Source organism: Candidatus Methylospira mobilis (genome assembly GCF_009498235.1).
GTDB classification, from domain to species: domain Bacteria; phylum Pseudomonadota; class Gammaproteobacteria; order Methylococcales; family Methylococcaceae; genus Methylospira; species Methylospira mobilis.
In genome coordinates, this window is the sequence record NZ_CP044205.1 from 1,608,731 (window position 1) to 2,070,103 (window position 461,373).

A 461,373-nucleotide genomic window follows, 5' to 3' on the forward strand; every position below is an offset into this window, starting at 1 on the left:
GGCGCTCTGAGAGGCATTTTTGCTCCGGCATGACCGAGCTGATTAACCGCGTGCTGCTGGGCTTTTTGGCTGTCGAGCCGGATACCGTTGGATTACTCCTCCTTCCAACGATTGGCGAAAGTCAGAAGATGACCAAGTCGCGCATCGATACGATCATCAAGATCAATAGTCAATAGGGGACAGACCACTGTTATTTCACTTTAAAAACAACAGTGGTCTGTCCCCTGCTGTTCTGTTGGCCCATAACTAGACAACATGAAACTGGGGTTATTGTGGCGGCCATGACTGCCCATTATTTGTTACTCCCCAAGGACCGGTACATACGTTTTCCATCTCGGGTAGCGGCGGAGCGCAACAACCAGGAGTGACGGCATCAGTATAGGGTTGATTTTCATCAATGGTTATTACACATTCGCCCGTGGTTGATTTATATGCTGTGACCGTTGCTATTCCATAAGTTTCAATACCTTTTCCGTACCAGGCGGGGCTTGAAGTTAATGTGCAACTATCTGAAACGGCGAATTGAGCTCCGGAATTGTCCGGATTCTGCGGAGATTCGGCTTGCACGGGCAGTTCTGTTTGAGTCCAGTACCAATTATTGACCTGAATTCCTAACCCTGGAAGGGATGAATAATCACCAGTTATAGATTTCGTATTTTCTGGATTAATTGTCTGATGTCCTCCATCCGCTGTAAATACTGTAACTGTGTTACCATTCTGGCACGGTGATACCGGACTCAGATTATTTTCAATAGTAATACTGTTTTGAGTAAGGGCAGCATCTGACCCAATACGGCACCCTGAAGCAGCCGCGAACAGAACGCAAGTTATACTCAGTAATGTTCTAACTTTCATTATCACACCCCGCAAAGTAAACGTTGATACATAATCCTGAATCCGTGGTGGTTAGAGTCAACAGTATGATTTTATAAGAAATTCACGTTCATTTTGGATGAAGAAAAAAGTGCCGCGTCCATATGAATTATATGACTATTCCTAAAATAAACCACGGATTCAGGATAATAACAGAGGACAGAGCACTGATATTTCATTTAGAAAACAATAGTGGTTTGTCCCCTGTTGCTGTGTGATTTTACACTACGCATTCAAGGTCGGGGCGCTTGCCAGCCAGCATAAAAACCCATGCCAGCAGCGTGACGCTGGCCAATAAAGCAAAAGAGGTATGATAATAGGCACAATCATCATTTAAGCTTGGCTTCCAATATGCGAATGCCCTTCAACGGCAAGGCGATGCGAGCGCCGAAGTCCGATCGCTGAGCATAGCGGCTTGACATGATGGCGCAGCTTGAGGGTACGAGTTAAACCCTCGTCAACCTGGCGCCACTTTCGGAAACACCAGCGTAAACCGGCTGCCTGACCCCGGGCTGCTGTCGATGTGTATACGTCCGCCCAATTGCTGATTGACAATATTGTAAACGATATGCATGCCTAAACCGGTTCCACCCTGACCGCGCCTGGTGGTAAAAAACGGTTCGAATATCTTGGCCGCGACTTCTTCGCTCATGCCGCAACCGTTATCGCTCACTTTCAAACTGATGTTTTCCGGCTGAGTCGCCTGAACGGAAATCGTAATCTCGCCGGGTGCGTCCTGGCTAAAAGCATGGTCCAATGCATTCATCACCAGATTGATTATCACCTGCGCCAATGCTCCTGCATAGCTGTCAATTACCATACCGGATTCGCACTCGACACGAGCGGTATGAAGCGTGCCTTTAAAGCGGGGACGCAGACTCACCAGCAATTCATTCAAATAACCGGCCAAATCGAAACGTCTGCGCTGATCGTGAGAGCGGTCGACGGCGACTTGTTTAAAACTCTGTATCAGGCTCGATGCGCGCATGATATTGGAGACAATGAAACTGGAAGTTTCCGTGGATTTTTCGACAAACTTCAGTATATCCGACTTGCGCAGCACGCCACCGCTGACCAGTGTGGAAAAGTCCCTCGCCTGTTCCTGCAGCAGGGTTGCTGCGGTCAGCGTAATGCCGATAGGCGTATTGACTTCGTGCGCTATGCCGGCAACCAGTCCGCCCAGGGAGGCCATTTTTTCGGACTGGATCAGATCCGCCTGGGTCCGTTTCAAATCCGTCAGGGTTGCCGCCATTTGCGCAGCGCTGGCCCGCAACAGGGAAATACCGCTGACGATCCCCATGCAAACGCCGTTATCTGTAACGATAAAGCCATGCTGCAAAGCTTCCGGACGCTCTTCGGTAATACGCATCGCAACAACGTTTACTTGCTCGCTCGCCAATACAATCAGAGGGTCCGGGTACATCAACTCACAAATGGAACGCCTTGAATAAACCTCTCGGCCATATCCGGCCAGATACCGGTAAAAAAAAGCATTGCGCTCGACAAGGCCGGCTATGCATCCACCCTGCCGCACCGGCACTGCGGTGATCTGTTTGTTTTCCTGAAACCAGAGTGCAACTTCCTGGCATATTATTGATATATCAAAACTATCTACAGGGATAACAAGCTGTCCTACCGACCAGGAGCCGGCAGGCCGGGACTCCGCTTCATGCTCAGACATAACTCACGCCATTCATCAATCGCCGATGTCTACAGACTATCCGCAACCAGTTGATTCGCATCGTCAATCGTCATCGGACGTCCGAAAAAGTAGCCTTGCAAATAGTCGCAGCCGATATCCAGCAGCGTCCTGGCCTGGTTTTCGGTTTCAACTCCCTCCGCTATAGTTTCAATATTCAGGGCTTCAGCCAGCCTGACCACTGCCTGGATAATCGGCATCGATTGTTTGCGATCAAACATGGTGCTCACGAAAGAACGGTCCAGCTTCAATGTATCAAACGGATAACGATGCAGATAACTGATGGAAGAATAACCGGTACCGAAATCGTCCAGGGAAAGGCAGACGCCCATATCTTTTAACCTGAGCATCATCGCTTCGACCCTGGCCGGGTCTTCCATAATCATGGATTCGGTTATTTCGAGTTTCAGCAAGGCCGGCGCAATTGCACTTTCGTCAATGATACGCTCCACCATGCCGACCAGGTCGCTGGTCAGCAACTGCCGCGCCGAAACATTAACCGATAGCTTCACTTGCTCGGCTTTTTCCGCATAGCTTGCATGCCAGCGCAAGGCATCTGCTGTTGCAGTACGTAATACCCAGCTCCCGATCGGCACTATAAGGCCGCTTACTTCCGCCTCGGCAATAAACTTGTCGGGCACCACCGATCCCCGCTCGGGATGATGCCAGCGCAGCAAGGCTTCGAAGCCGGCCAATTGGCGGCTTGATGCTTTGTATATGGGTTGATAGAGTACCCGCAACTCTTTCCGGTCAAGCGCGTAACTCAAATCCCGTATCAACGTCAATCTGCCCGATTGCGTGGCGCCGCCGGATGAAACCGCCTGCTCGACCCGGTTGCCACCCAAACGCTTGGCCTCCGCCATCGCAGCCTCCGCTTCGGCAATCAAATCGTAAGCCGGCCGTAGCGACCGTCCGCTGACAAACACGAAGCCCAGGGATGCGGCAGGCAAAACCTCCTCGCCTTCGAGTTCCACGGGCTGCAATATCATTTGCAAAAGCTTGTCGGTAAGGTCTCTCAATTCATTCGCGGAGAGAATATTGCTTACTATCACAGCAAATTGATCTGCACCGAGCCTGGAGGCTAAACCGGTATCGGTCAACATCGAACACAACCGTGACGCGATCACACGCAACAGCCGGTCTCCTGCGGCATAACCCAGATCGGTGTTAACATCCTTGAATCGATCCAATCCGATCACAATTACGCCCAATCCCGCGGAAGTATCGGCCGCATTGAGCAGCCTGTTTTTCAGTTCGTTTACCAGGGCCTCGCGGTTCAACAGGTTTGTCAGCGGCTCATGACGCGCGAGTTGGCGCATTTGATCGATAAAATAAATATTGTCAAAGCCAAGCGCTACCTTATTGCAGAAAATCTCCAGCAAATACCGGTCCATCTGCGACAAACATCCTTCTCCCCGCAAATAAACAACGCTGACGGCACGGTTCACGGTACGGAAAACGATGACCGAACCGCTATCGGCATAAATATTTTCGAGCGTGGAAATTGCCTGTGAAATCAATTCGCACGCATCAGGGGGAAGACATTGCGTCACCAGCGATCCGGGAGCGAACTTTTCCAGCTCGCCAGCCGAAGCGACAACCCGGACCGCATCGACACTGTCGCAGCTTCCGGGATCTGATACGCCACAAAGCATTGCACCGCCTATGCAGTCGATCAGCGATCTGAGCTGCAATACCACGCCCTGCACAAACTCGTTCATCGACTGATATTCGAACAGGGAGTTGGAAGCGGATAGAATTTTGACCAGACCCTGACGGCTCATTTCTATGGTCAACATCTGCCTGTATGCGCGCAACGACACGAAAACAGTCGTGTAAAGCTTGACCGCCGTCAGCTCAGTTTTATCCTTGTAATCGTTAATATCGTAATTAACGATGACGTCAAACTCCGGCGCCTGTCCGGGCTGCCCCGTGCGCAGAATAATACGCGTCAACCAGTTTGCCTGGTATTCCCTGACGTATCGAACCAGCTGCAAGCCCGCGTCATCGGACTCCATCACCACATCCAGCAGAATCAACGCAATATTTTTTTCGCTATCAAGAATATTCCGCGCCTCTGCGGCGCTGTAGGCGCTCAGGAACGACAAGCCGGCCCCGTGAAAACGGAAATCGCTCAATGCCATGAGCGTTATCGCATGTACATCCGGATCATCGTCTACTATCAACAGCTTGTGATAATTCTCGGCCTGAACTGGAGCGGACTCTTCGTTCAGTTCGTCAAGAAATACGAGATCATCGTCCTGTAGGCTCATTGGGACCAACTTAAAGCGGGTAAATGTAATGACGGATCACTTGCCGGAATCATTCGGAGAGCGCGTTTTCAGTGGAAAAGCGCATGGATTCCCTTCCCCCCCGCCGTTCGACAAAAAGACAGTGGCCTGAAATTTTTTTGGCCTGTTTTTTGGCAACCGTAGCGGCAGCAGCAACTTCATAATGCGAAGCAAAATGCTCGGGATCAATCACTACCGCGCCGATGGAAAGACTGGTGAATGGAAAAAACACGCTGCAGCCATGTCTGTCTTCGGCCTCGATTCCGCCACGATAGCGGTCCGTTTCATTATAGAATGAGGGTAAGGCTTCATTGAGATATTCCAGCACCCGGTTACAACGCTGCTCCCAATCGGGACTCTGGAACAAAATGATAAAATCATCGCCGCCTATGTGTCCGAGAAAATCCAGATCCGGATCGCATGCCTCGTGTAGAAAGCGCCCGGTTGCACGGATAATATCATCTCCCAGCCGATAACCATATACATCGTTAAACGGTTTGAAATTATCGAGATCGCAATAACAGGCGACGAAAGGCGTCCTCATTTTCAGCAAGGCGCCTATATGCTCGTTGATAGGCACATTACCCGGCAGCAACGTCAGCGGATTCGCGTATTTTGCGGCGCGAATCTGCAATTGCGTAATCAGCTTCAACAGGTCGTGACCGGAACCCATGCCTATGTATTTACCGTTTTCGGTCACGATAAAGCCGATGGAAAGATGATGGGGAGCGCTCTGCAGTATCAGTTCGGACAGGTCCATCGGACTGCAGGAGCTTTCCACGATCAACGGCGCGCTATCCATAAAGTATTCACACGGACGATGACCGTACAACTCGCGATGGAACGGACGCGCAAACAGCGCAATCAAGTCCTGGCGGCCGATCACGCCGACAGGAGTACCATGGAGCACCACAGCGATAGACGCAATTTCGGGGTTCTCGACAAAACGATCGTAAACTTCGATATGCGTGCTTTCCGGCGCAACCGGATCTATGCGCGTGATCAGGCTTTCCAGGTTGGCACTGATCTGCAACTGTTGCGGCTGCTCGCTGCCCAGTTCATCATGGATATGCATCGGCACTTCGAAAATCGGCTCGCTCTGAGGACGACCGATATAAAAACCCTGCGCATAAGCGATACCGATCCCTCTTATCGCACGCAACTCCGCTTCTTCTTCTATGCCTTCGGCAATGACGCGCGCGCCTGCTTTTTTGGCTATTTCCTGTATGGAACGCACAAATTGTAATTTCAGAGGGTCGGCGTGGACGCCGCGCACAAAATGCTTGTCGATTTTCACATAATTCGGACGCAGCTCGGACCATAAACGCAGACCGGAGAAACCTTCGCCAAGATCGTCGATGGCGACTTCGAATCCCATGCTACGATAATGGTTTACCGCTTCGCGCAATTGGTGGTAATCGATACCGGGCGTATTTTCTGTCAGCTCGATGACTACCTGTTGCGGGTTAAGGCCAAAGCGTTTGATATAGCGTAAGGTTTCTCCGCTAACGGCGCCCTGCGCCACCAGAATATCGGGACTGACGTTGATAAACAACTTACCGTTTCCGTCCTTTGCCGCAAAAGTATCGAGTACGATGCGCCGGCACAGATATTCCACCTCAGCAACCATGTCGTTATCGCGCGCCACGTTGAACAGAGCAATCGGGGTATGCAGCATGCTGTCGCAAGGACCGCGTATCAATCCTTCGAAACCGAGAACGGTAGCGTTGCTTAATGCAAGTATGGGTTGAAAAACCGCATTAAGGTTGTTTGTACGTACAATGTCCGAGAGCTGCCTGCGCGTATCCGCAGCCGCCGCGGTCAATGCAGCTTTGCTGGCAAGTATCTCGGCGATTGAATTCATGGGCAGGTATATCCAACCTGATGCAAAGGATTAGAATCTCGCATACCAGTATTACAGCAGCATTACAAACACCAAGCTTTAACACGAATACTGTATTCGGCATTACGCGAAGGCTTAATTGTCATCGCGGCAACAAGCCACGCCAAAAGCGAATTTACGCCCGTAGCGGGCATGGCAGCGCCTGCCCGATGCCTCGTCTACCCGAAATCCGCTCTTTGTCCGGCTTTCGGGAAAAAAATGTCCCGATTCTGAGAGCAAAACACAGTGCAAAGCGGCGGCCAAAACAAAAAAATGGAGACGAGGTGGGTGGTTCCGCTGGCGATGATAAACGCGGAACACAGCCACAGCGTTTTTCTATACTCAATCAAGTCCTTAGGTTCTGTTGACGTATCACCGCAACCAAATGAGAGCTGAGACGAAGTGAAGGAAGGCCATGTAGTTGCGAGCTGTTTTTTCAGAACGCGAAAATATTCGTCGGTAATGTCTGATTTTGTTGAAGAAGCATTCAATCAGATGGCGTTCTTTGTAAATAAACCAATCGCACTCGCGTACCTTGTTTCGATTGCAGCGCGGAGGAATGACGGCTTTCATATCTCTCGCTACGATGGCCTGGACGAACGCATCGCTGTCATAGCCTTTGTCACCGACAAACGCACGCGCACCCGCCGGCGTCAGCGCCGGCAAGGTTTCAGCCTGTCCAATGTCGCTGGCCTGCCCTCCGGTCAGTAAGAATTCGAGGGGATTCCCCAAGGCATCGGTGATGGCGTGAATCCTGGTAGTAAAGCCGCCCTTCGATCGTCCCAAGGCTTCATCCTCGGCATTGCTGCCCGCCGCGCCACCAGCGCAGGGATGAGCCCGGTTGATGGTGGAATCGATAAACACGCTTTGCAAATCAGGATGATGGATGCATCCGGCGAACAGCGACTGCCAAACCCCATGCTTGCTCCAGCGGGAAAAACGCTTGAACACGGAGTTCCACTTGCCATGCGCTTCCGGCAGCAAACGCCATTGCGATCCCGATCGAAGAATTTGCAGAACGGCAACCAGAAAGGCCCGGCACTGTTCCTCGGACGTCGATCGGACATGCCGATGTTTCACCAGTATGGGATAGATAACGTTCCAGTCTTCGGCGCTAATTTCGAGTCGGTCAGCCATTTTCGAAATGGTTCCAGCTTCACTGGTGGCGCGTGCTAATGTCAACAGAACCTAGGGGAATGATCCCCGGTTTTTGGTAATTTTGCGTAGCGACATGTTCACCGACTCAATCGCATTGGTGGTGTAGATGATACGGCGTATCTCTGGCGGGTAGTCAAAGTACGGAATGATGCGAACCCAATTCCTGCGCCAGGAGAGGGTGTCCTGGATTTTGTGTAAACGGAGTTTAAGTTAACGGTTTGGCATCCGCTCCTCGAAGAGGATGGTAAACCTGTTCAGTGCTGCTTTCCAATTTTGCAGTGGCATAGTCCATTTCCGGCTAATGTTCATCAGCGCCAGGTAGAACAATTTCAGTAACGCTTCATCCGAGGGGAACGATCCCCGGTTTTTGGTGATTTTGCGTAGCGACATGTTCACCGACTCAATCGCATTGGTGGTGTAGATGATACGGCGTATCTCTGGCGGGTAGTCAAAGAACGGAATGATACGAACCCAATTCCTGCGCCAGGACTGCACAATAGCCGGATAGTCGGCCCCCCATTTTTCCTCGAACTCCGTCAACCGGGTTTCGGCTGCCTCCACCGTGGAGACGGCATAAATGAGGCGCAGATCGGCGGCTACGGCCTTGCGCAGCTTCCAGCTGACGTAATTCAAACTGTAGCGCACCAAATGCACGATACACAGCTGAATAGCGGTCTTTGGGTAAACCGCTTCGATAGCCTCTGGAAACCCTTTCAACCCGTCCACGCAGGCGATAAAGATGTCCTGCACGCCTCGGTTCTTCAGTTCCGTTACAACCTGTAGCCAGAACTTGGCGCCCTCGGTCTGGGCAATCCAGATGCCGAGCAATTCCTTCTCGCCGGACAGGTTTAGCCCCAGAGCCAGATAGACCGCCTTGACTCTCACTGTTCCGGCATCACGCGCCTTGACGTGAATGCAGTCCAGGTAGACGATGGGGTAGAGCGCATCCAGAGGCCGCGACTGCCAAGCCTTGGCATCGTCAATAACTGCATCGGTAACGGATGAAATCAGCGAGGGCGATACCTCCGTACCATACATTTCTTCCAGATGACTCTGAATTTCCCGCACAGTCATGCCTCGTGCGTACAGGGGCAGGATTTTGTCGTCGAAACCCGTCCAACGGGTTTGATGTTTGCGGATAATTTGCGGCTCGAAGCTGCCGTGGCGATCAAGGGGAACTTCAATCGGCAGTTCGCCGAACTCGCCCTTGAGCGTCTTCTGGCTCTTGCCGTTACGGGTGTTGCCCGTAGCATTAGAAACGGGTTCGTTACGGGCGTGGCCCAGATGTTCGGCCATTTCGGCTTCCAATGCGCGCTCTACCAGTTTCCTGGTGAGTTGCTTGAGCAACCCGTGCTCGCCGATCAGGTCTTCAGGTTTTTTGTAATCGGCCAGCAGGCTGTCGATCACTTCGTTGCTTACGGTCATTTCTACTCCTTACAAGGTTGAGGCAGTTTCCTACCAAATGACCGTTTACACAAAAACTCTTACACCCTCCACGACACATACACCTCCTTTACCCAATGCTGCTCTTCCGGCTTTGCCTCCAGCAAGATCGGCCTCTATAACCTTCAGTACTTGGCTCGTTACGGCGCTTCCCCAGTTACTGTCTTCCTCGCGCTGCTTGGCCTTGTCAAACCGATCTATTTCTACGAGGGTCTGTAGTACGTCGGGGTGTTGCGCAGCCTGTTGCCAGCGTTGGGATAATCAAGAAGGATAAAGGTAATACGAGGTGTCTCATGCCAGCTATCCTGCCAAGGTAAATGAATCAGTCTCCCCGTTGTAGATCAGTAAGCAGTGTTTCAGAATGTCCCTGCCGAGCAGCCCGTCTATGCTTTGCTGCCCAAATCCAGAAGCTACAACTGAGGCAGCATTAAACGTCCTGTGCCTGTCTGGGAAAGGTAAAACCAGACTAACATCGTACAGTTCGCAGAGGTGTGGTGTACCGTTAGTGGAGGGAGTGTGGATGGGGGTGCTTCCGCTTGGAGATATACCCAAATTGGTAATTTGCGCGATATCTATGCATGTATCGCCCCTTGTGGTGTAATTGGGGCATTCAGGCTGGGCATGAGGTACCCAAATCTCGGGTGAAGTAAGCAATATGCTCAGCAGACGAGATTTGCTGAACAAGGAAAGGCGTCAGTCCGCACTTGTCGTACCCTACTTTCAATGCATCCTCGTAGGATACATAGGCACCCAAGAAATCTTCGCCGTGAATCACTGCGAATTTACCTTCGTCCTGAAGAAGGGTGGGTAGTAGATGCCTATACGTGCTTAACTCTGTGTCTAAAACTGCCATGGCAGACCTCCAGTTTTTCTGGATTTTCGTAAAATGTTGATCATATCAGAATTTAGCTTCTGTTGACATTAGCACGCGCCACCAGTGAAGCTGGAACCATTTCGAAAATGGCTGACCGACTCGAAATTAGCCCCGAAGACTGGAGCGTTATCTATCCCATACTGGTGAAACATCGGCATGTCCGATCGACGTCCGAGGAACAGTGCCGGGCCTTTCTGGTTGCCGTTCTGCAAATTCTTCGATCGGGATCGCAATGGCGTTTGCTGCCGGAAGCGCATGGCAAGTGGAACTCCGTGTTCAAGCGTTTTTCCCGCTGGAGCAAGCATGGGGTTTGGCAGTCGCTGTTCGCCGGATGCATCCATCATCCTGATTTGCAAAGCGTGTTTATCGATTCCACCATCAACCGGGCTCATCCCTGCGCTGGTGGCGCGGCGGGCAGCAATGCCGAGGATGAAGCCTTGGGACGATCGAAGGGCGGCTTTACTACCAGGATTCACGCCATCACCGATGCCTTGGGGAATCCCCTCGAATTCTTACTGACCGGAGGGCAGGCCAGCGACATTGGACAGGCTGAAACCTTGCCGGCGCTGACGCCGGCGGGTGCGCGTGCGTTTGTCGGTGACAAAGGCTATGACAGCGATGCGTTCGTCCAGGCCATCGTAGCGAGAGATATGAAAGCCGTCATTCCTCCGTGCTGCAATCGAAACAAGGTACGCGAGTGCGATTGGTTTATTTACAAAGAACGCCATCTGATTGAATACTTCTTCAACAAAATCAAACATTACCGACGAATATTTTCGCGTTTTGAAAAAACAGCTCGCAACTACATGGCCTTCCTTCACTTCGTCTCAGCTCTCATTTCGTTGCGGTGATACGTCAACAGAACCTAGCTATTTATTGGCGTCAAAACCCTTTCTGATCTCGTCCTCAATCGTTGTTCCGTTTTTTTTGACCTGTTGTACAGGGTCGCACGAGTTATACCTAAGCGTTCTGCCCATTCAATAACGTGAAGGGATTTTTCTCCGACAGTTATCGCAAGGACTACCAACTGATGGGAAGGTGCAGAAAGGGCCTCACAACTTACGCCATACGTTTGGGCGCCGGCTACGGTCGGCTCGGGTGCCTCTTGAAACTCGTCGCGTTTTAATGCATCACGTTGACGGTGACGTCACCGTGCATTACAGCCCGGCAGAATTGGCTGAGTTGAAAGAGGCGGTGGAGTCCATTACGCAGATAGAACAGGTAACGATGCTGCGTGCTGCGGTATGGAATTTACGCAGGTGCGTAAACACATAAAACAAAGCCCGGCTGCAACCGGGCTAAGATATTGAATTCATGGTAGCAACGGGTGGGCTCGAACCACCGACACCAGCATTATGAATGCTGTGCTCTAACCGACTGAGCTACGTTGCCATCTCTATACTCATAATTATCAGATACAATTTGATGTGCGTCAATAGGCAATTTCGTGGGCTAAGGAGCCAGTTTTTGCTGTACACCTTGTACGCTTTGCGGCGTGTCCGAAATATTGACCTTGCCGCCGTTTTCCTGCTCTGTGATGGCGTTTTCTGTTTTTTTGTTTAATACCACAATGCTGATGCGCCGATTCATCGGGTTTAATGGGTCATCCTTGTCAAAAGGAACCGCCGAGGACAGTCCGATAATGCGCAGTATCTTTTCATTGACCATGCCTCCTATAATGAGCTCCCTGCGTGCGGCATTGGCACGGTCGGACGATAGTTCCCAGTTGGTATAGCCGCTGCCGTTATTGGCGTAATTGCTGGCGTCGGTATGACCGGATATGCTAATCCGGTTATTTATTGAATTGAGTACGCGGCCGATTTCATGGAGGATATCGATGGTGTAGGATTTTAGCTCGTCTCTGCCGGTGGCAAACATCGGACGATTCTGCTCGTCGACGATCTGTATGCGCAAGCCTTCCGTAGTGATGTCGAGCAGGATTTGCTTCTTGAACTGTTTTAGCAAAGGGTTGGCGTCTATGGCTTGTTCGATTTGCTCTTCCAGCTCCTGCAGTCTGGTTCTTTCCTGTCGCTCCCACTCCTGACGGGCTTCATCTAGGTTTACCGGGAATTGCGTGCCGACTTCTTCTGAAACTTTGACATCGCCCTCTTTTCTGGTTATGTCGTCGCCGCCGCCGGGAATGATGTTGGAGCTTTCGCTGATGGCTGTGCCTCTGGTCAGCGCTGCTTCAATTGGAGTATTGAAATATTCCGCGATGCCTTTTTTAGTATAGTCGCCTACGGAGCCGAGTAGCCACATCAACAGAAAAAAAGCCATCATCGCGGTGACGAAATCGGCATAGGCGACTTTCCACGATCCGCCGCCATGACCGCCGCCACCGTTCCTTTTGATGCGTTTTACGACGATAAGACTCTGTTCTTTATCGGCCATGGCTAGCGCGCGTTGACTATTTTGTTTGTTTTACGTGGGATTCCAGTTCGAGGAATGAGGGACGTTCTGTGGAGAACAGCACTTTACGTCCAAACTCAACGGCGATGGCGGGGGCGTATCCGTTCAGGCTCGCAATCAGCGTAACCTTGACACATTGCAGCATTTTGGTCGATTCATGCAGCTTCTGTTCCAGCAGGCTGGAGAGCGGCCCTACGAAGCCGTAGGATAATAGAATGCCCAGAAACGTGCCGACCAGCGCGGCGGCTATCAGATGCCCAAGTTCCGCCGGAGGTACGCCGATATGGCCCATAGTGTTCACCACCCCCATGACTGCGGCCACTATGCCGAATGCTGGCATGCCGTCCCCCATTTTGGCAAGCGTGTGAACGGGTACTTCGCCTTCATGGTGATGGGTTTCGAGTTCATTATCCATCAGATTTTCGATTTGAAAGGCGTCCATTTTTCCGGAGATCATAAGTCGCAGATAATCGGTAATGAAGTCGAGCAGGTGCTGATCTTCCATGATGCCTTTGTAATTACCGAATATGGCGCTGTGTTCGGGAGATTCAATGTCGCCTTCTATCGCCATCAATCCGTCTCGCCTCGCTTTTTGCAGCAGGTCATAAAGCAGCGACATCAACTCCAGATAAAGTTCCTTGGTGTATCTGGAGCTTTTGAGTACGCTGGGCAAGGCTTTTAATGTTGCGGAAATGGCCTTCGGGCTGTTTCCGACCATAAAAGCGCCCAAGGCCGCACCGCCGATCATCAGCAGCTCTACAGGTTGAAAAAGTGCGGCGAGATGCCCGCCTTCCATGGCGAAGCCGCCAAAAACGGAAAAGAGTACGATTGCGTATCCTGCTATGACTAACAAGGTAACTCCTTAAAATATCTTCAGCAACAGTAATTGGCCGGCGGGATGCGCCAACCCAGTAATGGCGGACCGCCGGGTACCGGATAGCAGCGAAAATCCGGTTCTGCTTCAGGAATGGCAAACTCATAGCTTAACAATAGGCTGTGAGTCCGCATTTCTTTTCTGGCCTTAAACCATATATCGGGCATGCAGGCTGGCGATAGATAGGTAAATACCACATCGTAATAGCCAAAATCAATGTGCTGGTAATTTATATACCTGGCGCGGGCATTGCTGCGTCGTAGCGCGATACGTATTCTGCTGATCATCCATGGGATGCACGCGGTTTCCGCTCCTTCCATTGTAGCATCAGGATGCAGCGATGCCAGTGCTATGATGAGTCCTCCTGTGCCGCTGCCCGCGTCCAGAAAACGAAAGTTGCTATCGTTTGTGGGGGTGATAACTTGAGCGACTGCATCCCATGCCGACTTCCCCGAGGAAAATAGCGGGGCTCCTCCTTTAAGTACAGGCCAAAAAACCCCCAATAATACAAAAAAAACTGTCGGAGCGATGATGGCGGGCCACTGCAAGGCGAACCCTGCAAGCAGCGCTACAGGAAAAAACAATTGAAACACCTGCCATTGATAGGGCATGCGTGCAAGTCGCGATAGAGCGAATGCTTGCGTGCCGAGTAGCAGAACCATATGCAGCAAGGTCAGTTGTATGCGAAACGCGTAGGGCAGCAGCACATAGGCGAAAGCAAACATGCCTGTACACAGCGTCTGTATGAACAGCGCGGTAAGCAGACTGCTTAACGGGTTATTGTAGCGCATCGGCTGATATGTATTTCGGATAGCCGGTGCTTGATGTTTTTGATTGTCGATAGGTTGAGTCGGGGTGGGCGCTTGCCGACTTTTTTGATTATACAGACTTGGCCTCGCCCGCACCCTCTCTGGGCGCCATGTTTTCCATGATTTACGCTGAAGAACAGAATAGTTATTATGGATTCCTGTCTATTGAGATATAGTCAGTGTCTTTAGAAAAAGAGATTTGGCGGCGTTCATGACTTCTACGTTGGTTTGGTAAGAGCGTGATGCCGATATCATGTCGACCATTTCATCCGCCACATTGATATTGGCCATGGATACGAAACCATTGGCGTCCGCCGATGGATCTCCCGGGTTGTAAACCATTTTGGGAGGAGTTGAATCTTCGACGATTTTTTCTACGGTAACGCCTGTAGACGCGTCGTCGCCTAATGGTGTGGCGGTAAATACGACATGCTTGGCTTTGTAGGGCGTTCCTCCGGGCGGGGCGACGGTTTCGGCGTTGGCCAGGTTACTGGCCACGGTGTTGAGCCGTTTCGACTGCGAGATCATTGCCGAACCGGTGATATCGAAAACCTTCAGTAAAGATGACATGACGGCTATCCTTGAAGAACGGCAAGCATATCCTTGACTTGCCCTGTGATCATCGTTACGCTGGTTTCGTAGCGCAGGCTGTTTTCAGCAAACAGGTTGCGTTCGACGTCCATGTCGACGGTATTGCCGTCCGCCGAGGGCTGAATAACCTGTCTGTATAACAGATCTGCACCGAGCGCGTCCGTTGAGGCTGTCGTGTTGTTTGCGCTTTTCAGTTTCTTTGCGAGCACTGCATTAAAGTCGAAATCTCGGGCTTTATAATTGGGCGTATCGGCATTGGCGATATTCGATGCCAGGACTTCTTGCCGTCGTGCGAGCAGGCTGATCGTCGTCTGTTGGAAATTCAGGTAACCATCAAGTTTTGAGTTCATCTCAACCCCTCCGGAATTTTTCGATTATACTAACTCAAGGTAGACGGAAACGAAAGTGGCAAAGGGGTATATGCGCAACTTTAATTTACAACTTGGCTTTGAAGGAAGGTGCATGAGACGGGCGTTGGGTTTGTGCGTTAATGGTTTGTTGCCGCTATGACGCTACGGGGGGGTACTGGATTTTTAGCCGGGTTGTTGCTGATGACGCCGTCGCTGTTTGCTGCGGCTGATGCCATGCCTGAACCGCTTCAAAAACAGAATCTTGCCGAGTTGGTCCGGTTGGTCGAAGTCTTTTTACAGGCTAAGGCGTCAGCTTCATCAAGGCCTGTGCAGGTTACGGTTTTCCCTCCTGACGATCGTCTGGAGTTGGCCTCTTGTGCTGCGCCGGAGGTTTTTTTACCTCAGGGCGGGCACTTGCAGGGGAGGGTAACGGTCGGCGTGCGTTGCAAGGCGCCTGTTTCGTGGACTTTGTATGTTCAGGCGAATGTCGGCGTTATGATGGAGTATCTGGTTACCGCGTTACCGCTGGCCGCGGGGCATGTTATCGGGTATAACGATTTGACCACGGTTACTGCCGAACAATCTCCCGTTACCGCTTATTATGTAACGGACCCGTCGCAACTGGTTGGCCGTACGCTTGCGATGACCATGGCGGCGGGAACGCCTTTCCGGTTGAACGCATTGCGTAAGAACGATGTCGTGAAACAGGGGCAAACCGTCCGTGTGATGTCGGCTAGGCAAGGGTTTCGTATTTCAACCTCGGGGGTGGCGCAATCCGGCGGGGTAGAAGGAGATACTGTGAGCGTGAAGCTGAAATCGGGCAAGATCGTGGCGGGGACGGCACATGAGGGCGGCACCGTGGAATTGTCCCAATAAGCCGGGTAAATCGTTAAAGTTTTTCTGTGTCTGGCCGATAAGACACTCAGTGCGTGGGAATGATTCGCGGAGTTGTTCCGGGAACGCTGGTTTAGGGGGATGTGATGAAAATTAACAATGAAGTAGACATAAGTTTAAAACAGCAATACTCGTTAGGAAAGGGCGATGCGAAATCAGGCAAGACAGGCGCGGGCAGCACTGGCTCTGTTTCGGGGGCAACGGATTCAGCGTCTTATGTTTCCTTATCGCCCGCATCTCAGGCAGCGTCAACGGCGAGTACTTCCGGCGTGCATGATAGTCAGGGGCCTTTTGACGCAAAAAAAGTCGAACAGATCAAATCGGCGATAGCCAGCGGCCAGTTTCAGGTCAATGCGGGGAATATAGCCGATAGCCTGATTACTTCTGTACATGGCCTGCTGAGCAGCGGTGCCTGAAATGGTCGCACTGCTTGCAGAGCTGCAAGGCGGGCTCAAGGCGGAGTCCGCCGCCGTTCAGGATTTACTGGACGTGCTGGAGGCGGAGCGCGAAATTTTGTTGAAGCCGGGAGTGGATGGGCTGGATAGCGTGGTTGCGAGGAAAAATGCGATGGTCATGCAGGTTTCCGAACTGACTCGCCAGCGCTACTCCTTACTGGTCGCGTCAGGCTTCTCATCCGATGAGGATGGCATGAAAGCCTGTGTGTCGGTTTTTTCCGGCGACCCAGCGTGCGGCGAAGTGGAGCAGGCATGGAAGGCCTTGGGCGCGATTGCCCAGAAAGTTAAAAAATGCAATGAGTTTAATGGCCAGTTGGTGTCGCGATTACTGGCCCGCAATCAGGATTTGCTGGCCGTGTTCGGCATGGCCACGCAACGGGGAGGTGGGCTCTATGGTCCTAATGGCCGCGCTGGTCAGTTTATCAGTCCTGTAAGGCGGGATTTTTCTACAGGTTAGGTTTGGCTGCAGGTGATCCGGAGTTTGGTGATTCGGAGTCTATAGTGCTGTTCTGAGATTCCGGACTTTGCATGACGATAGGACTGGTAATATGAGGCGACATGATTCCTACTGTCACGCGCCGGTTTTTTGCGCGCCCTTCTGCGGTTTCATTCGACTGCACAGGGTCGTTCGCACTATGTCCTGTTGCGGTCAGTCGCTCATCCGCAATGCCGTTTTGAGTGAATAATCGGACCACGGCACCTGCTCTCGCTGCGGAGAGCTCCCAGTTTGAAGGAAATATACTATTTTTGATCGGAACGTTATCGGTATAACCGTCTACCTGGATAGTATAGTTTTTTTGCGCCAGAATCTGGGATGTCGCGCTTAATGCGCGTATGGATTCTTCGGTTAATTTATAGCCGCCCGGAGTAAATAATACGCTGGCGTTAATCTCTATGCGGACCCCGCGATTTGAGCGGGTAACGCTGACGCTGCCGCCCTTTATCATCGAAGCCAGAGCCGATCGAATGTCGTTGGCAACGCCGTCCATCTGCTGTTTTATCTGTTCCGTTTCCTCTTCTTCCTGCTGCGCAGCGTTATTTGCCGACGGACCGCCGCCCGGCGGTTCTGCAGGCAGCGGGGGCTGTATGGATATCAGGTTATCGCCTCCGGGCAAGGCGGGTGCTCCCGGAGCGTTGTTGCCTTTGCCCGCGCCGCTTTCCGGTTGAGGGTTCTGGCTCAACGTTTTTGACATTTGCAGCATCACGTTTTCAGGCGCCACAGCGGACGCAACCGTTTCATTGAGTGTTGCTGCAGGTTCGTTCGAGGTGGCAGGAGCCAACTCCAGCTCGGGCTTCGGAATGGGGAGCGCGGCGGCGGGCGGGGGAGCCTGCCCAAACGCATTCAGCACCGAGGTGGTCAAAATGCGGTATTTTACCTCGTTGACCGAAGATACCGAGTACATGACCACGAACAATGCGAACAGCAAGGTACTGAGATCGGCATAGGGCATAACCCAGCGGTCAGGGTTGTCGTGCTCCTCTTCGTATTCCTTGCGCGCCATGATGTTATATTCAACTATGTTTTAGATATGCGGCTATATGATCTTCAAGTACTCTGCGGTTTTCGCCTGAGGCGATCGATACGAAAGCGTCCAGCAGCATTTCACGCTTGCTGATTTCAAGCCCGTTTATGGACCTCAGTTTATTGCTCACCGGTAGTAGAAACAGGTTGGCCAGACCGACGCCGTAAACGGTCGCTACGAAAGCAATGGCGATTCCACCGCCGATTTTACTGGGGTCCCCAAGGGTGCCCATGGCATGGATGAGGCCAAACACGGCCCCGAGTATACCCATGGTGGGGGCATACCCTGCTGCAGCCTCCCATATTTTGATGGATTGGCGTTCGAAACGTTCGAAATTGCTGAGTTCGATTTCGAGTATCTCTTTCAGTTTCGGAGGCGGCGTACCGTCGATTATCAGTTGCAGACCTCTTTGGATAAAAAGATCATCGGTTTCTTCCAGCAGCGGCTCCAGCTTCATCAACCCATCGCGTTTACCGGTTATCGACCAGCGCTTGATATCTTCGATTAACGGCAGCAGTTCATGTTTGGGGGGACGTAAGATCCAGCGCAGCATTTTTACGCCGTGCAGAAAGGTATGAATATTGACTTGCAGTAAAACCGCGCCTACCGTCCCGCCGACGACGATGACAAACGCTGCGGGTTGCAGCAGCATTTCCAGACTGCCTCCATGCAGCAGTTGACCGATAATTATGCTGCTGATCGCTATGGTGAGGCCGATAATGCTTGCAATGTCCATTTTCAACTCCGCAAATGCGATCTGATACGCGCTACCGCCTGACTATGCATCTGTGAGACGCGCGATTCGGTAACGCCCAGGACGGCGCCTGTTTCCTTCAGGTTCAGTTCCTGTTCGTAGTAGAGACCCATTAACAGTTTTTCCCGATCGGGCAAGGCTTCTATCGCTTCGACCAAATGATCGCGAAAGTCTTCATCCAGCAACACTTGCAGCGGGTCGTCGCCGATATGCGATGCCGTATATCGGTCCAGGAAGTGCTCGCTTTCTTCGTCGGCCTGAAAGTCTTCATAATAGAGCAGCTGATGACCCGAGTTGTTGTCCAGGAATTTTTGATATTCTTCGAGAGAAATGCCCATGGTGGCAGCGATTTCGGATTCGCGCGGTGCGCGTCCGAGTTTTTGCTGGGTCGCATTGATGGCCGTTTCAATTTTGCGCATGTTATCGCGCACATTGCGCGGCAGCCAGTCGTTGCTTCTTAAATCGTCAAGCATGGCGCCCCGTATGCGTTGTACGGCATAGGTCTCGAACTGTGCTCCGGTGTTTTCGTCATAACGGCTGATTGCTTCCATTAATCCGATCATGCCGGTCTGTATCAAGTCGTCGACTTCCACGCTGGCAGGCAGTCTGGCCTTCATCTGGTATGCCAGTTTCCTGACCAGCTCGGTATGCTGGTCGAATAAATCGTTTACTTCGGGAAGTCCGCTTGATTTATACATGGTTTAGTTCGATATTAGCTGAATGGCAATACGCTTGTAGGCTAAGGATGCTTCGGCCAGCGGAAAAGCGTCGGTGATCGCTTTCCCCAGTCGGGTTGCCTGTTTCAGATGAGGATCGTTGGGTATGGATCCTACGCAATTAAGCGCAACAGCAAGGTGGCGTTTTGCGGCGGTCGCCAGATTTTTTGATACGACATCGGCTTTTGTTTCGTCGGCGTTGCTTACGACGATGTCGAATTGCCGCCGCCCCAGTTGCATATGCAAACGTTTGATCAATGAATAGGCCGAAGTGATGGATTCGGCTGTAGCCGCCAGCTGTAACAGCAGCATGCCTTCCTCCATGGTTTTGAGAGGCAGCGCGCCGTCAGTGTCGGGTTCTCCGTCGACCAGTATGACCTGGGCGGCCTCATTCTGGATGCTGTTGAACGCATAGGCCAGCTTCGGTTCCTTGAGGGGGCTGCCGCTGAACAGACGCATGAAATCGAAACCATCGCGCACGCGCTGGCGGGCTTTGTCAGGCGAGGCTCCCTGGGTGACCGCGTCTTCCAGGGTGAGGGCCGATGCGCGCCAGAAATGCGTAGCGATGCCGGTATTGCCGGTTCTTGCGTCAACCAGCAGAACATCGTTGCCGGTTCGCGATAAGGATGCGGTCAAATTAACCAGCATGGAATCTTTTTCTGAGGCCGGCAATGTCGATACCAGGGTAATCAGGCGCGAACGCGGCTCGGAAAAAATTCTCCGCAAGCCTTCTGCCTGATCGTGCCGCAGATCCGTACTCGTAGTCATGGCGTGCCAATCAGCTCAATATTTTGTGGGCGCTCGCGTTTGGAGTGAGTCATCATCAATGTGACTTCACTGTCCCTCAGCCAAAAATTACGCGATACTTTTTTTTCGTCGAAGGCCATGTCGATCAAGGTTTTTGCCTCGGCAAGAGCAAGATCTTCCGGGACGCGTTGTCCGACCGTCATGTAATAAAGCGGCAGTTTTTTTCTGATCAATACGTCGAGAACACCGCCTATGGAGGCGGCTTCGTCGATCTTGGTAACGATGGCGCCGGTAATTCCCTCTCCATAGGCCTCCGCAACTTCTTCCAGAGTACCCATGTGCGCGGTCGCGTTCAGACACAGCAAGCGTTTCATATTGACGCCCGTACCCTTCAGCATGGCAAGCTGGCTGCTAACCTGATCATCGCGCTGACTCATGCCGACGGTATCGATCAGCACCGTGTGTTTGCTTTTGAGTTCTTCGAGCGCGATGCGCATTTCTATTTCGTCACGCACGGTGTGTACGATGACGCCCAGTAACTTGCCGTAGGTGCGCAGCTGTTCATGTCCGGCAATACGATAGCTGTCAGTGGTGATGAGCGCCAGTTTGCTCGGTCCGTGACGCATCACAAAACGCGCCGCCAGCTTGGCGGTTGTCGTGGTTTTGCCCACCCCGGTGGGGCCGACCAGCGCATAGCAGCCGCCTTTTTCCAGTAGCGTGCTGTCGTTCCGGCTCAGCAAATTCTGGGTAAGAATCGCTCGCGCCCAAGCCACGGCATTTTCACTGCGATCGCCTTCTCCGACAGTATATTTTTCCGATAAATAGCGGCTGAGTCCCGAACTAAAACCCGCGCCCAATACTTCACGAATAATGGCGACCTTGCGCGGGTCCTGGTTTTGCGTCGATGCCCAGGAAATATCGGCGAGCTGGGTTTCCAGCATTTCGCGCATGGAACGGATTTCACCGAGCACCTCGGCAACTTCTGCCGGTACCGGTTGTCGTTGCGGTTCTGCTTGCTTAGGCGTATCTCTGATGACGGGCGCGGGAGTAGCTCGGCTACGTGCCGGGTGGGGCTCTGTGGCCTGCGGCGGCGCAATTCTTTTTTCGGTAATGGTAGCTGGCTTATCTTCGCTTGCTTGCGCCGGCATATTATTGTCGTCGTTTACCAGTACGATCAGCTCCACGCCGCCTTCGATACTGCGGTTTGAAATCATCATGACGTCAGGGCCGAGTTCATTGCGCGCATTTTGCAGCGCCTCGCGCGAATTACTGCCGTAAAACTTTCTTACCATCATGTGCGGCCTCCGATCAGGCCGCTTACCCGGATGGTGCGCGTATCGGGTAATTCAGCATGCGAAAGTATGTGCATTTGCGGAATCGCCCTGCGCAAAAAGCGTGAAATCAACGTGCGCAACGGGTGAGGAACGAGCAGGATGGCAGGCAGGCCAGCCTGTTCCATTTCCTGTGCCGCCTGCGCCGTCTGGCGGATGACGGAATCCGCCAGCCCCGGTTCTATGCCGGTGCCTTCAGGACCGCTGGTATGCAGGGCGCCCATTAACAGACGCTCGAGCTGCGGATCCAGAACCATTACCGGCAGTTCGTCGCTGGATGGGAATATTTGCTGAATAATGGCGCGGCCCAGAGCGATGCGCACCGCAGCGGTCAGTTCGGACGGATCCTGGGTGCGGGCTGCAAATTCGGCTATGGTTTCGAGTATTGTTCTCATATCCCTGATATGTACGCCTTCTGAGAGCAGATTTTGCAGAACCTTATGTATTGCCGATAGAGAAACCACCTTCGGCACGAGGTCTTCTACCAGTTTTGGCGATTCCAGCGCCAGATGATCCAGTAGCTGTTGTACTTCCAGGCGTCCCAGCAACTCATCCGCATGCATGGTGATCAGGTGGTTCAAATGCGTTGTCACGGCCGTACTGGCGTCGACAACCGTGTAGCCTTTGCTCTGCGCCTGATCGCGTAATCCCGCCTCGATCCATACCGCCGGCAATCCGAATGCAGGGTCCCTCGTTGCCGTGCCCGGCAAGGGGCCGCTCACCATGCCGGGGTCGATTGCCAGAAACTGCCCTACATAAGCTTCGCCGCTGCCAATTTCAACGCCCTTCAAGGTTATCCGGTAAGCCGTTGGTTTAAGTTCAAGATTATCGCGGATATGAATGGGCGGCGCAAGGAAACCGATGTCGCGAGCGAACTTTTTGCGTATGCCTTTAATACGCCGCAGCAACTCTCCGTTTTGCGCTTGGTCTACCAACGGGATCAGGCGGTAGCCGACTTCGAGTCCAAGCGTATCGACCGGCACAACGTCTCTCCAGGTGGCTTCTTCCATTTCGGCCGGTTGCTGCGGTTTTTCCTGCACGGGTTCCGCCGGAGGCTGCTGCTGTGCTTTTTTGTTCAGCATATAGGCAGCTCCGCCTGCCGCCGCCGACAACAGCAAAAAAGGAACATTGGGCATGCCGGGTATCAGTCCCATCCCGCCGACTATTCCGGAAGTGATAGTCAGTACTTCCGGTTTGGCGAATAACTGGTTTATCAATTGTCCGCCGATATCCTGATCGCTGGCGACGCGCGAAACGACGACGCCGGCGGCAATCGAAATCATCAGCGAAGGGATTTGCGCAACCAGACCGTCGCCTATGGCCAGCAAGGTGTAGTTTTCCATGGCCTCGGCAAAATCCATGTCATGCTGCAGCACGCCGACAAACAGTCCGCCGATGACGTTGACGACGACGATGATGATGCCGGCCACCGCGTCGCCGCGCACGTATTTGCTGGCGCCGTCCATGGCTCCATAGAATTCCGCTTCCTGTGAAACTTCAGTCCGGCGCTTCCGCGCATCCTGCTCGCCGATAAGTCCGGCATTCAGATCGGCGTCGATCGCCATTTGCTTGCCGGGCATTGCATCCAGGGTGAAACGGGCGCCGACTTCGGCAATACGTCCCGCGCCCTTGGTTACAACGACGAAGTTGACGATGGTCAGAATAATGAACACGACTATGCCGACCGAATAGTTGCCGCCGATCAGGAAGTGCCCGAACGCCTCGATTACTTTGCCTGCCGCGTCCGTGCCCAGATGTCCGTGCGTAAGCACCACGCGCGTTGACGCAACGTTGAGCGCCAGTCTCAGCAGGGTGCTGATCAACAGCACTATGGGAAAGGCCATGAAATCGAGCGGTTTGACGGTATATAAACCGGTCAACAGCACGATGATGGATAGAGCGATGTTAAAGCTGAAAAAAATATCCAGTGCAAACGCCGGCAGCGGTAAAATCATCATTGCAAGCAGCATGATAATCAGAACCGGTGCAGCCAGGCCCTGGCTGCCCTTTACGCCAAGCCATTTGGGGAGCGTTAGTCCGGCCATTTATCGTGTTGCTGGTGGGTCATTGGCATGTCCGACATATTCGGAAGTGGTTGTAAAAACAGTAACTAATCAGCTACCGGTATTGGATCTGCGGGGAAGGCTGTCAAGACACGCCGTAAATCCATTCGTGAGAGCCCGGCCCGCAGCCTCTATTGTAAGGCCGCTCCCCGGTGACACTGAAGCTTTACCAAAATATTACTCAATGGTAATATTAACATCCGGCGGCACCTGCAGGTATTCCGGTATTTCGAAATGATCCGGCGTTTCCGGTTGCGGCCCGCCGGAAGCCTTAAACGCCTTGAGCTGGAATACATAGGCTATCACCTCCGCGACGGCGGAGTAGAGCTCAGTCGGGATTTGATCGTCCAGCTCTACATGGCGGAACAGTGTTCTGGCCAGCGCGGGGGCTTCGAGGATCGGAACCGCATTTGATATTGCAAGCTTGCGAATCTGTGCCGCAAGTTCGCCTGCGCCCTTGGCGACGACATACGGCGCGTTCCCTCTCGATTGTTCATATTTTAACGCAACGGCATAGTGAGTCGGGTTGGTTATGACGACATCCGCTGTGGGCACCTGCGTCATCATGCGCCGGCGAGCCATTGCGCGCTGCTGCTGACGGATGCGGCCCTTGATTTGCGGGTTTCCCTCGCTTTCCTTGGATTCCTGTCTGATTTCTTCCTTGGTCATTTTCAGCTTGTCATGATAATGCCAAATTTGATAGGGCGCATCAATCAGCGCAACAATTCCGAGGGAGCCGGCCATCGAAAAATAAGCGAACCATAACAGTTCCGCCAGATGGCCCCCGTCTTCTCCCATGGGGTCAAACAACAAGCCGATGACCTCATCCTGCTGCCGTTGCAGCACCAGCCATACGATGGTCCCGACCAGCAGGGTTTTTGCAATGGCTTTGATCAGCTCGACCAGCGTGTGCGTGGAAAACAGGTTGCTTACCCAGTTTATCGGGTTCATCCGTCCGAAGTTGGGCGCCAGGGAGTTGCTGCTGAAAAGCCAGCCGCCTATGGCCAGGGGCGTGGCGATTGCGCCCAGCAGCAATATTGCGATTACAGGCATGAACGATATAAGTACATTCTGCGCCAGCGAGGGCAACTCAGGATTGAACAGGTGCTCGGGGTCGAATGCAAACGCCCCCGTCAGCAGTGCGTTCAATTGCCGGATTATGTTGCCGATGCTGATCCAGAGACCGGCGCCTATCATCATTAAGGAAGCGAAAGTGACCAGTTCCCTGGATCGGGGAACATCGCCTTCTTCCCGCGCTTTTTCCAGTCTGCGCGACGATGCGTCTTCGGTTTTTTCCTGGTCGCTGTCTTCGGCCACTCTGCTCTCCGGCGCTGTAGATGCCTATTTTGAAAACCTGCGAATGGATAACATAAACTTCAGTCCATGTATAGGAATAAATACGAAGTGGCGACAAGCATCGTGTAACAAGCATCGTGTCATCAGTGCCTTTTTTGCCATTGGCATGAGTTTGTAGGATAAAGGCTTATGTCATATTTAGTTATTATCCTAGCAAACAAAAGGTGTTAGTCTTGTTTCCATCGAAAACTGTGGGGCGTAGACTGCAACTTGAGCGATACAGCCGCCTTCAGGCTATTACTTAAGAGTTAAGAGTAAGGAGAACACCCATGAGCACAGTTTCCAGCGCAACATCCACTACCGGCACCACTAATTCCTCCAGTTCCACGTCTTCCGTTTTTGGCGGAAATGCAACCCAGTTACAAAGCGAATTCATGACCTTGCTGGTTGCGCAGCTGAAAAACCAGGACCCGAGCAACCCGATGGACAACTCCCAGATGGTAGGCCAGATGGCGCAGTTGTCGCAGTTACAGGCGACAACCAATCTCAATACCACGGTGCTTTCCGGTTTCGATACCAGTTCCATGCTGCAGGCGGCCGGAAAAATCGGCAGCAAGGTTTTGGCTCCGGGATCCGTAATCAATCTTTCCAGCGGCAGCGCCAGTTTTGGCGTTAATCTTGCGTCTGCGGCGGACAGCATGCAGGTCAGTATTGTGGATTCTACCGGCAGTACAATAGATACCATCAACATGGGCGCCCAGAGCGCGGGGGTCATACCGCTGAGCTGGGATGGTAAAACCAGCAGCGGCACAACCGCGCCGGACGGCAATTACTCGTTCAAGGTAGTGGCCACAAAGAACGGCGCCGCTGCTACCGCCACCAGCGCGGCTACCAGCGACAGCGCCGTTGCCGCCACCACGTTGTCGGTGGGTACCTTGCAGGCGATCAGCAATAGCTCCGCAGGCATACAGGCCAGCGTGACAGGCATCGGCGGGCTGGACAGCAAAGGCAACCCGATCAGTTCCAGCGTCGCATTGTCCAGTATTCAACAGTTTCTTTAAATTTCGAGTATATTATTACCGGGTTCACTTTAGGAGGAACAGATTATGGCTACTTACGACATTGGTAGTAATCTTACCATCGGCAGCTATCAACTTCTGGCGCAGAACAATATCAATGTTCTCGGCGACAACATTTCCAACGCCAGCACCGCCGGCTATAAACAGACCGAGTTTTCATTCCAGTCCGCCTTATCGACCGCCAATATGGCGGTGGGGAATTCCGAAGTTTTTACTCAGGGCTCGATCACCAATAATTCCAACCCGATGGACGTGGCGATTAACGGTAACGGTTTTTTTGTGACCCAGACGCTTAACGGGCAAACCAACTACACGCGCGATGGGCAGTTTACGCTGGACCCCAGCGGTAACCTGATGACTTCGACCGGTCAGTATGTGATTGGCACCGACGGCAAAATGATCAATCCGTCGTCGTTGGCCGCGGCCAATGCGCCGGCTGCGATCGGCACGGCCGCTGCGCCCACTTTTACCGGCTTTACCATGACCGCCACCGGGGGCATAGCCATCACCTACTCGGACGGTTCCAGTCTGACCGTACCCGCGCCGGCTTCCTTGTCAGCAGGCGTTGCTTCCGCTTCCGATCTGGGTGCGGCGAATGCCCCGGCGGGAACAACCTATACCGGCTTTTCGCAGGGGTCAGCCGGTACGGTATTGAGCTACTCCGACGGCTCGACTACGACCATACCCTCGTTTTCGACCATGACGGGCGTTATGGGGCCGGGCGCGGATCCGAATGGCAACGGCAAACAGGTTTTGACTTTGCGTTTTCCGGGTATCGCGGCGCCTACGGCCAACGCGGCGGTTACGGCGGTGACCACTGCGTCAGGAACGCCTGGCGTGGCAAATCCAGCAGCGCTTACGGCGGCGAATGCGGCGCTGGTCGCCGCAACGGCTAAGTTGGCGATTGTAACGGCTGCCAGTACCGCTTTGCCAAATGCCTTGGCTACGGCTGCAGATGTGACTGCCGCCACGCAGGTGCAAACTGACGCGACTGCTGCTGTGGCTGCGATTACTACCGCGAATACGACGCCTACCGTAGCAAACTGGGCGGCGGCATTGACTGCGGCGAATCTGGTGGCTACGGATAGCGCGCTGGTACCCAATCTGGTTAACGTTTCGGCCCCCACAGGTACGAGTAAAGCGGGGTTTTCATACAATGCAGCGACAACCACCCTGACCTGGACCAATGGCAACGGTTCTACGATTACCGGCATCACCGAGAACACGGCGGGGTTGGGTATTTCGTCGACCGGGGAACTGGTTGTCACCGGCAAGCCGTCTTCCCCGGTAGCGGGTTCCCTTGGCGGCGCCGCAGGCATCGCGCTGGTGAACTTCCAGAATCCCAACGGTCTGGCGCAGACGCAGCCTGGAGTGTGGCAATGGACGGCCTCGGCGTCCGCCGCCCCGCCGGCGTTGACGGCGCCCGGCGATCCCGGCCTGGGCGTGCTGCAAAGTTCGGCGCTGGAATCGTCGAATGCGGATGTGACGGCGCTGATGGTGCAATTGCTGGAAGCCCAGCGCCAGTATCAGGCGACTGCGCAGGCGCTGAAAACAGCGGATCAGGATACGCAAACCATGATCAACCTGCGATAGTTGCGAGCTGATCCAAGCCGGGTGAGGCGTAAACGGCTACCTGAAACGCGTTTCCCTTCGGACAGGGATAGTTCCGGCATGAATGGGGTGAGCGCGTGTCCAGCGCTTGGTAGCTCAAATATTTTTATCCTCACCCTAACCCCGTTCCGCGCCCCGTGGACTGTGCCGCACCACAGTCCTGCCACGGCGGCGCGTAGCATGCTTCGCGAATTCCCGTCCCCGTCTCTGAGGGAAAGGGACGTTTTAAAGCAGGAGTGCCAGTCATGAGTATGGATCGTTCCATTTATGTAGCAACCAGCGGCGTCAAACAGACCATGGACGCCATGTCGACGTCGGCAAACAATCTGGCCAACGTCTCCACCACCGGATTTCGCGCGCAGATCGAATCATATACTTCGGTGCCGGTGACCGGCGAGGGTTTGAATACGCGCGCGATGGCGGTCAGTTCCACCGTGAGTTCGGATTTTAAACCGGGTCCGTTACAGCCGACCGACAACCCGCTGGACATCGCGGTTCAAAACGAGGGCTGGATAGCCGTAACCGGCAAGGACGGCAAGGAGGCCTACACCCGCAATGGCGCGCTTGTGGTCGAGCAAGGCATCCTGAAAAACGTCCAGGGGCTGGCGGTGCGCGGCGATGGCGGGCCTATCAAGGTGCCTACCGATACCACGCTGATGATCGGCGCTGACGGTACGATTTCCGGTACGCAGGCCGGCATTAACAGCACCACGGTTCAGGTGCTCGGGCGTATCAAGCTGGTCAACCCGCCGACCAAATCCCTGGAGCGCGGCGAAGATGGTCTGTTCCGTACCAAAGGCGGCGGCGCTGCGGCCCCCGATGCCAAGGTCAAGCTGGTGAGCGGCGCCCTGGAGGGCAGTAATGTCAACCCGGTTGAGGAAATGGTCAACATGATCAGCCTGGCGCGCGAATTCGAAATGCACACCAAAATGCTGCAGACCATGGATACGCAGACCGGGAAAGCGGATCAACTGCTTACATTGACATGATTTTAATGTAGAGATAACGATTGAAGTTAAATATTAAGCCGGCAGCATTGGTTACGAACTCCCGATATGCAAAGTTGTCTAATGGGTAATTAAGGATTATGAGGATAAAGTCATGATGAGGTCTCTCTGGATATCTAAAACGGGCATGGATGTCCAGCAAACACAGATGGATGTGACGTCCAATAATCTGGCCAACGCCAGCACTACCGGATTCAAGAAATCGCGCGCGATCTTTCAGGACTTGCTGTACCAGACCGTGCGTGCGCCGGGCGCGCAATCTTCCCAGCAAAGCCAGCTTTCATCGGGGCTGCAACTGGGTAGCGGCTCGACCATCGCTTCTACAGAACGTGTTTTCACGCAAGGCACGCTGCAGCAAACCGGGGATCAGCTATCTATAGCAATCAATGGCTTGGGTTTTTTTCAGGTCTTGATGCCGGACGGCTCGCTGGCCTATACCCGTGACGGCACCTTCCAGACCGATAATACAGGACAGTTGGTAACTTCGGCAGGTTATGTGCTTCAGCCGCCGATTACCATACCGCCGGCTTCCACGGGTATAACCGTAGGCACCGACGGTACGGTAACCTCGACTTCCATGGTAAACGGTATCAACTCTTCAACGACGCTGGGCCAGATTACGTTGAATACATTTATCAATCCTCCGGGTTTATCGGCGCGCGGTGAAGGTTTGTATTCGCAAACGCAGTCTTCTGGGCCTCCCACCCAGGGTATTGCCGGTCTGAATAATGTAGGCTACATACAACAGGGCTATATCGAAACCTCCAATGTGAATATCGTTGAAGAGATGGTTAACCTGATCCAGAATCAGAGAGCTTATGAAATCAACAGCAAATCCATTCAGAATGCTGACCAGATGTTGTCGAAGCTCTCTCAATTGTAGTTCAGGATGGCGCGACGGCGGGTGGTTGGGCTGACGGCGGCGCCGCAAAGAGGGTTCAAGGCCAACTAACTAACTGTAGGGTGAGCAAAATGTCGGTGGTTATGCGGTGGCTATTCATAGCGGGTTTAAGTGCAGGCATGGCGGCTTGCGCATTCACGCCCAGTACGGTAACCAATATGACGCCGGTCAACAGGCCGCAGCCCGCGGCGCATGCGTCCAATGGCACCATCTATCATAATTCCGCTTTTCGTCCGGTATTCGAGGATTTGCGCGCGCGCCATGTCGGCGATGTCATCACTATCGTGTTGAATGAAAGTACGGCGGCCGGACGTTCGGATGCCAGTACTTCCGCGAAAACCGGGGGACTCAATACGCAGTATAGCGCTGCGGCGTCGGGAACCGGCATGCCGACCTACGGTTGGAAGGGCGCGGCCAGCGTTACCAACAAAAGCAGCGTCCAGGATACCGGCACGGTAAACAATACCAATAACTTCAGCGGCAATGTCAGCGTGCAGGTTACCGATATCGATGAAAACGGCAACTATGTGGTCAGTGGCGAAAAGCAGCTCGCTTTTGACAAGGGCGTCGAGTACGTGCGTTTTTCCGGGGTGGTTTTCCCTTATACTGTGACCTCGGATAACACCGTGCTGTCCTATCAGGTAGCCAATGCCCGAGTGGAATACCGCAGCAGCGATCAAATGGATGTCGCTACCGTAATGCGTGCTTTTTCGAGATTTTTTCAGAATACCATACTGCCGTTTTGAGGAGCGTCATGCGTAATATATGGCCGAGGCCGATTATGATAGTGCTGTTAAGCTGCTTTCTGTGGCTGCCCGGCATTACGCAGGCGCAACGTATCAAAGACCTGGTTGACGTGCTGGGCGTTCGCGAAAACCAGTTGATCGGTTACGGTCTGGTGGTGGGGCTGGACGGCACCGGCGACCAGACCACGCAGACGCCGTTTACCACGCAATCCATCAATAATCTGCTCAAGCAATCCGGCGTTTATCTACCGGAAATCAGCAGCACCACCATGCGTCTCAAAAATGTGGCCGCAGTGATGATAACGGCGTCCATGCCTGCTTATGCCCAGATCGGGCAAGCGATCGACGTTACCGTATCCTCCATGGGCAATGCATCAAGTTTGCGCGGAGGAACGCTGGTGATGACGCCGTTGAAGGGCGCGGACGGGCAAATCTACGCGGTGGCTCAGGGCAATGTATTGATAGGCGGCTATGGCACGAGTCAGGACGGCAACTCGGTAAAGACCAACCAGCTGAATGCCGGCCTGATTTCCGACGGGGCCACCGTAGAACGACTGGTGCCTACCACGCTGGCCGAAGATGGCGTGATACGCTTGGAGTTGACCAATGCCGACTTTACTACCGCAAGCCGCGTCGTCAACGCCATTAATCAACATTTCGGGACGTCCACCGCATTCGCCCAGGACGAGCGGGTCATAACCGTGCGCGTACCCCAGAGCGCTTCGAATCAGGTTGCTTTTCTGGGTGAAATGGAAAATCTCGAGGTAAATCCCGGCCAAATTGCAGCCAAAGTGGTGTTGAATGCGCGCACCGGATCGGTGGTGATGAATCAGGTGGTCAGGCTCGATCCTTGCGCGATTTCGCATGGCGATTTGACGGTGGTGGTCACTTCTACGCCGATTATCAGCCAGCCTGGCGCATTTTCGGACGGCAGGACCGTCGTGCGGCGTCAAACCCAGATTGGCGTTAACAGCCAGCCGGGCAAGGTGATGGAACTGGATGGCGGTCCGACCTTGTCGGATGTGGTCGAGGCCTTGAATTCGATAGGCGCGACCCCGCAGGATCTGTTGTCCATACTGCAGGCGATGAAGGTGGCCGGCGCCTTGCACGCCGATTTGGAGATAATCTGATCATGATCAAGCAGACCGATATTGCCGGCGGAATGGCCCTTGATAGCCAGGGTTTGGACAAGTTGAAAGCGGCCGCAAAACAGAATTCGCCTCAGGCGCTTAGCGCTACCGCGCAGCAGATGGAGGGGGTATTCGTCAATATGATGATGAAGAGCATGCGTCAGGCAACGCCGCAGGGCGGATTGTTTCAAAATAATCAAACCCAGCAACTGTTTACCAGCATGCTTGATGCGCAGCTCAGCCAGAAAACCCATACCGGGCTGGCCGATATGATGATCAAGCAGATTGCGCGGCAGCGCGGCGATAATGTTAACGGCGGACACGATCCGGTTGCGGTGCAACTTAACCGGCTTGGCGGCATGGACGCGACCGGGGACGGGGCCGATCTTCCGCAGAGCGCGGAAGAATTTTTCGCAAAACTGGCGCCGCATGCCGAAGAAGCGAGCCGGCGTACCGGCATACCCGTGCAGTTCATGCTGGGTCATGCAGCGTTGGAAAGCGGCTGGGGGAAAAGCGAAATACGATCTTCCGCAGGCAAGGCCAGTCATAACCTGTTCGGCATCAAGGCCGGTGCGAGCTGGAACGGCGGTACGGTCGATTGCATGACCACGGAATATGTCGATGGCGTGGCGCAAAAGCGGGTAGAGCGTTTCCGCTCGTATGACAGTTATCAGGCGGCGTTCGAGGATTACGCCAATCTTTTGAAAAATAATCGCCGTTATCAGGGTGTGCTGGATAATGCCGGCGATGCGCACGGTTTCGCTTATGGATTGCAGCGCGCGGGATATGCAACCGACCCGGCTTACGGCGCCAAGCTGAAAAAAGTGATACAGCAGGCGATCAACGTCAATGCCGACAATACTTCCAAAGCCTGAGCAATGATTAAAGTTTTCGCCGCATTATCCGTAAGTCCAATTATAGAACAGATTCGATATCAGGAGGTGTGAAATGGGCTGGGATACTCTGAACATAGGTTTGAGCGGTTTGCAGGCGGCCCAGATAGGGCTTAATGTAACGGGCAACAATATTACCAATGCCTCCACGCCCGGTTATAGCCGTCAGCAAATTACCCAGGCCGGCGCCAGCACCGCGCTTTATAGTGGTGTGTATGGTACGCTGCAGATGGGTGTCGATGTTACCGGGGTGCAGCGCGTCTACAGCGCAGCCCTGGGGGCGCAGGTACGCCAGACTCAGGCGGCGTCAAGCGGCGTGAGCATTTACTCGACCCAGGTGCAGAATCTCGATAGCGTTCTGGCGAATACGACGGGCGGAGTCGCGTCGGCTCTGACAAAGTTTGGCAGCACTCTGCAATCCCTGGCGGCCAGCCCGTCCAACACCGGCGTCCGGCAGGCGGCGATGTCCGCCGCGCAGGCTTTGGTCAACAGTTTTCAGTCGGCGAACACGCAGTTGTCGCAGATCAATAGCGGTGTTAATTCCCAGATACAGGATAGTGTCAACACCATCAACACCCTGGCGACCCAGATTGCCCAGGTGAACTCGGCGATTGCGCAGGTGGCGGGTTCCGGGGCAAGCAACACCCCCAACTCGCTGATGGACCAGCGCGATCAACTGCTGCAAACATTAAGTGAGCAGGTAGGCGTCACCGTGAATACCGAAGCGGATGGGTCGATGGTCGACATTACCATAGGCAACGGCGTGCCGCTGGTTACCGGTACCCAGGCTACCCCGCTTAATGTGAGCTATGCCAACTCGCCCTCTCTTGCCGGTCAAACCCAGGCGGTGGTGCAGTTTCAGACGGCTACCGGCGGCACGCAAACGATAGTGGACGGCGCTATCGGCAGCGGAGGCACCCTCGGGGGCTTGCTGCAGTTCCGCAATGCATCGCTGAATCAGGCGCAAACCGCAATGGGGCAGATGGCGACGCAGATAGCGAACAGTTTCAATGCGCAGAATGCCTTGGGTCTGGATGCCAACAGCGCGCAGGGCGCGGCGATTTTCAGCGTCAGCGGCAATTCCCTGCAGCTGGCGACCAGCGATTCGAGCAAACTGGCGGCCGCCGCGCCGATAGTCACCGCAAGCTCGGGGGGGGCTATGTATAACGCCGCCATTGAAGGCGTTTCCGGCGTGACGGCGTCGGCGACTTCGGTGCAGGCGGCGCTTACGGCTGTGCAGGCCCAGGTTACGACGCCGAGTGCAGGAAATATAACGAATGCGACTACCGCGGTTGCTGCGGCGGTGACGGCGGCGAATACTGCGTTGACCAATGTGACGGCCGCTGCCGCAGCATCTCCTCCCACGGCAACGGCTGCTGACGTGACCGCCGCTACAGCGGCAAATACCGCTGTTTTGGCGATGTCAACCGCGATTAACGCCGCCACTGCAGTTCCTGCGACGGGAACCTGGGCCCAGGCATTGACAGCGGCGCAAACTGCGGCTACCGCCGCGAATGCCTCCACCAATACCGGGAGCGGCGCTATCAGCGCCGGCTCGGTAAGCACGGGCTATTTCAACTCGGCAATCCCGACTACCGTTCCGCCGTCAACGTTGAAGCTGACTTTTACCTCCGCGACCACTTATACGGTGTCGGGTTCTCCGACTGCAAGCGACAATACCGGCGGACCCTATACCTACACACCCGGAGCGCCTGTTTCGTTGAACGGCGGCACCATCAGCTTTACCATCAGCGGCGCGCCGAACTCGGGCGACTCGTTTAACGTTACCCAAAATCTCAACGGCATAGCCGATGGCCGCAACGCCACCTTGCTGCAGAATATGCAAAGTTACGCTCCGGCTACGGCGGTCGGCGTTTCCACTACATCCGCCGCTGCGGCCATTGCGGCCAATGGCGCGGGCGTGGACCCGACTTACACCGGAACGCCGTTGCAGGCAGGGCAAAGTATCAAGCTGACGTATAATGCCAGCGGCGGTTTTGATGTGACCGATCCTTATGGCAACACCACTGCCAATGCCGTTACTTCCTACACCAGCGGTTCCGTTATCCGCGTAGATGGTTTGAGTTTTTCCATCACCGGCGGCCCGGTTGCGGGCGATACCTTTACGGTTACTGCGTCCGGCATACAGGCGCAGGCCGCCGCCGCCAATACCGGCGGAGCGTCGGTTGCGGTCAATGGTTCGGGTATCGATCCGACTTATACCGGCGTGCCTTTACAAGCCGGGCAGGCGGTGCAGCTGGTGTATAACTCGGCGACTTCGAGTTTTACTGCGACCGGTCCGGACGGCAACCAGTCCATCATCGCTTATACCAGCGGTTCTCCCATTACAGTCGATGGCCTGAGTTTTACCATCACCGGCGCCGGCGCTGCAGCGCCTAAGACCGGCGATACTTTTACCGTGGCGCCCAATGTCATATCCGGCAACAGTTATTCGGGCGGCTACTCAGCGCTGGTGAATCTGATCGGCAACACCACCAGCGTAATGGCCAGCAATAACACCGCGCAAAGCGCATTGCTGAGCAGTGCGCAAACGGCTCAGCAAAGCCAGTCCGGCGTCAACCTGGATGAGGAGGCCGCGCATTTGATCCAATATCAGCAGGCATATCAGGCATCAGCCAAGGTGATCACGATCGCTCAGCAAATGCTCGATACCCTGCTTGCGATACCCGCTTAAAGGAGGCTACTGCCATGCGTATTACCAGTTCCATGATTTTTAATCAGAATGTCGTCCAGCTGAACACGCTGCAGTCGAGTCTGGCTGTCACGCAACAGGAGGTTTCGACCAGCAAGAAGGATCTGACCGGTCAGAATGCGACGCTAGCCTCGCAGGTGATGAACATCCAGCAGATGCAGGACATTAATACTCAATATACCAATAACCGGGTAAGCGCCCGCACCAGTTTGCAGCTGGTCGACGGTTCGCTGCAGAATGCGGCAAACGTATTGACCAGTCTTAGCACTCTGGTCGTTCGGGCGCAAAACGGCACCCTGGGCGACAGCGACCGCAGCGCGATTGGAGGGCAGGTTCAGGCTGATCTGACACAGTTGCTGACGATAGCGAATTCCACCGACGGCGCCGGTAATTACATATTTTCCGGCTATAAGTCGGGGACGCTGCCCTTTGTCCAGCAGACACCGGCTAACGCAGCAGGCAATGTTACCTATAACTATAACGGTGACCAGGGGCAGACCAGCGTGGAAGTATCCCAGGGCCAGCAGATGCCGACCAGTGTTGCCGGCAGTTCGGTGTTTGGTGCGTCCGGTTCTACCAACATTTTCAGCCAGTTGTCGGCGCTGGCAACGACGCTGAACTCTCCGATAGCAGGTTATCAGAGTCCCAACCTGACCGCCGCCCAGAACGCGGCGATGACAAGTGCGCAGCAAAGCGCCCAGTACGCCCAGGATCTGACTACGGCCAGCGCGGCTATCAGCCAGACCTTGGCCAATGTGACCAATGCGAACGTCAAGGTAGGCGATAATGAGCAGCAATTAAACTCACTGGATACCCTGGGCGCGAATTTGACCATCAGCTATCAGCAGATGATGTCTTCAACAGGCGGTATTAATGAGGTGGAAGCGATTACGGAATTGAACCAGCAGCAACTGGCGCTGACCGCCGCTGAAAAATCGTTTGCCCAGGTCTCCAACTTATCGCTATTCAATTACATTCAGTGATGCTCCGGGTTTGGGTGGGTAAATCCATTCCGGATCGGGAGTTTTGAATAGTCATCTCAAAGGTATGGTTGCCGGTTTGTGCGAGCGAACCGGCAAGCCTTTTATCTTTATTCTCTATATAATGAACTAGCTGCAGCCAATGTGAACAGGCGGTTCTTGACTGCTCTCCCTGTCTTCGATTATCGTTGTCATCGTTGATAACAGGTATTCAGCTGCGCGGCGCCTGCTTGGTGCTTTGTAAATTTTCCCTTATACTCGGACCGATAATGAGTGTAGCTGTCAGAAGTGTGCTTTCCGATATTTCCGGGCAGGGTAAATATCACTTGCGCGAGGTGGAAGAGGATCTTGCCCAGACGCATCTGTTGTTGACTGAGGCCATCGGCAAGTTGGCGCTTAGTTTCGATGGCATCTGTCAAGCAGTTGCGATGCATCGCAAGATATTGGATGACCTGAAATGTGCGGGCATCGAAAACGTGGACGGTTGCGACGGAAAACAGGTTATGGCTTTGAGAGCGTTGAGCCAGGACTTGGCCCGGCATATCAGCGCCGCTGTCACCGGTCTGCAATTCGAGGATATGACCAGCCAGTTGATAGGCCGTATGCAAAAGCGCGTAGAGGGTATGCGTATCATGCTGGCCTTGCTGGAAGCTACGGATGCGCTGGAAAAGGAAAATGCGGAGTTTGTCGAGCAGGAGGTGGCGCTGCTGCAAATGAGTCAGCAAATCAGGGCTGAGAGTCAAAGAGTGGATGCCCAGCTTAGAAAAGCTGTAGGGCAAAAACATATGGAAAGTGGCGAAATCGAATTGTTCTGAACCATCTAATGGAGAGTCATACCTTGACAGTAATTACCAAGACTATCCTGGCAGTCGATGATTCACGATCATTGCGCCAAATGGTTACCTACAGTTTAGCAAGTGCCGGGTATGAAGTGACTGAGGCGGTGGATGGCCGGGATGGCTGGGAAAAGTCGCAAATCCAAACTTTCAATCTGGTGTTGACCGACCAGAACATGCCTCAATTGGACGGGCTGGGGTTGATCCGTGCGCTACGGGCTACCGATGTGTACCGTACTACGCCGATCCTGATGCTTACCACCGAATCAAGCGATGAAATGAAAATGATGGGCAGACAGGCGGGCGCAACGGGGTGGCTGGTTAAACCGTTCGACCCTCAGAAATTGATCGACGTGGTCAAAAAAGTGATTGGTGATCCGAATGATTGATCGCGATAATACCGGCATGAAAAAGGGGACGACGGCGTGTCGATAGATGTCAATCAGTTTTTCCAGGTTTTTTTCGACGAATCCGAAGAACTGCTGGCGGATATGGAGAGCCTGTTGCTGTCTATCAACGTCGCGTCTCCCGACACGGAAGAATGCAATGCCATTTTTCGCACTGCTCACTCGATCAAGGGTGGTGCCGCGACCTTCGGTTTGAAAGACATGGCGGAAGTCACGCATGTCATGGAGTCCTTGCTGGATAAAATACGCAAGGGCGACATGGTGCTGACTGCAGAGCATGTCGACGCCTTTTTGCAGGCCAAGGATATACTGCGCATGCAGTTGGACGGACATCGCCATAAGCAGCCCGTCGATCAGGAGGCCGCCGCCGATGTGCTGATGCTGTTGCGTGCGCTGTCGACTCACGATATCGTGGATATGGCGCCGACTGCTTCTTTTGCCGTCCAGGACGATGCTCCCCATCAGGAAGTAGACGGAAAATCCACTGCTTCAAACCAGCACAAGCACCGGTTTCGAATCGAGTTGCCGGAGACCCCGGAAGTTGATGTGAAGTCGCTGGGCGAAGAATTGGGCTTGATGGGGAGCATTACTCGCGACGCCTTGCTTGATGGTCGCGCGGTATTCATGCTCGATACCGACGAAAAGCTTGACGATTTACTTGCCATCTGCGCATTTGTTCTGGACCCGGATCAGCTGAGAATCACTGATGCGTCATCAACCGGTGCGGGGGATATCGATGCGAAAAACCCTGCTGCCCACGCCGCAGTATCATCTGCTAACAATAAGGATGAGCGAAATAATGCATCTGTAGCAGGTGCTCAAAAATTTCTTATTAAGTTGCCGAAGATGCCGGAGCAGGATCTCGATGGCTTGATAAATGAACTGGGTATGCTGGGCAGCGTTCAACGTGAACCGCAAGCCGACGGGCATGGCGTTTTGCGTTTGGAAACAACCGAGCCCAGGGACGATGTATTGGCGATCTGTTCTTTTGCTGTCGACGATATTGGACAGGTGACCGTTTCCTTGGACGAAAATCCGGCTGCGAAGTCAGCCGTCAGCAAGGCGGTAGTGGCTGAAGAAGATGATGGCTTCGGGCTGTTTGTACCGGTTAAACCCGCGCCCCAACCGGCCGTCACGAAAGCGCCTGTTGCCGATATCGAGTTTTTCGAGCCGCCAGCCGCCGCGTCGCCGGAACCGGTTTCCGCTGCAGCGCCGGCCAAAAGCAAAGAAAAAGAAAAATCGGCGGTCGCTGCCGCGAAACCTGCTGCTGCACCGGCCAAAGAGGCGCCTGCGCGTGCAGGCGCTTCCGGCGGTGGCGGTAATCTCGAATCTTCGTCGATACGTGTCAATCTGGATAAGGTCGATCAGCTTATCAATCTTGTTGGCGAGCTGGTTATCACCCAGGCCATGATAGCCCAGCATGCGACCGGACTGGATCAAACCGTGCATGAACGTATGGCCAACAGCCTGGCGACGCTGGCGCGCAATACGCGGGACCTTCAGGAAGCCGTCATGTCGATTCGCATGATGCCGATGGATTTTGTGTTTTCACGCTTCCCCCGCATGGTAAGGGATTTGGCCAGCAAACTGGGTAAAAAAGTTGAACTGATTTCCAAGGGCGGCGCCACCGAGCTGGACAAGGGTTTGATCGAGCGTATTGTCGACCCGTTGACCCATCTGGTTCGCAACAGCATCGACCATGGCATAGAGGTGCCGGTTATACGTATTGCGGCGGGTAAACCCGAGACCGGACGGCTTACCTTGTCGGCGGCGCACGTCAGTGGAAATATTGTGGTTGAAGTCGTGGATGACGGCGCGGGGTTGAGCCGCGATCGCATCCTGAAAAAAGCGCGAGAAAGCGGATTGCCGGTAAGCGACGACATGCGCGACGAAGATGTATGGCAATTGATATTCGCACCCGGTTTTTCAACCGCTGAGGTCGTAACCGACGTCTCCGGTCGGGGGGTCGGCATGGATGTGGTAAAACGTAACATCCTGTCCATGGGTGGAAGCGTCGAGATACGTTCGCAACGCGGCCAGGGAACAACTATCGTCATATCGCTGCCGCTTACGCTGGCGATACTGGAAGGCATGTCGATACGCAGCGGCGACGAAGTATATATTCTTCCATTGGCCTCCGTGGTCGAGTCGTTGAAGCCCAGCGCCGACAATATTCGCGATGTCAGCGGCCAGGGGCAGGTATTGCGCGTGCGCGACGAATTTTTACCGCTGGTATTTTTACACGAGCTGTTCAGCATACAGCCGCAGTGCAACTCGCTGTCCGAAGGTATTGCCGTGGTTCTGGAAGCAGACGGAAAAAAAGTCGCCTTGTTTGTCGATGGACTGGTCGGCCAACAACAGGTAGTGGTAAAGAACCTCGAATCGAATTATCGCAAGACGCGTGGTATTTCAGGTGCTACTATTCTCGGCGACGGAAGCGTTTCCCTGATTTTGGACATTGCATCACTGTTGCACGTCGGGGGACAAATGACGCGGAACTATGAACGTTCCATAACCATGCATTGAGAGTTTGCCGGATTATGACGGAAATTGCTGCCAATACTGCTACACAAGCGTCGGTCTGGGGTGTCGGGGAACGCTATGCCGGCGAAGCAGGTACGCGCATGGAATATCTTGCGTTCATGGTAGGGGGGGAGGAGTACGGGGTCAATATCCTAAAAGTGCAGGAAATACGCGGCTACGAAAGCGTTACGCGCATTCCTAATGCGCCGGAGTTTGTCAAGGGCGTCATCAACCTGCGCGGCGTGATAGTGCCTATTGTCGATTTGCGCATCAAGTTTCAGCTAGGGACGCCGACCTATGATCAATTAACCGTCGTGATTATCCTGAATCTGGATGAACGTATCAGCGGTGTGGTGGTGGATAGCGTTTCCGACGTCACAACGCTAATGCCTGAGCAGGTACGCGCCGCTCCGGATTTTGGCTCCAGCATCAATACGCAATACATTATAGGTCTTGGAGCGGTAGATGATCGCATGTTGATACTGCTTGATATAGGCCGTCTGATGACAAGCGAGGAAATGGCGCTTACCGATAGCTACAACGAAGTCCCCACACCAGTCTAGTCTATAACTATAATTAAGCGGGAAGCATGTCCATGAGTTCTTCTACCAAGTCAAGCGCGACTACATTTGCGGGCTTATTCATCGTTCTTGCTTTTGTATTGGGAGCATCCGGACTCTATGGCATTACTGCCACTTCGAAGGGATTGGATACTCTGTATCAGAACCGTTCGGCTCCGTTGCAACGCCTCCAGGAAATAAAGCAATTATTGTTGCAGAACCGGATATCCGTGCAGGATCCGATTTCACTTACCAGTCTGGAAATTCTTACCAACGGCGCCAACGTAACTTTTCGCCTGGATCCCAGCGTCGTAGCTTTTAATGCGCAGGAAATCGAAAAAAATCTTGGCGAAATAACCCGCTTGAAAGATGCTTTTGCCAGCTCAGAGTTGAGCGATTCGGAAAAGGCGTTTGCCGCGACATTCAATGAAGATCATGCGGCTTTTGTGCGCGATGCAATACGTCCCGCCTTGACTGCCTTGCAAAATGGCGCGCCGGAAGAGGTTAAACGCATCATACTGACGCGAGTGCGTCCGCTGTATGAAGTTCTCAGGCAGGACATCGATCGTCTGATCGATCAGGAGCTGACATTCGCCAAAACCGGCTATGCCGCTACCCAGGCCCAGGCAAGCCGGGCTATCACGCTGATTTGTGCGGTGCTGGTTATTACCATAGCGGCGATTATTCTGTTTGCGTTGCGCTGGTCTCGCCGCGTTTCACGTCCGCTGGCCCAGTTTGAAACGCTGCTGCGAGAGATGGCTGGCGGCAATTTCGATAGCGACGCCCTGATTAGCCGTCCGGACGGACAGTTTGCGACAATATTTGACAGTTTGATCAGGCTGCGGCAGCGTATGCGCGAATCTTCGGGAAGCGGTTCCGAGAACGCAGGACTTGCGTTAATGGCGCTTAAAACGCTGGATCGCGTCAATTCCTATGTCATGATAGCCGATCGCGATAATAAAATTCAGTTTGTCAATAAGAGCTTCATAACGTGGTTTACCCCGCACGAGGCGGAAATACGTAAGGATGTCCCCGCGTTTAATGTTTCCAGATTGGTAGGCAGCAATGCCGATATTTTTCACAAGGGGCCGGAGCGCGTCAGGCAAATGCTGGCGTCTATCAACGACCCGGTTAAAAGTGCGATAGAAGTGGGCGGGCGTAAGTTCAAGTTAACCGTGTCGCCGCTGTTTACCGACAAGGGCGAACGTTTGGGCGCCTGTGTGGAGTGGATCGATAATACCGAGCACGCGCAATTCGAACATGTGATGCAGGACGGTTTCGAACGCGTAGTACATGCAGCTACCCAAGGCGACTTTACTCAGCGTGTTGTCGATTTGAAGATATACGGTCCGGTTATGAAAAAACTCGGTGACGGCGTTAACGAGTTGCTTGCGACTACCGAGGCCTGGCTGCACGAGTTTGCGGTATCGTTGCACGCTTTGGCTGAAGGCGATCTGACACGCGAAATGGCCGACGAAGGCGCCGATGTCGGCGTATTTTCCGATATGCTGCGCGACAATAATGAAACGGTCATGCAGTTATCCAAAATCCTGCGTAGCGTCAGATTGACAGCCGATACGATTAAATCCGCTGCATCGGAAATTGCCGCAGGTAACGTCGATCTCTCGCAGCGAACCGAAGAACAGGCGGCCAGTCTTGAAGAAACGGCGTCGAGCATGGAGCAGTTGGCTTCTACCGTTAAGCAGAATGCCGAAAATGCGCGGCAAGCCAACCAGTTGGCGGAAGCTGCATCCTCGGTTGCCATCAAGGGCGGAGAAGTCGTTAGTGAAGTTGTCAATACCATGAACTCGATTCAGGAGAGTTCGCGCAAAGTGGTTGATATTATCAGCGTCATCGACGGCATTGCCTTCCAGACCAATATCCTGGCTCTGAACGCGGCAGTTGAAGCGGCGCGTGCCGGTGAACAAGGACGCGGTTTTGCTGTCGTAGCCAGCGAGGTACGTAACTTGGCGCAGCGTTCCGCCGCCGCCGCAAAAGAAATTAAACAATTGATTTCCGATTCTGTTGAAAAAGTTGAAAATGGAAATCGGCAAGTAGAAGATGCCGGACGCACCATGAAGGAAATTGTGACTTCAGTACGGCGCGTAACCGATATTATGTCGGAAATTTCGGCTGCTTCGGCCGAACAAAGTTCGGGTATCGATCAGGTGAACCTGGCGATTACCCAGATGGACGAAGTAACGCAACAGAATGCCGCACTTGTTGAAGAAGCTGCCGCTGCTGCCGAGTCATTGGAGGAACAGTCACGGGAATTGCACGATATGTTGACTGTGTTCAAGCTGGTTTCGCCGTCCGGCGGAGATCTGCAGTTGGCCCCGCAGCTTCACAAAACGGCTTACTCAGCAAAACAACCCATAAAAACCGCGTCGCCTCCGGCGGTTGTTTCCGCAGCAAAAAGAAGTATTCCTCCGCGGGCATTGAAGCCTTCGTTGTCGAGTAGTAATACACCTGCCCCCACGAGCGGAAAAGATGACGATTGGCAGGAGTTTTGACAAAAACGATTAAGCTGACCGATAGAGTGTGCAATACAGTTCGTTTAGAGGAGTGCGTAGTACAAATTGCAAACTCTTGGTAATAATCCTTGCCCCGTTCGTCGCAGATGCTTAACACCACCGGTTCAGGTCACAGTGTCATTTTGAGAGTAATTCATGGATATCCAGAAAGTACAGGTAGACAGACAGGAGTTTCTGGCATTCATGCTGGGTAATGAAAAGTATGGAGTCGATATACTGAAGGTACAGGAAATCCGCGATTACCAGAATGTAACGCCGATTCCGAATACACCGGCGTTTATTAAAGGCGTGATTAACTTGCGTGGCGCAATTGTGCCGGTATTTGACATGCGACTGAAGTTTAACCTTCCTGAAGCGCCTTACGATCAGTTTACCGTGGTGATCATACTCAATATTCTGGGTAAGGTGGCCGGGATTGTTGTCGACAGTGTTTCGGATGTTGTTACATTGACGCGTGATCAAATCAGTCCTCCACCTGATTTCGGCTCTGAAATTCATACCGAATATCTGGTTGGTGTGGGTAACATCGGTGAACAAATGTTGTTGATTCTCGATATGGATCGCCTGATGTCCAAGGAGGAAATCGATGTGCTGCACGAAGCTTCAAGGGTAGCGGTTTGATAGGCGAATAAACCGGCGCTTACCGAAAAAATGAAGTATAATCAATCGATTATCAGCCCGCTTGATATGAGTGGCCCCGATGGATTCGAGCGTGAATTTGAATTCAATGCACGGGATTTCGGAGAGATAAAAAAGCTGATCTACGAAAGAGCCGGTATTTCACTGTCGGATAGTAAGCAGAGTCTGGTGTATGGTCGTTTGGGGCGCCGATTAAGAGCGCTGGCCATGAGTACATTTTCCGAGTATCTGGCTTACCTGCTCTCGCATGAAGATGAATGGCAGTCGTTTATTAATGCATTGACGACCAATCTGACCTCTTTTTTCCGTGAGCCTCATCATTTTCCGATACTTGCCGATCATGTAAAAAAGCTGGGCAGGGGAAAACAAATCAGTTTATGGTGTTCTGCAGCCTCTACCGGAGAAGAACCCTATTCCATGGCCATGAGCATGGTTGAGTTATTCGACAGTTACAGACCGCCGGTACAAATTGTGGCGACCGATATCGATACTCGCGTATTGGAAACAGCGCAGCGAGGCGTGTATAGTATCGACCGTATCGAAAAAATGTCGCCGGTGCAGGCCAAGCGTTTCTTTCTGAAAGGAAAGGGGGGTAACGAAGGAATGGTAAAAGTGCGTCAGGAATTGATAGACATGATTACTTTCCGTCAGTTGAATCTTTTGGATAATGTCTGGCCGGTTCGCGGACCTCTCGATGCGATATTTTGCCGCAATGTAATGATATATTTTGATAAAATAACACAGAAAAAAATTCTGGATCGTTTTGTGCCGCTAATGGCGCCGCATGCGCTGTTATTTGCCGGACATTCCGAGAGCTTTGTGCAGTTGACCGATGCATTCAGCTTGCGGGGTAAAACCGTATACGAGCTCAAGTCAGCGGAACCAAAAAAATGACGTTTTGCCAACTTACGACGAACATGCGATCCATAGTAAGCAAAGTGTCGGTTCATGCTGGCTAATACGCTTTATTTCGACCGGACTCACGGTTGTGATGCGGTGAAAATATTGCCTGGGCAATACTACGTCAGCGATAAAAACATATTAATTGGCACCGTCTTGGGTTCCTGCGTTTCGGCTTGCATACGGGATCGTGTTGCCGGTATCGGCGGCATGAATCATTTTATGCTCCCGGATTCCGGCGACGTTCATAATCCGATTTCCGAATCTGCACGCTATGGCGCATATGCCATGGAATTGCTGATCAATCAGTTGATGAAAATGGGGGCTGTCAGGGGTAACCTCGAAGCGAAAATTTTTGGCGGTGGCAATGTGCTGCAAAACTTTTCTACTCTTAATGTCGGAGAGAGGAATGCGATTTTTGTGAAAGACTATCTTAGCAATGAAGGTATTCGCGTTCTTTCCGAGGATTTGATGGATAGCTGTGCTCGCAAGGTATATTTTTTTCCACAAACGGGACGTGTTCTGGTTAAACGCCTCGCTACTATCGTTCCATCTATCGTCAACATAGAGAAGGATTATGCGGGCACATTTAAACAAAAAGACCAGCATGCCGGAGACATTGATTTGTTTTGATCGGGAAAGCGGCTAGATGAAAAAAATCAAAGTGCTAGTTATTGATGATTCTGCGCTGATACGCAGTATCATGAAGGAGATTATTAACTCTCAGCCCGACATGGAAGTGGTGGCGGTGGCGCCGGATCCGTTGGTGGCAAGAGATTTGATAAAACAGACCAACCCTGATGTGTTGACCCTGGATGTCGAAATGCCGAAAATGGACGGTCTCGATTTTCTGGAAAAACTGATGCGCTTACGCCCGATGCCGGTGCTTATGGTGTCTTCACTGACGGAGCGCGGCTCCGAGATCACACTGCGCGCGCTGGAACTTGGTGCGGTAGATTTTGTTACCAAGCCCAAGATAGGCATACAGTCCGGCATGTTGGAATATACGGACCTGATCGCGGAAAAGATCAGAGTGGTGGCTAATGCCCGCATTGTGCGCAGGCATGTGGAAAGCCAGGACCAAAAGAATGTGCTGACAGCTCCCGTCGCATCGCGAGGTCAATACAACAGCAGTGAAAAGCTGATCATTCTGGGCGCCTCAACCGGCGGTACGGAAGCCATTAAATCCTTTTTATTGCAGATGCCCCTGGATTGTCCGGGCATATTGATTGCCCAGCATATGCCGGAAGGTTTTACTCAGTCTTTTGCCAAGCGTTTGAATGGCTTATGCAAGGTAGTGGTTAAAGAAGCCGAAGACGGCGAACGCATTCTGCCGGGACATGTGTTTATCGCGCCCGGTCACTCTCATCTGCTGCTGGCGCGCAGCGGTGCGAATTATGTGACAAAACTTGACTCCGGCCCGCCGATTAACCGTCATCGCCCTTCTGTCGATGCCTTATTTTATTCCGCTGCTGAAAATGCCGGAAAAAACGCCGTAGGCGTGATCATGACAGGTATGGGGAAGGACGGTGCGCTTGGTATGTTGGCGATGAAGAACGCAGGCGCTTACAATTTCGCGCAGGATGAAGCAAGCTGTGTCGTTTACGGGATGCCTAGAGAAGCCGTGCTACAGGGCGGTGTAGATGAGGTCGTATCTCTGGACGAACTTCCCGAGCAGGTACTGAATTATCTGGTGACGCATGGCAACCCTGCATTGCGTGTATAAATTTTACGGCATCCGGAAAATTATGGAGTAGTAATGGCCGCAGATCCGAATCTAAGATTCCTTGTTGTCGATGATTTTTCTACCATGCGGCGCATCGTGCGCAGTCTGCTCAAGGAGCTGGGTTACCTGAATGTTGAAGAGGCTGAAAACGGTCAAGCAGCGTTCTCCAAGCTCCAAGGCGGTGGTTTTGACTTTGTAGTTTCAGACTGGAATATGCCGGTTATGGACGGCCTGGAATTGTTGAAGGCCATTCGGGCTGACGCTGCACTCTGCAAAATTCCGGTGTTGATGGTTACGGCCGAGGCAAAAAAGGAAAATATAATTGCCGCCGCACAGGCCGGAGCGAACGGTTATGTGGTCAAGCCATTTAGTGCGGCTACCCTGGACGAAAAGCTGAACAAGATTCTTGAGAAGATGGGGAAGGGTGGGTAACTTGGAAACTCAAGTCTCAGAAATCCAGGAAAACATCAGCAACGACGAGATGCTGATGCGTATAGGGCGGATCACTCGCGATTTACATGATAACCTGCGTATATTGGGTTATGACACCATGCTGGAAAAGGTCGCATCGGAGATTCCTGATGTCAGGGATCGTTTAGGCTATGTGATTCAGATGACCGAGCAGGCCGCGCAACGCGTGTTGAACGCAACTGATTTGTGTTCGCCGTTGCAGGATCAAATCATTAACGGTAGCGGCGATCTATTGGAAGAGTGGAACGCCCTGTTATCCAAACGTAGCCAGTATACGGCGCATAAGGATCTGGCAGAGAAAACCATAGCATTTTTGAGCGCTACGCAAGCGGATGCACAACTTACGCGCCAACAATTGGTTGAGATTATGCTTGCTCAGGATTTTCAGGATCTTACCGGGCAGGTCGTCAAACGCATTACTCAGCTGGCGCACGACATGGAAACCCAGCTGGTAAAGCTACTTGTTGATTTTGCCCCGGAACTTTCTGCGAAATCGGAATCTGGGGATAGCCTGCTGAACGGTCCGCAGGTTGCTACTAGCGGAAAAACTGATATAGTGACCAATCAGGAGCAGGTAGATGACCTGCTGGAAAGTTTGGGGTTCTGAACGGTAAAGTTGTTCCGGTTAGGCTATTTGCCGGCGCTATCCGTGACTGAGCGTTGATGGTGTGGAAGTATCCGTAAACGATAAACCAACTGAAGGAGAGGCAAAATGCAAATTAAAACTGCTGTGTTTGGCGAGCTGTCGATTGATCCGTCTACCGTTATTACGTTCGATAACGGTCTGGCCGGTTTCGAAGACTCCAAACGTTTCACTCTATTTCATAAAGAAAGTGAGGATAAATCTGTTTCGGCAGCTTTCTGGTTGCTGCAGTCCGTAGAACGGCCGGAGTTGCATTTTTCCGTAGCTGATCCAGGCGCTTTTGGTTTTAATTACAGTTTTAAATTGACGGATGAGGAAGTTGCTGCATTGGGGAACGGCTCACCTGATGATGTAATCGTTCTGGTTCTATTGTTCAAGGATGAAGCTGGAAATGTTAATAGCAATATTAAATCGCCATTGATAATCAACACCAAAACTCTTAAGGGTTTGCAGAAAGTACTGGTTTCTGTAGAGCCGACATTGACCATTGTCGAAACCAGGCCGGTGCTCGGGTTTAACGCATAGGGACGACTGTGCAAGCATAAGTTGCCGCGGCCAGTGTAGCGAAAGTTTTTGGCAAAAGGAAGCTTATGCGCATTTTTTTGGTTAATTACATAGTCAATTACGCGTATCGGCATATAAACCCGCGCTTAAGATAAATATGTAAGTGTCTACTCGGAAAGGGAAGCCCAGCGGTTTCCCTTTCGCGTGTTGGGAGCCGTTTTCGCAACAGGATCTGTCAGTTAAGCTTTGAATGATGTTCTGTGGCCCAACCCCGTATTGCGGACGGGTAGGGCGGGCGGAAGCGATGCATGAAACTGAAAATACTAAGGTACTTGCAGTTTCAGGGGGCATTGCTTACCCCGGTTATAAGGGGGCAGACGATACATACCCCGGAGGCCTCCTATAACGCAGGAGGCTTTAGGGATTTAGCTTGGTGCTGTGACTTAATGTGGTTCTACCGAGTGCGGCGATTGCACACCCGGCTGTACAGCTGTAGTTGAGGTGCGTTTTGCTTTCGCGGGGTGATAAAGTTTCTTTCTGATGGCATCAGTAGTTTTGTTAATGGATATTAACCTGCTGTTTATCTGTCTGAACTCGTTTTGGGTTTCTGTCTGAACGGATAGAATATTATGTTGAACAGCAGCCAGATGTTCGTTCAAATCAGAATCAATCTTTTTAACATCAGAACTGACATTGGTGATATTGCCTTCAGCAGTAACCACCCTGTTTTCCAAGGCGTGAACCCTGTCCTGTAACGCATTAAGTTTTTCCTGGGAAGCGCAGCCGACGGCGCCCAAAAGAAAAAGGATTACCAATGAAAGTTTAAACATGCATGTTGCTCCTCAATAAATTGATAAAACACGGTCTTTCAGAAATAAGCCTCTGTCAACATACGATATTCCAATAACAGGGTTACCGATGACTTAATGTTGAACGCTTAATATATTGAAAGCTGGACGATACAAGGCTGTGTCTTTACCCGGACGTTGCTCCTAGCCTAGAATGGCATTATACAACAGCAAAACTACCCAATGTATATAGGTATATAATATATAACCGGTATACATGGTATGTTCCCGCTGGTGCGCATGTCAATATGAGGTTTACCATTCAGCTATGGGTAGATAAAAAAGTAACTGTTAAGAAACACTTGCCAAGTTGTTGACAATCAACGGTGTTTTAAAGTGGTTTTAAGCGCTTTGTTCGGCAGCAACCAGCTTCATACCCAGCTTTTCAGCTCGCTGCGCAAGCTGCCGCACAGCTCTTTCGCGATAGCGTTCTTCATAGTTCTCCTGACGCTGATCGGCATATTCCCCGCCCTTGGTCAGCATCGCATAGATCAATCTCGCCTGCTTGTGTGCCGCCGCTGTCACCGCCCTGGCTTTGTCCATACGTGCGCAAAGGCGCTTAAAACAAGCACCCAAGGCCGATTTGCTGCTGCGTAACCCGGAAGCTGCCCAGTCGTAGCGCTTGTGCCGCCCGCTGTTGGCATAGTATTTGGTTTTACCTCTCATTTACACAGCGGCTGCCGCCACGGAATAATCGGGCTGAAATTCGCTTTCGTGTGCCAGCAGCGCCCAAACAATGCGGGCATTCTTGTTGGCCAGCGCCACCGCTGCGATATTCTTGTTTTGCCTGTCCACTATCCTGCATCACTCGGCAGAGCACGGTCACTGGATACGTCTTCTGTTGCGCCTGAATAAACCCGTACTTTATTCGGCTTCTTTCGCAAAGAAGACTGCGGCCTTTTTTAAGATTTCACGCTCCATGCGTAATTGTTCAATTTCCTTGCGCAAACCAATCAACTCGTCTTGATCCGCCAGATTCAAACCGGAATGGGTCACGGTCGGTTTCTCACCAGTAGGCTTTCGTTCCGCTCGCACCCAACGCCCCACGGCGCTTAACGATATTTCCTGATGATCTGCAGCTTGCTGCTGGCTGTAGCCTTTTTCAAGGACCATCCTCGCGTTTCAAGGACCAGCCTCGCGGCATCCTGCTTAAATTCCAGACTGTATTTGGGGCGCTTGTGTTTTGTCGCGTTTGTCATGGTCACCTCTGCTGACAGTATAAAATCTGTTTTTAGAAGTGTCCGGGCTTATTAAACCATTACATATTGTCGGTCTTTTGGTGTTATATTTATTATAAAAATAATATTAATTTATAATATAAATGTAATTATTGTACGCGGGAAGTTTGTCTCCGGCGTTTGAAGTGGCCGGTTGTTTTTGGTTGACGGTTTTTTGTTGCAGGAGCGGGATGGAAAAGCGCTGCAACGATCGTCAGTGCAGGTAGAGTTTTTTGTCGCGCGGCGTAACGAACCCGCGGGAAAAGGCGTTATGGCTATTTTCGGCGAGGAATTCTCGAACAAGTCATTTTTAATGTATCCGAATTCACATCTTCCGCCGGTAGCCATCGCCGCTGCCCAAAAGCGCGGCTATGATGTTTTTCTGGATTTCCGAGCTGCCGGAAAACAATCGTCCGCCGAGTGCATCCTGCACCAGGCCGGCCAGCCCGTTTTCTGCGATCAACCCCGAAGCGCCCATAATCTGCACGGCATCAAGGCTGGATTGCAAAAATGCTTCGGCGGCGTACAGTTTGGTCTGGGCTGCGGCGAGGGTCAGGCGTTGTCCGGCATCGCATAGGCGTGCGCATTCGCGCAGCCACAAATCCACCGTATCAAGCCGTAATTTCATTTCCGCCAGCCGATGGGCAATGGCCTGATGTTTGCCAAGGTGAACGTCGCCGGAGCGGCGCGTGCGGCTGTATGCCACAGTTTGCTGTAGTTGCCAGTCCATGATGCCGGAGATTCCGGCGAACACGAAAGCGCGTTCGAGTTCCAGCGCCCTCTGCATGATCATGGCGCCGGAGCCGGGTTTTCCCAGAAGGCGGTCCTTGCCGATCGGGCAGGCGTCCAGTGTCAGGTTGCCTGTGCTGCTGCCGCGGCAGGTTTGCAAAGCGCCTACACCGGAGCTGCGGCATCCAGGGTCGTTGCTGGAAACCAGGAATGCCGTTATTTGGCCGTTCAGTTTTGCGTATACCACCAGCCAGTCCGCCATCGGAATGTTGGTGATATAGGACTTGCTGCCGCTTAGCAGAAACCCATCCGCGACCGGATCGGCGCGGCAGGTCATTGCCTGCACGTCGGAACCGCAGTCCGGTTCTGTAATGGCGTGTCCGGCCAGCAGTTCACCATGGATCAGTTGCGGCAATAAGCGTTCGCGCTGCGCTGTGTTACCGTGGTGGAGTATGGGGAAGACCGCGCCCCAAAGATGCGCGTTGATTGCCAAAACCAAGCCGGTGTCGCGACTGGCCGTCCCGAGTTGGCGGTGAATTTCGCAGAGTTTGCCGAAACCGTCGCCGTACCCGCCGTAAGCTTCCGGCAGGGCGTGGCGTAAAATTCCGCTGGAAGCCGCGGCGTGGAAGCGGGACAGTAAATCCGCTTCGCGGTATGAGCCGCTGAAAGGAGCGGCCGGCAGATCGGGCTTGGCAGGGTTTTCAGCGCTCATTAATCGTTCTCCAGCAGTGTGCATATCTGTAAATAATCCACCTTGCCGTTGCTGAGGCGCGGCAGCATGTCCAGCACCAGATAACGGTAGGGCTGCATATAAGACGGCAATTGTCGTTGAACATGCTTGCGTACCTCATGGAGCGTCAGCGGTTGTTCAAGAACCAGAGCGGCTGCAGGGTGCTGTCCGGTTGCAGACGCATGCAAGCCGACTACCGCGCAGGCGGCTACCCCGTCCAGTCCGCACAGAACGGTTTCGATTTCTGCCGGTTCTATGCGGTATCCCGAGCACTTGAGCATACGCCCCAAACGGCCATGAAAGCTATATTCGCCGCGTTCGTTTCTGCTCACCCGGTCTCCTGTCGGGTACCAGCCGGCGCTGTTCAGCGCATTATGCAAACGTCCTTCGCTCCAATAGCCGCTTAGCAGCGCGGGTCCACGCACCCATAATTCGCCGTTGCCGGGCTCTATTTCCAGCACGGCCCCGCAGGCAGGCAGGCCGATAGGGATAGCCGAAAGCGGATCAAGAAGGCTGCGCTCCACCGGCCAGCAGCAGCAAACGTTGGTTTCTGTGGGGCCAAACAGATTATATAGCGCCGTATGGGGCAGGGCGTTCGCCAATCGCAGTAAGTCAGGCGTAGGAAAGATTTCTCCGGCGAACAGCAGAAAACGGAAATCCGGCGGTTTTTTGGTCAAATTCCCTTTGTAGGCTAGAAACGACAGCAGGGATGGAACGGTATACCAGCCGCTGATTTTTTGTTCCTGCAGCCAGGCTCCGAGACGTGCCGGCGCCAGAAAGAAATTCGAAGGGACGAAGTGCAGGCTGGCGCCACGGCCAAGGACTGCATACAGATCGAAAGTGGATAAATCGAAGAAGAACGGCGCGCTGCTTGCGATGCGGTCGCAGGGGCATAATTTTACCAGGCCGGCCGCCCAGGCCGCAAAAGCCGCAACTGCGCCGTGGCTTAGCGCCACGCCTTTGGGATGGCCGGTTGAGCCGGACGTGTAAAGTATCATTGCCAGGTCGGATTCGAGGATTTTGACGTCGAACGGCTGGGCAGGCGGACAGAGATCGATGTTAAACCATGGCGTTCCTTCCGCAAGGTCCTGTGGCTGATCGCCCGAGCCCAATACCACCGCAGCACCGGCATCCTTGATGATAAAAGCGCGCCGTTCCGGCGGATTTTTAATATCCAGCGGAACATAGCAGACGCCGGCAAGCAGTGCGCCGAACAAGGCGGCCGCCGCGGCAATTCCTCGTTCCATCTGTATGGCTGCGCGCTGACCGGGCCGGACGCCCATGGCCTGTAAAGCCGCTGCTATCGCATACGCCCGTTCCAGTAGGGTCGCATAGGTGATTTGCTTGTCGTTTTCCGCCAAAGCGATGGCGTCGGGCCGGACCATGCATTGATACAGCCAGGGCGTCAACAGCATAGCGATTATGCCGATTCGCCCAATAGTTCCGCATCCATGAGGGTCATGAGCCGTTCCATCCTGTTTTCGTCGATTGCGGGGTGCAGGTAGTTGTAGGATAGGACGACCTGTCCGTTTATCTGTCCGGTCAGCAGAGCCAGTCCGGGAGGGAGCGTAACCCAGCTCAAATGAAACATGCTCTTGACTGCCGCTGTCAGGAACGCGGTATTTTCGAAACGAACCTCGCCAAGATCGGAAAACCAGCACGAACTCAGCTCGCCACCGCTGTGTTGTTTGCGCAGTTGCCGGGCGTAGCGGCGAGGAGAAAGATATTGCCCCAGCCACATCAGCGGAAGATAGGCGAAGTCGAGTTCCTGGCGTACTGTCTGCCGGTATTGATCCAGCAAATGCTGAAACAGTTCGCTTCTGTTCCGCGCTTGTTCGCGCGTTGCCTGAGCGAACAGACAACCTATATGGTTGCCGAATAGCGGCGTCGAGGCGTTCTGTTTTCTCAAGTTGAACGCATAGGGGATGCAATAGCCGGCTTTGGGGACAGGCGGGCCGGCCAATTCCATGGCGCGCATAAAGCAGCCTATGGTGTATAGCGATTTGCCGGCAAGACCGGTATGACGTAAGGCCAGGCGGAAAATTACCGCGGATTGCTCCGGGCTGTAGCGGCGCACGCGCAGGCGCAAGGTTTGCGCGCCTTGCTCCATCGTGGTGGGGAGACTGCTGTCGAGGCTGTTGGCGCGCGCATTGTGGCGTATGGCCTTGAACATCAGCCGTATCGTTTTCGACAAGCCCCAACTCGATAATTTTTGCAGAACCAGTGAGGACGAGTTCTGCAGCGCGTCCGGGTTGCCGCGGTTCAGGAAGTTCAGCAGCATCTGTCCTCCGCGCGCATCAAGCAACGGATGCATCCAGCAGAGCATGAGCGCACCGCCTTTTTCTTGTTCCAGCCAGTGAAAACTGAGCGGTTGAGTCGTATCCATGGAGGCGGGGCGATTGATGATTTCCAGCGCGCGTTGCCGGCAAAAAGAGGCGGCGTCCTCGTTCGGAGGGCATGGCTCGCACTCCAGCTGCAAGCGGCGCGTCGTAGCGACCCAGGCGTAATGGTTGCCGCGCCGTTCCATGCGGGCAGTGGCTTGCGGAAAATGTGCGGATAAAATATCCAGCCGCTGTTGTAAAAGCAGCAGGTCCGGCACCGAGTCCAATTCCAGTACAAATCCGCAATAGCCGCCCGGCATGCCGGCGTTACGGATTTCCTGATCCAGTACGAAAGTGAAATAATCTGCGGGATTGAATCGGACAGGAACCGTAGCGTCTTTCAGTTGAGCCGGGATTTTGTTATCCATAGTTCCAGTGCGTTCAGCGTACGGACATTGTCGGGTTCTATCTCCGTATCCGGCAAGGTTACCGCAAAGGTTTTTTCCGCGAACATGATCAGCCGCATCAATCCCATGCTGTCCAGGCCGGCTTCCAGCAAGTCGTCGCCGTCGCTGAAAACGTCAGGATTATCGTGATGGATGATTTCGGAGAAAATAAAACTTTTCAGTTTATCTTTCATGTGCCGGAGGTCTCAAACGGAAAAGTGGATGGATTTTAATTAATCATGGCGTAAGTCGGCTGTAAAAGGCAGCGCCGTCATGCCCCAACGCGGAACCGCGTCGCAGTAAGCTGTATAGGCGGGGCCAAACCGTGCACGAAGTACGGGTTCTTCATACAGCAAAACCAAAAGATGGAGCGCCAGTCCGACGCCTCCCGTGTAGACAAGCAACACACCCTGTTGAAAAAACAGGTTTTCCGCCAACAGTATAAGCAAAATACTTAAAAACATGGGATTACGCGTCCGCCGATATAATCCGGTCAGCACGAGCTTTTCCGGCGCGTCAATAGGCGCAGGAGTGCCGGCGCCTTGCACGGCAAATTCCCTTACGCAAAGGCAGTAGCCGGCGATGCCCGCGAGCATAATCACCATGGCGGGTAGCGCAAGCGCCGCTTGCGGGGCGGGACTAGTTTTCCACGTGAAGGTGATGAGCTGATAGGGCACAAAAACAGTAACCATTCCAGGGATCAGCGCCGTAAACAGCAGTATTTTAGTGACCAGAAGCATGTATACAACCTATATACTGTTTACTATTGAGGGGCTTGCAAAGCGCATAAAAGCGAGCGGAAATTAGTTGCAGGAACGGCAGAAAAAACTAACCTGCCCCTATAATGATAAAATAGAAGCGTCTAAAATCCAGTCTTATCAAAGATATGAGCATACTGCGGGATACGTTATCACAGACATGGCTGATTATACAAGTACGGTAGGTTGGGGTGAACGACAGGAACCCCAACGCAAACCCCGGTAGGGGGCGGTTCGTAAATCAACGGAGTTATTGTCTTATCCGAAACTGTCTTTCCGGATGTGCTCCTGCCAGTTTTTGGCGAGATGCGCTTCCTGCGCATGGTCCGCATTCATCGGCGTTTCGCCGGTGGTTGTTGCGATCAGGCGTTTATCGGCGGTGGTGCGCGCATAAACGCCGGTGATTGATATTGCGTAATCGGGCGCCAGAAAGCTGTAGCAATGGTTGATCAGCGACGGAGGCGACGGCGTGCGCTCGTTCAGCAGGTTGACGATGGCGAGCGCGCAGATTTTGGCCTGGGAGTTGGCTGAAAAAGCCGATTTCGGCATCGGATAAGCGATGCAGGCGTCGCCGATGACATGAACCCTAGGCAGTAAAGTCGATTCGAAGCTGTCGAAATCGACAGGACACCAGCCGCCTGCATCGCTCAGTCCGTTTTCTTCGGCGAAACTCCCGGCTTTTTGCGGGGGTATCACGTTCAGCACGTCGGCGCGATGTTCATTGAAGTGCGTGGTAACTGTGAGCGTATCGACGTTAACTTGCTCGATCAGGCCTTCACTTTCGGACGGCAGCCATTCGATCATGCCGGGATACAGCGTTTTCCAGCCTTCGAAAAATAACGCCTGTTTGGAGAATTGGGTTTTCGCGTCGAGGATAATAATTTTCGAGCGCGGTTTGCAGCGCTGCAGATAGTTGGCGATCAGCGACGCGCGTTCGTAAGGGCCGGGCGGGCAACGGTAGGGGGCGGCGGGAACGGTCAGCATCACCACGCCGCCGTCCGGCATGGCGCGTAACTGGTTGCGCAGCAGCATGGTTTGCGGCCCGGCTTTCCACGCGTGCGCCACGCGTTGGCTGGCGGCAAAGTCGTAGCCCGCTATCGCATCCCAGCGAAAATCGATACCGGGTGCGACCACCAGTCTGTCGTAATGCAGTTTGCCGCCGTCCTTAAGCGCCAAAACGCGGTTTTTGTTGTCGATGCGCGCGGCTTGCGCCGTTACGACTTCGATTTCGGCATTCTGCCGCAGATGCGCGTAATCGATTGCCAAATCGTCGAGTTTGCGCCATCCGGCCAGAACTTCGTTCGATCCGGGACAGGACAGATTACGCGGATTCGGTTCCACCAAGGTGACCCTGATGCCGGGATCGAGCAGGCGGATATATCGTGCTGTTGTCGCGCCGCCATAGCCGCCGCCAACGACTACGACGCGTGCTTTGCTTGTTGCGGCTTGCTTCGCAGGCGAGGCGCTGCACGCGCTCAGTCCTAACAGCGCGCCCAGCTTCAGGAATCCGCGGCGGTTCAGTTTCCGGGTCATGGCGATACGGGCGCTTGGCGGCTTAGGTAGTCAGCCATTTTTTGCAGCTCGGATTCATCGTAGCCGCGCGCAATCCGGTTCATGATTGATGAGACGCGTTTTCCGCTTTTGAAATCGATCATCCTTTGTATAAAAACCGGTGCTTCCATGCCGTCAAGACGTGGTAAACCGGACACCCCGGTTTGTGTTCCGTGACAACCGCTGCAGGCGAGCGTCAGTGCCGCGGCGTCAGCGGGGGCATGAACGCTTTCCTGAGTTGCTGCGCCTGCGAGTACCGGCAACAGCAGCACGCTGCAAAACAGCAAATGTTTCGTTTCAATGTCGCTCATGTTGTGTTACCGCAGCGTTCAGTCTAATGGCGAAGACTAATTGAAACAGAATTGCGTATACTAGTCACCGGTTTTATACAGGCCGGTCTTCAGTTGATCAGGCCTTTTTCGTTTGGGTCGTGGAGCAGGAAATGTCTGAAATTGAATATGAAGTACGTGAGCAGGATTTGGTGGCTTTTAACGAGTACCAGCTGAACGGTTCCAGCGCCGTTAAAAAGATTTTGCGCATGCATCGGGCAACGGTGCCTGCGCTTATCGTTATTACCGCATTAAGCATCTATTTTTACTATAAGGATCTTGCTTCCGCGCTTTATGTCGGCGGTGCGGGACTGATATGGGCGATTGCTGTTCCGTACTATTTTCGCTGGAGCTGGCGCAAGCAGATACAAGGGCGATTCACGGCTGAAATGAAAGCGGTAGTGTGCGGCGCAACGACATTGCGTATTACCCCGGAAGGCTTGGTGGAGCTGCGTGGCGGCGTGCAATCGAAACTACCCTGGCGCGAACTTCTGCGCATAGAGCTGACTCCCCGTTACGCCTTTATTTTCACCGACGTCGATAGCGCTGTTATTGTGCCTCGGGAAACATTGACGCGCGGCGATCTGCAGCAGTTTGTGCGCTCGGCGGACGCCTACATTGAAAAGGCGTCCTGATCTCGTTGCCGGGTTGAGATCATGATACGTTTGAATGAGCTGTCGCTACGGCGCGGCGTGAAATCCCTGCTGGAAAATGTCAGCCTGACGGTGCACGACGGGCAAAAAGTAGGGCTGACCGGCGCCAACGGCGTCGGCAAATCCAGTCTGTTCGGGCTGTTTCTAGGGGCTCTGCAGCCGGATACCGGCACGCTGGACTTGCCCCCGCATCAGGTGATCGCGCATGTGGCTCAGGAAACGCCGCCGGACAGTCGCGCCGCGCAGGAGTACGTGCTGGATGGCGATCATGAATTGCGCGACGTTCAGCAGCGCATGGAGGTGATCGATCCCGGGCAGGACGGTCTGGCTTATGCGCATCTGCAAAGCCACTACGAGGCGATAGGCGGTTATACCGCCAATGCCCGCGCCGCGCGGCTGCTGCATGGGCTGGGGTTTGCTCCGGGCGACGAACTGCGCAGCGTCAGCGAGTTTTCCGGCGGCTGGCGCATGCGCTTGAATCTGGCGCAGGCGCTGATGTGCCGTTCCGATATCCTGTTGCTGGACGAGCCGACCAACCATCTGGATATCGATGCGGTGATCTGGCTGCAGGACTGGCTGCTTGCCTATGCCGGGACATTGGTGCTGATTTCACATGACCGCGATTTTCTCGATGAAGTATGCGATCACATCATACATATCGAAAATCGCAAGGCGACGCTGATCACCGGGAACTACAGCGCGTTCGAACTCCGGCGCGCGGAATTGCTGTCGCAGCAGCAATCGGCCAGGGAAAAGCAGCAGCGCGAAATCGCGCATATACAATCCTACGTCGAGCGCTTCCGCGCCCAGGCCACCAAGGCGCGGCAGGCGCAGAGCCGGTTGAAGGCTCTGGCGCGCATGGAGCTCATTGCGCAGGCGGAGGCGGACTCTCCGTTCGATTTTCATTTGCTGCCGCCCTCGAAGCTGCCGCGTCCGTTATTGCGTTTCGATCAGGTCGGCGCCGGATACGGAGCGCGGATGCAACTGGACGGCGTCAGTTTCACGCTGTCCCCGGGCGACCGCATCGGCTTGCTGGGCGCCAACGGCGCGGGCAAATCAACCTTGATCAAAGCCATGGCCGGCGTACTCGACATTCAGCAAGGAAAACGGGTTGCCGCCCAGGATTTACGCATCGGTTATTTTGCCCAGCACCAGATCGAACAGCTCAGTCTGGATGAAAGTCCGCTCTGGCATGTGCAGCGTTTGAATCCTGCTGCGACCGAAAAGGAATTGCGCAATTTTCTGGGCGGGTTCAATTTTCAGGGCGATCAGGCCCTGGCCTCGATCGCGCCTTTTTCCGGAGGCGAAAAGGCGCGTCTGGCCCTGGCGCTGCTGATTTATCAGCGTCCGAATCTATTGCTGCTGGACGAGCCGACCAACCATCTCGATCTGGAAATGCGCGACGCGTTGAATCGCGCGCTGCAGGATTTCGAAGGAGCGCTGGTGTTGGTTTCTCACGACCGTTATCTGTTGCGCAGCGTAGCGGACCAGTTCTGGTGGGTAGTCGATCACCGTTTGCAGCCCTTCGACGGCGATCTGGACGATTATCGCCGCGTATTGGCCGAGCATCGGCGCGCGATGCAGGACAGCGCGGCATCAGCCAAAAAAACGGACCCGGCACGGCGCGATCAGCGCAAGCCCGACGCCGGGCAGCGCCAGCAGTTGCGGGCGTTGCAACAGGTAGTGGATCGCGCGGAGCGTGAGGTGGAAAAACTGACGCAAACCCGTTCCGAGCTGGAAACCGAGCTGGCCGATCCCGCGCTTTATCTATCGGAGAACAGGGAGCGCATGCAGCGGATCGTACATAAAAAGAACGAAATCGACAGTCAGCTCCAGGATGCGGAAAACCGCTGGCTTGAAGCCGGCGAGAAACTTGACAATGCTCAAACGGCATTGCAGGATGCTTGAAACCTTGTAATCAGGTAACGACCGTGGCTTTAATCAAACTCTTTGTAGATATTGTCCTGTTCCGGAAAGGGCCACAGGATGTACCCGCGTCCCAGTTGATGCTGGGTCTCTGCATGCTGGCCTATCTGTTGATAGGCGAAGTAATGTTGCTGATGGAAGAAAGCCTGCTGCGCGCCACGCTGCAGGTAGCGTTGGATGCAGTCATGCTGGCCGGCTTTGTGGTTGTTACGTTGAAGTTTGCCGGTTATGGCGAGCGCGTATTGCAGACGCTGAGCGCCTTGCTGGGAGTCGACGCGTTGATCAGCATGATTGCTTTCCCGGTGATGATTTCCCTGTCGTCCGGCCCGGAACGGGGTGGTGGGTATTTGCTGGTCATGCTGATGGTATGGCATCTCGCGGTCATGGCTCATATTTTTCGTCACGCCCTGTCCCGCTCATGGTGGGTGGGTTATGCCGTAGCGATGGTTTATACTCTGTTGAGTTTTCAGATATTGCAATTACTGTTCGGCGACTCGTCTTCCTCATAGGAGGTTATTATGAAAACTTACCGGAAAATCCTGCTGGCGGTCGATTTCGCGGATCATTTGAAAGTGGTGGTCGATCGCGCGCAAAGTTTGACCGAACTTTACCAGGCCGATTTAACCGTCCTGCACGTGGTTGAATACATTCCGTTGAGCGAGCCGGTTTACGGTTCCGTCCTGCCTTTGGATATCGACTTGACGGAACAGTTGGCGCAAGCGGCGCGCAAGCGCCTGCATACCATAACCAAACGCCTGAATTTGCCCGACACAGCCTTGCGCGTCGAAATCGGCAGCCCGAAATCGGAAATTATACGCGTCGCCGAAGAGTCAAAAGCCGATTTGATCGTTCTCGGTTCTCATGGAAGACATGGCATTGCCTTGCTGCTCGGATCAACCGCGACCTCCGTTTTGCATCACGCCACCTGCGATGTGCTGGCCGTTAAATTGAAAACCTGATATTTGGTGATCCATGACAGGAATTATTTGGATGGTAATCCGTAAACCGGTTTTTTTTACCGTAATATTTCTCCTGCCGTATACCGGACATGCGTTGGCCGCCACCGACCCGGTAGTGCTGACATTTTCTACAGTGGGCGATTCGCGCGTCGATCATGACGAAGCCAAAAACGCTAAATTGGCGGTAGCGCCTGACGCCGCACCGACCGCAGTCAATGAGGGCTTGAGCCGGGAAGGGGTGCTGTGGGGGCAAAATACGCACGCACTAAACCGTATTTTGCAAGGCGTCAAGGCGCAAAAAGCCAACATTCTGTTTTTTAACGGCGATATGATCATGGGCTATGGAAACCCTGTGTTGCCGCAGGCGAGCGATGCGGCTGTCGGGCTGTCGCTACAGGATGTATTGAATTCGGACCTGTTAAAAACTTATCGCGAATACGCTTATTGGCGAGGCTTTGTCGCCTCGTTGAACGATGCGGGCGTTTATGTCGCGCCGGTCCCCGGCAACCATGAGATGCAGTGCAGCAATACGCGTTATTGCAGCGGCGTACCCAAGGCGGCTGTGGCGGCGAACGAAAACGCATGGCGCGACAATATGGGCGACATGATACTGGACACCGAGCGCCTTAATGCGCTGCTTCCGTCATCGCTACGCGGCATTACGCATTTCGATAGCCGCAACAATCCTTACAACGATCCCGCAACGCTGCTGCCGTACGCCGGCTCCAATCCGGATGCAGTCAGTACCGATCAGAAACAGTTGAGTTATTCTTTCGATATAGCCGATTCGCATTTTGCCGTTATCAATACCGATGCGGTAGGCCGTGACGGACATGCGCCCAATGCATGGCTGGATGCCGATCTGACCTTGGCGGCAGGGCGCGGCGCCAGACATTTTTTTGTGTTCGGGCATAAGCCCGCTTACTTTTATAACTACGGAACGCCTCCGGTAGCAACTCCGCCCACCGGCGACCTGGCCATGTATGACGCTGATGCGAGAAATGCTTTCTGGCATGTCATTGTCAAACACAGGGCTACCTATTTTTGCGGCCATGAGCATATCTACAAGGCGGCCCAATTTCCGTCTCCTCCCGGTGCGGTCGATCCTGCGAACGGCCGCGCTTATGCGCCCGCCTATCAGGTTATCGTCGGCTCGGGCGGTTCTCCGTTCGACGCGGCAGCCGCTAGTCCGGGGCTGGCGAGAGGGGATCGCCAGTTTGCCTGGGCTACGGTCAAAATTCATCGCAGCGGTGCTGTAAAAATGGAGGTTTGGGGCTTTTCCGACAGTTATGGTCCGAATACGCTGCTCGAACGCAGGGTCTTGCCTTAGCCTGATAGTAAATCCTTCCTGTGCCGCGTTTACGAGTGTCCAGTGTCACAATGGCTTAAACATCATGGGTTAATATGTTGGCCGGTCATGAGTATAACGAGCTTTAAGGAAGCGCTGATTAATTCGAATATGCACAGACTGTATTAATCACAATGGCCTGAAAGGTCAATCGGCGCTTCCAGTAATCCTGGTTGTATCACTGACACGCATTTTTGTCGACAAAGAGATTTTCGCACATGCCGGTACAATACAGCGTTTCAAGGGGACGGCGTTACCCCAATGGGATAAGCACGGATCAGGGCGGGGTCAATTTCTCCATTTTCGGTTGGCACGCCACCCGGGCCGAATTGCTGCTTTACGAGCGCGCGGACAGTCCGGCGCCTTTTCAGATCATCCTGCTCAATCCCGATGAAAACAAGACATTTTTCTCCTGGCATGTTTACGTGGAAAAACTGCCGTCAGGAACGAATTACACCTGGCGCCTCGACGGTCCGCGCGATACCAAAACCTCGGGTTTTCGCTTTAACCCCGATAAGGAATTGCTCGATCCCTGGGCGCGCGCTGTTACCGATCATTTCTGGAACCGTCAGGCTGCCTGCGAAGGCGGCAGCGACGGCCCATGTTCCTACCGCGCGATGGTGGTTAATGAGGGTTATGACTGGGAGGGCGATGTTCCGCTCAATCATGCGCTCGAAGACACCATCATCTACGAAGTTCACGTGCGGGGGTTTACCCGTCATGCGTCCTCCAACGTCGCCAATCCCGGGACCTACTCCGCGGTCATCGAGAAAATTCCCTATCTCAAATCGCTTGGCATAACCGATATCGAGTTGCTGCCGGTAATGGCCTTCGACGAGCAGGACGTTCCTCCGGGGGCTGCGCGGCTGGGCCTTAAAAACTATTGGGGATACAGTCCTCACAGCTTTTTCTCGCCCCATCCCGGTTACTGCATCACGCCCGAGCAGGGGACGCACCGGCGCGAGTTCAAGGACATGGTCAAGGCGCTGCACCAGGCGGGAATCGGCGTCATACTCGACGTAGTATTCAATCACACAGCGGAAGGCGGAGTCGACGGTCCCACCATCAACATGAAAGGGCTGGGCAATGCGGGGTTTTACCATCTGGATAAATTCGACCGTAGCCGTTATCGGGACTTTACCGGCTGCGGCAACACCATCAATGCCAACCACCCGATAGTCGCCGATTTTCTGCATGACATTCTTGTTTACTGGGTTAACGAGTTTCATGTCGACGGCTTCCGCTTCGATCTGGCAAGCGCGCTGTGCCGGGGAATGGACGGCAATCCGTTGCGCGATCCGCCTGTGCTTTGGGCTATCGAGCTGTCGGATACGCTGGCGCAAAGCCGCATCATCGCCGAGGCATGGGATGCTGCCGGACTCTATCAGGTGGGCGGGTTTCCGGGGTTCCGCTGGCGGGAATGGAACGGCCGTTACCGCGACGTAGTCCGGCGTTTTGTGCGCGGGGACTGCGGTCTGATTGGTGAGCTGGCCACCCGCGTTTCCGGAAACAGCGACTTTTATCAGCACACGGGCCGGTTGCCGACCAGCAGCATCAACTTCGTTACCTGCCACGACGGTTTTACCCTGTATGACCTGGTCAGCTATAACGACAAGCATAATGAGGCCAACGGCGAAGATAACCGGGATGGCACCAATGACAATTACAGCTGGAATTGCGGCTATGAGGGCGAGTGCGAGGATACCGAAATCCTCGCATTGCGGAAACGTCAGGCTAAAAATATGCTTGCTATTTTAATGTTGAGCCAGGGCGTTCCGATGATGCGGGCCGGCGACGAAGTGCTGCGCACTCAAAAGGGCAATAATAACGGCTATTGTCAGGATAATGAGCTAAGCTGGTTCGACTGGAATCTGGCCGAACGTCAAGCGAACATGCTGCAGTTCGTGCAGCGGCTGATTGCGTTCCGCAAGCGCCATCCCTCCCTGCGCCGCCGGAGATTCATGACCGGCGGAATTCTGGCCGGCCGCGGAATTGCCGACGTGACCTGGCATGGAGCCCAACTGCATGCGCCGCAGTGGGATGACCCTGATAGCCGGCTTCTGGCCTATACGCTCGCCGGTAGACATGATACGGAAGCCGACCTGCATATCATCTTCAACCTGTCGCACCTGCCCTGCAAAGTCGAATTACCTATTGTCCCCGGACGCGTCTGGCATCGGGCGCTGGATACCGCGCTCGACACGCCTGACGATATTCCGGAGCCCGCTCGGCAGGTTCTCTGGAAGCAGCCCGACTATCCGGCTTTGCCCCGGAGCGTCGTGGTTATGGAGGGGCTGATAGTATCCGGGCAGCAGGACGGACGGAAGTAATTGCTCCTGTAAACAGATGCATGTATAGACGGCTTATTACCTACCTCAGCTGGGCGTTCCGGGTTGGCGTGGTCTTTTTTTCCGTATATCCGGGCATCAACTGGATAACAAGCCGGCGTAGCGATCTGTTTCATCCGTATTTTCCGCAGGAACTGGTCATGCCGTTTGCCCCCCGATTCATTTGGGCATACCTGCTGTCCATGTATCTATTGCTTCTGATTGCCGGAATGCGCATCATAACTGCACAAAAACGCTCGCCGCACGCAGCGGGCGACGCAGTGATATCAGTTGGTTTCTTCCAGAGGGAAACAAGGGTATGTCGGGGATTGGTCATGGCGTGGGCTCCGGTTTTAAGCGGGGTGGGTGATAAAAACATAGCGGACTATGGTGTTGAAGTAAATATTAAGTGGGTGCTGCAACACGCTCTACCCAAAGGCTTCCACCGCGCCCGCAACTTCGGCTTTTTACATCCCAACAGCAAACGGCAGTTCAAACTGCTTCAGTTGCTCCTGAAGCGAATACCCGATCCGGTATTGATGGAACCGAAAAAACGCCCGGCGCTATGCTGGCCTTGCTGTGGCGGCGAAATGAAGATCGTGCGCACCGGCATCAAACCGGGGTTCGACCGCTTCACAACGCCGGAGGGAGCGGAATAACAGGCAGCAAGAGCGGAGACGTACATGTAATCGCACCCACCAGCGCGTCCGGTTAACACCCCTGTATTCAGGGGCTGAAGGAGTCGGCCGGCCTGAAAACGGTCAAAGCCAGGACAAATCCACAGGGAATGTCCTGTTCAATGAAGGCGTTGCCGCAACGGCAATGATGAAAAGGCGCGAAGGTTGACGGAGTGCTCTTGAAAACCGAACTGCCCTAAAAGCTATTTCCATAGAAACCTCCTATCAACCGGGCTCGTCCAACAAATGGTTCAGATTGTGGCTCGCTTCGCGATCACAATCTAACCTTACTCGTTAGGCGAAATGCGTGATGCCAAGACCCCTCGTTTTTAGTTGCAATCCAACCTACGCCGCTGTCGATTATTCAGTGGTTTTGCTGTACATGATGAAGTTGAGGTCATCGCCCCAACCCTGCACGATCTCCGACTTGCCATCACCATTGAAGTCGCCGACCAACCACGTGACAGCCCCCGCGCCCTGGCCCATGGCGCCTGTCCAGAGGGTCTGGAGTCCTCCGGCGCCATCACTGCCGTACATGATGAAGTTGAGGTCATCGCCCCAACCTTGGATGATCTCCGACTTGCCATCACCATTGAAGTCGCCGACCAACCACGTGACAGCGCCCGAACCCTGGCCCATGGCACCCGTCCAGAGGGTCTTCATCGCGTTGGCACCGTCATTGCCGTACACGATAAAGTTGAGGTCATCGCCCCAGCCCTGAGCGATCTCCGCGTTGCCATCTCCGTTGAAGTCGCCGACCAACCACGTGGCAGCGCCCGAACCCTGGCCCATGGCACCTGTCCATTGGGTGGCTAATCCGCCAGCCCCGTCGCTGTCATACACGATAAAGTTGAGATCAGCACCCCATGCTTGGATGATCTCCGCCTGACCGTCTCCATCGAAGTCCCCGACCAACCATTTGACCGCGCCCGAGCCCTGGCCCATGGCGCCCGTCCAGTGGGTCTTAAGCCCGCCAGCGCCATCACTGCCGTACATGATGAAGTTGAGGTCATCGCCCCAACCCTGCACGATCTCCGACTTGCCATCACCATTGAAGTCGCCGACCAACCACGTGACAGCGCCCGAACCCTCGCCCATGGCACCCGTCCAGAGAGTCTTGAGCCCGCCAGCGCCATCGCTGCCGTACATGATGAAGTTGAGGTCGTCGCCCCAACCTTGGATGATCTCGGATTTGCCATCGCCATTGAAGTCGCCCACCAACCACGTGACAGCGCCCGAACCCTGGCCCATGGACCCCGTCCAGAGGGTCTTGAGTCCGCCGTAGCCGTCACTGCCGTACATGATGAAATTGAGCTCGTCGCCCCAGGCCTGAACGATCTCGGCTTTGCCATCGCCATTGAAGTCGCCGACCAACCAAGCGACGGCTCCCGAGCCCTGGCCCATAGCGCCCGTCCATTCGGAGGAAAGACCACTCGGAACGTGGCCGGCGGGACCTTTCGGGCCACTCTCGACCGACTTGTAGGTGTAGGAGTAGTCACCATAGATGGGAATGGGAACGTTGACGGTATCGAGTTCCTTCGTGTATTGGCCCCACCTGGCATCGAAATTCCACCACACCGGAGGTGTGATGTGATGTTCATCATAGGCTGAAAAGACGATGTCGAAGTGCCCGGCGATCGAGGCATCGAACTGGGGGCCTTGATCCGCGGTCAGGTCGAACAGGTCAACGTCCAGGTGACCGACCACGTAGTCTTTGTGGGCGACGCGCTTGTAGTTATGCTGCCCGGCCGATTCATAGTGTGCGTGGGAGTCTCTTGCGACGTAGATGATGGGGTGAAGACCTTGGTAGCTTAACGTCGAGGGATCCTGCACCCAGATGGTCAGATCGTGCCGGGAGAGGTAGACCTTCGTGATCTTCCATCCACCGGGCGCGCTGGCATCTCGACCGACGACCAGGGTCACGTGTTCCCAATCCCCGTAGTGACTGCCACTTTCCTTGAAAAACACTATCTCATCGATGATCGCGCCGAAGGTGATGTGAGCTTTGCCAGGGCCGTTGTACCCATAAAAGAGCCAAAACTGGATGTTGATGACATCGTCATTGACCCCGCGTTGCACGCAAACCTGCGCTGACGCCCTTTGAAGGTCGCCAAGCTCAAGACTGTCAGCGATATTGAGCCAGTAGCGGAACGACGTGCTCTTCGCATTTGGATCCGCCTTGGCCTGAACCACAGCGGCGGCCAGCGATTCTCCAGAGGACACATTCGCGCTACCCAAATCTTTTTCGTTGAACGCATCGTAGTCATCCTCAGCCGATATCAGCCCCCAGTTCAATGAGCAGGCCCCCGTAGCGAGGAAAGGGATGGGCGCATCGGGAAGGAATTTTTCTTGGGGATGGATTTGAAAAACGGGTCCGTACTGATGAATGATGGAGTTTACTTCTTCAATTGTGATCGTAGTCATAACAAATAAGTCCAGTAACGTTTATGCCCCCTCAATGGACAAGAAGGCCTAGGGGACTATTAACCTTTTTGGTTTGAATGCTACCTATGTTTGCTAAGGCGCCTAACCGCTCATGGCACAAGCGCCGCCCCCTATCATGCAAAACGCTTGCACCATGAACGGTTTCCCTCACCCAGCCCGCTTCGCGTCCCACGGACTGCGTTGCATCGCAGTTCGGCTACGGCGGTGCGCAGCATGTTTCGCAAAATTCCGTCTACGTTCCGAGGGGAGAGGAGGTTAGGTATTCGCTTCGCGATTTGCACGGTAACCGACAAGCGCCCTTGACCTCTTGCCGACTATATAACCTTACCATATAGATTTCCAGAGGGTTAGCGGTTTTGCCTTGAGACATCACCATCAAGGTCCGGGTCTGTTGCGCTATCCCCTGAGTTGCTCTTATTCGGCGTGCCGGTTATGATTTGCACCGCTGTGGCTATGATTGCGTTTTTCATGCGCTTTATGCGTCTGAGGAAAGTCGGCACCATAAGCGGATTGGATTATCACGGGTATGGAAGGTCAGGCGGAGGATTCTTGCGTAAATCGGTAAAGTCACGCTGTAGCCGGTATTGAGCCTATTCATTATCCGGCCAGTTGGATTAACAACCCTTTCCTGCATTACCGGGCGTAGCATGGTGAAAAGGGGGAGGGCCGGCGAGTTTAGTTACGACTTTATTTGCAACGCCAGTTTAAGCAGCGCCGCCACGCTGAGTGCATCGGTAAGCTCGCCGTCCATGATCATGCGTATTGCTTCTTCGACCGGCAGCTTGCGCACCGTGATATCTTCGGTTTCTTCGAACGAAGTTTCTCCTTCGCTCAAGTCTTCGGCGATGAAAATGAAGCCCTCTTCGTCGGTGACCGAGTTGGAGGTGTGCAAGTGCATGAATATTTGCCAATTTTTTGCGCTCAGCCCGGTTTCTTCCTGCAACTCGCGCTTGGCCGCAGCCAGAATATCTTCTCCTTCCGGCGACCCGCCCATCGGTATTTCCCAGAAGTAGGCGCCGGGAACATAACGGTACTGTCCCACCAGCCAGGTGTTGCCGTGTCCGTCGAGAGGAATTATGCCGACCGCCTTGTTTTTGAAATGGATGCAGCCGTATAGGCTGGTGCCGCCTGCCGGGTTGCGCACCTGATCTTCGTCCACCCGTATCCAGGGGTTTTCGTAAATCGGAGTGCGGCTGAGCTGTTTCCAGGCGGCTTTCTGCGACATGGTTTACTCCCGATGGTATTGGGGGCTGAGTTCATGCACAGCGGCTATCATCGCGCCTACATGTTCCGGGTCGATGTCCGGGTGTACGCCGTGTCCCAGGTTGAACACATGCCCTGTGCCGTTGCCGAATCCGGCAAGTATTGCGCCCACTTCGCGGCGGATAACCTCGGGAGAAGCGTAAAGCGCAACCGGATCGAGATTGCCTTGCAGCGCGACCCTGCCGCCGACGCGGCGGCGCGCATCGGCGATGGATAACGTCCAGTCCAGTCCCAGTGCGTCGTATCCGCTTTCCGCCATCGCTTCCAGCCACTGCCCTCCGCCCTTGGTAAACAGTATGGCCGGTATCGACCTTCCGTTGACGGTGCGAGTCAGTTGCGCGCGTATGCGTTGCGCATAATCCAGCGAAAAAGCCTGATATTGCTCCGGGGTCAGGGTTCCGCCCCAAGTGTCGAACAACATCACCGCATCGGCGCCTGCGGCGATCTGGGCATTCAGATAAGCGCCGACCGCCGTCGCCAGTTTATCCAGCAACTTATGCATCAGAGCAGGCTCATCGTAGATCATTCGTTTGGCTTTGCGGAAGTCGCGGCTGCTCCCGCCTTCTATCATGTAGGTCGCCAGCGTCCATGGGCTGCCGGAGAAGCCTATCAGCGGCGCTTTGCCGCGCAGGTTTTGTTTTATCAAGCGCACGGCGTCGACGACGTAACGCAGTTCGGTTTCAGGATCGGGTATCGGCAGGCGCTGAATATCGGCGGCGTTGGCGATCGGGCGCTCGAAGCGCGGTCCTTCGCCTTCGAAAAAGTCGAGCCCCAGGCCCATTGCATCGGGTATGGTCAGTATGTCGGAAAACAGAATCGCGGCATCCAGAGGAAAACGCTCCAGCGGTTGCAGCGCGACCTCGCAGGCCAGTTCCGGATTGGTGCAGAGCTGCATGAAGCTGCCGGCCTGTTCGCGCACGCGGCGGTATTCGGGGAGATAGCGTCCGGCTTGCCGCATCATCCAGACCGGGGTGCGTTCGACGGGTTGGCGCAACAGGGCGCGGATAAAGCAATCGTTGGTGAGTGTCATGAGTGTAATTATGCGTTTTGAGTTATGGGCCGCGTCCGTACCAATCGAGCGTCGCTTTCAGCAAAGCGCTGTCCACGGGTATGGGCAAAGTGGCCTCGCCGATGCGCTTCAGTAAAACCAGGCGCAGATTTCCGTCGATATTTTTTTTGTCAACGGCCATATGCTCGATGAACGCGTCCGTGTCCACGGTTTGCGGCGGAGTGGTCGGCAGACGCGCGCGTTCGATCAATTTGATGATGCGGGCTACATCGGCGTCGCCGAGCCAGCCCAGCCGCCGCGATAAATCAGCGGCCTGACATATGCCGATGGCGACGGCCTCGCCATGCAGACAGACGCCGTATCCCATCGCAGTTTCGATGGCGTGGCCGAAGGTGTGTCCGAGGTTGAGGGCGGCGCGTACGCCGGTCTCCAGTTCGTCTTCGCCGACGACTTCGGCCTTATTGATGCAGGAGCGCTCGACCGCATAGGCAAGCGCTTCTTCGTCGCGTTGCAGCAGCCGCTCCATGTTGGCTTCCAGCCACTCGAAGAACGGCAGATCGCGGATCAAACCGTATTTGATGATTTCGGCAATGCCGGCGTAAAGCTCCCGATCCGGCAGGGTTTTGAGCACGGACGTGTCTATCAGTACGTAACGCGGCTGGTGAAATGCGCCGATCATGTTCTTGCCGCGCGGATGGTTTACGGCGGTTTTGCCGCCAACCGAGGAATCGACCTGGGCCAGCAGCGTGGTCGGGACCTGGATAAAGGGCAGCCCGCGCTGATAGCAGGCGGCGGCGAATCCGGCCAGATCGCCGATGACGCCTCCTCCCAGCGCAATCAGCGTGGCGTTGCGGCTATATTGGTTGGCCAGCAGCGTATCGAAAACCTGCATCGCCGAGTCCATGGTTTTATAGGCTTCTCCATCGGGGAGGATGATCGTATTGACTATGCGCTCGCCCAGCTGCGATTTGACGCGATCGATATATAGCGGCGCAACCGTCGTGTTGCTGACGATCATGACCTGTTTGCTCAGAAAAGGCGATAACAGATCGCTGCCATCGAGCAGGTCGGACCCGATATGTATGGGATAGCTGCGTTTGTCTCCCAGGTTGACGTTGAGTGTTTTCATGGGCGCGGTTCAGGGCTGAATTGGTTAAATGCCGCGAGGATACGGTGTATCGCGGCACGGCTGGAATAACGTCCGGTATCGACTGTAAAGTCGGCCAGATCGCGGTAAATGGGGTCGCGATAGCGGTACAGTTCTTCGAGACGCGCTCGCGGGTTTTCCGTTTTCAGTAATGGGCGGTTGCTGTCTTTACGCGTCCGGCTCAACTGGGTATCGACATTGCACTGCAGGTAAACGACAAACCCCCTTTCTCGGAGACAGGCCTGATTGGCCTGCTGAATAATGGCTCCGCCGCCGGTGGCCAGAATAATCGGGCTTTGCAGGGTAATTTCGTCCAGCACTTCGGACTCGCGCTTTCTAAACCCCGGTTCGCCTTCGTAATCGAAGATCATCGGGATACTGACGCCGGTTTTACGTTCTATTTCCTTGTCGCTGTCGAAAAAGGCGATGCCCAAAGACTTGGCAAGCTGGCGTCCTATTGTGGTTTTGCCCGCACCCATGGGACCAACCAGAAAAATATTGCCGTTGTGTTTCATGAAACGGAATCAAAATTTACATCCGGCTATGATAGCACGTCGTTTCCTCATGCTATAAGTCTATGCCGTCGGTGGGCGCGTTCAGATCTCCTGGGGCCTGAATAGTTTGCCGCCCGATTCGATTTCCACTTTACCGGCCAGCAGTAGGGGCGAATCGACGCGTCAGTTCGTAGGCAAATATCGCAGCGCTGGCCGAGACGTTCAGCGACTGCATGTTGCCGAGCGCGGGTATGGTAACCAGGGTATCGCAGGCTTTTTGGGTGGCTTGCGGCAGTCCGTGCTCTTCGTTGCCCAGTATCAACGCAATAGGGCGAAAAATGCCTCCCAGCGCGGTAAGCGGTTGCGCCTTGCCGCCGAGACTGGTTCCGACGACATGATAGTAAGGGCGCAGTTTGCCTATGGCGTCGGGAAGATGCTTGATGCGGTCGATGCTGAGCTCTTCCAGACCGCCTTCGGCGACGCGGTGAGCCGCGTCGGAGATGCCCGACTGTTCCGGATGGTCGGAAAGCGCCAGATGACGGATACCGAAAAAGGCCAGGCTGCGCGCAATGGCTCCCAGGTTATGCGGGTTGCCGACACCGTCGAGAATAAACAGGTGCTGACCGGCTTTTGCCCAGGATTTCGCTGTTTCGAAATTGAGATCATATACCGCGCGCGGCATGGCGGCGGCCACTACGCCGCCATGCAGTACGGTTCCGGCTATGCGCGTCAGCTCGTCTTCCTCGACGCAACGGTAGGGGCGACGGTTTTTTGCCATTTGCGCGCACCACCCGCCGACCTGATGTTTGGCCCGCTCCTCATAATACAGGCGCATCACTCGCAGAGGCTCATGCTTGAACAGCGCGCTGACTGCGGCGAACCCGGAAATTTTCGCCAGTTTATCGTGCCAATCCAAATCAGTTGGAACGGCGGTGGCAGGCGCGGGTTCTCCGCCGGCTTTCTGCTCGGAGGCAGGCGGCTGTTCGGTTTTCAGGCCCCGCGGTTTTGCCTGTGCGCCCCTGTTGGCCGGGCGAGTCGATTTGGAGGGCTGTTTCATGATTGCTCGGCTTCGTCAATTTTGTCCAGGGCGGCTTGTCCTACATGGTCGCGGGCAAATTGCCAGGCGACGCGGCCGCTACGCGAACCGCGTTCCAGCGCGAAGCGCAACGCGCCGGCGCGCGCCTGCTCGAACGTATCGTCCGCACCCAGTTGCTGCAGCCAGTAGCGGATAATTTCCAGGTATTCTTCCTGATTGAAGGGGTGAAAAGACAACCAGAGTCCGAAACGCTCCGAAAGCGATATTTTTTCTTCGACGCTGTCGCCGTGGTGAAGTTCGCATTGATCCTGATTGCCGGGCAGATAACGCGCCTGCTGGTTTTCGCTCTGAAACTCGGGCAGCAGGTGGCGGCGGTTCGAAGTGGCATAGATCAGTACGTTTCGACCGAGTTCCGCAACCGAGCCTTCCAACACCGCCTTGAGGGTCTTGTACTGGCCGTCGTTGGCTTCGAACGACAGATCGTCGCAGTAAAGAATGAATTTTTCCGGGCGTTGCGTCAGCAGGTCGAGTATGTCCGGCAATTCGTGCAGGTGTTGCGGGTCGACTTCGATCAGGCGCAAGCCGGCGCCGGCATATTCATTCAACAAGGCTTTGATCAACGACGACTTTCCCGTGCCGCGTGACCCCCACAGCAATGCATTGTTGGCGGGCAGGTCTTGCATAAACTGGCGTGTATTGCGCACCAGCCGGTTTTTCTGGCGATCAATGCAACGCATGTCCTCCAAGCGTAACTTTCTGGAAATGCGTAAGCCGCTCAGTTTGCACGGATGCGCCGCGCCGCGCCATTTGAAGGCCAATGCGCCGTTCCAGTCGACTGCCTGGGGCGGAGGTGGCAGCAGCGTTTCCAGATGGTCTATCAGTGTTTCGGCGCGCTCGAACAGCGCGTCCAGTTTCGTAGTGGTCATGTCGATAGCCAGCGATGATTCGGCGCTGATGCAAGAGTGCCGGAGAGAGGGCAAAAGTGTATATTTACCGTATGCTATCCGTTTATTGATCAAACAGGCAATACATGCCGCGATTAATTATTTTCAACAAGCCATACGATGTACTGACCCAGTTCACCGATCGAGAAGCGGGCAGGGCGACTCTGGCCGATTATCTGACAGTGCCGGGATTCTATCCAGCCGGGCGTCTGGATCGCGATAGCGAAGGGTTGCTGCTGCTGACCAACGACGGCGCGTTACAGGCGCGCATCAGCAGTCCGCGCTTCAAGATGCCCAAAGTCTATCTGGCGCAGGTGGAAGGCATACCGGACGAGAATGCATTGGAACAGTTGCGCAACGGCATACGGTTGCGCGACGGTCCTACGCGTCCGGCGCAGGCGCGTCTTGTTGGGCCGCCTTCCAATTTGTGGCCACGCGACCCGCCCATCCGTTATCGTGTCAGTATTCCCACCGGCTGGCTTGAGCTTACGTTGTGCGAAGGCCGCAATCGTCAAGTGCGGCGTATGACCGCCCATGTCGGCTTCCCGACGCTGCGGTTGATACGGTTGAGTATCGGCGATTGGGCGCTGGGCGATTTGATGCCGGGTCAATGGCGTGCCGAATAAAACGACTGGAAAGCGCCTGCGAAGTGACCAATAAATTAATCTCATAAGAGGTTTTATTTAACGAATCGATTTGTAGTTTATTTAATTCCAGCAGGGATTGCCGGTATCCGGTCGACAGGGTCGTTACTCCAAATCCATCCTTTCGGCTCCCTTCGGCTACCGCTCAGGGCAAGCCATGGACTCCGGATTCCGGCATTCCCCCGGATCAAGTCCGGGGCAGGCTTTGCCGGAATGGCGAGTATGTGTTTCTTCGGCGCGATTTGTGGCCCGGGCCGATTATTTCGTTATTCAGCTTAGTTTTAGAGTCTTTTACAGAAAACGCGTCATTGAAAAGGAACAGCAATGTAATTTTCGAATGAAACAGCTTTGGACTCTTTCGCGAGCTAAAGCCCGCCCCTGCAGTGGCAGTGCTATGCAACGGTCGCTGAGTAGTTGCATAAATTTAAGATTTTTCACAATATCCTTCCAGCTATATCCAGGCTCTTCGCCTGTATTATTTCTGTGCTATGATCCTGGCCGAGTCAGGTGTTACGGCATGGAGCCTGGGTTGCTTGGAATTACCAAAATACGTTCAATTCAGAACCAAAATGATTGCGCAATATTTCGATAAGCCATGACTAGCCGATGCAAGGAGGGTAGTTTAATGATAAATCTTGATGAAGCGATACAAGCGCATGCGGATTGGAAGAAAAAATTCCGTGTGGCTATACACAAGCAGGAAACCATGGATACGTCTACGATAGCCAAGGACGACTGCTGCGTTTTGGGCAAATGGTTGCATGCCGAGGCGAAAAGCCTGTACGCCGATATCGAATCCTATCCGGTACTGGTGAGCCACCATAAAACGTTTCATGCCGAGGCAGGCAAAGTCGCCTCCCTGGTGAACACCAAAAAATATGCGGAGGCCGAGCTCGCGCTCGATGCGCATACGCCTTATGGCGTGGCCAGTCAGGCTGTTGGTCAGGCTATTTACAGATTGCGTAAGGAAGCCGGGCTGTGACAGCCCGCTAAACATAGAGATACCTCACGGGGCGCGTTCCCGCGTACCGCTTTATCCTGATGGGGCAAAGCGCTCGTCTCGTCATGTTGCCGGCAACTTTTCGGTACATTTGTCCGGAGCCTCGATCCTTCAGTTAATCCGCTCGCGGTGAACATGTCGAGCCGTGGGCGGATTAACTATCAAGACGTCAGGCTGTTTCACTCATCCGTCTACAGGTTCAAATCCTGTTCTGAACGAAGCGTAAGAAACGAATGGCAATCCTAGAGAGGCAGTAGTAGCTGCTACTTTTCCTCGTAAATGCTCGGGAATCTGGAAACTCTGCTCCGGTTTTAACGGCTTACGCCGTGACAACCTGCAATTCGCCGGATTTGATGGTAATCTTCATCATCGTTAATATTGGGTTGATTCTGGTGAATATGTCTACTTTGGCGGCTCGCGTCGCTCAGCGCTGTGCCCTGCATCCCTGGAGGGTGCTGTCGATAGCTTTGATCCTGTCGGTTCTGGCCGCGTGGGCGACGGCCCACTTGCCGGTTTATACCTCGCGTCAGGCTTTATTGCCAAAAAACAATGCGGTTTCGGATCGATTCGACCGCTTTCTGGCGAAATTCGGCGCGGCTTCCGATCTGATTGTGGTGGTGGAAGGCGCCGACTCCGATGTGCTGGATGGCTACGCGCGCGAACTGGCGGTGCGTTTACGCAAGGCGCCGGAAATTGCGCAGGCGTCGGATCGCGTGGACATGCAGTTTTTCGCCGATCACGCCTATCTGATGGCGCCGCCCGAACAACTGAATCGTTTGATGCAGTTTCTGGCCGAGCAACCGGCACCATCTTCCAGAGCCGGTAAAACGGAAATACAAACGTTGTTGGCGCAGGCGGAGGTCTGGCTAAAGACGCATCCCGAGCCCTCCATGGACAGCGTGGATATTAAAATGGCGGAGGCCGCACTGGCCGGCGTGGATTTTCTGCTCGGTCAATGGCAGGAATGGCTGGCGGTGGATACCCCGCCGCTGGAACTGGATCTTGCCAAAGCTCCGGGCGACAGCGGTGCGCTGGAAGGGCGTTTCGCATCGCGCGACGGACGCATGCAGTTTGTATTCGTGCACCCGGCGAAGTCGGTAGAGGAGTTCGAATCGCTGGAGATTTTCATGAATAAAGTCAAAGCGGCTTCTGTCGCATTGACGGAAGACTATCGTCAGCAAGGTCTGGAAGTGCCTGTGGTCGGGTTTACCGGGTTGCCCGCCATCGAATACGAAGAGCATATCAATATTCACAAGGATATTATCCTGGTGGTATGCACTTCGGCGGTCTTGATTTTGTTGCTGATTCTGCTGGTTGCGCGCAGCGTGCGCTGGGCGTTGATCATCTTCGTGCCGATGGGGCTGGGCGTCTTGTGGAGCCTGGGGCTGGCCTTGTTTACGGTAGGGCATCTGACGCTGATTACCTCCGGTTTTATTGCGATACTTTTCGGATTGGGTGCTGATTACGGTATTTTTACCTCGTCGCGCATCGCTGAGGAGCGTGCAGCGGGGCAGCCGCTGGAGACGGCTATCGGGCGTGGCATCGGTGCGTCGTTTCATGCGGTTTTGACAGCGGGTGGCGCTTCGCTGCTGATTTTTTGCGCGCTTGCTACGGTTGATTTCGTTGGTTTTTCCGAGTTGGGCCTGATAGCCGCCAAAGGCGTGTTGCTGATACTGTTGAGCACCTTGTTGGTGCAACCGGCGCTGTATGCCTTGCTGCCGCCGCGTATTTCCTCACGCGCCGCACAAGCGCCCGCATCGGTAACGTTGCCCAAATGGCTGAGACACGGGCGTTACCCGGCTAAGCTCGCCGGCATCATCGTCGGCGTGGCGTTGTTGACTGCAGCTTTGGGCTTGTGGCGCGGTTTTGCCATTCCGTTCGATTATGATGTGCTGGCGCTGCTGCCGGCCGATTCTCAGGCCGCGCATTATCAGCGCCGCATGGTGGCGGAAAGCGACTATCAGGCCGAAGTGGTTATATTTACCGCGCCGGATGTGGCTGAGGCGCGGCGCATTACCCAGGATGCGGAAAAACTGACCAGTTTTGCCAAGGTGCAATCCATCGCCTCTTTGTTTCCTGCCGATGCCGGCGCGCGCGCCGCGAAAGCCCATGATATAGCGCGTCAAATAAATCAGGGGCAATGGGCGGAAAGGGTGGATACGCTGACTAGGGAAGGGCTGCCAGTCGCGGCGATGGCGAGTCTGGGGCGGGTTTTGGCAGGCTTCGAAACCTGGATAGATGCGACCCAGGAACTGGCGTTTTCTTCCGGTCAGACCAGCCTGGTGGAGCGGCTGGAGTCGATACGCGGGCGTTTAAGCTCGCTGCAGGCCGCTGTGATCCAGGGAGAAAGTGCGCGTCTGCGTACCGAAATGTTTTGGCGTGCCGTGCTGAAATGGGGCGGGCAAGCCGTCAATATCCTGTCCCGCTGGCAGAGCGCCGCGCCGGTTTTGCCGTCCGATCTGCCGCTTTCGATACACGATCGCTTTTTCGCCCAGGATGGCACTGTGGCGGTTTACGCCTTTCCTGCCCAGACGGTTTATGTGCCGGAAAATCTCGACCGCTTGATGAAGGATGCCTATCAGGTATCCCCGGAGGCTACCGGTTTTCCGGCCACGCATCAGATGTTCGCGGTGGCCGCAGTACAGGGGTTCGTACGCGGGACGCTGCTGGCGGCCGGCGTGTGTCTGCTGTGGATCATGCTGGTGGTGCGCCGCCCGAAAGGCGTTGTTTTGGCGGCGCTGCCGCTGTTGATCGGCGGTGGCTGGATGCTGGGCTTGATGTACGTTTGCGGAATAAGTTACAACTACGCCAATATTATTGCGTTGCCGCTGGTAATGGCGCTGGCGGTGGATTACGGCGTCTGGTTTAATCATCGCTGGACGGAACTGACGGATCGCACGCCGTTTGAAATCAGCCTGATATCCGGGCGGGTTATCGGTCTGGCTGCCGGCACAGAACTGGCGGGACTGGGTGCGATCATGCTGGCGCATTACCGTGGTATATCCAGTCTGGGTAAAGATATCACGCTGGGTCTGATTTGTTGTTTGCTGGCTACCTTCGTCGTTGCGCCGGCGATAGGTCAATTTCTTGATCGAAAGAGGAAATCATGAGGTTTGATAGTTTGTCGGGTTTGACGCGATGCCGGGCGTTGTGGGCGGCGCTTCTGTTGTCGATTGCAATGGCGGCTGGTGCCGAGCCGGTACCGGTTCTGGTGTGTTATCCCGGTGGTCCGGTCAATGAAAACGACGCGCGCGCTTCCATGGATGAAATGTTGCGCGTGATCGAACGTCTGGGGCAGTGGCCGGCTCAGCAGTTTACCAGTTTATTCAGCAGCAGCCTGTCGGAATGCAAACAGTTATTCGACGACAAACGCCCTGGTTTCTCGATACTCTCATTGGGGTTATATCTCGAACGGCGGGAAAAATATGATCTGATACCGCTGGTGCGTCCGCGTATTAATGGAGAAAGCAGCGAGCGTTACCGCGTAATGGCGCAACCCGGTAAATTCGATGGTATCGATGCCTTGAAAGGAAAATCGCTGGGTGGTACGCCGCTCGACGACGCCGATTTTGTCAGCCGGATCGTGTTCGAAGGGCGCTACCCTGTATTGAGCTTTTTCGAGCCGAAACCTACGCGCATGGCGCTGAAGTCTATACGCGCCGTGGCGAAAGGGGAGCTGGATGCGGTGCTGTTGAATCAACAGCAATATGATGCGCTGCCCGCGCTGAAATTGAATAGTCCCTTGGCCGTCATATACGAATCGGATGCGATTCCGCTGATCGGCGTGGTAGCCGATAAAACACGGACGCAGCCGCAAGAACGCGAACGTTTTGCCAAGGCGATGAACAGCCTGTGCGCCGATGCGGAAGGCGCCAGATTATGCGCGCTTTTTGGCGTGGATGCGTTTGTAGGTGTAGAACCTTCGATTTATAGCGAGGTGATAAAACGATGGAATCCAAACAACAAGGCAGCGGGTCAATGACTCTGTTCCGGATTTATAGACCTGTTTACCGTTGCGCTCTGGTGCTGTTGCTGATTCAGACGGCGGCTTGCTCGATGTTTACCAGGGGCAGCGGGATATCCCAGGCGTCGGGACAGCATGATGCGCGCTGTAACGATATGGAAGTCGGACGGATAGTGTCGCGCATGCAGCAGCCGGATGCCTCCACGGATACCGTGATTCTTGAATGCGCATTGAGTGCCATGCACGCCAGCAATGATCCTGCTTTGTTGCGTAGCGCCGCCGCTTCTCATGTGAGTTTTTTGCTTGCGGACCGGACGGTAGATGTGGTTCAGCGCGAAAATTGGGCCAGCGACGGCGTATATCTGGCGGAAACGGCCCTGGCTCAGGGGGGCGAGCCGGATGGCGCGGTACATTATTATCTGGCAGCGAATCTCGGCTGGAGCGTGCGTGCGCATCCGGTGGCGGCCATGCAAACCCTGCCGCGCATGGAAAGCGAGCTGATGCGCGCGATACAGCTGACGCCGGAACTCGATCAGGGCGGTCCGTTGCGCACCCTGGGGATGCTATACCTTAAAGCGCCGCCCTGGCCCGGAGGTATAGGCGACGGCGACAAGGCGTTGGAGTTGTTACGGCAAGTGGTGGCGCAATATCCCGATCACCCTCTTAACCATTTGTTTTATACGCAGGCGCTGCTGGCGACAGGTGGGGCGGATAATATTCGTAAAGCAGGCGAAGAGTGGGCTAAGGGGAAGCAACTGCTGAGCACGGTCGGTTTTTGGGAAAATAACCGGGGGTCATGGGGCGCCGAGTTCAGCGATGTTGCCGAGCAGCTTGGGCCGGGAGCGATCAAAAAAACATCGAATTAATCCGTTGTTCGGATTTTGTTTTCAGTTGTCCGTTCGGCCTGAACCTTTACTTTAAGGAAACAGGCCGGGTAAACGATGGTTGCCGCGTCGAATAATGAGATAAGCGGATTCCTGGGGCGTTTAGTTTATTCCAGCTTGATTTCACCGTCGAATTTGACGTGTAGCTTCAGTTCGGCAATCTCCAGGGTCATGGTAACCGGGAAGGATACTGTGCCGGCGATCGCTCCGGTTTCGATAGACTTGGCTACCGCATGCTCGATTTCCCGCTGCGAGTTGATCCCTACCCGTTTCAAGAATGCGCGTATGCTGAGGTTGAAGGTTTCTTCGTTCATCGTGTGCTCCGTTTTTTTTTGCTTATAGGGTATAGGTAACTATTCAGCTACCGACGTAGTGTCTGCGGGTAAATCCGGGGAGACGCGCGGCAGCGTGCGAGCAGATCAATTACGCCTTGCATCCATCTCTTCTGTTTCGTTCAGTGCCGGCCCTGGGAGGCTCGACAGCCTTACCCTCAGGCCTCTCTCTTTGTACCGCGTTACGCCCGGTGACGCTGTACAGTTACAAGTAAAGTATATCCCGCCTAAAAACACAAAGGATATGAAGCCGTTCATATTCAGACACGGCTCTTCTAAGTATCCAGGACAAGCTGGCATGAAACACTGCTTTGGCTCGTCTTCCCTGCTCTGACGGGGCTGCATTACGACCCAAAAGGTATTTCTACCGCTTAGGCAGACATGCTTAACGACTATGCTCAGATCATGCAGACCGCGCACCCGGCTAATGACAGCCGGCGAGTTTCAGCTGCTGCATCCGGTAGTCGCTGCGCGCACAATAATCGCCCCGGTTAATGGAAACGAGTCCGGCAACCACAATATTTTTCTCCCGCGCAGAAAAGATCGCGCCCAGACAACTCGTAACGGAACTTTTTATCGAGTACGGCGTACTAATAATACGCATGACTTATGATGCCGTTTATGACGAAAGGCGCGCAGGATACGCTGATCCCGCTGTTTTCCAATATAGTCGATGTGCAAGTAGTCTACATTCAAGTGAGTGATGGCGAAAAATCAGAACTTTCAAGAAAAATGCCTTTTCTTCATTTATTTAGCACGGAGCAAGTCAAATGAACCGGTTAGAAAAAAAATATTATGTTGCAGTTCTTCTTCTGCTCGCAATCTGCTGGAACACCGGGGTCTATGCATCTACGCCTGCAGGTTATTATCAGGTAAAAATAAGCAATAAGACCAATCTGAGCGGGGTGCCGGTATATCTGTTGATAAAGGCATCCACCTTAAACGGCAATCAGCAATGCATCATGAGTTTTGATTTGAACGGGCTGGGAAGCTGCAACAACATAACCAAGGACGCTGACCTGTTGGACTATGAAACCGTATCACTGGATTACCTGCCTCGGGACGCCAGCGGAAATACAGTCGTTTATCTGCCGCAAGTCGGGTCGGGGCGCATATACTTCTCGGTCGGTCAGCCTCTGGATCTTTATTATGACATTAACACCGGATTGGTAACTGACCCAGACGGGTTTAATCCGAGAGATGTTAATTATTATACCCTGTATGACAAGGTAGAGTTCAGTTATACCGGTAATGGCGTTTGGACCAATCCAACGGCAGTGGATTTTTTTTCCATCCCAATAAGCTTGACCGACAACAATTCGCAAACCGTGCAAAGTGCGGGTCTAACCGGTTCGAGTTATAGTATTTTTAAAGACGTGCAAAATGTTTTTAACGTATATGATGAAACCTCTACTCATGAGTGGAGCAAGTTGCTGCTAAAATATACCGACAGGTCCAACAACACAACAAATCTCAGGGTAATGTCCCCCGGTAAAGCGATGGTAACCAATTTAAGCGGAGCCAATCCGTTTGATGTTAATTATTTGTCTGCTTATATTAATTATTTATGGGCTTTCTATGGAAAGCACGGTAATGCCTTAAGTGTTGACTGCAGCGAACTTCAGGGTATTCTTCCTCTGAGTAGCTATATCTTTACCGGCAGCGTCGACAGTCAAAACAGGTTTGTTTTTACAAACGGCAACCCTGGCGAAAACGTTATTATTAATCAACCGCAAGACTCCGTGCCATTTTTCGGCGGTTCAGGAGAGTCGTTTAATGCTGCAAATAACACTCCCAACGCAATAATCATACGCGAACTGACCTCCGCTTTTGAAGTCGGCTTGCTCCCAGCCCCTGCCGGTACCCTGTTAAATCGGGCGTATTTTAGCGCCAATCACGGCAGCTTCTATAATAATAACAGCTTATTATCTAATTCCGGCGGTCCTTGGTACGATCTATATTCAAAAGCATTACATGGTTACGGTACCTCGCAACCTATCTACACATTTGCTTATGATGATGCATTAGGGCAGGACGGTACGCTATATGACTCAAATAGCAGTTATCCGGGGGTAACTGTTACACTACATGATATGTCTGGAACGGTAATACCAAACCCTTACTCGGATCCGAATACATATACTGTCACACTGAATATCCCAGGCACGTCAACTGTTATCTATAATGGCGTTCAGGTGCAAAACAATACCGTGGAAACGGTGACATCTCCATTTCATGTAACGTTTAATGGTCAGGAAACGGATATATACATAAATCCTACAATTGTCAAACCGAATTCGCCTTTATTGGCGGGGGTTGTCGTTACTCAGAGCACATCCAACAAGCTGGCGTACACAATCAGTTTTCCGGCTCCCGGCGCAACAACGGTTCCAATTATTCCTCTAACTACGCCGATGCCGGCAACGGCTTCTTCGACCGGTCCAGCTTCCGTCCCTAATCCGGGCGCGGGTTCATATTCGGTAACGCCTCTTATCGGTACAGGTAGCGTGATTACTACGGCGAGTGGAAATGCATTGACAAATAATGTCGTATATTCAACGACATCGCCACTGGTAGTATCCGTGAATGGACAAGCGGCAACTATTAATCTTCAAACAGGGCTGGTTACAGGTCCTGGCTCGGTGGGGGTAGTTGTTTCCGGCGCGTCTCAATCGGGTGGTAAGGTATCTGTCGCTTTTCCAGCATATAGCAGTGGCAATACTCCGGCCCCGGCAGCAGTTCCTGCCGCCAGCCCGGCTCCCAGCGCCGGTTCCTATGTGGTAACGCCTCTTATCGGTACGGGCAGCGTGATAACTACATCCACCGGTTCGCAATTAAGCAACCTGAGCGCTTATAGCACTGCGTCTCCATTTATAGTCTATATAAACGGACAGATGGCTAGTATTAACCTTCAAACCGGGCAGGTTACAGGCCCTGGCGCAGTAGGGGTAGTCGTTTCCGGCGCGTCTCAATCAGGAGGAAACGTATCCGTTGCCTTCCCAGCATATAATGGCGGCGCCACGGTTCAATCACCCGCTTCGACGGCGCCCCTTGCTTCTTCTACCTCCGGTTCGTATTCCGTAACGCCTCGTATCGGTGCGGGCAGCGTGATTACTACAGCAGCCGGATCGCAATTAATCAACATGAATAGTTACAGCTTTGCATCTCCATTTGCAGTTTATGTAAATGGGCAGTTGGCGACTATTAACCTTCAAAGCGGCCAAGTTACAGGCCCGGGCGCAACAGGGGTAGTGGTTTCAGGGGCATCTCAGTCCGGCGGCAGCGTTTATATCGACTTTCCGGGGCGCTGACACGCATAAATTACCGGGATGGCCTCTGAATTGGTAGGGGTCCCCCTGCAAAGTGCGGGGGATAGCTAATCAATAATTATCGGTGCCTACGCAGCGCTACCGAGTGTGACGTTGTGTGTGGGGCTGGGATGCAATTAATCGATAGACTCTGCCTCTGCAGTCTCACCATCAAAGCCGGTAATAGAAAGTTACAAATTATTTTTGTAACTATTCAGCGAGTGCTTTTGAGTCCTGACCAAAGCCCGTCGGAAGTGAGGCAAGCCAGTCGAGACACGCGGAAGCGTGTCGGGAGATTAACCACGCGGAAGCGTGGCAGTAAGATTAACCCGCTGCAAGTCCATCCGGAAGCTCTCTGCGCCCATTCATGGGCGCAGAAGGTCTCGCCTGGCTTACCTCACTTCCTCTCCAATGAGTATGCTGAATAGTTAATTATTTTTAATCATCATCCTCGTCATCGTCATCCATCACGCGTCTGCGCACGGTCTTCGGGTCGGCGGTAATGGCTCGGTATATTTCTACCCTGTCGCCTTCTTTAAGCGGGCTGTCCAGCGCCACGATTTTGCCGTAGACGCCGGTTTTATTGACGTTCAAGTCGATCTCCGGAAAGCGCTGCAAGATACCTGAGCGCGTCACGGCATCCAGAACGGAGCTGTCGTTCGGCACCTCCAGCCGCATCCACAGCTGACGGTCGGCTTCCGCATAGCAAACCCCTACATTCATCGCACAACCTCCTTAAACTTCAACCGGCAACTGCTCGTTAACCTGAGGCAGCCGCGCCTGTTTCAGCGCCAGCAATTTTTTATCCACCGCCTTTTTCCCCGCCAGCAGAAACCCCATTACCAGAAATCCTCCCGGCGGCAGCGCCATCAACAGAAAACCGCGGTAATCGCCATGTATTACCGTAGTTTCCAGCCAGGAAAAACCGGGGCCCAGCAACAGCGAGGCGCTGGAAAACAAATGTCCGTCGGCCAGAATTTCGCGTGCGGCGCCAAGCAATACCAGCGCCACAGTAAAACCCACTCCCATCATCAAACCGTCAAGTGTTGCGTGAAAAACCGGATTTCTGGAAGCATATGCCTCGGCGCGTCCGAGGATTGCGCAATTGGTCACGATCAGCGGTATAAACAGTCCCAGCACCTTGTGCAAATCGTGCATCCAGGCATTCATGATCAAATCGACTGCGGTTACGATCATCGCAATCAGCACCACGAATATCGGGATACGGATTTCCTGTGGAATAAATAAACGTCCATAGGAAATCAGCGCGCTGCATATCAGCATCACCACCGTGGTGGCCAAACCCATGCCCAAACCGTTGGTCGCGGTGCCGGTTACGGCCAGCAGCGGACACAAACCTATCATCTGGCTGAATACGATATTGTTGTCCCATAGACTGTCTGTGACGATTTTTTTCGACGTAGCATCAATCATCTTCGTTACCTCTCCGATTACTGCGGGGGCGGAGCCGGCTCCGCATCCAGCATGGGTTTGTACTTTTCAAAAAACTCCAGGCCGCTATGTACGCCACGCACGACAGCGCGCGGCGTGATGGTCGCGCCGGCAAACTGGTCGAAATCGCCGCCATCCTTGCGCACGCCCCATTGGCTGCGCGTGGTATTTTCCAGCGTCCGTCCGTTGAAACTTAAAATCCAGCTCGATTTTTGCAATTCTATCTTGTCGCCCAAGCCTGGCGTTTCAGCGTGATTAATCACGCGTACACCCAGAATCTCGTTCTTCGCCGACACGCCTATCATCAGACCGATGACGCCCGAGTAGCCGCCTGTCGCCGTATAGCGGAAAGCCGCTCCGGAAAACTGCCCGTTTTTGCGCGCGACATAAACCTGGACCGGACGCGCCGGACCCGAACCCGGAATGCTCACGACCGACTCCAGCAGCTTGTTGTCGTAAAGGGTTTCCGGCAGCACCTGCGATAAAGTCGCCTGCACATCTTCCTGCTGCCGGGTTTCTATTGACTTATAAGTGCTCAGGTCGACCAGCCCCAAAAAAAGACTGGCGATGAACCCTGCAGCAGCCAGCAAATACGCCTGGTAATCCAGACGCTGCCTGAGCAGCTCGGGATGCCTGGATTTTTCCTTCAGCCACAGCCAATAGCTCTGCAGTACCGCTCTGGATTTTGCAATGCCGGCGCTCATTCTGCTTTCTCCGGCAACTCCAGCGGACGTCCGCGATGATCGCGCCCATAAATACGCGGCCTGAAGTAATGATCCAGTAACGGAGTCAGCGAATTCATCAGCAATACGGCAAAGCCGGCACCTTCAGGAAAAGCTCCCCAGGTACGGATCGCGTAAATCAGCGCGCCGCAACCGGCGCCGAATATGATCTGCCCGGTGGGGCTGCTCGGCGAAGTGACATAGTCCGTCGCAATAAAGAACGCAACCAGGAGCAAGGCCCCCGAGGTCAGATGTATCAAAGGCCCTACATAATGTTCCGCGTCCAGCGAAGAGAAAATGGTGGACAACAGCGCAACGCTGGCCAGTAGCGACAACGGAACATGCCAGGTAATGACGCGTTTGATCAGTAGCCACGCGCCGCCCAAACCGATCAGCAAGGCCGAAGTTTCCCCCAGACTACCGGTCGACCAACCAAACAGCGCGCCGGCCCAACCTATATTGCTGTTCTCCAGCGCCTCTTTAACCGTATATCCTAAAGTAAACCCGGTTTTGATGGCGCCAAGCAAGGTTGCCGAGGTATAGGCGTCGGGTATGGCTACGCCGGAAAAGCTGATGCCCAGACTTTCCAGAAAGCCGGGATTCGACATGAATACTATCGCGCCGGGCTTCGGCCATGTCGTCATTTCCAGTGGGAACGAGACCAGCAACGCGACGCGCGCGACCATCGCGGGGTTGAATATATTCTGACCCAGACCACCGAATACCTGCTTGCCGACCACGATCGCCAGCGCGGACCCCAGCACGCCTATCCACCAGGGAGCCCATGGCGGCAGGCTCATGACCAGGAGCCAGCCGGTAACCAGCGCGGAGCCATCCTTTAGCGCCGGTGATACCGGTTTTCCGGATAGCTTCAGGCAAATAGCTTCGAACAATGCCGCCGAACCTACCGTTACCACAAACAGGAACAGCGCAGGCCAGCCGAAAATAAAAACTCCGAATACCGTGGCAGGCGTTAATGCAATCAATACATGCAGCATGATGGAGTTGACCGTATTCGCCTTCATCGTCTGCAGGCGCCTGGTCAAAATGTTCAGATTCATGCTTCCTCCTTATTCTTGCGAGCTTCCTCTTCCTTGGCCTGCTTGCGCGCCTCGGCCTCTTTTTTGCGCGCTTCGGTTTCAGCCTTGCGTTTGGCAGCCATAGCCAGCTGCTCCTGTTTGATACGCTCCAGGCGCGCCGTTTTTTCGTCGGCCAGCTTTTTTGTCTGCTCCGATTTCAGGCTCGCCTGATCGCGCGCCACCAGTTCGCTGTTGGCATACTTGAAGTAACTGACCAGCGGTATTCCGGAAGGGCAGGCATAAGAGCAGGAAGCGCAACTGATACAATCCCTCAAACCATAGTTCAAGGCGCCGTCCAACTGCCCGGCGCGTATGCGCACCATCATTTCCAGCGGCAGCAAACCGGTGGGGCAGGCAGTCACGCAACGCGAACAGCGTATGCAGGCTTTGCTGTCCTGTTCATTGATTTCTTCCGCGCTCAGCGCCAGAATGCCGCATGCGCCCTTGATGACCGGCACGCGGGTGTGGGGCAATATGTCCCCCATCATCGGCCCGCCCAGCACAAATCGCCTGGCCCGGTTGATATCCAGTCCGCAGTACGAGAACAGTTCGGTCAGAAGCGTGCCTATAGGTACTTCGACATTGCGCGGTGTTTTAACCGCGCCGCCGCTGACCGTCACCACTCGCCGGGTGAGTGGACGTCCGTAACGTATGGCCTGCTGTACGGCGTAGGCGGTTCCGATATTGTGCATCAACACGCCGACATCGGTAGCGCGCCCGTCGGCCGGTACTTCCTTGCCGGTCAGGTAGCGTATCATTTGCTTGTCCCATCCCATCGGGTACAGCGTCGGCACCTGTAAAACCTGTATGGAAGGATAAGACGCCGCTGCGGCGCGCATCGCGGCGAACGCCAGCGGCTTGTTGTCTTCTATGCCGACCATCGCGTCCCGGCATTCCAGTCCGTGCAGCATGATGCGGATACCGTCTACAATATCATCTGCGCGTTCCTGCATCAGCCGGTCATCGCAGGTCAGGTAAGGCTCGCACTCTCCGCCGTTTATCAGCAGTGTTTTTATCCGGGTTCTGCGCCCCAGATTCAACTTGACAGCGGAAGGAAACGCCGCGCCGCCCATGCCCACGACACCGGCTGCGGCTACACGAATGCTGATTTCTTCGGGCGGCAGCGAGAACGGATCGCAAGTCTCCGGTTCCTGCTGCCATAGATCCAGGCTGTCCGTTTCCAGCAATAAAGTAGGCGTCGGCAGCGCCGAAGGGTGCGCTGCCGGATAGTCAATAATATCAGCTACGACACCCGATGTTGGCGCATGCAGGGACGCCGAGATGTTTCCCTGGCCTACTGCGATCAACTGGCCTTTGAATACGCGGTCGCCCACTTTGACCACCGGTTCGGCCGGTTGTCCGACATGCTGTTGCAATGCGATGTAAAGCATGGACGGCAAGGGAAAATCGGTATCGATCGCTTTACCGGCAGTCGATTCCTTACGCGCCTCGGGGTGTACGCCCCCGCGTATGCGCGATTCCAACCCTGCGAAAGGAAACGTGATTTGCATCGGCTATGCCTCCAGCGGAACAGGTTGAGGCTTGGGCCACTTCCAGTTGCGCAAAGTCACTTTTACCGGGTGCATTTTCAGACATTCGGTAGGGCATACATCGACGCATTTGGCGCAGGCAATGCAGGCGTCCGCCACCACAGCATGTATCTGCTTGGGCGCGCCGACCAGCGCGTCGGTCGGGCAAACCTTGTAGCAGCGCGCGCAGCCGACGCAATTCGATTCGTCTATGCGTGCCACCATCGGTCCGGTTTCTTTTACCGTAGACAAATCGATCTCGACAGACAATAGGGTGGCGAGCTGTTCGGCCAGTGCGCGTCCTCCCGGAGGACAGAGCGTAACCGACGCTTCTCCTGCCACCAGCGCCTCGGCAGCAGGACGGCAGCCGGGATAGCCGCACTGGCCGCACTGCGAACCGGGCATCAATTGTTCGATCTGGTCAATCAGCGGATTGCTTTCCACTTTCAGGTAGCGCGCGGCCGCTCCAAGCAAATAGCCGAGGCCCAAGCCCAGTAATGTCAAACTGATAATGGCAAATAGAATGTACATAGTTTTAGACTCCCATCCCCTTACGCTAATGACTGCCGAGTCCGGCGAACCCCATAAACGCAAGCGACAAAATTCCGGCACTGATAAATGCGATCGGCGCGCCGCTAAAAACCTCGGGAATTGTCACCAGCGCCAGCCGTTCGCGTATTCCGGCAAAAATAACCATGACCAGGGTAAATCCCAGCGCGGAACCGAAGCCGAACCAGGCGCTGTGCAACAGGTCGTTCTGTTGTTGCAGATTTAGCAATGCGACACCCAGCACGGCGCAGTTTGTGGTAATCAGCGGCAAAAAGATTCCCAGCACCTGATAGAGTGTGGGACTGGTTTTTCGTATTACGCCTTCGGTAAACTGCACGACGGCGGCGATTACCAGGATAAAGGACAAAATGCGCAAAAAACCGATGCCGAAAGGAATGAGTACGTAATGCTCGATCAACCAGCTTGCCACTGCCGTCAGGGTTAATACAAAAGTAGTGGCAAACCCCATGCCAATAGCCGAATCCAGCTTTTTGGAAACGCCCATGAACGGACATAGCCCCAAAAACTTTACCAGCACGACGTTGTTGACCAGTGCAGTACCCAGTAATAGCATCAGATATTCACTCAAGATGATTCCTCGTATGCTTTATAAAACATTCAACTTTACGTCAAAACATGCATGGGACATGCCAAACAGTAAGACGCTGTACTATGGAGGTTTTGGACGAAAAGGACTGTCACGAACCAAGCACACGGCGACATGGATAACGACTTTGTTGTAAAGCTGACAGTCGCAAGAGTGAGTGCGCTAAAGTGGTGCGGTTTAATTGCCATGTGCGGTAACAAGAACCTAGGCTGCGCATGCCGCTTGTATCTGGGGTACAAAGGCAGTATGCATCAAAAAGGCATTAGATTTGCTTATTTCTTTATGAGGCACTAGATTCATAGTAATGTCCTCAATTCCTGCGCATAAACGGAGGTTATTTAGTGAAAACAAAAACTGGACCCGATACACCCAGGCTTTCCGGCTTGCCCTCAGGAGAAATGGCAACCCAATGGAATCTCTATGCCGAGACCGTGGAACAGGCTCCTGTTGCAATTTCGATTACCGACGACAGAGCGAATATTCTATATGTCAATCAGTCGTTCACCGAAACCACCGGTTATGCGTCATGGGAAATCATCGGTTGCAACGAGTCCATGCTGTCCGACCGGCAAACTCCGGTAGCGGTTTATCAGTCGTTGTGGAACACTATTCTGGCCAAAAAAACCTGGAACGGCTGTCTGATCAACCGCCACAAGGACGGTACACGTTACCTGGCGGAGCTGACGATAGCACCTATCGTCGATGCCGATGGAAAAACAACGCATTACATAGGCATGCATCGCGACATAACCGAAGTACACAATCTTGAGCAACAGGTAAAGAACCAGAAAAACCTGATAGAAACCGTATTCGACTCCATGCCGGTAGCTGCTGTGCTACTGAACGCATCCCTGGAAAAGGTGTTGGCCAATCGTATGTACCATATCCTTGCTCAGGAATTGGAATACGACACTCCGGCCAGGCTGTTTATTGCGATATTGAAAAACGATCTGGCCGGTTCGTGGGAAAAATTACGGCTGACCACAGGCAGTTTTAAAAACCATGAAGTCAGAATCGATCAAGGAGGACACCTACCCGCTCGCTGGTTCGAATGCTCCGGCAACTGGTTCATTCACGACGATACGCTGGACTCCTTCTTCGGAGAACCGGGAGAAAACTATTTGCTGCTGACGCTAAGCGACATTACCCGGCAACGCAAACATGAGGAAAGCATACGCATCAACGCGATGCGCGCATTGATTGCCGAAGAGGAAAAAACACGCAGTGTGCGCGAGGCCATACAGGGTGCGATTCATCATATCCATGGACCGTTAAACCAGCTCAGCGCCGCTCGCAAGTTGTTGGGCCGCCGGGCGGATACACAGGAAAACCAGGCCTTGCTCGGTATTTTCGATCAAATCATCGTGGCGAGCCAGAATTCGATTTCGCAACTGGAAGGCTGCATGCCTGCGTCGCTCAGTCATGCCGACGAATCCATCAATATCAATCAGCTATTGCACGAGACCATCGTTGTACTGACAGACCGGTTGCTGGCAGGCGGCATCGTGGTTGAATGGAAACCGGCTGCCGTGCTGCCGATTCTGATCGGCAAAGAGTATCCGCTGCGATCCGCGTTCAAACACATCATAGAAAATGCGATCGACGCGATGAATGAAGCTGCGACCTTCAAGCGTGAGTTGAAAATAGCGACGCGCGCCGATAACAATGCAATCCATGTGACTATAGAAGACAGCGGCCCCGGGTTATCGCCGGACTTGCACATACGCGCGTTCGAACCTTTTTTCACCACACGTAAAAACGACAAGCGCGGACGTCACTCCGGCATGGGTCTGGCTATGGCTCAGGAGATTATCAATCAACACCTTGGAATCATCCAATTCGACCCCGATTACCAGGAGGGGTGCAGGGTGAACTTGCAGTTCAGCCTTACGCCATCCGGTCAACAGCAGCAGGGATTATTCAACCATGGTTGAGCGCACAAAACTCGTCGAACTTGAACTGGATGCGTTGTACCATGTCAGCCAGGTGCTCAACAGCAGCCTGGATCTACAGCCTAAATTGCAGGCGATACTGGAAGTATTGCATGACGAAGCAGGCATGCATTCCGGTATGCTCGCGCTACGCGAACAGCAAAGCGACGCGCTGGTGGTCTGCGCGTTACGACGCCTGAACAGCGACGCTTCGCTTAGAGAACCCGTGCGTTATGAGCCGGGCGAGGGTTTAATGGGATTGATACTCGATGCCGGCAGCACCATCGTCGTCGAACGTATTGCCGACGAACCGCGCTTCCTGGGCAAGCTGGGACTATATGACCCCAAGCTCCCGTTTATCGGCGCACCGATACATATCGGCGACGACGAGGTAGTGGGTGTGCTGGCGGCCCAACCGGAAGACGCCGCGCTGCTCGGTGAGCGGGCGCGCTTCATGGAAATGGTTGCCAATCTCATAGCCCAGAGCGTCAGCACCCTGCGCGGCATGGAGCAAAAGCAAAAGGATTTAACCGAAGAACGCGATCATCTGCGCCAGCATCTGCGCAAAAATTATGGCTTTGAAAACATCATCGGTCATACGCAAGTGATGCTTCGTGTATTCGAACTGGTACGACAGGTTTCCAAATGGAATACCACGGTTCTGATACGCGGGGAATCCGGAACCGGCAAGGAAGTCATCGCCAATGCGATACATTTCAACTCCCCATGCGCCGGCGGTCCATTTATCAAACTCAATTGCGCAGCGCTTCCCGACACACTGCTGGAGTCGGAGTTGTTCGGTCATGAAAAAGGCGCGTTTTCCGGTGCGCTGGCGTTGCGTAAAGGGCGCTTCGAGCTGGCCAATAACGGCACCATTTTCCTTGATGAAATCGGCGAGATTTCACTGTCGTTTCAAGCCAAACTGTTGCGCATACTCCAGGAGGGCGAATTCGACCGCGTCGGCGGTACGCAGACGCTGAAAGTCCGGGTACGCATTATCGCTGCAACCAACCGCAACCTGGAGGAGGAAGTCGAAGCCGGGCGCTTCCGCGAAGATCTGTACTATCGATTGAACGTCATGCCTATCAACATGCCGCCGCTGCGCGAGCGTCTGGAAGATATTCCGGAACTGGCAAAATTTCTGTTGAACCGCATTTCAGCGCAACAAGGCGGCCGGCATCTGGAAGTGAAGGAGAGTGCGTTGCGTTTATTGTTCCGGCATGACTGGCCGGGCAATGTCCGCGAACTGGAAAATTGCCTGGAACGCGCCGCCATCATGAGCGATAACGGCGTCATCGACCGCGATGTGATCGCGCTGACCGGTCTTGAGGATCGTTTGCCTTTACAGGCAGGCAGTTCAAGCTCCGGAGCGCCAGCCCAGGATCTGCATGGTGATGACAGTGAACTGGACGAACGCGAGCGGGTTATTGCCGCGCTGGAGCAATCGGGCTGGGTTCAAGCCAAAGCCGCGCGTCTGTTGAACATGACGCCCAGGCAGATAGCCTACCGGGTGCGCATCCTGAATATACGCATGAAACATATTTAATCTGCAAGCTGACCGCCAGGGGCAGTCTGATCTTTGCCTTGTCAGGCTTACGTCCCTGACCCGCTATGCCGGAATAAATTGTGGCGGCGGGGTTTATAGTTAACCCGCAGCTGGCTTTGTTCCTGATAGCCTCGACGACCCGTCTTACCGGGAAAATTCCAGCGAATACAGGAAAAATATCAAGTGCCACTGCCGAAAAGGCTATATTCGTGCGTCTTTGCAGCTGTAACAATCGCCTGCAAGAGTTGAGTGCGATTAGTATTTAACTCGGTAAACTTCAGCGCGATTTTTACGCTATCCGCGTCTATCCGCGCTTCTGCGGCCTGAAGCCGAATAACAAAACCTTCAAGAGCGGATATGCTGCCGGCTTCGAGCTTGATATCGACGGTTGCTTCCTCGAAAATCAACGGTATGGTATTGCGTCTGCTGAACAAGCCGAAAATCCCTCCCATGCTGAGATCGATAATGCCCCCCTTCAGATGCTGATCTCTGAAATGAATCCCCATTACGCCATTCACGGTAAACCGCTGAAATTGTCTTCGCTCGTAATTCTCGACAACAGCCGTTACTTTCTGTACCAGACTGCCGATATTGAAGGGTTTGACTATATACGAGCTAACCCCGCCCCTTATTGCTCTTGTTACACTGGCTCTATCCCTTCTCGATGAGAGCATTATAAACGGGGTATGATTGATTATAGGGTGCACTCTTACCCATTGTAAAATTTCGTCACCCGTCAGATCCGGCAACTCCCAATCGCATAGGACAAGATCATAGGTATGATGCTCCAGTTTTATAACAGCTTCCTTTCCGTCGACGGCTACATTCACATTAACTTCCGAAAAATGCTCCTCAAGGCCGGATTTGATGAACTTGCGCATGGCTGCAGTATCGTCGATTATAAGAATATTGAGCTTCTTCATTGTAATCTATTAAACGTGAAAAAAAGATATCCTGTCCATCGCCGCCTCCGCATGCCTTCCCCACACGTCTTCGGTCACGGATTTTCAGGTTGCAGCAATGCGTTGCGTAATGTTAGGTTAAGGAAAGCATTAATTTTATGCTGAATATCTCAATGCCAAAACCCTGGTCAACAACTTGTATCGTTATGGTTTTAAATAATAAAACTCACAGCCAGAGCTTCCCGCGCCAAACCGGAATCGTAAAAACCTTATAAAAAATTATATCATTTATCATGATACATCAATCTTTGGGCGCAGGCCCATCAAATTTGCTGAACCGATCTATTCCAATTACTGCCGCGCCCTTGTGCAAAAAGAAATAATACTAATTAATATCAAAGTTTTGTATCGTATCCGTGATGGAGCGGGCGCTCGGGATAGATGCTTATGAAGAGAGCATACCGCCAACTATAGGACATGCGCCGGCATAGGGATACCATCTTCGGACGCCTCAATATAGAAATAGAAAGAGCGCTTATCGGCGTGGGCCGTTTTCCCTGCTCCTGATATAAAAAGAACGCCAACCCGCTACGAGCAGCAAGGCAAGTGATCCCCACAGCAGTGCGGGTACCAGCCAGAACCATTGTTGATAAAAAGTAGCGGGCGGATTTTTCAAATAGGGAACCTCATAAACTCCGGCCCAGGCCTCATGCAGCGGGGAGCCCTCCAGTATTTCTCCTGTTGCCAGCGACACTGTGGATATGCCGGTATTGGTGACGCGCAATACCGGCCTGCGGAATTCCACGCCGCGCGCCAGCGTCATGACCATATGCTGATACGGCTCCTGCCACTGGCCGTACCAGGAGTCATTGGTTGCATTGACGATAAATTGCGCGCCCAGGTCGGCGAGCGCGCGTGTAAATGCAGGGAAGAGACTTTCGTAACATATTTGCGCTCCCATTTTGTAGTCATTCAGGTGCAGCAAAGCGCTGGGTCCGGCCCCTCGCGCAAACTGCCCGGTAGGCGGCAACCACTCGCGTATCTGCGGAAATAATTGTTCGCCGGGGATAAACTCGCCGAATGCAAGCAGTATGGTTTTGCTGTAATGAGGCTGCACAATCTCACCGTTGGCGTCCAAAACAAATAGCGAGTTGGTAAGCCGTCGCGATGACTGGTCGACGCCGTAAGCTCCGGTGACAAGCGCGAGCCGGCTCTCTTTAAGGTAGTCTCTCAAGATCGCAGGGTACTCATGGAACTTGTACTTCTCTCCCAACAGCGCAGGAAACGCCGTTTCCGGCCACATCACAAAGTCTACTTTTTCCCGACTGCCACTCACGGCCTTGTCTGTCAATTCAAGATATTTCCTGAGTATTTGCTGTTCGTAGGCTTTTCCCAGTTCGGCTGCCATTTTTTCTGAGTTGCCGATATTGCCTTGTACCAATAGCGCCCTTAAAGAAGCATCCGGTGCTGGAAGCCTGCTTTTTAGCCATGCGCCGCCGAGATTCAGCAGCACAAAACCGGACAAAACCGATGCCAATAATACCTTTCCGCTGCGGTTGCCACGATTTTTCCAGGCAAAATACAGCGGAAGATTACAGAGCAGGGTCGCCGCGCTCAGTCCGTTAAAACCGACTGCCTCAGCCCAATGGAAAACAGGAATGCCGGCGCCATACCAGGAGTAACCGAAATTCCAGTCAAACAAGGTTAGAGAATACGCCTCGCATAAGGTGGTAATCAAGGCCATCAGCCCCAATGAAAGCCGTTCCGGCCACTGGAACAGCCGCTGGCATAAAAACCACAGGACCCCCGCCAAGGGTACAAACAAATGCGCCAGCAACGCAAACACCAGCATACCGATAACGGCCAGAGGCCATGGTAAATGCGCAAATTCATGCAGCAGGTAAGTCACCCAGTTAAAACCTATCAAGGTAAAAATAAAAGCAGTGAGTACCCCTCCCAAAAAAACACCCTGCAAGCTTGTTTGCCGATACCAGAACATCCACAATGGCACAAAGCAGAACAAGGATGCCCAAGGAGGGAAGGGGATGTAGCTGGTTCCGATCAATACGCCGGACAAGGCAGGAAAAAGCCAGCGACCGGATTTACAAACTGAAAAACTTTTCATTGTCGGTGAAGTTCCGCAGGCAGTTCATTGAAAATTACGAACGAATTATATCAACTACATATCTGTCTATGTAGGATGTTTACGGTACCACAGCGGCTGGGACGCGCCAGGTAGAACTTACTGCAGGGGAAACTGATTTAATCAATGTCCACCGATTGCGAACACGTAAACTCAATGGACGGTCTTGAAAATCATGGATAAAACGATTTAATCAGTTATTCCCGTGCGCCTTGCAAAAGCGCTGTTTTTCAGCCGGAGCGAAATTCGCCCGGCGACTTTCGCTCCGGCCGGTAGCAACTGGAGCAGCCATGGAGTCAACGAAGCGGCTGAAGCCTTTGGTGCAGAGGGTTCTGTAAAGGAACTTGGCGAACATGCAGGCCGTAACGCGAGTGAACGCGGAGCAGGATTCGAATATGATGAAGCGGAGGCCGGCTCTCCGGTGATAAGAGGAAGGCCGCGCCGATGCATCAAATATGGCCGATATCTTCTACAGCACCGGCATCAAACGGCTTTTTTGTAAACAGGATTTCTTACATAGAGCGGTTGAGAGTTTTCAGCGTTCACACATGCACCCTGCCGGTAGATATCGCAGCCAAGTCGCGCTATCCAGCCAGCTCGCGGAAAACGATCCGCTAAAACTCCGACCAGGTTACCGCTACCGATTTGCTCTGTCAGCAATTGCTTATAACGCGTCCAACCGCTGCCTATTGCTACCCCTGACACTGGCTCAGCCACACGGACCATAGCCGGTGCAAGCACTTGCTCGTTCTGGATACGCTCCGGCATAAGACTCTCTGAACGGCGATAAATCGCCCAGTATACTTCGTCCATCCGTGCGTCGAGACAGGGAAAAGCATAATCGCTTTCGCATTCGGCCAGTGCCTCGGCCGCCAGAACCGCCAACGTGGATACTGGCGCAACAGGAAGGTCGGCGGCAAAAGCGATGCCCTGAACCACTCCCGCGGCAATCCTGAGCCCGGTAAAAGATCCCGGCCCGCATCCGAACGCCAGCGCATCGATATTCGCCAAGGTCAGGCCGGCTTCCGCCAGTACCTGCTCCATCATGTGCAATATCAGCCGGTTATGTTCTTGAGGTGCCAACTCGTATCGTTCGATTACGGTGCCATTATCATACAACGCCGCAGAACAGGCTTCCGTGGCCGTTTCCAATGCCAGTATCCTGACTGCACCAGATCCTGGTACTGCACAATCGCCTTCTACCATTATTTTGATTCGTCTCCTTTCACTGTACTCTCACATATTATCGAACGTTACAGTTCGTTGGTTCAATTGATAGTTGACCGGGATGGAGCTCGTGTTATGCCAACATCCAGGTTCTGGTCACGAATGCTTTTCCTTCAGGCCGCCAATGATGCCCGCACATCCTGATGTTATTTATAATGGCGGACGTAGTTGGCCTGTGTGGTGAAAAACCGCGTGTCCATCCTGTCGATATAAAGATTTCCGCACAGGTGGTCGATTTCATGCTGGAGTATGCGCGCATACCAGCCGCTGGCCTCAATGAGGCGAGTTTCGCCTTGATGATCCAGACAGGACACTTGTATTGACCGGTTGCGTTCGACTTTGGAGCTGAAACCGGGCAGGCTGAGGCAGCCTTCGTAGAAAATTTCCGTTTCCGGTGAGGACGAGATAATTTGCGGGTTGATAATGACATGAAAAGGAATCGGAAGTCTCGCGCGCTCAGCCAATTCTTCATGACTTAAATCCTTGAGGTATTCCTCGCGGTCCTCTATTACCGCAAGCTGCAACGCCAGCCCTATTTGGGGCGCGGCCAGTCCGACGCCCGGGGCGTCGAGCATGGTTTCCCGCATTTGTTCGATCAGAGCCTGCGTCGCATCGTTACGAATTTCTTCCCTGTTTAGCGTTCTGGCCTGCCGCCGAAGAACCGGGTCGCCAACCTGGGTGATTTTCAGCTTAAGCGCGGTATAGGTCATAGCGTGCCGGGGTTAGAGCAGTTTAAAGCCGAGCGCGTTAAGCGCTTCCTTCAGCCGGTCACGCCCGGACAGGCGCTCCGGGCTGGAAATACGCTTGGCGGAGTGCAGCGACCAGTTGCCTGAAGTCGTCATGTATTGCCGACTGTAGAAATCCGCGATGGTCGCATCGTAACGTTCGATGCCTGCTTCCTGGCTTTTCATATGGTATTGTTCCCGGTGCAGCACAACCTCCTGCGGTAGCCGCGGTTTGATGGCGGGCGTTGCTTCCGGGTCAGGATAACCGACGCAAAGACCGAATACCGGGAATACGCTTTCGGGCAGACCGAGCTCGGCCGCTACCTGTTCCGGCTGGTTGCGTAGCGCGCCGATGTAAACCGTACCCAAACCCAATGATTCAGCGGCAATGACGGCATTCTGCGCGGCGATAGCGGCATCGACCACGGCCATGGTGAACATTTCCAGATAGTCCAGCCCATCCGTAGTCATGTTTTTTGCTGTGGCAACGTGTCTTAAGCGCGCCAGATCGGCCAGCCAGACCAGAAATAGCGGCGCCTGCCTTATGTGGCCCTGATTTCCCGCAAGAACGGAAAGACGCGCGCGGCGTTCGCCGTTTTCGACTGCGACTACACTCCATAATTGCAAATTGGATGAAGTGGCCGCGGATTGCGCCGCGGCAAGCAGGATTTCCAGCGTGTGTTCGGGTAATGCCTGCGAGGTGTAAGACCGGATTGAACGGTGAGAGAGCAGCGTCTCCAGCGTTTCGTTCCATGCTGTATCGGGCAGTGTTTCATTTTCGGCGTAACGGGCCTTGATCAGCGTGTGTGCGGACGTCATGAGATAGCTTCCTGTTGCGAAATGTCTCTTCAGGATCAGCCCAAAAAAATGGTTTGTCAACTTTAAACGGAATGATTGATCAGGTATCGACCGCTTTGTTTTGATTCGAGCCGATAGTGAAGAAATACTTTGAAAATTGGTGTTTTCGAGGTTGGGATGGCGTGCCGGACTTTGTAAGCAGGCATGCCGGAGTGATAATATCGTTCGCAGGAGAGAGAAGATCGTGATCAAGGTAAAACGTATTGTTGAAAACACTGCCGGCCGGGATTTCATTGTCGGTGATCTGCACGGCGCTTTTGATTTGCTTGACGCTGCCATGGAAGCGGTCGATTTCGATGCGCGTAAGGATCGACTGTTTTCCGTCGGCGATCTGGTCGACCGCGGCCCGGATTCGCCCAGGGTAATTGCTTTTCTGGAACAGCCATTTTTTTTTGCCGTGCGCGGTAATCACGAGGACATGTTTCTTGATATCTACGCCGAGAGCGACACGCCTTCAGAAAGCGTGGTTAGAGAGAAAACTGCAAACTACGGTATGCGCTGGTGGTGGGATTTGCCGCAGAACGAACGACTGGCATATATCGCCGCGTTTCGCCGGTTGCCTCTGGTTATGGAAGTGCAGACGCGGCATGGCGCAATCGGCATTCTGCATGCCGAGGTGCCGTTGGGAATGGACTGGGCTACTTTTACCGCTTTGATCGAGAGTGGCGATCAACAGGTAATACAGCAGGCTTTGCGCGGGCGCAGCCGCGCATGCCGGGGTGATAATTTGGGCGTTGACGGTATCGAGCGCGTTTTTGTCGGTCATACACCGCTGGAAAGCGCCGCGCAGCGCGGCAATGTCTTTCATCTGGATACCGGCGCGGTATTCGGTTTGATGGATCCGGACAACTCCGGCGGGCGATTGACGTTTGCCGGATTGAATTCACATCGCGTATTAATGGCAAGTCCGGTACGCAAGGATCTGATCGATATCCATGTCGAGCCGGGACAGAGCTGATCGGGCGTTTTTCTACAGCGAACCGTCGGCGTTTTGGATTTAAAATTACCAAAAGCCGGCTTCGGATTAATCATTGCTTTTCTTGTCTCTGAAGCAACACTTGTAATAAATACATGAACACAACCGTAGTGAGCGGAATAACCTGTATGAAGATATTTAGCGGATTGATTTTGACGCTGTTGATACTGTCTGGCTCGGGTTGCGCATCAAACCCACCCGCTACTCCCGCGCAGCAGCGATTGCAAATTAACAGCATGGCGGATGGAGCCATGAGTAATATTTATGCGCAATATCCAAAATCCCGCAATGTCGTACGAACTGCCGCCGGTTATGCAGTATTCGATATTAGTGGCGGAAAGATGCTTTATGGTGGCATGGACCATGGCGAAGGCGTGGTTGTGGATAATGTGACGCGCAAGCGCACCTATATGAAAATGTTCGAGTTGCAGCCAGGATTCGGATTTGGAATTTCCAATTCCCGGCTTGTTTTTGTTTTCAAAACCAGGGCTGCGCTAAAGAACTTCATTACCTCGGGGTGGCAATTCAGCACCCGTATGTCGGCTGCGGCAAAAAACGAGGATCAAGGCGGCGCGTTTGATTTGGGTTATGCCATAAATCCCGATACAACCGTCTATCAAATGACGGAGAAGGGCGCTCTGGTCGGCGTCAGCATTACCGGCGCCAAGTATTGGATGAACGACGAGCTGAATTGACGGCGTTTCCATCCTGATCGTTGCGAATGATTAAAGTTTTTGCTCCAGCTTGCCGATTATCAATTAAATTCTTACGGTACAGGGGAGGGGCAAATGAAAATCGCGAGCTATTCTTTGAACACGAAAACCAGCCACGAACAGTCCGTGCAAAACAGCGTCAGCCAATCCATGCGGATATGGGCGGATACAACTTCTTCTCAAGGCGATGTCCGGTCCGGCGCTCCTCAAAACGGTATCAGGGTCACTATTTCCCAGGCGGGGCTGCAAAAACAATCAACGGAAACGGGTTCGGTCAACGGAGATAGCGATATTCTCAGCGATCCTCGAGTGCTGCTAATTGAGCTCATCATCGAAAAACTGACCGGGCTAAAAGTTCATCATTTGTCTGGCTTAGGCCAACATCAATCGGTGCAAGCGGGTAGTTCAGGCCCGGGTTTAAACATTGAGTTCAGCAAAACCCATACCTATAGCGAATCGGAGCAAACTACCATGCAGACCAGCGGAGTAATCAAGACTACCGATGGGAAGGAAATTCAATTTAGTATGAATTTGAATATGCAGCGCCAGTTCAGTGTCAGCGAAACCAGCGCGACCCAGATACATTTGGGTGCGACGCCCAAAAAAACCGATCCGTTGGTTGTGAATTTCAACGGTACCGCCACTCAGTTAAGCGATCAACGCTTTGCCTTCGATTTGAATTCTGACGGGAATAAGGAACAAATCAATGCGCCTGTATCCGGTTCCGGCTTTCTGGTGCTGGATAAAAACAACGACGGCAAAGTCAACAACGGCAGCGAGTTGTTTGGTCCTTCCAGCAATAACGGCTTCAGTGAACTGGCGAAGTACGACAGCGACCATAACAATTGGATAGATGAAAGCGACTCGATTTATAGTCAACTCAAGGTTTGGACGCCGGATGCAAACGGAAATGGGACGCTCAGCAGTCTGGCTTCATTAGGCATCGGCGCGATATCGTTGCAGGCGGCCGCGACACCGTTCGAAATCAAGGATGCATCCGATCAATTATTGGGCAGTGTGGTTTCCAGCAGCGTCGCGCTTAATAATAATGGCACCACCGGCAGTGTGCAGGAGGTCGATCTGACTGTGTAACTATAAAGAACCGGCTGGCCGTCGCAGAGATATCGCATCCATGCTGAGCGCATTGTGTCGAGCCGTAAATAAAATCTGTTAAGGAACCGCTGATTAATAGCCAAAACCTGGGTTGCTGCGCCGGTGCGCAATTTTTTTGAGCCTAAATTTTCTATTTTGGCGCATTTTTTATGCGTTCCCTCTTAAAACCACCGGTTTTACCGGCATTTTCCGCCTTTCGGGCGGATTGAGGGCGCAATAATCCCTCATATCGACCCCATCAGCCGCTTTTGGCTCCGGTACAAATTACAAAGCCCGAACAAAATCTGTAGTTGATGCGTGTTCTTTTCCAATCCCCGATACCGCGTCTTGCGATAATGAAACAGGTTCTTGATCACATGGAACGGATGCTCGACACGCGAACGAATCTGCGCCTTCTTTTTTTCGATCTCGCGCACCGTTTCTTTCCATCGGCCTTCGGGCATCGCTTTTAGCTTGCCGCGCTTCATGGCGATCAACCACTCCACCGTTTTCCCGGTATTCTCTTCGCGCTTTTCAACGCCGATGTAACCGGCATCGGCTATGACCACTTGTTCCCGACCATGAAGCAACTCGCTGGTCATCACCACATCACTGACATGCGCCGACGTACCGACAACCGTATGAACCAGTCCCGATTCAGCATCCACACCAATATGCGCCTTCATCCCGAAATACCACTGATTTCCTTTCTTGGTCTGGTGCATTTCCGGATCGCGCTCGCCACTTTTGTTTTTGGTCGAGGGCGGCGCTGCGATCAACGTGGCATCCACGATCGTTCCTTCGCGCATGAGTAATCCTTTCGCTTCAAGAAGCGCATTAATGCGGCCCAGCATCACCGGCGCCAGCTTATGCTCTTCCAGCAGGTGGCGGAAGTTCAATAGCGTGGTAGCATCGGGAACACGCTCATGCGTCAGGTCAATTCCGGCAAAGCGGCTTAATAGGGGCATATCATAAAGCGCATCTTCTGTTCCTTCGTCGGAAAAGCCGTACCATTGCTGGATGAAATACAATCGCAACATCCTTTCGATCCCGATAGGCGGACGACCTCGTCCGGAAGCGGGATACACCGGCTGAATGAGCTCGACCAGTTCAGACCAGGGAACTACCTGATCCATCGCGTTCAAAAAAGTCTCGCGCCGCGTGGTACGCGATTTTTGCTGGAGAAGAACGTCAAGGAGGGTGGTCTGTTTCATCATACGCCGGAAACCGTTTCAGTATAATATATTGATTATTATACCATGGTTAATTTATATCCATAATAAATATATGGAATTAGGTGGCGATTAAATCAGCGTTTCCTTAACTATTCAGTTATCGTTGTCAATTTTCGAAGGAGAAAGCTTTAGCTCTCGATCATTCTGCAATTCGCAGGCTAAAGCTCGCTTCTGCAAGGGGTTTCAATCGAATATTTTAGTGAGCGGCCAGTTTTATGGCGGCTACCATGCCCAGGCTCCTCTGGTTGAAAAGCCATAAAATCTGCAACAATCCAGCCTACCCGCTTGATGAGGAAGTAAGGCAAGCCGGAGAAGAACCTTCCTGCGCCCAACGATGGACGCAGCGCGCCGCCGGGAAAAGCTTGCAGGCTGGTTACACAAACCGACTTGCTTCCGCGCCGACGGGCTTGCCGCAATCCGACTACTTCGGTCATCACTCATAAAGCACTCACTGATATCTGGTTGCCCAAGTCTTTCATGGACGTTCAAACGCCGGTAGTCAGTTGCATGGTCTGTAATTTCCGGCAAGCATTTTTTGCTTGCTCGCACAATGCCCGCAAGCGTTATCTCACGGCGCTCTTCAATAATGTCCTTTCCTATGTAAGCTATCGTACAGACTCGCTGCGAATTTGCTTGTTAAACTTAACCGGATAATGGGAATTTATACCCCAGGCGCTTACTCCAATCGCAGCAACAAGATGTAAATTAGATAGATTATGACTCGTCCCAGCAGTAAAAAGACCACGGCAGCGGTAGTCGAAAACGCCGATACGGAAGCGACAACCCTGGTTAAGGGTGAATCCTGCAGGGCCTTGAGGCCTTATCTCGTTGGGGTAGGCGCATCGGCGGGCGGCCTCGAGGCGCTTTCCAGCTTGATTGCCGCATTGCCCGCCGATCTGGGCATCTCTTACGTGGTGCTCCAGCATCTTTCTCCTACACACCGCAGCATGATGGCGCAATTGCTCGGGCGCGAGACCGCCATGGCTGTAAAGGAAGTTGAAAACGGCGAACAACCCGAGCCGGATACCATTTATGTGGCTCCCGCCAGCAGCAACATCAAAATGAAAGACGGATGTTTTCAGTTGATTGAAGGACCGCGCGAAGCGACTCCACGACCGTCGGTCAACATATTTCTCACTTCGCTTGCGGAAGAGAAAATCGAAGACGCCATCGGAGTTATCCTGTCCGGCACCGGTAGCGACGGCGCTTCCGGTTTGCGCGATATCAAGGCGGCGGGCGGCTATACTTTCGCACAGGATCCGCAGACCGCAAAATACACGGGCATGCCGCAATCCGCTATCGATACCGGATGCGTGGACTGGGTTTTGCCGCCGGAAGGCATCGCCCAGGAAATCGCAATAATAGCGCGTTCGCACGGCGCTGTCACTGTGGCGCAGAAACCGCCGGTTGCGTCGACAGCCTTGAAAAAACTGCTGATGAAAGTGAAACAGCAGACACGCATCGATTTTTCCGGATACAAGGAAGGAACGCTGTGGCGGCGCATAGAACGGCGCATGGCGGCGAACCATGTCAGTAATTTCGATGAGTATCTGACGTTGGTGGAGCGCGACCACGAAGAGCTGGATCATCTCAGCAAGGATATACTGATTTCGGTTACCGCTTTTTTCCGCGATCCGGATTCGTTTTCCGCTTTGCGCATTCATGTGAATAATCTCGTTCGAGCAAAACATCCCGGAGACGAGATACGCATTTGGGTGCCGGCGTGCGCCACGGGAGAGGAGGCTTATACCGTCGCAATTTTGCTGGCCGAGGTGCTGGGATCGAACCTGACGCAGTTCCGCATCCAGATTTTTGCGACCGATATCGATGTGCATGCGCTGACCGTCGCGCGTAAGGGCTCCTACGCCGAAAGCGCGCTGGCCGATCTGGAACCGGGTCTGGTGCTGCGCTATTTTCAGAAGGCAGGCAATCGCCTGGAAGTGTCGCGCGTCTTGCGCGATATGGTGGTGGTGGCCAGACAGGATCTGGTGCAGGACCCCCCTTTTCTACGGCTCGATATGGTGAGTTGCCGCAATATGCTCATCTATTTGCAAAACGAGTTGCAGGCCAAAGTGCTGGCGACTTTCCATTACAGCCTGGGTTCGAGCGGTATCCTGTTTCTCGGGAAATCCGAAGGCGTTTTTCAGCAGGAGACGTTGTTCGAAGCGGTGGAAAAATCTGCGCGCATTTACCGTCGCTTGCCCGGAGAGTCGCGTTTGCCGGTATCGGCTTTCCGTTTGCCCGATAACGCCGATCGCGCGGCTCCTCGTATAGGGGCCGATAGCGAGTCGCGTCTACTGGATGAAGCGGTGCGCCGTTACGTTCCCTCCGCGGTATTGATTAACAGCGGGTTTGATATTCTGCATATTCACGGCGACGTGTCTCCCTATCTGTCCGTGATGGAGGGAAAACCCAATTTCAATCTGCAAAATCTGCTGCGCCGCGAACTGCGCGCCGATCTGCAATTACTGCAGCATCATGCCGAGCATAAGCAGGAAACCGCTGTCGGGCGTCCCCATAGCCTTAAAGTCGCTAATGAACCGCGCGATGTCAGGGTCGCTATCCATCCCCTGGAGCGCGGAGTCAACCGTCAGTTGTTTCTGGTTTGTTTCGAGGTTTTGCCGGCCGACCCGGCGTCGGTGGCGGATGACGGCGGCGCGTCGCTGAGTGCGGAAGGCCGTAATGTCCGTGAACTGGAAGAAGAGCTGATTTCCACGCGAGAGCGTCTGCAAACGGTCATTGAAGAGCTGGAGACCTCGAACGAGGAAATGCAGGCGCTCAACGAGGAAGTCGTCGCGGCTAACGAAGAGCTTCAATCTTCCAACGAAGAATTGGAGGCGGCCAATGAAGAGCTGCAGTCTACCAACGAGGAGTTGACTACGGTCAACGAAGAGTTGCAGGTACGCTCGGGCGAGCTGGCCGATTTGCTGAACGATCTGGAAAACATACAGAATAGCGTCGGTTTCCCGATTTTGGTATGCAACGAGCGTCTCGATCTGACCCGGTTCAATAGCCCCGCGGCTGCGCTGTTTTCTCTTTCAACGGCGTCGATAAGACAGCCTGTGCCGAGTATGCGCCTGCCGGTGGGTATGAAGGATTTTTCGGGCGAGGTTCGTGATGCCGTTTTCAATAATAGTGTCGTGGAAATCTATGTTTTCTCCAACGAACGACAGTATCTGCTGCATGTTTCGCCCTATGAAACCAAAGTCCATGGCGCGCGTGGTGCGATCCTTGCTTTACTGGATCACACCGAGCGTCTGGCGGCGGAACGGGATGTACGCAAGAATCGGGAAACCTTGCTGGCGATCATGAACAACTCTACGTCCATTATTGCACTAAAGGATCTGGCTGGCCGCTACGAGTTCGTCAACAGCCAATTCGAGCGTTTCTTCAGTCTGGATGCCGGAGACGTGCTGGGTAAGACCGACGCTCAAGTGTTGCCGCGCAAGATCGCCGATGACTTCCGCACCAAAGAGCTCGAAGTCGTGCGGCTGCATGCCGCGTTGGAACTCGAGGACCATCTGGTTTTCGCTTCAGGGCAGGAGCGGTTTCTGCATTCGGTCAGGTTTCCATTGCTTGATGGGGACGGCGTAGTCTACAGTATTTGCACGCAGTCCATAGATATCACCGAACGCAAGCATGCGGAAGATCAGCTCAGATTGGCTGCGCGCGTTTTTGACCGTGCCGGGGAAGGCATCATGGTGACGGATTCGAGCCAACAGATACTCACGGTCAATAGTTCGTTTACCCAGGTTACCGGTTACGATGCGGAAGAAGTCCTTGGCAAGACGCCGAGACTGCTGTCGTCAAGAAAGCACGATGCCGCCTTTTATCTGACGATGTGGAATCATTTGGATAATCATGGCTGGTGGCAGGGTGAAATCTGGAACATGCGCAAGAATGGAGAAGTTTATCCTGAATGGCTGACTATCAATGCCGTGTGCGACCCGGAAGGGAAAGTCATTAACTATGTCGGCATATTCAGCGATATTTCGGTAGTGAAAGAGTCGCAACGCAAGGTCGAATTCCTTGCCACGCATGACGAGCTGACCGGATTGCCCAACCGAGCGCTGTTCATGGACCGTTTGCGGCAGGCCATCGCGCATGCCGAGCGCAACGAAAACACATTTGCGGTGCTGTTTATCGATCTGGATAATTTCAAGGTAATTAACGACTCCATGGGGCATGGCGCCGGCGATGAACTGCTTTGCGGGGTAGCGACGCGCATGCGCGATTGCGTTCGCAGCGGCGATACGGTGGCCCGGTTTGGTGGTGACGAGTTTGCGTTGCTGATCGAGGGAGCGACAGTATCCGAGGCGGAAATGGCGACGCATCGCATTGCCGATGCGATGAGCCGTCCGCACGCTATCGGCAGGCAAAATATCTATACCAGCGCCAGCGTGGGCATTTGCCTTTACCCCAACGATGGGCGCGATCCGGAAACGCTACTGAAAAATGCCGACAGCGCCATGTATCAGGCCAAGGACGGCGGTAAGCGCTCCCATCATTTTTTTACCGAAGAGTTGAAGCAGGCGGCGGAAGAGCGCCTGAGGCTGGAGACCGAATTGCGGGGTGCCATAGAACGTGGGGGGCTGTTTCTGGTGTTTCAACCTCAACTCGAGTTGAGGAGCGGAAGGCTGGTCGGCGTCGAAGCGCTGGTGCGCTGGCAGCATCCGACTCAGGGCCTGATTTCTCCGTCCCGATTTATTCCGTTGGCTGAAACCTGTGGTCTTATCGACCGTCTGGGGGAGTGGGTGGCGGATGCCGCATGCAAGCAGATGGCCGAGTGGATGAGGCAGAGGCAGCCGATCCCGCGTATTTCCATTAATGTTTCGCCTTATCAGTTTCGCCGCAGCAACATTCCGGCGTTGATGTTGCGCCTGTTGAGCCGGCACAGCCTTGACGCCGAAAGAGTCATGCTTGAATTGACTGAAAGCGCGCTGATCGAAAATATTGAACAGACTCAACGTTTCTTGCAGGAGTTGAAGGCGCTTGGTATTCTTCTAAGCATAGATGATTTCGGCACCGGCTATTCATCGCTTTCCTGCCTGCGCAAGCTGCAAATCCACGAATTGAAAATTCCGCAAAGTTTTGTTATCGATATCGCGAGCAGCGCGGATTCCCAGGCCATCGCCAAAACCATCCTGCTGATGGCGCAGACACTGGGATTCAGCGTCGTGGCTGAAGGAATAGAGACTGCCGAGCAGCTCGACGTATTACTTGGAAACGGTTGCGAAATTGGACAGGGATTTTTGTTTGCGCACCCATTAACCGCTGAAGAACTGATCGTGCGCTATGGCTCGGACGTTTGTCCGGCCTGAAGGGAATAGGTATTGCTGTTGCATCTTCATAGTCCGAAACAGAATCGCATCCTTGCAGCATTATCTGCCGAAGATCTTCAGGAACTGTTGCCGTGCCTGAGCGTGGTTTACCTGAAAGTGGGGGGGCAACTGGCCGATTCAGGGCAGCGGCTGGCGTCTGCGTATTTTCCGATAGATAGCGTCATCTCTTTGTTTTATAGTATGAAAAATGGCGAGTCGGCGGGGGTGACCGTTATAGGCAATGAAGGCATGTTCAGTGTCTCCCAGGTGCTGGGCGGCGTGTCCATGCCATATTGGGCGACAGTGGAGGCGGCGGGGCATGCTTTTCAGGTAAATGCTGACGTACTGGATGAAATAAGCCGGCGCATGCCGGCTTTGCGAGATACTTTGTTGCTCTATGCGCAGGCCTCGTTAACTCAAATCGCACAATCGGCGGTATGCAGCAAACACCATTCCTTGAACCAGCAGCTTTGCCAGCATCTATTGCTGATCTGCGACAAATCGCTTTCCGAAGATTTCAGGCTGACGCATGAAACCATAGCCAGTATGCTGGGAGCGCGCCGCGAAAGCGTCACAGAAGCAGCAGGCCAGCTACGCGAGCAAGGGTTGATCGACTACAACAGAGGGCGTATCCGGGTCAGGGATCGCGTCGGGCTGGAGCAGCTGTGCTGCGAATGTTACGGTGTGGTAAGAGAGGAGTTTACGCGGCTTTTGGGGGGGTAGCCCTGGTTTGCCGCTAAGCCACAAATTGCGCAAGAGCCTCATGGCCACAGACCGCGGCAATAAATAATTTCCCTCCTGATTGGAAACCTGACCGGTTCCGAGTCGGGAGGGGGTAAGGGACGAGCCGTTCCATCATTGCCGTACGGACTACGGTCTGATAGACCCCACAGCCTGTAGACTCCTATGTCAACGCGCCATTGCGATAGTCCGCCAGCGCTTGTTCTATCTCCGCCCGCGTATTCATCACGAAAGGACCGTGCTGTGCTATCGGTTCGTTCAGCGGCTTCCCTGCCAACAGCAGAAAACGGGCGCCTTGTAATCCGGCCAGGACTTTGACCGTATCCCCATCGCTAAGCAGTCCGGCTGCGCGATTAGGCAATACTTGCCGGTCGTCGCCGATTGTCGTCTCGCCGTCATACACATATAGAAAAGCGTGGAGCCCGCAGGAGATCGGTGCGATGAAGTCCGCGCCGCCAGGAAGATGTACGTCGAGATAAAGAGGCTCGGTAGTCAGACCCTGAATCGGGCCTGAAACAAGCTGTTCGCCCCGAATAAAGTTGCCCGCTATTACCCGTACTTCGCCCCCTTCCGTCAGGGAAAGCGTTGGTATTTCGCTCGAAGCAATGTCGCGGTAGGCGGCGGGTTTCATCTTTTCCGCGGATGGAAGATTGATCCACAGTTGAAAGCCGCGCAGACGGCCTTCGCTTTGTTGCGGCATCTCGGAGTGGATGATGCCGCGTCCTGCGGTCATCCATTGCACGTCGCCGGGACCCAGGTCGCCGCGATGCCCCATATTGTCTTCGTGACGCATATGACCGTCCAGCATATAGGTGACGGTCTCGAAGCCGCGATGGGGGTGCGGTGGAAATCCGCGGATATAATCGTCGGCGTTGTCGGAGAAGAACTCGTCCAGCATGAGGAATGGATCATGCCGTAGTCTCTCGCCGCCGCCCAGGCTGCGTTTCAGTTTGACGCCGGCGCCGTCCGAAGTGGCGACGGAAGGGATAATGGTCTGAAGCGTGCGTATTGTCATGAGGCTGCTCCGGTTGTTGGTTCGTGGGTACGTATGCTCAGCGAGAATGTTCAGCGCGACTCGGCCACGCGGCGCGCATCCAGACTCCAGGCCCCCGCGCCAGCGACTTCCAGCACGATCACCAGCGTCAGTAAGCTGCCGGAAACGCCGGCGGAAGCCATGTAGGCTTGTGTTCCGGCATAGTGGCCGATTTTGCCAAGCCCGGAAAGCAGGAAAGTTGTTGCGAGGAAAGCGCGTCCGCCGAGTTCGGTAAATTTGTAGAAGATAGTCATAATAATTGCTCCTGAAAAAAGTAATTGTGGATCAGACGGCAAGTCGGTCGATCTGCGCTTGCGCTTGGGCGGGGTTGCTACCCAGTTGCTCCTGGCCAGGGTTCAGACCCACGACCTAGATAAAGCGGATATCACGTATGCCGATAGAGTTGAAAAGCATCAATGATATATTGCGTATCCGTGTGCATCTGTGCTTCCTGATAAAAGCGCGCCCCGCGCGACCAGCGCCAGTAACCGTTTTGTCTTACAGCAGTCCGATTACGCCGGTTTAGCTGTAACGGAAGGCGAGACCTCTGCCCGTGGTAGTGATATGTGATCGAAGTAAGCCTTCAGTGCCGAGGGAATGCCGAATAAGTGATCAAGGCTTGAAATAGATCTGCGATCAGGTGCGGCGCTGGATGATTTAGCGCCAGATCGCGTACGATCAAGCGTTTATCCGTATTTCGCGATTGTCGGGCCCGAACGAAGCGTTGCGCCAGCTTGGGAGAACGGCCTTGCTCAGAAAACAGGCTGTTATTGATTTGCATGAGAGTTTTCATGGCTTATTTCCTTTTCATTTGCTTGGCGAGGCTATTTAATAATTGATTCAGTAGATAAAAAAGCGGAATATTTCGCCTTTAATTATCGAAATAGTGAATATATATGATGTCTACCCCGAAAGTTACGCTGGAACAATGGCGTACGCTGGTGTCCGTAGTGGAGGCGGGCGGCTATGCGCAGGCGGCGGAGCAACTCCACAAGAGTCAATCGACATTGACCTATGCGGTACAGAAGCTGGAGCGTCTGCTGGGCGTCAATGTGTTCGAAATCCTAGGCCGTAAAGCGGAATTGACCTCTGCTGGTCAGGTGCTCTACCGGCGCGGGAAGACGCTGATCGATGAAGCCGTTCGTCTGGAACGTGCGGCTGTCAGTTTGGCGTCAGGATGGGAGCCGGAACTGCGCATCGCGGTTGATACGATTTTTCCGACATGGCTGTTGCTGGAATGTTTTGCGCGCTTTGCCGAGGAGCACCCTGAAACACGCATAGAACTCATCGAATCGGTGTTGTACGGCACGCATGAGTCCTTGCTTGAGGGACATGTCGATCTGGCAATCGGTCCTTTGATACCGCCGGGATTTATGGGGGATACGATCATGAATCTGCGCTTTATTGCTGTGGCCCATCCCGATCATCCGTTACACCGGCTTGACCGGGTGCTGACTTTGGAGGATTTGCGCCGGCACAGGCATCTGGTTATACGCGATAGCAGCAGGCAGCGCGCGCATACGCCGGTCTGGTTAAACGAACAGCGTTGGACGGTTGGCAACAAGGCCACGTCTATTCAGGCTGCATGCATGGGATTGGGGTATGCATGGTATGCCGAGGATAGCATACGCAAGGAGCTGGACGCCGGCCTGCTCAAGCCGTTGCCTTTGCGCGAAGGGGCGGAGCGCTGGGCGATGTTGTATCTCATTTTTGCCGACCGCGACGCTGCCGGCCCCGGCGCGTTGCGAATCGCCGGGATCATACGCGAAGGTCTTGCGCGGCATTGTCCCAGAGCGAGGGCGGCGGCTCCTGCGGCGAAAATGGAAAGCGAAAAAAGATAGGGAAGAATATAATTATTCAGCATGGCTGCTGAAAGAGGTAGCGCAGTGAGACATGCGACGCTCTCTGCGCCCAGGGATGCGTGCAGAGAGCCGCCGGGGCGGACTTGCTGCGTGGTTAATTTCCCCGGACACGCTTCCGCGTGTCTCGACCGGCTTGCCCCGCTTCGTGAAGGATACATGACTCAATCAATGTTTTCCTGGGCGGGTTTTATCTGCCAAAACCAATTCGGCCTTTTTTAACTGTTTTGTATTTGTAAATTATCAGGCCATTTGATTGTTTCCAGTTAACTGGTTTCATGGGCTGTAAACTTCCGGGCAGGGGCATGAATTTATTTTTATCAATAAAGTGCTGCGTAATCCTTTCCGCTACTCGATCAGCGCCTTCGTGTTCAACGGAAAAAACAGAACGCGGTAATTTGGCGGCGCTGTCCAATTTTTCAGCCAAATATACCGGGTCGTCAATTTCTGAAATAGTTGCTAATTCTGTTAACCCCTTGTCATAAAATGCGCGTGCTCTTATTTGTTGTTCAAGATTGTTTTTCGCAAATTGCCTGGGAACGACTAGTAGTGGAATATTGGCTGACACCGCTTCAACTATCATATTGCCTCCATGACAAATCAATAATGCGGCGTTCGACAACAGGTCTGGGAAGTCTGTTCTATTGTGCTCTACAATGATACGTCCGCCTGAGTCCTCTGCACTGGCCAGAGAAGAAATTTCCATAAGTGTTTCCGTAGAACAGCCGTGCGGAATTAATATTCTCCATATACGATTCTTGAATGAGGAAAATTTACGCGCGGCAATGCTTTTTTTATACAGCGTTATGCTGTCACGCGTCACGCCGCCGCCTGATGATACCAGCACTTCCCTGGTTTCATCGCGGATATCAGGGTCTTTCTGGCGAGGCCGGTATCCGAAATAGCCGACATATTCTATATTTTGATATAAATGCTCCGGGATAGCGCCAATGCTGGCTTCCAGGGAAATAATGCTTTTATCGGCGCGCGCAAAAATGCTGCCCGCTTTAAAGTACTTATAAGCGATGGTATGGCGATCGTTATTCAAGCCGGGAGAGTCCGGGCTGGAGATTTTTGGTGGAAACATGATATCCCTCGCAATGGAATAGAGGCGAGGCGCCGGAGTCAGGTCTCGATTCTCGTCATTTTTGATGGCTTCCGCCAGAGGTATTAATTCGAAATCAAAATTTGCCCGGGCATAAGGCCACATCTCGGTGATGATTGCGTCCGGCCGAATGTCATAATAGACATTCAATAATTTTTCTTTTCTTTGTTTTCTGTACTCCATATCGGTTGAGAGGCTTTTTCCGTCAGGAGTAACGAGATTTGCTATTTTATAAGGATCGCTTTCAGGGGTTTTGAGCTTGAGTTGAGGTTGATAAATCATATTGGCTTTCCCGAAATCAAAGTGATCGGTATGCGCTTTGCTGCTTGTAATAACGGATACCTCCCATCCCTTTTCCTGTAATTTTCGCGCAAGTTCGGACTGGACTCTGGCATGTCCGCTTCCAACCAGCGATTCTCCCCATATAAGTGCTTTTGGCATGTATGATCTCCTGGTGTTAGAAAGCTTTAATAAACGGCGGTAATTATTCAAGCCCTGGCAACGGCCCATACTTGTACCTGTTCAGCTCCAGCCTTGCGCAACACGCCAGCCAGTTCATTTACGGTTGTGCCGGTGGTAACGACGTCGTCGATGATGGCGACGCGCTTGCAGGATAGCCTGGCCTTGCAGGCAAAGGCGCCCTTCAAATTGGCGCGCCGCTCATTCGCATGCAGTTCCGCTTGCGATTGGGTTTTGCGTATGCGCACGCAGTTGTCGAACGCCAGTGGAATCGACAATTGTTTCGATAGCGTGCGCGCGATTTCCAGAGACTGGTTGAAGCCGCGCTGGCGATAACGCGCCGGGTGCAGCGGCACGGGTATGAGACAATCCGGCTTTGCACCGATAATTTGCAGCGTGTCGGTCATCAACTGCCCCAGCAGACGCGCGCAGGCGTAGTTGGCGTGGAATTTCAGGTGATGGATCAGGAAGCGGATGCCGTCCTGGTATTGAAAAATGGCCTGAGTGGTGTCGAATGCAGGCGGATTTTTCATGCAAATGCCGCAGATATCGATACCCGTGCCCGGTAGTGCGATGCCGCAACGCGCGCAGGCCGGGTTGTTGCGCGGCAATGCGTTTTCGCAGGCCTGACAAAGGTCGCGATTGTGCTGACCGTCTTCTCCACACAATAGACAGGTTGGCGGATAAAGCCAGTCCTGTATAATTGTCGACCAATCGTTCATGTTTTATACTGCTTCCAGTTGACGAACATGTGCGGTGTTACCCGGTGATTTGTGTCAGGAGAATAACAAAATGCTTATCCGATCGATAGATGCAGACGAAGCAACAGGCTGCGTTCCGACTATGCCGGAGTACGAGCTACGTCATGATTGGCGTTTACAAGAGATTGAAGCGCTGTTTGCGCTGTCGTTTCCCGATCTTCTGTTCCGCGCGCAAAGTACGCATCGCCGCCATTTCGATCCGAACACGGTGCAGGTCAGCAGTTTATTGAGCATCAAAACCGGAGCCTGTTCGGAGGATTGCGCGTATTGTCCGCAGAGCGCTCGCTACGACACTGGCCTTCCGCGCGAAGATCTGTTGCCGGTGGAGGAAGTCATCGCTGCCGCGCGTGTCGCGCAAGAACAGGGCGCTTCACGCTTTTGCATGGGGGCGGCCTGGCGCAGTCCCCGGGATAAGGATATCGACCGTGTGGTTGCAATGGTCGAAGGTGTGCGTGAGCTGGGTCTGGAAACCTGCATGACTCTCGGCATGTTGAGCGACGGCCAGACTGCGCGTCTCAAGGAGGCCGGTCTCGATTATTACAATCACAATCTGGATACTTCCGAAGCGTATTATTCGGAGATCATTACTACGCGCACCTACCAGGACCGTCTCGATACTTTAAAGCGCGTACGCGATGCCGGTATCAACGTGTGTTGCGGCGGCATCGTCGGTATGGGCGAAAGTGACAGCGATCGTTCAGGCTTATTGCTGGAGCTGGCTAATTTGCCCAAACATCCGGAAAGCGTGCCGATTAATATGCTGGTGCGTATGGAAGGCACGCCGCTGGCCGGCGACGCGAAGCTGGACCCACTGGTGTTTGTACGCACCATCGCGGTGGCGCGTATCCTGATGCCGCGGTCGTATGTGCGCCTGTCCGCCGGGCGCACCGATATGAGCGATGAAATGCAGGCTTTATGTTTTCTGGCCGGCGCCAATTCCATTTTTTACGGTGAAAAACTGCTGACGGCTGCGAACCCTGCTGCTTCCCACGACCGGCAACTGCTGGCGCGGCTGGGGATGCGGATGGCGGGGACAACGGTTGAATATATGGAAAAAGCGAGCGAGCGCCGGGGCCTTGCTTAATAATCGGCTGGCAATACGTCTGGCCGAGATCAAACGGCAGGGGCTGTACCGCTCGCGGCGTATTGCAACCGCGACCGGCGGCGCCGCGGAAGTTTTCAGCGACGGACGACGCTTGATCAATTTTTCCAGTAACGATTATCTGGGGCTGGCTCAACATCCTGAAGTGGTTGCGGCAATGGTTCGGGGCGCGCAGCGCTGGGGGGCCGGCAGCGGCGCGTCACATCTGGTCTCCGGGCATGGCGGCGCGCATCAGGCGCTGGAAGAAGCGCTGGCCGACTATACCGGGCGTGAGCGCGCATTACTGTTTTCCACCGGTTATATGGCCAATCTCGGTGTGGTCGGCGCGTTGGCCGAGCGCGGCGGCGCCGTGTTCGAAGACCGGTTGAATCATGCCTCTTTGCTGGATGCGGCCTTGCTGTCCGGGGCCGGACTACGACGATATGCACATCGCGATATCGGGCATCTTGCCGATCTGATGAGCGCGGGCGTCAAACCGGGGTCCATGGTCGTGAGCGATGGCGTGTTCAGCATGGATGGCGACGCGGCCCCGGTTGTCGAGCTGGCGGCGATGGCGCGTAGCGCGCAGGCCTGGTTTATGGTGGATGACGCCCATGGTTTGGGCGTGATGGGCGACAGCGGGCGTGGTGTGCTGGAATTGGCTGGCCTGGATCAGAGTGCGGTGCCGGTGCTGGTAGGCACGCTGGGTAAAGCCTTCGGTGTATTTGGCGCATTCGTCGCCGGAAGCGAAGCCTTGATCGAGTATCTGATTCAGCGCGCCCGATCCTATATATACACCACGGCCTTGCCGCCGGCAGTGGCCGAGGCGGCGTTGCAAAGCCTGCAAATCGCACAGACGGAAGCATGGCGGCGAGAAAAGCTGAAGGAGCTGATTGCGTATTTTCGCGAAGAAGGATTGCGTATGGGGTTGAACCTGCTGCCTTCGACTACGCCGGTACAGCCGGTATTGATTGGTGATAATACGCGGGCGATGGCAATCTCCCTGGCATTAAACGATGCCGGTTTTCTGGTGAGCGCGATACGTCCGCCTACGGTGCCTGCGGGCACCGCGCGTTTACGCATTACGCTGTCGGCAGTTCATGAGCGCGAGCAAGTGGGACGGCTGTTGGAAATATTGGGACATATAGCAGGGCAACCCGGATGAGTTCATCCATTTTTCGAGAAACGCTGGGAGCAGGGGTGGACGTGGTCATGATACACGGATGGGGTATGCATTCGGGGGTCTGGCGGCCTTTTGCGCAGACGCTGTCGCCGTACTGCCGCGTGACGCTGCTCGATTTACCCGGGCATGGCGCCAGCCGGGCCGGAGCCGATCTGAGTCTGGATGGGATTGCGCAGGCTCTGCTGGCCAATGCGCCGGAACGAGCGCATTGGCTGGGCTGGTCGCTGGGCGCGACGCTGGCTTTGTATATCGCCAGGCATTATCCGCAACGCGCGCTCAGTGTGACGTTATTGGCGGGCAGCGCCCGTTTTACCCAGGCGGGGCATTGGCCGCATGCGATGGAGCAAGCCGTTTTTGCCCGGTTTGCTCAGGGTCTGATGGACGATTATCACGCGACCGTCCTGCGCTTTCTTGGTTTGCAGACCTGGGGGTTGCCGAATGCCCGGCTGGTATTGAAGCAATTGCAGGTAACGCTGGCGCAACGCGCGGAGCCGGATCGGCGCGCGCTGATGGCGGGACTGATCATATTGCGCGACATCGATCTGCTGGAAGCTTTGCCGTCTCTGAACATGCCGTTGCTGGTTATGCTGGGAGGCCGCGACCGCTTGGTCCCTTCCGAGGCCGGCAGCGCTATAGCTGTGCTGGCGGATCAGGCCGAATATTGCCTGATCGAAGGGGCGGGGCATATCCCTTTTATAAGCCACGCCGATTTGTGCCGGGAGCGTTTGCTCGCTTTTTGGGTGCGGTATGATTGCCGTCAGTCGTCATTATAAACAACGCGTCAGCCGTTCCTTCGGAAGGGCCGCCCACGGTTACGACGGAGTGGCTGCGTTGCAGCGCGAGGTGGGCGACGCGTTGCTGCTTGGACTCGATGGTCTCGATATACAGCCTGCCCGCGTGCTCGATCTTGGTTCCGGGACCGGCTATTGTACTTCCCGGTTAATTCAGTATTTCCCTGATGCGCAGCTTATCGCATTGGATATCGCCCGTGAAATGCTGAGTTTCATGCGCCTGTCTACTGCGCAGTGTCAGTCTGTTTGTGCGGATGCGGAGGCTTTGCCGTTGGCGGAGGGTTGCGTGGATTTGACTGTGTCCAATCTGGCTTTGCAATGGTGCCGGGAACCGGCAACCGCTTTTGCCGGACTCGCTCGGGTTTTAAGTGGTGGAGGGTATCTGGTATTCAGCACTCTGGGGAGGGATACTTTGGCGGAACTGAAGCATGCCTGGCGGCAAGTTGATGATAAGCAACATGTAAATAGCTTTCTATCTTTTGCCGAATGGAATGCATTGCTGCAGGCCGCCGGTTTCGAAGTGATGATGTCGCACAGTGAAGTAATTTCGCTGTTTTACGCGGATGTGTACGGTCTGATGCGCGAACTGAAAATGCTGGGCGCGCGCAATCAGGCGGAGGATCGTCCACGGTATCTGACCGGACGGCGCGCGATGGCGCGCATGATTTCGGCATACCAGGCAGCAATGCCGGATCAGCGCATACGCGCCGGATTTGACGTGATTCAGATGGTTGCAAGGAAGATAGTGTAGTGGCCGGTTTTTTTATAACAGGAACCGATACCGGCGTTGGTAAAACCTGGGTTGCGCTGGCTTTGATGCACGCCTTGCAGACGCAGGGGTTGCACGTCCTGGGAATGAAGCCGGTGGCAACCGGGTGTGATTGGATAGACGGCGAGCTGCGCAATGAGGATGCATTGTTATTGCAGCGTCAGGCCAGCCGCATACTGCCTTATTCTCAGGTAAACCCCTATGCGTATCAGCTTCCGGTTGCGCCCGATATTGCGGCCAAACGGGAGAACTTCCCTGTTAATATCGACCATATTGTGGCCCAATGCCGCGTGCTTGAGGCGTCCGCGGATAGCGTGCTGGTCGAAGGTGTCGGCGGTTGGACTGTGCCGCTGGGCGAGAGCGTGAAAGTCGCGGATATGGCTTTATGCCTGAAGCTGCCGGTAATCCTGGTGGTGGGGTTGCGCCTGGGTTGCATTAATCACGCTTTGCTGACATGGGACGCCATGGTGCGCAGCGGTGTAACGGTAGCCGGTTGGGTTGCCAGCGAGTGCGAACGCTCATTCGAGTTTAGCGATGAAACGCTGGTCACCCTGCAGCGTGAAATGAATATTGCCTGCATAACGCGCGTCTTTGCCATATCACGAAATGATTTGTTGAGCCAGATCAATTTTAACGCTGACGCAATGGCTAAAATCTTGCCAAGAATGTGGGGATAAGTTACATTCATCCGCATTCATAAAACAGGATCAAGCTCCTTGCCGGAGCGATCAGGCATGGGAGCAGCCGGCCGTGTGCGCGGATAGCGCCGTTGGAACGGCAGGCTGGTGTTGCAAACCAGCAACGAACAGGAATACCGCCGCTCGGAAAGGGAAGCCCGGGTGCAATAAAAAGACAAACGCGCGGTGCTGGTCCGGCAAGGGCCTCATTAAGCGGATGACAAACTATTTTTAGACTGAGGAGATTACTCCGTGAAAACAATTAGGCGACTGCTTGCAGTTCTGGCGGTGATGTTGGGGGGAAGTGCGCACGCGGATTACGCGTTGAACTTGCCGGTTGGGGTTACCGAAACCAGCCGGGAAATACACGATTTGCACATGCTGATACTGTGGATATGCGTGGCGATAGGCGTGCTGGTTTACGGCTTGATGACCTACTCCATTATCTATCACCGTAAATCCAAGGGAGCAGTCCCCGCGAAGTTTCATGAGAATACCAGGCTGGAAATCGTCTGGACGCTGATACCGTTCCTGATTCTTTTTGCGATGGCGGTACCTGCAACGCGGGTCATGATCAAGGCTTACGACGCCAGCGCCGCCGACATGAGCATCAAGGTGACCGGTTATCAGTGGAAATGGCGTTATACCTATCAGGAAGACGGTATCGATTTTTTCAGTTCGCTTGATGCCGAAAGCAACAAGGCGCGCCAGATAGGTTCCGGCATTAATCCTGAGAGCGTCCCGCATTACCTGCTAAATGTCGATAACCCGATGGTTATCCCGGTCAACAAGAAAATACGCATACTGTTGACGGCCGCGGATGTGCTGCACGCATGGTGGGTGCCCGAATTCGGCTGGAAAAAAGACGCGATACCCGGTTTTGTGACCGATGGCTGGATTAAGGTAGAAAAGCCCGGAACCTACCGCGGTCAGTGCGCCGAACTGTGCGGACGCGACCACGGGTTCATGCCTATCGTCGTAATCGCCAAAACGGATGAGGAATACAAGGCCTGGGTTGAAGAGCAAAAAGCCAAGACTGCAGTGAAAAAAGCCGACGCAAACAAGACCTATACCATGGCAGAGCTGATGGAGAAGGGTAAAGCGGTTTACGACTCGAATTGCGCAGCCTGCCACATGCCGAACGGTGACGGCATGCCGGGGGCCTTTCCCGCCATCAAGGGCAGCCCTGTAGCCAACGGACCGGTTGAAGAACACATCAAACTGGTTGCCAAGGGCCGCAATGCGATGCCGGCATTCGATGAAGTACTGGCGGATGATGAGCTTGCGTCCGTGGTTGTATATCAGCGCAACAGCTTTGGCAACAGCAAGGGCGAGCTGGTTCAGCCAGCTGATATTCAAAAGCAACAATAATATATTTAACTCGATTTAGAGGAATAGGGCTATGGCAGCTACAACTCACGACGATCATCATCTTGGTCATGGTGCGGCGGATCACGGCGATCATCATGATCATCACGGACCGGCCAAAGGCATCATGCGCTGGATAACAACGACCAACCATAAGGACATCGGCACGCTTTACCTGGTAACGGCACTGATCATGTTCTTTGTCGGCGGCGCAATGGCATTGGTGATACGCGCAGAACTTTTTGAACCCGGCATGCAGTATGTGGATCCCGGATTCTTTAATCAGATGACGACGCTGCACGCCCTGATCATGGTATTCGGCGCGGTAATGCCGGCATTCGTGGGTATCGCCAACTGGATGATACCGATGATGATCGGCGCGCCGGATATGGCGCTGCCGCGCATGAACAACTGGAGCTTCTGGATACTGCCGTTTGCGTTTGTGCTGTTGTCCAGCACGCTGTTCATGGATGGCGGCGCGCCGGCCGCCGGCTGGACCCTGTATCCGCCGCTGGTGTTGCAGGGCGGGGATCATCTGCCGTTTGCGATATTCACCGTGCATTTACTGGGCATGTCTTCGATCATGGGCGCGATCAACATCATCGTGACCGTGTTCAATATGCGCGCCCCCGGTATGACCTTGATGAAGCTGCCGCTGTTCGTCTGGACGTGGGTGATCACCGCTTTTTTGTTGATCGCGGTGATGCCGGTGTTCGCCGGTGCGGTGACGATGTTGCTGACCGACAAATTCTTCGGCACCAGTTTCTTTAATGCTGCAGGCGGCGGCGACCCGGTGTTGTACCAGCATTTGTTCTGGTTCTTCGGACACCCGGAAGTTTATATCATGATCCTGCCGTCCTTCGGGGTGATTTCGTCGATTATTCCGACGTTTTCCCGCAAGCCTTTGTTCGGTTACAGCTCCATGGTTTACGCAACCGCATCAATCGGTCTGCTGTCCTTTATCGTATGGGCGCACCACCAGTACACCGTGGGCCTGCCGGTAGCGGCTGAGCTGTACTTTACCTACGCGACCATGCTGATCGCGGTGCCGACCGGCGTTAAAGTGTTTAACTGGGTAGCCACCATGTGGCGCGGCGCAATGACTTTCGAAACGCCTATGCTGTTCGCGATAGCTTTCGTGGTGCTGTTTACCATGGGTGGATTCACCGGTCTGATGATGTCGATTTCACCGGCGGATCTGCAGTATCACGATACATATTTTATCGTGGCGCACTTCCACTACGTGCTGGTTCCGGGCGCTGTCTTCGCGTTGATCGCCGGCACCTACTACTGGCTGCCGAAGTGGACGGGACACATGTACAATGAAAAACTGGGCCAGCTGCATTTCTGGCTGTCCACCATTTCGGTTAATGTCCTGTTCTTCCCGCAGCACTTTCTGGGGTTGGCCGGCATGCCGCGCCGTATCCCCGACTATGCGGTTCAGTTTGCCGAGTTTAACGCCATGTCGAGCGTCGGCGCGTTCATCTTTGGTTTCTCCCAGTTGATTTTCGCCTACGTCGTGTACGAGTGCATCAAAAAGCGTGGAGAAAAGGCAACGGCCGAGGTATGGGAAGGCGCGCGCGAACATGGGCTCGAATGGCATCTGCCGTCGCCTCCGCCGTACCACACCTGGTCGGATGCGCCGCCTGGCATAGAGCTTATTGACGAAGCAACTCATACTGTGCATCAGTAAGCCGGTGCAGCAGAGTGCAAATAAAAAAAAAGAATATGATACTGGCGGGAGCGATCGCCTTGTTTGCCGCAGCGCTGTATGTGTTCGCGATTATGCAGGTGGTCCTGTCAAAGCCGGGAGGGTAAGGCGATGACGCAGCTACAAAACAAGTCTCACACGAGACTGGTAATCGGCATCGCGCTGGTCGCGCTGCTGATGTTCGGGCTGGGTTTCGCCATTGCTCCGCTGTACGATTCGATATGCAAGTACTTTGGCATCAGCGGACGAGTCAAGGAAGCGACAGCGGAAGTGGCCTACAATATCGACCTCAAACGCGAAATTACGCTGGGTTTCGTAACTGTGGTAAACGGGAAAATGCCATTGGAGTTCAGACCTGCGGTAAACAGGCTGGTTGTTCATCCGGGGCAATATTACACGGTGGATTTTTACGCGCGGAATTTAAGCGATAAACCGCTGGTGGGGCAGGCGATAGCGAGTATCAGTCCGGTATGGGCTGCGGAATATCTGAAAAAGACGGAATGCTTTTGTTTTACGGATCAGCGCTTCGAACCGCATCAGGAAAGAAAGATGCCGGTACGGCTTGTGGTAGAACCGGCTGTAGCGGCGGATACCAGGGATATGACGCTGTCGTATACTTTTTTTGATATTACAAATAAAAAATAATCCAATTGCAAATGTAGGTAATCATCATGGCAACGAAACACGCGTATTACGTTCCGCATGAGGCGAAATGGCCGATTGTGGGCTCCATTGGATTGACAACCCTGATGGTTGGGTTCGCCAATCTTGTGAATGGCTCCAGTGTGGGGTCTACCATGATGGTGCTGGGTGCAATCATTATGGTGATCATGCTGTTCGGCTGGTTTGGAACAGTGATTTCGGAAAGCGTGGCAGGATCTTACAGTCATCAGGTAGATGTCTCGTTTCGTATGGGAATGATGTGGTTTATCTTTTCCGAAGTGATGTTTTTCTCGGCATTTTTCGGCGCCTTGTACTACACGCGAATTTATTCTATTCCATGGCTGGCCGGCGGGCTGGATTATTCGAATGGCGCTACTCACGAGTTATGGACCCATTTCAAGAACGTATGGCCAACTAATGGACCCGGTGAAGTGGGCGGTCACTTCGAGCCGATGGGCGCATGGGGCATTCCATTTCTCAATACATTGATACTGTTGAGCAGTGGTGGAACCGTCACCTGGGCGCATTGGGGGTTGTTGGACAACAACCGTCCGCAATTGATCAAGGGCTTGGCGGCTACGGTAGTGCTGGGTTTCAGCTTCGTTGCCTTGCAGGCCGTTGAGTACCATGAAGCGTATACCGAGATGGGGCTGACTCTGGGTTCCGGCATCTATGGATCCACATTCTTTATGTTGACCGGCTTCCATGGTTTGCATGTAACCATTGGCGCAATTTTCCTGACGGTAGTCCTGCTGCGCAGCATCAAGGGCCATTTTTCAGAGCACAATCATTTTGCGTTCGAAGCTGCTGCCTGGTACTGGCACTTTGTAGACGTGGTCTGGTTGGGGTTGTTCATCTTCGTGTACTGGTTATAACGCTCAACTACTCGTTCCCGATAAAAAACGCCGCACCCGTGCGGCGTTTTTTATGTCGCATGCCAACTTTACAAATAGCAATACCCGACTAACTGCTCGTGTCTAATCCGATAAAAAAGCTGGCCGGTCAAACCGCGCTATACGGTATAAGTACCATCGTCGGCAGGATGCTGAATTATCTGCTGGTGCCGCTTTATACCTACCAGTTTTCGCGCCCGGACGATTTCGGCGTTATTACCGAGTTTTATGCCTATATCGCCTTTCTCAATATCGTATTGATCTATGGCATGGAAACGGCGCTTTTCAACTTTTCGGTGCGCCGTGATGATGGACGACTGGTATACAGCACGGCTTTATTGTCGCTGTGGCTTACCACGGCGTTGTTTCTTGCAATTTCTCTGTGGCAATCATCAGCGCTTGCTGAATTGCTGGGTTATCGCTCAAATCCGCAATATGTGATTTGGACCGCCTGGATACTTGCGCTGGACAGCATCGCGGCTCTGCCTTTCGCGGCATTGAGGCAGCAACAGCGCGCCGGTCGTTTCGCCTTGCTGAAAACGATAAATATTCTGGTTAACGTAGCGGCAAACGTTTTCCTGATCGGGATTTGCAAATGGGCGTATGAATCCGGTCAGCAAGACGGGTTATTGGGGTGGGCTGCGACGGTTTACCGGCCGGATATTGGTATCGGCTATGTTTTTGTGGCCAATTTGATTGCCAGTGCGCTGACCCTGATCATGCTGTTGCCTGATTTATGGGTGCGGCTGCGATTTGATCCAGCTTTATGGCACAAAATGCTGGCTTATGCACTGCCGTTGATGCTGGCGGGCTTGGCTGGCATGGTAAACGACATGCTGGGCCGAATACTGCTCAAGCATTTGTCTCCCGGCGAAAATGCATTGGAACAACTGGGAGTCTATGGCGCCTGTTATAAAATGTCGGTTCTGATGATTATTTTTATCCAGGCTTTCCGTTATGCAGCTGAGCCGTTTTTTTTCGCGTACTACAAACAGCAGGACAGTCGAATCTTGTATGCGGTCGTTATGAACTGGTTTGTGATTGCTTGTTCGATCATCCTGCTGGCGGTGATGATGAACATCAGTTGGATACAATATTTTATCGGTGCAAACTATCGTTCGGGTATCGATGTGGTGCCGGTATTGTTGCTTGCCAATCTTTGTCTGGGCGTGTTTTTTAATTTTTCGATCTGGTACAAATTGACGCAAAAAACCTACTTTGGAGCCTATTTGACGTTCTGGGGGGCGGGAGTTACTGTGCTTTTAAACTTCTTATGGGTGCCGTGGCTGGGCTACATGGGTTCTGCTTGGGCAACGCTGATATGTTATGCCAGCATGGCCTTGCTATCGGCCCTGCTAGGGCAGCATTACTATGTCATACCTTACGATTACCGGCGGATTTTAGGCTACCCTCTGCTTGCCGTTATCCTGATTTTGGCAGTAGAACGCATCAGCGCTTATACGCAGTATACCCGGTTGGAAGATATCCTTATCCATAATGCCGTGTTGCTGATGTTTGTTTTTTGCATATTTATTGTTGAAAAGTTTGGGGCCGGACGGGCTTTCTTGCGGGTTTGAGTGCAGCGGTCTTGGAACCTTTCTGTTTGATGGGAGGCGAATTGGCATTTTTTTTAATTTGACACTGTGCTAGAATACTTCGTTTAGCGTATGTAGATGGTTGCGCGATGCCGCGATGATACGGTTTTGCATGTAACCTGGGTGCTAAGGTTTTTTCGGATAAATACAGAATGTTGGTCGTTACGCTTCCTGATGGTTCCCAGCGTGAGTACGGTAGCGCTGTTACATTGCTGGACGTTGCCGGGTCTATCGGTTCCGGGCTGGCAAAGGCTGCGCTTGCCGGTAAGGTGGATGGGAAGCTGGTCGATCTTTCCTATCGCATAGAGGCCGATGCCGATGTAGTCATTGTAACCGGTCGCGATCCGGAAGGTTTGGAGATAGTTCGCCACTCGTGTGCTCATTTGCTGGCTCAGGCTGTGAAAAGTCTTTACCCATCCGCCCAGGTTACGATAGGTCCGGTGATTGAAAACGGTTTCTACTACGATTTCGCCTATGAGCGGCCTTTTACACCGGAAGATCTGGCGAATATTGAAAAGAAAATGGCCGAGCTGGCTGCGAGCGACCTGCCGGTAAACCGCCATGTCATGATGCGTGACGAGGCGGTCACTTATTTTCAGAGCCTGGGCGAGCGTTATAAAGCCGAAATTATTGAAGATATTCCTCCCGGAGAGGAACTGTCCCTTTATACGCAGGGCGGATTCACCGATCTGTGTCGGGGGCCTCATGTGCCCAGCACCGGCAGGTTGAAAGTGTTCAAATTGATGAAGGTTGCCGGCGCGTATTGGCGTGGCGATGCGCGCAACGACATGCTGCAGCGCATATACGGTACGGCCTGGATAAACCAGGCTGATTTAAAAGAATATCTGCATAAGCTCGAAGAAGCGGACAGGCGGGATCATCGCAAGATCGGCAAGGCCCTGAATCTTTTTCATGTGCAGGAAGAAGCGCCGGGCATGGTGTTCTGGCACCCGGCGGGCTGGGTGATTTGGCAGGTGCTTGAGCAATACATGCGGCAGGTGTTCCTCGATAACGGTTATCAAGAGATAAAAACACCGTTGATTGTCGGACGTGCATTATGGGAAAAATCCGGGCATTGGGAAAAATTTCAGGATGAAATGTTTACCACCAGTTCGGAGGAGCGCGATTTTGCAATCAAGCCGATGAATTGCCCGTGCCATGTGCAGGTTTACAATCAGGGTTTGAAAAGCTATAGGGATTTGCCGTTGCGTCTGGCCGAATTCGGTTCCTGCCACCGCAACGAACTTTCCGGTGCATTACATGGCATCATGCGTGTCCGCGGCTTTACACAGGACGACGCGCATATATTTTGCACTGAAGATCAAATTCAGGATGAGGTGGTTCGCTTTATCGATTTGCTGCAGCGTGTATATACCGATTTCGGATTTACCGAGATTTTGCTTAAACTCTCAACCCGTCCGGAAAAAAGAGTGGGGTCGGATGAGGTTTGGGACAAGGCTGAAGCCGCGTTGCAGTCGGCGCTGGATAGCAAAGGCTTGGTGTGGGAGCTGCAACCGGGCGAAGGCGCATTTTACGGTCCCAAGATAGAGTTTTCGCTCAAGGATTGTATTGGGCGCGTATGGCAATGCGGCACCGTACAGGTTGATTTCTCGATGCCGGAGCGTTTGGACGCAGTATATGTTGCGGATGACAGCAGTAAAAAGACTCCGGTTATGTTGCATCGTGCGATATTGGGTTCCATGGAGCGTTTCATAGGAATATTGATCGAACACTACGCCGGTTTCTTCCCGCTCTGGCTGGCGCCGGTACAGATAGCTGCGTTGAGCATCACCGATGCGCAGGCAGGGTATGTTGAAAAAGTAGCCGCTGAGTTGCGCAGTCATGGGCTCAGGGTTGCAACCGACTTGAGAAACGAGAAGATAGGCTTTAAAATTCGAGAACATACAATGCGGCATGTGCCTTACCTGCTTGTTATCGGCGAAAGAGAAGCCGAAACGGGTACGGTGGCATTGCGCACTCAAAAAGGTGTCGATCTGGGCGGTTTCGATGTGTCCGGTTTGATAAACAAGTTGGTTGCAGAGGTAGCGGCTCGGTCAGCCGCAATTTTGTAGGAGTAGGGTCATAACTGCGAACGATAGAAAAGAGCCTCGGCTGAACGAGGAGATCACTTATCCTCAGGTCAGGCTGATAGGTGCGGGTGGAGAGCAGGTAGGCGTAGTTTCGAGCCGCGAGGCAAGATATATCGCCGCCGAAGCGGAGCTGGATCTGGTGGAAATATCGCCTACAGCCGTACCTCCGGTGTGCCGGGTGATGGATTACGGTAAATACCGCTTTGAGCAAAGCAAGAAACTGCAGGCTGCAAAAAAGAAGCAGAAACTGATACACATCAAGGAAGTGAAGTTCAGGCCGGGTACCGACGACGGTGATTATCATATCAAGGTGCGCAATCTGTCGCGTTTTCTTCAGGATGGCGACAAGGCCAAGGTCACGGTCAGGTTTCGCGGTCGCGAATTGTCTCACCGCGAACTGGGGATGGATTTGCTGAAGAGAATAGAAACGGATCTGCTGGAACATGCGACCGTTGAACAGTTTCCGAAACTCGAGGGCAAGCAGTTGAGTATGACGCTTGCTCCGAAAAAGAAAAAGACATAACGATTGGAGTTGTAACAATGCCAAAAATTAAAACAAATCGCGGAGCGGCCAAACGTTTCCGCAAGACCGCTTCGGGCGGATTCAAATGCAGTCATTCTCATCGCCGTCATATTCTTACCAAGAAAACGACGAAACGTAAGAGGCAGTTGCGTAATACCGGCGCTATTCATGCCTCCGATGTGAAGAGCGCTACCCGGTTGCTGCCCTACGTTTGATTGTTGCGCCAGCCCCATGGGTTTTTAACAGGATCGGATTTTAGTGTAGAGGAGGGGTAATCATGCCCAGAGTTAAACGTGGCGTAACCGCGCACGCCAGACATAAAAAGGTTTTAAAGCTGGCCAAGGGCTATTATGGCGCCCGCAGCCGTGTTTATCGCGTAGCCAAGCAGGCCGTCATCAAGGCAGGTCAATATGCTTATCGTGACCGCCGTCAGAGGAAGCGTCAATTTCGTGCATTGTGGATTGCGCGCATCAATGCCGCAGCCCGCGAATGCGGCCTGTCCTATAGCCGGTTCATCGACGGGCTGAAAAAGGCGGCTATCGATCTGGATCGCAAGGTTCTGGCTGATATGGCGGTCTATGACAAGGACGCTTTCGCCGCGCTGGTTAAGCTGGTCAAGCCGGTCTGATTTCGCGGAAAACCGTCATTGCTGCTGCGTGCGCCAGTCGTGCGCGCGGTAGATTTCAGGGTTAGAGGGTGCGATCGGCTACCGATTGGCACCCGTTTCTTTCTTGACATACCATAGTGAGCAGGGCTGTGACTGCTACCCCCCTTCAAGATATTCTTGCCGAAGCCCGTCAGCGCGTCGAGAGCGCCGGAAACCTGTCCGATCTGGATGGGGTGCGCGTTCAATTTCTCGGGAAAAAAGGCGTCTTTACCGAGCGCATGAAAACGCTGGGAAGGCTTACGCCTGAGGAACGCAAGATCGCAGGGCAGGAGATCAACAGCGCGCGTGATATATTTCAGTCCGAGCTGGAAGCACGCAGGCATTTTTTGCAGCAGGCCGAGCTTGCACTCAGGCTGGCGCGAGAAGTGCTGGACGTGACTCTGCCGGGGCGTGGACAGGAAATGGGCGGATTACATCCTGTTACCCTGACCTTGCGGCGTATCGCGAGACTGTTCCGCAATGTCGGATTCGAAGTTGCCGAGGGGCCGGAAATCGAAGACGACCATCACAACTTTGAAGCGTTGAACATTCCCGCGAGCCATCCGGCGCGCGCGATGCACGACACTTTTTACTTCGATGCGCATACCTTGCTGCGTACCCATACCTCTCCGGTTCAGGTGCGGGTGATGGAAACGCGCAAACCGCCATTGCGGGTGATTGCGCCGGGTCGCGTATACCGTTGCGACTCGGATTTAACGCATACGCCGATGTTTCATCAGGTCGAAGGCTTTTTTGTAGATAAACAGGTCAGCTTTGCCGATTTGAAGGGCGTGCTGTACTCATTTCTGCGCTTGTTTTTCGAACGGGATATACAGGTGCGTTTCAGACCTTCCTACTTTCCGTTTACAGAGCCGTCGGCCGAAGTCGATATTGAATGCGTGATTTGCGGTGGACAGGGTTGCAGGGTATGCAAACAAACCGGATGGTTGGAGGTGATGGGCTGCGGCATGATACACCCTGAGGTTTTCCGTTCGGTGAATATCGATTCCGAAGAATACTCGGGTTTTGCCTTCGGCATGGGTGTGGAGCGGCTTGCGATGTTGCGCTACGGTATCAATGATTTACGCATGTTTTTCGAGAACGATATCCGGTTTCTTCAGCAGTTCAGGGCTTCCTGAAGCCCTGAACTGGTTTTCCCCTCTCCCTGTGGGAGAGAGGAGTAAACAAGATTAGGAAGGTGTCCCGTGCTTTTTAGCGAAGCTTGGTTAAGAGAGTTTACCGATCCATCCTGCGATACGGAGCAACTGGTGGCCCGGTTGACGATGGCGGGTTTGGAAGTCGATCGAGTCGTACCGGTTGCCGGCGCATTCAGTAGCGTAGTCGTCGGGGAGGTGCTGGGGTTTGAGCCTCATCCCCAGGCAGACAGATTGCGCGTATGCCGGGTAGCAGCCGGCTTTCCCGAGCCGCTGATCATCGTTTGCGGCGCGCCGAATGTCGTAGCGGGAATGAAGGTTCCGTTGGCAACCGTTGGCGCAACGCTTCCGGGAGGCGTCGTCATAAAAGCCGCGCCATTGCGCGGTGTAATGTCTTCCGGCATGTTATGTTCCGCGCGCGAGCTGGGTATCGAGGAACAGAACGACGGTTTATGGGTTTTGCCGGCCGATGCGCGCCCCGGAACGGATGTGCGCACGCTGTTGAATCTGGACGATGTCAGTATAGAAGTCGATTTGACGCCCAATCGCGCCGATTGTTTGGGCGTGCTTGGGATAGCGCGTGAGGTAGCAACGCTGACCGGTAGTGAGTTGCATTTTCCGCAGCCCCCCGCGCATGCCTCAATGCACGACCGGGTCATGGACGTGACGATTAGCGAGACGGCGGCCTGCCCTCGCTATCTGGGGCGATTGATTAAAGGGATAGGTGGAGAAGCCGTTACGCCATTCTGGATGCTGGAGCGGCTGCGCCGTTGCGGTATTCGCGCCATCAGTCCGGTGGTCGATATAACCAACTATGTGCTGCAGGAGCTGGGACAGCCTTTGCATGCGTTCGATGCCGGGAAAATCCAAGGCGGCGTCCGTGTGCGATTTGCGCACGACGGAGAATCGATACAATTGCTGAACGGGCAGATTGTAGAGTTATGCAGCGATGTGCTGGTGATCGCCGACGCCGAACGGGCATTGGCTTTTGCCGGCGTTATGGGCGGTAGCGAATCAGCCGTCAATGCAGGCACCGTGGATATATTCCTGGAATCGGCGTTCTTCGCGCCCGGCGCCATCATGGGTAAGGCGCGCCGTTACGGTCTGAATACCGATGCATCCCATCGATATGAGCGCGGCGTCGATCCCGATTTGCAGCGCATCGCGATGGAACGCGCGACGCAGTTGCTGCTGGATATCGTCGGCGGCTCCGCAGGGCCGATAATCGAGCGCGTAAGCGCAAACGCATTGCCGCAACGCGCATCCATCGTCTTGCGCGAGGCGCGCATCGCAGCCCTGTTGGGTGTGGCGCTTGAGCGGCAGCAGATCGAAAGCATCCTGCTGGCCTTGGGGATGGATGTGCGCGTACAGGATCACGGCTGGTCGGTGACGCCGCCGGGTTTCCGTTTCGATATTGCTATCGAGGCCGATTTGATAGAAGAAATCGGCCGGGTTTACGGGTATGATAATATTCCGAAACGGGAGGCCAACGGCCGCGTCTCCCTGCAACCCGAACCGGAATCGCAGGCCGATATCGAGCGCATCAAGGATGTGCTGGCGGCACGCGGTTATCATGAAGCGATTACTTACAGTTTTGTCGATATGCAGCGTCAAACGCTGCTGGACCCGGCGACCGAGAGTTACGTTATACTGCAAAATCCGATTTCCTCGGATATGTCGGTTATGCGCACCGGTTTATGGGCCGGTCTGATCGATGCGGCATTGAAGAACCTGAACCGCCAGCAAGCGCGCGTGCGGTTGTTCGAAAGCGGGTTGCGCTTCAGCCGTATGCATGGCGAAATCAGCCAGACGCCGGGATTGGCCGGGCTGGTTGTTGGCTCGGTATATCCTGAGCAATGGGGCGAAAAAAGCCGGGGTGTGGATTTTTTCGATATCAAAAGCCATGTGGAGGCTATACTACGGCTTGCAGGACATGAAAACGAAATAAGTTTTGTTCCGGGTAAGCATCACGCATTACACCCAGGGCAATGCGCAGAGATTGTTTTGCGGCAGCTGCGGTTGGGATGGATCGGTATGCTGCATCCTGAGCTGGAAAAAACATTCGGCTTTGAGCAACCGGTTTTTTTGTTCGAACTTGATCAGACGCCGTTGCTTCGGCGCGGAGTGGTGAGTTTCGATACCTTGTCGCGTTTTCCTCAGGTAAGGCGCGATATTGCATTAATCGTCAACGAATCGGTGCAATCTGCTTCTTTGGTGAATAGTGTGAAGCAGCAGGATGCGCTGATACGTGAGGTGGTGGTTTTTGATGTTTACCAGGGACCCGGCATCGCCGATGCGATGAAAAGCGTGGCCTTGGGGTTGGTGTTGCAGGACGACAATGAAACTTTGACTGATAACCGGGTGGACGCGGTCATTGCCGATGTGCTTGTACACTTGAAAAATCAGTTTGATGCACAGTTGAGAGAGTAAAACGATGGCGTTGACAAAAGCCGAGCTGGTTGAAAATTTGTTGCAGGAATATCCTCTTATTAATAAGCGGGATGCCAAAGAACTGGTCGATCAGTTTTTCGAAGAAATAAAAACGGCTTTGGAAGCCGGAAATACGGTTAAGCTTTCGGGTTTTGGAAATTTCGATTTACGGGATAAAAAGGAGCGACCGGGACGTAATCCGCGTACCGGCGAGGAAACGCCGATTTGCGCACGGCGTGTGGTTACTTTCAGGCCGGGCCAGAAGTTAAAGGTAAGAGTTGAAACCAACGAGCAGTTGGTTTGATTTGGCGGGTTGATAAACTTTTGGCAAGCATACAGCTAGCCAGGTTGGAGCAGAGGTAAGGATGATCGAAACATGCGAAAGCGCGTCCGATCCATCAGCTCTGCCGCGTACCCATCCTCGCGGCTTCCATGCCCGGGTGTGAAGGGGGCTTGGTTTAGCTTCGCTGTCTGGACGGCCTCACCAGCCTTGCCCAGCCGCATTTCGGCAGGCCACACCCGATTATTATGCCGGACTTACCATTTTAGCTGAACACCCGCTGTCGGAGCTTAGGGAAATGATCAAGGCAGGTATCGTTGGCGGAACCGGATACACCGGAGTGGAGTTGCTGAGGCTGTTGGCTTTGCATCCTGGCGTGGCGGTGCATGCGGTCACGTCGCGTTCCGATGCAGGTAAACGCGTCGATGCTGTTTACCCTAATCTGCGCGGTCACATCGACAAGGTTTTTGTCGAGCCGGAGTTGAATAGCCTCAGCGAATGCGGGGTGGTGTTTTTTGCCACGCCCAACGGAACCGCGATGCGCATGGCGCAAGCCTTACTCGATAAGGGCATCAAAATCATCGACCTGGCGGCGGATTTCCGGCTTAAAGACGGCGCGGTTTGGGAAAAATGGTATGGAGAGCCGCATGCCTGCCCTTGTTTGCTGTCGGAAGCGGTCTACGGTTTACCGGAAGCGCAGCGTAGCGCGGTCCGCAACGCCCGTCTGCTGGCAAATCCGGGCTGTTATCCGACCTCGGTGCAATTGGCATTGCTGCCGCTGATCGAGGCAAAGGCCATTCATCTGGACAATCTGGTGGCCGATGTCAAATCGGGGGCCAGCGGGGCAGGGCGCAAAGCCGAGTTGTCACTGCTGATGAGCGAAAGCGGCGAAAGTTTCAAGGCCTACGCGGTTGATGGGCATCGGCATCTGCCTGAAATTGAGCAGGAATTGACGCAGGCCGCCGGCATGCCTGTCGGTTTGACCTTCGTGCCGCATCTGCTGCCGATGATACGCGGTATCCATGCGACGGTTTATGCGCGCGTGAAGGACGATACGCTCGATTTTCAGCAACTTTTCGAAACGCGTTATCGCGACGAAGTTTTTGTCGATGTGCTGCCGGCAGGCTCGCATCCGGATACGCGCAATGTGCGCGGTTCCAATCGCTGTCAACTCGCGATACATCGACCGCAGCAAGGCAATGCCCTGGTTATCCTGTCAGTCATCGACAATCTGGTTAAAGGCGCGGCGGGACAGGCTGTGCAGAATATGAATCTGATGTTCGGATTGCCGGAAACCCAAGGGCTGGAAGCGATAGGCTTGTATCCGTAATTATCAATAATTACCTTTATTATCACCAAAATCAATATTCTTATGGATAAAGCGGCTCAGGGTATCGCAACGCAACTGACCACAATCCGCGATTACATCCGTTGGGCGGCCAGCCGTTTCAACGAGGCAGGCCTTTTTTTCGGACACGGCACAGCAACGGCCACGGATGAGGCGGCGATGCTGGTGCTGCACGCGATTCATCAACCTAATGATTTGCCGGCAGGTTACTTTAATTGCGTCCTGGATTTATCCGAACGCGCTGCGATTCTGGCTTTGGTGGCTCGCCGTATCAATGAGCGCAAGCCCGCCAGTTATGTGACGCAACAGGCCTGGTTCGCCGGATTGCCGTTCTATGTCGATGAGCGTGTGCTGGTGCCGCGCTCGCCCTTTGCCGAGTTGATAGAGCAGCGCTTCGAGCCCTGGCTGGCCGATCCCGATGCGGTAACAGACGTACTGGATTTGTGCACCGGCAGCGGCTGTATCGCCATCGCCACGGCTTTCGCCTTTCCCGATGCCAAAATCGATGCGGTCGATATTTCACCGGATGCGCTGGCGGTTGCGCGCATCAATGTCGATCGTCATGATCTGGCCGATCGCGTCAATCTGTTGCAGTCCGATTTGTATGGCGCACTGGCCGACAAAAAATATGACCTGATCGTGAGCAATCCCCCTTATGTCAGCCAGGCCGAATGGGCCGCGCTGCCGCCGGAATATCATGCGGAACCGCGTATTGGTCTGGAATCGGGAGAAAGCGGTTTGGATTGCGTGAACGGAATATTGGCTCGCGCGAAAGCGCATTTGAAACCGGGCGGACTGCTGATCGTAGAGGTCGGCAACAGCGCTGAGGCGCTGGAAGCGGCTTATCCGCAACTGCCGTTTTGCTGGATAGAATTCGAGCGGGGAGGCGATGGCGTGTTTGTGCTTTCTTACGACCAGCTTTAAGTAAAATGCAGTCAGGTTGATTCATGTCGGGAAACAGCATCGGTAAACTTTTTTGTGTGACCACCTTTGGCGAAAGCCACGGGCCGGCGCTCGGCTGTATTGTTGACGGTTGCCCGCCGGGGCTGGAACTGAGCGTAGCGGATTTGCAGCGCGATCTTGACCAGCGCAAACCGGGAACCTCTCGTCATACCACGCAACGGCGCGAGGCGGATGAGGTCAAAATTTTGTCCGGCGTCTTCGAAGGCAAGACTACCGGTACTCCGATAGGCCTGCTGATAGAAAATACCGATCAGCGTTCGCGCGATTACAGCGATATTGCGGAAACATTCCGTCCGGCGCATGCCGATTACACTTACCATATGAAATACGGTTTGCGCGATTATCGGGGCGGGGGGCGTTCCTCGGCGCGCGAAACCGCGATGCGCGTGGCGGCGGGCGGCATTGCCAAAAAATATCTCAAGGAGTGTCTTGGCATGGAAGTCAGGGGCTATCTTGCGCAGTTGGGGCCGATAAAGGTCAGGCGTTTGTGCTGGGATGAAATTGACAACAACGCTTTTTTCTGCCCTGACCCCGATATAGTGCCGGAACTGGAAGCTTATATGGATGCGCTGCGCAAAGAGGGCGACTCGGTCGGCGCGCGCATTAATGTCGTTGCAACCGGAGTTCCACCCGGGTTGGGCGAACCGGTTTTCGATCGGCTCGATGCCGATCTCGCGCATGCATTGATGAGCATCAATGCGGTGAAAGGCGTTGAAATCGGCGACGGCTTTGCCTGTATCGAAGCCAAGGGTTCCTGTTTTCGCGATGAAATCACCCCTCAAGGATTTTTGAGCAATCATGCGGGCGGCATACTGGGGGGGATTTCTTCCGGTCAGTCCATCGTCGCCGGTATTGCATTGAAGCCCACTTCCAGTTTGCGTCTGCCGGGGCGTTCGATCAATGTGCGCGGGGAGCCGGTCAACGTAGTCACCACCGGCCGTCACGATCCCTGCGTCGGCATCCGCGCCACGCCTATTGCCGAAGCGATGACGGCTATTGTGCTGCTTGATCATTTATTGCGGCATCGCGCGCAGAATCAGCATGTGCACACCAGCCTGCAGCCCGTTCCCGCCGAATTATAGAACCAGTTATTGACCGTCCGCGGGCGGGATTGCCGTAAAAGGCCAACAAACGGTATATGACGAAATCCCTTTCAGTTCCTTATTGGCGGCTCTCCGGATACTACTTTTCCTATTTCGCGGCCTTGGGTGCATTTATGCCCTATTGGTCGATGTATCTCAAGGATAAAGGTTTTACATCCTCGCAGATAGGCCAGCTCATGGCCATACTGGCGTTGACCAAGCTGCTGTCGCCCAATCTCTGGGGGTGGCTGGCCGATCACAGCAGGCGCCACGCGCTGCTGGTGCGCATCAGCTCGCTGATGACCGCCATGCTTTTTTTTCCTGTCGACCGTATGGACAGTTTTGCGCAGATGGCTGGGTTGCTGGTTGCGATCGGTCTGTTCTGGAATGCGCCGTTGCCGTTATTCGAATCGGTTACGCTTGGCTATCTGCCGCACGATTCGCATCGCTACAGCCGTATTCGTCTGTGGGGGTCGGTAGGATTTCTTATCGCCGTGCTGTTTTTCGGCTGGGCGCTGAACAACGGGTTGGCTATTGCCTGTTTGCCGCAGGCGGTCTGGCTTTTGTTGCTGTGGATGTCGATCATTAGTTTGACGATTAACGAACCGCCGGTCCGGCATACGCCACAAGTTCATTCTTCGGTTTGGGCGGTACTCAAGCGGCCTGAAGTGGCTGCGGCGTTTGTTGTTTTTATGCTGGTGCAGGTGATGCATGGCCCGCATTATGTCTTTTTTTCCATTTACCTGGAGCAAAACGGCTACGATAACGACCGGATCGGTCAATTGTGGGCGCTGGGCGTGCTGGCTGAAGTCCTGTTGTTCGCTTTTGCGGGCGGGTTGCTGCGCCGCTTCAGCATCAGGCATTTGTTGCTTCTTGCGTTGACTCTCGGTATCGTGCGCTGGATGATCACCGGATGGATGGTCCGGCATGCATACTGGATTATCATCGCGCAAACACTGCACGCCGCAACATTCACCGCCACCCATATAGTCTCCATGAGTCTGATACACCGGTATTTTTCCGGACAGCATCAAGCCAAGGGACAAACGCTCTATTCCAGCTTGTCCTACGGCCTGGGCGGCATGCTGGGCAGCTTTATTGCCGGCGAGCTGTGGGAACGGACGGGGCCTGAGAGCATTTACCTGTTTTCGGCGGCGGTCAGCCTCCTGGCCTTACTTATAACCTGGGGCTGGCTGGATAGAGACCGGCCGGCAGTGTCGGCATAGCGGTTGTGGGAAGAGGGTAAACCCGTTCTCTTTGCGATACAATCATTCGGAGTTCTATTGCCGTGAGGGAGATCATGTGTTTGAAATAATTCGTGCCGGTGGATGGGTCATGTGGCCGATCCTGCTATGTTCCATGCTGGCGATGGCGATTATCATCGAGCGTTTTTGGGCCTTGCGGACCGGCGTTATCATGCCGGCGCACCTGATACCTGAAATCTGGAAGCTGCATCGCGAAGATGCGCTGGACGAAGCGCGCATACGCCAGATAGGACTGGATTCGCCGCTGGGCGCCATTCTGGCGGCAGGACTCGGCAATCATCGCTTTGGCCGTGAAATCATGAAAGAAAGCCTCGAACAGGCCGGCCGTTCGGTAATTCACGACCTCGGGCGCTACCTGGATACCTTGGGTACTATCGCCAGCGTCTCGCCTTATCTGGGCTTATTGGGCAGCGTGCTTGGCATGATCAAGGTGTTTTCCCTGTTCTCGGTGGAAAACGGCATTACCAATCCGGCGCATCTGGCGGGCGGTATTTCGGAGATCCTGGTTGCGACCGCATCGGGTTTGGCGCTGGCGATTCCCAGTTTGATGTTTTACCGCTACTTCCGCGCGCGCATAGACAGTTTGTCCATCCGCATGGAAGTGGAGTGCCTGCGCCTGGTCGAATTGATACACGGCGAACGAGCGGAATAGGTGCTTGATGAATTTCAGACCACAACGAGGCGAGCGGCTGGAACTCAATCTGATTCCGATGATCGACGTATTGATCGTGCTGCTGATTTTTCTGGTGCTGACCACGACTTTCGCGCGTGAAACCGCGTTGACCATCAATCTACCGAAAGCGGTGAGCGGCAATAACGCGCCGCAGGCTCCGGCCATCGAACTGGTAATCGACGCCGACGGTCACTATGCCGTGAATAAAAAGCGCCTGGAGCGTGATGAGCTGGACGCGATCAAGCAAGCTCTGCAGGACGCCGGGGCTCAGGAAAACTCGGTATTGACGATTTCAGCGGATCGCAATGCCCGTCATCAGGGTTTGATAACCGCGCTCGATGCGGCCAGCGTGTTGGGTTTGACGCATATCAGCATAGCCGCCGAAGCCGAGCGTCATGAAAAACCGGCTAAATAACTGGCTGCAGCGCATCTGGTACCAGCGTACTTCGCCCCCGGTGCTGCTGCGGCCATTGTCGCATCTGTTCCGGCATATTGTTCTGAAGCGCAGGGCTTGGTATGGCGCGCACCCGGAAGCCGCCCGGCGTTTACCTGTGCCCGTGATCGTGATCGGAAATTTGAGCGTAGGCGGCACCGGCAAAACTCCTTTGGTGATCTGGATGGCGCGATTTCTGACCCAGGCCGGATACCGGCCCGGCATAGTCAGCCGCGGCTATGGCGTGCGTTTGCGGCAGCCTTTACTGGTGACCGCGGAATTCGATCCCGCGCAGGCGGGCGACGAACCGGTGTTGATAGCTCAAAAAACAGCCTGTCCGGTCTCTGTCTTCCCCGATCGCGCGCGCGCCGCCGATGTTTTGCTCGCCGCCGGCTGCGACCTGATTATTTCCGACGACGGCATGCAGCATTACCGTATGGCTCGGGATATCGAAATTGCGCTGATAGACGGCGACAGGCGGCTGGGCAACGGCGCCTGTTTGCCCGGCGGCCCGTTGCGTGAGCCGGTAGAGCGTCTGGACAGTGTCGATTTTGTGGTATGCAATGGCGGTCAGGCGCAGCCCGGAGAATACCCTATGCTTGTGACCGGCTCAACGGCGGTTAATCTCGCCAATGAGACGGTGACCAGGCCGCTTGCAGCGTTTCAAGGCGAAAAACTGCTGGCGCTGGCGGCGATAGGCAATCCGCAACGCTTCTTCAACAGCCTGCAGGAAACCGGGTTGACGTTTGCAGCAAAGGTGCTGCCGGATCATCATGCCTTTGTTGCAAGCGATGTGGAGCAGGAAAACGGCATTACGGTTTTGATGACGGAAAAAGATGCGGTGAAATGCAGAAAGTTTAATTCTTCTGCATTGTGGTATGTACCGGTGGAGGCGGAGTTGCCGATTGCGTTTGGCGACAGGGTTTTGGATAGTTTAAAAAAAATTACAAAGGTGAAACAGAATGGATAGAAAACTGCTGGATATACTGGTATGCCCGGTTTGCAAGAGCCCGTTGCTTTACCGCAAGGAACATCAAGAGCTGGTCTGCAAGGCCGACCGCCTTGCCTACCCGATCCAGGATGGTATTCCGGTGATGCTCGAAAGCGAGGCGCGGCGTTTGAGTCTGGAAGAGATTGATGAATTGAATAAGGGCTTAGCGGAAACGGCAGGTGCATGAAGCGTGATTTCAAAATTGTGATTCCGGCGCGCATGGGGTCCAGTCGCTTGCCGGGCAAACCGATGCGTTTGCTGGCAGGCCAGCCGATGATCGCGCATGTCTGCGACCGGGCGCTGGAGTCGGGTGCATCCGAAGTCGTGGTCGCCACCGACGACGAGCGTATACTGCAAGTAGCGGAAAGCCGGGGCGTGGCGGCGCTGATGACGCGAGAAGATCACGCCAGCGGCACCGAACGCATAGCCGAAGTGATAGAACGGCTGGGTTGGGCGGACCACGAAATTGTTGTTAATCTGCAAGGCGACGAACCTTTGATGCGTCCGCAACTACTGGGACAGCTGGCGACGGCGCTGGCGCCCGATTGCGGATGCGAAATGGCGACTCTGGCCGCGCCGCTGGATACTGCCGATGTATTCAACCCGCATGCGGTCAAGGTTGTGCTTGATGGCAAAGGCCACGCGCTCTACTTCAGCCGCGCGCCGATACCGTGGGACCGCGAAGCTTTCGCCGACGAACAAAACCGGGTGGTGCAAGGCAGGCATTTTCTGCGTCATGTCGGAACCTATGCCTATACCGCCGGGTTTATCCGCCGCTATGTCGAGTTTCCAGCTTCGGAGCTGGAGTCGATCGAATGTCTGGAGCAATTGCGCGTGCTGTGGATGGGGGAGCGTATCAAGGTATTACGCATAGACCAGCCACCGGAGGCGAGTGTCGATACCGAAGCCGATCTGATACGTGTCAATGCATTGATGGAGCAGATTGAAACGGTGTGAGCGTTTAAGAATATAGATCGCATTACCCGGAACTCTAGTAATTGCGGGCGATGCACCGGATGTTTTGTCGTGCGGCGACTATTCAGCTCATTTGAGCCTGCTGCGGAAAGCGAATTATTAACAATATGATTTTCGAATGAAGCAACGTTGTAGGAGCGGGCTTTAGCCCGCGATCGGCCCTTTTCGCGGGCTAAAGCCCGCCCCTACAGTATGCAACGGTGACCGAACAGTTACGTCGCGCGAAGCGAGACAGGTTTAAAAATCGATTCTTCCTTGTATCATGCCGGTCTGACTTGAAAACTGATCCTTGATTTCGGCAAAATAATTAAGCAGAACACTGGGCTTGATTTCTTCAGTTTCGGCAAAATTCAACCGTGTGCCTACGCCAAGCAAGCCGCTGTCGCGCCCTGGACCGATACCGGGTACGGTAAATGTCAGCGCGTCGCCCGCGGCGGCAAAGCTCGCAGTCGTATAGGTGTTGGTGTTGGCAAATTCGTGCGACCACAGCGCGCTGAATTCGATAGCTCCTTCGATGACGCCTTCCGATCCAAGCACCGTACCTTCATACAGCGGCACGACGGCCTTTCCACCCAAACCGGAGCGTGCGGAGTTCATGAACGTCGAATTGACCTGCAATGCGGCGCTGCCTCCCGATTCGGTGTAGGTGCCCTGATTGACACGGGTATAGGCAAAATAGGCCACGGGGATGAGCGTCGCATAGTCGGTTTGAAACGGGATTCCGCTATCCACGCGCGCGGAATATTGCATAGCATTGCTGCTCGAATTCAGGCCCTGAGTCAAGACGGTGCGGTTGCCGCTAACCTGATTGCCGCCTACGCCGACCATGCCGGTCAAATAGGCGATGCCCGGTTTCCATGAGGAATAAATAAACCCTTGATTGGTGCCGATGCTGGTGGAGTTTCCTGCATTGGCGCCGGACGCGCCGATGCTGGCGTGCGAGGTGCTGAACATCGCGCCCAGCAGCCACTCGTCATCCTCGCCCAGATGGGTGTCAAAGCCGACCGCAAAGCCGTTGCTGTAACCCTGATAGCCATCGACGCCCTGGCGCGTACCTTGATTCTGGTGGAATGTCACGCCTTCAAGCCAGAAGCCCGGCGTTATACCCAGGGTGCGATAGGCCTCACTGCCATGATTGACCGGATTATAATCCGCCCCCATAAAGCCGGCCATATGTCCTTCGGACAAATGGTTATCAAGGATGCGCATCAGGTTGTTACTGACGTTGAAAATGGTCTGCTTCGTCGCGTTATTGATTTCCGGACGCAGTTGCTCGCCTGCAGCCAGCGCGGAAGCGTCCGATGTCAAGGCCTGAACCTGATTACCCAGGGTTAACAGCCCGTTATTGCTGCCGGAATACCCCATCAAGGCATTCAAGCTGTTGGCCGCGCCGCTGGTAATGCCGGATAAGGTATAAGCATCGCGAACGCTCGCGCCCAGTACCAGGTTGCCGTTGGTATTAAGCGCCGGCGTCCACGACAGCATGGCGGTATCGGCGCCGGAAGCCAGTTGCGATATATTGGACGCGTTCAGGATGTTGCCGCCCAGCCTGTTGGCAATCTCGAACCAGGTATTGTCCTTGACGATGACATTGGATTGAATGAGCGGCTGGAACGCAATGTTGCCGGTGCCGGCCGAGCCGCTGATGGTTAGCGTTCCCTGTATCGCCGTTGCGGTGCTGGGCGCATTGAGCGTGGAACCGGCTGCGCTTGCGCTATTGGTTATGCCGGTTCCGATCGTAATCTGACTGGCGGTCGTGGTGTTGGCGATATTGACGTTGCCCGTCAAAGTCCCGCTGTTGCCGAGATTGAATATCCGGCTGCCGACAAAATAAGCCAGGACATTGGTGGATTGGGCGCATGATGCGTCGCCGGTGTTGCTGCCGATTGCCGGACACGCCTGATTGGTGTTGGTGCTTGTGACCGATGTCCCCGCGCTGAGCCAGGTGCCCGCCTGCGTACCGGATATGCCCACGGCAAAAGATCCGAGGCTCGGGCTCTGATCAACGCTGATATTGCCGTTCAATGTGCCGGTGTTGGTAATTTGATGCGAACCGGAACCCAGGTACAGGTTGCCGTTGATCGTCCCGCTGTTATTGATGATACTGTCGCGTGGTCCGGAATTGGTACCCGAGTTGGCGACCGGCAGCGGACCGCCGCTTGCCAGCGCCGCCGCCATGGTCAGCGGGTTGCCGTCCAGCATCAGGATATCGCCCTTGATGACGCCGCTGTTGGTCAAGGTGGTTTGCGAGTCAGCAGTAACATTGATGTAGTTTTGGCCGCCGCTGCTGTAAACGCTATAGATCGGCGTATCCGGGTTGCTTCCCGTTACTGTCTGGAATTCCGCGCCACCGAAGTTGCCAATGGCCCAGTGTCCGGCATACAGCGCGTCGCTCGCGGCCCAATTGGTGTTGCCTATAAAACCCGAGTTGACAATGGTCTGATCGCCTGCGCGCCCGTAGATGGCCGCGGCAAAGTTTCCCTGTGCGCTAATCGTTCCGGTATTGGTCAGCACCAGCGTATTGGTATTGTCGTCGGTGTAAACCGCGGAAATCGGGTTCAGCGTTGCGCCGTTGTAGGTGGCGGTGTTTACGCCGCTGCTGACCGTGTTGCGCAATAATGAAGAATTTACGCCGCTGAAAAAGGTTTGGCTGGCGCTGATAGTGCCGGTGTTGTTGAACGTAAATTGATTGACTTGACCGTCGGAAATCACCGACTGCAGTCTGTTGGCGATGCTGTTGGTGCTCAGGTTGATGGTGCCTGAATTATTGAGTACCCAGTTATTGGCGGCCGGGTTTTCGGTATTCGGATAATTGGCGCCGATGATGCCCTTGTCGAACAAATTGGTCGTAGTGGGATTGATAAACTGAAAGTTGCCGTTGTTGTTTACGGTCACTGTGGGCGGGTTCGGATTGAAATTGGTTGCCGAGTAGGGCGAAGCCGCTGCTGCGTCGTAAACGCTGACGGCTTTGCCGGCGTCGGTGCTGCTGCTCGGTTGTATCGTGCCGGTGCAGGTGGTGGTTAAACCGTCGGAGCTGGCCGTACAGGCGGCATGGGCTACAGGAGACAGCAACAGTAAAGCGATGGATGAGCCTAGTCCTCCCATTACAGTCAACGGTGAGCGGTATGTGTGTTTCATTTCTCGAATCTCTGTAATTACACGGGTTTTGATACCCTGGTTATTGTGTTTATGGCTTGTCAGACGCTACATAGAACACCGAGTACGAAAGCGGTTTGCCATGTAGTGCGCCGCCAAACAGGCAAACGCCTCCCTTGCACACACTATCGAATCCGGTGCGATCCCTATTCAGCGCTACGCCCTTTTTTAAAGCGTAGCGACTGGAAAAGTCAGCTTAATTCCAGTGTACGCGGATGCCTCCGTAACCGGTGGCGGGCGCGCCCGGCCCCATGAATGTGGTCGATTGGTTATTTAGATAAACGTTCTGTCCCAATTGTCCGAATGAGGCATAGTGCTGATCGAAAATGTTGCGTCCCATTGCAAACAGCTCGATATTCTTGGTGATCAGATAACGCGTATTGAGGTTAACCACGGTATAGCTCGGAATTTGCGGATAAATATTCTGGTCGTCGCCGCGCGCATACTGGCTGGAAACGTATTGCAAGTCGCCGCCGAAGAACCAGTTGTGGAGTATTTCGTATTCGGTTCCGAATTTGACGGTGTTTTGCGGAATACTGGGTATCCGGTTGCCGGGCGTAACCGTTTCGGAACCCAGCGCATTACTGAGCACCGCCGTGGTTTGATAGGTCGCGTCGACAAAACCGTAGCTCAGATACCAGTTCAGCGTATCCAGCACCAGGCCGCTCAGGCCCATCTCCGCGCCCTGGCGTTGCGTGGCGCCGACATTCTGGAAATAGCCGACGGTAGTACCGCCCGGACTGTTCAAGTAGAGAATATCGTTGGTATTGCGTGTCTGATACAGCGCGAAGTTCCATTTGAGCGCTTCGTCGAATTTACCGCGCGCTCCCACTTCCAGCGTATGCGAAACCACGGCCTGCAGCGGCGGATCGGAAACAAAGGCGTTCGGCAGGGAGCAAGGCGCGTTGGGGTCGGCGCAGCTAAGCTCTACGGCTGTCGGCGCGCGAAAGCCTTCGTTGTAATTGAAGTAGGCGGTAAATTCCTTGAGCGGCGTATCCAGCGATAGTGCATCGAATGGATTCAGGGTAATGCCGGCCGACGGGTTTACCCTCGCGTAGACGTTGTTGCCGTTCAACGCCGTGCCCAGTTGATCGTTGGTTTGCACCTGCGCTTGCATCCAGTTCATGGCGGCGTTGGCGTGCAGCCAGTCGAAGATCGAAAAAGTGTCGGTGGCGAACACATTGGAATAGGCGTTCTTCCCTTTAATCATCACGCTGGTGTTCAACGGACTGACGGCATTTTCATACAGCGTCGAGGTAAATACGGCATCCTGGGAGGCAAGAGAGAAGTTGGTGTAGCCGTAGTTGTACCCCCCGCCTACTACCAGCTGGTTTTCGCGGTCGGCGATTTTATAGTTCGAAGTCAGCTGCAGATTGACGCCGACGCCGTTGGTTTTCGTATTGGTATTGGCAAGCGATCCGGGAATGATGGGGTTGCCGTCAGCGTCCAGGCATTGGGTGCCGCTGACCCAGGTGGCGCAGTTCTGGTTGGTGTTGCTGTTCACCGTGTTGCTGGTCATGTTGCGGTCATACACGTTGCCGGTCAACTGCAGCTCGTCCGTTATTTTGTGGCTACCCTTCAGGTTGGCGAAATACATGGTATTCTGCGTCGTATCCGGCGCGGTATAGATCGACGTCCAGCTCTGCTGCAGCATGTTTTGCGGTGTGGGACCGACGCCTTGCATATTGTTGTCGGCAAAGGTAAACGACAGGTCCAGGTCGGTACGCTCGTCCTCCCAGCCGACTTTCGAAAATACCTGGTTCACGCCGGTGGGCGAGTAAGGGCGCCAGCCGCTGTCGTCGAAGATATTACCTGAAAAGTACCAGTCGAAATTGCCATGCGAGCCGCCGATTTCGGCTTGATAAGCCTGGCGTCCGTAAGAGCCGCCATAGGCTTGGGCGTGAAAGCCGGGATGACTGAAACCGCTTTTGGTTCTGATCGACAATGCGCCGCCGAGAGTATTCAAACCGAACAATGGATTGGATCCGGGCATCATCTCCATGCTGGCGATCGCCATTTGCGGAATCAAATCCCAGTTGACGGTGTCGCCAAAGGCTTCGTTGATGCGCACGCCGTCCTGATAAGCCGATATGCCGATCGGGGTACCCAGTAACGGCGATGCTTCGAAGCCGCGATAGGTCAGGTTGGGTTGGTACGGGTTATTCTGAACATCGTTGATATTGACGTTTTCCAGGCGGCGGTTCATGAAGTCCGGCAGGTCGAAAGCTTCGTGACGATGAATTTCCTCGTCTTCTGCGGTCTGCACGTTGCCCGAAATCTTTTTCTGATCCAGGCCGGTAGTTCCCAACGGAGTGTTGCCGACGACTTCGACTTCGGGCAGTTCGAAGGCATCAACCGGATGCGTTGCCGCCACGGACCGAGGCTTTTCATTAATGTTCGGTCCGGGCGCCAGACTTTCCGTTTGTGCCGGTGTAGTGTTTTCGGTCTGCCCGGCATTATTCGCAGTAGTTGCATTTTCCGCGACAGTTGCAGTTTTTGCGGGCGCCGTGCTCGGAGCTGTTTTTTCAACTGGCGGATTCGCGGGTTGATCAGAATTTGAAAACCAGCGGTTGAATAGCGGAACGGGCTTTTTCGGGGGAGCCGTTGAAGTGCTCTCTGCCGCGTGCAGCGGCGCGACTATCAGATAAAGCGGTAAAGCCGTCAGCAAAGGCCGTAACGGAAATATGGGAATACGCATGAAAATACCGTGCCTGTTAAAAAATGTTACATAAGCCGTATTTTCAATGGAAAGCGTATTTATCTCCTATAGGAAAAATTCCTGAATTTCACCCGTCCGTTTTTTGTGCAGACTTGATATTCGCAGCGGCTTTTCGAATGATTGCGACGCTGGTGATTGAGTATTGCAGTAGGGGCATGGCATTTGAGCGGCAAACTCAATCGGGTTGACGCCGGGAGGTGTAAGCCGCCCCGGCGCCGGTTTTACCTGCGTCGGGGCGTCAAGCCTGTTTTTGGCAACAGGCACGGTCCTCGGTGGAGCCAAGCACGAATTGTTTAATATTTTCCTTAACCGGGCCATAGTGCTGGAAACGCGAATCGTAAACGTTGCCCGACTCCAGGTAGCCATTCGTCGCCTCCAGCAGCGCTTCCACGGAGTCGTTGCGGGCATCGTCCATGGCCTCCGAAAGATGCTTTTTCAGCCAGGTGTTTACACGCTCTGCAGGGCGAAGTATCGGAGCGCGCGCCAGATAGTTGGGCGCTTCGCCAAAGGCTTTGTTCAAATCGAACTGCAGGCGCAGATAGCGGTTGGATTTAAATCCTCCGAGCAGATTAAGGCAGATATTGCCTTGCACTTCCGCCTGGCCTTCCATGAATACGTCGGAGATATGCAAGCCCCACTGCACGAGGCCCCATCCTTTTATTTCATTGAACTCCATTGGATTTTTGTTTTGCCCAGTGCCGATGGAAAGCAGCTGGATGTTCTCCAGTTTATGACCGAGTTCGATAGCGCGCGAAATTGCGCACAGCGCCGGATTATTCGCCGTCACGCCGCCGTCGACATGCGGGAAGCTCCATTCTTCGCCGTTTGCTTCCGTATTGGTGAATTCGCAAGGAGGAAAAAACGTCGGCGCGGAAGCGGAGGACAAGCATATTTTCCAGAGCGGCTGTTCGAGATACCATTTTTTCTTGTCGCTGGGACGATAGTTGGTGAAAACAGTGGTATTACGGTATTTGGTATCGAAAGCGGGGATCACCAGTATCGGGTTCGGCACCGCCTGTTCGGGACTTTCCCTGCCCACGTCCCTCAGTTTGATGTATTCGCCGCCTTTCTTGAATTTTTCAAGACCTTGAATAACGCCGATCAAACCTTCATTGGAAAACTTGGGCGCCGACGGGCCATTTTGCAGCAGCAGCTTCCAGCGTCGGGGGTCCATCAGCTTCTGGTAGGGAAATATCTTTGTGCCTTCGTTCTGGTAAATGTCGACCAATGTTGAAGGACTATAGCCGACAGCTACGGCTGCTGCGATCAGAGAGCCGGTGGACGTGCCGGCGATCATATCGAAATACTCGGTCAAAGACTGTCCGTTGCACTGTTCCCGGATCGCTTTTTCCACTTCCTGCAGGATGCGTGCGGAAATAACGCCGCGTATGCCGCCGCCATCCAGGCTCAATATTCTGAAAGGACGTTTTGTTGCGAGTTCGGTTTCGTTCATGGTTTTCCTCCGTTGACGCTAGTGTTTGCTGAGAATGTTTTGAGTCGATACGTTTGATAATGCGGATATAGGCCGTTACTTCCAGGATTTGGAGCAACGTCCGTAGTTTATAGCATAGGTATATGAAAATGCGCAGCGTCAGGCAACCCACTGGAATGAAAGGGCTCGGATAGGTTATCCTTGCACGTCAATTTTGATACGGTAGACAGCTGTTTTTTTCATGATCTCTATTTTGATACTCACTAAAAACGAAGAGCACGATTTGCCGGGGTGTTTGCAAAGCGTATCCTGGTCGGACGATATTCATGTGTTCGATTCACATAGCAGCGACGATACCGTTGCAATTGCTGCCCGCGCGGGAGCGCACGTCACGCAACGCGATTACGACAATCATCTGCCGTTCGGCGGTCATGAAGGCGAGCATCGTACCTGGGGGTTGCGTAATATTCCGTTCAAGTATCCGTGGATATTCGTAATTGACGCGGATGAGCGCATGACGCCCGAGCTCGCGGCGGAAGCCGGGGCAGCTGTCGCAAACGCCGGAGAACAAGTCGCTTTCAGTGTTCAACGCAGGGACTATCTCTTTAATACCTGGCTGAAACATGCGGTGCCGACGCCATTCAACATTCGTTTATTCAAGCCGGATCGCGTATGCTACGAGCGTTTTACCAATCCCGCGATCAAGGTTGACGGCGAAATTGGCGATCTTAAAGCTTATTTCAAACATTTCCCTTATAGCAAAGGCATGAGCCATTGGGTGAGCAAACACAATAACTACAGCACCCTGGAAGCCAGGCAGATTGTTGAAAACCACAAAACCGCAGTTCGTTTCAGCATTGTAGACGCTGTTTTCGCCAGAAACCGGAACGTGCGGCGCTTTAATCAAAAAGAACTGTATTACCGTCTTCCTTGCCGGCCGCTGGTTATGTTTTTCGGATTATATATCTTGAAAGGCGGATTTCTCGACGGCAGGGCCGGTCTGGTGTTTGTGCTGTTGCGCTCCATTTATGAGTATTTCATTGTGTTGAAGCAAAGAGAGCTGGAGGCCGGGTGACTTTTCCGGTCCCTGTCTAGTCAACGAGTTGGCGCCATGCCGTCAGACCCTGCCCCCGATTTGGGCTGGGGGAATGCGTTAAAAAATCGAATAGAACTCCGAGGTCAAGGCATCAAAATTTTGGTTCCGCTTTGCACTTCGATTCCCGTTTCTCTTACAGCCGACATAATGGAAGAGACGTCTGTTTCCACGTTAAATATACGTGCATTTGTCATTTCCACGCTGGCTTCAACCGTTTTGATATCGTTCTCGACGGCCTTGATGTCGTTCTGGGATGCTTTTATTTCGTTTTCAACGGTTTTGATATCGTTTTGCGCCGTTATGATGGCTACTTCAGCTGTTTTGATATCGTTTTGAACTGCTTTAATGTCGTTTTCCACGACCTTGAACTGGTTTGCCACGACTTCGTTCACATTTTCCTTAAAAGCCGTTTCACTCGATACGAACTTGAGTTTTCCGCCCAGATGCAGGTGAGTGGAATTGGCAATCCCTATTTCCAGCTTGGTGCTTAAAGATAGTTCCAGTATGGCGGCAATATGGGTGCTGGTTTTGCCGCCCAGGAAAACTTCGTTGTATAGCCCGCCGTAAAGCGCGGTATAAGCGCCTTCATATATTCCCGTGGTAGCTCCGGTCACATTGGTCGTCGATGCGCCCAAGGTATTGGAGATCGAAGAACCCGAGTTATTGGAAAGCGAGTTATTGCAAGTGTAGCTGAAGCTCCCGATGGTTTCGATGTGCAGGCCGTTTGCAGTGGGGGAGCGGGCGCCCAGGCTCATTCGGGTGTTCGCTGTCGGCGAAAACAGATGTATGCCTTGCTGTCCTTCGATATCGTGGAATTCGAGACTGTTTTGCCCGGCGGTTTGCAAGATCGCCCGCGTCTGGTTTTCGTTGTTGACGACGCTGGGCGTTGCCGAGTTGGTCACTGCGCCGATGATGACTGGCTTGTCGGGGTTGCCGTCGTGGAACGACAGCAAGACCTCGGTTCCTTTATGCAGAGGGAAATGCATGCCGTGAGTCGCGCCGGTGTCGTCTACTCCCGCGTAGGGAGTCGCCATACGTATCTGCGCTGAAGCTTTGGCCGCATTTTTTTCCGTCAGATCATACGGCAGCTGTACTTTATACTCTCCGTTTTCATTCAGTTCCGCGTATTTGCCGCTGCCTTCGGCGTCGATGAAGGCGTGCAGCGTTCCGTCGATTTTTGGCCAGGGATGCCGATGCGCCGGTCTGAATTGAATATCCGACGGGATAGCAGAAAAGTCGGCGAGATAGAAGGTATCCGTCAGTTCGTTATCCGGCAGCTGAATACCCAGGCCATCGAGCAGCAGACCTGCCTGCGAACCCCGGTGCGCGATCCGGGTGAGCAAATAACGCTGATTGAAACTGGGGCGATAATGGTTCGACAAATTGAACAAATAGCCGCAGCGCAGTCCGGTTGATGTCGATTCTCCGCTGAACTGGCGTGCACGGCAAATCAGCGCTTCGGCTCTGATGTCGGCCAGTTGCTGCGCAAGTTCGTTGTTGTCGGCATACATGCCGTAATAGCGCACTTCTCCAACGCCTTGCGCATTGACGATGGAAGACGCCGAGATTTGCAGCGCGGCCTTCTGGTAAAAATAGTTGGTCACCGTCACCTGTTTCGGCAGCGGTTGCGAAAACAGCTTGAAACTGTGTACGCGCCGGAGCTTGCCTTCGACGCCTTCCGGCTCTCCGGCGGGAATATAAACCATGCCGATACTCTGTTCCGGATGATTGCGCAGGTGGTTGCCGAACACCACTTGTTCGCCTGTTTCAGAAGGCGCGAACCACCAGTAAACGCCCAGATACTCGCACCAGCGTGATAGAAAGACCAGGTAGTTTTCCTTGAACTGGCAGGTGAAGGGTTGCATGGGATAGCCCGCGGATTGCAGGAATGACAGGTTGTAGTCCTTGCGGCTGAGTCCTCCGGCCGCGAGCAGGGTTTCCAGAAGCTCTCTCATGGTTTTGTTCAGGTATACCTCGGTCAGATGAAAACTGCCGAGTTGCCAGAGCCTGGGTTCAAGCACCGCCCGATAAAAGGTCCATCCGCTAATCTGCTGCAATTGCTCGAAGGCGGTCACGAGTCCGCAATACACGGCGTGATTTGACTCGCGACCTGTTTCTTCTCCTTCGTTCAGTCGAAACACGGCTTGCCTGCCCAGCAGCTTCTGCTCGTCTATATCGTTGTCGGTGGATGCCAGTAAAAGTTCGAAGCGATACAGCTCGCCCAGGCCTTCCTCACCCTCGAAACGGACGATGCAAAAGGTGTTTTCCGCAAAGTTATCCGCTTTAAAAGTAAAGCGGATTTGAAAATTGGCTGATAATAAGGAGGCGTTCATTGAGTAGGGTCTTCCATTAGTGTTTACAAAAAACGGTGCTCGTGCGGTTCTCGATAAAAAAACTCACTTTCGGATTTTGAGGGAACCACTCCGGCGGGCAGGAAGCCACAGGCGGTGTCGAGCAAGTGTCCTGACGAGGAAAAGCGGCCAAAAACGGTCAATATCACGCCCGCCGGCAGGGGCGATAGCGGTTGCCGTTTACACAACTGGTCGAAGCCGTCACTCGTGCCGGGTTACGTTATCATCTTCAATTAACGACGGCTGCTGCGTGTAAAGCTACAGACTCGTTACCAGCGATGAAGTTCCTGAATGGCGCATATGCCGGAGCTTGGGCATCGACAAGTCCCAGGCGTTGTCGTAGCATGTGGCATCCCGGGTCTTGAGGTGATCGTTCGTCAGCAACTGGACGCTGCTGTGCGCATTTTGCCCCCGTCCATCCCGCAAGCTTTTACAACTTTTCCGCTTCACGTATGACTAAAACATCATCACGATCACACTTGCTGCGCGATGCTCTACGGCAACGCATACTCTTTCTGGACGGCGCGATGGGCACCATGATCCAGACCTACAAGCTGGAAGAAAAGGACTATCGCGGCGAGCGTTTTGCCGACTGGCCGCACGATCTGAAAGGCAACAACGATCTGTTGTCGTTGACGCGTCCGGAAATCATAGGCGCGATACATCGCGCCTATCTGGAAGCCGGCAGCGATATTCTCGAGACCAATACCTTCAACGCCACGCGGGTCGCGATGGCGGATTACGGCATGGAAGCGCTTGCCTATGAAATCAACGTCGCTTCGGCGCGTCTTGCGCGTCAGGCCGCCGACGAGATCGAAGCGAAAACGCCGCACAAGCCGCGTTTTGTTGCCGGAGTGCTCGGGCCGACCAATCGCACCGCCTCGATTTCGCCCGATGTCAACGATCCTGCTTATCGCAATGTGCTGTTTTCCGGTCTGGTGGATGCCTATTACGAATCGGCGCGCGGTCTGGTCGACGGTGGCGCAGATATCCTGTTGATCGAAACAATTTTCGATACCCTGAACGCCAAGGCGGCCATTTTTGCGGTCGAGCAGTTCTTCGAAGACCTGGGCTACACCATGCCGGTGATGATATCCGGCACCATTACCGATGCTTCCGGGCGCACTTTGTCGGGGCAGACCACGGAAGCCTTCTGGAACTCGCTGCGCCATGTGCGTCCGGTTTCATTCGGCCTGAACTGCGCCTTGGGCGCGAAGCAGTTGCGCCAGTATGTCGAGGAATTGTCGCGCATTGCCGATACCGGCGTGTCCGCGCATCCGAACGCCGGATTGCCCAACGAATTCGGTCAATATGACGAATCTCCGGCAGCGATGGCGAAGGAAATCGCCGATTGGGCCGAGCATGGCTTTCTGAACATCATCGGCGGTTGTTGCGGCACCACGCCAGCGCATATCAAGGCCATACATGACGCGGTGGAGCATTATCCGCCGCGCGTGATCCCGCTGATTGCGCCGCAATGCCGTCTGGCCGGTCTGGAGCCGTTCAACATCGGCGCGGAGTCGCTGTTTGTGAATATAGGCGAGCGCACCAACGTCACCGGTTCCGCGCTGTTCCGCCGCCTGATACGCGAGCAGCAGTACGAACAGGCGCTGGCGGTGGCGCGTCAACAGGTGGAGAACGGCGCGCAGGTCATCGACATCAACATGGATGAGGGTATGCTCGATTCCAGGGCCGCAATGGTACGATTTTTGAATCTGATCGCATCGGAGCCGGATATTGCGCGCGTGCCGGTCATGCTCGACTCGTCGAAGTGGGAAATACTCGAAGCCGGTTTGCAGTGCATACAAGGTAAGGGCATCGTCAATTCCATTTCGATGAAGGAGGGCGAAGAAAGTTTTCTGCGCCATGCGCGTCTGCTGCGCCGCTACGGCGCCGCTGTGATCGTAATGGCGTTCGACGAACAGGGACAGGCCGATACCGAAGCGCGCAAGATCGCCATCTGTCATCGCGCATATGCCCTGCTGACCGGTATCGGTTTTCCGGCGGAAGACATTATTTTCGATCCGAATATTTTCGCGGTCGCCACCGGCATAGAAGAGCACAATAACTACGGCCTGGATTTCATTAACGCCACGCGGCGGATCAAACAGTCGCTGCCGGGCGCGCGCGTGTCGGGCGGCGTTTCCAACGTGTCGTTTTCGTTTCGCGGCAACGATACAGTGCGCGAAGCCATACATGCGGTGTTTTTGTACCATGCCATTGCCGCCGGCATGGACATGGGCATCGTCAACGCAGGACAGCTCGGCATCTATGACGAAATTCCTGTGGAACTGCGCGATGCGGTCGAGGACGTGGTGCTGAATCGACGCGCCGACGCCACCGAGCGGCTGTTGAACATCGCCGAGCGTTATCGCGGCGACGGCGCTCAGGCGGAAAAGAAAGAGGATCTGGCCTGGCGGGCATGGTCGGTCGCGAAGCGTTTGGAACATGCGCTGGTAAAAGGCATAGACGAATACATTGAGCAGGATACCGAAGAGGCGCGCACCCAGGTTGAGCGTCCGCTGCATGTGATCGAAGGGCCGTTGATGGACGGCATGAACGTGGTCGGCGATCTGTTTGGCGCGGGCAGGATGTTTTTACCTCAGGTGGTCAAATCGGCGCGGGTGATGAAAAAATCGGTCGCTTATCTGATGCCGTTCATGGATGCGGAAAAACTGGCGGGCGGAAATCAAGGCAACTCCAGCAATGGTAAGGTGGTATTGGCCACCGTCAAGGGCGACGTGCACGACATAGGCAAGAATATCGTCGGCGTTGTGCTGCAATGCAACGGCTTCGAAGTAATCGATCTCGGCGTGATGGTGGCGGCGGAAAAAATTCTGCAGACTGCGCGCGAAGTTCAGGCCGATCTGATCGGCTTGAGCGGCCTGATCACGCCTTCGCTGGATGAAATGGTGCATGTCGCGCGCGAAATGGAACGCCAGGGTTTCAAGGTACCGCTGTTGATTGGCGGCGCAACTACTTCGCGTGCGCATACCGCTGTGAAGATCGACCCCAACTACTCGGGGCCGACGGTCTATGTCACCGATGCCTCTCGCGCCGTCGGGGTCGCCGGCAGTCTATTGAGCGAAGAGCTGAGCGACGACTATGTTGCATCGATCCGCAAGGAATACGAAGAGGTGCGTCAGCGTCACGCCGGACGCAAACAACAGGCGCCGATGCATGCGCTGGAAGCGGCGCGCAGCCTCGCGTTTCACAGTGATTGGGAGGATTACACGCCGCCGAAACCGGTTTTTCTCGGAACCCGGGTTTTTACCGGCTATTCGCTGGCTGAAATAGCGGAGTACATCGATTGGTCGCCGTTTTTCCATGCCTGGGAGCTGGCGGGCAGTTATCCGAAAATTCTGAACGACGCGGTCGTCGGCGAGCAGGCGCGCACGTTGTTTAACGACGCCCAGGCGATGCTGAAGCTGATCGTTGAACAGAACTGGCTGGAAGCGCGGGCGGTGATCGGCTTTTTCGCTGCTGCAACGCAAGGCGACGACATTGTGTTGTACAGCGACGAGTCGCGCTCTAAGGTACTGACCAGCCTGCATAATTTGCGACAACAGCATGTCAAGCCGCCGGGGCAGCCCAACTACTGCCTGTCGGATTTTATCGCGCCGTTGGGGCAGGGCATTCCCGATTATCTGGGCGCATTCGCAGTCACGACCGGTCACGGCATCGAAAGCAGGCTGGATGCATTTGCCGCCAGTCATGACGACTACAGCAGCATTCTGTTGAAAGCGCTGGCCGACCGTCTCGCCGAGGCGTTCGCGGAATTGCTGCACGCGCGCGTGCGCCGCGAATTCTGGGGCTATGCGCCGGAAGAGCAGCTTGGCAATAAAGCGTTGATAAACGAAGAGTATCGCGGGATTCGTCCGGCGCCCGGTTATCCGGCCTGTCCCGAGCATTCCGAGAAAGCGTCCCTGTTTTCACTGCTGGATGTGGAGGCCGCAGCCGGCATCAGCTTGACTGAAAATTACGCGATGTATCCGGCTTCTTCGGTAAGCGGCTGGTATTTTTCGCATCCGAGCGCACACTATTTCAATGTCGGCAAACTCGGGCGCGACCAGGTAGCCGATTATGCCGAGCGTAAAGCATGGTCGAAACAGGATGCGGAGCGCTGGCTTGCGCCCAATCTGGCGTATGAACCGGAATAGGGTCTCCGGTGCTTGCGCTTTATACCACCGCCGGTTGTCACCTGTGCGAACAGGCTGAAGCGTTGCTGCAGCAGGCGTCCGGCGAAAAGCTGCTGGTTTGGCAAAGTATCGAAATAGCCGAACAGGACGAGTTGCTTGAGCGTTACGGGGTGCGTATTCCCGTGCTGAGCGATAGCGCATCCGGAGATGAACTGGGCTGGCCTTTTAGTGATCAGGAACTGATTGGCTTTCTGGATAAGCGCATTGTGTAGGGGCGCGCTTTAGCGCGCGATTGGACTCGGGGCTTAATGCAACGAGCGCGGGCTGTTACCCGATCGGGTATTGATTGGTTTGAATTGTTAATTAGTAAAATACACCATGAGCGACGACTATCGTATTGAAAAAGACAGCATGGGCGGGCTGAAAGTGCCTGCCGATGCTCTGTATGCCGCGCAAACCCAGCGCGCCGTGGAAAATTTTCCGGTCAGCGGTATTCCTCTGCCCGCTGACTTCATCCATGCCGTTGCATTGATCAAGCGCTGTGCGGCTCAGGTCAATCAGGATCTTGGCCTGCTGGAGCCCGGTTTGGCTGCGGCGATAGCCGTCGCAGCCGATGAAATCCTGGCCGGTAAGCATGCCGGTCAGTTCCCGCTGGACGTATTCCAGACCGGCTCAGGCACCAGCACCAACATGAATGTCAACGAGGTGATTGCGACGCTGGCGTCGCGCGCCGGCGGCCTGCCGGTCAGCGCCAACGATCATGTCAACATGGGGCAGAGCAGCAACGACACCATTCCGAGCGCTATCCATGTCAGCGCCGCCATTGCCGCGCACCGGCAGTTGATTCCGGCGCTGCAGCATCTGCATTCGGTGTTGCAGGCGCGCGCCGCTGCATTGCGGTCTGTCGTTAAAACCGGGCGTACGCATTTGATGGATGCGATGCCGGTCAGTCTGGGGCAGGAGATTGATGGCTGGGCGACACAGATAGCCAATGCGATAGAACGCCTGCAGGCCAGTTTGCCGCGCATTTACCGTTTGGCGCAAGGTGGAACCGCCGTTGGAACCGGTATCAACGCCGATCCGCGTTTCGCCGCGCAGATCGCCCGCAAGCTCGCCGAAGCAACCGGCATTCCGTTCGAGCCGAACAGTAGTTTTTTTGAAAGCCTGAGCGCGCAGGATGCGGCTGTCGAGCTGTCGGGGCAGTGCCGCACGCTGGCTGTCGGTTTGATGAAAATCGCCAACGACCTGCGCTGGATGAATTCGGGGCCGCTTGCCGGCTTGGGAGAAATCGAGCTGGCGGCGCTGCAGCCCGGCTCCAGCATTATGCCGGGCAAGGTCAATCCGGTGATACCTGAAGCAGTCTGCATGGTCGCGGCGCAGGTAATGGGCAACGATGCCACCATCGCCATCGCCGGGCAGTCAGGCAATTTTCAGCTTAATGTCATGTTGCCGCTGATCGCTTACAACCTGTTGCAAAGCTTGAGCCTGTTGGCAAACGCTACGCGGCTGCTTGCGGACAAGGGCATCGCCGATTTCAAGGTCTGCGGGGACAAAATCGATCAGGCCCTGGCGCTGAATCCGATACTGGTAACCGCGCTGAATCCTATCATCGGTTATGCAAAAGCGGCTGAGATCGCCAAGGCCGCTTATAAAACCCGCCGGCCGGTGATTGATGTGGCCGTGGAACTGACCGATATTCCCAGAGATGAGCTCAAGCGGCTTATGGACCCCGTCAAGTTGACGGGCGGTGGAATACAGCGCGTTTGAAAGCCTTTCTGCAGCCAAGCCGCGGTTGTCGAAACTGGGCGGCTTGTTGCTGTTTTTAATGAGGAAAGCCGCTTTTTCCATCTGATGTACCACTCTTGTTGCGCTTGCAACTTCCCACCCCGTTTTTTCCTCGCGTCTTTGGTGCACCGGCACCACCCGGTTAATGGTTCATAGTGGTTCATTTCATCTCTTTTTCGAGGAAATCATCTAGCGCTGGAGCGTAAATCCATATAATAACAATCTCTTGTGTTTATGGTATGTTAGTTGCATTGTTTATATTCGACATCAAAATTGGTTTCTAAATCAGCAAAAATCCTAACAACAGCCACGGTGATTTCCATGAAAATAGTCAATGACAAAATTAAGCGCTTGGTGGATTTCTTTATCGAAAAAATCAAGAACATAGCTGATCTTTGAGGCGGATCTGAATTTTAGGAAATTGCTTTGACGCCCGACGGAAAAACTGATCGGGAAGCTGCGGCTTCGTAACGCAGACTGTAGAATCAAGGCTTGATTGATGCGAACGGCGTTTCAATCATTTTTCCGCTGGCTGACCATCGCTGCGGTGTTCATCACGCTTGTCCGGAGAACATGCGCCTTAAGCCGCTCTCGATCGAATCTCGCTCAACGCCTCGACTAGCCTGTCGACCTTGGCGGACGGGAACACTCCTTCCGGTCCAAGCGGGTTGATGTCGATGAAAGGGGTCTGGTTCAGCCGGTCTATCTCCATGACGCCGTTCTGCGTCAATTCTTGGATGATGTAGTCGACGCACTCGATTTGATTCGGGGAAGCGGTTGTGCCGGTGATGAAGTCGCTGAATGCCTGCTTTGCCGTATCCTCTCCAGCCCAACCAGTGAGAGGATGAAAAGCCCTTGGCTTTGGTTGTCAGCCCTGGCGTTATCGATTAACGCCTGAGAGCCGTCCGGTTTCAGCAGGCGCAGGAATAAAGCCAGAAACAGCAGCTCGGATTGTTTGGTTTTGACGATGTCAAGCAGATCCCTGGCGGTGTTCTCGTAGTCCAGGGAACCTGCAAACTGTGGACTGGCTAGGATCAGCGAATATTTTTCTTCGTCCCCGGCATGATTCTGGGCCAGCGAGCCCCTTGTAGCTCTTAAGAAACATATCCCAAGTTATTGATAATATGTTTGTTTTTAAAATGCTTTTTAGGCGCCTTGTTCTGCAGCGACGAGTTTCATACCGAGCTTTTCGGCACGTTGCGCGAGTTGTCGTACGGTGCGTTCACGATAGCGCTCTTCATAATACTCCTGACCTTGATCGACGTACTCTTCACCTTTGGTCAACATCGCGTAGATCAATCGGGCCAGCTTGTGCGCCGCAGCAGTGACGGCCCTGGCTTTATCCATTCGCGCGCAGAGTCGTCGAAAGTACGCCCCCAACGCCGATTGACTCTTGCGCAGGGCGGCTGCCGCCATCCGCAATGCTTGCGCTGCCCGATTTGCACTGCGTTTGGTTTTTCCGCTCATCACTTTGCCGCCAGTGATTTTTGTGCCGGGACATAGCCCCAGCCATGAAGAAAAATGCTTGTCGGAGCGGAATCGCGACATATCGGTACCCACTTCCGAGACCACCACCAGCGCCGTGCTGACTTCAATACCGTCTATGCGGGTGAGGTCGACGCCGCACATTTTGAATAATTGTGTTCGTAAATCAAAGTGTGGTGCGTTGCGTGCACGGCTTTTTTTTTAACGGCTGCCGGTTCGCCGTCATGTCTCTGCAGACATTGTAACTGCTGCTCTATCTCCCCGTCGCACTCCGCCACCAGGGTGGCGATAAAATCGAATTGCGCCAGTGCCTGCTTGAGTGAAAACAGATGTTCCGAACGCCAGTTACCTTGCAGACTTTTGGCTATTTCGTCACTACTGGCCTGTATGCGCGCATTTTTCATCGCTGCCAGTACCTGTCCATCGCGTTCGCCGTCAACGATGGCGCGTAGAATTTTTTGGCCGGTCTCGCCGACCACATCGGAAATGACATTGGCGAGCTGGATGTTCATTTGCGTCATCGCTTTTTGCATGTGCTGTACGCAACGCGCCTGATTGCGCAGCAGCATGGCCCGTTGTCGCGTCAATGCGCGCAGCACGCACACTTCATCGGTCGGACGAAAAGCGCCGTTGAGCAATCCGTAGCTCATCAACTGCTGTAACCATTGGCAATCCAGTACATCCGATTTGCGGCCGGTTACATTTTTGACATGACGCGCATTCACCAGAAATACGGTGAAGCCGCGCGACTCCAGTAATTCGAATAAAGGAATCCAGTAAACGCCGGTCGATTCCATCGCCACCGTATCGATCCTGCACCGCGTCAGCCAATCGGCCAGGGCGTTGAGGTCGGAGGTAAAGCTGGGAAATTCGCGTACCGGCTCATCATCCCGGTCAGGCGGCACCGCTACAAAGTGAGAAGCGCTCCCGATGTCGACAGCGGCAGCGTTGGGGTAAGCGATGGTCAACGGCTCACCCGACTGGCCGGTTTTGAGTTTGAGATTGATTTTGCGATTGCCTCGGGCCATGCTTTGCTCCATGATTCGTTGAGTAAAGGTGGGCGCTGCATCGGGTACGTCGTCTAGCTCACTCTCTTAAACGGGATATCGGGTCAGCAGAAGAAAAGTGCTGACCCGATTCACCAATGTCGATGACGTCACCCAGGACCACGCTAACGTGCGGGCATAAAGCACCATTGCCATACCGGTCTTCCGCAACGCCGAAGTCAACTATGACACAATGCGCAGTATCGCAACACTGTTTCTTCGGCGCGATTTGCGGCCCGAGCCGATTAATTCGCTAACGTACGGGTTATCGACACAGTACAGGGCCATGTTCATGCTGCCGATGCGCAGCATGGTGTTGTCGAAGTCGTAGCGGTAGCCGCATGGGGTCAATCCAGGGCGGGCTTGCGGCGATTTTTTACGGCGTCCAGGCAAAGCCCGTGTAAACGTTATAAGTCGGACTGCTGGCGTTGGTGCCCGCTCCGGCATTGAAATACAGCGCAAGATTGTCGGTGACCGTCCAGATCATGCCCGCGCCGACGATGTTGGGCAGTTCGCTGACATTGTTTTGCGCCACTCGTGTGGATACGGTCTGAGTGATTACCGTGTTCTTTGCCACACAGTTCGAAAGAGTATCCGTCCGGTGATTGCTGTCGCAAACGGTCACGGGTTTGTTTACGGTCTGGGTTTTTGTGGTGTATCTCGAAACGCGAGGCAATGTTGAGCTGCCATACCAGCCGTTAATAAACACGGCCAAATCTTCGACAATATCTCGCTGCAACGCCCATTGAAAGGTAACGTCCCAATATTCCTGGCTAAGATCCAGCGGATCCTGATAGCGTGCGGCGCCGATGTTGTACTCCAGGTCGATATCCCAGGGCAGGCTCTGGTCGAAATTGAAGGAAAAGCTGGGTTCGGTGCCGTTGGTCAACCCGGGCGATCCCAGCCAGGTGGTTTGAACCGCCGCTTCGAAGCCCAGCGCGGGAATGTAGTATTGCCTCCATTCGTCCCATATATGTATTTTGGTATCGAAAGTCAGCGGCGCAAAGCCGATGAGTGCGCTGCCGTTGCCTTGCGCTTCGAGTCCGTTGGAGTAAAGCCGTAACTCCACGCGGTCGAGCAGGCCATAGCGGAAAAAATATCCTGATGAGTAGGTCGCCGGATTGGTCGCATAATCCGGAGTGTAATTAAACGGCGTTATTTCCATGTACAGTCCACCTTGCGGCAGCGTATAGGCGCTGTTCGGATAGTTGGCCATATCGGGGCCGGGAGTGCGTATATCCAGTTTGTCCCTGCCCTTGTCTTCTTCGCCTGCCGCTGCCTTTTTATCCGCAGATTGTTTGCTTCCGGAATCCGGCGCGCTGGTTTCCGAATCGAATGACGGGGTTTTTATCTCTTCATCGAACTTCCAGACCACATTGCCCTGAAAGGCGTTGATGGCGGTGCTTCCGCTATAGGTGCCGCGATAGCCGATTTCCAGGTTCAGGGCGTTGTTCAGGTGGGTGGTGATGCCGGCATTGACCAGTCCCGAGCCGATGCTGCTGTTGTTCTGAACCCCTTTCACGGTGAAATTTTGTCCGCCGATGCCGTTATAGTTGAGATACAGGTTGGGGTCGGGCTGGTTCATCATTTCGCGCACGCCTATGGCGGTGCTGGCGGTCCAGTCCAGGCCCCATGCCCGCCAGTTATAGTCGTAGCGGGTCTGGAAACGCGCGGCGACCATGGTGGCGTTCTGGCTGGGGACATTCAGACTCAGCGCGCCCAGGCCTGATTCGGTAAATCCACCGAGCTGGTCGTACACCGTTTGCAATGAGATGATTGGCGTCAGGCTGTGGCCGTTGCCGAAATCAACGGTCCAGGAACCGCGCGCCTCGGCGCTGATAATGCGCGCGAAGGTTTGCCCGGCGGCGGTGCCTATCGCGGAAGGGTTGCTGAAGTCCACCGGCCCCTGGGTATAGCCGAGCAGCAGGCCGATATGACCGTTATCTCCCACGTTCATGTCGGCGTAGCCGCCGACTTGCCACATCTGCGCGGACAGGGCGCTGCCGGTATTGTTGCGGTTGGCGCCGGCATTGACATAGCCCGCGGTCAAACCCAGATTCAGTCCGTCAAAGACCTTGTTGTCGGCGCCCACCAGAAACCCTCCGGCGCGCTGGCTGTATCCGTCGGCGTTGCCGTTGCCGCTGACGCCGCCGAAATTGCCTACACCGCTCATCCATAGATGCGGCGCGTTGGCCGGCGACTGGCCGCCCTGGGTCGCGCTCAGGCCCATGCGCGCATAGACCGGAGCCCAGGTGTCGGAGACGGCGTTGTAAAGTATGCCCGGCGCGTCGGCGTAGATTTCGCCGTCGATCTGATTCATTGCCGCGGCAAGCTGGCCGGCAGGGAGCTGGTACAGGCTGTTCAACTGGTTATAAAGACTGCCGGTGGCGCTCGGAACCGTGCTGTCCAGCACGGTTCCGACCTCGCGTTCGTTGGCGGTCTGCGCCATGTTGTGGAAATAGGCGTCAGGATAGACCGAGATCAGGATTTGCGGGTCGCTGACGTAAGTCAGATCGTATACTTCGCCGGCGGCCAGTCCCCTGACCCATACATTGGCGAATTGTCCCGACAGGGTGGCGTTGGGGTTGGTGCCGTTCAACAGGGTGTAGGTGGTGCGCAGATTGTTGCCGGGGCCGGTCGACATGCCGCTCGCCTGCACGAACAGATTACCGCCCGCCTGTACGCTGGAGCCGCTGACGGCGAGCTGGGTATTGCTGGTGGGGGTGATGCCGAAGGCCAGGGTGCCGTTCGATGTTTGCGCGAGGTTGCCGTTGAGCGTCGTCGTGCTGCTGACAGTGGCGGCGCTGCCGATCGGGACAGCAGCGGAAGATTGAACAAAGCTGGTAGCGGCGGGTGTTCTGATGTCGCCAAGACTGAGCGCAATGGCCGAAGAACCGGCCGACACGGTGCCGCTGTTGTTCAGATTGCCGTTCAGTATGCCCGCGCCATAGAGACTGCCGCTGTTGGCCAGTCCGTTGGCGATGCTCAGCGTGGTATTTGCGCCCAGCGCCAGGATGCCGGCATTGTTTGCATAGGCTGTGGCCATTTGCATCTTGGAGCCTTCGAGTATCAGTGTGCTGCCGGAGTCGACCTGTAACGATCCGATGCTGACGCTGTTGCCGGAAAGAACGGTTGTTCCCGCTCCCTTAAATGTCAGGCCGCCGCTGCCGTTGATGGTGTCCACATAGCCGGCTGCGCCGCTATTCACGGTAGCGCCGGAGGAGCCGATATCCACAGCGCCGTTGACGGTATTGGATCTGTCGAAAACCAGCGTGCCGCCGGCGATGCAACCGCCTGCAAAGGGCGACGAGATTTGATTTCCGCAGACGCTGCCGTCATTGCCGGATGACGACAGACTTAAGCCGCAGCACAGCAGGGCGATCACTGCATGTCCCGGTGCGCGCGGCTTAAACGACGGATGGTTAACCTTTGGAAAAAGGCGCACTGGGAATAGCGAAAGTAGTTGGGGTGACCGCATGGCAATCCGTCTGATCAGGCATAACTTCGCTGAACCCCAGGGTCGCGGGAAACATGTTTAAAATTCCGGCCGGTTATTGTGTGGCGCGCAATGAACTGGTCGCTCTGTAAGTGCCGGGATTATGCGAGCAACGTGAGGGTAAGACCTCTCCTGTTGTAATGATAGCCTGTTCCGGCTGAACCGGCGTCTACGTTTTCATCGGCCGACGTATCGACTTCAACTTCAAGGCTGATCAGGGCGTCCAGGCGAATCCGGCGTAAGCCTGAAAAGCCGGACTGCTGGCGTTTGTGCCTGCCCCGGCATTGAAATACAGCGCAAGGTTATCGTTGACCGTCCACATCATTCCTGCGCCGACTACGGTAGGAATATCGTTGATACCGCTGCGGGCGGCCAGACTGGTTACGTATTTTGTTGTTACGGTGTTTTTGGTTATGCAGTTAGAGAGCGTATCGGTTTTGTTGTTTTCACTGCAAACCGTTACTGGGGTGGTTACGGTTTTGCTTGTCGAAACCCTTCTTGGCGTGCGCGGCAGGACCGAGCCGTTATAGGTGCCGTTGATAAATACGGCTACGTCTTCGATAATGTCGTGCTGAACCGCCCATTGGAACACGAATTGCCAGGATTCCTGCGATAAGTCGATTGGATCCTGGATGCGCGCGGTGCCGAGGTTGTACTCGAAGGCGATATCCCAGGGCAGGGTCTGGTCGAAGTTGAAGGAAAAGCTGGGTTCGGTGGGGCCGGTAAGGTTGGGCGATCCGAGCCAGGGGGTTTGCACCGCCGCTTCGAAGCCCAGCGCCGGGATGAAATACTCCTCCCACTCATCCCAGAAATGTATCTTGGTATCGAAAACCAGCGGAGCAAAACCGGTCGTGGGACTGCTGCCTCCCTGCATTTGGAGGCCAGACGAGTAAAGCCGCAATTCCACGCGGTCAAACAAACCATAGCGGAAAAAATATTCGGTTGAGAAGGTTTCCGGATTACCCGGGGTATCGCCGACATAATTGAAAGGCGTCATTTCGATGTAAAACCCGCCTTGCGGCAAGGTGAAGGCGCTGTTCGGATAGTTGGCCAAGTCCGCGCCGGGAGTGCGTATATCCAGTTTGTCCCTGCCCTTGTCTTCTTCGCCTGCCGCTGCCTTTTTATCCGCAGATTGTTTGCTTCCGGAATCCGGCGCGCTGGTTTCCGAATCGAATGACGGGGTTTTTATCTCTTCATCGAACTTCCAGACCACATTGCCCTGAAAGGCGTTGATGGCGGTGCTTCCGCTATAGGTGCCGCGATAGCCGATTTCCAGGTTCAGGGCGTTGTTCAGGTGGGTGGTGATGCCGGCATTGACCAGTCCCGAGCCGATGCTGCTGTTGTTCTGAACCCCTTTCACGGTGAAATTTTGTCCGCCGATGCCGTTATAGTTGAGATACAGGTTGGGGTCGGGCTGGTTCATCATTTCGCGCACGCCTATGGCGGTGCTGGCGGTCCAGTCCAGGCCCCATGCCCGCCAGTTATAGTCGTAGCGGGTCTGGAAACGCGCGGCGACCATGGTGGCGTTCTGGCTGGGGACATTCAGACTCAGCGCGCCCAGGCCTGATTCGGTAAATCCACCGAGCTGGTCGTACACCGTTTGCAATGAGATGATTGGCGTCAGGCTGTGGCCGTTGCCGAAATCAACGGTCCAGGAACCGCGCGCCTCGGCGCTGATAATGCGCGCGAAGGTTTGCCCGGCGGCGGTGCCTATCGCGGAAGGGTTGCTGAAGTCCACCGGCCCCTGGGTATAGCCGAGCAGCAGGCCGATATGACCGTTATCTCCCACGTTCATGTCGGCGTAGCCGCCGACTTGCCACATCTGCGCGGACAGGGCGCTGCCGGTATTGTTGCGGTTGGCGCCGGCATTGACATAGCCCGCGGTCAAACCCAGATTCAGTCCGTCAAAGACCTTGTTGTCGGCGCCCACCAGAAACCCTCCGGCGCGCTGGCTGTATCCGTCGGCGTTGCCGTTGCCGCTGACGCCGCCGAAATTGCCTACACCGCTCATCCATAGATGCGGCGCGTTGGCCGGCGACTGGCCGCCCTGGGTCGCGCTCAGGCCCATGCGCGCATAGACCGGAGCCCAGGTGTCGGAGACGGCGTTGTAAAGTATGCCCGGCGCGTCGGCGTAGATTTCGCCGTCGATCTGATTCATTGCCGCGGCAAGCTGGCCGGCAGGGAGCTGGTACAGGCTGTTCAACTGGTTATAAAGACTGCCGGTGGCGCTCGGAACCGTGCTGTCCAGCACGGTTCCGACCTCGCGTTCGTTGGCGGTCTGCGCCATGTTGTGGAAATAGGCGTCAGGATAGACCGAGATCAGGATTTGCGGGTCGCTGACGTAAGTCAGATCGTATACTTCGCCGGCGGCCAGTCCCCTGACCCATACATTGGCGAATTGTCCCGACAGGGTGGCGTTGGGGTTGGTGCCGTTCAACAGGGTGTAGGTGGTGCGCAGATTGTTGCCGGGGCCGGTCGACATGCCGCTCGCCTGCACGAACAGATTACCGCCCGCCTGTACGCTGGAGCCGCTGACGGCGAGCTGGGTATTGCTGGTGGGGGTGATGCCGAAGGCCAGGGTGCCGTTCGATGTTTGCGCGAGGTTGCCGTTGAGCGTCGTCGTGCTGCTGACAGTGGCGGCGCTGCCGATCGGGACAGCAGCGGAAGATTGAACAAAGCTGGTAGCGGCGGGTGTTCTGATGTCGCCAAGACTGAGCGCAATGGCCGAAGAACCGGCCGACACGGTGCCGCTGTTGTTCAGATTGCCGTTCAGTATGCCCGCGCCATAGAGACTGCCGCTGTTGGCCAGTCCGTTGGCGATGCTCAGCGTGGTATTTGCGCCCAGCGCCAGGATGCCGGCATTGTTTGCATAGGCTGTGGCCATTTGCATCTTGGAGCCTTCGAGTATCAGTGTGCTGCCGGAGTCGACCTGTAACGATCCGATGCTGACGCTGTTGCCGGAAAGAACGGTTGTTCCCGCTCCCTTAAATGTCAGGCCGCCGCTGCCGTTGATGGTGCCGGAGAACACATCAATACTGTTGTTGTTGATGGTGCCGTTGCTGCTGCCGACCGTGATGGCTGCGTTGCTGGTCAGATTGGCGGTAGTGAGCAGCGTGCCGCCGTCGAAGTTGATTGCGCCGCTGCCGAGATTATTTGCGTTGCCGATGGAGAGAGCGCCGCCGCTGATGTTGGTGCCGCCGCTGTAGGTGTTGCCGGCGCTGAGTATCGTCGTGCCGTCGCCCTTGGCGGTCAAAGCGCCGCTGCCGTAGATGACGCCGCTGATGATGTCCACATAGCCGGCTGCGCCGCTATTCACGGTGGCGCCGGAAGATCCGATATCGACAGCGCCGTTGACGGTATTGGATCTGTCGAAAATCAGGGTGCCGCCTGCAATGCAGCCGCTTGTAAAGGGAGGCGAGAGTTGGTTTCCGCAGGTGTTGCCATCGCTGGCTGAGGCGGGCAGGCTTAAGCCGCAGTACAGCAGGGCGATCAGCGTACGGCTCGGAACTTTCCGGTTAAACGGCGGATGTTTAACCGTTAAAAAAAGGAACCGTGGAAATAGCGAAAGTAGTTGGTGTGGCGGCATGGCTAATTCGTCAGATCAGGCATAATTTCCCTGAAATCCCTGATAGCGGGAAATTCGGTGATGATTCTTGCCGGTTGTTGCGTGTCGTGCAATGAGATGGCCAATGTGTGGATGCCGGCATGGCGCGCCGAGCGTAGCACAGAAAGACTGTCGTCTACCATGAGCGCTCGTTCCGGCTGAAACGGCTCCATCGTATTTAGCCGCTCCCAGAATTGCGGGTTTTCCTTTGGCAGTCCCAGTTCGTGTGCAATGACGATTTGATCAAACCAATGGCGCAGCTTTGTTTTTTCCATTTTCAGCTCAAAGCTTTTGGGGTGCGCGTTGGTTACCAGTACCAGCCGTTTTTTCTGCGCCTTGACCGCGCTCAGAAAATCTACGACATAAGGCAACACCTCGATCAGTTCGGCCAATTCGCGTTTCAATGCCGGAACATCCACCGCCAATTGTTCGCTCCAGTAATCGAGACAGTACCATTCGAGCTGCCCCTCGAGTTCCTTGAAGCGCGGCCTGAGCACCTCAAGCGCGCTCTCGAAATCCAGTCCATGCCGTTCGGCGTAACGTTGCGGAAGGCGTTTTTTCCAGAATTGATTGTCGAAATTGAGGTCCAGCAAAGTACCATCCATGTCGAGAAATACACTGTCGATCTGATTCCAGTTTATCATTGTATATAATCGTATATTCAGGAGTGTCCATGGAAAATGAGAAAGTATGGAACTATGCTTCAGGGGCTATTATTTTGCCAGAAGAGAAACCGGTCATGTCTTATTCAGCACGCCACTCAGCTCCGCACCGCGAGGAACCCCGCGCATTATTGGAAGCCGTCACTTCCTTGGTTGTCCTGGCGGGAAATAAATCGCTCGGATTCTATCATACTGATTTTAGTGTCGGTATCAAGCAGGATGGTTCGCCGGTAACGGAGGCGGATTTGGCTGTGCATCATAGTCTGGTTGGCGGGCTCACCGCCATGGGACTGGGTTATCCCATCCTTTCCGAGGAGTCCGCCGCTACTGCTTACAGCGAGCGCATGCTATGGACACGCTACTGGTTATTGGACCCGCTGGACGGCACGCGCGAGTTTATCAATCACAACGGCGAGTTTACCGTCAACGTAGCACTGATCGTTCATGGCAAGCCTGTGCTGGGCGTAGTCTATACCCCAGTAACCGGCATAATGTATTTTGCCGCGGAAGGCTGCGGCGCTTTCAAGCGCGAAGGGCAAGGCGTCGCTGTCCCGATCAGCGTTAAAAAGCCGGCAGACCAGATCCCGGCGGTCGTAGGCAGCCGTTCGCATAAAACGCCGGAATTAACGCGCTATCTGGAGCGTTTGGGAGCGCATAGGCTGAATTCTATCGGCAGCTCGCTCAAGTTCTGCCTGGTTGCCGAAGGCGCGGCTGACGTTTACCCGCGCATGGGGTTGACTTCCGAGTGGGATACCGCTGCCGCGCAGTGCATCGTCGAGCAGGCGGGGGGAATGGTCGTCGATTTGCGCGGAAATCCTTTGCGCTATAACTCGAAAGAGTCGTTGCTGAATCCATGGTTTCTTGTCTTCGGTGATAACGAAGTGGAGTGGCTGCGTTATGCGGAAGGATTGGAAGGGGAAGGCAATCCGGGCCTGAAGGGCTGACTCTGCTTTTATTTTATTGTAATATATTGAAATTTATTATGGCTTTAGGCCCGCTCCAGCAGGGCCTAGTGCTGTAGCGTAGTTTGTTGCTTGATGATTTTAGGCGTAATAAAAATCAGCAGCTCTTTCTTGTTGTCTTGCACGGTGTTTCTTCGGAACAGAAAACCCAGGCCGGGTAAATCGCCCAAAAAAGGCACTTTGTCGGTGACATTGTTTTTGGTTCCTTCATAAACGCCGCCCAGCACGACGGTTTCTCCGTTATCGACCTGAACCGTGGTGGCGATTTCCCTGCGATCGATCTCGATTTGGCCGCTGGGAGTTGGTAGCCCCGGCGAGTCTTTCTTGATCAGCAGCTCCATCAATATGGTGTCTTCGGGAGTGATGTGAGGCGTTACATTCAGTTCCAGGACGGCTTCTTTGAAGACGGTATTCGGTATGATGGTGCCGGTTCCCGCCGCTGCCGATTGATAGGGGATTTGTACGCCCTGCTTGATGGCGGCGCGCGTCTGGTCCGAAGTGATCAGCCTGGGCGTCGATATGATTTCGCCGCGTCCTTCGATCTGGGCTGCGGACAGTTCGAGATCGAGGAGGTAATTTCCCGCCTTGATCAGTGTAAATCCGAACTGGCCTCCTGCCGCCGCCGCTAATGTCGAACCCAGATCGACCAGCGCATTCCATGAGGCCGTGGTGCCTGTCGGCGATGCGCTTGCCGGCGTCGGCGTAGGGTTCGATACCAGCCGCGCGCCGAGTTCGCGCGTAAAATCGTTATTGGCGACCACGATGCGCGACTCGATCAAAACCTGCTTGACCGGCACATCCAGTTTTTTGATTAGAGCCTTGATTTTTTCACTGTTTTTAGCGGTTTCTATCAGAATCAACTGGTTGGTGCGTACGTCAATGCTGATATGACCGCGCCCGGACAGTAATGATTGCGTTGTTTCCTGCCTGACCTGCCGGGCGGCTTGCGGTGTGGTTGCCGTTTGCTCCACCCCGTCGTTTTCATTGCCGGACGCCGCGATTTTTTCCACGGTTCCCAGCAATACCGTTTTGATATCTTCGGCGCGCGTGTAATTGATCTGGATGATTTCCGTTTGGAGGGGCTCAATTTCGTCCAGGGATAGTTGCGCTTCAAGCGAATTTTTTTCGAACTGGTTGATTTCGCTTTGCGGCATGATCTGGATGATGTTGCCCTCTTGTCTCTTGCCGAGCCCCTTTGACTTCAAGACCAGATCGAGCGCCTGATCCCAGGGTACGTTGTTCAGCCTCAGCGTGACATTGCCTTGCACCGAGTCGCCGGCAACGATGTTGATATTGGTGAATTCGGCCAGAACCTGCAGTACCGAACGTATCGGAATGTCCTGAAAATTCAGCGATAGTTTCTGTCCGCCGTATTCGCGGTTTTTCGTCCTGTTTTTTGCCTGACTGGATGATGTGGCGCGTACGTCCAGCACGAATTGTTTTCCCGATTGCCAGGAGGCATATTCGAAAGGCGCCGGGCCGGGGAACACCGTTATCCGGACGCGGCGCTCGCGTCCGCTTATTTCCAGCATTTGCACCGGCGTAGCGAAGTCGATTACGTCCAGCGTGTGCGCCAGTTGCGGCGCTACGCCGGCGTCCGGGAAAGTCAACACGATTTTATGATCTTCCTCGCGCACGTTCGCCGTCATGCGCGCGTCTTCCAGGCCGACGACGATACGGCCTGCTCCGTCCGGGGTTCTTTGAAAATCGATGCCGGTCAGCGACGGCAGATCGTCGGCGGCGGGCATATCGCCGGTCTCGCGCTTTTCCTTCAGAAGGACGCTGATCGTATTTTCGTGCGCGCGCAGTTCGTAGGACAATTCGCGTTCCAGGATGATCAGCACGCGGGTGCGCCTGTTGGCTTCGATAGCTTGTATGCTGGTTAAGCCCCGGGTGTTGATTGCCATCTCGGGTTGAGCCAGTTCGCTTTGCGTGTCGAAGAGGTCGAGGACGATGCGCGCCGGATTTTCCAGTGCAAAAGCGGAGGGGATGACGGCATGGCTGTCCAGTTGCAGCTTTATCAGTACGCTGCCGCCGGGGTGGTGTTCGGTGTCGATGGCCAACAGTTTAGTCTGCGCATGCGCGTTTCTTGCGGCGCATAACAGCAAGGTGAGCGCCAGTATACGGATGAGACGGTCACGTTTGCCTTGTGTCGCTTTCATGGTTTTTTTTCGCCGCCTCCGCTAAGAACTTGCTGATTTACCCTTTCGGCCGGCTCTGACCGAACGGCAAGCTGTTGGCTCCGTTCGCGCTGAGCTTCCCGGTCCTTGGACGGAAACGCGTTATCCTGCGCTTCCCTCAGCGTCAGTACGCTTCTATGTTCCCGTAGCGCGCCATTGATGTCGGCGATGTTTTCGCTGAGTTCGATTTTATCCTCCCGTATCGTATCGACTTTTCCTCCATGCGCGCCGAGCGCATCGCCGACGCGCACACGATACAGCTTTCCATCCGGGGCCACGATCAGTCCCCATCGATTTTGGCCCTGCATGAGGGTTCCGGCCATTTTGAGCGTATTCAACTCATAGGATTCCAGTGCGCCGGACTCACCCGACGGAACCGCTTTGGCATGCGCCATGGTTGCAAAAGGGTCGCGTAATTGTTCGATATCGATGCGGACAGGGGCTGGAGCTGCGATAACCGGTAATGGTTCGGCATGGAAAACAGGTTGTTTGCGTATGGCGCCCATTTGTTTTTCCAGGCTCGCCAAATCGTCCTGTACGCATCCGGCGACTAGCAATATCAGACCGGAACAGATGTTTTTTCCGGTAATCCAGTCTGGCGCTTTCATTGCGATTCCTGTTTCGTCCCAGGGGCGTCCTCATCCTGCTGGCGGTAGGTTTTAATTATCGCTTCCATAGTCAGATTGCGGTCAGGGCCGGCGTTTTCCGCGGTATTGGGTGTAAGCCGGATTTCGTGAATACTGGCGATATGCGGTATGGACGCCAGTTTGGCGACAAAAGCCGTAAACCCACGGTAATTGCCGGTAACGCGGATTTTTATCGGCAGTTCGATATAGATATCCTGCTTGATTTCAGGATTGAGATTGAATAATTCGAACATCAATCCGTTATTAACGCCGATTTGTGTAATATCAGCCAGGAAGCGGGCGATTTCGCCGCTACGCGGGAGCTGGGAAACCACCTGCGCCAGATAATCGTCCATTTCGTTCAGTTGCTGTTGGTAAGCATCGAGCATGGCGGCTTGTCTGGCATTAGCCGCAAAAGCGCCGATAAGCCTGCTTTCGCTGTTTTTCAGAGCCAGTAACTCAGCCCATGCGGGCTGAATGCCGACAAAATAAAACAGCGCTGCGAGAGACAAAACCGCGGCGCTCAGCGCTGCGATTCTGCTGCGCAACGGCCAGTTGCCGATATGCTGAAAGTCGATGTCGATAGCCGTAAGGTTCATGGCGTAGAACGGGCTCCACCCGGTGCATCGGATAAGCTGATATTCAAGGTGAAGCGCTTGCCGCGCGGCGGCAGCGTTTTGTTTTCATGCGCGGACTCGATGATGTCGAGCAAAGGCGTATCCAGCCAGGGCGAAGCTTCGAGCCGCTTGATGTAGCGTGAAACACTGGTGTTGGATGCCGCTATGCCGGAAATTTTCAGCGTTTGGCCGTTTTGTACAATTTGAGTAAGCTGTATATCTTCCGCCGCGGTACGCGCAAGCGCTTCGAGCAGATGAGCAGGCTGCAGGCGTTGTTGTTGCAGCTGCCGGATGGCGGCTATTTTTCCCAGCAGATTTTTACGCGCCGCATCGACGGCCTGCAGCGACTGAATGTGGCGGTTAAGTGCGAGGCTGGCTTCGTTTATATACTGGTTGCGCTGTTTCTGGCGGGTCAATGCGGCGTTGAGATATTGCTCGCACAGTATCAGCGTCAATACTACCCCTATCGATGCGGCAATGCCGCCCTGCAAAATCCGCCGCTCACGTTTCTTGCGCAGCTCGGCGCGCCATGGCGATAGATTGATGCGAGCCATTTACGCGATCGCCCGCAGGGCAAGCCCGCACGCTGTTGTCAGCGATGAGGCCATGTCGTGCAACTCGTTACGGTCGATGCGGCCGTCGAGCGCCATGGCCTTGAATGGGTTGCTCAACAGGCTTGCCAGCTCCAGTTCATTGGCTATCCGTTGATCCAGCCCTTTGCAGGCGCGTCCTCCGTTAAGTATCAGCAGCTCTATGTGATGGGCGTGGCCCGATGTTTGAAAAAATTGCAGGGAACGCCTGATTTGCTGGGTCAACCAGGTGAAAGCGGCGGCTGCCTGCGGTTCGTTCGGCGCAATGCCGAACGGTTCTTCGCGGCTGTAGACGGTTTTACCGCTTACGATGACCTGGAACACCAGAGCCGACGCCCCCATGTCGGCAACCGCAACCGTAGTGTATGAGGCTGTTTGCGCGCGTTGGCGCAATAGCAGTTCTACCGTGTTTTCGACGGCGTAGGTTTCGACATCGACCACCGCTGTTTTCAGCCCAGCCAGTTCCACCGCCGCCATGCGGTCTTCGACCGGTTCGATACGGGCCGCTACCAGCCGTATGTCCTGCGTTGCGCCGCTTTTACCGATGCTTTCGAAATCGTAGCGGATTTCATTCAAAGGGTAGGGAAGGTAGCGCTCCGCTTCGAGTTCAATATGCGCTTCCAGTTCATCGGCGGCAAGATCGGCCGGCAGCGATATGATTTTGCTGATGGCCGCACTCGCTGGCACGGCTACCGCCGCCTGTTTGGTGCGCGCGCCCGACTGTTTCCACGCCTGCGCAATTGCAGCGGCGACCAGTTCGATGTCGATCAGGGATTTATGATGTATCGCCCCCGGAGGCAATGAGACGCAGGCGTAGTGCTCGACACGAAGCGATTCCTGCGCCTTGCCCAGCGCCAGCACTTTGATTGCGGTGGAACCGATATCTATGCCGAGCAGTTCGGGTTTTGCCATGCTGAGAGGGTTCATGCCGTATTCCCTGATTCAAGACTGCTTACATGTTATCTTACACAGAGCCTGCCGTAACCCTGTCAAAATTGACAGTGTGGGTGATTTATTTTTGCAGTGTTAGTACTGTATGAATAGTTGTTATTTATTTTAGTAATTGAAATTTATTGTATAAATTTATTGTATGAATTTATGTGATGGCGTTTGACATGCATTTTTGTTGCAGTTTGATAAGTATGTTTAAGGAAAGCATGTTGACTATTCGGGGTGCCCGCTGGACAGGAGGCGAATCAGGCGAGACTCTAGTCTGATGCAGGTTGGGTTAGCCTGGCGCGTAGCTGAAGGCGTAACCCAACACCCACCGCTATGGCTGAATATTGGGTTACAGCCTGCCCGCCTCGGTCCTGATCTAAAAGCTCGCGCTGAATAGTTAAGCAGTCATGTATTACTGGAGTGGAACTTTCTGGTGTATGCTGGCGGCATCCACAGCAAGAAGCCCGAATGAAGAAGCGCAACATACAAAAACGAAACCTGCCCGGCCAGCCGCTGACGATAGAAGAGATCGAAACCTTGGAACAGCTCGCAAAACACCCTCACTATCCCGATTTTCGTCGGCGTGCGTTGGGACTGCCGGCGTTGAAAGCGGGACGGAGTGTCGTCGATATTTGCGAATTTTTGCATGTCAGCGATCAACCGATATACAACTGGGCCAAAGGTTGGCGAGAGAAAGGCATTGCCGGTATTCTGGGCGGACACAAAGGCGGGCCAGCGGTGAAGTTAAACCAGGAAATGCTGGATGTCGCCGCAGAAATAGCCTGCCAGGAACCGCTTTCATCCGCGTGCGCGACTTCGACTATCACGATGCAGCTGCGGCGCGTTATCGTGCTTTTTTCCTTACCGAAGCAGGCATTAAGATCGACCACCGGCACCGCAGCACCGCGCAGGTCGATGACGCCGCGGATGAATAAAGGCATACGCGGCAGTTCGGTTAATGTTAATTGTCCGTACTCGATGATTTCCTCGATGTTAAGGATACCGATGGCAAAAACTTCTCCTTTCAGTGTAAATGTCAGGTATTGATGGCGACCCTGTGTGCTATCCGCACTGGTTTTGACGATTGTGTTCATATTTCCATTCTCCACTTAAAGAGCGGCCGGCGGCTAAAAACGCACAAACTCGCCTTCTTCGATAGCCTCATGTGCGGCGACCCGCGCCTTGACCTTATTAACCATACTTTTTATCCTGGGCGTAACACTTCCCTTTGCAAGGTTTTTTGCAGGCGCGCCATTGCCATTATTCACGGTAAAGAAACTGATCAGCGCCTGCAGCTGTTCGGCCTGCGCGCTCATTTCTTCGGCGGTAGCCGCCAGTTCTTCGGAAGCGCTGGCGCTGTGCTGGGTGAGCTGATTAAGCTGGTTCACCGCCGAGTTGATTTGATCGATGCCTACGGTCTGCTCATTGGAGGCCGCAGTGATTTCCTGCACCAGATCGGAGGTTTTGGTAATGCTCGGCAGCATTTCATTCAGCAGATGTCCGGCTTTTTCCGCCATATCCACGCTGGTGACAGCCAGCTCGCCTATCTCCTGTGAAGCCACCTGGCTGCGCTCCGCCAGCTTGCGCACTTCGGAAGCCACCACGGCAAAGCCCTTGCCGTGCTCGCCGGCTCGCGCCGCCTCTATCGCCGCATTGAGCGCCAGCAGGTTGGTCTGATAGGCGATCTCGTCAATGATGTTGATCTTGCCGGCAATGCTCTTCATCGCCGCAACGGTGAGCGTGACTGCCTCCCCGCCTTCTTCGGCCTCCTGGGCGGCCTTGGCGGCCATGCCGTCGGTCGCTTTGGCGTTTTCAGCGTTTTGCGCCACCGATGCGCTCATTTGCTCCATCGCGCTGCTGGTTTGCTCGACGCTGGCCGCCTGTTCGCTCGCACCTTGCGCCAGACTCTGCGCGGTGCTGCTGACTTCGCCTGTCGCATCGTTGAGCGCATTGCTCATCTCGATAATCTGGGAAATGGTTTGCGCCAGTTTGTCCACGGTATTATTGACGGAGTCCTTGAAATCCTTTAGCTGCCCTTGGTACTCGCCCTTTACAGTCCTGGTAAGGTCGCCCTTCTCAAGCTCACCCAGGACACTCACTGCTTCATTAACCGGCAGCACAATGCCGTCCAGCGTCCGGTTAATACCTTCGACGATTTTACGGAAATCACCTTTATGCGCGGCTGCATCGGCGCGGGAGTCCAGACGCCCTTCCACGGCGGCCTGAATCAAGCCGTTCACGTCACTCATCAGCGCGCGCAGGTTGGCGCGCACCTGCTCGATTGTTTCATTAATGAACACTTTTTTACCGGGGAACTGTTCAAGATGGGCATCGAAATTGCCTTCGCCGAATTCCTTGACGCAGGCCATCGCTTTTTTCTTGACGGCGATATGGCCGGCTACCATGTTGTTGACACCTTCGGCCATCACCTTGAAATCGCCCTTGAACTGGCCAGCGTCGATGGTCACGTCGATATCACCGGCGTCGTGCTCGGTGCTCATATGTTTCATGTCAGCGATAAAGCTCTTCAGATTGTCGCGCATCTGCTCGATGGTGTCGTTGATGAAGGCTTTTTTGCCGGGGAATCGCTCCAGCGGCGCATCGAAGTTGCCTTCGCCGAATTCCTTGACGCAGGCCATCGCTTTTTTCTTGACGGCGATATGGCCGGTAACCATGTTGTTGACACCTTCGGCCATCACCTTGAAATCGCCCTTGAACAGGCCGGCGTCGATGGTCGTGTCAATATCGCCCTTGTCATGGGCGGATGACATACGTTGCAACTCATCTAACAATTGCCGAATAACGGCGCTCATGTTCTGCATTGCCAGCATGACGCTGCCGGTATCGTCGCTTCTTATCCGGATTTGCGAACTCAGATCACCGACTGCAATTTTGTTGGCAATTCCGGCAACTTCTGCCGGCTCGCCGCCCAGAATCCATCTCAGGTTATGTATGATCAGCCAAGCAATGACGATAGACACCAATAAAGCGATAGCGCCGACAGTGACCATCAGCATGCGCGCGGATAGATAGTTGTTTTCGGCTTCCTTGGCGATCTTTTCCATTAAGCCAGCCTGAAAGTCGGCTTGATCGTTGAGCGTCTTGAGGAATGCGGAATTGGCCGGGGCCAATTCCTTGAGTAGAAAACTGATGGCCTGTTTGCGGTCGTTTTTTATCAGATCGTAATAAGTGCTGTACTTCGAACTGAGGATTTCGCGCGCCTGCTTTGTCGCTGACATCAACTCTACGCCCTTAGGGGTGTTAAGTATCTTTTCGAGCTTGTCGAGGTTTTCCGTATTTTCTGCTCGGTGTTTTTGTACCTGTTCACGGTATTTTACAACCTCGGCTGGATCATCCACCAACACCATATTGCGTAACAATCTGGCGTTATCCATTGTGGCCTGAGTAATTTTGTTGGACAAGGCGGTTTTTACATAACGATCCTCGATAATCTGTCTTGTCACTTCGTTCATGCCGCCCATGTTGTTGATACCCAGAATAAGGGTGGTGATCAGCAGCAGCACGACGCAGCCAAAACCGAGGCCTAGTTTCATTGCAATAGGCATATTCCTGAACATCGTTGTTTCTCCTTTAATAGTTGTAACGCCATGGGATGTTGGAACGGGGCCGGGATAAGATTCCGGTGTGTCATGAAGCTAAAAACAGGTGCGTGCTGAAAAAGACCAAAGTGGTTTAATAACAGCATTAACCTCAAACAGCTACAACCAGTAATTCTTGCGCCGATTCAATTATCATGCTTTCATGTCGCTTGTCATGATTTTAATTTAAATTGCGCTGACTTCTGGAGTTTCAGTATTTTCAATAAGTGTAAATATGAAAAAATCGATTGTCCATTGGGTGTTTACTTAAAATGAAATAGGATATTACCGAGATAAAATAAGCAAATCCTTACACAGATATAAGAAAATAAGTTATTGACATAATATCGCTCGTAAAGGAAAATAATTCCAGAGCGACTTTATCGAGATATGTTTGGCGGAAACCGGCACGGATATACGCATTGGCCGGTAGATCAGCATTGATTGGGACGCTTCAAAGGTTAAACGGCATTGAACTTTCAATGCCGTTTGATACCCACTACTGTTGACGCCGGTTGAAAACTGACCATGCAGAGAGGGCAATTCCGGGCGAAAACTGACCAGGGTTATTAACCTTTCCTGTCCTGAAACAGACAGGAGCCCAAGAGGGTGATAACCATGATCCTATATGCCAAAATCCGGCGGATGTATTTCCGCGACAAGTTGTCGATTAATGAAATTTCCAAACGAACCAGTCTCTCCCGCAATACCGTCAAAAAATGGCTGAGAATGCCTGATGGCAGCGAACCGGCGTATCAGCGCCGTTCGATGCCGACCAAGCTGACACCCTACGAGGATCAGCTCAAACAAGCCCTGATAGCCGATAGCTACCGTCCCAGGCGCGAAAGACGAACCGCACTGAAGTTGCTGGAGGAATTACAAAAATGCGGCTATGACGGCGGCTATACGCAGTTAACCGATTACATCAGAGTATGGCGTAAGGCAGGCGGCAGTGATGCAGGAAAGCAGGCGTATGTACCCCTGAAATTCGCCTGGGGTGAAGCATTCCAGTTCGACTGGAGTGAAGAATCCTTGGTCATCGGCGGCCTTTACCGGCGTTTTCAGAGTGCTCATATCAAACTCTGTGCGAGCCGGGCATTTTTGCTGGTGGCTTATCCCAGTCAAAGCCACGAAATGTTGTTCGACGCCCATAGTCAAGCTTTTCGGGTATTCGGCGGCGTGCCGCTACGTGGCATCTACGACAACATGAAAACGGCAGTACACAAGGTGTACCGGGGTAAGGAACGCATCGTCAATACCCGCTTTGCAGCACTGGCGGCGTATTATCTGTTCGACCCCGACTTTTGTAACGTAGCCTCCGGTTGGGAAAAGGGTATTGTCGAAAAGAATGTACAGGATTGGACAGGCTGACCCACCATTGCCGCATTATCGAAACCGGCAATGAATCCTACCGTTTCCGGCAAAGCACTCAGCAGGCCAAAGAACGGATACAGGCCAGAGAACGGGCAAAGCGTGGCAAGCCCAAAAACGAAGCTGAACTCACAGAAGAGGAAAATATCTTCTAAAAAAACCGTCCGAAGCGGATAACCCGGCTATCACTCGATTATCCGCTTTCGGTACACTTATCCATAGCCGGTCACTCAAAAAACTGGCTCCGTCCCCCTGGTCAGTTTTCAACCGGTACAGGTGGTCAATTTTCATCCGGTAGCAACAACATAGCGCATCCTGTCCATTATTCGTGGTTTGAGGGGCATCGACTACATACAAAAGTGGACGATGCTGCCAAATAGCCATGAATCGGTGTAACGTCTGTAACGTCATACAAAGATAGTTACTTATAAATACAGCCATGATCCAAACGTCTGCATTCACGCGGGTTAGCTGGTATTGGGGGCATCGGCATATTGAGTATGCATCAATGCCCCCGGATATGCCCCCATCTTAGTTGGATGGGGTGGTATTTCCTTGGATGACGTTGGACGGTAGTATAAACCAAAAAGCCCGCATGGTGCGGGCTGTAGGACTTTCTTGGATGCCTTTGGATAATAAAATGGTGGAGGCGGCGGGGATTGAACCCGCGTCCGCAAATCCTCTGCCTTTGGCTCTACATGCTTATCCGGCCCTTTGGATTTAACTTTACACTACCCGGGTGGCGGGGAAGTAATAAAGCGATTCTGGTGATTTTTAGCATATCCGCCCCAGACGAGCTTCAACGCGATCTCACAATTAGATTACCCCCGCTGACCTGACGCCTATGAGCGGGCTTCAGGGCGAAGGCTAGCTGGCTTAAGCAGCTAGAGCGTAGTTGTCGTCGTTGGCAACTATATTGTTTGCAGATGGATTTACGAGGTAGCCTGCTCCTCGGCATGCACCTTGGGTTTCGCGATCCACGTCGAAGCCATGTCGCCCCCAAATATACTGGCTGCATTATACGGGTAAATGCGACAAGTTCAAGTCTAATGCTGCGCAATTAGAAAAATTGTCGCGGCGGTATAGCCTTGCCAATGATGAAAGGCCGTCTCGGTTGTCGACTGAGGAGCCTGATTTTCATCAAACCCCAACTTGTCATACAACTATTTTGGGTTCCATTCAGTTTACGTTGATGGACGAGGAAGTGATGCTGCGAGTCCGGTTTGGATCGTTTCTGGCCCGGGCGTCCGCTGTCTAGTCTCCGTAATCGAAGGGTTTGCGGTATCTACCGACATGCTTACGCACGTCTCGACGGGCTTGTCTCGCCATTCGTGCGCTTCGGTCATGATTTAAAAGCTCGCGCTGTATAGTTACCTGTTTTGTAACCACGCAGCTACCTGCTTCGGAGAGGCTGTTGAGAGACGCGGCGGCGTGCCGATCTATCAACTAAGCCGTGTATCCTTCAGGAGGCTTGGCTATGGCATCCCAGTCATAGTAGATTTCGCCAAACCTTCCCCAGAGCTTCTTGCAACGTCAATCTGGATGGTACGAGAAATTTCATGAGAATGACATTGTATTGACTTAATGTCTCCCTATGATGAACGTATTTAATTCAAAGGCCGTCGCGCCATATGCCGCAGTAATGCTGATGTTGTGTTGCTGGTGATGCAGTTGCGCGCACTGATCTGTGCTGTGTGGTGTTATACCGTTGTTTTCTTCTGGTTGGCGTGAAAATCGCATTGTCTAAACATAGCGCCTGCTTGGGAAGTCTGATTTATTCGAAACCGCCCAACTCTTTCAATTAATGGCGAGGCGCCGGGGAATGGGTACGATCAGCGGCGGTGGTGAGTATGAGTCGGAGTAATGGAAGCCCGGCATCCTGCATTCATGAATAAATTCATGCTGGCGGAATGGTGGGCGAGTTTCAGAAAATTAGATGGCTGATTTTAAGTAAACACTGTTTTAACAGAACCTTATCCCATTGCTCATGTTTTTAGTGAGAGAATGAAACTGTGCCGATTGACTGCGCGTTACTATGGCGTTATGCCGCGTTCAGCAGTTTCTTGATGGATATTGAGTAATTCATAAGGAGATAACGATGAGCCAGACTAATTTCTTCGCTCGTTATTTTAGAAATATTGATATGAAAGATTCTGACGGTGAAAAACCGAGCATAGCGGCTGCGTCACCTCAACAGTTGGCAGGTGGGACTGCCTCCAGACGTCAGTGCGCCATTCTTACCTGCAAATGTATGGAAAATGTGCAAGTGGATCTGGCGAAACACATCGGTTTTTCCGAAAAGGAATCGCATGTCGTTTATACCCATGGCGGCCAAGCTACACAAGACGCCATACGCGCATTGATAGATTCCAGTAAATGGCTGGGTACGCGGGAATGGTACGTCGTTCATCACATGGACTGTAACGAAAAATTCTGCAATGAGCGATTTTCGCCGAATGAATTTGCCGGCAACTCGAAAGACCATAACCGCAGCGATGATTGCAGCGATATGGGCTTGTCTTCCAGGAGCAACAATGAACTATTGCCTGCAGCCGAATCCAGGAGCCTGAAGCAAACGCTGGCCAAACATACGCGCCGTATACGTCATCATCCGTTTGTACCGCGCGACATACCTGTCCACGGTTGTTTGTATGACGGCAAAAGCGACAATTTATTGCACGTTTCTACCAACCTGCGCCAGCCGCTGCATTTGACGGTCGAGTGAAACCCCGGCAGCTATCAGCGGGCGTTATGCTGCGGGGTAGATCCCGCCCATGATAACTCTGCTGCGTGCGCCGGTCACCTCCGGTATGTTGTTATGGCGCCGGTTCAGTGTCCGGTGCGCCATCCAGGCGAAGGCCATGGCTTCTACCCAGTCCGGTGACATGCCGAAGGCTTCGGTACTAAGGACTGGATAGTCAGCCTGCTCCTGCAGCAGTTCCATCAAGCGGCGGTTGCGGCCGCCGCCGCCGCATACCAGTAGAGCTTTCAGTCCGGGAGCTGTTTTATCTGCAGCGTCGAGGATCGTTCTGACCGTCAGTTGACACAGCGTCGCCTGCACGTCTTCCGCGGGAAGCGTCAGGCCTTGCAGATGACGGAACAGCCAGTCCATGGAAAAGTACTCCTGTCCGGTGCTTTTGGGGGAGGGGCGTTTGAAATAGTCGTCGTCCAACATGTGCGTCAACAGATCCGGCCGGCACTGCCCGCTACGCGCCCAGTTTCCTTGTTCATCCAGCCGTAATCCCTGATGGAGCCGTATCCAGCGATCCATCAGGGTATTACCGGGACCCGAGTCGAAACCGAGTACCGGTGTCCGGCCGTTTGCCGGCGGCAGTAATGTCAGGTTGGCGATGCCGCCGATATTCAGTATCGCCCGGTATTCGCTTTCATGCTGGAACACCGCTTGATGGAATGCAGGAACCAGCGGAGCGCCTTGTCCGCCTGCAGCCATGTCCCGGCGTCGGAAATCGGCTACTACGGTGATGCCTGTTGCTTCGGCGATCCTGTTGGGATCGCCGATTTGCCAACTGAAGGCATGCGTCAGGTCCGGGGCATGATAGATAGTCTGGCCGTGACTGCCTATACCGTTGATCTCTGCGGCTGCCACCCCTGAATCCTCTCGCAATCGATTGGCGCAGGCGCCAAACAATAGTCCCAGGCGGGCGTCGAGTTCTCCGATTTGCCGGACGCTGATGTGCTCGGTAAAGCAGGTTGAGGTCAGTTCGTCGCGCAGTTCGTCGCTATACGGTTCGTAACGGGATGAGATCAGGCGCGGAGGGTGGGTAGCAAAGTCGACCAATGCCGCGTCTATGCCGTCGAGACTGGTACCCGACATCAGACCGATGTAATACTCTCCCTGGGCGCTCACGGCAAAATCAGGGTTTCAGCGCGCTTGCTTCACGCGCCAGCTGCGTGATTTCAGCCCACGAACCGGCGCTGACCAGTTCCTTCGGCGTGAGCCAGGAACCGCCTATGCAAACGACATTGGGCAGTTTGAAGAAATCCGCCGCGTTCTGCGCGTTGATGCCGCCGGTCGGGCAAAATTGCACTTGTGGGAACGGGCCTCTGAACGAATCCAGCATTTTGGTTCCTCCTGCCGCAACTGCAGGGAAAAACTTTTGTACCGTGAAACCTGACTCCAGCGCCTGCATGACTTCGGACATGGTGGCGACACCGGGGAAAAACGGCAGTCCGCTGGCGGCGATTGCCTTCAGCAGCGTAGGCGTACTGCCAGGGGAAACGCCGAACTGTGCTCCTGCGTTTATGGATGCTTGCAGCTGTTCCGGCGTGGCGATGGTGCCGACGCCGACGATGGCGTCCGGCACCGCTTGTCTGATCGCGCGCACGGCGTCCAGACCGGCAGCAGTACGCAAGGTGATTTCCAATACGCGAATGCCGCCGTCGACCAGTGCGCGCGCCAGCGGCACAGCATCCTCGACGCGTTCGACCACCATGACCGGCATGACGCTGGTGGCATCGATAATTTCTTTTAAGTTCATGTGATTGTCTCTACGTGAGTGGCGTAATGCCTAGTCGTCAAAGTGGAAGGTGAAGCATCCGCGTTCGGCGGTATCGGCCAGCTTGCGGAAACCGCTGAACAGCTCCCGCCCCATGCCGAACTGGTTGCCGGACAAGTCGGTGGTTTCGGTTACGCGCTGTTCCCATTCTGCCGCCGGAACTTCTGCTTCAAGTTTGCCGTGTACGGCGTCCAGCAGAATGATATCGCCGTTGCGCACTTTATCCAGAGGCCCGCCCATGACGCATTCCGGGCTGATATGAATAGCCGCCGGGACCTTGCCGGAAGCGCCGGACATGCGCCCATCGGTGACGATGGCGACCTTGAAGCCGCGCTCCTGCAGTACCGCCATGGACGGCGTCAATTGGTGCAGCTCGGGCATGCCGTTGGCTTGTGGTCCCTGGAAGCGGATCACGGCGATAAAGTCGCGCTCCAGTTCGCCGCGTTTGAAGGCCGCAATCAGTTCTTCCTGATGATCGAAGACGATGGCAGGTGCGCGCACGACCAGATTTTCCGCAGCGACGGCGGATACCTTGACGATGCCGCGCCCCAGATTACCGGTTACCAGACGCAGACCGCCGTCGGCGCTGAAGGGAGCGTCTGCTGGAGCCAGTACCGTTGTGTCGTGGCTTTTTTCGCTTGCAGGCCGCCAGGCCAGATTACCGTTGTCCAGCCACGGCTCTTCAGCCCAGCGGCGTAGCGAGCCGTTGAGTACTGTGTTGACGTCTTCGTGCAGCAACCCCGCGTCGAGCAGTTCGCGGATCAGGAAGCCCATGCCGCCGGCGGCATGGAAATGATTGATGTCGGCCTTGCCGTTCGGATAGACGCGCGCCAGCAGCGGCACTACCGCGGAAAGGTCGTTGAAATCGTCCCAGTTGATTTCCATGCCCGCTGCGCGCGCGATGGCGACCAGATGGATGGTGTGGTTGGTCGAGCCGCCGGTAGCCAGCAGGCCGACGATGCCGTTGACGATGGTGCGTTCGTCGACGATATCGCAGATGGCCGGAGCGGTTTTGTCCTGCGCCAGACGCACCGCCTGACGCGCCGCTTCGCGCGTCAGCGCGTCTCTTAACGACGTGCCGGGGTTGACGAACGAAGAGCCGGGGAGTTGCAGGCCCATGATTTCCATCAGCATCTGGTTGCTGTTGGATGTGCCGTAAAAAGTGCAGGTGCCGGGTCCGTGATAGGAGGCCATTTCCGATTCCAGCAGCGCGTCGCGGTCGGTTTTGCCTTCGGCGAAAAGCTGGCGCACGCGCGCCTTGTCCGCATTGGAGATGCCGGTCGTCATCGGTCCTGCCGACAGAAAGATAGCGGGCAGATGGCCGAAACGCAACGCGCCCATGACCAGACCCGGAATCACCTTGTCGCATGCGCCCAGATAAAGGTTTGCATCGAATACGTGATGCGCCAGACCGATTGCCGTAGACAGCGCAATGACGTCTCTCGAAAATATCGAAAGCTCCATGCCAGTCTGGCCCTGGGTGACGCCGTCGCACATGGCCGGCACTCCGCCTGCAACCTGGGCTGTTGCGCCGAGCGCGCGCGCTTCGGCCTTGATGATTTCCGGGTAGTGCTCGTACGGCTGGTGCGCCGACAGCATGTCGTTATACGCCGATATGATGCCGATGTTGGGCGTGGCGGCGGCTTTCAAGACCAGTTTATCGTGAGTCGGCATCGCGGCGTAGGCGTGCGCCACGTTGGTACAGGCGATATGGGTGCGCTGGATGCCGTTTTCACGCGCGCGCTGCATCTGAGTCAGATAGGCCTCGCGGCGGGACCGGCTGCGGTTACGAATTCTTTCGGTTATGGCGATCAGGGTAGGGTGGAGAGACATGGTGTTGTTATTATGGTTGGTTTGGTGATGCTGGGCTGGAGAAACGGTCGGGGCATCGTGGACAGCCCCGACTGGATGCCGTTTTTAGGCAACAATCTAATTCAAAATATCAGCAAGTGTCAATTAAAACTCATCTCAAAATGGACAGAAAAGCTCGTAAAACTCATCTCAAAATGGACAGAAAAGCTCGCCGCGAGTTAATATGCAAAGTTTGGCCCCTCATTGGGGATATGCGAAGCTGTAACGGTTTTATCAAGATCACTGCAAGAGGATCCACGCGTTGAGTCAACCATCATTTCCACATTCGTTTAATATCGTTTTTTTCGGCGGTTCAGGTGATCTGGTCACGCGTAAGTTGTTGCCATCGCTGTATCAATGTCACAAAAACAATCTGCTTGTCGGGCAGGGCGGCATCCATTGTCTGGGGCTGGAGGATTACAGTCAAACCGAGTTTGTCAACTTCGCTCGGGAAAAAGCGCGGCAGTTTATTTCTGGCGGGGAATGGGACGACGCGGTCTGGGCGTCGTTCAGCCGCTGGCTGGCTTACGACAGGCTCGATGCAACGCAGCCGGAAGGCTACGGCGTTCTGCAGGAGCGTTTATCACGCACGCTGGCGGAAGTAAACGTGTTTTACCTCTCTACGGCGTCATTCCTCTTTGCTCCGATCTGTGAAAATCTGGCTCGCGCGGGTTTGATTGGGGCTAATGCCCGTGTGGTGCTGGAAAAGCCGATGGGTCACGATCTTGCATCCAGCAATGCGATAGCCGAGGCGGTGAGCCGCTATTTTCTGGAAAATCAGATTTATCGCATCGATCATTACCTGGGGAAGGAATCGGTGCAGAATCTGATCGCGCTGCGTTTCGGCAACACTTTATTCGAGCCGCTGTGGCGCCGGGAATGGATACGCAACGTACAGATCACCATCGCGGAGGAAGTCGGCATCGGCACGCGCAGCGGTTTTTATGATCAGGCCGGCGCATTGCGCGACATGGTGCAGAATCATTTGCTGCAATTACTGTGTTTCGTTGCTATGGAGCCGCCTTCCAGCTTGAAATCCAGCGCGGTGCGCGATGAAAAACTAAAAGTGCTGGAGTCGCTGGTCGAGTTCAGCCGCGAGGATGTATACGCAAAGACCGTGCGCGGCCAATATCGCCCCGGCATATCGGGCGGGCAGCCGGTTGGCGGTTATCTGGAGGAAAACGATATCCCGGCAGACAGCAAAACCGAAACTTTTGTAGCCATCAAGGCCGAGATTGCAAACTGGCGCTGGGCGGGGGTTCCGTTTTACCTGCGCACCGGCAAACGCATGCCGGAGCGGCTGGCGGAAATCGTGATCAATTTCCGCGATGTGCCGCATCCTATTTTTCCGATGACCAACGGCAACACCGCGCATGCGCGGCTGGAGATCCGCCTGCAGCCAGACGAATATATCCGCCTGTATTTCAATGCAAAACCTCCTGGCGATACCATGGAGTTGCAGCAGGTCTATCTTGACCTTAATTTTGCCGAGAAATTCAAGATACGCCGCCCGGAAGGCGGTTACGAGCGTTTGTTGCTGGATGTGATACGCGGCAATCAGGCGCTGTTCGTGCGCCAGGATGAACAGGAACAGGCGTGGCGCTGGGTCGAGCCGATTTTAAATACCTGGGCAGCCGACTCCACCGGGCCCAAAACCTACACCGCGGGTACCTGGGGGCCCTCGGCGGCTTCGGCGCTGCTTTCCAAGGACGGATTTTGCTGGCATGAGGAAGAATAGAACATGACTGTCATGCAATGGTTCGATGGCAACGACAAGCTGGCGCCAGCGCTGGCTGCGGCCGTCACCGCCGATTTGCGTGCGGTTCTGGAGAAGGCGCCGCGCGCCGCTTTGGCGGTTTCGGGCGGAAATTCGCCGGTGCCTGTGTTCGAAGTGTTGCGTGAAGCCGATCTGGATTGGCCGCGTATCGTGGTTACTCTGGTCGACGAGCGCTGGGTGCCGGAAAGCGATCCCGGCAGCAACGCCGCTTTGGTAAAGGCGCATTTGCTGCAAGGGCGCGCCGCTGCAGCAGACTTCCTGCCCTTATATACCGGCGCGGCGACGGCGCAGGCAGCCGAAGACGGGCTTGCGGAGGCGTTCAACGGCATTCCTCAACCGTTTGCAGCCTTGATACTGGGTATGGGGGAGGATGGACATACCGCTTCTCTTTTTCCTGCCAGCCCAAAATTGCAGGCTGGTCTGGCTTTGGATGGCACGGTAGCGACGACTCCGCCATATCTGGCTCAGATCGGCGCCGTCGAGCCGGTAGAACGCATCAGTCTTACCTTACCCTGGATATTGAACTCGCTGCGGGTGTATCTGCAATTTGGCGGCGCATCCAAGGTAGAGGTGTACAATAAAGCCATGCAGGGCCGGAACCCTCAGTATCCGGTCAGCTATGTATTATCGCAAACGCAAACGCCGGTCAGCGTATTTGCGGCGCGAAGTTAGGATTTCCCTTGGCAACCATTGCGGGACAGACAGCATGCATATACACATAGTCGGCATTTGTGGAACCTTCATGGGCGGGCTTGCGCTGATTGCGCGCGAAATGGGACATAAGGTCACCGGCTCCGATCATAACATTTACCCCCCAATGAGCACTCAACTGGAAGAGCAGGGTATCGGACTGTTTGCCGAGTATGCCGCTGCCAATCTGGATTTGAAGCCCGATATCGTTATTATCGGCAATGCGTTGTCGCGCGGCAACGTAGAGGTCGAGGCGGTGCTGAATCGGGGGTTGGCTTACACCTCGGGAGCCCGCTGGCTGTATGAGGCAGTGCTGAAGGATCGTTGGGTATTGGCTGTTTCAGGTACGCATGGCAAGACCACGACTACCAGTATGCTGGCGTGGATACTGGAAAAAAACAATACCAGGCCCGGCTTCCTGATCGGCGGGATACCGACGAATTTCGGCATTTCCGCCCGGCTGGGAAGAACGCCTTTTTTTGTTATAGAAGCCGACGAATACGATACCGCTTTTTTCGACAAGCGTTCCAAGTTTTTACATTACCGCCCCAGAACACTGGTTATCAATAATCTCGAATACGATCACGCCGATATTTTCCCTGATTTGGCCTCCATACAAAGGCAGTTTCATCATCTGGTGCGCATGGTGCCGGGCAATGGGTCGATTGTTGTGCCTGATTGTGAAGAAGCGATAGATGATATGTTGCGGATGGGGTGTTGGACCGAGATTGAGAAAACCGCTATCGCAACGCCTGTAAAGGATAATGGCTCGGCATGGACTGTTCGTCTTAATTCAGCCGACGGCAGCGATTTCGATGTGCTGCGCCATGGCCGCTTCGAGGGGCGAGTATGCTGGGAGTTGACAGGGCGGCATAACGTGATGAACGCCATTTCCGCCATTGCTGCCGCCAGTCATGCCGCGATTGGGGTTGCCGATTCCGTAGCCGCGCTATGCGGGTTCTCCGGAGTCAAACGGCGCATGGAGGTGCGCGCGCAAGTAGCGGGCGTTACCCTTTATGACGATTTTGCGCATCACCCCACAGCTATCGCGACGACGCTGCAGGGACTGCGCGCCAAAGTCGGCGGGCATGAACGTATCATCGTCGTGCTTGAGCCGCGCTCCAATACCATGCGTCTCGGCATACATGAAAAAACCCTGGCCAACTCGCTGGCAAGCGCCGATTACGCAATTATTTACCAGCCGGACAATCTGGGCTGGAATGTCGCAGGGCTGGCCGAACAGGCTCCCAATATTTGCGTCATGGACAGTATAGACGGCATAGTCGTCCATCTTGCCGGAGAGGCGTGCCGAGCGGGCGACCATCTGGTATTCATGAGCAATGGCGGTTTTGCCGGCATACACGGAAGGGTCGAGGCTGCTTTGCGGCGATGAAACTTGTTTCGTCAGCCGATGGGAACAGCATTATTTTTCTCCTGTGCTACAACGCCTGCCAGCCCGGCGCGAAGGTCGATGTATCATTTCTTCTACTGATAAGGCATTTCTGGAAAAGGAAAAAACATGATTATCAAAGATAACGAGTTTGTCGATCTCCAAACACCGACAGGCGCTATGCGCACCCATATTTTTCGTCCTGCAGCGCCTGGAAAATATCCCGGCGTTTTGATGTTTTCGGAAATTTTTCAGATCACCGGGCCGATTCGCCGCACTGCGGCAATGCTGGCCGGGCATGGCTTCGTTGTCGCTTGCCCCGAGATTTATCATGAACTCGAACCTCTGGGTTCCGTGCTCGCTTACGACGAAGAAGGCACCACCCGGGGAAATGCGCACAAGACGGCCAAGCCGGTGTCGGCCTACGATAGCGACGCTCGCGCCGTACTCGATTACCTCAAAACCCTGGACTATTGCACCGGCCGCCTGGGAGCAATGGGTATATGCGTCGGTGGTCATTTGGCTTTTCGCGCTGCGATGAACCCGGACGTGTTGGCGACGACCTGTTTTTATGCAACGGATATCCATAAAAAAAGTCTGGGACTGGGCATGAACGATAATTCGCTGGATCGGGTAGGCGAAATTAAAGGCGAGTTGCTGCACATCTGGGGACGCCAGGATCCGCATATTCCTCTCGAAGGCAGGAACCTGCTGAAGGCCCGGCTCGAAGAAGTAGGTGCAAGATTTACCTGGCATGAGGTCAACGGTCAGCACGCATTTATGCGTGACGAAGGCCCACGCTACGATCCGGCGCTGGCGCTGCAATGCTGGACGCTGTTGCTGGAGCTTTTTCACAGAAGGCTGGGTTACGGTGACCTCAGTACTCAAGCCGAAGCTACGCCGGTAGAGAGCAGGCACTGATTTTGTGCTACGCCGACCGGTAATGCGGACTGAACCGGGGCGGCGTCAATCGCGGAGCATAGCGCGAACCATGCAATTCTTCAAGCAAAGTGAGCCGCGGCAGGCTGCCGCGGTCTTGATGAGACTGTCCTGACTGGGTAGCGAAAAAGGAAAATTCATATAGATGCGGGCATGGAGCCTGCCGGGATGTCTAATCCAGAGCGTTTCGATAGCCCTGCCCCCAAACCGTAGCAGGGCGTCGTTGACGACGCTTTCCTGGGTTGGCGAGGTTCGCGGCCCCGCGCGCCCATGGGTCATATAGATCTGTGTGTTGCAGATAGCTCGTATACCCTACGCCAATAGTATATATTTACAATTTGGCGTACTTTGGGATTTGCCTGCAATCAGCTCATGCACCTCAGAATAAATTGGGAGTCTGTCGGGCTTCATGTTAGCTTTGTTTTTTATATTAAAAATTTATGTTTTGAAATGTTAAGCCCGACAGTTCCCTAAATTCTTCATAGTAAAAAATAAATCAAGAGAGCTAATGTCCAGTTGGCATGAGCATATCGGAGACCTCTACCATAGCGTTCTGGATAATGCGCTATGGACGCAGGTTTTCGGTCGAATTATGGATGAGGCGGGTGCCGGTCAATGCTTGCTGCTCTGCCCGTTTATCGAACTATCGGCGGATACGTCCGGTACGATAGATTGTCAGGCCTATAAAGGCCGTTGTCCGTTTTACGAAGACTACCTTCAGCGGCACGATGATCCCTGGGCGCATGAAGCGTTGATTGAGAGGCGCCGCTTAACCAGCACATATTATTTTGAATTTCGGGAACGTAGCGAAATAAAAGAGAAACAGCACGCCATCCTGTTCGAAAGCGGTGCTCCGGGCGATCCGCCCTATGCCCACGACATCGACTGCGGCATCCGGGAAGAACGGTTTATCCGCGAGATGCTGCCGCATTTGCGATGCGCTTTGCGTATCCGTTGGCAAATGCTCGAGCACCATCATGCGCGCAGTTTGCGCGAAGAAGCCCTGGACTGTGTACCCCAGGCTATGGCGTTGCTGAATGTAAGCGGGCATGTGCTGTTTGCCAACCGGCGCGCCGAGTCCATTTTTCAGGAAGAGACCGGCCCCATCGTTGTCAACAACCGTTTGACCGCGCTCGACGCTCCTGGCGCCAAGCGACTCAGGGATGCTTTATTTCTGGCTGCCAGAGGCATCAGTAATAATGTCAATCTGGGTAATCCGCTCAGGCAACAACGCTGGGTCGTCTCGCTCAATCCGCTGCATATCTCAGGCTCTAGCCAGGCGGCTATAACCCGCATCCTGGCTCTGATCGCCAATCTCGAACGAGTACCCAGCGAAGGTATGCTTCTTTTCGCTAAACTGTACGGATTGACGCCCACGGAGACTTGCGTTTTACGACAGCTGCTGGGGCGGCAAAATACTCGGGATATTGCAACAAGCCTCAACATCAGCATTAAAACCCTGCGCACTCACCTTGGCAATCTCTTCGCTAAAACCTCCACAACCAGCCAGCGTGAGCTGGTGCAGTTTTTCCTGGCTCATCCTTCAGTGTAAACACTGTGGCCTGCAAAAAATCCTAGTCTATTTGACTGATGTGCCGCAGTTGGCACACGGTTATAGTGCCGGGGTTCATATTGATGCAGCGAGTAAGCAATGAATGCGTAACATACAAGTGTACGATAAACCCGGGCACCGATTTGTCCTGCTCAACGAAAGCGAGCCGGGCGAGGAAGACGGCATCCGTTCCAACCAGTTTCTGATTATGCATGGAGATGCCGGGGTGCTGCAGGACCCCGATGGCTTTGGCGTGATGCCGCGCGTGCTGGCCGAAATGTTGCGCTATCTGCCACCGGTCCAGGTTCATGGCATAGTGCTGTCGCATCAGCACCCTGATATCGTGGGTGGCCTCTCCACCTGGATGGAGGTGACCCGGTGCCCGATTAATGTTTCCGCTATCTGGATGCGTTTTTTGCCGCATTACGGCTTTAAGGAAATGAGCCGTTTTGTCGGCGTTCCGGATCAAGGCTTGCCGCAGCTGGCTGTGGCCCCCGGCTTTAACCTGCAAATCCTGCCTGCTCATTTTTTGCACTCGGAAGGGCAAATCAATGTGTATGACGCGGCGTCAAGCATCCTGTTTAGCGGCGATATGGGCGCTGCAATGCTGCCGCTGGACAAGAATTACATTTATGTAGACGATTTCCAGAGTCATGTGCCGTTCATCGCCTGGTTTCATCGCCGTTATATGGGTTCCAACAAGGCCATAAGGATCTGGCTGCGCGATCTTACCTGCGGAACCGATATTATGCAGGCTGGCGGATATTTCCCGGGGGAGCCTGCATGAACCAGGCTGCTGCCGTAACCAATAGCGAACTGGAGCTTGTAAGGCTTACTGTACTGGATCGCCTGGCTGCGTTGCTGGAGAGCCAAACCCGCTCCAAGCATACTACCGGTACCGTGCTGGAGACGGTATATTCCGTACAGAGCGATATGGCGCGGAATTTGCGCGGTTTCGTGCAAACTCAGAGCGACCATGCCTCGTTGTCGAACAGCGTGCTTGAAGTGGCTGCGATGTGCGAGCGCCTAAACGACAGTCTCGACGTATTGCTTGGCGAGCGGCAGCGTAGACTGAGCAAGAACAGCATCTATTTGCGGACGCTGATGTCGGAGTTCAACAGTACGCTCGACCGCCTTTCCGAAACGCTGATAGAAAAGGATCTGCTCGAACGGCAAAGTCAGGTGCTGGAACGCATCATATTGTCATATGAGAACATAACTCAGTGGAAAGAGTTTGCTCGCCACATTCTTGCCGATTTCCATCGTATTTTTCCGTTCAATATTTTTTTCATCATCTTTTCCGAAGGGCAAAATATCTCGCTTCATTTGTATTATCCCGGCCAGCATACTCAGGCGGCGCGCGAGCACGCGCAATGCGTCCTTATCGAGCAGATTCTAGCCGAATTACAGCTTCCCGCCGATACGCCATGGGGTATCGAAGAATTTCTTATCGATCAGGGCGAAACTCCGCAAGCAATCGAAAAAATAAACACGATCATGGTTTCAATACCCGAGCATGCCCATCACCTGCTGGGGTTGCTTGGGATAGGCTATGTTGCCGGACGCAACCTGAGCGCACAGGAGCAAACCATTATTCGTTCCATTCTGTCGGTCATGGTGATGGTGGTCGGCTCCAGTAAAGCGCTGTCGCGGACCATGGCCGATCTCGAATTCTATGCGGCCTACGACTCGCTCACGGGGTTGCATAACCGCCGCTATTTCAACGAGATGCTGGAATATGAAATCGAGCGTTCCAGCCGGCATCGTCATGAATTTTCCATATTGCTGCTGGATCTGGACGACTTCAAGGACGTGAACGACTCCTATGGTCATCCGGTGGGCGACGAGACCTTGCGTGGCGTCGCTGCAATTGTAAATCAACATACCCGCAAGGGCGATTTGGCGACAAGGCTGGGAGGCGACGAGTTTGCGATTCTGCTGATGGAAACCGGTGCGCAGGGTGCGCGGGCGGTGGCGGAAAAGCTTGGGATAGCGTTGCGTGAAAAAACTTTTTTATCGCCGCAACACAGGCATTTTCAATTGACGGCTTCCATCGGCATCGTCACTTATCCGCATGATGCAGGCAATGAGTCCGATCTGATGTCCGGGGTCGATCTGGCAATGTATCGCGCCAAACGGATGGGTAAGGATAGCGCTTGCGCATTGGATGGCGCGGAGAAGCAAATCGGATTGAGCCGGGGAGCGCGCGATAACGTCGAGCAGCTGCGCAAAACCTTGCTGCAGCAGGATAAGGTATTTCCTTATTTTCAGCCTATCGTCGATTGCCGTACCGGTACAATTTTCGCCTACGAAACCTTGGCGCGCTTGCAGCAGGTTGACGGCGAAATCGTTACCGCCGGCGCATTTATCGAGGTTATCGAAAAATACGGTCTGGGACGTCAGCTTGACCAGATCATTATCGGCAAGGCGTTGGAAGCCCACAAACTCAGCGGCACTTCGACCAAACTGTTCATCAATCTCTCGGCGCAGGAAATACAGGGGCGCAATATTCTTGGATACGCCGAAAACTTGTGCGAGCGGCTGGAAATTTCACCCAGTGCGGTGGTATTCGAGATTTTGGAGCGTGACGCGATAGGCGATATGGGCAATATGCGCAGGTTTCTCACCATGCTGGGTAAAAAGGGTTTTTCTTTCGCGCTGGATGATTTTGGCAGCGGCTACAATTCCTTTCACTATTTGCGCGAGCTGCACTTCGAGTTCGTCAAAATCGATGGGATTTTTGTTCGCAATATTATCGAGTCCAAGGTAGACAGAACGCTGGTTCGCAATCTGTCGCGCCTGTGCCGGGATCTAGGCATACTCACTGTTGCCGAATTTGTTGAAAATGAAGAGATTTTCAGCATGCTACGCGATATGGATATCGATTATGTACAGGGATACCACATCGGCATGCCGCGTGCGCAGCTCTCGCCGCAACTCCATTAAGATCCGGAACGCTTCGCCGTTCCGGCAATGGATGGCAGGAACGCGAAGAATAGCTCGAACCGCAGAGACGCGGTAAAAATAATATATGCCGTCAGGACGCCTTTAATCAACAGCATAAGTCTTTCAACCCAGAGGTATGAAGCAAGTGCGCAACAACCAGCCCGTTACAAAGCAGGAACTGATCGTTCCCTCAGATATCACCATCATTTCTGAAACCGATCTCAAAGGACATATTACTTATATTAATGATGATTTTGTCCGTGTCAGCGGTTTTTCCGAAAAGGAACTGCTTGGTAAAGCGCATAATATTGTCCGGCACCCTGATATGCCAAGAGAGGCGTTCGAAGATTTGTGGAAGACCCTAAAGCGAGGTCAATCCTGGATGGGAGTCGTGAAAAATCGCTGCAAGAACGGCGATTACTATTGGATACATTCCTTTGTGGCGCCTCGGCGCGAAAATGGCCGGATCGTCGGGTTCTTGTCGGTGCGTACCGCAGCTACGCGCCTGCAAATCGAACGAGCGGAAGATTTTTATCGCCGTATCGAACAAAAGCAGACCAATGGGTTCCGGCTTAATCGCGGCAGGGTGGAGCGCACGCATTTTCAATCGCTGCCGTCGTGGTGGTCCAATCTGTCGATACGCGCCCGTGTGCTGAGCGGAATTGGACTGAACGTGGTTTTCTATGCATTCGTGGCGTATTACGCCGATTCGATTATGCATGCTACGGACCAATCCGCTCGCGGGCTAGACGAGAAGCTGCTATTGATTTTCGCCTCGGCCGGTTTACTGATAACAACCGGTCTGGGTTTGTCGCTATTGCGTTCCCTGACTTTGCGTTTGAGTTCGATGGCGCAACTGGTGGATCGAATTACAGAAGGAAATTACCGTAACGCTATCGAAATTAAAACCGATTACGAAATAGATCAGGTGCTGGACAGCATCAAGTCCATGCAGGGGAACTTCGATGCGGCCATGCATAAAACCAAACGCCTTGCGGAACAAAACCAGCGTATCCGCAATGCGCTCGACTGGTCGGCGGCCGGAACCATGATTGTGGATAACGACGCCACTATCATTTATCAGAACAAGGCGCAGATCGAAATTTTTCAGAAGGCCGAGCACGATTTACGCGCCTGTTTTCCTGCTTTCGACCCGACGCAACTGGTCGGCAAGAGTATCGATATATTCCACAAAAACCCCGATTATCAGCGCAATATGATCGCAAATTTGACTCAGCCCGAAACCCTTGACATCACCATGGGCGCGCGCACCTTCAAGCTGACGGTTGCCCCGGTTCTTAATGAGGCCGGAGAACGGCTGGGCATTTCGGCGGGTTGGGTCGATCGCACCAGCGAACTGGTCATCGAACGCGAAGTGAACGAAATCGTTAAAGCGGCGGTCGCCGGCAATTTCAATCAGCGTATCGACTCGCAAGGCAAGGAAGGCTTTCTTAAGCAGCTTTCCGAAGATATCAATCGTTTGATGGAAGTCAGTTCGTGCGGACTCAACGAAGTTGTGCGCGTATTGGAAGCGCTGGCGCGAGGAGATTTGACCGAGAAAATAACCAATGAATATACAGGCATATTCGGCCAGTTGAAGGATGACATGAACAAGACGGTGGCTAAACTCAGTACGATCATCTACCAGATTTGCGATTCGGCAGAGTCCATCGATATTGCGTCCAGGGAAATTGCAAGCGGGAACAGCGATCTCTCCAGCCGTACCGAGCAGCAGGCCGCAAATCTCGAGCAAACCGCCGCGTCCATGGACGAATTGACCGGGACGGTAAAACAAAACGCGCAAAATGCCCTGCATGCCAATCAGCTGGCGGCGGGTGCATCGGATATTGCGACCAAGGGCGGCGTTGTTGTTAAACAGGCGGTAGTGACAATGAACGAGATTTCCGCGTCGTCGAAGAAAATCGCCGACATTATCGGCATTATCGACGGACTTGCTTTCCAGACCAATATTCTTGCGCTCAACGCCGCTGTGGAAGCAGCGCGCGCCGGCGAGCAGGGGCGCGGATTCGCCGTGGTGGCAAGCGAGGTTAGAAGCCTCGCTCAACGCAGCGCTACCGCGGCCAGAGAAATCAAGGCGCTGATCGAAGATTCGGTGAGCAAGGTTACTTCGGGTTCAAAACTGGTAGATGAAGCAGGGCGCACGATGGACGATGTAGTCGGCGCTATTCAACGCGTTGCCGGCATCATGGGCGAGATTACGGCGGCAAGCAATGAGCAGTCAGCGGGTATAGAACAGGTGAGCCGGGCGATCGCGCAGATGGACGAGGCTACCCAGCAGAATTCGGCGCTCGTGGAAGAAGCGGCTGCGGCAGCCGTAAGTCTGGGAGAGCAAACGCAGCTCCTTGACAAGTCGGTACATGCGTTCACGCTTGCGTAGTAGAAAAAGCGCGGAGTTCCATGGAAGTAGACTTTGCGGATTTGCGGCTATTCACTATCATCCGATCGTTCGTTTCGCTAAAATCGTTACCGCCCGAGCCGGGTCCGGCTCTTCTACTACGCCCGCTTTGGCGCAACATAATGGACCCGGTAGGTTGAATCATTTGGCCGTTTAAATGGCCATAGTCAGAATCTGCCGAAGAGTCCAGGACCAGAAGGATCAGGCGTGTTGTCATGAGTTTAAGAGTTTTTACCCCATCGCGTTTGCTGCAATCTTATGTTACGGCGATTTGGGACTATGATAATTTATTGGGCGGTGGCAACCAGGCGCTTTCCATCCTTCCGGATACCGCGACGTATTTATGTTTTTTATATGCCGACTTGCTAACTACCGTACACAAGGAGAGAATTTACACAACCCGGAGCGGACTTGCCGGTTTCCAGAGTTTTCGAAGCGATCTTGGCGCTTTAGGACAAGTTTCTGGGGTTTCCGCGCGTCTTACCCCCTGGGGGGTGAATGTGTTTTGTCGCGGCATCGTAAGAGATTGCGCCGAACGGCGTGTCGACTGCCGGGATATTTTCCCCAAATATGCCATAGAAAAAATCGAAGATAATTTGTCTCTTAAAAGAACCGCCTGCGAGCGTGTTCAGTGCGTCGAGAGCTTTTTGCTTTCCATGTTGAATCGGAACAATGAGGATGCGCTGATTCAAACAGCGTGCAGGGAGCTGGACAGGGTCAACGGTAATTATCCGCTTGCGAAGCTGGCGCGAACTCTCGGTTTGACCAAACGCACGTTCGAACGGCGCTTTCAAATGCATATCGGCGCTACGCCGAAAAAATATGCCCGTATCGTACGCTTGCGCAACGCGATCCTGCAGCGTAACAAGCTTTCAAACTGGGCGGAAGTGGCGTACGCGGCGGGTTACTACGATCAGTCGCATATGATACACGACTTTCACGAGCTTTACGGACTGTCGCCCGAGTCCATTTATCCACAGATGGAAGCATCCCGTACCATACGGTTTTCCGGATTATTGAATCTATACCGGGGTGAGCGTTAAGCAATTTGTGATCTTGCTCGATGAAAGGTTCGGCCGTTTTAAGGGCCTCCATATTTGTTCCCCGTTTCGCGGTCAATGATGCTGTTTAAGACTGCGCCCCTTATTACTTGTCGCTTTTTTACAATACAACCGACAGGCCGCGTTGCTAAAGTTTGGCGGGCAGGCCGTAGAAATGGTTCGCAGTTGATCGAAGCCATTGTCAATTATCACGGTACTGTCACCAAAGTCTTTATTTAACCGCATAAAAGTGATTCAGGAGATGCCCGTCATGACTAAGCAAGCAATTACAAAAAAATTCAATGTGCCGGCGGAAGCGGTTTGGGCCGCGATCCGCAACATAGGAAGGCTCGATGTCTGGTTCCCGTTCATTGACACCTGCAGAGTGGAAGGAGAGGGCGCGGGCGCGTTGCGATATATGACCATAGCTGGCGGCGGCGAGATAAAGGACACGATTGAAGAGATTAATGACGAGCGCATGACGTTGACATATCTTCGGCCCGTATCTCCGTTCCCGGTAAGTTATTACAAAGGGACGGTAGAAGTCTTTAAGTCTTATGACGGTTTGGGTGTTGTGGTTTGGACTATTGAATTCGAGTCGCAGCCTGACGAAGCCGCATCCGTAGCGGAACTGGTATACGGCGCTATCAGCGATGGTTTGGACGGTATGGAAAAAGATCTCCAGTCCGCATAGGGCGGTTTCGAATACGGCAGAAGTTTTCCGCAAGGAAACAGCCAGCGGTCTCAGGTCTGCGGGCAGGGCGGCCGGCACCTGGGGAATCCTTGATTCACCATTCGGACAGAGGCTCGCAGTACGTCTAGATCCGTTACAGCGAGCGACTGGCCGAAGCGGGGATAGAGCCGTCAGTTGGCGGCAAGGGAGATAGCTACGACAACGCGCTGGCCGAAACCATCAATGGCTTGTACAAGGCAGAAGTGATTCACTGGCGGGCGCCCTGGAAAACCAGGGAGTCACTGGAGTTGGCGACCTTGGAGTGGGTATTCTGGTTCAACCATCACCGGCTGCTGGAACCCATCGGCTATATCCCGCCGACAGAATCTGAGGCAAACTATTACCGGCAATTCGCCGACCAGGCCGTTAGCGTGGCCTGACTTAAACCAACCGGCCTCCACGGAACTCGAGGCGGTTCAAGCCAGTCGAGACACGCTTGCAAGTCCGTCCCCTTCGGCTTCGCTCTGGACCGGTCCCGGAAGCTCTCTGTACCCATCCGGGCGCAAAAGCTCTCGCCTGACTCACCTCACTTCCTCTCCAGCGGGCATGCTGAATAGTTACCTGTAAAAGTTATAGGGTATTGCGTCTTCGTAATGATCCTTTCATATGAAGGAGTTAACTTGAACTGATTTCCTTCCAAACAGTTCATTTTCAAAATCAAGAGACTCAGATATGACCGACAAAACTCTCAATGTCCTGTTTTTATGCCACGGCAATTCGGCGCGCAGCATTATGGCGGAAGCCTTGCTCAACGCATTGGGCAATAGCCGTTTCCTCGCATATAGCGCGGGGAGCCATCCCACGGGAGCGGTTGATCCCTTCGCGCTGGAAAGACTGGCAAAAGAGGGGATTCCCGCCGAAAGCGCCAGAAGCAAGGATTGGAGTGAGTTTGCACAAACCGGCGCGCCGCACATGGATTTCGTCATCACGGTTTGCGACCGGACTGCCGGAGAAGCTTGCCCGGTCTGGCCCGGAAAACCGATCACCGCGCATTGGGGAGTAATCGATCCCGTAGCGTATAGCGGTTCCGACGATCAGAAACGTCTGGAGTTCGGCAAGGTTTTCGGCATACTTCATCGGCGTCTTTCCTTGTTTACCAGCCTGAATACTTCGAGTTTGAAACAGCTTGCTTTGGAGCAAAAGCTACGCGAAATCGGACAAACGGGCTGAGTCGGTCGTAGAGCCGCGAAGAGCCGCTATTCGCAGTATTTGGACCTGCTGTACCGGTAATGGCTTGTAATGGAATGCTTGCGCGGATTTTCTACGGCAACAGGATTGTCCGGGCATGGTAACGACAATGGTATAATTCCCCGCTTTGAAAGCTGAACAGTTCGGCCCCGGCAGAGCTTCACCCTCAATAGGGGGCTGTATCGTTTCAAACCAGCGAAATTAATCCACGCCACTCCATGCTATTCAAAACTTCATCCGGGCCGTTCCAGAACAGCGACAACTCCGTCAGCCGGATCATGCGCCGGGTCATTTATGCATTGATACCGGGAGTACTGGCCCAGTACCTGATTTTCGGCCCCGGCGTTATCGTCAATATCGGCATTGCGGTGCTGACGGCGTCGATGGCCGAGGCGATGGTGCTGGGGTTGCGCAAACGGCCCATACTGCCGGCGCTGTCCGACTACAGCGCAATTTTGACGGCGCTGCTGCTGGCGATAGCGCTGCCGGCCCATGCGCCGTTCTGGGTTACCGTGTTCGGAACGCTGTTCGCCATCGTGATCGGCAAGCAGCTTTACGGCGGCATCGGCTATAACCCGTTCAACCCGGCGATGCTCGGCTATGCGGTGCTGCTGATTTCGTTTCCTCGACAAATGACCGCGTGGCAGGCGCCATGGGAAATCGCCGCGCAGCATCCCGGCTTGCGCGAGGCTTTCGAGCATATCATCGGTCTGCATACGCTGACGGCGGACGCGCTGGGACAGGCGACGCCGCTCGACCATTTCAAAACCCAGCTGGGACTTGCCAAAAGTCCGGACGAGATTCAATCCGCGTCTATCTATGCCGGACTCGCCGGAAAAGGCTGGCAAAGCGTCAACCTGTGCTATCTGGCCGGCGGACTCTGGCTGTTGAAAAAAGGCGTGATCGGCTGGCAGATTCCGGCGGGATTTCTGGCCGGGCTGTTTTTCCCGGCGCTGTTTTTTTTCCTGCTGGATGCGGCACACTATCCAACTCCGCTGTTCCATTTATTCGGCGGCGCCACCATGCTCGGCGCGTTTTTCATCGCCACCGACCCGGTGACCGCGGCAGTCACTGTGCGCGGACGCCTGATCTACGGCGTATTGGCGGGCGTGCTGGTTTTCACCATACGCAGTTGGGGCGGTTATCCGGACGGCGTCGCGTTTGCGGTGCTGTTGATGAATCTGGCTGCCCCGACCATAGACAACTACACGCGTCCGCGCGTATACGGACACGAGCGCGCATGAAACCGTTACGCTTAATTCTGGATGTATTGCGGCGGGTCGAGGGGATGATCGTCCTGCTGCGATCGCGGCTGTCGCCATACCCCATCGTCCTTGCCGCAGTCATGCTCGGCCTGTTCTCGCTGATCGCCTTCGGGCTGGTATCTGTGCTGCATCACGGCACCGAAGGGCGTATCGTCGGCAATCACCGCGCATCGGTACTGCACAAACTGCAGGAAATATTGCCGCCGGATCGTTACGACAACGATATCCTCAGCGACGTGATGGATATCGATGAACCGAGCCTGGATGCGCGCCATCCGGTTACGGTCTATCGCACGCGCAAGCAGGGTCAGCCGGTCGCCGCAGTGCTGCTGCCGACCGCGCCGGACGGCTATAGCGGCGATATTCGGCTGATGGTGGCGATATACAGCAACGGCGAACTGGCTGGCGTACGGGTGATTTCGCATAAGGAAACGCCCGGTCTCGGCGACCCGGTCGATGAGCGCAAATCCGACTGGATACGCGCGTTCAGCGGCTTGTCGTTCGAAAAGCTGGAGGCGGCGCTATGGCGCGTTAAAAAAGACGGCGGCGCTTTCGACCAGTTTACCGGCGCGACCGTCACCCCGCGCGCGGTGGTCAAACAGATCAAAAATACCTTGGACTACTTCAGCGCCAACAAGGATAAACTATTCCAATTGCCGGCAGAGCCGATAGAGGACACCGTCATTGACTCACCCTGACCCATCGCCTTCGAATCCGATTCAGGCCGCCGCGTTGCCTTTAAAACAAGCGTTGACGCCGGAACGCAGAACGGATTACCGCCATATCGCCTTCGACGGCTTATGGAAAAATAATCAGGCTTTCGTCGCGCTGCTCGGACTGTGTCCGTTGCTGGCGGTCAGCAACTCGGTGGTCAACAGCATCGGGCTGGGGCTGGCGACCACGTTTGCGCTGGTTTTTTCCAATACCATTGTTTCGCTGATACGCAACGTGGTCGATCAGGAAATCCGCCTGCCGGTATTCGTGCTGGTCATCGCCGCCAATGTAACCTGTATCGAATTGCTGATGAATGCCTTTTTCCACGACCTGTATCGCGTATTGGGTATATTCATCCCGTTGATCGTTACCAACTGCGCGATTATCGGGCGCGCGGAAGCGTTCGCATCGCGCACCACGGTCGACAGGGCTGCGCTGGATGGGCTGTTCATGGGGCTGGGCTTTGCTCTGGTGCTGATTGCTCTGGGCGCATTGCGCGAAGTGCTCGGCCTCGGTACGCTGCTGAACGGCGCTGAACTGATGTTCGGCGAATCCGCCAGAAACTGGACTATTACCGTCATTGCGCCTTACGAGGGGTTTCTGCTTGCCGTTTTGCCTCCCGGTGCATTCATCGGTTTGGGGCTGCTGATCGCAGTGAAGAATGTCATTGATGAAAAAAGCGTAAATAAATCAAACAAAAGCGAAAAAACAAGCAATTCCCAATTTAAAATCCTGCTAAAATAAAGCATTTTTAACGCGTCCTAACCAAGCCTCATTGGCACAAAACAAATGGACTTGAACATAGTTGACTAGATACGCGGCACGTTTAGCGCGTTATTGGATTACTGAAAACCAGGCAACTACCAGAAATATGCGGTGGAAGATACCGCGTTAAGCGCGTTCTCGGTCTTTTTCACTCAACGCCTGTATTTTTTGACTACCAGCGGTGGCTGCAAAAAAACCACAACAGAAACAAGGCACAATCGGTTTTCAGTGTCAATAAAATTCCATCGGCTAGCCAAATATGAACTTTCAATTCATTTAAAATATGCCGTATTTAAAAATGTATCCCGCCAAAAATGGTGACGCGTTCTTGATTACAGAGAACATGACCAAACCGACAGCGATCCTTATTGATGGTGGCTATGCGGCTACATTCCAAACGTACATTGCTCCAGACATAACACACCTGAAACAACTTGGTTACTCCTTGGATTTGGTCGTAGCGACACACATTGACGCTGATCATATTGCTGGATTACTTGAGTTTTTCAAGCTAAATGGTAATTCTCAAGCCCCAAAGATCATTGGAGTAAAAAATGTGTGGCACAACAGCCTACGGAGCTTTGCTCCCACGTCTGAGGCAGACGTTAATCTGACACTCGATGACAAAGACCTGCTTGTCGAAATTCGTCGACGAGGTTACCCGATGCCTGCTGGAATCGAAGTAGAACCGGTCGAAATCAGCGCCCGGCAGGGTAGCTCTTTGGCGGCCTTGTTGCTCGGCGGCGGTTATCGCTGGAATACAGGAGACGGCACCCAAAGCATCAATTCCTCCGAAACTTCGCTTTTCGAACTTCAATCAGATATCCGACTAAGGGTGATTGGCCCTTCGGTAATCCGATTGGAGGAACTCCAACGTAGTTGGATTACAGAGCTGCAACGAATGAGCTTCACCGGAAAAATCGGACCAAACGATGTTTTCGACGACGCGTTTGAGTTCCTTTGCGCATTTGAAGATCTTCGGGCAGCCGTAGGCAGCGAACCGACCGCGATTAGCGCATCAATAAACCGTTGCCTAGATCAAGCCTATCAGGCTGATAACTCCGTGACGAATGGCAGCTCAATCGCGCTAATTATCGAAGTCGGCGCATCGCGACTGCTTTTCCTAGGCGACTCATGGGCCGAAGACATAGAGGCGGCGATTCGGACATTGCCGAAAGCAACCTTTCCGATGATCTTCGATGCGATCAAGATTTCACACCATGGCAGTCTCCACAATACCAGTCCGGCGCTTCTAGAACTGATCGATTCCCCTATCTTTTTGATTTCTTCCAGTGGTGAACGTCACAACCATCCCGACTTGGAAGTTCTGAAGGAAATCGTTGACCGGCCATCAGCTTTTAGGCGGCATATGTATTTTAACTACACTACGCCTGCATCTCAGAAAATGTGCAATTACACTGACAAATCCGGAGCGGAATTCTCAATTTACGAAGACGCTACCGATTGGATCAAGATCGGAGTGAGCCAACAATGATCGACAACCTCATCAGAGCAGCAACCTGTTACGTATCGTGTGGAAGTGAATCTGGAACTGGGTACTTGGTTACGGATTGCAACGTTTTAACTGCTCGTCATTGCGTTATTCCAGCGATCAATTCAGGAGACACAATCACGCTAACTTTTCCTGGACCAGAGGGCGACATCCATCTTTCTGCAACGATTATTGATCAGTCCGAGAAAATGGACATCTGCATATTGTCGGTTTCTGCTCAGTTGGGGCGTTCGCCAATTCCGCTGAATGCAGCAATGCCCCGTGAGGGAGAGGACTGGCGATCATTTGGCTATCCGAAAGGAAAGACACTAATCGGCCATCGTATTGCAGGAACAATTTCGCATTTGCTCGACTCTCCGAAGCTGAAAATGGACATAGACCTCACGGTCGATCCAAGTACTGCCCTTCAGTCCTACTCAGGACTTTCAGGCGCGGCCGTTGTAAGCGAGAACTCTAGCGTAGGATTGATCCGCCTAAAGGTGGACGGAACACTGGGGGCAATAAGTATTCAGCAGTTGGGGACATTCCTTGCGGACAATGGAATTCAAATACCCCCTCTGGGCGCTGATGAGGCTACGGCTGTTGATCCGCGAGGAAGTCTGGCGGACCGAAGTGCATTTCAGGAGACGTTTGAGCAGATGATCGCCAGCAATCCGGGCGATTACGTTTTCCTTAAGGGAGCACATGGCATCGGGAAAACCACTTTCTGTAGCGAGTTTGAACCCGAAAACCATGCTCTTTTGACTTTAGGAACATACAGTCTCGTATCACAAGGTCGGGGGCCAGGAGCAATTTATCGGGCGCAGCCCGAGGTATTTTTCGACTGGCTTTCAACCACTGTGTCCATCTTGATAACTGGAAAGCCTTCACGCAAGGAGGAGCGAAGTTACTCAACTTTGATCCGCGAAACCTCTGCGTTGCTTGGGGTTTTTTCTACCTATTGTGCGTCTACACAGCAGCATGGCATTTTGTTCCTAGACGGACTTAATGAAGTGGATCATGTAGCCATGGCGAAGCTTGTTGGCCTTCTGCCTCAGTCGCTGCCGCAGACAATGACAATCGTTCTGACTGCTCCAAATTATGATGGTGTGACCGTTTCGCTCGCCGGGCGAATGAATGACAAAAATGTAATATCGCTGCCCCCATTAAGCGATGAAGCGAGCTCAGCCTTTTGTTGGCAAGCGCTTGTGGAACACAAAGCTAGCCCAGCATTAGTGGCGCGGATGTGTGAGAAGGCACAAGGACACCCTCTTTATCTTCGCTACTTAATCGAGTACGCGAATGCTAGTCCCAAGGAGGATGACTTAGATGATTTCCCTGTACTTACTGGTTCGATTGAGCAGTATTACGAATCGCTCTGGCCGAGGCTGCTGAAAGACGCGGACGCGATTTACCTACTGGCAATCATGGCCCGCTTGCGATGGGGAATCGAAACAATCGATTTGCTGAAGGTAGTTACTTCGGAGGAACGGAGAGCGTTCATTCCGACGATTAGCCGCATCCGACATCTACTTCTGACTCCTAATACAACGGCGATTTACCACTCATCATTTGCAGAGTTCTTAATCTCAAAGACAGCCGATCTGGAGACGGCTATTCAAGAGCGGCTTGCCGAATTTTGCGTTAAGGAGTCTGGCTTAGAGTATTGCGTTCTGAACGTCGTCTTTCACTTGCTTCGTTCTGACGATACCGGTCGAACAAGGGCAATAGTCATGTGCGACCAGAACTGGGTCGATACATGTGTGACCTTGGGGGTAGAACCAGACACTCTCTTGTTCGACATTGAAGCGACTCTCGCTGCCGCCGTGAGTCTCGGCCCGGCAGTTGAGGTGATGCGTCTTCTGCTTCTCTCGCAACGCGTCAACTTTCGCTATAACGTGCTATTTGCCCAATCAGCACGGCTGATAGCGGAGGCATTGATTGCGCTTAAACGGCCCAAGGAGGCACTAAAGCATGCAATTCGATTTAATACGCTAATCGTTGACCCGAATGAAGCGCTACAAATTGTGTTCTGTCTGATCAAAAACGACTATCCGAAAGAGGCCATCGAACTATTAGAGCTTCTACACGGAAGAATCATTGACATCCATGCGTCTTCATTTGATAGTTTTGAACTAGACAACTTCGTCAATCTCTACCGCCTACACATCCGAACACTCCTCTTTATGCATCTCGCCGATGGACAAAGCAGGATGCGACAGATCGAGCGCATCACGATGCATTTTTCACGGATGCTGAAGACGGGTCTTGCCGAACCCACGTCAGATCTACTGAAAGATTGTCATCTTCGATTTACATGTTTGCCGGCTAGTTACTACCTCTGCTTTCACGACAAGTATAAGCCGCTAGCTGAAATATTGGAGATACGTCCAGAGCTAGAAGCGCCCGCTGAGTTCTTAATAGTCCTACTTTGGACATTAGTCGAATGCGTGGAGTCCCTCGAAAGATACAATTTACCGAATAAAATCGGATCGTTTCCTCAGCTATTTTCCGACATTGAGAGACTGACCGCGACCGGTACAAGCATTGACGAAAAATACCTTGCTGCAATCTTAGACGCCCTCATTCAGTTAGGGGCTCCCTCGTCAGTAGTGCAGGTTCTGGCAGGCAATGATCAGAGGTCGCCTGCTCAGGCCATAGCAATTAAAGACGACAACGGGGTTGACCTTGACTTTTCCGCTATATATCGAGGTATTGCTGAATGGTTAACGGCGGCTTTTTTGCGCAATGATATAGATTGCCCACTGGTCGGTGCTTTTAATGAGAAGGGATGGCTCTCATCTCTGGAACAGTTGATCCGCGCTCTTTCCTGGTGTGAGGGGCGAGCTCGACGCGCGAAAGCTGATGGAAATTCAGTCCTGCTTATGGAATCCCTTAAGCATTTACAGCAAACGGTCCTGCAGCCGTTGGCGTTCACGCTTGCCCAGCGGGTGAAATGGCAGGACAGCTATGCAATTCCAGAGAACGCGTTTCCGCTCATTTACGAGAGGGTCGTACTAGTATTGATGGATTGCTATCCAGAAGAGTTGCCTGCATTTCTTCGAGGGCTATCGGACAGAGCGAACGATCAATGCGGGTTGTACTCTGAAGGTTTCCGTGAAGTCATGTTTGCAGTTCTCAAAAAGCTCACGAAAAGCGAGATCGCGCCCTCGCTTTTCGACGAAGCATTTGGATTGCTTCAACACTGGAAGGAGCATGTTGTCCGAGGCGTAGAAAATCGGCATGAGCTGGTGCCAGAGCTACTTAAACTAATGCCGATATTTGTCGCAGTTGGTGCAATCGAAGAAGCGAGTAGCCTATACCGATCCATGCTGGGTGTTTCCATGGGGCCGAGTTGGTATAAAGAAGATCAACTTGGCCTGATGGTAAGTACACTACGTAAGATGCCGCTATCGGACAACGTACAAGCTGAACTGCCTTTGGTAGCAGGATATTTGGAGCGTGCTGCTGGTGAAATGACATTTCAACGGTTTGTCCGATACGAGAAGATGGCTCTTATTGGAGAATTATTTCGTCGGAATAATATCGCAAGCGGTTGCCAATATTTCAAGCGTCAGACCTGCGGAACGACCACCGAATTACTATTGGAAACGCAGCAAGGAACCATTGATAAACCAAGCCCTATGGTCGGTATGCGATATCCAGGTGGGGCGCTCGACGAGCAGCATGCAATTTTAGAGATGGTGCGAAATGCCGAAGGAATCGACTGGCGGCTATGTTGGGCTTTACTTGAAATATTCCAATGCGGAGACGAGCGACACTTTGACGATTTTGCAATAGAGTATGCAAGATTAATTAACCGAGCCGGTGATAACGTTACCGCCATTTCTGAAATGGTAAGCAGAGTAGAGTTCGTGGTTGGCGCAGAGATAGATCCTACACAACGAATCCGATTTATAAACTCATTCCGAAAGGAACTCAACAATGAGCATCACCATGCGTTCTCGTTAATTATGGCTCAAGCTGCGACTACGGATATACAGAATGAAGTAAATGTTCAATTCGAAGATCTTGTTGGGAGCGCATCGACCTATCAAGACAATCATTCAGAAATCGAAGATAAATTATATTTACCTGGTACTTTTGGAAAACAATCCTCTATAAAGCAAGCGGACGAGGCATTGGCCGACGCGGGGAAGCAACTAAAACTAAGGAATCTGGATGCTGCCAAGACCCAAGCCGTGAGGGTACTACAAATTCTGCAGGACGGTGGTTGGTCAATATGGCATGATTGTTTAGGAGACACACATCGCGCTGCTGAAGAGTTACTGCGAATATACGCAGCGAATCCAGTCGATCTAATCCGTGCTTATGCTCCGTTGATAGCTGCTGAGCGATATGATTCGAAGTGGAATATTGCGGAACATCTGATCGCGAAAGCAACGGACTTACTTGATGAAGAGGAAAGAAGCCAGCTATTTAAATGTGTAATAGATCATGTGCACTTGATGGTGGGTGACGCCACGAATGAAATTGAGATGTTCTATTTTCTTAGCGAAAAGCCGGAACGCGATGCGTCTGTGGATCTGTTCAAATTGGTTATTTGGCTTCTTGATCATCCCAAGTTGTTGCGACGCGATAAGGCAGCTGGAATGATTGCATGGCTCGTCGAAAGGAGTTCATCTGCTTACCTCGAACCGGCAGTCAAGGAGGCTTTTTCAATGGCGACAGGATTCAGTGCCGATATCCTTTGTGGCGTCCTTGATTCGATGTCAACACAGCAGCCTCTGCCACTATGGGATCAAATCTTTGCCTTGCTTGATATGGACGATATTTTACGAAATTGCCAACACGTTAGCCGCTTGGCTGTGCTTCACCGTATTGCGGAAAGAGCTGGAAAGGCGGGCTCAAGTACGGGAGTAGAGGTCGCTTCGCGCCTTGCGGGGCAATTTCGTTCAGGAAAGATTGAACTGGGAGACTCTGATATGGATGTCGATCTTCCTAATTGGGCCCGTTGTGTAAAAAGCGAATGGGCGCGACTCGATCATCTGGGGCTAGCGACTCAAGAGGTTGTTAATCGTCTCGATGACAAAATGTCCGAGATTTGCGCCCCTTTGAATATTCAGGAAAATTGGAATATCGAGAATGCGGTTTCCACAACTTTTCGCGAAATTCCAAATCACCGATTTAACCGGTGGGAGGCGAAGGTTCGCTTTGCATTGAACACTGCGCTTTTCCCTTATGCATCACAGCGTGATTTTATAAAAATTGAGTCGGCACTACGCGTTTTCAATCCCTCTTTGCCTGAGCATACATTAACTCCAGGTTTTGCTTCGTCGGCAGATGCAATTCTTAAGGCTATTGCTTCTTGGAAAGATTATGCCGGTGCAACCGGTAATGATGATTATTGCTTTCTTGCCTATCATGAAATGACGGAGCTAGGTAAGGATGGCAATATGGTGCATATTGAAGTTTTGGCTATGGTTGTTCCATCTCTCTCTCTGAGAGGGAACTTCTCTTTACCATCTTTTAAAAAATATTTTAGGTCGAACGAGCTTCCGGATTTTGGAGCTGGAACTACTTATCATGAGACTTGCTGGCATCTAAAGCCCGGCTCTGCTTTCTTCGGATCGTATACACCAGCCTTCCCTCTCCCCGTTTTCAAAGAGCTGATTAAAGCGCAAAATAGTGATTTTTCCCGCGTTAGTTGGCGGAATGGCAGATCAAATGATACGGGTCATTTCGGACGTCCCATTCAGGAAGGTTGCTTGCTTGCGGTAAAACGAGCGGCTGTTCAACTGCCTGAAGGAAAAAAACTGGCTTGGATGATCCGAATTAATGGAGAAATAGTTACTGTGGTCGACTCGAAAAACAATAAGCTGATTTAGGAGATATTTGCGCAATGATGGAAAGTATGACGCCCCCAATGACACGATCTGAGTTCGAACACCGTTTTCATCTTCTCAATGAGCAAATGAAACAAGGGAAAATTCAATTCGCCGCACGAGCGATAAACGGAATCCATGGAATAGAAAATGTAAGGATTTTGCCAAACGGACGGATTGATTTTCTCAGTGTAAACGAATTAGCGCGAAATCTAGCCAACACAACGATGCACTTTGATAGTGAAAGGATCAAGGCGATGTTCGACAAGCAAGAAAGCCAGGACGTACCAGGGGGTGGTGCGGAGTGAAGACGGCACCATCGGATTTCTCAGATGCATCGACCACCAGCTCAAGATACGCGGTTTCAGTTTATCCCTTTTGATAACTCTGGCAGCATCTGATGCGATTCATGCTGGATGAGGTGGGATTAAATTACTTCTTAAACCTTAAGAATTTAAGCTGTGCCAAAATAGGCGCGGATCACCCAACTGTTTGCCATAACCATGCATATCATTCGATTATCACTGCAAAACTTTAAACGTTTTACCGATCTAACTATCCAGAATATTCCATCACAAGCGAAACTGGTATTGTTGATCGGCGCAAACGGCTCGGGAAAATCCTGTGTATTCGATGCATTCAACTGGATAGCGCCAGGCAATGCCTCCCGCTGGCATGGTCAACAGGAAAGCGCCTACTTTAAAAAGGAAGAAGCTTCCGATACTGGCGTTATGATTGAATCCAGCTCCAACGAAACATTCGAGCGTAGCGATAACACCCTTTCGCAAAATGCGGCGGGCAAGTTTTATGGCCGCAGCAGTCTGCGCATCGTACCTCATTTGAAGCCCGCCAATCATCCAGGCGATGCCATCGAAAACGATCAGGATGCTCCTCGATTTTACATCGAGCAGGATGAACGCTTTTTTATTGATGTGCAGCAGTTTACCGCGAATATTAACAAAGCGGCCAGAGCACCGTTGTTCAAGGCAAATTCACTATTAAACCAAACAGAACTGCTGGAACAGATACATCAGATTCAGGCGCAATACATAGCCCCACTGAATGCCAGTCTGGCACGTATTTTCGGTGAAACCGAACAAACTTCGATTCGACTGGAAAACTACGAAGATGCTGAACCCGGCCAACCCATCAAACTCAACTTTCGCAAAGGCGGATACAGCATTAACTTCGACCTGCTCTCTCACGGTGAAAAACAGGTCGTCATACTGCTGCTGAATTTTGCCGTGCGTAAAAATCAACTCAGGGACAAAATTTTATATATTGACGAAATGGACGCGCATATGAATACGCGTCTACAGTTCGATTTATTACAGGAAATTGTCGAACACTGGATTCCAGACGACTCGCAACTCTGGACCGCCTCGCATGCGCTGGGCTTTATCGACTACGCGCGCAAATCGGCACACGCCGCCATCATCGACTTCGACTCCCTTGACTTCGATGAGGCGCAAACAATCGAGCCCGTGGAGAAAATCAATCCGCAACTCTATGAAATTGCAGTCAGTAGCGAGCTATTGGGCGAGTTGGCCAACAACCGCCAACTGATCTTTGTTGAAAATAACGACATTAACTATTACAAACCGGCGCTGGCTACAACCCGCCGCCTGTTACTGCCCGCCCGCGACAAAACTACCGCCTATTTCACAGCACAAGCACTGGCGCAATATTGTTTGATCGACAGGGATTATCTCAGCGACGACGAGCGCAACGAACTATTGTCCACCTATTCATGGTTACGCCTGTTGAATTACTACAGCGTTGAAAATTACCTCTATCATCCTGAAAATGTTTCCGAACTGACGGCCTGCCACGATAAGGCGTTTGATCGCTTCGCCTATGAAACCGCCTGGAGAACCGCAAAAAACAGGGACAAGGCCAAACTCCTGAATAAACTGGATGGCATACGCAAAGGCTATCCTTTTTTCAAAGAACCCGGCAATGAAAAGCTGCGCAAGACCTATGAAGGCTGGCAATCTCATCAAAAAGTGGCCGATATGCTGGACTCGGATGATTTTGAAACCTTCTTCAAGGTTTACCCCGCCAAAGACCATGGCGGAGACGCGCGCGGTCTGGCCGGGTTTGGTAAGGACAAGCTGGCGTCAACGCAATGGTTCCAGCAACAGATTCGGGCGCTGATTGAACCTGAAAACTAGAGATCGCTCATGAACAAACTCAAACGCGCGGCCATCTTCGACCGCTTGCAGGAAGCCATTCCGAACCCCGTCACCGAGCTGGTTTATGCTTCGCCTTTCGAGCTGCTGATCGCCGTTGTTCTGTCGGCGCAGGCGACCGACAAAAGCGTCAACAAGGCTACCGCTCTACTGTTTCCCCAGGCCAACACGCCTGCCGCGCTGCTGGCTCTGGGCGTGGACAGACTCAAGGAATACATCAAAACCATCGGGCTTTACAACAGCAAGGCCGAACATATCGTCAGCCTGTGCCGGATGCTGATGGACAAGCACCAGGGCCAGGTGCCGCAAACGCGGGAGGCGCTCGAAGCGCTGCCCGGCGTGGGCCGTAAAACCGCGAACGTGATGCTCAACACCGCGTTCGGTCACCCGACCATTGCGGTCGACACGCATATTTTCCGCGTAGCCAACCGCACCGCCATCGCTCCCGGAAAAACCGTGTTGGCGGTCGAAAAAAAACTGGAAAGTACGGTTCCGTCCGCGCACAAACTGAACGCGCATCATTTGTTGATACTGCATGGCCGCTATATCTGCGTGGCGCGCAAACCGCGCTGCGGGAGCTGCTGTATCGCCGATTTGTGCGAATACCCGGACAAGATTATCGAATGACGCAAAAGCTCTGTGCAGAAGCGGGCATCGTGTGGGACAATTCGGTCCGGAACGGGTGTCCACAGGCTGCACGCAACATTGAATTTGCCATGGAATGCAACTTTAATTCAAATTCAGGTGTCTAATCGGACACCGTGCCATAAAACAATACACTACTGAGGCTTCCATCATGAATAAAACCGATAAAAAATCTGTCGCGGCACTGGTAGGCGCTACCGTTGTCGGCGCTTTCACCGCACCTATCGCTCATGCGGAAAGCAACCCTTTCGCATTGAAGGAACTTTCCAGCGGTTATACCCAAGTCGCAGAGGTCGTACCTTACAAGGGTCAAAGCACGAACACGGGTACCGCGCCAGCACCAGCTCCTGCGAAGACGCAGGAAGCCACATGCGGACAAGGCAAATGCGGCGCTCAGATGATGAAGCAGCAACAGCAGATGAAGTGCGGAGCCGGTATGTCGGGAATGCAGCAGCCAGCCGCTGCCCCTGCGCAAACCCAGAAAGCCATGGAAGGTAAATGCGCCGGAATGAAAATGGACGGCAATAGCGCAACCACTCCTGCGCCCGCAGCTCCGCAGCAATAAGTATCGGTACCGCGTTTTCGTGCTCCAGTGCCTGAAATACCGCTGGTGCACGTCGCCATTCCACGATGAAAACCATACCGATTGCTACCGGGTTAGGCCTTAGACGCGAATTCGCTTTCGAACTCACGGAAGCGATGCCGGAGAATATCGCTTTTTACGAGGTTGCTCCGGAAAACTGGATGAAAATGGGCGGGAAGTGGGGACGCTTGTTCAGAGCGATGACCGAGCGTTTTCCATTCATCTTTCACGGGCTGTCTCTTTCCGTAGGCGGTTTTGCGCCTCTGGATACCCGATTCATCGCTGAACTCAAATCATTTTTGCAGCAACATCAGGCTTTACTGTACAGCGAACATCTGAGTTATTGCGGCGATGACGGATTGCTATACGATTTACTGCCGATACCGTTCACTGAAGAAGCCGTGCATCATGCCGCAGCGCGAATCCGGCAAACCCAGGATTTACTGGATCGCAGGATAGCGATAGAAAACGTTTCCTATTATGCCGCGCCCGGCAAGGAAATGGAGGAAATCGATTTCCTCAACGCCGTGCTGGAGGAAGCGGATTGCCTGCTGCTGCTGGACGTGAACAATATTTATGTCAACAGCGTGAATCATGGCTACGACGCGCTCGCATTTCTGCAGGCCATACCCGGCGAACGCATTGCCTACGCCCATATAGCCGGACATTATGTGGAAGCGGCGGACTTCCTGGTTGATACTCACGGCGCGACCATTATCGATCCGGTCTGGATGCTGCTGCAAAAGGCCTATGAGTTATTCGGCGTCTTTCCCACGCTGCTGGAAAGGGATTTCAACATCCCGCCGCTTCCTGAGTTGCTAAAGGAGGCCGGAACCATCCACACCTTGCAACAACAGGCGGGTAAAAGCCATGCAACCGTCTGAAACCGGAACGCCCGCCTTTATCGAAACGCAGCGCGCGTTCAGCGCCTATATACGCGATCCGCACAACAATCCGATGCCGGCGGACGTTCAACCCCAACGTATCGCGATGTATCGCGAATTGCTGTCCAACAATATCGACAGTTTTCTTTCCAACGCCTTTCCGATTATCAAGGAAACGCTGGACAGCCGGTATTGGCAAACGCTGATCGACGATTTTTTTGCGCGTCACCGCTCCAGCTCACCGTATTTTTCCGGCGTACCTGAAGAATTTCTTGATTATCTCGCCAAAGAACGCGCGGATATGCCCGGCGATCCGCCTTTTCTACTGGAATTGGCTCACTACGAATGGGTCGAAATGGCTTTGGCGATTGCCGAAGAGGAAGCGCCGGAACCTGATGCCGACAAGCTCGAAAAACCGCTGGATACCTGCATCAGGCTGTCGCCGGTCGCCTGGCCGCTGGCATACCGTTTCCCTGTTCACCGGATAGCGTGCGACAACCAGCCATTGCAAGCGCCTGCCGACCCGACCTATCTCGCAGTTTATCGTAATCGCGAAGACGAAGTTCTCTTTCTCGAACTCAACAATCTGACCTACCGGCTACTGCAGCGCCTGTCGGAAAACCACAACGAAACCGCTCGCGCAATACTTGGCAATCTCGCATTGGAAATGGGATACACGGATATCAACCCGATACTCAAGCATGGCGCAACGTTGTTGACGGATCTGGCCGAGCGAGGAATAGTATAGTTACGCAGCATGGAAAACAGGCGGGCGTCATTATCCAATCAACCTTACTCGTTACCGTGCAAACCGCGTAGCGAACATCGGCTCTCTTCTCCCTCCGGGCATGGGATCTACACAGACTTGACAACTTGCGCCGTTACCGAGCGACTGCCGTTGGAGCCCGCCGCCATTCGTCAAATCGGCGGCGTTCGTTTCGCAGACCCGGATGCCGGCTTCCGGTGGAACCACGCCATGGTCAGTGCATCCGGTACGATATCTGCCGTCATGCGCGGCTTCAGCGACCAGCCGACCACTTCACGGTTGAACAGGTCGAATACGATTGCCAGATACAGCCAGCCCTCATCCGTCCATGGATAAGTAATGTCGGATGTCCAAGCCAAGTTCGGCCCCGAAGGCGTGAAGTTCCGATTCAGTAAGTTCGCCGCCACCGGCAGGTTGTGTTTGGAGTCCGCCGTTACCTTGTACCGCCGCTTATGGCGTGCGCGAATGCCGTTCTTCTGCATCAGACACTCGTGACCTGGATGCGGGAAATCCACGGCCACGCAGCTCTCGCACCATCCTCGGGCCGCCATAAACTCCCTTGAACTCCGCGTGGATAGCCTGGATCAGCGCCAGCATCCACGCATCGGTCAATCACTTGCGATTCGGTTTGCCGCCATGCTTCCATGAGTGATAGCCACTCACGCCAACATCGAATACCGGCACATCGTATCCAGCCCATAATCCTTGCGTTGCGCATCAATCCAGGCGTACTTCACCGTGTTTCTTTCGCAAAGTACGCCGTCGCTTTTTTTGGAATTTCATTCTCCTGCTTCAGCCGTACGTTCTCGGCACGTAGCCTGGAGAGTTCCATCTGCTCAGTGGTAACTGCCTTGTTGATACCAGCTCCGACCAGCTTCCCGGCTTCGGCGGCCTTGACCCGGTTGCGCAGCGTCTGCTCGATCAGTCCCAGGTCCCTGGCTACCGCTCCAGCCGATTGGCCCGCCTTAACACGCTTGACCGCCAGTTCCTTGAACTCGGTTGTGTATTCCCGTTTCGATAACTTCATCTTCTTTCTCCAAAAGTAACGTGAATTTTACGTCACCCTTGGAAGACTATTTTTCGGGGGAAGTTCATTTTCCTGGAGCCGCGTTAATGCATGTCGTACCTGCTCGAGGCTGGTACCAATCAGCGGTTAACAACAGAACACCTATATTGTTTACATCCTTGATCAGTGCAATGAGTTTTCAGGGTCATAATGCGTGGCATGCTGCTGCTCGACTGCTTTGCGATATCGTTGGAAATTGGTAAATGCCAAATTAACGGTATGGCATAGAACCGAAAACGCTTCCAGCTTGAGGTTTAACGTGATAAATCCGACTCTTACATGAAATATACGGCAATTTCGACAATACTCGATTTTACAATAATCGTTATTGGCCAGGTTTTCTACGCGGCAAGCGCTGATGTTCATAGTAGTGTTTATCCTTAGTTTATAGTGGGTTGGCGACTGAACAAATTGCATAAGGCTTAGTGTTGACTATGGGTTTCTATCAAACGCCAATAAATTCGCATCCGCTTAAAAGTGCAACGCTCATCCGGCGGAGCCTTGAATTGAGGGTGAGAAAGCAATTTGTCCAAGCAGTTCGCGATGCTTCCTGCTACATGGGGCGAAGGTTCTCGACCATAGCTCATCAGATAGCAGCGTAACGATTGCAGCAAGGTGTCCGGCGAAACAAACGCCGAGTATTGAGCAGGGTTTCCTGTCTTCATTGGTGGTTTTTCCCGTGTTTTCATTGCATGGCGCCGGTGGAGACGGAAAGCAGCGAGCGTCGGATAATTTCTCTTGACGACCAGTCGAGACAGCTAAAGTCTTCTGCGTGCAGTGTTCCATCGCATAGCAGGCGCAACAGTTTCGAAATTGAGATTCTCAGACTTACTTCGCGGATGAGTTCGGGTTGCGCAGCATCGGGTTTGCTTGAGTTCATCATGATTAGCTCCGGTGGTTTTGAGTTGACATAAATGATAATGATTCTCATTTAGATTGTAAAGCTTTTCTTGGGCTTTACAGCGATTTTGCTGTTTATGTTTTATCGGGAAGCCTTTAGATGCTCCTGAATCCGTGGTGGTTAGTATGCGTCCAGCGGCCCCTCCTGTAAAAACCATCTGAAAAGCGCCATCCTCTGTTTTTTGAAATGAGGATGAGTGATGGCGATATCCGGCTACTGGCAAGATCATATCAATCCCTGGCAAAACAGCGGTCTGTCGCAGGCAGCATATTGTCGGTTGAGCGGTGATTTCATGTTGCATCTTGCTGGCGCGTTCCCGTTTTATTGGGATGTACCTAAAGTCTCGATAAGACTTTGGGGTATTGTGGCTTATTTAGCTTCACGGGTAAGACAGTGTATACTGGCGCAGTCTACCCAGCTTATGAGCATCCACGTTCTACCCGATGCCAAAATCCGTATCTCCTCCTGAGCGCTCAAGCCTGTTGCCGGGAAGAAGCCAATATTGCCAAAAGCAAAGTTCCTTCTGGGGCGTACTGGCGGTGCGTTTCCGCTTGCTTTATCCCGCAGCCGGAGCAGCTATCCGATCAACGCCATGAAATTAACATACCCCAAAACCAGAACTCGGGTTAAAATCTGCGGTTTTACTAGGGCGCAGGACGCGGTTGCCGCGGCGCGGCTTGGCGCGGACGCCATCGGTCTGGTGTTTTATGCGCCGAGTCCGCGCCATGTGGCTGTGGAAACCGCGCGCGAAATAGTGGCTTCGCTGCCCGCATTCACCACGGTGTCCGGGCTGTTCGTCGATGCCGCAGAAGAGCAGGTGCGCGACGTGCTGGCCCAGGTGCGGCTGGATCTGTTGCAGTTTCACGGTAGCGAAACGCCGGAGTATTGCCGTCAATTCGAGCGGCGCTACATCAAGTCGGTGGCCATGCGCTCCGATACCGATCTCGATGCGTTGGCGTCGCATTATGCCGATGCTGCGGGCTTGTTGCTGGATGTCGATAATCCGGCTGCAAAGGGAGGAACCGGCACCGCGTTCGACTGGGGCCTGGTACCCTGGCAATGCCGTTTGCCGCTGATAGTCGCCGGAGGGCTGAGTCCTGAAAATGTCGGCGCGGCGCTCGCTCAAACCAGGCCCTATGCGGTCGATGTCAGCAGCGGCGTGGAATCGGCGAAAGGAATAAAAGAACAACAACGCATGGCGGCTTTTCTAGACGAGGTATGCAGATTTGATTATGAACAACGATAGCGCAACCCTTCCTTATGCTTTACCGGACAGCCGCGGACATTTCGGTCCTTATGGCGGCGTGTTCGTAGCCGAAACGCTGATGCTGCCGATACGGGAGTTGCAGGAGGCCTACCTGCGCTACATGAAGGATCCGGAGTTTCTCGCCGAGCTGGATTACGATCTCAGTCATTATGTCGGGCGTCCTTCGCCGGTTTATCACGCGCAGCGGCTCAGCCGCGAAACCGGCGGCGCGCAGATTTTTCTGAAGCGCGAAGACCTGAACCATACCGGCGCGCATAAGGTCAACAATACCATCGGACAAGCCCTGCTGGCCAAGCGCATGGGCAAAACCCGGATTATCGCCGAAACCGGAGCAGGACAGCATGGCGTCGCTACGGCGACGGTCGCGGCGCGTCTGGGGTTGGAGTGCGTCGTCTACATGGGCGCGACCGACGTGCAGCGGCAGGCACCGAACGTGCTGCGTATGAAGCTGCTGGGCGCGCGCGTGGTGCCGGTTGAATCCGGCTCGAAAACCCTGAAGGACGCGCTCAACGAAGCGATGCGCGACTGGGTCACCTATGTCGACAACACCTTCTATATCATCGGCACGGTGGCCGGTCCGCATCCTTATCCCGCCATGGTGCGCGATTTTCAGGCAGTAATCGGGCGCGAGAGCAAGACGCAGATGCTGGAAATGACCGGGCGTTATCCCGATGCGCTGGTGGCCTGCGTCGGCGGCGGCTCCAACGCCATCGGTCTGTTTTATCCCTTTATCGACGATAAGCAAGTGGCCATGTACGGCGTGGAAGCCGCCGGCGACGGCATCGAAACCGGCAGGCATTCCGCACCGCTGAGCGCGGGCCGTCCCGGTGTCCTGCACGGTAACCGCACTTATCTGATGGAAGACGAGGACGGCAACATCATCGAAACCCATTCCATTTCGGCGGGTCTCGATTATCCAGGCGTAGGGCCGGAGCATGCCTGGCTCAAGGATGCGGGCCGCGCGCAGTATGTCAGTATTACCGACGACGAGGCCATGCATGGGTTCCATAAGCTGACGCGGCTGGAGGGCATAATTCCGGCACTGGAGTCCAGTCACGCCATTGCCTATGCAATGAAGCTGGCGGCGACCATGAGTTCGAGCCAACAAATCCTGGTCAACCTGTCCGGACGCGGGGACAAGGATATCAATACGATTGCCGCGCGCGAGGGTATAGTTCTGTGAGACGATTACAAGCAAAATTCAAGTCGCTGGCGCTCAGGGGGCGCAAGGCATTGATCCCTTTCCTGACGGCGGGCGATCCCGACCCGGGTTTTACCGTGCCGATGATGCATGCGCTGGTCGATGCCGGCGCCGACGTCATCGAACTGGGAGTGCCGTTTTCCGATCCGATGGCTGACGGGCCGGTTATACAGAAGGCCAGCGAACGCGCGCTGCTTCATCATACCGGTTTGCTCAAGGTGCTGAAAATGGTCAGGCAATTCCGCGAACGGAATGAAGAAACCCCGGTGGTGTTGATGGGCTATTTGAATCCTGTCGAAAGAATGGGATATCAGGCATTCGCGCTGCAGGCGCGGGATGCTGGGGTTGACGGCGTTTTGACGGTAGACCTGCCGCCGGAAGAAGCAGAGGCTTTTCTGCCGCTGCTGGATGCCGCCGGCATCGATCCGATTTTTTTGCTGGCGCCGAACAGTACCCCGGAGCGTATCGCGCAGGTGGGGACTGTGGGGCGCGGTTATCTGTATTATGTGTCGCTGAAGGGCGTTACCGGCGCGGGGCATCTCGATCTGGAAGATGTCGGCGCCAAGGTGGCGGAAATCAAGCGCCTGACCGATTTGCCGGTGGCGGTGGGTTTTGGCGTCAAGGATGCCGAAACCGCGCGCGCCGTATCGCAATTTGGCGACGGCGTGGTAGTCGGCAGCGCTTTGGTCGCCAGAATAGAGGCGCATGCCGTCGAGCAGGATAAGGCCCGGTTGGAGGCGGCCGGTTTGGTCAAGTCCATGCGGTTGGCCATGGATGCCTGACCGGCTATGACGCAAGTGTCGCCCAATCATGCAAACGCATGCGCCACGCTGGTTTCCCTCACCCAGCCTCTCCAGGCGGGAGGGGAGCAGGTATTAGCTTCGCGATTTGCAGCATAACGAAGTATCGAGAGGAATAGCAGTGAGTTGGTTCGATAAATTGCTGACATCAAAAATCCGTACCGAAGCATCGGCAAAAAGTACGGTGCCGGAAGGTCTGTGGGTTAAATGTCCGGGCTGTAGCGCCATTCTTTATAAGGCCGAACTGGAGCGCAACCTGGAGGTGTGCCCGAAATGCGGACATCACATGCGCGTGTTCGGACGTAAACGCCTGGAAATTTTTCTCGATCAGGACACGCTCGAAGAGGTGGGCGGAGAGTTGCTGCCGCTGGATACGCTGAGGTTCAAGGACAGCAAAAAATACAGGGACCGGTTGATACAGGCGCAGAAAGCGACCAGCGAAAAAGACGCCTTGATAGTCGGCAAGGGCCGGGTGCTGGGCATCCCGCTGGTGGCTGCCGCCTTCGATTTTAATTTTATGGGCGGGTCGATGGGGTCTGTCGTCGGCGAGCGCTTTGTGCGTGGCGCGAACGTATGTCTGGAAGAATGTATCCCGCTGGTTTGTTTTTCCGCCAGCGGCGGCGCGCGCATGCAGGAGTCGCTGCTTTCATTGTTCCAGATGTCCAAGACCAGTGCGGTTTTGGCGCGTCTCGCGGGCAGGGGCATACCATTTATTTCCGTCATGACCGACCCGACCATGGGTGGCGTTTCCGCCAGTCTCGCCATGCTTGGCGATATCAATATTGCCGAACCCAATGCTTTGATCGGCTTTGCCGGTCCGCGAGTGATAGAGCAGACGGTACGCGAAAAGCTCCCCGAAGGTTTTCAGCGCAGCGAGTTTTTACTCGAACACGGCGCTATCGACATGATAGTGGACCGGCGTCAATTGCGTGAGCGCGTGGCGGGTGTTTTGTCGATGTTGACGCGGGTGGAAGCGCTGTCGCCGGTATCGAGAGAGGACAGTTTTCCTGTTCCTGTAGCCGTCCTCGGAAACGGCGCGTAGCGATAGGTGTTCCAAGATTATATTCCCGGTATGGCCTGTTTTCAGCCGCTGCGTCAAAACACGTTTCATGCGCATAATAACCCCGGATGAATGCACGTATGCGCTATGAAGAACTGAGCGAATGGTTGGACTGGCAGGAATCCCTGCATCCGAAATCCATCGACCTGGGGCTCACACGCGTTGCAGGCGTGCACAAGAAACTTCATCCCGGCTATGAACCTCCCATAACCCTGTCGGTTGCGGGTACCAATGGCAAAGGCTCCAGCGTTGCGATGCTGGAGGCCATATTGCGCGAACAGGGTTATCGGACTGGCGTTTATACATCTCCGCATTTGCAGGTTTATAATGAACGCATTCGCATAGATGGAAACATGGCCGATGATGCGGCGCTATGCGCCACTTTCGATCGTATCGATCAAGCGCGCGCCGATGTTACCTTGAGTTTTTTCGAGTTCGGAACGCTGGCCGCTCTGGATATCTTCGCCAGGGAGCGGGTGGATGTGCAAATACTCGAAGTCGGTTTGGGTGGACGCCTGGACGCGGTCAATATCCTTGACGCCGATGCGGCATTGATTACCAGCATCGGCGTCGATCATGTCGATTGGCTGGGCAGTACCCGGGACATGATAGCCATGGAGAAGGCCGGTATTTTCAGACCGGGCAAGCCCGCTATCGTCGGCGATCCCAACCCTCCGGCCTGTTTATGCTCTCATGCCGGTGTTTCGCTTCTGGGGCGGGATTTCGGTTACGAATTATCAGGTTCCGTCTGGAACTGGCGAGGGCTGGGTGCGGCGCTCGATCGGCTTGCCTGGCCGGCTATTCCAGGCAGGCATCAATTCATGAATGCAGCGGCGGCGATACAGATGCTGCGTTCGCTGGCTGATCTTTTGCCGGTAAGCGATCAGGCGATACGCAACGGCCTGAAAAATGTCCGCCTGCCGGGCAGATTTCAGTATTTCGGCGGAGGCAGCATTCCGGTGTTGCTGGATGTAGCTCATAACCCTCAATCCGCGGCTGCGCTGGCCGGGTATTTACAGGAGCAGTTTCCCGGTAAAACCATACGCGCCGTATTTTCGGTGATGCGCGACAAGGATATTCACGGTATTGTTGACGCGGTCAGAGGGGTTGTCGCCTGCTGGTATCTGGCGCCATTGAAATTGGATCGCGCGGCCAGGGGGGGCGACTTGTCCCGTTTGATGCAGGGCATGGGGGTCGAAAGCATACGCAATGGCTATAAAACGGTTGCTGAAGCGGTCGGCGCAGCTTTTTCGGATGCGCAGCCGGATGATTTGATTGTGGTCTTTGGTTCTTTTTTTCTGGCTTCAGAGTTTCTGGCTTTGGACCTGCAGTCAGGGTTGATATCCGGCTCTGTTTAACGAGGTAGTCACGATGGATCCGCAGCTTAAACAACGTTTGATCGGGGTAACGGTTATTGTCGCCCTGATTGTGATTTTCGTACCGATGTTTTTTGACGAAACGGATGACGCGCATCCGGTAAAAACGCTGGGAGGCGTTCCGCCGATTCCTGATGAAGTCAGGGAATCCAGGCTGGAATTACCCAAATCCACTGATGACGTGGTGCCCGCGGCGGAAGAAAAAGACTCTGATTCCTCGCGTGCCGGCACTTCGTCATCCGGCTACACGGTTATTCCGCTCAGCGACCCTGAACCGGTTCAGAAGGGAACCGCGGCGAAATCTTCCGCGCAGAAACCCCGTCCGCCGATAGAAATTGCCGAAGAAGAGCCTTTTGATGAGGCGGCTACTGTGCCGGCGCACCCTGCGCCTGCCTCTTCGGGAAAACCGGGTAAAACAACCGGCGATTCCAAGGGACAAGGCAAATCCCGTACTGCCGCGCCGGCGGCGTCTGCCGGCAGTATCGTCGTTATGGATGATGAGCCGGGTGGAGCGCCGGTAACTTCTGCGCAGAACGCAACGACGCCGGCATCCGCCGGTAAATCGGCCGCGCCACAGAGCAAGCCGGCGAACGTGGTGAAGCCCGCATCCAAACCTAAGGCGGTCGAAGAGCCTTCGGTCCAGGCTGCGGCGCCCGCGGTAAAACCCGCCGTGTCCGCTGCGCCTGTGGTGAAGTCATCGACAACTGCAGCGCCGGCGGTAAAGTCGGCGGCGCCTGCTGCGTCTGCACCGGCCCTGGCCCCGGCAGTTAAGCCGGTTGTGACCGCAGCGCCTGTGCCGACGCCCGCAGTCAAGTCGGCGGTGACCGTGGAAAAAGCGCCGACGCCTGTGGAAAAGCCGTCGGCGGCCAAATCAGGCGTTCCGCCGAAACCGGTGCTTGACGCAACGGTAAGCACAACTCCGCAAGCTGCGGCCAAACCGGCAGTTGCAGGCAAGGCGGATGCCGTTTCCGCCTGGGTGGTGCAAACGGGCAGCTTTACTACCGAAGTTAACGCGAAGTCGCTGGTTGAGCGTTTACGTCAATCGAAGTTTGCCGCTTTTGTAGAAGCGGTGCAGAGTGAAAGCGGTTCGGTGTATCGCGTGCAGGTTGGCCCGGAGCTGGATAGGGCGCATGCCGAGCAGTTACAGAAACAGATAGAAGGGAGCGTGGGGATAAAGGGCATAGTGCTTCCCCACCGCTGAAAACTGTATTCAACTGCTGCGCGTAGGTAATGCCGCAGCTGGATGCGCCCGCTTTTTACGATAGTGGTACGCGTTGCGTACCTTCTTACTTGAGATGATAGTGTGATGGCAGGATCATGTGCGGTATAGCAGGCATTGTTTCTTCTACTGCGGTTAATCAGGCGCTTTATGAAGCGCTGACCATACTCCAGCATCGTGGTCAGGATGCTGCGGGAATAGTGACATGCGAAGGAAGCCGCATGCATATGCGCAAGGACAGCGGTTTGGTGCGTGATGTGTTTCACACGCGGCATATGCGCAGCCTGACCGGCAACATGGGTATCGGGCATGTGCGTTACCCGACTGCCGGGTGTAGTTCCAGCGCTGAAGCCCAGCCGTTTTATGTCAACTCCCCTTATGGGATTACACTGGCGCACAATGGCAATCTGACCAACGCCATCGCGCTTAAACAGGAGCTGTTTGTTCAGGACCAGCGTCATATCAACACCGATTCCGATTCCGAAGTTTTGTTGAATGTGTTTGCGCACGAGTTGCAGAAGATCGGCAAGCTGAAAGTCGATGTGGACGATGTTTGCCAGACCGTTGCCAGAGTACATCAGCGTTGCCGCGGCGCTTACGGTGTGGTGGCGATGATTACCGGGTTCGGCATTATCGGTTTTCGAGATCCTTACGGTATACGTCCGCTGGTGTTCGGAGAAAAAGTCACCGAACAGGGTACCGATTACATGATTGCGTCGGAGAGCGTTGCGCTGGATGTGCTCGGATTTAAACTGATACGCGATGTCAAGCCGGGCGAAGCGATAGTCATAGAAAAGAACGGCCGTCTGCACACGAAGTTGTGCGCCGAACGGGCAATCACCTCGCCCTGCATTTTCGAGTATGTGTATTTCGCGCGGCCCGATTCCATTATCGACGATATATCGGTTTACAAGGCGAGGATGCGGATGGGCGACAAGCTGGCGGACAAGATACTGCGCGAACGCCCGTGTCATGATATCGATGTGGTGATTCCGATACCGGATACAAGCCGGAATTCTGCCTTGCAGCTGGCGACGCGGCTGGGTGTGAAGTATCGCGAAGGTTTTATCAAGAACCGCTATATCGGGCGTACCTTCATCATGCCCGGGCAGGAGCTGCGAGAGAAGTCGGTTCGTCAAAAGCTCAACGCCATAGGCATGGAGTTCAAGGGCAAGAATGTGCTGCTGGTGGACGATTCGATAGTGCGCGGAACGACTTCGATGCAGATCATCCAGATGGCGCGCGATGCCGGCGCCGCGAAAGTGTATTTCGCTTCGGCCTCGCCGCCGGTGCGTTACCCGAATGTCTACGGTATCGACATGCCCGCCGCAGACGAGTTGATCGCTCATGGCCTCACCGAAGAGGAAATCCAGCGCGAACTGGGAGCTGATTGGTTGATTTACCAGGATTTGCATGATTTGCTCGAAGCGGTGCATAAGGGTAACCGCCGTTTGCATGGCTTCGATACGTCCTGTTTTAATAATGTTTATGTAACGGGCGACATAGACAGCGCTTATCTCGATCAACTGGGTGTGGATCGTTCGGATAACGCCAAGATGGTCAGGGGTGAAGATGTTTCGATTATGGAGTTGCATAACTCCGTCTAGCGCGTGTCCGGATTGTTTCAACTTTGCCGATTGAGTATACAAAGATGTTCGAGTCCGATCAGGAAACATTTGAAATTGAAACGCTGGCTATCCGCGCCGGACAGGCGCGCACCCATGAACAGGAGCACAGCGATCCTATTTTTGCGACGTCCAGTTATGTATTCGGCAGCGCCGCCGAAGCGGCGGCGCGCTTTTCCGGCAAGACGTCCGGAAATATCTACTCGCGTTTTACCAACCCGACCGTGCGGGCGTTCGAACAGCGTTTGGCGGCCCTTGAGGGCGGCGAGCGCTGCATTGCCGTGGCTTCGGGGATGGCGGCTATTGCTTCCGTCGGTTTTGGTCTGCTCAAGGCCGGGGACCATGTGATTTGCTCGCGGGCCGTATTCGGCAATACGGTCATGCTGTTCCAGAATTACTTTTCCAAGTTCGGGGTTGAAGTCAGCTTTGTCGATTTAACCGACTACGACGCCTGGCGCGACTCGATACGCGACAGCACGCGTTTCCTGTTCGTTGAAACGCCGTCCAACCCGTTGACGGAGATCGTCGATATCGCGCGGCTGGCGGAGATCGCGCATCAACGCGATGTGTTGCTCGTAGTCGATAACTGTTTTTGTACTCCGGCGTTACAGCGTCCGCTCGCCTTGGGCGCCGATATCGTGGTGCATTCAGCGACCAAATACCTGGACGGGCAGGGGCGTTGTATCGGCGGCGCAGTCGTCGGCGGACAGGCATTGCTGGACAAGGAAATTTATCCTTACCTGCGCACAGGGGGGCCGACCATGAGTCCATTCAATGCCTGGGTGTTTCTGAAAGGTCTGGAGACCCTGTCGTTGCGTATGCGTGCGCACAGTGAAAACGCGTTGGCTTTGGCGCAATGGCTGGAACAACAGTCCTGGGTCGAACAGGTTTATTATCCCGGCTTGCCGTCGCATCCCCAGTACGGTTTGGCTCTGCGTCAACAAGTCAGTGGCGGCGGCATAGTCAGTTTTCGCGTGCGCGGCGGGCAGGAGCAGGCCTGGCGTATCATCGACGCCACAAAAATGCTTTCCATTACCGCCAATCTGGGGGACGCCAAAACGACGATTACCCATCCTGCGACGACAACGCATGGCCGATTGAGCGATCAGGATCGCGAAAAGGCCGGTATCGGCGCCGGGTTGGTGCGTGTTGCCGTGGGTTTGGAGCATATAGCCGATATCAAGCGGGATTTAGCCCGGTCGTTTTAAATACTGCTTTACGTGCATGATCCGGGTAATCGACGGTTTTTCATTACGATGTAACAAAATCTCGCGTAAACTGTAATATTACCTAACTAATCAGCGTTTTTTGTTTACCCGGGGTCAGGCGCGGTTGGGATGTCTGATCCGGTGCTGAAACAGAGCGTTGAATCGGTGCAACACATCTGGAAAATTAAAGCATGAAAGTCTCAATATTCGGTTCAGGCTATGTAGGGTTGGTAACGGGCGCTTGTCTTGCGGAAGTGGGCAATGACGTCGTGTGCATCGATATCGACGAAGCCAAGATCGAACGTTTGAACCGCGGTGAAATTCCGATACATGAACCGGGTCTTGATGATTTGATTGCGCGGAATATGCAGGACGGACGCTTGCATTTTACCACCGATATCGATGTCGCCGTTGCGCATGGCCTGTTTCAGTTTATCGCCGTCGGCACGCCGCCGGACGAAGACGGTTCGGCCGACTTGCAGTACGTGCTGGCTGTAGCGCGCAGCATAGCCGAGCGCATGCAGGATTATCGCGTGATCGTCAATAAATCGACGGTGCCGGTCGGAACCGCCGACCGCGTGCGCGCGGCCTTGAACGAGCGCCTGCTGGCGATCGGCAAGCAGGTTGAGTTCGATGTCGTTTCCAATCCGGAGTTTCTGAAGGAAGGCGCTGCGATCGATGACTTCATGAAGCCGGATCGTATTGTGGTAGGCACCGACAATCCGAGAACCACCGAGCTGCTGCGCGCGTTGTATGCGCCGTTTAACCGCAATCATGATCGTCTGGTATGCATGGATATCCGCTCTGCGGAGTTGACAAAATATGCGGCCAACGCAATGCTGGCGACCAAAATCAGTTTCATGAATGAGTTGGCCAATCTGGCTGAGCTCCTCGGGGCCGACATAGAAAAAGTGCGTGTCGGCATCGGTTCCGATCCGCGTATAGGCTATCATTTTATTTATCCGGGGTGCGGTTATGGCGGCTCCTGTTTTCCGAAGGACGTCAAGGCGCTGGAAAGAACGGCGCGCGATACCGCTTACCAGGCGAAGTTGTTGCAGGCGGTGGAAGCGGTTAATGAAAGCCAGAAGCATCGTTTGTTCGAAAAAATCAGCAGGCATTTTGGCGGAGATCTGGAGGGTAAAACCATAGCCGTATGGGGTTTGGCATTTAAACCGAATACCGATGATATGCGCGAGGCGCCGAGTCGCTCGTTAATCGAAAAGCTATGGGCGCATGGCGCGCGCGTACGCGCCTTCGATCCGGTGGCGATGGATGAAGCGCGCCGCATCTATGGCACGCGTTCCGGTCTGGTGTTGTGCGAAACCACCGACCTGACACTGGAGGGCGCCGATGCCCTGGTGATCGTAACCGAATGGAATGTCTTTAAAAGCCCCGATTTTCCGCTGATCCGTGAAAAACTGTCGACTCCTGTCATATTTGACGGACGCAACATTTATGATCCTGAAAGTCTCAAGTCGCTTGGGTTCAGCTATTACGGCATCGGGCGCGGTGGGAACTGATCGAGACCGGTGAAGAAGGCAGCGTTCCGAACTGCGCCGCTTTTTCTTTCTGATGGCGGATCATTTATCGAGACCAGCGCATAAGAGCTGCAGGCTTTAGCATTCGATCTGTCCTGCTTTCGTGCCGTGCAAATCGCGAAGCGAACTCCTAATCTTTTTTCCCGCTGGGAGAGGCTGTGTGAGGGAAACCGGGCATGGCGCAAACGTTTGCATGATAGGGGCCGACGCTTGCGCCATGCCCGGTTATATAGGGATAGCCCGCTCTTTAGCTTTTGGGACTGCCGGGTGCTGTTATCCGCTTTCTGTTTTCGGACAGTTAAGTTTGGTTGCCTTATGTTTCGGTTTTCGCTCCGATGGACGCGCGAAATCTGTTATAATTTGCCGTTATTGCGCATTTAACGCAAACTGAAACGACCCTGATGTCCTCTTTTGCCAAAGAAATAGTCCCCGTAAATCTCGAAGACGAGATGAAACAGTCCTATCTCGATTATGCCATGAGCGTAATTGTCGGACGCGCGTTGCCGGATGTTCGCGACGGCTTGAAACCCGTGCATCGGCGAGTGTTGTTTGCGATGCAGGAGCTGGGCAACGATTGGAATAGGCCTTATAAGAAATCCGCTCGCGTTGTCGGTGACGTGATCGGTAAATACCATCCGCACGGCGACTCGGCCGTATACGACACCATCGTGCGCATGGCGCAGCCGTTTTCACTGCGTTACATGCTGATCGACGGCCAGGGCAACTTCGGTTCCGTCGATGGCGATCCACCGGCGGCCATGCGTTATACCGAAGTTCGCATGTCGCGCATTGCTCACGATCTGCTTGCGGATCTGGACAAGGAAACCGTCGACTTCGTGCTCAACTACGACGAGTCGGAGCGTGAGCCGTCGGTACTGCCGACGCGTATACCGAATCTGCTGGTCAACGGTTCGGCCGGTATTGCGGTGGGCATGGCTACCAATATCCCGCCGCACAATCTGACCGAAGTGGTCAGCGCCTGTCTGGCCCTGATCGATACGCCCGAGACTTCCATCGAAGATTTGATGCATATCATACCGGGCCCGGATTTTCCTACCTGGGGTATCATCAACGGCGCCGGGGGCATACGTGAAGCCTACCTGACAGGGCGGGGACGCATTTATCTGCGCGCACGTTGCGAATTCGAGGGCGAAGAAGGCGGCAGGCAAAGCATTATTGTCAAGGAGCTTCCCTACCAGGTTAACAAGGCGCGCCTGCTGGAAAAGATCGCCGAACTGGTCAAGGACGGGAAGCTGGAAGGTATTTCCGGGCTGCGTGACGAGTCGGACAAGGACGGCATGCGCATGGTTATCGAGTTGCGGCGCAACGAAGTACCCGAGGTCGTGCTGAACAATCTCTATCAACAGACCCAGATGCAGAATGTATTCGGCATCAACATGGTGGCGCTGATAGACGGCCGTCCCCGGTGTCTGAATCTCAAGGCGATGCTGGTGGCTTTTATCGATCATCGGCGCGAAGTTGTCACCCGGCGCACCGTTTTTGAATTGCGCAAGGCGCGTGAGCGCGCCCATGTTCTGGAAGGTCTGGCGGTTGCGCTGGCCAACCTGGACGAAGTAATCGAGCTGATTAAAACATCAGGCAATCCGGCGGAAGCGAAGGAACGCCTGCTGGCGCGGGTATGGGCGTCCGGTTTACTGGCGGAACTGCTGGCGCGGGCCGGGGAGGCCAATCGTTCGCGGCCGGAAAATCTGGAGCCGGAATATGGCATGGACGGTTCGGGCTATCGTCTGTCGCCGGTACAGGCGCAGGCGATACTGGATTTGCGCCTGCATCGTCTGACCGGTCTGGAACAGGACAAGATTATCGACGAGTACAAGGCCTTGCTGGAGCAGATTGACGGCCTGCTCGACATTCTGGGTGACGATAGGCGCCTGATGTCGGTAATCCGCAATGAACTGGTGGCTGTGCGCGACCAGTTTGGCGATAAGCGCCGCACCGAGATATTGCATGATCGTTTGAACCTGAGCGCCGAAGACCTGATCACCGAAGAAGATATGGTGGTGACGGTTTCACACGAGGGCTATGTCAAGTCGCAGCCGCTTTCGGATTATCGTGCGCAACGCCGTGGCGGACGCGGCAAGCAGGCTGCGGCGACCAAGGAAGAAGATTACATCGAAAAACTGGTGGTGGCGAATACGCACGATACCATTCTGTGTTTTTCCAGCCACGGCAAGGTTTACTGGCTCAAGGTGTATGAGTTGCCCGTTGCCGCGCGCGCGGCGCGAGGTAAGCCGTTTGTCAATTTGCTGCCGTTGCAGGAGGGGGAGCGCGTCAATGCCATACTGCCGGTACGCCTGTTCGACGAGAGCCATTTTATTTTCATGGCGACTTCCTCGGGTACGGTGAAAAGAGTGGCGTTAAGCGAATTCGAGCGTCCGCGCCCCAGCGGCAAGATTGCGATCGAACTGCGCGAAGACGACCGTCTGGTCAATGTGGCGGTCACCACCGGCAGCCAGCATATCATGCTGTTCAGCAGCGACGGCAAATCGGTCTGTTTCAATGAATCCGATGTCCGCGTGATGGGTCGCACCGCCGCCGGCGTGCGCGGCATGACGTTGCATGAAGGTCAAAAAATAATCGCGCTGATTGTTGTCGAAGGTGATGCCGCGCAGGGAACTGTGTTGAACGTAACCGAAAACGGATATGGCAAACGCACCTCAATTGCCGAGTTCCCAAGGCATAAACGTGGTGGACAGGGCGTTATTGCAATACAGACTTCCGCGCGCAACGGCGCGGTAGTGGGTGCGGTGCAGGTGGATCAGCCCGATGAAATCATGCTGATTACCGATGCCGGCATCCTGGTGCGTACGCGCGTGGCTGAAATTTCGGTGGTCGGACGTAATGCGCAGGGCGTTACCGTGATTCGTTTGAGCGATGGAGAAAAACTGGTTGGCGTGGATCGTATCGCCAACCTTCCCGATCTGGAAGGCGATGAGGCGGAGCCTGACGCAAGGGATGGCGCCGAGCCTGCCGACGATGAGGATGCCGCCGGCTAGTTCCGAGGACATCGGTGCACTGTGGGGTATAAGGGTAGTTGCGATTTCGTTTTATATCTGATTCGAAGAGAAATTCTGTGACTGTTGAACAATCGCTGAGCGATTTGCGGCGGCAAATCGATGATATTGACGACCAGATTCTGGCTTTGATTAACCGCAGGGCGCGTTGCGCCCAGGCTGTTGGCGAGGTCAAGGCGCGGGAGACCGATGTTGCGTCGGGCGGCTCCAGTTTTTATCGCCCCGAACGGGAGGCTGAGGTTTTGCGCCGGGTTGCGCAGAATAACCCCGGGCCTCTGGGCAATGCTGCGGTCATACGTTTTTTTCGAGAACTGATGTCCGAGGGGCTGGCGCTCGAGCAGCCGCTGACCGTGGCGTTTCTCGGACCGGAAGGCACGTTCAGCCAGCAGGCGGCGTTTAAGCATTTCGGGCGGGCTATCCAGGACAGAAGCGCGGAGAGCATAGGCGATGTTTTTCGCCAGATCGATCGTAAGGTTTGCCAGTTCGGCGTTGTCCCGGTGGAAAACTCCACCGAGGGTGTGATAACCCAGACCCTGGATTGTTTTCTACATTTTCCGCTGCTGATAGTCGGCGAGGTGATATTGCGTATCCATCATAATTTGATGGGCGTCCGCGCCGATTTGAGCGGAGAAAACGCACACGCAATTCGTTGCATCTATTCGCACCAGCAGTCGTTGGCGCAATGCCGGGGATGGCTGGATAAAAACCTGCCTCATGCGGAACGCATTAGCGTCAGCAGCAATGCGGAGGCTGCGCGTAGAGCGGTTGATGAACCCGATGCGCTGGCAATCGCCGGCGATACGGCGGCTGAAATTTACGGCTTGCATATTCTGCATAGCCGTATCGAAGACGAACCCGGCAATACGACGCGTTTTTGGGTAATAGGGCATAATCCGGTCGGCTCTACCGGCTGCGATAAAACTTCGTTGCTGGTTTCCACGCAGAATACGCCGGGTGCGCTCTACAATACGCTGGAGCCCTTTGCCCGCTTCAAAATCAGCATGAGCAAGATCGAATCCAGACCTTCCCGGCGCGAGAACTGGGACTATGTTTTTTTTATCGACGTCGAAGGACACCAAAGCGATCCCGCGCTTGCCTCCGCGCTTCAAGCGTTGCAAGGGTGCGTGAATAGTCTCAATGTACTGGGTTCCTATCCGCGCGCCACAGTCTGATATGCGGTTTTTTAGCTGGGAATCGTTGCGTGTTTTATCCGGCGAATGCGTAAACTCAGCACAAGGACTGACCTGATTCCAATCGTGCAATCCTGGTTTTAACTCTAGCCTTCTGTTTTCCATTATATGAATGCCCACGAACTTGTACTTCCCGCCGTCGGAAAATTAACGCCTTATATTCCCGGTAAGCCGGTCAGCGAGCTCGAACGGGAGCTAGGCATCAAAAATATTGATAAGCTCGCCTCCAACGAAAATCCTTTGGGGTCGAGCCCTCTCGCGCTTGCTGCAGTGCGGTCTGCGCTCGATGCCCTGCATTTATATCCCGATGGCAGCGGCTTTGAGTTGAAAGCCGCACTCGCGCACAACTTGGAGGCCAATGCCGGGCAAATAACTTTGGGCAATGGTTCCAACGATGTGCTGGAGTTGGTGGCGCGCGCTTTTTTGTCAGGGGAAACTGCGGCGGTCTATTCGGAGCATGCGTTTGCCGTTTATCCGATAGTCACGCAGGCAGTGGGCGCGGAAGCAAGAATCGCGCGCGCCGGCGACGGTGTGAGCGCTATGCGTTACGGTCACGATCTGGGCGCGATGCTGGCGTTGATAGACAGGAAAGTGCGCGTGGTTTTCATCGCCAATCCCAATAATCCTACCGGTACCTGGCTGCGGCGCGCGGAGTTGGCGGATTTTCTGGCGCGCTTGCCGAATCACGTCATCGTTGTTATCGACGAAGCCTATTTTGAATATGTCGACGAGCCGGATTATCCCGATGCACTGCAATGGCTGCCGCAATACCCCAATCTGGTTGTGACGCGTACTTTTTCCAAGGCATACGGTCTGGCCGGCCTGCGCGTCGGTTATGCCGTGTCCAGCCCCGAAATAGCCGATTATCTGAATCGGGTACGTCAACCTTTTAATGTCAACTCGCTGGCGCTGGCGGGCGCTGCCGCCGCTCTGGACGATGGTGAGCATTTAAAGCGCACCGTACGGTTAAATGCCGCCGGTCTTCTGCAGTTGTCGCAGGCTTTTGAAGCGCGCGGGCTCGATTTCATACCTTCGGTAGGTAACTTTGTTACCGTCGACGTCAACCGTAATGCACTTGAAGTCTACGAGGCTCTGCTGCGCGCCGGCGTAATCGTCAGGCCGGTCGCCAACTATGGTTTGCCCGGTCATTTGCGTGTCAGCGTGGGAACGGCGGAGCAGAATAACGCCTTTCTGGATGCGCTGGACCGCGTATTGGCGTGATGGCGGACAGTTACCGGATTGGTATTATCGGCGTCGGTCTGATCGGCGGTTCCATCGCGCGTGCCGCGCGTCTGCAGGGAGTGGCCACAGAAATCATAGGTTTCGATAGTTGCAGTAAAAACCTGCTGGAAGCCTTGCGGCTCGGCGTTGTTGATCGCATCGCCGAGTCGGCCTCCGCAGCCGCAGAGCAGGCGGATTTGGTGGTGATCGCGGTCCCGGTAGGCGTGACGCAGACCCTGTTCGAAAGCCTGAAGCCGATTTGGTCCGACCAGGTATTGTACACTGATGCCGGAAGCACCAAACTGGATGTGCTGGCTGCAGCCCGCCGTTGTTTTGGTCGTGTGCCTGAAAATTTTGTGCCTGGACATCCTGTTGCGGGGGCTGAATCCAGTGGCGTAGGTGCGGCCAGCGACAGCTTGTTTGTCAATAAGCGCGTGATTTTGACGCCGCATCCCGATAACGATGACGCTGCGGTAAAAAAAATAAGCGCATTCTGGTCGGCGCTGGGTGGGCGCGTGTCGTTAATGGATGCGGCGCATCACGATGCGGTTCTGGCGGCGACCAGTCATCTGCCGCATGTCCTTGCGTTTGCTTTGGTGCATTTGCTGGGTTGCAAGGACGATCAGCAGGAAATATTTCAGTATGCCGCCGGCGGATTTCGCGATTTTACCCGTATCGCTTCCAGCGATCCTCGCATGTGGGCCGATATTTGTCTGGCCAACAGGGACTTTATCCTGCCGCTGATTGAGGATTTATCCAGGGAGTTGCGCGAGGTTTCCGAAATAATAAAACTTGACGATAACCCTGAGCATCTGTTGCATTATTTCAGCGATGCACGCAAAGCAAGGCAACGCTTTTTAGATCAGTTAATAACATGAATAATACCAAAAAAATCAATTATATGGTTTCTCCTGGCGGCTATGTGCGCGGAGAGGCGCGCGTGCCGGGAGACAAGTCGATTTCGCACCGTTCCATCATGCTGGGTTCGCTGGCCGAGGGTACCACCAGGGTCAGCGGTTTTCTCGAAGCTGAAGACTGTCTGGCGACCATGCAGGCATTTCGCGCGATGGGCGTCGACATAGCTGGTCCGGATGCCGGTAACGTGACGATACGGGGCGTCGGCATGCATGGTTTGCAGCCGCCCAGAGATGCCCTGTACCTGGGAAATTCCGGCACTTCGATGCGTTTGCTGAGCGGACTGCTTGCCGGGCAGCGTTTCGACGTGACGTTGACCGGTGATGCATCGCTGACGCGCCGGCCGATGAAGCGGGTGACGGAGCCGTTGCGGTTAATGGGGGCGGAAATCGAAACTTCCGAAACCGGCACCGCGCCATTGAAGATTCATGGCGGCGCCGGCCTGCAAGGCATGCATTACGACATGCCGATGGCCAGCGCCCAGGTAAAGTCCTGCCTGCTGCTGGCGGGACTATATGCGCAGGGTATAACCAGCGTATCCGAGCCCGCGCCGACGCGTGATCATACCGAGCGCATGCTGGCGGGTTTCGGTTATGCGGTTCAACGGGAAGGGAATAAAATATGCTTGTCTTCCGGCGGACATTTGACGGCAACTTCTATCGATGTGCCCGGAGATATTTCATCGGCAGCATTTTTCATGGTGGGCGCTTCGATCGCGGCCGATTCCGATCTGACTATCTGCCACGTCGGCATTAATCCGACACGGACCGGCGTGATCGACATTTTGCGTTTGATGGGAGCCGACATCGCCTTGCTGAACGAGCGCGTTGTGGGTGGCGAGCCGGTAGCCGATATCCGTGTGCGTAGCGCCGCGCTTAAAGGCATAGTCATCCCCGAGCATCTGGTGCCGCTGGCGATCGACGAATTTCCGGTACTGTTTGTGGCGGCGGCGTGCGCGGAGGGCGAGACCCGGCTGTCCGGCGCGGAGGAGTTGCGTGTCAAGGAAAGCGACCGTATCCAGGTGATGGCCGACGGGTTGCAGATATTGGGTATCGACGCGCAGCCGACCCCTGACGGCATGGTGATACATCCCGGCGTCATTCACGGCGGAGAGGTTGACAGCCGTGGCGATCACCGCATTGCGATGGCGTTTACCATGGCGGCTTTGCGCGCATCCGGCCCCGTCGTTGTCCGCGATTGCGAAAATGTGAATACTTCATTTCCAGGCTTTGTGGATTTGACGCGATCCTTCGGGCAAGTTCTGGTTGTTGAAGGAGCCGAACCATGATGCAGACAAATGATATCCCAATATTGACGATCGATGGCCCCAGCGGAGCGGGTAAGGGGACGGTCAGCCGCGCCGTGGCCGGGCGTCTGGGCTGGAATTATCTCGACAGCGGTGCGATTTATCGCGCGCTGGCTTATGCAGCGGTACAGCGGAAGCTGGATCTTTCCGATGCCGGTGCGCTGGCGAAATTGGCGGAAATGCTGGATTTACGCTTTAAAACCGTTGCCATGCCGGGAGTTTTGCTGGGTGACGTCGATATTACTCTGGAACTGTCTACCGAAACCACCGGGAATGCCGCCAGCATCATTGCCGCGTTGCCGGAAGTGCGCAAGGCGCTATTTGAAAAACAGCGTGCGTTTCGGCGCTCTCCGGGACTGGTCGCAGATGGCCGCGATATGGGTACCGTGGTTTTCCCCGATGCCCGATACAAGGTGTTTTTGACGGCAAGTGCCGAAGAGCGTGCATTAAGACGCTATAAGCAGTTGAAAGAAAAAGGTATCGATGTTAATCTATCAAAATTGACAGAAGAGATAGAAGAACGTGACCGGCGCGACCGCGAACGCGTGGAGGCGCCGTTGCGTCAGGCAGACGACGCGGTCGTCATCGACTCCACGGCGTTGAGCATAGATGCGGTCATAGCCGCATGTATTGCCCATGTTGCGATTTGATCGTTCGCAGCGATTTTTTGTTGAAACCCCCGAGTCGTCAACCCTGGAGGTTGACGGTGTCTATAACCCTGACCGAACTCTGTAGGCATGGAGACCGTGTTTACAGTTGTTCAAAAAAGTGATGTGAATTATGAGCGAAAGCTTTGCTGAATTATTTGAAGAAAGTCTGGCCAAATCCGAGATGCGCACAGGGAGCCTCCTGAGCGGAACCGTCGTCGATATCGGGCAGGACGTTGTCGTTGTTAACGTCGGTCTGAAGTCCGAGGGTGTAATTCCGAAATGGCAGTTTCTGAGCGATGACGGTCAGCTCGAAGTCCAGGTTGGCGATCAGGTCGAAGTTGCGCTCGACATGCTTGAAGACGGCATGGGCGCCACGCTGCTGAATCGCGACAAGGCGAAAAAACAGAAGGCGTGGGTCGATCTTGAGGTTGCCCACGAGAAAAACGAAACCGTGGTGGGACGCATCAACGGCAAGGTACGCGGCGGTTTTACCGTCGCCATTGGCGCTTTGCGTGCATTTTTGCCGGGTTCGCTGGTCGATGTGCGACCGGTACGCGACACCACTTTCCTGGAAGGCCGTGATCTGGAATTCAAGGTTATCAAAATCGATCAGAAGCGCAACAATGTCGTGCTTTCGCGTCGCGCAGTGGTCGAGTCCGAGTTCAGCGCGGAAAAAGAAGCGTTGCTCGGCAGCTTGCAGGAAGGCGCAATTGTCAGCGGCGTAGTCAAGAACCTGACCGATTACGGTGCGTTTATCGATCTGGGCGGTATCGACGGCCTGCTGCACATTACCGACATGGCGTGGAAACGCGTGCGTCATCCTTCCGAAACGGTGCAGATCGGTCAGGAAATCCAGGTCAAGATTCTGAAGTACGACCAGGAGAAGAATCGCGTTTCGCTGGGCCTGAAACAGCTGGGTGAAGATCCGTGGTTGAACATTGCGCGCCGTTATCCGGCGAATACGCGTTTGTTCGGCAAGGTCAGCAACCTGACCGACTACGGCTGCTTCGTTGAGCTGGAAGAGGGCGTCGAAGGTCTGGTTCACGTATCTGAAATGGATTGGACCAACAAGAACGTCAGCCCGAACAAGCTGGTGCAACTGGGCGATGAAGTCGAAGTCATGGTGCTGGATATCGACGAGGAGCGCCGCCGTATTTCCCTGGGTATGAAGCAGTGCAAACAGAATCCCTGGGAAGAGTTTGCCGTCACCCATAAAAAAGGCGACAAGATGGTCGGCAACATCAAGTCGATTACCGATTTCGGCGTCTTCATCGGCTTGGATGGCGGCATCGACGGTCTTGTGCACTTGTCCGATATCTCCTGGTCCATGCCCGGCGAAGAAGCGATACGTAACTACAAGAAAGGCGATGAAGTCGAAACCATCATTCTTGCCATCGATCCTGAGCGTGAACGTATCTCTCTTGGCGTCAAACAGTTGGAGCAGGACCCGTTCCAGAACTGGATTGCAACGCACGAGAAAGGCGTAGTGGTCAAGGGTACGGTTAAGGAAGTTGACGCCAAAGGCGCGGTTATTTCGCTCAACGAAAATGTGGAAGGATATCTGCGTGCTTCGGAAATTCAGCGCGATCGCCTGGAAGATGCGCGAACCCAGCTGAATGTCGGCGATGAGGTGGAAGCCAAGTTTATCGGCATCGATAAAAAGACCAAGAGCATCAGCTTGTCCATCAAGGCCAGGGATCAGGACGAAGAAGCGGCAGCGATCAAGGACTATAGTTCGCAAAATCCCGGTACGGCGACGCTCGGCGATCTTTTCAAAGTACATTTGGAAAAATAACAACGATAGACTGTTGCTCCTGCGTGCGGATATGGGCGTAGGAGTGGCCGTCTGCCTGTATAATCAATAGCTTGTTGGTTATGTGAGAAAAGTGGCGCAACCAGTGCCAACTTGGGCCATTTAATATTTTCGAAAGCCCCATATCAATGTTTTGCAGGTATACCGGTGACAAAATCAGAGCTTATTGAACTTCTAATTGCGAAAAACAGCCTGGTGCCATCCGATGTGGTGGAAAAAGCGGTTAAATCGATTATTGAACAACTCAGCCGGACTCTAGAGGTTGGCGGGCGTATCGAAATACGCGGATTTGGCAGTTTTTCGTTGCACTATCGTTCACCCCGAACCGGACGTAATCCCAAGACCGGCGATGCGGTTGTACTGGATTCAAAATACGTTCCTCACTTCAAGCCGGGCAAAGAGCTTAGAGACCGGGTCAATGCTTCCCGGGAAACATCGTCGAATTAAGTACGCTAGCCGGGATGGATAGTGACCACTCTTGCAGGAGTGCCTGGCAGAGAGACAGATGCGCCCTACTTTTGTTCCTCAAGGGACTGGGAGGGCGCTTTTTTTTCGACTTGGCACATAGCTCCGTCTCAATGTCATGCTTGTTAAGCATCCGGTTCGTTTTCGAATAGCCTCACGCCCTTTACGATTTCACCGGCTTCGATGTGAATACAGTCCCATGGTTCATCCTGCCCCGTTTTATTAAGCCATACCGCAGTACCGAATAAGTTGCATCTTCTCTTGGTTAATGTCTTTGGGGGGTATTCATGAGCGAGTGGCTTTTTTTATTGCTTCCCGTGTCCGCCGCTTCGGGAGGGTATGCCGCATGGCGTTATTTTAAAAAATACTACCTGGTCGATCGCGTTCAGGAACTGCGGGAAGCTTACTGTCGAGGGATAGGCCATTTTCTGGATGAAAGGCCGGAGAAGGCTATTCATGCTTTTGCCGATCTGATGGCGTCGGATGCCGAAACGATAGAAACCCACCTGGCATTGGGCAATTTATTTCGACGCAAGGGCGACCTTGAAAAGGCGATAGAAATTCATGAAAGCCTGATAAACCGCAACGATCTCACGCGCGTACACGCAGCCGCCGCCCAATTCGAACTGGCAACGGACTATTTGCGATCCGGCTTGCTCGATCGGGCGGAAAGTCTATTCAGCAACCTGACCGGGGACGAACACTATCGAAAACGCGCGCTCGAACAATTGCTGCATATTTTTCAGCATGAGAAAGAGTGGCTGAAAGCAATCGAATGCGCGTCGGTGCTCGAACGCATGGGTCGTCTACCGCATGCTTTAACCATTTCGCAACTCTATTGCGAGCTGGCCGATCAAGCCTTGTCTGCCGGATGCGAAGAGCGGGCGCTTGCTCTGCTGAACGAGGCATTGGAAAAGGACAGGTGCTGCGTAAGGGCAACATTGTCGACAGCGCGTTTGCAGATGCGAAGCGGACATTTTGACGCGGCGCTGCAAACATTAAAAACCGTCGAGTCGCAAAATCCCGCTTTTCTCAGTGAAATAATAGAGCCGTTGATACTCTGTAACGAGCAACTGGCAACTCCTGTCGGGCAAGTAGTCGGCTATTTTGGCTATTTATATGGAACCTACGGGCTCGAAAGCGCCGGTCTGGGCTGGGTAGCCTACCTTAAGACGGAGTCCGGAGTAGATGCGGCTATCGATCAATTACATCTGATGCTGGATAAAAGTCCATCAATCAAGTTGCTGCGTATGTTGAGCGCTTTATTGCTTGAGTCGGAGCAGGAAAGCGGCAGATCGATTTTGATCAAAGTGGACCGCGCCATTAACCGGATAGCGCTGCCTTCGGTCCGCTATGTGTGCGGTCACTGCGGTTTTGCAGGAACGGAATTGCATTGGCATTGTCCAACCTGTAGTTTTTGGCAAAGTATAGTTCCGGTCTAGAGCTGCGGTATGAACGACGAAGATTTTGATTTATTCAGGAAAGAAGTTGCCGATGTGAACCCGATCCGTCCGGTGGACAAGGTCGCGTTGACCGACAAGCGGAAGCCTGTTTCTGTTCCGGGACAGGTTTATCGGCGTTTCGCAGCGCAAAAAGATCGGGTTGACGATAATTTTCTGCCGTCCGGTTATGTCGATCTGGTCGATCCCCAAGCCATTATCAGCTTCAAGCGGGAAGGCGTGCAAAACGGTGTATTCGATAAACTTCAGCAAGGGCGGTATCCGGTTCTGGCTTCGCTCGATCTGCACTTGATGACGATCGAGGTTGCTCGGGATGCCGTTTATAAATTTATTAAAATCTGTATGCGACGGGATGAACGCACGGTATTGATTACTCACGGCAAGGGCGTGCGGCAAAAGGAAGCTCAGGGCGTATTGAAAAGCTGCGTGGTGCGCTGGCTGCCGATGATGACCGAAGTGATGGCTTTTCACAGCGCACAGCCTTTCCACGGAGGTTCCGGAGCGGTTTACGTCATGCTGCGTAAAAGCGAAGAGGCTAAAGCGAAAACACGCGCAACGCTGGGGTTGCGATAGTATTGTTGCACTTCGACATGGGTGCTTGTAACATGACCGGACAAATACACGTTTCGTTTTTTTCCAATTCAAAACGACTATAAACAAACCAGGGTTTGACATCATGAAGCGACTGAAAACATCGATTTTTTTGATTTTGTCCGTGCTGTCGATGCTGATATTGACAGAAGCTAACGCTGCGCGCATGGGCGGCGGCAAATCATTTGGCGGCAAGCCTTCCTACAGTCAACCGTATCGAGCGCCCGCCGGCGCGGAGCGTCCGTCGGCTTCACCCCAGCAGACTCCCGCCGCTACGCCGGCCATGGCGAAGAATCAGGCGGCCAGAGAGTCCCTGGGGCGCCGCGGCGGATTGATGGGCATGCTGGGCGGTCTTGCGCTGGGCGGCATGCTGGGTGCGATGCTGTTCGGCGGCGCGTTCGAGCATATCAACTTCATGGACATCATCGTATTTGCGCTGGTGGGGTTTCTGCTTTATAAACTCCTGTCCGCGCGCCGCTCGCAGCAAGCCACAGCGTCTTCCGTCATGGCTCGGCAGCAGTATCAGGGCGATGCCGGTTTCGAGACCGACGTGCTGTCTACGCGCCAGCGTACGACAAGCGCCGCAGGCAACGTGCAACCCGATATGTTACCGGCGGATTTCGATAAGAACGCCTTTATGAGTGGCGCGAAAGCGGCGTACATGCAACTGCAGCAAGCTTGGGACAGCGGACAATTGTCCGAAATGCGCGCGCTGACCACTGATCAGGTGTTCGCCGAACTCCAGGATCAGGTGCGCGCCAGAACCGGTGAAAATCATACTGAGCTGTTACAGGTTGAGCTTAAATTGCTGCGCGTCGCCGATGTAGGCGATACGCGCGAGGCCAGCGTACAGTTCGATGTATTGATGCGCGAGGAACGCTCGGCGAATCCGGTATGGGTACATGAGGTCTGGCATTTCATTCGATCCAAATACAGCAAGCAGCCTACATGGTATCTGGATGGAATCCAGCAGATTGAGGGTTAATTATTATTGTCGGTCGGCGCGATAATCCGTTGGCTCACGAAGCGAAAGCAAAACCAGGCGCAGCTGCAGTTTACGCTATCGCAGGTGTTGTAATGCTGACGGTTGCCACTGGTTATTTCGGGATACAGTTCCGGAGTAGCCAGGTACCCGGTAATGTAATTTTTTCCACACTGGAAAACAGGCAAATTAACCTGGACGCGTTGAAAGGCGCGCCGGTGCTTGTTACGTTTTGGGCGACCGATTGCCGGGTTTGTCTGCGTGAACTGGACGGTTTATCCGCTTTGTACCGGGAATTCGAAGGCCTCGGTTTTCATATCCTGGCAGTGGCGATGTCTTATGACATGCCCAGTCAGGTTGTGGCGGTACGCAATGTCAGGCAGCTTCCCTTTCCAGTTGTTTACGATCAACAGGGCATTCTGGCCAAGGCTTTTCATAATGTGCGCTGGGTGCCTGACAGTTTTTTGATAGGGGTCGATGGCGAACTGATACAGCACTGGACGGGGATGCCTGATTTCGATCAATTGCGCTCGCGTATCAGGAAAATGATTGAGGAGAGACGTTCGGATGTGGCTTAAGGCATTCCATATTATTTTTATGGTGACTTGGTTTGCGGGGCTTTTTTATCTTCCTCGTTTATTTGTGTACCATGCCATGAGTTCTGACGTGGTCAGTATCGAGCGCTTCAAGATCATGGAGCGCAAACTGTATTTCGGCATCATGACGCCGGGTATGATATTGACGCTGGTTTTCGGAGGCTGGATGCTGCATGAATACGCCTGGGATCTGTATAAAACGAGCGGATGGCTGCACCTCAAACTGGCGTTGATTGTTCTATTGGTGGGATACCATTCCTGGTGCGGAATCTGCCTGTTCAAGCTCAAGCACGATCAGAACAGACATAGTCATGTGTTTTTCAGATGGATGAACGAGGTGCCGGTTGTGTTTCTGATCGCTATCGTTTTACTTGCGAGTTTGAAGCCTTTTTGAATTGCTACTAACGTTTTTTTTGATTTGACAGGTAAGATATATGCCTACTTACGATTATCATTGTACCCAATGCCAGACCGAGTTCACGGTTCAGCACAAAATTAACGACCCCAAACCCGAATGCCCCGATTGCGGCGGAGAAGTGAAAAAGAAACTGGCTGCGCCTGCCATTGGCGGTATTGCTGCAGGCAGGGCATCGGCATCGCAGTTGCCTCCTTGCGGTATGGCGGGCGGCTGCGCCTGCCGGCATTAAGAATCCCCATTTCGCTCCACTGTTGGAACAACAGGCTGAAAGGTGCCGGCAAGGGACTAACGGCTGGTTTGCATGATGCACTCGTGTTAATGTTTACTACTTCCGTATAGCGTGCGGAATTCGGCAAATTAAGAGGAGACAATAATAATGACTAATAAAAACGAAGCAGGTAGCGCGGTGAATAATATTCTGGCTACGCTAAAAGATAATCCCAAAGCGCTGTATGGATTGGTAGGCGCGATAGTGGTAGTAGCTATTGTGATGGTAATGGGGGGTACGGAAAACGGCGAATTGGGTACGGCGAAAATAGTTGCCGTAGCTCCCGGACAGCAGGTTCTGATAAAAAATCCGAACGTCGGCAATACTATCCTGACCGCTACGCCGAAACTGGTTTCAGCGGAAGAGGAAGACGATATGCAAGTACTCTGCCGTCAGGTGGCTGCGGGAACGTCCGCCGTTGTTGAGGAAGAAATAACCGCGAATTATTTGAGCTTCGTCAAGGTAGCGCTGAAAGACGGCGAATGCCAGGGCAAGACCGGTTGGGTTCCCAAGGTTAATATTACAGCGAAATAAGCTCATTCGCAGGTTATTTCAATGCTTTCCTGGTTGAGCCGGGGGCGAGGTGCTCTCGGTCAACCAACGGACAGCGGCACTCTCGGATCAACCAACGCTCCATACGCTTCGCCTTGCGCATGGCAGAGCGGTTTCGGCAACTAGCGGTTGTCGTTTTACGCTGTGCCGGCAGTAATCGGTAAAGATGAGGGGGCTCCACTTTCCTTTTACCCGGATGATGTCAGCAGTAAAGCGGATGATAGCGCGTCTTGATCGGGGCGAGCATATATGTTTCAGTGAAAGTATTGTGCTAATTGATGCTTTGTATAGCTTTGTTCCCGTTCGTTTCATTAACGGAGTCGGCAGCGCGGCTCCGGTTATTAATGAGGCCGGGACCAATAAAGGTTCCTGCAAGATTTTCTATTTCGCCCGATTGCATGGTTTATCCCCACAGCAGACGCTTGCCCTGTTCGGAGATTACTACCGGCTGGATGTTTTGCAGCACCCGGAAGCTACCGACCATGCCAATATTCGTACGTTCATGCGTTACGGTTGGGAGGGTATTCATTATGAGGGCGTTGCCTTGGTCGCGCGCGACAGTCAATCGGATTCCCGACTAAAATAGCGCGCCAACAAACCATATTCTTTCATTCCTTCTCGCGGCAGCGGCAATCTGATTTTCCACCCGGCGCCTGACGCTTCGCTGATAGCCACGCCTTGTTCGTTTTCCATATGCTCGACGACGATATCGAAGTTGCCTGCCGGCAAAATCAGTTCGAGCCTGTCACCTGCACATATCTTGTTTTTCACAAGAATATCGGCCATGCCGCTATTCACATCGTAGCCGGTAATCTCGCCGACAAATAATTGCTTGTTGCTCTCGGAATAACCACGCAGATAATTCTGGTGATCCTGGGTATGGTGCCGTTGATAAAAGCCGTCGGTGTAGCCGCGCTGGGCAAGGTTTTCCAGTATACCCAGCAGTTCCGGATTAAACGGTTTCCCCGATAGTGCGTCGTCAATGGCTTCGCGATAAGTCTGCGCGGTTCTGGCGACATAATAATGGGACTTGGTGCGCCCTTCTATCTTGAGGCTGTTAACCCCTATGTCAATCAGCCTTTGTACATGTTCTATTGCACGCAGATCCTTGGAGTTCATGATGTAGGTTCCGTGTTCGTCTTCCATGACCGGCAGGAATTCTCCTGGCCGGTTTTCTTCTTCGAGAAGATAAACCCGGTCCGCCAGCGGGTGCCGGGCAGCGCCTCCGCATTCGGCCGCGCTGAGCGCCGACAGACTGATATCGAGCTTTCCCGCGGCTATGTCCCCGGCCTCGTTTTCATGGGCTTCGCTTAAGTCGTATTTCCAGCGGCAGGAGTTGGTGCAGGTGCCTTGATTGGGGTCTCGATGGTTGAAGTAGCCCGATAGCAGGCAACGTCCTGAATAGGCGATGCATAATGCGCCGTGGACAAAGGTTTCGAGCTCCATGTCCGGGCATTGCTGGCGAATTTCCGCTACCTCGTCCAGCGATAGCTCGCGCGATAGAATGACGCGCGTGATGCCTGCCTGCTGCCAGAATTTGACGCTCGCATAATTCATCGTGTTCGATTGCACGGAAAGGTGTACCGGCATCTCCGGCCAGTTTTCCCTGACCAGCATAATCAGCCCGGGGTCGGCCATGATCAGCGCGTCCGGTTTCATCGCGACGATGGGCGCAATATCCTTGAGAAAGGTTTTTATCTTGCTGTTGTGCGGTAAGACGTTGCTTGCCAGATAAAACTTTTTACCGAGAGCGTGCGCTTCGGCGATGCCGGTCGCCAGGTTTTCTTCCAGAAAATCGTTATTGCGTACCCTGAGGCTGTAACGCGGCTGGCCGGCATAAACTGCGTCAGCGCCATAAGCGAAGGCGTAGCGCATATTTCGGATGGTGCCGGCAGGGGAGAGCAGTTCGACTGTATTCATGGAGGAGAGGGTAGGCTTACGGAATAGTAATTAAAGCCGTAGCTTCGCACGGCTTTCCATGTCGTTGTTTGGCTACGGTGTCATTCGCATAATGTTATTGGATAAAGAGGCGCCGCGAGCTTTCAGTTACTGCTGCTTTGCCAGTTGTTCCGGGCTGGCAGCCAGATGTGCGTTCCCGCAGCCAGTGCGACCCTGCCGGCTCGGGTCTTATCGCTCCATGCCGGATTGATCACGTTCAGAGTGGTTTGATCCACCTGATATTTCCTGGCGATGTCGGAGACAAACAGGCTGCTGTCCAATGTAATCCGATTATGCTCCAGCGGGCGCTCGTACATTACGCCTTCAGGAAAATAAAGCTGAGGTTGCAGCGCAATATCTCGCGCAGCCAGATATTCCGCATAAAAATTCCTGGATGCGAAACCGAATTGCGGGCCATCGTATTCTTTTACCATGCGGTCGAAATCATGACCGTAGCGTTCCTTAGCTTTACTTATGCCGCCGATGCCGTGGTTATAAGAGGTCAACGCCAACGGCCACGAGCCCAGCCTGCTATAAGCGTGTTTCAGGTAACGGGCGGCACCGTGCGTAGCAATGACGGGGTCCAGTCTTTCGTCTATCGATTCATCGACAGTCATGAAGGATTTAGCGGCTGAGCCGGTAAACTGCCAGATCCCTGTGGCCCCGACAGAGGACTTGGCATTGGTTTGAAACGAAGACTCGACATGAGGCAAATAGGCAAGGTCTTCGGGGAGTCCGGCGTTTCTAAAAATATCGCTGATGGCGCGATGGTAGCGGCCGCTGATTTCCAGTCCGCGCTTGAATTTTTCGCGCAAACCGCGCTGCGCACGCACGCGCTCGCTGCTGCCTTGTATGGCGTTGCGAGAGCCTGCGCTTTGTGTGATTTTAAGCGCCAGTGCGTTCTCGTGTGCGCTGAGTGGGACTCCTGCGCGTAACTTTTGATCCAGTTCGTCCAGTTGCGCCTGTAATTGAAAGCGCTTGTCCTTGACGAGTAGCTCCTGCTCCGGCGTATAAGAATCTTTTATTGTGCCGGGAAGTTCAATAACTTCATAGACCAGGCCCATGAATTTATTATCATGCAAGGCTACCTGTCCACGGTTCCAGCGTGAGTATACGTTTCGCCAGAAAGCAACCTGTGTTTCCAGTTGAGGCGTACGGGGAAATGTACCTGATTGTTGCGCAAGCGGGTTTGCGGGCGCGTTTTCTGTTCCAACCTCGGGGATGACAGCGGGAGCCGTGCGAATTGCCGCTGGCGGTATCTCCTGTTGCCGCGTTTTCTGAGTGCCTGAGCACGATCCGAGCAGAAAAAGAATTAATGTAACTACGATGGTTTTCAGCATGTTGGTACTCCTCTGTAAATGCAGAGTTTCACGGAATCAACCCCTCGACACGCTCTGTAGCCGCTTCGCACTCAGGGACGCTTTTTGTCAGCTTCATATAGACGGTTACATCCAGCTTGCGGCCTTCTGCCTGCGCGCTTACAACTTCATTAAGCGGGGCGCACACCGACAGCATTTTTTTCTCAGCCTGATGTAACTCGGCGTTTTCCGTATCGCTATAGTCCGGATTTTCCAACGCCAACTCGGTAATTAGCGTATTGTAAACCATATTGTGATGGCGAAATACGCGTTCTACGTAGTCGGAAAATTCCTGCTGTGTCATATCCTGGGGAATTCCTGACGGCGTCGTCGTATGTATGAGCGCGCACGCGCAAAGCGACATAGCCATTATAAGACTGATAGAGCACGAATGTACTATAAGGCGCAATTGGGTAAGGGGCATTCTGTTTGGTTATGTTGTGCTTGAACCTCGTGTTGCTATCGGAGAACACGAGGGTATCTTGTATCTATTATTTGCGCTTCTCTTTGCCGAGTATGCCTTTTTTAGTAAGCTAAATACCGGACTTACTTTTTTTCTATAAATACGTAAAACAACTTATTGATATTGTTGGTTGTTGTTTTCGATCGTCTAAGAAAGCAGTACTTTTCGCGCGGTTATTCGGGGCAGTCGCTCGAATCGTGTCGACTTATGCCGCTTTGCAAAATCTGTTAGATTACACCTTTTACCTCCGATAAATATTGAGGCCGTTATGGACATCATGGATCAAATTAAAAATCAAATAGAATCTGCCGCCATTATTCTCTATATGAAGGGCACTCCCGAGTTTCCTCAGTGCGGGTTTTCCTCCAGAGCGGTGCAAATCCTCGAGCAGTGCGAAGTTGAGTTTAGTTATGTCAATATTTTCGAACACCCGGACATTCGCGATAATCTTAAACTTTACTCCAATTGGCCGACTTTTCCACAGTTATTTGTCAAAGGCGAGCTGGTGGGCGGCAGCGATATTATGCTGGAGCTTTATCAGAGCGGTGAGCTGCAGGATATTCTTAAGAATGCACATCACTGAAGGCCGTAGTTCAGACTATGCATTGCGGGCATCGTCAACGGCTGAGTCGGCAGTATGATCAACAGTCAGGCTTATCTCCACTGCTTCCTCCTCTTATTGCAATGATATTGCGGTTTTGGGGTAAGAGGCTGACGTGGCGCTCGCGGAACTGGTTTCACTTAGCGTAATCAACTCGTTCCAGCGATTCACTATCGTGCAAAACAGCAATGCGGTTTGTTCCGCATCGTACAGCGCCGAGTGGGCCATTTTTTTGTCCCACTCGATACCGGCGGCCACTACGGCTTTGGCGAGTACGGTCTGACAATAGGCTAATCCGCCCAGGGTTGCCGTATCGAAAGTGCTGAAAGGGTGGAACGGGTTTTTCTTTATGTTGCAACGCGATACGGCCGCGTTCAGGAAGCCGATATCGAATGCGGGGTTATGGCCCACCAGTATGGCGCGCGTACAACTGCTCCTTTTGACGGCTGCGCGTACCGGCTGAAAAATTTTTTCCAAGGCTTCCTTCTCATCCAGCGCGATGCGCAGAGGATGGAAAGGATCTATTTTGTTGAACGCAAGCGCCGATTCGTCCAGAAGCGACCCCGGAAAGGGGTTTACATGAGCCGAACAGGTTTCGCCCGGTTTCAGGAAACCCTGTTCATCCATATCGGGAATGACCGCGGCAATTTCGAGCACCGCATTATTTCGCGGATCGAAACCTGCTGTTTCGATATCGATAATAACGGGTAAGTAGCCTCTGAAGCGGCCGGACATGGGGGTTTTCTTGAAGCTCATGAATTTACGCTTACTGAATTTGCTCGACTGTGACAGCGCTGGAGATTATTATATTACACATGCGTAATACATATTGCACCGGATAATGCTATGTGTCCGGCGAGGGTGCTTTTTTCGTTTATATGGGGTGCCAAGCCCGGGAAGCGCTGGTTTTTAGCAATCAGTCAGCTTCACTACTATAAAATCAAAGGTTTGGCATGTTATCCTATAAGAAAAACCGCACTATCAGTGCTTTTCTGGTTTTGGCTGAGTGATTTTTGGAATAACAAAATGAAGTTTAGACCCGTTGCTTTCACATGGCTGAGATGGCCCATTGTGTCCGTCGTTATGCTGCTGCTTTCAGCTTGCGCTTCCGATATCAAACCCAATCCAAATGATCCTTGGGAGGGATGGAACCGCGGCGCGCAGAGCTTTAATGATGGTTTGGATGATTATTTGTTGAGGCCTATCGCCAAATCCTATCGTTTTGTTACGCCCGGTTTTGTCGACATGGGGGTGACCAACTTCATGAATAATGTCGAGGATATTCTGGTTGTCGGCAACGATCTGCTTCAGTTCAAGCTGGGACAGTTCGGCATGGATAGCGGGCGATTCGTGATCAACACCGCCTTCGGTCTTGCCGGAGCGGTTGATATCGCCACTTATATGGGCTTGCCCAAACATGCTGAGGATTTTGATCAAACGCTGGGTACTTGGGGTATTCCTTCAGGTCCTTATCTTGTTGTGCCTATTTTGGGTCCCAGCTCTCCCAGAGGGGTGGTGGGCATAGCAGGCGATATCGCGGCGAATCCGATCAACTGGGTCAATCCGATAGTGTGGCCTTATACCGTTGGCGCCGTGCGAATTATCGACAAGCGCGCCAACCTGTTGAGCGCTTCAAGTATTATCGAACAGGCTGCGGTGGATCGTTATGAGTTCATTCGAAACGCCTATTTACAGGATCGCAATTATAAAATTCATGACGGTAATATTCCTCTTGAGGATGACATAGAGCAGGAGCTTAACTCCGAGCAAGTATGGCAACCGGCAACAATTATCCCCAAGCCGGATAAAAAATAAATTCCGAATGTCCTTACTACTAACCGATCATGGCGCAGGCGTCTCCCCGAACATGCAAAGCACTTGCGTCATGGCCTATTCCATTCAACCACAGCCCGCCCCACGGATTGCAGCGCAGCCCGGCTACGGTGGTTGCGAAGTATGCTCCGCAAAATTCCGCCTTCGCCGCCCCGACGGGGGAGCGGATTGCCGATGCCGCTGTGGGAGTATGTTGGTATATGCGGTAGCAACCCCCTGATTGTAGCTGCTGTCTTAATGTTTCGTTTCACTCCAATACTTAAGGAAAGACGAAGCTGCGGGTCATAGAGACTCTTGGCCTCCTTTGCGCTTTTGCGAGATCGACATTTGAGCGATCCGCCCCGCCTGTCGTCACTCAATTCGCACCCCTTTAACGCACTCTCTGGCGCTTGACTCAGTCCGGAGCATTCTTTTTTGTAGCAATTCAGGCTTTGGATCTGGATAGGTGCAAGTCGAGACGCGCGCAGACGCGCCAATCTGAACTACGCCGTAAATTAACTCCTTAAGGCTCGATGTTTGTTTCCCCGTTACCGTGCAAATCGCATAGCGGTTGGGCGGTCTAATAACTTCAACCTCGATTCTACACGCGACATCCCGCTCGATGGTAGTGAACAGTTTTGCCTTTTGTATCACTTTACTAACATGGCGTGAATATTTCCTGCCTGTTTTATGCGTTTTTCATGGTTTCTTCGGGATATGCTCAGTATTGCCTGATTCTGTCATCCTCCATAATTCTGCGGCTTTCAAAGACAAGCCCGCCCTGCCGGGCATGAATAAATTTATCAGGAGAAGAAACCATGCGAATTTCCAAACTCGCAAGCGGTATGGGCGGTTCCGTATTGGCCGTAACCACGCTGCTGACATCAAGCGGAGTATCAGCAAACGCGGAACTGGACAGAATATCTCATGACGAGCGCAACTGGGTCATGCAGACCAAGGACTACGCTTCCACGCACTACAGCAAACTCGACGAGATCAACAGCAGTAATGTCAGTGGACTGAAGGTGGCCTGGAGCATGTCAACCGGCACGTTGCACGGTCACGAGGGCGCGCCGCTGGTGGTGGACGGCATCATGTATGTGCATACTCCGTTTCCCAACAACGTCTTTGCGGTCGATCTGAACGATACCCGTAAAATCCTGTGGCAGTATAAACCTAAGCAGAACCCGGCCGCACGTGCCGTGGCGTGTTGCGACGTGGTCAACCGCGGCGTTGCTTACGTACCGGCTGGCGATCACGGCCCAGCTAAAATTTTCCTGGCGCAACTGGATGGCCATGTCGTCGCACTGAATGCGAAGACCGGCGAGGAAATCTGGAAAATGGAAAACTCCGATATCGCGATGGGCTCTACTCTGACCGGCGCGCCTTTCGTGGTCAAGGATAAAGTGTTGATCGGCAGCGCCGGGGCAGAGCTGGGCGTGCGCGGTTACGTGACGGCCTATAACATCAAGGACGGTAAACAGGAATGGAGGGCGTACGCAACCGGTCCCGACGAAGATCTGCTGCTGGACAAGGATTTCAACAAAAATAACCCCCACTACGGACAGTTCGGGCTGGGCACGCAAACCTGGGAAGGCGACGCCTGGAAAATCGGCGGCGGCACCAACTGGGGCTGGTACGCCTACGATCCCAAGCTCGATATGATTTACTACGGTTCCGGCAATCCCGCGCCATGGAACGAAACCATGCGTCCTGGCGACAACAAGTGGACCATGACCATCTGGGGGCGCGACGCCGATACCGGCAAGGCCAGGTTCGGATACCAGAAAACCCCTCATGACGAATGGGATTACGCCGGCATCAATTACATGGGTCTGTCCGAGCAGGAAGTCGACGGTAAAATGACGCCGCTGTTGACGCACCCGGATCGTAACGGTCTGGTTTACACGCTCAATCGCGAAACCGGCGCCATGGTCAACGCCTTCAAGATTGACGATACCGTGAACTGGGTCAAAAAGGTCGACCTGAAAACCGGCTTGCCGATACGCGACCCCGAGTTTTCTACAAGAATGGATCATGAAGCCAAAGGCATCTGTCCTTCGGCGATGGGCTACCACAATCAGGGCATCGAATCCTATGATCCCAACAAGAAGCTGTTCTTCATGGGCGTCAACCATATCTGCATGGATTGGGAGCCGTTCATGCTGCCTTACCGCGCCGGTCAGTTTTTTGTCGGCGCTACGCTGAACATGTATCCGGGTCCGAAAGGCACTTTGGGCCAGGTCAAGGCCATGAATTCGGTTACCGGCAAAATGGCCTGGGAGGTTCCGGAAAAATTTGCGGTCTGGGGCGGCACGCTGGCCACAGCCGGCAACCTGGTTTTCTACGGCACGCTGGACGGTTACATCAGGGCGCGCGATTCGCGCACCGGTGCATTGAAATGGCAGTTCCAGTTGCCTTCCGGCGTCATCGGTCACCCGATTACCTATGAACACCACGGCAAGCAGTATGTCGCTATTTACAGCGGCGTTGGCGGCTGGCCGGGCGTGGGGCTGGTATTCGATCTGAAAGATCCGACTGCAGGTCTGGGCGCGGTAGGCGCATTCAAGGAACTGGCCAATTATACCCAGATGGGTGGGGCTCTCTTCGTATTCGCCCTGTAACCCCGTTGCAGGGTGGGCGATCAGGCCCACCCTGCCAAGATATTCGAGGATTTTTCATGTATGGAATATTAAAGGCGGGCGCGATTTCGCTGCTGGTTTTTGCCGCCGGCGCGGAAACGGCGCATGCCAAACAAGAAGCCGAACCGCTCAAGGTTTGTTCGGCCGAAAACGAACTGCCTTATTCGAACAAGGACGGCAGCGGCTTCGAAAACAAGCTGGCCGCATTGATAGCGGAAGAATTGGGCAGGCCGGTTGAAAATGTCTGGTGGACCGACGCGCGTTACTTCGTTCGCGATTTACTGGATAAAAAGCAATGCGACGTGGTGATCGGCGTGGATCAGGGCGATCCGCGCATGTTGACCAGTGCGCCTTATTATCGGTCAGGTTATGTATTCGTTTATCAGGCGGATAAAGCCGGCGCATTTCAGGATTGGAATAGTCCCGCTTTGAAAACGGCGCGTCGCATAGCCTTTATTCCCGATACGCCGCCGGACGTCATGCTGAAAAAAATCGGACGTTGGAACGACATGTTCAATTACATGCATTCGCTGGTCGATTACAAATCGCGGCGTAACCAGTATGTGAAATACGACCCTGAGCGCTTGGTCGGAGAAGTGGTTTCGGGTAAAGCCGAGGTAGCCGCCTTATGGGGGCCGGCTGCCGCGCGTTATGTAAAAAGCGCAGGCAAGCCGTTGGCAATGACCGTGATTCCGGACAACAACACGCGCATGGACGGCGAAAAAGTGCCGCATCACTACTCTACGGCTATCGGGGTGCGCAAGGATGAAAAAGCATTGCTGGAACAGATCGATCAGGCATTGATCAAGCGCAGTCAGGATATCGAAGCCTTGTTGAAACAGGAAGGCATCCCGTTGTTGCCGATCAATGAAGCCCCTCTTAAATAACAGGAAGACTATGAACAAAAAACCATTGGTGATTGCCGCATTGACGCTGGCGATCGCGGTCCCCGCCCTTGAAACCTGGGCTGAAGTGACTTTTCGTAACGCTGTCACCGGAGAAGTCCTGGATTTCTCCTTTGCTAAAGCAGGCGGCGATAGCGAAGCTTTCAAGAAATTCAAGGAAACCGGCAAAAACCCTTACAACGGCAACAAGGAAATAGCCGAAGGCAAGGGCCACAGCCTTTATCTTTCCGCCTGCTCCGGCTGTCACGGCCATGAAGCGGAAGGCAAGATCGGTCCCGGTCTGGCCGACGATTATTGGACCTACCCGCGCGCGACCATGGATGTGGGGCTGTTCGAAATTCTGTTCGGCGGCGCGCAAGGCTCGATGGGGCCGCAATACGGCAATTTGAATACCGATGAAATGTTGCAAGTCATGGCTTGGCTACGCTCCGTTTATAAGGGCGATCCGGCCAAGGCCGACTGGCTGAAATAAATCCAACGCAAGCAAAGGAGACTCCCAATGAATAATATTCACACCCTGAAACTGGCCGTTGCCGTTATTGCATCGGCACTGACGTTCAGCGCGCAGGCGTATGACGGCACCAACTGCAAAGCGCCCGGCAATTGCTGGGAAGCGAAGCCCGGCTACCCTGAGAAAGTGGCCAGTAGCAAATACGATCCCAAACACGACCCGGCTGAACTGAACAAACAGCAGGAGTCGATTAAAGCCATGGAGGCGCGTAATCAAAAGCGCGTGGACAATTTGAACAAAACCGGAAAATTCGTCTACAAAGTCGAAGACATCAAATAACGCCGTCTCGGGCGGAGCGTAAGCTCCGCCCTTCATGAACACTGGATGTTTCAATCTCTTTATGATTTCAGATAGCAGACTCGCCGATTTTCGGGCCACAGCCCTGGCGTTCGAAAATCACATACGCCAGGTGATTATTGGTCAGGACGGCGCAATCCGATTAATGACGATTGCCGTTTTTGCGCGTGGACATGTATTGCTGGAAGGGGGCGTGGGTGTCGGTAAAACCACGCTGCTGCGGGCAGTGGCGCGCGCTGTCGGCGGCGCATATGAACGTATCGAGGGTACCGTCGACCTGATGCCCAGCGATCTGATTTATTACACCTACCTGGACGAAAAGGGCAAGCCGGGCGTCTCTCCCGGCCCCTTGCTCAAGTACGGTGAAGGATTATCCACCTTCTTTTTTAATGAAATCAATCGCGCCAGACCGCAAGTGCATTCCCTGTTGTTGCGCGTGATGGCCGAACGCAGCATGACCGCGTTCAATCGTGAATTCGTTTTTCCGCATCTGCAAGTCTTCGCCGACCGCAATCGCGTGGAAAAGGAGGAAACCTTCGAACTCCCTGCCGCCGCCCGCGATCGCTTCATGATGGAAATACGGATAGAAGCGCCGACCGATCGGGTATTGCTGGATCGGCTGATGGTCGAGCCCAGGTTTCACCATATCGACTCATTGATCGAGACGATACCCGCTGGATTATTATCGTATACGGCCTTGAATGAACTGGCTGAGACTCTGCAAAATCGTATTCATGTCAGCGAGCGCCTGCGGTCTTATGTTTTGGATCTGGTGCTGGCTGCCTGGCAACCGCAAAAATTCGGCATCGGATTGGGCGGCGACGCCGAGGGTAGCGGAGAGCTGCTGGACGCCGGGGTCAGCCCGCGTGGAATGAGTTACCTGCTGAGACTTGCGCGCGTGCATGCGTGGCTGAATGCACGGGATCAAGTCGTACCGGAAGACATACAAACGCTGTTTGCACCGGCTATCGCTCATCGTTTATTTCTGAAGCCGATGTTCGAGTATCGTCGCAACGAAATAATTCCGGAACTGATCAGCGGGCTGCTGCGGGGTATCTCCGCGCCATGAAAGATAAGGAATTTCACTATTGCATTCCCTGGCGCACCGCCAATGCGCAACCGGGCGCTCATCCCGGCAGGCAAAGCGGCAGCGGTTTTTTATTCCTGCGTCATGTTGCGTTTATCGACCACCCCGACCCGCGCCGATTGGATCTGCGCGCGACGCTGCTCGATCCGCAGCAGGACTATCGGGTGCGCGTCTATCAGCAGCGTTCAAACATCAATATCTTCGTCATCGTCGACTTATCCGCATCCATGAATCATCGCGCTGAAACATCAAAAATGCAGATGGTTGCAGACTTTATCGACAGTCTGGCATTGGCCGTACATCGCGCCGGAGATACGCTGGGCATCATCGGTTACGGAGATAAATCAGAACCCGTGCTATTTGTATCCTCGACCAGACAAGCCGGCATCCTGCACGCCGCCGCGGCAAAACTGCGGAAATATCAGCCTTCCGGAGCCCATGCATTGGGCTTGCTGCAAGCAGCGAGTTTGTTGCCGAGCCATCGCTGCCTGGTTTTTTTGCTGTCCGACTGCCATTATTCCATCGTCATCATCAAGCAGGTCATGACTTCGTTATCTCGCCATGACGTGATCCCTGTGGTGATCTGGGGTAACGAAGAACGCATGCCGCAGGCAACAGGGATTGCCAACATGCGTGATATGGAAAACGGCCGGGAACGCTTGCTCTGGCTGCGTCCGGCGCTACGATCGCGCCTGCGCGCCTCCCTGGACGACCGGCGCAGGCTGTTAACCCGCGCTGTCAGCCCGTTCGGCAGAGTGCCGCTGTTTCTGGATGGCGAATTCTCCGCTGATGCGGTCACGCGCTATTTTTACGCCGGCCGATGATCACGCGATTGTTGCTTTCATGCCTGTGCCTGCTGCCGGCGCAGTTCGCCTCGGCGCAAACCGTGGTTAAATCCATCAGCATGGAAACGCCGCGCGCATACGGCTATGTAATCGGCGATGTCGTGCGGATACAGGCTGATATCGATATTGAAAAGAACTACCGGTTGGATGGCTCCGCGCTGCCCAAGTCCGGACTTATCAAGCGCTGGCTGAGTTTGCGGCAGATTCGCACGAAAGTGGAGGAAGGATCAAGCGTTGATCGTTATCGGATCGAACTGGACTATCAGATATTTTATGCGCCGCTGACAGTCAGGAATCTGACGATACCGGCGCTGGATGTGACGTTTAGCGGAGCAGCCGGTAATGAAGCGCACGCAACGCTCCCCGCGTGGGATTTCAGTATCTCTCCACTGCATGAACACGACATAACCGGCGCAAGCGGGTTGCCGGAGCCAAGGACGGATGCCGAACCTGGTCCGGCGCAAACCGCGACAGACTGGTTGCTGTTCTGGCTAGGCGCCGTAACGGCGCTAATTGCAATGGGCTACCTTGCCTATATCAGGATCGTCCTGATTTTCTGGATGAGCGGTAAGCACTTTGCCGATGCCGGTAAAGCCCTGCGCCGTATGGAAGCGTCGCCCATGTCCGATCCGCAAATGCGCGCGGCGTTCGTTTGCGTGCATCAAGCGTTCAATATCAGCAACCAGGGGCCGTTGTTTGTCGAAGGGCTGGACGAGTTTTTTACTCGCAACATGAGGTTTCTGCCGTTGCGTCAAGACATAGTAGCCTTTTATCAAGCGTCCTATAGTCTGTTTTTCGGCGACGACGCTCAACGGGCGGCAACTTTCCCGTTAGGGCGGATGCTCAAACTATGCCGGGACTGCCTGCGCATCGAACGGGAACGGCGATGAGCTTCGGCGTCGATAATTCCTCGTTGATCTGGGCCGGGCTGCTTGCGCTGCTGCCGCTGATTCGTTCGCCGTTCCAGAACGTTGCTTATCCCTGGAACGCGCTGTTGCCGCAAGACCGGCTATCTGTCTGGCTGGGTCGCAGCGTTCGTTGCGCCGGTATGATCGCCATTCTGGCGCTGGTTTTCGGCATCGCCGGTTTGCATATGAAAGAAACCAGCGTGGAGCGTATCGGCAAAGGCGCCCGTATCGTATTGCTGCTGGATCGCAGCCGCAGCATGGACGACAGTTTCGCCGGGCGCACGCCATCCGGCGCGGAAGCGGCGAAATCGGCGGTCGCGGAACGCGTCTTATCGGATTTTATAGCCGAGCGCAAACACGACTTATTCGGTGTCGCGGCTTTCAGCACGTCGCCGTTATTCGTGCTGCCGCTGACCGAAAACCGTGAAGCGGTTCTGGCTGCTGTGCGCGCGTCTAAACAACCGGGGCTGGCGCAAACCAATGTCAGTAAAGGATTGGCCATGGCGCTGTCCTATTTCGGTGCTGATGGCCGCGAATTATCCGGTGCCAACATTATTACGCTGGTATCCGATGGCGCGGCGGTGGTCGATCCGCAAACCGAAGCTTATCTGCGCAGATGGTTCAAGCAGCATCGCATCCATTTGTACTGGATTTTTTTACGCACAGCCGGGAGTCCCGGCTTGTTCGAAACGCCGCAGAATCCTGATGACGATAATGCCGAGGCGCGGCCGGAACGCTACCTTCATATGTTCTTTAATGGCTTGGGCGTACCTTATCAGGCTTATGAGGCAGAGAGCCCCGATGCGGTAACGCGCGCGATGGCCGAAATCGACCGTGTGGAAAACCAGACCCTGCGCTATTTCGAACGCATGCCGCGCAAGGACATGCAGTCGCCTTGCTACGCTCTGGCTACCCTGGCGCTCGGTTTTCTCTTCTTCGCAAAATGGATGGAGGTTAGAACATGCAGCAACGTATAAAACCGGCTTTAGTTGCAGCCCTGCTCGCTTTTGCCTTGCTCGCCATGCTGACCGGAGCCATGAATTTACGTTCGTACAGGCTGGAGCGTGACATGATTGCAAGCCTGCTTTCCGGGCATGATCTTAAACTCGAAGAACGGGCGCGAGCAACGTTGCCTGTGCAAATGGCGCGCGCGCTTTTTCTGTCCAGACACGAGCGTATTGATGAAGCCAGGGATCTACTGAATTATCTGAGCGAACGCGGCGACAGCGCGTCCCGTACCAGCGTCTTTTACAACCTCGGCAACCTGCTGTTGCGTCAAGCGCTCGCCAGGCTGGAAGCCGACGAAATCGATCAGGCCATACCGTTGATCGCACTGTCAAAAGATGCTTACCGGCGTGCGCTGGAGCTCGATCCCGGACATTGGGACAGCAAATATAATCTCGAAGTGGCCATGCGCATTTCCCCTGAAATTGAACGTGTCGATAATAATCAGAAGGACGATCAGGAAGAGGGCAATCCTAAAAAGCTTTGGACCACTCTGCCGGGATTTCCTCGAGGACAGCCGTGAATTGGCGCATACGGGTGAAATCGCCCGGCGTGATCTGTGCGGGAACTGCGCTGTTGCTGGCGGTGTTGGCGGTATTGCCATTACATTATCCGTTGCAGCACAAAACCTTCAACTACATCGCGATTATCGACATTACGCGTAGCATGAATGTCGAAGATTATCGCATCGACAACCGGCGCATCAGCCGTCTCGAGTACGTTAAATCCGGTTTGCGGCTTGCCCTGAAAACGCTGCCCTGCGGTTCCAGGTTCGGTTTGGGCGTTTTTACCGAACGGCGCGCTTTTGAGCTGTTCGAGCCGATCGAGGTCTGCACGGGGTTTGGCGAGATAGACGCCTCGATTGCGCAGCTTGACTGGCGCATGGCCTGGGAAGCGGACAGCCGTATCGCCGATGGCCTTTATAACACGCTGGAACAGGTACAGGGCCGTAAGGCCAATCTGTTATTCATCACCGATGGACACGAAGCGCCTCCGGTGAACCCACGTTATCGCAAACTCCTGGGCCCGTTTCAAGGCAAGGTTAAAGGCATCATCGTTGGCGCCGGCGCTTTAGTTCCGTCTCCCATTCCGAAATTCGATGCGAATGGCGAGCCGGCCGGCTTTTATAGCGCGGATGATGTTCCGCATCGCACTACTTTCGGCTTGCCGGAAACGGCGCCCGACCAAATCGAGGGTTACCACGCGCGCAATGCGCCATTCGGCAATGTGCCGGACCGTGGCGCGGAACATCTTTCCTCGCTGAAAGAAGACTATCTGCGCCAACTGGGCAAAGAATCGGGTCTGCGCTATTTGCGTCTGGAAGCTCCTGATCAGTTTGTTAAAGCACTGATGCAGACGGATATGGCGCTGTTGGCGCACTCGGACGTCGATATCCGCTGGATACCGGCCAGCCTGGCTTTGCTGGCGCTGTTGCCGCTTTATCTGTTAGCGCCATTGTCAGCCGGCCGGCATCGGCACCGGCAATATATCGAACGTCTCGGTTATTTTCTTCAAATCAAAAACAGGAGCAAAAAAGTATGAAGGTTCTTATTACCCTGGCAGCGATATTATTTTCCCACTTGGGTTGGGCGCATGGCCCGACTCCGCAGAAAGCGTTTGAAAGCGTGGAAATCAATCAGCCGGTGGACAAGGTCTGGAACGCGGTGAAAAACTTCGGAGAAGTTGCCAAATGGAATCCGGCGTTGAGCAAAAGCGAAAGCGAAGGCGGCAATAAGCAGGGTGAAAAAAGAACGCTGACTTTCAGCAATGGGCAACAGCTGGTCGAGGAGTTGGATGCCTACGACGATCAGGCGCATGAGTATAATTACCGTCTTGCCAGGGATAATGTCAAGGCGCTTCCTGTCAGCTCCTATTCAGCCGTCGTCAAAGTTAGTCCATCCGGCCAGGGCAGCAAAATAGAATGGAAAAGCCGTCTTTACCGCGGGGATACCGGAAATTTTCCGTCTGACGAATTAAACGACGAAGCGGCGCTTAAAGCCATGCAGGCCTTCTTCAGAAGCGGTCTCGATCAGCTGAAAAAATCGCTGGAAAGCGGAGGTTAGGCGATGAACCGCATCCTTAGCCGTTTAATGACAGGCCTCGCCATCATCTGCGCCAGTTCGCCAGCCGTTTCCGATACCGTCTTTGTGACCCTGGAAAAGGATGATGCGCTGGCCATCCTTGATGGGGAGAGCAGCACTCTCAGGAACACGATAAAACTCGGCAAACGCCCGCGCGGCGTCGCCGTGGACAAGGACGGCAAACGACTTTACGTCGCAGTAAGCGGCGATAACGCCATCCGGATTATCGATACCGGCACGCTGCAGGAAACCGACCGGCTTGCGGTCGACAAAGATCCGAAAACCTTCGTATTGGATCCGCAAGGGGAGTTTCTTTATGCCAGCAACGACGACGATAATCAGCTTAGCGTGATCGATATTGCCCGGCATACGGTGGTGAAACGAATACCGGTAGGCGCCGAACCGGAAGGCGTGTCGGTCAGTCCTGATGGGCGCTGGATCGTCTGTACCAGCGAAAGCGGCAATATGGCGCACTGGATCGATCGCTCAACTATGGAAGTAAGCGCCAATACTCCGGTTGCAGCGCGTCCGCGCTACTCTCGCTTCACTGACGACGGCAGGCAACTGTGGGTCAGTTCGGAGAACGCGGCGGCGCTGGCGATTATCGACGTCGCATCGAAACAGCCGCTTAAAACGTTAATCTTCGAAATCGAGGGCGTATCCAAAGAAGTAGTCAAACCGGTAGGCATACGTATCGACCGAAGCAGGCATTATGCCTATATTGCTCTCGGACGAGCCAACCGCGTCGCCGTGGTCGATGCGCAAAAACTGGAAGTCGTCGCTTACCTGCCTGCCGGACAACGCGTCTGGAACATCGAGTTTTCGCCGGATCAGAAGCGTCTGTACAGCGCCAACGGCATCAGCAACGATGTCACGGTCTTCGATCTGGAACGCCGGGAGGTATTGAGAACGATACCGGCAGGCCTGTCGCCCTGGGGCGTTGCCGTGAAAGAGGATTAGCAACAGTGCGAGCTGTCAGCATCTATCGGGCCTGGCCAGGTAAAAACGGGGCTTACCAAAAACGGAAGCCCCATTATCGACTATACCGGGAATCAGCGGTTATAGATGTACATCGTAACTTCGAAGCCGAAACGCAGGTCTTTATAATCGGGCTTTTCCCATTTCATAACATCAATCTCCAGAGGTGAATAAACAATAGGGTTTACTTAGCGAACAAATGTTAACCTGCGTAATTCTTCAATACAAACATTAGGGCCGGGAAACCGTCCTGATTAAATCCGGAAATGTTCCCGCCATGGTTTTATTGAGCACCCTCCATGCAACGTATCCCGACATAGGCGCCGCGATTCAGGGGCAGATGCGAGATTTACAGGAGCAAAACTGATGTTGAAAATAAAATCAAAAATAACGGTCATGCTGGTGGACGATCATGCGGTAGTGCGAGCCGGCCATCGCATGCTGCTGTCGCAATACGAAAATATTTCCGTAGTTGCCGAAACGGCGCGCGGCGAAGAAGCTTATCAACGCTACATCGAAATTCACCCCGGCATTGTGGTGATGGATATCAATCTGCCCGGCATGGGCGGTCTGGCGTCGATACGCCGTATCCATGGTCGCGACCCGTATGCAAGAATCCTGGCTTTCAGCGTTCATGACGAACCGCTATACGTGACGCGCGCGCTGGAGGCGGGGGCCAAGGGTTATGTTACCAAAAGCAGCGCGCCGGAAATTCTGGTCGAGGCCATTATCAGGCTCGCGCAAGGAGATACCTTTGTCGATCCTGAAATTGCCCAGCGCATGGTGGTGCAAACGGTCACGGGTACCGATCCCTCCTCGCTGCTGGCTACGTTGTCGGCACGCGAATTCGATATATTCCGTTTACTGGTAAACGGCCGTACTACGCGTGAAATTGCCGAAGAACTGTGTCTGGGTTATAAAACCGTCGCCAATTACGCTACACAGATCAAGAGCAAGCTGAACGTCAGAACGACGGCGGAAATGACGTGTCTGGCCTATCAATATGGGGTTTTGAATGGCTGAACGCGTGTGTTTTAAACCAAGGCGGTTGTTTTGCTTGATAATGCCGGAAGCATGTGGTTTTTCATTGGCTGTTTTGTGGGGTTTTATCGAATTTCCAGGTAAGAACGCGGCCTGCTTCCAGCGGTATCAATGTATCGTTTCCGAATGTATAGCCGGCGGGAACCTCCCACTCCGTTTTTTGTAGCGTCACTTGACTGCTGTTGCGCGGCATGCCATAAAAATCGGGTCCATTGAAACTGGCGAACTGCTCCAGTTTATCCAGTTTGTTGACGCTCGCGAATGCCGTTGCATAGAGTTCGATTGCCGCATGCGCGGTAAAGCAGCCGGCGCAGGCGCACGCGTTTTCCTTGCCGTGCCGCGGGTGAGGCGCGCTGTCGGTGCCGAGAAAAAATTTGCGTTCGCCGCTGGCGGCGGCGTCAAGCAGCGCCAAACGGTGTTCTTCGCGTTTCAGTACCGGCAGACAATAAAAATGCGGTTTTAAGCCGCCCTGGAACAGCGCATTCCTGTTATAGAGTAAATGATGGGCAGTGATGGTTGCGGCTATCTGCGCCGGCGCCTGCCTGATGAACTCGGCGGCATGACGCGTGGTAATGTGTTCCAGCACGATGCGTAAACCTGGAAAACGCTCGATGATCTCAAACAGGCTGTTTTCTATAAAAGCCAGCTCCCGGTCGAAGATGTCTATATGCGGATCGGTCGCTTCGCCGTGTATCATCAATGGAACATCATGCCGCTCCATGATTTCCAGCAAAGGGTAGATGTTCTGCAGGCTGCCGATACCGGCTTCCGAATTGGTCGTTGCCCCCGCCGGATAAAGCTTGAAACCGTGTATGCAGGGGTGTTCGGCGGCACGTTTGATTTCATCCCGGTGCGTGCTTTCGGTCAAATACAAAGCCATCAGCGGTTCGAAATCCTGCGGATTTTGCAGCGCGTCTTTTATTTCGGCATGGTAGGCCAATGCCTGTCGTACAGTGGTTACGGGCGGTTTCAGGTTCGGCATCACCACAGCGCGACGGAACTGCGCCGCGCTGAAATTGACCACGTCTTTTAAGGCAGCGCCTGCGCGTAAGTGCAGGTGCCAGTCATCCGGCTGCGTCAGGGTGATTTTTTGCATGAGGCTGCTTGCGATGGGTGTATTGCTCGATAGGGTAGGGCGCTAACGCAATTGCAGCACGTCCTGCATGTCGTAGAGCCCCGCTTTCTGCTGTCCCAGCCATAATGCCGCGCGTACAGCCCCCTTGGCGAAAGTCATGCGGCTGGATGCCTTATGGGTGATTTCTATGCGTTCCCCGATATCGGCAAACATGACGGTATGTTCGCCGATGATGTCACCGGCGCGTATCGTGGAAAATCCGATGGTTTTACGACCCCGCTCTCCGGTGTGGCCTTCGCGTCCGTAAATTGCGCATTCGGCAAGATCGCGGCCAAGCGCTTCGGCTACCACTTCGCCCATGCGTAATGCGGTTCCCGACGGCGCATCCACTTTGTGCCGGTGATGCGCTTCAACAATTTCAATATCGCTGTATTCGCCCATGACTTTGGCGGCAGTTTCGAGCAGCTTGAAAGCCAGGTTGACACCGACGCTCATGTTGGGCGCCAAAACAATCGGAATCCCGTTCGAAGCCGCGCGGATTTGTTCCTTTTGTTCAGGGGTAAACCCGGTCGTGCCTATTACCAGCGCTTTGCCGTGAACGAGGCAAGTTGCCAGCGTTTCCAGCGAAGCATCGGGCCGTGTAAAGTCGATAAGAACGTCGATATTGCTTATCACATCGTTCAAACGGTCGTTAACCGCTAGTTGCAACGGAGGTAATCCGGCCAGGTATCCGGCATCGCGCCCGGCTGTGGCGCAGCCGCTGCGGGTAACGGCTGCGCACAGTTCTGCTTTGGGTTCGACCACGCAGGCCTTGATAAGTTCCAGACCCATGCGGCCAGCTACGCCGATAACGCCTATTTTCATCGTTTACAGCCCTAAACGGTCAAAAAACTGTTTCGCTACGTCCAGCCAGCCGTGCGTCTGGGGGCTGTGGGTGCTGCCGCCGCCGGTTAACGACTCTTCCAGTTTGCGTATCAGCTCCAGTTGTTCCTTGGTCAGATGTACCGGCGTTTCGACGCGGACACGGCACATTAAATCGCCGCGATCACCTCCGCGTACCGGTTTTACGCCCTTGCCGCGTATGCGAAACATTCTTCCGGTTTGCGTTTCAGGAGGAATTTTCAACGTACCCTTGCCTTCTAGTGTCGGTACTTCCAGTTCGCCACCCAGGCAGGCGGTCGGGAAGCCGATCGGGACTTCACAGTACAGGTTGGCGCCGTCTCGTGTGAAAATGGCATGATCTTTTACGCTGATTTGCACGTACAGATCGCCTGGTGGTCCGCCCGCTTCGCCGGCTTCTCCTTCGCCGGCAAGACGAACACGGTCTCCGATATCCACCCCCGGCGGTATCTTGACCGAAAGCGTTTTGGTTTCCTGGGTGCGCCCCTGGCCGTAACAGGCTCCGCAAGGATCCTTGATTTGCTGACCTGTGCCGCGGCAGGTTGGGCAGGTTTGCTGTACCGCAAAAAAACCTTGCTGCATGCGGACTGCGCCCTGTCCGTGACAGGTCGTGCAGGTTACCGGCGCACTGCCTTTTTTGGCCCCGGTGCCCCCGCACACGCCGCAGGCAACCAGGGTGGGAACACGTATTTTTACTTCGGTGCCGGAAACCGCATCCTCAAGGCTTAGTTCGAGGTTATAGCGGAGATCCGATCCGCGTTGCGCTCGACTGCCGCCACCGCTTCTGCGGCCTCCGCGAGCGCCGCCGCCAAAAATATCTCCGAACACATCGCTGAATATATCGCTGAAACCTTCCGCGCCATGACCCCCCATGCTGGGGTCTACGCCGGCATGTCCGAACTGATCGTACGCGGAACGTTTTTTCGGGTCGGAAAGAATCTCATAGGCTTCCTTGACCTTTTTGAAGTTCTCTTCGGCGTCTGGATTGTCGGTGTTGCGATCCGGGTGGTATTTCATCGCCAGGCGACGAAAACTTTTTTTTATGTCACTGTCGCTCGCATTGCGAGGCACATCCAGTAATTCGTAATAATCTTCTTTGGCCATAATAAAAAATCAGCCACAGGCTTGCGTCTGCGGCTTTCCGGAGTGAATGAGGGCTGTAAGGCCATGTTATGTATGGGCTGATCCGGAGGCGATACGCTTTGTTGCGTCATCTCGCCTCCAAATCCGCTCTACACGCTTAGCTTCGCTAACCTTATTTTTTATCTTTTACTTCTTCGAACTCGGCATCAACCACGTCATCCGCCGGTTTTTCGGAGCCGGAAGATTCTCCGCCCTCATGTGCCGCGCCGGAAGCGCCTTCGGCTTTTTGCGTATAAAGGCGTTCGGCCAGTTTCGCCGCGGCTTCCGACAATGCTTCCGCTTTGCTGTCGATATCGGCCTTGTCTTCGCTGGAAATGGCGGTTTTCAATGCGTCAACCGCGCTGTCGATGTTCGATTTTTCCTCGGCGCTGACCTTGTCGCCCAAGTCGTGAACGGTTTTCTGCGCGGAGTGTATCAGGCCGTCTGCATGGTTTCTGGCGTTGATCAACTCGTGGAGTTTGCGGTCTTCCTCGGCATGCAGTTCGGCTTCCTGAATCATGCGCTTGACCTCTTCATCGGACAAACCGCTGGACGCCTTGATGATGATCGACTGCTGTTTGCCGGTTGCCTTGTCCTTGGCGGATACGTTCAGGATGCCGTTGGCGTCGATATCGAAGGTGACTTCGATTTGCGGCATCCCTCTCGGGGCCAGTGGCAGGTCGGCCAGGTCGAAACGTCCCAGCGATTTGTTGTCTCTCGCCATTTCGCGTTCGCCCTGAACGACGTGAACGGTCACTGCGGATTGATTGTCTTCAGCCGTCGAGAATACCTGGCTGGTTTTGGTAGGAATCGTCGTATTCTTTTCGATCAGCTTGGTCATGACGCCCCCCAGGGTTTCTATCCCTAAAGACAGCGGGGTTACGTCGAGCAGCAACACATCCTTGACCTGACCGCCGAGCACGCCTGCCTGTATGGCCGCGCCCAGCGCAACCGCTTCGTCAGGGTTTACGTCCTTGCGCGCTTCCTTGCCGAAAATGTTCTTTACGAAGTCCTGTACTTTCGGCATACGGGTCTGACCGCCGACCAGGATGACTTCCTGAATTTCGGACGGTTTCAATCCTGCGTCCTTGAGCGCGGTCAGGCAAGGGCCCTTGGTGCGTTCGATCAGATCGTCGACCAGAGATTCCAGCTTGGAACGCGTCAGCTTGATATTCAAATGCTTGGGACCGGTCGCGTCGGCGGTAATGTAGGGCAGATTGATATCGGTCTGCTGACTGGAAGACAGCTCGATTTTCGCCTTTTCCGCCGATTCCTTCAGACGCTGCAGCGCCAGGGAATCATTGTGCAGGTCGATGCCCTGTTCTTTCTTGAATTCGTCTGCCAGAAAATCGATGATGCGCAGGTCGAAGTCTTCACCGCCGAGGAAGGTATCGCCGTTGGTGGAAAGCACTTCGAACTGGTGTTCGCCGTCGACTTCGGCGATTTCGATAATGGAAACGTCGAAGGTGCCGCCGCCCAGGTCGTATACGGCGATTTTCTGATCGCCGCGTTTTTTGTCCATGCCGTAAGCCAGCGCGGCAGCGGTTGGTTCGTTGATGATGCGCTTGACATCCAGACCTGCAATGCGGCCGGCATCCTTGGTAGCTTGACGCTGCGAGTCATTGAAATAGGCCGGCACGGTGATGACGGCTTCGGTGACTTCTTCGCCCAGGAATGCCTCGGCGTCTTTTTTCAATTTCATCAGCACGCGTGCGGATACTTCCGGCGGCGCCATTTTTTTTCCGCTTACATCGATCCATGCGTCGCCGTTATCGGCTTCGGCAATCTTGTAAGGCACCATTTTGATGTCTTTTTGGACCACGTCGTCCTTGAAACGGCGTCCGATCAGACGTTTAACCGCGAACAAGGTGTTTTTCGGGTTGGTTACCGCCTGCCGTTTGGCCGACTGTCCGACCAATACTTCGTTGTCGCTGGTGAAGGCGATAGTGGACGGCGTTGTGCGTGCCCCTTCGCTGTTTTCGATGACGCGCGACTTGCCGCCTTCCAGGATGGCAACACACGAGTTGGTGGTTCCCAGGTCAATACCGATAATTCTAGCCATTACGATCTCCGGCGTTTGTAAGTTCTTTTTGGTTTGATTTGGCTTTTTAAGCCGTTGTTTGCCTAAATGCGGGCGGTGCTTGCAGTTTTCAAGTGGCGGTTTATGCCTGTTGCGCAATCACCACCATGGCGGGACGCAACAAGCGGTCGTTAAGCTGATAGCCCTTCTGAAATACCTTGACGACGGTATTGGGTTCGGCTTCGGCGCTGGGTTCCACAGCCATGGCTTGATGCAGCTCGGGGTTGAATTTCTGACCATGCGGATCAATTTGCGCCACGCCGAATTTTTCCAGCGCGCCCAGCAGCTGTTTCAGGGTCAGGTCGCTGCCCTCGCGCAGTTTGGCTACTTCCGGCGAGTCGCCCGTTGCGGCCTGTATGCCGAGTTCCAGGCTGTCGACGACGGCGAGCAATTCGCGCGCAAATTTTTCCAGTGCGTATTTATGCGCGTTTTGCAGATCTTTTTCGGTGCGTCTGCGCAAATTGTCCATTTCCGCCTGGACGCGCAACAGCTTGTCCCAGTTTTCAGCCGCCGCGTGTTGAGCGGCCGCCAGTTTTTCAGCCAGTGCTTCCGGCGACTCGTCGGCGTTGCCGCTGTTCCCGCCTGCATCGTCGTTTTGCAGCGCGTCACTTGCCGGATCGACGCTGTTCACAACATCCAGCGCCTGAGTTGTCTGCTCTTCACTCATGGTTTTATTGCTCCCAATTAAATTAAATGTATGCGCCCGCAAACACTCAATCCTATCCTTAACCCGCCGCAAAGCGTCACTGTTGCGGGGAAAAGACCGGATATGCTTCAGGCATGCGATATTTATCAGATTTTAAATGGGGGCCATATTTCGCCGATTCAAGGCGTTTCCCAATAATTTTGACGTCAGGTCCACCAGCGGTATCACGCGTTCGTAGTCCATGCGCGTCGGACCGATGACGCCGAGCAGCCCTACGGTATGTTCGTCGACTATATAAGGGGCTGTAACCAGGCTGCACTGTTGCAGTGGACGATAACCCGATTCTTCGCCGATAAAAATTTTTACGCCATGCGTTTCGAGGCAGCGGTCGAGCAGATGCACCATGTCTTCCTTCTGCTGAAACGCCGACAGCAGCGCGCGCATATGGTCCATGGACGCCAGTTCGTCGAAATCCATCAGGTTGGTTTCGCCGCTCATCACGAACGGATGGCGTTTTTTTCTCTTTTGTCCCTTGAAGGCGAGATCTGCGATTTCCGCTCCCTGCGCCAGCTCCTGCGTCATGCGCTCGCGCGCTTCCTGCGCTTCTCCCATGACCTGCTGGCGCACGTCGGCCAGCGCCTGACCCGAGTAATTCTGGTTCAGATAGTTCTGTACCGTAGTCAGCTCCGATGCGCTGAAACGGCGCGAAGGGTAGATCACCTTGTTTTGCACTTCCTGGTCATTGGTGACCAGGATGACCAGCAGCCGGTTTTCCGATAACGGGATGAATTCGATCATGCGGAATATGGTCTTATCGCGCCGCGGTATGGAGACCAGCCCCGCCATGCGCGTGATATCGGCCAGCATGCGCGAGGTCGATTCCAGCATTTCTTCCGGGTCTCCGCTATGCTCGAACAAACCACGTTCGCATTGTGTGATGATTTCGTCCTGCAACGGGCGTACCGTCAACAGCGAGTCGATAAAAAAGCGATAGCCGCTCACCGTGGGCATGCGTCCCGCCGATGTATGAGGCGAAGCGATTAACCCCAACTCCTCCAGATCGGCCATCACGTTGCGTATGGTGGCCGGACTCAGGTTCAGGCCTGCGTCGCGCGACAGCGCGCGCGAGCCGACCGGTTGTCCATCATCTATATAGCGCTCGACAAGAATTTTCAACAGATGCTGCGCACGATCAGACATCTCGGGGTATTTGGACACAGGCATCCTCGAATTGCACTGGCGCTCCATAATGGTGAGTGCCAAAACTACCAATGGCTGGATAATGTGTCAAGAAGCTCATAAGATAAGCCTCCTGAACCGGGTGCGCATGGAAAGTTTTCCGCGCCTCTCTTTTTTGTTTTATTTGTTTTAACAATCATCGTGTGCTGCCATGTCTGCTGTCTATAAACGGATCGCGTTGATCGGAAAGCCGGATGCGGACCGTATTGCCGAAATACTGCCGCCGCTTTATCACCGCCTGTGTGAACGTGGGTGCGAGGTTGTCGTCGAGCGCGGTTGCGTGCATATCATAGCGGATGCCGCCGGTATTGATATGGAGCAAATAGGGTTGCGTTGCGATTTGGCCATTGTGGTCGGCGGCGACGGCTCGCTGTTGACCGTCGCGCGCACCCTGGCCGAATACCGGATTCCGCTGATAGGCGTTAATCTCGGGCGTCTGGGGTTTCTGGTGGATATTACGCCGGAACATGCCCTAGCCAAGATCGACGAAATGCTGAATGGGCATTACTTTTCAGAGCAGCGCTACTTGTTGCGCGCACGCGTCATACGTGACGGCGAAACCGTATACCAGCAAACCGCGGTCAACGACGTCATCGTGCACAGCTGGAGCGCTACCAGCATGATAGAGCTCGAAACCACCATTAACGGCGCTTTTCTGAATTCGCAGCGCTCCGATGGCCTGATCGTTTCCACGCCGACCGGTTCGACGGCCTATGCGCTGTCGGGAGGCGGCCCGATTCTTCATCCCACGCTCAAAGCCATCGTTCTGGTGCCGATTAACCCGCATACCCTGACCAATCGTCCGATCGTGGTTTCGGATGACAGCGTCATTGATATTGCATTTCGTCCAAGTAAACAATTTCGCGCTCAGATTGCCTGCGATAATATTTCAATACCGGACATAGAGTTGCAGGATAAAATCCGCATTACACGCGATTTGTCTTTCAGTATCCTGCACCCCAACGACTACGATTTTTATGAAATTTTGCGCGCCAAGCTCAATTGGAGCGGCGGCAACAGGAATTAGGCATGTTGAGTAATCTGCGTATCAACGATCTGGCGGTCGTGGAAAAGCTGGATCTGGATTTCGAACAGGGCTTGACCGTTCTGACCGGCGAGACCGGCGCGGGCAAGTCCATACTGCTGACCGCACTGGCGCTGGCGTCAGGTGAGCGCGCCGACGCCGGATTCATCCGTACCGGCGCGGCGCGCTCCGAGATCGAACTCGAATGCCTGTTGCTGGATGCTCTGCCCGCCCGTATGTGGCTGGATGAAAACGATTTGCTGGATCCGGATAACCCTGAAATCTGTCTGATACGCCGTAGTGTAAGCCAGGACGGGCGCTCGAGGGCGTTTGTCAACGGCCGTTCGGTGACTCTGCAGTCCCTGCAGGCGCTTTCGACGCATTTGATAGAAATCCACGGACAGCATGCGCATCTGCGTCTGTTGCAGGCTCAGGAACAGCAGAGGCTGCTGGATGAATATTGCGGGAATCAATCTCTGCTGAAACAGCTTGCCTCGCTGCATCAGCGCTGGCAGGCGGCGCAGCGCGAGCTGGAGCGGCTGCTGCGCGCGCTGCAGGAAAGCGGCGCGCGCGTATCCCTGCTGCGCCATCAGATAGAAGAACTGGAGCAGCATGAGATAGAAAGCCTGGATTACGATCTACTTTCGGCGGAACATGCGTTGCAGGCCAACGTTGAAAAAATTCTGATGGTGGGTCAGGAACAGCTCGACGCGCTGTATGACGACGACACGCACTCGGCCAGCGCTTTGCTGGTCAGGGGAGGGCAGGCCTTGCGCGAACTGGCGCAGCTGGCCGCCGGTTTTGAAGAAACGGTCGGCCTGATCGACGAGGCGCAGATTGCGGTCAAGGAAGTCGGCCATACGCTGGCGCGGCTGCTGGAAAAACTGGACGCCGATCCCGCGCGTTTGAGCTGGCTCGACGAAAAACTGGGCGTGCTGCACCGGCTGGCGCGCAAATATCAAACCCAGCCGCAGGCCTTGCGCGAACAGCTGGCCGAGTTCCGCCAGGAATTGCAGGCGCTGGCGCCGGGCGATGAAAAACAGGCGGAACTGGAAGCCTTGACCGTACGGCTGTTAAGCGAGTACCAGGCTACGGCGGCAAAATTAACCGCGCGCAGAACCGACGGCGCCAGGCGATTGTCCAAAACCATCAGCGGTTTCATCCGCGAGCTGGGCATGCCCCAGGGACAGTTTGTGATCCAGGTGCAGGCGGAAGCGGACGCGGCACCTAAAGCGTCGGGCTGCGACACGATCGAGTTTCTGGTCAGCGCCAATCCGGGCTTGCCGCCGCGCCCGCTGGCCAAGGTGGCTTCCGGCGGCGAGCTGTCGCGCATCAGTCTGGCGATACAGGTCGCCGCCATCGACGTAAAAACCACGCCGACGCTGATTTTCGATGAAGTGGACAGCGGCATCGGCGGCGGCGTCGCCGAAATCGTCGGCCAAAAACTGCGCGCGCTGGCGGCGGGACGGCAGATATTCTGCGTGACCCATCTGCATCAGGTCGCGGTGCAGGGGCATCATCACCTGCGCGTCGAGAAAAAGACCCGTTCCGGACAAACGCAGACGCAGGTGAAAAAGCTTACCGAAAAAGAGCGTGTCGACGAAATCGCGCGCATGCTGGGCGGGGTCAAGATCACCGCGCAGACTCTGGCGCATGCAGAGGAAATGTTGACGGTGGCGGCGGAAGGGAATGGTTGATTTATCCGGCTGAAAGGTGCTTATTCGGCTACCTGCTCCGAGCCTGTGAGGGGCGCGGTATATATCTACACATAATCTTTTCTTGTGGGGGCGCAAGCGGGGATTCGCGAAGCATGCTTCGCGAATCCCCGTAGCCGGGTTATAGTGCAAGGCAAGGGGAGGATGGGGCGTTTCTTGTCGAGACACGCGATTGCGTCGGTCTATTTTCGGCTTCGAGGGCGCAATAGGCTGCTATATGCCGCAGCATTCATAGCTTTATCTGTAAGTAATCGTGCTCGGGAGATCATTCGTCATGGATGCAGGTTTCTGGCGAAAAAGGTGGGGAAACAATGAAATTGCTTTCCACGAAAGTGAAGCCAACCCACTACTGGTCAAATACTTCAAAGCGCTTTCTTTAGCGGAAGGCGGTCGTGTATTTGTACCCTTGTGCGGTAAGACTCTTGATATTGCCTGGCTCCTTTCCAATGGCTTTCGCGTTGCTGGAGCTGAATTGGTCGAGACGGCTATTAAGCAACTATTTATGGAGCTCAGGGTGGAGCCAAAAATATCGGCAGATGGTAAACTGAAACAGTACAGCGCAAAAAATATCGACATATTGGTTGGTGATATCTTTGCAATATCCAGCACGATGCTTGGCCCGGTCGACGCAATTTACGACAGGGCGGCTTTGGTTGCCCTTTTCGAAGAAATGCGCCATCGATACGCAGCGCACTTAATGGATATTACGGATAAAGCGCCGCAGTTGCTGCTTACCTACGAGTATGATCAAAACTTGATGGAAGGCCCCCCTTTTTCAATCAGTAACGAGGAAGTAAATCAACACTACCGAGACAGTTATGATTTAACTCTCATAACAAGCAAAAATATCTCCGGTGGATTGAAGGGTAAATGTCCTGCAACAGAAAATGTTTGGCTGCTAAAAAGAGGTTAATACAGGTATCATTCAAGCGCTCCAGGCACGGGCCGCTTAATTTATCAATAAATTCCATGCTTAACCGTTCGACAGCATCGCAAAGGCCGGAGCGCCAGCCTTTATGATCCTGATTTATTATGTTTAATCAATCAATTAGACATATCCCGGCAGCTTATTACTCTTAGACTCAAAACTGGTTGCTGCAGAGTCATGCGGAATGGCGTGCTCTCAGCTGCTCGCGCGCAAGCGATGCGGCAACATACCCGTCTCTGCCTCCGTCGCGTAACCCAATCCTTATCGGGCGCGGCAGGATCAGCGCACCGGCGTCGCCAATCGCCACCGCGGGCAGCGTCAGAACGAAAGCGGAGCCGTAACTGCCGACATAGATCATCTCTCTGCCCAGATAATACGCATCGCGCTGCACCGAATGACGGTGTGCTTCCGCCGCGGGCGGTATCCGTTTTACTTTACCCTGGGCGCGCAAGCGGCGCTCCTGGAATACGCGCCGCGCGGCGATATCCAGGCGGTGCGATTCCATAGAGTTGATTGCGAAAGAAGCGAAGTCTCCGAAAATCGGTATCGCTTCCCAGATCACGTCTTCGACCAGATTCTCCATCAGATCCTCGGCCATCGCGTCGAATCCGGCGTCCGGCCTGTCTTGCCGCAGACGTTTCGACCTGGTCTCCACCAGTTCATAGAGACGCTGTCTCAGCGCCTGACGGCGTTCGGGGTCGTCGATGGTGGAAAGCTCCATGATGCCCAGAATATAGAGCATATCTTCCGGCGATTTCAGGCTGAAACCGTAGCAGTGTCCGATACGCACCACGGAATGCAGCGATGCCTGCAGGGTCAGCGGCAGCGCGGCGAGTTCGGTGGGAAGGCCGCCCAGACCGGATGCCGTGCCGCGTATCATGGCCTCGCGTTCCGCTTTGACGCTGACTCTGTCGGCCAGACGATCGCAGACTTCGAGCGGTTTGTGATAGAGGTCTTTAATTCCGGCAACGCCTGCTCTTCTGGCAATCTCGCGAGCATCGTGTTCGGTGTTCAGATGTTTGGCCAGCCGGGTCAGTAATGAGGGTAGCTTCGTTTCGTGCACCATCGTGCCAGCTACTTTTCGTAGCGGAACGCGTAGCCTATTGAATACCTGGCCGGCATGGCTCGGCAGCTCCGCCTTCCAGGCTGCTATCTGTTCGATCTGGGTTTTTTCGTAGAATGTAAGCTTGCTCATTTAGCTTCCAGGTTTTATTGCGGATTGGCGTAGACTGAGTCAAGACTGATGATAACAGTTTTCTACATACCTGCATTACCCGGAAGGCGGGAGTTGTCCGTTTTTTCTGGAAGCTGTTTATTCTTTTCTCAAAAATCGTGGACAGCTTCCTAAGGCTCTGTTGACATAGCGTAATTTTTGAATCAAAGAGTTAGCGTCATGCCGTCAGAGCCTGCCCCGGACTCGATCCGGAGGAATGACGGTTTTTCTTTTTCTATCAATCATAACTAATTGATATATTTATTTTAATTTTCACGGAAACGTCAACAGAACCTAGCTTATCCGTGTTATCTTCAAAGTGACAGCGCCGCTGTTGTTGCGATAGAATCCGAAGGTATCGTTTGCGAAACAAAGAAGCTCTCCCTCACGTTGAGGCGTAAACGGCGCCTCGGCATACTTTCCTGCGCCAAGCACATGCATTTTGCCGTTCGAGCAGGTTTTCCCCACCGCGCCTATCAATACAAACCAGTTTGCCGTGCGGCAGCGGCGGCTCCATTTGAACCAGGACATCCAATGTTTTCCCGGGTAATTTTCGTACCCATCGGGGGGTGATTGGTAATCGCTGTCGCACCATGTTCCGCTGGCTTCGAAATGAAACGATTGTCCGGGCTTGACGAGAACGCCGCTATGATTCCAATACTGCGCCGCACAAATCGATACTTGAACGGTTTCGTTTATATCCAATTCACGCGCCGGATTATTGCGCGGACAATAACAAGGCTGATTTATCGCCAGTTTTTTCTTCGCGCACTCCGATAAATCCTCAGGGTCGTCTATAGGGCGCACATAGTCTCCGTTAAAGCGGAGATGGTCGAGCAGCGGCCTGTCGCTTGCCGGAAACACGGAGCGGATTACCATGCCGGGCAATTTTACAAATAAAACCGTCGCAATCCGATAGAAAATTGTCTGGGAATCGTCGATATCTTTAGACAAATCCGGCGCAAACGGCGGATCGACAAGCATGCCGAGATCGATATTCAAACCGCGTGCGGCCGCCTTGTCCGCCATCCAGGCAAGGGAGCAATCCGAAAGACCCTGATCGGCATATCCGCCTCCCACATTCGAGTGAACTCCGGGAAACCATTTCTGCTCGTATAGAAAAACGCCTGTGCTGTCCTTGTTGAGCTGATTTCTTTCTCGATGCGTTTGATTAAGCGTCCATAACGTCGGGCGGAACGGCCAACGTCTTTCATCAATGGCCAGGGCATGATAAGCGCTTTCAATGCTGGAGCTAAGCAGGACGTCATGGAAGTTGCATTTGAAAAGTTTGTTTACTATCCAGCCCGGCACCAGGCCGAAAGGCGCTCCCAAAGCGCCGACGGTATCCCACACGCCGAGAAACCATATGGTTTCGTTTTGATGGGTGTTTTCTGCGCGGAACGCTTTCGATTGATCGGAATTCGGATGCCATTCATCGCTGGTATCTTTGTAGCAATCATAAGCCTTGTTGATCAAGTGCAGCTTTTCTCTTTTCAATATCCCCATATTGCGGATCAGTCCCGCAATACTTCTCGCGGTATACGCGCCGCGGCTGAATCCGAACAAGAATATCCTGTCGCCCGGTTCGTAATTGCTGATAATAAAAGCGTATGCGTTCTTGATATTATCGGAAATGCCATAGCCGAAACCGCCGCCGCTGAGCCTTTCCATCCGGCGCGTACCGACGCCTTCGATATAGTGAACGATTTGCGGGTTATTGTTTCGGTCAGCGGGCAACGTAGCCTCAAAAAGACTCAGGACATTCGTCGGGCATGGATGTCCATCCACCGTTGTCCGATCCACACGATTCCAGGTTCCGTCGCAAAATACCACCAGATTTTTTGTCATTTTAATTCTCCCGGTATGATCTTTTTATCACGAGATAGAACGGTTGATACGATGTGGGGCGTTTGAAGCTCCCCGGTTATCCCTGAAAAATAATCGTCTCTCAATTTTGCAGTATTTTTAATGCGCGTAATTCGTTTATAACGGTAACCCTGGGTAACCGAAGACGCTCGGCGATCTCGGTAACAGGGTCGTTTTCGAAGCGGTCACTATCGCGCAGCGCTTCGAGAAAAGTTGAGCCCAACCTCGATCCGGTCAGCGTCACCTGCATATCGGAAGTATTTGTGTCGATATCGGCCGGAAGCTCTTCCGAGGAAAGGTATCGAAAAGCCGGTGTCGGGTCTGTTGCGAGAATATTGGCAGTTACTGCCGAAAGATTTTTTGAAACGCCTGGTGCCGGCGTCCCCCCCAAAACACGAAAGCCTGATCCGGCGACGGATCGGGTATCGGCATTATCCCTGTTCGTTTGCCCTGCAGGCTGTTCCAGCGGCTGCTTCGCTACATCCTCGCCTGCCTCCGGTCTTTCTTGCCTGATTCGTCCTGGGAAGTGTTTCAACAGCTTTTTCAGCGCATCGTTTACATCCGACCTTTCCTGATTCCCGATAAAGCGAGGATATTCCGCCTCGCCGCGCCAGACGAGCCACGGGCGGCTTGCCGTTACATGGGGCCCTACCCAGGCGGTCAGGCTATCTTCTCTCACTGCATATTCATCGGCTGCCGTTTTTTCTGCAATGATAGCCCAGCTCGATTTCAACATCGGCGGACTATCGATGGGCAGACAACTGCGATCGCCTAACCAGAGTTGCAGCGCTTTCACATCGGGGTGGCCGGGTACCATCTGCTCGAGTTTTTCCGTAACCGCCGTCAATAGCCGCAAATCGGACTCGGCTGAGGCTCCTAACCTCGTCAGGTGGGCAGCAAAAATAACCAGCATTGGGTTTTCTATCCGCTCTTTGCAGGATGTTTCGAGAATTTGACGAAGCATTATCGGGCGTTCGGCAATGAGGCAGGTACGCGCCATTTCCAGGGCGCGAACAGCCTTAGACGCTGCGTCCGAGGTTATATCGGTTCCCGGAAGAAGCATCGCGATGGAGGCGCGCGATAAATCGAATTTCCGGCGTGACCGCTGATCGGACGGCGGTTCCGATTTACTGGCGGAATCCCGTTCCGGGTATTCCAAATAGACCCTGGTTTCGAATCCTTCACTGACCCACAGCATCATTTCAATAGCCCCAGCCCCATTTTTTCCGCTGGATTGAAGGATATAGCCTCCGGAAGCCAGTTTGATCGAGAAACCTGTGATCGGTTCCCGCTTGCCCTCTGTAACCGGTTTATCCGGACTGATCAAACGGGTTTTTGCTCCGCTGCAGGCGTAGAGGGAAAGTGCGCCGTCTCGAGCGCTATCGGGATTTGAGCCCCGTACGAATACCGAAATAACCCCTTCGCCCTGCTCAGGTACAGGCACATTCGAAATCAGACGGCTTTCCGCTTCGAGCACCTCCGGCACCGGGGCAGCAAGTACGGGAATAGCCGAGTCAAAGACGAGCGTTTCCGGCTGAATGTTCACTACGGACTGCTCCGGCACGGCAATAAATCTCTCGGCAACCGAGTCGCCTATCCGCGTTTTGACCAGATAGCGTCCGGCTTGAAGCGCCGTTTCGATTTTGCGAATGCCGGATTCGACTTTATTAAAGCGTCCGTCTACGACTATGATCTCAACCATGTCGTTGCCGGCATCGATAACGACGCGATATTTCAGGGATTCAGTATTCGACATCGGTATTTTCCCAGGCGACGCAAATCGGTTTATCAGCGCAGCCGTTGCGGCGCAGAAAATAAAAACCGGGGGTCACATCCCGCTGCAATGGCCCGGTTGCCAAATCCTTTCGTGCGATTTCCTGATTGTTTAAACCATCGATCAGTAATGTCTGTCCAGCCGATGCGCCTGCCTTTTGTGTTACGGTTAAACGGGTGCTGCGATCGATTGCCTGAGCGATAGAAAACAGCATGGCCTGGTCGCTGCAATTGATCTCGGGCGAACTCCCCAGCTTTTGTTGAACGGCATTAATCATATACGACTTGAGATAATCGCAGCGGACATCCCTGTTTCTTGCAGCAAATCCATTAACCCCCGATAAAAATGCATTTGTTAACACGCCGCCGGGTTTATTGTTGAACTGCAGCTCTTTGGTTTTGCTTCCAACCTGGCAGGGATAGGCTTCGAACCAGCGTACTTGTTCCGCATTGGGATTGGTTGCGGGTTTACGGGCAAAAAATACGTCGGGTGCAAAGCTGATCAGTTCGCGGCAGGTGTCCGCAATCAGAACCACCTCTCTGAATAATGAATAGCTGCGCACGTACTCGGCCAGCGCCCGCACTGGAATCGCTTCCCCGAGGTTGTTGGCCCAGGCATTGGCCATGAAAATCGCTGTATTTCCGGTTGTATGGTATCCGTGGCCGGCAAAAAACAGATACAAACGGGCTCCGAGCGGAAAATCCACTTGCTGTGGACCGCCATCAAAAATCAACTGATCCACCCACTCATAGATCTGACTCATTATCGGCCGCGCCCGAACATAGTTGTCGGGACGTCCGTTCGAATTGCAGACTGTAGTGGTCAGTTTGGTGATATCCGACGGGGCGAGTTCACCCCCGGCGGCAGACTGCAGCCACTGTTCCATGGCGGATACATCATTCTCGGGGCCGTCCAGACTTCCGAGTCCGGGATAGCAGTTTATGCCGACCAGTAACGCGCGCGCCCGCATGATGTCAAAAAGCGCCGGACGAAAGAATTTCCCGAATGGCATCCACGGTCGAATTACGTATGCCGTTCAGCATTATGGCATGCCCAAAATCACCGTGGGAACGCGCGTTGGCGCACAGTTTTTTATTCGGGCCGGAACAGACGGACCAGCATACCCGGTCAGTTCCCGGTGCGGTGACATAACTGCGTAGCGTGTTCACGTCAACGTTGTTTCCATTCCAGACGTGCGGATTATAAAAGCGCTGCATGCCGACAATGGGGCTATCCACATCCGGCTCGAGTACGCCTGAAATCAAATACAGCAGGGATCTCGGATAAAACCAGCCAAGCCCGCCGCCCTTGTTGTTGAGACGAACGAGAATGTCGCTGCATTCATTTTGATCGGTCATCGTATACATGCGGAAATCGCCGACCAAATCCCCGGCGCTGTTCAGTGCGTCGGCGAAAAGATCGAAACGTGCGGCAGGCGCAAGAAAAATCACGCCGAACGCTGACTTGATGTTGCGTTTTACCGCCGCTGACAGCAGTTCGGAGATAAAAATCGATCCGGCGCTATGTCCAACCAGCAGAACCTTTTTATCGGATGGCAGTTGTCCAATTTCTTCGAGCAATGCTGAGCCGCCGTATTGTTGTGCATCGCCCTGAAACGCCTCATGCGCATAGCTTTTTATTTGCGTCCAGACGCCGGCGCCGACAGTCGCCAGATAAAACGCGCGCAGTATTTCCTCCACAGCGGTTGCGTGCAGCCCATGATCTTTTTTTTCAAGGAAACGAAAGATGACTAGTTTGACTATGCCAAGAACGCGCAAGGCGATTTCCAGGGGAATTCCCCGCATGCTGGCAGCGCTTGCCGCAAGATTGTCCAGAACCATCGGGTCCATGGCACTTTTTTTCGGCTGCACCCGCATATCGGAAAAAACGGCGCGAGTCGTATCATCGGTACTTGCGACATGCGCATTGATGGCGGCCTGAATTGCGCCCGTCAACCGCGTATCCTGGGTGAACGCGACCTGCAACTGCTGCTCCTGCAGCGGCGTCAGCGGTTCGAGCCCCTGGAAGTCAATGTCCGCCAACGGCAGCGCTATATCCCCTATCCCTTGCGCGCTATCGAGAAGGTCTGAAACAAGGAAAGTCCCCGGTAGATAATCCAGAGTCATGCCGCGGTTGCCGCCTGCTTCCCTGGTTTTGGCCCATACCGCGCTAAGCACGCGATCCAGGATAATCTGAAAAACGGTATCTCCGGCAATATCCAGCCAGTTTCGCTCCAACACCTCCCAAAGCCCGGTTTCCCAGATCGGGAAGAGACAGCCGGTTTGTGTGGAGGCGTACTGCTGGTTGAGATCAATGGCGTTTTGAATACCGGAGGCCTGATTTACCAGGCCTCCGTGAAAATGTATGAGCAGCGCGTTTTTAGCGGCATCGTTCCTGAAATCGCTAAAAATATCGGCAAGCTGCTGACGGCTGGTTCCGGCAAACTTGCCTTCAACCAGATCCATCATATAAGTGGGTTCCAGTCCGCGCATAATTACCACTCCGCCACATGTCATGAAAATTGATGAGCATTAGACCTTAATGCCTGCTGATAACAGGAATCCGGCTGCTCGTTATGTATTGACAGAATAGCGCAAGAGCGGCAAGAAACAACCTGTCAAAATTGACAGTTAGCGTATAGTTGCGGTATTTGGTTACTGTCATCAGCAGTTTTTACTTGAGAAAAAAAGACTCAGTATTCATTCGATAGGCTGTCTTTATCCTTTTCGTTTGGCAATGCTTCATTGACCTTCGCATGATCCGTTTCAAACTATACATCGTCACTTTGGATAGACGATAGTACACTTGCAACATCTTTTCTCGCCAGTTTATAAACCAACAAGCGGATTCCAGACTGTATGACATTTCCCGGCGGCGCTTCGGGCAAACTAGGCAACCGTTACGAGCAGTGGTGGACGGTTTCGCAACTAATCGACATGTTGCATGGATCTGCCAGTAGCATTCGTATAGAAGATCCGGGCGTTGAAAAAGCAGAATTTGTGCTGACTCGCAACGGAGTTCACGAGCTGCATCAGGCAAAACGTAGTCATCCCGACGGTAAGTGGAGTCTGGCTACGCTCGGAAATAAATCAACGGAACTATTGCAAGCCATATATAAAGCGCTAAGCGGAAACGATGCACGCTTTGTTTTTGTATCCAGCAGTGATAGTCCTGAGCTTCGCGAGTTGACGGAGCGTGCGCGAGATGCGGAATCCGTATCGGAGTTCAAAGCGCTATTTTTAGCCGCGACGAAACAGGACGAAAAATTCAAGAAGCTTTTGATCTGCTGGGGAACCCCATCGGAAGAGCACGCCCATGATGTCTTGCGGCGCATTGAAGTGCGTTCCATAGACGAAGCGAGCCTCAAAGATCGAGTCAAATGGGGCGCTACAGCTTTGTTTCTTCAGAAATCAGCTGATGTATGCAATGCCCTTTACCTCATAGCACTCGATTCCGTTCACCAATCCATTACCCGCAATCAGCTCATCACCCTGCTTAAAAATCAAGGATATTTATTGCGCGCGGTAACACCGGAGACGGCTCCGGCCATCGTGACCCAGGTTACGGATAAATTCCTGGAAAATAAACGTAAATCGTTGATTGGCGATAAGCTAATTTTGCGGGAGGCAACGCGAACCCTATTGCAACGTATCGAGGGTAGTGAACAAGGCGCCGATCATGTTTTAACCGGCAAAGCTGGAGTTGGAAAAAGCGGCTGTGTAATCGAGCTGGTTCAGGCTTTACGCGAGCGCGAAATTCCGGTATTGGCGTTCCGGCTGGACAATCTGGAGCCGGTGACGACGACGAAAGAACTGGGTTGCAAACTCGATCTCGAAGAATCGCCCGCTTTACTGCTTGCCTCGGTTGCCGAATCGCAGCAAGCGGTGTTGGTAGTCGACCAACTTGACGCCGTATCGACGACTTCAGGACGCAATGCCGATTTTTTCGATGCGGTCGAAGCGCTGATGCTGGAAGTGCGTGCGTTGCGCGTTCGTCATAATCTGCATGTCGTATTGGTGTGTCGGGATTTTGATTTTGAAAACGATCATCGGCTGCGCCAACTGTTATCGGCTCAGGACGCCAGGATTGCCGTTAGCCCATTCACTCTCGACGAAGTCAAGGCAGTGCTATTATCTGGCCATTTTCGTTTCGAACTGTTTCATCCGAGACAATTGAAGTTGTTGAGACTGCCGCAAAATCTCGCATTGTTTCTAAGCGCGCGCGTCGATCCGGCTGTCGCTCCGGCGTTCAATACAGCAAAGGAGCTGTTTGATAATTATTGGGAAACCAAATATGAAGCGGTAAATAGGCGCTCCAAATCATCGCACGATCAATGGTTGGATGTTATTCGTCTCTTGTGCGAAGAAATGACGCGTACACAGCAATTGTCGATTATAAAAGAAAAACTGGACCCATTTAAAAACTACGCTACGCAAATGGCCTCGGAAGGCGTTCTGAGCTTCGACGGTAAACGCTACGGTTTCGGTCATGAAAGTTTCTTCGATTACTGCTTTGCCCGCCTGTTCATATCCAAAGAGCAGAGTTTTGTCGAATATTTACCGAGACGAGAGCAGCAGCACCTTTTTTACCGCGCACAGCTTCGTCAGGTACTGGCTTATATTCGGGATTCCGACCCTCATCGATACTGTACTGAGTTACAAAAACTGCTGACTGATCAACAGATACGCATACATCTGAAAGACCTCGCGTTGGCTCAGGCGCTGACGATGCCCGATCCGAACAATGACGAATGGACGGTGCTGGAGCCTTGGTTTACACGGAAATTAACCGCGCTGGCACAAGGCGAGGAAAGCTGCGACAAGCTATCCGAACTGGTTTGGCGCTATTTTTTCGGATCGGATTCCTGGTTTTATCTGGCCGACCGGCGCGGTCTTGTTTCGGGCTGGCTGGCATCCGCCAACGAAAACCTGATCGATATGGCCGTGAAATACTTAGCTCTACACCAACGCCATGCCGGAAATCGCGTAGCTGAATTGCTGGAGCCGTATGTAGGAAAAGAAGGGCTATGGAAAGATCGGCTACGCCATCTGATGGAAGCTGTTCGAATTGAAAATAGCAGACCGCTTTTCAATCTGTTTCTTCGGCTGCTTGATGACGGTACTCTGGATGGGACAAAAGACCGTCACGTTTCAAATGGGACGTTTTGGAGCATGCTCTACATAACAGCGAATGCTCAACCGACTTGGGTGCCGGAAATCATGGCGCATTGGTTGACGCGTAGGGCGCTGCTGTTATGGCAAAAAGCAAAAGAAGATGGAGAGGAGGCTTGTTGGCATAACCTGTTCGGATACGATGAGTTTGCAGAAAAGCACTTTCATAACGCGGCGGCTCAAGCGCCTGAAGTATTCATTCAACACGTATTGCCGGTCGTGTTGGAAATAATAACCAGTTCTACGATGTATATCGACAACAACCCTCCGCCACGACGTAGCGCTGTCTGGCCTATTCTGATTAAGACACATGGATACGAGACAATCGATAGCGCTTACCTTTCCTCGCTTGTTAGCGCTTTGGCGACGCTTGCTCAGCAAGGACCAGATAAGCTCAGTGATGTTGTTGCCGGGCTCAGGCAGCACGAGAGCTACATTGCCAACTATTTGTTGCTATCGTTGTATGCTGCTGGAGCCGTGCATTTTGCCGACGAGGCTGCCGGCTTGTTGAGTAGCGAGTCGTGGCGTTTCGATTGTGGATACAGCGACAGTCCATATTGGGTGGCGATGCAAACCATTCGCGCTGTATTCCCGCTATGTTTGCCAGAGAATCGCAAAAAGCTCGAAGAGGCGATTGTAAATTACCGTCCGGAAAGCGAGCGCAAAGCCGGAAGAGGCAGCAGCTTTGGTCTGGCAAGCTTTTCTCTGCTGTCTGCAATACCAGCCGAGTTGTTTGGTTCCAGAACACGACAGCGCTTTGCCGAACTGCAACGAAAATTTCCCGAGTCGGATGAGGCGCCACACGGTGTTCGTGTATATTGCGTTGGTTCTCCGATAGAATCGATGGCCGCAAATAAAATGACCGATCAGCAATGGTTGAAAGCAATTGCAAAATACGATTCGGAAGAGCGTTTGGATTGGCATAGGCCGGAGAAGGGTGGCGCCATCCAACTCGCCCAGCAATTGGGTACGCTGGTTAAGTCAAAGCCGGAGCGCTTTGCTCGTTTAAGCCTGCAATTCCCTGCCGGAACAAATCCCGTTTATATTGGCTGCGCGCTCGATGGTTTAAAAGGAACGGCGGTAACGACTGAATTGAAGTTGGCGGTTTGTCGTAAAGCTTATGAAGAGTCGAGAGAAGAATGCGGAAAATCCATAGCCGATTTACTCGGGAGTATTGAAGATATTCTGCCGGATGACGCGCTGGAAATGCTCTCTTGGCTGGCGACAGAACATTCCGATCCGGCTACAGAGCTGTGGAACGAGCAGTCGTCAAGCGGGCAGTTATATTACAACGGCGATATGCTCGGGCACGGCGTCAACACCGTGCGCGGACGCGCTGCCAGGGCGATTCGTGATCTGGTTAACAGGCATGCCGGTTACATATCCCGGCTTCTTCCAACTATTGAGCGTATGCTTAACGATGCCAGCGTCGCGGTAAGTTCATGTGTAGCGTTGGTTTTGGTTGCTGTTTCGAATCATGATATGCCGCTGGCGCTCAGGTTACTGCCTACATTGATTGAAAAGGACGAGCGCCTGCTTGCTATCGTAGATGTTAGACGCACCATTTCTTTTGCGCTCCAGGAGCATTTCGACACGGTTCGGCCATTGGTCGAAACCATGCTGCGCTCCTCGCATACCGGCGTCGCTCATGCCGGTGCTTCTCTTGCCGCTTGGGCCGCGTTAAAACACGAAGGCGCTGAGTCATTAGCCGATGAAGCATTATCAGGGAATTTTGCGCAACGGTTGGGCGTTACGCAAGTGGCGGCGGCAAACTTGGGAAATGCCGACGACCGCGCATGGTGCGAGTCGCAACTTTTGAAACTGTTTTATGATGAGGATAGTAGCATCAGGCGGGAAGCCGCGTATTGTTTTTCCCAGATCAAAGACGAATCGCTGGAAACCTACGAAGACCTGGTCAGGGCTTTCTGCGATAGTTCTGCATACCATGAGCATTCATTTCCTCTTATCTACACGCTGGAAAATTCGCAATATTGGCTTCCGGGCATTACTTGTGTTGCTTGTGAAAAACTGTTTGCACGCCCGGAGCAACAGGGGCGGGATGCATTGTCATTAGGTAAGTTGATTTTCCGTACATATCACCAGCATCGACAGGATCAATGGGCGTCGCGTTGTCTCGATTTGATCGATTATTTATGTCTCGATGGCTTGCAGGTTTTTGTTCCTCAGGCGTTTGATGACTATGAACGGTAAAAGCATAAGACCATGAGATTATGATGGAATACCGAGGCTATTTTATCCGTGCAAATACCGAATATATGGAGTTACTATTAGCTGCGCGTCGCCTACCCCTCCTTAGTATAGAGGTTGATTATGAACAAAACTGACAGCAACAACCCCGCGTTCCGGCTTGATCGCCGCGGTTTTCTCATCGCGTCCGCCGGCAGCGTTGCCTTGTTAGCAACGGGCGGGCTTTCCAGAAGCGCGCAAGCCGCTGCGCTCCACGTCCTGCCGCCGCTCCCTTATGCCGAAAATGCATTGGAACCGGTCATCAGCGCCAATACCATCGGTTTTCATTACGGAAAACATCACAAAGGGTATGTGGACAATCTGAACAAGCTTGTCGCGGGAACCGAATACGCCGATCTGACCCTGGAAAAAATTATCACCGCGACGGCGGGACGGGCGGATAAAGCCGCGATCTTCAACAATGCGGCGCAGATATGGAATCACACGTTCTATTGGAACAGTTTGAAACCGAAGGGAGGCGGAGAGCCGCCTGCCGCATTGAAGCAAAAAATTGAGGCGTCCTTCGGGAGCGTTGACGCCTGCAAAAAGGAGCTTGCCGCCGCGGCCGTTTCGCAGTTCGGCAGCGGGTGGGCGTGGCTGGTTCTCGATGGCGACAGGCTCAAGGTTATCAAGACCGCCAATGCCGATACTCCTTTGACAACGGGCATGAAACCGCTGCTGGCGATAGACGTTTGGGAACATGCCTATTACCTGGATTATCAGAACCGCCGCGCCGATTATGTCAATGCGGTGCTCGACCGTCTGCTCAACTGGGAGTTTGCGTCAACGAACGCCGGCTGATGCCGGATGTTTATGTATAGGCTGCCGGTTAAATTATTTGTGACTATTCAGCCACCCCTGATGAGATGAAGTGGGCGTGAGCCAGCGGAGACCGTCTTGCGGCCTAGATGTCCGCAGACGGTCTTTACGGCGTGTCTCGGTCGGTTTACCCCGCTTCCGACTGCTTCGGTCCTGATTTTTCAACCGCTCTCAGAATAGTTACAATTGCTCAGCAGCATATCCGTGTTAACGGCGGCGCTTGGGGATGCAGTCGGCCGCACACGGCTTATCCACAGGTTCTCTACAGGAAAACACATTATCTAGTGCTTGACTTGTAATTTAGACACAGTCTATAGTGTGGCTACTTTGTACTATAGCCTGGAGATGCCGTCATATGGAAACACAAACCGCACCACTGCGAACTCCGCCTTCCGCTCATTCTTCTCTATCGCATGAAGCGGCTTCCGCGGCCGAGATTCGGGCGGCAGCGCCGGGCGAGGTTCGCGTCATCCGGCGTAACGGTAAAGTAACGGGATTCGACGGCAGCAAAATCAATGTCGCGATCACCAAGGCCTTTCTTGCCGTGGAAGGCAGTCAGGCCGCCGCGAGCCGCCGCATACACGAAACAGTCGCCGAGTTGAGCGGCCAGGTTATCAGTGCGCTGTTCCGGCGCCTGCCTTCAGGCGGCACCATCCATATAGAGGATATTCAGGATCAGGTCGAACTGGCGCTGATGCGTTCCGAGCATCAGAAAGTCGCGCGCGCCTATGTGCTTTACCGCGAAGAGCATGCGCGCCTGCGCGCCGAGAAAGCGCGTGAAAGCGAATCCGCGTCCACGTCTCCGCTCTTGCATGTCAGCCTGGCCGACGGTACGCGGACGGTGTTGAGTGAAGCGCGCATCCGTAAAATTATCGACGAGGCCTGCGAAGGGCTGGCCGGTACCGACGCCAACTGGATATACGAGGAAACGCTGCGCAATCTCTTTGATGGCGTGCCGGAAAAAGATGTTGCTCCGGCGCTGGTAATGACCGCCAGAACCCGTATCGAACAGGAGCCCAATTATTCACAGGTGTCCGCGCGGCTGTTGCTGGACAGCCTGCGTCAGGAAGCCTTGAGCTTTTTGAATAGCGGCAATAACGAAGCAACTCAGGCTGAAATGGCGGATCATTATGCCGAATACCTGATCGACTATGTCAAACGCGGCGTGGAACTGGAGCTTTTGAGTCCGGATTTGCTGAATTACGATCTGGTGCGCCTGGGCGCGGTACTGCAGCCGGAACGCGATTTGCAGTTTACCTATCTCGGGCTGCAGACCCTTTACGACCGGTATTTCATACAGTCCAACGGAAACCGTTTCGAACTGCCGCAGGCCTTTTTCATGCGCGTGGCCATGGGTCTGGCCATCGGCGAGATCGACCGCGAAGAGCGCGCCATCGAATTCTACCGGCTGCTGTCCTCCTTCGATTTCATGTCTTCCACGCCGACGCTGTTCAATGCCGGAACCTTGCGTCCGCAACTGTCGTCCTGCTATCTGACCACGGTGCCGGACCATCTCGACGGCATCTATAGCGCGATCAAGGATAACGCCTTGCTGTCCAAGTACGCGGGCGGGCTGGGCAACGATTGGACGCGGGTGCGCGGCATGGGCTCGCACATCAAGGGCACCAACGGCAAGTCCCAGGGCGTGGTTCCGTTTCTGAAGGTAACCAACGACACCGCTGTCGCCGTTAATCAGGGCGGCAAGCGCAAGGGCGCGGTCTGCGCTTATCTGGAAACCTGGCATATCGATATCGAGGAGTTTCTGGATTTACGCAAAAACACCGGAGACGATCGCCGCCGCACTCACGACATGAATACCGCCAACTGGGTTCCCGATCTGTTCATGAAGCGCGTGGCGGAAGAGGGCGAGTGGACGCTGTTTTCTCCCAACGACGTGGCCGATCTGCACGAGCTGACCGGCGCGGCGTTCGAACAGGCCTATCTGGCTTACGAAGCCAGGGCGGATCGCGGCGAGATTGCGTTGTATAAGCGTCTGCCTGCCTTATCGCTGTGGCGCAAGATGCTGTCGATGCTGTTCGAGACCGGACATCCCTGGATTACCTTCAAGGACCCCTGCAATCTGCGTTCCCCTCAGCAGCATGTCGGCGTGGTGCATAGTTCCAATCTGTGCACGGAAATTACGCTGAATACCTCAGACAACGAGATAGCAGTCTGCAATCTGGGTTCGGTCAATCTGGCGGCTCATGTCGGCGGCGACGGCGTGCTCGATCTGGAAAAGCTGGCGCGCACGGTAAAAACCGCGATGCGTATGCTGGATAACGTTATCGACATCAATTATTACAGCGTGCCGCAGGCGCGGCGCTCGAATTTGCGTCATCGTCCGGTCGGTCTGGGCATCATGGGCTTCCAGGATGCGCTTTACCGGATGCGGGTCGCTTACACTTCCGAGCAGGCTTTGCAATTCGCCGACCGGAGCATGGAGGCGGTCAGTTATTACGCAATACAGGCGTCTACCGATCTGGCTCAGGAGCGCGGCGCCTATTCCACGTTTCAGGGTTCGCTTTGGAGCAAAGGCATATTGCCTATCGATTCGATTCGCTTGCTGGAAGAAGGACGCGGCGGTTATCTGCAGATGGATCGTTCCTCTACACTGGATTGGAACGGCCTGCGCGAGCGCGTGCAGAAAATCGGCATGCGCAACAGCAATACCATGGCGATAGCGCCGACCGCGACCATTTCCAATATCTGCGGCGTGTCGCAATCGATAGAGCCGACCTATCAGAACCTGTTTGTGAAATCGAATCTGTCCGGCGAGTTCACCGTGGTGAATCCTTATCTGGTGGCCGATCTGAAAGCGGCGGACTTGTGGGATGCGGTTATGATCAATGACCTGAAATATTACGACGGCAGCGTACAGGGCATCGAGCGCATTCCGGACGAGATCAAGCAGCTCTACGCCACGGCTTTCGAAATCGATCCGCGCTGGCTGGTCGAGGCGGCGTCGCGGCGGCAGAAATGGATAGATCAGGGGCAGTCGTTGAACCTGTATATGAGCGAGCCCAATGGAAAAAAACTGGATGCGCTTTACAAGCTGGCATGGCTGCGCGGCCTTAAAACCACTTACTACCTGCGTTCCATGGGGGCTACCCATGTCGAGAAAAGCACCTTGACGGAAGGCAAGCTCAATGCGGTGCGGCTCGATGCGATAGACGAAGCCTTGCCCAAGGTTTGTTCTATTCTCGATCCCGAGTGCGAAGCCTGCCAGTAAGAACGGTTACGCATGAACAACTCGAAAACAGCGCTGATTTTGTTATGCGTGCTTGCGGGCGGCTTGCTGCTGGTGGCCTATCAGCGTTTGGCGCCGGAGCAGGAGAACAGCAACTACGGCGGCATCATGGACCGCCACAAGCTGAACAACTATGCCCAGGTCATCTGCAGCAAGGCGGCCGGCGCGCATCTGGACAGGCCGTTATATACGCCGACCAGGATAGAAGACGATAATGGTCAGGCGCTGCTGGTCTGGAGCAAGTCGGAAAATCTGGCGCACGAAGTTCGTTGCCGTTACCAGCAGGGCAACGGCATTACGCGGCTGGAAATCGACGGCAAGCCATTAGGCGACGTCAAGGTCGATATCAGCGAAGACCCGGCTGCGCGCGCGCCCGGCGCGTTGACCGAGAAACATTGGGGGCATTGATGGTCCGAAAATTGACGCAGCTCGTTACTCATTAAAATTGAAAGAACTTATGCACTATCTGGAACCCAACAAAGACTACCGCACCGATTCCCTGCGCAAAGGCGCGGCTTTCAGCGAAGCGGAAATCCGCGTCGATACCGTCAAACATTACGACGATTGCTACTGGGATTATCGCACCGCGTGGTTCAACAGCGAAAATCTGGCGTTGCATTACGGCTACTGGGAGGAGGGCATCAAAACCCATAGCCAGGCGCTGCTCAATAAAAATCGCATCATGTGCGCAACGGCAGACATCAAACCCGGCGATCACGTGCTGGACGCCGGCTGCGGCATAGGCGGCAGTTCGATCTGGCTGGCAAAAAACGCCGGCTGCCGGGCGACCGGCGTTACCGTCAGCGCGCAGCAGGTGGAACATGCCAGGCGTAATGCGGTCCGGCACGGCGTGGCGGACAAGGTGGATTTTCAGGTCGCCGATTTTTGCCGCACCTCTTTTCCCGACGCCTCGTTCGATGTGGTATGGGCGGTGGAAAGCAGTTGCTATGCGACCGATAAACGCGATTTTTTTCGCGAGGCCTACCGCGTGCTGAAACCGGGCGGCACCTTGATCGCCTGCGACGGCTTTCCCACCCGGCGCGAATTCAACGATGAAGAATGGCAGGCGATCATGGACTGCCTGAACGGCTGGGCGGTGCCGAATCTTTCCACCGTGGATGAATTTCAGCAGGGCATGGAAGAGTGCGGCTTCGAGCAGGTGCAGGTTACCGAAGCGACCAGGGAAACGCTGCCTTCGTCGCGGCGCATGTATATGACGGCGCTATGGACTTATCCGATGCAGATCGCGATGCAGACGCTGGGGTTGCGTAAAAAGGCGCAGACGGCTAATTTCAAGGTGGCTTTGGCGCAGTGGAAGCTGTTTAATGAGGGGTTGACCCGTTATTGCCTGTTCAGATCCACGAAACCACTTTAAAGTAAGGAGAACTCTCATGCTCGACTGGAACGACCCTTTGGCTACATTTAAAAGCAACGCCGGCGGCAGTGCCGCGGCGCTTCCCTTTGCATCGGGAAATCTCAGCGAAGAAGCCTTTGAACCGGCCATAACGACGCAAGCGCCAGGCGAGAGCAATACGGCGGTCGCACTATGCGGCACCAGCGCGGCTTTGCCGGTGCTGAGCGGGGCTACGGGGCTGGAAAATATCGAAATCGGCGCGCGGCGCATACAGGTGGACGACAAGAAAATCATCAATTGCCGCGCCGACCTGAATCAGCTGGTGCCGTTCAAATACCAGTGGGCCTGGCAAAAATACCTGGACGCCTGCGCCAATCACTGGATGCCGCAGGAAATCAACATGAATGCCGACATCGCGCTGTGGAAAAGCGCGGACGGACTGACCGAGGACGAGCGCACCATCATCAAGCGCAATCTGGGATTTTTCTCGACCGCCGATTCGCTGGTGGCCAACAATCTGGTGCTGGCGGTGTACCGCCATATCACCAACCCGGAATGCCGTCAGTACCTGCTGCGTCAGGCTTTCGAGGAGGCCCTGCACACCCACGCCTATCAGTATGTCGTCGAATCGCTGGGGCTGGATGAAGGCGAAGTGTTCAATATGTACCGCGAACTGCCTGCGGTTGCGCGCAAGGCGGAATGGGCGCTGCCGTTTACCCAGTATCTGTCCGATCCGCATTTTCATACCGGCACTACGGAAAACGATCAGCGTTTGCTGCGCGAGCTGATCGCATTTTATGTGGTTTTCGAAGGCATTTTCTTTTATGTAGGCTTCACGCAGATCCTGTCGATGGGGCGGCGCAACAAAATGACCGGTACCGCGGAGCAGTTCCAGTACATCATGCGCGACGAGTCCATGCATATGAATTTCGGCATCGACGTGATTAACCAGATCAAGCTGGAAAACCCGCAGCTATGGTCGGCGGGCTTCAAATCCGACATGATCCAGATGATACGCGAAGCGGTAGACATCGAAACCCAGTACGCCTACGATACCATGCCGCGCGGCGTGATCGGACTCAATGCGCCGATGTTCAGGGAGTATCTGGAGTTTATTGCCAACCGGCGTTGCGCGCAGATCGGCCTGCCGGAACAATATCCTGGCGTGAATAATCCGTTCCCGTGGATGAGCGAGGTGCTGGATCTCAAGAAAGAGAAGAATTTCTTCGAAACCAGGGTAACCGAATATCAGACCGGCGGCGCATTGAGCTGGGATTAGGGCGCCGGCGCTAACTCCGTTAACTAATATAATATAATTTGTAAGGTGTTATGCAACAGTATCCCCAGCGCGAATGGCTGAACGATGAAGTTCATGCCCGTCCTCATGTCGAGCTTCACGCCCCCGAGCAATTATCCTATCTGGCGCTGCTGGTCAACCGCGAGGAGCGCGAACGTGAGAACGACCATCTGCACGGACTTTGCCGGCATTTCAATATCACCAATGAGTTAACGGACAAGCGGCGCGGCTTGTTCGCGGATTTGGGCAAATTCCGTCTCAAGGTCGAGCGGCATGAAGAGTTTACCTCCTACATGTTCTTCAGGCCCTGCCGGCCGGAAACCCTGTTCGATAACCCGGTCAGCGGGAGCCTGCCGCAGGAATGGCTGGATAATCTGCCCGGCCAGTTGCTGGTGGCGGCGCAGGTGGCCATCGTGCCGGGTAGCGGACAAGTGCTGGACACTACCCCGCAGGGCCTATCGGCGCTTTTTTCGGGTAATCGGGTGATAGGCGCCAAAATCGCGGCCGGCGCCGGCGAGGCGTTTACCGATTTTCGCATAGCCGAGGATGGCTATAGCCGCTTTTTGATTTTTACTCACCAGTTGTCTTCAGGTCAAGCCGGCCGGGCCATGCAGCGCCTGCTGGAAATCGAAACCTATCGCATGATGGCCTTGCTGGCTTTGCCCGAAGCGCGCCCGCTGTTGCCTGCCTTGAAGGAAGCCGACGCGCAACTGGTAAAAATTACCGCAGCGCTGGACGATGAAACCTGCGAGTCGGACGAACGGCTGCTGGAGCAGCTTACCGATCTGGCCGGCGTTATCGAAAACCGCATCTCGGCAACTTATGCGCGTTTTAATGCAACGCGCAATTATGCTTCGCTGGTGGATATACGTCTTGAGGAACTGCGTGAAGCCCGTATCGAAGGTTTGCCGACATTCAGCGAGTTCCTGAACCGGCGCTTGAATCCGGCCATGCGCACCTGCGATGCGGTCGATAACTGGCTGCATCAGCTGTCCAAGCGTATCGGACACGCCAACCAGCTGCTGAGAACGCGGATCGACGTGCGGCGCGAGCAGCAAAATCTGGAGCTGTTGCGCCAGCTAAACCGCCGCTCGGAAATCCAGTTGCGTTTGCAGCAGACCATCGAAAGTCTTTCCGTTGCCGCAATTACCTACGCCGCCGTCAGTTTGGTAGGCCTTGTCATGAACGGGCTCAAATCGCTGGGCTTGCCGGTTAACGCCGACCTGATTATGGCGATGTCCATACCGGTGATCGGTTATCTGGTTTACCTTGGGGCGGGGTTCCTCAGAGAGGCGTTCAAACAGGATAGCGGTAGCTAGGCGTACGTTGCCGTTCCTCCTTTATATATTTGACGCATAACGGTAGATTGAGAATATGGGCCGAAAAGAGTCGTTTTGTTCCATGTTAAAAAAGATGCTCCAGCCGCAGCGGCTCTTTCGGCACCCGGCATGAGACAATTTTATTGATTAGTCGTAAGACTTAACGGCGGCAAGGAAAACTGGCGGCAAGTACAGTGCTTATAATCTCTGAAGCATGACGATCCAAGCCATCAGGATGATCCCGAAGATACTTTGATACGATGCCCGATGCGTGTTCTGCGGAAACGCCTTTCGTCAGGCAGAACCGGGATCCATCCAGAGAATCAACGACGCCAGTTACATAACCGACATACTGGCTGGCTTTAGCCATGTAGCGGATCTCTCTGTTTTCTTGATAAGCGTCAAAATCAATCAGCAATTCCTTTAGCTCTGCCGAATCCATAAAATACGCCGCTTGAGAAAATGATGTATATATTAACAGAAAAATGATTAATGTTTTTTTCATGGCTATAATATCACTAATAATTTCATATAGTTCCTATTGGGGGAATCTTCGATTGGTATCGGCAAGCGCGCCTAGAATGGCTGGATAATCGAAAGAATCCGTCAACCGGGACAGCGTGCGGCTTAATTGTAAATCGACTTTTCCGATCTGCTGTATGGCCGCCGATATTCGTTTGTCGTCCAGACTTTCCAAGGCTACTCCGAGTTCATGGCGCAGCTCCGGGGTCAATACAGCCAGCATCCCGGCTGTCAACAAAACGTCCGGCACCGCTTCTTCAGGGAGTTCGGAGCGATAGAGGTATCTGACGCCCAGTTGCCGAGCCAGACAGCCATAGATTTCTTCGAAACGGTAAGGTTTGCGCACGAAGTCGTCCATTCCGGCGTCGAGCGTTTCCTGGCGCTGTTCCTGAAAGGCCGAGGCCGTTACTGCAACTATCTTCACGGCTTGACCGTCAGCCAGCAGGCGGATGCGGCGAGTGGCTTCCATGCCGTCCATGACCGGCATGCGCCGGTCCATCCAGATAAGATCGGGATGCCAGTCCTGAAACAGTTTCACGCATTGCGCGCCGTTTTCGGCTATTTTCACCTCAAGGCCGATGGCGGTCATCAGCCGGCTGAGCAGCAGCTGATTTTCATGCTGATCTTCTGCAATCAGTATACGATAAGCGGGCTGTCCGGGGGCAAGTGCCACGACTTCGCCGCGCTTCTCCGCTTTTAGTATGTCGGCAAGAGCGGCCAGTTCCACCGGCAGCTCGACCCGGAACAGCGAACCCTTGCCCACCGCACTTTCGACGCCGATATGGCCGCCCATCAGTTCAACGAACTGGCGCGATATGGCCAGTCCGAGCCCGGTACCTTTTTGCATGCCCGATTCCGCCAGTTGCACGAAGGGTTTGAACAGGCGCTTCTGGTCTTCCGGCTTGATGCCGGGGCCGGTGTCTTCTACTTCCATCAGCAGATGTTTTCGCGTGTTATTCTTCACGCCCAGACGAATGATAATGACGCCCTGCGCTGTGAATTTGATCGCGTTGCTGACCAGATTGACTAAAACCTGACGCAGGCGCGCCTCATCGCTCTTGATATAGCGCGGAAATTCGGACGTCTGGTCGAGCAGGAGCTGCAGGCCTTTTTCCTGAGCGCGCAATCGCATCATTTCTGTGACGTCTCGCACCATACTGCCCAGATCGAACGGCGCGACTTCCAGTTGCAGGCGTCCGGCTTCGATCTTGGCGATTTCCAGCACATCGTTGATCAGGGACAGCAGATGTTCGCCGCTACGATTGATGATGTTGAGGTTTTCCCGCTGGGTTTCGCTCGCATTCGGGTCCCGGCGCATCATTTGCGAGAAGCCGAGGATGGCGTTTAAAGGCGTACGCAATTCGTGGCTCATATTCGCCAGAAACAGGCTCTTGGCCTTGCTGGCCGCTTCGGCTGCGTCGCGGGCCAGCAGCAGCTCCGCGGTGCGCTGCAGCACGGTTTGTTCCAGTTGGTCCTTGTAGCGACGTAGCTCCTCTTCCGCCTGCCGGCGCTCGGTAATGTCGGTAAGCATCGAAAATGCGCCGTTGAAACCGTTTTCCTCGTCGATGATCGGTGTGGCGGAGGTCAGCATCCACACAGTATCCCCGTTTTTATGACGGAAGCGGCGTTCATAATGCTCCGATATGCCCATCTGACGATTTTGCATTTTTCGCAGATGATCGGCCTTGTCTTCGTCGAACAGGAAGTCCATCATCGGACGTCCCATGATTTCATCGCCGCCATAGCCAAGTATTTCGGTTATTCTGGCGTTGACGAAGACGGTCTTGAGGTCCGGGCCGACAACCCAGATTCCCTCGGTAGCGGTGTCTACGATGCAGCGGTATCTCGCCTCGCTGTTGCGCAGTTTTTCATCCTGTTTCGCGAGCGCATCCAGCATGGCGTTGAATTCCTTCGCCATGACCGCCGCTTCGTCCGTGCCGGCAATCGGTGAGCGAGCCTGACGGTTGCCGGTGCGGACTGCGTCGATGGTTTCCTGAACGGCGTAGAGCCTCCGGGTGATTCGGCGCCCCATGGACCAGGCGATGGTCGAGCCGATGAGTATCGTCGCCACTGCGTACAGTACGCCGTTCCGGATGATTTCCGTCAGTTTTTCGCCGTAGGCCTTTTGTCCTATACCGACGCGCGCCCAGCCCACATGCCGGCTTCCCAGCATCGCGGGAACCGCTACATCCACCAGCGCCGGCGATTTGGACAGCATGGTTTGCCTGACTTCATGAGGCAAATCGAGTAAGTACTTGCCCATGCGCGAGGGATCGGTATGAGCAAGTACGAGCCCCTGATTGTCGACAACCATAGCAAAAATAAGCTCGGGATAGCGCCGCTGTGTTTCGACGATCTCCTGTATCCCGGAAACATCGGCGGCTGCAATCCAGCCCGCGGCAGACGTGGACAGCGATTGCGTCAATGCTTCCGCTTCTTCGACTTGACGGTCCAGCAGCATGACGCGCTGACGCAAGGTTAGGTCGGTGATGAAAAGCGACATCATTACGGCGTGTATTGCCGCGACGCTCAGGATGAGGCGCCCGCGCAGCGTACCGAAAAAGAACTTATGACGATGCACTGTCATTTCAGGTCGACCGGTTTTACATCCCGTTCAAAACGCGCGACATAATCTTTCACCACGTCATAGTCTTTATCCGTGGCTGGATAAAAACGGGAAGTTTCCATGCCGTCAAGAATGGCGTGTCCCTCGGCGGTTTCATGCAAGCCGACAAGAAGCGAGCGCACCTGATCCCGAATATCCGCCGGAACATCATCGCGCGCCATCACCGAAAGATTGATCAGCGATTCGGTTTCCCATATAACCTGCAGTTCGGTGGCTTCCTGCGGGTGCTCTTTCTGAAAGGCCCGCCAGGGAGGCGGCCAGGTCGCTCCGGCTGCAGTGTTTCGGAGATACACGTTCATGATTGCCGAAGATTGAGAGCCGACATAACGGTTTTCGATGTCTTTATTAATATCGACTCCATGCTGGAACAGGAAATATTGAGGCATCACGCAGGCAGCCAGGGCGGTGGGCGAAGGGTAACTTACGGCTTTCCCTTTAAGATCGGCAGGGAGTTTGATGCCGCTATCTTTTCGTACCAGAATAATACCCTTAAAATCCTGCGCATCGCCGGACATGACAATAACATGATAGCCCTGTTTGATCGCCTGCAAGGTCTGCCAGGGGTTGGGGAGGATAAACTCGGTTTTGCGTACGGCGTACTTGGCTTCGAAGTTGGCGTAGTCCCGCGACGCCTCCAGTTCGAAGCTTACGCCTTGTATACAGCTATTCAGGTAATCGATGAGCGGCTGATACGCCTGCGCGAGTTTTGCGGGATTGTGCAAGGGGTGAATTGCAAAGTGATAGACGGGCGCGCCGGAAACAGGCGGTTTGGTCCCGTATTGCGGACCTTGGCTTTCCGGTTCCCTGCCGCAGCCGGAGAGCATGGAGGCAAAAAGCGTCAGCACGAAAACGGTCAAAACTCTCGGGTTCATTTTTTTCTCCTGCAACGCGTTCGACCGCACCGTTTTTTCAGTATGAGGCTCCAGTGGCCGGGAAGACCGCTTCGATTTCCGTATCGCCTTGTTCAACGCTCATCCGGTCATTGTGCCATGCTTGCGCAGGGCTCTTCCGGGTTTGTCGTCTGCCGGCGTCGCGCGCAGATCCGCTTGCCGGGGCTATATGCTGGGGAAAGCCATCCGTTCCGCCGGATAATGCTTGATCGCAATGAATTATTTTAAACTTTCATTGTCTTATTTGTCCTGGCTCTGTGGCGAAGGGGCGGTCAGCGCCTGAATTTAGCGCATAAGCGTTTTATAGCGGCGCTAATTGTGATAGGCTGATAAAGTTATACTTGTGTTTAGGGAGCGGCAGGGAATGTGTACGCTCCTACTTGAAATTTATAAAAAATCAAATAGCGAAGATGAGGAGGGAGTATGCGAATTTCAAACGGCTTCAAAAACGGCTTGATGTCATTGAGTTTACTGGTTGCAATGACATTGTTGTCGGCCCAGGTATGGGCGCATGGCGGCGCGAGTGTGGATACGGATCAATGCCGTATTTTTGTAGGTCCGCATTTGGTGCATTTTACTGCTTACCAGCCGCAGTTGACCGGCACCACCGAATATTGCGGAGAGATTCCCGAGACCGGCCCGGCTACCCTGGTATTCGATTACGAGGGCAAGGCGCTACGTAATATGACGGTGGAACTGGAGATTACCAAGGAGCCCGAAGGAACCCGCATGTACTACCAGGCTCCGACGATTCACAGCACCGGGACTTTCAACACCACCATTAATTTTACCGAAGCAAGCAAATACCTTGCGCATGTGACCCTGCTTAACGAGGGACAGCGCGTGGATGCGCACGTCGCATTCAAGGTCGGTACGGCTAAGGGCAGTCTTTCCACAAGCACCATAGTTGCCATATTGGCCGTATTACTTGCGATCGCTTATATTGCCTATCTTTCCAGTCCGCAGCTCAAGGGATTGGTGGACGGCCTGCTAAAGAAGAAGTAGTTTCTGTTGGTATCGTAAGCGCCGGTGTTTGCATGTCGATGCGCCGGCGTCTAACCGGTCATGGTGAAAACGCAGCCTTTTACCCCTATCATGCACAAGTGCTTGCCATGAAACGGTTTTCCTCACTCAGTCTCTCCCTGAGAGAGGAGACGAGGAGTTCGCTTCGCGATTTGTACGGTAACGTAACGACTTATAGTCTTCTTCTTCGAGAAGGTAGTAGCATGCATAAAAAATTTCCAGCCATCACTCTGGCCGTGTTTGGCCTGCTGGCGACCGATGCGGTTAACGCGGTTTATACGCCGCCGGCTTCGGTCAAGGTTGAGATGGATACCCCAGAACCTTTTTGCAACAGCGGCGTTCCTCCCGAATGGCGCGACGCGCAGGTTGTGGAGGGGGTTGATATTCAGGAGTCCAGAGTTTGCAACCCTGATAATCCAGCCGAAATAGCCGTTTTCACCAAGGGCACCAACAACGTTTCCATGCAGACATTGATGGATACCAATCTGGCTGCCGACGCGCTTACCATCAGCAATGACATGGACGGCGACGGCGATCCCGACCAGTACATCATCAAGCTGGAAATCATGGAGGTTAATGGTCACTCGCCCGATTTCGCCGGCGTGGTGCCTACCTTCGATATTGCTCCCGGAATACAGCCGGGTTTTTGGGTGTTTACCCCGAAAACCCGCGATATGTCGACCAAAAGTTTTGCCAGCGCCGAGGCGAACCCTCTGCTGCGCATGCCTGCGCCGGTTATCCGCGTCGAGCAGGGCGACGTGGTCTGGCTCGTGGTCGAAAACACCCATTATTTTCCTCATTCCATCCATCTGCATGGCGTGGATCACCCGTTCATGGATCATTCGGGGGAAGGCAACGACGGCGTGGGTCAGACCAGTCAGATGGATATTATGCCGGGGGAAAGCAAAACCTATGTGATCAAGCCGCGGCAAGCCGGCACCATGTATTATCACTGTCACGTACAGCCGCATACGCATATTCCGATGGGGTTGGCCGGCCTGTTTGTCGTTGAGGAAAACAGGCCGAACAACTGGGTGCAGACTTTTAATGTCGGCGCCGGACAGGTGCGTCATCCATCGGTGGCGGTGAAGGAAAAATATAACCAGGAATATGACTTGCATTATCAGTCGGTCGATAAGGAACTGCACAGGATCATACAATCCGCCAACGATCCGCGTCTGATTGCCAGGGCGATGAATAATGACTACGACATTACCGACGCGACGGACGACTACTATCTGCTGAACGGCAGGTCTTTCCCTTACACCTTGCGCGAGTCGTTGATAGTCGCCGAGCCGGATCAGAAAATAAAGCTGCGTATACTGAACGGGCATACGGATCCGCTTGCGCTGCATATTCACGGTCATAAGGCGACTGAAACCCATTACGACGGCGTCGAGCAGAATCCGGCTGCCCGGGTTACCCGTGACGTTTATTCCATGGCGCCTGCGCAACGGCTGGATCTGGAGCTGAATACGACAAACGACGGCCTGCATAATTTCGGACCGGGCATCTGGATGTTTCACGATCACACGGAAAGAGCGTTCACTACCGATGGGCAAGGCGAGGGCGGCAGCATCAGTCTGGTGGTCTATAAGGATTTTATTGACGATAAAGGTACGCCGAAGACGCACGGCATGGATCTGAGTCCGTATTTCACCAAGCAGTTCTGGGAGCGCAAGCTGCCGGTATGGCAAAACTGGGCCGATCCCTGGGGTAGTCTGAACCAGGCGGGGGTTGCCGCATCAGCGAAATCCTCTGCGGTACAGAGCGGCGCCGTCAAAGTGAATGCGGACGCCAATGCCGATACCGGCGGCGAAGCCGGCGGTTTCTCGTTTGCTTCGTTGATCGAAGGCCTGATCATGGGCGTAATCGCCTGGTTTGCAGTGACTAAATGGCGGAAATTGCTGGATTTTGCAGAGCGGATATCCGCCCGTCAAGCACAGAAGAAATGAGGTTTCCCAATGGCTAGGCTGTTATTTGCGCTGACAATATTATTATTTTCGCATCTTCCTGCGTGGGCGGCTGAGCCTGACTATGTCGAGCATAACGACATGATGGATCATGGCGATGGTCATTTGATGGATGCTCAAGGCGCCATGGTAATGGGGCAGAACAAGGATAAGCTGCCCGGCGGATGCGATCGCATTTCCGAAGATGCGAAGATCACCGTGCATGGCGGGCACAAATATTCGAAAGAGTATCCGGGGACGATGTATTCGTTCGATATGCATGAATGGCGGTTCAAGCCTTGTACGCGGTTGACGGTTACATTTATTAACGATGATCACATCCGTCACCAGTGGATGATGCATGGGTTGCCCAAGTATCTGTACGATAAGGGCATGTTTCATCTTGAAGTGACGGGGCCGGGCAGCGTGAGCGGGACATTGATACTCCCCGCCGAAGACAAAACCTATCTGGTGCACTGCGATATGGCGCAGCACATGGAGAAGGGTATGAAAGCCCAGTTGATCGTCGGCAAGGGGGGTGCGCCGTTTCCCAGTATTCCCGGCCTGACCGATCCGGTGATTGCCGACGATTACGGCGCGGGTTCCGTTGCAACGGGTGATGGCGGTGCAAATGCCCCGGTATCTGCTGCTGCGCCGCAGCAACAGCGCGGAAGGGAAGATGCTTCCTTTTGGAGTTTGTCGCTGCTGCTTGGTCTGATTTTGGGAGTTGCGGGCGCTTCCATATGGGCTAAAAAGTACGCAGGTGTGCCTACAGCCGATGCCGCTGCCGATATTTTTTATCGGGCTGTGCAAGGCATGCAGGCGTTGCTGCGTTTTATTGCCGATATCCTGCGCAAGTTGTTGTCGCGCATAAAATACCTGCCGGGCTCCAGGCAGTAGCGCAAAGCGGCTGGCGGTTTCGCGCATAACTGTTTAGTTGCAGATTTTAGGAAGGGTAGGCGGGGCCGCGCGGTGAGCTTGTCTCCTGCGGGGCTTGCCGCTTCCAATTGTTGTTGGGCCTATGCTCCCGAGATCGCGCGCAGCTCTGTAAGGATATATGGGGCTTGATTATTCATGCCTGCTGGCTTATACTTACCTGTTTTTCTGTATCAGGGTACTTGAATGCGCCGTAGCATGGTGGTTGCGAATTGGAAAATGTACGTCAGTCGCGCAAGTGCCCGTGTATTGCTGCGTGAAATAGTGGATGCCGTTTCCGAGCCTCCGTCGTGTGAAGTCGGCGTCTGTGCTCCCTACGTGTATATTCCCGATTGCGCGGAGATAGTGCAGGGAACGTGCGTGTTGCTGGGTGCTCAGAACCTGTCGGATCATAAAGACGGTCCATACACAGGTGAAATTTCGGCGGCGATGTTAAGCGAGTTCGGTTGCCGCCTCGTTCTGGTTGGTCATGCGGAACGGCGTTACCTTTACGGCGAAAATAATTTATCGGTTGCCGCTCGTTATCTGAAAGCAATAGAGTATGGCATTGCGCCGATACTCTGCGTAGGCGAAACCCTGGAACAGCGTGAGCAGGGACGTACTTTTCAGGCTATAGCCGAACAGTTGGATACGGTGATTTCGATCGCAGGGATAGATTCCTTTACCAGGGCCGTAGTCGGCTATGAGCCTGTCTGGGCAATTGGCTCAGGTCAAACTGCCAGCGCTGAACAGGCGCAGGAAGTGCACGCCTTTATCAGGAGCCAGATCGCCTCTCACAGTCCCCGGATAGCCGAAAGTTTGCGGATACTATATGGCGGCAGCGTAAAACCGAAGAGTGCTCCCGAGCTTTTTGCAATGCCTGATATCGATGGCGGGTTGATAGGGGTGGCCGCGCTGAATAAACAATCGTTTCTTGAAATTTGTAATGCAGTCAAGGTGTAAACTATGTATCAAGCTTTAATTGTCGTGCATGTCGTTATTGCACTGTCCATCGTCGGTCTCGTTCTTTTACAGCAAGGGCGGGGAGCTGACGCCGGAGCCGGTTTTGGCGGGGGGGCTTCCAACTCCGTTTTCGGCGCGAGGGGCTCGGCTTCCTTTTTGTCCAGAATGACGGGTATATTTGCCGCAGTGCTTTTTAGTTCCAGTTTGTTGCTTGCTTATTTGGGTGATAAGCATGATAATGCTAAAGATGATCTGATGGATAAAGTAACAGCGCCTCAAACGGATTTGCCGCCTGCCACGCAAGCGCCGAATTCCGCCAAACAGCAGTCAACCAGCGATTTGCCGACGCCTGCTCCTGTTGCGCCGCCCAAACATTAAGCTATGTAATGTTGAATGCACGTCATCTAAAAGTTTACTGAATGCCGATGTGGTGAAATTGGTAGACACGCCATCTTGAGGGGGTGGTGACGCAAGTCGTGTCGGTTCAAATCCGACCATCGGCACCAAATATTGGAAACTCACTCTGAGCTGCAAAAGCCCGCATCGCGGGCTTTTTGTTTTGAAGCGACCGGGTGATGGAATCAAAAAACAGCCAATTCGTGGTAGGTAGTGACCGGAGTGGCGGCAGCGGAGTATACTCGGAAACTTATCCGTGTGAGCCGGCTTCTTCATTTCCTCGTGTAATCGTTCTCTAACCCTGAGGTTTCTGTATGAATAATCAATCAGAGTTTACCGATGCTGATCTTGCGGAACTCGAGGACTTCTTTTCCTCCGAGGCTTTACCTGAGAGCTGCATGTATTTCAGTATGCTGGACGGTTTTCTGGCAGCTGTTAAATTGTTGCCGTTCGAGCTGGAGTTGGAAAAGTGTCTGCCCTGGATATGGGATGTCGATAGCGGCAACGCCAGACCGCCATTCGATAACGAGGAGGAACAGGCGCGCATTACGGCTCTGATCGAGCGCTATGCCGATTCGATACGCGCGCAAATCGATGAGCAGGATTATGCGCCGATGCTGGATGTGATTCTGCACTCCGATTTAAGTGAGTACTATGATGCAGGCGGCTGGTGCGACGGTTTTTTGATAGGCACGCAATTGGCTCCTGATCTCTGGGATACTGTGTTTGCCGAGGAAGCGGAAGCGCTGGCGCCCTTGTTGCTTCTCGGAACCGAGGAGGGTGAGCAGATATTGAGCGAAAGCGAAAATGCCAGGGAAGCTGCGCTCGCGGCGTGTGAGGAGCTGCCTGACATGGTGGAATGGCTGGCAGCTTACTTTCAGCGCCCGCCCGCTGAAGATGGTTCTATCCATCGACCCTGATGCGGTTTTCGGTTTCAGCAACAGACGGTTTGGCCCGGCGCGGCCGTCTGAACTTTCCGCGCGGCACCATAGAGACGCCGGCCTTCATGCCGGTGGGTACCTATGGCACGGTCAAAGGCATGACACCGGAAAGCTTGCAGGAGCTTGGCGCTGAAATCATACTGGGCAATACCTTTCATTTGATGATGCGTCCGGGCGTGGACGTTATCGGCGCTCATGGCGGCTTGCACGGTTTCATGAACTGGCAAAAGCCGATATTGACCGACTCGGGCGGTTTTCAGGTGTTCAGTCTGGGAGCCATGCGTAAAATCACCGAGGAGGGCGTTGTTTTTCGCTCGCCGGTCGATGGCGGGCGTGTGTTCATGGGGCCGGAGGAGTCCATGCAGGTGCAGCGGGTGCTTGGCTCGGATATCGTGATGATTTTCGATGAATGCACGCCTTATCCGGTCTCCTGCGAACAGGCGGCGGAATCCATGCGCCTTTCGTTGCGCTGGGCGCAGCGCAGCCGTCAGGCACACGGTTACGACAACCCATCTGCATTATTCGGTATCGTGCAGGGCGGGGTGTATGTCGATTTGCGCAAGGAATCGCTGGATGGATTATGTGCCATCGGGTTCGATGGCTATGCCCTGGGCGGGCTTTCGGTAGGAGAGCCGAAAGAGGAGCGTAGGCATATTCTGGAAAGTATTCCGCCGCTGTTGCCGCATGACAAGCCGCGCTATCTGATGGGAGTCGGCACGCCGGAGGATATCGTCGAGGCGGTGACGTTGGGAATCGATATGTTCGACTGCGTCATGCCGACCCGGAATGCCAGAAACGCGCACCTGTTTACCAATGAAGGCGTCGTGCGCTTGCGCAACAGTCAATACCAGAACGATACGCGCCCGGTTGAAGAAGGCTGCGGCTGCTATACCTGCCGGCATTACAGCCGCGCTTATCTCCGGCACCTCGATAAATGCCGCGAAATGCTCGGCGCGCAACTGAACACCATACATAACCTGTACTATTATCAATCGTTGATGTCGGGTTTGCGGGCTGCCATTGAAAGCGGCGCCCTGGCCGGTTTTGTTGATATGTTCCATCAGAAACGCAAAAATTTTTCAGTTATGTCATAATATATAGTCATACCCTAACATAACGAGTTAAGAACATGAGTTTTCTTATCAGCGATGCGTACGCCGAAGTAGCGGGCGCACAAAACCCAGGCCTGATCGAAGGTCTGCTTCCTTTTGCTATTCTCGCAGTATTTTTTGTGCTGTTCGTATGGCCGCAGCACAAGCGCGGACGTGAACACAAAAAACTGATCGAGAGTCTGGCCAAGGGCACTGAAGTCGTTACTACTGGCGGAATTATCGGTCGTATCGTCGAAATCGACGATAATTTTGTACAGCTTGAGGTGAACGATGGCGTGGTGATTCATGTTCAGCGTCATGCCATAGCAAGTCTGATGCCCAAGGGTACCTACAAAACAAGAAAGAAAGCCGATAATAAATAGTTGTCACCCGCCTGGGGGCGTATTTCAAGCGTTGCAAGCTGTGTAGCCGCCGCAAAGCCGCATTGCTTAATGGCAGGACTGTTGATACGTCCCTGAAGGTGCAAGGGAAGCACTGATCTTTAGTCGATTTTTCTCATGGGTATAGCTACCAAACTATGCAGCCATCCTACCCGTCGTTATTCAGGTAACCGAATATGCTGAACCGTTTTCCATTGTGGAAGAACGTGCTGATACTTGGCGTTCTGGCTCTCTCCATCATCTATGCCTTGCCAAATTTCTTTGGTGAAGATCCTTCCATACAATTGTCTCCCATTCGAGCGTCCAAACTGGATGCAGGCACTGTGACGCAGATCGAAAAACTGCTGGAAGGCGCGGCGCTGAAAGCCAAAAAGATAGAGCTGACGGATAAGCGCGTCCTGATCCGGTTTTCCGACACCGACGTCCAGCTTAAAGCCGAGGAGTTGATCAAATCCGAAATGGGCGGCAATTACACGGTGGCGCTCAATCTGGCGCCCGCCACGCCGGCATGGCTGCGCGCGATAAAAGCGCAGCCAATGTATCTGGGACTGGATCTGCGCGGCGGCGTGCATTTCATGCTGCAGGTCGATATGGAAGCGGCCGTGACGCAGGCCGAGGAGCGTTACGCGGAAGATACGCGCACCTTGTTGCGCGAGCATAAGCTGCATTATGTGTCAGTCGAGCGCGACAAGGCCAATATCCTGATCAAGTTTCAGGACGCTCAGACCATGGCCCAGGCCAGGGATTTATTCAAGAAGGAGTTGCGCGGGCTGGAACTGGAAGAGCAGGCGGCCGATAACGTATTGAAAGCGAAAATTTCACCGGCGGAGTTGCGCGAGGTGCGGAAATTCGCCGTAGCTCAAAACATCACCACGCTGCGTAACCGCGTGAACGAGCTGGGGGTGGCCGAGCCGGTAATTCAGCAGCAGGGTGAAGACCGCATCGTCGTGCAGCTTCCCGGCGTACAGGATACCGCGCGGGCCAAGGAAATTCTGGGTGCGACCGCGACGCTGGAGTTTCGTCTGGTCGACAGCGAACATGCGGTACCCACTTCTGCCGACGCCAAGGCGCCGCTGGGCGCGCGTATGTATACCGACCGTTCCGGCCGGCCTATCCTGTTGCAGCGTAAAATAATCGTAACCGGCGATCAGGTGGTGGATGCCTCGTCCGGACTCGCATCGGAAAGCGGATCGGCAGCCGTGTTCATCAATTTGAACAGCGCCGGCGCGAAGAAAATGGCCGATACCACCAAGGATAATATCGGCAAGGCGATGGCGGTGGTCTATATCGAAAATAAAAGCGAAACGCGTATCGTCAACGGCCAGAAAGTTACCTCCAGGCGCAAGGTGGAGGAAGTCATCAATGTCGCGACCATACGCGACCGCTTCAGCAAGCGTTTTCAGATCAGCGGGCTGGATAGTCCGGACGAAGCGCGCAATCTTTCGCTGCTGTTGCGCGCCGGCGCGCTTGCAGCCCCGGTCGATATCGTCGAAGAGCGTACCGTGGGGCCGAGCCTCGGCAAGGAAAATATCGAGCAGGGGGTTCGTTCGTTCATCATCGGCTTTATTCTGGTAGCCGTTGTGGTGCTGTATTACTACAAGGTGTTCGGCGTGGTCGCCAACATCACGCTGCTGCTGAACATGTCCATCATCATGGCGATTCTGTCCATGCTGCAGGCCACGCTGACCTTGCCGGGCATTGCCGGGTTCACCTTGACCGTCGGTATGGCGGTAGATGCCAACGTATTGATTTATGAACGTATCAAGGAGGAGTTGCGTAACGGCAATTCGCCGCAGGCGGCGATTTATGCCGGTTTCGACCGGGCGTTCGCCACGATTTTCGACTCGCATATCACCAACCTGCTGGCCGCGATCATGCTGTTCGGCATCGGTTCCGGTCCGGTCAAGGGTTTTGCGGTAACGCTTACTATCGGCATCATTACCTCGCTGTTTACCGCGGTGACCTGTACCCGCATGATGGTCAACTTCATTTACGGACAGAAGCGCTCCGTGAAACTTTGGATTTAATGCTGGAGACAAACACAGTGTCTGACAACAACGCAAAACGTCGCTACGCTATAGATTTTTTGGGAAAGCGCCATATCGCGGTATGGGTTTCCATTATTTTGAGCGTGGCGGCGATAGGTTCACTGATAGGGAAGGGCATCAATTTCGCGATTGATTTTACCGGAGGCACGGTTATCGAAGCGGAGTTCCCGGTGCAGGCCGATCTGGTGAAAATACGCACGGGTCTGGAAGAAGCCGGTTTCCGCAGTCCGGTAGTGCAGAATTTTGGCAGCACCCGCGAGGTACTGATCAGGCTGGTGCCGCAGGAAGGATTGAAAGGAGAGGAACTCAAGGACCGGGTGATGGACGTGCTTAACCAGAACTCGGAGCTACAGGTGAAACTGCACCGTATCGAGTTTGTCGGACCCCAGGTAGGCGAGGATCTGGTCGAGGATTCCGGCATGGCTTTGTTGCTGGCCACGATCAGCATTCTGATCTACGTCGCACTGCGATTCGAATACCGCTTTGCATTGGGTGCAATTCTGGCGACGCTGCATGACGTGATCATGATGCTGGGTTTCTTCTCGGTATTGCAGCTCGAATTCGACCTGAGCGTGCTGGCTGCCGTGCTGACCATCATGGGTTATTCGCTGAACGACACCATCGTGGTATTCGACCGCATCCGCGAAAACTTCAGAAAGCTGCGCCGAGGCGACGTGGTCGAGGTGATGAATATATCCATCAATGAAACGCTGAGCCGTACCTTGATGACGTCGTTTTTGACGCTGCTGACCGTAATCGCGATGGCGTTGTTCGGCGGCGAAATCATACACAATTTTGCCGTGGCGCTGATCGTGGGCATCGTGGTGGGTACTTACTCGTCCATTTACGTTGCCAGCGCGCTGGCATTGCGTCTGGGCGTCAGCCGCGCCGACCTGCTGATTCCCGAGAAGGAAGGCGTTAGCGATAATCGTCCGTAACAGGGTTAGTGCTTCGAGCCTTCTCGTGCGGCCTTGCCTGAAAAACGGCAGCTTGATCCTTGGTGGTCAGCTGCCGTTTTTTGATCGGGTAGTTTTAAAACCAGGCAACAGTTTCGCTACCGGGTTGGGGGCTGGGATAAGGCTGCCGAGACTTGCCGTGTATCCATCCGTGGAGGCTCGACTATGGCATCCCTGCCATAGACGGTCTCGCCAACCTTACCCAACCCCTCATGCAGCGCAGCGTCATGCACTTTGGTACTGTGAATCGTCACATAAGACGATAGCTCTTTGGATAAAATCCATAATCCATCATGGAGCCGCATGAAAGCGGCATCAGAAAGCGCTCAATGGCATTCACTGCTTCAGCGAATTTGTCGCCAGCGGCAGCGGGAATCATCACCATAGCTCGGTTAACACTAGGCTGTGCAAGTAAGCTTTCCTGTTGTCAAACCTGTTTAAGGAAAGGTCGAACCACTGTTAGAAATAGCTGCTCGGGTGAAGAGGGTTTTTGATTTCCCTTGTTTGGCGAGGAAAGTTCTCTGATAAATTGTGGGATTATTCTGGCTGCGTCAACCCGCGCTTCATCATCAAGCAAGCGAATCATTTGCTGAATGTTGATTTGAGATACTACGGGATTGCGCTGCTCTTTGAGCGCATATGATCAAATCCGAGGCTCTGGCCGGATCGCGTTCAACGCGCCGTGGATATGCAGGACACCCGAGAAAGCCTCATGCCGTCCTCGTCGTGGAATTTCTCCCAGCGCATAGCTTTGGATTGCCTGACTGGAACGTTTGGCGGCAGCACCCTCAAGCAGTAAATCGAAGTTCGTTCTGACTATCGTTTTGGCTGCACCTCGGTCGGCAAATTGCATCAACGAGCGATGAATGGATGCGGGGCTGGCTTTTGAAGCGCGCAGTACTTCCGCCAATACTTTTCTCACGCTGCTTTTTATATTGGTTGCGCTGTCCATGCGCCGCTCAAGCATCCCCAACACAACATCATGGTCGCCTTTGACGAATATCCTGACTTCAGCGGCTGATCATGACGTAAGTCATGGCAGGGTGTAACCACATATCTCAACGATTGCAGGCTGCGCTCGGAATTTTGGATATCACCTCTTGAACTTTTTATCGAGCTGCTTGTAGACTTGGACTACGAGTCCACGGAAATCCGGTAAACCGGCTGACATTGATACGCCTGTGCAGACTATGAATAGCACCTCGCCACGCGCATGCGCAAGCAGCAGGCGTTCTGGGATAGGCGCCGAGCCGCTACCCAATGAAATTACGCGGGCATTGATGGACTCGTTCAAAGCAGGGCGTGGAATCGAGAAGCACACGCTTCAGGTGCTGGATAATTTCTGCCGGAATCAATCATCAGCCCGCCATTCTCCGCACATCGGCCCCCACGCTATAGCGCTGTTTCGGACCGCCTGCGATACGCAGCGCCGTCAGCTCTCCGCCCCACAAACAGCCGCTATCCAGACCGATGCAGCCGTCATGCTCGTGGTAGCCGAGCGAGGCCCAATGGCCGAACAGGATGTTTGCGCCGCGGCTGCGGCGCGAAGGTAGTTTAAACCAGGGAATCAGCCCAGGAGTCTGGTCGCCGGGTTTGCAGGTTTCGGTGAAATCCAGCCGTCCGTCTGCGCCGCAATAGCGCATGCGGGTAAAACAGTTGATGATAAAACGATGGCGCTCGTAAGCTTTCAGCGACTCTTTCCATTTATCGGGCTGGTTGCCATACAGGTGGGCTAAAAGCGGGTGGTAGTCAGGACCGCTCAGCAGCGCTTCCACCGAGCGTGCGTTTGTTTCCGCGTCCTTCATAGACCATTGCGGCGGCAGGCCGGCGTGGACCAGGCTATAGCCGTGTTGCGTGTGCATCAGCGGACGGCGGCGCAGCCAATTCAGCAGGTCGTCGCGATCTTTGGCGGCGAGGATGGCGTCCAGCGTGTCGCCTGCTTTAAGGCGAGCGCCTCCCGCTGCGACGGCAAGCAGATGTATGTCGTGATTGCCCAGTACGGTAACGGCGGCATCCCCCAGTTCCCTGACGAAGCGCAGGGTTTCCAGCGATGCCGGGCCGCGATTGACAAGGTCGCCGGTAAACCAGAGCGTATCCGTATCCGCGTTGAAGCGGATCAGTTTAAGCAGCGCTTGCAGTTCGCCGTAGCAGCCCTGCACGTCTCCTATCGCATAGATGGCCATCAGCTGCGCCGGGCGGAAAACCGCTAGTGGAGGGTGCGCGGTATGGCCAGGGTAAACGGCGCTATTTCGGTTTCGAACACTTCTCCGTTGTCGGTTACCATCTGGTATTCACCCTGCATGATGCCGACCGGAGTACCTATCATCGCCGCGCTGGAGTAGCGAAAATATTCGCCCGGCAGTAAATGAGGCTGTTCGCCGACGACGCCGTCGCCTCGAACTTCCTGCTTTTTGCCCTCTGCGTCGGTAATTATCCAGTGTCTGGACAACAGCTTGGAGGGTTCATCACCTTCGTTGTAAATGGTAATGGTATAGGCAAATACATAGCGCCCGGCTTCCGGTTCGGAATGGGACTCCAGATACTGGGTAATCGCGTTGACCTTGATGTCGTTGTTTTTCATTGCAGTTTCTATTGTTGGAGTTCATCCCTGTAGTTGTTTGAGCAGGTAACGATTCTACTGACGGGTACGGGTTGCCTGCATACTGATAAGCCTGCTTGCCTGCCGACACACCCCGAACCCTGTTCCAGTCACCTTCAGCGTCACAGCCCCGTTCTTATCGGATATGGTAACGCATCTATAAATTTCAAGTTACCGGCTAAAATTCGTTCGTTCCCGTTTCACCGGTACTGATGCGTGTACCGCGCTCGATATCGGATATATAGATGTTGCCGGCGCCGGGACTGTGTGTATTGGCTACATTCAGTATTATCCGGTAAATGCTGTCTACCATTTCGTCGGGTGCTATGATTTCTATTCTTTTTTTGGCTATGAATGGCGAGTATTCCTGTTCCGCCAATACGATTTCGCGCCCGAACCCCTCGCAGTCTGAAACGCTCATTCCTGGGAAGTCTTCCATTTCCATCAGCGCCTGCGTAAGCTTGGAAAGCATAAACGGTTGTATGTACGCGCGTATTTCTTTCATGATCCGTCTTCTTCCTCTTCCTCTTTTATTAGGGATGGTTCGAAAGCTCCATAAAATGTCGGCAACAAAGTCAGTGTAAGCAGAGTCGACGTGATGAGTCCTCCGACTATCACCACGGCAAACGGTTTGGCGGTTTCAGAGCCGACACCGGTCGATACCGCCGCCGGCAACAATCCCAGCAACGCGATAGTCGCCGTCATGATGACAGGCCTCAGCCGACTTATCGAACCATGCCGTATCGCCTCATCCAGCTCCAGACCTTCCTGACGGCACTGCTTGATTTTCGAAAGCAGGATAACACCATTTTGCACGGCGATGCCAAACAATGCAATAAAGCCGACCGATGCGGAAATGCTGAGATGTATCTTGGTAAGAAACAGCGCAATAAAACCGCCGATCAGCGCAAACGGCACATTCATTAAAATCAAAAGCGCATTTCTGACGGAGTTGAACGCCCAGAACAGCAGCACAAATATCAGCAGGATACTGGTAGGCACGATGACGGCGAGCCGTTTCATCGCGCGTTGCTGGTTTTCGAACTGTCCGCTCCAGATGATGCGATAGCCGGCCGGCAGGCTGACTTCCTTGGCGACGCGTTGCTGCGCTTCGGCAACGAAACTGCCCTGATCCCTGCCGATCAAATTACATTTGATTGCAATTCTACGCGTGTGGTCCTCGCGCGTGATGCGCGAGGCGCCCTGATCCACCTTGATATGCGCCAGCTGGGCCAAAGGTATGAATCCGTCATTGGGCAGCGGTATCATCAGATTTTCGATTACGCTCTCGGAGTCGCGCGCATCTTCCTGCAGGCGTACCGCGACGTCGAAGCGGCGCTCGCCTTCCAGCAGCGTAGTGGCGGCTTTTCCTCCTATCGCCATTTCAATATTGTCTTCGACATCGCTGATGTTGAGCCCATAACGCGCAATGGCCGCCCGGTCGATTTCGATCAGAATCTGTGCAAGCCCCGATTGTTGTTCGGCGGCAATGTCGGTTGCTCCGCGTATGGTGTGAAGGATATGCGTTATTTGATTGGCTTTGTCCTGCAGGACTTTCAAGTCCGACCCGAATATCTTGATCGCGATTTCGCCCTTTACCCCGGAAATGGCTTCCTCGACGTTATCCTGTATCACTTGCGAGAAATTGAACTGTATGCCTGGGAAATCGGATAGCGATTTTTGCATTGCAACTATCATGTCGTCCTTGTGTTTGAAGCGCCAGGTTTCCTTGGGTTTCAGATCGATCATGATTTCCAGGTTGTTAAAGCCTTTGGGGTCCGTGCCGTCTTCCGGTCGTCCCAGCTGGGTGAGTATGCTGTTGGCTTCCTGGAATTGGGTGAGGTGCTGGCGTATGCTGCGCTCCAGCTCCTTGGCCTTGGTCAGCGAGACCGGGGTAGGCAGGGTAATGGTCAGCCAGATATTGCCCTCGTCCAGCTTGGGCATGAATTCGGTTCCGATGAAATAGGTGGAGCCAAGCACCATGAACAAGGCGGTCAGCGCCGCCCCCAGAAGCTTTCTGGGATTGTGCAGGCAAACTTCGAGTACGACCCGGTAACGCCGTTCCATCCACTCAACCAGCGTGTTGTGGGATTCCACCAGGCGTGGTCCCAGCAGATAGCTCATCAATACCGGCACCAGCGTCAGCGACACGACCAGGGAGCCGAGTAGCGCAAAACTGAAGGTAAAAGCCATCGGCGAGAAAATTTTGGCTTCGACGCGCTGAAAGGTGAATATCGGCAGAAAAGCGGTGATGATGATGGCCTGTGAAAACAGCATCGGTCGTCCCATTTCCGCAGCGGTTATCAGCAGGGACTGGCGCATTTGCTGTATGCGTGCCTTGTGCGCCATTTCCCAGGTTACCTTGACCATGATGGCTTCGACCAGCACGATGGCGCCGTCGACAATAATGCCGAAGTCGATGGCGCCCAAGGATATCAGATTAGCGGAAATGTTGGATGAACTGATCAGTATGAACGCAAACATCAGCGACAGCGGGATTACTGCCAGCACCACCATGGAGGCAGTAAATTTACGTAAAAAAATCAGCAGGATGACGAAGATCAGCAGCGTGCCTTCTATCATGTTGTGTTCCACCGTATGTACGGTATGCCGCACCAGCTCGGTCCGGTCGTAAAACGGCACGATTTTAATTCCCTGCGGCAGCTCGTGATCGTTCAATTCCTCGATTTTTTGCTTGACACCGCTTAGAACGCCAACTGCGTCGCCGCCTTTAAGCAGCAGTACTACGCCTTCGACTATATCGTCGTGTTGATCGAAACCGACCATGCCGACGCGCGGCTGCGTGCCGATAGTCACTTCCGCAAGGTTTTTAATCAATATCGGGCTGCCTTCGTTGCTGCTGACGACGATATTGCCGATGTCGTCGGTAGACTTCAGTAAACCGCTGCCTCTGACTACCAGCGCTTCGTAGCCGTGTTCGATATAGCCGCCGCCGGTATTGGCGTTGTTGTCGGCAATAGCCTGAAACACATCCCGCAGGCCCAGTCCGTAATTTTTCAGTTTTCCGGGGTCCACTTGCACCTGATATTGCTTGATGCCGCCGCCGAAAGGAACGACGTCGGCCACGCCTTGTATTGTGCGCAAGCGTCTTTCTATGACCCAATCCTGCAGCGCGCGCAGTTCCGGCAATGAAACTTCAGGCGGCGCTTCGATGCGGTAACGGTAAATTTCGCCGATGCCGGTGGAAAGCGGCCCCAATTCCGAGTCGACGCCATCGGGCAGATCAATGGAGCGCAAACGCTCCAGCACCAATTGCCTGGAAAAATAGTCCTTGGCGTTATCGTCAAAGGTCAGCGTCAGTACCGAAAGACCGAATATGGATACCGAGCGCAGATTGATCAAATGAGGAATGCCGCTCATGCCTTTTTCCAGCGGCAGGGTGATCAGTTTTTCCACTTCTTCCGGAGCCTGGCCGGGGTACTGCGTCACCACCTGCACATAAACATTCTGTACGTCGGGGAAGGCCTGCACGGGAAGCTGCTGGAAGGACAACACGCCGGCAATAGCCAATACGATCGCGCCGGCAATAACCAGCCCGCGCTGCTTCAGGCAAAAAGCGATGATGCGGGCAATCATGGGCGCACCTCACCGGTTTGCAGTTCCTGATCCTGTTCCATGCGCAGCAGCAGGCCGCCTTCCACCACGACGCTTTCGCCGGCCTGCAGGCCCTCAAGTATCACTGCCCTGTCCTTGAGGCGCAGACCTACCTTTACAGGGCGCTTCAGGTAGCGTCCGTTGCCTGCCGAGACAAACAGCCAGTCCGATTCGCCTTCGGTAAACAGCGCGCCCAGCGGTACGACAATGCCAAGATTGTCGGGACTGCTCAGGATGAGCGCCGAGGCATACATGGACGGCAGCAGTTTGTCGTCCGGGTTGGGCAATACGCAACGCACCTTGACGGTATGGGTGTCCTCGTTGACGACCTGCCCGATGTAATCCACGGTAGCGGTAAAATCGGTAGCAGGGTAGGCCGGTACCTTGATAATGACGCGCCCGCCTTTTTGTATCAGCCCGATGTCTTTTTCGAAAATATCGAGCATGACCCAAAGCCGGTTCAAGTCCGAAATCACGAACAACGGCGCGCTGAGGTCGGATTTGACTTCCATGCCGGGATTGACGTTACGTTCGGTGATGACGCCGGCTATCGGCGCCTTCAACTGGAAGTGGTTGTTCGTGCCTTTGTTCTGCACGCCGAGGTTGGCCAGCAGCAGGCGCGCGCGGTCGGCGGCGCTGCTCAGACGAGCCACGGTTTCCTGCGCCAGCTCCAGGTCTTTTTTCGGTGCGATCTTGTTGTCGTACAGCTCCTGGGTTCTTTGCAGCGCGCGTACGGCGACATTCAGATCGGCTACCGCGCCGGCGTAGTCCGCTTGCGCCTGGCCGAGTTCCGGGCTATCCAGTCCCAGCAGCACATCGCCGATGTCGACGCGCGTGCCCAGGTCGAGGATTTGTCCGTGCACACGCCCCGCGACAGGTGATGAAATACGCACGGTATGTGTCTCATCGTAAACCAGTTTGGCATTCACCGGGTCCATCAGCGGACGTTGGGTCAATTCCACCACGGATTCGGTGATGTATCCCCATTTCGGCGAGCTGGAGCTTAGAATAACTTCGTCGTGGGAAATAACGGTTTTATTTGTTGCTTCCTGTTCTCCCTCGCGGCATCCGCTCAACGATGCGATCAGCAGGCATTGCAGCAGGCAGTACGCTACGGTTTTTTTGCGGGTCGGCAGGGTAAAGGACAGAGGGGATGCCAACGCAGAAGATGCTTTACTGCCGGTACCCGCGGTGACTGGATAGGGGCGCAGCCAGCTCGCCGGCGATAGCATGCGTGCCGCTGGCGATACGCGATCAGCGGCCTTGCCGTCGAGTCTCGCCGGATAGCTGTGCGCAGATGCGATTAAGTAACCGTTTATCATTGATGTACCTCTTTGCCCATTGCCATAATTCGAATGATGTTTTGCTGGTTCGTCGCGCTTGCTTGAACGGAATAGTTACTGGTTGCACAGTGACACGGTGGTATATCGCTAGTGCAGATCGACGCCTGTCGCCATGATCAAATCAGCCCAGGCGTTGCTGCGGTCCGCCAGCGCATGGTAATAATCCTGCATCATCACTTTGTAGTTGCGCTCTGCATCCAGCAACTCGAGCAGGCCGGTATCGCCTTTCTGATAAGCCAGTTCTGCGCCTTTTCTAAGCGCTTCGATGCGCGGAATGGACGACTTCTCGAAACGCTGCCTGATTTCTTCCTTGGTGACCCAGGCGGCCTGGGCTTTCAGTACGTCGGCGCGTATCTCCTGTTCGGTTTGCCGTATCGTTAGACGCGAACTATTGGCATCGACGCCGGCTTTGGCGATTTCGCCTTCCTGGCGATAAAACACCGGTAAGTCGAATGAAACGCCTACGCCTCCGGTGCTGGTGTAAAAATTCGAAGGGTCTTTCAAATAGAAACCGATCAGGGTAACGTCAGGAATGACCATGCGCCGCGCCAGTTCATTGTTTTTTTCAGCCTGAGTCAAACGTATTCTTGCGGCCGCCAGGTCGGGGCGGTTTTCGAGCGCCAGCCCGGTCAGTTCGCTCAGCGATTTCCGGCTGATGTCGATATTGAAATCCGGCCACTGTTCCGCAGCGCGGATGTCGAGCGCATTTTCCGGCCAGCCCATCAGCAGCAACAGCTCGGTTTGCGCTTGTTTCAGGGTCGCCAATGCGCTATTCAGATCGGCCTGCGATTTAAGCGCCTCTACTTCGATACGCGTAAAATCGGTCTCAGCAATATCTCCGATGTCCAAACGCGTTTTATTGATGTGCAGGATTTCGTGGTATCGATCCAGATTGTGCTGAAACAGTTCGACGTTTTTTTGCGTCAATAGCAGGTTGTAGTAGGCATGACGTAACGCATTGCTCAATATCCGCACCAGATCGCGCAAGTCGTAGCCCAGCGCTTCAGTGCCCAATGCGCTGCTTTCCATGCGTAGCGCGCGCTTGCCGGCGGTGATAATCAATTGTTCGATACGGATCGACCAGGCAGACATGTAGCCTTGAGGCCAGACCTTGTTGACCGCGGGCGAGACTTGTTTGGTATAGCTCATTTCATTGAGCATGTAGAACTCGGTATCTACCGACGGGTTGGGCAATGCGGCGGCGATAATCTGTTCCGCTTCGCCGCGCTCCAGGTCGTAGTGCGCGGTGATAAGGTCGAGATTGCGTTCGTAAAACAATTTCAATGCCTGCTGTTCGCTAACGACCACAGGCGCGGGTGTTGCAGTTTCGGCGGCATGGATGGATGTTGTCCATAACAGCGCGACCAGGAAGCAGAGCCGTTGCGTTAACCGGCGTGGCGACAGGTTTCCTGTGCGTTCCAAAGTGTTGATGAGTTTCACGTCCATACGGTTTATCAGTGAACCTCTTGTCCTGTCGCCATAATCAGATCGGCCCATGCGTTGCTGCGGTCCCCCAGCGCGTTGTAATATTCCTGCATCATCTCCTTGTAGGTGCGCACGGCGTCGAGCAGCTCGAGAAAGCCGGTAGCCCCTTTCCTGTACGCGAATTCTACCGCCTTTCTACGCGCTTCAATCCGCTGCAATACCGATTGCTCGAAACTGTGCGTGATAGCCTCCGCGCTTTTCCAGGATGCCTGAGCGTTTATGACGTCGGCGTGTATGTTTTGTTCGGATTGCTGGATAAAAACCCTGGCTTTATTCAGTTCGGTCATGGATGCGGCGATTTCGCCTTCCTGCCGGTAAAACAGCGGTAAATCGAGTTTGAATCCCACGCCGCCCGAACTTACATAGAAGTTACCAGGGTCTTTCAGGTAATAGCCGATCAAGGTGATGTCGGGTATGACCATGCGTTTCGCCAGTTCGCGATTTTTTTCGGCTTGAGCGACGCGTATTTTCGATGCAGCCAGGTCAGGGCGCTTATCCAGCGCCTGTTTGATCAGCTCGTTTTGCGGCTTGAGTCCTATGCCGTCGCCGGCGGATTCCGGCCATTGCCCGGTGGCCTGGATATCGATCGCATGCTCCGGCCATCCCATCAGCAGCAGCAGCTCGGCTTGTGCGCGTTTAAATTCCGCCTCGGTGGTATCCACGTCGCTTTCCGCCTGCAGCGACTCCACTTCGATGCGCGTGTAGTCGTAGCCGGCGATATCGCCGACATCCAGGCGGATTTTGTTGGCATTTACTATCTTGCGGTAGCGTTCCAGATTGCTTTGCGCCAGCTCCGCGCTTTTTTGTGCGAGCAGCAGTGCGTAATAAGCATGGCGCACGGCATTGCTTAGCGTGCGCACGGTGTTGCGTAAATCGTATTCGAGTCCCTGCGTACCCAGCTCGCTTCCTTCTATGCGCAGGGTGCGTTTGCCGGCGGTGATAATCATCTGTTCGATACGCAGCCCCCAGGAGGGAAAGCTGCCTTGCGCCCAGCTTACGCGGCTATTGGGCGAGATTTGCTTGGTCCAGATCATCGAATTGATTTCGTTAAAATCGGCCTGGGCAGACGGGTTGGGCAGCGCCGCGGCGATGATTTGTTGCGCTACGCCGCTCTCTATATCGTAATGGGCCAGAATCAGATCGATATTGCGTTCGAAGAATAGTTTCAACGCCTGTTGTTCGGTAATCGTAAACGGTGGCGGATTGTCGATTTCCGCGCCATGCGCAGGGCACAAGAAAATAATCGCCGTGAAACCTAACGCTTTTATCAAATTTGCAAGCCCTGCGCATCGCCGGCTGACTGGTTGCAACTTACGGATGCGAGACGGGTTCCGGGGGCTGATCATCAATGAACCTCTTCTCCGGTCGCCATGACCAGATCGGCCCACGCCGTGCTGCGATTCGCCAGCGCGTTGTAATACTCCTGCATCATGGTTTTGTAGTTGTGTTCGGCGTCGAGCAGTTCGAGGAACCCGGATGCGCCTTTCTGGTAAGCTATCTCGGCCGATTTTCTGAGCATCTTGATGCGGCTGAGCGTAGACAGTTCGAAGCGCCGGGTGATCTCCTCCGCCTTTTTCCATGCGGCCTGGGTTTTCATGACGTCTCCGCGTATTCCCTGTTCGGTTTGGCGAATGAACAGTTGCGCCTTGTTCAGGTTAACCTCGGCTGAAGCGATTTCCCCTTCCTGCCGATAAAACAGCGGCAGATCGGTTTCGAATCCGACGCCGCCTTGATCAGTAAAAAAGTTTCCCGGGTCTTTCATGTAATAACCGTGCAGGGTTATGTCCGGTATGACCAGCCGTTTTGCCAGCTCGCGGTCTTTTTCCGCCTGTGCGACGCGGGTTCTGGCAGCGGCCAGGTCGGGCCGTTTTTCCAGGGCGCGCACGACTTGCTCGTTTTGTGATTTGCCGCCTTGTTCAGAGCCGATTACGGACCATTGTTCCGCAGCCTGGATGTTGAACGCGTTTTCCGGCCAGCCCAGCAGCAATAACAGCTCGGCCTGGGTACGCTTGAGCTCCGCCAGTGAAGCGCCGACATCATTTTCCGCGTTCAACGCTTCCACTTCGATGCGGGTATAGTCGTATTCGGCTATGTCGCCGATATCCAGGCGTGTTTTATTCGCATGCAGAATGCTGTGATAACGATCAAGATTATTTTGCGCCAGCTCGGCGGTTTTTTGCGCCAGAAGCAAATCGTAATAGGCGTGACGCAAAGCATTGCCCAGCACCCGTACCGTATCGCGCAAGTCGTATTCCAGCGCCCGTGTCCCCAATTCGCTGCTTTCCATGCGTAGCGTGCGCTTGCCGGCGGTGATGATCATCTGTTCTATGCGCACCATCCAGGCCGGGAAAGCGCCTTGTGGCCAGCTGAGAGCGGTGTTGGGCGAAACCTGTTTGTTCCAGATCATTTCGTTGATTTCGCTGAGTTCGGCATCGACTCTGGGGTTGGGCAAGGCTGCGGCGATGATTTGTTCGGCCGCTCCGCGCTCTATGTCGTAGTGCGCCAGGATCAGGTCCAGATTGCGTTCGAAAAATAATTTCAGCGCCTGATGCTCGTTGATGACGACGGGCGTGCCGGTAATTTCGGCGCCATGCGCAGCCTGCAGCATAAGCAGGGCGCTCAGGAAACATATCCTTATCAGATCAGGTAAACTCATGGAGCGCGGTTACTGTAAAAGGTGCAGGTATGGAGTCATTGCCAATCGGCGCAGGCGGCTCGATATGGAACAGTAGAGTTTACCCGATGTTTATTTCTGTGGCGCAGGGTAGGGCGTTGCATGCGTTGCCGGTTCCTGTTGTTTTTCCTCGACCGGCTCTTCAGCGGACGAAAAATCCGGAGCCAGTATTGCGGCCATCCATTTCATGGCGGTTGAATCCTGTTCCGGAGGCGGGGAGCCCGGCTGATTCCAGTGCCGTTCCAGTAATTTCCCCATACGCTGATCGATAGCAGCTGTAATCGACTGATCCAACGCATCGGAAAAGACCGGTGTAGTCAAGCATGTCAACGCTATAACTCCAAAGCAATAATTAGTGTTGCGGTTGTATTTCATTGCGTGGATCCAGGTGTCAAAAATTCCGGGCTGTGGAACTATAGTTTATGCGCTGGGGGCGCGGTATGTTCGGTTCATGTCTGATCGGCTCGAAGTGTACAATCCGCCTGAAAAAAACGAGAGCCATTCAGGATGTGTGAAGCAATGCCGAATGATCGAATTTAGTGCAATATGCTCTCATATGTTTCATATTCAGGATAGCAGCATTTTCCGTGCCGTATACTCAATGACTTGTTTTATTCGCTTGTCTCTGTGTTAGCTATTGTTATATATGTAAAAATAATGGTGATGTGGATGGCCGGCCTGCGAATGAACAACCTACCTCCGCATTGGCGTACATTTGAATCCGGGTAGAGGTGGATATGAACCACCTGGTATATCCCGTCCCTATTCAACCCGTTCGTTTGCGGCGCCATCCGGGCGGGTTTTACAATGAATTATTGAATTTACCGCCGGGGAGGTTAGTAGCTGCATCAGGAATTGATTTTACACAAAGTAATTAATCTTCCTTATTCCATATTTTTTTATCATAGCCTAAAGACGTTAATGCATTCTGCTGCTGCTTGCTTAAGTTATCCCAGGAGGTGCCTTCGGATGCCGGGGTTTCAGTATCTGACCCCCAATTCCTGCCGTTCCAGCCTAAAATAACCCAAAGTTTTTTCTCTTCCGCGGACAACTCATCCCATTCAAAATTCTCCCAGAAGTTATCAGGGTCACCTTTGGGTATGCGTACGCCAGCCCTGACCTCGGTTGGGTGCGCGCCCGTTTCAGTTTGCGTTGCGGAGTTATCCGATTTCGAGGCGGGCGCCGATGCCGCCGCAGTATCCGGCACCGCGGTATCGGGAGCTGTTTTCTGGGCTGGCGCAGTTGTCTCTGCAGTATTGGGCTGATTGATATCTATCTGCTTGCCGGTAGTCTTTTCTTCTGAAATCGGGCTGGAGGTTTGCCATTGTCCCTGTTCCTTTATTAAGTCGAAATTGGCGATAATAAAAATACCTATCGTCGATGCAATGAAAAACAGGTAAGCGATGCCTGCCCATAGAACCCATTTTCTTTGCACCGCCTTGAAGTGTTCTATGCTTTCCCATTCTTTATTTCGCCATGCCCATGCATTGCCTTTCGCGCCGAGCACGAAGGGCATGATAAAGCCGACAACTGGAACAAAGGTTAGCAGCGCTATAAAAGTATTATTGCCTATGCCCCATATCCAGCTTAATAAAAACGCGCCCCAATTCCATCTATCAATTTCTGCAGGAACGGCTTTATTGTTATCCTGGCCTGACGTGTTAATCATGATGCTTTCCTGTTATTTGCCGGTAGTTATTAATTGGCGCCCGGAGTGATTGAATTATCCGTTTTTCGATGCCCGGATCTTCATCGGCTTAACTCTAGTAGGCTGCCGTTGTGTGCATAAAAAGATTGACTTCTGTTTTGCTGTATGAACGGTTTCTGACGGGCGCCGATTTCACAAGCAATATGACGATTTTGTGACAAATTTTGTCTCGATATGTAATAATTCGATCTATCATCATAACGCGCGCAAGGCTGATTGCAAGTATGGCGGGTGTATGATTTTTCGATGGACGAACGGATTACACTTTCAATATTTGCACGCTGATCCAAGGTTACACTCAGGTCCTTTATAATACCGTCGTTGATACCATAAATCCATCCGTGAACTTTCAGATTTTGACCTCGTCGCCAGGCGTGACCTACCACCGTCGTGCGGGCTATATTTCGAACCTGCTCTATTACATTAAACTCACATAGCGCTTTCCAGCGGGTATTGAAATCCAATTGATTGCTCATCCAGGCTTCGTGATGGCCGATCACATCCTGAATATGGCGCAGCCAGTTATCGACCAGTCCGTGAGCGCTGCCCTCTAGCGCAGCGCATACTCCTCCGCAGCCATAATGGCCAACAACAAGTATGTGTTCGACCTGTAGTACGTCGATAGCATACTGGATAACGGAAAGGCAATTCAGATCGCTATGGACAACCAGGTTGGCGACATTGCGATGCTCGAATATCTCGCCCGGCTTGAGACCGGTAACCTGAGTTGCAGGCACCCGGCTGTCCGAGCACCCTATCCAAAGATATTTGGGGGTTTGCATCAGGTTGGATTTTTCAAAAAAATCCGGGTCGGCGGCATAAGTTGCCGTAGCCCAGCGCCGGTTACTCTCAAGCAGGTGATTTAGGTTCGTCATGGCTGACCGGTATCCTTTTGAAAAAACCTTGTTGTGGTGTTGCGCCTTGCGTTCCCTGTAATTGACAGGAACGCGCCGGTGGTTATGAGGGTGAAAGGGGGTAACACTCCAGCGCCCGCCGTTCACCCAATTCATGCAAACTGTATTAATGGTCCGAATTAATCATGCCAGTTGGAATGCTTCTCACATATCTTGTTTACCGAAGCGCCCTTGTCCGACTCGGAGAATTTAGCCAAGCTGCCTTTAAAATCATCCGGTGTTTCATTCCACAGACACTCGCAAAAAGCTTCCGCTTTTGTCTGGCCGGCAACGGGGCTTTTATCGCTGCCGCCTTCCCATCTGTTCATGGCGTATGCTTTACAGGCGAGATACTGGGGGTCTCCGGGGGGTACGTCGTTATAGCCGCCGGCGGCCAGTGCGAAGTGTGCCGCCAACGATAGAGTCAAAGCTGAAACAAGTGCTGCAAGTATGCGATTCATAATATGTATCTCTCATTTTTAAGTAAGGTGCCATGATGGATTCATGGGGTAGTCATTCAATTGCCGCCGCGCTTCTGCTGCTCGACGGTGTGAATTATTGTATGGCTCGGCCTGTTGCTTTCATATGGTCCAAAAAGACCATTTTTTTGGTCCAAAAAGACCATATGAGAGTTCTTTCGTTGGTGGTTTAATAAGGCGCATGATTACCGCACATATTTTATTAATTGACGACCACGCCATGTTTCGTACCGGGCTAAGCCTGATACTGGGTTCGGGCTTGCCTGAGGCGCAGATAATAGAGGCTGGTTCACTGGATACGGCAATACACAACACATTAGATAATGTTGATGTGGTATTGCTGGATATTAATCTGCCCGGCCTGAACGGAATGGATGGCATTGCGTTGCTCAAACGTAAATGGCCGCGGGCGCCCATACTGATATTGTCGTCCCAGGATGATGCGGCGACCGTAAGCATGGCGCTGGTTCGCGGCGCGGCGGGTTTTATTTCGAAAGCTGCGACAGCAGAAAAGATTATCGAATCAACGCGTCTCGCCTTACGAGGCGGTTTTCCCGTGCCCTCGGCGGCAACAAGCAGGAGCTCACAGCGAAGTTTGACTCCGCGCCAATGCGAGGTGCTCGATTTGTTGAACCAGGGACTATCGAATAAACTCATCGCTCGCCAGCTTTCGCTTTCCGATAATACCGTGCGCAGGCATGTTCAGGATATCCTGGAGTTTTTTTCGGTGCAGAGCCGGGCGGAAGCGGTGTTCGAGGCGCGCCGGCGTGGATTGGTGGGCCGCAGTGAGCGCTGACTCGATCAGGCCTGTCGAAAAGCGTTACTGGCTGGAGCGGTTTCGCTTTGCAATTGGATATGCGGGCGGCGCGGTAATCCCTTTTGCCGTGCTGTTGATAGTCGGAAGCACGCTTGCCTGGGTTGCCTACGACGAATACCTGCTGACGGAAGAGACGGAATACAAGTTACTGGAAGCGCATGCGCGCAATGTCGATGTGCAGGTTGGTGATATATTGAGCAAAATCGAGCGCCTGTTGAACCGGATTGCCGATGAACGCCTGCAGCAGGGTTCACTGCAGCAGAATGCTTTCGCCGCTGTGTTCGACCGCTACCGGGACGATATTCCGGAGCTGGAGGCATTGTTGATGACCGATGCCTCCGGGATAATCAGGGCGTCCACCGATGCGGCGATTATCGGGCGGGACGTTTCCCGGGAACCCTATTATACCGTTCATTTCGATCATGGACGTCCGCCGAGGATGTTCATGTCGCGCCCCGACAAGCATCTGCTCTCTGTCACCTCAGTGGCCTTTACTTTGCCCATAGTAGGCACCAACCGTCAGTTTCTCGGTATCGTCGGCGTAACTGTCGGATTCAGATTTTTTCCCAGTGTGGTACAGGAAATCAACGCGGATGATTCGGCCAGCATGGCGGTCATCTTCAACCGCGATGGCGATTTATTGTTCCGTCGTGAAAATCAGCAGAAGTTTTTCGGCAGCAACATCGCTGCGACCAGCCGGGCGTTTCGCGAACATTTTAACGCGGGCAGGCTGGTAACCCGCCATGTTTTTCCCTCCTCTCGCGACGGAATAACCCGGCTCTATCTGGTCAGGGATGTGGGGAACAGCGGGCTTAGTCTGATTCTTACCAGGCAGCTCAACAGCGTGCTTGCAAAATGGAAGCGCAATATATTGATTTATATTGTTATATTTGCGCTCACCAGCGTGGCGGTGGTTTCATTCGCCGTTGTCGCCACGCGCCGCAAGCGAAAAATCCTGGCTGACAAGGATGTGCTCGCAGCAGCAAAGCAGCGGGCCGAAGACGCCAGTCTCGCCAAATCCAGATTTCTGGCCGCCGCCAGTCATGACTTGCGGCAGCCGATCTACGCTCAGGGCTTATTCCTCGATGTGCTTTCGCGCACGGAGTTGACCGCCCAGCAGCGCGAACTGCTTACCAGCGCATGCGCGGCCGGCAATGCCTCCGCCGAACTGCTCAGCAAGCTGCTTGATTACTCGCGTCTTGATGCGGGTGTTATTGAGCCGCAGCTGCAGACCTTCCGTTTGCAGCCTATATTGAACAAACTGGAACGTGAGTGCGAATCCCAGGCCGACGCCAAAGGTCTGATTTACCGCTCGCGCGAGACTGAACTGACGGTATACTCGGACCCGATGCTGGTGGAGCTGATTTTGCGCAATCTGATATTTAACGCGATTCGTTACACGGATCGCGGCGGGTTGCTGGTGGCCTGCCGCAAGCGCGGCGTTCAGGCCGTGCTGGAGGTATGGGATACGGGTATTGGTATCGACCGGGCGCATCAGCAGGAAATATTCCGCGAATTTCATCAGTTGGGTAATCCTGAACGGGACAGGCAGAAAGGCCTGGGGCTGGGGCTTGCGATTGCCAATGGATTGGCTCGAACATTGGGGCATGAGTTGACTCTGGCCTCCACTCCCAGGCGGGGCAGTGTGTTCCGCCTTTTTTTGCCCATAGCTTCCGGGCCGTCCGTGGATGGGCTGCATCAAACCCGGAGCCAGGCGCAATTGCTCAATGTGCGCGTGCTGGTCATAGACGACGATGAAAGCGTGCGGGTAGGGATGCTCTGTCTGCTGCGGGATTGGGGGTGCGAATGCGAAGCGGCGGAATCCATCGAAGAAGCGCTGGCGCTGGCGCGTATAAATGTCCCGGACGTGGTCGTCAGCGATTACCGTCTACGCGAGCAGCGTACCGGGCTGGAGGCTATAGCCGCCTTGCGGGCATTGCTCGGCGCTCGCCTGCCTGCGTTGCTCATTACCGGGGATACCGCACCCGATCGGCTCCGCGAAGCGCAGGCAAGCGGTATACCGCTGCTGCACAAACCGGTATCTCCCAGCCAGTTATATCGAGGACTGGCGACGATATTGCCGCATTGATGGCAGCGGTCCAGCTTGACTTGGCGGGCGGACGGTCTCTGTCCGCTATCGCTGAGCTGGAAGCCAGGGTAGACGGACTGGAAACAGACAGGCGCCAGGCCGGTGATCACCCCGATTGGACGAGGCGGTTCTGCACTTGTAGAATGAACGCAAGAACTTATGTAGTATCCTTATGACGATGCTGATTGTGCAACAAAGCTGAACCGAGGGCGGTTAAATGAAAGTCAGGGTGTTGGGCGCCGGCGCCGGCGGAGGTTTTCCCCAGTGGAACTGTAATTGTTATCAGTGCAGTCGCTTGCGGCGGGGGGAGCTGCGCGCTTCCTATCGCACCCAGTCTTCAATCACCGTCAGTAGCGATGGATATAACTGGCTGTTGTTTAACGCCTCGCCGGATATTCGTTCCCAGCTCGAAGCGTTTACGGCGATACAGCCGCGTCACGGCGTTCGAGACAGCGGAATCAAGGCCATTGTGTTGATCGACAGCCAGATCGATCATACCACCGGTCTGTTGATGTTGCGCGAATCCACCGTGCCATTGGAAGTCTATTGCTCGGACATGGTGCGCCAGGATCTGACCAGCGGCTTTCCGTTGTTCAATATGCTGGAGCATTATTGCACGGTTAATCATCATAGCGTGCCGCTGGACGGCGGCGCGTTTGAAATTCCGGGCATAGCCGATCTGCGCTTGTACTCTCATGCGTTGAAAAGCAAAGCGCCGCCTTATTCGCCGCATAGGCACGACGCTCATCCCGGCGACAACATCGGCGTCACCATCGAGCAGATTTCCAGCGGGCGCAGGTTGTATTATGCGCCCGGTCTGGGTGAAATCGAGCCTCATGTTTTTCAGACGATGAACGATGCCGATTGCTTGCTGATCGATGGGACTTTCTGGCAACATGACGAAATGTCGAAAGCCGGAATTTGCGAAAAGCTGGCGCTGGAAATGGGGCATCTGCCGCAGTCCGGCCATGGCGGCATGATCGAAACGCTGAAGGCTTTCGAAAATAACCGAAAAATATTGATTCATATCAATAACACCAATCCGATTCTGAATGAAGATTCTTCTGAAAGGAAGCAGCTCAATGCGGAGCGCATTGAAGTGGCGTACGATGGAATGGAAATAGAGTTGTGACGGGAACCCTCTCCCAACAGGATAGGGCGGTAAAAAAAATCTGAAAAGCGAGCACAGCCATGACGACAGATAGCGCTCCGTGGAGCCGGGAAGAATTCGAAGCGCAGCTGCGCGCCAAGGAAAAGTATTACCATATTTATCATCCGTATCATGAATTGATGCGCGAGGGGAAGCTGGACAGGCTGCAGATCCAGGGCTGGGTTGCCAATCGCTTTTATTACCAGATCAAGATACCGATAAAGGATGCCGCGATATTGTCCAACTGTCCGGATCGCGATACGCGCCGTCTGTGGTTGCAGCGCATACTGGATCATGACGGCTACGGCGATGATCCGGGCGGAATCGAGGCCTGGCTGCAGCTCGGCATTGCCTGCGGTCTGGAGCGCGATGCGCTGCTTTCCCTGCAGCACGTTTTGCCGGGCGTGCGTTTTGCCGTCGATGCTTATGTCAACTTTGCGCGTAACGCATCATGGCAGGAGGCGGCCTGTTCATCATTGACGGAAATGTTCGCGCCGACGATACACAAGGAGCGCCTGGCCGGCTGGCCGGAAAAATATCCGTGGATAGCCGAAGACGGGCTGAAATACTTCAGGAAACGCGTCAGCCAGGCCAGCCGTGACGTTGAACATGGCTTGGCGATTACGCTGGAACATTTCAAAACGCGCGAGCAGCAGCAGCACGCCCTCAACATCCTGCAATTCAAGCTGGATATATTGTGGAGCATGCTGGATGCGATGTGGATGGCTTATATCGAAAACAAGCCGCCCTATTTTAGTGTAGATTAGTGAACAATATTCGATGAGCATTAATCCTGAAGCCGTTATCGCCTTTTCACCTCTGCATCGTCTGCAGTGGGAGGACGCGCAGCAAAAACACGTGATTCTTTATCCTGAGGGTATGGTTGAATTGAACGCGACGGCGGCAGAAATTCTGCAGCTTTGCAACGGGCAACATACCTTACGCAACATGGTTACGATACTGGAACAGAAATTTGAAACCAGCGGTCTCGAGAATGATATCCGGGAGATGCTGGAGGCCGCATTGAAAAATGGTTGGATCAAGCAAAACTGAGATTACTCCTCCGCGCTGGCTTCTGGCCGAACTCACTTACAGTTGTCCGCTGCAATGTCCCTATTGCGCGAACCCGGTTGATTTTGCGCGACATCAAAACGAACTGGATACTGCGGACTGGAAACGCGTTTTTTCCGAAGCCAGGGCCATGGGCGCCGTGCAGCTGGGTTTGTCCGGCGGAGAGCCCTTGGCGCGGCGCGATCTGGAAGAGCTGGTTGCTTATGCCCGTCAACTGGGTTATTACACCAATCTGATTACCTCCGGCTACGGTTTGACCGAAGCGCGCATCAGCGCCTTGAAAACGGCAGGCCTGGACCATATACAGGTCAGTATCCAGTCCCCTGAAAAGGACCTGAATAATTATCTGGCCGGCACCGACTCTTACGATCAAAAAAAAGAAGTGGCGCGTCTGGTAAAAAAGCACGGTTATCCGATGGTGTTGTGCGTGGTGATCCATCGCCGGAACATTCATCAGATGCGCGCCATTATCGAAATGGCGATAGAGCTGGAAGCCGATTATCTGGAGCTTGCCAATACCCAGTATTACGGGTGGGCGCTGGTCAATCGGGACTTATTGTTGCCGACCCAGGCGCAGTTCGTCGAGGCGGAAGCCGTTGCCCAGGGCTACAAGGAAAAGCTGCAGGGCAAAATGAAAATTTATTATGTGGTGCCGGATTATTATGAGGATAGGCCCAAGGCGTGCATGAACGGATGGGGGACAACGTTTCTGACCATCGCTCCTGACGGGATGGCGTTGCCGTGCCATTCCGCGCGCGAGCTGCCCGGGTTGAACTGTCCCAGTGTGCGCGATTACAGCGTCCGCGATATTTGGGTGGAATCCGATGCATTCAACCGTTTTCGCGGTTACGAATGGATGCAGGAACCTTGCCGCTCCTGCCCGGAGAAAGCGAAAGACTTCGGAGGGTGCCGTTGTCAGGCGTACCTGATGACCGGCGACATGACGCGAACCGATCCGGCATGCAGCTTGTCGCCTGATAGAGGTAAGTTGCTGCAAGCGATTGAATCCGCTGCTTCTGCAGACGCCAAACAGGCTGCGTTGACGTTTAGAAACCCAGTAAACTCAAAAAAATTATATATATAAAGGTAAGATATGCCCATTTACGAGTACCGATGCACAGCCTGTGGCCACGAATTGGAAGTGATACAAAAAGTAAGCGACAGCCCGTTGGAGGTTTGTCCGGCCTGCGGCGCCAAGACAATGACCAAACTGGTTTCGGCGGCCGGTTTTAGATTGAAAGGCGGAGGCTGGTACGAAACCGATTTCAAGAGCGGTTCTGATAAAAAGAGGAATCTTGCCGGAGAAGCTAAAACCGATGCTCCTGCAAAAACCGAAAGCAAACCGAGCAGCGGAACACCGGCGGTTTGATGCCGTCACAACACGCCATACTTGCATACTGCGCTGTCAGAACGTAACATCCAAGGTTTTTCATTATTCTGACAGCGGTAGAAAAGCTTATGCGCAGCCACATGTGTGGAGAAATCAACGAACAGCACCTGGATCAACAGATAGAACTTTGCGGGTGGTGTCATCGCCGCCGCGATCATGGTGGTGTGATCTTTGTCGATCTGAGAGATCGCGACGGCCTGGTGCAGGTCGTGTTCGACCCCGATCAGGCTGAGGCATTCAGGCTGGCGGAAACGGTGCGTTCCGAGTTTGTGCTGCGCGTGGTCGGCAAGGTGCGCATGCGTCCTGCAGGCACTGAAAATGCGGGCTTGCCCACCGGCGCGATCGAGGTTTTTGCGACGGAAATCGAGATACTGAATAAGGCGGAAACGCCGCCGTTCCCGGTGGAGAACGACAGCGAGGTCAACGAAGAAACCCGTTTGCGCTACCGCTACATCGATTTGCGGCGGCCGGTCATGCAGCAACGCATGCGTTTGCGCCGCGACGTGACGCGCTTTCTGCGCAATTTTCTCGATGATAGCGGATTTTACGAAATCGAAACGCCGTTTCTGACCAAGGCGACGCCGGAAGGCGCGCGCGATTATCTGGTGCCGAGCCGCACGCACGAAAACTCTTTTTTTGCATTGCCGCAATCGCCGCAGCTTTACAAGCAACTGCTGATGATTTCGGGGATGGACCGCTATTATCAGGTGGTGCGATGTTTCCGCGACGAGGATTTGCGCGCCGATCGGCAACCCGAATTTACCCAGCTGGATATCGAAACATCGTTTCAGGATGAAAATCAGATCATGGGTCTGATGGAGCGCATGATACGCGAGCTGTTCGCCAATATCCTGCACGTCAAGCTGCCCGATCCGTTTCCACGCATGAACTACGCGGAAGCAATGCGGCGATTCGCTTCCGACAAGCCGGATTTGCGCATACCTTTGGAGCTGGTCGATATCGCCGATTTGCTGGCCGATGTCGAATTCAAGGTATTTGCCGGTCCGGCCAACGACCCTGATGGACGCATTGCCGCGCTTCGAGTTCCGGGCGGATGCGAGCTGTCGCGCAAGGAAATCGACGAACTGACGAATTTCGTTGCAATTTATGGCGCCAAGGGTTTAGCTTATATCAAAGTCAACGATCTGGATGCCGGGTTAACGGGTTTGCAGTCGCCGATACTCAAGTTTATTCCCGAACCGGCCATAACCGCGATACTGGCGCGTACCGGCGCCCACACCGGCGACCTCCTATTCTTCGGCGCCGATAAGTCAAGCGTGGTCAATGAGTCCCTGGGCGCGTTGCGCATCAAGCTCGGGCATGACAGAGGCCTGGTTCATGAGGGCTGGCAGCCGCTGTGGGTCACGGATTTTCCGATGTTCGAACGCGACGAAAAAAATAACCGCTGGAGCGCGCTGCATCATCCGTTTACCGCGCCGAATTGCAGCCAGGAAGAGCTGGTCGCTGCGCCCGGCAAGGCGCTGTCGCGCGCCTACGATATGGTGCTTAACGGCACGGAAATCGGCGGCGGTTCGATCCGCATTCACCGTACCGACATGCAAAGCGCGGTGTTCGAGTTGCTGGGTATTTCCGGCGAAGAAGCGCAACAGAAGTTCGGCTTCCTGTTGAATGCGTTAAAATACGGTTGTCCGCCGCACGGCGGGCTGGCGTTCGGTCTGGACCGGCTGGTAATGCTGATGGCCGGCGCAGCGTCAATTCGCGATGTGATGGCCTTTCCGAAAACGCAATCGGCGGCATGCCCGCTGGTGGATGCGCCGGCGCCGGTCACCGATGCGCAACTGCGCGAACTGGGCATACGCCTGCGTAAACCCCCGGTCGCCGAAACCGCTTCCTGACCTGAGTGAGTGCCATGACGCCACAAGTACTGCCTTTTGAAGATTTTGCGCTGCTGGACGATGCCGAGTGCGAAGCGATTATCCGTCAATCGCGCGAGCGGCTGGGAGCGCGTTGCGTGGTGCTGGGGCATCATTACCAGCGCGACGAAGTTTTCAAGCATGCCGATTTTACCGGGGATTCGCTGAAGCTATCGCGAATGGCCGCCGACTCGACCGCGCAGTACATCGTTTTCTGCGGCGTGCATTTCATGGCCGAAGTGGCGGACATCCTGTCGCGCCCGGAACAGATTGCGATACTTCCCGATCTCGCCGCCGGCTGCTCCATGGCGGACATGGCCAATCTTGCCGACGTGGACAGATGCTGGCGGGAATTGTCGCAGGTGCTCGGCGATGCCGACGCCAGGGTAACCCCGGTTACCTATATCAATTCCGCGGCGGATCTGAAAGCCTTCTGCGGCAGGCATGAGGGCACAGTCTGTACTTCGAGCAACGCGCAAAAAATTCTGGCATGGAGTTTTGCGCGCCGCGAAAAGGTTTTGTTTTTCCCTGATCAGCATCTGGGTAGAAATACCGGATATCGCATGGACATCCCGCTGGAGGACATGCCGGTATGGGATTACGGCCGGCCCAACGGCGGCTTGAGCGACGATGAAATTCGCCGCGCCAAAATCATTCTGTGGAAAGGCTATTGTTCCGTGCATCAGATGTTTCAGCCGCAACACATCGATCGATTCAAGGCCGAGCACCCTGAAACTCTGGTCATTGCGCATCCCGAGGCCAGTTTTGAAGTATGTCAAAAGGCTGATTACATCGGCTCCACCGAGTATATCCTCAATACGGTTCGCGCCGCGCCTCCGAACACGCGCTGGCTGGTTGCTACCGAGTTGAATCTGGTAAACCGGTTGCGCGAGGAAGTCCGGGCGCAGGGAAAAGACGTTCATTTCATGTCGCCGACGGTATGCATGTGTTCGACCATGTTCCGTACCGACCCGCAGCATTTGGCGTGGATACTGGCCAATCTCGCGCAAGGCGCGGTGGTCAACCGTATTCATGTGTCCGACAGCGATGCCGATGCCGCCAGATATGCGTTGAACAATATGCTGTCGCTGAATTGATCCGGACAAGAAAGCGTTAGCCAGACCCATGCTGATACAGATGGTTTCCGTCGGAAATCGTATGCCCGCCTGGGTAAGCGCCGGTTTTGAAGAATACGCGCGCAGATTGCCTAATGAGTGCGGTCTGAAATTACGCGAGATTGTTCCGGGACAGCGAACCCGTAACGCCGATGTCGCGCGTATTGTAGAGGATGAAGGTACGCGTATGCTGCAGGCAATACCGTTCGATCATCATGTGGTCGCGCTGGACTTGGGCGGAAAGGAATGGGATACCGCGCAGTTTTCCGGCGTGCTGTCGCGCTGGCTGCAGGATGGCCGGGACGTGTCCCTGCTGATCGGAGGCCCCGAAGGTCTTTCCTCTTCGTGCCGGCAAAGAGCAAAGGAATCGTGGCGTCTTTCGGCGCTGACTTTTCCTCATCCGATGGTCAGGGTCATCGTGGCCGAACAACTTTATCGGGCCTGGAGCCTGTTGCATAATCACCCCTATCACCGGCCATGAGCTTCCCACCCGTTCTAATCCTGGCGTCTACTTCGCCGCGCCGTAAAGCCTTGCTGGAGCAAATCGGCGTGCGTCATGTGGTATGCCCGGTTGCGATAGATGAAACCCCCTGTCCGAACGAAATCGCGAGCGTCTACGTGCAGCGCATGGCGGCCGATAAAGCCAAGGCGGCCCATATGCCGGAGCTGATGCACGTACCGGTATTGGCGGCGGATACTGCCGTGATTCTGAATGGTAATATCCTTGGCAAACCCCGCGATTACGATGAAGCCTGTACGATGCTGCAGGCGTTGTCCGGCTGCAAGCACCTGGTAATGACTGCTATAATGCTGCGTGCGCAAGATTGGCAGCGGCAGGCATTATCTTGTACGGAAATTACCTTCAACAGGCTGACTTCAAAAGAAATAGAGGCTTATTGCCGAACCGATGAGCCCTACGACAAGGCCGGCGGATACGGCATTCAGGGGATGGCTGCGGCGTTTGTGAGCTCTATTTCAGGCAGCTATAGCGGCGTTGTCGGCCTGCCGTTATTCGAAACGGCGCAATTGTTGACCCGGGCCGGCGTGCGCTGGGGCCTCGCTACATGAGCGACGAAATCCTGATTAACATCACGCCGCCGGAAACCAGGGTAGCCTTTGTTGAAAACGGAGTTTTACAGGAAGTTTTGATAGAGCGCAGCAGAAAGCGCGGTCTGGTCGGCAATATCTATAAGGGGCGCGTATGCCGGGTATTGCCCGGCATGCAGGCGGTTTTTGTTGAAATAGGGTTGGAGCGCACCGCGTTTCTGCATGTTTCCGATTTGAATCCTGCAGATCGAGTGAAAGCCGTCGGCGATGAAATCGAACGCGTGTTTCATGAGTCGCAGGAAATCGTCGTACAGGTGCTGAAAGATCCGATAGGAAGCAAAGGGGCCAGACTGACTACCGATATAGCAATCCCTTCGGTGTACCAGGTGTATATGCCGTTTGCAAAAGTTAACGGCATTTCTCAGCGGATCGAGTGCGAAAAGGAGCGCGCAAGGTTAAGAGCCTGTATCGAGGCGTTTCAGAAAGATCACGCCACTGGCGGATTTATAGCCAGAACAGCCGCAGAGGGAGTGGACGAAGCGGTTTTGCGCGGAGACATGCTGTTTTTGCAGAAAATTTGGCACTCCATTGCGCAGCATATCAAAACAGCGCGGGTAAAAACCTTGCTGCATGAGGATTTACCGTTGGCCATGCGCGTATTACGCGACCTGAAACGATCACGGGTTGAAAAAATCAGGGTGGATTCCCGCGAGACTTATATGCACATGCGCAAGTTTGCGCGCGAGTTTGTGCCTGAAACCAGCGAACTGATCGAGCACTATGCCGGAGAGCGGCCCTTGTTCGATTTGTACAAGGTGGAGGAGGAGATTCAGCTCGCGATCGAGCGCAAGGTATCGCTGAAGTCGGGCGGTTACCTGATTATCGACCAGACCGAGGCCATGACCACGATCGACGTCAATACCGGCGCGTTTGTCGGCGGCAGAAATCTCGAAGAAACCATATTTAAAACCAACCTGGAGGCTGCCCAGGCCATAGCGCATCAACTCCGCCTCAGAAATCTCGGCGGCATTATCATTATCGATTTTATCGATATGCTGGATTCCGGACACAAAGAGCTGGTGTTGAATGCGCTCGGTAAATCTCTGGAAAAAGATCATGCCAAAAATACCATCAGCGGGGTATCAATGCTGGGACTGGTTGAAATGACCCGTAAACGCACGCGCGAAAGCCTCGAACACGTATTGTGCGAGCCCTGTCCCAGTTGCGCCGGCCGTGGCGTATTAAAAACCGCAGAAACCGTATGCCTCGAAATTTTCAGGGAAATTATTCGCGAGGTCAGGCTTTACAATGTTCAGAATCTTCTGGTGCTGGCATCCAATGAAGTGGTTGAGCGCCTGCTCAGCGAAGAAGCCGACACCCTTTCCGCGTTGCAGGCTTTTCTCGGCGTACACGTGAAGTTCCGCGCCGAGAGTCAATATAACCAGGAGCAATATGATGTGGTATTGCTTTGATGCGTGAGTTGAAGTTTTCCGCAGCATGGCGATTTTTGGCCTATCTGCTTGTTGCCGTGCTGGTGTCCGGCGCCATGCTGTTGACAGCGGCAAGACTTTGGTTGTTGCCGCATATCCAAACCTACAAGCCTGAAATAGAAGCCCGACTGTCCTCAATGATACAGGAGACCTTGCAGGTTGGGGATGTATCGGCCGCCTTACACGGACTTGATCTGCGTCTGATGCTGCGGGATTGTAGCTGGATGCGCGAGGACGGCCTGCCTTCGGCTTACGATGCGCGCAGGGTAGCGGTGACGGTTGATGTGATTGCTTCCCTGTTTGCGCTGCGCCCCATCATCGGAGAGGTAGAAATCGAGGGTGTCCGGCTCATCGTACATACCCTCGCCGACGGCAGTATAGGCGTGCTGGGTATTTCGGCGAAATCGGAATCGCCTGCCTGGCTATCCACGATAAAAAATTTACGCCTGCGCGATGTAACGCTGGGTTGGCAGAACGATCAGGCGGAAATACCTCAGTATCAGGCATTTGGCAAGGCCGATATCGAGTTCCATAAGTTGGGCGATCTGCAGCATCGACTCGCGCTGAAGTTGGACCCCGACGAGAGCATAGGCGATTCGCTCTATTTTACTACCCAGGTGCGGGGCGAATTGTTTACTCCTGCAAGCTGGCAAGGCCGTTTTTATCTGGAAGGTGTCGGAATAAAGCCGGATTTGTGGCGTAATGCGCATGTGCCGTTCAATTTGCAGGCGGGCGTGGCCGATCTCCGTTTATGGGGCGATTTTAATCGGAATAAGCTGCAATATCTGGCCGGACAGCTCGCCTTGCAGCATCCTGAGCTGAGTTACGCGGACGATAAGCTGCGATTAGGGCGGCTTGGCGCCATTTTTAATTGGCATCAGCTTCGGGACTCGTCGGAGCTTATTGTTAAAAGACTGGCATTTGCGCCGCCTGATAAACCCGATAGCAATAATCGCTTGAGTATGCGTATGGCTATCGATGCGCAGGGAAATATTTCGCAGCTGGGCGCCGTGGCCGAGAATCTGCAGCTGGATGAAGTCAATGCCTTGACAAAAGCGGTTTCCTCAATGGATCAGCACAGCAGGTCGGTTTTGACTGCGCTATCTCCGGTCGGGCGCATTCATGATGTCAGGATGTTTTACGATGTTTCCAGTACCGCCTGGGCGGTTTGTGGAAGTTTTAGCGATATTGGTTTTAACTCATCAGGCAAGATTCCCGGTATCAGCGACCTGAGCGGACGGCTATGCGGAGACAACGAGCGCGGGACTTTGAATCTCGCCATAGAGGACGGGCGGGTTTTTGGTGATGAACTCTGGTCTAAGCCGCTGGCTGTCAAGGAGTTCAGTGCGCAAGTCGATTGGCTGAAAAACCAGCGGGAATTGATACTAAGCGGGCGCGATCTGGCATTCCGGCACAGGGAAAGCAAAGTACGGTTCGGTTTCGATTATATTGCTCCGTCTGATGCGGCGCAGCTTCCCGTTCTCAACCTGCTGGGGCAGGGTGATGGTTTTCGCGCGGAACACATAGCGGAGCTTCTTCCGCTGTTCGCCATGGATAAAAATGCCGCGCAATGGCTGAACGGCGCGTTCGTATCGGGCCAGCTTAGCGATCTCAGGTTTCTATTTCGCGGGGCGGTTGAACAGTTTCCTTTCGACGGCGCCGAAGGCATCTTTGAGACTTCACTCAAGGCTTCCGGTCTGCAACTGCATTACGATCCGCACTGGCCTGATCTGCACAATGTTCAGGGCTGGCTGCTGCTCAAAAATGCCGGGTATTTTGCCGAAATAGAACAAGGTACGGTAGAAGGTTTTCCGCTGACGCCTGTGCGGGTTGCCGCGCCTGAATACCTGCATCATCCCTGGGTTTATGTAGAGGGCGGTTTCGGCGGAAATCTGTCCGCCATACTGGCCGCATTGGAGCGTACGCCGGAAAAGCAGCTGGTCGATCGCCTGAACTGGTTCGGCCATCCTGCCGGACGCGCGGATTTCGACCTGAAATTACGTTTACCGTTGGATGTCGGCATAGGCGATGGCGAAGTGAATGGCCGGCTTAGCTTGAACGACGCGCATATGGATATTGATCTGAATGGCGCGTCCAGAGGCCGGTTGAGCCGGTTGACCGGTGAAATCCACTTTTCAGGAAACGATATTACGGCGCAGGCCGTCAAGGGACAATTATTCGGCGGCCCGTTAAGCATCGGTCTGGAGCATGAAGCCGGGCGAGTAATGTTGACGGCGCAAGGACGCTTGCAGGCTGCAGAATTGGGCAAATATTTCCCGCATGCGCTGTGGTCGCATGTCAGCGGCGAGACGCCATATACACTGGACTTATCCTTTCCTGCCGCCATTGACGCTCCCGGCGCAGCCGACGATATCCGGGTAAAGGTGCTTAGCGATCTGGTGGGCATAGAGTCGCGCCTGCCCATGCCTTTCGCTAAAAGCAGGCTGGGTGCACAGGCGTTGGCTATTGAGTGGGACAAGCTGGCGGATACACGCAGTTTGATGAATGTATTCTGGGGACAAGACAAGAAAGCAAGGTTTTATTTTGCCGATGAGCTGCAAGGGTTTGATATTTCACTAGGCGCTGCGCCGCTGCCGGCAATATCCGAACATCCGCTGCGGAGATTCCGTGCCGACTTCACTGAGTTTAATATGACGCCATGGAGCGAATTCCTGCATGGTGGCAATATTGCCGGTGGCGGCGGCTTGATGGACAATTTACCGGATAATATTCATATCAGACTGCAGAAGCTGGAATGGCAAGGGAAGGCGTACGGTCCGCTGCTGATTGATGCCGATCGCAAGGGAAATTATTGGTCGGGAGCGCTGGATACGCTGTATGGCGCAGGCCGCTTCGATTATACGCACGACAGTTTGGGCGCCGGAGCATTAAATCTTGATCTGGACAGGATAACTCTCCCGTCCGGGGCGGGGATTTCGAATGACCCCATGGACCCTAGCCTGCTGCCGTCTATCAAAGCGCACAGCCGTTCGGTCGACTGGCAGGGACACGATCTGGGCGTATTGACATTGGAGGCCGAGCACTGGATGCACGGCTTGAACGTCAGCCGCTTCAAACTGCTTTCCCCTTATTCCGTCATCCAGATGCGCGGCAGTTGGATGAAGCAAGGTTCAGGCAGCGAAACCCGTTTTTCCGGCACGCTAAACGCTGACAACCTGGGGAGCGTGATAGAAAATCTCGGTTTTACCAAGGAGGTTCGCGATACGCCGACGAAAAGCACGTTTTCGCTGGCCTGGACGGGGGGACCGCATCAGTTTACTCCGGCAACGCTGGTCGGCGATATGAGCTTTTCATTGGGACGGGGCAGTCTGCTGAATATCGATCCGGGTTTGGGCCGCGCAGCTATATTGTTGAATCTGGATACGTTGAGACGTTTACTACTGTTCGACTTTAAGGATTTGTTCGGACAAGGGCTTACCTACGACAGCATACGCGGTAAATATCGCTTCGAACACGGTCAGGCGGTAACGCAGAAACTGTTGATCGATGCTGTGGTGGCGGAAATCGCGATCAGCGGCAGGGTAGGGCTGGTAGCGCGCGATTTCGATCAGCGAGTGGATGTCATGCCGCATGCATTGGCCGCCCTGCCTTTTGCCGGCGCTTTGGTGCCCGGCGTGGTGGTGGGAACGGCTGTGAATATGGCGGAATTTCTGGCAGGAAAGGATGAGGCGAGTTTGACCAGCAATCATTATGTAATCAAGGGGAGCTGGGATAACCCCAAGGTTTACCGGGCGGAGGGCAGTTTGCCGATCGATATGCTGGGTAGAGCATGGAGCGATTTGAAAGAAGTTTCTGGTTTTGGAAAACAGGAAGAAAAATAAAGATGAAAAAATTTAGCTGCGCCTCGATACAAATGATTTCTTCGGATGATGTGAATGCAAATTTGAGAGAAGCGGGAGAACTGATAGAAAAAGCCGCGCATGGCGGTGCTTCGCTGGTGGTTTTGCCGGAGAATTTTGCGTTGATGGGCGAAACGGAAAGCGCAAAGCTGGCAATAGCCGAGCCGGAGGGACAGGGGCCGATTCAGGCGTTTCTGGCGAAAACGGCAAAAGATACCGGTGTATGGATAGTCGGAGGCACCGTACCCTTACAAGCGGAACACGGCAAGGTCTATGCTTCTTCTCTGGTGATCGACAATCAGGGCAAGCAGGTGGCGCGCTACGATAAAATTCATCTTTTCGACGTGGATGTTCCTGGCACCAACGAGCAGTATCGGGAGTCCAATACTATAGCGGCAGGCGACAATCCCCTGGTTGTTTCGACGCCTTTCGGAATGCTCGGCGTTGTAATTTGCTATGATTTGCGCTTTCCCGAGCTGTTTCGTTCCATGTCGCGCAATGGCCTGGATCTGTTGGCGATACCGTCCGCTTTTACCGCGAAGACCGGGCATGCGCATTGGGATGTATTGATACGGGCGCGCTCCATTGAAAACCTGTGCTATACGATAGCCTCCAACCAAGGCGGGCGGCATGGCAATGGCCGCGAAACTTACGGACATAGCATGGTCGTAGATCCGTGGGGCAATGTCTTGAACAGCCTGGGGCAAGGCGCCGGCGTCGTACTGGGCGAAATTGATACCGATCAGACCCGGCGTACGCGTGATGCATTCCCGGTATTGCAGCACAGACGATTAGTGAACTGCTGATAGCGAATCAACCATTAAAAATTTATGACTGCCAATATTCTTGAAAAAGCGAGCCGGCTTCTGCTGGCGCCAGCGGAAATCAGCCTGATCAACCTGGAGGGTTGCATGGGCAGTCTGATGGGGACTGCCATTGATGCCGGCGATATTTACCTGCAAACCAGTTATCAAGAGTCCTGGGTACTCGAAGACGGTATCGTAAAGGATGCCAGTTTCAATATCGAGCAAGGCGTAGGTATACGCGCCATCTCAGGCGAGAAAACAGGTTTCTCCTATAGCGATGAAATCACTCATCAGGCCTTGCTGGAGGCGGCGCGTAATGCGCGCGCGATTGCCGCGGGTAATCAGGACGGCCGTTTTGCCTGTAAGACCAGCCATGTGGAGGCAGCGCGCTATAATGATCTCGATCCGCTCGGTTCGTTAACCGAGCTGGAAAAAATAGATTTGTTGCGCCGTCTCGATCGCGAAACGCGCGCATTGGATCATCGCGTGGAACAGGTGATCGTCAGTTTGTCGGGGTCGTATGATGTGATACTCATCATCAACGATCTAGGGTTGTTGCAAGCGGATATCCGGCCTTTGGTGCGTTTGAACGTCAGTGTTATCGTCAACGACAACGGCAAACGCGAGCATGCCAGCTACGGCGGCGGCGCCAGAACCGATTACGGTTATTTTCTTGAGGCCGATCGTGCCTCGGCCTATGCCGTGGAGTCCGTCCGACAAGCGCTTGTCAACCTGGAGGCTGTCGATGCGCCGGCCGGGACTATGACTGTGGTGCTGGGACCAGGCTGGCCTGGAATTCTGCTGCACGAAGCCATCGGTCACGGACTGGAAGGCGATTTCAACCGTAAAGGCTCCTCCGCGTTTACCGGCCGCATCGGTCAGCGCGTCGCTTCGCCGCTATGTACGATAGTCGACGACGGCACCTTGATCGGACGCAGAGGGTCGCTGAATTTCGACGATGAAGGCACTCAGGCCCAGCGTACCGTCCTGATAGAAGACGGCATACTGCAGGGTTATATGCAGGACCGGCTGAATGCCAGATTGATGGGCGTACCCGTGACCGGAAACGGCCGCCGCGAATCGTATGCGCACCTGCCGATGCCGCGCATGACCAATACCTATATGCTGGCCGGCGCTCACGATCCTGCCGAAATACTGGCTTCGGTCGACAAGGGGCTGTATGCGCGCAGCTTCGGCGGCGGGCAGGTGGACATCACTTCCGGCAAGTTCGTTTTCTCCGCAAGTGAAGCGTATTTGATAGAAAACGGAAAATTGACGCGTCCGGTGAAAGGCGCTACCTTAATCGGTAACGGGCCGGATGTGCTGACGCGCGTCAGCATGGTCGGTAACGACCTGGAAATGGATCCCGGCGTGGGAAGCTGCGGTAAGGGTGGGCAAAGCGTACCCGTCGGCGTCGGGCAGCCGACGCTGAGAGTGGATGGGTTGACGGTTGGCGGAACACAGGTTGAATAGAGGGTATTGTCCCGCTATTCAGATTGCGCGATAATTTCCCGTTTTTTAGCGGCTATCTGCTTGTTTAAAGGTGTTTCATGCTGACCACTTTATTGAAGGCCAAATTACACAGGGCGCGGGTTACGCACTCGGTGCTGGAGTACGAGGGGTCCTGCGCCATTGATGGGGCATTGCTGGATCTGTCGGGTATCAGGGAATATGAGCAGATTCATATCTACAATGTGAACAACGGCGCGCGCTTTATCACCTATGCCATACGCGCGGAAAAAGGTTCCGGAATTATTTCCGTAAACGGAGCCGCGGCTCGCCATGCCGCACCCAACGACATAGTCATCATCTGCGCTTACGCCGCGTTTGACCGGAACGAACTGGATGCTTTCAAACCGGCGCTGATTTACGTCAACCAACAGAACCGGGTGATTAGAGTCGGCGACTCCATTCCGGAGCAGCAGCCTTGATAGCGGTTTAGCGGTTTTCGATTCGCGGATTGGCGGGCGGTACTGAAAAAACGGACTCTGAAGCGACCAGTGATACACATCAACCGTACCGCTAACTGTAAAAAAGGCTTTACCGGTTTTGTGAAGACGCTTGCCATTGGATGTGGGGCGGGGGCTGTTGTCGCTGGTTGTTCGCTCGTCGGAAAAACGGTAAGCCTGCCCGTAGACGCCACTCAGGCGGTTCTTTCCGGTTTTTCCGCAACCAAGCCGTTTGATCAGGTGGATCTGCAGGACAGTTTATTGCGGTTTGCCGACGATTTCATGAATACCGTAACGTTGACGGCGGAGAAGCTGCAACAGAATGGCAAGCCCGTCAGCCGTGATGAACAGATACTCGTCAAGTACATATTCTCTTCCAACATGCTTGCCCTTGCAACCGGAGCGAATTCCATCGCCAACCTGGTGAATATCGTCGTGTTTGTGGCAATCTCCCGTTCCAGGGTAGAAGATTACTGGCTGCCAAAAGTCTATGGCGATTCGGCTATGTCCATGCTTGAGGTTCTCCGCGAGCGCGAACAGCAAATCTGGACTCTGGCAGACCAGGTTCTGCAGTCCGCGCAACAGGCCGAACTCAGGGAGGCGCTCGATCTATGGCGTAAGGGACACCCTTCCGCATCGGACGGAGTGGGCGGGTTCGCCAGTCTCTCTCTGGTTAACGAGGTCATCAATTCCAGCACCAGATCGAAAGCATCCTCTTCTTCGGGCTCCAACGTTTTCGCCCTGCTGAATATGGATCCTCTTGCCAGTCTTGACCCTGCTACGCGCGAATTGACCGAAACCAGACTGTTTGCCGAGCGCGCCTTGTTCATCGGTCAGCGCATGCCGTTATTGATAGAATGGCAAATGGAATTGCTCGCCTCGCGCACGCTCAAGAACCCCGAAGTCGGGCAGCTGTTGTCGGGTACTACCCTGATCGCCGAAGCGGGAGACAGGTTGAGCCGGACTGTTGAACAGCTGCCCTCGTTTATCAGCGCCGAGCGGGAAAAGCTGGTCGCGGTGCTGCATTCGGAAAAACGCGGGCTTGGCGAGCTGTCCAGGCAAGTCGGTCAGGCCATGGGAGAGGGGGCAAAGATGGCCGACTCTACCGATAAAGCGCTGCAAAGCTATAACGCCATTATTACGCAGATGGAAAAATGGCCTGACGATCCCTCATCCGAGCCTTTCCGAATCAATGATTACGCTACGGCAGCGGTAGAAATCAGCCAGATGTCACAGCGACTTAACGAACTGTTGCTTACGCTCCAAACCAGCCTTGATCCAGCCAATCTTGAAAGAGTTTCAACCATTGCGGATAGCCTGACCAAGCAGGCCCAGCAACGAAGCGAACAGGTTGTGGACTATGCGTTTCGTAAAGCCATCCTGTTTGTCGCGATCGGTTCTATAATTTTTTGTCTATCGTTGTTGGCTAGCGCACTGCTATATAAGTACCTTTCAGCGAAGCAGATGGGCCGCGTCCGTGTTTGATCGCAGATACAGAAAAGATAGGGTCCACGAAAAACACGAAAGGCACGAAAAATGGCAGAGAAGATGTAGTGTAGAGAAGATGTAGGCGCTAAGCTAGGCGGGAAGCGACAAGAATGCGCCCGGAGTTTGCCAACCATAATGTTTGCTATTGAAAGCAGCGGTTGAAAGGATTTTCCGTTCATCCTGAGCCTGTCGAAGGATGAATGGAAAATTTTATCATGTTGATAGTTGGTCCGTTCATTGTTCGACATGGCTCTCCTGAGCGTAGTCGAAGGGCTCTCCAGCCGCATTCGCGGCGCTATGCCCACGAACGGACTAACCTGGAGCGTTTAGGAAAAAAGGCCAAGGGGCGTCTGAACGGTTACAAGGATAGGGCCATGAAATTTTTTCGTGCTTTTCGTGTTTTTCGTGGACAATGAGTAATAATCAGATAAATCAATCAGGGTTCAGGAGTAGCGATAATGCAGATATTCCGGCGTCACCCGCGCGCTATCCTCTCATTTCTCGTGTCACTGCTCATGCTGCGGACGCCAATGCTACCGGCCACGCCGAGCGATGATCCCGATATCCTGGCGCGGCGCGGGGTGCAGACCGTCGAAGCAGTGCCGCAGCAAACAGAAAAGTCCACAGCGGTTGCGCCGAAACTGACGTTGACGCAGCCTGCCGGAGGCTGGACCAGCGCAATGCAGCTGACCGTCGCCGGCTCATGTTCCGATCCGGCTGCCGATCCTATTGTCGTTAACATCAACGGCGTACGTTATTACGTTCGCTCCAGCAACGGCAGTTTTTCGCGCGCGTTTCCTGCGGCCAAGGGACGCAACAGCGTGATTGCGGAATGTGCAAACAGCGCCGGAGTCGCCAGAGCGTCTGCGACAGTGGATGCGAATATCGCGCCGATACCGTTCAAGGTAGTGCTGACCAGCGATACCGATTCGGTTTATACCGACCTGCATATCTACGAACCCGATTACACTCACGTCTACTGGGCCGACACCAACTCGCCGACCGGCGGCATTTTTTTCCTGAATTCGGATGGCGAGAACTTCGACAAGGCCGGGTACGGACCGTATCTCTACGTGCACCCGGCGCCCCCGGCCGGCGTATTCCGCATTGATACCAATTACTGGCCGGGCGGCGCGGTGCAGCATACCCTTGCCAATCTCGACATCATACTCGACGAAGGGCTGCCCGGCGAAATGCGCCGTCGCGTGCAAAAACCGCTGGCGCGTCCGGGAGAAACGCAAACCCTGGCCTATGTCGTGATTCGAGGCAACCGCCTGCCCGCGCTGATCTTCGTGCCCGGACAGGATGCCGAGCGCGATATGCCGCCGGAGGTCAAATCCTATATTGAACACGAGCCGAAACGCGACGATGACGAAGCGGCGAACGGCTATTTGCTGGCGCAGGACGAGCGTTCGCTACGGCAGGTGGTCAGCAATATCGCGTTGTTGCAGGCGCAGCGGCTTAGTCCTATGTGGCATCCGCGGCAACGCGATTGCGCCGGACTGGTGCGCTTCGCATACCGCACCGCGCTGGAAGAGCGTTCGGCTCAGCGTAAAGCCAGACTGGGCATCCCCGTCAAACTGAACCTGCCGCTGTTGTCCGATCGCGCGCGCCGCCTGTTTCCGCGCTATCCGCAAATCTGGCAGGTCGGGCTGGAAGCCGATGGCGGGCCGCGCTTCGGTCCTTTCGCCGACGCCGAAACCTTGATCGGTTACAATTTCCGTGCAAAATCGCAATTGCTGGAGCGTGCGCGCAACGGCGACTTGCTGGTTTACCGGAAACCGCTCGATCATGCCGAACCCTATCACTTGATGCTGTTTGTCGAAAGCCGTCCGGATAATCTGGTGGTTTATCATAACGGCGCGCAAGGCGACGAGGCGCAAGTGCGCGTGGTGCGCGTCGCCGAATTGTTCGACTCCCCCGACCCGGTGTGGATACCACGCGCGGAAAACCCCTACTTCCTTGGAGTGTACCAATGGAATCGTCTGCATCCAGAAGACCCTTCGTCTATCTGATCGCCGCTATTGCGTTGACGGCTGTCGTCATCGGCATCATCGTTTACCGTCAGCTGCCTGAAACGCCGCTTACGCTGATGGTTAAACCCGGTCTGCCGATGCTGGACACGATCGTGAAATTGCGTAATCTGGAAGGCGAAGATTTGAGTCCGGAAGGCGCGCGCATCGGCGATGCGCGCGAAGCCCCGCAGGGCGACGAGCGTTGCGCGGCCTTGATTGGAGGGGACAGCAGCGCCTCCACTACACTATCCGATAGCGAAAAAAGACCTGGCGATTGCCCTCGGATCGCGACCTGGTATGTCAAACAGCACCCGATTGCGTTGAGTCTCTATTTCGAAGACGGCGCGGCGTTGCTCAACTGGTACGACCGTCAGCCGCAGGTTCAGGCGTGGGTAGCGAACCGCTTTGTGCAAGGCCTGTTTTACGGTTTGCTGCATAGTATCAGGATCAAGGCGGAAGACCTTGACCTGCAAGGCCTGCAAGGCGAACTGCTGGCGAAATTGCTGCGCGAAGCAATCGCCGCGCACGGTCAGTTGCATTACGATATGGTGCACGGCAATCAGGGCTGGGTGCTGAGCTTCGTGCGCAACGACAGCGCTTTCGCCGCCAAGGCATTACCGGTCATGGCGGCGGCGCTGGCGCGCAACGGCTACAAGCTGGCAAAGCTCCCCAATCCGGTACTGGAAATGAACATAGGTTTGCAGCGTTTGTTCCTGACGCAGTACCAGGACCGCATTTATCTGGCGTTGAGTCTGGAAGCGCTGTTGAACGTGATGGAAAGCCTTACGCCTCCCGGCGGCGGCATCCCGTCCGCTCCGCTGAGCCTGACTTTGCGAGCGGAAGCTTTTGTGGATAAATTGCTGCCGGTCATGGCGGGCTCATCCTCCCTGGATATGACATGGTCGTTCGCGCTGAAGGACGGCAAACTGGGGGTTTTAAGCGTGCCGTCCGGGCCTTGGGTAAGGCAGCTGCATGCGCATCTTTACGATGGCGTGCTTGCCGCCATCCCTCACGATACTTTCGCAGCCGTAGCCGCCAGCTTTCAGGTTCCGGCTACGCTGACCCAGGAGGACTGGCGCAAGCTGGCTACCGAAGGGCCGGGACAGCAAGCTGCGGGAGCGCCTGAGGACAGTGGATTTGCCGTGCTATGGGACTTTGACGGCAAAAACAGCCCTAATGGGGCGATCGGCATCGTAGTAGCCAATCAGACCGACCCCGAAGCCAGCGCTGCCTACCAGCAATATCTGCGCGACGCCGATTTAAGCGCGCAATGCGCCGGCGGCGCGCTGTTTCTGGCGGCCAGTTCGGAACGCTTGCTGGCGCGCATGAAGGAGGCCTGTGCGCATCAATCTCTGAGTCCTTTGGATTGGGAGCAAGGCCACGGCAAACAGCGCTATACCTCGGCGCAGCTGATGAGCTTTATCAATCCCGGCGTAGGTTTGCGCGAACTGTTTCTGGCCGGAGGCGCGGGAGCGGAAGGCGATGCCGGCGACGATTTCGCGCCGCGCTGGAAACAGGATTATGAAAAAGCCAAGGCCGCAATGCGCGGCGATGGTGATATATTATTCGGATCACTGCCTATTTTTGCCTATGCCGGTCGCGCTGGTACAGGAAAAACCATTACTCTCGAAGGGTATGCGGTTAACCAGGGAACAGCACAGTGAGCATTGGTTTATTGAGGTTTTAACTGATTCCATCCGGTATTTGAAGCGCGTAGAGCACTTGTCTGTTGCTGTTTCAGGAATATAAACGGGCAGATCACAGCCGAAAAGATTCATGAGTTAATTTGGGGGAGACGAACGCAATCCAACGAAGCCAATTATTTCCAGCGATGACTCGAATATCGATGTTCCTATAACCTATTTACTCGAAACCGCCAACACAAAACCGATAGTATGAAACCCATCCCTATTACTGATCTGAGCCACCTGTTGGAAAATAATCTGCGCTGGGCCAGAGAGACCTCGGCCGCCGTCCCTGATTTTTTTGAAAGCACCACCCTCATGCAAGCACCCAAATACCTTTGGATCGGATGCTCGGACAGCCGTGTGCCCGCAACCCAGGTGACAGGCCTGAATCCGGGTGAAATATTCGAGCATCGCAATATAGGCAATGTGGTAGTTCATACCGACCTGAACTGCTTGTCGGTCACCCAGTACGCAATCGACATACTGAAGGTCGAGCACATACTTGTGGTTGGACATTACGGCTGTGGCGGCGTATCTGCAGCGCTTGACGGAGAATCTCACGGACTGGTCGATAACTGGTTGCGCCATATCCAGGATGTGATCAGTCACCACGAGGATTGGATGATCAATCAACCGGATTTCGATATTCGCTGGAAAGCGCTTTGCGAATTTAATGTAATAGAGCAGGTTCGTAATATAGCGCGCACGACCATAGTGGGCCATGCCTGGCGGCGTTGCCAGAATCTAAAGGTTCACGGATGGATTTATGGAGTTAATGACGGTCTGATAAAAGACTTGAACGTTACCCTGGATCGGCTTTCGAATATCGACAGCGCCGTTGTTTCGGCTATCGAGCAATCGTATGCTCGTCACGCTTCTGATTATGGTCTGATAAGCGCATGCGGCAGATCCACGTTGATGGATGCAGAAGTCAATCCGGATTAACCTTAAGTTTGTTATTGAGTCTGATGCTCCAATAAAGTCATTTTTAGTTTTTATTTGGCGAAATAGTCGGTTCGGGCCGCAAATCGCGACGAACAAACGCATACTCGTTTACTGCCGGGGCATGACGGAATTCAGACTCCATGAATGGGATTCGGTGTAACGTCTCTGTCCGCTGGATGCCGGCTGAAGGCTGCTCAGCAAAATTTTGCCGGAGCCGCGCTTTGAGGGTATGCAATGCCCTGTGTTTTGTGTCAGAATTCTTCGGCTGTGTGCCTATATGCAGCCTAACTCTGTCGCGGATCCGCCGCAGAAAATTTTAACTGTTTAATTTGAAAGGTGTGTGATTATATGAAAAAATTTCTTGTAACCACTGTTTCTGCAGTTTCGTTGTTATGTGCATCGGGTTTGGCGTTTGCGGCTGGCGGCTATAACGACGTACCGCCTACCGATCCCCAGTACCTTGCATGTCAAGCATATGCGTCAGCGAAATGGGAGGGCGGTAACGAAGCAAGCCTTGTTGCGGGTCAGACCAAAGTGCAAGCCTGGTGCGAGTGTTTGTGGAATGAAACCGATGATGATTTCAAGGGTAGTTTGGTGAAGTTTTCTGAATCGGCCAAAGGCGCTTCAGTCAATAAAAAGTGCGAGAAGCATTCCGGCTGGCAGAGCTGAAATTACTATGCAGCGCCACGGATGATGTCCGGATTACGGCATGTTGATTTTCGGGTAATTATCCAGTATTGACGTTGGCTGTATTGTAATTGCGATACAAAGAAAAGGCCGCTTTTGCGGCCTTTTCTGTTCTGTCAGGCGTAGATTCGCCGCCGGAGCAATCTACGAATGCCATCTATTCGTTTGTGCCGGCTTTCGGCGGGTGTGGTGTTTCTTGATTCGAGAACCCCTGTTGCAACCGCCCCATCGCTTTTTCCGGATTCTGCATGTATTTTTGAACAGAAAGACAGAAAATAGGTATTGAGGTTCTCCGCGTGGCGGCTCGTCCAGTAAAATGTTCAACTGGAGGCGCCGGAGTTGGGTGGAATTAATGCTGGTTTTGTTTATTTCAGACGGATGGGCCTCCCGAGTCTTTGTCAGGTTAATTTGCTTATGTTATCTACCTGCCAGTCTGGTGTATAATCAACGGATTTTTATCTATAATATAGAAAACTATGCGCGAACTGAATCCGCTTTACAACCAGATCAAGGATTTGAAGGCCCGTCAGGAAGGTCTTAGGGGGTATCTTTGACTTTGAAACCAAACAGGAACGGCTGACCGAAGTTTTAAGAGAACTCGAAGATCCGAAAGTCTGGGACAATCCCGAACGCGCCCAGCAGCTTGGCAAGGAGCGCGGACAACTTGAAGGCGTCGTCAATACGCTGCTGAACTTGGCTCGGGGCGTAGGCGATGCCGAAGAGCTGCTGCAAATGGCCGTCGCGGAAGAGGATGAAGACACTGTCGAGCTGGTGGCACTCGATCTCGACAATTACGAGCGCGATGTCGCCGGACTGGAATTCAGACGCATGTTTTCCGGAGAAATGGACCCGAGCAATGCTTTTCTCGATATCCAGGCCGGTTCCGGTGGCACCGAGGCGCAGGATTGGGCCGAAATGCTGTTGCGCATGTACTTGCGCTGGGGCGAGCGCAAGGGCTTTAAAACCGAGCTGATGGAAGTTTCCGCCGGCGAAGTCGCTGGCATCAAAAGCGCGACCATCAAGTTCGAAGGCGATTATGCCTTCGGCTGGCTGCGCACCGAAACCGGCGTGCATCGTCTGGTGCGCAAATCGCCGTTCGATTCGGGAAATCGCCGCCATACCTCGTTTTCTTCCGTTTTCGTATCGCCGGAAGTGGATGACGATGTCGCCATAGAAATCAATCCGGCCGATCTGCGCGTGGACGTCTATCGCGCCAGCGGCGCCGGGGGACAGCATGTCAACCGGACCGAGTCGGCGGTTCGTATCACGCATAATCCCTCCGGCATCGTCGTGCAGTGCCAGAGCGACCGCTCGCAGCACAAAAACCGCGATACCGCGATGAAACAGCTCAAATCCAAACTTTACGAATTGGAAATGATGAAGCGCATGGCTGAGCAGCAGGCTTTGGAGCTCACCAAGTCGGATATCGGCTGGGGCAGTCAGATACGCTCCTATGTACTGGACGACTCCCGCATCAAGGATCTGCGCACCGGGGTACAAACCGGCAATACCCAGGCGGTGCTGGATGGCGATCTGGACCCCTTTATCGAAGCCAGCCTTAAGAGCGGTTTGTAAATAATAATCAGCCGGCGTGAAGTGCGAGGCTGAAAAATATAGAAATGAAACGGATGAACTCAATGTCTGAACAACTGGACGAAAACAAGTTGATTGCCCAGCGTCGCGAGAAGCTTGACGCCTTGCGTAGCGAAAGTGTCGCTTTTCCCAACGATTTTCGCCGGGACATACTGGCGGATGAACTGCACCGGCGCTACGATGCGGAAGAGGCCGAAGCGTTGGAAGCCCTGTCTGTCAAGGCAAGTATAGCCGGAAGATTGATGGCGAAGCGCATCATGGGCAAGGCCAGCTTTGCCCAGCTGCAGGATATGTCCGGTCAAATTCAGGTATTCCTGCAACGCGACGCATTGCCGGAAGGCGATTATGCCGGCTTTAAAACCTGGGATGTCGGCGATATTTTTGCTGTGGAAGGCAGCGTTTTTAAAACCAAAACCGGCGAACTGTCGGTCAAGGCGGGCGCCATTCGCTTGTTGAGCAAATCCCTGCGTCCGTTGCCGGAAAAGTTCCATGGTCTCAGTGATCAGGAAATACGCTATCGCCAGCGCTATCTGGATTTGATTACTTCGGAAGAGTCGCGCAAGGTATTCCGCCTGCGTAGCGCCATAGTGCAGTATGTGCGCGAGTTTTTAACCGGGCGCGATTTCATGGAAGTTGAAACGCCGATGATGCAGGTCATTCCGGGCGGCGCGCGCGCGAAGCCTTTTGTTACGCATCACAATGCGCTGGATATGGATCTTTATCTGCGCATCGCGCCTGAGCTCTATTTGAAGCGGCTGATAGTCGGCGGCTTCGAGCGCGTGTTCGAAATCAACCGCAGTTTTCGCAACGAGGGCTTGTCCACGCGTCACAATCCCGAATTCACCATGATCGAGTTTTATCAGGCCTATGCCGATTACCGCGATCTGATGGATATGACCGAAGCCTTGCTGCGCGGCATTGCGCGCGATGTGCTGGGCGGTACTGAAATCAGCTATCAGGATCAGACTTACGACTTATCGCAACCGTTTATACGCATGACTTTGCTGGAGTCGGTTTTGCACTTCAATCCGGATTTGAGCGCGAGCGATCTGGCAACGCGCGATGCCGCCGTTGCGGTGGCGCAAGATTTGGGCATTCCGGTAAAAGCAGGCGACGGGCTCGGAAAAATACAGACCGAAATCTTCGAGAAAACCGTGGAGCACCGCCTGCTGCAGCCGACATTCATTACCGAATATCCGGCCGAAGTATCGCCATTGGCGCGGCGCAGCGACGCCGATTCGTTCGTGACCGATCGTTTTGAGTTTTTTATCGCCGGACGCGAGCTGGCCAACGGTTTTTCGGAACTGAACGATCCGGAAGATCAGGCTGAACGTTTCAGAAAACAGGTCGAAGACAAGGAAGCCGGCGACGACGAGGCGATGCATTACGATGCCGATTATATCCGGGCGCTCGAATACGGCATGCCGCCGACGGCCGGCGAGGGTATAGGGATCGATCGCCTGGTGATGTTTTTTACCGATTCGCCGTCGATACGCGATGTGATATTGTTTCCGCATATGCGTAGGGAAGAGGGAGTGATACGCATTCTTTCAAATAAGCCTTCTGCAGATACTGAAATACAAATTGTCAAGACGTCTTGATTAAATTGATCGTAATGCATGCCCACGGCTTTTTTGCGTAAGCCGGGACATAGCTATCAAGATCCGTTAGCGCGGGTGTGGATAGCCTGTGCGGAACAAGTCGGGTTCAAGGTCGCGCGCACCGGCGACGCCTTTGCTTCCAGCGATGGGCGCGGAACGCTGTTGATCGGTTCCGACGAACTGCTGGATCCGGACGACAACCTGGGGCAGATGATATTCCATGAACTCTGTCATGCGCTGATCGAAGGCGAAGACGCGGAACGCTTGCAGGATTGGGGGCTGGACAATAGCAGCGGTCGCGATACCTGGCGCGAACGTGCCTGTCTGCGTTTGCAGGCTTTCCTGGCCGGTCAATACGGGTTACGCGAATTTTTCGCGCCGACCACCGATTTTCGCGTCAGTTTCTGGAGTAAATTGCCCGCAGATCCTTTTGAAACCGAGCAGGCTTGCGGCGGTTTCCGCGAGCCTTCCTGCGTGTTGGCGCGGCAGGCCGTGCGGCGTTCCAATCTGCCGCGCTGGCGCGCGCCGTTACATGGGGCCTTGCAGTCCAGCGCGGCGATAGCGGCGGTTACGCCCAAGCGCCTTGGCGCCGATGACAGCGCTTTGCCGTCGCTGTGGGCGATGGCGGCGTCTCAACCTGTAGCGCATCCCCTGGGCCATGCACCGCTGGCGGCTTACCATGCCGGAAAAGGGCATGGGTGCGGTGATTGCGCCTGGCGTTTTCAGCCGCATCAGACCTGGCGCATTTTCCGGCGCAGGAGCTGGCGTTGCAGGCATAGCCCTGAGTTAAAGCTGTCGGGCGATGAGTCTGCTTGCGTTCGCTGGGAGGCGCGCGAACTACTGGATTGCCTGCGTTGCGGCGCCTGCTGTCGTGAAGCTTACGACAGTGTAGAAGTCGAGCTTGATGAGCCGGTGCGCGTCACGCATCCCGATCTGGTATTGTGCGACGGCAAACGCTGTAAACTGAAGCGTACCGAGCAAAACCGCTGCCAGGCGCTTAACGGCGGCGGCGCGCCGACGGAAGCCTACGCCTGCTCGATTTATGAGGATCGTCCGCGCACCTGCCGGGAGTTCGAGCGCGGCGGAGCGCATTGTCTGGCCGCTCGCCAAAAAGTCGGCTTATCTCTTTGAAGCCCTGCATTTCTTATCAAGAGTCACGAAAACAATCATCGACATGAAAATACGTACACGTTTTGCCCCCAGCCCTACCGGCTACCTGCACATCGGCGGCGCGCGCACCGCGCTGTTTTCCTGGCTATATGCGCGCCGGCATGGCGGCACATTCATACTACGGATCGAGGACACCGACCTGGAACGTTCCACGCAGGCTTCCGTGAACGCAATTCTGGAAGGTATGAACTGGTTGGGACTGACTTATGACGAAGGCCCGTTTTATCAGACGCACCGTTTCGATCGTTACAGGGAAGTCATACGGCAGCTACTGGATGCAGGACACGCCTACCGTTGCTATTGCACCAGGGACGAATTGGAGGCTTTGCGCAACGAGCAAATGCAGAACAAGGAAAAGCCGCGTTATAACGGGTTGTGCCGTGACCGGCAGGAACCGAGAGCGGGCGTCGAGCCTGTGATCCGTTTCCGAAATCCGGACGACGGCGAGGTGGTGATCCAGGATGCGGTGAAGGGCGATATTGTCATACGCAACGCAGAGCTGGACGATTTGGTTATAGCACGCCCGGACGGCTCGCCGACCTATAACCTGTCGGTGGTTGTCGATGACTGGGATATGGGTATTACCCATGTCATACGCGGCGACGACCACGTCAACAATACGCCGCGCCAGATCAATATACTCAAGGCTCTCGGCGCGCCGATTCCTGAATACGGTCATGTGCCGATGATATTGGGTGCCGATGGCGCGCGGCTTTCCAAGCGCCACGGCGCGGTCGGCGTGATGCAGTATCGCGACGAAGGCTATCTGCCGGAAGCATTGCTGAATTATCTGGTGCGCCTGGGCTGGTCGCATGGCGATCAGGAGATTTTTTCGCTTGATGAAATGGTCGAACTGTTCGATACCAAGGATATCAATGTTTCCGCGTCGAGCTTTAATCCAGAAAAATTATTGTGGCTGAATCATCACTACCTGATGAACAGCGCGCCGGAACATGTGGCGGTGCATTTGCGCTGGCATTTGGGGCAGTTTGGCATAGACCCGGAGCAGGGGCCGGACCCGGTCGAGGTGGTCAAGGCGCAACGCGAGCGTAACAGGACCCTGGTCGATATGGCAAAGAGCAGCCTGTTTTTTTATCGCGAGTTCGATGTGTACGAAGAAAAGGCCGAGCAAAAAAACCTGAAAGCGGAAGCGTTGCCGCTGTTGCAGGCGATTCATGCGGGTTTGGCTGCGTTGAGCGTCTGGGGGCAGGAAAGTATTCACGCCGCCATCGAGCAGTGCGCTCAGCGTCATGACGTAAAAATGGGCGCAGTTGCGCAACCGTTACGTGTAGCAGTGTCGGGTACTTCCGTATCTCCGCCGATAGATATTACCTTGAGCCTGCTGGGGCGGACCGCGACTTTAAACCGTATTGAGCGCGCTATCGAACACATGAAAAAAAAATCTGGACAAACCAGCGGGATATCTATACAATAGTAGGCTCAGGTTGCAAGGGGCCATAGCTCAGCTGGGAGAGCGCTACAATGGCATTGTAGAGGTCGCGAGTTCGATCCTCGCTGGCTCCACCAGCGCCGAAGCAACTGATAAAGCGTTCTGTCCCCATCGTCTAGAGGCCCAGGACATCGCCCTTTCACGGCGGCGACAGGGGTTCGAATCCCCTTGGGGACGCCATATAAAACAACAAGTTACCGTTTTACGGTGTCGATTTGGTATAAAATTGGTATAAAATGCCGATTTTAAAAAATGAGAAAGGCTGTCGATTGACGGCCTTTTTTGTGTCTGGCGTTTGCTGTGGCTGGTGCTCCAGTCAGCTCAAATCTAACCGCGATTGATAGCGGATATTCCCGCTGTTGAATGTGCTGGTGCTGCGTTATGTGTTGGCATTGGTCGAGTATGCCGGGTGAGTGCCTATATCGTGTGCGCGTGGATGCGCCTTATAACCATTTTTCACCCTGCCGAAAATCGCGGAAAATATCGCAAAATGCGCGCAGAAATTGTGCAGAAACTCCACCATCAAAACAGACTCAATTTCGCGCCGCCTGAGTGTTCAGCGACTTGTTCACGAACTAGCGCCAGACCGCGACACGCCTACGTTTTAGCGTTCATGAGCATGTTCACATACAGCCGCTTATAACCAAAAAATACATGCCCGAAAATGGCCGTTTCTTGCGCAGAAACCGCGCGGAAATTCGCGGTATTAATTACTGCGTAATGTTTCGCCAGTCGAGCCAGCGACAATTTAGCCGATGCGCTTATCAGGGCGTTCAGTCTGGCCTTATTGCCTTCAATATCCTTTAGGCGTTTTCGGCGATACGCGGCCTGTAACTCTGCGTGGATTTTGCCATGTGCTGCCCTCTCGCTATTACTGCGTAATATTGCACTGGTGACAGCAACTTGACGGACACCAAAAAACACCAAAAAGACAGGTGGACACACCAGCTCCTTGTTGATGCCGACACACACGCAACCGCTACTTGACCTATACTAACAGCCCGTTAAGTTCATTCTCCCATTCGTTCTCGAACACCATATGGAAAGATATTTTTTCTTTTGAATCAACCAGCGTCATTTCTCCTTTTGGCTTAATATCACCAATTAAAGCAGCGTTGATAGTCTTGAATAGTTCCTGCTTGTAGGATGTGTCTTTGTTGCCTTCAAGGTGCTCACCTTTGGATTCTATAAAGTAGAGCCGTTCAATACCGTCTTTTCCTGCTTCCAGCTTAACCAGAAAATCGGGGTAAATTCGTTCGCGCTTCCAGCCCTGTATAGAATATTCCGTACCTCTGACTGCCAGCCTATGCCACCACTCCACAACATCCTTATTGTTGATCGCAAGTGCAATGGGGTTTTCCAACCCGTTATAATTAGAAAAATATTGTGGCTGAAACATACTTTTTTCTAAAGTAACAGCCGTTTCATTCAAGTTCCGCTGCATTTCAATTTGTTCAGCCATATGCCAGTTTAGTTTTGAAAATGGCTCGGCAAGCAAGCGTAAAAACACGGTTCCATCATCCAGCTTGCGCCTAAAGTTTGCCTCTGATTGCTCAAGCATCCAGCGGAAACAGTCCTTTTTTATCTCCTCAACGATAAACACAGAGTTAATAGCTATCTTAGTCTCGCTAATACCTTTATATTTTAGCTGTGACAGCGCATGCTGAATAATACGGAAGGCTTGCCAAGCGTTCGGTACTTTTTCCATTAACTGGCTAACCATGAGGGTAATGCTTATGTCGTTTGTAACTTTTTCTGATTGCTTTTCACCCCAATCAATATCAATTTGCCCTACTTTATCCTTTTTCCAATCCACGGTTAGATGCTGGTAATCCATCATTTCTTTATCAGCTAGGGTTATTTTTTCAAGTGCATCAAAACTATAATCATCCCATTGAATATCGGCAAGAATATCTGCGTGATAATCAAAAGAGACTGGCTTTCCATTACGGATAACATTTAGGGATGGCAAGAATATCTTTGTGCCTTTATATTTTTCCTTCCGTTTCAAGGTTACTTTTTCTTTACCCGTTGCTTGTCCACTTCCTGCTACTATCTGATCGGAAACATCGCCCATACCCTCATCTTCAAGCCCTTGTTTGATTCCCTTCGCTGCACTATTCACATCGGCATTATCGCAATAAACATAGCATTGATTTAAGGCGGGGATTGATGTCTCTAGGGCGTAGGGTTGACGCAACACCCGTCCGATAAATTGGGTAAGTGCTGTTTGTCCGCGCGTGTTAGACAAGATCGCCAATACATAGGCAAAAGAGCAATCCCATCCCTCTTTTAAAGCGTCTTTTGTGATAATGTAACGCACGGGGCAAAACTTATCAAAAAGATCGTCATCACGCATTTCGTTATTATCAGCCAACTTGATACGGATTTGACTTTCCAGAACATTCAGATTTTTTATGAGATAAGATTTTATATCCTCTACATGGTCGTAGGCCTCACCCTTCCTTTTTGGCTCGGCTTTAATCACCATAATAGGGCGGATATATCTGCCTTCCTCCGCCTGATATTTTGCCGCTAAATTATTCAGCTCAAGGGTTTTTGCGTGTGCCTGATTAAGCGTATGCTGCCAGTTTGCTTCTCCATAAGAGGTTACATTGATAGGCAGTTTTATCATTTGTTCTTTTTTCAATTCCTGCCCACCCACATTCACCAGCACATTACTATGGTCTTTCGGTGTAGCGGACAGCTCCAGAATAAACGATGTATTGAATGAATTAACGGTATCTTGTGCAAGCTGAGTTGCGCCTCTATGTCCTTCATCAAAAATTGCAATGGGGCGTAGCAGGCGCATAACATTACCAAGCGAATGTTTGATAGATATTCCCGATATAACGCAATGTTCATCACTCATTAAATCAGCCGTATCAAGATTGGGGACGGCGGAAAGTAGTGCGTTGTTTGCGTTGTAATCATCCAGCGGCGGAAAGAAACTTTCAAAACGTCCGCTATCCTTAAACATTTTTAAGGCTTCTTTATTATTGCGATTACTCGCTTGCAGCATCAGCAACATAATGCAAAGATTATCCTCTACATCTTGCGCGGTAAATCTGTCGTGCTTTTCTAAAATCAGCGTTCTGCCACCGCTCGCTCTGTCTAGCATTTGGCGGTATGTGTGTTCTTTATCCCTAAGCTGTTTGCTGGTTTGAGTGTAAATAGTCTCACTCGGCACAATCCACAATACAAAGCCATTATTGCGCTTAAAATAATCCTGATTGATGCGCTGAATTGCAGCAGTTGCAAGTAGAGTCTTGCCCCCACCCGTTGGCACCTTGAAACAAACATTGGGAATGTTGCGCCTCATACCGTCATTACGCACCGTATAGTTAGAGCGATAAACAGCCATCTTTGCCTTTAATGATTCCCACGCAAGTTGGCAATAATCGGATTTTTCAGGGTGGACAGCCTCTTTGCCTTTTCCTTTGAGAAACTCAAAATAATCCTGCTTCTCTGATTTTTGCGCTTTCAATTCGGCAAGGTAGCTTTCGAGATAATCGAGAACCTTGATTTGATAGTCTTTGAGTTCCACTCCCCTTACCCCCCCACTACTTTATGAATGGCATAGGGCAACTGGCAAAAGGTAATGTTTTGGCTGGATAGCTCCTTTTGTCCCATGTATTTAGCTGTGGCAAAAACCAGTTTTTCTTTTTTGCTGTTACGGGCGGCAATCGCTTGTAGCTTGGTATCGTTCAGGGCGGAATCATTGCAGCGCAAAAAAGCAATGTCGGGTTTATAAATTAAATAAACCTCGTATAAATCCGTTTCCCCAACAAAATAATCAGGTCTTTGCGTGGTTTGCTTTTCAAGGCTTTTCCCTGTTGCCGTGTAAAACACATATTGCGCGAGTGCGCCATAATCGGGCAGGGATTCACCCGTGATAATTTTTTCAATGCTGATTTCTTTACCAAGCTCGCAGAAGGTAAAACTTCCACCAAGCCCCGCTTTTAGCTTTTCATCCTTGGCGGTCGGCACTCCCTTTATCACACGGCGCACACGCTCGGCTGTGATCGGATCGGCGTAGTCTTCCATTTCAACAAGGATAAACTTGCGGTTTCCGCCGTCTTCTTTGTTTAAGTCCAACACGGCGTGAGCTGTCGTGCCGCTACCTGCGAAGGAATCTAGTATTAAATCATCTTTTCCTAGCACATAAGCCAGTATTTGCTTTATAAATTGCGATGGCTTAGGATTATCAAATTTCTTTGAATCATGAAGTATCGACTTAAATTCATAAGCACCAAGTCTTCCATCTAAACTAATTAGACTTGGTAATTTATCCTCATATTGAAAGGCATATACTTTTAACTCAATTATTTTATCTTCATCTTCTCCAAAAAGTATTTTTCCTTCTTCGATCAATTTTTCCATAGTTTCTTTTGGGAAACGATAACCCATAAGAGGTTGTTTACACGCCTTCTTTGTTGTTGGGTGTATAACATCATATCTGTATCCTTCTCGCCCAGGGTTATGAACACTTTGGCTACCTGTATATACTCCGCCATTATCTATGTATTTATACCTATCCAAGGTTGAAAGATAAGGTTTGTTTACTCTAAACCAATCGGTATATGCTTTTTGAAGCAAGGATTGTTCTTTATGTTCTTTGACAAGCTGAGTACCTATTTCAATTAATTTGTTTTTTATATCTGATTTTGCAGATTTCCATATATTTACAAGACTATCTTTCTTTTTTGAAAAACATAAAACATATTCGTGCTCTACAGATATATTGGTTGGGTTGTTATCTGTAGCATTTTTCCAAACAATTGTTCCAACCCAGTTTTGGTCAGAAAATACTTCATCTAAAACACAGCGTAAATTATATAATTCATTATCATCAATACTCACGAAAATCACCCCATCATCGCTAAGCAACTCATGCAATAATTTAAGGCGTGGATACATCATACAAAGCCATTTATCATGGCGTTGCATATCCTCTTTATCGACTGGATTAGCGTTTTTGCTTATCCAGTCTTTCATCAATGGTGAATTAACATTATCGTTATAACACCAGCCCTCATTACCCGTGTTATAAGGCGGATCAATATAGATGCACTTAATTTTTCCCGCATAGTGCGGCATCAGGGCTTTGAGCGCGTGCAGATTATCGCCGTGGATAATCAGGTTATCATCCAAGCTCGGTTTTTTGCCGTGTGCAGGAAAAGACTTTTTCTCGTTAATCAGTAATTCCCGAAAAGGTACGGAATGATGGTGGGAGTAAATATACTGCTTCCCCTTAAACTCAAGTGTGGGCATGGGCGTAACTCTGCTTAAAAGTGTTATATTTCAATATTATTCTCCACATAAAATTGTGATCGCACCCGCCAAGTGGCGGACGACTGGTGCGCGTAAGCGTTCACGAATACAGCCTTATTCAAAAAGGCGTAGTAGGTTAAAATATGCGGAAAATGCGCGGGTGAATCAGGGCATAGTGGACACAAATCCTTGTATCTTGGTGGCTGGATTATACCGTTAAAGCCGGGGTGACTGGGTGCGAAAGTGTGAGGCTGTTAGCGACTACAAGCGCCTTGGTGCGGTTTTGCTGTGCTGGTGCATTCTTGGTGTTGTTTTGCCGCTGTAACCCGTGCGGGGGTTGTGATTGGCTATTGTTTTTGAGGCTGGAAACACAGCCCTACCCGATAGCAGGGCTTATGCGTGTATCTGACAAGTTATGATTGCCATTCCCCGCGTTGGTAATCCCAGCGCCTGCCGCCGCATCGCAGTATGGGTTCGGACAATCGCCCGATGCTGACAATCTCGGCAATCAGGCGTTCTTTGTGAGTGCGGATATAGTCGCGCTGTTCCTCGGTCAGTGGGGTATCGGATTCGACAAGTAACTTGTCGTCTGCATCCAGCGCCAGCGTACAGCCAGCCGCTTGTAGTCTATCCAGTAGCGTACTCATTAAAACGATTCCTGATACCTGCCGCCAGCCTGTACTTCATTTTCAGGTGGGCTGTTTTTTGCGCTGGAAAACTTATTTTCATGTACAGCAAGTACAGGATGTACAGCCGTGGTTTGTTTGATGGGCTTGATCGTGACCGGGTAGCCATGCTCGCCGCGTTTTTTTGCAACTTCCGCCCGGATGCCAATAACCCGCAACGCTGGAGACAAGCGTCGGATTGCATCGGCAAATCCCTTTGCTGATTTAGGCCAGCCGTCGCCGTCATTCTTGAATTGTTGCAGCGCATCCAGCGCCAACTTGCCAGATAAGAACTCTGTACCGTAAGGGTACAATTCCAGATACGCTTGAATCGCTCCGGCAATTGGCGAACTTTCCAGAGTCCTATGGATGGATTCTTTCCGCATTCCGTTGTAATCGTCCATGAATGCCTGTGTCGGATTCTCCACGCCACGCGCAGCATAAACAGCAGCGCCCAGCATGGCAAAGTCAGCCATACGCGGTAAGTGTTCTATCTGGATAGTTGGGAGAATTTCCAGTGCCGCCGCGAACAGATCAAGCAGGCCGGTGAAGATTGCCGCACGGTATGAATCAAAAAGCGCGTCAAGCTCGGTTTCTGTTTTGCGTTGGCTGGCGCTGATCGGTTCGATTTCCACATGCACCAGCCTATCAACCAAATCTTGACGGGTAGCCAGTACACTGATGCCGTTCATGGCGATAGGTCGCTTCACTGATACGGCGGTTTCTTCGGCGTTGGTATACAGCGTGCGGCCAGCAAATCCGCCGCCTGTTGCGAGTACACAGAATGCGTCTTGCATGTCGTCAGTCAGGTGTGACAGATTTTCAAAACTGGTTAGCCATGAGTTGGTGGCACTGATATAGATGTCTTCTATGGTCTTGGGTCTACCGCGCAGGTTCACTTGATTGGGGTCAATCAGTTCACGGATAAAATATTGCACCTTGGATTTGCCGCTTCCCTGTTCGGCTACGATCTCAAATACAGGGAACGCCGTATCTGAGCGCAAGCATTCGAGCATCCACGCCAGCAACATATTCCGCGCTGATTCAGCACAGTTGATGCACTGCCACAACAATTCGATGTTGCCAGCGCCAGCCGCCAACGGGAGCGGCAAGGCTCGCATCGTAGATGTGCGCCTGAATACTACCGCCTGCGAACTATCCACGCGCCACGAACCGGCATTAATACTCACGCTCTGCCATGCGTCGTTGACCAGATCGACGGCATAGCCGGTATCTGTTTTCGCTACCCTGATGGAAACTTCCTTTTGCTCGCCGTCATACTTGGCGATACCATTCAGCGCAAGACACGCATCTCTTAGTGGTGCTTCCTTTGGTATTATTTTCGATTCTCGATAGAACTCGGCGTCCAGCCATTCAGCGAACCCTTTCGAGTCGAGCCGCCATGCTTCCCGGTGATCTCCTGCCGGAAAACTGGCATATCCGCTCTTGTCCTGATCGTGAAACAGTTCTGCGCGTTCCTGTACAAATTCGACAAGCTGGCCAGATAGTGACTGATCGTCGCTTTCGCCGCTGTCGCCCCTGATTGCCTTATCAAGATATTTCAGTAGTGCGTCGGGGTTGATTTTCTTGATCTTGGCGCGCAGCCTCATAAACTCGGGCTTGTCTTCCTCCTGAAGCGCTCGCATAGCCGCGACAACTTCCGTCTCGAATACCGCGCCGCAATCGTCAGCCAGACGCGCCAGCATGTCGGTAATAATCGCCGCGTTGGGGTCTGTCGCCAGTTCGGCGGATTCAATGAGGTCGGTTATCCGGTCGCCGTCCGGCTGTACTTCCTGTACTTGCTGTACGTCGTTATGAATTTCTGGAGCCGAAAAAGAATGGTCGTCGCCGTTTTCGATGTGCATTTCTGTATCGACGGGCATTTTTTCAATGTCGCAAGTAGGCGCTTCCAGAGTGCTATTCATGGCACGCCCCTGCTACCAAACCCATACGGTAAACGTGCAAATCATTGAAGTCAGTACCCGGCACGCCATCAGGGAACGGTGGAATAGCGACATGGCCGCCAACCGCAAGCGCCGCCGCATTAGCCTTGGTAACGCCGGGATTACCTGCCGTGTGCCGGTCATTGTCTGCGCATAGGGTTATCTTCTTGCCGGGATTCAGACGGTGCACGGTCTGAGCCACGGCCATTAGGTTTCCGGCTGTAAATGCCACATAGGTTTGATACCCGGTTTGTTCGTGAATCGTCGCCCCAGTGGCGTAACCCTCACAAATCAGAATGGCCTCTGTCAGTTCGCCGATGACGTGGAACAGGCCGAAAACACGCGCCTGATACATGAAGCGCTTACCATGTAGCCGGTCGATCTTCTGGACGTTCCATATCTCACCGCATTCGTCCTGCATCGGGATAAGCAGAACATCGCCCTGACAGCGGATACCGTGGGGCTGGGCGTGCTTTTTCTGCAAATACCAGTTATCGACTGGTGCCGGTCGAGCAACGCGCCATTGCTGTTCCGCTTTGCATTTTGCAGCTTGGTGCGCCGCCTCGCGTTCGGTCTGTTCCTTGGCTTCTGTTTCCTGTCGCGTCCGTTTGCGCTGTTCAATCTCGGCGCGTGATGGTCGCCGGGTGCGTCCGGCATTTGTCCATCCGTTTTGTTTGGCGAGATAAAATAAAGTGCCGATTGTTACCTTGCCGGTTTTAAACGATTTCCAGACATCGCGTGCATCGGTAGCGCGGTAATTTTCAGCGCTCTGGCTCCAGTTGCTCCAGATGGTGAATCCATCGTCGCCCAGTTCTGACTTGATCGCCATTCCAGCGCGTAACCAGATTTCCCGGTCATCGGCTGGAAGTGCTATAATTGCATTGTTGATTCGATCTATAGAAGCCGCTTCCCGGTGCCAGCCGGTGGCGGTTTTTTCGTTATGCAGGGTCATTATTTTACTCCTCCAGCGCGTCGCGCCACGCCAAGGCGTCAACGTCGCGGATCAGTGGTTTCGTTCCGACTCTGACAACGCGCGGACGTTTTCCTTCGGGGAGTTTATAAAAAGCGCCCTTCGAAATACCGAAAAGATGGAAGAAAACGGGCAGGCTCATCAGCGGGGGGATGGTTGCGCTTTGTTGTTGTTTCATGGTTCTGGTTATCCTTACAGGTTTATAAGGATTCACATTAAATACTCATTTTTTAAGATAAAAAATATGGTAAATATGGTAAATTATTGATTTATTTTCCTTACCACATTGCAGCCCGCGCCGCATCTAGCTGGCACAAAAAAGGCGCGATATACGCGCCTTGACGATTTACCACATTACCGAAATTATCAGGTTGGCGCTGTTTTGCGTTTTCCTGTTCCTGGACTCAGTTTTGGAACTACTGTTGAACGTGTCCACCACGCCTTGAACGTCTCAAAATCAACACACCATAACGATAGATCACTACTCCATTGTAGCAATGCTTCGTGTATCAGCACTTTTGTCATGCCTTCGCCTATAGCCGGTCTCGTTGCATCCTTCCACGCCTTAAAATCTATATCCCTTCGCTGGTTAACCGTTAGCTTTTGGGGTTCCGCTAATGAGTGAGCGATTCCGACTTTATTAAGGAATGAAACCAATTCAACACGATCAAAGCCCATATTAATTAAAGGCAGCAGATCGTAACAGGCGGGGTTGCCTTCCGTTTTCAATACACTATCGCCTTGAGTAATGGCACTGCGGAACGTGTCGCAATAGTAACTAAGCAGGTTATTCCCCCACATTTGAGCGTCAGTCAGTAGATTTAAGATTTCTTGTTTATCACCGGCGCATGAATGAAAGCCCATACAATCCTTATCCATGGTTTGAAGTGTCTTGTGTTTAGGGTCGCTTAATGATGCCTTTAACATCCGTGCCGCAATAGAAATGCATCTCATGCGTTCAATTTTTGGGTTATGCTCCGCCCAAAAGTCAGCCGCCGCTGTTGCGGATATTTTCCCGGTTGATGTTATTTTATCTTGGAAGTGTGGCGGTAGCTCTATACGGTCGGCAATTCCGCCAATCACATCTAACGCGGAAATGAATTTGCGCTCCGTCATGCGTTGGCCTTCTTCCGGGTGGTGATAGGTATACTTCAAATAGTCAATGCAGTGGGCGATATATCCGCGCGCCGTACCAGTGGTGCGCCGGTTTGCCGCGCCTTCCACAAATCATAGGCGGCTTGTTGCGTCAGCCACAAATCAGCCTGTCCACCGTTTTCCACGCCTAGCCAACCTTCCAGCCTTAGCGCCATTTCCGGCGATATAGCAGCGCGTCCATTTAGCACGCGAGACAGCGCGGCGCGTGTTACGTTGAGCTGGGTAGCGGCTTCGGTGATGGTCAAGCCTAAAGCGGGTAGCACGTCCTCTCTCAGCGTTTCGCCGGGATGTGGCGGGTTATATATTCGAGTCATCTTCATTGCTCCTAGTGATAGTCCTGATAATCAACCAGTACGGCATCCTCACCTTCAAAGGTAAAGGTCATGCGCCAATTACCATTAACCGAAACAGAATAGTGTCCGGCCAGATTGCTTATAAGCGGATGCAAGCCCCAGCCCGGTACATTCATATCAGCAGCGCATGTTGCCAGATCAAGGCGGGTCAGTTGTCGCAGCAGGCGCGGCGCATGATGTGGCTGTATGCCTGCTTTGCTGCCTGATTCAAAAAAGGCTTGAAGCCCTTTGTGCCTGAATGTTTTTATCATAGGATGATTGTATAGTGTAGCGTTTCAGTTATCAATATGCCGTCATGCGTTGGCCTTCTTCCGGCTTGTGATAGGTGTCACTTTCTTTTCGGTAGCGCCAAAGCTCGGTAGATTTGCGCGTATCTGCTCGGCAGCATAAGACGGCTGCAAGTGTCCGTAATGACGCTGTGTCATGCGGATGTCGGCATGGCCCAGCGCGTCAGCCACCACTTGCAAGGGTACGCCAGTCGATACCAGCAGCGAAGCATAGGCGTGGCGGAGAATGTGGAAACTGACAGCCGGAACAATTATTGCTCTGTCGCTTGCCTCCTGCATGGGTCTGGTTTGATGCGACCTTCCCCACGCATCGCCGTCAGGTCGGGTGAATACCAAGGCATTACCCGCCTTGCCTGCCGTCCACTCGGCGAACCATTCAACGCCCTCACCAGTCAGGGGAACATGACGCGACTTGCCGCCCTTGCTTATCCTGATATGGATAGAGCCGTTGCTTTCGTTGAAGTCGGACACTTTGAGCTTGGTTAACTCACCATACCGGCATCCAGTCAAAAGGCCAGCGCGCACCATCGGCCTAAAATCAGTGTCAGCGGCATTTAACAGCCTGTTGCATTCATCCGTGGATAGAAACCGTATCTTTGGCGCATCGGCTCGCTTGAATGGACTCACGCGCCGCCAAGCGTCGTCTGATGCTACGCGCCCGGCTCGGTAGGCATGATTTAGCGCGGCCTTTAGCGCCGTCAATATCCGGTTTGCCGTTGCCCGGCGCTTTCTTACTTCGTCTTCGTCTGTCTTGTCGATTTCAACCAATTTTCCACGGTTGCGCTTGGGTGCTTCGGCTAAGTTAGTCAGCCATTTGTTGATGTGCTGGCTTTTCAGCTCGACAACAATCTTGTCACCAAGCTGGGGGAGAATATGCACGTTATAGGTTCCCTTGGTCGTTGTGATAGACCTGCCGTCTTTTGCGTAGTGCTCTGTGAGGTAATCTTTCACGGCATCCGCTACGGTGTACTTGCCCTTGGGCTTATCGTGCTGTTTCAGGCTCTCAGCAAACGCCTGAATCTTTTTGAATGCTTCGGCATAAGTCAGGATGTCAGCGCCGTTTGAATCGGCAAAATCATCAGCGGTTCCCATGTTCTTTTGAATGTATGGGGTGGCGCTGTCTACGCCCACCTCATTCGCAGATATTCGCGCAAGCCATACGCCGCCAGTCTTGCTTTTTCGGTAGCCCAGGAACACGCCCGGTGTAAGCTGTCTCCAGTAAGGGCGCTTATCTTGCGGTATCTCTAAGCGCCCCCGTGCCTCTCTTGTTTCAAGTTTTGCATCGCGTGTCATTCTTGCCATTTTTGACGATTTCCTGATCTGGTATAAAGTTTGGTATAAAAACACGGCTGAACCCCAGATATACCGCGCATTAGCTGGTATAAAATTGGTATAAAATGCCGGTAAAAACCCCTATAAACCAGTATAGACCGAAATGACACATAGTCAATGATTACAATGCCTTAATGCACTTGTATGTACCCCTAAAAACACCGTTTTAGCCCTTTCACGGCGGCGACAGGGGTTCGAATCCCCTTGGGGACGCCATACAGACAACGAGTTACTGTTTACAGTGGCGAGTTGAGGGAACTCTGGGGAATATCCCGGATTCCAGAAAATAAGAAAGGCTGTCGATAGACGGCCTTTTTTGTGTCTGGTGATTGCTTATAGCGCCGAAATCGCCGTCGGATTTTGCCGCTTGAGCAGGAAGCGCTGCTCATCGGATAACTTCCTGCAGCTCATTTGCATTGGCAACGCCCACGGGTTCATTTCCGTTGTCGCTAACGATCCAGTAAGGCGCCGTGGTGAAATCCTTGTTATAGCTGGCGTCGAATTCAGACCAGCCTTGCTGCTCGGAAACGATAGCCGCCTGAGACAGCAGCCATACGCCCGCGTGGATTTTCACTGAACCGTCGCGATCGGCATCGGTTAAAAGGGTCTTTGCTTTATTGATGTCCATCTTCCACTCCCAGGTTAAGGCAGGCGGTTCGTACTCAGAGCGGCCATAGTGCATGATAAATACGCGGCTATTCAACTGAAAGCGCGATCCTGCGCCAAGATGCCGTTGGTGTCAATTGTCGGCAATTAACGCTGAGAGCCCCTGGAAAAAACCTGCCGATCGGCTATGCACGCGTTTCGAGGCAAGACCAAAACCTCGACCTGCAGCTCGAAGCATTGACCGAGGCGCGCTGTGATAAATTATTTGATGACAAAATCAGTGGCAGCCGCGCCGAGCGGTCCGGTTTGGCCAAAGCGCTGGAAATGGCTACGCGAGGGCGATACCCTTGTCGTTTGGGAACTGGGTCGGTTGAGGCGTAGCGTCAAGCACCTGGTCGATCTGGTCGGCGAGTTTGTTGACCATTGCATACCGCCCAGGACGAGCGCGAGCCGACAGGACGCGCCACCCTTTTGATCAAGCCTGACGGAGGCATACCATCGAGCACAGCCTGATTCCACCGAGTTATCCGCAGACCAATGGGATGGTGGAACGTTTTAACGTCCGCATCACGAACTACTCAAATTACTCACTTTCGCTCATAGGCAGAATTAAGCCAGTGTTTGGAGCGCTATTTACGGCTTTAGAATGGTTAAATTCCTCAACAGGCGCTGGATCATCCTACGCCAATACAAAGGACTCAAGGAGTGGTCTATAAAAGAGCCGGAGCGCTTTAATCGTAAGGTTTATCATCTTTGCGGGACTTTACCGATAGGCTGCGTCTACAGTGAACTGTCCCTCGAAATGGTTTAAAAAATTATTTTTTATCTACCCTCTTTTTTCTTCCGCACCAGCGACGGCATTGCAGAAGTGTGACGCAACGGCTTCTCGTCCTTTATCAGCACAATACCGGTTAATACCGTAGTACCCGGCCTCCTCTGATAGAACATATCAGGGCCTATCTTCTTTTTCTTTCAGTCTTAATCGATTTCATTAAATCGTCATGAACACTTAACAATTTCGTCATTTCTTCTGCGTATATTATAGAAAATATATCACTCGTCAGAGGACATATTCAGGCATTCAACGGGTACGAGCTGCATACATCGGCTTTTCGATAAATTTTAATTGTTTGAAAAAAAGTGTTTTCCAGCCTATCCGCCCCTTTATTTCTGGCGTTAGTACAAGTAAATAAAATTGAAAACATGGATTGCTGACCCTACTGTTATACCGGCAGACGCGGCTGAGGATGCCCTCGCGATAAGCGTGAGTGATAGCTTTATTGAAATATTGGCGACGCAGAAACTATCCCTTGCAGTGACCATCGTCCCCGATGGATTGTTGCTTATTGGCTTATCGTCTGATGGCAACCTTGCTGTTGATCATCGCGCTATTCCCCACGCGTGGGGAATAGCGGTCAACGGCGATCGGTTGGCCGTTGCGACACATCGCGAGATTATCGTATATGCCAACTCCCCTTTGCTTGCGCCTCTACACCCCGAACATCCAAAACGTCACGACGCGTTCTTTTCACCGCGAGTGACGTTCTTTACCGGCGACTCCATGATTCACGATATGGCAATCGGACAACGGGGCATTGTGGTCGCCAATACCCGCTTCTCTGCTGTTTGCATGATCGACGGCAGATACAACTTTGATCCTATTTGGCATCCATCCTTTATTTCCAGGGTAATACCCGAAGATTGCTGCCATCTGAACGGCTTGGCAGTAGCTGATGGGCAACTGCGCTATGTGACTGCTTTTGGATCATTCGATCAGCCTGCCGAGTGGCGGAAACATTCGCCGTTTCACGGCGTACTGATCGACGTTGAACGCGACCGCATGTTATGTGAAGGCTTATGCCTGCCGCATTCGCCCAGGCTTTTCGATAATCGTTTATTCGTGCTGGAAAGCGGTTACGGCACAGTGCTGGAAATTGATCGCGCCAGCGGTGAAAAAAGCTGTCTTGCGCAGTTACCCGGCTTGACGCGAGGGCTATGCGCGCACGCTGATATCTTATTCGTCGGCTTGTCACCGCCCCGCGACTCGGTGAACCGCTGGACTTTACCGATACACGAAGTTAGCACGCCACTGGTCGCAGGAGTTGTCGCGGTTGACCGTAAAAACGGCGCAGTGATCGGCATGCTGCAAGTCATTAGTCGTAGCGCCCGTGAAATATTCGACATTCAATTATTATCGGGGATTACTTGTCCAGGCTTTGCGGATACTAGTACTAATCCTGGCGGACTTTACATTCTTGACAGCCCATCTGGTGGCTATTGGATGAAATCCCTTGTTGCCGGTGGACGCCGATAAATAGAACTGTGGAGCATAAGCTTCACCCGCAAGCTGCTGATTGATACTTGTTAACGCCAAGTGCAATGATTCATATTGTTGTTTATAAATATTTTTATCATGAGGGTCATAGCTATGTACACTTTTTCATCGGCTAAAAAAAATCAGATCGAGCGGTTGACATCGGGAACGAATGCCAATGGAACTGACCCGGCGCATGTTGTCTTTGCATTAACAAAGACACAAGCGGCCGATCCCGCTCGGGATGCCGATAAAAAAGAAGTTGTATTTATCGATACCTCTGTAGCCGATTACCAAACACTGGTGAACGGCATCCGGGCAGGAATGGAAATCGTGCTGCTTAATGCGCAACAAAGCGGCCTGTCGCAGATGGCCCAGTGGGCCGTGAACCACAACGAATACGACGCGCTCCATGTGCTATCGCATGGAGCAAAAGGCGAATTGCGTTTGGGAACAGACGCTATTTCCGATGTCGTGCTGGCAGCGCCAGAGACTAAAACGGAGTTGGCTGAAATTGGATCGGCGTTGAAAGCAGACGGCGACCTGTTGCTTTACGGCTGCGAAATTGGAGCAGGAAATGACGGAATCCGCTTTCTGAACAATCTCGCGTCTGCTACCGGAGCGAATGTGGCTGGCTCGACGGGGCTTACAGGGTCGGCGGCTCTTGGTGGAAGGTGGGCGCTGGAAAGACGAGTCGGGCTCGTCGATACCAAAACTCTGGATATATCGGGTTATACCGGAGTACTTTCCTTCAATTCATCACCGACAGGTTCGTTTGTCATTCAGGGGCTTGGAAATACTTATAGTTTTCAACAAGCCGTGGGTATGCCGAGTGCAAACGTCGGAGTCCTGTTAAAGCAAGGCTCCACCGATTGGGTGCGCAGCTACACATCAAGTGGAGTCCTAAATTATGCGGTAGATGTCAACACCCTCTCCGGGGTCAGCATGCCGAGCGCAAACTGGTCGGACATCCTAGCATTATCGAATGGCGATCTCGTTGTCAGTTACGGCAAATCAGACTCCGGCGCTGCAGGCAGTAATAACGCGTATTTCGTCGTGCTGAACTCATCGGGAACCGAAATCGTTGGCCCAACCCAGATTAACTCTCTAACGGGTAGCTCACTAACCCGGTTTATGTCCATGGCCGAGCTGAGCAACGGCAATATCGTTTTTGCTTATCAACGGCCGGACAACAATAGTATGGCTGTTCGGGTTTTCGATCCGAATGGAGTAGCTGTCACAAATGAAATCCTCGTCAGCAACAATCCAAGCGGCTCCCAATTATCAGTCGCCGCCAGTACCAGCGGCGGTTTCATGGTTGAATACCAGTATAGTGCCATAAACCCGGGAGGTGCTTCGTATACCCAAAAACTGAATTACAACATATATGATAATGCTGGAGTGCAACAAGGCAGCACCACCACAGTTTGGAGCAATACTGGCACCGTGACTTTCTACGGAAATGTCCTGGCTTTGGCTAATGGAAACTATCTCTATGAAACCAGCGTCAACTCAACCGTGTCTGGAAATATATACAGCTCTTCAGGCATTCTGGTTTCCAGCTCTGTGTCCGTTGATGGCAAGATGGGTAATGGGAGCATCGCTGCCATGTACACCACCGGCGATCAGGGCTACATCACCGGAAATTATAGCAACACCTACCTGAACGCTGTTAATAGCTATCAAAATTTTTCCAACGTGGACGCCAGTCTTGTGGCAACTGTTCACAACAACACGGGGACTGTTGCCGGAACTCCGCAGATCGATACAGCCACGGCAAGTGCTGTCTGGAATGCAACCTCATCTTATTATTCTTTGGATACGGCGCCATCGTACTATCTCTATTCAGGCTATAGCAGCAGTGGCGGCGTTGTTGAAGTCAAAGTGACTCCCGACTCGACGGGTACCGCATGGACCATTGGCGCCAACCTGTTCGAAACTGCCTCATCGACCGCCTCTTCCCCCGCCGTGACCGGCACCCACACCAACGCCGGCACCGCGGCCAGCTACACCCTCGGCAGCGCGGCAGCCGTACTCGACAGCGGCATCACCGTATCGACCGCCGCCGACGGCGGCTCCTGGAACATGAAGTCGTTAACGGTGCAAATTTCCGCCAACAGCGCCGCAACCGACAGCCTGAGCTTGCCCGCCGGCGCAGGCGTCAACCCTGGCGGCAGTACCACAATCTGGATCGATACCAACAACAGCAATGCGCTGATGTACGGTTCCACGCTCATCGGCACGACCAGCGACGGCGCCACCAATGCCGCTTCGGTCAGCGGCAACGGCATCTGGACCTTTACCTTCAACAGCAGCGCGACCGACGCCGGCGTGCAGGCGCTGGCCGACGCGATCAAGTTCAGCGACAGCATCGCCGGCGCTGGCACTTCGCAGCGCACGGTGACCTATATCTTCACCGACTCGGTCGGTTCGGCCACGGTCAACGATCTGGTGACGGTCAGCGCTTCGGTGCCTACGGCGTCCGGCACTCACACCACCGCAGGCACCGCAGCGGCCTACACCCTCGGCGGCGCGGCGGCCGTGCTCGACAGCGGCATCACCGTATCGACCGCCGCCGACGGCGGCTCCTGGAACACCAAGTCGTTAACGGTGCAAATCTCCGCCAACAGCGCCGCAACCGACAGCCTGAGCTTGCCCGCCGGCGCAGGCGTCAACCCTGGCGGCAGTACCACAATCTGGATCGATACCAACAACAGCAATGCGCTGATGTACGGTTCCACGCTCATCGGCACGACCAGCGACGGCGCCACCAATGCCGCTTCGGTCAGCGGCAACGGCATCTGGACCTTTACCTTCAACAGCAGCGCGACCGACGCCGGCGTGCAGGCGCTGGCCGACGCGATCAAGTTCAGCGACAGCATCGCCGGCGCCGGCACTTCGCAGCGCACGGTGACCTATATCTTCACCGACTCGGTCGGTTCGGCCACGGTCAACGATCTGGTGACGGTCAGCGCTTCGGTGCCTACGGCGTCCGGCACTCACACCACCGCAGGCACCGCAGCGGCCTACACCCTCGGCGGCGCGGCGGCCGTGCTCGACAGCGGCATCACCGTATCGACCGCCGCCGACGGCGGCTCCTGGAACACCAAGTCGTTAACGGTGCAAATCTCCGCCAACAGCGCCGCAACCGACAGCCTGAGCTTGCCCGCCGGCGCAGGCGTCAACCCTGGCGGCAGTACCACAATCTGGATCGATACCAACAACAGCAATGCGCTGATGTACGGTTCCACGCTCATCGGCACGACCAGCGACGGCGCCACCAATGCCGCTTCGGTCAGCGGCAACGGCATCTGGACCTTTACCTTCAACAGCAGCGCGACCGACGCCGGCGTGCAGGCGCTGGCGGACGCGATCAAATTCGGCGACGCCAGTCCCAGCGCCGCCGCTTCGCAGCGCACCGTGACCTATACCTTCACCGATTCGAAAGGCTCGGCGACGATCAATGACCTGGTGACGGTGAGCACGTCGGATATTATTGTCAACTATAACTTTACCGCGACAAACTGGGTTGCCAACAACGGAACCACCTATCCAGCCGATGGTGGCGCCGTATCAGGAACGATGACCTTTGACTGGACTACGCACACTGTCCTTGCGGCGAATATCCTTTCAACAGGGTCTTCGGATGGCACGTCGTCGACAGTAACTTTTACCCAAATCCAATTATCGAGTGTTGCAAGAAATTACACCTATTCCGGCGCTACATACACCTACAATGGAACCACTTACTCGTCCGGGATGACATATGCAGAGGTGTCCGGCACTAGCAACGGGCAGACTATCTTTCTAGATTTTACTCAAGGCAATACAACTGATATTTTCCCCGGACAGCTTGGTTCAGTCCACACCAGCGAAAATAGCGATTCGCGCGTTCTTAGCTCCACCGTAAACGTATCACCTGCATCTGCACCCACGTCCACGCCCACGCCTACGCCTACGCCTACATCCGATGTCATCACCGCCGACCCGGTGCAGCAAACAGACACTGCCGCCTACATCAACTCGCAAATCAACAGCGCCGCCGCCAGCATTACCGTCGCGCCGCCGGTGGCTACGCTCTCGGATTACCAGGCCGTCGTTGCCGCCGCAGCCGTAGCTGGCACTGCCAGCGGCAAGACCATCAATGTCGTGCTGCCGTCGGCGCAAGTCGTGGCACTGCCGCAAAACACGCTGCAGGACTCCGCCAATGCCGGCTATACCGGCGCACTGCAAAGAGCCAACGATGTCGTCATCGCCACTGCCACCGCACCGAGCCTCAGCAGTTTTACCAGCACGGTAAACTCCATTTCTGGTTATGCCCCCGGCAGCACGGTGGTGTTGCCGCAGCTCGCCAGCGTGGCGGTAGCGCCCACCGACCTGGACAACAGCGCTTTCGTCGCCGCGCTGCAGAACTCAGGCGACACCACTCTGACCCTTGATCTGAGCAACAGCGCCAGTAACATTGGCGGCGCTGCTGCAACCAGCAGCACTTACAGCGTATTGCCCGGCTTTACACAGATTTTCAGCGGCGGCGCGAAAGGCAATAATTACATGGTCGGCGCCACCTCCAACCTCGGTGTCGCCAACCCCACTGTTACGGCCGACGCAACGGCTTCAACCAGCCAGACGCTGACGGTGCAAAGTCTGACGGCGGCAGCTACCGCCGCCGCAACTGCCATTACTGGTCCCAGCAGCGGTTTCCAGCAGATCTATACCATCCAGATCCAGGGCTACTCCTCCGACTACACGCTATCCGGGTACTACGGGACCGCCACCCTGACCAGTAAATCCAGCGGTCAGGTGATCACAGTGAATATTCCTCAGCCAGTGGCGGGTGCCAACAACAGCGGTATTGATCTTCAGTTTCTTGATGGCAGCCTTAGTCTTACCGGCAACACCGATGGCAACGGTATATGGACCGCCTGGATTACCCAAGGAGTTGCCAAAGGCGGTGATCTCAGCGGCTGGTACAACAACAATTCCCAGCTGATACCGGCTACAGGCAGCGCCCAGGCATTGGATCTCGGCAGCGCGTCGGTACAGAGCAACCTGCTCAACAGCGCCGACAACAGCCAGAGCGCCGGCTTCAACGGCGGCGTTTCTCTCGGACTGCTGCCGTCCACGGTCACCACGATCAACAGCAGTACCGCCAATGCCATCCTCACCGGCATCCTCGGCGCAGGAAGCAATAACCCGGCGACCTTCATCAGCGGCGACAGTATCACCCTGACCGGCGGCAACACCACGCTCAACCTGTTCGATTTCGCCGGCGGCGCCGCTTTGCCCGCCAATACCACGGTCAGCGGCGTCAATACCCTGAATCTCGCCAGCAACGCGCGTATCGGCAGCGCAGCCAATGCCGACAATTTCAGCAGCTGGAACGGCTTGACTACACTCAACGCCACTGCATCCGGCGCCGGCGCCAATGCGAACGACAACGGCCTGATCAATGTGATAGTCGGCAACGACACTGCCGTCAACCTTACCGCCAACGATGCCTATGCCACCACCAATGGCCTGAGCAGCCCGATCGTCGGCGCGATCACCGTGGGCGGTGGGGGCAAAATCACCATCGCCCAGAAACTCAGCACCGCCGACGGCAGCGCCATAAGCAGCGGCGGCATTACCGTCAATGGCGGCAGCGCTACGACCAGCGTCACCGTCACTCAGGCTGCCGCCGTCAGCGGAAAAGTCACTGACGGCGCGGTTATCCTCAACGATATCAGCGCCAACAGCACGACGCTGACGGGTAGCCTGGCTACTGTGGTTTTGACCAATTATGGGCAAGGCAGCGTCATCAACGACAATGCCATCCGTTTCCTGACCCTGTCCGGCACTGGCGGCACGCTGACCATCAACGACAGCAACACCAGCAGCAGCACAATCAACGGCAGCGCTACCGTACCGATATCCACGCTATACCTGACCCTGACCGGCCTCAGCGCGGCAGGAGACAACACCATCACCGACCTGAATGCGGAAATCACCACGCTCAGCATCATCACTGCCGGTACGGTCAACTCCACTCTGAACGGCTTTGTCGACAACCACCTGACCTCCATCAGCGTACAGGGCACCAGCGCGCTGACCCTGCTCAACCCATCCGCCAGCCTGACCAGTTACAGCGTCACCGGCAGCACCGCCGCGCTCACGGTAGCCGGCCACAGCGATGCGGCTGCATCCAAACTGACGCTGAGCGGTGCGGTGACCTATACCGGTAGCGCCGATGCGGTCAGTACCGGCATCGTCCTCATCGCCGGTACCGACAACAGCAACATCAGCTTCACCACTACCGGCGCGCTCAGCGGCAACAACATCAACACTTTCATGCTGGGCAATGGCAATAACACACTCAGCGATATTGTTACCGCCCAAAGCGGCAGTATCAACGGCACGACCAATATCTCGGTCGGTAGCGGCAGCAATCAGATCAGCACCGGCAGCAATACGGTAAACATAGCGCTGGGCAAACATGCCACGGGTGTGATCGACAGCTTTAATATCGGCGCAAGCGCCGGCGGAAGCCTGAGTATTATTACCGCGATCACCGGCGCGCAGGCGGGCGATACCATCAGCATTGCCGATGCGACACAGTTTGTCGGCGCCGGCGTCACTGCCGCCAACCTCACGGCAAGCGGCGGCAGCGCTGCCACCGCCACGCTGGACGCGTGGGTCAATGCAGCCTTAAGCGCACAGGGGGCCAACCTGCAAAGCCATGCCATAAGCTGGTTTAACTTTGGCGGCAATACTTATCTGATTGAGCAGGCAGGAAGCCAAGGTGCGGCGTTTGCAGCGGGGGATACGCTGCTGAAACTGGTGGGTACGCTGAATGAAAGCGCTGCGGTGCTGAACGGACATGCGGTGACTCTGTAGTTCAGCTCGCTTAAACACTTGGCTCTGGATTATCGGGGCTTATGCCGTATGCTCTCTCTGCGCTTATCCTTGAGCATATCGTTCATGCGCGTTTGCCAGCCAAGGTCTGTGGCGTGGCAGGTTTCCAGCACTTCGGGGTCAAAACGTACCGTGGTCGATACCCTGGTTTGCGTTTTCTGCCTGCCGAGCCCGCTTAAAGCCCCGGCATGCCTCGCCAATTCATAATTATTTATACATTTCAGATATAGCTCGGACAAAGCAAAAACCAGTTGACCGAAATGATTGCAAATATGATGGTGACGATACCGATCTGAAAACGAAGATTAATAGCGTCTATTTTAGCGATAACACGGGTGCGTTCTACTTCTGATGCATGGTCAAGCTGGTTCGACCCCCACAGAAATAGTGCGAACAGCATCACATTGGCCAGGTAGCATGTATTGTAGACCGTATCCATAAAAGTCAGGTAGGGAAGATTTGGTAATTTATCTTTATAAATTTGCTGTAAAAATATCAGTGTTAACAACGCGGTTGGAGGTATTCCCAAACGGACCTCCAAAAGTGATGAGGAAAGCGCGGGAGCAAAAAGCGCCAGCGCCATAACTGTTATGAGAGGCAGAAAATAGTTAAGAATCGAAGCGTTTGCAGATTGCTGATAGGCCACCTCCATAGCAATCTGACGCGTTTGAACAGGTTTATCGCCAAGAACATTGAGTCCGAAGTTTGAGCCAAATTCATGGGTTTGTGTTGTGATACGGTAATTTCTCGTATGGTAGCCCATGATATCGATGTATGTCCCCACTCCTGATTTGGCTTCATCCGCGATCAAGCTGAAAACAGGATCGCTCGTATTACTGCTGAAATCAACCAACTCTAAAACGATGGGTAGCGTCAGGGTGTGAAACGGATATTTATGGAAATCCAGGTTGTTGATATAAAAGTGTCCGGAGTATTTAAAACGCTGATAATACTGCCCATCTTTCATGCGAATCGGTTCCGGGTTTACCGCGTTAAACTTGAAATCCCAGTCTTTTACCTGATTAACAAAATTGATCCATTTTTCAGGAGTGATCTTTCTTGACGTCAAAATATCCTGAGCATGCTGTGACCAGCTAAGCCAGATCCATCCATCGGAATCGAAGGTTTTCGTTTCTGGCATGACAGAATAGTTATTCTTTATATAGAAGCCTATCCTGACAGGGATCGCTGATGCGTCTGATAACTGAGCAATGCCGACGTCCATTAGCCGATCGCGAGGCTTCAACGGCTCCGGTTCAAAAATATTGAAATGTATCAGCACCCCAACCAGCAGCAAAAATCCTGTAAAACAGGCAAATAGCATGCTGGTGTAAGACGATATACTGTTGTTCCGTTTTATTTCCAACCGCATGTTCCGCAAATTCATATTGTTCCGGTTTTCATTGCGTGTCTGATTCAGGTCATTTCTCATGAATTCAATTTGATATGAAGGCCAGCGACCAAATACGTGACTCACGAACCGAACGTTCGGATTTAAGAAGACGACGCTGGAGTTTTGCGTCTGAAGCTCTTTGTTAATTTCCTGATGAACCTTGTGTTCGTGGTGGCCATCCAATATCTACGCCAAGCTTAATACAGTGTGCTCGCCTTGTAAAAGTTTCGATATTGAAGTGATCCATAGAGCTGTAGAGGACTGCAATCAACGCAATTGCAGGACTGAGCGGCGACTGCCGCATACATACGGACAGGATGAGATACTTATTTATCCGGCTCACCTGCGCCGCCGTTCCTTCGTGCCCGGTCGATGCACGAACCGCCGCAACGCTTTCGGCAGAGCGCGCGGATTTGAACGCCGACGCTTGTCCGGTGTGCGCCGCCGCCAAACCACAAGCATCCGGATGCGCTCTGAATTAGGCGCACTGTTGCGGTTCCAACTCCAACTTGAGCGTTGATGAAATCGTTATCGCGCAAATCGCGAAACGAATACCTGACCCCCTTTCCCTTCGGGCATGGGTATCTACACAAGTCAATAAGTCATTGTTTTTAAGCCGCTCTCCTTCTGGGAGAGGGGTGAGGGTGTAAAGCGCTCGTTGCCTGCGTCAAGGCTTTTGATAATTCAAACGCTTATACCCTCACCCTAGCCCTCTCCCACAGGAGAGGGAACTTGTGTGGATACCTATGCCCTCCGGGAGAGCATAGATATCTACACAAGTCGGATAAATTGCGATGAATATGTAGTATGCATCAGATTTTTTAAAGCTTGAAACCTCGGCTGAAGAGGCGGTACGAAAACCTGGTCAGCACGCATGGCAATTGCACGCATGAGCCGGCAGCGGGCATGAAAGCGCTGTTTGCTGGTACGCGCCGTGCTTCGCATGCGCAGGCATTGTGGCGGTTTCCGTCAAATAAACAAGGAACACCCTTGAGTTTGGCGAGGCTGTTGCCGGCGTTGTCTCACCAAAACGTGGAGACAGAATGCGACGCCTAGCGGAATGGTATCTGCCGACCAACGTGGAGTTATCTGTTCCGGCAGAGCGGATTGCCTTGTGGTACAACTATCGCCGGCAGATAGAATCGTTCTTCAAACTGCTCAAGGCAGCGGGGCATCAGTTGGAATGCTGGGAACAGGAAACCGGACCGGCGCTATTCAGGCGCGTCCTCATTGCCACGCAGGCGTGCGTACTGGCTTGGCCGCCGATGCGGGAAACCGGTGAACAGACGGTGCGCAAGCGGGAGGTTTTGGTGCGTTTATCGGGACGGCAAATGAAGCGAACGCGCCCGGTCACCGCGCCCGCTTTGCTGGATGGTCTGTTCAAGCGCTTCAGCCTATGGGGCGTCTTGAATGAATATTCCATTGAGGAATTGCAAGCCTTCGCCGACTTTGCCTTTCCTCGAAGGTTTGAAATTCCAGGAAAGGCGAAGGGAGATGGGTAGATACCCATGCCCTCCGGGAGAGGCCGGGTGAGGGAATCCGTTCATGGCGCAAGCGCGTTTTGCATGATAAGGGGCGACGCATGCGCCATGAACGGTTAGGATAGGTCAGCAACATGATGTTGCGCAGGACAGGGGCGCGGTGTTTGTGCTGCGCTCAGTGCGGGAAATGGCGTTCGTTACTTCCCGGTGGTTTATGCGCCGATAACCGAAGAAGACGCATTTTCATGATCTGCTTTCAAGACGAGAGTAGCCGGATCGAACAGATGTCCGAGTTTTTGCGATTTGGTTCGCAGATAAACGATGTTTTCGGCATTCGGTTCCGGTTCCAATGGTACGCGTTCGACGATTTTCAGCCGGTAACCTTCGAGTTCGGTGAATTTCGCTGGGTTGTTGCTCATCAGCCGCAGGGTGGTGATACCGAGATCGGTAAGTATTTGCGCGCCGACATCGTAACTGCGCGAATCCACCGGCAGCCCCAGGTCTAAATTCGCTTCGACGGTGTCGCGTCCCTTGTCCTGCAACTGGTAGGCGCGCAGTTTATGCGCAAGGCCGATGCCGCGCCCCTCGTGTCCGCGTAGATAAACCAGTACGCCGCTGCCGGCGCGCGAGATGGCTTCCAAGGCCATTTTTAATTGGTTGCCGCAATCGCAGCGCAGGGATTCCAGTACATCGCCGGTCAGGCATTCCGAATGCACTCTGACCAGCACGTTGTGTTGCCCGTGGACTTCGCCCTTGATCAGGGCCAGATGTTCGGAGCCGTCGACAATGGAGCGGTAAACGTGAGCAGTGAATACGCCATAAGGGGTAGGCAGGCGCGCTTCGGCTTCATGTTTGATCAGGCGTTCCGTGCGCCGGCGATAAGCGATAAGATCGGCAATGCGAATGATGGGCAGCCGGTGACGGCGCGCAAACTCCAGCAATTCCGGCCCGCGTACCATGCGCCCGTCGTCGTTGACTATTTCGCTCAAGGCGGCGGCCGGATAAAGACCGGCGAGGCGCGCCAGATCTCCGGCTGCTTCGGTGTGTCCGGGGCGCTCCAGCACGCCGTTTTTCCTGGCGAGCAGCGGAAAAATATGGCCGGGCCGTGCAAACTCATCCATGCCGACGCGCGAGTCCGCCAAAGCGCGTACGGTTGAACTGCGGTCGGCGGCGGAAATGCCGGTGCTGGTGCCTTTGTTGAAGTCCACTGACACGGTGAAGGCTGTGTGGCGCGGATCGGTGCCGGTATGCGTCATCGGCGGCAGCTGCAATGCGTTCACACGCTCCTGCGGCAGCGATACGCAGACGATGCCGCTGGTGTGCCGAACCATGAACGCCATGTGTTCCGGGGTGATTTTTTCTGCTGCAATTATCAGATCGCCCTCGTTTTCCCGTGCAGCGTCATCCGCTACCACGACGAATGAACCGTTGCGCACGGCTGCTAGTGCGATTTCTATGGAGTCGTACGGCATGACTGTTTCTCCTCATTGGCCGGTTTTGGCGGTGTTGTTGATGCGCTGGTTTTAAGATTCGAGCTATCATAAGCAAATACCGGACCGTTTGTTATGTGGCGTGTGGTTGGAGGATTTTGCAACGGGAGCAGCACTTACTGCTTGTATTTCGGCAGTTACTGTTGTGTTTGTGCGCGTCAGGCGGCAGTTGCGGTAGCCCGGCCCGCTATGCTGTGAGGCAATATGGATGGCGCGGCCTTTGCTTGTGTTATGCGGCAGGAGAGAACATCACGCTTTAATGCGCGCGATGAAGATAACATCGATACGGAATTTCACGACAAAGAAGTGATCCGTTTGTGGCTGGGGTCCGTGCTTTAAATTGAATGATGAAATTGCAATGAACGGCAAATCCTTAAAAAGCAAGGTCGCGTTAGTGGCCGGAGCGGCTCGCGGCATTGCGTTGGCTCATGGCGAAGCCGGTGCCATGTTGGGGTGCATGGTACGCTCGCCGACTGAAATTGTTACCGTCCACGCTGAGTTTCAGCCCGATGCGCCGTGATGGCGAGTATGGGAGCGATGAGCAAACCGTTTCCCGCTATCGTAAGTTTCGATATCGATGACACGCTGATCGACTTCAGTGCGATGCTTTCCGGAGCGCTATCCGCCGTTGCACGGCAGTTGGAAGCGCGGAGCGGTCAGCGTATTTCCGTGTCTCGCCTGCAGGAGGCCAGGAACGGGGTGGCGAGCGAAATCGATTTTGCTGACGCGCATTTCGAAGTCATACGGCGCGAATCCTTCCGGCGGGTACTGGCGGAAATCGGTTCCGATGGCGATGCCGGCGATCTCTGGCAGGTTTGGCAAACCTACCGCGCATCCAATTATCCCCTGTATCCTGACGTCATTCCGGCTTTGCAATGGTTGCAGAGTTCCGGAATGAAAATTGTCGCGGCTTCCAACGGCAACACCGATCTGCGTAACAGCAGCATTTTTCCGTTTTTCGATGCGTTATATTATTCGGAAGCACTGGGAAGCAGGAAACCGGCAATCGATTTTTTTCATGGCGTAGCGCGCGGCATGGGAGTCCGGCCTGCCGAAATCCTGCATATAGGCGATTCCTTTCGCGAAGATTTCCAGGGAGCCGATGCAGCCGGTATGCGCGCGGTATGGCTGAATCGTTCACGAACGGCATCCGTCGACGGCACATTGACTATATTCTCCTTGAATGAGATTGCCGGAGTTTTGGTGGATTAATGGCGACATCGGCAGGCTTTGTAACCATTCAGTGCGGTATAGTAGGACGGCCGGCTTCCGGTCGACCGGGATGTTGCGCCGTGGCCTGCAGCGCATATCCTTTTGCCTGGTGCGTTTGTATTATTAGCTGGCGGCAGGTTGTTGCCGGGTAAGCGCCGCCGCGTGTGTCGCGCTGTTTCCGGCCAGGGTATTACTGGCTGGCATCGCGCCTGAAAAATTCGATCCGTAAATTGAGATAACTCCATGAGCATTCAATCATCACACACCGCATCGTCAGGTCAGGCCCAACTGTTTTCGCCTTTTGCACTGCGTGATGTCGCGTTCCGAAATCGCATCGCGTTGTCGCCGATGTGCCAGTATGCAGCTCACGGCGACGGGCTTGCGACCGACTGGCATCTGGTGCATTACGGCGCTCGCGCAATAGGCGGCGCGGGTCTGATCTTACTCGAAGCAGCCGCGGTGCTTGCCAATGGACGCATCAGTCCGGGCGATATTGGTTTATGGGAGGATAAACATATCTTGCCGCTGCAGCGCGTGACGGATTTTATTAACGCACAGGGTTCCGTGGCGGGCATACAGCTTGCCCATGCCGGACGCAAGGCAGCGACCGATCTCCCGGTCAACGGCGGCAAGCCGTTGACGGCTGGCTCGGGCGGCTGGCCGGCGATAGGGGCCAGCCCGGAGCCGTTTGGCGCTGGTTATCAGGAGCCGCTTGCATTGGATGCCGAGGGTCTCCTCTCGGTCCGCAAGGCTTTTAGCGATGCGGCGGCGCGCGCATTGGCCGCGGGGTTCAAGCTCATTGAATTGCATATGGCGCATGGCTATCTGCTGCATTCATTTCTGTCGCCGCTGAGTAATCTCAGGACTGACGATTACGGCGGCTCCTTCGATAGTCGGGTCAGGTTTCCCCTGGAAGTGGCGAGCGCGGTGCGCAAGGTATGGCCGGAAAGCCTGCCGCTTCTGGTTCGCATCTCCGCCACGGACTGGGTTGATGGCGGCTGGGATCTGCAGCAGTCGATACGGTTTTCCAGCTTGTTGAAAAAGCAGGGCGTCGATTTGATTGACGTTTCCAGCGGGGGCTTGTTGCCGGATGCCGTTCCGCCGGCTGCTCCCGGATACCAGGTTCCGTTCGCGCATGCTGTCCGCGAACAGGCCGGTATGGCTACCGGTGCCGTGGGCTTGATCACAGGAGCGGAACAGGCGGAAGAAGTGCTTGCCGCCGGTAGCGCCGACCTGGTGTTTCTCGGGCGCGAGCTGCTGCGCAATCCTCAATGGCCTTTGCATGCGGCGTCGGTACTTGGAGCGGACATCGACTGGCCTGTTCAGTACGCGCGTGCGCGCGTTTAGGCAATCACGCTACAACCCGGACCCTTTACATACTGATGAACATGCAATATACCCGTCTTGGCCGAACCGGCCTTAAAGTCAGCCGTCTGGCGCTTGGCACCATGAATTTCGGCCCAGAAACCACTGAGGCCGACAGTTTTGCCATCATGGACCGGGCGCGGGAGTTGGGTATTAACTTTTTCGACACCGCCAATGTTTACGGCTGGAAACTGGGTGAGGGCCTTACCGAACAGATTATCGGGCGCTGGCTGGCTCAGGGCGGCGGCAGACGCGAAAATATCGTGCTGGCTACCAAGGTGTTCGGGCGCATGGGCGAAGGCCCCAACGATCAACGCTTATCCGCCTATCATATCAAGCGATCCGTCGAAGACAGTCTGCGGCGGCTGAAAACCGATCATATCGATCTGTATCAGATGCACCATGTCGATCGCGACACGCCCTGGGAGGAAATCTGGCAGGCATTCGAACAGCTGGTGCAGCAGGGCAAGGTGTTGTACATCGGCAGCAGCAACTTTGCCGGCTGGCAGCTTGCTCATGCCCAGGGGCTGGCCGCCGCGCGTCATTTCGTCGGTCTGGTTTCCGAGCAGAGCCTGTACAACCTGGCCGAGCGAAGCATAGAACTGGAAGTAATACCGGCGGCGCGCGCCTTGGGTATCGGCATCGTTCCATGGAGTCCCTTGGCGCGTGGCGCGCTGGCCGGCAGTATAGGCGATGGCGTCCAGACTGGCCGCCGTGGGTCTGAGCCGACTCAAAAGTTTATCGCCAAACACCACGAGCGTATTGTGCGTTACGAAAATTTTTGCAGCGAATTGCGTGAGAAGCCCGCCGATCTGGCGCTGGCTTGGTTGTTGCGTAACCCGGCGGTGACTGCGCCCATCATCGGGCCGCGTACGCTCGATCAACTGGAAGGCAGTCTGCGCGCGCTCGAAATTCATCTTACGCCGGAAACGCTGACCATCCTGGACGATATCTGGCCCGGCCCCGGCGGTGAAGCGCCCGAGGCTTATGCCTGGTGAGCGTACTAATCGTTTGCGCAGCAAATGGAAGCTGCTATCGGCAAACGGCTGAGTATCAGCTATGTTAAAAGCTCCCGGTAGAGCAGGGGGTCGACATTGCCTCCGCTGATGACGCAGCACAGCGAGCGTTGCTGAAAACGCCGGGGCTCGGCGAGCAGGGCGCCTATCGCCAAGGCGGCGGTAGGTTCCGCCTTGAGGTTAGCCAGTTCGAACAGCAAGCGCACGCCTTCCGCGATGGCCGCTTCCGGCACCTCAATGATAGCGTCCATATTTTTATGTAAAATTTCCCAGTTGCAGCGTCCCAGACTGAGGGTGCGCGCGCCGTCGGCCAGCGTTTGCGGCTCCGCGCCGTTAGCGACTATACATCCGCATTGCAGCGAGCGCGCCGCATCGTTGGCAAGCAGGGGTTCAGCCCCGATGATGGAAACCGTGCTTCCCGATCCTCGCAAGCCTTGTATCAACCCGGACGATAACCCCCCGCCGCCGACCGGGACAATGACGGCATCGAATGCTGTATCCAGCCGGGCGATTTCCTGCCCCAGACTCGCATTGCCTGCTATCACCAGCGGGTCGTCGTAGGCGCTGGCGATATAGGCGTCCGGAAAATCCCGCGCCAGTTCCGCGACCCGTTGCGCCCGGCGCTTTTCGTTGACATCAATCAGCTCGACCGTCGCGCCGTACTCCCTGACCGCCCTGATTTTCACCCCGGCGGCGGTGGACGGCATAACCACGATCGCCTCCTTGCCCAGCAAGCTGCAGGCATAGGCGAGCGCCTGCCCGAAGTTTCCCGAGGACGCGGTGATGATGCGTCGCTGCGCTACTTGCGCCGCGACGTTGTAAGCCGCGCGAAATTTGAAGCTGCCGGTGTGCTGAAAAGTTTCGCTGACCAGGGTGACTTCGGCATTCAGCCGTTGAGAAAGTCTCGGTGTACGAAGCACCGTCGTCGGGCGAACCACGCTGAGCAAGGGCTCGGCTGTTGCGTTCATTGTTGATCAGTTCTTTCCGTCAAGCTGCGGTAGCGCACATAGCTCGGACAGACACGCGATAGCGTGGTCACAGTTATCGGGTGCAGGGAGGGTAGGCCGGTTACGCTTCCAGACAGCATAAATGCCTGCATTTCCAGCACCGGCAATATCGGCGCTCGGACTGTCGCCCACAAAAATTGCTTCTTTTTGCGTTACTCCCAATCGTTTAAGCGCGCGTAAAAAAATCTCAGCCTCCGGTTTGCGTACGCCTTCCGCTTCGGAGATCAGGAACACTTCGAATAAGGCGGCAATACCCAGCGTCTTGATGACGGACTGTTGAAATGCGCTTCGACCGTTGGTGATCATGCCCAGAGTAAACCCGCGTTCGCGAAGCGTCGATAGCATTTCCACTGCTCCCGGATAAAGTCGGGCAAACAACGGGAAATTTTTTTCATAGTCTGCCAGGAGCGCCTGCCAGGAAAGCGGAATATTGATTTCGGAGGTTATAACTTGATAAACCTTGTCTTTCCAGACCTGGCCGTCGGCATCCAGCTTGATGAAACGGTTGACCCAGATATTAGAGCAAACAAAAGGCGCAAGTTTAAGCCTATTATGCTGTTCGGTTGCGAAATGCGCCAGAGACGATGCCCGATCATGCAAGGTACCGTCCAGGTCAAATAAGGCTGCTTTAATTTGTAGCGAGTGGCTCATGCGTTGATTGGATTGCAAAGGGTGAGCGGCGTAGCCAGCTTGTCGGCAGAGTCTATATCAACCGCAATGTTTGGCATTGCGGTCATTTAATGCTCCGAAAAAAATGCCGAGCCTTGCAAAAAGCAAAACTTAAAGTGGGCCAGAAAAGTGTATTGAGTATGTCGTGTACGCCCGCTCTCCAGCGCCAATATCCTAAGCTTGCGATGTCATCACGCATATCAAGCACTTCTCCCGCGACGGTCATGGCAACAACGGTGAGCCACGGGGTGAAAGACCCAAGTGGTTTCCGCAATACGGCAGCAGCTACAAGAAAAACAGCAATGCCAATATGAATGTGCAGTGCATCTTTTGATAGTCCCAGTACAGCAACAATTTCCAGTTTAATTAACTGAAACGCTGAAATATCCATAATGTGTATGCTCCAATTTCTGTGGAGTCTCCTACTTCGTCTTTATGAATTACAGAATTCAATCAGCACTCCTTTTTCTTATGACACCCTTTCGCTGAGGGAGAGGGAATCACGCGTTCGCCACGCGATTTTCACTGTCGGGTTTAACGAGTTGTCCGCCTTTAAAAAGCTCAGGGATACACCTTATCAACCGGGGTTTATGGTTTGACCTCTTTTTCGTCGGCTATCAGATGGCTGGTAATAACCCACTTTCCTTTGTCGAGCACCAAAACCCTTAAGTCCCGCGTTTTTCTGGTGGGGTACACGTCGCCGCTGTTCGTCTTTTGCTCTATCGTTTCTCGATAGGATGAGGCGACAGCGATATCGGGCCGTATAAACCTGATGGTGGATGTGGAGGGCGTGCTCTTCCTCGGGGTTATTTTCGGACTTTTAAATAACTTGTCGAGAAATTGCTGAATTTCGGCTTTCCCCTTTTTGGAGACGCCAAAAGAATTGATCCAGTCTGTGTCATCGGCATAATCCTGCGCTGCGACTTTGGCATCGAATAGGTTCCACCCCACATCCCAATGCGAAATGACCTCCTTGATTGCGGCTGCTTCCGATGCCTTATCCGCCGCTATGCCGGGCAAGGCAATAACGATATTTATCGCCATAAAAATTACGGCTACCAAGAGTTTCAACCGATACGACATGCGTATTCTCCTTAACATCATGTTTAACAATAACTATTTTTCTGGGTTGGACGGCTGGCCATTACCCGATCCATCCCACCAGGCATTGATGACCCACTCGTAAGCGCCGTAATACAACGGCAAGGTTTTCGGTCGCTGCAAACGCTGGTTGTAAATCAGGTAATGATGGCTCAGATAGCGCCATGGCAGCACGTAGTAGCCGTGCATCAACACCCGGTCCAGCGCGTGGGCGACGGTTTCCTGCTCTTCCTGGGTATTGGTTTCATAAAGTTTCCTGATCAGTTCGTCCACCACGCGCGACTTCACGCCGATGACGTTCTCCGAACCGGACACATCGGCATCGGCGCTGTTGAAATTGCGCCACAGCTCGGCGGCGGGGTTGCGCGCCTCGCGAAAGGAGACGGATGCGAAATCGTAATCGAAGTTCTTCATGCGCGCGCGGTCGGCGACGGCGTCGGTGGGGCGCGGTATCAATACCATGCCCAGTTTTTGCAGGTTCAGGAAAAAAGCGTCCAGCAGCATGTTGCCGCGTCCGCCAGGCACTTCGATCTCGAACGGTTCGCCCTTGCCGTTGCGCAACACGCCGTCAGTGTTATGCCAGCCGGCTTCCGCCAGCAGTTCCAGCGCCCTGGCCATATTTTTGCGCAGGCTGGAAGGCGGTTTGGTCGTGGCCTGCTCGATTTGCGGGCCGAATACGGCCGGGTCGAGTTCGGCGCGGTAAGGCTCCAGCAGTTTCAGTTCTGCCTCGCTGGGCAAGCCCTTCGCCTGCAGCGGCGAGTGAGCAAAATAGCTGTCCTGACGGTCGAATTCGTCGTCGAGAATTTTGTGGTTCAACCATTGCCAGTCATAGGCGTAACTGATCGCCTCACGCACCCTGACATCCTTGAAACGCTCACGGCGCATGTTCAACACATATCCGTTCATCGCCGACGGGTTATGATGTTCGAATTCCTGCTTGATCAATTCGCCGTTATCGAAGCGCTTGCCGATGAACTGGCAGCACCAGTAGCGCATCCGCGTTTCGTTGAAAAAGTCGAAATCTCCCGCACGCATCGCGGCTACCTGGGTGTCCGAGTCCTTGTAGAGCTTGTAGACGACCTTGTCGAAATTGAGCGCGCCGCGCCGTACCGGGATGTCCTTGCCCCAGTAATCGGGGTTGCGTCGGTAAGTCACATTCTGGGCGCTGGCGGAAGGCGTCATCGTATAAGCGCCGCTGGCGATGGGCGGCTCCAGGCGCAATTGATCGAACGGCGTTTTTTCGCCGTTGGGCTTGTTTCCCCATTTGGGAGAAAACACCGGCAGGCTGCCCGCGACAAAAGACAGGTCGCGGCCCTTGCGGGTAAACTCGAAGCGCACGGTGTTGTCGTCCACAACGCTCAGTTGCCTGATTTCGGCAAAATAAGACTTGAATTTGGGACTGGCCTTGCGGCTGATCAGGGTGTCGAAAGAATATTTGACGTCGCTGGCGGTCACCGGGTCGCCGTTGGAAAACCGTGCTTTCGGGTTGATGTGGAAGGTCGCCGAGCCGAAGTCCGGAGCCACCTGTATATCGTCGGCCAGCAATCCGTATTGGGTATTCGGCTCGTCCAGGCTATACACGGTCAGGGTCTCGAATACCAGCTCCAGCAGACCCGGCGCAACCTTGCCTTTCAGCGTGAACGGGTTGTACTTGTCGAAGCTGCTGTTCTGGCTGACGACCGAAAGATTGAGCTTGCCGTTTTTGGGCGCGTCCGGATTGATATACTCGAAATGCTCGAAGGATGCGGGATATTTCGGCTCGCCGAATTGGGCCACGGCATGAGCGCCCCAGCCTGGGCCGCTCATGGCCAGATGCAATGCGGCGGCCAGTAAGGAGCGGTTGCTCAAGCGGAAAATTGCTGAAGATTTCATAGGGAAAAAACCAGGTTACAATGAGGCACTGACAAGGCGCTGCGTATAAGGATGCCGGGGATGCGCGATCACCGTTTCGGTTTCGCCGGACTCGACGATCTCGCCGTCATGCATGACATACAGCCGGTGCGCCAAGGCGTTGACGACGCTCAGGTCATGACTGATCAGTACATAACTGAGGCCGTATTTTTTTTGCAGGCGCACCAGCAATTGCAGCACCTGGTTTTGTATGGAAACATCCAGCGCGGAAGTGGGTTCGTCCAGAATCAACACACGGGGAGCCAGCACCAGGGTGCGGGCGATTGCGATGCGCTGCCGTTGTCCTCCGGAAAATTCGTGCGGATAGGAACTGAGCGCCGCAGCAGGCAGCCCGACCTCGTCGAGGACATCGACAATTTTGGCCTGGCGCTCTTCCTTGCTCAACTCGGGGAAATGCAAGCCTAGGCCCTCGCCGACAATCTGTTCCACCGTTTGCCGGGGCGACAATGCGCCGAAGGGATCTTGAAACACCACTTGCAGCCGTGCGCGCAAGGCGCGCTTTTCGCGTTTCGAACGCTGATTCAGCGGCATGCCCTCGAAATCCAGTTCGCCCGATTGCACCGGCACCAGACTGAGCAGCGCCTGGGCCAGGGTCGATTTGCCCGAGCCCGACTCGCCGACCACGCCGATGGTTTCTCCTTCGCGCAAGGATACGTCCGCGCCGCCCACCGCCACGAAACGATCCGTGCCGAACAATCCGCGCCAGCCGGGGCGTTTCTTCGGGTACTCCACGCGCAGTTGCCGGGTTTCCAGCAAGGTCGGCGCATTGTGGGCGACAGGGCCGATCTGACGCACCGGAAGGCTGTTGAGCAATTTGATCGTATAAGGGTGCTGCGGGTTGTTGTAAAGCGTTTCTGTGTCTGCGCTTTCCACCAGCTTGCCGCGCTCCATTACCGCTACCCGTTGAGCAAAACGCCGCACCAGAGGGAGGTCGTGAGTGATGAGCAGTACCGCCATGCCTTCTTCCTGCTGTAAATCGAGCAATAGTTGCACGATGCGGGCGCGTATGGTGGTGTCCAGGGCCGTAGTCGGTTCGTCGGCAATCAGCAGTTTGGGGCGGCAGGCCAGGGCCATCGCGATCATCGCGCGTTGACGCTGGCCGCCGGAAAGCTGATGAGGGAAGCTGTCGATGCGCCGTTCCGGTTCGCGTATGCCGGTGCGTTCGAACAAATGTATCGTTTTCTCGCGGGCTTGCCTGTGGGTAAGCCCCTCATGCAGCACCAGCGTTTCGATAACCTGGTTGCCGATGCTGTAAAGCGGGTTGAGCGCGGTCATCGGCTCCTGGAAGATCATGGATATGTCGGCGCCGCGTATGCCGCGCAGTTGGCCGGCGCTTTTTTGCAGCAAATCCTGACCCTGAAAACGGATGGTGCCGTCGATGCGCGCTTGCGACAGCAGGCGCAGTATGGATAACGCAGTCACGGTCTTGCCGGAACCCGACTCGCCCACCAGCGCAACCCGTTCCCCGGTGTTGATTTCCAGGTTGAGTTTGTCGACGGCCGGTTTACCGCCAAAACTGATCGAGACATTCTCCAGCGATAACAAGGGACTCGCCATCAGCCCGCCCTCTGTTCGGCGCGACGGGTATCCATTGCGTTGCGCAAGGCCTCGCCCATGAAGGTCAGCAATAATATCGTCAGCACCAACACGCCGAATGAAGCGGCGGAAATCCACCAGGCGTCCAGATTCTCCTTGCCCTGCAACACCAGACGGCCCAGGCTCGGCGACTGTCCTCCCACCCCCAGTCCGAGAAAATCCACGCTGGCAAGCGCCATGATGCCCGCGCTCATGCGGAAGGGCAAAAAGGTAATCACCGGCGTCAGGCTGTTGGGCAATACATGCCGCCAGATTATTTGCCAATGAGACAAGCCCAGCGCCCGCGCGGCCTTGACATATTCCAGCTGGCGGTTGCGCAGGAATTCGGCGCGCACGTAATCGGACAGATGCACCCAGCCGAACAGGGCCAGCAGCACAAACAGCATGGTGAAGCTCTGCTGAAAAATCGAAGCGAAGATTATCAGCAGATACAATTCCGGCATGGAGCCCCAGACTTCTATCAGCCGCTGGGTGAACAGGTCCACCTTGCCGCCGAAATAGCCCTGCACCGCTCCGATCAGGATGCCCAGCGCGGTTCCGACCAGCGTTAATCCGAAGGCGAAGGTGACTGAAATGCGAAATCCATACAACAGACGGGCGGCAATGTCGTAGCCGGCCGTGTCGGTGCCCAGCCAGTTGTCGCGCGAGGGCGCTCCTGGATTATGCGTGCTCGATGAAAAATAGCAGAGCGTGTCGTAGTAGTAGGGGTTGAGCGGATACAGAGCGAAGTTGCCCGGTTTGTTGAGTTGTTCGCGAATGTACGGGTCGTTATAATCGGTTAAAATCGGTAAATCGCCGCCGAAAACCGATTCCTGGTACTGCTTGACCAGCGGGAAATACCATTGGCCCTGATAATAAACCACCAGCGGTTTGTCGTTGGAAATCAGCTCGCCGGCCAGACTGAGTCCATAAACCGATAAAAAAACAACCAGGCTCCAATAGCCCAGACGCTGGCTTTTGAAACGCAGCCATAATCGACGGCCCGGTGAAACGGACTGTGTAAAGGTTCGGCTACTCGCCTGCTCCGGTTTGAGTAGCGGAGCCGCATCCAGCAATACGGCGGAGAGGGATTGGGATTCGGCTGATATGCTCATCAGAGGTCCTGCGCGTCAAATTTAATACGGGGGTCCACCAGCACGTAGGCGATATCGCCCACCAGCTTGGTAAACAAAGCCATCAAGGTGAATAAATACAGATTGCCCAATATCACCGGGTAATCGCGGCTGTTGATCGATTCGAATGACAATAGCCCCAGGCCGTCCAGAGAAAACAGGGTTTCAATGAGCAGGCTGCCGGTGAAAAAAGCGGTGATGAAGGTGCCGGGAAAGCTGGTCACCAGCGGCAGTAAGGCATTGCGGAAAACATGCTTCCACAACACCTGCCGTTCGGACAGCCCCTTGGCTCTGGCGGTCAATACGTACTGGCGGCTCAGTTCGTCGAGAAAGGTGTTTTTGGTCAGCAGGGTTTTCAGCGCAAAGGTGCTGACCACCGATGCCGTTACCGGCAGTGTGATATGCCATAAATAATCGGTAATCTTGCCGAACCAACTCAATTCGGCCCAGTTTTCCGAAGTCAGGCCGCGTAACGGGAAAATATCCCAGAACGATCCGCCGCCGAACAGTACGATCAGCATTACCCCCAGCACAAAGCCGGGAACGGCGTAGCCGCCCAGCACCAGCAGGCTGCTGATGAAATCGAAGCGGCTCCCGGCGCGTACCGCCTTAGCCACGCCCAAAGGCACGGAAACCAGATAGGCCAGGAAGAAGGTCCATACCCCCAGGGACACCGAGACCACGAGCTTGTCCTTGATCAACGACCACACGCTCTGGTTGCGGAAATAGCTGTCGCCCAGATTGAAGTGCAGAAAGTTGTTCAGCATCAGCAGGTAGCGTTCGAGCGGCGCTTTGTCGAAGCCATATAGACCGGACAGCTGATCGAGCTGCTGGGCGTCGATGCCCTTGCGGCCGTTATAGTCCCAGCTGCCGCCGTTATTGGCGTGACCGCCTTCTGCGCCCGCCCGGGCGCTGTCTCCATCCAGTTGCAGCAGCATATGCTCCACCGGACCGCCCGGCACAAACTGGGTGATGATAAAAGTCAGCGTCAATACGCCCAGCAAGGTGGGGATGATCGCCAATACGCGCTTTAACAGGTAATACCACATAGCTTGTCACGCAACCACGGTTGAGCATTAATTAAAAGATTCGGGTAACTATTCAGCGAATGCTATTGAGTCGTGACCGATGCGCCAGGGTTGAGGCAATCCAGTCGAGACACGCTGAAGCGTGACGGTAATATTAACCACGCTGCAAGTCCGTCCCCTTATGGAGGGCTTTCTGCGCCCATTCATGGACGCAGAAGGTCTCGCCTGACTTACCTCACTTCCTCTTCGCCGGCTATGCTGAATAGTTACAGATTCGGAAACTATTCGGCTCAATAAAGCCCTCTACGGAAAGCGCATATTAAAAGGGCTGCAATGTAATACTCGTATGAAACAACTTCGTAGGAGCGGGCTTTAGCCCCGGTCAGCCGCTTTCGCGGGCTAAAGCCCGCTCCTACAAGGCATTTCATTTCATCCGCAGGTTATGTTGCGCAGTCCCTTTAACCCAGCATTTTCCATAAAAAGCCCGGATGAGCTGAATGGCTGCAACGGTTCAAGCCGCTTTTCTGGCCGAGAACCGCGCGATTTCCGCCAATGGATTGGGATCTATCCACGCGCGCACATCAAAATCGGATTTCAGGAATCCGCGCTGATACAGGAAATTCTTGTAAACCTCCAGGCCTTTAATGGCTGTTTCGTTCAGGTCGGTGTATTGATGCTGGTGCAGGTCTTCGCCGTAAGCCTGTTTAACCCATTTCTCGTCCGAACCGGTTTCGCGCGCAATATAGGCGACGGTTTCAGCCGGGTGGGACGCAGCCCAATCGCCGATAGCGACCACGCGGGCGAGAAAACGGGCGACAAGATCGGGGCGATGTTCCAGGATGTGGCGATCCACCGTAATCGGACGCGGAGCGCCGTTATTGGCGCGCACCAGCGGGTCCGGATGGTTGCGGATGTCGTTGACGATGTTGGCGCGGATTTCGTGAGCAACCTGCACGCCGCGGGAACCTTTGACGAATACGGCGTCGACTTTCCTGTTCAACAAAGCCTGGATGAGAACCGCGTAACCTCCGCCGGTGCCGCGGCCGCCAGGCTGGGGTCCGCTACGATGCGCAGGCGCCGAGAAGTCTAACCATTCCACTTCCTTCTCTCCAACGCCACCCTGTTCCAGAGTAACGAGGAAACCGCGCAGCGCCCCCGCACGTCCATGGTCGATGGTGTTGTTATGCACGGGCAGGCCGATGCGGCGGCCGCGCAAATCTTCAGGCGTTTTAATGCCGGAATCGGGCAGCGCGAGGATCAGTTGAGATTCGTCTACCCAGTTCAGTCCGATAACGCGGGTTTCCGTGCCGTTGGCGCGGGTCCAGATCGCCGGCACATTGCCGCCCTGACGGAAGGAGTTCTGCAAATGATGGTCGTAATGGGATTCGCGCACAGCAGGGTCGATGGTGTCCTGCAGGGTTTTGATGGTAATGCCGTCAGCGCCGAACTCCTTATCGAACCAGCCAAGCTGCGAGGCCAGTCCCAGTGGTGTAGGCACCGAGCAACGGGTATACCAAAGGGTGTCTACGGTTATGTTTTGCTGTTTTTCTGTCATGGTTCTTGCTGTCTCACTGTATGGGTAGATGGAAATCCCCGAAGCTGGTCCGGGGTATATGCTTATTTTCAAAGCAGTTACCATGCCAGTGATTTTCAGCAGACGCTATTTTCGGCCCGGTTACTCCGTAGTCCGGGCAGTGCGGGCGGTTTTATCTGTGGTAGGGCGGCTGTCCCGACCACTCTTCATTTCTGCAGGGGCTGCTGGCAAAACAGCAAGGTGTGGGCGGCGTGTTGTTTTGGCAGCACTGGGACGTCTGTCGGCGAAAACAGCACCGGCATTTGTATTGCTTGATGCACTCCGTGATTGCTATTGCGTTGGTCATGCCGATGGGTATTGATTTTCAGATTGGTCTGATAACGTGGTTATCCATTAATAATGGTACAGTTTATGCCTTGCTGAAGCCACTATGCGCAAGACAAGACGAGGCAATCATGACCCAGTTCCATTGGCGAATTCCGATACACGGCTGCAAGGGCGATCTGGCTTCTCCTTTCTATACTCGCGGCACCTGGGGGCCGCTGACGGAAGGTAAACCGGCGCCGACCTTGACCGATGGCTCGGGGGATCGTTTTCCCTATCACGACTACCTGCTCGAAGTTGCCAAGGCGGCGGAGATTTCCGGTTTCGACGGAGCGCTGATTCCGTCCTTCCCCGACTCCGAAGATCCCTGGGTGATCGCATCGTCCATCGCGCGGCATACCAGGTCCCTGCGCTTCATGATTGCCTATCAGCCGTGCTGGTTCAACCCGCTGTATGCAGCCAAGGCTGCGGCCAGTCTGCAGCGCCTGTCGGGCGGGCGTTTGCTGTTCAATATCATCACCGGCGGCGGCGGACCTCCGCAGCTGTGGTGGGGAGACCGCATTGCCCACGACGACCGCTATACTCGCACCACGGAGTTTCTCGATGTGCTGAAAGGCGTCTGGAACGGCGGCCCGTTCAACTATAATGGTAAATTCTTCCAAATCGAAGAGGCGGGTCTGCCTGAGCCTTTAGCCGGACAAGTCTTTCCCGAACTGTACTTTGTCGGCTCATCGAACGCCGCGCTGGCCGCGCAGGGCAAACACGCGGATTACGATCTGACTCACCTGGAGCCGCGAGAGAATCTGCGCAACAAATTCAACCGCGTAAAGGAACTGGCCTCCAGGGACGGCCGCACTGTGAAACCCGCCGTGCGTTTCAACATCATCGCGCGTCCGACGCCGGAGGAGGCCTGGGAGGTAGTCCGCCGCGCCTGGGCGCAGGTGGATTGGGACGCCCGCGAGCGCAACCAGCGCAGCCAGAGGCTCGGCGACGGGGTAGGATCGTGGCGGACCGAGGTCACGCGCTCCACCCGCGTCGAAGACCTGGTGTTCGAAGGCTTGTGGGCCGGCTTCGGCACTCTGGGCAGTCAGGGTTCTCCGCTGGGTTTTGTCGGCAGCTATGAGCAGGCCGCCGAAACTATCGACGGCTTTATCCGTATGGGCGTGCAGGGCTTTATACTCTCCAGCACCCCCGCGCTGGAAGAAGCGTTCCATGTCGGCGAAGAAGTCTTGCCGCTGGTGCGCGGCAGCACCTCCTTCAAAATCGCAACCCGCTAAAGAGGTCCCGATGAGCATCGAATTTTTCTGGCAATTGCCTACGAGCGGAGACGGCCGCTCCTTGCGTAAGGAACACTGGAACCGCGGCGATTACACGCCGCCTGTCACCAGCCGCCCGGTGTTCGCCCGCACCGATGTCCGCCGCGGCGGTTACACCTGGTACGACCATCTCGCGCAGATCGCCCGAGCCGCAGAGATTACCGGTTTCGACGGCGTGTCGATTCCGCAAACGCCCGCAGGAGAGGAGCCCTGGGTCGTTTCCGGCGCGCTGGCGCGCGAGGCGCGGCGCTTGAAATTCCTGCCTTCCTTGCCCGCGCCGTTTCTGTCGGCGGTGTACTCGGCGAAGATGGCGATCAGCTTCCAGCGATTGACCGGCGGCCGGCTGGCTTGGAACCTGATCACCGAGGAACACACGCCAAAATCCTGGCACGGACATCGCTGGAGCATTGCCGAGCAGATCGCGCGCACCGGCGAATTTCTCGATGTCGTCAAGGGGTTCTGGAGCAACGCGCCGTTCACTTACCAGGGCCGCTACTACGAAGTGGAAAACGGCGGCTTCGGTCCCGCTCTTGCCGGACCGGAACTGCCGCTGATTTATCTGTCCGGTGAAACCGAAGAGGCGCTGGCGTTGAGCGCCAGATACGCCGATGTGCATTTCCTGCCGCTGGATTCGCTTGAAGCGACGCGCGGACGCATTGCGGATTTGACGCGGCGTGCGGCTGCGCACGGGCGGGCTTTGCGCTTTGCGATTCAGGCCGATGTAGTGGCGCGCCATAGCGGCGAGGACGCATGGCAAGATTTGCGCGGGCGCTGGGACAGGGAGATCGCCAAGACCGTGCCGATATCCGGCGCTATCGATCACTCCCAGGGTGCGGACAAAGAGGGTTTCGATGAGTTGATACTGGGCTCCAATCTCTGGACCGGCTTCGGCCTGGTGCGCCCCGGCGCGCCGGCGGGTATCGTCGGCAGCTACCGGGAAGTGGCGGACCTCATCAAGCAATATATCGATGCGGGAGTCGGCACCTTCGCTTTGTCCGCCAATCCGCATCTGGAGGAGGCTTACCGCATAGGAGAGCAATTGCTGCCGCTGCTCAGAGCGCGCCCGGCGCAACCTCTCGAACAGCTATCCTGACATTAATCATGGGAGCGATACTGGAAGCGATAACGTCGTACAACGGCTGGTTTTACTGGGCCTTGCTGTCCGCTGCGTTTGCGGCATTAACCGCCATTTTTGCCAAACTCGGGCTGGCGGGCGTCGACTCCGACCTCGCCACCCTGCTGCGCACGGCGGTCATCATCCTGGTTCTGGGCGCGTTCGTCGGCTACACCGGTAAATGGACAAATCCCATGGATCTCGCACCCAAAACCCTGGGTTTCCTGGTCTTGTCCGGTTTGGCTACCGGCGCTTCATGGGTCTGCTATTTTCGCGCGTTGTCTATCGGCGAAGCTTCCAAAGTCGCTCCGGTCGATAAACTCAGTCTGATTCTGGTTGCCGTTTTTGCGGTGCTATTCCTCGGCGAACGGCCCAGCGCCAGAGAGTGGCTGGGCATTTCCCTGATCGGAGCCGGCGTAGTGGTCCTGGGACTGAAACGTTGATTCATGCATAGCGCCGCGGTTTTCGACATGGACGGCCTGCTGCTGGATTCCGAGCGGCCGATCAGAGACATCTGGCGTTTGGTCGCTTCCGAATTCGGCCTGGTTTTGAGCGACGAAATTTACCTGCAATGGGTCGGCAGACGCTATGCCGATGTGGCGGAACAGTATGGCGGTATTTTCGGAGAACGGCGGCTGTTCGATGAAGCCTGCGGGCTTGTGCGAACGCGGGTGTCCGATTTCTATGAAGCGGAAGGATTCGCGGTAAAAACCGGCGCGGTCGAACTGCTGAGCTTGCTGAACGAGCGCGGCATTCCCTGCTGCGTAGCCTCATCGACCCGGCACGCTGAAGTCCGGCACCGCCTGGAAAGGGCCGGCCTGCGGGCTTACTTCGACGCTATTGCAGGCGGCGACGAGGCGTCCAATGGAAAACCGCATCCGGATTTGTTTCTGCTTGCCGCCGAGCGTCTCGGCGTCAATCCTCGGCACTGTCTGGTGTTCGAAGACTCGGAGCATGGCGCGCAAGGCGCGCTCGCCGCCGGCATGTCGGCGGTGATCGTTCCCGATCTGAAAACTCCCGCTCCGGATACGGCCGCGCTGTGCCTGGCGGTGCTGGAATCGCTGGCGCATGTGCCGGCGTTTTGTGAGGCGTGGTTTTCGCGGCAGCAGCGAACCGCACTTACGATACCGAGTCCGGCGCGATCAACCTGAGTCTAGGAAAATAGGCGCGAAAACGGCGAACATCACGAGTAAGCAGCGTCAATCCTGCGACTTGGGCATGGGCGCCGATGTAGAAATCGGGAAGCGGCAGGGTGCGCGTCCCGCCACTTTTTCGATAGGCAACAAAGGCGCGTCCCGCCAGGAAAGCGGCTTGCCATGGCAGGTCGGCGCGTTCGAGCAGCATATCCGATAAAATCGACTCTATTTGCGCCTCCGAATCGGCGTAGCCGGCCAGTTCCGCGTAAATAATGGGATTGATGAATACCTCGCCGCTATCCGTAGCGCGAACAAGCTGCGAGGAAGACCAGCCGTACCATTCGGACTGCGGATCAGAAACATCAATGATAACGTTGGTGTCGATGAGATAGCGATGCATTAGTCCTCGCCTCGTGTTTCTCGCATAATTTCATCGGTTGTCATAGCCGAGTTCTTGAAAGCGCCCCGCAATCGCTCGACCAATAATTCGCCTCGCGTCTTGCCGCTGACCGGGCGGAGCGTTACGACGCCATTGTCATAGGAAAATTCCACTTCGGTGTCAGGCATCAAACCAGCCTGTTTACGGATGGCGTTGGGTATGGTGACTTGACCCTTGCTGGTGATGCGCATGATTATCTCCTGCATTCTTACTAAGAAAAGTAAGACTATTGTAGTATTACATTGGAATCAACGCAAACACAGGGTCATGACTTTGGGCTGCAAACCGGGATGGACCTGATATGGAAGCGCGGACGGACTATCGATAAAGGTGCAACATTCCGTAGCAGCCCAAACGGGAGGACAACAGCGGCACAGGCTATCCGGCCATCCAGCCGGAGAATGAATTTGGATATGGTAAAAAATAACATCCCGAATCAGCCATCAACTCCGTTCGCCCTGAGCCTGTCGAAGGGCATTGCCCTGAATCTATCGAAGGACCGTTCATGGTTCGACAAGGCTCTCCAGCCGCATTCGCGGTGCTACGCCCACGAACGGGGAGGTTATTCTCGACCTCAAATCCCGGATGCACTTCGAATGGGAGCTTCTGGCTCGCCGGAGGAGGTATCCCGCTTTGAAGCGGGATGCTTGCAGCGTTTCAGGTGCAGGAAACACTGCGAGTGTTGGGTTATGGACGCTTCAGGTGCGGTAACCGCCAGGCGATTGCCGCATCTGAAGCCGGATATTAATGAGTCTTAAGCCGCTTTGGCTTTAAGCGAAGCCGCGTCGAACGGGCGCACGTCTATCCATTGATTGACATCGACCGGGTTCGGCAGGAACTTCCAGCGGTAAAGGAAATCCGTGAAGTCCTGCAAGCCCTTGATGTTTTGCTCGGACAGGTTCGTGTCCAGACGATGATGGGCGTTTTCGCCGTAGGCTGCCGTAACCCAGTATTCGCTGGCATTGGTTTCCCTGGCGAGGAAGCGGCGGGTTTCGTCGGGGTGGGCGCTGGCCCATTCCTGCGCCCGCAAGACGTTCTCGACGATCAGCACCGCCGAGTCGAAATAGTTGTCGATCAGATTGAGGTCGACCGTCAATGTGCGCGGCGTGCCGTTGTTTGCGCGTATCAAAGGGTCGGGGTGGACGCCGGTGTCGATGACCGTCACCAGGCCGAACTGACTGGCCGCCTGCGCCGCATGAGCGCCCTTGAGAAATATTGCATCGACCTCGCCACGGATCAGCGCGACCAGTTCCGTATTATGCCCGCCGCTACGGCCGCCGCCGAACAACTGGGTTCCGGCTACACGCTGGGCCGGTTCGTCGCTATGACCGGCGCCGATCGCCAGATCGACGATTTCGACATCATCCACGGTCAACCCTTCTGTTTTCAGTGCGTTTTCCAAGCCTCTGATTGCCTGCGCCCTGGAAAAGTCGATTTGCACGTTTTCCCATTTCGGCAAGCCGATGCGGCGTCCTTTCAAATCCTTCACGTTCCTGATTCCGCTCTCCGGCAGACTCAGTATCCGCTGGGTTTCATCGGACCAGGACAATCCCAGCAAGCGCGTTTCGCGGCCTGCCGAGCGCGCCCAGATGGCGGGGATATTGCCGCCGTGGCGCACGGAGTTTTCCAGAGTATGGTCGAAATGGGATTCCCGCACCGCCTTGTCGTTGGATTCCCGCAATGACTTGATGACCGTACCCTGGGCCTTGAAGCTTTCTTCCAGCCAGCCTTTTTGCAGCGCAATTCCCAAACCGGTGGGGACGGGGCAGCGGGTATACCAAAGTGTTTCCAGTTTTTTACTCATTTCATATGCCTATCGGATGAATAAGGAGTGAAGCCTGATGCTTCGTTTAAAGGGATTGGTTTTCCGGAGGCAACCGCAGTGTGTGACACATATAAAGTTAAACCTCCACGCCCAAAGCTAATGCCGCCGGCGATGCTTTGATAGTTGCCGGTCCGGAGCCAGGACTGCATGTCTTATGCCATGCGACTTTGTACCTGCTCACGGTGAAGTAAATCGCCCGTACCGGCTATATGAGCAAATAAGTGACTTTAAAACAGCAGGCAAACACCAGCCCTGTTTTTATTTCAGCAGGTTTCGGTATCCCTCTCTTCAGGGAAAAGGCGAGAGGGCAGTGTGGCGGAATATTCGTTAATCCCGGATTTTCGCTGCTAAGCGGATCATTTTGCCGGTGATATCCCGTAAAACCGGCTTTCCGACATACCTGACAGTAGATTGGTACGGTATCTGCTTAGTCAATGGTAACTGTTGTAAAAAAACAGAAAAAAATGTTAACGGCGCAACACATGGCTCTACGTATCAGCGCCAGACTAAAGAATGACAAGTCATAACTTTCAAAAGTAGAAACTCAAGATGAAACGGACTAAATCAAAAAAAAGGAATATGCGCGCCAAACGCTCGGATCGGTCTTTGCTTACGGCGTGGGTTGCCGCCTATTTGTCTTTAACCAGCGCAACGGCCTTGGCAGAGAAGGCCGGTGAGTCCTCAACAGCGGCTCCGGTCCCACAAAACGCGACTCAGGGAGCTGCTACGCCGGAGGACGGTTTCGCCGCCTATGACTGGGATGGCGACGGCAATATCAGCAAAAGCGAATGGAAGCGTGGGCCGAAACCCGGCACCCCGGCAAATGAAATAACGGCGGTCGGTGATCTCGATAAAAAGCAGCCGGACCCTAACGCTGTGCCGACAGGGGAGGGCGAAGGCAAAGCCAATTACGAGGCCCAGGAAAGAGCTGCGGAGCTGTCGGAGTCCAATCCCAATCAGCTCGGCGAAGTGGAGGTGACCTCCCAGAAGCGCAAGCAGTCCGAACAGAAAGTTCCCACCGCGCTTACGGTGCTCAACGGCCAGCGCATCATCGATCAGGGCATAGGCCGTTCCGCGGGCGATGTTCTGAACTTTGTTCCGAACGGCTCTGCCGGCACCCAGTTTCATGGCCGGCCGCGCTGGTTTATCCGCGGCGTTGGCACCGGTAATCAGCAGTTGGATCTCGCCAACCCAATCGGCTTTTACCAGGATCAGGTGTACATGGGGAACTCCACCGCGACCGGCATCCCGCTGTTCGATCTGGAGCGCACGGAGGTTATGAGCGGGCCGCAAGGCACGTTGTGGGGAAAGAATACCACCGGCGGCGCGATCGACGTGGTTTCGCGCAAGCCCAAGCTGACCGAGGATCAGGAGGGCTATGCAAAGCTGAGTTACGGTACTTATAACGATGCGATAGCCGAAGGCGCTTATGGCGCGCGTTTATACGACAACGTTGCCGTTCGCGGTGCGTTCCATTATGAGAATCAGGACGGACGTTTCAATACCTGGAACCCGGTCAATAATTCCGAAACCGGCCAGATGCAAGGCGGTTTCCACGATGCGATGTTTCGTGTATCCGGTCTCGCCAAAATTACCGACGACCTTGAGGTTTTGGCCAATGTGCATTATCGCGATTATTACACGCAAGGCGGCGTAACTACAACAGGTACTAGCATGCCGGGTACTGCGGGTACGGTGCTTTATAAGGACCCGCTGACCGGGTACACCAATACGCCGAGTACGAACTCCGAGATTATCTCAGCGGGCAAATTATTGCCCCTCACCAACAACCAGATCAATCAGACCGGGGCGATGCTGAATTTGACGCAGAAATTCGACGATTACACCTTGACCGGCATCACCGGCTATGAAAACTGGAAATCCCAACTCTACGGCAGCGCCCCGAATCCGCAAAGTTCGGAGCAGGTTACCCAGGAAATTCGTCTGGCTTCTCCGGGCAACAAGGATTTCTGGAACTGGCAAAACGGCGTGTTTTATTCGTACGAGAATATCAGTTCCAATACCTATACCGGGACTACACCATGCGGCGTCGGTCTCACCACTACGCAAATTGCGGCGCAGCCCAATGGCCTCGGATGTTTATCCTCGCTGGGTCAGCAATCTTACAGCAATCAAAATTTCAGTCACAACGATCAAAGCGCCGCTATATTTACCAGCAATACGTTTAATATCACCGACGATATTTTGGCCACGGCCGGTTTCCGATACACCTATGAAAACAAGAACGTGAACATGAGCCGGCAGCAGGCGGTGGCCCCGGCAAACGGCACGCTGAATTACAACGACGCCGCGACTCTGAACGGCGTGGTCGGAAACGGAGCGGTCAGCAGTAATCCGTTGTTTTACAATCCGAACGTTTGGTGGCAGTCGGTCAATCCCAGCTATCTGCCCACTCAGGTGGTCTATAGCCCGGCCGCTGCGGCAGCGAATCCAACCGCTTCCAATTTCGTAGGGCAAAACAGCGTGTCCTGGAACATGATTACCTACGACGTGACGCCGCAATGGAACATCACCAAAGACGCCATGGTCTATTTCAAGTATGCCAAGGGCATGAAGTCCGGCGGTTTCAATACGTCGGCGGCGCAGCTTTCCGTTTTCAACACGCTGATCAAGCCGGAGACGCTGTACGACTACGAAGTTGGGGCAAAAACAGCCTGGTTCGACGGCCGCTTGAAGGCCAACACCACGCTGTTTTACTACAGCTACCTGAACGATCAGGTCAATGTCACCGCCGTGCCGATTTCTACCTTCCCGAACAATCAGTCCGGTTATATTTATAACGTCAACAAAGCGCATTCGGAAGGCGCGGAATTCCAGGTCGAAGCGCTGCCGATACAGGATTTGCATTTGATCGGCAACATCGGTTTGCTGGATACGCGCTTTGACGATGTCGGCAACATCAATCAGAACGGCGTGCCGCTGACGAGTCAGATTCTGCAGGGCAACCAGATGGTGCGTTCGCCGCATTTCAACAGCTTCCTGCAGGCCGACTACCGTCTCCCGCTGGATATCGACTACGTGCATTTCATCGCCAGCGGCGATTGGCGCTACCAGTCGCAACAGTATTATTACGTCAACTACCAGTTTCCATCGAATCCTACCACTCCTTACGGCGCTACGATACAGCAGCCCGGTTATTCCATGGTCAACTTCCGCTTTACCGTTGCGAGCAACGACGAAAAATACAGCCTGACCGCCTATATGCTGAATGCATTGGATGCCCAATATTTGAATCATAGCAGTCTTCCGGCAGCGAGCACTCTAAACGGCGCGGGTTTGATTTATGGTCAGCCGCGCACAGTAGGCTTGCAGTTGAATGTGCGTTACTGGTAGGTGTTTTTTAAATGATTAAAAATAAACAGGAGGTAAGACCATGACGACAGAATTTATTTGGCAAGTGCCGACCGCCGGCGACGGGCGGCACGGCGACGCCGGCCAGACCCGGCGCGGCGAGCGTTCAGCGCATGAGCGCGCGCCTTTTACCGAGGGCGTAAGCGATCCGCGAGGCAGCCGCTTTAATTTTCTCGATCATCTGCACCAGATCGCGCGTGCTGCGGAGTTGTCCGGTTTCGACGGCATTCAGATCCGGAACGATCTGCAAGGCGACGAGTCCTGGATCGTTGCGGGTTATCTGGCGCGCAGCACCCGCCGTTTGAAGCTGCTCGCCGAGTTCGAGGCATCCCGCGGTTCGGCGGTTTATGCAGCCAAGAACGCAGCCAGCTTCCAGCGTTTCAGCGGCGGCCGCTTTGCCTGGCAGATCAGCCAGGGAGGCGACGAAGCCCTGCGCCGCCGCCATGGCGATTTTATTCTGGACAGCGACCGCATTGCACGCATAGGCGAATTCATCGAAGTGGCCAAGGGCGTGCTTACGCAGTCGCCTTACAGCTTCAAGGGGCGCTTTTTTGAAGTGCTGGAAGGCGGCTTCAACGGGCCTTTGGCCAATAATGCGGTCCCGCCGGTATATCTGTCCGGCAACACCACGGAAGCTTACCGTTTGTCTGCGCAATGGGCGGACGTGCATGTGCTGGACGCCGTTCCGGTGGATGAGCTGGAGCCGGTTATTTCAACATTGCAGAGTCTGGCTGTCGGGCATGGGCGCAGCCTTGCGCCGGGTTTGCGCATCGATGTTCTCGCTCGCGAGGATGAAGACGAGGCACTGCACGATGCGCAACGCTATTTGGCGCAAACGGGCCGAAGCGTGAGTTCCACAGATCCCGTGGTTGCTCCCAACTTATGGTCCGGGTTTGCCACCGAGCGTACCGGTGCCGCCGCGTCGCTGGTGGGCAGTTACGCACAAGTGGCTGAACGGCTGGACGAGTATGCCGAAGCCGGTATCTCCAGCTTTGTTCTCGCCGCCATCCCGCATTTCGAGGAAGCCTATCGGATCGGCGAGCAGGTGTTGCCGCTGCTCCGTTCGCGTACGGCTGCAAGATCGTCCCAGGCGGCCTGATTGCCGCAATTTGCCAACAGCAGGAGAAAAATATGACCATAGACGTATTCTGGCGCATTCCCACACACGGCGAACCCAGTTCCCACCGCAGCCGCAAACCCTGGCGCGGCGACTGGTCCCCCGGTAACGACAGCGCGCGTAAACCCGGCCTTGGCGGAGGAGAGGACGGGACGACTTATATCGATTATCTGGCCGAAATTGCCCGCGCGGCGGAAATTTCCGGATTCCAGGGCGGGCTGATTCCATCCTTCCCGATGACGGACGAGCCCTGGGTGATCTCGGCTTTCCTGGCCAGGGAAACCAAAACCTTCCGTTTCATGATTCCGTTCCAGCCCGGCTTTCTCAATCCGGTGGTTGCGGCGCGCAAGACCGCCAGCCTGCAACGCGCTACCGGTGGCCGGGCCTTGTACAACATCATCACCGGCGGCGGCGGGCCGCAGCAACTGTGGTGGGGCGATTCGGTCCCTCATGACGACCGTTACACCCGCACCACCGAGTTTCTTGATGTGGTGCGCGGAGTCTGGAAGGGCGGTCCTTTCTCCTATCAGGGAAAATTTTACCAGGTGGAAGAAGCCGGCTTGCCATATCCGCTGTCCGAGGAAGAGTTCCCGGAGATTTATTTTTCGGGATCGTCCGACGCGGCTTTGGCTTCGGCATCGAAACACGCCGATTATTATCTGTCCTGGCTGGAGCCGTTCGCTGCGCTGCGCGACAAATTCAGTCGCGTGAAGGAGCGTACCGACGTGCTGGGACGCAAGATCAAATGCGCCGTGCGTGTCGATATCGTGGCGCGTCCGACCGAGGAAGAGGCGTGGGAGGAAATTCGTCGCGGCTTTGAAAACGTCGATCCCGACGCCTTGGCGCGCTTCCAGGGCGCAGGAGAAAGGAGCGAGTCGGTGGGGGCCGCGCGTCAGCGCGATTTCAGGCCGGCCACCATCAACAGCTACAAGGATCTGATTACCGAATCCAACATCTGGTCGGGATTCGGTCTGCTGCGCGGCGGACAGACACAGGGCATCGTCGGCAGCTACGAGCAGGTGGCCGAGCGGCTGGACGATCTGGTACAGCTCGGCGCCGATGCGTTCATTCTTGCCGGCACGCCGCATCTGGAGGAAGCCTACCGCGTCGGCGAAGAGGTATTGCCTCTGGTGCGCGGACGCCCATCCGGTTCCGCTGCACTGCGGGCAGTGGGCTAGTCAGGCATCGGTTCAGTATTTATTAGCGCCGCCGGATTCGCCGGCGGCGCATGACAATATCAAATTAACAGCAAGGTAGCCAACATGTCAGTTACATCTCTTCCGGGGTTGAGCCCGGAACTCCAGGCGTTCGTGGACAAAACCACCGAGGAAGCCAGACTGGCGTTCCGGGTGTTCCGGGAAACCGGCACCACCACAGCCCAAGGCACCGTAGGTTTCGTCGAGCGGGTCCCCAACGAGGAAAAGCTGGTGATCGTCAATTATCCGGGGCCGTTCAATCCAGACAAGGAAATCACCTCCACAGTGGTCGGTTTCGACGGCACCGTCTATCTGGGCAAAAACAACGGCGGCGCAGGACGTTACCTGAAGCTCTTCCGGCAACATGCCGACGTCACCAGCATTTCCCATGTGCATACGCCGCATCTGGGGGCTTGGGCGCAGACGCATCGCACCCTGCCGATCCGTTATGTGCCGGTGATCCGCTTCAAATTGTTCAAGGAGGTGCCGGTTTACATAGACCGCAGACAGGAGGAAGTTCAATTCATCCTCGATCGCATCAGGGAAAATCCGCACACTCAGGCCATACTGGAAGCCAACGGCGGCTCGACGGTATGGGGCAAAAAGGGTTTGCGCGAGCTGGCCGAATACATACTGATACTCGAAGAAGGCGCCAGACTGCAGATACTTGCCGAATCCATCGGCGGTTCCAGGGATTTGGGACCGGGGGTATGGAAACAGCAATGGAACATGGGCGGTCTTTATCAACAAGCCCTCGAACTGGGGTTGATTCCGCCAACGGATAAATGAGTTTTTGCCGTTAGCACAGCAAGTTCTCATCACCCCTGGACGGGTTCGTCCGGGGGTTTTCGCGTGGGCGTTGAAAAATCATGGCCGCATGAAGCGATCTTTGACCCAAGAAAAATATGTCTTACTTTTCCTGCTTAGCAGTAACCCCTGACACGAAAATTTCAGGTGGACTCGATATCAAGGCCATGCCGCGCGTGCTTTGGCGGCTGACCCAACTCAGTTTTCGCTATCCCTGGCGATGTTTTTTCGCATTGTCCTGCGCGCTCGCCGCCGCCGCGTTTAACCTGGCGACTCCGCGCTTATTGGGGCAGGCGGTGGATCAGGCTCATCATCTGCTGGTCGAAGGTCACACGCACCCGGAAGAAACGCGCGCGGCCTTTCTACTGTTGACGACGAACATCTGGGGAGAGGCGGCGGAGCAGGCCTATCGTCTGGTGATAGAAGGTCATGCCCACGCGGTCAGCCCTCGCGCCGCTCTGCTCGCCACTGCTTTGATGATCCTCGTTGCCTGTGCGTTGCGCGGCGCCCTGACAGGCTTGCACGGTTACTGGGGAGAAGCCGTGGCTCAGCGGGTGGGCTATGATTTGCGTCTGGCTTTCTTCGAGAAACTCCAGCGCCTGAGCTTCAGCTTCCATGATGCTAATCATTCGGGCGATCTTATCGCCCGCGGCATGCTGGATCTGGAGGGCATCCGCGCCTTTCTGGAATCCGGTCTGCTGCGGTCGATTGTCCTGCTGCTGGTGGGCGTCGGGGCCTGGCGGCTTTTAAGCGTGGATGTCGAGCTTGGACTTATAGCATTGAGCTTTGTGCCTTTCGTGGCCTGGCGAGCTATCCGCATGGGATTGTTGTTGCGTTTGACCTGGCAGCGCCTGCAACAACTGATGTCCGACCTGACCTTGTTCATGGAGGAAAACCTGCAGGGCGTCCGGGTGGTGCGCGCCTTCGCCGGCAAAAGCTTCGAATTGGCGAAATTCGATAAGGCCGCCCAGGCGGCTTTGCTGTTGTCCAACCGGCGCATCTCCTTACGCATGGGCTCGGTCAGCCTGATGAACTTCGCCTACCATACCGCCATGGGCCTGGTTTTGTGGGTCGGCGGCCATCGGGTCGGCGAGGGCGGGATGACCGTGGGAGCGTTGACCGAGTTTCTGACCTTCATGACCTTGCTGCAGCAGCCGATACGCCAGATAGGCATGATCGTCAACTCCAGTTCGCGAGCCACATCGGCGGGGAGCCGGCTGTTCGAGGTGCTGGATGCCGTTCCGGACATACGGGATGCGCCGGGAGCGAAGACGTTCGCGCCGGGATCGGGCGTGCTGCGTTTCGAGTCGGTGGATTTCGCCTATAGCCGGGGGGGAAGGAAAATTCTTTCCGATATCAGCTTCGAGGTCGGGCCTGGGAAAACCCTGGGTATCGTCGGGCCTCCCGGAAGCGGGAAATCGACTCTCGCCCATTTGATTCCGCGCTTCTACGATGTGAGCGGGGGCAGGATTACCCTGGACGGACAGGATATTCGCGCGGTGACTCTGGATTCCCTGCGCCGCGCGGTGGGACTGGTGCAGCAGGAAATATTCCTGTTCGACGCCACGGTGCATGACAATGTTGCCTATGCAGAGCCGGATGCCGATGAGCCTCGCGTGGTGGAGGCGGCGTCCATTGCGCAGATACATCAGCATGTAGTTCGCTTGCCCGAGGCTTATGCGACCCGCGTCGGCGAACGCGGCGTCGCCCTGTCGGGCGGGCAGCGCCAGCGCATGTCTATTGCACGCGGATTGCTGGCCGGGCGGGCCATTATCGTGCTGGACGACTCCACCGCAGCTATCGACGCGGTGACCGAGCAGCAGGTGCGCGCTTCGCTGCGCGGGACGGTAAGGGATCGAGGCGCCATCATCATAGCCCACCGCCTCGGCTCTCTGCATCATGCCGACGAAATCATTGTGCTCGACGAGGGAAAAATCACTCAGCGCGGAACCCACGACGAATTGCTGCGGCTGGGAGGAACCTATGCCGAATTGTGGGCGTTGCAGCACTTGCCTGATTCGAACGGATCGCCATCCATAAGCTGCGAGTCCAACCTCGCTTTGGAGGTGGCCTGATGAGCGCGATGCGCTATGGAGCGGGGCGGGGCCATAGAGAGGCCGGCGCTCACGACTTTGGCGATGATGCATTGACGCGTTTCGACCGAGGCGTGGTGCGTCGTTTGTTTGGTTTTGTCCGTCCTTACCGGCGCACCCTTGCCGGCGCTTTACTGGCCGTTGCGCTGGCTACGTCGGTTCAAGTGTGCATTCCGTTGACAGTTCGCTATGCGGTCGATAGCGCGGTCGGGCGTTCCGCGTTTCCGTTAAACACGGTGCTGGCCGGGTTCGGCGTGTTGATTGCCTTGAACGGGATATTGGCCTATCTGCAGGAATCGATTTCGGCGCATTTGGCGCAACGCGTCATATTCGATCTGCGCCGCGCCATGTTCGCTCATTTGCAGGACGTCTCGCTTTCCTTTCACGATCAAACCCAGGTTGGGCGATTAATGGCGCGCTTGCAGGGCGATGTCAACGCATTGCAGGAATTCATGGAAAACTCGGTTTCGGCGATCGGCGATTTATTTCTGCTGATCGGCATTATCGCGGTCCTGCTGTGGATGGATGTGCGGCTCGGTCTGTTGACCTTGACGGTTCTGCCTATACTGGCCGTTGTGCGCGCGCTGTGGATACCGTGGGCGCGGCCAAAATTCCGCCGCGCGCGGGAAGCCTCTTCCAGCGCAAATGCGGCACTGGCGGAGAATATCAACGGCATCCGCACGGTACAGGAAAACCGGCGCGAAGCCGTTAATTTCAAGCGTTACCGCAAGCGGGCGCGTGAAAATCTCGACGCGCAGATAGACTCGTCCCGAGCCTCCCAGATCATGGTGCCGGCAGTGGATATGCTGACCGGTTTGGCCATGGGCATCGTTGTCGTCGTTGGCGGAGACAAGGTGCTGTCTGGTACGCTGGGGGTGGGCGTGATGGTGGCCTATATTTTTTATGTCCAGCGTTTTTTCGACCCGATCCGCACCTTGTCCATGCAGTACACCACTATGCAAAGCGCAATGGCCGCCGGACACCGTATCTTCGAGGTACTGGACGTGCCGGTGGCTATCCGCGACCAACCCGGCGCCATAGCGCTGAAAGATCAGGAACCGTCCATCGAATTTCGCAATGTCACCTTCGGCTACCGACCCGGACAGCCGGTACTGCATGATGTGTCTCTATGGGTGGAACCGTACCGAACGGTGGCGCTGGTCGGTCCCACCGGCTCCGGCAAAACCAGCATCACCGCCCTGACTCATCGATTTTACGACGTCTGGCAAGGTGCGGTTCTGGTAGGGGGCGTGGACGTGCGCGATGCGACCCAGGACTCTTTGGGCCAGAGCATCAGCATGGTGTTGCAAGAGCCTTTTCTGTTCAGCGGAACGATACTGGAGAATATCCGTTACGGTGTACCAGGGGCCAGCCATGAAGACGTATTCGCCGCCGCCAGAGCGGTAAGCGCCCACGGATTTATCGAGCGTCTGCCCGACGGTTACGACACTTTGTTGGGGCAGCGCGGCGGTAATCTGTCGATCGGCCAGCGTCAACTGCTCAGTTTCGCCCGGGCGCTGCTGGCTGATCCGAAAATTCTCATACTGGATGAAGCCACCGCCAATATTGATAGCTTTACCGAACGCGATATTCAACAGGCGTTGAAGCGTTTGCTGAAAGGGCGGACCAGCCTGGTGATTGCTCATCGCCTGGCGACCATACGCGAAGCGGATTTGATCGTGGTGCTTGATCGCGGACGCGTCGTCGAGCAAGGCAATCACGCGCAATTGCTCGCCAAAAACGGTCTTTATGCCCGCCTGCATGCCGGCAGCCGCGCTTCGTTCGATGACTGGACGGGACGGCGGTGCCTCAATCAGCTTGAGTGGTAACTATTCAGCTACCGTTGAATATCACTGTAGGAGCGGGCTTCAGCCCGCGAAAGAGGCTGATCGCGGCTAAAGCCCGCTCCCATGAGGTTGTTTCATACGAACATTACATTGCAGCCTTTTTAAGGATGCGTTTTCCGTAGGGGGATCTATTGAGTTTTATTTTTATATATTTCTTCAACGCCTTTAACCCGGTCCAGCGTCTCTATGAGTATTTTATGATTAACGGGATTCAGTCCGGAGAACGGTGATTGGCTGGAATATATGGCAAATATAAAAGGATTAACGCCGCCCAGAAATAGGAAAGAGGCTATAAGCAGCGCTCGTCCGTTTGTTACATGGACAATGAAAATACTTAGGGAACCGCTGATTAATAGCCAAAACCTGGGTTGCTGCGCCGGTGCGCAATTTTTTTGAGCCTAAATTTTCTATTTTGGCGCATTTTTTATGCGTTCCCTCTTAAAACCACCGGTTTTACCGGCATTTTCCGCCTTTCGGGCGGATTGAGGGCGCAATAATCCCTCATATCGACCCCATCAGCCGCTTTTGGCTCCGGTACAAATTACAAAGCCCGAACAAAATCTGTAGTTGATGCGTGTTCTTTTCCAATCCCCGATACCGCGTCTTGCGATAATGAAACAGGTTCTTGATCACATGGAACGGATGCTCGACACGCGAACGAATCTGCGCCTTCTTTTTTTCGATCTCGCGCACCGTTTCTTTCCATCGGCCTTCGGGCATCGCTTTTAGCTTGCCGCGCTTCATGGCGATCAACCACTCCACCGTTTTCCCGGTATTCTCTTCGCGCTTTTCAACGCCGATGTAACCGGCATCGGCTATGACCACTTGTTCCCGACCATGAAGCAACTCGCTGGTCATCACCACATCACTGACATGCGCCGACGTACCGACAACCGTATGAACCAGTCCCGATTCAGCATCCACACCAATATGCGCCTTCATCCCGAAATACCACTGATTTCCTTTCTTGGTCTGGTGCATTTCCGGATCGCGCTCGCCACTTTTGTTTTTGGTCGAGGGCGGCGCTGCGATCAACGTGGCATCCACGATCGTTCCTTCGCGCATGAGTAATCCTTTCGCTTCAAGAAGCGCATTAATGCGGCCCAGCATCACCGGCGCCAGCTTATGCTCTTCCAGCAGGTGGCGGAAGTTCAATAGCGTGGTAGCATCGGGAACACGCTCATGCGTCAGGTCAATTCCGGCAAAGCGGCTTAATAGGGGCATATCATAAAGCGCATCTTCTGTTCCTTCGTCGGAAAAGCCGTACCATTGCTGGATGAAATACAATCGCAACATCCTTTCGATCCCGATAGGCGGACGACCTCGTCCGGAAGCGGGATACACCGGCTGAATGAGCTCGACCAGTTCAGACCAGGGAACTACCTGATCCATCGCGTTCAAAAAAGTCTCGCGCCGCGTGGTACGCGATTTTTGCTGGAGAAGAACGTCAAGGAGGGTGGTCTGTTTCATCATACGCCGGAAACCGTTTCAGTATAATATATTGATTATTATACCATGGTTAATTTATATCCATAATAAATATATGGAATTAGGTGGCGATTAAATCAGCGTTTCCTTAGCAGGGTTATAAGTTCAAGGTAAATAAGCGAGATCCACTTTATTTTGCTTTTCTCTATGTTAAGAAGGCTGAGGCGTTCCAGGCGTTTGTTGCGAACGACTGATAATTGGGTTATCAGTGCCTGTTGAATCGATGGCTGTAGTTTATCCAGATTGTTGCTGTTTAAAATTATATCGGCCAGGTTGGCGTTGGCAGCCAGGGACAAGTTATTTTGCTGGGCGATTGATCCATTCGAGAAAACAGCTGCTTCTTCCGGAAAGTCAAAGCTACATGCGGCATCAAGATACTGACGTACGGCATCCAAAATAGGAATGCCTCCGCGCTCTGGAATATTTGAGGCAATCCTTCCTATATTTCGCAAGGCATCCGCTTCGTGCGACATTGCCGACTTGGCTGTTTCCCTGTATTGCCAGGTCTCATTACAGACAAAGGCAAGGTTCAGGCTGAATAGCATGCCCGGCAATCCGATGAAGGGCGGGGCAACCCCGGCGAGGCTGTAGACAAATGGAGTTAGTTTCGATCGCTGGCTCAACCACCAAAGCATCAGCGGGGGCAGTATTACAGAAACAGCCAACAATAAGACTATGATCAGCCACTGAACCATCAAGGCTTCCTGCTTTGTTTGTTATAAAAAGTATTTCAATTACAGGAATTGAATAAGCTTATAACGAAAGGTTATGTATAAGATATTTTATGTTAGCATAAAAATTATATTGTAAGTGAAGTGATCCTGAAATTTTCCGGTTGATGAACGGCGCCGATCCAGACCGTTTTAGATAACGTAACCAATAATTACTGACATTGGGGGGCTTCACGCCCGCCAATGCCGCTTGAGTATTGAATCTGTATCGACGCTACTCTCAAAACGGCACTGCGCCGCGCATCAGTACAGCGTTCTTCCTGATTTCATGGAACGATTCTTGATTGTGTCTTTGCCAGCAGTACCGGAATCCTGCGTTTGCCCAAATGGAGATATCCGTCGTAGCGACGCAGACGATCCAGCTATTCTTTAACTCCCATTTTGAAAAGGCTGTCATTACTATGAGTGAGCTATCTTCTCGTAAACCCTTGCATGATATTGAACCCGTTTTCATCTCACGCTGGTCGACTAAGGCCCTGAGCGGCGAACCGATCTCCGATGACACGCTGTTCAAGAGTTTCGAGGCGGCTCGCTGGGCGCCGTCCGGCAGCAACTCGCAGCCGTGGCGTTTCATTTATTCCAAGCGGGATTCGGAAAGTTGGCCCCGGTTTCTGGAGCTGGTGAACGAGCGCAACCGGGTATGGGCGGCGAATGCCTCGGCCTTGATCCTGCTGCTATCGAAAAAAAACCGTGAGACTCCTGAAGGCGCGCGTCCATTACGTTCACATTCCTTCGATGCCGGCGCGGCCTGGTCCAATTTTGCCAATCAGACCCACTTGTCGGGATGGAGCACCCGGGCTATCGGCGGATTTGACCGGGACGGCGTTCGCTCCAGTCTGTCCATCCCCGATGAATATGAAATCGAGGTTGTCATCGCGGTGGGCAAACCCGCCGATAATTCCGTACTCCCTGAACCGCTGCAATCCGCCAACAAACCATCTGGCCGGGTACCGTTATCGGATCTGGTTGCCGATGGGCGTTTTGCCTTCGCCGGGGCGGAATAATACCGGTGTCGTCCTGCCCGATGAAAAAAGGGTGTTCTTGTGGCTGTTGAGTGCGTCAAGTGTTGCTCAGGGTGCAGTAGAAGTGCAGTCTGCTGTTTGATGCACACTGTTTGCGGCTAGTGAATTGCAGGTAGTTCATTTGTCGCCCCGACCGGCAATGAGCCGCGTCCAGCCAGGCCGTGGTTCCGATCTATGCGCCGAGCGCAGGGCGTATTTTGAATTATTTGGCACAAATCTTGATACATGGATAGTGCGCCAGATCAATACCTGTAACCCAAGCATGTTGATGGCGATGAGACTGATTTTTAACTGACGATTCATGGCTTAAACCCAGGCGTGAATGCTTGATCGGGGAGGCTGCAGGATACTATGAATAAACCATTAACAGCTCTACGTTATGGAGCAGCGGAACCCAGGGTAACGGGAAGTTCAACCCGTAATATTCCGGTGAACTTTTTTGCTTATGAGCCGGAAAGCGCGGCGCTGACGGCGGAATCCGGCAGTTTCGGGCTGGCGGATTTCAGGGGCGATGCGCAATCCGACGAAAGGAGCTTGCGCGATTATTTTTTAATCGGTGTATTGACGCTGCTGGCGCATATTTACATTGTCCAGCAGTTTCACGATACATCCGCCGAAGATGACGCCGTTATCACGCCGGTCAAGGTGCCGCCGATGGTGCAGGTGACATTGCTTCAGCCGCCCAAGCCCATAGTGGAGCCGCCTCCGCCGCCGCCACCGCAAGTGAAAAAGAAGGTCGAGCCGCCACCGCCGAAAAAAGACGTGGTCGCGCTCAAACCGCAAAAACCCAAAATCAAGCCGCCGCCCAAGGAGGTGGAAAGCGAAGAGCCGCCCCCGCCTGCTCCGGTTGCCGCTGTGAATGATCCTCCTCCCGCTCCGGTAAAAGCCACGCCGCCGGCGCCGCCTGTTGCGGAAAAGGTGACGGCTCCCAGCGCGAGCGCGGGCTATCTGCATAACCCGGCGCCGGCTTATCCCAGCATCGCCGAGGATAGAGGTTGGGTCGGCAGGGTTTTGCTGAAAGTGCATGTGCTTCCCAACGGCAGGCCGGATAACGTGACCGTGCAAACGTCCAGCGGGCACGACGTACTGGATCAGGCTGCCGTCAAGACAGTCAGGAATTCGTGGCATTTCGCTCCGGCCCTGAAGGGTAATACGCCTATCGACGGCTGGGTGACGGTTCCCATCGTTTTCAACCTGTCCGGTTAGCTATTGGATCAAGAATAGGTTTTACATTATTTTCGTAACTATTCAGCTACCGGCACTGGGTCTATGGGTAAGTCTGTCGAGACACGCCGTGTGTCCATCCATGGAGGCTCGACTGCGGCATCCTTGCCGCAGACGGTCTCGCCAACCTTACCCGCAGCTCCTTTTCCATCGTTACGCTCGGTGGTGCTGAATAGTTATATTTCTTCAATTCAAAATTTAATGAGTCGAGGTTCCATCATGCAGAATTTTTCCACAGCCGCCATCGTTGATGGCACACTTTGGACATTGGGTGCTTTCTCCGTAGCCACATGGGGATTAATCCTGGTCAAGGGTATTCAGCACTTGCGGGTGTCGCATTACGACCGCATTTATAACAAAGCCTTCTGGCGCGCTTCGGATCTTTACGCCGCGTCGGAATTGTCGGGATACTTCGGACCGGCTGCTCGTGTCGCTCAGGCAGGGTTCAGCACGCTGCACGACGCCGATGTCGGGACGACGATCCACGATTTGGAACATACCGGCGATCGTCAGGAGCTGCTCGACCGCCGATTACGCCAGCAGATGCAGAAAGAGCGCGGGTCGCTGGAAAGCGGGTTGGCCGTGCTGGCGACCATAGGCAGCACAGCGCCCTTTGTCGGCTTGTTCGGCACGGTGTGGGGCATAATGCATGCCTTGCAGGATATCAGTAAAAGCGGTTCGGCCAGCCTGGACGTGGTGGCGGGTCCTATCGGTGAAGCCCTGATTGCCACCGCCATAGGTATTGCCGTAGCGGTTCCCGCAGTAATCGCTTACAACTTTTTTCTACGCCGGAACAAAGTCATCTGGGCGTTTCTCGATAACTTCGCCACGGATTTCGTGCATCTGGCATTGAAAACCTCCTTTATTATCAAACGCCCCGTCAAGAGAGGGGGGGATACTCCTGAAGTCGTCGTGCAAGGTAAAAATCCGGTTGTCGAACTTCACCGTGACTCTATCTACGCGAAGGAGGCGCACGCCTGATGGCCTTTCAAACCCAAAGCGAAGACGACGGCGTACTGAGCGAAATCAACGTCACGCCGCTGGTGGATGTGATGCTGGTGCTGCTGATCGTATTTATAGTCACCGCGCCATTGTTGACCAACGCCGTGCATGTCAATCTGCCGAAAACGGCGGAAACCGCCCCTCCGGAGGAAAAGAAGGCGGTCGATGTGAGCATAGACGCTCAGGGCAAGGTGTATATCGACAAAATGGAAACCAGCGTGGAAGGGCTCGAGTCCGAGTTGAAGACGCGCAAGGTTAGCGATCCCGAACTTGCGCTGCATCTCCATGCCGACGAAGGCGTGAATTATGGCATCGTGGCGAAAACCATGGCGGGCATAGAACGCGCCGGCGTCACAAAATTGTCGGTGCTTACCATCGCACAGTAAGCCGAATCCCTTAAAGGCGGGTTGATGCGTGACATTGTATGCGGATGAAAACTATTCAGTCGCCGGCGTTGAGGTAAGATTGCCGGGCTACGGCGTATCCGTCCATGCGGAAGATTGTTTATGGCGGCTTCCCTGTGCCCGGAAACTGTTCCATCAATTTGCCTCATCGCCCCTTGTACATATCAGGCATGGCGCTACTGAAGGGTCGAATTAATCACAGCGGAAGGGGATACATTAATGAGCATAGTCGGAATATCGGGAAGTCTAGCCGATCCGTCCAGAACCTCGGTACTGGTCGATTTGATTGTCGGACAGGTTGCGGTTGGCGCTTTCTCCAAAAAAAGTTTTGTCAGCATAGCCGGCATAGCGCCCAGTTTGGGCGCGGCGCTTGATCCGCAAAGCATACCAGCCGAGATCGGCTCCGCTTATGAAAAGCTCATAGCCGCGGATGTCATCGTGGTTGGGACACCGGTTTACAAAGGGTCTTACTCCGGCCTGTTAAAGCATTTTTTCGACCTGCTGGACCCCAAGTCGCTCAGAGGCAAGGTAGCCGTGCTGGCGGCAACCGGAGGAAGCGATCATCACAGCCTGGTGCTGGAACATCAATTACGTCCACTGCTAAGTTTTTTCGGCGTGTACACCATCCCGGCGACGGTGTATGTCAAAGATTCCGATTTTGTGAAAGAGGACGGAAACTATCGGCTCAGCAATCCGGATATCAGCGCGCGCATCGATACCATCGTTGCGCAAACACTGGGGTTGATTGGCCGCAGCAATTCGGTGAGCTCAATTGCCGCCTAACCGGCCTGGCTTGGCCTAATAGCAACATTAACTATCGCGGATTGAAGGTCTGGCAACAGCAGTGCTGCCGGAGTGACCGTCCACAGGCATATAACTGATTCCTTTTCCAGTGCTGTCCGGCTGCAGCTGTGGGATGCGTTATGTCTACGTCTACAGAATTTGTACGGCACCCAAAATTCATGAACATACTCCGCCGATCTTTCCGTTTTTTCTCCGAACACATACTGCTTACTGTCTCTATCCCGGTTGCAGGGGTACTGCTGGGCGTTGCCGCCACGCATGACCTTCAGTGGCCGGGCGAGCCGGGCAATTTTTCTGCCGCCGTCGCAGCGCATTTGCAAACGGCATGGGAGAACGTCGTAGCGGTGCAATCCGCTCTGGCGCACGGGCGCGTCGCCGACATATTTGCGACCCGGCTTCTTGGGACGGTTATTGCCGCGTCTATCGGTTTTGTCCTGATCACGCAGGTTTTCCGTCGTGTACGGCCAAAAAAAGCTGAGTTCCTGAAGAATATCTGGCGCGTCATCCAGTTCATCCCGGAATACCGCGGACGTATTTTCGGCGTACTGGCCGCAGGGACCGCGATAGGCGCTATCGGTGCAGGCACGCCTTATCTGTACAAGAAGATCGTCGATGTGATTACCCGGCTGGCCTATGGCCGTCTGGCGTACGACGAAGCGGCTGAAACCATTCTTCAGGTGCTTGCGCTGTTTTTTTTCCTGCGCTTCGCCCTGGTGGTGCTGGGCGCTTTGCAGGACAAGCAGGCCGACGATCTCTGGCTGGAAACGGTAAGCACTTTCCGTCAGCGGGTGTTTGACAACATGACCCGCATGTCCATCGACTATTTCGAGAAAACACGGGCCGGTGAGATTATGGATCGCTTCGGTGCCATTCCGTCCATTACCCAATGGCTGTTCTCGCTGACCGAAGGTACGCTGGCGAACATTCTGCAAATGTTCTTTATCATCGGCGTGCTGTTATGGAGGGCGCCCATCATCGGCGGGCTGATGAGCGCGGTGCTGATCCTCAATTTTTATATTTCCTACCGGACCGTGGGCTGGGCCAAACCCTACCGGCGCGGCTGGCAGGCCATGGCCGGGCGCATGGCCGGTTTGCTGTCGGAGATGGTCGGCAATATTGCCACCGTGCGCAGCTTCGGCGGCGAACCGGCGGTGAAACAGCGCTATGACGAAACCCAGGAGCAGTGGAAAGTCACCCGGGACATGCTCCACAAGGTTGAATGGCGTTCGACCCTGGCATTGAACGTCGTCAACGCCGTGGGCGTCAGTGCTTCAGTGGGCCTCGCTACTTACAGCGCCCTGCATGGAGGGATGACGGCCGGGGACATCCTGCTGGTTCTGACCCTGACGCAGAGCCTGATTACCACGATTGCCCCCATCGCCAGACAAATCAATCAGGCCGGAGATATCGAAGCCAGCGCCGAACGGCTGGTGGAGTTGCTGGATGTGGACACCGAACTGGCCGACAGCCACGATGCCATGGATCTTGTAACTATCGAAACCATTGCTTTTGAGCATGTCGGCTTCGCCTATCCCGGCAAGAATGCTGCAGCCGTCCACGACGTCTCTTTTTTCCTGCAGGACGGCGAAACCCTGGCTCTGGTCGGTCTCAGCGGCAGCGGCAAATCGACGATAGTGAAGCTGCTGATGCGCTTTTACGATCCGACCGAAGGGCGTATCCTGATCAATGGCCGCGATTTGCGCGAGTACAAACAGCGCTCGGTGCGCGCCCGGATGGGCGTGGTGCTGCAGGATGTGGCCCTTTTCAACGACAGCATCGGTGAAAACATCGCCTTCGCCCGTCCGGGAGCCTCCGCGGAGGCTATTCAGGCCGCGGCCGCGGCCGCTCATGCCGACAGCTTCATCCGGCGCATGAGCGACGGTTACGAGACGCTGGTAGGCGAGCGCGGCATCAAGCTTTCCGGCGGCGAAAAACAGCGCGTCGCGATTGCCCGCGCAATACTCAAAGACCCGGAGCTGATCATTCTGGACGAGGCCACCAGCGCGCTGGACTCGGAGTCCGAAGTGCTGGTGCGACAGGGGTTGGAGCAGCTGGTTTCCGGGCGCAGTTCAGTAATTATCGCCCACCGGCTCAGCACCGTCATGAACGCCGATCAGATACTGGTTTTGAAGGAGGGCCGAGTGGTCGAGCGCGGACGTCATGAAGATCTGGCCAATCGGGACGGCGGACTCTATGCCAGACTGTTCGAAATCCAGACCCAGGGCTGGCTGGAAGGATTGGCAGCTTGAGCGCTTAATTAGTAAAGATTGCTGCGTAAAAGTGGTAAAATTATTATTTATTATCAGGTTGGAGTATGGCTCGCAACATTGAAATCAAGGCCCGCATCGATAGCGCTGTTGCCATCGCAGCTAAAGCCGGAGCCATTTCGGATGAAGGGCCGATCGAAATTCCGCAAGACGATACCTTTTTTGTTGTGAGTCCGGACGTCTGAAACTTCGGGCGTTTGCAGACGGAAGTGGAGAACTCATCTTCTATCGGCGAGCCGGCCAGCAAGGACCGAAGGAATCGTTTTACATGCGATTTCCAACCGGTTCGCCGGACACGCTACGCGATGCGCTGACTCTGGCTTACGGCCAAGTCGGGCGAGTGAGCAAGCATCGCACTTTATTTCTGATTGGAAGAACCCGCGTTCACATCGACATAGTGGAGGGTCTGGGTCAGTTCATGGAACTGGAGGTGGTGCTTGCGGACTGCGAATCTGCCGATGCCGGCATCCTGGAGGCTCGGGCATTAATGGAACAGCTTGGAATTGACCCGCGGCAGTTGATCGAAAGCGCCTATGTTGATTTACTTGCGCAACAGGGGAATGTCGATTTTACGTTGATATCAAATTATTCAGAATGAGTACCCTCCCCGAACGAATTAAACAATGCGCTCGTCTTAACGGGTATTTCGTTCTGCGCTCCGGGAAAGTCAACGGCACCTATTTCGACAAGTAGCAGTTCGAAGCCAATCCGCAGCTTTTGCTTGCTGTCGCCCAGGAAATGGCGCTGCTTGTGCCGCAAGGTACGGAAGTGCTTGCCGGGCTTGAAATGGGCGGTATACCTATCGTCACGGTGATGAGCCAGATAACCGGGATTCCTGCCGCCTTCATCCGCAAGCAGCCGAAAGATTACGGAACATGTAAATACGCGGAGGGCGCAGGCCTATTCGGCAAACGTTTCGTGCTCATTGAAGATATTGTTTCCAGTGGCGGAGCGATCATGGATGCGTTGGCAAAGCTCAAGGCAGATCACCTGGCCCCTGATAGCGCGCTCTGCGTGATCGATCGAGAGACCGGCGGTAAAGAGGCGCTTGCCGGCGTGGACTTGCCTCTCAAGGCGCTTTTCACGATTTCGCAGATAGAGGATGCGTAATGCTTACGGTCAGTGTCTGCCGTTTCCATAAAATGCATGAATACTCATGTATTTGTATGTAGTTCGCCACGGCGAGACGCAAGCCAATGCCGAAGGGCGTTACCTCGGTGCGCTGGATACCGGGCTTACGGCGTGTGGAATAAATCAGGTGGAGGCGCTCAAATCCAGGCTGCCGGCACATATTGATGCCGTTGTGGTGTCTCCACTTCGTCGAGCGCAACAAACGGCCCAAATCATCTTTGATAATTCGTCTCTTTCGCTACGAGCCATGCATGCATTTCGCGAGCGTCATGTGGGTGTATTCGAGGGACTGACCCAAACTGAGGCGCGAGCGCGATATCCTGAGCTTTGGTCGCAGAACATTACGCGACAATGGAATCTTGCGCCGACTGGTGGCGAGTCGATTGCAGCGGTTTTTATTCGCGTTCAGCGGGGATTGTGCGATTTACTTGCCGATTATCCGCAACAAGTCGTCGTTCTTGTTGCGCACGGTTTTATTGCGAAGACGATACGCGCTCTGGTTCGCCGGGATTTTTCCGACTTCTTTGATTGGCAATTGGAAAACGGTGCTGTGCTGTCGTTACAGCTGACAGATAATTTTGGCATTGATTATGATGTCCGTGCGCTGCTGGCGGTTCGGTTTTGACTGTCAGTGGCACGCTGACCGGTTTACATTTTCGATGCGCGCGCACATACGAAACGAACTTGTTGCCATTGAGCCTCTTGATGGGGTGGAACAGGAGCATCTCGCGGATGCATTGGCATGGGTTGATTCTGGGGCCGAGTTGTTCAGGGTCGAAAAACCGGCCACGTCGAGCCGGAAGAGCATCCAAGAAATACCGTTTTGCGCGAGCTCAAGGAAGAGCTTGGGTTTACTGCGGCTCACGATATCGAGCCGCCGCTGATGATCACATGCACAACGACCGTCCGCCTTACGGCTGGGCATACCGATGTCTCGCTCTGGTATATCGTTCATGCGAGCCGCGTGCAGGAAATGAAATACGATGAAACCGAGTTCAGCGGCATACGGTGGTTCCCGGTTTCCATGCTATTTTTTTGGAAAATAAAAGGACACCCATTTTTATCTACTGATTTAATTCCGGTCGGCGGTCATGGCTGATCAACAGCGTGAGCGACGAGCTTTCTAATGCCTCGCCGCTCTTGTAAACGCTCCCAGCCGGCATGCCGTATTTTTCGTTTCAGCGGTTAATCGCCCGGTAGCGCTTTTAGCCAATCGACAACCGAATTTGCCGCCGCCCGCGTTATATTGGCATGATCCGAATCAATGTCGATGCGTTCCAGGTGGGCCGTCGCGGGCAGATGGGCAACAACCAGCGCAGAAAATTTTTGTGTTGCGGGGTCGTTGTTCGCTGCTGCGAACCAGGCAATATGTCTGGTCTTTACCCGCGGTGCAAACAGAGACATCGCGGCAGGTCCGGTGGGGTCGTATTAGGAAAGATAGACTGCGGCTGGCAATAGCAGGGTTTTGCCGCTGGGAACTTCGACAAAATCCGACGTCTGGTTTGCGCTTTTGGCGCGTAGGATTTCTCTGGCCTTCGTCACGCTTTCACCTGCCAGCTTTAATGCCGTGTCGCCCTCGGGGAAATGTGCGGGGGCAAGTAGAACCGCCGCGGCAAGCCTTTCATCCGTTGTCGCCCAGCGGAGCGCTGCGTTTCCGCCCAAACTATGACCGGCTACCACAATCCTGCGTGCGCCTTGTGCGCGCAAGCGGGATATGGCACCGGCAATTTCCTTAACCGCTTTTTGATAGGGTTGGCTGTAGTTAGCGCTGCCCGACCACGGTAATAACGGAACTTCTATGCTGAAGCCTGCCGTTTTCAACGTTTCGCCCAGCGGCTGCAGGCTTTCGGGATCTGCGCCTTTGCCATGCAGCAGCACTACGCCGGTAATGGCCGGCTCCAGAGCCAGACAGACCGTCGCATTAATTGTCAAGCCTGTTACGACGGCGAATAGTAGAAGGTAACGCGTAAATAACATCATGTGAGCTCCTTTTTTTATCTTTGATGGCAATCAAATTTGCGATCGTTCCGATGCGCTGGCATATAGGGTGCGCAACGGAAAACAGCATAAACCGAGCCATAAATTTGGATGCTTTATCGGCTGTTTCGGACGCGAGGCGGCCGTTGAGCCCCACTTGGCAACTACGGGGAAGGGGCTAAGCATTCATGGTGACTTATATCTAAATATTATTAGCATATAACTAAAAAAATTTGATAAACTGTTAATAGTGATGTAAGCAGCATTAGTGTTGCTGTATGTATGTATAGATATTGTGCTGACTGGATAACCGGAGGCCGAAAGCTTTTAACTTCAGGGCTTTCGGCCTTTTTGTTGTAGCGCAGGCAAAACAAGCGTTTTTTGATGGGGGGAGCTGGCATCCAGGATATAAAGCTTATCCAGCTCATGAGAGTGGACTTTTCATAATCAATCAGGACTACCACGGAGATAACAGATGACTGACAAACACGAGATCCAAACCGCGTTGGGCGATGTTGCCGCGCGCACCCTGGCGAACGCCACCAAGACCGTTCCCCAATATGCCGCGATAACCCCGCGCTGGCTGACTCATTTAATGCACTGGGTGCCTGTTGAAGCGGGCATCTATCGCGTCAACCGGGTCAAGAACGAAAGCAGGGTCACGGTGGATTGCTCCGGGCGCGACGAGCGTGAACTGCCCAATACCTTTGTCGATTACGAAGAATGGGGCCGCGAGTACATGTTGAGCGCCGTCAACACGGTGCTGGATGTGCATACGCGGGTGTCCGACCTCTACAGCGTGCCGCACAACCAGATCCAGGAACAGTTGCGCCTGACCATCGAAACCATCAAGGAACGTCAGGAAAGCGAGCTGATCAACAACAAGGAATACGGCCTGCTGAACAATATCGCAGCCGCCCAGCGTATAAGCTCCCGCGCCGGCTCACCGACCCCGGACGATCTGGACGAACTGCTGTCCCTGGTCTGGAAAGAGCCCGCGTTCTTCCTGGCGCATCCATCGGCTATCGCCGCCTTCGGCCGCGAATGCACCTGGCGCGGCGTACCGCCTCCCACCGTCAGCCTGTTCGGTTCGCAGTTCGTCACCTGGAGAGGCATCCCGCTGATTCCAAGCAACAAACTGGCGGTCACCAACGGCAAAACCAACATTCTGTTGCTGCGCACCGGCGAAAGCCGCCAGGGCGTAGTGGGCCTGTACCAGCCCAACCTGCCGGGTCAGCAAAGCCTCGGACTGTCGGTGCGTTTCATGGGGATCAACCACAAAGCGATCGCGTCCTACCTGATCTCGCTGTATTGCTCGCTTGCAGTGCTTACTGAAGATGCTATTGCCGTACTCGAGAATGTCGATGTAGGCCAATATCATGAATACAAGTAATGTCGGCATAGACGCATTGACCCACGCCATACCGGCTGGACTTCCTTCCGTCGAAGAACTGGCGCAACTGGCCAATCAGCTGTTTTCCCAGGTTCCCGGCAGCGAAGGCAGCATGGCCGAGCATTTGCAGGCGGGGCGTTCCATCGGCTCAACGGGCGGCGCCGGCCTGCCTCCGGCGCTCCCCGTACGACCCAATGAGCTGGATCCGGTTGAATCCTATGTGCCGCCGGAAGCCGCAACACAGGGACGGTACTCCGAGTGTGAACTGGCGAAACTGGCCAATCAGCTGTTTTCCCAGGTTCCCGGCAGCGAAGGCAGCGTGGCGGAGCATGCGCAGCTCGGTCGTCCCAGCGGTGTCGAAGTAAGCGGCGCACCGTTCGCGCAGGCGCTGCCGGCCAAAGCGGAGCCGGCCGCAATTATCGTTCCCGTCGGATTCGACGTGCCGGGCGTGGAATGGAACGATCCGTTGCATGGTCTGGATTTAACTTCGCCGGCGCCGGCAGGGTATGCGCTGCCGTATTCAGCGCCGGCGCAGCCGGCGTCTCCGGCGGCGTTCTACTTTGTCGATCAACTCAGTCCGCAGGGCAGGGATGCTTATGGACCGATTGCGGGGTCGGCGCATCCGCCTTTCGACGTGTACGCCGTGCGCCGCGACTTCCCGATCCTGCAGGAGCGCGTCAACGGCAAGCCGCTGATCTGGTTCGACAACGCGGCAACCACGCAAAAGCCGCAGGTGGTAATAGACCGGCTCTCATACTTCTACCAGCATGAGAACTCCAACATCCACCGCGCCGCGCATGAACTGGCGGCAAGGGCGACCGACGCCTACGAAGGCGCACGGGAAACAGTCAGGAGCTTTATCAATGCCGGCTCCGCGGATGAGGTCATCTTCGTACGCGGCACCACGGAAGGCATCAACCTGATAGCCAAAAGCTGGGGCAGGCAGAATCTCGTCAAGGACGACGAAATCGTGATTACCTGGCTGGAGCATCACGCCAACATCGTACCGTGGCAGCAATTATGTGCCGAAACCGGAGCGATTTTGCGTGTAGTCCCGGTCGACGACAACGGTCAGGTCATACTCGAAGCATACGAACGCCTGCTCGGGCCGCGCACCCGGCTGGTGTCCTTTACCCAGGTATCCAACGCCCTGGGAACGGTGACCCCGGCGAAGAACATGGTCGAAATGGCGCATCGTTACGGTGCGCGCGTACTGGTGGACGGCGCGCAATCCGTCGCTCACATGGCTACCGACGTGCAAGCGCTGGACTGTGACTGGTTTGTATTCTCCGGACACAAAGTGTTCGGACCGACCGGTATTGGCGCCGTTTACGGCAAGGCCGAGTTGCTGGAAGCGACTCAGCCCTGGCAGGGCGGCGGCAACATGATCGAAGACGTCACCTTCGAACAGACGCGTTATCAGCATCCGCCCAACCGTTTCGAAGCCGGGACCGGCAACATAGCCGATGCCGTCGGGCTGGGCGCCGCGTTGGAATATCTGCAAAAAATAGGCGTGGAAAATGCCGGAGGTTACGAGCATGAATTGCTGGTTTACGCCACGCAGGGGCTCAATACCGTACCGGGTTTGACGCTGATAGGCACAGCGCCGGACAAGGCGAGCGTGCTGTCCTTCATCCTGAAAGGATACCGGACGGAGGATATCGGCGCGGAACTCAATCGCGCCGGAATAGCGGTGCGTTCAGGCCATCACTGCGCACAGCCTATCCTGCGGCGCTTTGGCCTGGAAACCACGGTGCGCCCCTCGCTGGCGCTATACAACACGCGTGAAGAGGTGGATGCACTCGTTTCCGCCCTGCTGAAAATCAGCGGGGGCGGCCTCAACCTGCAGGGTTGATATCGTTTCCTGTTCCCACACCGGTAAAACAAGTCTGTTTTACCGGTGTTTTTTTGTAACTGATCAGTGTCCCGATTTTCCGTTCGCGGGCGTAGCGCCGCGAATGCGGCTGGAGAGCTTGTCGAACCATGAACGGAAAATCCTGCTGAAGCAGCTTACTAATCAGGTAGCACAATGTACTGACATTGATCAGACAAAATACTGGTCTTGTCTAAAAACAGAAGGTATTTTTATACAGAACAAAACCAAAGACTTGAAAGTCTATTAAATTTGTCCAACAATAAGCCATGGAATAGGGCTATGCACGCGTCTCTGCCGACGACCAAAAAGCAGGTTTGCAGATCGCCGCACTGAAAAAAGCGGACTGCGAGTATATCTGTACCGACACCGCAACCGGCGCATTGAGCAAGCGGCCAGAGCTTACCCGCTGCCTGGAGATTGTGAGGGCAGGAGATACGCTCGTGGTCTGGAAGCTAGACCGCCTTGGCCGGTCGTTGCCGCACCTGGTCACGGTCCTGGCCGAGCTGCAAAAGCAGGGCGTGGCCTTTTTATCCCTGACCTAAGCCATAGACACCGAAAGCGCATCCGGTCGGCTCATCGGGCACATACTGGCGGCGCTGGCCGAGTTCGAGCAGGCATTGATCGTCGAGCGCACTTCAGGCCGGATTGAAGGCGGCAAAACAACGTGGCGCGAAGCTGGGCCGCAAACCGGCGCTTTCGGAAGAGCAACGCAAACACGCCAGCGAATTGCTCGACCGTCGCGAGAGTCCGGCAGCGGTCGCCAAGCTGCTGAAGCTCTGCCGGGCTACGTTGTATAACAGCATGAAAAAGGAACAGACGCCACCACCCGATCAATTAACCACGCTGGTAGATCTCGGTGGTGGCGGGATTGAGCAGAATGCAAGTGGACGAGGATTTCAGCGAGGAAATAGCCAGGAAGATTTTCTGAATACGGCCGGTTCCTGCGCTCATCTTATAGCATTCAAACTGAGAACTGCCCAAGAGTTCGTGTGCGCAGCTATGCCCCTGTCCGATCAGTAGCCAATCTCCTTTTGGTGGCATACCGCCAGAATAGTGACAGCCTCACCATCGAAGCGATAACGCGCCACATAGCCACTATCGCCAAAGTCAATTGTCCATTCCCGGTAGTCATCAGGCATGTGATCCGTGCCACTTACAGAATCTGACGAATTAATTGGCGTTTGTGGGTTCAAAAAAATGATGGGAAATGGGATTTCGGTTATTACTTTCGAGAGTCGTTTTGGGGGAATGGTTATGCATCTGAAGCTTGTATCTGCCTTTTACGCCATGCGAGCGAGATAATTGATAATGAAGATTTCAAAATTTTTATTGCTAAGCGAAACACCAACAGCAAAAACATGATTGAGCGCTGTGGTTGTATCCCAATATCGGCAGGCAGCAATAATGGTGAATCCGGCTGGTATTACAAACCTGCCCAACAGGACGCTGCACCGGACTCCGCCACGCTCCGCGGGTGAGATTTTTCGTTAGGACGCAAGATGGTCATCACATTAGGAAAACCCAATGAACTGGATGCAGTCCAGAGTTTTTACAACTTTTGTGGTTATGGCGGCAAGCCTGTCGCGAGCGAAGACTTGGTGTTGCTCGCATGGAATCACGATAAGATAGCTGGAGTCGTTCGTCTCTGCCCAGAAGAGGGATTTTTGTGTCTTCGAGGGATGCAGGTACATCCAGACCATAGAAGAGCAGGTTTAGATGCTTGAGAAGCTCACTACGCTTATGGGTACACAACCTTGCTTTTGCCTGCCATACGAGCATCTTGAAAGTTTTTATGGGCAAATAGAATTCCGCCGTATCGAGCAAGGGCAGTTACCGCCCGTGTTAAGTTCACGGCTTTCCAGTTATCTAAGCGGGGGGTTGCGTGTTATAGCCATGTCTCGCATACCGCGTTATGGGAATTGAATGAGCGGCTTATGCAGGCCAAGAATGTTGGCTAAGCTGTCAATGAGCTGAAAACATCAGACAAAAGGATTCGATCTGTCTAATCTGCGCTGAGCGAAAAAAACCGCCAGAAATGGCGGTTTTTTATGGCCTTGAACATCAGACGCCACAATTTGTATCAGAAAATAGGAAAGACGAACTATTTCATTGATCGCAAATAAATGGCGACACAATCTTTATTTTATTGCAGGTATTTACATACATCATCAATGTATTAATTGGAAGCAACGATAAGCCAATGTTGATCAGGGTAATCATTTCCTTTAAACATTACTAAATTTCCATTGCTATCTGCGATAACGGATCCAGAGTGTGATTTATTGCTAAATTTATATGCGCCATTACCGTCTGATATTATGTCCCAATATTGATCAGGATAATCCGTGCCTAAGAACACAGCTGGCTTGTCATTGCTGTCTGCTATTACTGCACCCAGATGAAAGGCGTTCATTAATTTATATCCATTGCTTCCAAAATCCAGAATGTACCAATATTGATCAGGATAATCAGCTCCTTGAAACAACACCAAACTTCCTGAGTTGTCGGCAAGCAAGTTCCCAGAATTCTTATTTACAAACTTGTAACGTTCTGCGGCAGTAAAACTCATGATACACTCCAAGTAAAATTGAAATAATGGTTAAAATAAATTTAGTGACATTAAATATCAGAAAATCTCATCAGAAAGAAACGCTGATTTTTTTCAAGATATATACCAAATAATAACTGGCGTGGAAGATTGTTTTGGCTCCTCTCCAAAGCCCTGATTGGGGCTATATGACGGCACAAAGGCGTTTCCACAACAGTTATAAAAGTACACTTATAGTATAATTAAAAATTATGAGCGGTATAACTGTTAACTTTGACAGGTTGTTTTTAATAAACAGTTCTGCTATAGAAAGTTCAAAATACGAGACAAAATGAGGCGAATTGTCTCATGTTAAAATGGGCGGCTCAGGCGCGGCGCGGGTTGTAGCGCCCCTTTCACACCCCAACATGAGACATATATGGTCGCCCCGGTTTTGCCAAGCGTTCATTTGATGAAGGCGGTTTCAGATAAAGATTGCTGCCATATATTCGGACTTAATCGAGGCCGTCGCCTCTGTCCCTGATGGAATGCGCTGACCGAATCCTCAACAAAATGGCGCACTCAAACGTGCCTTGTCTCATTCAGGTTTATTCGGTCACGGTCTGACCTGTCTTGCCATCATAACAATGATTGCCTGTGCAATCGGTGGAGTTAACCCTCTTCTTTAAGCTTAATTTATCTAAAATCAATCCGTTCTATTACACAGCGACTGCCGCCACGGAGTAATCTGGCTGAAATTCGCTTTCGTGTGCCAGCAGCGCCCAAACAATGCGGGCATTCTTGTTGGCCAGCGCCACCGTTGCGATATTCTTGTTTCGCCTGTCCACTATCCGAGTGAGCCAGCCATTGGCTTGCTCAAGCCTGTGCTCCGAGACCCTTATCACGGCGCGCGCGCCGTGGATCAACAACGTTCGGAGGTAGGTGTCGCCACGCTTGCTGATGCCACGCAGGGTTTGTTTTCCTCCGCTGGAATTTTGACGAGGAACAAGACCCAGCCACGCCGCCAGTTGTCGGCCATTCTCGAAGTTTTTGGCGTCGCCAATCGAGGCCACCAAGGCGCTCGCTGTGATCGGGTCTATGCCGGGGATTTTCTCCAATTTCTTGCTGGCATCATTCCCTCTGTGCCACACCTGTATCTGGGCATCCAGTTCATCAACTTGCCGGTCAAGCTCCTTGAGATGCGTTCCCAAGCGCTCTATCAGCTGACGAAAGGCATCCGGCAATTCATTATCGCCGTCTTCCAGAATTTCCGGCAGTCGTCTGGCGATATAGCCAATACCCTTGGGTATAACAATTCCGTATTCGGCCAATAGTCCTCGAATCTGATTGGCCTGTGCCGTTCGCGCCTTGACGAAACCCTGGCGTGCCCGGTGCAAACCGAGCACCGCTTGCTGCTCACCCTCTTTGATAGGAACGAAGCGCATGTTTGGTCTGCTCACCGCCTCACAAATCGCCTCGGCATCCGCAACATCATTTTTGTTCGTCTTCACATAAGGCTTGATGAATTGTGGAGCCATTAACTTGACCGTGTGTCCATGCTCCTTGAGCTTTCTGGCCCAGTAATGTGCACTTCCGCAGGCTTCCATTCCGATTAAACACGACGGAAGGTTGTAATGGTCAACAAAAACCGGACACCTGTTCAGGCAGCGTTTCTATAAAATTCCCGCTCGAATTCGAGTGGGGACTGGTAGCCCAATGTTGAGTGTGGTCGAAGGCCATTATAAAAAGCCAAATAATCGATCACACTCAGTTTTGCCGCCGCTTGGGTCTTGAATTTTTCGTAGTTGAGCTGCTCATGCTTCAAGCTGCGAAAAAAACGTTCGGTCGGCGAGTTGTCCCAGCAGTTCCCTTTGCGGCTCATACTCTGTTCCATCTTCATCACGTCTAAATGCCGGCGATATTCCCTGCTCGCATACTGGCTGCCACGATCCGAGTGATGCAACAGACCGGGTGGCGGTTTGCGGCGCCAGAAGGCCATTTGCAAGGCCTTGACGCACAGCGAGGCCCGCATGTGATCATCAATCGCCCAGCCCACGACTTGCCGGGAAAACAGATCGATGACCACCGCGACATAAAGCCAGCCTTCTAGGGTCCACACGTAGGTGATATCTGTCGTCCATACTTGATTGGGCTTGCCAACCTGGAATTGCCGGTCCAAGCGGTTGGGCGAAATGGCCTCGTTATGGTTGCTATCGGTAGTGACTTTAATTCGCCTGGGATAGCGCACCTTCAAGTTTAAATCTCGCATGATGCGCCGCGTTTTAAAACGCCCAACGACAAAACCTTGTTTTTGCAGTCGATCCGCTAAACGACGCGAACCAAAGCACTGTTTATTGTCGATGAAAATCTGCCTCGCTTTCTCGGCAAGCTTTTGATCTTGTTGATCCTTATCACTGTCCTGCGGGGCTTTTAACCACTCATAATATGCACTGCTACTCACCTGCATCACTCGGCAGAGCACGGTCACTGGATACGTCTTCTGTTGCGCCTGAATAAACCCGTACTTTATTCGGCTTCTTTCGCAAAGAAGACTGCGGCCTTTTTTAAGATTTCACGCTCCATGCGTAATTGTTCAATTTCCTTGCGCAAACGAATCAATTCATCGTGATCCCCCAGATTCAAGCCTGGCTTTTTCGTCGCAGACTCATTGCCGGAAGGCTTGCGTTCCGCCCGCACCCAGCGTCCCAGGGCACTTAATGATATGCCCAAATGATCGGCAGCCTGGTTCAGGCTGTAGCCTTTTTCAAGAACCAGCTGGGCGGCATCTTGCTTAAATTCCAGACTGTATTTGGGGCGCTTGTGTTTTTTCTCGTTTGTCTTCATGCTCACCTCTGCTGACAGTATAAATTCTGCCTTTGGAAGTGTCCGGGTTCATTAAACCATTACAGGTTGGCAAAAAACGGCAGCAATTGCGCACGTTTCAGCTGTTTTTTCAAACTCGCCTTACCTCGTTCATCAACGCCATGCACCTGGAATACATTTTTTGCCAGATCAATGCCTACTGTAGTAATGTTCATGGTCGTCGCCCTTTCTGTTTTGTGGACTAAACGAACGCCCACTTTGGCACATGCGATGCCGTTTAGGGAGGGGCGACCATTCCATTAAAATGAACGACGAGCGAAAACTAGTTATGCGAAGTACTCCGCATCAGCGTTCTGGGCCACCCACGCTCAAGGCCAAACCTGAAGCGAAAAACAAATCTTGTGCGGCGAAGACGTGAACCTTGTTGATCTGTCTCGCCGGATTGACGAATGACTTGCCAACTTGAGTCCAGTTTCTGGCGACATCGCCGGTTTCTTCAATAAGTTCATGTTAAGCCGAGGAAAGCGGAGGCGCGCCTTTTTCACCAGCGCCGCCCGGAAATTCAATACATACTGTGTCAGCGGCATATCTGTATTGTTTCACGACAAGTACCTCGCCCGAGGTCGTCCTGTGATCAGGTGTTTTTGCACTTGTAACGCTCGGTATCCTTTTTTGATGTCCGGTCTGGGTTTTCCCGAAGATAGGTGCCTGATTATTGTGGTCGGCCAATAATTGCGACTGTCGTGTATCGAACCTCCAACAAACCATCGGTTGCAAAGTCATGAAATATCTTGCTAACCAGATGACCAATCTCACAACCGGATGGCGAATCTCTATCCGGTATGAATGACCTGGAAAATACCAGGCTCAACAGTCCGTTCTCGTTCAACAAATGTTCATGCGGGCAGGAAAATTCTGTCGGGACAGTGGCTCCAAAAAACTTGAGAACATTGCGGCGCTCCTCATGAGCCACGAGTGCGGCGCGCCTGGCTCCGCCATACCTGGCAAATAGCTCGTTCAGCGCGACATGGAGTGGATCGATCTGCACCCGGTCGTTCCAGATCAGCGCAACCTGTCCATCTTGACGAAGCACGCGCATGCACTCGGCCTTTGCCCTGTCGATCTCGAACCAATGGAATGCCTGCGCCGCGGTAATCAAGTCAATAGATGATGCTCCCAGAGGCATTGATTCCGCACAGCCGTCAACACTTCGATAGCCCTGAAACTGATTGAGTAATTGATCCGCGGCCCTTCTCATCAATGCGTTCGGTTCAACGGCAACGACACTGAACCTGCGTTGAAGGAATCCGCGCGTAAGTAAGCCGGTGCCGGAACCGATGTCGGCTACTGTGGCATCGGCGCAAAGATTGCCTGCGACGCGGAGCGTTTCGAACAGCGTCGCCGGATAGTCCGGGCGCGATGCCGTGTAGTCAGCCACTTTTGCGGAAAATATTTCACCAACGCCGCCTTGCGGCTCGTAAAGTGATCGTAGCTTGGCCCCGGGGAGTCAGCATTCATTATTGTTAGCCAAGCACGGCCTCATAGCGAACCTCCCTCAAGGCCTTTCCATTACGCTCGAACACCCTTTCTGAGCAACGACCGGATGAAAACCCGGCAGCGCGATAGAATCGTATTGCCCGTTCGTTTTCTGCCAGCACCCATAAGGTAACAGCAGTAAACTTACTATCTATAAGACGCCGCCGAGCCACGAGCCAGAGCGCGCGTCCAATACCGTTCGCCCAATGTGTTGGTAAAACATAGATTGCTTCCACTTCTTCAGTGAAGGGAGGTGTATCTTCGTCCCGAGATGGACCGAATGCCACCCAGCCCACGATCTCTTGCCCTAATTCCGCCACCCATAATTCTGGAGTGCCGCGAGCAATGGATTTTTGCCACGCTACTTCGCGCTTATCTATTGAAAGCCGATCCAGAAACGAGTCAGGCACCAAGCCACGATATGCTTGCTGCCATGAGTAGACATGCACCTGCGCTATCGCTCGAGCGTCAGATAAAGCAGCAGTTCTAATGTTCATAGGTCAACTTGCTTAAGTATATGATTTTTCACAGCACCTGATAATTATTCAGCTACTTCGTTCTGGGCGTCCAATATGCTTCCAGCTTCTGCTCCTTCAACGCAGTATCCAGAAAACGGGTGTCGATCAAATCCTTCACATCGACTTTTCTGGAGATTAATTTTTCAGCCAGGGTAAATTCGGCTGCTTCGCGGTAATGCTCTACGGTCAGGGGATCGAACAACGGCGAAAAACGGTCCTTCCAGTTGTCCCCGTCTCCTTCATAATCGCGTAAAACCACGTTTTCCGGCGTACCCAGCAGCGTGGCGTAACGTATTACTTCCTTGCGGTTTTCCTCTTGAGACGCCCAATAAGACGCTTTGACATAGGCGTTGGCGACGATTTGCGTTACCTCCGGGTATTTGTCGGCAAACTCCTTGCGCACGAATAATTCGGCGCGCCATTTCCAGGGGGTACCCTTGGATGTCCAGATGATCTTGCCGACGCCGTTGTCCTGCAGCTGAAATGCATCGCTCCCGGTGAACAGCGCGTCTACATCCCCGGCGGCCAAGGCGGCAGCGCCGGCCTGGGAGTTGACGTTGTAGATTTTGAAATCCTTGTATTTAAGACCGTTGGAACTGACCAGCTTGCTGAACGCCAACTCCAGCGGCCGTCCCCTGTGTATCGCGATGCGTTTGCCTTTCAGGTCTTTGATGGACTGGGCGGGCGAGTTGGCCGCCGTTATCAGGTAAGAGTTGGTGCCGTGTCCTGAAGGCACAATCAACTTGATGTCGATTCCGCCGGCCTTGGCGATCAGCGCGGGAAAATCTCCGTAGTTGGCAAAGTCGGCGCTACGGTTGGCCAATGCCTCGTTGAACAAGGGGCCGCCGACCGCTGCGGATACAGGGTACCACTCGAATTTGACGCCGATTTTTTTCAGCTCATCTTCCAGCCAGCCATTGGCGGCTATGGCTGCCGACTGACCTCCGCTGACGACATTTTTTCCGCCCTGGTTGGTGGCGATAGCGGCTATCCTGACCACCTCGGGTTTTTCAAAAGAGTAAGCCGCCGTATGCGGTAAAAGCAGGCTAAGAAAAATTGCAACCAGAGCCGGCACGCGGGCGTGGTTAACAGCGTTTTTTATCGAGAGCATGATTATATTCCATTGGGTTTATTCGGTTTTAACAGGGTTTGGTTCGCTTAGGATTCGGTCGACAGTAATTTCCCACGCCCATCTGTGCCGGAACACTGTCCGGCGGATGCGCCGGCGCTTATCCGCCCTGCGACAGGCAGGCGTCATCAAGTAGGGTGGATAAGCATGGCGCATCCACAAAAAATCCCGGATACCATATCGGGAGGTTATTTTTAACCATATCCTTGGCGAGGCAGGGCAGGGGGCCAGCTTCAGCTCGCTTTGGCCAGGGCATACTCGCCGAACAGACTTTCTTCATAGGCCCGGTAAAGCTTGGCATATTCTCCTCCGGCTTTGATCAGCGTCCGGTGATGGCCGATTTCCACCATCTGTCCATGCTTGATCACAGCGATCCGGTCTGCGTCGCGGATGGTGGCCAGGCGGTGGGCGATGATGATGGCGGTGCGGCCTTCGCACAGCCTGCGCAAGGCTTTCTGGATGCGGCGCTCGGTGTGTATGTCGACCGCCGAGGTGGCCTCGTCCAGCACCAGGATGCCCGGATCGGCCAGATAGGCGCGCACCAGGCACACCAGCTGCCGTTGCCCGTGGCTCAAGTGCGCGCCCAAAGGGCCTACTTCCGTGTAATAGTTGTGAGGCAGCCGCTCCAGAACTTCATCCGCGCCCAATTCCCGTGCTGCGGCGATCAGTTCCTCGTCGCTTGCATCCGGTGCGGCCAGACGCAGGTTATCGAGGATGCTGCCGCTGAACAGCACATTGTCCTGCAGCACCACGCCCACGTGACGGCGCAGGTTGCTCTGCGCAAACTCGCGCACGTCCAGACCGTCTATGCTGACCGATCCGTGATGCGCCTCGTAGAAGCGGGTCAGCAATTGCACCAGGGTACTTTTGCCGTGTCCGGTCGGCCCGACGATGGCGAGTACTTCTCCTGCATGAACATGCAGATCCAGGTCGCGGATCACCGGTTTGAGCGCCGCAGGATCGTAAGCGAAGCGCACGCCCTGGAAAGTTACTTCGCCGCGCACGGAAGGCAGATGCACTGCGTCGTCCCGATCGACGATTTCCGCCTCGGTGTCTAGCAGCAGGAAAATACGCTGCGCCGAAGCCGCTCCGGTGGCGTAGCGCTCGAACAAGTCGTTCAACTCCTGCAGCGGCCCGAGGAACATGAATACGTAGAACAGGCTTTCGGTGATTTGACCGAAGCTGATTTCGCCCAGCGCAATGCCTCGCCCGCCGGTGAGCAGCAGCAGCGCCATGCCGACGGTGGTGAGCAGGCCGGTGAACGGCAGGAACCAGCCAGAGCGCACGTTACCGCGCACCAGCGACCAGTTGAATTCGTTTACCAGTCCCCGGTAGTGTTTGCGGTTGGGTTCTTCCTGCACCGTTTGTTGCAGCAGCCTGACGCCGGATACGGTTTCCACCAGGTGCGCGGTGAAACGGCTGCGGTTCTCGGCCACGATAGCCCAATTGCGCTGCGATATTTGTTTGAAAGCCCAGGTCCCCGCCAGCAGAAACGGCACGACGCTCGCCAGACTGAGAAAGAACAGCGGAGAAATCATCCACAGCAGCACGGACGACACCAGGCAGCGCAACAGCGCCGACAGCAGTTCGGGCGGCCCCTGTATCAGCAAGGGTTCCAAGCTGTCCACGTCGCGATCCGCGCGTGAAATGATACGGCCCGCCTTGGTGCGGTCGAAATAGCGGACGCTCAGACTTTGCACATGGCTGAAAACACGAATGCGCAAGTCGTTGATAATGCGGATGGCCGCCGAACCCGCCAGGTATTGCGACAGGCCGGCCAACAGAAACCGCGCAGCCCAGGTTAACGCCATGGCCGCCGCCAGCCACTGCACGTATTCGTAATCCACGCGCCATGCTCCGCCCTGGAGCTGCAAGCCGCGGTCGATCAATTGCCGGATCAGCAATGGGCGTAAAAAAATCGCGCCCACCAGCAGGAATTGAATGCCTATTACTGCAATGACACGGTTGCGTACCGGTTTCAGCAGCGGCAGCAGCCGCGAGAACATGCCGCGATTGAGCGACTTCCTGGCGAAGACTTCCTCCATCTCGATGTCGCTGAGGACTTTGGTGCGTATATTTTTAGCCATTTTCAAAGCCTGATAAGTTATCGTAGTCCGTATGCAGCGTGGCTGAATACGGGGAAAGCGTGTCTCCAAACGTCCTGAAACCGTTGCGCTTTATCCGGGTTGCCCGGGTTCTAATCCAGGCCTAACAAGTCGCGATATTCCGCGTTCGTGTCGGCCAGATCGTCATGAGTACCCTCGGCGACGATGCGTCCATTGCCCAGCATCAGCACCCGGTCGGCCAGCAGTATCGTGGACAGCTTGCTGGCGATGATGATCAGGGTCGTGCCGTTTCCGTCCGCCCGCTTCAGGTTGCGAATATTGTTCAGGATAAAGCGTTCGGTCACTGCATCGAGCGCGCTGGTGGCGTCGTCCAGGATCAGAATGTCAGGTTTTCCCAGCAGCGCGCGGGCCAGACAAACCCGTTGCCGCTGGCCGCCGGATAATGTCACGCCGCGGTCGCCGAAGCGGGTATCCAGGCCGTGCGGCAAGCCTTCCAGCACTTCTTCCGCCGCAGCCAGGCGCAAGGCCGCACGCAGCTCTCCCTCGCCGGCGCCGGGCTTCGCCAGCCTCAGGTTGGCGGCCAGCGTGTCCGAAAACAAAAAACTTTCCTGCGGCGCCACATGAACCCGCTTGCGCAATTCTCCCAGGTCGACGCGGCGCACGTCGCGCCAGCCGGTCTTGTCCGAACCTACCGCCAGCATCCCTTCATCGACATCCAGCAGACGCGCGAACAGGCCGGCCAGCGTGCTCTTTCCCGAACCGGTGACGCCCACAATAGCCACCACTTCGCCGGGTTGTACGGTCAATGAGCAGCCGTGCAGAATATCGCCTCCGCCGCCGGGGGCGGCTACGCTGACGTCGGTCAGCTTCAGGCCCAGCGGCTCCCTGGGCAAGGGGCGCTCGCCGGTCACGAAGGCCGGTTGCGCGTCGAGCAGTTCCCATATGCGCGCCGCCGAGGAGCGGGCGTCGGCGAAAGTCTGCATGACGCGGCCTATGCCTTCGACGCGGAAAACCAGGGTCGTCGCCGTCAGCAAGGAAGTTACCAGCTCACCGAGGCTGAGTTTACCCATGGACACCAGTTCCGCGCCGTAGAGCAGAACCCATACATGCCCCAGTGCGACGACCAGTTGCGGAAAAGGAATGCGCGAAGACGAATAAGCCAGGGCGACGCGGGCCTGTTCGGCAAAAATCCCGACCTGTTCGCTGAATTGTTCGACGCGGGCCGGTTCGATTGCGAAAGCCTTGATTACGCGCACGCCGTTGATGCCCTCGGACAAATTCTGATTGACGCGGTCGTATGCGTCTCCCACGGTACGGTCCAGCACCACCAGCCGGTCCGTCTGCGCCACGAAAATGAAAATTCCCAGCAGCATCAGGGCCAGAGGAACCAAGCCAAGGTTGATGTCGTACCAGCACAACAAGCCGATGGAGGCGGCAATGACCAATGCGGTATCGAATACTTGCCGCCAGAAGCTCACCAGGGCGTCGCGGACTTTGTCGGAATCGCGGGTAGTGCGGGTCACCATTTCGCCCATGCCGTGTTGCCAGTGGTACCCAAGGTCCAGCCGTTGCACTTGCGCGAGTATGCGTTCGCGCAAGGTGGAAAGCAGTTCCTGGCCGATGATGAGGGCCAGCACGCTCGCGGCGTATTGCACTATGCCGCGAACCAGGGCTACAGCGGCCAGAATTGCCAGCCAGTGCAGCGCAACGGTGAAATCGAGCGTATTATCGTCGGCCAGCTTTACTACGGCCACGCCGCGCTGGACGTCATCGACGGCGCGGCCTATCAGCCATTGCTGACCGGAAAAGCTCAGGTTCAGCACGGTGAACAGGAACACGGTCAGGCAAAAGCGTTTGGGCATTTCCCGGTAGATGCCCAGGCAGCGCAACAAAGGGTTGGTGTTGTTCTTGATGTTGTTCATGGTCAGTTTCGCAATCTGCGTTCGCAGCCGGTCGAAGCCGGTCTTGCGGAGCAGAAATTTTGAGTATTTGCTTCGGCGTCGATCAGATCGGCCAGTATCTCGTCCTTGAGGCGATGGAAAAGAGGCGAGGTGCGATCGCGGGGATGGTCGAGCGGCACCGGCGCCACGCGCTTGATGCGTCCGGGGTTGGCCTGCATCACCACCACGCGGTCGCCGAGGAACAGCGCTTCCTCCACATCGTGGGTCACCATGATCATGGTGCTGCGCTGCTCTATCCAGATGCGCTGCAATTCCGCCTGCAGATACAAGCGGGTTAATGCGTCCAACGCGCCCAGCGGCTCGTCGAGCATCAGAATTTTCGGTTCGTTGACCAGGGCGCGGGCAATGGCGGCGCGCTGGGCCATGCCGCCGGACAGTTGATGCGGGTAGGCGTTTTCGAAACCGCCCAGGTTCACCCGTTCTATATTCCGGGAGACGATATCGCGCTTTTCTTCAGGAGAAAGATTGCTGTTTATCAAGGCGAAGGCAATGTTTGCCTCGACCGTCATCCACGGGAACAAGCGGTGATCCTGAAACACGATGCCCCGTTCCGTGCTGCTGGATTTTATCGGCTTGCCGTCGAGCAATATCCTGCCCTGAAAGTCCGCATCGAGTCCCACGATCAGCCGCAGTATGGTGGATTTACCGCAGCCGCTGGGCCCGACGATGCTGACAAACTCACCGGGAAGGATATTCAGATTAATATCCTGCAGCACGTTCAGGTTTTTTCTTTCCAGTCGGTATTGTTTGTGGAGCGACTGGATGCTCAATTCGCCGGATGCGGACTTCCCTGAGCGGTTGAAATTGTGGTGGATAAGATTGCTCATCAATATCTTTATATGTGGAATTGCAAAGTGATTAACGGGTGGCGCGCCAGCGAAGCAGCCGGCGGCTGAACCCGGTGAAGACAAAATTCATTAATAGACCGGTGACGCCGATACTGGCGACGCAGATGATCACAATATCCATTCTGGCGGCCATTTGCGCTGTCTGCATCAGCCCTCCCAGTCCCGGACCCGCGCTGAAGAGCAGTTCGCTGCCTACGGTCGATATCCAGGAAAACGCCAATGCGTGGAAAACGCCGGTGAAAATGAACGGCAATGCGCCCGGTATCAAAATATAGCGGTATGATTGCCAACGGCTGACGCCCAGAACCTCGCCCGCTTCCAAATGGTTTTTTTCGACGTTGCGCAGTCCTTCATAGGTGTTCAACACCATCGGATAAAACGCCCCCAGGCAAACGACCAGGGTTTTGGCCAGGCTTCCGTTGCCGAACCATAGGCCTATCAGCGGAATCCAGCCGAGCAACGGAACCTGCCTTACGGCATGAAACACCGGCCCTATCAGCTTGTCGGCGGGCGGGTAAAGTCCCATCAGCGAACCTACCGACAACCCGGCTGCGCCGCCGACCAGCAATCCGGTAGTAGCCGTGCCCAGACTGGCCAGCAAACTGGTGAACAGCTCCCCGCTGAATACGACTTCGAGCAGACTGGCGCCGATTTTTTCCAGCGGCACGAATGCCTGGGCGTAGGCGTTGCTTTGCTTCGATGCCAACTCCCATGCCACAAGTAAGGCAACAGGTAAAATCCAGCCTTTCACTGGTTTGGCGATAGCCGAAAAGCGGCGAATTGAAATGTCCGACTGTCTTTCCATGTATACGGTCTCAGTTTTTTTTCCAGCGCACCAGACGGCTTTCGACCCACTGGAAGCCGCGATCCAATGAAAAACCGATAAGTCCGGTGATAAATACGCCAACCACGACGATGTCCATGCGAAACATTTGCCGCCCCCATTCCATCATCTGTCCGATGCCCGAATCGGCGGCCATCAGTTCGGCGGCAACCAGTACCATCCACGAACGGCTCAGGCTCAGGCGCAGGCCGGTCAGTATTTGCGGAACGGTGGCGGGTATCACGATGTTTCTTATTAACGGCCATACCGGACATTGATAGATTTTCGCCACTTCGAAATACTGTTTCGGCAGCCATTTGACGCTGTCGTAGCTCGCCAGCGCGACCGGGAAGAATGCCGCCTTGGCGACAATGATGATTTTGAAGGTTTCCTCGATGCCGAATATCAGTATCAGCATAGGAATGAACGCGATGGACGGCACCTGGCGCACCGCATTGAAAAGCGGCGCGCAATAATCTTCGACCGTTTTGAACAGTCCCTGCAATACGCCGAAAATCAGGCCAAGGCCTGCGCCGGTAAAAAATCCCAGGGTCAGGCGATACAGGCTTTTGCGCAAATGTTCCGCCAGTTCTCCACTTTCAGTCAGCTCGCCCAGCGCCTCAATGACTTTCAACGGCGAAACCAATAATTGTTCCGGAATCCATTCTGCGCTGCTGAGCAGTATCCAAAGTAGAACCAAACTTACCGGCGCGGCCAATACGATGAGGCCGTCAAGCACAACCGGAAACTTTCTGGGGATGGAAATCGCATTCATGGGGAGTTTTCGCTTTGCGTCGTATGCACTGAATTAAGCACAAACAATGCCATTTATTAGGGATAGAAAATCGAAAGCCGATGGCTGCGGAGTTGCAGAGGCTCTGAGCCAGCTGCCGTCGGCATTAGCCTGCGAAAGTTAACCGCAGGTGCGCCTTTGGGTGATGGGCAAATGTTTGCTGATCAACATGGGTGTTGTTGCACTGCTGAAATCCCAACAAGTCTTGCAGCTACCCAGTAACCCAGTGTGCTGGAGGTCTGTTGACGAGCCAGCAATTATTCCTGTTTCGGGGCTCGATTGATAAACAGGGTAAAGCCGTCACCCGGTTTCATAGACTGCCGGATACTATGGCATGGACTATGCACATCACGAAAAAACCGAATGCAAACTCTTAATTTGGAAAGCATCATGAATAATTCTTTGTCGCTTCCTTTGTTTTTGGCGGGGTGGACTGGGCAATATGCTGTTTGTCTTTTCCCTAGCCTTTCCTCCGCCGAGGCGCTTCGAAAGGAGCAGATTTCTCTCGGGCGTAGCCGTTGATCGAATTCCCCACTGTTTTGGTGGCCTGATAAGCGCCTTCGTCTATCCTCTCTCAACCCAACAAAAGGCAAACACATGACTGCAAGTTCAAACAGGACGCCTGGAAACCCAGGCGTGGATACTATTTGGTTCACCCGCTGTCCGGTTCCGACCTCCACCGGTCTGGCCTACAAATTAGGCTGGCTGGACGATGAGTTCAGACCCGACGGCATTGCCGTCAAAACCCTGCAGGAAGTCGGCGGGGAATTGGCCCGTCACCATTACGATCATCAATTGACCACCCTGGTTCGAGAGGGCGGCAACCTGCTGGCGATCCCTGCCAGGGCCCAGGGCGCTCCCAGCCGGCTGGTCGGCCTGACCTGGATCGACGAGGCGCAGGCCATACTCGTGCGTCCGGATTCGACCATCCGTTCGCCGGAACAGCTGAAGGGCAAGCGTTTGGCTCTGCCGGCCTTCCGCGCAGCGGATCTGCTCGATAATCGCCGCGGACGCAGTATCGCCCGCGGCATGAGCCTGGCCGGTTACAAGGGTGCGCTGGCTTCGTCCGGACTGACCCTGGACGATGTGCGTCTGGTGGAAGTCGGCAGCGAGCGGCAAGTCTCGGGAGACAGCAGAGAAAATCTCGGTAGTCTGTGGGGAGGACTGGAGCCGCTGATTAACGGCGAAGTGGACGCCATTTATGTCAAAGGCGCTTCTTCGGTGGATGCGGCGCGGCTGCACGGCGCGGTGGTCGGAATCGATCTGGACAAGCTGCCTGAGCGCCGCTTCCGCGTCAATAACGGCACGCCGCGGCCTATCACCGTTCATGACGATCTGATCGAAAAACATTTCGATTTGCTGGTGCGTTTTCTGTACCAGACCCTGCGCGCCGCCGAGTGGGCCAAAACCAATCTGGCCGCCGTGCAGGAAATATTGCAGGGCGAGGCCCGCGCCAGCAGCGAAGGCGTGGCGGCGGCCTATCGCGACGGTTTTCACCTGACGCTGGCGCCTGATTTGTCCGCCGAACGCGTGGAACTGTTCCGCCGGCAGAAAAACTTCCAGCTCGTACACGGCATCCTCGATCGCGATTTCGATTTCGATGCCTGGATCGATCGGCGTCCGTTGGAAGAAGCGCGCCGGCTTCTGGACGGGCAGCTCAAGGCCGCCGCCTGAGTGCGCTGTTGGATAAATAAGCGGATGCAACAAATTTTATAACTATTCAGTCTCCCGCTCCTACGGAGATATACAACGGTAGCTGAATAGTTACCAGACTTTAAAACAAACTTTCAGACTCAAGGTAAACAAATGACGACTCAAAGCAAACCCAAAGACGCCGGCATAGACTCAATCTGGTTCACGCGTTGCGCCGGCAACGCCAGAGGCGGAGTGCCGACCGCCACCGGTCTGGCCTACCAGCTCGGCTGGCTGGATGATGAATTCAAGGCCGACGGCATTACCCTGCGCACCCTGCAGGAGGCCGGCAACGAAGCCCAGCGCCATAACCACTACGACCACCGATTGACCAACCTGATCCGCGAAGGCGGCAATCTGTTTGCGATTCCGGCCAGGGCCCAAGGCGCCAGGACGCGCTTGATAGGTCTGACCTGGATCGATGAGGGCCAGTCCATCATCGTGCGCCCGGATTCCGATATTCGTTCCCCGAAGGATTTGAAAGGCAAACGTCTGGCCCTGCCTGCGCTTAAGGCTATCGACATTGTCGAAAACCGCCGTGGCCGCAGTATCGCCCGTTATGGCAGTCTGCACGGATACAAGGGCGCGTTGAACTCGGTCGGCCTGACCCTGGACGATGTGCAGCTGGTGGAGGTAGGCGACGGCAAGCCTGAAGTCAACCGCGACGTCGGAGGCGCTAATCTTGGCGGTTTCTGGGAGGGACTGGAGCCGTTGCTGAACGGCGAAGTGGATGGTCTGTACGTTAAAGGCGCTTCCGCCGCCGACGGCGCGCGCCGGCACGGTCTGGTGGCGGGCATCGATCTGGACAAACTGCCCGAGCGCCGCTTCCGCGTCAACAACGGCACGCCGCGCCCGATCACCGTACACGAAGATTTCCTCGAAAACCATTTCGATCTGCTGGTGCGCTTTCTCTATCAAACCCTGCGCGCCGCGGAATGGGCCAAGACCAATCTCAACGGCGTCTATGATCTGCTGCAAAAGGAAATCGGCGCCAGCCGCGAAGGATTGCAGGCGGCCTACCGCGACGGTTTCCATCAAACCCTCGCGCCGGATTTATCCGCCGAGCGCGTGGAGCTGTTCCGCCTCCAGAAGAACTTCCAGTTGGTCTACGGCATACTCGACCGGGATTTCGATTTTGATGCCTGGATCGACCCGCGTCCGCTGGAAGAAGCGCGCAGACGCCTGGAAAGCTACCCGGTAGCGGCGTAAGGCGAATAGGCCACCCTCCCGGGCGCTTCGATTAGCCTGGGAGGGGCAGGCCTATGGACATTCAACCTATCCCGTGTCCTCGTAATTGCCGGCATGGTCCGGCAGGAGAAAAACATGAGCAAGAAAAAACGGCAATTGATTTTATCGACTTTTGTACAGCAGTACGGCACTCATGCCAACGCCTGGCGCCGTTCCGAGACCAAAGCCGGCGGCAATCCCGACTTTAACGAATGGGCGAACACGGTCCGGCTGCTGGAGCGGGGCAAGTTCGATATCGCTTTTTTCGCCGACTTCGTCGGCAACAGCGGCGATAACATCGACAGGATCGGACGCCATCCGCGCGGCGGCGGCTTCGAACCTCTTACCCTGACTGCAGCCTTGTCGCAGGTTACCAGGCACATCGGGCTGGTGGCGACGGTGAACACCAATTTCAACGAGCCTTACAATGTCGCGCGCCGCTTTGCGTCTCTCGACCATCTGACCGGCGGCCGGATAGGCTGGAATGTGGTGTCCTCGCTGTCCGATGGCGCGGCGAAGAGCTTCGGCGTCGATAGCCCGTTGGATCACGCCGGCCGCTACGAGCGGGCGGCTGAGTTCATCGAAGTGGCCAAGTCGCTCTGGGACACCTGGGACGACGGCGCCTTCGATCACCCGAACAAGGAAACCGGCGAGTTTCTCGATTCGGACAGCGTTCATCCCATTCATCACCACGGCAAACATTTCGGCGTGGACACCCTGCTCGATATCGCCAGGCCCATTCAGGGTTATCCGGTGTTTTTCCAGGCAGGCAACTCCGAGACCGGACGCGAGTTCGCCGCCCGGCATGCCGAGCTGATTTACGCCGCCGCGCAAACCATCGAAGAAGCGAAAGCCTATTACGACGATGTGAAAGGGCGTCTTGCCAAATTCGGGCGCGAACAGGACGATCTGCGCGTCATCCCCGGCCTGTTTTACCATATCGGTTCCTCGCGCCAGGAGGCCGAGGAGAAGTACCAGTCTTACCGGGACTCTTACGATCTTGATGGAAGACGGCAGCTGTTTGGCATTGATTTGTCCCAATATCCGCTGGACGGCCCGCTGCCGGAAAATCTGCCCGAGCCGGTCAACGGTGTAGGCCGCTGGCGTCAGGCCGTCGCGCTCGCACGCCGGGAAAACCTGAGTATTCGCGAACTGATACTGCGTTTCAGTATCGTCCAGGGCCACCGTATCGTGGTGGGTACGCCGGTTGATATTGCCGATCAGATCGAAGACTGGTTCGTCAACGGCGCAGCCGATGGGTTCAATCTCAAGCCGTCGTTCCTGCCCGACTCACTGGAGGATTTCGTTAACCTGGTCGTGCCTGAGTTGCAAAAGCGCGGCATCTTCCGCACCGAGTACGAGGGCAGGACCTTGCGCGAGAACCTGGGGTTCAAGCGCCCTCCCAATCAGCATTTACAGCGGAAAGCGGCGAAGGCCGCTTAAGTCGTACCTCGTCCAAATCTTCCCCGAGAGGGATAACATCGCCATCGGCGGCGTTATCCCTCTCGGGAGACGCTGATAAAGTCTTTCGACAAGCTCAGGACGAACGGCAACACATTGATTCCGTTCATGGGCGTAGCGCCGCGAATGCGGCTGGAGAGCTTGTCGAACCATGTGTAAAACTAACTTACTCAGCGTTTCCTTGGCTTTTTATCAATCTTGCGAGAAAAAACATGCCATCAACTTTTTACCAGGCATCAATCCCTGTCTTTATCCGTACGCTCAACAACCTGAGTGCATTTTTCGAAAAAGGCCTCGCTCACGCCGAAAGCGCAAAGTTCGATGTCGATGTATTGCTGAACGCACGCCTGTATCCCGATATGCATCCGTTTTCGCGGCAGATAAAAATCGCGACCGACACCGCTAGCGGGGTTGCCGCCCGTCTGGCAGGACTGGAACCGCCGGTGCTGGGGCATGAAGACGTGACCGTGGCGGCCTTGAAGGCGCGCCTCGCGGATGCCGTGGCCTTTCTGGAAACGATCAATGCCGATCAATTGGCCGGCGGGGAAGAACGAAGCATCGAAGTCACCCGGCGCGACAATACCGCGACCTGGCTGGGCCGCGATTATCTCTTCAATTACGGTCTGCCCAATTTCTATTTCCACGTTACTACAGCCTACGCCATTTTGCGCCACAACGGCGTGCCCATCGGCAAGCGCGACTTTTTGGGCAGTTGAGCGATCAATGCATGCAATCAGCGAAGGAGCGGGATTTCGTCATAAATTCCAAGCCGCCTCTTCATGCTGACAAATCAACATCGGTGTCTGTTCGATGTTGATCAGCAAACATTATTAGCGGCAGGCAGGATAGAGGTTTTGATCCTGCAGATCTTTAAAGCTGTTAATGCCGGCCATAAGCCGCCAAAGCCCGGTAAACAGGCTTAACCTTAAGTTAAGCAAGGTCATTGGCACCAAAACTGCAATTACCTGCATGTCGACCGCAAACCGTGCGGTCTGAAGCTTTAAATCCTAAATCCAATAACGGAGTTCACCCATGTCCATAGACGCTAAACTCGTCGAAATTGTCTCTTACATCGACAACGCCAAGGAGGAAGCCATCAACGCCTTTCGCTTCCTCAAGGAAACCGGCACGCTGTCGGCTACCTATACGTTCAATATCGTGCATCGCATTCCAGGATACGACCTGTTGCTGTCCATCAACTTCCCGAGGCCTTGGGAGAAAGATAACGGCGGCGCCAGCATCAAGCTTTCCAGCTTTTCCGAACGCAGCGAACTGGTGCTGCATGAAGCACGCCTTGATGCAGACACCTTCGTTCACGTCCATACGCCATACCTGGCGGCATGGTCGCTGGCTCACGAGGATTTCCCTATTCGCTACGTGGCGGCGCAACGCCATTTACTGACCCGCGTGATTCCAAACCACCTCGACCGTACCCGCAGCGTGATAGATATCATCAGCGAACGCCTCGATCAACACCCCGACTGGGCTCCTCCGACCGGCATACTGGAATCCAACGGCGGCGCGAATATCTGGGGCAAAGGCATCAACAAAACCGCCCAGCTGATTCTCTTCATCGAAGAAGCCGCGCGCTTCCAGTCGCTGGCAGAGCAAATCGGCGGCGCCAAAGAGTACAACCCAGGCACGCTGGATCAGCAGTGGCAACGTACCGGTTTGCTGGAAAAAGCCAAGGAAACCGGCTACGTGCAATAAGACATTAAACGCGTTTCAGTCCCGCACCCCGTCAAGCTCAGACAGCCTCTGGCGGGTTTATCTTTTCACCAATCCAAGGAGCACAACAGCCGTGAGCAATAATTCCCGCAAATTGGTTCTTAATGCATTTTTCCAGCGCTTTGGCCATCATCCGGCAGGATGGTTGCATCCAGGCTCCACCGACAACGGGCGTCCCAATCTGGAATGGTATATCCGCGCCGCCAAGCTTGCCGAGGCCGCCAAATTCCACGCTTTTTTCCTGGCCGACTTTATCGGCCAGTCGGGCGAAATTACCGCCAACACCGGGAAGAGCCCCAACAACTACCAGTTCGAACCCTTCACCCTGCAATCGGTGATTGCGTCGCACACAAAGCACATCGGTCTGGTGGTCACGCTGAACACCAATTTCAATTATCCGTACAACGTCGCCCGTCTGTTCACGTCTCTGGATCATATCAGCGGCGGACGCGCGGCCTGGAACGTGGTTGCTCAATGGCCCGAGCATACGGCTGAAAACTTCGGCCTGCAGCAGAACCCTCCACCGCACCCGGAGCGTTATATTCGTGCCGAAGAGTTTCTGAATGTGACCAAGGCGCTGTGGGACACATGGGACGACGATGCATTCGACCATCCTAACCGCGAGGCCCGGCAGTTCTATGACCCGGCTGCGTCCCATCCGCTGGACTTCCATGGAAAGTATTACGCATCCAAAGGCGTGCTCGACTTTCCGCGTCCGATACAGGGCTACCCGGTCATCGTACAGGCCGGGAATTCCGAGGAAGGACGCGAATTTGCCGCCAAAATCGCCGAATTGCAATATTGCTCGGCCCAGTCGCTGGATATTGCCAAAGCCTATTATGCCGATGTGAAGCGGCGTCTGGCTAAATACGGCCGCGAAGAAGACGACTTGCGCCTGACCCCTGGACTTTCGGTCGTGGTTGCGGAGACCGACCAGGAGGCCCAGGACCGGTTCGGCGAGCTGCAGCTTCAGGTCGATGTCGGCAACGTGCATTTCGGCGGCTTCGATTTGTCTTCGTACGACGTGGACGGACCGTTGCCCGATCTGCCTTACCAGGAAAGCGAAAACGGCAAGGGCCGCTTCCGCCAGCAACTGGAACTGGCCCGGCGCGAGAATCTTTCCATCCGCGAACTGGTGCTGCGTTTCCGCGTATCGCGCGGTCATTTACAGGCCATCGGCTCGGTCAAAACCGTGGCCGACATTATCGAACAATGGTTTGTCGAACGCGCGGCGGACGGCTTCAATGTCGTCCCGCCGCTGTTGCCCAGCGGATTCGAAGACTTCACGAGGCTGGTGGTGCCCGAATTGCAACGCCGCGGCATTTTCCAGACCGAGTACACCGGAACGACTCTGCGCGAAGTCCTGGGATTCAAGCGTCCGGCCAATCCCAATAGCGGTGTGTCGAAAAGCGCATCGATCGCCTGCGCGGCGCTCACGACGGATCAAGCGGAAGCCGAGTTGCTGCGCGCCACGTCCTCGGCCTGACATTCCCCGGCTATTCAAGCCTTCTCGCTCCGGGGCGGCGCAAAGCATGCTAAGCGCCGCAGCCGGACCGGAGGGAAACCGGTATGCCGAATTGCAAACATATCATTTGATGGAAAACAGTATGACTTACACCGTAGAAACCTTATCTCAACAAGTCCGCAACACGCTGCTCGCCGATCCCGGCCTCTCCGGGCGGGACACAGTCCGCGCGTTGCTGGAAGAAGTCGCCAGAGACAGCGCGTTTGCACAGCAATACCTCGGCGACGACCAGCCGCAACGCAAACTGCTTTACCAGGACCCCGATCTGGGCTTCGCCATACTCGGACATGTGTTTCATGAGGCCAGAAGGACGCAGCCCCACGACCATGGCAGTTCCTGGGCCATCTACGCTCAAATCGCAGGAGTAACCACCATGGATGGCTGGGAGGTTGTCGAACCGGCTACAGCAGAGACGCCCGGCAAGGTCAGGTTGCGCGACTCCGCCACATTAACGCCCGGTACGGCAAGAGTCTACAACGAGGGTGAGATTCATTCACCGCGGCGTGAGGGCTCGGCGAAATTGATCCGTATCGAAGGCAACCCCAATCAGAGCGGACCGCGTCTTGCGTGGGAGCCGGTTTGAGGGCGTAGCCTCCGAAAGTTTTCAGGTGGGGGCCGAATAACAAGGTATGAACGGCGCGGCTTCAACGTTCGTCGCGTTTCTTTTTGATATCAGGGATAGCAGTCATGTTGATCAATGTCTGGCGCGTCGTTCGTTTGCTGCCCAACTATCGCGACAGGGCGATAAGCGTGTCCGTCATCAGCGCATTATTGGGTTTGTTGGGAACGGCGACCATTTTTCTCTATAAATATCTGGTCGATATCGTATCCAGCCTGCTGCATGGCGAAGCTTGTCAAAACGATGCGCTGCGAACGCTGGGTAACTATCTGGCGACGGTCGTTTCCAGGCTGTTTGACGATGAAATTTATCAAAACGATGCCGTGCGCGCGCTTTTCATCTGCTTGATCGTGCTGGCGCTGATTCGCGCATTCATCATCGTATTGGGCGTTGTGCAAGGCCGCATATCGCAGGATCTTTTTGTGGACAGCATTTTGAAGCCGCTCCGGCGCGCCAGGACAGTGAATGAGTGATATTACGTTCAGTTTAAACGGATTTAGGGTAAACATGCGCGCCGGCGCCATAGTGCGCCGGGGCGACAGGATTCTTTTGTGCCGTATGACAGACGAAAACTGGTGGTTTTTACCCGGAGGAAGAATCAAGACCAACGAAAGCTCGCTTATGGCGATCAAGCGTGAATTATGCGAAGAAATCGGAGACAGCTTCCACGTTTTGCGTCCGGCGGTCTGTTCCGAGAACTTTTTCGAACACGACGGTCAGTATTTTCACGAAGTTTGTATCTACTATGAAGTTCAATGGCTTGAGGATGAAAATATTAAACAACAAGAAAATGCTGATGAGGTGTTCAATTGGGTAGCCAGAAAAGACGTACCTGGGATTAACCTTAAGCCCGCGTTCATTAAAGGGCGCATAGTCGATCCAAGTCCGAGCATGGAATTGGTAATTGATCGGGATGGCGAACAAGGTGCTGGAGCGGATGACGTAAAAGCCGTCGTTGGACTTTGGCGTTAAGCGGCACTCTCATGGAGAAACGTACTGTCGAGAAGGTGGTTGCCTATGTCGTGGCGGAGGGTCGGCTGCTGGTGTTCATTCACCCGCTGCATCCCGAGGCTGGACTTCAGGTTCCCGCCGGAACCATTGAACGGAACGAGGCACCGGAAGCTGCCGTGTTGCGCGAGCTGTGCGAGGAAACGGGTTTGAGTATTTTCGCAAGACCCGAGTATCTCGGCGCCGGGCTGTACGATATGTCTCCGTTTGGCCGTGCCGAACTTCATCAGCGCCATTTCTTCCGGGTTCCGCTGCTGCAGGGCGCACCGGAACGTTGGCGGCATCTCGAAGCCTCCGGCGGAATCGCCGCACCGGAGGTGTTCGAATTCTCGTGGGTACCAATAACGGCAATCCCACCGCTTGCTGCCGGTCAAGGGGCGTTTCTTCATGCGATTGCTATATTGGCGTAAATCCTATGCTCAGGGTGTTGGATTATGGTCGAACTTGGCAGTTTTTGATTTTACCCTGGTATCGAACAAACCCGGGCTGAAAATGGTGCCTCGATAGATCAGGCTCTATTTATTTGTAATTATTCATCTGCCGTTTTGGAACTGAGCTAAGGTTGTCGAGACACGCCGTGAGTATGTCCGCACAGGCTCCATGACTGCAATATATATATGAAGGGATTCGACTTTTTATCTCCCAGTATGAACAAGGAAAATACAATGACAGACTTGACTTTATCCGGCGAGACGCCGGGGATACTTCCCGATTTTCCGATCGACCGCCGCGGTTTTATCGCCGGTGTGCTGAGCGCCGGTTTTGCGCTGGCGGTAAGATCCTCCCCGGCCTCCGAGACCTTGATCCATACCGGTAGCGAAGGCTTGGCGAGCGGCGAAATCGAAATAGAAACCGCGAACGGAAAAATTCCGGCTTATCGTTCCGCGCCGGCCGGAAGCGGCACGTTCCCGGTGATATTGGTGGCGCATGAAATTTTCGGCGTGCATGAGCATATCAGGGATATTACCCGGCGGCTGGCCAGACTGGGCTATCTCGCCATCGCGCCGGAACTGTTTCACCGGCAGGGAGATGTTTCCAGGCTGAAGAACATCGACGAAATCAGGGGGCAGGTTTTATCCCGGCTGCCCGACGAACAGGTGTTGTCCGATCTCGATGCTGCGGTGGTCTGGGCGGATGAACATGGCGGCGATCCTGGCCGGCTTGGCATTACCGGATTTTGCTGGGGTGGGCGTATCACCTGGCTCTATGCCGCGCACCAACCCAGGCTCAAGGCCGGCGTGGCCTGGTATGGGCGTCTGGTAGGCGAGCATACCGCGCTGACGCCCAGGTATCCGATTGATGTTGCCGGAGAGCTGAAAGCGCCGGTACTGGGTTTGTACGGAGGACAGGATCAGGGCATTCCGCTGGATACGGTGAAACAGTTGCGCGCGGCGCTGAAAACGGCGGGCAGCGCTTCGGAAATTCAGGTCTATCCCGACGCCCCGCATGCGTTTTATGCCGACTACCGTCCCAGCTATCACAAAGCAAGCGCCGAGGACGGCTGGCAGCGATTACAGGCGTGGTTCAAGGCGCATGGGTTATAGTGCGCGCGATTTGGGGAGGAGAGACTAAGCTCCAGATTCATCCGGGATTAAATTCAGCAAATCCGTGGCTCCTACATCAACGCCTGCTTGTGAAAACAAAGCGGTAATTTGTCCTCGATGATGCGTCTGATGATTGAAAAAATGCATGAGCAAGCTGAAAAAACGCTTGTTGGCAGCGATGCCTTTGGTGTTGGCGTAGTGTAATACATGATCCAGATCGGATTCCGCAAGCTCATGCGACCACTCGGTTATGATGTTATCGAGCCACTTCCGATGTTGCGAGAGGCTAGAGAAGTCGGCGAACATGATCTGGTCGAGGCTTTTCGGGCTTGGAGTAAAGATTACCGGTTCGAGCGCCGTATGTTTGGCCGGATGGTTTGCAAAGCGCTTGAGCCAAATAGTGTCCGCTACTACCAAGTGGTTCAGCGTCCCGAGTATGGAGCCAAAGAAGGCCTTCCTGTTTTCTGCAAGCGCTGTTCCGGGCAAATTGCCGGCCGCCTCGTATAATTTGGCGTTCATCCACTTGTTGTAATCTGCCATAAGGCATATATGCTTGCAGAGGCTCATTGCTTGAACAGACGGAAAAATCAGCGTGTTAGATGGTAACGGATCTAGTTGACAGAATCAACTTGGCAGGATTTTAACCTTCGGCCAGTGTTCAGTGTAGCATTTTTGCGCAATGCGTTGACGGTACGTGCCGACGCTGACGCGTTGCGTCGAACTACCATGGCGAACAGGTCCTTCAATCCGCGAGGCGCGATGATTTTGATCGAATTGTCCGCTTCCAGTGTGAGGTCGACCGATGTTGCATATTCGGGCCAGGAAGCAACCGCCTCTTCAAGCGACAACAGCGGCGCTACCGGATGCCAACAAAGAACTTTCGCTATTTCGGATATCGAGCTCACTTCGCGTAGCGTTTAAGCCGTTGTTCGAGCGTGCCGGCATGCAGTTCGAATAAGTTGTTGTCGAAGTCATAAAAATACAGAGACAGACCTTCGTCGTCCACTCTGGGGCGCGACGCTTGTATCTCGACGCCCAACGCCCGCAGTCTTGCTTCGAATAGCGGCAATTCCGCCTCATCGACTTCGAATGCCGTATGACGGTATGATCGCTCTGTCGGTTGCCCTTGCATTGCCGCTAACCAGACGCCGCCCAGCACAAAGAACTTTTCACGCGAAAAGGAAAAATTACTCCCTGCACTATCGTAGACTGCTTCGGCGCCAAGCCCTTCGCATAAAAATTTCGCCATGTGTTCCACGTCGCGTACGATAAGCGTGATGTGGCTGATGCCTTTAACCTGCATGGCAAAAGGTCGAATAGCGATTCATTTGTAATTGGAATCTTCGCTGAGCGTCGGTTAACATAAATCGTTGACCGTTCCCGCCGGAGAACAATGGGTTGGGTCCTCCGGCGCAAACAGTCGCGTGTGTCCTACAGCACGAGTAGAAAAGCCACAAGATCCTTCTTTTCCTGGGTGTTCAGCTTCAATTCCAATACCAGGTTGAAGAACTCGACGGTGTCTTCCAGCGTCAACAAACGGTCGTCGTGCAGATAGGGCGGCGAGTCCTTGATGCCGCGTAGCGGGAAGGTTTTGATCGGGCCATCGGCCGAAGCCTTGCGGCCGTTAATCATGACTTCCTTGAAAAACCGCTCCGTCTTCAGGTTATGCATCAGGTTGTCGGTATAGTACGGCGGGGTGTGGCAAGCCGCGCACTGGCCCTTGCCAAAAAAGATTTCCTGGCCGCGTATCTCGCTCTCTCCGGCCTGGGCGAGGTTGAGTTTGCCGAAAACGTTAAGCTTGGGTGCGGGCGGGAAGTCGAGCAGAGCCTGAAACTCCGCCATGAAATGCACCTGGCTGCCGCGTTCGAGTATGTTGGTGCCTTTACGCGCCGCGTCGGCCGGAATACCGTCGAAGTAGGCGGCCCGTTGCTCGAACTCGGTAAAGTCCTCCACGGTTTTCAGGGCTCGTTGCGAACCGAACAGACGCTGAATGTTCACGCCTCTCAGTGATGGCGTATCGATTCTGTGGCGATGTTCATTGGGCCGGATGTCGCCGACCGTATGCGTGGAAGCATTGGTATGGCCGTTGGCGTGGCAGTCGAAGCATGCTGCGCCCAGATGGGGTTTCAGGCTGCGGCGGTCTTCGGTGGCGTTGAACTGCTGCTGAGGAAATGGTGTAACCAGCAAGCGCAGTCCTTCGAGCTGCTTGGGATTGAGAATGTCTTTGAACAATTCGTTGAAGTTGCCGAGCGTCACCAGTTTGCCTTGCGAGACGTCGCCCAGATCCGGTCTTGTCGTCAGATAAATCGGCGCCGGGAACTCGGGAAGGAAATGGTCCGGCAAGTCGAAGTCGAGATCGAAGCGCGTCAGGTCCCGCTCGGTCTGCTTCCTGGTTTCTTCTATCAGGAATTTGGGGAACACCATGCCCCCTGCTTCGTGGTGAGGATGCGGCAACGGCAGAAATCCGGCCGGCCAAAGCCGCTTTTCCTTGATTTCGTCCGGCGTCAAGGCGGCGAGTTTCTCCCAGGTTACGCCCTCCGGCAACTTGACGCGCACGCCATCCTGCACCGGCTTGCCACGCGACATGAAAGTTCCCTTGGCCGGACGGTCGGCAAGGTCGTAGCGTTCCGCAAGCAAGGCTTGCTGACGCTGCGCAAACTTCGGTTTCTCGTCTTGAAGGCGCTTTATCAGCGCAGGGAGGCTTTCATCGGCGGCCATAGCTGTCAGCGAGAAACCGACAACCGCCATAGCGGATAATGCGACCGGGAACCAGTGTATTCGAGACCAAACTGACATGGCGAACTCCTACTCTGAATCGATGTGGAATTGAATGTGTTTTGCTTCTCGTTGCGGCTGATCGTTCTAATCTCAACCGTGAGCTGCGCTCTGGGCGCCTGTTAAACAATATGAAAATTCATCACCATCAGCGTGACGCGCTAAGCGGGACTTTGGGTTACGCTGGCGCGAGAACTTCTCTATGGGAGTACGGAGCCATAGTCCGGCAAGTTACTTACCTACAAGCATTGAGAGTCGATGCACGCGTGTCTCGACTGCCTTACCCGAGCCCTGATATGGAGGCACGGCAGTATCGTCGCTCATCTTGTCAATCCGTACAACCTTTTTTTACCGGTAAATTTTATGTTCTGGCCGTAGCGCCGCTTCGATAGTCGGCGCGTACGGTCTCGTCCTCGCGCGCCAACTAAACAGGCAGTTGAAGAGTGACCCGGTTTTTTAGTAATGCTCGCAATAACCTTCCTCGGAGTTTCGGGCTGAAAAGCCGGTGTGTTGCGTATACAGGTTTATGGCCGGTTCTTGCGGCTTGATTTGTTGTTTGCCCAGCAACATACCGTATATGGTAAGCCGGTGCCGTAGTACATTACGGCTGATGTCCAGCAGGCGCGCGGTTTGAACCTGGTTTTGCTCACAATAGTCGAAGGCCGTGCGGATTATGGTTTCCTCTATGAGTTCGAACAGTTTGGGCGGCGATTGTTCGCACAGCGCTTTCACCGCATTTTCCAGTGATGATGTGGATATTGTCGATAATGTGGAACTTGCCGGGGTGGATATTTGCGGTTTTAATCCGGATAGCTTGAAGTCGCTCGATCGCAATACGTCGCCGGGGCATATGAGCAGCGCTCTGTGGATGGCGTTTTCCAGTTCCCTGATATTGCCCGGCCAATCGTAATCCAATAGCGTGCGTTCGGCTTCAGGCGCCAGACGCGCTTCGGTGTAGCCCAGGCGTTTACCGTAAATCCCCATAAAGTGACGCGTCAAAGGCAGAATATCGCCGGGACGTTCCCGCAATGGAATTAATTGTACGTTCGCGACATTGAATCGATAATATAAATCGGCGCGGAAACGTCCGGCCTCCACCGCTTCTTCCAGGTTTACATTGGTTGCGGCGATGACGCGCACGTCTATGGGCGTAGCGCGCCTTGCACCGACGCGCACCACCTCCCGCTCCTGCAGTACGCGCAGCAATTTGGCCTGCATGCCCAAGGGGAGATCACCTACCTCATCAAGAAACAGCGTGCCTCCATTGGAAGTTTCGAACCAACCGTCCTTGGCGCCTACCGCGCCGGTAAAAGCGCCTTTTTCATGGCCGAACAGTTCGCTTTCGATAAGCGATTCAGTTAATGCCGCGCAGTTCAATGCGCCGAATGGTTTGTTGTGACGCGCACTGAGGGCATGTATGTGTCGTGCAATCAGTTCCTTGCCTGTGCCTGTTTCACCGATGATAAGGACAGTCGCATCGCTGGGCGCAATCCGTTCGACATGATCCAGTAATTGACGCGAAGACGGGTCTTCGAACACCAATGCGCTGGCGCGGATGGAAAGCGTCATCGATCGCGGTTCCGGGAAAGTCAGCACGGGCGCATGCTGGTCCTGATGGAGTGTTTCTGTCTGGTTGTCCGGGAGAGTGGGTTCCATGGTATTCGCCTCTTAAAATGGCTGGTGGCAAAGGGTTCTCACGCATGCATGGGTCGGCTCTCAGGCTGCGGATCGGTTTTTTGCGGAAATATCCGGTAATTCCTGCTTTCTGTTGGATGACGGCTAGGTTTACTATGGATTTACCTTAACAGCTTATGATCTAAACAATAAAGAATAATAGGTTATATTGTTATTCTTTAATAGAATTAATGGGGGCATCTGTCTCCATTCAGGAGAGGAAGGGCTGCGCGCCACTTCTGTTCTGATGGGGTATTCGGGTTTATCATGCTGCGATTTCATCAAGGCTGCTGGTTTTGTGCTGGTTTCGAAGCAGCCGTGCATGTCTGAGAGCAGTGTGAAAAACCGGCTTTTGAGCTTCTCTCAGTACGCCGCCTGAAGAATTGCGCGGGCAAAGCGGCGGCAGACCTTTCCTTTTTGGTTTAAGAGATGTTGATCGAGAGCAAATTTCGTTCCATGGAGTGGAGCGATAGTTGTGCCGGCTGAATTTCGCTATCTTGGCACTGAATATGCTTGAGAAGGGAAGTCCATGACGTTTGATTTGCCGGGCGCTGATCTTGGTCTCTTTAGTAGTTAGAGAGTTCCCAGCAGGGGCTTGCTTATGTCTGTTGTTTGTTTGAGTGCGGTCTGAGAAGGCAAACAGGCGTTTGCGCCGCTTTTGCGGCCCAGCAGCCGTAATCCTGGTAATTCTTCAGGTCGTGGGCTGTGTATTTCACCAACCAGCATCAAAACACCGATACCATGACTATTCAAGACATCAAATACCCGGTTTCCCTGCGCGCAGTGCATTGGCTCATGACCGCAGGATTCGGTCTGCTTTTCGTCACCGGCCCGGTTATGGTGGATTTGGCCAAGGACGATCCGCTTCGCGCAATACTGATGAATCTGCACAAGTCGATAGGTGTGCTGGTATTGGTGTTTGTGGGGTTACGCCTTTTTATTCGCCTGCGCGCATCGGTATTGCCGGAATTACCAGCCGAGTTCGAGCAATGGGAGCGCGAACTGGCACATTACGCACATCGGTTTTTATACGTCCTCATGCTGGTTGTGCCGTTGAGCGGCTGGGCTGTTTCCGATCTGCATGGCCGCCCTGTCAAACTGTTCGGTCTGGTTTTGCCCAAGTTGTTTCCGACCATTGAAGGCATAGGCGCTACGCCGGGATTTGTGCACACGGTGATAGCCTATGCTGCGCTGGCGGTGATTGCGTTACATCTTGCCGGCATATTGAAGCATCGCTACCTGGATCGGCAGTGCGTGCTGAAGCGGATGATTTAGCTGGTTTTTCAGGAATGTCGTTACCGCCGGAAATAATCTTCCGGCGGAGAGCGGGGGATAACTCTAATCGGTAAAGGTAAAGCGGCCTTCGGCGATCAGACTGGCGAGCGGTTTACGTGCGCTCGGGGTTTCGCGTTCGCGCAAGGATTCGGACAAGCCGGATTTGTCTCCTTGCTTGCCGACGACGATTCCTTCTTCGATCGCATAATCATCAGGAATTGCCAAAAGGGTTCGGGCTTTGTCTTTGTCGATTCCACCAATTCCGTGAGCCGGCCATCCGGAAAGCGTCGCTTGTAAGGCCAGGCTGGCCCAGGCCGCTCCGGTGTCGAAACTGTGGCTGGGAAACGGTTGCGGCTCGGTTTTTCCCGGAGGAATGAAGCTGGTTTTGGAAAGCACAATCACCAGCGCCGAGGCATTCCTGGCCCAGGATCGATTGAATTCGAAAAGGATTTCCAAAAATTGAGGCCAGCTTTCCGAGCCGTTTTTGGAATAAATGAAACGCCAGGGTTGCGCGTTGTAGGCTGATGGCGCCCAGCGCGCCGCCTCGAACAGCGTTAGCAGGGTTGCATCGTCTATCGCTTCGCCTGTGAACGCGCGCGGAGACCAGCGCTTGAGAAAAAGGGAGTCGACGGGATGTTCCGGGGTACGTATTTCTGACATTTTTCTGTCTCTCTAAGAAATTAAGAATTAGGCGCAAAAAATAGCCGTGCCGGTATGCGCCGATGTTTGCCAACAGCGAAGCGGCTGCATGTTTTATGCCATGCTACCTGTTTCAGTTTTCGGGGCGGATGGCCGCCAGGTGCTCGCCGCGCAACACGCCGTCATCAATTCATGTTGATATATCATCACTGTGTTTTGTTGTTATGGTGCGGGCCGATGTCCCGGCGTTTGGTACTGGAATTACAAGTTCTGGTGCGGGGTGGAGACAGACTGCACAATAAGGGCGGCGGTTGCTTAAACCATCGCAACGGCGCTACCTTTACATTTCCTGCTACGTATCTTTACCGCCGCTTTTTGGGAGTTTGAATGAGTAAGTTGATTATAAGTCTGGCACTGTCGGCTCTGATTTTTAACGTCCGGGCAGCTGAAGGTCCAGGACATGCGGCGATAGCCAGCGCTCATCCGTTGGCCACGCGCGCGGGATTTGAAGTTCTCGAACAGGGTGGTAATGCCTTCGACGCCGCTGTAGCGGTTTCCGCTGCGCTGGCGGTTGTTGAGCCGCAGAGCTCCGGCATAGGCGGCGGCGGGTTTTGGCTGTTGCGTCGTGCGTCGGATGGTAAAACCGTCATGCTGGACGGTCGAGAAACCGCACCGTCGGAGGCCAGGCCCGATATGTATCTGGACGAATACGGGGAACCCAGAGCACAGGCTTCTCTGGTCGGCGCATTTGCCGCCGGCGTTCCCGGGTTGCCTGCCGCGCTGGTGCATTTATCGAAGCACTATGGCCGCTTGCCGCTGCAGAAAACCCTGGCGCCGGCAATCGCGCTTGCGGAGTCGGGCTTCGAAGCAGGCGAGCGTTATATCAAGGCGGCGGCGGCGCATCAGGCCGAACTCAAGCAATCGCCTGCCGCCGCCGTGATCTTTCTCGATCAAGGTAAAGCGCCTGCGCCTGGCTTTCGTCTGCTGCAAAAGGATTTGGCGGAAACGCTCAAACGGATTGCAAAACAGGGGGGTGACGGTTTTTACCGCGGTCAAACCGCAGCCATGCTGCTGCAAGGCGTGCGCGATGGCGGCGGTATCTGGCAGGACAAGGATTTGCAAAACTACCGCGTGCAGGAACGTACCCCGGTATCCGGCGAATATCGCGGCATACGCGTCATCAGCGCCGCGCCACCCAGTAGCGGCGGCGCTGTTTTATTGGAAGCGCTGAACATATTGTCCGGGTTCAGGCTGCTACCGGACGATCCGCTCGGCAGCAAACATGTGATTATCGAAGCCGAGCGCCGGGCTTACCATGACCGCGATCTTTATCTTGGCGACCCCGGATTTGTGCATATTCCGCTAACGCGCTTGCTGAGTCCTGATTATGCCGCCGGTTTACGCGCCTCGATACGTCTTGACCGGGCTTTGCCTAGCGAAATGCTGAGCACGTCGGCTGTGCAGTCGCATCAAGGCGACAATACCACTCATTTTTCCATCATCGATCGTTACGGCGACCTGGTTACTGCCACACTGAGCATCAATAGCGTGTTCGGTTCCTGTTTTGTCGCTGCAGGCAGCGGGGTGCTGCTCAACGATGAAATGGATGATTTTGCGGTAGCGCCCGGGCGTCCCAATTCTTACGGCCTGGTTGGCGGCAATGCGAATGCCATAGCGCCCGGAAAACGTATGCTGTCCAGCATGACGCCGACCATCCTGGAAACGCAGGATCGCATCGCGTTGCTGGGAACGCCCGGCGGCAGCCGCATCGTTTCGATGGTTTTGCTGGGCGTGCTCGATTTCGCCCAGGGGCATGGCCCCGAGTCCTGGGTTTCGATCCAGCGCTATCATCATCAGTATTTACCTGATGTGGTTGAATATGAGCCGGGCGCACTCAACGACGAGGAGGTTCAAGGCCTGAGCCGTCTGGGACATCGATTCAAACAAACCGCCAAGCCCTACGGCGACATGCAGGCCGTGCTTTGGGACAAAAAAAAGAATCAGCTCAGCGCAGCCAGCGATCCGCGCGGAGAAGGGGTGGCCGAGGTGAGGTGATTATGTTGATGTTGCTTCGCTTGGCGTTGGGATAGTAACCATTCAGCCAACCCGCTTCCGACTGCATCGCTGTCGCTTTAAAAGCTCAAGCTGAACAGCTATGCCCCTTTTTTGTTTCACTGTCCTGCTTGTTTCCCAATACGTGGCGTAACACTTTACCTTCCTGTGCTGCAAACTCTGCAAGCCCGCGTTCGCGCGGGCGCGGCAACGGCACTTCGACCTCAAGCGTAATTTTTCCCTGATCCAGCATCACGATGCGGTCGGCCAGCACGACGGCTTCCGCGATGTCGTGGGTTACCAGTACAGCAGTGAAGCCTTATTTCAACCATAGGCTTTCGATCAATGCCTGCATTTCGATGCGGGTCAGCGCATCCAGCGCGCCCAAAGGCTCATCCAGCAGCAGCAAGCGGGGATGGCTTACCAGTGCGCGCGCCAGCGCGACGCGCTGTTTCTGCCCGCCGGACACACGCCGGGCCAGTCCTGTTCGCGCTCGCTTAACCCGACTTGGCGTAATGCGGAGCGTGCCTGTTCGCGCCAGTTGCCGCGCAAGCCGACGCCGACATTGTCGATTACCTTGCGCCATGGCAGTAAACGCGCATCCTGAAACATCAATCGCGTTTCGCCGTTCAGTGTATGGCTATCGCCGTTGTCGCGGAGGATCTCGCCGCTATCCGGACGTTCCAGACGGGCAATGATACGCAGCAGGGTACTTTTCCCGCAGCCGCTACGCCCGACTATCGCCAGAAATTCGCCCGGCTTGATGCCCAGGTTGAGTTCGCGCAATACGCGCGACGTTCCGTAGGACAGGCCGATTTTGTTTCGGGACGCGCCGTGATGAAGGCTCTGTTGCGGTAATGCGAGGATGTTTGATGGCATGGTTAAGTCTCAACGGTAAGCGGGGTGCCAGCTTAACAGCCTGGTTTCCAGCCGTCGCGCCAGCGAATCGGCCAGTTTACCCAGCAGGGAGTAGAGCCGTATCGCCAGCACTACCACATCGGTGCGCATGAATTCGCGCGCATTCATGGCCAGATAACCGATGCCGGACGTGGTGGCGATGGTTTCGGCATCCAGGGAAAATATCGCGTTCGAAACGCTTAAGCACACGTTCGGCATGCGCTGCTGTCCAGGGTTACTCAAGTGTCGGGTTATGCCGAGGGTTTTTCTCGATGAATACGGTGTTGCCGCTGGTCTCATGCCCGCCCAGCGCGGATGTCACCTGAAGCTTTAGGGCGGACGATACCAGCGGGTCTCGCTCCATCTCGCTCCACTTCTGGTAGATGACCTGACGCGTTCTGGCTTGACGCTTGCCGGAAGTGAGTAGGGAGGCAACCGTCGTCGCCCCGGCGCCGTACATCCAGGTATCGGCCTGCGTGATTTCCTTTGCCGGAGACAAAAACGACGCGGCATAGCGGCGCGCCGACATGCCGAAGCTCACCAGCTTGGTTTTAAGGTTTTCGGCCATGTGCGCGCATTTGTTTGGTCACGCGCTATTTTGTCAATTGGGTGGCTGGAGGCTTCCCTGTGTTTTCCGGTTTGCTTAAGGATGCTGTAACCTGTCAAGGTTGACAGGCTACATACTTATTGTGAGGTCGGAAAATTGCCACCCTGCAGGTCATGGCTGATATCAATCGTAATCAAGGTGGCGGTTTCTTCGATGAGCTTGTAACCCGGATGAAAGACTTCCGGAGTCCGGGCTACAAGTCCACAAATCCTCTATCCATGTGGCAAGAAGACGCCCATGTTTCGGCGTTGTCATACAATCATCGACAGATCAGCGCTCTCCTGCAGCCTACAGCGACCTTCTTGCAATGGGTACGAAGTCCGATACGCCGCCTTGGTCGGTGAGCTGCCGAGTCATTTCTTCTCCGGTGTTTAACACGAGGTATCTTCCCTCTCTTTCGCCGACGGCCAACTCGAGAAAATAAAGTCCGTCGTCATTCCTGACCCACCGGCCGGCTTCGGAGCCGTCGCTTCGCAATAAGGTGAATGTACTCTGTCCCTGCCACATTACCACCGAGGTCTTTGCCGGAGCCTTTATCTTGATCTCCGTTTCCTCCGTGTAAGTTTCGGTAAACGAACTTTCCGTCGAATAACCCAGCTCCATGCTGAATTCGGTAGTGACGCCGGTACCGAAAAAGCTGGCCGATGCGGATACGCTCATGCCCGTGGTGATGCTGAACGACTGAGAGTCGGTTTTTGACCAGCCTTTCGTCGTTTTCCACGACCTTTCCTGTTCCGTGGAGGTATTATTGTAAATAAACCACCCTTCTTTGGAGATGAACTTCACCTGTCTTCGCAGATAATACCAAGGTGAATTCCTGGCTTTCCAGGCTGAGTCCCGCTCGTCGTCCTTGATCATAAAAAACGGCAGGCGCAGTACTCGGGTCGCAAAGGGCTCCAAGGTCGGCGGGGGCGGTGCGTGTTCGGTCAACGGCGGGGGTAAATGCTCAAGACTGCCACTGTGTCCCACATTCGAGGGCGGAAGGCCGCCGCCGAAACCGGCCAGAAAGTCGATGGAATCGGTAAACGCGTATTGATTTCTTGGCCTGCCGATCAGGTCTTCGTCATATTGCGTCTTAATCCCATAGAGCCCGTTGCCGTCAAAGGCAAATTCACATAATGGGCCTAATCCGGAGGCGATTTCCCGCAGGTTGAAAACCTGGGATCGCGCGGCTTCATCCGGGTTGAAATCCTGCTCTCCGATCATTCCTCCCAGTTTGGTCCAGGCCTTCCCGGTATTCTGATTGAAGATTCGAAAGGTATCCGTGCTCTTGATGGTCTCGGGGAAAACGAGAAATATCTGGCTTGACGCGTTGGGCTTGTACTTGCCCGCCTTGATGTAATAGGCGTTATGATGAGGCTGGAGGGCTGTGCTGACCTCCAGCACGCGATCATAAGCCAGATGTCCAGTCAGCCTGAAGACGAAATATTGCCGGTCGTAGTTCGCCAGGATGTATTTGTCGCTCATTTCAATGCTCCCGAAACGCCGTGTATGTTAATCGCGATGATCCGGTAGTCTTGATGGATATCCGCGCTATGAATTGTGCTTTCAACTGCTTGTGTCCGTGCCACGTCCTTTCTCCCGGGTGAGGGTTTGGTGCGGAAAAATGTACTTCCGATAGTGTTGCCATTGTTGGATCCATGAAAATTCT

Annotated in this window: 397 protein-coding genes, 4 tRNA genes, 1 other RNA gene and 15 pseudogenes (1 of these 417 running past the window's edge); 246 read left to right on the forward strand and 171 right to left on the reverse strand. The window is 54.2% G+C overall.

From position 1 onward, the window contains the following. Window positions 1-33: the final stretch of a hypothetical protein gene (locus F6R98_RS07080; RefSeq protein WP_153248397.1), read on the forward strand. The gene continues 159 nt to the left of window position 1, outside the view; the window shows 33 of its 192 coding nt (coding positions 160-192); its start codon lies off the left edge, out of view; the stop codon is at window positions 31-33. Continuing rightward, window positions 30-176: a hypothetical protein gene (locus tag F6R98_RS07085; protein WP_153248399.1), complete on the forward strand. Its 147-nt coding sequence runs from the start codon at window positions 30-32 to the stop codon at window positions 174-176. Before F6R98_RS07080 ends, F6R98_RS07085 begins: the two co-directional genes overlap by 4 nt. Window positions 177-267: 91 nt before the next feature. Here F6R98_RS07085 and F6R98_RS07090 read toward each other — a convergent pair whose 3' ends face one another. From F6R98_RS07090 to F6R98_RS21560, 9 genes and pseudogenes are all read right to left on the reverse strand, one after another. Further along, window positions 268-855 carry a hypothetical protein gene (locus tag F6R98_RS07090; RefSeq protein ID WP_153248401.1) on the reverse strand — a complete coding sequence of 196 codons (588 nt, stop codon included), beginning with the start codon at window positions 853-855 and terminating at the stop codon, window positions 268-270. 475 nt (window positions 856-1,330) lie between these two features. Continuing rightward, window positions 1,331-2,554 carry a sensor histidine kinase gene (locus tag F6R98_RS07095; protein ID WP_153248402.1) on the reverse strand — a complete coding sequence of 408 codons (1,224 nt, stop codon included), beginning with the start codon at window positions 2,552-2,554 and terminating at the stop codon, window positions 1,331-1,333. A gap of 29 nt (window positions 2,555-2,583) precedes the next feature. Then, window positions 2,584-4,845, reverse strand: coding sequence for a bifunctional diguanylate cyclase/phosphodiesterase (locus tag F6R98_RS07100; RefSeq protein WP_153248404.1), 2,262 nt, complete (start codon window positions 4,843-4,845; stop codon window positions 2,584-2,586). Between the two features lie 49 nt (window positions 4,846-4,894). Beyond that, entirely contained in the window at window positions 4,895-6,727 is a 1,833-nt protein-coding gene (locus F6R98_RS07105) for an EAL domain-containing protein (protein WP_153248406.1), read from the reverse strand. Between the two features lie 197 nt (window positions 6,728-6,924). Continuing rightward, window positions 6,925-7,236, reverse strand: coding sequence for a hypothetical protein (locus F6R98_RS22975; protein ID WP_455423471.1), 312 nt, complete (start codon window positions 7,234-7,236; stop codon window positions 6,925-6,927). After that, the gene (locus F6R98_RS07110) at window positions 7,118-7,882 is read right to left on the reverse strand and encodes an IS5 family transposase (protein WP_153248408.1); all 765 of its coding nucleotides are present in this window, start codon (window positions 7,880-7,882) and stop codon (window positions 7,118-7,120) included. The genes F6R98_RS22975 and F6R98_RS07110 overlap by 119 nt, the downstream gene beginning before the upstream one ends. A 54-nt stretch (window positions 7,883-7,936) precedes the next feature. Beyond that, window positions 7,937-8,077, reverse strand: a pseudogene (locus F6R98_RS07115) (transposase); the annotation flags it as partial. Window positions 8,078-8,113: 36 nt separating this feature from the next. Further along, on the reverse strand, window positions 8,114-9,328 hold the full coding sequence (locus F6R98_RS07120; RefSeq protein ID WP_153248410.1) for an IS256 family transposase: 1,215 nt from the start codon (window positions 9,326-9,328) through the stop codon (window positions 8,114-8,116). A gap of 628 nt (window positions 9,329-9,956) precedes the next feature. Further along, window positions 9,957-10,199, reverse strand: a complete 243-nt coding sequence (locus tag F6R98_RS21560; RefSeq protein ID WP_194270177.1) for a hypothetical protein — start codon at window positions 10,197-10,199, stop codon at window positions 9,957-9,959. Window positions 10,200-10,306: 107 nt separating this feature from the next. On the opposite strand from F6R98_RS21560, the gene F6R98_RS07125 reads away from it, so the two are divergent. Next, a complete protein-coding gene (locus tag F6R98_RS07125) occupies window positions 10,307-11,071 on the forward strand; it encodes an IS5 family transposase (protein WP_153248411.1) in 765 nt (254 codons plus the stop codon). A gap of 464 nt (window positions 11,072-11,535) precedes the next feature. Here F6R98_RS07125 and F6R98_RS07130 read toward each other — a convergent pair. The 6 genes from F6R98_RS07130 to flgB form a co-directional block, all read right to left on the reverse strand. Then, window positions 11,536-11,612, reverse strand: a tRNA-Met gene (locus F6R98_RS07130). Between the two features lie 60 nt (window positions 11,613-11,672). Beyond that, window positions 11,673-12,611, reverse strand: a complete 939-nt coding sequence (motB, locus tag F6R98_RS07135; protein WP_153248413.1) for a flagellar motor protein MotB — start codon at window positions 12,609-12,611, stop codon at window positions 11,673-11,675. Window positions 12,612-12,627: 16 nt separating this feature from the next. Further along, complete coding sequence (motA, locus tag F6R98_RS07140) at window positions 12,628-13,482, reverse strand: flagellar motor stator protein MotA (protein WP_153248415.1); 855 nt, start codon at window positions 13,480-13,482, stop codon at window positions 12,628-12,630. A 20-nt stretch (window positions 13,483-13,502) separates the two neighbouring features. Then, window positions 13,503-14,294: a class I SAM-dependent methyltransferase gene (locus tag F6R98_RS07145; protein WP_153248417.1), complete on the reverse strand. Its 792-nt coding sequence runs from the start codon at window positions 14,292-14,294 to the stop codon at window positions 13,503-13,505. A 180-nt stretch (window positions 14,295-14,474) separates the two neighbouring features. After that, window positions 14,475-14,882, reverse strand: coding sequence for a flagellar basal body rod protein FlgC (flgC, locus tag F6R98_RS07150; RefSeq protein ID WP_153248418.1), 408 nt, complete (start codon window positions 14,880-14,882; stop codon window positions 14,475-14,477). Between the two features lie 5 nt (window positions 14,883-14,887). After that, window positions 14,888-15,253 (reverse strand): flagellar basal body rod protein FlgB, encoded by a 366-nt coding sequence (flgB, locus tag F6R98_RS07155; RefSeq protein WP_153248419.1) that lies wholly within the window; start codon window positions 15,251-15,253, stop codon window positions 14,888-14,890. A 201-nt stretch (window positions 15,254-15,454) separates the two neighbouring features. On the opposite strand from flgB, the gene flgA reads away from it, so the two are divergent. The 3 genes from flgA (at window position 15,455) to F6R98_RS07170 (ending at window position 17,059) form a co-directional block, all read left to right on the forward strand. Continuing rightward, a complete protein-coding gene (flgA, locus tag F6R98_RS07160) occupies window positions 15,455-16,129 on the forward strand; it encodes a flagellar basal body P-ring formation chaperone FlgA (protein WP_228125148.1) in 675 nt (224 codons plus the stop codon). Between the two features lie 104 nt (window positions 16,130-16,233). Next, window positions 16,234-16,563: a flagellar biosynthesis anti-sigma factor FlgM gene (gene flgM / locus F6R98_RS07165; RefSeq protein WP_153248421.1), complete on the forward strand. Its 330-nt coding sequence runs from the start codon at window positions 16,234-16,236 to the stop codon at window positions 16,561-16,563. Between the two features lies 1 nt (window position 16,564). Further along, complete coding sequence (locus tag F6R98_RS07170) at window positions 16,565-17,059, forward strand: flagella synthesis protein FlgN (RefSeq protein WP_153248422.1); 495 nt, start codon at window positions 16,565-16,567, stop codon at window positions 17,057-17,059. Here F6R98_RS07170 and F6R98_RS07175 read toward each other — a convergent pair. The 7 genes from F6R98_RS07175 to flhB form a co-directional block, all read right to left on the reverse strand. Continuing rightward, window positions 17,049-18,104 carry an OmpA family protein gene (locus tag F6R98_RS07175; protein WP_153248423.1) on the reverse strand — a complete coding sequence of 352 codons (1,056 nt, stop codon included), beginning with the start codon at window positions 18,102-18,104 and terminating at the stop codon, window positions 17,049-17,051. The two genes, F6R98_RS07170 and F6R98_RS07175, sit on opposite strands and share 11 nt — an antisense overlap. Window positions 18,105-18,114: 10 nt before the next feature. Continuing rightward, the gene (locus tag F6R98_RS07180) at window positions 18,115-18,861 is read right to left on the reverse strand and encodes a flagellar motor protein (protein WP_153248424.1); all 747 of its coding nucleotides are present in this window, start codon (window positions 18,859-18,861) and stop codon (window positions 18,115-18,117) included. Between the two features lie 2 nt (window positions 18,862-18,863). Then, window positions 18,864-19,577, reverse strand: a complete 714-nt coding sequence (locus tag F6R98_RS07185) for an RNA polymerase sigma factor FliA (RefSeq protein ID WP_153248425.1) — start codon at window positions 19,575-19,577, stop codon at window positions 18,864-18,866. A gap of 3 nt (window positions 19,578-19,580) precedes the next feature. Further along, the gene (locus F6R98_RS07190; RefSeq protein WP_153248426.1) at window positions 19,581-20,363 is read right to left on the reverse strand and encodes a MinD/ParA family ATP-binding protein; all 783 of its coding nucleotides are present in this window, start codon (window positions 20,361-20,363) and stop codon (window positions 19,581-19,583) included. Then, window positions 20,360-21,637 (reverse strand): flagellar biosynthesis protein FlhF, encoded by a 1,278-nt coding sequence (gene flhF / locus F6R98_RS07195; protein WP_153248427.1) that lies wholly within the window; start codon window positions 21,635-21,637, stop codon window positions 20,360-20,362. The genes F6R98_RS07190 and flhF overlap by 4 nt, the downstream gene beginning before the upstream one ends. Further along, a complete protein-coding gene (gene flhA / locus F6R98_RS07200) occupies window positions 21,634-23,718 on the reverse strand; it encodes a flagellar biosynthesis protein FlhA (RefSeq protein WP_153248428.1) in 2,085 nt (694 codons plus the stop codon). Before flhA ends, flhF begins: the two co-directional genes overlap by 4 nt. Window positions 23,719-23,913: 195 nt before the next feature. Then, window positions 23,914-25,053 carry a flagellar biosynthesis protein FlhB gene (gene flhB, locus F6R98_RS07205; protein WP_153248429.1) on the reverse strand — a complete coding sequence of 380 codons (1,140 nt, stop codon included), beginning with the start codon at window positions 25,051-25,053 and terminating at the stop codon, window positions 23,914-23,916. 308 nt (window positions 25,054-25,361) lie between these two features. Between flhB and F6R98_RS07210 the strand changes: the two genes are divergently transcribed. The 21 genes from F6R98_RS07210 (at window position 25,362) to fliW (ending at window position 47,856) form a co-directional block, all read left to right on the forward strand. Beyond that, window positions 25,362-26,093, forward strand: coding sequence for a flagellar hook assembly protein FlgD (locus F6R98_RS07210; protein WP_153248430.1), 732 nt, complete (start codon window positions 25,362-25,364; stop codon window positions 26,091-26,093). 45 nt (window positions 26,094-26,138) lie between these two features. Next, a complete protein-coding gene (locus F6R98_RS07215; protein WP_153248431.1) occupies window positions 26,139-27,704 on the forward strand; it encodes a flagellar hook-basal body complex protein in 1,566 nt (521 codons plus the stop codon). A gap of 263 nt (window positions 27,705-27,967) precedes the next feature. Continuing rightward, on the forward strand, window positions 27,968-28,711 hold the full coding sequence (locus F6R98_RS07220; protein ID WP_228125149.1) for a flagellar basal body rod protein FlgF: 744 nt from the start codon (window positions 27,968-27,970) through the stop codon (window positions 28,709-28,711). A 112-nt stretch (window positions 28,712-28,823) separates the two neighbouring features. Next, window positions 28,824-29,612: a flagellar basal-body rod protein FlgG gene (flgG, locus tag F6R98_RS07225; RefSeq protein ID WP_153248432.1), complete on the forward strand. Its 789-nt coding sequence runs from the start codon at window positions 28,824-28,826 to the stop codon at window positions 29,610-29,612. An 89-nt stretch (window positions 29,613-29,701) separates the two neighbouring features. Beyond that, window positions 29,702-30,376 (forward strand): flagellar basal body L-ring protein FlgH, encoded by a 675-nt coding sequence (locus F6R98_RS07230; protein WP_153248433.1) that lies wholly within the window; start codon window positions 29,702-29,704, stop codon window positions 30,374-30,376. Window positions 30,377-30,411: 35 nt separating this feature from the next. Further along, window positions 30,412-31,506, forward strand: coding sequence for a flagellar basal body P-ring protein FlgI (locus F6R98_RS07235; protein WP_228125150.1), 1,095 nt, complete (start codon window positions 30,412-30,414; stop codon window positions 31,504-31,506). 2 nt (window positions 31,507-31,508) lie between these two features. Beyond that, window positions 31,509-32,381: a flagellar assembly peptidoglycan hydrolase FlgJ gene (gene flgJ, locus F6R98_RS07240; RefSeq protein ID WP_153248435.1), complete on the forward strand. Its 873-nt coding sequence runs from the start codon at window positions 31,509-31,511 to the stop codon at window positions 32,379-32,381. Window positions 32,382-32,454: 73 nt separating this feature from the next. Continuing rightward, a complete protein-coding gene (gene flgK, locus F6R98_RS07245; protein ID WP_153248436.1) occupies window positions 32,455-35,094 on the forward strand; it encodes a flagellar hook-associated protein FlgK in 2,640 nt (879 codons plus the stop codon). 14 nt (window positions 35,095-35,108) lie between these two features. After that, window positions 35,109-36,095 (forward strand): flagellar hook-associated protein FlgL, encoded by a 987-nt coding sequence (flgL, locus tag F6R98_RS07250; protein ID WP_153248437.1) that lies wholly within the window; start codon window positions 35,109-35,111, stop codon window positions 36,093-36,095. A gap of 266 nt (window positions 36,096-36,361) precedes the next feature. Beyond that, entirely contained in the window at window positions 36,362-36,907 is a 546-nt protein-coding gene (locus F6R98_RS07255) for a chemotaxis protein (protein ID WP_153248438.1), read from the forward strand. A 23-nt stretch (window positions 36,908-36,930) separates the two neighbouring features. Then, the gene (locus F6R98_RS07260) at window positions 36,931-37,317 is read left to right on the forward strand and encodes a response regulator (RefSeq protein WP_315699479.1); all 387 of its coding nucleotides are present in this window, start codon (window positions 36,931-36,933) and stop codon (window positions 37,315-37,317) included. A 36-nt stretch (window positions 37,318-37,353) separates the two neighbouring features. Continuing rightward, window positions 37,354-39,861 (forward strand): chemotaxis protein CheW, encoded by a 2,508-nt coding sequence (locus F6R98_RS07265; protein ID WP_153248439.1) that lies wholly within the window; start codon window positions 37,354-37,356, stop codon window positions 39,859-39,861. A gap of 14 nt (window positions 39,862-39,875) precedes the next feature. Beyond that, window positions 39,876-40,421, forward strand: a complete 546-nt coding sequence (locus F6R98_RS07270; protein ID WP_153248440.1) for a chemotaxis protein CheW — start codon at window positions 39,876-39,878, stop codon at window positions 40,419-40,421. A gap of 32 nt (window positions 40,422-40,453) precedes the next feature. Beyond that, window positions 40,454-42,931, forward strand: a complete 2,478-nt coding sequence (locus F6R98_RS22615; RefSeq protein ID WP_194270179.1) for a methyl-accepting chemotaxis protein — start codon at window positions 40,454-40,456, stop codon at window positions 42,929-42,931. Between the two features lie 156 nt (window positions 42,932-43,087). Beyond that, the gene (locus tag F6R98_RS07280; RefSeq protein WP_153248442.1) at window positions 43,088-43,573 is read left to right on the forward strand and encodes a chemotaxis protein CheW; all 486 of its coding nucleotides are present in this window, start codon (window positions 43,088-43,090) and stop codon (window positions 43,571-43,573) included. Between the two features lie 30 nt (window positions 43,574-43,603). Then, window positions 43,604-44,485, forward strand: a complete 882-nt coding sequence (locus F6R98_RS07285; protein WP_228125151.1) for a CheR family methyltransferase — start codon at window positions 43,604-43,606, stop codon at window positions 44,483-44,485. A gap of 54 nt (window positions 44,486-44,539) precedes the next feature. Continuing rightward, window positions 44,540-45,124 (forward strand): chemoreceptor glutamine deamidase CheD, encoded by a 585-nt coding sequence (gene cheD, locus F6R98_RS07290; protein WP_153248443.1) that lies wholly within the window; start codon window positions 44,540-44,542, stop codon window positions 45,122-45,124. Window positions 45,125-45,140: 16 nt separating this feature from the next. Continuing rightward, entirely contained in the window at window positions 45,141-46,217 is a 1,077-nt protein-coding gene (locus tag F6R98_RS07295; RefSeq protein ID WP_153248444.1) for a protein-glutamate methylesterase/protein-glutamine glutaminase, read from the forward strand. A 33-nt stretch (window positions 46,218-46,250) separates the two neighbouring features. Further along, a complete protein-coding gene (gene cheY / locus F6R98_RS07300; RefSeq protein WP_153248445.1) occupies window positions 46,251-46,649 on the forward strand; it encodes a chemotaxis response regulator CheY in 399 nt (132 codons plus the stop codon). Window position 46,650: 1 nt separating this feature from the next. Continuing rightward, complete coding sequence (cheZ, locus tag F6R98_RS07305) at window positions 46,651-47,295, forward strand: protein phosphatase CheZ (protein ID WP_228125152.1); 645 nt, start codon at window positions 46,651-46,653, stop codon at window positions 47,293-47,295. Between the two features lie 105 nt (window positions 47,296-47,400). Then, entirely contained in the window at window positions 47,401-47,856 is a 456-nt protein-coding gene (gene fliW, locus F6R98_RS07310) for a flagellar assembly protein FliW (RefSeq protein ID WP_153248446.1), read from the forward strand. A gap of 422 nt (window positions 47,857-48,278) precedes the next feature. Here fliW and F6R98_RS07315 read toward each other — a convergent pair whose 3' ends face one another. The 11 genes and pseudogenes from F6R98_RS07315 to F6R98_RS07365 all read right to left on the reverse strand — a co-directional run bounded on the left by F6R98_RS07315 (window position 48,279) and on the right by F6R98_RS07365 (window position 56,746). After that, entirely contained in the window at window positions 48,279-48,665 is a 387-nt protein-coding gene (locus tag F6R98_RS07315; RefSeq protein ID WP_153248447.1) for a hypothetical protein, read from the reverse strand. Window positions 48,666-49,025: 360 nt separating this feature from the next. Further along, window positions 49,026-49,349, reverse strand: coding sequence for a hypothetical protein (locus F6R98_RS07320; protein ID WP_153248448.1), 324 nt, complete (start codon window positions 49,347-49,349; stop codon window positions 49,026-49,028). Continuing rightward, a pseudogene (locus tag F6R98_RS07325) lies at window positions 49,350-49,481 on the reverse strand (IS110 family transposase); the annotation flags it as partial. 66 nt (window positions 49,482-49,547) lie between these two features. After that, complete coding sequence (locus F6R98_RS07330; protein WP_153248449.1) at window positions 49,548-49,796, reverse strand: hypothetical protein; 249 nt, start codon at window positions 49,794-49,796, stop codon at window positions 49,548-49,550. 429 nt (window positions 49,797-50,225) lie between these two features. Beyond that, window positions 50,226-51,341 (reverse strand): acyl-CoA dehydrogenase family protein, encoded by a 1,116-nt coding sequence (locus F6R98_RS07335; protein ID WP_153248450.1) that lies wholly within the window; start codon window positions 51,339-51,341, stop codon window positions 50,226-50,228. Then, on the reverse strand, window positions 51,341-52,774 hold the full coding sequence (locus F6R98_RS07340) for an AMP-binding protein (protein ID WP_153248451.1): 1,434 nt from the start codon (window positions 52,772-52,774) through the stop codon (window positions 51,341-51,343). The genes F6R98_RS07335 and F6R98_RS07340 overlap by 1 nt, the downstream gene beginning before the upstream one ends. 5 nt (window positions 52,775-52,779) lie before the next feature. Continuing rightward, window positions 52,780-54,108 carry a hypothetical protein gene (locus F6R98_RS07345; RefSeq protein WP_228125153.1) on the reverse strand — a complete coding sequence of 443 codons (1,329 nt, stop codon included), beginning with the start codon at window positions 54,106-54,108 and terminating at the stop codon, window positions 52,780-52,782. Next, on the reverse strand, window positions 54,081-54,320 hold the full coding sequence (locus F6R98_RS07350; RefSeq protein ID WP_153248452.1) for an acyl carrier protein: 240 nt from the start codon (window positions 54,318-54,320) through the stop codon (window positions 54,081-54,083). The genes F6R98_RS07345 and F6R98_RS07350 overlap by 28 nt, the downstream gene beginning before the upstream one ends. Before the next feature lie 39 nt (window positions 54,321-54,359). Further along, a complete protein-coding gene (locus tag F6R98_RS07355; RefSeq protein ID WP_153248453.1) occupies window positions 54,360-54,866 on the reverse strand; it encodes a methyltransferase family protein in 507 nt (168 codons plus the stop codon). A gap of 276 nt (window positions 54,867-55,142) precedes the next feature. Continuing rightward, window positions 55,143-56,417, reverse strand: a complete 1,275-nt coding sequence (locus tag F6R98_RS07360; RefSeq protein ID WP_153248454.1) for an NAD(P)/FAD-dependent oxidoreductase — start codon at window positions 56,415-56,417, stop codon at window positions 55,143-55,145. Further along, window positions 56,414-56,746 carry a c-type cytochrome gene (locus F6R98_RS07365; RefSeq protein ID WP_153248455.1) on the reverse strand — a complete coding sequence of 111 codons (333 nt, stop codon included), beginning with the start codon at window positions 56,744-56,746 and terminating at the stop codon, window positions 56,414-56,416. Before F6R98_RS07365 ends, F6R98_RS07360 begins: the two co-directional genes overlap by 4 nt. A 131-nt stretch (window positions 56,747-56,877) precedes the next feature. Here F6R98_RS07365 and F6R98_RS07370 point away from each other — a divergent pair, with 131 nt between their 5' ends. The 7 genes and pseudogenes from F6R98_RS07370 to F6R98_RS21955 all read left to right on the forward strand — a co-directional run. Next, window positions 56,878-57,399 carry a YcxB family protein gene (locus tag F6R98_RS07370; protein WP_153248456.1) on the forward strand — a complete coding sequence of 174 codons (522 nt, stop codon included), beginning with the start codon at window positions 56,878-56,880 and terminating at the stop codon, window positions 57,397-57,399. A 21-nt stretch (window positions 57,400-57,420) separates the two neighbouring features. After that, window positions 57,421-59,325, forward strand: a complete 1,905-nt coding sequence (locus tag F6R98_RS07375) for an ATP-binding cassette domain-containing protein (RefSeq protein ID WP_153248457.1) — start codon at window positions 57,421-57,423, stop codon at window positions 59,323-59,325. 23 nt (window positions 59,326-59,348) lie between these two features. Next, entirely contained in the window at window positions 59,349-59,852 is a 504-nt protein-coding gene (locus tag F6R98_RS07380; RefSeq protein WP_153248458.1) for a hypothetical protein, read from the forward strand. A gap of 9 nt (window positions 59,853-59,861) precedes the next feature. Next, the gene (locus tag F6R98_RS07385; protein ID WP_153248459.1) at window positions 59,862-60,302 is read left to right on the forward strand and encodes a universal stress protein; all 441 of its coding nucleotides are present in this window, start codon (window positions 59,862-59,864) and stop codon (window positions 60,300-60,302) included. Window positions 60,303-60,315: 13 nt separating this feature from the next. Then, complete coding sequence (locus F6R98_RS07390; RefSeq protein WP_153248460.1) at window positions 60,316-61,632, forward strand: metallophosphoesterase family protein; 1,317 nt, start codon at window positions 60,316-60,318, stop codon at window positions 61,630-61,632. Between the two features lie 236 nt (window positions 61,633-61,868). Next, complete coding sequence (gene glgX, locus F6R98_RS07395; RefSeq protein ID WP_153248461.1) at window positions 61,869-63,980, forward strand: glycogen debranching protein GlgX; 2,112 nt, start codon at window positions 61,869-61,871, stop codon at window positions 63,978-63,980. Window positions 63,981-64,381: 401 nt separating this feature from the next. Beyond that, window positions 64,382-64,636, forward strand: a pseudogene (locus tag F6R98_RS21955) (IS91 family transposase); the annotation flags it as partial. 378 nt (window positions 64,637-65,014) lie between these two features. On the opposite strand, the gene F6R98_RS07405 reads toward F6R98_RS21955, so the two are convergent. From F6R98_RS07405 to F6R98_RS07435, 7 genes are all read right to left on the reverse strand, one after another. After that, on the reverse strand, window positions 65,015-67,078 hold the full coding sequence (locus F6R98_RS07405; protein WP_153248463.1) for a Vps62-related protein: 2,064 nt from the start codon (window positions 67,076-67,078) through the stop codon (window positions 65,015-65,017). 700 nt (window positions 67,079-67,778) lie between these two features. After that, window positions 67,779-68,324: an NUDIX domain-containing protein gene (locus F6R98_RS07410; protein ID WP_153248464.1), complete on the reverse strand. Its 546-nt coding sequence runs from the start codon at window positions 68,322-68,324 to the stop codon at window positions 67,779-67,781. Between the two features lie 3 nt (window positions 68,325-68,327). Continuing rightward, on the reverse strand, window positions 68,328-69,392 hold the full coding sequence (gene hemE, locus F6R98_RS07415) for a uroporphyrinogen decarboxylase (protein ID WP_153248465.1): 1,065 nt from the start codon (window positions 69,390-69,392) through the stop codon (window positions 68,328-68,330). Window positions 69,393-69,414: 22 nt separating this feature from the next. Beyond that, complete coding sequence (gene aroB / locus F6R98_RS07420; protein WP_153248466.1) at window positions 69,415-70,500, reverse strand: 3-dehydroquinate synthase; 1,086 nt, start codon at window positions 70,498-70,500, stop codon at window positions 69,415-69,417. Next, window positions 70,497-71,033, reverse strand: a complete 537-nt coding sequence (gene aroK / locus F6R98_RS07425; RefSeq protein WP_153248467.1) for a shikimate kinase AroK — start codon at window positions 71,031-71,033, stop codon at window positions 70,497-70,499. Before aroK ends, aroB begins: the two co-directional genes overlap by 4 nt. A gap of 130 nt (window positions 71,034-71,163) precedes the next feature. Beyond that, complete coding sequence (locus tag F6R98_RS07430; protein ID WP_228125154.1) at window positions 71,164-72,069, reverse strand: TrmH family RNA methyltransferase; 906 nt, start codon at window positions 72,067-72,069, stop codon at window positions 71,164-71,166. After that, entirely contained in the window at window positions 72,066-72,974 is a 909-nt protein-coding gene (locus F6R98_RS07435; RefSeq protein WP_153248468.1) for an ATP-binding protein, read from the reverse strand. The genes F6R98_RS07430 and F6R98_RS07435 overlap by 4 nt, the downstream gene beginning before the upstream one ends. A 104-nt stretch (window positions 72,975-73,078) precedes the next feature. Here F6R98_RS07435 and F6R98_RS07440 point away from each other — a divergent pair, with 104 nt between their 5' ends. From F6R98_RS07440 to F6R98_RS07460, 5 genes are all read left to right on the forward strand, one after another. Beyond that, window positions 73,079-73,618 (forward strand): rRNA large subunit pseudouridine synthase E, encoded by a 540-nt coding sequence (locus F6R98_RS07440; RefSeq protein ID WP_153248469.1) that lies wholly within the window; start codon window positions 73,079-73,081, stop codon window positions 73,616-73,618. A gap of 643 nt (window positions 73,619-74,261) precedes the next feature. Beyond that, the gene (locus F6R98_RS07445) at window positions 74,262-74,618 is read left to right on the forward strand and encodes a CZB domain-containing protein (RefSeq protein WP_228125155.1); all 357 of its coding nucleotides are present in this window, start codon (window positions 74,262-74,264) and stop codon (window positions 74,616-74,618) included. A 344-nt stretch (window positions 74,619-74,962) separates the two neighbouring features. Continuing rightward, window positions 74,963-77,746 carry a sterol transporter cytoplasmic membrane protein BstA gene (bstA, locus tag F6R98_RS07450; RefSeq protein ID WP_228125156.1) on the forward strand — a complete coding sequence of 928 codons (2,784 nt, stop codon included), beginning with the start codon at window positions 74,963-74,965 and terminating at the stop codon, window positions 77,744-77,746. Next, window positions 77,743-78,618, forward strand: a complete 876-nt coding sequence (gene bstB / locus F6R98_RS07455; protein WP_228125157.1) for a sterol transporter periplasmic substrate-binding protein BstB — start codon at window positions 77,743-77,745, stop codon at window positions 78,616-78,618. The genes bstA and bstB overlap by 4 nt, the downstream gene beginning before the upstream one ends. Beyond that, on the forward strand, window positions 78,585-79,466 hold the full coding sequence (locus F6R98_RS07460) for a hypothetical protein (protein WP_153248470.1): 882 nt from the start codon (window positions 78,585-78,587) through the stop codon (window positions 79,464-79,466). Before bstB ends, F6R98_RS07460 begins: the two co-directional genes overlap by 34 nt. 125 nt (window positions 79,467-79,591) lie before the next feature. Here F6R98_RS07460 and F6R98_RS07465 read toward each other — a convergent pair whose 3' ends face one another. Together F6R98_RS07465 and F6R98_RS07470 are read right to left on the reverse strand one after the other, a co-directional pair. Beyond that, window positions 79,592-79,798: a DUF6494 family protein gene (locus F6R98_RS07465; RefSeq protein WP_153248471.1), complete on the reverse strand. Its 207-nt coding sequence runs from the start codon at window positions 79,796-79,798 to the stop codon at window positions 79,592-79,594. A gap of 442 nt (window positions 79,799-80,240) precedes the next feature. Beyond that, complete coding sequence (locus F6R98_RS07470) at window positions 80,241-80,420, reverse strand: hypothetical protein (protein ID WP_153248472.1); 180 nt, start codon at window positions 80,418-80,420, stop codon at window positions 80,241-80,243. A gap of 17 nt (window positions 80,421-80,437) precedes the next feature. On the opposite strand from F6R98_RS07470, the gene F6R98_RS07475 reads away from it, so the two are divergent. Beyond that, a complete protein-coding gene (locus tag F6R98_RS07475; protein ID WP_228125158.1) occupies window positions 80,438-80,590 on the forward strand; it encodes a hypothetical protein in 153 nt (50 codons plus the stop codon). Then, entirely contained in the window at window positions 80,587-83,127 is a 2,541-nt protein-coding gene (locus tag F6R98_RS07480) for a beta-1,3-glucanase family protein (RefSeq protein WP_153248474.1), read from the forward strand. The genes F6R98_RS07475 and F6R98_RS07480 overlap by 4 nt, the downstream gene beginning before the upstream one ends. A 435-nt stretch (window positions 83,128-83,562) precedes the next feature. Here F6R98_RS07480 and F6R98_RS07485 read toward each other — a convergent pair whose 3' ends face one another. From F6R98_RS07485 to rsxA, 7 genes are read right to left on the reverse strand one after another with little or no spacing between them, the layout of a single operon-like run. Next, on the reverse strand, window positions 83,563-83,847 hold the full coding sequence (locus F6R98_RS07485) for an RnfH family protein (RefSeq protein WP_153248475.1): 285 nt from the start codon (window positions 83,845-83,847) through the stop codon (window positions 83,563-83,565). A gap of 12 nt (window positions 83,848-83,859) precedes the next feature. Continuing rightward, complete coding sequence (locus F6R98_RS07490; RefSeq protein ID WP_194270180.1) at window positions 83,860-84,558, reverse strand: electron transport complex subunit E; 699 nt, start codon at window positions 84,556-84,558, stop codon at window positions 83,860-83,862. Window positions 84,559-84,575: 17 nt separating this feature from the next. Then, a complete protein-coding gene (rsxG, locus tag F6R98_RS07495) occupies window positions 84,576-85,280 on the reverse strand; it encodes an electron transport complex subunit RsxG (RefSeq protein ID WP_153248476.1) in 705 nt (234 codons plus the stop codon). Continuing rightward, window positions 85,277-86,359, reverse strand: coding sequence for an RnfABCDGE type electron transport complex subunit D (locus tag F6R98_RS07500; protein ID WP_153248477.1), 1,083 nt, complete (start codon window positions 86,357-86,359; stop codon window positions 85,277-85,279). The genes rsxG (F6R98_RS07495) and F6R98_RS07500 overlap by 4 nt, the downstream gene beginning before the upstream one ends. Next, entirely contained in the window at window positions 86,356-87,888 is a 1,533-nt protein-coding gene (gene rsxC / locus F6R98_RS07505) for an electron transport complex subunit RsxC (RefSeq protein WP_153248478.1), read from the reverse strand. Before rsxC ends, F6R98_RS07500 begins: the two co-directional genes overlap by 4 nt. A gap of 3 nt (window positions 87,889-87,891) precedes the next feature. Further along, window positions 87,892-88,437, reverse strand: coding sequence for an electron transport complex subunit RsxB (gene rsxB, locus F6R98_RS07510; RefSeq protein ID WP_153248479.1), 546 nt, complete (start codon window positions 88,435-88,437; stop codon window positions 87,892-87,894). 25 nt (window positions 88,438-88,462) lie between these two features. After that, window positions 88,463-89,044: an electron transport complex subunit RsxA gene (gene rsxA / locus F6R98_RS07515; protein ID WP_153248480.1), complete on the reverse strand. Its 582-nt coding sequence runs from the start codon at window positions 89,042-89,044 to the stop codon at window positions 88,463-88,465. Window positions 89,045-89,403: 359 nt separating this feature from the next. On the opposite strand from rsxA, the gene nifL reads away from it, so the two are divergent. Both nifL and nifA read left to right on the forward strand, forming a co-directional pair. After that, window positions 89,404-90,996 carry a nitrogen fixation negative regulator NifL gene (gene nifL, locus F6R98_RS07520; protein WP_153248481.1) on the forward strand — a complete coding sequence of 531 codons (1,593 nt, stop codon included), beginning with the start codon at window positions 89,404-89,406 and terminating at the stop codon, window positions 90,994-90,996. Further along, window positions 90,989-92,539, forward strand: a complete 1,551-nt coding sequence (gene nifA, locus F6R98_RS07525) for a nif-specific transcriptional activator NifA (RefSeq protein ID WP_153248482.1) — start codon at window positions 90,989-90,991, stop codon at window positions 92,537-92,539. The genes nifL and nifA overlap by 8 nt, the downstream gene beginning before the upstream one ends. 179 nt (window positions 92,540-92,718) lie before the next feature. Here nifA and F6R98_RS07530 read toward each other — a convergent pair whose 3' ends face one another. From F6R98_RS07530 to F6R98_RS07550, 5 genes are all read right to left on the reverse strand, one after another. After that, entirely contained in the window at window positions 92,719-93,462 is a 744-nt protein-coding gene (locus tag F6R98_RS07530; RefSeq protein ID WP_153248483.1) for a response regulator, read from the reverse strand. A gap of 514 nt (window positions 93,463-93,976) precedes the next feature. Continuing rightward, window positions 93,977-95,566, reverse strand: coding sequence for an apolipoprotein N-acyltransferase (lnt, locus tag F6R98_RS07535; RefSeq protein WP_153248484.1), 1,590 nt, complete (start codon window positions 95,564-95,566; stop codon window positions 93,977-93,979). 501 nt (window positions 95,567-96,067) lie between these two features. Beyond that, window positions 96,068-96,790: a tRNA (adenosine(37)-N6)-threonylcarbamoyltransferase complex dimerization subunit type 1 TsaB gene (tsaB, locus tag F6R98_RS07540; protein WP_153248485.1), complete on the reverse strand. Its 723-nt coding sequence runs from the start codon at window positions 96,788-96,790 to the stop codon at window positions 96,068-96,070. Window positions 96,791-96,957: 167 nt separating this feature from the next. Beyond that, window positions 96,958-97,521: a peptide deformylase gene (gene def / locus F6R98_RS07545; protein WP_153248486.1), complete on the reverse strand. Its 564-nt coding sequence runs from the start codon at window positions 97,519-97,521 to the stop codon at window positions 96,958-96,960. Window positions 97,522-97,533: 12 nt separating this feature from the next. Further along, the gene (locus tag F6R98_RS07550; protein ID WP_153248487.1) at window positions 97,534-98,355 is read right to left on the reverse strand and encodes an NADPH-dependent oxidoreductase; all 822 of its coding nucleotides are present in this window, start codon (window positions 98,353-98,355) and stop codon (window positions 97,534-97,536) included. A gap of 223 nt (window positions 98,356-98,578) precedes the next feature. Here F6R98_RS07550 and F6R98_RS07555 point away from each other — a divergent pair, with 223 nt between their 5' ends. The 3 genes from F6R98_RS07555 to F6R98_RS07565 all read left to right on the forward strand — a co-directional run bounded on the left by F6R98_RS07555 (window position 98,579) and on the right by F6R98_RS07565 (window position 101,175). Beyond that, window positions 98,579-99,352, forward strand: a complete 774-nt coding sequence (locus F6R98_RS07555) for a metallophosphoesterase (protein WP_153248488.1) — start codon at window positions 98,579-98,581, stop codon at window positions 99,350-99,352. Window positions 99,353-99,498: 146 nt separating this feature from the next. Then, window positions 99,499-100,065: a lipid-binding SYLF domain-containing protein gene (locus F6R98_RS07560; protein WP_194270181.1), complete on the forward strand. Its 567-nt coding sequence runs from the start codon at window positions 99,499-99,501 to the stop codon at window positions 100,063-100,065. 93 nt (window positions 100,066-100,158) lie between these two features. Then, window positions 100,159-101,175: a VCBS repeat-containing protein gene (locus F6R98_RS07565; protein ID WP_153248490.1), complete on the forward strand. Its 1,017-nt coding sequence runs from the start codon at window positions 100,159-100,161 to the stop codon at window positions 101,173-101,175. A gap of 245 nt (window positions 101,176-101,420) precedes the next feature. Here the strand turns inward: F6R98_RS07565 and F6R98_RS07570 are convergent, their stop codons facing one another. Further along, a complete protein-coding gene (locus tag F6R98_RS07570) occupies window positions 101,421-102,389 on the reverse strand; it encodes an IS5 family transposase (protein WP_153250884.1) in 969 nt (322 codons plus the stop codon). A gap of 737 nt (window positions 102,390-103,126) precedes the next feature. Here F6R98_RS07570 and F6R98_RS07575 point away from each other — a divergent pair. Further along, window positions 103,127-107,731 (forward strand): EAL domain-containing protein, encoded by a 4,605-nt coding sequence (locus F6R98_RS07575; RefSeq protein ID WP_153248491.1) that lies wholly within the window; start codon window positions 103,127-103,129, stop codon window positions 107,729-107,731. Window positions 107,732-107,743: 12 nt separating this feature from the next. Continuing rightward, complete coding sequence (locus F6R98_RS07580) at window positions 107,744-108,454, forward strand: Crp/Fnr family transcriptional regulator (protein ID WP_228125159.1); 711 nt, start codon at window positions 107,744-107,746, stop codon at window positions 108,452-108,454. A gap of 181 nt (window positions 108,455-108,635) precedes the next feature. Here F6R98_RS07580 and F6R98_RS07585 read toward each other — a convergent pair whose 3' ends face one another. The 3 genes from F6R98_RS07585 to F6R98_RS07595 all read right to left on the reverse strand — a co-directional run bounded on the left by F6R98_RS07585 (window position 108,636) and on the right by F6R98_RS07595 (window position 110,298). Beyond that, window positions 108,636-109,487, reverse strand: a complete 852-nt coding sequence (locus tag F6R98_RS07585) for a pirin family protein (RefSeq protein ID WP_153248492.1) — start codon at window positions 109,485-109,487, stop codon at window positions 108,636-108,638. Between the two features lie 50 nt (window positions 109,488-109,537). After that, the gene (locus tag F6R98_RS07590) at window positions 109,538-109,759 is read right to left on the reverse strand and encodes a DoxX family membrane protein (protein ID WP_153248493.1); all 222 of its coding nucleotides are present in this window, start codon (window positions 109,757-109,759) and stop codon (window positions 109,538-109,540) included. 329 nt (window positions 109,760-110,088) lie between these two features. Continuing rightward, window positions 110,089-110,298: a hypothetical protein gene (locus tag F6R98_RS07595; RefSeq protein WP_153248494.1), complete on the reverse strand. Its 210-nt coding sequence runs from the start codon at window positions 110,296-110,298 to the stop codon at window positions 110,089-110,091. A 106-nt stretch (window positions 110,299-110,404) separates the two neighbouring features. Between F6R98_RS07595 and F6R98_RS07600 the strand changes: the two genes are divergently transcribed. Further along, window positions 110,405-111,346, forward strand: a complete 942-nt coding sequence (locus tag F6R98_RS07600) for a LysR family transcriptional regulator (protein WP_194270182.1) — start codon at window positions 110,405-110,407, stop codon at window positions 111,344-111,346. A gap of 208 nt (window positions 111,347-111,554) precedes the next feature. On the opposite strand, the gene F6R98_RS07605 is transcribed toward F6R98_RS07600, so the two are convergent. Both F6R98_RS07605 and F6R98_RS07610 read right to left on the reverse strand, forming a co-directional pair. Then, window positions 111,555-112,910, reverse strand: coding sequence for a glycosyltransferase (locus F6R98_RS07605; protein ID WP_194270183.1), 1,356 nt, complete (start codon window positions 112,908-112,910; stop codon window positions 111,555-111,557). Window positions 112,911-112,957: 47 nt separating this feature from the next. After that, entirely contained in the window at window positions 112,958-113,650 is a 693-nt protein-coding gene (locus tag F6R98_RS07610; RefSeq protein ID WP_153248497.1) for a ComF family protein, read from the reverse strand. A 121-nt stretch (window positions 113,651-113,771) separates the two neighbouring features. On the opposite strand from F6R98_RS07610, the gene bioB reads away from it, so the two are divergent. From bioB to kdsB, 26 genes are all read left to right on the forward strand, one after another. Then, window positions 113,772-114,773 carry a biotin synthase BioB gene (bioB, locus tag F6R98_RS07615; RefSeq protein WP_153250959.1) on the forward strand — a complete coding sequence of 334 codons (1,002 nt, stop codon included), beginning with the start codon at window positions 113,772-113,774 and terminating at the stop codon, window positions 114,771-114,773. Continuing rightward, window positions 114,736-115,935, forward strand: a complete 1,200-nt coding sequence (gene bioF, locus F6R98_RS07620; RefSeq protein WP_228125227.1) for an 8-amino-7-oxononanoate synthase — start codon at window positions 114,736-114,738, stop codon at window positions 115,933-115,935. The genes bioB and bioF overlap by 38 nt, the downstream gene beginning before the upstream one ends. Beyond that, on the forward strand, window positions 115,932-116,726 hold the full coding sequence (gene bioH / locus F6R98_RS07625) for a pimeloyl-ACP methyl ester esterase BioH (protein ID WP_153248498.1): 795 nt from the start codon (window positions 115,932-115,934) through the stop codon (window positions 116,724-116,726). The genes bioF and bioH overlap by 4 nt, the downstream gene beginning before the upstream one ends. Beyond that, window positions 116,701-117,495, forward strand: a complete 795-nt coding sequence (gene bioC / locus F6R98_RS07630; protein WP_153248499.1) for a malonyl-ACP O-methyltransferase BioC — start codon at window positions 116,701-116,703, stop codon at window positions 117,493-117,495. The genes bioH and bioC overlap by 26 nt, the downstream gene beginning before the upstream one ends. Continuing rightward, a complete protein-coding gene (bioD, locus tag F6R98_RS07635) occupies window positions 117,495-118,190 on the forward strand; it encodes a dethiobiotin synthase (RefSeq protein WP_153248500.1) in 696 nt (231 codons plus the stop codon). The genes bioC and bioD overlap by 1 nt, the downstream gene beginning before the upstream one ends. Before the next feature lie 252 nt (window positions 118,191-118,442). Further along, the gene (coxB, locus tag F6R98_RS07640) at window positions 118,443-119,561 is read left to right on the forward strand and encodes a cytochrome c oxidase subunit II (RefSeq protein ID WP_153248501.1); all 1,119 of its coding nucleotides are present in this window, start codon (window positions 118,443-118,445) and stop codon (window positions 119,559-119,561) included. A 31-nt stretch (window positions 119,562-119,592) separates the two neighbouring features. Next, window positions 119,593-121,251, forward strand: a complete 1,659-nt coding sequence (gene ctaD, locus F6R98_RS07645) for a cytochrome c oxidase subunit I (RefSeq protein WP_153248502.1) — start codon at window positions 119,593-119,595, stop codon at window positions 121,249-121,251. A 129-nt stretch (window positions 121,252-121,380) separates the two neighbouring features. After that, complete coding sequence (locus F6R98_RS07650; RefSeq protein WP_153248503.1) at window positions 121,381-121,914, forward strand: cytochrome c oxidase assembly protein; 534 nt, start codon at window positions 121,381-121,383, stop codon at window positions 121,912-121,914. 26 nt (window positions 121,915-121,940) lie between these two features. Continuing rightward, the gene (locus tag F6R98_RS07655; RefSeq protein WP_153248504.1) at window positions 121,941-122,807 is read left to right on the forward strand and encodes a cytochrome c oxidase subunit 3; all 867 of its coding nucleotides are present in this window, start codon (window positions 121,941-121,943) and stop codon (window positions 122,805-122,807) included. 98 nt (window positions 122,808-122,905) lie between these two features. Beyond that, window positions 122,906-124,402 carry a lipopolysaccharide biosynthesis protein gene (locus F6R98_RS07660; RefSeq protein ID WP_228125160.1) on the forward strand — a complete coding sequence of 499 codons (1,497 nt, stop codon included), beginning with the start codon at window positions 122,906-122,908 and terminating at the stop codon, window positions 124,400-124,402. A 170-nt stretch (window positions 124,403-124,572) separates the two neighbouring features. Then, complete coding sequence (thrS, locus tag F6R98_RS07665; RefSeq protein WP_153248505.1) at window positions 124,573-126,492, forward strand: threonine--tRNA ligase; 1,920 nt, start codon at window positions 124,573-124,575, stop codon at window positions 126,490-126,492. Window positions 126,493-126,502: 10 nt separating this feature from the next. Then, a complete protein-coding gene (gene infC / locus F6R98_RS07670; protein WP_153248506.1) occupies window positions 126,503-127,033 on the forward strand; it encodes a translation initiation factor IF-3 in 531 nt (176 codons plus the stop codon). 17 nt (window positions 127,034-127,050) lie between these two features. Next, on the forward strand, window positions 127,051-127,248 hold the full coding sequence (gene rpmI, locus F6R98_RS07675) for a 50S ribosomal protein L35 (RefSeq protein ID WP_153248507.1): 198 nt from the start codon (window positions 127,051-127,053) through the stop codon (window positions 127,246-127,248). Window positions 127,249-127,310: 62 nt separating this feature from the next. Further along, on the forward strand, window positions 127,311-127,661 hold the full coding sequence (gene rplT, locus F6R98_RS07680) for a 50S ribosomal protein L20 (protein ID WP_153248508.1): 351 nt from the start codon (window positions 127,311-127,313) through the stop codon (window positions 127,659-127,661). A gap of 152 nt (window positions 127,662-127,813) precedes the next feature. Then, the gene (gene pheS, locus F6R98_RS07685; protein ID WP_407079308.1) at window positions 127,814-128,818 is read left to right on the forward strand and encodes a phenylalanine--tRNA ligase subunit alpha; all 1,005 of its coding nucleotides are present in this window, start codon (window positions 127,814-127,816) and stop codon (window positions 128,816-128,818) included. A 66-nt stretch (window positions 128,819-128,884) separates the two neighbouring features. Then, window positions 128,885-131,263, forward strand: coding sequence for a phenylalanine--tRNA ligase subunit beta (pheT, locus tag F6R98_RS07690; RefSeq protein ID WP_153248510.1), 2,379 nt, complete (start codon window positions 128,885-128,887; stop codon window positions 131,261-131,263). Between the two features lie 4 nt (window positions 131,264-131,267). Continuing rightward, window positions 131,268-131,567 (forward strand): integration host factor subunit alpha, encoded by a 300-nt coding sequence (locus F6R98_RS07695; protein WP_153248511.1) that lies wholly within the window; start codon window positions 131,268-131,270, stop codon window positions 131,565-131,567. Between the two features lie 274 nt (window positions 131,568-131,841). Further along, on the forward strand, window positions 131,842-132,873 hold the full coding sequence (gene argC / locus F6R98_RS07700) for an N-acetyl-gamma-glutamyl-phosphate reductase (protein WP_153248512.1): 1,032 nt from the start codon (window positions 131,842-131,844) through the stop codon (window positions 132,871-132,873). 42 nt (window positions 132,874-132,915) lie between these two features. Next, window positions 132,916-133,815, forward strand: coding sequence for a 50S ribosomal protein L3 N(5)-glutamine methyltransferase (gene prmB, locus F6R98_RS07705; RefSeq protein ID WP_153248513.1), 900 nt, complete (start codon window positions 132,916-132,918; stop codon window positions 133,813-133,815). A 23-nt stretch (window positions 133,816-133,838) separates the two neighbouring features. Then, window positions 133,839-134,936: a chorismate synthase gene (gene aroC / locus F6R98_RS07710; protein WP_153248514.1), complete on the forward strand. Its 1,098-nt coding sequence runs from the start codon at window positions 133,839-133,841 to the stop codon at window positions 134,934-134,936. A 56-nt stretch (window positions 134,937-134,992) separates the two neighbouring features. Next, a complete protein-coding gene (locus F6R98_RS07715) occupies window positions 134,993-136,162 on the forward strand; it encodes an MFS transporter (protein WP_153248515.1) in 1,170 nt (389 codons plus the stop codon). Window positions 136,163-136,238: 76 nt separating this feature from the next. After that, a complete protein-coding gene (locus F6R98_RS07720) occupies window positions 136,239-136,853 on the forward strand; it encodes a MotA/TolQ/ExbB proton channel family protein (protein ID WP_153248516.1) in 615 nt (204 codons plus the stop codon). Window positions 136,854-136,860: 7 nt separating this feature from the next. Continuing rightward, a complete protein-coding gene (locus F6R98_RS07725; RefSeq protein WP_153248517.1) occupies window positions 136,861-137,289 on the forward strand; it encodes an ExbD/TolR family protein in 429 nt (142 codons plus the stop codon). Further along, the gene (gene lpxK, locus F6R98_RS07730) at window positions 137,270-138,277 is read left to right on the forward strand and encodes a tetraacyldisaccharide 4'-kinase (protein WP_153248518.1); all 1,008 of its coding nucleotides are present in this window, start codon (window positions 137,270-137,272) and stop codon (window positions 138,275-138,277) included. The genes F6R98_RS07725 and lpxK overlap by 20 nt, the downstream gene beginning before the upstream one ends. Beyond that, complete coding sequence (locus F6R98_RS07735) at window positions 138,270-138,485, forward strand: Trm112 family protein (RefSeq protein WP_153248519.1); 216 nt, start codon at window positions 138,270-138,272, stop codon at window positions 138,483-138,485. The genes lpxK and F6R98_RS07735 overlap by 8 nt, the downstream gene beginning before the upstream one ends. Beyond that, on the forward strand, window positions 138,482-139,255 hold the full coding sequence (gene kdsB / locus F6R98_RS07740) for a 3-deoxy-manno-octulosonate cytidylyltransferase (protein ID WP_153248520.1): 774 nt from the start codon (window positions 138,482-138,484) through the stop codon (window positions 139,253-139,255). The genes F6R98_RS07735 and kdsB overlap by 4 nt, the downstream gene beginning before the upstream one ends. A 255-nt stretch (window positions 139,256-139,510) precedes the next feature. On the opposite strand, the gene F6R98_RS07745 is transcribed toward kdsB, so the two are convergent. The 3 genes from F6R98_RS07745 to F6R98_RS07755 form a co-directional block, all read right to left on the reverse strand. After that, on the reverse strand, window positions 139,511-142,411 hold the full coding sequence (locus tag F6R98_RS07745) for an autotransporter outer membrane beta-barrel domain-containing protein (protein WP_153248521.1): 2,901 nt from the start codon (window positions 142,409-142,411) through the stop codon (window positions 139,511-139,513). Between the two features lie 214 nt (window positions 142,412-142,625). Then, window positions 142,626-145,127 carry a TonB-dependent receptor gene (locus F6R98_RS07750; protein ID WP_153248522.1) on the reverse strand — a complete coding sequence of 834 codons (2,502 nt, stop codon included), beginning with the start codon at window positions 145,125-145,127 and terminating at the stop codon, window positions 142,626-142,628. A gap of 259 nt (window positions 145,128-145,386) precedes the next feature. Next, window positions 145,387-146,601 carry a patatin-like phospholipase family protein gene (locus F6R98_RS07755; RefSeq protein WP_153248523.1) on the reverse strand — a complete coding sequence of 405 codons (1,215 nt, stop codon included), beginning with the start codon at window positions 146,599-146,601 and terminating at the stop codon, window positions 145,387-145,389. A gap of 220 nt (window positions 146,602-146,821) precedes the next feature. Here F6R98_RS07755 and F6R98_RS07760 point away from each other — a divergent pair, with 220 nt between their 5' ends. Then, entirely contained in the window at window positions 146,822-147,655 is an 834-nt protein-coding gene (locus F6R98_RS07760) for a glycosyltransferase family 2 protein (RefSeq protein WP_153248524.1), read from the forward strand. A 104-nt stretch (window positions 147,656-147,759) separates the two neighbouring features. Here the strand turns inward: F6R98_RS07760 and F6R98_RS07765 are convergent, their stop codons facing one another. After that, a complete protein-coding gene (locus F6R98_RS07765; RefSeq protein WP_153248525.1) occupies window positions 147,760-150,009 on the reverse strand; it encodes a type VI secretion system Vgr family protein in 2,250 nt (749 codons plus the stop codon). A 470-nt stretch (window positions 150,010-150,479) separates the two neighbouring features. On the opposite strand from F6R98_RS07765, the gene metH reads away from it, so the two are divergent. From metH to F6R98_RS07780, 3 genes are all read left to right on the forward strand, one after another. Further along, a complete protein-coding gene (gene metH, locus F6R98_RS07770) occupies window positions 150,480-154,187 on the forward strand; it encodes a methionine synthase (RefSeq protein ID WP_153248526.1) in 3,708 nt (1,235 codons plus the stop codon). 8 nt (window positions 154,188-154,195) lie between these two features. Beyond that, on the forward strand, window positions 154,196-154,438 hold the full coding sequence (locus F6R98_RS07775; RefSeq protein ID WP_153248527.1) for a glutaredoxin family protein: 243 nt from the start codon (window positions 154,196-154,198) through the stop codon (window positions 154,436-154,438). A gap of 106 nt (window positions 154,439-154,544) precedes the next feature. Continuing rightward, window positions 154,545-155,933, forward strand: a complete 1,389-nt coding sequence (locus F6R98_RS07780; RefSeq protein ID WP_153248528.1) for a class II fumarate hydratase — start codon at window positions 154,545-154,547, stop codon at window positions 155,931-155,933. A 598-nt stretch (window positions 155,934-156,531) separates the two neighbouring features. On the opposite strand, the pseudogene F6R98_RS21960 reads toward F6R98_RS07780, so the two are convergent. The 5 genes and pseudogenes from F6R98_RS21960 to yrfG all read right to left on the reverse strand — a co-directional run. After that, window positions 156,532-156,762: pseudogene (locus F6R98_RS21960) on the reverse strand (type I restriction-modification enzyme R subunit C-terminal domain-containing protein); the annotation flags it as partial. Window positions 156,763-157,097: 335 nt separating this feature from the next. Next, window positions 157,098-158,464, reverse strand: a pseudogene (locus tag F6R98_RS07790) (IS110 family RNA-guided transposase). Between the two features lie 394 nt (window positions 158,465-158,858). Further along, a complete protein-coding gene (locus F6R98_RS07795) occupies window positions 158,859-161,867 on the reverse strand; it encodes an autotransporter outer membrane beta-barrel domain-containing protein (protein ID WP_194270184.1) in 3,009 nt (1,002 codons plus the stop codon). Window positions 161,868-162,192: 325 nt separating this feature from the next. After that, on the reverse strand, window positions 162,193-165,564 hold the full coding sequence (locus F6R98_RS07800; RefSeq protein ID WP_153248531.1) for an autotransporter domain-containing protein: 3,372 nt from the start codon (window positions 165,562-165,564) through the stop codon (window positions 162,193-162,195). Between the two features lie 2 nt (window positions 165,565-165,566). Next, window positions 165,567-166,226, reverse strand: a complete 660-nt coding sequence (gene yrfG, locus F6R98_RS07805) for a GMP/IMP nucleotidase (RefSeq protein ID WP_153248532.1) — start codon at window positions 166,224-166,226, stop codon at window positions 165,567-165,569. A 29-nt stretch (window positions 166,227-166,255) separates the two neighbouring features. Between yrfG and cysQ the strand changes: the two genes are divergently transcribed. Then, on the forward strand, window positions 166,256-167,188 hold the full coding sequence (gene cysQ / locus F6R98_RS07810; RefSeq protein WP_228125161.1) for a 3'(2'),5'-bisphosphate nucleotidase CysQ: 933 nt from the start codon (window positions 166,256-166,258) through the stop codon (window positions 167,186-167,188). A 65-nt stretch (window positions 167,189-167,253) separates the two neighbouring features. On the opposite strand, the gene pilQ is transcribed toward cysQ, so the two are convergent. From pilQ to F6R98_RS21965, 6 genes are all read right to left on the reverse strand, one after another. Next, window positions 167,254-169,368 carry a type IV pilus secretin PilQ gene (pilQ, locus tag F6R98_RS07815; RefSeq protein ID WP_153248533.1) on the reverse strand — a complete coding sequence of 705 codons (2,115 nt, stop codon included), beginning with the start codon at window positions 169,366-169,368 and terminating at the stop codon, window positions 167,254-167,256. Then, window positions 169,365-169,994: a pilus assembly protein PilP gene (locus tag F6R98_RS07820; RefSeq protein WP_153248534.1), complete on the reverse strand. Its 630-nt coding sequence runs from the start codon at window positions 169,992-169,994 to the stop codon at window positions 169,365-169,367. The genes pilQ and F6R98_RS07820 overlap by 4 nt, the downstream gene beginning before the upstream one ends. Next, the gene (locus tag F6R98_RS07825) at window positions 169,991-170,611 is read right to left on the reverse strand and encodes a type IV pilus inner membrane component PilO (RefSeq protein WP_153248535.1); all 621 of its coding nucleotides are present in this window, start codon (window positions 170,609-170,611) and stop codon (window positions 169,991-169,993) included. The genes F6R98_RS07820 and F6R98_RS07825 overlap by 4 nt, the downstream gene beginning before the upstream one ends. Continuing rightward, window positions 170,608-171,183: a PilN domain-containing protein gene (locus F6R98_RS07830; RefSeq protein ID WP_153248536.1), complete on the reverse strand. Its 576-nt coding sequence runs from the start codon at window positions 171,181-171,183 to the stop codon at window positions 170,608-170,610. Before F6R98_RS07830 ends, F6R98_RS07825 begins: the two co-directional genes overlap by 4 nt. Further along, window positions 171,184-172,146 carry a type IV pilus biogenesis protein PilM gene (gene pilM / locus F6R98_RS07835; RefSeq protein ID WP_153248537.1) on the reverse strand — a complete coding sequence of 321 codons (963 nt, stop codon included), beginning with the start codon at window positions 172,144-172,146 and terminating at the stop codon, window positions 171,184-171,186. A 417-nt stretch (window positions 172,147-172,563) separates the two neighbouring features. Then, the gene (locus tag F6R98_RS21965) at window positions 172,564-172,806 is read right to left on the reverse strand and encodes a hypothetical protein (protein WP_228125162.1); all 243 of its coding nucleotides are present in this window, start codon (window positions 172,804-172,806) and stop codon (window positions 172,564-172,566) included. Between F6R98_RS21965 and F6R98_RS22730 the strand changes: the two are divergent. Next, window positions 172,762-172,857, forward strand: a pseudogene (locus F6R98_RS22730) (helix-turn-helix domain-containing protein); the annotation flags it as partial. The gene F6R98_RS21965 and the pseudogene F6R98_RS22730 overlap by 45 nt on opposite strands. On the opposite strand, the gene F6R98_RS07845 reads toward F6R98_RS22730, so the two are convergent. After that, window positions 172,815-173,252, reverse strand: coding sequence for a chemotaxis protein CheW (locus tag F6R98_RS07845; protein WP_153248538.1), 438 nt, complete (start codon window positions 173,250-173,252; stop codon window positions 172,815-172,817). The pseudogene F6R98_RS22730 and the gene F6R98_RS07845 overlap by 43 nt on opposite strands. A 33-nt stretch (window positions 173,253-173,285) precedes the next feature. Further along, window positions 173,286-175,736 (reverse strand): methyl-accepting chemotaxis protein, encoded by a 2,451-nt coding sequence (locus F6R98_RS07850; RefSeq protein ID WP_228125163.1) that lies wholly within the window; start codon window positions 175,734-175,736, stop codon window positions 173,286-173,288. A gap of 639 nt (window positions 175,737-176,375) precedes the next feature. On the opposite strand from F6R98_RS07850, the pseudogene istA reads away from it, so the two are divergent. Both istA and F6R98_RS07860 read left to right on the forward strand, forming a co-directional pair. Next, window positions 176,376-177,116 (forward strand): annotated as a pseudogene (gene istA / locus F6R98_RS07855) (IS21 family transposase); the annotation flags it as partial. After that, a pseudogene (locus F6R98_RS07860) lies at window positions 177,116-177,283 on the forward strand (ATP-binding protein); the annotation flags it as partial. The pseudogenes istA and F6R98_RS07860, both read left to right, overlap by 1 nt. 486 nt (window positions 177,284-177,769) lie before the next feature. Here the strand turns inward: F6R98_RS07860 and ssrA are convergent. Beyond that, window positions 177,770-178,129, reverse strand: a transfer-messenger RNA (tmRNA) gene (ssrA, locus tag F6R98_RS07865). A gap of 1,097 nt (window positions 178,130-179,226) precedes the next feature. Here ssrA and F6R98_RS07870 point away from each other — a divergent pair. Then, window positions 179,227-179,853 carry a carbonic anhydrase gene (locus F6R98_RS07870; RefSeq protein WP_228125164.1) on the forward strand — a complete coding sequence of 209 codons (627 nt, stop codon included), beginning with the start codon at window positions 179,227-179,229 and terminating at the stop codon, window positions 179,851-179,853. 24 nt (window positions 179,854-179,877) lie between these two features. Here F6R98_RS07870 and F6R98_RS07875 read toward each other — a convergent pair whose 3' ends face one another. The 3 genes from F6R98_RS07875 to edd are packed head-to-tail and all read right to left on the reverse strand — an operon-like array spanning window position 179,878 to window position 183,478. Then, window positions 179,878-180,996: an anhydro-N-acetylmuramic acid kinase gene (locus F6R98_RS07875; RefSeq protein ID WP_228125165.1), complete on the reverse strand. Its 1,119-nt coding sequence runs from the start codon at window positions 180,994-180,996 to the stop codon at window positions 179,878-179,880. 7 nt (window positions 180,997-181,003) lie between these two features. Next, window positions 181,004-181,627, reverse strand: coding sequence for a bifunctional 4-hydroxy-2-oxoglutarate aldolase/2-dehydro-3-deoxy-phosphogluconate aldolase (locus F6R98_RS07880; RefSeq protein ID WP_153248540.1), 624 nt, complete (start codon window positions 181,625-181,627; stop codon window positions 181,004-181,006). Window positions 181,628-181,657: 30 nt separating this feature from the next. Next, entirely contained in the window at window positions 181,658-183,478 is a 1,821-nt protein-coding gene (gene edd / locus F6R98_RS07885; protein ID WP_153248541.1) for a phosphogluconate dehydratase, read from the reverse strand. Window positions 183,479-183,490: 12 nt separating this feature from the next. Here edd and F6R98_RS21970 point away from each other — a divergent pair, with 12 nt between their 5' ends. The 24 genes and pseudogenes from F6R98_RS21970 (at window position 183,491) to F6R98_RS08000 (ending at window position 213,301) form a co-directional block, all read left to right on the forward strand. Continuing rightward, window positions 183,491-183,679: a hypothetical protein gene (locus F6R98_RS21970; protein ID WP_228125166.1), complete on the forward strand. Its 189-nt coding sequence runs from the start codon at window positions 183,491-183,493 to the stop codon at window positions 183,677-183,679. A 79-nt stretch (window positions 183,680-183,758) separates the two neighbouring features. Next, complete coding sequence (gene zwf / locus F6R98_RS07890) at window positions 183,759-185,234, forward strand: glucose-6-phosphate dehydrogenase (protein WP_228125167.1); 1,476 nt, start codon at window positions 183,759-183,761, stop codon at window positions 185,232-185,234. Window positions 185,235-185,237: 3 nt separating this feature from the next. Then, window positions 185,238-185,945 (forward strand): 6-phosphogluconolactonase, encoded by a 708-nt coding sequence (gene pgl / locus F6R98_RS07895; RefSeq protein ID WP_153248542.1) that lies wholly within the window; start codon window positions 185,238-185,240, stop codon window positions 185,943-185,945. A 34-nt stretch (window positions 185,946-185,979) separates the two neighbouring features. Continuing rightward, the gene (gene mpl, locus F6R98_RS07900) at window positions 185,980-187,356 is read left to right on the forward strand and encodes a UDP-N-acetylmuramate:L-alanyl-gamma-D-glutamyl-meso-diaminopimelate ligase (RefSeq protein ID WP_153248543.1); all 1,377 of its coding nucleotides are present in this window, start codon (window positions 185,980-185,982) and stop codon (window positions 187,354-187,356) included. 126 nt (window positions 187,357-187,482) lie between these two features. After that, window positions 187,483-188,274, forward strand: coding sequence for a dienelactone hydrolase family protein (locus F6R98_RS07905; RefSeq protein WP_153248544.1), 792 nt, complete (start codon window positions 187,483-187,485; stop codon window positions 188,272-188,274). A gap of 526 nt (window positions 188,275-188,800) precedes the next feature. Then, window positions 188,801-189,844: a helix-turn-helix transcriptional regulator gene (locus F6R98_RS07910; RefSeq protein ID WP_153248545.1), complete on the forward strand. Its 1,044-nt coding sequence runs from the start codon at window positions 188,801-188,803 to the stop codon at window positions 189,842-189,844. A 103-nt stretch (window positions 189,845-189,947) separates the two neighbouring features. Next, entirely contained in the window at window positions 189,948-190,631 is a 684-nt protein-coding gene (locus tag F6R98_RS07915) for an oxygen-binding di-iron domain-containing protein (protein WP_153248546.1), read from the forward strand. Further along, on the forward strand, window positions 190,628-192,790 hold the full coding sequence (locus F6R98_RS07920) for a putative bifunctional diguanylate cyclase/phosphodiesterase (RefSeq protein WP_153248547.1): 2,163 nt from the start codon (window positions 190,628-190,630) through the stop codon (window positions 192,788-192,790). The genes F6R98_RS07915 and F6R98_RS07920 overlap by 4 nt, the downstream gene beginning before the upstream one ends. A gap of 145 nt (window positions 192,791-192,935) precedes the next feature. Next, window positions 192,936-195,188 carry a methyl-accepting chemotaxis protein gene (locus tag F6R98_RS22620; RefSeq protein ID WP_315699442.1) on the forward strand — a complete coding sequence of 751 codons (2,253 nt, stop codon included), beginning with the start codon at window positions 192,936-192,938 and terminating at the stop codon, window positions 195,186-195,188. A 233-nt stretch (window positions 195,189-195,421) separates the two neighbouring features. Then, window positions 195,422-196,249, forward strand: coding sequence for a helix-turn-helix domain-containing protein (locus F6R98_RS07930; RefSeq protein WP_153248549.1), 828 nt, complete (start codon window positions 195,422-195,424; stop codon window positions 196,247-196,249). Between the two features lie 268 nt (window positions 196,250-196,517). Continuing rightward, on the forward strand, window positions 196,518-196,940 hold the full coding sequence (locus tag F6R98_RS07935; RefSeq protein WP_228125168.1) for an SRPBCC family protein: 423 nt from the start codon (window positions 196,518-196,520) through the stop codon (window positions 196,938-196,940). An 86-nt stretch (window positions 196,941-197,026) separates the two neighbouring features. After that, window positions 197,027-197,359: pseudogene (locus F6R98_RS07940) on the forward strand (integrase core domain-containing protein); the annotation flags it as partial. A 292-nt stretch (window positions 197,360-197,651) separates the two neighbouring features. Further along, entirely contained in the window at window positions 197,652-198,149 is a 498-nt protein-coding gene (locus F6R98_RS07945) for an arsenate reductase ArsC (protein WP_153248550.1), read from the forward strand. A gap of 236 nt (window positions 198,150-198,385) precedes the next feature. After that, complete coding sequence (gene rsxD / locus F6R98_RS07950; protein WP_153248551.1) at window positions 198,386-199,411, forward strand: electron transport complex subunit RsxD; 1,026 nt, start codon at window positions 198,386-198,388, stop codon at window positions 199,409-199,411. Next, on the forward strand, window positions 199,408-200,130 hold the full coding sequence (gene rsxG / locus F6R98_RS07955) for an electron transport complex subunit RsxG (RefSeq protein ID WP_228125169.1): 723 nt from the start codon (window positions 199,408-199,410) through the stop codon (window positions 200,128-200,130). The genes rsxD and rsxG (F6R98_RS07955) overlap by 4 nt, the downstream gene beginning before the upstream one ends. Further along, window positions 200,117-200,890, forward strand: coding sequence for an electron transport complex subunit E (locus F6R98_RS07960; RefSeq protein ID WP_315699440.1), 774 nt, complete (start codon window positions 200,117-200,119; stop codon window positions 200,888-200,890). The genes rsxG (F6R98_RS07955) and F6R98_RS07960 overlap by 14 nt, the downstream gene beginning before the upstream one ends. Window positions 200,891-201,194: 304 nt before the next feature. Then, complete coding sequence (avs1a, locus tag F6R98_RS07965) at window positions 201,195-202,406, forward strand: AVAST type 1 anti-phage system MBL fold metallo-hydrolase Avs1a (protein WP_153248552.1); 1,212 nt, start codon at window positions 201,195-201,197, stop codon at window positions 202,404-202,406. After that, a complete protein-coding gene (gene avs1b / locus F6R98_RS07970) occupies window positions 202,403-208,252 on the forward strand; it encodes an AVAST type 1 anti-phage system protease Avs1b (RefSeq protein WP_153248553.1) in 5,850 nt (1,949 codons plus the stop codon). Before avs1a ends, avs1b begins: the two co-directional genes overlap by 4 nt. Window positions 208,253-208,266: 14 nt before the next feature. After that, window positions 208,267-208,557: an AVAST type 1 anti-phage system protein Avs1c gene (gene avs1c / locus F6R98_RS07975; RefSeq protein WP_194270187.1), complete on the forward strand. Its 291-nt coding sequence runs from the start codon at window positions 208,267-208,269 to the stop codon at window positions 208,555-208,557. Window positions 208,558-208,752: 195 nt separating this feature from the next. Then, complete coding sequence (locus tag F6R98_RS07980; protein ID WP_153248554.1) at window positions 208,753-210,423, forward strand: AAA family ATPase; 1,671 nt, start codon at window positions 208,753-208,755, stop codon at window positions 210,421-210,423. 9 nt (window positions 210,424-210,432) lie between these two features. Next, window positions 210,433-211,068: an endonuclease III gene (gene nth / locus F6R98_RS07985; protein ID WP_153248555.1), complete on the forward strand. Its 636-nt coding sequence runs from the start codon at window positions 210,433-210,435 to the stop codon at window positions 211,066-211,068. A 169-nt stretch (window positions 211,069-211,237) separates the two neighbouring features. Next, window positions 211,238-211,651 carry an HvfA family oxazolone/thioamide-modified RiPP metallophore gene (locus F6R98_RS07990; protein WP_228125170.1) on the forward strand — a complete coding sequence of 138 codons (414 nt, stop codon included), beginning with the start codon at window positions 211,238-211,240 and terminating at the stop codon, window positions 211,649-211,651. A gap of 65 nt (window positions 211,652-211,716) precedes the next feature. Further along, window positions 211,717-212,553, forward strand: coding sequence for an HvfB family MNIO-type RiPP peptide maturase (locus F6R98_RS07995; RefSeq protein ID WP_153248557.1), 837 nt, complete (start codon window positions 211,717-211,719; stop codon window positions 212,551-212,553). Next, entirely contained in the window at window positions 212,540-213,301 is a 762-nt protein-coding gene (locus F6R98_RS08000) for an HvfC family RiPP maturation protein (protein ID WP_153248558.1), read from the forward strand. Before F6R98_RS07995 ends, F6R98_RS08000 begins: the two co-directional genes overlap by 14 nt. A 194-nt stretch (window positions 213,302-213,495) precedes the next feature. On the opposite strand, the pseudogene F6R98_RS21985 reads toward F6R98_RS08000, so the two are convergent. Continuing rightward, window positions 213,496-214,346 (reverse strand): annotated as a pseudogene (locus F6R98_RS21985) (IS3 family transposase); the annotation flags it as partial. 724 nt (window positions 214,347-215,070) lie between these two features. Then, window positions 215,071-215,268 carry a hypothetical protein gene (locus F6R98_RS08015; RefSeq protein ID WP_153248561.1) on the reverse strand — a complete coding sequence of 66 codons (198 nt, stop codon included), beginning with the start codon at window positions 215,266-215,268 and terminating at the stop codon, window positions 215,071-215,073. A gap of 217 nt (window positions 215,269-215,485) precedes the next feature. Between F6R98_RS08015 and tnpA the strand changes: the two genes are divergently transcribed. The 26 genes from tnpA to F6R98_RS08140 all read left to right on the forward strand — a co-directional run bounded on the left by tnpA (window position 215,486) and on the right by F6R98_RS08140 (window position 242,628). Continuing rightward, the gene (gene tnpA, locus F6R98_RS22735) at window positions 215,486-215,755 is read left to right on the forward strand and encodes an IS66 family insertion sequence element accessory protein TnpA (protein ID WP_407079283.1); all 270 of its coding nucleotides are present in this window, start codon (window positions 215,486-215,488) and stop codon (window positions 215,753-215,755) included. A gap of 123 nt (window positions 215,756-215,878) precedes the next feature. Beyond that, window positions 215,879-216,532 (forward strand): phosphoribosylanthranilate isomerase, encoded by a 654-nt coding sequence (locus tag F6R98_RS08020; RefSeq protein WP_153248562.1) that lies wholly within the window; start codon window positions 215,879-215,881, stop codon window positions 216,530-216,532. Continuing rightward, window positions 216,519-217,736, forward strand: coding sequence for a tryptophan synthase subunit beta (gene trpB / locus F6R98_RS08025; protein ID WP_153248563.1), 1,218 nt, complete (start codon window positions 216,519-216,521; stop codon window positions 217,734-217,736). The genes F6R98_RS08020 and trpB overlap by 14 nt, the downstream gene beginning before the upstream one ends. Beyond that, window positions 217,733-218,536, forward strand: a complete 804-nt coding sequence (trpA, locus tag F6R98_RS08030) for a tryptophan synthase subunit alpha (protein WP_153248564.1) — start codon at window positions 217,733-217,735, stop codon at window positions 218,534-218,536. The genes trpB and trpA overlap by 4 nt, the downstream gene beginning before the upstream one ends. A 133-nt stretch (window positions 218,537-218,669) precedes the next feature. Continuing rightward, the gene (gene accD, locus F6R98_RS08035; protein WP_194270238.1) at window positions 218,670-219,596 is read left to right on the forward strand and encodes an acetyl-CoA carboxylase, carboxyltransferase subunit beta; all 927 of its coding nucleotides are present in this window, start codon (window positions 218,670-218,672) and stop codon (window positions 219,594-219,596) included. A 98-nt stretch (window positions 219,597-219,694) separates the two neighbouring features. Continuing rightward, entirely contained in the window at window positions 219,695-220,972 is a 1,278-nt protein-coding gene (gene folC, locus F6R98_RS08040) for a bifunctional tetrahydrofolate synthase/dihydrofolate synthase (RefSeq protein WP_153248566.1), read from the forward strand. A 13-nt stretch (window positions 220,973-220,985) separates the two neighbouring features. Then, window positions 220,986-222,191 carry an SPOR domain-containing protein gene (locus F6R98_RS08045; protein ID WP_153248567.1) on the forward strand — a complete coding sequence of 402 codons (1,206 nt, stop codon included), beginning with the start codon at window positions 220,986-220,988 and terminating at the stop codon, window positions 222,189-222,191. Between the two features lie 116 nt (window positions 222,192-222,307). Further along, window positions 222,308-223,816, forward strand: coding sequence for an amidophosphoribosyltransferase (purF, locus tag F6R98_RS08050; protein ID WP_153248568.1), 1,509 nt, complete (start codon window positions 222,308-222,310; stop codon window positions 223,814-223,816). A gap of 44 nt (window positions 223,817-223,860) precedes the next feature. Further along, window positions 223,861-225,042, forward strand: a complete 1,182-nt coding sequence (locus tag F6R98_RS08055; RefSeq protein ID WP_153248569.1) for an O-succinylhomoserine sulfhydrylase — start codon at window positions 223,861-223,863, stop codon at window positions 225,040-225,042. Between the two features lie 191 nt (window positions 225,043-225,233). Beyond that, window positions 225,234-226,562: a UDP-glucose dehydrogenase family protein gene (locus F6R98_RS08060; RefSeq protein WP_153248570.1), complete on the forward strand. Its 1,329-nt coding sequence runs from the start codon at window positions 225,234-225,236 to the stop codon at window positions 226,560-226,562. A 419-nt stretch (window positions 226,563-226,981) separates the two neighbouring features. Further along, window positions 226,982-229,597, forward strand: coding sequence for a DNA gyrase subunit A (gene gyrA, locus F6R98_RS08065; RefSeq protein WP_153248571.1), 2,616 nt, complete (start codon window positions 226,982-226,984; stop codon window positions 229,595-229,597). Between the two features lie 77 nt (window positions 229,598-229,674). Next, window positions 229,675-230,787: a prephenate dehydratase gene (gene pheA / locus F6R98_RS08070; RefSeq protein ID WP_153248572.1), complete on the forward strand. Its 1,113-nt coding sequence runs from the start codon at window positions 229,675-229,677 to the stop codon at window positions 230,785-230,787. A gap of 126 nt (window positions 230,788-230,913) precedes the next feature. Continuing rightward, window positions 230,914-232,026, forward strand: a complete 1,113-nt coding sequence (gene hisC, locus F6R98_RS08075; protein WP_153248573.1) for a histidinol-phosphate transaminase — start codon at window positions 230,914-230,916, stop codon at window positions 232,024-232,026. Continuing rightward, window positions 232,026-232,904 (forward strand): prephenate dehydrogenase, encoded by an 879-nt coding sequence (locus F6R98_RS08080; RefSeq protein WP_153250969.1) that lies wholly within the window; start codon window positions 232,026-232,028, stop codon window positions 232,902-232,904. The genes hisC and F6R98_RS08080 overlap by 1 nt, the downstream gene beginning before the upstream one ends. After that, on the forward strand, window positions 232,901-234,229 hold the full coding sequence (gene aroA, locus F6R98_RS08085) for a 3-phosphoshikimate 1-carboxyvinyltransferase (protein ID WP_153248574.1): 1,329 nt from the start codon (window positions 232,901-232,903) through the stop codon (window positions 234,227-234,229). The genes F6R98_RS08080 and aroA overlap by 4 nt, the downstream gene beginning before the upstream one ends. Beyond that, window positions 234,229-234,897: a (d)CMP kinase gene (gene cmk / locus F6R98_RS08090; protein ID WP_153250970.1), complete on the forward strand. Its 669-nt coding sequence runs from the start codon at window positions 234,229-234,231 to the stop codon at window positions 234,895-234,897. Before aroA ends, cmk begins: the two co-directional genes overlap by 1 nt. Window positions 234,898-235,027: 130 nt before the next feature. Further along, a complete protein-coding gene (gene rpsA / locus F6R98_RS08095) occupies window positions 235,028-236,692 on the forward strand; it encodes a 30S ribosomal protein S1 (protein WP_153248575.1) in 1,665 nt (554 codons plus the stop codon). A 165-nt stretch (window positions 236,693-236,857) separates the two neighbouring features. Then, on the forward strand, window positions 236,858-237,157 hold the full coding sequence (gene ihfB / locus F6R98_RS08100) for an integration host factor subunit beta (protein ID WP_153248576.1): 300 nt from the start codon (window positions 236,858-236,860) through the stop codon (window positions 237,155-237,157). 305 nt (window positions 237,158-237,462) lie between these two features. Next, entirely contained in the window at window positions 237,463-238,617 is a 1,155-nt protein-coding gene (lapB, locus tag F6R98_RS08105; protein WP_153248577.1) for a lipopolysaccharide assembly protein LapB, read from the forward strand. Window positions 238,618-238,626: 9 nt separating this feature from the next. Then, window positions 238,627-239,208, forward strand: a complete 582-nt coding sequence (smrA, locus tag F6R98_RS08110) for a DNA endonuclease SmrA (RefSeq protein ID WP_153248578.1) — start codon at window positions 238,627-238,629, stop codon at window positions 239,206-239,208. A gap of 103 nt (window positions 239,209-239,311) precedes the next feature. Further along, window positions 239,312-240,211, forward strand: coding sequence for a Tim44 domain-containing protein (locus F6R98_RS08115; RefSeq protein WP_153248579.1), 900 nt, complete (start codon window positions 239,312-239,314; stop codon window positions 240,209-240,211). Window positions 240,212-240,303: 92 nt separating this feature from the next. Next, complete coding sequence (locus tag F6R98_RS08120; RefSeq protein ID WP_153248580.1) at window positions 240,304-240,786, forward strand: peroxiredoxin family protein; 483 nt, start codon at window positions 240,304-240,306, stop codon at window positions 240,784-240,786. Next, complete coding sequence (gene hemJ, locus F6R98_RS08125; protein WP_153248581.1) at window positions 240,776-241,198, forward strand: protoporphyrinogen oxidase HemJ; 423 nt, start codon at window positions 240,776-240,778, stop codon at window positions 241,196-241,198. The genes F6R98_RS08120 and hemJ overlap by 11 nt, the downstream gene beginning before the upstream one ends. 40 nt (window positions 241,199-241,238) lie before the next feature. Continuing rightward, window positions 241,239-241,451 carry an FmdB family zinc ribbon protein gene (locus F6R98_RS08130; RefSeq protein WP_153248582.1) on the forward strand — a complete coding sequence of 71 codons (213 nt, stop codon included), beginning with the start codon at window positions 241,239-241,241 and terminating at the stop codon, window positions 241,449-241,451. A 147-nt stretch (window positions 241,452-241,598) separates the two neighbouring features. Then, window positions 241,599-242,024, forward strand: a complete 426-nt coding sequence (locus tag F6R98_RS08135; protein ID WP_153248583.1) for a hypothetical protein — start codon at window positions 241,599-241,601, stop codon at window positions 242,022-242,024. Window positions 242,025-242,259: 235 nt separating this feature from the next. Then, complete coding sequence (locus F6R98_RS08140; RefSeq protein ID WP_320412166.1) at window positions 242,260-242,628, forward strand: HopJ type III effector protein; 369 nt, start codon at window positions 242,260-242,262, stop codon at window positions 242,626-242,628. On the opposite strand, the gene trhP is transcribed toward F6R98_RS08140, so the two are convergent. The 3 genes from trhP to F6R98_RS08155 form a co-directional block, all read right to left on the reverse strand. Continuing rightward, window positions 242,604-243,962 (reverse strand): prephenate-dependent tRNA uridine(34) hydroxylase TrhP, encoded by a 1,359-nt coding sequence (gene trhP, locus F6R98_RS08145; RefSeq protein WP_153248584.1) that lies wholly within the window; start codon window positions 243,960-243,962, stop codon window positions 242,604-242,606. The two genes, F6R98_RS08140 and trhP, sit on opposite strands and share 25 nt — an antisense overlap. A gap of 122 nt (window positions 243,963-244,084) precedes the next feature. Next, window positions 244,085-245,320, reverse strand: a complete 1,236-nt coding sequence (locus F6R98_RS08150) for a lytic transglycosylase domain-containing protein (RefSeq protein WP_153248585.1) — start codon at window positions 245,318-245,320, stop codon at window positions 244,085-244,087. Between the two features lie 28 nt (window positions 245,321-245,348). Next, window positions 245,349-245,642, reverse strand: a complete 294-nt coding sequence (locus tag F6R98_RS08155; protein ID WP_153248586.1) for a hypothetical protein — start codon at window positions 245,640-245,642, stop codon at window positions 245,349-245,351. 427 nt (window positions 245,643-246,069) lie between these two features. On the opposite strand from F6R98_RS08155, the gene grxD reads away from it, so the two are divergent. Continuing rightward, window positions 246,070-246,384 (forward strand): Grx4 family monothiol glutaredoxin, encoded by a 315-nt coding sequence (grxD, locus tag F6R98_RS08160; RefSeq protein ID WP_153248587.1) that lies wholly within the window; start codon window positions 246,070-246,072, stop codon window positions 246,382-246,384. A 93-nt stretch (window positions 246,385-246,477) separates the two neighbouring features. Here the strand turns inward: grxD and rnt are convergent, their stop codons facing one another. Beyond that, complete coding sequence (rnt, locus tag F6R98_RS08165; RefSeq protein WP_153248588.1) at window positions 246,478-247,158, reverse strand: ribonuclease T; 681 nt, start codon at window positions 247,156-247,158, stop codon at window positions 246,478-246,480. 270 nt (window positions 247,159-247,428) lie between these two features. Between rnt and F6R98_RS08170 the strand changes: the two genes are divergently transcribed. The 13 genes from F6R98_RS08170 (at window position 247,429) to F6R98_RS08230 (ending at window position 259,455) form a co-directional block, all read left to right on the forward strand. Continuing rightward, the gene (locus F6R98_RS08170; protein WP_153248589.1) at window positions 247,429-248,217 is read left to right on the forward strand and encodes an MlaA family lipoprotein; all 789 of its coding nucleotides are present in this window, start codon (window positions 247,429-247,431) and stop codon (window positions 248,215-248,217) included. Window positions 248,218-249,032: 815 nt separating this feature from the next. Continuing rightward, window positions 249,033-250,838: a methanol/ethanol family PQQ-dependent dehydrogenase gene (locus F6R98_RS08175; RefSeq protein ID WP_153248590.1), complete on the forward strand. Its 1,806-nt coding sequence runs from the start codon at window positions 249,033-249,035 to the stop codon at window positions 250,836-250,838. Window positions 250,839-250,894: 56 nt separating this feature from the next. Beyond that, window positions 250,895-251,743, forward strand: coding sequence for a methanol oxidation system protein MoxJ (gene moxJ, locus F6R98_RS08180; protein ID WP_153248591.1), 849 nt, complete (start codon window positions 250,895-250,897; stop codon window positions 251,741-251,743). A gap of 10 nt (window positions 251,744-251,753) precedes the next feature. Continuing rightward, complete coding sequence (moxG, locus tag F6R98_RS08185; protein WP_153248592.1) at window positions 251,754-252,233, forward strand: cytochrome c(L), periplasmic; 480 nt, start codon at window positions 251,754-251,756, stop codon at window positions 252,231-252,233. Window positions 252,234-252,260: 27 nt separating this feature from the next. Continuing rightward, window positions 252,261-252,551: a methanol dehydrogenase [cytochrome c] subunit gene (locus F6R98_RS08190; RefSeq protein WP_153248593.1), complete on the forward strand. Its 291-nt coding sequence runs from the start codon at window positions 252,261-252,263 to the stop codon at window positions 252,549-252,551. 61 nt (window positions 252,552-252,612) lie between these two features. After that, window positions 252,613-253,638 carry an AAA family ATPase gene (locus F6R98_RS08195; RefSeq protein WP_153248594.1) on the forward strand — a complete coding sequence of 342 codons (1,026 nt, stop codon included), beginning with the start codon at window positions 252,613-252,615 and terminating at the stop codon, window positions 253,636-253,638. Further along, a complete protein-coding gene (locus tag F6R98_RS08200) occupies window positions 253,635-254,480 on the forward strand; it encodes a DUF58 domain-containing protein (protein ID WP_153248595.1) in 846 nt (281 codons plus the stop codon). Before F6R98_RS08195 ends, F6R98_RS08200 begins: the two co-directional genes overlap by 4 nt. After that, complete coding sequence (locus F6R98_RS08205) at window positions 254,477-255,391, forward strand: hypothetical protein (protein ID WP_153248596.1); 915 nt, start codon at window positions 254,477-254,479, stop codon at window positions 255,389-255,391. Before F6R98_RS08200 ends, F6R98_RS08205 begins: the two co-directional genes overlap by 4 nt. Then, entirely contained in the window at window positions 255,352-256,386 is a 1,035-nt protein-coding gene (locus tag F6R98_RS08210) for a vWA domain-containing protein (RefSeq protein WP_228125171.1), read from the forward strand. Before F6R98_RS08205 ends, F6R98_RS08210 begins: the two co-directional genes overlap by 40 nt. Further along, window positions 256,371-256,937: an MxaK protein gene (locus tag F6R98_RS08215; protein WP_153248597.1), complete on the forward strand. Its 567-nt coding sequence runs from the start codon at window positions 256,371-256,373 to the stop codon at window positions 256,935-256,937. Before F6R98_RS08210 ends, F6R98_RS08215 begins: the two co-directional genes overlap by 16 nt. Further along, window positions 256,934-257,956 carry a VWA domain-containing protein gene (locus F6R98_RS08220; RefSeq protein ID WP_153248598.1) on the forward strand — a complete coding sequence of 341 codons (1,023 nt, stop codon included), beginning with the start codon at window positions 256,934-256,936 and terminating at the stop codon, window positions 257,954-257,956. Before F6R98_RS08215 ends, F6R98_RS08220 begins: the two co-directional genes overlap by 4 nt. Then, entirely contained in the window at window positions 257,953-258,477 is a 525-nt protein-coding gene (locus F6R98_RS08225; protein WP_153248599.1) for an SRPBCC family protein, read from the forward strand. The genes F6R98_RS08220 and F6R98_RS08225 overlap by 4 nt, the downstream gene beginning before the upstream one ends. A 3-nt stretch (window positions 258,478-258,480) precedes the next feature. Continuing rightward, the gene (locus tag F6R98_RS08230) at window positions 258,481-259,455 is read left to right on the forward strand and encodes a PQQ-dependent catabolism-associated beta-propeller protein (protein ID WP_153248600.1); all 975 of its coding nucleotides are present in this window, start codon (window positions 258,481-258,483) and stop codon (window positions 259,453-259,455) included. A 92-nt stretch (window positions 259,456-259,547) separates the two neighbouring features. Here F6R98_RS08230 and pqqA read toward each other — a convergent pair whose 3' ends face one another. Then, window positions 259,548-259,622: a pyrroloquinoline quinone precursor peptide PqqA gene (gene pqqA / locus F6R98_RS08235; protein WP_153250973.1), complete on the reverse strand. Its 75-nt coding sequence runs from the start codon at window positions 259,620-259,622 to the stop codon at window positions 259,548-259,550. 217 nt (window positions 259,623-259,839) lie between these two features. Here pqqA and F6R98_RS08240 point away from each other — a divergent pair, with 217 nt between their 5' ends. Beyond that, window positions 259,840-260,496 (forward strand): response regulator transcription factor, encoded by a 657-nt coding sequence (locus F6R98_RS08240; protein WP_315699437.1) that lies wholly within the window; start codon window positions 259,840-259,842, stop codon window positions 260,494-260,496. A 61-nt stretch (window positions 260,497-260,557) separates the two neighbouring features. On the opposite strand, the gene pyrC is transcribed toward F6R98_RS08240, so the two are convergent. From pyrC to hrcA, 6 genes are all read right to left on the reverse strand, one after another. Continuing rightward, complete coding sequence (pyrC, locus tag F6R98_RS08245; RefSeq protein WP_153248601.1) at window positions 260,558-261,610, reverse strand: dihydroorotase; 1,053 nt, start codon at window positions 261,608-261,610, stop codon at window positions 260,558-260,560. 42 nt (window positions 261,611-261,652) lie between these two features. Continuing rightward, window positions 261,653-262,453, reverse strand: a complete 801-nt coding sequence (dapB, locus tag F6R98_RS08250) for a 4-hydroxy-tetrahydrodipicolinate reductase (RefSeq protein ID WP_153248602.1) — start codon at window positions 262,451-262,453, stop codon at window positions 261,653-261,655. A gap of 3 nt (window positions 262,454-262,456) precedes the next feature. Beyond that, a complete protein-coding gene (gene dnaJ / locus F6R98_RS08255) occupies window positions 262,457-263,593 on the reverse strand; it encodes a molecular chaperone DnaJ (protein ID WP_153248603.1) in 1,137 nt (378 codons plus the stop codon). A 151-nt stretch (window positions 263,594-263,744) separates the two neighbouring features. Next, window positions 263,745-265,673, reverse strand: a complete 1,929-nt coding sequence (gene dnaK / locus F6R98_RS08260; protein ID WP_153248604.1) for a molecular chaperone DnaK — start codon at window positions 265,671-265,673, stop codon at window positions 263,745-263,747. A gap of 100 nt (window positions 265,674-265,773) precedes the next feature. Beyond that, a complete protein-coding gene (gene grpE / locus F6R98_RS08265) occupies window positions 265,774-266,358 on the reverse strand; it encodes a nucleotide exchange factor GrpE (RefSeq protein ID WP_153248605.1) in 585 nt (194 codons plus the stop codon). Window positions 266,359-266,490: 132 nt separating this feature from the next. Continuing rightward, entirely contained in the window at window positions 266,491-267,555 is a 1,065-nt protein-coding gene (gene hrcA, locus F6R98_RS08270) for a heat-inducible transcriptional repressor HrcA (RefSeq protein WP_153248606.1), read from the reverse strand. A gap of 172 nt (window positions 267,556-267,727) precedes the next feature. Here hrcA and F6R98_RS08275 point away from each other — a divergent pair, with 172 nt between their 5' ends. From F6R98_RS08275 to tmpT, 3 genes are all read left to right on the forward strand, one after another. Beyond that, window positions 267,728-268,603, forward strand: a complete 876-nt coding sequence (locus F6R98_RS08275) for an NAD(+) kinase (RefSeq protein WP_153248607.1) — start codon at window positions 267,728-267,730, stop codon at window positions 268,601-268,603. A 2-nt stretch (window positions 268,604-268,605) separates the two neighbouring features. Further along, window positions 268,606-270,297 carry a DNA repair protein RecN gene (gene recN / locus F6R98_RS08280; protein WP_153248608.1) on the forward strand — a complete coding sequence of 564 codons (1,692 nt, stop codon included), beginning with the start codon at window positions 268,606-268,608 and terminating at the stop codon, window positions 270,295-270,297. Between the two features lie 292 nt (window positions 270,298-270,589). After that, window positions 270,590-271,228, forward strand: a complete 639-nt coding sequence (gene tmpT / locus F6R98_RS08285) for a thiopurine S-methyltransferase (RefSeq protein ID WP_153248609.1) — start codon at window positions 270,590-270,592, stop codon at window positions 271,226-271,228. A 190-nt stretch (window positions 271,229-271,418) separates the two neighbouring features. Here the strand turns inward: tmpT and F6R98_RS08290 are convergent, their stop codons facing one another. The 5 genes from F6R98_RS08290 to F6R98_RS08310 form a co-directional block, all read right to left on the reverse strand. After that, window positions 271,419-272,438: an EcsC family protein gene (locus F6R98_RS08290; protein WP_153248610.1), complete on the reverse strand. Its 1,020-nt coding sequence runs from the start codon at window positions 272,436-272,438 to the stop codon at window positions 271,419-271,421. 312 nt (window positions 272,439-272,750) lie between these two features. After that, entirely contained in the window at window positions 272,751-274,304 is a 1,554-nt protein-coding gene (locus F6R98_RS08295) for a DUF2235 domain-containing protein (protein ID WP_153248611.1), read from the reverse strand. Window positions 274,305-274,404: 100 nt separating this feature from the next. Beyond that, window positions 274,405-276,078, reverse strand: coding sequence for a hypothetical protein (locus F6R98_RS08300; RefSeq protein ID WP_153248612.1), 1,674 nt, complete (start codon window positions 276,076-276,078; stop codon window positions 274,405-274,407). Continuing rightward, the gene (locus F6R98_RS08305; protein ID WP_153248613.1) at window positions 276,065-277,108 is read right to left on the reverse strand and encodes a caspase family protein; all 1,044 of its coding nucleotides are present in this window, start codon (window positions 277,106-277,108) and stop codon (window positions 276,065-276,067) included. Before F6R98_RS08305 ends, F6R98_RS08300 begins: the two co-directional genes overlap by 14 nt. Then, window positions 277,071-278,588: a hypothetical protein gene (locus F6R98_RS08310; protein ID WP_153248614.1), complete on the reverse strand. Its 1,518-nt coding sequence runs from the start codon at window positions 278,586-278,588 to the stop codon at window positions 277,071-277,073. Before F6R98_RS08310 ends, F6R98_RS08305 begins: the two co-directional genes overlap by 38 nt. Before the next feature lie 366 nt (window positions 278,589-278,954). Here F6R98_RS08310 and F6R98_RS08315 point away from each other — a divergent pair, with 366 nt between their 5' ends. The 7 genes from F6R98_RS08315 to F6R98_RS08345 all read left to right on the forward strand — a co-directional run bounded on the left by F6R98_RS08315 (window position 278,955) and on the right by F6R98_RS08345 (window position 291,550). Next, window positions 278,955-283,478: an NACHT domain-containing protein gene (locus F6R98_RS08315; RefSeq protein WP_153248615.1), complete on the forward strand. Its 4,524-nt coding sequence runs from the start codon at window positions 278,955-278,957 to the stop codon at window positions 283,476-283,478. A gap of 255 nt (window positions 283,479-283,733) precedes the next feature. Then, window positions 283,734-284,315, forward strand: coding sequence for a superoxide dismutase (locus tag F6R98_RS08320; RefSeq protein WP_228125229.1), 582 nt, complete (start codon window positions 283,734-283,736; stop codon window positions 284,313-284,315). A 373-nt stretch (window positions 284,316-284,688) separates the two neighbouring features. Then, on the forward strand, window positions 284,689-287,562 hold the full coding sequence (locus F6R98_RS08325; RefSeq protein ID WP_153248617.1) for a ribonucleoside-diphosphate reductase subunit alpha: 2,874 nt from the start codon (window positions 284,689-284,691) through the stop codon (window positions 287,560-287,562). A 12-nt stretch (window positions 287,563-287,574) separates the two neighbouring features. Continuing rightward, the gene (locus F6R98_RS08330) at window positions 287,575-287,988 is read left to right on the forward strand and encodes a hypothetical protein (protein WP_153248618.1); all 414 of its coding nucleotides are present in this window, start codon (window positions 287,575-287,577) and stop codon (window positions 287,986-287,988) included. Window positions 287,989-288,037: 49 nt separating this feature from the next. Next, entirely contained in the window at window positions 288,038-288,955 is a 918-nt protein-coding gene (locus F6R98_RS08335; protein WP_153248619.1) for an SAM-dependent methyltransferase, read from the forward strand. Window positions 288,956-288,971: 16 nt separating this feature from the next. Continuing rightward, complete coding sequence (locus F6R98_RS08340; protein ID WP_153248620.1) at window positions 288,972-290,213, forward strand: ribonucleotide-diphosphate reductase subunit beta; 1,242 nt, start codon at window positions 288,972-288,974, stop codon at window positions 290,211-290,213. Window positions 290,214-290,263: 50 nt separating this feature from the next. Then, window positions 290,264-291,550, forward strand: a complete 1,287-nt coding sequence (locus F6R98_RS08345; protein WP_153248621.1) for a DUF3422 family protein — start codon at window positions 290,264-290,266, stop codon at window positions 291,548-291,550. A gap of 160 nt (window positions 291,551-291,710) precedes the next feature. Here the strand turns inward: F6R98_RS08345 and F6R98_RS08350 are convergent, their stop codons facing one another. From F6R98_RS08350 to F6R98_RS08360, 3 genes are read right to left on the reverse strand one after another with little or no spacing between them, the layout of a single operon-like run. Further along, complete coding sequence (locus tag F6R98_RS08350) at window positions 291,711-292,055, reverse strand: Rap1a/Tai family immunity protein (RefSeq protein WP_153248622.1); 345 nt, start codon at window positions 292,053-292,055, stop codon at window positions 291,711-291,713. A 33-nt stretch (window positions 292,056-292,088) separates the two neighbouring features. Further along, entirely contained in the window at window positions 292,089-294,659 is a 2,571-nt protein-coding gene (locus tag F6R98_RS08355; RefSeq protein ID WP_153248623.1) for an ATP-binding protein, read from the reverse strand. Then, entirely contained in the window at window positions 294,656-295,570 is a 915-nt protein-coding gene (locus tag F6R98_RS08360; protein ID WP_153248624.1) for a phosphate/phosphite/phosphonate ABC transporter substrate-binding protein, read from the reverse strand. The genes F6R98_RS08355 and F6R98_RS08360 overlap by 4 nt, the downstream gene beginning before the upstream one ends. 441 nt (window positions 295,571-296,011) lie before the next feature. On the opposite strand from F6R98_RS08360, the gene F6R98_RS08365 reads away from it, so the two are divergent. The 11 genes from F6R98_RS08365 to secF all read left to right on the forward strand — a co-directional run bounded on the left by F6R98_RS08365 (window position 296,012) and on the right by secF (window position 306,256). Continuing rightward, complete coding sequence (locus F6R98_RS08365) at window positions 296,012-296,593, forward strand: hypothetical protein (protein WP_153248625.1); 582 nt, start codon at window positions 296,012-296,014, stop codon at window positions 296,591-296,593. 221 nt (window positions 296,594-296,814) lie between these two features. After that, the gene (locus F6R98_RS08370) at window positions 296,815-298,566 is read left to right on the forward strand and encodes a multicopper oxidase domain-containing protein (protein WP_153248626.1); all 1,752 of its coding nucleotides are present in this window, start codon (window positions 296,815-296,817) and stop codon (window positions 298,564-298,566) included. Window positions 298,567-298,575: 9 nt separating this feature from the next. After that, window positions 298,576-299,463: a cupredoxin domain-containing protein gene (locus tag F6R98_RS08375; RefSeq protein ID WP_153248627.1), complete on the forward strand. Its 888-nt coding sequence runs from the start codon at window positions 298,576-298,578 to the stop codon at window positions 299,461-299,463. A gap of 222 nt (window positions 299,464-299,685) precedes the next feature. After that, window positions 299,686-300,441, forward strand: a complete 756-nt coding sequence (gene tpiA, locus F6R98_RS08380) for a triose-phosphate isomerase (RefSeq protein ID WP_153248628.1) — start codon at window positions 299,686-299,688, stop codon at window positions 300,439-300,441. 3 nt (window positions 300,442-300,444) lie between these two features. Further along, window positions 300,445-300,819: a preprotein translocase subunit SecG gene (gene secG, locus F6R98_RS08385; protein ID WP_153248629.1), complete on the forward strand. Its 375-nt coding sequence runs from the start codon at window positions 300,445-300,447 to the stop codon at window positions 300,817-300,819. Window positions 300,820-300,862: 43 nt separating this feature from the next. After that, window positions 300,863-300,947, forward strand: a tRNA-Leu gene (locus tag F6R98_RS08390). Between the two features lie 204 nt (window positions 300,948-301,151). Beyond that, window positions 301,152-301,757 carry a UPF0149 family protein gene (locus F6R98_RS08395; protein ID WP_153248630.1) on the forward strand — a complete coding sequence of 202 codons (606 nt, stop codon included), beginning with the start codon at window positions 301,152-301,154 and terminating at the stop codon, window positions 301,755-301,757. Then, the gene (gene tgt, locus F6R98_RS08400; protein WP_153248631.1) at window positions 301,757-302,872 is read left to right on the forward strand and encodes a tRNA guanosine(34) transglycosylase Tgt; all 1,116 of its coding nucleotides are present in this window, start codon (window positions 301,757-301,759) and stop codon (window positions 302,870-302,872) included. Before F6R98_RS08395 ends, tgt begins: the two co-directional genes overlap by 1 nt. 35 nt (window positions 302,873-302,907) lie before the next feature. Further along, on the forward strand, window positions 302,908-303,252 hold the full coding sequence (yajC, locus tag F6R98_RS08405) for a preprotein translocase subunit YajC (RefSeq protein WP_153248632.1): 345 nt from the start codon (window positions 302,908-302,910) through the stop codon (window positions 303,250-303,252). A 194-nt stretch (window positions 303,253-303,446) separates the two neighbouring features. Next, complete coding sequence (secD, locus tag F6R98_RS08410) at window positions 303,447-305,297, forward strand: protein translocase subunit SecD (RefSeq protein WP_153248633.1); 1,851 nt, start codon at window positions 303,447-303,449, stop codon at window positions 305,295-305,297. 17 nt (window positions 305,298-305,314) lie between these two features. Continuing rightward, a complete protein-coding gene (gene secF / locus F6R98_RS08415) occupies window positions 305,315-306,256 on the forward strand; it encodes a protein translocase subunit SecF (protein ID WP_228125172.1) in 942 nt (313 codons plus the stop codon). A gap of 661 nt (window positions 306,257-306,917) precedes the next feature. Here secF and F6R98_RS08420 read toward each other — a convergent pair. The 13 genes from F6R98_RS08420 to F6R98_RS08480 form a co-directional block, all read right to left on the reverse strand. Then, window positions 306,918-307,226 carry an SIR2 family protein gene (locus F6R98_RS08420; protein ID WP_153248635.1) on the reverse strand — a complete coding sequence of 103 codons (309 nt, stop codon included), beginning with the start codon at window positions 307,224-307,226 and terminating at the stop codon, window positions 306,918-306,920. 406 nt (window positions 307,227-307,632) lie between these two features. Further along, window positions 307,633-308,457: a symmetrical bis(5'-nucleosyl)-tetraphosphatase gene (locus F6R98_RS08425; protein WP_153248636.1), complete on the reverse strand. Its 825-nt coding sequence runs from the start codon at window positions 308,455-308,457 to the stop codon at window positions 307,633-307,635. A 23-nt stretch (window positions 308,458-308,480) separates the two neighbouring features. Further along, window positions 308,481-308,855: a Co2+/Mg2+ efflux protein ApaG gene (gene apaG / locus F6R98_RS08430; protein WP_153248637.1), complete on the reverse strand. Its 375-nt coding sequence runs from the start codon at window positions 308,853-308,855 to the stop codon at window positions 308,481-308,483. A gap of 196 nt (window positions 308,856-309,051) precedes the next feature. Then, a complete protein-coding gene (locus F6R98_RS08435) occupies window positions 309,052-309,378 on the reverse strand; it encodes a P-II family nitrogen regulator (protein WP_153248638.1) in 327 nt (108 codons plus the stop codon). After that, window positions 309,375-312,470 carry an efflux RND transporter permease subunit gene (locus tag F6R98_RS08440; RefSeq protein WP_153248639.1) on the reverse strand — a complete coding sequence of 1,032 codons (3,096 nt, stop codon included), beginning with the start codon at window positions 312,468-312,470 and terminating at the stop codon, window positions 309,375-309,377. Before F6R98_RS08440 ends, F6R98_RS08435 begins: the two co-directional genes overlap by 4 nt. Further along, window positions 312,467-313,810, reverse strand: coding sequence for an efflux RND transporter periplasmic adaptor subunit (locus F6R98_RS08445; protein WP_228125173.1), 1,344 nt, complete (start codon window positions 313,808-313,810; stop codon window positions 312,467-312,469). The genes F6R98_RS08440 and F6R98_RS08445 overlap by 4 nt, the downstream gene beginning before the upstream one ends. 108 nt (window positions 313,811-313,918) lie before the next feature. Further along, window positions 313,919-315,277: a TolC family protein gene (locus F6R98_RS08450; protein WP_194270189.1), complete on the reverse strand. Its 1,359-nt coding sequence runs from the start codon at window positions 315,275-315,277 to the stop codon at window positions 313,919-313,921. An 8-nt stretch (window positions 315,278-315,285) separates the two neighbouring features. Then, window positions 315,286-316,587, reverse strand: a complete 1,302-nt coding sequence (locus tag F6R98_RS08455) for a TolC family protein (RefSeq protein ID WP_194270190.1) — start codon at window positions 316,585-316,587, stop codon at window positions 315,286-315,288. A gap of 74 nt (window positions 316,588-316,661) precedes the next feature. Further along, window positions 316,662-317,972, reverse strand: coding sequence for a TolC family protein (locus F6R98_RS08460; protein ID WP_153248642.1), 1,311 nt, complete (start codon window positions 317,970-317,972; stop codon window positions 316,662-316,664). Window positions 317,973-318,062: 90 nt separating this feature from the next. Then, window positions 318,063-318,311: a hypothetical protein gene (locus F6R98_RS08465; protein ID WP_153248643.1), complete on the reverse strand. Its 249-nt coding sequence runs from the start codon at window positions 318,309-318,311 to the stop codon at window positions 318,063-318,065. A 553-nt stretch (window positions 318,312-318,864) separates the two neighbouring features. Further along, complete coding sequence (locus tag F6R98_RS21575; RefSeq protein WP_194270191.1) at window positions 318,865-319,659, reverse strand: EI24 domain-containing protein; 795 nt, start codon at window positions 319,657-319,659, stop codon at window positions 318,865-318,867. Window positions 319,660-319,739: 80 nt separating this feature from the next. Beyond that, the gene (can, locus tag F6R98_RS08475; RefSeq protein ID WP_153248644.1) at window positions 319,740-320,573 is read right to left on the reverse strand and encodes a carbonate dehydratase; all 834 of its coding nucleotides are present in this window, start codon (window positions 320,571-320,573) and stop codon (window positions 319,740-319,742) included. 158 nt (window positions 320,574-320,731) lie between these two features. Then, window positions 320,732-321,052 carry a hypothetical protein gene (locus tag F6R98_RS08480; protein ID WP_153248645.1) on the reverse strand — a complete coding sequence of 107 codons (321 nt, stop codon included), beginning with the start codon at window positions 321,050-321,052 and terminating at the stop codon, window positions 320,732-320,734. A gap of 199 nt (window positions 321,053-321,251) precedes the next feature. Between F6R98_RS08480 and F6R98_RS08485 the strand changes: the two genes are divergently transcribed. From F6R98_RS08485 to F6R98_RS08615, 27 genes are all read left to right on the forward strand, one after another. Next, window positions 321,252-321,866 (forward strand): response regulator, encoded by a 615-nt coding sequence (locus F6R98_RS08485; RefSeq protein ID WP_153248646.1) that lies wholly within the window; start codon window positions 321,252-321,254, stop codon window positions 321,864-321,866. Next, window positions 321,856-323,976 (forward strand): ATP-binding protein, encoded by a 2,121-nt coding sequence (locus tag F6R98_RS21990; protein WP_228125174.1) that lies wholly within the window; start codon window positions 321,856-321,858, stop codon window positions 323,974-323,976. The genes F6R98_RS08485 and F6R98_RS21990 overlap by 11 nt, the downstream gene beginning before the upstream one ends. 217 nt (window positions 323,977-324,193) lie before the next feature. Beyond that, window positions 324,194-325,108: a pyrroloquinoline quinone biosynthesis protein PqqB gene (pqqB, locus tag F6R98_RS08495; protein WP_153248648.1), complete on the forward strand. Its 915-nt coding sequence runs from the start codon at window positions 324,194-324,196 to the stop codon at window positions 325,106-325,108. A 59-nt stretch (window positions 325,109-325,167) separates the two neighbouring features. After that, window positions 325,168-325,893, forward strand: coding sequence for a pyrroloquinoline-quinone synthase PqqC (pqqC, locus tag F6R98_RS08500; protein ID WP_153248649.1), 726 nt, complete (start codon window positions 325,168-325,170; stop codon window positions 325,891-325,893). Between the two features lie 13 nt (window positions 325,894-325,906). Further along, window positions 325,907-326,179: a pyrroloquinoline quinone biosynthesis peptide chaperone PqqD gene (gene pqqD / locus F6R98_RS08505; RefSeq protein WP_153248650.1), complete on the forward strand. Its 273-nt coding sequence runs from the start codon at window positions 325,907-325,909 to the stop codon at window positions 326,177-326,179. After that, window positions 326,157-327,281, forward strand: a complete 1,125-nt coding sequence (pqqE, locus tag F6R98_RS08510) for a pyrroloquinoline quinone biosynthesis protein PqqE (RefSeq protein WP_153248651.1) — start codon at window positions 326,157-326,159, stop codon at window positions 327,279-327,281. The genes pqqD and pqqE overlap by 23 nt, the downstream gene beginning before the upstream one ends. 9 nt (window positions 327,282-327,290) lie before the next feature. Then, on the forward strand, window positions 327,291-327,566 hold the full coding sequence (locus tag F6R98_RS08515) for an FmdB family zinc ribbon protein (protein ID WP_153248652.1): 276 nt from the start codon (window positions 327,291-327,293) through the stop codon (window positions 327,564-327,566). Window positions 327,567-327,655: 89 nt separating this feature from the next. Next, window positions 327,656-329,443: an aspartate--tRNA ligase gene (gene aspS / locus F6R98_RS08520; protein ID WP_153248653.1), complete on the forward strand. Its 1,788-nt coding sequence runs from the start codon at window positions 327,656-327,658 to the stop codon at window positions 329,441-329,443. 14 nt (window positions 329,444-329,457) lie between these two features. Then, window positions 329,458-330,558: a quinolinate synthase NadA gene (gene nadA, locus F6R98_RS08525; protein ID WP_153248654.1), complete on the forward strand. Its 1,101-nt coding sequence runs from the start codon at window positions 329,458-329,460 to the stop codon at window positions 330,556-330,558. A 40-nt stretch (window positions 330,559-330,598) separates the two neighbouring features. Beyond that, window positions 330,599-331,057 carry a 23S rRNA (pseudouridine(1915)-N(3))-methyltransferase RlmH gene (gene rlmH / locus F6R98_RS08530; RefSeq protein ID WP_320412175.1) on the forward strand — a complete coding sequence of 153 codons (459 nt, stop codon included), beginning with the start codon at window positions 330,599-330,601 and terminating at the stop codon, window positions 331,055-331,057. Next, window positions 331,054-331,644, forward strand: a complete 591-nt coding sequence (locus F6R98_RS08535) for a Maf family protein (RefSeq protein WP_153248656.1) — start codon at window positions 331,054-331,056, stop codon at window positions 331,642-331,644. Before rlmH ends, F6R98_RS08535 begins: the two co-directional genes overlap by 4 nt. Next, the gene (gene rng, locus F6R98_RS08540; protein ID WP_153248657.1) at window positions 331,641-333,095 is read left to right on the forward strand and encodes a ribonuclease G; all 1,455 of its coding nucleotides are present in this window, start codon (window positions 331,641-331,643) and stop codon (window positions 333,093-333,095) included. Before F6R98_RS08535 ends, rng begins: the two co-directional genes overlap by 4 nt. Next, the gene (locus F6R98_RS08545) at window positions 333,095-336,955 is read left to right on the forward strand and encodes a YhdP family protein (RefSeq protein ID WP_153248658.1); all 3,861 of its coding nucleotides are present in this window, start codon (window positions 333,095-333,097) and stop codon (window positions 336,953-336,955) included. The genes rng and F6R98_RS08545 overlap by 1 nt, the downstream gene beginning before the upstream one ends. Window positions 336,956-336,957: 2 nt before the next feature. Further along, window positions 336,958-337,779, forward strand: coding sequence for a carbon-nitrogen hydrolase family protein (locus F6R98_RS08550; RefSeq protein ID WP_153248659.1), 822 nt, complete (start codon window positions 336,958-336,960; stop codon window positions 337,777-337,779). A 24-nt stretch (window positions 337,780-337,803) separates the two neighbouring features. Next, the gene (gene tldD, locus F6R98_RS08555; RefSeq protein WP_153248660.1) at window positions 337,804-339,252 is read left to right on the forward strand and encodes a metalloprotease TldD; all 1,449 of its coding nucleotides are present in this window, start codon (window positions 337,804-337,806) and stop codon (window positions 339,250-339,252) included. Between the two features lie 77 nt (window positions 339,253-339,329). Then, window positions 339,330-339,710, forward strand: coding sequence for an aspartate 1-decarboxylase (panD, locus tag F6R98_RS08560; RefSeq protein ID WP_153248661.1), 381 nt, complete (start codon window positions 339,330-339,332; stop codon window positions 339,708-339,710). A 69-nt stretch (window positions 339,711-339,779) separates the two neighbouring features. Next, complete coding sequence (locus F6R98_RS08565; protein ID WP_153248662.1) at window positions 339,780-341,213, forward strand: hypothetical protein; 1,434 nt, start codon at window positions 339,780-339,782, stop codon at window positions 341,211-341,213. 518 nt (window positions 341,214-341,731) lie between these two features. Beyond that, entirely contained in the window at window positions 341,732-343,231 is a 1,500-nt protein-coding gene (locus tag F6R98_RS08570) for a DUF1175 family protein (RefSeq protein ID WP_228125175.1), read from the forward strand. Next, the gene (locus F6R98_RS08575) at window positions 343,192-344,895 is read left to right on the forward strand and encodes a hypothetical protein (protein WP_153248664.1); all 1,704 of its coding nucleotides are present in this window, start codon (window positions 343,192-343,194) and stop codon (window positions 344,893-344,895) included. The genes F6R98_RS08570 and F6R98_RS08575 overlap by 40 nt, the downstream gene beginning before the upstream one ends. 231 nt (window positions 344,896-345,126) lie before the next feature. Next, window positions 345,127-345,864 carry a carbonate dehydratase gene (gene can, locus F6R98_RS08580; RefSeq protein ID WP_153248665.1) on the forward strand — a complete coding sequence of 246 codons (738 nt, stop codon included), beginning with the start codon at window positions 345,127-345,129 and terminating at the stop codon, window positions 345,862-345,864. Window positions 345,865-346,212: 348 nt separating this feature from the next. Further along, window positions 346,213-346,533, forward strand: coding sequence for a hypothetical protein (locus F6R98_RS08585; RefSeq protein WP_153248666.1), 321 nt, complete (start codon window positions 346,213-346,215; stop codon window positions 346,531-346,533). A 494-nt stretch (window positions 346,534-347,027) separates the two neighbouring features. After that, window positions 347,028-348,126 (forward strand): peptide chain release factor 2 gene (gene prfB, locus F6R98_RS08590; protein ID WP_153248667.1). Its coding sequence is split into 2 segments (ribosomal slippage): window positions 347,028-347,102 and window positions 347,104-348,126, totalling 1,098 coding nucleotides; the frame shifts between segments, so codons are not numbered across the junction. A 62-nt stretch (window positions 348,127-348,188) separates the two neighbouring features. Further along, complete coding sequence (gene lysS, locus F6R98_RS08595) at window positions 348,189-349,745, forward strand: lysine--tRNA ligase (protein ID WP_153248668.1); 1,557 nt, start codon at window positions 348,189-348,191, stop codon at window positions 349,743-349,745. 18 nt (window positions 349,746-349,763) lie between these two features. Next, window positions 349,764-350,876, forward strand: a complete 1,113-nt coding sequence (locus F6R98_RS08600; RefSeq protein ID WP_153248669.1) for a YkgJ family cysteine cluster protein — start codon at window positions 349,764-349,766, stop codon at window positions 350,874-350,876. A gap of 43 nt (window positions 350,877-350,919) precedes the next feature. Then, window positions 350,920-352,350: a glutamate--tRNA ligase gene (gene gltX / locus F6R98_RS08605; RefSeq protein WP_153248670.1), complete on the forward strand. Its 1,431-nt coding sequence runs from the start codon at window positions 350,920-350,922 to the stop codon at window positions 352,348-352,350. Between the two features lie 16 nt (window positions 352,351-352,366). Then, window positions 352,367-352,442: transfer RNA gene (locus F6R98_RS08610), tRNA-Ala, on the forward strand. A 27-nt stretch (window positions 352,443-352,469) separates the two neighbouring features. After that, window positions 352,470-352,545 (forward strand) — tRNA-Glu (locus tag F6R98_RS08615). Window positions 352,546-352,962: 417 nt separating this feature from the next. On the opposite strand, the gene F6R98_RS08620 is transcribed toward F6R98_RS08615, so the two are convergent. The 12 genes from F6R98_RS08620 to F6R98_RS08675 all read right to left on the reverse strand — a co-directional run bounded on the left by F6R98_RS08620 (window position 352,963) and on the right by F6R98_RS08675 (window position 364,972). Next, window positions 352,963-353,337 (reverse strand): hypothetical protein, encoded by a 375-nt coding sequence (locus tag F6R98_RS08620; RefSeq protein WP_153248671.1) that lies wholly within the window; start codon window positions 353,335-353,337, stop codon window positions 352,963-352,965. 16 nt (window positions 353,338-353,353) lie between these two features. After that, window positions 353,354-355,912: a DEAD/DEAH box helicase gene (locus tag F6R98_RS08625; protein WP_153248672.1), complete on the reverse strand. Its 2,559-nt coding sequence runs from the start codon at window positions 355,910-355,912 to the stop codon at window positions 353,354-353,356. Between the two features lie 5 nt (window positions 355,913-355,917). After that, a complete protein-coding gene (locus F6R98_RS08630) occupies window positions 355,918-357,639 on the reverse strand; it encodes a site-specific DNA-methyltransferase (protein WP_153248673.1) in 1,722 nt (573 codons plus the stop codon). Between the two features lie 413 nt (window positions 357,640-358,052). Then, window positions 358,053-358,286, reverse strand: coding sequence for a hypothetical protein (locus tag F6R98_RS08635; RefSeq protein WP_153248674.1), 234 nt, complete (start codon window positions 358,284-358,286; stop codon window positions 358,053-358,055). Then, window positions 358,286-360,229 carry a hypothetical protein gene (locus tag F6R98_RS08640; protein WP_153248675.1) on the reverse strand — a complete coding sequence of 648 codons (1,944 nt, stop codon included), beginning with the start codon at window positions 360,227-360,229 and terminating at the stop codon, window positions 358,286-358,288. Before F6R98_RS08640 ends, F6R98_RS08635 begins: the two co-directional genes overlap by 1 nt. Beyond that, window positions 360,222-361,199, reverse strand: a complete 978-nt coding sequence (locus F6R98_RS08645) for a PriCT-2 domain-containing protein (protein WP_153248676.1) — start codon at window positions 361,197-361,199, stop codon at window positions 360,222-360,224. Before F6R98_RS08645 ends, F6R98_RS08640 begins: the two co-directional genes overlap by 8 nt. A gap of 4 nt (window positions 361,200-361,203) precedes the next feature. Beyond that, window positions 361,204-361,395 (reverse strand): hypothetical protein, encoded by a 192-nt coding sequence (locus tag F6R98_RS08650; RefSeq protein ID WP_153248677.1) that lies wholly within the window; start codon window positions 361,393-361,395, stop codon window positions 361,204-361,206. Between the two features lie 188 nt (window positions 361,396-361,583). Next, the gene (locus F6R98_RS08655; protein WP_194270192.1) at window positions 361,584-362,333 is read right to left on the reverse strand and encodes a hypothetical protein; all 750 of its coding nucleotides are present in this window, start codon (window positions 362,331-362,333) and stop codon (window positions 361,584-361,586) included. A 35-nt stretch (window positions 362,334-362,368) separates the two neighbouring features. Next, complete coding sequence (locus F6R98_RS08660; RefSeq protein WP_153248679.1) at window positions 362,369-362,686, reverse strand: HigA family addiction module antitoxin; 318 nt, start codon at window positions 362,684-362,686, stop codon at window positions 362,369-362,371. 11 nt (window positions 362,687-362,697) lie between these two features. Then, window positions 362,698-362,976: a type II toxin-antitoxin system RelE/ParE family toxin gene (locus F6R98_RS08665; RefSeq protein ID WP_153248680.1), complete on the reverse strand. Its 279-nt coding sequence runs from the start codon at window positions 362,974-362,976 to the stop codon at window positions 362,698-362,700. A gap of 42 nt (window positions 362,977-363,018) precedes the next feature. After that, complete coding sequence (locus tag F6R98_RS08670; RefSeq protein ID WP_194270193.1) at window positions 363,019-364,359, reverse strand: tyrosine-type recombinase/integrase; 1,341 nt, start codon at window positions 364,357-364,359, stop codon at window positions 363,019-363,021. Window positions 364,360-364,729: 370 nt separating this feature from the next. Beyond that, window positions 364,730-364,972, reverse strand: a complete 243-nt coding sequence (locus F6R98_RS08675) for a hypothetical protein (RefSeq protein ID WP_153248682.1) — start codon at window positions 364,970-364,972, stop codon at window positions 364,730-364,732. A gap of 158 nt (window positions 364,973-365,130) precedes the next feature. Here F6R98_RS08675 and F6R98_RS08680 point away from each other — a divergent pair, with 158 nt between their 5' ends. From F6R98_RS08680 to F6R98_RS08690, 4 genes are all read left to right on the forward strand, one after another. Beyond that, a complete protein-coding gene (locus F6R98_RS08680; protein WP_455423475.1) occupies window positions 365,131-365,331 on the forward strand; it encodes a recombinase family protein in 201 nt (66 codons plus the stop codon). Beyond that, a complete protein-coding gene (locus F6R98_RS22980; RefSeq protein WP_455423476.1) occupies window positions 365,321-365,425 on the forward strand; it encodes a hypothetical protein in 105 nt (34 codons plus the stop codon). The genes F6R98_RS08680 and F6R98_RS22980 overlap by 11 nt, the downstream gene beginning before the upstream one ends. Window positions 365,426-366,145: 720 nt before the next feature. Continuing rightward, entirely contained in the window at window positions 366,146-367,264 is a 1,119-nt protein-coding gene (locus F6R98_RS08685) for a TIGR03032 family protein (RefSeq protein WP_194270194.1), read from the forward strand. A gap of 114 nt (window positions 367,265-367,378) precedes the next feature. Next, entirely contained in the window at window positions 367,379-374,137 is a 6,759-nt protein-coding gene (locus F6R98_RS08690) for a DUF4347 domain-containing protein (RefSeq protein ID WP_194270195.1), read from the forward strand. Between the two features lie 29 nt (window positions 374,138-374,166). On the opposite strand, the gene F6R98_RS08695 is transcribed toward F6R98_RS08690, so the two are convergent. Then, window positions 374,167-374,394, reverse strand: coding sequence for a BrnA antitoxin family protein (locus tag F6R98_RS08695; RefSeq protein WP_228125176.1), 228 nt, complete (start codon window positions 374,392-374,394; stop codon window positions 374,167-374,169). Beyond that, window positions 374,376-375,587, reverse strand: a complete 1,212-nt coding sequence (locus tag F6R98_RS08700; RefSeq protein ID WP_194270196.1) for a ligand-gated ion channel — start codon at window positions 375,585-375,587, stop codon at window positions 374,376-374,378. Before F6R98_RS08700 ends, F6R98_RS08695 begins: the two co-directional genes overlap by 19 nt. A 1,013-nt stretch (window positions 375,588-376,600) precedes the next feature. Between F6R98_RS08700 and F6R98_RS22985 the strand changes: the two are divergent. Further along, a pseudogene (locus F6R98_RS22985) lies at window positions 376,601-376,751 on the forward strand (IS4-like element ISPpr4 family transposase); the annotation flags it as partial. 490 nt (window positions 376,752-377,241) lie between these two features. Here F6R98_RS22985 and F6R98_RS08710 read toward each other — a convergent pair. Beyond that, window positions 377,242-378,501 carry a bifunctional 3,4-dihydroxy-2-butanone-4-phosphate synthase/GTP cyclohydrolase II gene (locus F6R98_RS08710; protein ID WP_153248688.1) on the reverse strand — a complete coding sequence of 420 codons (1,260 nt, stop codon included), beginning with the start codon at window positions 378,499-378,501 and terminating at the stop codon, window positions 377,242-377,244. A gap of 376 nt (window positions 378,502-378,877) precedes the next feature. Here F6R98_RS08710 and F6R98_RS08715 point away from each other — a divergent pair, with 376 nt between their 5' ends. The 4 genes from F6R98_RS08715 to F6R98_RS08730 all read left to right on the forward strand — a co-directional run bounded on the left by F6R98_RS08715 (window position 378,878) and on the right by F6R98_RS08730 (window position 382,094). Next, a complete protein-coding gene (locus tag F6R98_RS08715; RefSeq protein WP_153248689.1) occupies window positions 378,878-379,039 on the forward strand; it encodes a hypothetical protein in 162 nt (53 codons plus the stop codon). Window positions 379,040-379,056: 17 nt separating this feature from the next. Next, on the forward strand, window positions 379,057-379,731 hold the full coding sequence (locus F6R98_RS08720) for an HAD family hydrolase (protein ID WP_194270197.1): 675 nt from the start codon (window positions 379,057-379,059) through the stop codon (window positions 379,729-379,731). A gap of 243 nt (window positions 379,732-379,974) precedes the next feature. Next, window positions 379,975-381,078, forward strand: a complete 1,104-nt coding sequence (locus F6R98_RS08725; protein WP_153248691.1) for an NADH:flavin oxidoreductase/NADH oxidase — start codon at window positions 379,975-379,977, stop codon at window positions 381,076-381,078. A gap of 35 nt (window positions 381,079-381,113) precedes the next feature. Continuing rightward, complete coding sequence (locus tag F6R98_RS08730; RefSeq protein WP_228125177.1) at window positions 381,114-382,094, forward strand: aldo/keto reductase; 981 nt, start codon at window positions 381,114-381,116, stop codon at window positions 382,092-382,094. 59 nt (window positions 382,095-382,153) lie between these two features. Here the strand turns inward: F6R98_RS08730 and F6R98_RS08735 are convergent, their stop codons facing one another. The 9 genes from F6R98_RS08735 to F6R98_RS08775 form a co-directional block, all read right to left on the reverse strand. Then, window positions 382,154-383,080 (reverse strand): threonine ammonia-lyase, encoded by a 927-nt coding sequence (locus tag F6R98_RS08735; RefSeq protein WP_153248692.1) that lies wholly within the window; start codon window positions 383,078-383,080, stop codon window positions 382,154-382,156. A 6-nt stretch (window positions 383,081-383,086) separates the two neighbouring features. After that, window positions 383,087-383,770 carry an HAD family hydrolase gene (locus F6R98_RS08740; RefSeq protein WP_153248693.1) on the reverse strand — a complete coding sequence of 228 codons (684 nt, stop codon included), beginning with the start codon at window positions 383,768-383,770 and terminating at the stop codon, window positions 383,087-383,089. Between the two features lie 82 nt (window positions 383,771-383,852). Next, window positions 383,853-384,179, reverse strand: coding sequence for a hypothetical protein (locus F6R98_RS08745; RefSeq protein ID WP_153248694.1), 327 nt, complete (start codon window positions 384,177-384,179; stop codon window positions 383,853-383,855). Between the two features lie 197 nt (window positions 384,180-384,376). Next, on the reverse strand, window positions 384,377-384,871 hold the full coding sequence (locus F6R98_RS08750; protein ID WP_194270198.1) for a YybH family protein: 495 nt from the start codon (window positions 384,869-384,871) through the stop codon (window positions 384,377-384,379). 33 nt (window positions 384,872-384,904) lie between these two features. Next, on the reverse strand, window positions 384,905-386,761 hold the full coding sequence (locus F6R98_RS08755) for an extracellular solute-binding protein (protein ID WP_194270199.1): 1,857 nt from the start codon (window positions 386,759-386,761) through the stop codon (window positions 384,905-384,907). Between the two features lie 15 nt (window positions 386,762-386,776). After that, entirely contained in the window at window positions 386,777-388,357 is a 1,581-nt protein-coding gene (locus tag F6R98_RS08760; protein ID WP_153248696.1) for an ABC transporter ATP-binding protein, read from the reverse strand. Then, window positions 388,357-389,490, reverse strand: a complete 1,134-nt coding sequence (locus F6R98_RS08765; protein WP_153248697.1) for an ABC transporter permease — start codon at window positions 389,488-389,490, stop codon at window positions 388,357-388,359. The genes F6R98_RS08760 and F6R98_RS08765 overlap by 1 nt, the downstream gene beginning before the upstream one ends. Continuing rightward, window positions 389,490-390,557 (reverse strand): microcin C ABC transporter permease YejB, encoded by a 1,068-nt coding sequence (locus F6R98_RS08770; protein WP_153248698.1) that lies wholly within the window; start codon window positions 390,555-390,557, stop codon window positions 389,490-389,492. Before F6R98_RS08770 ends, F6R98_RS08765 begins: the two co-directional genes overlap by 1 nt. Window positions 390,558-391,047: 490 nt before the next feature. Next, window positions 391,048-392,091 (reverse strand): ABC transporter substrate-binding protein, encoded by a 1,044-nt coding sequence (locus F6R98_RS08775; protein ID WP_153248699.1) that lies wholly within the window; start codon window positions 392,089-392,091, stop codon window positions 391,048-391,050. 434 nt (window positions 392,092-392,525) lie between these two features. On the opposite strand from F6R98_RS08775, the gene F6R98_RS08780 reads away from it, so the two are divergent. The 4 genes from F6R98_RS08780 to F6R98_RS08795 are packed head-to-tail and all read left to right on the forward strand — an operon-like array spanning window position 392,526 to window position 395,975. Next, window positions 392,526-393,671, forward strand: a complete 1,146-nt coding sequence (locus F6R98_RS08780) for an LLM class flavin-dependent oxidoreductase (RefSeq protein WP_153248700.1) — start codon at window positions 392,526-392,528, stop codon at window positions 393,669-393,671. A 10-nt stretch (window positions 393,672-393,681) separates the two neighbouring features. Then, entirely contained in the window at window positions 393,682-394,803 is a 1,122-nt protein-coding gene (locus F6R98_RS08785) for an LLM class flavin-dependent oxidoreductase (RefSeq protein WP_194270200.1), read from the forward strand. A gap of 8 nt (window positions 394,804-394,811) precedes the next feature. Beyond that, window positions 394,812-395,267 carry an EamA family transporter gene (locus tag F6R98_RS08790; RefSeq protein WP_228125178.1) on the forward strand — a complete coding sequence of 152 codons (456 nt, stop codon included), beginning with the start codon at window positions 394,812-394,814 and terminating at the stop codon, window positions 395,265-395,267. 3 nt (window positions 395,268-395,270) lie between these two features. Then, window positions 395,271-395,975 carry an HAD family hydrolase gene (locus F6R98_RS08795; protein ID WP_153248702.1) on the forward strand — a complete coding sequence of 235 codons (705 nt, stop codon included), beginning with the start codon at window positions 395,271-395,273 and terminating at the stop codon, window positions 395,973-395,975. Here the strand turns inward: F6R98_RS08795 and F6R98_RS08800 are convergent. From F6R98_RS08800 to F6R98_RS08810, 3 genes are all read right to left on the reverse strand, one after another. After that, a complete protein-coding gene (locus tag F6R98_RS08800) occupies window positions 395,944-396,360 on the reverse strand; it encodes a type II toxin-antitoxin system VapC family toxin (protein ID WP_153248703.1) in 417 nt (138 codons plus the stop codon). The genes F6R98_RS08795 and F6R98_RS08800 overlap by 32 nt on opposite strands. Next, on the reverse strand, window positions 396,360-396,590 hold the full coding sequence (locus F6R98_RS08805) for an AbrB/MazE/SpoVT family DNA-binding domain-containing protein (RefSeq protein WP_153248704.1): 231 nt from the start codon (window positions 396,588-396,590) through the stop codon (window positions 396,360-396,362). The genes F6R98_RS08800 and F6R98_RS08805 overlap by 1 nt, the downstream gene beginning before the upstream one ends. Window positions 396,591-397,153: 563 nt before the next feature. After that, on the reverse strand, window positions 397,154-398,203 hold the full coding sequence (locus F6R98_RS08810; protein ID WP_153248705.1) for an ABC transporter substrate-binding protein: 1,050 nt from the start codon (window positions 398,201-398,203) through the stop codon (window positions 397,154-397,156). A 570-nt stretch (window positions 398,204-398,773) separates the two neighbouring features. Between F6R98_RS08810 and F6R98_RS08815 the strand changes: the two genes are divergently transcribed. The 6 genes from F6R98_RS08815 to F6R98_RS08840 all read left to right on the forward strand — a co-directional run bounded on the left by F6R98_RS08815 (window position 398,774) and on the right by F6R98_RS08840 (window position 408,638). Then, window positions 398,774-401,578 carry a TonB-dependent receptor gene (locus F6R98_RS08815; protein ID WP_153248706.1) on the forward strand — a complete coding sequence of 935 codons (2,805 nt, stop codon included), beginning with the start codon at window positions 398,774-398,776 and terminating at the stop codon, window positions 401,576-401,578. A 40-nt stretch (window positions 401,579-401,618) separates the two neighbouring features. Continuing rightward, window positions 401,619-402,695 (forward strand): LLM class flavin-dependent oxidoreductase, encoded by a 1,077-nt coding sequence (locus tag F6R98_RS08820; RefSeq protein WP_153248707.1) that lies wholly within the window; start codon window positions 401,619-401,621, stop codon window positions 402,693-402,695. Between the two features lie 32 nt (window positions 402,696-402,727). Then, window positions 402,728-403,891 (forward strand): LLM class flavin-dependent oxidoreductase, encoded by a 1,164-nt coding sequence (locus F6R98_RS08825; protein WP_153248708.1) that lies wholly within the window; start codon window positions 402,728-402,730, stop codon window positions 403,889-403,891. Between the two features lie 84 nt (window positions 403,892-403,975). Then, on the forward strand, window positions 403,976-404,698 hold the full coding sequence (locus F6R98_RS08830; RefSeq protein ID WP_153248709.1) for a class II aldolase/adducin family protein: 723 nt from the start codon (window positions 403,976-403,978) through the stop codon (window positions 404,696-404,698). Between the two features lie 116 nt (window positions 404,699-404,814). Then, on the forward strand, window positions 404,815-406,791 hold the full coding sequence (locus tag F6R98_RS08835; RefSeq protein ID WP_153248710.1) for an ABC transporter ATP-binding protein: 1,977 nt from the start codon (window positions 404,815-404,817) through the stop codon (window positions 406,789-406,791). Next, window positions 406,791-408,638, forward strand: coding sequence for an ABC transporter ATP-binding protein (locus F6R98_RS08840; protein WP_228125179.1), 1,848 nt, complete (start codon window positions 406,791-406,793; stop codon window positions 408,636-408,638). The genes F6R98_RS08835 and F6R98_RS08840 overlap by 1 nt, the downstream gene beginning before the upstream one ends. A 519-nt stretch (window positions 408,639-409,157) precedes the next feature. On the opposite strand, the gene F6R98_RS08845 is transcribed toward F6R98_RS08840, so the two are convergent. Beyond that, entirely contained in the window at window positions 409,158-410,126 is a 969-nt protein-coding gene (locus tag F6R98_RS08845; RefSeq protein WP_153250884.1) for an IS5 family transposase, read from the reverse strand. A gap of 95 nt (window positions 410,127-410,221) precedes the next feature. After that, window positions 410,222-410,839, reverse strand: a complete 618-nt coding sequence (locus F6R98_RS08850) for a bestrophin-like domain (RefSeq protein ID WP_153248711.1) — start codon at window positions 410,837-410,839, stop codon at window positions 410,222-410,224. Window positions 410,840-411,276: 437 nt separating this feature from the next. Between F6R98_RS08850 and F6R98_RS08855 the strand changes: the two genes are divergently transcribed. The 11 genes and pseudogenes from F6R98_RS08855 to F6R98_RS08900 form a co-directional block, all read left to right on the forward strand. Then, complete coding sequence (locus F6R98_RS08855; protein WP_153248712.1) at window positions 411,277-411,879, forward strand: nitroreductase family protein; 603 nt, start codon at window positions 411,277-411,279, stop codon at window positions 411,877-411,879. 369 nt (window positions 411,880-412,248) lie between these two features. Continuing rightward, a complete protein-coding gene (locus F6R98_RS08860) occupies window positions 412,249-413,103 on the forward strand; it encodes an energy transducer TonB (protein WP_153248713.1) in 855 nt (284 codons plus the stop codon). Window positions 413,104-413,340: 237 nt separating this feature from the next. After that, window positions 413,341-414,102, forward strand: a complete 762-nt coding sequence (locus F6R98_RS08865) for a MotA/TolQ/ExbB proton channel family protein (protein WP_194270202.1) — start codon at window positions 413,341-413,343, stop codon at window positions 414,100-414,102. Continuing rightward, window positions 414,102-414,509 (forward strand): ExbD/TolR family protein, encoded by a 408-nt coding sequence (locus F6R98_RS08870; protein ID WP_153248714.1) that lies wholly within the window; start codon window positions 414,102-414,104, stop codon window positions 414,507-414,509. Before F6R98_RS08865 ends, F6R98_RS08870 begins: the two co-directional genes overlap by 1 nt. Window positions 414,510-414,746: 237 nt before the next feature. Further along, window positions 414,747-415,310: an NAD(P)H-dependent oxidoreductase gene (locus tag F6R98_RS08875; RefSeq protein ID WP_153248715.1), complete on the forward strand. Its 564-nt coding sequence runs from the start codon at window positions 414,747-414,749 to the stop codon at window positions 415,308-415,310. Between the two features lie 179 nt (window positions 415,311-415,489). Continuing rightward, window positions 415,490-417,580 (forward strand): ABC transporter ATP-binding protein, encoded by a 2,091-nt coding sequence (locus F6R98_RS08880; RefSeq protein WP_228125180.1) that lies wholly within the window; start codon window positions 415,490-415,492, stop codon window positions 417,578-417,580. Window positions 417,581-417,645: 65 nt separating this feature from the next. Beyond that, window positions 417,646-417,783 carry a hypothetical protein gene (locus tag F6R98_RS21995; RefSeq protein WP_228125181.1) on the forward strand — a complete coding sequence of 46 codons (138 nt, stop codon included), beginning with the start codon at window positions 417,646-417,648 and terminating at the stop codon, window positions 417,781-417,783. 35 nt (window positions 417,784-417,818) lie between these two features. Then, on the forward strand, window positions 417,819-418,196 hold the full coding sequence (locus F6R98_RS08885; protein ID WP_265588151.1) for a class IV adenylate cyclase: 378 nt from the start codon (window positions 417,819-417,821) through the stop codon (window positions 418,194-418,196). A 140-nt stretch (window positions 418,197-418,336) separates the two neighbouring features. Beyond that, entirely contained in the window at window positions 418,337-418,708 is a 372-nt protein-coding gene (locus F6R98_RS08890; protein ID WP_228125182.1) for an orotate phosphoribosyltransferase, read from the forward strand. A gap of 46 nt (window positions 418,709-418,754) precedes the next feature. After that, a complete protein-coding gene (locus tag F6R98_RS08895) occupies window positions 418,755-419,354 on the forward strand; it encodes a histidine phosphatase family protein (RefSeq protein ID WP_153248716.1) in 600 nt (199 codons plus the stop codon). A gap of 171 nt (window positions 419,355-419,525) precedes the next feature. After that, a pseudogene (locus tag F6R98_RS08900) lies at window positions 419,526-419,828 on the forward strand (NUDIX domain-containing protein); the annotation flags it as partial. A gap of 86 nt (window positions 419,829-419,914) precedes the next feature. Here the strand turns inward: F6R98_RS08900 and F6R98_RS08905 are convergent. Both F6R98_RS08905 and F6R98_RS08910 read right to left on the reverse strand, forming a co-directional pair. Further along, window positions 419,915-420,133 (reverse strand): hypothetical protein, encoded by a 219-nt coding sequence (locus F6R98_RS08905; RefSeq protein WP_153248718.1) that lies wholly within the window; start codon window positions 420,131-420,133, stop codon window positions 419,915-419,917. A 24-nt stretch (window positions 420,134-420,157) separates the two neighbouring features. Then, window positions 420,158-420,709, reverse strand: coding sequence for an alpha/beta fold hydrolase (locus F6R98_RS08910; RefSeq protein WP_153248719.1), 552 nt, complete (start codon window positions 420,707-420,709; stop codon window positions 420,158-420,160). Between the two features lie 472 nt (window positions 420,710-421,181). Here F6R98_RS08910 and F6R98_RS08915 point away from each other — a divergent pair, with 472 nt between their 5' ends. The 4 genes from F6R98_RS08915 to F6R98_RS22005 all read left to right on the forward strand — a co-directional run bounded on the left by F6R98_RS08915 (window position 421,182) and on the right by F6R98_RS22005 (window position 424,995). Further along, on the forward strand, window positions 421,182-422,099 hold the full coding sequence (locus tag F6R98_RS08915; RefSeq protein WP_153248720.1) for a family 2A encapsulin nanocompartment shell protein: 918 nt from the start codon (window positions 421,182-421,184) through the stop codon (window positions 422,097-422,099). After that, on the forward strand, window positions 422,086-423,954 hold the full coding sequence (locus tag F6R98_RS08920) for a family 2A encapsulin nanocompartment cargo protein cysteine desulfurase (RefSeq protein WP_153248721.1): 1,869 nt from the start codon (window positions 422,086-422,088) through the stop codon (window positions 423,952-423,954). Before F6R98_RS08915 ends, F6R98_RS08920 begins: the two co-directional genes overlap by 14 nt. Before the next feature lie 335 nt (window positions 423,955-424,289). Then, entirely contained in the window at window positions 424,290-424,517 is a 228-nt protein-coding gene (locus F6R98_RS22000; protein WP_228125183.1) for a recombinase family protein, read from the forward strand. Between the two features lie 103 nt (window positions 424,518-424,620). Further along, window positions 424,621-424,995: a helix-turn-helix domain-containing protein gene (locus tag F6R98_RS22005; protein WP_228125184.1), complete on the forward strand. Its 375-nt coding sequence runs from the start codon at window positions 424,621-424,623 to the stop codon at window positions 424,993-424,995. Here F6R98_RS22005 and F6R98_RS21585 read toward each other — a convergent pair. Next, a complete protein-coding gene (locus F6R98_RS21585; protein WP_194270203.1) occupies window positions 424,989-425,114 on the reverse strand; it encodes a type II toxin-antitoxin system RelE/ParE family toxin in 126 nt (41 codons plus the stop codon). The genes F6R98_RS22005 and F6R98_RS21585 overlap by 7 nt on opposite strands. A gap of 42 nt (window positions 425,115-425,156) precedes the next feature. Between F6R98_RS21585 and F6R98_RS08930 the strand changes: the two genes are divergently transcribed. Further along, window positions 425,157-425,453: a GNAT family N-acetyltransferase gene (locus F6R98_RS08930; protein ID WP_194270204.1), complete on the forward strand. Its 297-nt coding sequence runs from the start codon at window positions 425,157-425,159 to the stop codon at window positions 425,451-425,453. A 21-nt stretch (window positions 425,454-425,474) separates the two neighbouring features. Continuing rightward, window positions 425,475-425,699 (forward strand): GNAT family N-acetyltransferase, encoded by a 225-nt coding sequence (locus tag F6R98_RS08935; RefSeq protein WP_153248723.1) that lies wholly within the window; start codon window positions 425,475-425,477, stop codon window positions 425,697-425,699. Window positions 425,700-426,151: 452 nt separating this feature from the next. Here the strand turns inward: F6R98_RS08935 and F6R98_RS08940 are convergent, their stop codons facing one another. From F6R98_RS08940 to F6R98_RS09000, 13 genes and pseudogenes are all read right to left on the reverse strand, one after another. Further along, window positions 426,152-426,544 carry an RICIN domain-containing protein gene (locus F6R98_RS08940; RefSeq protein WP_153248724.1) on the reverse strand — a complete coding sequence of 131 codons (393 nt, stop codon included), beginning with the start codon at window positions 426,542-426,544 and terminating at the stop codon, window positions 426,152-426,154. 677 nt (window positions 426,545-427,221) lie between these two features. Continuing rightward, window positions 427,222-428,136 (reverse strand): annotated as a pseudogene (locus F6R98_RS08945) (IS110 family RNA-guided transposase); the annotation flags it as partial. Window positions 428,137-428,162: 26 nt separating this feature from the next. Next, window positions 428,163-429,032 (reverse strand): IS3 family transposase, encoded by an 870-nt coding sequence (locus F6R98_RS08950; RefSeq protein WP_153247699.1) that lies wholly within the window; start codon window positions 429,030-429,032, stop codon window positions 428,163-428,165. Next, complete coding sequence (locus F6R98_RS08955; protein ID WP_153247700.1) at window positions 429,029-429,346, reverse strand: transposase; 318 nt, start codon at window positions 429,344-429,346, stop codon at window positions 429,029-429,031. Before F6R98_RS08955 ends, F6R98_RS08950 begins: the two co-directional genes overlap by 4 nt. Window positions 429,347-429,408: 62 nt before the next feature. Further along, window positions 429,409-429,540 (reverse strand): annotated as a pseudogene (locus tag F6R98_RS08960) (IS110 family transposase); the annotation flags it as partial. A gap of 497 nt (window positions 429,541-430,037) precedes the next feature. After that, a complete protein-coding gene (locus F6R98_RS08965; RefSeq protein WP_194270205.1) occupies window positions 430,038-430,763 on the reverse strand; it encodes a class I SAM-dependent methyltransferase in 726 nt (241 codons plus the stop codon). A gap of 85 nt (window positions 430,764-430,848) precedes the next feature. Next, the gene (locus tag F6R98_RS08970; protein WP_153248726.1) at window positions 430,849-431,358 is read right to left on the reverse strand and encodes a GNAT family N-acetyltransferase; all 510 of its coding nucleotides are present in this window, start codon (window positions 431,356-431,358) and stop codon (window positions 430,849-430,851) included. Window positions 431,359-431,410: 52 nt separating this feature from the next. Next, window positions 431,411-432,490, reverse strand: coding sequence for an ABC transporter substrate-binding protein (locus F6R98_RS08975; protein WP_153248727.1), 1,080 nt, complete (start codon window positions 432,488-432,490; stop codon window positions 431,411-431,413). 251 nt (window positions 432,491-432,741) lie between these two features. Beyond that, window positions 432,742-434,595, reverse strand: a complete 1,854-nt coding sequence (locus F6R98_RS08980; protein WP_153248728.1) for an ABC transporter ATP-binding protein — start codon at window positions 434,593-434,595, stop codon at window positions 432,742-432,744. 110 nt (window positions 434,596-434,705) lie between these two features. Continuing rightward, a complete protein-coding gene (locus F6R98_RS08985; protein ID WP_153248729.1) occupies window positions 434,706-436,496 on the reverse strand; it encodes an ABC transporter ATP-binding protein in 1,791 nt (596 codons plus the stop codon). 2 nt (window positions 436,497-436,498) lie between these two features. Continuing rightward, window positions 436,499-437,362 (reverse strand): ABC transporter ATP-binding protein, encoded by an 864-nt coding sequence (locus tag F6R98_RS08990; protein ID WP_153248730.1) that lies wholly within the window; start codon window positions 437,360-437,362, stop codon window positions 436,499-436,501. 31 nt (window positions 437,363-437,393) lie between these two features. Continuing rightward, on the reverse strand, window positions 437,394-438,188 hold the full coding sequence (locus F6R98_RS08995; protein WP_153248731.1) for an ABC transporter permease: 795 nt from the start codon (window positions 438,186-438,188) through the stop codon (window positions 437,394-437,396). 10 nt (window positions 438,189-438,198) lie between these two features. Continuing rightward, a complete protein-coding gene (locus tag F6R98_RS09000; protein ID WP_153248732.1) occupies window positions 438,199-438,981 on the reverse strand; it encodes an ABC transporter permease in 783 nt (260 codons plus the stop codon). A 654-nt stretch (window positions 438,982-439,635) separates the two neighbouring features. Between F6R98_RS09000 and F6R98_RS09005 the strand changes: the two genes are divergently transcribed. The 11 genes from F6R98_RS09005 to F6R98_RS09055 all read left to right on the forward strand — a co-directional run bounded on the left by F6R98_RS09005 (window position 439,636) and on the right by F6R98_RS09055 (window position 449,803). Next, complete coding sequence (locus F6R98_RS09005) at window positions 439,636-440,673, forward strand: ABC transporter substrate-binding protein (RefSeq protein ID WP_228125185.1); 1,038 nt, start codon at window positions 439,636-439,638, stop codon at window positions 440,671-440,673. Window positions 440,674-440,805: 132 nt separating this feature from the next. Next, on the forward strand, window positions 440,806-441,900 hold the full coding sequence (locus F6R98_RS09010; RefSeq protein ID WP_153248734.1) for an ABC transporter substrate-binding protein: 1,095 nt from the start codon (window positions 440,806-440,808) through the stop codon (window positions 441,898-441,900). A 114-nt stretch (window positions 441,901-442,014) separates the two neighbouring features. Further along, complete coding sequence (locus tag F6R98_RS09015; RefSeq protein ID WP_153248735.1) at window positions 442,015-443,361, forward strand: LLM class flavin-dependent oxidoreductase; 1,347 nt, start codon at window positions 442,015-442,017, stop codon at window positions 443,359-443,361. A gap of 230 nt (window positions 443,362-443,591) precedes the next feature. Then, a complete protein-coding gene (locus tag F6R98_RS09020; protein ID WP_153248736.1) occupies window positions 443,592-444,095 on the forward strand; it encodes a DUF1993 domain-containing protein in 504 nt (167 codons plus the stop codon). Window positions 444,096-444,411: 316 nt separating this feature from the next. Beyond that, window positions 444,412-445,089 (forward strand): class II aldolase/adducin family protein, encoded by a 678-nt coding sequence (locus tag F6R98_RS09025; protein ID WP_153248737.1) that lies wholly within the window; start codon window positions 444,412-444,414, stop codon window positions 445,087-445,089. A gap of 91 nt (window positions 445,090-445,180) precedes the next feature. After that, a complete protein-coding gene (locus F6R98_RS09030; RefSeq protein ID WP_153248738.1) occupies window positions 445,181-446,593 on the forward strand; it encodes an LLM class flavin-dependent oxidoreductase in 1,413 nt (470 codons plus the stop codon). Window positions 446,594-446,714: 121 nt separating this feature from the next. Continuing rightward, window positions 446,715-447,215, forward strand: coding sequence for a hypothetical protein (locus tag F6R98_RS09035; RefSeq protein WP_153248739.1), 501 nt, complete (start codon window positions 446,715-446,717; stop codon window positions 447,213-447,215). A gap of 104 nt (window positions 447,216-447,319) precedes the next feature. Then, window positions 447,320-447,724 (forward strand): hypothetical protein, encoded by a 405-nt coding sequence (locus F6R98_RS09040; protein ID WP_153248740.1) that lies wholly within the window; start codon window positions 447,320-447,322, stop codon window positions 447,722-447,724. Further along, window positions 447,717-448,223 carry an NUDIX hydrolase gene (locus tag F6R98_RS09045; RefSeq protein ID WP_153248741.1) on the forward strand — a complete coding sequence of 169 codons (507 nt, stop codon included), beginning with the start codon at window positions 447,717-447,719 and terminating at the stop codon, window positions 448,221-448,223. Before F6R98_RS09040 ends, F6R98_RS09045 begins: the two co-directional genes overlap by 8 nt. A gap of 11 nt (window positions 448,224-448,234) precedes the next feature. Continuing rightward, a complete protein-coding gene (locus tag F6R98_RS09050; RefSeq protein ID WP_153248742.1) occupies window positions 448,235-448,669 on the forward strand; it encodes an NUDIX hydrolase in 435 nt (144 codons plus the stop codon). A 255-nt stretch (window positions 448,670-448,924) separates the two neighbouring features. Beyond that, entirely contained in the window at window positions 448,925-449,803 is an 879-nt protein-coding gene (locus F6R98_RS09055) for a dienelactone hydrolase family protein (RefSeq protein ID WP_153248743.1), read from the forward strand. A gap of 24 nt (window positions 449,804-449,827) precedes the next feature. Here the strand turns inward: F6R98_RS09055 and F6R98_RS09060 are convergent, their stop codons facing one another. The 5 genes from F6R98_RS09060 to F6R98_RS09080 all read right to left on the reverse strand — a co-directional run bounded on the left by F6R98_RS09060 (window position 449,828) and on the right by F6R98_RS09080 (window position 454,234). Beyond that, the gene (locus tag F6R98_RS09060; RefSeq protein WP_265588139.1) at window positions 449,828-450,343 is read right to left on the reverse strand and encodes a DinB family protein; all 516 of its coding nucleotides are present in this window, start codon (window positions 450,341-450,343) and stop codon (window positions 449,828-449,830) included. A gap of 71 nt (window positions 450,344-450,414) precedes the next feature. After that, entirely contained in the window at window positions 450,415-450,708 is a 294-nt protein-coding gene (locus tag F6R98_RS09065; RefSeq protein ID WP_228125186.1) for a nucleotidyltransferase family protein, read from the reverse strand. Next, complete coding sequence (gene fosX, locus F6R98_RS09070; RefSeq protein WP_153248745.1) at window positions 450,705-451,106, reverse strand: FosX/FosE/FosI family fosfomycin resistance hydrolase; 402 nt, start codon at window positions 451,104-451,106, stop codon at window positions 450,705-450,707. The genes F6R98_RS09065 and fosX overlap by 4 nt, the downstream gene beginning before the upstream one ends. 128 nt (window positions 451,107-451,234) lie before the next feature. After that, window positions 451,235-452,599 carry a cytochrome B6 gene (locus F6R98_RS09075; RefSeq protein ID WP_153248746.1) on the reverse strand — a complete coding sequence of 455 codons (1,365 nt, stop codon included), beginning with the start codon at window positions 452,597-452,599 and terminating at the stop codon, window positions 451,235-451,237. Window positions 452,600-453,034: 435 nt separating this feature from the next. Continuing rightward, window positions 453,035-454,234: a sigma-54 interaction domain-containing protein gene (locus F6R98_RS09080; RefSeq protein WP_153248747.1), complete on the reverse strand. Its 1,200-nt coding sequence runs from the start codon at window positions 454,232-454,234 to the stop codon at window positions 453,035-453,037. A 759-nt stretch (window positions 454,235-454,993) separates the two neighbouring features. Between F6R98_RS09080 and F6R98_RS09085 the strand changes: the two genes are divergently transcribed. Next, window positions 454,994-455,527, forward strand: a complete 534-nt coding sequence (locus tag F6R98_RS09085; protein ID WP_153248748.1) for a cytochrome b — start codon at window positions 454,994-454,996, stop codon at window positions 455,525-455,527. A 63-nt stretch (window positions 455,528-455,590) separates the two neighbouring features. Here F6R98_RS09085 and F6R98_RS09090 read toward each other — a convergent pair whose 3' ends face one another. Beyond that, window positions 455,591-456,187, reverse strand: coding sequence for a nitroreductase family protein (locus tag F6R98_RS09090; RefSeq protein ID WP_153248749.1), 597 nt, complete (start codon window positions 456,185-456,187; stop codon window positions 455,591-455,593). A 366-nt stretch (window positions 456,188-456,553) separates the two neighbouring features. Here F6R98_RS09090 and ggt point away from each other — a divergent pair, with 366 nt between their 5' ends. Beyond that, complete coding sequence (gene ggt / locus F6R98_RS09095) at window positions 456,554-458,221, forward strand: gamma-glutamyltransferase (RefSeq protein ID WP_153248750.1); 1,668 nt, start codon at window positions 456,554-456,556, stop codon at window positions 458,219-458,221. Window positions 458,222-458,306: 85 nt separating this feature from the next. Here the strand turns inward: ggt and F6R98_RS22010 are convergent, their stop codons facing one another. The 5 genes and pseudogenes from F6R98_RS22010 to F6R98_RS09115 all read right to left on the reverse strand — a co-directional run bounded on the left by F6R98_RS22010 (window position 458,307) and on the right by F6R98_RS09115 (window position 461,189). Further along, on the reverse strand, window positions 458,307-458,492 hold the full coding sequence (locus F6R98_RS22010) for a hypothetical protein (protein WP_228125187.1): 186 nt from the start codon (window positions 458,490-458,492) through the stop codon (window positions 458,307-458,309). A 45-nt stretch (window positions 458,493-458,537) separates the two neighbouring features. Next, a pseudogene (locus tag F6R98_RS09100) lies at window positions 458,538-459,097 on the reverse strand (ATP-binding cassette domain-containing protein). Between the two features lie 9 nt (window positions 459,098-459,106). Then, the gene (locus tag F6R98_RS09105) at window positions 459,107-459,334 is read right to left on the reverse strand and encodes an ABC transporter permease (protein ID WP_228125188.1); all 228 of its coding nucleotides are present in this window, start codon (window positions 459,332-459,334) and stop codon (window positions 459,107-459,109) included. A gap of 16 nt (window positions 459,335-459,350) precedes the next feature. Next, complete coding sequence (locus tag F6R98_RS09110; RefSeq protein WP_153248751.1) at window positions 459,351-459,683, reverse strand: hypothetical protein; 333 nt, start codon at window positions 459,681-459,683, stop codon at window positions 459,351-459,353. Window positions 459,684-460,010: 327 nt separating this feature from the next. Beyond that, window positions 460,011-461,189, reverse strand: a complete 1,179-nt coding sequence (locus F6R98_RS09115) for a hypothetical protein (RefSeq protein ID WP_153248752.1) — start codon at window positions 461,187-461,189, stop codon at window positions 460,011-460,013. Window positions 461,190-461,373 lie beyond the last annotated feature (184 nt).

Coding starts and splice junctions, on each gene's coding strand:
- F6R98_RS08640 (WP_153248675.1), bottom strand. CDS start 360,229: ATGAATAGCACTCTGGAAGCGCCTACTTGCGACATTGAAAAAATGCCC.
- F6R98_RS09045 (WP_153248741.1), top strand. CDS start 447,717: ATGAGTGATATTACGTTCAGTTTAAACGGATTTAGGGTAAACATGCGC.
- F6R98_RS08535 (WP_153248656.1), top strand. CDS start 331,054: ATGAGCTTCCCACCCGTTCTAATCCTGGCGTCTACTTCGCCGCGCCGT.
- F6R98_RS08310 (WP_153248614.1), bottom strand. CDS start 278,588: ATGCGCGGACTGGAACCCACTTATATGATGGATCTGGTTGAAGGCAAG.
- recN (WP_153248608.1), top strand. CDS start 268,606: ATGTTGAGTAATCTGCGTATCAACGATCTGGCGGTCGTGGAAAAGCTG.
- motB (WP_153248413.1), bottom strand. CDS start 12,611: ATGGCCGATAAAGAACAGAGTCTTATCGTCGTAAAACGCATCAAAAGG.
- F6R98_RS08665 (WP_153248680.1), bottom strand. CDS start 362,976: ATGATAAAAACATTCAGGCACAAAGGGCTTCAAGCCTTTTTTGAATCA.
- pgl (WP_153248542.1), top strand. CDS start 185,238: ATGACTGTCATGCAATGGTTCGATGGCAACGACAAGCTGGCGCCAGCG.
- flgJ (WP_153248435.1), top strand. CDS start 31,509: ATGATCAAGCAGACCGATATTGCCGGCGGAATGGCCCTTGATAGCCAG.
- F6R98_RS07365 (WP_153248455.1), bottom strand. CDS start 56,746: ATGAGCGACATTGAAACGAAACATTTGCTGTTTTGCAGCGTGCTGCTG.
- tmpT (WP_153248609.1), top strand. CDS start 270,590: ATGGATGCAGGTTTCTGGCGAAAAAGGTGGGGAAACAATGAAATTGCT.
- pqqD (WP_153248650.1), top strand. CDS start 325,907: ATGAGCATTAATCCTGAAGCCGTTATCGCCTTTTCACCTCTGCATCGT.
- rsxB (WP_153248479.1), bottom strand. CDS start 88,437: ATGTACATTCTATTTGCCATTATCAGTTTGACATTACTGGGCTTGGGC.
- avs1c (WP_194270187.1), top strand. CDS start 208,267: ATGATGGAAAGTATGACGCCCCCAATGACACGATCTGAGTTCGAACAC.
- F6R98_RS08135 (WP_153248583.1), top strand. CDS start 241,599: ATGACTAATAAAAACGAAGCAGGTAGCGCGGTGAATAATATTCTGGCT.
- F6R98_RS08815 (WP_153248706.1), top strand. CDS start 398,774: ATGAAACGGACTAAATCAAAAAAAAGGAATATGCGCGCCAAACGCTCG.
- F6R98_RS09025 (WP_153248737.1), top strand. CDS start 444,412: ATGTCCATAGACGCTAAACTCGTCGAAATTGTCTCTTACATCGACAAC.
- F6R98_RS07735 (WP_153248519.1), top strand. CDS start 138,270: ATGGATAGAAAACTGCTGGATATACTGGTATGCCCGGTTTGCAAGAGC.
- F6R98_RS08760 (WP_153248696.1), bottom strand. CDS start 388,357: ATGGCGAGTCCCTTGTTATCGCTGGAGAATGTCTCGATCAGTTTTGGC.
- F6R98_RS21965 (WP_228125162.1), bottom strand. CDS start 172,806: ATGCAAAAATTCGCAAATATCGACGACACTCCGTCCCGCTTTCAACGC.
- F6R98_RS07360 (WP_153248454.1), bottom strand. CDS start 56,417: ATGACCCGGAAACTGAACCGCCGCGGATTCCTGAAGCTGGGCGCGCTG.
- F6R98_RS07500 (WP_153248477.1), bottom strand. CDS start 86,359: ATGAATCTGAACATTTTGACCAGGCGCCTGCAGACGATGAAGGCGAAT.
- F6R98_RS07385 (WP_153248459.1), top strand. CDS start 59,862: ATGAAAACTTACCGGAAAATCCTGCTGGCGGTCGATTTCGCGGATCAT.
- F6R98_RS08875 (WP_153248715.1), top strand. CDS start 414,747: ATGAGCATAGTCGGAATATCGGGAAGTCTAGCCGATCCGTCCAGAACC.
- F6R98_RS07220 (WP_228125149.1), top strand. CDS start 27,968: ATGAGTATGGATCGTTCCATTTATGTAGCAACCAGCGGCGTCAAACAG.
- dnaK (WP_153248604.1), bottom strand. CDS start 265,673: ATGGCTAGAATTATCGGTATTGACCTGGGAACCACCAACTCGTGTGTT.
- F6R98_RS07655 (WP_153248504.1), top strand. CDS start 121,941: ATGGCAACGAAACACGCGTATTACGTTCCGCATGAGGCGAAATGGCCG.
- F6R98_RS07125 (WP_153248411.1), top strand. CDS start 10,307: ATGGCTGACCGACTCGAAATTAGCCCCGAAGACTGGAGCGTTATCTAT.
- F6R98_RS08890 (WP_228125182.1), top strand. CDS start 418,337: ATGGCGCTGCTTGTGCCGCAAGGTACGGAAGTGCTTGCCGGGCTTGAA.
- pqqC (WP_153248649.1), top strand. CDS start 325,168: ATGACGACAGATAGCGCTCCGTGGAGCCGGGAAGAATTCGAAGCGCAG.
- F6R98_RS08140 (WP_320412166.1), top strand. CDS start 242,260: ATGATAGCGCGTCTTGATCGGGGCGAGCATATATGTTTCAGTGAAAGT.
- F6R98_RS07445 (WP_228125155.1), top strand. CDS start 74,262: ATGATAAATCTTGATGAAGCGATACAAGCGCATGCGGATTGGAAGAAA.
- gltX (WP_153248670.1), top strand. CDS start 350,920: ATGAAAATACGTACACGTTTTGCCCCCAGCCCTACCGGCTACCTGCAC.
- F6R98_RS07295 (WP_153248444.1), top strand. CDS start 45,141: ATGAAAAAAATCAAAGTGCTAGTTATTGATGATTCTGCGCTGATACGC.
- panD (WP_153248661.1), top strand. CDS start 339,330: ATGCTGACCACTTTATTGAAGGCCAAATTACACAGGGCGCGGGTTACG.
- F6R98_RS07765 (WP_153248525.1), bottom strand. CDS start 150,009: ATGAACGCCTCCTTATTATCAGCCAATTTTCAAATCCGCTTTACTTTT.
- lysS (WP_153248668.1), top strand. CDS start 348,189: ATGTCTGAACAACTGGACGAAAACAAGTTGATTGCCCAGCGTCGCGAG.
- F6R98_RS08860 (WP_153248713.1), top strand. CDS start 412,249: ATGAATAAACCATTAACAGCTCTACGTTATGGAGCAGCGGAACCCAGG.
- rsxG (WP_153248476.1), bottom strand. CDS start 85,280: ATGAGCGCCGGCATTGCAAAATCCAGAGCGGTACTGCAGAGCTATTGG.
- F6R98_RS07330 (WP_153248449.1), bottom strand. CDS start 49,796: ATGGTCCTTGAAAAAGGCTACAGCCAGCAGCAAGCTGCAGATCATCAG.
- F6R98_RS08290 (WP_153248610.1), bottom strand. CDS start 272,438: ATGAGCAAGCTTACATTCTACGAAAAAACCCAGATCGAACAGATAGCA.
- F6R98_RS08920 (WP_153248721.1), top strand. CDS start 422,086: ATGAATACAAGTAATGTCGGCATAGACGCATTGACCCACGCCATACCG.
- F6R98_RS07095 (WP_153248402.1), bottom strand. CDS start 2,554: ATGTCTGAGCATGAAGCGGAGTCCCGGCCTGCCGGCTCCTGGTCGGTA.
- F6R98_RS07470 (WP_153248472.1), bottom strand. CDS start 80,420: ATGCGTATTATTAGTACGCCGTACTCGATAAAAAGTTCCGTTACGAGT.
- F6R98_RS08630 (WP_153248673.1), bottom strand. CDS start 357,639: ATGCCCACACTTGAGTTTAAGGGGAAGCAGTATATTTACTCCCACCAT.
- hemE (WP_153248465.1), bottom strand. CDS start 69,392: ATGACACTCACCAACGATTGCTTTATCCGCGCCCTGTTGCGCCAACCC.
- flgK (WP_153248436.1), top strand. CDS start 32,455: ATGGGCTGGGATACTCTGAACATAGGTTTGAGCGGTTTGCAGGCGGCC.
- tpiA (WP_153248628.1), top strand. CDS start 299,686: ATGCGCCGTAGCATGGTGGTTGCGAATTGGAAAATGTACGTCAGTCGC.
- can (WP_153248665.1), top strand. CDS start 345,127: ATGAAACCCATCCCTATTACTGATCTGAGCCACCTGTTGGAAAATAAT.
- F6R98_RS08205 (WP_153248596.1), top strand. CDS start 254,477: ATGATCACGCGATTGTTGCTTTCATGCCTGTGCCTGCTGCCGGCGCAG.
- F6R98_RS08840 (WP_228125179.1), top strand. CDS start 406,791: ATGAGCGCGATGCGCTATGGAGCGGGGCGGGGCCATAGAGAGGCCGGC.
- F6R98_RS08820 (WP_153248707.1), top strand. CDS start 401,619: ATGACGACAGAATTTATTTGGCAAGTGCCGACCGCCGGCGACGGGCGG.
- F6R98_RS08000 (WP_153248558.1), top strand. CDS start 212,540: ATGCAACCGTCTGAAACCGGAACGCCCGCCTTTATCGAAACGCAGCGC.
- lpxK (WP_153248518.1), top strand. CDS start 137,270: ATGAAAAACCGGCTAAATAACTGGCTGCAGCGCATCTGGTACCAGCGT.
- F6R98_RS08115 (WP_153248579.1), top strand. CDS start 239,312: ATGAAGCGACTGAAAACATCGATTTTTTTGATTTTGTCCGTGCTGTCG.
- F6R98_RS08635 (WP_153248674.1), bottom strand. CDS start 358,286: ATGAGTACGCTACTGGATAGACTACAAGCGGCTGGCTGTACGCTGGCG.
- rpsA (WP_153248575.1), top strand. CDS start 235,028: ATGAGCGAAAGCTTTGCTGAATTATTTGAAGAAAGTCTGGCCAAATCC.
- F6R98_RS21575 (WP_194270191.1), bottom strand. CDS start 319,659: ATGATTAACACGTCAGGCCAGGATAACAATAAAGCCGTTCCTGCAGAA.
- nth (WP_153248555.1), top strand. CDS start 210,433: ATGAACAAACTCAAACGCGCGGCCATCTTCGACCGCTTGCAGGAAGCC.
- F6R98_RS07430 (WP_228125154.1), bottom strand. CDS start 72,069: ATGAAACAGCCCTCCAAATCGACTCGCCCGGCCAACAGGGGCGCACAG.
- kdsB (WP_153248520.1), top strand. CDS start 138,482: ATGAAGCGTGATTTCAAAATTGTGATTCCGGCGCGCATGGGGTCCAGT.
- F6R98_RS07485 (WP_153248475.1), bottom strand. CDS start 83,847: ATGAATGTAGGGGTTTGCTATGCGGAAGCCGACCGTCAGCTGTGGATG.
- F6R98_RS07255 (WP_153248438.1), top strand. CDS start 36,362: ATGAGTGTAGCTGTCAGAAGTGTGCTTTCCGATATTTCCGGGCAGGGT.
- cheY (WP_153248445.1), top strand. CDS start 46,251: ATGGCCGCAGATCCGAATCTAAGATTCCTTGTTGTCGATGATTTTTCT.
- F6R98_RS08800 (WP_153248703.1), bottom strand. CDS start 396,360: ATGCATCGCTATCTCATCGACACCAACGTTATCATTGATGTTTCTGAT.
- F6R98_RS08745 (WP_153248694.1), bottom strand. CDS start 384,179: ATGGATATTTCAGCGTTTCAGTTAATTAAACTGGAAATTGTTGCTGTA.
- F6R98_RS08730 (WP_228125177.1), top strand. CDS start 381,114: ATGAACATGCAATATACCCGTCTTGGCCGAACCGGCCTTAAAGTCAGC.
- F6R98_RS08345 (WP_153248621.1), top strand. CDS start 290,264: ATGCAACAGTATCCCCAGCGCGAATGGCTGAACGATGAAGTTCATGCC.
- cmk (WP_153250970.1), top strand. CDS start 234,229: ATGCAGACAAATGATATCCCAATATTGACGATCGATGGCCCCAGCGGA.
- F6R98_RS07800 (WP_153248531.1), bottom strand. CDS start 165,564: ATGCCGCCACACCAACTACTTTCGCTATTTCCACGGTTCCTTTTTTTA.
- F6R98_RS07995 (WP_153248557.1), top strand. CDS start 211,717: ATGAAAACCATACCGATTGCTACCGGGTTAGGCCTTAGACGCGAATTC.
- F6R98_RS07565 (WP_153248490.1), top strand. CDS start 100,159: ATGAAAATCGCGAGCTATTCTTTGAACACGAAAACCAGCCACGAACAG.
- F6R98_RS08880 (WP_228125180.1), top strand. CDS start 415,490: ATGAACATACTCCGCCGATCTTTCCGTTTTTTCTCCGAACACATACTG.
- F6R98_RS08200 (WP_153248595.1), top strand. CDS start 253,635: ATGAAAGATAAGGAATTTCACTATTGCATTCCCTGGCGCACCGCCAAT.
- F6R98_RS09000 (WP_153248732.1), bottom strand. CDS start 438,981: ATGAATGCGATTTCCATCCCCAGAAAGTTTCCGGTTGTGCTTGACGGC.
- F6R98_RS08055 (WP_153248569.1), top strand. CDS start 223,861: ATGTTCGAGTCCGATCAGGAAACATTTGAAATTGAAACGCTGGCTATC.
- fosX (WP_153248745.1), bottom strand. CDS start 451,106: ATGCAGGTTAAAGGCATCAGCCACATCACGCTTATCGTACGCGACGTG.
- F6R98_RS08550 (WP_153248659.1), top strand. CDS start 336,958: ATGAAAAAATTTAGCTGCGCCTCGATACAAATGATTTCTTCGGATGAT.
- F6R98_RS08725 (WP_153248691.1), top strand. CDS start 379,975: ATGAGCATTCAATCATCACACACCGCATCGTCAGGTCAGGCCCAACTG.
- F6R98_RS22615 (WP_194270179.1), top strand. CDS start 40,454: ATGAGTTCTTCTACCAAGTCAAGCGCGACTACATTTGCGGGCTTATTC.
- F6R98_RS08440 (WP_153248639.1), bottom strand. CDS start 312,470: ATGATTGCCCGCATCATCGCTTTTTGCCTGAAGCAGCGCGGGCTGGTT.
- F6R98_RS07600 (WP_194270182.1), top strand. CDS start 110,405: ATGTCTACCCCGAAAGTTACGCTGGAACAATGGCGTACGCTGGTGTCC.
- pyrC (WP_153248601.1), bottom strand. CDS start 261,610: ATGCAAAAAATCACCCTGACGCAGCCGGATGACTGGCACCTGCACTTA.
- F6R98_RS07650 (WP_153248503.1), top strand. CDS start 121,381: ATGACGCAGCTACAAAACAAGTCTCACACGAGACTGGTAATCGGCATC.
- F6R98_RS07575 (WP_153248491.1), top strand. CDS start 103,127: ATGACTCGTCCCAGCAGTAAAAAGACCACGGCAGCGGTAGTCGAAAAC.
- F6R98_RS07235 (WP_228125150.1), top strand. CDS start 30,412: ATGATAGTGCTGTTAAGCTGCTTTCTGTGGCTGCCCGGCATTACGCAG.
- rsxG (WP_228125169.1), top strand. CDS start 199,408: ATGAAACCGTTACGCTTAATTCTGGATGTATTGCGGCGGGTCGAGGGG.
- F6R98_RS07560 (WP_194270181.1), top strand. CDS start 99,499: ATGAAGATATTTAGCGGATTGATTTTGACGCTGTTGATACTGTCTGGC.
- F6R98_RS08650 (WP_153248677.1), bottom strand. CDS start 361,395: ATGAAACAACAACAAAGCGCAACCATCCCCCCGCTGATGAGCCTGCCC.
- F6R98_RS08215 (WP_153248597.1), top strand. CDS start 256,371: ATGCAGCAACGTATAAAACCGGCTTTAGTTGCAGCCCTGCTCGCTTTT.
- F6R98_RS07530 (WP_153248483.1), bottom strand. CDS start 93,462: ATGAAGAAGCTCAATATTCTTATAATCGACGATACTGCAGCCATGCGC.
- bioB (WP_153250959.1), top strand. CDS start 113,772: ATGCCGGAGTACGAGCTACGTCATGATTGGCGTTTACAAGAGATTGAA.
- F6R98_RS08545 (WP_153248658.1), top strand. CDS start 333,095: ATGCGTGAGTTGAAGTTTTCCGCAGCATGGCGATTTTTGGCCTATCTG.
- F6R98_RS08435 (WP_153248638.1), bottom strand. CDS start 309,378: ATGAAAGAAATACGCGCGTACATACAACCGTTTATGCTTTCCAAGCTT.
- F6R98_RS08835 (WP_153248710.1), top strand. CDS start 404,815: ATGTCTTACTTTTCCTGCTTAGCAGTAACCCCTGACACGAAAATTTCA.
- F6R98_RS08175 (WP_153248590.1), top strand. CDS start 249,033: ATGCGAATTTCCAAACTCGCAAGCGGTATGGGCGGTTCCGTATTGGCC.
- F6R98_RS08720 (WP_194270197.1), top strand. CDS start 379,057: ATGAGCAAACCGTTTCCCGCTATCGTAAGTTTCGATATCGATGACACG.
- F6R98_RS08130 (WP_153248582.1), top strand. CDS start 241,239: ATGCCTACTTACGATTATCATTGTACCCAATGCCAGACCGAGTTCACG.
- F6R98_RS08780 (WP_153248700.1), top strand. CDS start 392,526: ATGACCCAGTTCCATTGGCGAATTCCGATACACGGCTGCAAGGGCGAT.
- F6R98_RS08365 (WP_153248625.1), top strand. CDS start 296,012: ATGCGAATTTCAAACGGCTTCAAAAACGGCTTGATGTCATTGAGTTTA.
- F6R98_RS07180 (WP_153248424.1), bottom strand. CDS start 18,861: ATGGACATTGCAAGCATTATCGGCCTCACCATAGCGATCAGCAGCATA.
- F6R98_RS07215 (WP_153248431.1), top strand. CDS start 26,139: ATGGCTACTTACGACATTGGTAGTAATCTTACCATCGGCAGCTATCAA.
- F6R98_RS08195 (WP_153248594.1), top strand. CDS start 252,613: ATGATTTCAGATAGCAGACTCGCCGATTTTCGGGCCACAGCCCTGGCG.
- grxD (WP_153248587.1), top strand. CDS start 246,070: ATGGACATCATGGATCAAATTAAAAATCAAATAGAATCTGCCGCCATT.
- F6R98_RS08045 (WP_153248567.1), top strand. CDS start 220,986: ATGGATCCGCAGCTTAAACAACGTTTGATCGGGGTAACGGTTATTGTC.
- F6R98_RS08980 (WP_153248728.1), bottom strand. CDS start 434,595: ATGGCTAAAAATATACGCACCAAAGTCCTCAGCGACATCGAGATGGAG.
- glgX (WP_153248461.1), top strand. CDS start 61,869: ATGCCGGTACAATACAGCGTTTCAAGGGGACGGCGTTACCCCAATGGG.
- F6R98_RS08015 (WP_153248561.1), bottom strand. CDS start 215,268: ATGATGAACTCAAGCAAACCCGATGCTGCGCAACCCGAACTCATCCGC.
- F6R98_RS07715 (WP_153248515.1), top strand. CDS start 134,993: ATGACGAAATCCCTTTCAGTTCCTTATTGGCGGCTCTCCGGATACTAC.
- F6R98_RS08485 (WP_153248646.1), top strand. CDS start 321,252: ATGATTACCGCACATATTTTATTAATTGACGACCACGCCATGTTTCGT.
- hisC (WP_153248573.1), top strand. CDS start 230,914: ATGAATGCCCACGAACTTGTACTTCCCGCCGTCGGAAAATTAACGCCT.
- F6R98_RS07990 (WP_228125170.1), top strand. CDS start 211,238: ATGAATAAAACCGATAAAAAATCTGTCGCGGCACTGGTAGGCGCTACC.
- rlmH (WP_320412175.1), top strand. CDS start 330,599: ATGGTTTCCGTCGGAAATCGTATGCCCGCCTGGGTAAGCGCCGGTTTT.
- F6R98_RS07850 (WP_228125163.1), bottom strand. CDS start 175,736: ATGTTCAGGAATATGCCTATTGCAATGAAACTAGGCCTCGGTTTTGGC.
- F6R98_RS08445 (WP_228125173.1), bottom strand. CDS start 313,810: ATGATAAACGGTTACTTAATCGCATCTGCGCACAGCTATCCGGCGAGA.
- dapB (WP_153248602.1), bottom strand. CDS start 262,453: ATGAAAATAGGCGTTATCGGCGTAGCTGGCCGCATGGGTCTGGAACTT.
- F6R98_RS07845 (WP_153248538.1), bottom strand. CDS start 173,252: ATGAACACAATCGTCAAAACCAGTGCGGATAGCACACAGGGTCGCCAT.
- folC (WP_153248566.1), top strand. CDS start 219,695: ATGCGCTATGAAGAACTGAGCGAATGGTTGGACTGGCAGGAATCCCTG.
- flgM (WP_153248421.1), top strand. CDS start 16,234: ATGAAAATTAACAATGAAGTAGACATAAGTTTAAAACAGCAATACTCG.
- nifA (WP_153248482.1), top strand. CDS start 90,989: ATGGTTGAGCGCACAAAACTCGTCGAACTTGAACTGGATGCGTTGTAC.
- F6R98_RS07915 (WP_153248546.1), top strand. CDS start 189,948: ATGCGTAACATACAAGTGTACGATAAACCCGGGCACCGATTTGTCCTG.
- F6R98_RS08865 (WP_194270202.1), top strand. CDS start 413,341: ATGCAGAATTTTTCCACAGCCGCCATCGTTGATGGCACACTTTGGACA.
- F6R98_RS09040 (WP_153248740.1), top strand. CDS start 447,320: ATGTTGATCAATGTCTGGCGCGTCGTTCGTTTGCTGCCCAACTATCGC.
- F6R98_RS07905 (WP_153248544.1), top strand. CDS start 187,483: ATGATTATCAAAGATAACGAGTTTGTCGATCTCCAAACACCGACAGGC.
- F6R98_RS08740 (WP_153248693.1), bottom strand. CDS start 383,770: ATGAGCCACTCGCTACAAATTAAAGCAGCCTTATTTGACCTGGACGGT.
- F6R98_RS08915 (WP_153248720.1), top strand. CDS start 421,182: ATGACTGACAAACACGAGATCCAAACCGCGTTGGGCGATGTTGCCGCG.
- F6R98_RS07695 (WP_153248511.1), top strand. CDS start 131,268: ATGGCGTTGACAAAAGCCGAGCTGGTTGAAAATTTGTTGCAGGAATAT.
- F6R98_RS21970 (WP_228125166.1), top strand. CDS start 183,491: ATGGTTGGTTTGGTGATGCTGGGCTGGAGAAACGGTCGGGGCATCGTG.
- F6R98_RS09020 (WP_153248736.1), top strand. CDS start 443,592: ATGCCATCAACTTTTTACCAGGCATCAATCCCTGTCTTTATCCGTACG.
- pqqE (WP_153248651.1), top strand. CDS start 326,157: ATGGTTGGATCAAGCAAAACTGAGATTACTCCTCCGCGCTGGCTTCTG.
- lapB (WP_153248577.1), top strand. CDS start 237,463: ATGAGCGAGTGGCTTTTTTTATTGCTTCCCGTGTCCGCCGCTTCGGGA.
- ggt (WP_153248750.1), top strand. CDS start 456,554: ATGAGTAAGTTGATTATAAGTCTGGCACTGTCGGCTCTGATTTTTAAC.
- F6R98_RS08570 (WP_228125175.1), top strand. CDS start 341,732: ATGCTGCGGACGCCAATGCTACCGGCCACGCCGAGCGATGATCCCGAT.
- F6R98_RS08795 (WP_153248702.1), top strand. CDS start 395,271: ATGCATAGCGCCGCGGTTTTCGACATGGACGGCCTGCTGCTGGATTCC.
- F6R98_RS07440 (WP_153248469.1), top strand. CDS start 73,079: ATGCCGCGATTAATTATTTTCAACAAGCCATACGATGTACTGACCCAG.
- F6R98_RS08825 (WP_153248708.1), top strand. CDS start 402,728: ATGACCATAGACGTATTCTGGCGCATTCCCACACACGGCGAACCCAGT.
- F6R98_RS08150 (WP_153248585.1), bottom strand. CDS start 245,320: ATGCTGAAAACCATCGTAGTTACATTAATTCTTTTTCTGCTCGGATCG.
- F6R98_RS08995 (WP_153248731.1), bottom strand. CDS start 438,188: ATGGAAAGACAGTCGGACATTTCAATTCGCCGCTTTTCGGCTATCGCC.
- F6R98_RS21995 (WP_228125181.1), top strand. CDS start 417,646: ATGGCTCGCAACATTGAAATCAAGGCCCGCATCGATAGCGCTGTTGCC.
- tgt (WP_153248631.1), top strand. CDS start 301,757: ATGCGGTTTTCGGTTTCAGCAACAGACGGTTTGGCCCGGCGCGGCCGT.
- F6R98_RS08700 (WP_194270196.1), bottom strand. CDS start 375,587: ATGAGAAATGACCTGAATCAGACACGCAATGAAAACCGGAACAATATG.
- F6R98_RS08600 (WP_153248669.1), top strand. CDS start 349,764: ATGCCCACGGCTTTTTTGCGTAAGCCGGGACATAGCTATCAAGATCCG.
- F6R98_RS08910 (WP_153248719.1), bottom strand. CDS start 420,709: ATGATGTTATTTACGCGTTACCTTCTACTATTCGCCGTCGTAACAGGC.
- flgL (WP_153248437.1), top strand. CDS start 35,109: ATGCGTATTACCAGTTCCATGATTTTTAATCAGAATGTCGTCCAGCTG.
- F6R98_RS07480 (WP_153248474.1), top strand. CDS start 80,587: ATGAACCGGTTAGAAAAAAAATATTATGTTGCAGTTCTTCTTCTGCTC.
- F6R98_RS08690 (WP_194270195.1), top strand. CDS start 367,379: ATGTACACTTTTTCATCGGCTAAAAAAAATCAGATCGAGCGGTTGACA.
- F6R98_RS08295 (WP_153248611.1), bottom strand. CDS start 274,304: ATGACAAAAAATCTGGTGGTATTTTGCGACGGAACCTGGAATCGTGTG.
- F6R98_RS08645 (WP_153248676.1), bottom strand. CDS start 361,199: ATGACCCTGCATAACGAAAAAACCGCCACCGGCTGGCACCGGGAAGCG.
- F6R98_RS08355 (WP_153248623.1), bottom strand. CDS start 294,659: ATGACAGTGCATCGTCATAAGTTCTTTTTCGGTACGCTGCGCGGGCGC.
- F6R98_RS07595 (WP_153248494.1), bottom strand. CDS start 110,298: ATGAAAACTCTCATGCAAATCAATAACAGCCTGTTTTCTGAGCAAGGC.
- F6R98_RS07910 (WP_153248545.1), top strand. CDS start 188,801: ATGTCCAGTTGGCATGAGCATATCGGAGACCTCTACCATAGCGTTCTG.
- F6R98_RS07285 (WP_228125151.1), top strand. CDS start 43,604: ATGAAGTATAATCAATCGATTATCAGCCCGCTTGATATGAGTGGCCCC.
- purF (WP_153248568.1), top strand. CDS start 222,308: ATGTGCGGTATAGCAGGCATTGTTTCTTCTACTGCGGTTAATCAGGCG.
- F6R98_RS08870 (WP_153248714.1), top strand. CDS start 414,102: ATGGCCTTTCAAACCCAAAGCGAAGACGACGGCGTACTGAGCGAAATC.
- gyrA (WP_153248571.1), top strand. CDS start 226,982: ATGTCCTCTTTTGCCAAAGAAATAGTCCCCGTAAATCTCGAAGACGAG.
- F6R98_RS07405 (WP_153248463.1), bottom strand. CDS start 67,078: ATGACTACGATCACAATTGAAGAAGTAAACTCCATCATTCATCAGTAC.
- aroB (WP_153248466.1), bottom strand. CDS start 70,500: ATGAAAACACTCAACGTCAACCTGGGAGACAAACGCAGCTATCCCATA.
- F6R98_RS09080 (WP_153248747.1), bottom strand. CDS start 454,234: ATGGAACCCACTCTCCCGGACAACCAGACAGAAACACTCCATCAGGAC.
- F6R98_RS09090 (WP_153248749.1), bottom strand. CDS start 456,187: ATGTCAGAAATACGTACCCCGGAACATCCCGTCGACTCCCTTTTTCTC.
- F6R98_RS07320 (WP_153248448.1), bottom strand. CDS start 49,349: ATGAGAGGTAAAACCAAATACTATGCCAACAGCGGGCGGCACAAGCGC.
- F6R98_RS08750 (WP_194270198.1), bottom strand. CDS start 384,871: ATGTCGTATCGGTTGAAACTCTTGGTAGCCGTAATTTTTATGGCGATA.
- F6R98_RS07120 (WP_153248410.1), bottom strand. CDS start 9,328: ATGACCGTAAGCAACGAAGTGATCGACAGCCTGCTGGCCGATTACAAA.
- F6R98_RS07410 (WP_153248464.1), bottom strand. CDS start 68,324: ATGTCGCAGAAAGCCGCCTGGAAACAGCTCAGCCGCACTCCGATTTAC.
- rsxD (WP_153248551.1), top strand. CDS start 198,386: ATGCTATTCAAAACTTCATCCGGGCCGTTCCAGAACAGCGACAACTCC.
- edd (WP_153248541.1), bottom strand. CDS start 183,478: ATGTCTCTCCACCCTACCCTGATCGCCATAACCGAAAGAATTCGTAAC.
- F6R98_RS08785 (WP_194270200.1), top strand. CDS start 393,682: ATGAGCATCGAATTTTTCTGGCAATTGCCTACGAGCGGAGACGGCCGC.
- F6R98_RS08360 (WP_153248624.1), bottom strand. CDS start 295,570: ATGAACCCGAGAGTTTTGACCGTTTTCGTGCTGACGCTTTTTGCCTCC.
- F6R98_RS08240 (WP_315699437.1), top strand. CDS start 259,840: ATGTTGAAAATAAAATCAAAAATAACGGTCATGCTGGTGGACGATCAT.
- F6R98_RS07550 (WP_153248487.1), bottom strand. CDS start 98,355: ATGACGTCCGCACACACGCTGATCAAGGCCCGTTACGCCGAAAATGAA.
- F6R98_RS08275 (WP_153248607.1), top strand. CDS start 267,728: ATGTCTGCTGTCTATAAACGGATCGCGTTGATCGGAAAGCCGGATGCG.
- aroA (WP_153248574.1), top strand. CDS start 232,901: ATGAATAATACCAAAAAAATCAATTATATGGTTTCTCCTGGCGGCTAT.
- mpl (WP_153248543.1), top strand. CDS start 185,980: ATGCATATACACATAGTCGGCATTTGTGGAACCTTCATGGGCGGGCTT.
- F6R98_RS08775 (WP_153248699.1), bottom strand. CDS start 392,091: ATGACAGAAAAACAGCAAAACATAACCGTAGACACCCTTTGGTATACC.
- cheD (WP_153248443.1), top strand. CDS start 44,540: ATGCTGGCTAATACGCTTTATTTCGACCGGACTCACGGTTGTGATGCG.
- F6R98_RS09060 (WP_265588139.1), bottom strand. CDS start 450,343: ATGGCAGATTACAACAAGTGGATGAACGCCAAATTATACGAGGCGGCC.
- F6R98_RS09105 (WP_228125188.1), bottom strand. CDS start 459,334: ATGCCGAACGTGTGCTTAAGCGTTTCGAACGCGATATTTTCCCTGGAT.
- F6R98_RS07930 (WP_153248549.1), top strand. CDS start 195,422: ATGAGTTTAAGAGTTTTTACCCCATCGCGTTTGCTGCAATCTTATGTT.
- F6R98_RS07375 (WP_153248457.1), top strand. CDS start 57,421: ATGATACGTTTGAATGAGCTGTCGCTACGGCGCGGCGTGAAATCCCTG.
- F6R98_RS07350 (WP_153248452.1), bottom strand. CDS start 54,320: ATGAAAGATAAACTGAAAAGTTTTATTTTCTCCGAAATCATCCATCAC.
- yrfG (WP_153248532.1), bottom strand. CDS start 166,226: ATGATAAACTGGAATCAGATCGACAGTGTATTTCTCGACATGGATGGT.
- F6R98_RS08460 (WP_153248642.1), bottom strand. CDS start 317,972: ATGAGTTTACCTGATCTGATAAGGATATGTTTCCTGAGCGCCCTGCTT.
- F6R98_RS08425 (WP_153248636.1), bottom strand. CDS start 308,457: ATGGCCATCTATGCGATAGGAGACGTGCAGGGCTGCTACGGCGAACTG.
- rplT (WP_153248508.1), top strand. CDS start 127,311: ATGCCCAGAGTTAAACGTGGCGTAACCGCGCACGCCAGACATAAAAAG.
- F6R98_RS07170 (WP_153248422.1), top strand. CDS start 16,565: ATGGTCGCACTGCTTGCAGAGCTGCAAGGCGGGCTCAAGGCGGAGTCC.
- pilQ (WP_153248533.1), bottom strand. CDS start 169,368: ATGAAAGCGACACAAGGCAAACGTGACCGTCTCATCCGTATACTGGCG.
- F6R98_RS08940 (WP_153248724.1), bottom strand. CDS start 426,544: ATGAGTTTTACTGCCGCAGAACGTTACAAGTTTGTAAATAAGAATTCT.
- F6R98_RS08230 (WP_153248600.1), top strand. CDS start 258,481: ATGAACCGCATCCTTAGCCGTTTAATGACAGGCCTCGCCATCATCTGC.
- dnaJ (WP_153248603.1), bottom strand. CDS start 263,593: ATGGCCAAAGAAGATTATTACGAATTACTGGATGTGCCTCGCAATGCG.
- F6R98_RS07175 (WP_153248423.1), bottom strand. CDS start 18,104: ATGGCGCGCAAGGAATACGAAGAGGAGCACGACAACCCTGACCGCTGG.
- F6R98_RS07390 (WP_153248460.1), top strand. CDS start 60,316: ATGACAGGAATTATTTGGATGGTAATCCGTAAACCGGTTTTTTTTACC.
- F6R98_RS07585 (WP_153248492.1), bottom strand. CDS start 109,487: ATGACAATACGCACGCTTCAGACCATTATCCCTTCCGTCGCCACTTCG.
- F6R98_RS08765 (WP_153248697.1), bottom strand. CDS start 389,490: ATGAGCATATCAGCCGAATCCCAATCCCTCTCCGCCGTATTGCTGGAT.
- F6R98_RS09085 (WP_153248748.1), top strand. CDS start 454,994: ATGACTATTCAAGACATCAAATACCCGGTTTCCCTGCGCGCAGTGCAT.
- F6R98_RS08395 (WP_153248630.1), top strand. CDS start 301,152: ATGAATAATCAATCAGAGTTTACCGATGCTGATCTTGCGGAACTCGAG.
- F6R98_RS09015 (WP_153248735.1), top strand. CDS start 442,015: ATGAGCAAGAAAAAACGGCAATTGATTTTATCGACTTTTGTACAGCAG.
- F6R98_RS09075 (WP_153248746.1), bottom strand. CDS start 452,599: ATGTCAGTTTGGTCTCGAATACACTGGTTCCCGGTCGCATTATCCGCT.
- F6R98_RS08675 (WP_153248682.1), bottom strand. CDS start 364,972: ATGGACATCAATAAAGCAAAGACCCTTTTAACCGATGCCGATCGCGAC.
- F6R98_RS07105 (WP_153248406.1), bottom strand. CDS start 6,727: ATGAATTCAATCGCCGAGATACTTGCCAGCAAAGCTGCATTGACCGCG.
- secD (WP_153248633.1), top strand. CDS start 303,447: ATGCTGAACCGTTTTCCATTGTGGAAGAACGTGCTGATACTTGGCGTT.
- F6R98_RS07270 (WP_153248440.1), top strand. CDS start 39,876: ATGACGGAAATTGCTGCCAATACTGCTACACAAGCGTCGGTCTGGGGT.
- F6R98_RS08710 (WP_153248688.1), bottom strand. CDS start 378,501: ATGCCGTACGACTCCATAGAAATCGCACTAGCAGCCGTGCGCAACGGT.
- F6R98_RS08170 (WP_153248589.1), top strand. CDS start 247,429: ATGAAGTTTAGACCCGTTGCTTTCACATGGCTGAGATGGCCCATTGTG.
- F6R98_RS09115 (WP_153248752.1), bottom strand. CDS start 461,189: ATGAGCGACAAATACATCCTGGCGAACTACGACCGGCAATATTTCGTC.
- F6R98_RS08970 (WP_153248726.1), bottom strand. CDS start 431,358: ATGAACATTAGAACTGCTGCTTTATCTGACGCTCGAGCGATAGCGCAG.
- F6R98_RS08805 (WP_153248704.1), bottom strand. CDS start 396,590: ATGCGCATCACCAGCAAGGGTCAAGTCACCATACCCAACGCCATCCGT.
- F6R98_RS08790 (WP_228125178.1), top strand. CDS start 394,812: ATGGGAGCGATACTGGAAGCGATAACGTCGTACAACGGCTGGTTTTAC.
- smrA (WP_153248578.1), top strand. CDS start 238,627: ATGAACGACGAAGATTTTGATTTATTCAGGAAAGAAGTTGCCGATGTG.
- lnt (WP_153248484.1), bottom strand. CDS start 95,566: ATGAAAAGTTTTTCAGTTTGTAAATCCGGTCGCTGGCTTTTTCCTGCC.
- ctaD (WP_153248502.1), top strand. CDS start 119,593: ATGGCAGCTACAACTCACGACGATCATCATCTTGGTCATGGTGCGGCG.
- avs1b (WP_153248553.1), top strand. CDS start 202,403: ATGATCGACAACCTCATCAGAGCAGCAACCTGTTACGTATCGTGTGGA.
- tsaB (WP_153248485.1), bottom strand. CDS start 96,790: ATGGTAGAAGGCGATTGTGCAGTACCAGGATCTGGTGCAGTCAGGATA.
- F6R98_RS21585 (WP_194270203.1), bottom strand. CDS start 425,114: ATGCCTGATGACTACCGGGAATGGACAATTGACTTTGGCGATAGTGGC.
- pilM (WP_153248537.1), bottom strand. CDS start 172,146: ATGAACCCTCTCAGCATGGCAAAACCCGAACTGCTCGGCATAGATATC.
- F6R98_RS07880 (WP_153248540.1), bottom strand. CDS start 181,627: ATGAACTTAAAAGAAATTATCGATGCCACCAGCGTCATGCCGGTCATG.
- F6R98_RS08155 (WP_153248586.1), bottom strand. CDS start 245,642: ATGACACAGCAGGAATTTTCCGACTACGTAGAACGCGTATTTCGCCAT.
- grpE (WP_153248605.1), bottom strand. CDS start 266,358: ATGAGTGAAGAGCAGACAACTCAGGCGCTGGATGTTGTGAACAGCGTC.
- F6R98_RS08420 (WP_153248635.1), bottom strand. CDS start 307,226: ATGGACAGCGCAACCAATATAAAAAGCAGCGTGAGAAAAGTATTGGCG.
- F6R98_RS08575 (WP_153248664.1), top strand. CDS start 343,192: ATGGAATCGTCTGCATCCAGAAGACCCTTCGTCTATCTGATCGCCGCT.
- F6R98_RS08370 (WP_153248626.1), top strand. CDS start 296,815: ATGCATAAAAAATTTCCAGCCATCACTCTGGCCGTGTTTGGCCTGCTG.
- F6R98_RS08905 (WP_153248718.1), bottom strand. CDS start 420,133: ATGTCTCTGTTTGCACCGCGGGTAAAGACCAGACATATTGCCTGGTTC.
- can (WP_153248644.1), bottom strand. CDS start 320,573: ATGACGAACCTAAATCACCTGCTTGAGAGTAACCGGCGCTGGGCTACG.
- trpB (WP_153248563.1), top strand. CDS start 216,519: ATGAACAACGATAGCGCAACCCTTCCTTATGCTTTACCGGACAGCCGC.
- flhF (WP_153248427.1), bottom strand. CDS start 21,637: ATGATGGTAAGAAAGTTTTACGGCAGTAATTCGCGCGAGGCGCTGCAA.
- secG (WP_153248629.1), top strand. CDS start 300,445: ATGTATCAAGCTTTAATTGTCGTGCATGTCGTTATTGCACTGTCCATC.
- F6R98_RS08935 (WP_153248723.1), top strand. CDS start 425,475: ATGGTCATCACATTAGGAAAACCCAATGAACTGGATGCAGTCCAGAGT.
- F6R98_RS07085 (WP_153248399.1), top strand. CDS start 30: ATGACCGAGCTGATTAACCGCGTGCTGCTGGGCTTTTTGGCTGTCGAG.
- yajC (WP_153248632.1), top strand. CDS start 302,908: ATGAGTTTTCTTATCAGCGATGCGTACGCCGAAGTAGCGGGCGCACAA.
- F6R98_RS08845 (WP_153250884.1), bottom strand. CDS start 410,126: ATGAAACAGACCACCCTCCTTGACGTTCTTCTCCAGCAAAAATCGCGT.
- F6R98_RS07435 (WP_153248468.1), bottom strand. CDS start 72,974: ATGACCACTACGAAACTGGACGCGCTGTTCGAGCGCGCCGAAACACTG.
- F6R98_RS08060 (WP_153248570.1), top strand. CDS start 225,234: ATGAAAGTCTCAATATTCGGTTCAGGCTATGTAGGGTTGGTAACGGGC.
- F6R98_RS08755 (WP_194270199.1), bottom strand. CDS start 386,761: ATGAAATCTTCAGCAATTTTCCGCTTGAGCAACCGCTCCTTACTGGCC.
- rsxC (WP_153248478.1), bottom strand. CDS start 87,888: ATGCAAATCACGTTTCCTTTCGCAGGGTTGGAATCGCGCATACGCGGG.
- prmB (WP_153248513.1), top strand. CDS start 132,916: ATGGATAAAGCGGCTCAGGGTATCGCAACGCAACTGACCACAATCCGC.
- flgA (WP_228125148.1), top strand. CDS start 15,455: ATGACGCCGTCGCTGTTTGCTGCGGCTGATGCCATGCCTGAACCGCTT.
- flhA (WP_153248428.1), bottom strand. CDS start 23,718: ATGGCCGGACTAACGCTCCCCAAATGGCTTGGCGTAAAGGGCAGCCAG.
- F6R98_RS08660 (WP_153248679.1), bottom strand. CDS start 362,686: ATGACTCGAATATATAACCCGCCACATCCCGGCGAAACGCTGAGAGAG.
- F6R98_RS07460 (WP_153248470.1), top strand. CDS start 78,585: ATGGAATCCAAACAACAAGGCAGCGGGTCAATGACTCTGTTCCGGATT.
- F6R98_RS07110 (WP_153248408.1), bottom strand. CDS start 7,882: ATGGCTGACCGACTCGAAATTAGCGCCGAAGACTGGAACGTTATCTAT.
- F6R98_RS08120 (WP_153248580.1), top strand. CDS start 240,304: ATGCTGACGGTTGCCACTGGTTATTTCGGGATACAGTTCCGGAGTAGC.
- rpmI (WP_153248507.1), top strand. CDS start 127,051: ATGCCAAAAATTAAAACAAATCGCGGAGCGGCCAAACGTTTCCGCAAG.
- flgB (WP_153248419.1), bottom strand. CDS start 15,253: ATGAACTCAAAACTTGATGGTTACCTGAATTTCCAACAGACGACGATC.
- F6R98_RS08480 (WP_153248645.1), bottom strand. CDS start 321,052: ATGAATCGCATACTTGCAGCACTTGTTTCAGCTTTGACTCTATCGTTG.
- flgC (WP_153248418.1), bottom strand. CDS start 14,882: ATGTCATCTTTACTGAAGGTTTTCGATATCACCGGTTCGGCAATGATC.
- F6R98_RS08715 (WP_153248689.1), top strand. CDS start 378,878: ATGAACGGCAAATCCTTAAAAAGCAAGGTCGCGTTAGTGGCCGGAGCG.
- F6R98_RS07605 (WP_194270183.1), bottom strand. CDS start 112,910: ATGCCAAAAGCACTTATATGGGGAGAATCGCTGGTTGGAAGCGGACAT.
- F6R98_RS08975 (WP_153248727.1), bottom strand. CDS start 432,490: ATGCTCTCGATAAAAAACGCTGTTAACCACGCCCGCGTGCCGGCTCTG.
- metH (WP_153248526.1), top strand. CDS start 150,480: ATGACTAAAACATCATCACGATCACACTTGCTGCGCGATGCTCTACGG.
- F6R98_RS07755 (WP_153248523.1), bottom strand. CDS start 146,601: ATGAACGAAACCGAACTCGCAACAAAACGTCCTTTCAGAATATTGAGC.
- hemJ (WP_153248581.1), top strand. CDS start 240,776: ATGTGGCTTAAGGCATTCCATATTATTTTTATGGTGACTTGGTTTGCG.
- F6R98_RS07145 (WP_153248417.1), bottom strand. CDS start 14,294: ATGCGCTACAATAACCCGTTAAGCAGTCTGCTTACCGCGCTGTTCATA.
- F6R98_RS08450 (WP_194270189.1), bottom strand. CDS start 315,277: ATGGACGTGAAACTCATCAACACTTTGGAACGCACAGGAAACCTGTCG.
- F6R98_RS08225 (WP_153248599.1), top strand. CDS start 257,953: ATGAAGGTTCTTATTACCCTGGCAGCGATATTATTTTCCCACTTGGGT.
- F6R98_RS08655 (WP_194270192.1), bottom strand. CDS start 362,333: ATGACGGAGCGCAAATTCATTTCCGCGTTAGATGTGATTGGCGGAATT.
- aspS (WP_153248653.1), top strand. CDS start 327,656: ATGCGCAGCCACATGTGTGGAGAAATCAACGAACAGCACCTGGATCAA.
- pqqB (WP_153248648.1), top strand. CDS start 324,194: ATGAAAGTCAGGGTGTTGGGCGCCGGCGCCGGCGGAGGTTTTCCCCAG.
- F6R98_RS09055 (WP_153248743.1), top strand. CDS start 448,925: ATGACAGACTTGACTTTATCCGGCGAGACGCCGGGGATACTTCCCGAT.
- avs1a (WP_153248552.1), top strand. CDS start 201,195: ATGCCGTATTTAAAAATGTATCCCGCCAAAAATGGTGACGCGTTCTTG.
- F6R98_RS08335 (WP_153248619.1), top strand. CDS start 288,038: ATGCACTATCTGGAACCCAACAAAGACTACCGCACCGATTCCCTGCGC.
- F6R98_RS08020 (WP_153248562.1), top strand. CDS start 215,879: ATGAAATTAACATACCCCAAAACCAGAACTCGGGTTAAAATCTGCGGT.
- F6R98_RS09010 (WP_153248734.1), top strand. CDS start 440,806: ATGACGACTCAAAGCAAACCCAAAGACGCCGGCATAGACTCAATCTGG.
- F6R98_RS08340 (WP_153248620.1), top strand. CDS start 288,972: ATGCTCGACTGGAACGACCCTTTGGCTACATTTAAAAGCAACGCCGGC.
- F6R98_RS07825 (WP_153248535.1), bottom strand. CDS start 170,611: ATGAACCTTACGGCTATCGACATCGACTTTCAGCATATCGGCAACTGG.
- F6R98_RS09050 (WP_153248742.1), top strand. CDS start 448,235: ATGGAGAAACGTACTGTCGAGAAGGTGGTTGCCTATGTCGTGGCGGAG.
- F6R98_RS07345 (WP_228125153.1), bottom strand. CDS start 54,108: ATGGATAACAAAATCCCGGCTCAACTGAAAGACGCTACGGTTCCTGTC.
- cysQ (WP_228125161.1), top strand. CDS start 166,256: ATGGAAAATGAGAAAGTATGGAACTATGCTTCAGGGGCTATTATTTTG.
- F6R98_RS08810 (WP_153248705.1), bottom strand. CDS start 398,203: ATGAGTAAAAAACTGGAAACACTTTGGTATACCCGCTGCCCCGTCCCC.
- thrS (WP_153248505.1), top strand. CDS start 124,573: ATGTTGGTCGTTACGCTTCCTGATGGTTCCCAGCGTGAGTACGGTAGC.
- F6R98_RS09035 (WP_153248739.1), top strand. CDS start 446,715: ATGACTTACACCGTAGAAACCTTATCTCAACAAGTCCGCAACACGCTG.
- F6R98_RS08955 (WP_153247700.1), bottom strand. CDS start 429,346: ATGAAGACAAACGAGAAAAAACACAAGCGCCCCAAATACAGTCTGGAA.
- F6R98_RS07610 (WP_153248497.1), bottom strand. CDS start 113,650: ATGAACGATTGGTCGACAATTATACAGGACTGGCTTTATCCGCCAACC.
- F6R98_RS07315 (WP_153248447.1), bottom strand. CDS start 48,665: ATGTTTAAACTTTCATTGGTAATCCTTTTTCTTTTGGGCGCCGTCGGC.
- F6R98_RS07490 (WP_194270180.1), bottom strand. CDS start 84,558: ATGATTGATGCTACGTCGAAAAAAATCGTCACAGACAGTCTATGGGAC.
- aroK (WP_153248467.1), bottom strand. CDS start 71,033: ATGAAACACAACGGCAATATTTTTCTGGTTGGTCCCATGGGTGCGGGC.
- F6R98_RS08855 (WP_153248712.1), top strand. CDS start 411,277: ATGAGTGAGCTATCTTCTCGTAAACCCTTGCATGATATTGAACCCGTT.
- F6R98_RS08585 (WP_153248666.1), top strand. CDS start 346,213: ATGAAAAAATTTCTTGTAACCACTGTTTCTGCAGTTTCGTTGTTATGT.
- F6R98_RS08895 (WP_153248716.1), top strand. CDS start 418,755: ATGTATTTGTATGTAGTTCGCCACGGCGAGACGCAAGCCAATGCCGAA.
- F6R98_RS08330 (WP_153248618.1), top strand. CDS start 287,575: ATGAACAACTCGAAAACAGCGCTGATTTTGTTATGCGTGCTTGCGGGC.
- moxJ (WP_153248591.1), top strand. CDS start 250,895: ATGTATGGAATATTAAAGGCGGGCGCGATTTCGCTGCTGGTTTTTGCC.
- F6R98_RS07210 (WP_153248430.1), top strand. CDS start 25,362: ATGAGCACAGTTTCCAGCGCAACATCCACTACCGGCACCACTAATTCC.
- F6R98_RS07760 (WP_153248524.1), top strand. CDS start 146,822: ATGATCTCTATTTTGATACTCACTAAAAACGAAGAGCACGATTTGCCG.
- F6R98_RS07185 (WP_153248425.1), bottom strand. CDS start 19,577: ATGTATAAATCAAGCGGACTTCCCGAAGTAAACGATTTATTCGACCAG.
- rnt (WP_153248588.1), bottom strand. CDS start 247,158: ATGAGCTTCAAGAAAACCCCCATGTCCGGCCGCTTCAGAGGCTACTTA.
- nadA (WP_153248654.1), top strand. CDS start 329,458: ATGACGCCACAAGTACTGCCTTTTGAAGATTTTGCGCTGCTGGACGAT.
- rng (WP_153248657.1), top strand. CDS start 331,641: ATGAGCGACGAAATCCTGATTAACATCACGCCGCCGGAAACCAGGGTA.
- bioC (WP_153248499.1), top strand. CDS start 116,701: ATGATTGCCGTCAGTCGTCATTATAAACAACGCGTCAGCCGTTCCTTC.
- flgG (WP_153248432.1), top strand. CDS start 28,824: ATGATGAGGTCTCTCTGGATATCTAAAACGGGCATGGATGTCCAGCAA.
- F6R98_RS07780 (WP_153248528.1), top strand. CDS start 154,545: ATGAGCGACGACTATCGTATTGAAAAAGACAGCATGGGCGGGCTGAAA.
- tnpA (WP_407079283.1), top strand. CDS start 215,486: ATGGCGATATCCGGCTACTGGCAAGATCATATCAATCCCTGGCAAAAC.
- F6R98_RS07980 (WP_153248554.1), top strand. CDS start 208,753: ATGCATATCATTCGATTATCACTGCAAAACTTTAAACGTTTTACCGAT.
- F6R98_RS08190 (WP_153248593.1), top strand. CDS start 252,261: ATGAATAATATTCACACCCTGAAACTGGCCGTTGCCGTTATTGCATCG.
- F6R98_RS07725 (WP_153248517.1), top strand. CDS start 136,861: ATGAATTTCAGACCACAACGAGGCGAGCGGCTGGAACTCAATCTGATT.
- F6R98_RS07280 (WP_153248442.1), top strand. CDS start 43,088: ATGGATATCCAGAAAGTACAGGTAGACAGACAGGAGTTTCTGGCATTC.
- bioH (WP_153248498.1), top strand. CDS start 115,932: ATGAGTTCATCCATTTTTCGAGAAACGCTGGGAGCAGGGGTGGACGTG.
- F6R98_RS08375 (WP_153248627.1), top strand. CDS start 298,576: ATGGCTAGGCTGTTATTTGCGCTGACAATATTATTATTTTCGCATCTT.
- trhP (WP_153248584.1), bottom strand. CDS start 243,962: ATGAATACAGTCGAACTGCTCTCCCCTGCCGGCACCATCCGAAATATG.
- F6R98_RS08515 (WP_153248652.1), top strand. CDS start 327,291: ATGCCCATTTACGAGTACCGATGCACAGCCTGTGGCCACGAATTGGAA.
- F6R98_RS07465 (WP_153248471.1), bottom strand. CDS start 79,798: ATGAACGAAGAAACCTTCAACCTCAGCATACGCGCATTCTTGAAACGG.
- F6R98_RS08850 (WP_153248711.1), bottom strand. CDS start 410,839: ATGGTTCAGTGGCTGATCATAGTCTTATTGTTGGCTGTTTCTGTAATA.
- aroC (WP_153248514.1), top strand. CDS start 133,839: ATGTCGGGAAACAGCATCGGTAAACTTTTTTGTGTGACCACCTTTGGC.
- F6R98_RS07590 (WP_153248493.1), bottom strand. CDS start 109,759: ATGACTATCTTCTACAAATTTACCGAACTCGGCGGACGCGCTTTCCTC.
- bstB (WP_228125157.1), top strand. CDS start 77,743: ATGAGGTTTGATAGTTTGTCGGGTTTGACGCGATGCCGGGCGTTGTGG.
- F6R98_RS07570 (WP_153250884.1), bottom strand. CDS start 102,389: ATGAAACAGACCACCCTCCTTGACGTTCTTCTCCAGCAAAAATCGCGT.
- F6R98_RS08305 (WP_153248613.1), bottom strand. CDS start 277,108: ATGCCATTCGGGAAATTCTTTCGTCCGGCGCTTTTTGACATCATGCGG.
- F6R98_RS07190 (WP_153248426.1), bottom strand. CDS start 20,363: ATGACTACGAGTACGGATCTGCGGCACGATCAGGCAGAAGGCTTGCGG.
- F6R98_RS08350 (WP_153248622.1), bottom strand. CDS start 292,055: ATGAAAAAAACATTAATCATTTTTCTGTTAATATATACATCATTTTCT.
- F6R98_RS07355 (WP_153248453.1), bottom strand. CDS start 54,866: ATGCTTCTGGTCACTAAAATACTGCTGTTTACGGCGCTGATCCCTGGA.
- F6R98_RS08210 (WP_228125171.1), top strand. CDS start 255,352: ATGCCGGGACTGCCTGCGCATCGAACGGGAACGGCGATGAGCTTCGGC.
- F6R98_RS08770 (WP_153248698.1), bottom strand. CDS start 390,557: ATGTGGTATTACCTGTTAAAGCGCGTATTGGCGATCATCCCCACCTTG.
- F6R98_RS08325 (WP_153248617.1), top strand. CDS start 284,689: ATGGAAACACAAACCGCACCACTGCGAACTCCGCCTTCCGCTCATTCT.
- F6R98_RS08985 (WP_153248729.1), bottom strand. CDS start 436,496: ATGAACAACATCAAGAACAACACCAACCCTTTGTTGCGCTGCCTGGGC.
- F6R98_RS21560 (WP_194270177.1), bottom strand. CDS start 10,199: ATGGCAGTTTTAGACACAGAGTTAAGCACGTATAGGCATCTACTACCC.
- F6R98_RS08080 (WP_153250969.1), top strand. CDS start 232,026: ATGGCGGACAGTTACCGGATTGGTATTATCGGCGTCGGTCTGATCGGC.
- F6R98_RS08300 (WP_153248612.1), bottom strand. CDS start 276,078: ATGTCGAATACTGAATCCCTGAAATATCGCGTCGTTATCGATGCCGGC.
- F6R98_RS07830 (WP_153248536.1), bottom strand. CDS start 171,183: ATGGCTCGCATCAATCTATCGCCATGGCGCGCCGAGCTGCGCAAGAAA.
- F6R98_RS09110 (WP_153248751.1), bottom strand. CDS start 459,683: ATGGCCGAAAACCTTAAAACCAAGCTGGTGAGCTTCGGCATGTCGGCG.
- F6R98_RS07750 (WP_153248522.1), bottom strand. CDS start 145,127: ATGCGTATTCCCATATTTCCGTTACGGCCTTTGCTGACGGCTTTACCG.
- F6R98_RS08315 (WP_153248615.1), top strand. CDS start 278,955: ATGACATTTCCCGGCGGCGCTTCGGGCAAACTAGGCAACCGTTACGAG.
- F6R98_RS07100 (WP_153248404.1), bottom strand. CDS start 4,845: ATGAGCCTACAGGACGATGATCTCGTATTTCTTGACGAACTGAACGAA.
- argC (WP_153248512.1), top strand. CDS start 131,842: ATGATCAAGGCAGGTATCGTTGGCGGAACCGGATACACCGGAGTGGAG.
- moxG (WP_153248592.1), top strand. CDS start 251,754: ATGAACAAAAAACCATTGGTGATTGCCGCATTGACGCTGGCGATCGCG.
- def (WP_153248486.1), bottom strand. CDS start 97,521: ATGACCTATACCGCGCTTAAGCTGAAAATCACCCAGGTTGGCGACCCG.
- F6R98_RS07745 (WP_153248521.1), bottom strand. CDS start 142,411: ATGAAACACACATACCGCTCACCGTTGACTGTAATGGGAGGACTAGGC.
- F6R98_RS07370 (WP_153248456.1), top strand. CDS start 56,878: ATGTCTGAAATTGAATATGAAGTACGTGAGCAGGATTTGGTGGCTTTT.
- fliW (WP_153248446.1), top strand. CDS start 47,401: ATGCAAATTAAAACTGCTGTGTTTGGCGAGCTGTCGATTGATCCGTCT.
- F6R98_RS08830 (WP_153248709.1), top strand. CDS start 403,976: ATGTCAGTTACATCTCTTCCGGGGTTGAGCCCGGAACTCCAGGCGTTC.
- F6R98_RS07335 (WP_153248450.1), bottom strand. CDS start 51,341: ATGAGCGCTGAAAACCCTGCCAAGCCCGATCTGCCGGCCGCTCCTTTC.
- F6R98_RS07820 (WP_153248534.1), bottom strand. CDS start 169,994: ATGAAAGCGCCAGACTGGATTACCGGAAAAAACATCTGTTCCGGTCTG.
- F6R98_RS07870 (WP_228125164.1), top strand. CDS start 179,227: ATGAGCCAGACTAATTTCTTCGCTCGTTATTTTAGAAATATTGATATG.
- F6R98_RS07475 (WP_228125158.1), top strand. CDS start 80,438: ATGACGAAAGGCGCGCAGGATACGCTGATCCCGCTGTTTTCCAATATA.
- F6R98_RS07230 (WP_153248433.1), top strand. CDS start 29,702: ATGTCGGTGGTTATGCGGTGGCTATTCATAGCGGGTTTAAGTGCAGGC.
- apaG (WP_153248637.1), bottom strand. CDS start 308,855: ATGAAAAACAACGACATCAAGGTCAACGCGATTACCCAGTATCTGGAG.
- F6R98_RS07935 (WP_228125168.1), top strand. CDS start 196,518: ATGACTAAGCAAGCAATTACAAAAAAATTCAATGTGCCGGCGGAAGCG.
- F6R98_RS07920 (WP_153248547.1), top strand. CDS start 190,628: ATGAACCAGGCTGCTGCCGTAACCAATAGCGAACTGGAGCTTGTAAGG.
- F6R98_RS08990 (WP_153248730.1), bottom strand. CDS start 437,362: ATGAGCAATCTTATCCACCACAATTTCAACCGCTCAGGGAAGTCCGCA.
- tldD (WP_153248660.1), top strand. CDS start 337,804: ATGACTGCCAATATTCTTGAAAAAGCGAGCCGGCTTCTGCTGGCGCCA.
- F6R98_RS07945 (WP_153248550.1), top strand. CDS start 197,652: ATGACCGACAAAACTCTCAATGTCCTGTTTTTATGCCACGGCAATTCG.
- F6R98_RS07090 (WP_153248401.1), bottom strand. CDS start 855: ATGAAAGTTAGAACATTACTGAGTATAACTTGCGTTCTGTTCGCGGCT.
- F6R98_RS07340 (WP_153248451.1), bottom strand. CDS start 52,774: ATGCTGTTGACGCCCTGGCTGTATCAATGCATGGTCCGGCCCGACGCC.
- F6R98_RS08735 (WP_153248692.1), bottom strand. CDS start 383,080: ATGAACGCAACAGCCGAGCCCTTGCTCAGCGTGGTTCGCCCGACGACG.